Annotated in this window: 384 protein-coding genes, 8 tRNA genes, 1 pseudogene and 2 riboswitches (2 of these 395 running past the window's edge); of the genes and pseudogenes, 169 read left to right on the top strand and 224 right to left on the bottom strand. The window is 58.9% G+C overall.

Annotated elements, in window-relative coordinates; all coding sequences use genetic code 11:
* From pheT to ACKPCU_RS12995, 4 genes are all read left to right on the top strand, one after another.
* Window positions 1-709, top strand: the 3' portion of a protein-coding gene (gene pheT, locus ACKPCU_RS13010; protein ID WP_321347286.1) for a phenylalanine--tRNA ligase subunit beta. It extends 1,670 nt beyond the left edge of the window; the window shows 709 of its 2,379 coding nt (coding positions 1,671-2,379); its start codon lies beyond the left edge, outside the window; the stop codon is at window positions 707-709.
* A gap of 5 nt (window positions 710-714) precedes the next feature.
* On the top strand, window positions 715-1,017 hold the full coding sequence (gene ihfA / locus ACKPCU_RS13005; RefSeq protein WP_083727852.1) for an integration host factor subunit alpha: 303 nt from the start codon (window positions 715-717) through the stop codon (window positions 1,015-1,017).
* Complete coding sequence (locus ACKPCU_RS13000) at window positions 998-1,357, top strand: MerR family transcriptional regulator (RefSeq protein ID WP_083727851.1); 360 nt, start codon at window positions 998-1,000, stop codon at window positions 1,355-1,357. Before ihfA ends, ACKPCU_RS13000 begins: the two co-directional genes overlap by 20 nt.
* Window positions 1,358-1,432: 75 nt before the next feature.
* Window positions 1,433-1,509, top strand: a tRNA-Pro gene (locus ACKPCU_RS12995).
* A 155-nt stretch (window positions 1,510-1,664) separates the two neighbouring features.
* Here ACKPCU_RS12995 and ACKPCU_RS12990 read toward each other — a convergent pair.
* The 3 genes from ACKPCU_RS12990 to ACKPCU_RS12980 form a co-directional block, all read right to left on the bottom strand.
* Window positions 1,665-2,369: an SDR family NAD(P)-dependent oxidoreductase gene (locus ACKPCU_RS12990; RefSeq protein WP_321347276.1), complete on the bottom strand. Its 705-nt coding sequence runs from the start codon at window positions 2,367-2,369 to the stop codon at window positions 1,665-1,667.
* Window positions 2,366-2,890, bottom strand: a complete 525-nt coding sequence (locus tag ACKPCU_RS12985) for a DUF3833 domain-containing protein (protein WP_321347273.1) — start codon at window positions 2,888-2,890, stop codon at window positions 2,366-2,368. Before ACKPCU_RS12985 ends, ACKPCU_RS12990 begins: the two co-directional genes overlap by 4 nt.
* Window positions 2,891-3,086: 196 nt before the next feature.
* Entirely contained in the window at window positions 3,087-3,713 is a 627-nt protein-coding gene (locus ACKPCU_RS12980) for a hypothetical protein (protein WP_321347271.1), read from the bottom strand.
* A gap of 231 nt (window positions 3,714-3,944) precedes the next feature.
* On the opposite strand from ACKPCU_RS12980, the gene ACKPCU_RS12975 reads away from it, so the two are divergent.
* The 6 genes from ACKPCU_RS12975 (at window position 3,945) to ACKPCU_RS12950 (ending at window position 18,652) form a co-directional block, all read left to right on the top strand.
* The gene (locus ACKPCU_RS12975; RefSeq protein WP_321347270.1) at window positions 3,945-4,289 is read left to right on the top strand and encodes a YggL 50S ribosome-binding family protein; all 345 of its coding nucleotides are present in this window, start codon (window positions 3,945-3,947) and stop codon (window positions 4,287-4,289) included.
* A gap of 784 nt (window positions 4,290-5,073) precedes the next feature.
* Complete coding sequence (locus tag ACKPCU_RS12970; protein ID WP_211287219.1) at window positions 5,074-6,537, top strand: TolC family protein; 1,464 nt, start codon at window positions 5,074-5,076, stop codon at window positions 6,535-6,537.
* Window positions 6,537-7,274 carry an efflux RND transporter periplasmic adaptor subunit gene (locus ACKPCU_RS12965; RefSeq protein WP_321347265.1) on the top strand — a complete coding sequence of 246 codons (738 nt, stop codon included), beginning with the start codon at window positions 6,537-6,539 and terminating at the stop codon, window positions 7,272-7,274. The genes ACKPCU_RS12970 and ACKPCU_RS12965 overlap by 1 nt, the downstream gene beginning before the upstream one ends.
* A 51-nt stretch (window positions 7,275-7,325) precedes the next feature.
* Window positions 7,326-15,191, top strand: a complete 7,866-nt coding sequence (locus tag ACKPCU_RS12960) for a VCBS domain-containing protein (protein ID WP_321347263.1) — start codon at window positions 7,326-7,328, stop codon at window positions 15,189-15,191.
* A 9-nt stretch (window positions 15,192-15,200) separates the two neighbouring features.
* Entirely contained in the window at window positions 15,201-16,547 is a 1,347-nt protein-coding gene (locus ACKPCU_RS12955) for an efflux RND transporter periplasmic adaptor subunit (RefSeq protein WP_104738427.1), read from the top strand.
* Window positions 16,541-18,652, top strand: a complete 2,112-nt coding sequence (locus ACKPCU_RS12950) for an HlyD family efflux transporter periplasmic adaptor subunit (protein ID WP_321347260.1) — start codon at window positions 16,541-16,543, stop codon at window positions 18,650-18,652. Before ACKPCU_RS12955 ends, ACKPCU_RS12950 begins: the two co-directional genes overlap by 7 nt.
* Before the next feature lie 27 nt (window positions 18,653-18,679).
* Here the strand turns inward: ACKPCU_RS12950 and ACKPCU_RS12945 are convergent, their stop codons facing one another.
* From ACKPCU_RS12945 to ACKPCU_RS12925, 5 genes are all read right to left on the bottom strand, one after another.
* Window positions 18,680-19,423, bottom strand: coding sequence for a DNA-binding domain-containing protein (locus tag ACKPCU_RS12945; RefSeq protein WP_321347258.1), 744 nt, complete (start codon window positions 19,421-19,423; stop codon window positions 18,680-18,682).
* A complete protein-coding gene (bufB, locus tag ACKPCU_RS12940) occupies window positions 19,420-20,283 on the bottom strand; it encodes an MNIO family bufferin maturase (protein ID WP_321347256.1) in 864 nt (287 codons plus the stop codon). The genes ACKPCU_RS12945 and bufB overlap by 4 nt, the downstream gene beginning before the upstream one ends.
* Before the next feature lie 9 nt (window positions 20,284-20,292).
* A complete protein-coding gene (locus ACKPCU_RS12935) occupies window positions 20,293-20,580 on the bottom strand; it encodes a BufA1 family periplasmic bufferin-type metallophore (RefSeq protein ID WP_104738424.1) in 288 nt (95 codons plus the stop codon).
* A gap of 51 nt (window positions 20,581-20,631) precedes the next feature.
* Window positions 20,632-21,099, bottom strand: a complete 468-nt coding sequence (locus ACKPCU_RS12930) for a DoxX family protein (protein ID WP_321347254.1) — start codon at window positions 21,097-21,099, stop codon at window positions 20,632-20,634.
* A gap of 65 nt (window positions 21,100-21,164) precedes the next feature.
* A complete protein-coding gene (locus tag ACKPCU_RS12925; RefSeq protein ID WP_321347251.1) occupies window positions 21,165-21,665 on the bottom strand; it encodes a YHS domain-containing (seleno)protein in 501 nt (166 codons plus the stop codon).
* 173 nt (window positions 21,666-21,838) lie between these two features.
* Between ACKPCU_RS12925 and ACKPCU_RS12920 the strand changes: the two genes are divergently transcribed.
* From ACKPCU_RS12920 to ACKPCU_RS12905, 4 genes are all read left to right on the top strand, one after another.
* Entirely contained in the window at window positions 21,839-22,753 is a 915-nt protein-coding gene (locus tag ACKPCU_RS12920; protein ID WP_321347249.1) for a LysR family transcriptional regulator, read from the top strand.
* Window positions 22,753-23,658, top strand: a complete 906-nt coding sequence (locus tag ACKPCU_RS12915; protein WP_321347247.1) for a LysR family transcriptional regulator — start codon at window positions 22,753-22,755, stop codon at window positions 23,656-23,658. The genes ACKPCU_RS12920 and ACKPCU_RS12915 overlap by 1 nt, the downstream gene beginning before the upstream one ends.
* Before the next feature lie 136 nt (window positions 23,659-23,794).
* On the top strand, window positions 23,795-24,424 hold the full coding sequence (locus tag ACKPCU_RS12910) for a glutathione S-transferase family protein (protein ID WP_104738419.1): 630 nt from the start codon (window positions 23,795-23,797) through the stop codon (window positions 24,422-24,424).
* A gap of 32 nt (window positions 24,425-24,456) precedes the next feature.
* A complete protein-coding gene (locus ACKPCU_RS12905; protein WP_321347244.1) occupies window positions 24,457-25,398 on the top strand; it encodes a pyridoxamine 5'-phosphate oxidase family protein in 942 nt (313 codons plus the stop codon).
* A 5-nt stretch (window positions 25,399-25,403) separates the two neighbouring features.
* Here ACKPCU_RS12905 and ACKPCU_RS12900 read toward each other — a convergent pair whose 3' ends face one another.
* Both ACKPCU_RS12900 and ACKPCU_RS12895 read right to left on the bottom strand, forming a co-directional pair.
* Window positions 25,404-26,420 carry an AraC family transcriptional regulator gene (locus ACKPCU_RS12900; protein WP_321347242.1) on the bottom strand — a complete coding sequence of 339 codons (1,017 nt, stop codon included), beginning with the start codon at window positions 26,418-26,420 and terminating at the stop codon, window positions 25,404-25,406.
* Between the two features lie 122 nt (window positions 26,421-26,542).
* Window positions 26,543-27,580 carry an AraC family transcriptional regulator gene (locus tag ACKPCU_RS12895; RefSeq protein ID WP_321347241.1) on the bottom strand — a complete coding sequence of 346 codons (1,038 nt, stop codon included), beginning with the start codon at window positions 27,578-27,580 and terminating at the stop codon, window positions 26,543-26,545.
* 122 nt (window positions 27,581-27,702) lie between these two features.
* On the opposite strand from ACKPCU_RS12895, the gene ACKPCU_RS12890 reads away from it, so the two are divergent.
* Window positions 27,703-29,448, top strand: a complete 1,746-nt coding sequence (locus tag ACKPCU_RS12890; protein ID WP_321347239.1) for an N-acyl-D-amino-acid deacylase family protein — start codon at window positions 27,703-27,705, stop codon at window positions 29,446-29,448.
* A gap of 43 nt (window positions 29,449-29,491) precedes the next feature.
* Here the strand turns inward: ACKPCU_RS12890 and ACKPCU_RS12885 are convergent, their stop codons facing one another.
* The 4 genes from ACKPCU_RS12885 to ACKPCU_RS12870 all read right to left on the bottom strand — a co-directional run bounded on the left by ACKPCU_RS12885 (window position 29,492) and on the right by ACKPCU_RS12870 (window position 35,982).
* On the bottom strand, window positions 29,492-30,814 hold the full coding sequence (locus ACKPCU_RS12885) for an amidohydrolase (protein WP_321347236.1): 1,323 nt from the start codon (window positions 30,812-30,814) through the stop codon (window positions 29,492-29,494).
* On the bottom strand, window positions 30,750-31,826 hold the full coding sequence (locus ACKPCU_RS12880) for a helix-turn-helix transcriptional regulator (RefSeq protein WP_321347234.1): 1,077 nt from the start codon (window positions 31,824-31,826) through the stop codon (window positions 30,750-30,752). The genes ACKPCU_RS12885 and ACKPCU_RS12880 overlap by 65 nt, the downstream gene beginning before the upstream one ends.
* 205 nt (window positions 31,827-32,031) lie before the next feature.
* The gene (locus ACKPCU_RS12875) at window positions 32,032-34,464 is read right to left on the bottom strand and encodes an acetamidase/formamidase family protein (RefSeq protein ID WP_321347232.1); all 2,433 of its coding nucleotides are present in this window, start codon (window positions 34,462-34,464) and stop codon (window positions 32,032-32,034) included.
* 57 nt (window positions 34,465-34,521) lie between these two features.
* Window positions 34,522-35,982 carry an acetamidase/formamidase family protein gene (locus ACKPCU_RS12870; RefSeq protein WP_321347231.1) on the bottom strand — a complete coding sequence of 487 codons (1,461 nt, stop codon included), beginning with the start codon at window positions 35,980-35,982 and terminating at the stop codon, window positions 34,522-34,524.
* 206 nt (window positions 35,983-36,188) lie between these two features.
* On the opposite strand from ACKPCU_RS12870, the gene ACKPCU_RS12865 reads away from it, so the two are divergent.
* Both ACKPCU_RS12865 and ACKPCU_RS12860 read left to right on the top strand, forming a co-directional pair.
* Window positions 36,189-38,315 carry a TonB-dependent receptor family protein gene (locus ACKPCU_RS12865; protein ID WP_321347229.1) on the top strand — a complete coding sequence of 709 codons (2,127 nt, stop codon included), beginning with the start codon at window positions 36,189-36,191 and terminating at the stop codon, window positions 38,313-38,315.
* A 105-nt stretch (window positions 38,316-38,420) separates the two neighbouring features.
* Window positions 38,421-38,582, top strand: a complete 162-nt coding sequence (locus ACKPCU_RS12860; RefSeq protein ID WP_170063054.1) for a hypothetical protein — start codon at window positions 38,421-38,423, stop codon at window positions 38,580-38,582.
* Between the two features lie 21 nt (window positions 38,583-38,603).
* Here the strand turns inward: ACKPCU_RS12860 and ACKPCU_RS12855 are convergent, their stop codons facing one another.
* From ACKPCU_RS12855 to ACKPCU_RS12840, 4 genes are all read right to left on the bottom strand, one after another.
* Window positions 38,604-41,060 (bottom strand): EAL domain-containing protein, encoded by a 2,457-nt coding sequence (locus ACKPCU_RS12855; RefSeq protein ID WP_321347227.1) that lies wholly within the window; start codon window positions 41,058-41,060, stop codon window positions 38,604-38,606.
* A gap of 13 nt (window positions 41,061-41,073) precedes the next feature.
* A complete protein-coding gene (locus ACKPCU_RS12850; RefSeq protein ID WP_321347226.1) occupies window positions 41,074-41,505 on the bottom strand; it encodes a response regulator in 432 nt (143 codons plus the stop codon).
* A complete protein-coding gene (locus tag ACKPCU_RS12845; protein ID WP_321347224.1) occupies window positions 41,502-43,667 on the bottom strand; it encodes a sensor histidine kinase in 2,166 nt (721 codons plus the stop codon). The genes ACKPCU_RS12850 and ACKPCU_RS12845 overlap by 4 nt, the downstream gene beginning before the upstream one ends.
* A 79-nt stretch (window positions 43,668-43,746) precedes the next feature.
* Complete coding sequence (locus ACKPCU_RS12840) at window positions 43,747-44,721, bottom strand: hypothetical protein (protein WP_104738407.1); 975 nt, start codon at window positions 44,719-44,721, stop codon at window positions 43,747-43,749.
* A gap of 123 nt (window positions 44,722-44,844) precedes the next feature.
* On the opposite strand from ACKPCU_RS12840, the gene ACKPCU_RS12835 reads away from it, so the two are divergent.
* From ACKPCU_RS12835 to arfB, 3 genes are all read left to right on the top strand, one after another.
* Entirely contained in the window at window positions 44,845-45,879 is a 1,035-nt protein-coding gene (locus ACKPCU_RS12835; protein ID WP_170063052.1) for an Lnb N-terminal periplasmic domain-containing protein, read from the top strand.
* A 14-nt stretch (window positions 45,880-45,893) separates the two neighbouring features.
* Window positions 45,894-46,604, top strand: coding sequence for a type 1 glutamine amidotransferase (locus ACKPCU_RS12830; RefSeq protein ID WP_104738405.1), 711 nt, complete (start codon window positions 45,894-45,896; stop codon window positions 46,602-46,604).
* Window positions 46,605-46,702: 98 nt separating this feature from the next.
* Window positions 46,703-47,116, top strand: coding sequence for an alternative ribosome rescue aminoacyl-tRNA hydrolase ArfB (arfB, locus tag ACKPCU_RS12825; protein WP_104738434.1), 414 nt, complete (start codon window positions 46,703-46,705; stop codon window positions 47,114-47,116).
* 54 nt (window positions 47,117-47,170) lie between these two features.
* On the opposite strand, the gene ACKPCU_RS12820 is transcribed toward arfB, so the two are convergent.
* The 3 genes from ACKPCU_RS12820 to ACKPCU_RS12810 form a co-directional block, all read right to left on the bottom strand.
* Complete coding sequence (locus ACKPCU_RS12820; RefSeq protein ID WP_321347220.1) at window positions 47,171-48,916, bottom strand: alkaline phosphatase D family protein; 1,746 nt, start codon at window positions 48,914-48,916, stop codon at window positions 47,171-47,173.
* Window positions 48,917-48,989: 73 nt separating this feature from the next.
* Window positions 48,990-50,036: a DUF2817 domain-containing protein gene (locus tag ACKPCU_RS12815; protein WP_321347218.1), complete on the bottom strand. Its 1,047-nt coding sequence runs from the start codon at window positions 50,034-50,036 to the stop codon at window positions 48,990-48,992.
* A 314-nt stretch (window positions 50,037-50,350) separates the two neighbouring features.
* On the bottom strand, window positions 50,351-51,568 hold the full coding sequence (locus ACKPCU_RS12810; RefSeq protein ID WP_321347216.1) for a serine hydrolase domain-containing protein: 1,218 nt from the start codon (window positions 51,566-51,568) through the stop codon (window positions 50,351-50,353).
* Window positions 51,569-51,773: 205 nt separating this feature from the next.
* Between ACKPCU_RS12810 and ACKPCU_RS12805 the strand changes: the two genes are divergently transcribed.
* Entirely contained in the window at window positions 51,774-52,151 is a 378-nt protein-coding gene (locus ACKPCU_RS12805; protein ID WP_321347214.1) for a YkgJ family cysteine cluster protein, read from the top strand.
* 48 nt (window positions 52,152-52,199) lie between these two features.
* On the opposite strand, the gene ACKPCU_RS12800 is transcribed toward ACKPCU_RS12805, so the two are convergent.
* Both ACKPCU_RS12800 and ACKPCU_RS12795 read right to left on the bottom strand, forming a co-directional pair.
* A complete protein-coding gene (locus tag ACKPCU_RS12800) occupies window positions 52,200-53,168 on the bottom strand; it encodes an alpha-E domain-containing protein (protein WP_321347213.1) in 969 nt (322 codons plus the stop codon).
* Window positions 53,169-53,171: 3 nt separating this feature from the next.
* The gene (locus ACKPCU_RS12795; protein ID WP_321347212.1) at window positions 53,172-54,626 is read right to left on the bottom strand and encodes a circularly permuted type 2 ATP-grasp protein; all 1,455 of its coding nucleotides are present in this window, start codon (window positions 54,624-54,626) and stop codon (window positions 53,172-53,174) included.
* 209 nt (window positions 54,627-54,835) lie between these two features.
* On the opposite strand from ACKPCU_RS12795, the gene ACKPCU_RS12790 reads away from it, so the two are divergent.
* Genes ACKPCU_RS12790 through ACKPCU_RS12780 form a run of 3 tightly spaced genes read left to right on the top strand, consistent with a single transcriptional unit; the run spans window position 54,836 to window position 61,732 of the window.
* On the top strand, window positions 54,836-58,156 hold the full coding sequence (locus tag ACKPCU_RS12790) for a transglutaminase family protein (RefSeq protein ID WP_321347210.1): 3,321 nt from the start codon (window positions 54,836-54,838) through the stop codon (window positions 58,154-58,156).
* 54 nt (window positions 58,157-58,210) lie between these two features.
* On the top strand, window positions 58,211-60,799 hold the full coding sequence (locus tag ACKPCU_RS12785; protein WP_321347208.1) for a circularly permuted type 2 ATP-grasp protein: 2,589 nt from the start codon (window positions 58,211-58,213) through the stop codon (window positions 60,797-60,799).
* Between the two features lie 27 nt (window positions 60,800-60,826).
* Window positions 60,827-61,732, top strand: a complete 906-nt coding sequence (locus ACKPCU_RS12780) for a transglutaminase family protein (protein ID WP_321347206.1) — start codon at window positions 60,827-60,829, stop codon at window positions 61,730-61,732.
* 115 nt (window positions 61,733-61,847) lie between these two features.
* Here the strand turns inward: ACKPCU_RS12780 and ACKPCU_RS12775 are convergent, their stop codons facing one another.
* Window positions 61,848-63,512, bottom strand: a complete 1,665-nt coding sequence (locus ACKPCU_RS12775) for an electron transfer flavoprotein-ubiquinone oxidoreductase (protein WP_321347203.1) — start codon at window positions 63,510-63,512, stop codon at window positions 61,848-61,850.
* Between the two features lie 442 nt (window positions 63,513-63,954).
* On the opposite strand from ACKPCU_RS12775, the gene ACKPCU_RS12770 reads away from it, so the two are divergent.
* Window positions 63,955-64,704 carry an electron transfer flavoprotein subunit beta/FixA family protein gene (locus ACKPCU_RS12770; RefSeq protein WP_321347201.1) on the top strand — a complete coding sequence of 250 codons (750 nt, stop codon included), beginning with the start codon at window positions 63,955-63,957 and terminating at the stop codon, window positions 64,702-64,704.
* 2 nt (window positions 64,705-64,706) lie between these two features.
* Complete coding sequence (locus ACKPCU_RS12765) at window positions 64,707-65,651, top strand: electron transfer flavoprotein subunit alpha/FixB family protein (RefSeq protein WP_104738394.1); 945 nt, start codon at window positions 64,707-64,709, stop codon at window positions 65,649-65,651.
* Between the two features lie 206 nt (window positions 65,652-65,857).
* On the opposite strand, the gene ACKPCU_RS12760 is transcribed toward ACKPCU_RS12765, so the two are convergent.
* Window positions 65,858-66,583, bottom strand: a complete 726-nt coding sequence (locus ACKPCU_RS12760) for a UDP-2,3-diacylglucosamine diphosphatase (RefSeq protein WP_321347198.1) — start codon at window positions 66,581-66,583, stop codon at window positions 65,858-65,860.
* A 13-nt stretch (window positions 66,584-66,596) separates the two neighbouring features.
* The gene (locus tag ACKPCU_RS12755; RefSeq protein ID WP_321347196.1) at window positions 66,597-67,091 is read right to left on the bottom strand and encodes a peptidylprolyl isomerase; all 495 of its coding nucleotides are present in this window, start codon (window positions 67,089-67,091) and stop codon (window positions 66,597-66,599) included.
* A gap of 192 nt (window positions 67,092-67,283) precedes the next feature.
* Here ACKPCU_RS12755 and ACKPCU_RS12750 point away from each other — a divergent pair, with 192 nt between their 5' ends.
* Genes ACKPCU_RS12750 through ACKPCU_RS12740 form a run of 3 tightly spaced genes read left to right on the top strand, consistent with a single transcriptional unit; the run spans window position 67,284 to window position 71,121 of the window.
* A complete protein-coding gene (locus tag ACKPCU_RS12750; protein ID WP_321347194.1) occupies window positions 67,284-68,951 on the top strand; it encodes a glutamine--tRNA ligase/YqeY domain fusion protein in 1,668 nt (555 codons plus the stop codon).
* On the top strand, window positions 68,951-70,336 hold the full coding sequence (gene cysS, locus ACKPCU_RS12745) for a cysteine--tRNA ligase (protein ID WP_321347192.1): 1,386 nt from the start codon (window positions 68,951-68,953) through the stop codon (window positions 70,334-70,336). Before ACKPCU_RS12750 ends, cysS begins: the two co-directional genes overlap by 1 nt.
* A gap of 11 nt (window positions 70,337-70,347) precedes the next feature.
* The gene (locus ACKPCU_RS12740; RefSeq protein WP_104738433.1) at window positions 70,348-71,121 is read left to right on the top strand and encodes an SDR family NAD(P)-dependent oxidoreductase; all 774 of its coding nucleotides are present in this window, start codon (window positions 70,348-70,350) and stop codon (window positions 71,119-71,121) included.
* Window positions 71,122-71,160: 39 nt separating this feature from the next.
* Here the strand turns inward: ACKPCU_RS12740 and ACKPCU_RS12735 are convergent, their stop codons facing one another.
* A complete protein-coding gene (locus tag ACKPCU_RS12735) occupies window positions 71,161-72,573 on the bottom strand; it encodes an alanine/glycine:cation symporter family protein (protein WP_321347188.1) in 1,413 nt (470 codons plus the stop codon).
* Window positions 72,574-72,771: 198 nt separating this feature from the next.
* Between ACKPCU_RS12735 and ACKPCU_RS12730 the strand changes: the two genes are divergently transcribed.
* The 8 genes from ACKPCU_RS12730 to ACKPCU_RS12695 all read left to right on the top strand — a co-directional run bounded on the left by ACKPCU_RS12730 (window position 72,772) and on the right by ACKPCU_RS12695 (window position 81,756).
* On the top strand, window positions 72,772-73,614 hold the full coding sequence (locus ACKPCU_RS12730) for a metal-dependent hydrolase (RefSeq protein WP_321347186.1): 843 nt from the start codon (window positions 72,772-72,774) through the stop codon (window positions 73,612-73,614).
* Between the two features lie 73 nt (window positions 73,615-73,687).
* The gene (locus ACKPCU_RS12725) at window positions 73,688-74,812 is read left to right on the top strand and encodes an NAD(P) transhydrogenase subunit alpha (RefSeq protein WP_104738387.1); all 1,125 of its coding nucleotides are present in this window, start codon (window positions 73,688-73,690) and stop codon (window positions 74,810-74,812) included.
* A gap of 10 nt (window positions 74,813-74,822) precedes the next feature.
* Window positions 74,823-75,143, top strand: a complete 321-nt coding sequence (locus ACKPCU_RS12720; RefSeq protein ID WP_172409641.1) for an NAD(P) transhydrogenase subunit alpha part 2 — start codon at window positions 74,823-74,825, stop codon at window positions 75,141-75,143.
* Window positions 75,144-75,150: 7 nt separating this feature from the next.
* Entirely contained in the window at window positions 75,151-76,578 is a 1,428-nt protein-coding gene (locus tag ACKPCU_RS12715; protein WP_321347181.1) for an NAD(P)(+) transhydrogenase (Re/Si-specific) subunit beta, read from the top strand.
* A 481-nt stretch (window positions 76,579-77,059) separates the two neighbouring features.
* Window positions 77,060-77,839: a dienelactone hydrolase family protein gene (locus ACKPCU_RS12710; protein ID WP_321347179.1), complete on the top strand. Its 780-nt coding sequence runs from the start codon at window positions 77,060-77,062 to the stop codon at window positions 77,837-77,839.
* Window positions 77,840-78,022: 183 nt separating this feature from the next.
* On the top strand, window positions 78,023-79,372 hold the full coding sequence (locus ACKPCU_RS12705) for a hypothetical protein (RefSeq protein WP_104738384.1): 1,350 nt from the start codon (window positions 78,023-78,025) through the stop codon (window positions 79,370-79,372).
* A gap of 104 nt (window positions 79,373-79,476) precedes the next feature.
* The gene (locus ACKPCU_RS12700; protein WP_321347177.1) at window positions 79,477-81,273 is read left to right on the top strand and encodes an ABCB family ABC transporter ATP-binding protein/permease; all 1,797 of its coding nucleotides are present in this window, start codon (window positions 79,477-79,479) and stop codon (window positions 81,271-81,273) included.
* Between the two features lie 81 nt (window positions 81,274-81,354).
* On the top strand, window positions 81,355-81,756 hold the full coding sequence (locus ACKPCU_RS12695) for a nuclear transport factor 2 family protein (protein ID WP_321347175.1): 402 nt from the start codon (window positions 81,355-81,357) through the stop codon (window positions 81,754-81,756).
* A 3-nt stretch (window positions 81,757-81,759) separates the two neighbouring features.
* On the opposite strand, the gene cobA is transcribed toward ACKPCU_RS12695, so the two are convergent.
* From cobA to pyrC, 10 genes and pseudogenes are all read right to left on the bottom strand, one after another.
* Complete coding sequence (gene cobA / locus ACKPCU_RS12690; RefSeq protein WP_321347173.1) at window positions 81,760-82,518, bottom strand: uroporphyrinogen-III C-methyltransferase; 759 nt, start codon at window positions 82,516-82,518, stop codon at window positions 81,760-81,762.
* A gap of 14 nt (window positions 82,519-82,532) precedes the next feature.
* Complete coding sequence (locus ACKPCU_RS12685; RefSeq protein WP_321347172.1) at window positions 82,533-85,229, bottom strand: nitrate reductase; 2,697 nt, start codon at window positions 85,227-85,229, stop codon at window positions 82,533-82,535.
* Window positions 85,230-85,318: 89 nt separating this feature from the next.
* Window positions 85,319-86,518, bottom strand: a pseudogene (locus tag ACKPCU_RS12680) (NAD(P)/FAD-dependent oxidoreductase); the annotation flags it as partial.
* A gap of 368 nt (window positions 86,519-86,886) precedes the next feature.
* A complete protein-coding gene (locus ACKPCU_RS12675) occupies window positions 86,887-87,363 on the bottom strand; it encodes an SUKH-4 family immunity protein (RefSeq protein ID WP_321347171.1) in 477 nt (158 codons plus the stop codon).
* Between the two features lie 35 nt (window positions 87,364-87,398).
* Entirely contained in the window at window positions 87,399-88,610 is a 1,212-nt protein-coding gene (locus ACKPCU_RS12670) for a nitrate/nitrite transporter (RefSeq protein WP_321347169.1), read from the bottom strand.
* A gap of 188 nt (window positions 88,611-88,798) precedes the next feature.
* On the bottom strand, window positions 88,799-89,227 hold the full coding sequence (locus ACKPCU_RS12665; protein WP_321347167.1) for a universal stress protein: 429 nt from the start codon (window positions 89,225-89,227) through the stop codon (window positions 88,799-88,801).
* A gap of 10 nt (window positions 89,228-89,237) precedes the next feature.
* The gene (locus tag ACKPCU_RS12660; RefSeq protein WP_321347165.1) at window positions 89,238-91,820 is read right to left on the bottom strand and encodes a TRAP transporter permease; all 2,583 of its coding nucleotides are present in this window, start codon (window positions 91,818-91,820) and stop codon (window positions 89,238-89,240) included.
* 188 nt (window positions 91,821-92,008) lie between these two features.
* Window positions 92,009-92,980: a TAXI family TRAP transporter solute-binding subunit gene (locus ACKPCU_RS12655; protein ID WP_104738375.1), complete on the bottom strand. Its 972-nt coding sequence runs from the start codon at window positions 92,978-92,980 to the stop codon at window positions 92,009-92,011.
* Window positions 92,981-93,200: 220 nt separating this feature from the next.
* On the bottom strand, window positions 93,201-93,875 hold the full coding sequence (gene rnt / locus ACKPCU_RS12650) for a ribonuclease T (RefSeq protein ID WP_104738374.1): 675 nt from the start codon (window positions 93,873-93,875) through the stop codon (window positions 93,201-93,203).
* A gap of 33 nt (window positions 93,876-93,908) precedes the next feature.
* A complete protein-coding gene (gene pyrC, locus ACKPCU_RS12645) occupies window positions 93,909-94,943 on the bottom strand; it encodes a dihydroorotase (RefSeq protein WP_104738373.1) in 1,035 nt (344 codons plus the stop codon).
* A 250-nt stretch (window positions 94,944-95,193) separates the two neighbouring features.
* Here pyrC and ACKPCU_RS12640 point away from each other — a divergent pair, with 250 nt between their 5' ends.
* The 4 genes from ACKPCU_RS12640 (at window position 95,194) to ACKPCU_RS12625 (ending at window position 98,815) form a co-directional block, all read left to right on the top strand.
* Window positions 95,194-96,042, top strand: coding sequence for a flagellar protein MotY (locus ACKPCU_RS12640; protein ID WP_146040311.1), 849 nt, complete (start codon window positions 95,194-95,196; stop codon window positions 96,040-96,042).
* Between the two features lie 152 nt (window positions 96,043-96,194).
* A complete protein-coding gene (locus tag ACKPCU_RS12635; protein WP_321347159.1) occupies window positions 96,195-97,412 on the top strand; it encodes an argininosuccinate synthase in 1,218 nt (405 codons plus the stop codon).
* A gap of 127 nt (window positions 97,413-97,539) precedes the next feature.
* A complete protein-coding gene (gene gloA / locus ACKPCU_RS12630; RefSeq protein WP_104738370.1) occupies window positions 97,540-97,926 on the top strand; it encodes a lactoylglutathione lyase in 387 nt (128 codons plus the stop codon).
* A 37-nt stretch (window positions 97,927-97,963) separates the two neighbouring features.
* Window positions 97,964-98,815, top strand: coding sequence for a nitrate- and nitrite sensing domain-containing protein (locus tag ACKPCU_RS12625; protein ID WP_321347157.1), 852 nt, complete (start codon window positions 97,964-97,966; stop codon window positions 98,813-98,815).
* Here ACKPCU_RS12625 and ACKPCU_RS12620 read toward each other — a convergent pair.
* Window positions 98,802-100,130: a deoxyguanosinetriphosphate triphosphohydrolase gene (locus ACKPCU_RS12620; RefSeq protein WP_321347155.1), complete on the bottom strand. Its 1,329-nt coding sequence runs from the start codon at window positions 100,128-100,130 to the stop codon at window positions 98,802-98,804. The genes ACKPCU_RS12625 and ACKPCU_RS12620 overlap by 14 nt on opposite strands.
* Window positions 100,131-100,243: 113 nt before the next feature.
* Between ACKPCU_RS12620 and ACKPCU_RS12615 the strand changes: the two genes are divergently transcribed.
* Together ACKPCU_RS12615 and ACKPCU_RS12610 are read left to right on the top strand one after the other, a co-directional pair.
* Window positions 100,244-100,495 carry a glutaredoxin family protein gene (locus ACKPCU_RS12615; RefSeq protein WP_321347153.1) on the top strand — a complete coding sequence of 84 codons (252 nt, stop codon included), beginning with the start codon at window positions 100,244-100,246 and terminating at the stop codon, window positions 100,493-100,495.
* Window positions 100,496-100,498: 3 nt separating this feature from the next.
* On the top strand, window positions 100,499-100,951 hold the full coding sequence (locus ACKPCU_RS12610; protein WP_321347151.1) for a YcgN family cysteine cluster protein: 453 nt from the start codon (window positions 100,499-100,501) through the stop codon (window positions 100,949-100,951).
* Here ACKPCU_RS12610 and ACKPCU_RS12605 read toward each other — a convergent pair.
* From ACKPCU_RS12605 to metG, 12 genes are all read right to left on the bottom strand, one after another.
* Complete coding sequence (locus ACKPCU_RS12605) at window positions 100,948-101,691, bottom strand: MlaA family lipoprotein (protein WP_407651855.1); 744 nt, start codon at window positions 101,689-101,691, stop codon at window positions 100,948-100,950. The genes ACKPCU_RS12610 and ACKPCU_RS12605 overlap by 4 nt on opposite strands.
* Before the next feature lie 32 nt (window positions 101,692-101,723).
* Window positions 101,724-102,974, bottom strand: coding sequence for a serine/threonine protein kinase (locus ACKPCU_RS12600; protein WP_321347147.1), 1,251 nt, complete (start codon window positions 102,972-102,974; stop codon window positions 101,724-101,726).
* Window positions 102,975-103,110: 136 nt separating this feature from the next.
* The gene (locus ACKPCU_RS12595) at window positions 103,111-103,326 is read right to left on the bottom strand and encodes a DUF2061 domain-containing protein (RefSeq protein WP_104738364.1); all 216 of its coding nucleotides are present in this window, start codon (window positions 103,324-103,326) and stop codon (window positions 103,111-103,113) included.
* Between the two features lie 160 nt (window positions 103,327-103,486).
* The gene (locus ACKPCU_RS12590) at window positions 103,487-103,666 is read right to left on the bottom strand and encodes a PA3496 family putative envelope integrity protein (RefSeq protein ID WP_088274291.1); all 180 of its coding nucleotides are present in this window, start codon (window positions 103,664-103,666) and stop codon (window positions 103,487-103,489) included.
* A 144-nt stretch (window positions 103,667-103,810) separates the two neighbouring features.
* Complete coding sequence (nth, locus tag ACKPCU_RS12585) at window positions 103,811-104,446, bottom strand: endonuclease III (RefSeq protein WP_321347142.1); 636 nt, start codon at window positions 104,444-104,446, stop codon at window positions 103,811-103,813.
* A 17-nt stretch (window positions 104,447-104,463) separates the two neighbouring features.
* Complete coding sequence (locus ACKPCU_RS12580; RefSeq protein ID WP_104738362.1) at window positions 104,464-105,180, bottom strand: electron transport complex subunit E; 717 nt, start codon at window positions 105,178-105,180, stop codon at window positions 104,464-104,466.
* 3 nt (window positions 105,181-105,183) lie between these two features.
* Window positions 105,184-105,822, bottom strand: coding sequence for an electron transport complex subunit RsxG (gene rsxG, locus ACKPCU_RS12575; protein ID WP_321347138.1), 639 nt, complete (start codon window positions 105,820-105,822; stop codon window positions 105,184-105,186).
* Window positions 105,823-105,825: 3 nt separating this feature from the next.
* On the bottom strand, window positions 105,826-106,893 hold the full coding sequence (gene rsxD, locus ACKPCU_RS12570) for an electron transport complex subunit RsxD (RefSeq protein ID WP_321347136.1): 1,068 nt from the start codon (window positions 106,891-106,893) through the stop codon (window positions 105,826-105,828).
* Window positions 106,893-109,262, bottom strand: coding sequence for an electron transport complex subunit RsxC (rsxC, locus tag ACKPCU_RS12565; RefSeq protein WP_321347134.1), 2,370 nt, complete (start codon window positions 109,260-109,262; stop codon window positions 106,893-106,895). The genes rsxD and rsxC overlap by 1 nt, the downstream gene beginning before the upstream one ends.
* Entirely contained in the window at window positions 109,262-109,843 is a 582-nt protein-coding gene (gene rsxB, locus ACKPCU_RS12560; RefSeq protein ID WP_104738358.1) for an electron transport complex subunit RsxB, read from the bottom strand. Before rsxB ends, rsxC begins: the two co-directional genes overlap by 1 nt.
* Before the next feature lie 2 nt (window positions 109,844-109,845).
* Window positions 109,846-110,430, bottom strand: a complete 585-nt coding sequence (gene rsxA, locus ACKPCU_RS12555) for an electron transport complex subunit RsxA (RefSeq protein WP_092288309.1) — start codon at window positions 110,428-110,430, stop codon at window positions 109,846-109,848.
* A gap of 105 nt (window positions 110,431-110,535) precedes the next feature.
* A complete protein-coding gene (gene metG / locus ACKPCU_RS12550; RefSeq protein WP_407651760.1) occupies window positions 110,536-112,584 on the bottom strand; it encodes a methionine--tRNA ligase in 2,049 nt (682 codons plus the stop codon).
* 178 nt (window positions 112,585-112,762) lie between these two features.
* Here metG and ACKPCU_RS12545 point away from each other — a divergent pair, with 178 nt between their 5' ends.
* The 3 genes from ACKPCU_RS12545 (at window position 112,763) to ACKPCU_RS12535 (ending at window position 116,293) form a co-directional block, all read left to right on the top strand.
* Window positions 112,763-114,301 (top strand): MFS transporter, encoded by a 1,539-nt coding sequence (locus ACKPCU_RS12545; protein WP_321347131.1) that lies wholly within the window; start codon window positions 112,763-112,765, stop codon window positions 114,299-114,301.
* A gap of 204 nt (window positions 114,302-114,505) precedes the next feature.
* Window positions 114,506-115,024 (top strand): Hcp family type VI secretion system effector, encoded by a 519-nt coding sequence (locus tag ACKPCU_RS12540; RefSeq protein WP_104738356.1) that lies wholly within the window; start codon window positions 114,506-114,508, stop codon window positions 115,022-115,024.
* A 126-nt stretch (window positions 115,025-115,150) separates the two neighbouring features.
* The gene (locus ACKPCU_RS12535) at window positions 115,151-116,293 is read left to right on the top strand and encodes a glutathione S-transferase family protein (protein ID WP_321347128.1); all 1,143 of its coding nucleotides are present in this window, start codon (window positions 115,151-115,153) and stop codon (window positions 116,291-116,293) included.
* Here ACKPCU_RS12535 and ACKPCU_RS12530 read toward each other — a convergent pair.
* Window positions 116,287-117,081: a transporter substrate-binding domain-containing protein gene (locus ACKPCU_RS12530; protein ID WP_321347127.1), complete on the bottom strand. Its 795-nt coding sequence runs from the start codon at window positions 117,079-117,081 to the stop codon at window positions 116,287-116,289. The two genes, ACKPCU_RS12535 and ACKPCU_RS12530, sit on opposite strands and share 7 nt — an antisense overlap.
* Window positions 117,082-117,242: 161 nt before the next feature.
* On the bottom strand, window positions 117,243-117,860 hold the full coding sequence (locus tag ACKPCU_RS12525) for a phosphoribosyltransferase (RefSeq protein WP_321347125.1): 618 nt from the start codon (window positions 117,858-117,860) through the stop codon (window positions 117,243-117,245).
* Between the two features lie 62 nt (window positions 117,861-117,922).
* Here ACKPCU_RS12525 and ACKPCU_RS12520 point away from each other — a divergent pair, with 62 nt between their 5' ends.
* Window positions 117,923-118,492: a phosphoribosyltransferase gene (locus tag ACKPCU_RS12520; RefSeq protein WP_321347123.1), complete on the top strand. Its 570-nt coding sequence runs from the start codon at window positions 117,923-117,925 to the stop codon at window positions 118,490-118,492.
* Between the two features lie 254 nt (window positions 118,493-118,746).
* On the top strand, window positions 118,747-120,045 hold the full coding sequence (locus ACKPCU_RS12515) for a methyl-accepting chemotaxis protein (protein ID WP_321347122.1): 1,299 nt from the start codon (window positions 118,747-118,749) through the stop codon (window positions 120,043-120,045).
* A gap of 76 nt (window positions 120,046-120,121) precedes the next feature.
* Here ACKPCU_RS12515 and ACKPCU_RS12510 read toward each other — a convergent pair whose 3' ends face one another.
* From ACKPCU_RS12510 to ACKPCU_RS12450, 13 genes are all read right to left on the bottom strand, one after another.
* Complete coding sequence (locus ACKPCU_RS12510) at window positions 120,122-121,459, bottom strand: DUF1329 domain-containing protein (protein WP_321347120.1); 1,338 nt, start codon at window positions 121,457-121,459, stop codon at window positions 120,122-120,124.
* 353 nt (window positions 121,460-121,812) lie between these two features.
* Window positions 121,813-121,992 (bottom strand): hypothetical protein, encoded by a 180-nt coding sequence (locus ACKPCU_RS12505; RefSeq protein ID WP_321347118.1) that lies wholly within the window; start codon window positions 121,990-121,992, stop codon window positions 121,813-121,815.
* A 427-nt stretch (window positions 121,993-122,419) separates the two neighbouring features.
* Window positions 122,420-122,680, bottom strand: a complete 261-nt coding sequence (locus tag ACKPCU_RS12500; protein ID WP_321347116.1) for a YebG family protein — start codon at window positions 122,678-122,680, stop codon at window positions 122,420-122,422.
* Window positions 122,681-122,874: 194 nt separating this feature from the next.
* Window positions 122,875-123,291 (bottom strand): GFA family protein, encoded by a 417-nt coding sequence (locus tag ACKPCU_RS12495; RefSeq protein ID WP_321347115.1) that lies wholly within the window; start codon window positions 123,289-123,291, stop codon window positions 122,875-122,877.
* 75 nt (window positions 123,292-123,366) lie between these two features.
* A complete protein-coding gene (locus ACKPCU_RS12490; RefSeq protein WP_104738347.1) occupies window positions 123,367-123,675 on the bottom strand; it encodes a hypothetical protein in 309 nt (102 codons plus the stop codon).
* A 61-nt stretch (window positions 123,676-123,736) separates the two neighbouring features.
* Entirely contained in the window at window positions 123,737-124,087 is a 351-nt protein-coding gene (locus ACKPCU_RS12485; protein WP_104738346.1) for a DMT family protein, read from the bottom strand.
* A 100-nt stretch (window positions 124,088-124,187) separates the two neighbouring features.
* Window positions 124,188-124,865 (bottom strand): LysE family transporter, encoded by a 678-nt coding sequence (locus ACKPCU_RS12480; RefSeq protein ID WP_321347111.1) that lies wholly within the window; start codon window positions 124,863-124,865, stop codon window positions 124,188-124,190.
* A 105-nt stretch (window positions 124,866-124,970) separates the two neighbouring features.
* Complete coding sequence (locus tag ACKPCU_RS12475; protein ID WP_321347109.1) at window positions 124,971-125,495, bottom strand: hypothetical protein; 525 nt, start codon at window positions 125,493-125,495, stop codon at window positions 124,971-124,973.
* Between the two features lie 183 nt (window positions 125,496-125,678).
* On the bottom strand, window positions 125,679-126,464 hold the full coding sequence (gene panB / locus ACKPCU_RS12470; RefSeq protein ID WP_321347107.1) for a 3-methyl-2-oxobutanoate hydroxymethyltransferase: 786 nt from the start codon (window positions 126,462-126,464) through the stop codon (window positions 125,679-125,681).
* Window positions 126,465-126,705: 241 nt separating this feature from the next.
* Window positions 126,706-127,164, bottom strand: a complete 459-nt coding sequence (locus ACKPCU_RS12465) for a DUF2127 domain-containing protein (protein ID WP_321347104.1) — start codon at window positions 127,162-127,164, stop codon at window positions 126,706-126,708.
* 107 nt (window positions 127,165-127,271) lie between these two features.
* Window positions 127,272-128,609: a ferredoxin reductase family protein gene (locus ACKPCU_RS12460; RefSeq protein ID WP_321347103.1), complete on the bottom strand. Its 1,338-nt coding sequence runs from the start codon at window positions 128,607-128,609 to the stop codon at window positions 127,272-127,274.
* Window positions 128,610-128,929: 320 nt separating this feature from the next.
* Window positions 128,930-129,649 (bottom strand): DUF4336 domain-containing protein, encoded by a 720-nt coding sequence (locus tag ACKPCU_RS12455; RefSeq protein ID WP_321347102.1) that lies wholly within the window; start codon window positions 129,647-129,649, stop codon window positions 128,930-128,932.
* Window positions 129,646-130,227, bottom strand: a complete 582-nt coding sequence (locus tag ACKPCU_RS12450) for a DUF6151 family protein (protein WP_104738339.1) — start codon at window positions 130,225-130,227, stop codon at window positions 129,646-129,648. Before ACKPCU_RS12450 ends, ACKPCU_RS12455 begins: the two co-directional genes overlap by 4 nt.
* Before the next feature lie 389 nt (window positions 130,228-130,616).
* On the opposite strand from ACKPCU_RS12450, the gene ACKPCU_RS12445 reads away from it, so the two are divergent.
* Both ACKPCU_RS12445 and ACKPCU_RS12440 read left to right on the top strand, forming a co-directional pair.
* Complete coding sequence (locus ACKPCU_RS12445; protein WP_321347100.1) at window positions 130,617-132,866, top strand: ATPase, T2SS/T4P/T4SS family; 2,250 nt, start codon at window positions 130,617-130,619, stop codon at window positions 132,864-132,866.
* A gap of 11 nt (window positions 132,867-132,877) precedes the next feature.
* Window positions 132,878-133,966, top strand: a complete 1,089-nt coding sequence (locus ACKPCU_RS12440) for an ATP-binding protein (protein WP_104738338.1) — start codon at window positions 132,878-132,880, stop codon at window positions 133,964-133,966.
* Window positions 133,967-133,971: 5 nt separating this feature from the next.
* Here the strand turns inward: ACKPCU_RS12440 and ACKPCU_RS12435 are convergent, their stop codons facing one another.
* Together ACKPCU_RS12435 and rimO are read right to left on the bottom strand one after the other, a co-directional pair.
* Window positions 133,972-135,243 (bottom strand): APC family permease, encoded by a 1,272-nt coding sequence (locus ACKPCU_RS12435; RefSeq protein ID WP_321347097.1) that lies wholly within the window; start codon window positions 135,241-135,243, stop codon window positions 133,972-133,974.
* 84 nt (window positions 135,244-135,327) lie between these two features.
* Entirely contained in the window at window positions 135,328-136,659 is a 1,332-nt protein-coding gene (rimO, locus tag ACKPCU_RS12430) for a 30S ribosomal protein S12 methylthiotransferase RimO (RefSeq protein WP_104738336.1), read from the bottom strand.
* A gap of 196 nt (window positions 136,660-136,855) precedes the next feature.
* On the opposite strand from rimO, the gene ACKPCU_RS12425 reads away from it, so the two are divergent.
* The 3 genes from ACKPCU_RS12425 (at window position 136,856) to ACKPCU_RS12415 (ending at window position 140,866) form a co-directional block, all read left to right on the top strand.
* Entirely contained in the window at window positions 136,856-137,365 is a 510-nt protein-coding gene (locus ACKPCU_RS12425) for a sigma-70 family RNA polymerase sigma factor (RefSeq protein ID WP_321347093.1), read from the top strand.
* On the top strand, window positions 137,344-138,339 hold the full coding sequence (locus ACKPCU_RS12420; protein WP_321347091.1) for a FecR domain-containing protein: 996 nt from the start codon (window positions 137,344-137,346) through the stop codon (window positions 138,337-138,339). The genes ACKPCU_RS12425 and ACKPCU_RS12420 overlap by 22 nt, the downstream gene beginning before the upstream one ends.
* Window positions 138,340-138,427: 88 nt before the next feature.
* A complete protein-coding gene (locus tag ACKPCU_RS12415) occupies window positions 138,428-140,866 on the top strand; it encodes a TonB-dependent siderophore receptor (RefSeq protein WP_321347089.1) in 2,439 nt (812 codons plus the stop codon).
* Window positions 140,867-140,947: 81 nt separating this feature from the next.
* On the opposite strand, the gene ACKPCU_RS12410 is transcribed toward ACKPCU_RS12415, so the two are convergent.
* From ACKPCU_RS12410 to ACKPCU_RS12395, 4 genes are all read right to left on the bottom strand, one after another.
* On the bottom strand, window positions 140,948-141,166 hold the full coding sequence (locus ACKPCU_RS12410; protein WP_104738332.1) for a YgdI/YgdR family lipoprotein: 219 nt from the start codon (window positions 141,164-141,166) through the stop codon (window positions 140,948-140,950).
* 126 nt (window positions 141,167-141,292) lie between these two features.
* Entirely contained in the window at window positions 141,293-142,246 is a 954-nt protein-coding gene (locus ACKPCU_RS12405) for an alpha/beta fold hydrolase (protein ID WP_104738331.1), read from the bottom strand.
* A gap of 28 nt (window positions 142,247-142,274) precedes the next feature.
* The gene (locus ACKPCU_RS12400) at window positions 142,275-143,090 is read right to left on the bottom strand and encodes an SDR family NAD(P)-dependent oxidoreductase (RefSeq protein ID WP_104738330.1); all 816 of its coding nucleotides are present in this window, start codon (window positions 143,088-143,090) and stop codon (window positions 142,275-142,277) included.
* A gap of 17 nt (window positions 143,091-143,107) precedes the next feature.
* Window positions 143,108-144,580 (bottom strand): flavin-containing monooxygenase, encoded by a 1,473-nt coding sequence (locus ACKPCU_RS12395; protein ID WP_321347084.1) that lies wholly within the window; start codon window positions 144,578-144,580, stop codon window positions 143,108-143,110.
* Between the two features lie 83 nt (window positions 144,581-144,663).
* Between ACKPCU_RS12395 and ACKPCU_RS12390 the strand changes: the two genes are divergently transcribed.
* On the top strand, window positions 144,664-145,272 hold the full coding sequence (locus tag ACKPCU_RS12390; RefSeq protein ID WP_321347082.1) for a TetR/AcrR family transcriptional regulator: 609 nt from the start codon (window positions 144,664-144,666) through the stop codon (window positions 145,270-145,272).
* A gap of 69 nt (window positions 145,273-145,341) precedes the next feature.
* Here the strand turns inward: ACKPCU_RS12390 and acnB are convergent, their stop codons facing one another.
* On the bottom strand, window positions 145,342-147,936 hold the full coding sequence (gene acnB, locus ACKPCU_RS12385; RefSeq protein WP_321351832.1) for a bifunctional aconitate hydratase 2/2-methylisocitrate dehydratase: 2,595 nt from the start codon (window positions 147,934-147,936) through the stop codon (window positions 145,342-145,344).
* 363 nt (window positions 147,937-148,299) lie between these two features.
* Between acnB and ACKPCU_RS12380 the strand changes: the two genes are divergently transcribed.
* Window positions 148,300-148,752 carry a DUF1289 domain-containing protein gene (locus ACKPCU_RS12380; RefSeq protein WP_321347080.1) on the top strand — a complete coding sequence of 151 codons (453 nt, stop codon included), beginning with the start codon at window positions 148,300-148,302 and terminating at the stop codon, window positions 148,750-148,752.
* An 11-nt stretch (window positions 148,753-148,763) separates the two neighbouring features.
* On the opposite strand, the gene ACKPCU_RS12375 is transcribed toward ACKPCU_RS12380, so the two are convergent.
* Window positions 148,764-149,624, bottom strand: a complete 861-nt coding sequence (locus tag ACKPCU_RS12375; RefSeq protein ID WP_104738325.1) for a universal stress protein — start codon at window positions 149,622-149,624, stop codon at window positions 148,764-148,766.
* A gap of 160 nt (window positions 149,625-149,784) precedes the next feature.
* Here ACKPCU_RS12375 and ACKPCU_RS12370 point away from each other — a divergent pair, with 160 nt between their 5' ends.
* From ACKPCU_RS12370 to ACKPCU_RS12360, 3 genes are all read left to right on the top strand, one after another.
* Window positions 149,785-150,384 (top strand): MiaE family protein, encoded by a 600-nt coding sequence (locus ACKPCU_RS12370; RefSeq protein ID WP_321351830.1) that lies wholly within the window; start codon window positions 149,785-149,787, stop codon window positions 150,382-150,384.
* 69 nt (window positions 150,385-150,453) lie between these two features.
* On the top strand, window positions 150,454-151,317 hold the full coding sequence (locus ACKPCU_RS12365; protein ID WP_321347078.1) for a substrate-binding periplasmic protein: 864 nt from the start codon (window positions 150,454-150,456) through the stop codon (window positions 151,315-151,317).
* 137 nt (window positions 151,318-151,454) lie between these two features.
* A complete protein-coding gene (locus tag ACKPCU_RS12360; protein ID WP_321347076.1) occupies window positions 151,455-152,915 on the top strand; it encodes an aminotransferase-like domain-containing protein in 1,461 nt (486 codons plus the stop codon).
* A 73-nt stretch (window positions 152,916-152,988) separates the two neighbouring features.
* Here ACKPCU_RS12360 and ACKPCU_RS12355 read toward each other — a convergent pair whose 3' ends face one another.
* Window positions 152,989-153,936 carry a LysR family transcriptional regulator gene (locus ACKPCU_RS12355; protein WP_321347074.1) on the bottom strand — a complete coding sequence of 316 codons (948 nt, stop codon included), beginning with the start codon at window positions 153,934-153,936 and terminating at the stop codon, window positions 152,989-152,991.
* Window positions 153,937-154,105: 169 nt separating this feature from the next.
* On the opposite strand from ACKPCU_RS12355, the gene ACKPCU_RS12350 reads away from it, so the two are divergent.
* On the top strand, window positions 154,106-155,317 hold the full coding sequence (locus ACKPCU_RS12350) for an acyl-CoA dehydrogenase (protein ID WP_104738321.1): 1,212 nt from the start codon (window positions 154,106-154,108) through the stop codon (window positions 155,315-155,317).
* Between the two features lie 166 nt (window positions 155,318-155,483).
* Here ACKPCU_RS12350 and infA read toward each other — a convergent pair whose 3' ends face one another.
* The 3 genes from infA to aat form a co-directional block, all read right to left on the bottom strand.
* Window positions 155,484-155,702, bottom strand: a complete 219-nt coding sequence (gene infA / locus ACKPCU_RS12345) for a translation initiation factor IF-1 (RefSeq protein WP_080050557.1) — start codon at window positions 155,700-155,702, stop codon at window positions 155,484-155,486.
* A gap of 130 nt (window positions 155,703-155,832) precedes the next feature.
* Window positions 155,833-156,540 carry an arginyltransferase gene (locus ACKPCU_RS12340; RefSeq protein WP_104738320.1) on the bottom strand — a complete coding sequence of 236 codons (708 nt, stop codon included), beginning with the start codon at window positions 156,538-156,540 and terminating at the stop codon, window positions 155,833-155,835.
* A gap of 51 nt (window positions 156,541-156,591) precedes the next feature.
* On the bottom strand, window positions 156,592-157,284 hold the full coding sequence (aat, locus tag ACKPCU_RS12335; RefSeq protein WP_321347061.1) for a leucyl/phenylalanyl-tRNA--protein transferase: 693 nt from the start codon (window positions 157,282-157,284) through the stop codon (window positions 156,592-156,594).
* 204 nt (window positions 157,285-157,488) lie between these two features.
* Here aat and ACKPCU_RS12330 point away from each other — a divergent pair, with 204 nt between their 5' ends.
* From ACKPCU_RS12330 to ACKPCU_RS12300, 7 genes are all read left to right on the top strand, one after another.
* A complete protein-coding gene (locus tag ACKPCU_RS12330) occupies window positions 157,489-159,891 on the top strand; it encodes a DNA translocase FtsK (protein WP_321347060.1) in 2,403 nt (800 codons plus the stop codon).
* Between the two features lie 18 nt (window positions 159,892-159,909).
* Window positions 159,910-160,551 carry an outer membrane lipoprotein periplasmic chaperone LolA gene (lolA, locus tag ACKPCU_RS12325; protein WP_407651758.1) on the top strand — a complete coding sequence of 214 codons (642 nt, stop codon included), beginning with the start codon at window positions 159,910-159,912 and terminating at the stop codon, window positions 160,549-160,551.
* Window positions 160,552-160,600: 49 nt separating this feature from the next.
* Window positions 160,601-161,884 carry a replication-associated recombination protein A gene (locus ACKPCU_RS12320; protein WP_229744382.1) on the top strand — a complete coding sequence of 428 codons (1,284 nt, stop codon included), beginning with the start codon at window positions 160,601-160,603 and terminating at the stop codon, window positions 161,882-161,884.
* Window positions 161,877-162,248, top strand: coding sequence for a fluoride efflux transporter CrcB (crcB, locus tag ACKPCU_RS12315; RefSeq protein ID WP_104738315.1), 372 nt, complete (start codon window positions 161,877-161,879; stop codon window positions 162,246-162,248). The genes ACKPCU_RS12320 and crcB overlap by 8 nt, the downstream gene beginning before the upstream one ends.
* 36 nt (window positions 162,249-162,284) lie before the next feature.
* Complete coding sequence (gene serS / locus ACKPCU_RS12310) at window positions 162,285-163,568, top strand: serine--tRNA ligase (protein WP_321347057.1); 1,284 nt, start codon at window positions 162,285-162,287, stop codon at window positions 163,566-163,568.
* A gap of 80 nt (window positions 163,569-163,648) precedes the next feature.
* Window positions 163,649-165,076 carry a siroheme synthase CysG gene (cysG, locus tag ACKPCU_RS12305; RefSeq protein WP_321347055.1) on the top strand — a complete coding sequence of 476 codons (1,428 nt, stop codon included), beginning with the start codon at window positions 163,649-163,651 and terminating at the stop codon, window positions 165,074-165,076.
* 88 nt (window positions 165,077-165,164) lie between these two features.
* Entirely contained in the window at window positions 165,165-165,665 is a 501-nt protein-coding gene (locus tag ACKPCU_RS12300) for a thioesterase family protein (RefSeq protein WP_104738312.1), read from the top strand.
* A 14-nt stretch (window positions 165,666-165,679) separates the two neighbouring features.
* On the opposite strand, the gene ACKPCU_RS12295 is transcribed toward ACKPCU_RS12300, so the two are convergent.
* Entirely contained in the window at window positions 165,680-166,366 is a 687-nt protein-coding gene (locus ACKPCU_RS12295) for a VOC family protein (RefSeq protein WP_321347051.1), read from the bottom strand.
* 109 nt (window positions 166,367-166,475) lie between these two features.
* Entirely contained in the window at window positions 166,476-168,269 is a 1,794-nt protein-coding gene (locus ACKPCU_RS12290) for an arylsulfatase (RefSeq protein WP_321347049.1), read from the bottom strand.
* A 458-nt stretch (window positions 168,270-168,727) separates the two neighbouring features.
* Between ACKPCU_RS12290 and ACKPCU_RS12285 the strand changes: the two genes are divergently transcribed.
* From ACKPCU_RS12285 to ACKPCU_RS12240, 10 genes are all read left to right on the top strand, one after another.
* A complete protein-coding gene (locus ACKPCU_RS12285) occupies window positions 168,728-169,420 on the top strand; it encodes a type 1 glutamine amidotransferase (RefSeq protein ID WP_104738309.1) in 693 nt (230 codons plus the stop codon).
* Window positions 169,417-169,956, top strand: coding sequence for a lipocalin family protein (locus ACKPCU_RS12280; protein WP_321347046.1), 540 nt, complete (start codon window positions 169,417-169,419; stop codon window positions 169,954-169,956). The genes ACKPCU_RS12285 and ACKPCU_RS12280 overlap by 4 nt, the downstream gene beginning before the upstream one ends.
* Window positions 169,957-170,051: 95 nt before the next feature.
* Window positions 170,052-171,224, top strand: coding sequence for a GGDEF domain-containing protein (locus ACKPCU_RS12275; RefSeq protein ID WP_321347044.1), 1,173 nt, complete (start codon window positions 170,052-170,054; stop codon window positions 171,222-171,224).
* A 102-nt stretch (window positions 171,225-171,326) separates the two neighbouring features.
* Window positions 171,327-171,875 carry a hypothetical protein gene (locus tag ACKPCU_RS12270; protein WP_321347042.1) on the top strand — a complete coding sequence of 183 codons (549 nt, stop codon included), beginning with the start codon at window positions 171,327-171,329 and terminating at the stop codon, window positions 171,873-171,875.
* Window positions 171,875-172,180 carry a winged helix-turn-helix domain-containing protein gene (locus tag ACKPCU_RS12265; RefSeq protein ID WP_104738305.1) on the top strand — a complete coding sequence of 102 codons (306 nt, stop codon included), beginning with the start codon at window positions 171,875-171,877 and terminating at the stop codon, window positions 172,178-172,180. The genes ACKPCU_RS12270 and ACKPCU_RS12265 overlap by 1 nt, the downstream gene beginning before the upstream one ends.
* A gap of 51 nt (window positions 172,181-172,231) precedes the next feature.
* A complete protein-coding gene (locus ACKPCU_RS12260; protein WP_321347039.1) occupies window positions 172,232-173,143 on the top strand; it encodes a MotA/TolQ/ExbB proton channel family protein in 912 nt (303 codons plus the stop codon).
* Between the two features lies 1 nt (window position 173,144).
* The gene (gene exbD, locus ACKPCU_RS12255) at window positions 173,145-173,579 is read left to right on the top strand and encodes a TonB system transport protein ExbD (protein WP_104738303.1); all 435 of its coding nucleotides are present in this window, start codon (window positions 173,145-173,147) and stop codon (window positions 173,577-173,579) included.
* Between the two features lie 437 nt (window positions 173,580-174,016).
* Entirely contained in the window at window positions 174,017-174,295 is a 279-nt protein-coding gene (locus ACKPCU_RS12250) for a TonB family protein (protein ID WP_321347036.1), read from the top strand.
* A gap of 15 nt (window positions 174,296-174,310) precedes the next feature.
* Window positions 174,311-176,926 carry an ankyrin repeat domain-containing protein gene (locus ACKPCU_RS12245; RefSeq protein ID WP_321347034.1) on the top strand — a complete coding sequence of 872 codons (2,616 nt, stop codon included), beginning with the start codon at window positions 174,311-174,313 and terminating at the stop codon, window positions 176,924-176,926.
* Window positions 176,927-176,973: 47 nt separating this feature from the next.
* Window positions 176,974-178,500, top strand: coding sequence for a phospholipase D family protein (locus ACKPCU_RS12240; protein WP_321347032.1), 1,527 nt, complete (start codon window positions 176,974-176,976; stop codon window positions 178,498-178,500).
* Between the two features lie 7 nt (window positions 178,501-178,507).
* Here ACKPCU_RS12240 and ACKPCU_RS12235 read toward each other — a convergent pair whose 3' ends face one another.
* Entirely contained in the window at window positions 178,508-178,870 is a 363-nt protein-coding gene (locus ACKPCU_RS12235) for a DUF6746 family protein (RefSeq protein ID WP_104739594.1), read from the bottom strand.
* A gap of 93 nt (window positions 178,871-178,963) precedes the next feature.
* Window positions 178,964-180,406 carry a cardiolipin synthase gene (gene cls, locus ACKPCU_RS12230; RefSeq protein ID WP_321347028.1) on the bottom strand — a complete coding sequence of 481 codons (1,443 nt, stop codon included), beginning with the start codon at window positions 180,404-180,406 and terminating at the stop codon, window positions 178,964-178,966.
* A 96-nt stretch (window positions 180,407-180,502) separates the two neighbouring features.
* On the opposite strand from cls, the gene ACKPCU_RS12225 reads away from it, so the two are divergent.
* The gene (locus ACKPCU_RS12225; protein ID WP_321347026.1) at window positions 180,503-182,464 is read left to right on the top strand and encodes a CASTOR/POLLUX-related putative ion channel; all 1,962 of its coding nucleotides are present in this window, start codon (window positions 180,503-180,505) and stop codon (window positions 182,462-182,464) included.
* Here ACKPCU_RS12225 and ACKPCU_RS12220 read toward each other — a convergent pair.
* The 6 genes from ACKPCU_RS12220 to ACKPCU_RS12195 all read right to left on the bottom strand — a co-directional run bounded on the left by ACKPCU_RS12220 (window position 182,461) and on the right by ACKPCU_RS12195 (window position 187,289).
* Complete coding sequence (locus tag ACKPCU_RS12220; protein WP_229744375.1) at window positions 182,461-182,799, bottom strand: TusE/DsrC/DsvC family sulfur relay protein; 339 nt, start codon at window positions 182,797-182,799, stop codon at window positions 182,461-182,463. The two genes, ACKPCU_RS12225 and ACKPCU_RS12220, sit on opposite strands and share 4 nt — an antisense overlap.
* The gene (gene tusB, locus ACKPCU_RS12215; protein WP_104739597.1) at window positions 182,796-183,107 is read right to left on the bottom strand and encodes a sulfurtransferase complex subunit TusB; all 312 of its coding nucleotides are present in this window, start codon (window positions 183,105-183,107) and stop codon (window positions 182,796-182,798) included. Before tusB ends, ACKPCU_RS12220 begins: the two co-directional genes overlap by 4 nt.
* On the bottom strand, window positions 183,104-183,469 hold the full coding sequence (gene tusC / locus ACKPCU_RS12210; protein WP_321347024.1) for a sulfurtransferase complex subunit TusC: 366 nt from the start codon (window positions 183,467-183,469) through the stop codon (window positions 183,104-183,106). The genes tusB and tusC overlap by 4 nt, the downstream gene beginning before the upstream one ends.
* Window positions 183,459-183,848: a sulfurtransferase complex subunit TusD gene (gene tusD / locus ACKPCU_RS12205; protein ID WP_321347022.1), complete on the bottom strand. Its 390-nt coding sequence runs from the start codon at window positions 183,846-183,848 to the stop codon at window positions 183,459-183,461. The genes tusC and tusD overlap by 11 nt, the downstream gene beginning before the upstream one ends.
* 68 nt (window positions 183,849-183,916) lie before the next feature.
* Complete coding sequence (locus ACKPCU_RS12200; RefSeq protein ID WP_104739632.1) at window positions 183,917-184,582, bottom strand: Bax inhibitor-1/YccA family protein; 666 nt, start codon at window positions 184,580-184,582, stop codon at window positions 183,917-183,919.
* 136 nt (window positions 184,583-184,718) lie between these two features.
* Window positions 184,719-187,289 (bottom strand): hybrid sensor histidine kinase/response regulator, encoded by a 2,571-nt coding sequence (locus tag ACKPCU_RS12195; protein ID WP_321347020.1) that lies wholly within the window; start codon window positions 187,287-187,289, stop codon window positions 184,719-184,721.
* A 331-nt stretch (window positions 187,290-187,620) separates the two neighbouring features.
* Here ACKPCU_RS12195 and ACKPCU_RS12190 point away from each other — a divergent pair, with 331 nt between their 5' ends.
* Entirely contained in the window at window positions 187,621-189,543 is a 1,923-nt protein-coding gene (locus ACKPCU_RS12190) for a putative bifunctional diguanylate cyclase/phosphodiesterase (protein WP_321347018.1), read from the top strand.
* A 134-nt stretch (window positions 189,544-189,677) separates the two neighbouring features.
* Here ACKPCU_RS12190 and ACKPCU_RS12185 read toward each other — a convergent pair whose 3' ends face one another.
* Window positions 189,678-190,436, bottom strand: coding sequence for a hypothetical protein (locus ACKPCU_RS12185; protein WP_321347016.1), 759 nt, complete (start codon window positions 190,434-190,436; stop codon window positions 189,678-189,680).
* Window positions 190,437-190,589: 153 nt separating this feature from the next.
* Window positions 190,590-191,804 carry a zinc metallochaperone GTPase ZigA gene (zigA, locus tag ACKPCU_RS12180; protein WP_321347014.1) on the bottom strand — a complete coding sequence of 405 codons (1,215 nt, stop codon included), beginning with the start codon at window positions 191,802-191,804 and terminating at the stop codon, window positions 190,590-190,592.
* Between the two features lie 182 nt (window positions 191,805-191,986).
* Between zigA and ACKPCU_RS12175 the strand changes: the two genes are divergently transcribed.
* The gene (locus ACKPCU_RS12175; protein WP_321347012.1) at window positions 191,987-192,958 is read left to right on the top strand and encodes an alpha/beta fold hydrolase; all 972 of its coding nucleotides are present in this window, start codon (window positions 191,987-191,989) and stop codon (window positions 192,956-192,958) included.
* A gap of 42 nt (window positions 192,959-193,000) precedes the next feature.
* On the opposite strand, the gene cyoE is transcribed toward ACKPCU_RS12175, so the two are convergent.
* From cyoE to cyoA, 5 genes are read right to left on the bottom strand one after another with little or no spacing between them, the layout of a single operon-like run.
* The gene (gene cyoE / locus ACKPCU_RS12170) at window positions 193,001-193,891 is read right to left on the bottom strand and encodes a heme o synthase (RefSeq protein WP_321347010.1); all 891 of its coding nucleotides are present in this window, start codon (window positions 193,889-193,891) and stop codon (window positions 193,001-193,003) included.
* Window positions 193,888-194,229 (bottom strand): cytochrome o ubiquinol oxidase subunit IV, encoded by a 342-nt coding sequence (gene cyoD / locus ACKPCU_RS12165; RefSeq protein ID WP_373289805.1) that lies wholly within the window; start codon window positions 194,227-194,229, stop codon window positions 193,888-193,890. The genes cyoE and cyoD overlap by 4 nt, the downstream gene beginning before the upstream one ends.
* Complete coding sequence (locus ACKPCU_RS12160; RefSeq protein ID WP_321347007.1) at window positions 194,226-194,843, bottom strand: cytochrome o ubiquinol oxidase subunit III; 618 nt, start codon at window positions 194,841-194,843, stop codon at window positions 194,226-194,228. Before ACKPCU_RS12160 ends, cyoD begins: the two co-directional genes overlap by 4 nt.
* The gene (gene cyoB, locus ACKPCU_RS12155) at window positions 194,843-196,855 is read right to left on the bottom strand and encodes a cytochrome o ubiquinol oxidase subunit I (RefSeq protein WP_321347005.1); all 2,013 of its coding nucleotides are present in this window, start codon (window positions 196,853-196,855) and stop codon (window positions 194,843-194,845) included. Before cyoB ends, ACKPCU_RS12160 begins: the two co-directional genes overlap by 1 nt.
* Window positions 196,855-197,808: a ubiquinol oxidase subunit II gene (cyoA, locus tag ACKPCU_RS12150; RefSeq protein WP_321347003.1), complete on the bottom strand. Its 954-nt coding sequence runs from the start codon at window positions 197,806-197,808 to the stop codon at window positions 196,855-196,857. Before cyoA ends, cyoB begins: the two co-directional genes overlap by 1 nt.
* Window positions 197,809-198,546: 738 nt before the next feature.
* On the opposite strand from cyoA, the gene ACKPCU_RS12145 reads away from it, so the two are divergent.
* Entirely contained in the window at window positions 198,547-198,978 is a 432-nt protein-coding gene (locus ACKPCU_RS12145; protein ID WP_321347002.1) for a group II truncated hemoglobin, read from the top strand.
* Window positions 198,979-198,981: 3 nt separating this feature from the next.
* Here ACKPCU_RS12145 and ACKPCU_RS12140 read toward each other — a convergent pair whose 3' ends face one another.
* From ACKPCU_RS12140 to ACKPCU_RS12130, 3 genes are all read right to left on the bottom strand, one after another.
* Window positions 198,982-199,464, bottom strand: a complete 483-nt coding sequence (locus ACKPCU_RS12140) for a GNAT family N-acetyltransferase (RefSeq protein WP_321347001.1) — start codon at window positions 199,462-199,464, stop codon at window positions 198,982-198,984.
* On the bottom strand, window positions 199,461-201,671 hold the full coding sequence (locus ACKPCU_RS12135) for an ammonia-forming cytochrome c nitrite reductase subunit c552 (RefSeq protein ID WP_321347000.1): 2,211 nt from the start codon (window positions 201,669-201,671) through the stop codon (window positions 199,461-199,463). The genes ACKPCU_RS12140 and ACKPCU_RS12135 overlap by 4 nt, the downstream gene beginning before the upstream one ends.
* Before the next feature lie 197 nt (window positions 201,672-201,868).
* Window positions 201,869-202,804, bottom strand: coding sequence for a GGDEF domain-containing protein (locus ACKPCU_RS12130; protein WP_321346998.1), 936 nt, complete (start codon window positions 202,802-202,804; stop codon window positions 201,869-201,871).
* Window positions 202,805-203,000: 196 nt separating this feature from the next.
* Window positions 203,001-203,124, top strand: a riboswitch (TPP riboswitch).
* On the opposite strand from ACKPCU_RS12130, the gene ACKPCU_RS12125 reads away from it, so the two are divergent.
* The 3 genes from ACKPCU_RS12125 to ACKPCU_RS12115 all read left to right on the top strand — a co-directional run bounded on the left by ACKPCU_RS12125 (window position 203,114) and on the right by ACKPCU_RS12115 (window position 207,142).
* Window positions 203,114-204,496, top strand: a complete 1,383-nt coding sequence (locus ACKPCU_RS12125; RefSeq protein ID WP_321346996.1) for a sodium:solute symporter family transporter — start codon at window positions 203,114-203,116, stop codon at window positions 204,494-204,496. It overlaps the preceding riboswitch by 11 nt.
* A gap of 163 nt (window positions 204,497-204,659) precedes the next feature.
* Window positions 204,660-206,168 carry a flavin-containing monooxygenase gene (locus tag ACKPCU_RS12120; RefSeq protein WP_321346995.1) on the top strand — a complete coding sequence of 503 codons (1,509 nt, stop codon included), beginning with the start codon at window positions 204,660-204,662 and terminating at the stop codon, window positions 206,166-206,168.
* 17 nt (window positions 206,169-206,185) lie between these two features.
* The gene (locus ACKPCU_RS12115) at window positions 206,186-207,142 is read left to right on the top strand and encodes a 3-hydroxyacyl-CoA dehydrogenase (RefSeq protein WP_321346993.1); all 957 of its coding nucleotides are present in this window, start codon (window positions 206,186-206,188) and stop codon (window positions 207,140-207,142) included.
* Window positions 207,143-207,180: 38 nt separating this feature from the next.
* Here ACKPCU_RS12115 and ACKPCU_RS12110 read toward each other — a convergent pair whose 3' ends face one another.
* The gene (locus ACKPCU_RS12110) at window positions 207,181-208,401 is read right to left on the bottom strand and encodes an MFS transporter (protein WP_104739616.1); all 1,221 of its coding nucleotides are present in this window, start codon (window positions 208,399-208,401) and stop codon (window positions 207,181-207,183) included.
* Window positions 208,402-208,518: 117 nt separating this feature from the next.
* Window positions 208,519-208,926 (bottom strand): hypothetical protein, encoded by a 408-nt coding sequence (locus ACKPCU_RS12105; protein WP_321346990.1) that lies wholly within the window; start codon window positions 208,924-208,926, stop codon window positions 208,519-208,521.
* Window positions 208,927-209,103: 177 nt separating this feature from the next.
* Window positions 209,104-209,249, top strand: a riboswitch (FMN riboswitch).
* Between the two features lie 86 nt (window positions 209,250-209,335).
* Here ACKPCU_RS12105 and ACKPCU_RS12100 point away from each other — a divergent pair.
* Window positions 209,336-209,803 carry a 6,7-dimethyl-8-ribityllumazine synthase gene (locus ACKPCU_RS12100; protein WP_321346988.1) on the top strand — a complete coding sequence of 156 codons (468 nt, stop codon included), beginning with the start codon at window positions 209,336-209,338 and terminating at the stop codon, window positions 209,801-209,803.
* 26 nt (window positions 209,804-209,829) lie between these two features.
* Here the strand turns inward: ACKPCU_RS12100 and ACKPCU_RS12095 are convergent, their stop codons facing one another.
* A complete protein-coding gene (locus ACKPCU_RS12095; protein ID WP_104739619.1) occupies window positions 209,830-210,045 on the bottom strand; it encodes a dodecin in 216 nt (71 codons plus the stop codon).
* Window positions 210,046-210,208: 163 nt separating this feature from the next.
* On the opposite strand from ACKPCU_RS12095, the gene ACKPCU_RS12090 reads away from it, so the two are divergent.
* From ACKPCU_RS12090 to ACKPCU_RS12075, 4 genes are all read left to right on the top strand, one after another.
* The gene (locus tag ACKPCU_RS12090; RefSeq protein ID WP_321346985.1) at window positions 210,209-211,564 is read left to right on the top strand and encodes an imelysin family protein; all 1,356 of its coding nucleotides are present in this window, start codon (window positions 210,209-210,211) and stop codon (window positions 211,562-211,564) included.
* A gap of 96 nt (window positions 211,565-211,660) precedes the next feature.
* Window positions 211,661-213,076, top strand: a complete 1,416-nt coding sequence (locus tag ACKPCU_RS12085) for a di-heme oxidoreductase family protein (RefSeq protein ID WP_321346983.1) — start codon at window positions 211,661-211,663, stop codon at window positions 213,074-213,076.
* Window positions 213,077-213,085: 9 nt separating this feature from the next.
* On the top strand, window positions 213,086-214,123 hold the full coding sequence (locus ACKPCU_RS12080) for an imelysin family protein (RefSeq protein ID WP_321346982.1): 1,038 nt from the start codon (window positions 213,086-213,088) through the stop codon (window positions 214,121-214,123).
* 108 nt (window positions 214,124-214,231) lie between these two features.
* The gene (locus ACKPCU_RS12075) at window positions 214,232-215,251 is read left to right on the top strand and encodes a DUF1513 domain-containing protein (protein WP_321346981.1); all 1,020 of its coding nucleotides are present in this window, start codon (window positions 214,232-214,234) and stop codon (window positions 215,249-215,251) included.
* Window positions 215,252-215,273: 22 nt separating this feature from the next.
* Here the strand turns inward: ACKPCU_RS12075 and ACKPCU_RS12070 are convergent, their stop codons facing one another.
* Window positions 215,274-215,606 (bottom strand): PilZ domain-containing protein, encoded by a 333-nt coding sequence (locus ACKPCU_RS12070; protein WP_104739624.1) that lies wholly within the window; start codon window positions 215,604-215,606, stop codon window positions 215,274-215,276.
* Between the two features lie 230 nt (window positions 215,607-215,836).
* Here ACKPCU_RS12070 and ACKPCU_RS12065 point away from each other — a divergent pair, with 230 nt between their 5' ends.
* The gene (locus tag ACKPCU_RS12065; RefSeq protein WP_321351828.1) at window positions 215,837-216,322 is read left to right on the top strand and encodes a copper chaperone PCu(A)C; all 486 of its coding nucleotides are present in this window, start codon (window positions 215,837-215,839) and stop codon (window positions 216,320-216,322) included.
* Here ACKPCU_RS12065 and ACKPCU_RS12060 read toward each other — a convergent pair.
* The 3 genes from ACKPCU_RS12060 to ACKPCU_RS12050 all read right to left on the bottom strand — a co-directional run bounded on the left by ACKPCU_RS12060 (window position 216,316) and on the right by ACKPCU_RS12050 (window position 219,774).
* Window positions 216,316-216,948: a trimeric intracellular cation channel family protein gene (locus ACKPCU_RS12060; RefSeq protein ID WP_321346978.1), complete on the bottom strand. Its 633-nt coding sequence runs from the start codon at window positions 216,946-216,948 to the stop codon at window positions 216,316-216,318. The two genes, ACKPCU_RS12065 and ACKPCU_RS12060, sit on opposite strands and share 7 nt — an antisense overlap.
* A 28-nt stretch (window positions 216,949-216,976) precedes the next feature.
* Window positions 216,977-218,341, bottom strand: a complete 1,365-nt coding sequence (gene gorA / locus ACKPCU_RS12055) for a glutathione-disulfide reductase (protein WP_321346976.1) — start codon at window positions 218,339-218,341, stop codon at window positions 216,977-216,979.
* Window positions 218,342-218,403: 62 nt separating this feature from the next.
* Complete coding sequence (locus ACKPCU_RS12050) at window positions 218,404-219,774, bottom strand: UDP-glucose dehydrogenase family protein (RefSeq protein WP_321346974.1); 1,371 nt, start codon at window positions 219,772-219,774, stop codon at window positions 218,404-218,406.
* Between the two features lie 230 nt (window positions 219,775-220,004).
* Between ACKPCU_RS12050 and ACKPCU_RS12045 the strand changes: the two genes are divergently transcribed.
* Window positions 220,005-221,168 (top strand): sensor domain-containing diguanylate cyclase, encoded by a 1,164-nt coding sequence (locus tag ACKPCU_RS12045; protein ID WP_321346972.1) that lies wholly within the window; start codon window positions 220,005-220,007, stop codon window positions 221,166-221,168.
* On the opposite strand, the gene ACKPCU_RS12040 is transcribed toward ACKPCU_RS12045, so the two are convergent.
* The 7 genes from ACKPCU_RS12040 to gacA form a co-directional block, all read right to left on the bottom strand.
* On the bottom strand, window positions 221,165-221,338 hold the full coding sequence (locus tag ACKPCU_RS12040; RefSeq protein ID WP_170063107.1) for a hypothetical protein: 174 nt from the start codon (window positions 221,336-221,338) through the stop codon (window positions 221,165-221,167). The genes ACKPCU_RS12045 and ACKPCU_RS12040 overlap by 4 nt on opposite strands.
* Window positions 221,339-221,466: 128 nt before the next feature.
* A tRNA-Leu gene (locus ACKPCU_RS12035) sits at window positions 221,467-221,553 on the bottom strand.
* 11 nt (window positions 221,554-221,564) lie between these two features.
* Window positions 221,565-221,638, bottom strand: a tRNA-Cys gene (locus ACKPCU_RS12030).
* Between the two features lie 50 nt (window positions 221,639-221,688).
* Window positions 221,689-221,764: transfer RNA gene (locus ACKPCU_RS12025), tRNA-Gly, on the bottom strand.
* A gap of 193 nt (window positions 221,765-221,957) precedes the next feature.
* The gene (pgsA, locus tag ACKPCU_RS12020; protein WP_104739276.1) at window positions 221,958-222,527 is read right to left on the bottom strand and encodes a CDP-diacylglycerol--glycerol-3-phosphate 3-phosphatidyltransferase; all 570 of its coding nucleotides are present in this window, start codon (window positions 222,525-222,527) and stop codon (window positions 221,958-221,960) included.
* Window positions 222,528-222,557: 30 nt separating this feature from the next.
* A complete protein-coding gene (uvrC, locus tag ACKPCU_RS12015) occupies window positions 222,558-224,390 on the bottom strand; it encodes an excinuclease ABC subunit UvrC (RefSeq protein ID WP_321346969.1) in 1,833 nt (610 codons plus the stop codon).
* On the bottom strand, window positions 224,387-225,031 hold the full coding sequence (gene gacA, locus ACKPCU_RS12010; RefSeq protein ID WP_104739274.1) for a response regulator transcription factor GacA: 645 nt from the start codon (window positions 225,029-225,031) through the stop codon (window positions 224,387-224,389). Before gacA ends, uvrC begins: the two co-directional genes overlap by 4 nt.
* A gap of 299 nt (window positions 225,032-225,330) precedes the next feature.
* Here gacA and ACKPCU_RS12005 point away from each other — a divergent pair, with 299 nt between their 5' ends.
* The 3 genes from ACKPCU_RS12005 to ACKPCU_RS11995 all read left to right on the top strand — a co-directional run bounded on the left by ACKPCU_RS12005 (window position 225,331) and on the right by ACKPCU_RS11995 (window position 229,362).
* On the top strand, window positions 225,331-227,265 hold the full coding sequence (locus tag ACKPCU_RS12005) for a DUF294 nucleotidyltransferase-like domain-containing protein (protein ID WP_321346966.1): 1,935 nt from the start codon (window positions 225,331-225,333) through the stop codon (window positions 227,263-227,265).
* Window positions 227,262-227,972 (top strand): 3'-5' exonuclease, encoded by a 711-nt coding sequence (locus tag ACKPCU_RS12000; RefSeq protein ID WP_407651756.1) that lies wholly within the window; start codon window positions 227,262-227,264, stop codon window positions 227,970-227,972. The genes ACKPCU_RS12005 and ACKPCU_RS12000 overlap by 4 nt, the downstream gene beginning before the upstream one ends.
* A gap of 136 nt (window positions 227,973-228,108) precedes the next feature.
* The gene (locus ACKPCU_RS11995; RefSeq protein WP_321346964.1) at window positions 228,109-229,362 is read left to right on the top strand and encodes an OmpP1/FadL family transporter; all 1,254 of its coding nucleotides are present in this window, start codon (window positions 228,109-228,111) and stop codon (window positions 229,360-229,362) included.
* 60 nt (window positions 229,363-229,422) lie between these two features.
* Here the strand turns inward: ACKPCU_RS11995 and ACKPCU_RS11990 are convergent, their stop codons facing one another.
* Window positions 229,423-231,189 (bottom strand): sodium:solute symporter family protein, encoded by a 1,767-nt coding sequence (locus tag ACKPCU_RS11990; RefSeq protein ID WP_321346962.1) that lies wholly within the window; start codon window positions 231,187-231,189, stop codon window positions 229,423-229,425.
* 16 nt (window positions 231,190-231,205) lie between these two features.
* Window positions 231,206-231,472, bottom strand: coding sequence for a DUF4212 domain-containing protein (locus ACKPCU_RS11985; RefSeq protein WP_088274190.1), 267 nt, complete (start codon window positions 231,470-231,472; stop codon window positions 231,206-231,208).
* A gap of 293 nt (window positions 231,473-231,765) precedes the next feature.
* Here ACKPCU_RS11985 and ACKPCU_RS11980 point away from each other — a divergent pair, with 293 nt between their 5' ends.
* Entirely contained in the window at window positions 231,766-232,443 is a 678-nt protein-coding gene (locus ACKPCU_RS11980) for a DUF4197 domain-containing protein (RefSeq protein ID WP_321346957.1), read from the top strand.
* Between the two features lie 16 nt (window positions 232,444-232,459).
* Here the strand turns inward: ACKPCU_RS11980 and ACKPCU_RS11975 are convergent, their stop codons facing one another.
* The 9 genes from ACKPCU_RS11975 to ACKPCU_RS11935 all read right to left on the bottom strand — a co-directional run bounded on the left by ACKPCU_RS11975 (window position 232,460) and on the right by ACKPCU_RS11935 (window position 242,856).
* Window positions 232,460-233,515, bottom strand: a complete 1,056-nt coding sequence (locus ACKPCU_RS11975) for a protein-glutamate methylesterase/protein-glutamine glutaminase (protein ID WP_321346955.1) — start codon at window positions 233,513-233,515, stop codon at window positions 232,460-232,462.
* Between the two features lie 3 nt (window positions 233,516-233,518).
* Window positions 233,519-234,127, bottom strand: coding sequence for a chemoreceptor glutamine deamidase CheD (cheD, locus tag ACKPCU_RS11970; protein ID WP_321346952.1), 609 nt, complete (start codon window positions 234,125-234,127; stop codon window positions 233,519-233,521).
* A complete protein-coding gene (locus ACKPCU_RS11965; RefSeq protein WP_407651854.1) occupies window positions 234,127-234,972 on the bottom strand; it encodes a CheR family methyltransferase in 846 nt (281 codons plus the stop codon). The genes cheD and ACKPCU_RS11965 overlap by 1 nt, the downstream gene beginning before the upstream one ends.
* Before the next feature lie 14 nt (window positions 234,973-234,986).
* Window positions 234,987-237,284, bottom strand: coding sequence for a methyl-accepting chemotaxis protein (locus ACKPCU_RS11960; protein WP_321346950.1), 2,298 nt, complete (start codon window positions 237,282-237,284; stop codon window positions 234,987-234,989).
* An 83-nt stretch (window positions 237,285-237,367) separates the two neighbouring features.
* Window positions 237,368-237,880 (bottom strand): chemotaxis protein CheW, encoded by a 513-nt coding sequence (locus ACKPCU_RS11955; RefSeq protein WP_104739267.1) that lies wholly within the window; start codon window positions 237,878-237,880, stop codon window positions 237,368-237,370.
* On the bottom strand, window positions 237,877-239,679 hold the full coding sequence (locus ACKPCU_RS11950; protein ID WP_321346948.1) for a chemotaxis protein CheA: 1,803 nt from the start codon (window positions 239,677-239,679) through the stop codon (window positions 237,877-237,879). The genes ACKPCU_RS11955 and ACKPCU_RS11950 overlap by 4 nt, the downstream gene beginning before the upstream one ends.
* 25 nt (window positions 239,680-239,704) lie before the next feature.
* Entirely contained in the window at window positions 239,705-240,070 is a 366-nt protein-coding gene (locus tag ACKPCU_RS11945; RefSeq protein ID WP_104739265.1) for a response regulator, read from the bottom strand.
* A 45-nt stretch (window positions 240,071-240,115) separates the two neighbouring features.
* Entirely contained in the window at window positions 240,116-241,267 is a 1,152-nt protein-coding gene (locus ACKPCU_RS11940; protein WP_321346946.1) for a methyl-accepting chemotaxis protein, read from the bottom strand.
* Window positions 241,268-241,557: 290 nt separating this feature from the next.
* The gene (locus tag ACKPCU_RS11935) at window positions 241,558-242,856 is read right to left on the bottom strand and encodes a serine hydrolase domain-containing protein (protein ID WP_321346944.1); all 1,299 of its coding nucleotides are present in this window, start codon (window positions 242,854-242,856) and stop codon (window positions 241,558-241,560) included.
* Between the two features lie 187 nt (window positions 242,857-243,043).
* Here ACKPCU_RS11935 and ACKPCU_RS11930 point away from each other — a divergent pair, with 187 nt between their 5' ends.
* The 3 genes from ACKPCU_RS11930 to ACKPCU_RS11920 all read left to right on the top strand — a co-directional run bounded on the left by ACKPCU_RS11930 (window position 243,044) and on the right by ACKPCU_RS11920 (window position 248,413).
* Window positions 243,044-244,684: a VRR-NUC domain-containing protein gene (locus tag ACKPCU_RS11930; protein ID WP_321346942.1), complete on the top strand. Its 1,641-nt coding sequence runs from the start codon at window positions 243,044-243,046 to the stop codon at window positions 244,682-244,684.
* Entirely contained in the window at window positions 244,681-247,023 is a 2,343-nt protein-coding gene (locus ACKPCU_RS11925; protein ID WP_321346934.1) for an ATP-dependent DNA helicase, read from the top strand. The genes ACKPCU_RS11930 and ACKPCU_RS11925 overlap by 4 nt, the downstream gene beginning before the upstream one ends.
* 304 nt (window positions 247,024-247,327) lie before the next feature.
* Window positions 247,328-248,413 carry an AI-2E family transporter gene (locus tag ACKPCU_RS11920; protein ID WP_104739252.1) on the top strand — a complete coding sequence of 362 codons (1,086 nt, stop codon included), beginning with the start codon at window positions 247,328-247,330 and terminating at the stop codon, window positions 248,411-248,413.
* A 37-nt stretch (window positions 248,414-248,450) separates the two neighbouring features.
* On the opposite strand, the gene ACKPCU_RS11915 is transcribed toward ACKPCU_RS11920, so the two are convergent.
* Window positions 248,451-250,286, bottom strand: a complete 1,836-nt coding sequence (locus ACKPCU_RS11915; RefSeq protein ID WP_321346930.1) for a sensor domain-containing diguanylate cyclase — start codon at window positions 250,284-250,286, stop codon at window positions 248,451-248,453.
* A gap of 277 nt (window positions 250,287-250,563) precedes the next feature.
* Here ACKPCU_RS11915 and ACKPCU_RS11910 point away from each other — a divergent pair, with 277 nt between their 5' ends.
* Both ACKPCU_RS11910 and ACKPCU_RS11905 read left to right on the top strand, forming a co-directional pair.
* Window positions 250,564-253,158 carry a LuxR C-terminal-related transcriptional regulator gene (locus tag ACKPCU_RS11910; RefSeq protein ID WP_321346929.1) on the top strand — a complete coding sequence of 865 codons (2,595 nt, stop codon included), beginning with the start codon at window positions 250,564-250,566 and terminating at the stop codon, window positions 253,156-253,158.
* Window positions 253,159-253,274: 116 nt separating this feature from the next.
* Complete coding sequence (locus ACKPCU_RS11905; RefSeq protein WP_321346927.1) at window positions 253,275-255,077, top strand: acyl-CoA dehydrogenase; 1,803 nt, start codon at window positions 253,275-253,277, stop codon at window positions 255,075-255,077.
* A 130-nt stretch (window positions 255,078-255,207) separates the two neighbouring features.
* Here ACKPCU_RS11905 and fabF read toward each other — a convergent pair whose 3' ends face one another.
* Window positions 255,208-256,479, bottom strand: coding sequence for a beta-ketoacyl-ACP synthase II (gene fabF, locus ACKPCU_RS11900; protein ID WP_321346925.1), 1,272 nt, complete (start codon window positions 256,477-256,479; stop codon window positions 255,208-255,210).
* A gap of 109 nt (window positions 256,480-256,588) precedes the next feature.
* On the opposite strand from fabF, the gene ACKPCU_RS11895 reads away from it, so the two are divergent.
* Window positions 256,589-257,092 (top strand): winged helix-turn-helix transcriptional regulator, encoded by a 504-nt coding sequence (locus tag ACKPCU_RS11895; RefSeq protein WP_321346923.1) that lies wholly within the window; start codon window positions 256,589-256,591, stop codon window positions 257,090-257,092.
* Window position 257,093: 1 nt separating this feature from the next.
* Here the strand turns inward: ACKPCU_RS11895 and ACKPCU_RS11890 are convergent, their stop codons facing one another.
* The 3 genes from ACKPCU_RS11890 to ACKPCU_RS11880 form a co-directional block, all read right to left on the bottom strand.
* Complete coding sequence (locus tag ACKPCU_RS11890) at window positions 257,094-258,134, bottom strand: MBL fold metallo-hydrolase (RefSeq protein WP_321346921.1); 1,041 nt, start codon at window positions 258,132-258,134, stop codon at window positions 257,094-257,096.
* A 40-nt stretch (window positions 258,135-258,174) separates the two neighbouring features.
* On the bottom strand, window positions 258,175-259,041 hold the full coding sequence (locus ACKPCU_RS11885) for a phytanoyl-CoA dioxygenase family protein (RefSeq protein ID WP_321346919.1): 867 nt from the start codon (window positions 259,039-259,041) through the stop codon (window positions 258,175-258,177).
* Between the two features lie 196 nt (window positions 259,042-259,237).
* Window positions 259,238-260,119, bottom strand: a complete 882-nt coding sequence (locus ACKPCU_RS11880; RefSeq protein WP_321346917.1) for a LysR family transcriptional regulator — start codon at window positions 260,117-260,119, stop codon at window positions 259,238-259,240.
* 104 nt (window positions 260,120-260,223) lie between these two features.
* On the opposite strand from ACKPCU_RS11880, the gene ACKPCU_RS11875 reads away from it, so the two are divergent.
* A complete protein-coding gene (locus ACKPCU_RS11875) occupies window positions 260,224-261,123 on the top strand; it encodes a DMT family transporter (RefSeq protein WP_321346915.1) in 900 nt (299 codons plus the stop codon).
* A 120-nt stretch (window positions 261,124-261,243) separates the two neighbouring features.
* Here ACKPCU_RS11875 and ACKPCU_RS11870 read toward each other — a convergent pair whose 3' ends face one another.
* From ACKPCU_RS11870 to ACKPCU_RS11845, 6 genes are all read right to left on the bottom strand, one after another.
* Complete coding sequence (locus tag ACKPCU_RS11870) at window positions 261,244-262,386, bottom strand: MBL fold metallo-hydrolase (protein ID WP_321346913.1); 1,143 nt, start codon at window positions 262,384-262,386, stop codon at window positions 261,244-261,246.
* A 61-nt stretch (window positions 262,387-262,447) separates the two neighbouring features.
* On the bottom strand, window positions 262,448-263,698 hold the full coding sequence (locus ACKPCU_RS11865; RefSeq protein WP_321346911.1) for an ABC transporter substrate-binding protein: 1,251 nt from the start codon (window positions 263,696-263,698) through the stop codon (window positions 262,448-262,450).
* A 109-nt stretch (window positions 263,699-263,807) separates the two neighbouring features.
* Window positions 263,808-275,948 carry a VCBS domain-containing protein gene (locus ACKPCU_RS11860; RefSeq protein ID WP_321346910.1) on the bottom strand — a complete coding sequence of 4,047 codons (12,141 nt, stop codon included), beginning with the start codon at window positions 275,946-275,948 and terminating at the stop codon, window positions 263,808-263,810.
* 197 nt (window positions 275,949-276,145) lie between these two features.
* Window positions 276,146-277,600: an HlyD family type I secretion periplasmic adaptor subunit gene (locus ACKPCU_RS11855; RefSeq protein ID WP_321346908.1), complete on the bottom strand. Its 1,455-nt coding sequence runs from the start codon at window positions 277,598-277,600 to the stop codon at window positions 276,146-276,148.
* Entirely contained in the window at window positions 277,597-279,768 is a 2,172-nt protein-coding gene (locus ACKPCU_RS11850; RefSeq protein ID WP_321346906.1) for a type I secretion system permease/ATPase, read from the bottom strand. Before ACKPCU_RS11850 ends, ACKPCU_RS11855 begins: the two co-directional genes overlap by 4 nt.
* Before the next feature lie 9 nt (window positions 279,769-279,777).
* Window positions 279,778-281,595, bottom strand: coding sequence for a TolC family outer membrane protein (locus tag ACKPCU_RS11845; RefSeq protein ID WP_321346904.1), 1,818 nt, complete (start codon window positions 281,593-281,595; stop codon window positions 279,778-279,780).
* A 569-nt stretch (window positions 281,596-282,164) separates the two neighbouring features.
* Between ACKPCU_RS11845 and ACKPCU_RS11840 the strand changes: the two genes are divergently transcribed.
* Both ACKPCU_RS11840 and ACKPCU_RS11835 read left to right on the top strand, forming a co-directional pair.
* Complete coding sequence (locus tag ACKPCU_RS11840) at window positions 282,165-283,436, top strand: ABC transporter substrate-binding protein (RefSeq protein WP_321346902.1); 1,272 nt, start codon at window positions 282,165-282,167, stop codon at window positions 283,434-283,436.
* A complete protein-coding gene (locus ACKPCU_RS11835; RefSeq protein WP_321346900.1) occupies window positions 283,433-286,222 on the top strand; it encodes an ATP-binding protein in 2,790 nt (929 codons plus the stop codon). The genes ACKPCU_RS11840 and ACKPCU_RS11835 overlap by 4 nt, the downstream gene beginning before the upstream one ends.
* Before the next feature lie 15 nt (window positions 286,223-286,237).
* Here ACKPCU_RS11835 and ACKPCU_RS11830 read toward each other — a convergent pair whose 3' ends face one another.
* Entirely contained in the window at window positions 286,238-288,679 is a 2,442-nt protein-coding gene (locus ACKPCU_RS11830; protein ID WP_321346898.1) for a hybrid sensor histidine kinase/response regulator, read from the bottom strand.
* On the bottom strand, window positions 288,672-289,490 hold the full coding sequence (locus ACKPCU_RS11825) for a response regulator transcription factor (protein ID WP_321346896.1): 819 nt from the start codon (window positions 289,488-289,490) through the stop codon (window positions 288,672-288,674). The genes ACKPCU_RS11830 and ACKPCU_RS11825 overlap by 8 nt, the downstream gene beginning before the upstream one ends.
* A 170-nt stretch (window positions 289,491-289,660) precedes the next feature.
* On the opposite strand from ACKPCU_RS11825, the gene ACKPCU_RS11820 reads away from it, so the two are divergent.
* The gene (locus ACKPCU_RS11820; RefSeq protein ID WP_321346894.1) at window positions 289,661-290,563 is read left to right on the top strand and encodes a LysR substrate-binding domain-containing protein; all 903 of its coding nucleotides are present in this window, start codon (window positions 289,661-289,663) and stop codon (window positions 290,561-290,563) included.
* Here the strand turns inward: ACKPCU_RS11820 and ACKPCU_RS11815 are convergent.
* From ACKPCU_RS11815 to ACKPCU_RS11775, 9 genes are all read right to left on the bottom strand, one after another.
* Window positions 290,560-290,796: a hypothetical protein gene (locus ACKPCU_RS11815; protein ID WP_407651753.1), complete on the bottom strand. Its 237-nt coding sequence runs from the start codon at window positions 290,794-290,796 to the stop codon at window positions 290,560-290,562. The two genes, ACKPCU_RS11820 and ACKPCU_RS11815, sit on opposite strands and share 4 nt — an antisense overlap.
* Window positions 290,797-291,102: 306 nt before the next feature.
* The gene (gene bcsS, locus ACKPCU_RS11810; protein ID WP_321346892.1) at window positions 291,103-291,813 is read right to left on the bottom strand and encodes a cellulose biosynthesis protein BcsS; all 711 of its coding nucleotides are present in this window, start codon (window positions 291,811-291,813) and stop codon (window positions 291,103-291,105) included.
* A 34-nt stretch (window positions 291,814-291,847) separates the two neighbouring features.
* The gene (locus ACKPCU_RS11805; RefSeq protein ID WP_321346891.1) at window positions 291,848-294,148 is read right to left on the bottom strand and encodes a glycosyltransferase; all 2,301 of its coding nucleotides are present in this window, start codon (window positions 294,146-294,148) and stop codon (window positions 291,848-291,850) included.
* An 807-nt stretch (window positions 294,149-294,955) separates the two neighbouring features.
* Window positions 294,956-295,111, bottom strand: coding sequence for a transposase (locus tag ACKPCU_RS11800; protein ID WP_321346890.1), 156 nt, complete (start codon window positions 295,109-295,111; stop codon window positions 294,956-294,958).
* A gap of 168 nt (window positions 295,112-295,279) precedes the next feature.
* Entirely contained in the window at window positions 295,280-295,558 is a 279-nt protein-coding gene (locus ACKPCU_RS11795; RefSeq protein ID WP_321346889.1) for a hypothetical protein, read from the bottom strand.
* A 76-nt stretch (window positions 295,559-295,634) separates the two neighbouring features.
* A complete protein-coding gene (locus ACKPCU_RS11790) occupies window positions 295,635-296,090 on the bottom strand; it encodes a hypothetical protein (protein ID WP_321346887.1) in 456 nt (151 codons plus the stop codon).
* A 436-nt stretch (window positions 296,091-296,526) separates the two neighbouring features.
* Window positions 296,527-297,030, bottom strand: coding sequence for a hypothetical protein (locus ACKPCU_RS11785; protein ID WP_321346885.1), 504 nt, complete (start codon window positions 297,028-297,030; stop codon window positions 296,527-296,529).
* A 102-nt stretch (window positions 297,031-297,132) separates the two neighbouring features.
* Window positions 297,133-297,459, bottom strand: a complete 327-nt coding sequence (locus ACKPCU_RS11780) for a hypothetical protein (protein WP_321346884.1) — start codon at window positions 297,457-297,459, stop codon at window positions 297,133-297,135.
* Window positions 297,460-297,840: 381 nt separating this feature from the next.
* Complete coding sequence (locus ACKPCU_RS11775) at window positions 297,841-298,293, bottom strand: hypothetical protein (RefSeq protein ID WP_321346882.1); 453 nt, start codon at window positions 298,291-298,293, stop codon at window positions 297,841-297,843.
* A gap of 227 nt (window positions 298,294-298,520) precedes the next feature.
* Between ACKPCU_RS11775 and ACKPCU_RS11770 the strand changes: the two genes are divergently transcribed.
* Window positions 298,521-298,880 carry a tyrosine-type recombinase/integrase gene (locus ACKPCU_RS11770; protein ID WP_321346881.1) on the top strand — a complete coding sequence of 120 codons (360 nt, stop codon included), beginning with the start codon at window positions 298,521-298,523 and terminating at the stop codon, window positions 298,878-298,880.
* A 427-nt stretch (window positions 298,881-299,307) separates the two neighbouring features.
* On the opposite strand, the gene ACKPCU_RS11765 is transcribed toward ACKPCU_RS11770, so the two are convergent.
* From ACKPCU_RS11765 to ACKPCU_RS11750, 4 genes are all read right to left on the bottom strand, one after another.
* Window positions 299,308-299,397: transfer RNA gene (locus tag ACKPCU_RS11765), tRNA-Ser, on the bottom strand.
* Between the two features lie 86 nt (window positions 299,398-299,483).
* Complete coding sequence (gene tpx / locus ACKPCU_RS11760; RefSeq protein WP_104738555.1) at window positions 299,484-299,981, bottom strand: thiol peroxidase; 498 nt, start codon at window positions 299,979-299,981, stop codon at window positions 299,484-299,486.
* Between the two features lie 78 nt (window positions 299,982-300,059).
* Complete coding sequence (locus ACKPCU_RS11755) at window positions 300,060-303,758, bottom strand: translocation/assembly module TamB domain-containing protein (protein ID WP_321346880.1); 3,699 nt, start codon at window positions 303,756-303,758, stop codon at window positions 300,060-300,062.
* Window positions 303,755-305,461, bottom strand: coding sequence for an autotransporter assembly complex protein TamA (locus tag ACKPCU_RS11750; RefSeq protein WP_104738553.1), 1,707 nt, complete (start codon window positions 305,459-305,461; stop codon window positions 303,755-303,757). The genes ACKPCU_RS11755 and ACKPCU_RS11750 overlap by 4 nt, the downstream gene beginning before the upstream one ends.
* A gap of 148 nt (window positions 305,462-305,609) precedes the next feature.
* On the opposite strand from ACKPCU_RS11750, the gene xthA reads away from it, so the two are divergent.
* Complete coding sequence (xthA, locus tag ACKPCU_RS11745) at window positions 305,610-306,422, top strand: exodeoxyribonuclease III (RefSeq protein WP_321346877.1); 813 nt, start codon at window positions 305,610-305,612, stop codon at window positions 306,420-306,422.
* A 51-nt stretch (window positions 306,423-306,473) separates the two neighbouring features.
* Here xthA and clpA read toward each other — a convergent pair whose 3' ends face one another.
* Entirely contained in the window at window positions 306,474-308,741 is a 2,268-nt protein-coding gene (clpA, locus tag ACKPCU_RS11740; protein WP_104738551.1) for an ATP-dependent Clp protease ATP-binding subunit ClpA, read from the bottom strand.
* Window positions 308,742-308,774: 33 nt separating this feature from the next.
* Window positions 308,775-309,137, bottom strand: coding sequence for an ATP-dependent Clp protease adapter ClpS (gene clpS / locus ACKPCU_RS11735; protein WP_104738550.1), 363 nt, complete (start codon window positions 309,135-309,137; stop codon window positions 308,775-308,777).
* A gap of 218 nt (window positions 309,138-309,355) precedes the next feature.
* On the opposite strand from clpS, the gene cspD reads away from it, so the two are divergent.
* A complete protein-coding gene (gene cspD, locus ACKPCU_RS11730) occupies window positions 309,356-309,619 on the top strand; it encodes a cold shock domain-containing protein CspD (protein WP_104738549.1) in 264 nt (87 codons plus the stop codon).
* Between the two features lie 98 nt (window positions 309,620-309,717).
* On the opposite strand, the gene icd is transcribed toward cspD, so the two are convergent.
* On the bottom strand, window positions 309,718-310,974 hold the full coding sequence (gene icd / locus ACKPCU_RS11725; RefSeq protein ID WP_321346874.1) for an NADP-dependent isocitrate dehydrogenase: 1,257 nt from the start codon (window positions 310,972-310,974) through the stop codon (window positions 309,718-309,720).
* A gap of 342 nt (window positions 310,975-311,316) precedes the next feature.
* On the opposite strand from icd, the gene ACKPCU_RS11720 reads away from it, so the two are divergent.
* From ACKPCU_RS11720 to ACKPCU_RS11675, 10 genes are all read left to right on the top strand, one after another.
* The gene (locus tag ACKPCU_RS11720; protein ID WP_321346872.1) at window positions 311,317-311,751 is read left to right on the top strand and encodes an NUDIX hydrolase; all 435 of its coding nucleotides are present in this window, start codon (window positions 311,317-311,319) and stop codon (window positions 311,749-311,751) included.
* Window position 311,752: 1 nt separating this feature from the next.
* Complete coding sequence (mnmA, locus tag ACKPCU_RS11715) at window positions 311,753-312,877, top strand: tRNA 2-thiouridine(34) synthase MnmA (RefSeq protein WP_104738546.1); 1,125 nt, start codon at window positions 311,753-311,755, stop codon at window positions 312,875-312,877.
* Window positions 312,874-313,494 (top strand): high frequency lysogenization protein HflD, encoded by a 621-nt coding sequence (gene hflD, locus ACKPCU_RS11710; RefSeq protein ID WP_104738545.1) that lies wholly within the window; start codon window positions 312,874-312,876, stop codon window positions 313,492-313,494. Before mnmA ends, hflD begins: the two co-directional genes overlap by 4 nt.
* A 34-nt stretch (window positions 313,495-313,528) precedes the next feature.
* Window positions 313,529-314,377 carry a DMT family transporter gene (locus ACKPCU_RS11705; protein ID WP_321351827.1) on the top strand — a complete coding sequence of 283 codons (849 nt, stop codon included), beginning with the start codon at window positions 313,529-313,531 and terminating at the stop codon, window positions 314,375-314,377.
* A gap of 37 nt (window positions 314,378-314,414) precedes the next feature.
* Window positions 314,415-315,785, top strand: coding sequence for an adenylosuccinate lyase (gene purB / locus ACKPCU_RS11700; protein ID WP_321346867.1), 1,371 nt, complete (start codon window positions 314,415-314,417; stop codon window positions 315,783-315,785).
* A 79-nt stretch (window positions 315,786-315,864) separates the two neighbouring features.
* Entirely contained in the window at window positions 315,865-317,037 is a 1,173-nt protein-coding gene (locus tag ACKPCU_RS11695; protein ID WP_321346866.1) for a ribosomal protein uL16 3-hydroxylase, read from the top strand.
* Window positions 317,030-318,028: a GNAT family N-acetyltransferase gene (locus tag ACKPCU_RS11690; protein WP_321346864.1), complete on the top strand. Its 999-nt coding sequence runs from the start codon at window positions 317,030-317,032 to the stop codon at window positions 318,026-318,028. Before ACKPCU_RS11695 ends, ACKPCU_RS11690 begins: the two co-directional genes overlap by 8 nt.
* Window positions 318,025-318,846: a secretin N-terminal domain-containing protein gene (locus tag ACKPCU_RS11685; RefSeq protein ID WP_321346863.1), complete on the top strand. Its 822-nt coding sequence runs from the start codon at window positions 318,025-318,027 to the stop codon at window positions 318,844-318,846. Before ACKPCU_RS11690 ends, ACKPCU_RS11685 begins: the two co-directional genes overlap by 4 nt.
* Before the next feature lie 419 nt (window positions 318,847-319,265).
* Complete coding sequence (locus tag ACKPCU_RS11680; protein ID WP_321346862.1) at window positions 319,266-320,864, top strand: isocitrate lyase; 1,599 nt, start codon at window positions 319,266-319,268, stop codon at window positions 320,862-320,864.
* A gap of 152 nt (window positions 320,865-321,016) precedes the next feature.
* Window positions 321,017-321,478: an acyl-CoA thioesterase gene (locus ACKPCU_RS11675; RefSeq protein WP_321346859.1), complete on the top strand. Its 462-nt coding sequence runs from the start codon at window positions 321,017-321,019 to the stop codon at window positions 321,476-321,478.
* 60 nt (window positions 321,479-321,538) lie between these two features.
* Here the strand turns inward: ACKPCU_RS11675 and ACKPCU_RS11670 are convergent, their stop codons facing one another.
* The 6 genes from ACKPCU_RS11670 to ppsA all read right to left on the bottom strand — a co-directional run bounded on the left by ACKPCU_RS11670 (window position 321,539) and on the right by ppsA (window position 327,299).
* Complete coding sequence (locus ACKPCU_RS11670) at window positions 321,539-322,495, bottom strand: OmpA family protein (protein WP_104738538.1); 957 nt, start codon at window positions 322,493-322,495, stop codon at window positions 321,539-321,541.
* Between the two features lie 90 nt (window positions 322,496-322,585).
* Window positions 322,586-323,170 (bottom strand): RNA polymerase sigma factor SigX, encoded by a 585-nt coding sequence (sigX, locus tag ACKPCU_RS11665; RefSeq protein ID WP_321346857.1) that lies wholly within the window; start codon window positions 323,168-323,170, stop codon window positions 322,586-322,588.
* 35 nt (window positions 323,171-323,205) lie between these two features.
* Window positions 323,206-324,027, bottom strand: a complete 822-nt coding sequence (locus ACKPCU_RS11660; protein WP_321346854.1) for a mechanosensitive ion channel family protein — start codon at window positions 324,025-324,027, stop codon at window positions 323,206-323,208.
* Between the two features lie 16 nt (window positions 324,028-324,043).
* Window positions 324,044-324,298 carry a hypothetical protein gene (locus ACKPCU_RS11655; protein ID WP_321346853.1) on the bottom strand — a complete coding sequence of 85 codons (255 nt, stop codon included), beginning with the start codon at window positions 324,296-324,298 and terminating at the stop codon, window positions 324,044-324,046.
* A gap of 110 nt (window positions 324,299-324,408) precedes the next feature.
* Window positions 324,409-324,897 carry a ribonuclease E activity regulator RraA gene (rraA, locus tag ACKPCU_RS11650; RefSeq protein WP_321346852.1) on the bottom strand — a complete coding sequence of 163 codons (489 nt, stop codon included), beginning with the start codon at window positions 324,895-324,897 and terminating at the stop codon, window positions 324,409-324,411.
* A gap of 32 nt (window positions 324,898-324,929) precedes the next feature.
* The gene (ppsA, locus tag ACKPCU_RS11645; RefSeq protein WP_321346849.1) at window positions 324,930-327,299 is read right to left on the bottom strand and encodes a phosphoenolpyruvate synthase; all 2,370 of its coding nucleotides are present in this window, start codon (window positions 327,297-327,299) and stop codon (window positions 324,930-324,932) included.
* A gap of 157 nt (window positions 327,300-327,456) precedes the next feature.
* Between ppsA and ppsR the strand changes: the two genes are divergently transcribed.
* Together ppsR and ACKPCU_RS11635 are read left to right on the top strand one after the other, a co-directional pair.
* Window positions 327,457-328,275 (top strand): posphoenolpyruvate synthetase regulatory kinase/phosphorylase PpsR, encoded by an 819-nt coding sequence (gene ppsR / locus ACKPCU_RS11640; RefSeq protein WP_104738532.1) that lies wholly within the window; start codon window positions 327,457-327,459, stop codon window positions 328,273-328,275.
* A gap of 383 nt (window positions 328,276-328,658) precedes the next feature.
* Entirely contained in the window at window positions 328,659-328,820 is a 162-nt protein-coding gene (locus ACKPCU_RS11635) for a YqaE/Pmp3 family membrane protein (RefSeq protein ID WP_104738525.1), read from the top strand.
* A gap of 9 nt (window positions 328,821-328,829) precedes the next feature.
* On the opposite strand, the gene ACKPCU_RS11630 is transcribed toward ACKPCU_RS11635, so the two are convergent.
* Complete coding sequence (locus tag ACKPCU_RS11630; RefSeq protein WP_321346845.1) at window positions 328,830-329,987, bottom strand: ABC transporter substrate-binding protein; 1,158 nt, start codon at window positions 329,985-329,987, stop codon at window positions 328,830-328,832.
* Between the two features lie 166 nt (window positions 329,988-330,153).
* Here ACKPCU_RS11630 and ACKPCU_RS11625 point away from each other — a divergent pair, with 166 nt between their 5' ends.
* Window positions 330,154-330,573 (top strand): DUF411 domain-containing protein, encoded by a 420-nt coding sequence (locus ACKPCU_RS11625; protein ID WP_321346843.1) that lies wholly within the window; start codon window positions 330,154-330,156, stop codon window positions 330,571-330,573.
* A 3-nt stretch (window positions 330,574-330,576) separates the two neighbouring features.
* Here the strand turns inward: ACKPCU_RS11625 and ACKPCU_RS11620 are convergent, their stop codons facing one another.
* The 10 genes from ACKPCU_RS11620 to iscR all read right to left on the bottom strand — a co-directional run bounded on the left by ACKPCU_RS11620 (window position 330,577) and on the right by iscR (window position 338,904).
* The gene (locus ACKPCU_RS11620) at window positions 330,577-330,930 is read right to left on the bottom strand and encodes a YkvA family protein (protein ID WP_104738522.1); all 354 of its coding nucleotides are present in this window, start codon (window positions 330,928-330,930) and stop codon (window positions 330,577-330,579) included.
* Between the two features lie 72 nt (window positions 330,931-331,002).
* The gene (locus tag ACKPCU_RS11615) at window positions 331,003-332,007 is read right to left on the bottom strand and encodes a GGDEF domain-containing protein (RefSeq protein WP_321346840.1); all 1,005 of its coding nucleotides are present in this window, start codon (window positions 332,005-332,007) and stop codon (window positions 331,003-331,005) included.
* A gap of 129 nt (window positions 332,008-332,136) precedes the next feature.
* Window positions 332,137-332,553, bottom strand: coding sequence for a SufE family protein (locus ACKPCU_RS11610; RefSeq protein WP_104738520.1), 417 nt, complete (start codon window positions 332,551-332,553; stop codon window positions 332,137-332,139).
* A gap of 12 nt (window positions 332,554-332,565) precedes the next feature.
* Complete coding sequence (gene sufT, locus ACKPCU_RS11605; RefSeq protein WP_321346836.1) at window positions 332,566-333,099, bottom strand: putative Fe-S cluster assembly protein SufT; 534 nt, start codon at window positions 333,097-333,099, stop codon at window positions 332,566-332,568.
* A 61-nt stretch (window positions 333,100-333,160) separates the two neighbouring features.
* On the bottom strand, window positions 333,161-333,517 hold the full coding sequence (locus ACKPCU_RS11600; protein ID WP_104738519.1) for a HesB/IscA family protein: 357 nt from the start codon (window positions 333,515-333,517) through the stop codon (window positions 333,161-333,163).
* Window positions 333,518-333,529: 12 nt separating this feature from the next.
* Complete coding sequence (locus ACKPCU_RS11595; protein ID WP_321346834.1) at window positions 333,530-334,771, bottom strand: aminotransferase class V-fold PLP-dependent enzyme; 1,242 nt, start codon at window positions 334,769-334,771, stop codon at window positions 333,530-333,532.
* Window positions 334,764-336,071, bottom strand: coding sequence for a Fe-S cluster assembly protein SufD (gene sufD / locus ACKPCU_RS11590; protein WP_321346832.1), 1,308 nt, complete (start codon window positions 336,069-336,071; stop codon window positions 334,764-334,766). Before sufD ends, ACKPCU_RS11595 begins: the two co-directional genes overlap by 8 nt.
* Window positions 336,072-336,075: 4 nt before the next feature.
* Window positions 336,076-336,825 carry a Fe-S cluster assembly ATPase SufC gene (gene sufC, locus ACKPCU_RS11585; RefSeq protein WP_104738516.1) on the bottom strand — a complete coding sequence of 250 codons (750 nt, stop codon included), beginning with the start codon at window positions 336,823-336,825 and terminating at the stop codon, window positions 336,076-336,078.
* Between the two features lie 52 nt (window positions 336,826-336,877).
* Window positions 336,878-338,314: a Fe-S cluster assembly protein SufB gene (sufB, locus tag ACKPCU_RS11580; protein WP_104738515.1), complete on the bottom strand. Its 1,437-nt coding sequence runs from the start codon at window positions 338,312-338,314 to the stop codon at window positions 336,878-336,880.
* Between the two features lie 107 nt (window positions 338,315-338,421).
* The gene (iscR, locus tag ACKPCU_RS11575; RefSeq protein ID WP_104738514.1) at window positions 338,422-338,904 is read right to left on the bottom strand and encodes a Fe-S cluster assembly transcriptional regulator IscR; all 483 of its coding nucleotides are present in this window, start codon (window positions 338,902-338,904) and stop codon (window positions 338,422-338,424) included.
* 327 nt (window positions 338,905-339,231) lie between these two features.
* Between iscR and ACKPCU_RS11570 the strand changes: the two genes are divergently transcribed.
* Window positions 339,232-340,662 carry an aldehyde dehydrogenase family protein gene (locus tag ACKPCU_RS11570; RefSeq protein ID WP_104738513.1) on the top strand — a complete coding sequence of 477 codons (1,431 nt, stop codon included), beginning with the start codon at window positions 339,232-339,234 and terminating at the stop codon, window positions 340,660-340,662.
* A gap of 93 nt (window positions 340,663-340,755) precedes the next feature.
* On the opposite strand, the gene htpG is transcribed toward ACKPCU_RS11570, so the two are convergent.
* The 4 genes from htpG to ACKPCU_RS11550 form a co-directional block, all read right to left on the bottom strand.
* Window positions 340,756-342,660: a molecular chaperone HtpG gene (gene htpG, locus ACKPCU_RS11565; RefSeq protein WP_104738512.1), complete on the bottom strand. Its 1,905-nt coding sequence runs from the start codon at window positions 342,658-342,660 to the stop codon at window positions 340,756-340,758.
* Between the two features lie 114 nt (window positions 342,661-342,774).
* Window positions 342,775-343,740 carry a hypothetical protein gene (locus ACKPCU_RS11560; protein ID WP_321346826.1) on the bottom strand — a complete coding sequence of 322 codons (966 nt, stop codon included), beginning with the start codon at window positions 343,738-343,740 and terminating at the stop codon, window positions 342,775-342,777.
* Window positions 343,741-343,767: 27 nt separating this feature from the next.
* A complete protein-coding gene (locus ACKPCU_RS11555) occupies window positions 343,768-344,214 on the bottom strand; it encodes a PaaI family thioesterase (protein WP_321346824.1) in 447 nt (148 codons plus the stop codon).
* Window positions 344,211-344,678 carry a PaaI family thioesterase gene (locus ACKPCU_RS11550; RefSeq protein ID WP_321346822.1) on the bottom strand — a complete coding sequence of 156 codons (468 nt, stop codon included), beginning with the start codon at window positions 344,676-344,678 and terminating at the stop codon, window positions 344,211-344,213. Before ACKPCU_RS11550 ends, ACKPCU_RS11555 begins: the two co-directional genes overlap by 4 nt.
* 149 nt (window positions 344,679-344,827) lie before the next feature.
* Between ACKPCU_RS11550 and ACKPCU_RS11545 the strand changes: the two genes are divergently transcribed.
* A complete protein-coding gene (locus ACKPCU_RS11545) occupies window positions 344,828-345,019 on the top strand; it encodes a hypothetical protein (RefSeq protein ID WP_104738508.1) in 192 nt (63 codons plus the stop codon).
* Window positions 345,020-345,061: 42 nt separating this feature from the next.
* Entirely contained in the window at window positions 345,062-345,481 is a 420-nt protein-coding gene (locus ACKPCU_RS11540) for a hypothetical protein (RefSeq protein WP_321346819.1), read from the top strand.
* Window positions 345,482-345,532: 51 nt separating this feature from the next.
* Here the strand turns inward: ACKPCU_RS11540 and ACKPCU_RS11535 are convergent, their stop codons facing one another.
* The 13 genes from ACKPCU_RS11535 to sdhC all read right to left on the bottom strand — a co-directional run bounded on the left by ACKPCU_RS11535 (window position 345,533) and on the right by sdhC (window position 361,545).
* A complete protein-coding gene (locus ACKPCU_RS11535; RefSeq protein WP_321346817.1) occupies window positions 345,533-345,925 on the bottom strand; it encodes an MAPEG family protein in 393 nt (130 codons plus the stop codon).
* Window positions 345,922-346,668: a DUF599 domain-containing protein gene (locus tag ACKPCU_RS11530; RefSeq protein ID WP_104738505.1), complete on the bottom strand. Its 747-nt coding sequence runs from the start codon at window positions 346,666-346,668 to the stop codon at window positions 345,922-345,924. The genes ACKPCU_RS11535 and ACKPCU_RS11530 overlap by 4 nt, the downstream gene beginning before the upstream one ends.
* Window positions 346,669-346,728: 60 nt before the next feature.
* Window positions 346,729-348,039: a branched-chain amino acid transport system II carrier protein gene (brnQ, locus tag ACKPCU_RS11525; protein ID WP_321346815.1), complete on the bottom strand. Its 1,311-nt coding sequence runs from the start codon at window positions 348,037-348,039 to the stop codon at window positions 346,729-346,731.
* 74 nt (window positions 348,040-348,113) lie between these two features.
* Entirely contained in the window at window positions 348,114-349,919 is a 1,806-nt protein-coding gene (locus ACKPCU_RS11520) for a DUF4153 domain-containing protein (RefSeq protein ID WP_104738503.1), read from the bottom strand.
* Between the two features lie 115 nt (window positions 349,920-350,034).
* Window positions 350,035-350,916, bottom strand: coding sequence for a succinate--CoA ligase subunit alpha (sucD, locus tag ACKPCU_RS11515; protein ID WP_321346812.1), 882 nt, complete (start codon window positions 350,914-350,916; stop codon window positions 350,035-350,037).
* Entirely contained in the window at window positions 350,916-352,082 is a 1,167-nt protein-coding gene (gene sucC, locus ACKPCU_RS11510; protein WP_088274119.1) for an ADP-forming succinate--CoA ligase subunit beta, read from the bottom strand. Before sucC ends, sucD begins: the two co-directional genes overlap by 1 nt.
* Before the next feature lie 293 nt (window positions 352,083-352,375).
* Window positions 352,376-353,812, bottom strand: a complete 1,437-nt coding sequence (lpdA, locus tag ACKPCU_RS11505) for a dihydrolipoyl dehydrogenase (RefSeq protein WP_321346809.1) — start codon at window positions 353,810-353,812, stop codon at window positions 352,376-352,378.
* A gap of 91 nt (window positions 353,813-353,903) precedes the next feature.
* Complete coding sequence (gene odhB / locus ACKPCU_RS11500; RefSeq protein WP_104738500.1) at window positions 353,904-355,124, bottom strand: 2-oxoglutarate dehydrogenase complex dihydrolipoyllysine-residue succinyltransferase; 1,221 nt, start codon at window positions 355,122-355,124, stop codon at window positions 353,904-353,906.
* 36 nt (window positions 355,125-355,160) lie between these two features.
* Window positions 355,161-357,998, bottom strand: coding sequence for a 2-oxoglutarate dehydrogenase E1 component (locus ACKPCU_RS11495; protein WP_321346806.1), 2,838 nt, complete (start codon window positions 357,996-357,998; stop codon window positions 355,161-355,163).
* Between the two features lie 309 nt (window positions 357,999-358,307).
* Window positions 358,308-359,012 carry a succinate dehydrogenase iron-sulfur subunit gene (locus tag ACKPCU_RS11490; RefSeq protein WP_104738498.1) on the bottom strand — a complete coding sequence of 235 codons (705 nt, stop codon included), beginning with the start codon at window positions 359,010-359,012 and terminating at the stop codon, window positions 358,308-358,310.
* Between the two features lie 11 nt (window positions 359,013-359,023).
* On the bottom strand, window positions 359,024-360,796 hold the full coding sequence (gene sdhA, locus ACKPCU_RS11485; protein ID WP_104738497.1) for a succinate dehydrogenase flavoprotein subunit: 1,773 nt from the start codon (window positions 360,794-360,796) through the stop codon (window positions 359,024-359,026).
* Window positions 360,797-361,165 (bottom strand): succinate dehydrogenase, hydrophobic membrane anchor protein, encoded by a 369-nt coding sequence (sdhD, locus tag ACKPCU_RS11480; RefSeq protein WP_104738496.1) that lies wholly within the window; start codon window positions 361,163-361,165, stop codon window positions 360,797-360,799. It lies immediately after the preceding gene.
* Window positions 361,159-361,545: a succinate dehydrogenase, cytochrome b556 subunit gene (gene sdhC / locus ACKPCU_RS11475; RefSeq protein WP_188656531.1), complete on the bottom strand. Its 387-nt coding sequence runs from the start codon at window positions 361,543-361,545 to the stop codon at window positions 361,159-361,161. The genes sdhD and sdhC overlap by 7 nt, the downstream gene beginning before the upstream one ends.
* 341 nt (window positions 361,546-361,886) lie before the next feature.
* Between sdhC and gltA the strand changes: the two genes are divergently transcribed.
* The 3 genes from gltA to ACKPCU_RS11460 all read left to right on the top strand — a co-directional run bounded on the left by gltA (window position 361,887) and on the right by ACKPCU_RS11460 (window position 365,478).
* Complete coding sequence (gene gltA / locus ACKPCU_RS11470) at window positions 361,887-363,161, top strand: citrate synthase (RefSeq protein WP_104738494.1); 1,275 nt, start codon at window positions 361,887-361,889, stop codon at window positions 363,159-363,161.
* Window positions 363,162-363,574: 413 nt separating this feature from the next.
* A complete protein-coding gene (locus ACKPCU_RS11465; protein WP_321346800.1) occupies window positions 363,575-364,453 on the top strand; it encodes a LysR substrate-binding domain-containing protein in 879 nt (292 codons plus the stop codon).
* A 137-nt stretch (window positions 364,454-364,590) separates the two neighbouring features.
* Window positions 364,591-365,478 carry an EamA family transporter gene (locus tag ACKPCU_RS11460; protein WP_321346799.1) on the top strand — a complete coding sequence of 296 codons (888 nt, stop codon included), beginning with the start codon at window positions 364,591-364,593 and terminating at the stop codon, window positions 365,476-365,478.
* Here the strand turns inward: ACKPCU_RS11460 and ACKPCU_RS11455 are convergent.
* Both ACKPCU_RS11455 and ACKPCU_RS11450 read right to left on the bottom strand, forming a co-directional pair.
* Window positions 365,475-365,732: a YkgJ family cysteine cluster protein gene (locus ACKPCU_RS11455; protein WP_321346797.1), complete on the bottom strand. Its 258-nt coding sequence runs from the start codon at window positions 365,730-365,732 to the stop codon at window positions 365,475-365,477. The two genes, ACKPCU_RS11460 and ACKPCU_RS11455, sit on opposite strands and share 4 nt — an antisense overlap.
* Window positions 365,732-366,604 (bottom strand): NAD(P)-dependent oxidoreductase, encoded by an 873-nt coding sequence (locus ACKPCU_RS11450; RefSeq protein ID WP_321346796.1) that lies wholly within the window; start codon window positions 366,602-366,604, stop codon window positions 365,732-365,734. The genes ACKPCU_RS11455 and ACKPCU_RS11450 overlap by 1 nt, the downstream gene beginning before the upstream one ends.
* Window positions 366,605-366,731: 127 nt before the next feature.
* On the opposite strand from ACKPCU_RS11450, the gene ppnP reads away from it, so the two are divergent.
* A complete protein-coding gene (ppnP, locus tag ACKPCU_RS11445; protein ID WP_104738489.1) occupies window positions 366,732-367,013 on the top strand; it encodes a pyrimidine/purine nucleoside phosphorylase in 282 nt (93 codons plus the stop codon).
* Between the two features lie 31 nt (window positions 367,014-367,044).
* On the opposite strand, the gene ACKPCU_RS11440 is transcribed toward ppnP, so the two are convergent.
* Window positions 367,045-367,491 carry an acyl-CoA thioesterase gene (locus ACKPCU_RS11440; RefSeq protein WP_104738488.1) on the bottom strand — a complete coding sequence of 149 codons (447 nt, stop codon included), beginning with the start codon at window positions 367,489-367,491 and terminating at the stop codon, window positions 367,045-367,047.
* 136 nt (window positions 367,492-367,627) lie between these two features.
* Here ACKPCU_RS11440 and ACKPCU_RS11435 point away from each other — a divergent pair, with 136 nt between their 5' ends.
* Window positions 367,628-369,877, top strand: coding sequence for an Orn/Lys/Arg family decarboxylase (locus ACKPCU_RS11435; RefSeq protein ID WP_321346792.1), 2,250 nt, complete (start codon window positions 367,628-367,630; stop codon window positions 369,875-369,877).
* Between the two features lie 46 nt (window positions 369,878-369,923).
* Here ACKPCU_RS11435 and ACKPCU_RS11430 read toward each other — a convergent pair.
* The 5 genes from ACKPCU_RS11430 to ACKPCU_RS11410 form a co-directional block, all read right to left on the bottom strand.
* Window positions 369,924-369,999 (bottom strand) — tRNA-Ala (locus tag ACKPCU_RS11430).
* Between the two features lie 41 nt (window positions 370,000-370,040).
* A tRNA-Glu gene (locus ACKPCU_RS11425) sits at window positions 370,041-370,116 on the bottom strand.
* Window positions 370,117-370,195: 79 nt separating this feature from the next.
* Window positions 370,196-370,271, bottom strand: a tRNA-Ala gene (locus ACKPCU_RS11420).
* A gap of 175 nt (window positions 370,272-370,446) precedes the next feature.
* Window positions 370,447-371,922 (bottom strand): glutamate--tRNA ligase, encoded by a 1,476-nt coding sequence (gene gltX / locus ACKPCU_RS11415; protein ID WP_321346791.1) that lies wholly within the window; start codon window positions 371,920-371,922, stop codon window positions 370,447-370,449.
* 70 nt (window positions 371,923-371,992) lie between these two features.
* Window positions 371,993-372,895 carry a LysR family transcriptional regulator gene (locus ACKPCU_RS11410; RefSeq protein ID WP_104738485.1) on the bottom strand — a complete coding sequence of 301 codons (903 nt, stop codon included), beginning with the start codon at window positions 372,893-372,895 and terminating at the stop codon, window positions 371,993-371,995.
* Between the two features lie 102 nt (window positions 372,896-372,997).
* Here ACKPCU_RS11410 and ACKPCU_RS11405 point away from each other — a divergent pair, with 102 nt between their 5' ends.
* The 13 genes from ACKPCU_RS11405 (at window position 372,998) to ACKPCU_RS11345 (ending at window position 387,887) form a co-directional block, all read left to right on the top strand.
* On the top strand, window positions 372,998-374,029 hold the full coding sequence (locus tag ACKPCU_RS11405) for an HlyD family secretion protein (protein WP_104738484.1): 1,032 nt from the start codon (window positions 372,998-373,000) through the stop codon (window positions 374,027-374,029).
* The gene (locus tag ACKPCU_RS11400) at window positions 374,022-375,593 is read left to right on the top strand and encodes a DHA2 family efflux MFS transporter permease subunit (RefSeq protein WP_321346787.1); all 1,572 of its coding nucleotides are present in this window, start codon (window positions 374,022-374,024) and stop codon (window positions 375,591-375,593) included. Before ACKPCU_RS11405 ends, ACKPCU_RS11400 begins: the two co-directional genes overlap by 8 nt.
* A gap of 102 nt (window positions 375,594-375,695) precedes the next feature.
* A complete protein-coding gene (locus ACKPCU_RS11395) occupies window positions 375,696-376,979 on the top strand; it encodes an NAD(P)/FAD-dependent oxidoreductase (protein ID WP_104738483.1) in 1,284 nt (427 codons plus the stop codon).
* 166 nt (window positions 376,980-377,145) lie between these two features.
* Window positions 377,146-377,538 (top strand): PA2779 family protein, encoded by a 393-nt coding sequence (locus tag ACKPCU_RS11390; protein WP_104738561.1) that lies wholly within the window; start codon window positions 377,146-377,148, stop codon window positions 377,536-377,538.
* 4 nt (window positions 377,539-377,542) lie between these two features.
* Window positions 377,543-378,478 (top strand): PA2778 family cysteine peptidase, encoded by a 936-nt coding sequence (locus tag ACKPCU_RS11385; protein ID WP_321346783.1) that lies wholly within the window; start codon window positions 377,543-377,545, stop codon window positions 378,476-378,478.
* A gap of 504 nt (window positions 378,479-378,982) precedes the next feature.
* The gene (locus ACKPCU_RS11380) at window positions 378,983-379,138 is read left to right on the top strand and encodes a type VI secretion protein (RefSeq protein ID WP_104738481.1); all 156 of its coding nucleotides are present in this window, start codon (window positions 378,983-378,985) and stop codon (window positions 379,136-379,138) included.
* A complete protein-coding gene (locus ACKPCU_RS11375) occupies window positions 379,129-380,214 on the top strand; it encodes a type VI secretion system-associated FHA domain protein (protein WP_321346780.1) in 1,086 nt (361 codons plus the stop codon). Before ACKPCU_RS11380 ends, ACKPCU_RS11375 begins: the two co-directional genes overlap by 10 nt.
* Window positions 380,215-380,218: 4 nt before the next feature.
* On the top strand, window positions 380,219-380,695 hold the full coding sequence (gene tssJ, locus ACKPCU_RS11370) for a type VI secretion system lipoprotein TssJ (protein WP_321346778.1): 477 nt from the start codon (window positions 380,219-380,221) through the stop codon (window positions 380,693-380,695).
* Between the two features lies 1 nt (window position 380,696).
* Window positions 380,697-382,028, top strand: a complete 1,332-nt coding sequence (tssK, locus tag ACKPCU_RS11365) for a type VI secretion system baseplate subunit TssK (RefSeq protein WP_321346777.1) — start codon at window positions 380,697-380,699, stop codon at window positions 382,026-382,028.
* Between the two features lie 5 nt (window positions 382,029-382,033).
* A complete protein-coding gene (icmH, locus tag ACKPCU_RS11360; protein ID WP_321346775.1) occupies window positions 382,034-382,891 on the top strand; it encodes a type IVB secretion system protein IcmH/DotU in 858 nt (285 codons plus the stop codon).
* Window positions 382,888-386,211, top strand: a complete 3,324-nt coding sequence (gene tssM, locus ACKPCU_RS11355) for a type VI secretion system membrane subunit TssM (protein WP_321346773.1) — start codon at window positions 382,888-382,890, stop codon at window positions 386,209-386,211. The genes icmH and tssM overlap by 4 nt, the downstream gene beginning before the upstream one ends.
* The gene (locus ACKPCU_RS11350; RefSeq protein ID WP_321346771.1) at window positions 386,211-386,936 is read left to right on the top strand and encodes a PP2C family protein-serine/threonine phosphatase; all 726 of its coding nucleotides are present in this window, start codon (window positions 386,211-386,213) and stop codon (window positions 386,934-386,936) included. The genes tssM and ACKPCU_RS11350 overlap by 1 nt, the downstream gene beginning before the upstream one ends.
* Before the next feature lie 6 nt (window positions 386,937-386,942).
* Window positions 386,943-387,887 (top strand): serine/threonine-protein kinase, encoded by a 945-nt coding sequence (locus tag ACKPCU_RS11345; RefSeq protein ID WP_321346769.1) that lies wholly within the window; start codon window positions 386,943-386,945, stop codon window positions 387,885-387,887.
* Here the strand turns inward: ACKPCU_RS11345 and thrH are convergent.
* Window positions 387,879-388,496 (bottom strand): bifunctional phosphoserine phosphatase/homoserine phosphotransferase ThrH, encoded by a 618-nt coding sequence (gene thrH / locus ACKPCU_RS11340; RefSeq protein WP_104738474.1) that lies wholly within the window; start codon window positions 388,494-388,496, stop codon window positions 387,879-387,881. The genes ACKPCU_RS11345 and thrH overlap by 9 nt on opposite strands.
* A gap of 217 nt (window positions 388,497-388,713) precedes the next feature.
* Here thrH and ACKPCU_RS11335 point away from each other — a divergent pair, with 217 nt between their 5' ends.
* Window positions 388,714-389,439: a phosphoadenylyl-sulfate reductase gene (locus ACKPCU_RS11335; RefSeq protein ID WP_104738473.1), complete on the top strand. Its 726-nt coding sequence runs from the start codon at window positions 388,714-388,716 to the stop codon at window positions 389,437-389,439.
* A 56-nt stretch (window positions 389,440-389,495) separates the two neighbouring features.
* Here ACKPCU_RS11335 and cysB read toward each other — a convergent pair whose 3' ends face one another.
* From cysB to ACKPCU_RS11320, 3 genes are all read right to left on the bottom strand, one after another.
* Window positions 389,496-390,470, bottom strand: a complete 975-nt coding sequence (gene cysB, locus ACKPCU_RS11330) for an HTH-type transcriptional regulator CysB (protein ID WP_104738472.1) — start codon at window positions 390,468-390,470, stop codon at window positions 389,496-389,498.
* Window positions 390,471-390,636: 166 nt separating this feature from the next.
* Window positions 390,637-391,554, bottom strand: a complete 918-nt coding sequence (locus tag ACKPCU_RS11325; protein WP_321346764.1) for a 5'-nucleotidase — start codon at window positions 391,552-391,554, stop codon at window positions 390,637-390,639.
* A gap of 9 nt (window positions 391,555-391,563) precedes the next feature.
* Window positions 391,564-392,520: a putative 2-dehydropantoate 2-reductase gene (locus tag ACKPCU_RS11320; RefSeq protein WP_321346762.1), complete on the bottom strand. Its 957-nt coding sequence runs from the start codon at window positions 392,518-392,520 to the stop codon at window positions 391,564-391,566.
* A 248-nt stretch (window positions 392,521-392,768) separates the two neighbouring features.
* On the opposite strand from ACKPCU_RS11320, the gene ACKPCU_RS11315 reads away from it, so the two are divergent.
* Window positions 392,769-393,854, top strand: a complete 1,086-nt coding sequence (locus tag ACKPCU_RS11315; protein ID WP_321346760.1) for a 3-deoxy-7-phosphoheptulonate synthase — start codon at window positions 392,769-392,771, stop codon at window positions 393,852-393,854.
* A 63-nt stretch (window positions 393,855-393,917) separates the two neighbouring features.
* On the opposite strand, the gene ACKPCU_RS11310 is transcribed toward ACKPCU_RS11315, so the two are convergent.
* Window positions 393,918-394,193, bottom strand: a complete 276-nt coding sequence (locus ACKPCU_RS11310; RefSeq protein WP_104738468.1) for a GNAT family N-acetyltransferase — start codon at window positions 394,191-394,193, stop codon at window positions 393,918-393,920.
* Window positions 394,194-394,295: 102 nt separating this feature from the next.
* Window positions 394,296-395,690 carry a GntP family permease gene (locus ACKPCU_RS11305; RefSeq protein ID WP_104738467.1) on the bottom strand — a complete coding sequence of 465 codons (1,395 nt, stop codon included), beginning with the start codon at window positions 395,688-395,690 and terminating at the stop codon, window positions 394,296-394,298.
* Window positions 395,691-395,954: 264 nt separating this feature from the next.
* Here ACKPCU_RS11305 and ACKPCU_RS11300 point away from each other — a divergent pair, with 264 nt between their 5' ends.
* Window positions 395,955-396,209 (top strand): Lpp/OprI family alanine-zipper lipoprotein, encoded by a 255-nt coding sequence (locus ACKPCU_RS11300; RefSeq protein WP_104738466.1) that lies wholly within the window; start codon window positions 395,955-395,957, stop codon window positions 396,207-396,209.
* A 21-nt stretch (window positions 396,210-396,230) separates the two neighbouring features.
* Here ACKPCU_RS11300 and ACKPCU_RS11295 read toward each other — a convergent pair whose 3' ends face one another.
* The 3 genes from ACKPCU_RS11295 to ACKPCU_RS11285 are packed head-to-tail and all read right to left on the bottom strand — an operon-like array spanning window position 396,231 to window position 398,161.
* Window positions 396,231-397,172 carry a L,D-transpeptidase family protein gene (locus tag ACKPCU_RS11295; protein WP_321346754.1) on the bottom strand — a complete coding sequence of 314 codons (942 nt, stop codon included), beginning with the start codon at window positions 397,170-397,172 and terminating at the stop codon, window positions 396,231-396,233.
* Between the two features lie 15 nt (window positions 397,173-397,187).
* Window positions 397,188-397,508, bottom strand: a complete 321-nt coding sequence (locus ACKPCU_RS11290) for a hypothetical protein (protein WP_146040312.1) — start codon at window positions 397,506-397,508, stop codon at window positions 397,188-397,190.
* Window positions 397,509-397,522: 14 nt separating this feature from the next.
* Window positions 397,523-398,161, bottom strand: a complete 639-nt coding sequence (locus ACKPCU_RS11285) for an arylesterase (RefSeq protein ID WP_407651749.1) — start codon at window positions 398,159-398,161, stop codon at window positions 397,523-397,525.
* A 14-nt stretch (window positions 398,162-398,175) separates the two neighbouring features.
* Here ACKPCU_RS11285 and ACKPCU_RS11280 point away from each other — a divergent pair, with 14 nt between their 5' ends.
* The 12 genes from ACKPCU_RS11280 (at window position 398,176) to ACKPCU_RS11225 (ending at window position 414,416) form a co-directional block, all read left to right on the top strand.
* The gene (locus tag ACKPCU_RS11280) at window positions 398,176-398,856 is read left to right on the top strand and encodes an ABC transporter ATP-binding protein (RefSeq protein ID WP_104738463.1); all 681 of its coding nucleotides are present in this window, start codon (window positions 398,176-398,178) and stop codon (window positions 398,854-398,856) included.
* A complete protein-coding gene (locus tag ACKPCU_RS11275) occupies window positions 398,853-401,369 on the top strand; it encodes an ABC transporter permease (RefSeq protein WP_321346749.1) in 2,517 nt (838 codons plus the stop codon). The genes ACKPCU_RS11280 and ACKPCU_RS11275 overlap by 4 nt, the downstream gene beginning before the upstream one ends.
* A gap of 134 nt (window positions 401,370-401,503) precedes the next feature.
* On the top strand, window positions 401,504-403,093 hold the full coding sequence (locus ACKPCU_RS11270) for an AAA family ATPase (RefSeq protein ID WP_321346748.1): 1,590 nt from the start codon (window positions 401,504-401,506) through the stop codon (window positions 403,091-403,093).
* Window position 403,094: 1 nt separating this feature from the next.
* Window positions 403,095-404,027 (top strand): hypothetical protein, encoded by a 933-nt coding sequence (locus tag ACKPCU_RS11265; RefSeq protein ID WP_321346746.1) that lies wholly within the window; start codon window positions 403,095-403,097, stop codon window positions 404,025-404,027.
* The gene (locus ACKPCU_RS11260; protein WP_321346744.1) at window positions 404,024-405,796 is read left to right on the top strand and encodes a hypothetical protein; all 1,773 of its coding nucleotides are present in this window, start codon (window positions 404,024-404,026) and stop codon (window positions 405,794-405,796) included. The genes ACKPCU_RS11265 and ACKPCU_RS11260 overlap by 4 nt, the downstream gene beginning before the upstream one ends.
* Window positions 405,793-406,362: a hypothetical protein gene (locus ACKPCU_RS11255; RefSeq protein ID WP_321346743.1), complete on the top strand. Its 570-nt coding sequence runs from the start codon at window positions 405,793-405,795 to the stop codon at window positions 406,360-406,362. The genes ACKPCU_RS11260 and ACKPCU_RS11255 overlap by 4 nt, the downstream gene beginning before the upstream one ends.
* The gene (locus ACKPCU_RS11250; protein WP_321346741.1) at window positions 406,359-407,702 is read left to right on the top strand and encodes a phenylacetate--CoA ligase family protein; all 1,344 of its coding nucleotides are present in this window, start codon (window positions 406,359-406,361) and stop codon (window positions 407,700-407,702) included. Before ACKPCU_RS11255 ends, ACKPCU_RS11250 begins: the two co-directional genes overlap by 4 nt.
* Window positions 407,699-408,283 (top strand): nicotinamide riboside transporter PnuC, encoded by a 585-nt coding sequence (gene pnuC / locus ACKPCU_RS11245; RefSeq protein WP_321346738.1) that lies wholly within the window; start codon window positions 407,699-407,701, stop codon window positions 408,281-408,283. The genes ACKPCU_RS11250 and pnuC overlap by 4 nt, the downstream gene beginning before the upstream one ends.
* Window positions 408,256-409,323 (top strand): AAA family ATPase, encoded by a 1,068-nt coding sequence (locus ACKPCU_RS11240; RefSeq protein ID WP_321346736.1) that lies wholly within the window; start codon window positions 408,256-408,258, stop codon window positions 409,321-409,323. Before pnuC ends, ACKPCU_RS11240 begins: the two co-directional genes overlap by 28 nt.
* A 170-nt stretch (window positions 409,324-409,493) precedes the next feature.
* Complete coding sequence (locus tag ACKPCU_RS11235; protein ID WP_321346735.1) at window positions 409,494-410,567, top strand: HlyD family secretion protein; 1,074 nt, start codon at window positions 409,494-409,496, stop codon at window positions 410,565-410,567.
* Window positions 410,568-410,569: 2 nt separating this feature from the next.
* Entirely contained in the window at window positions 410,570-413,296 is a 2,727-nt protein-coding gene (rbbA, locus tag ACKPCU_RS11230) for a ribosome-associated ATPase/putative transporter RbbA (protein WP_321346732.1), read from the top strand.
* 4 nt (window positions 413,297-413,300) lie between these two features.
* Window positions 413,301-414,416, top strand: coding sequence for an ABC transporter permease (locus tag ACKPCU_RS11225; RefSeq protein ID WP_321351823.1), 1,116 nt, complete (start codon window positions 413,301-413,303; stop codon window positions 414,414-414,416).
* Between the two features lie 15 nt (window positions 414,417-414,431).
* Here ACKPCU_RS11225 and greB read toward each other — a convergent pair whose 3' ends face one another.
* The 3 genes from greB to ACKPCU_RS11210 form a co-directional block, all read right to left on the bottom strand.
* Window positions 414,432-414,908, bottom strand: coding sequence for a transcription elongation factor GreB (gene greB / locus ACKPCU_RS11220; protein ID WP_104738452.1), 477 nt, complete (start codon window positions 414,906-414,908; stop codon window positions 414,432-414,434).
* Window positions 414,909-415,001: 93 nt separating this feature from the next.
* A complete protein-coding gene (locus ACKPCU_RS11215; protein WP_321346730.1) occupies window positions 415,002-416,870 on the bottom strand; it encodes a cation:proton antiporter in 1,869 nt (622 codons plus the stop codon).
* 2 nt (window positions 416,871-416,872) lie between these two features.
* Window positions 416,873-417,838 (bottom strand): glutathione S-transferase family protein, encoded by a 966-nt coding sequence (locus ACKPCU_RS11210; RefSeq protein WP_321346728.1) that lies wholly within the window; start codon window positions 417,836-417,838, stop codon window positions 416,873-416,875.
* Window positions 417,839-417,981: 143 nt separating this feature from the next.
* Here ACKPCU_RS11210 and ACKPCU_RS11205 point away from each other — a divergent pair, with 143 nt between their 5' ends.
* The 4 genes from ACKPCU_RS11205 to dacB all read left to right on the top strand — a co-directional run bounded on the left by ACKPCU_RS11205 (window position 417,982) and on the right by dacB (window position 423,284).
* Window positions 417,982-419,685, top strand: coding sequence for a DEAD/DEAH box helicase (locus ACKPCU_RS11205; protein ID WP_104738450.1), 1,704 nt, complete (start codon window positions 417,982-417,984; stop codon window positions 419,683-419,685).
* A gap of 14 nt (window positions 419,686-419,699) precedes the next feature.
* A complete protein-coding gene (locus ACKPCU_RS11200; RefSeq protein WP_321346726.1) occupies window positions 419,700-420,500 on the top strand; it encodes a TatD family hydrolase in 801 nt (266 codons plus the stop codon).
* Window positions 420,501-420,547: 47 nt separating this feature from the next.
* Window positions 420,548-421,684: a PDC sensor domain-containing protein gene (locus ACKPCU_RS11195; protein WP_321346724.1), complete on the top strand. Its 1,137-nt coding sequence runs from the start codon at window positions 420,548-420,550 to the stop codon at window positions 421,682-421,684.
* Between the two features lie 121 nt (window positions 421,685-421,805).
* Complete coding sequence (gene dacB, locus ACKPCU_RS11190; protein ID WP_104738447.1) at window positions 421,806-423,284, top strand: D-alanyl-D-alanine carboxypeptidase/D-alanyl-D-alanine endopeptidase; 1,479 nt, start codon at window positions 421,806-421,808, stop codon at window positions 423,282-423,284.
* A gap of 13 nt (window positions 423,285-423,297) precedes the next feature.
* Here dacB and rlmKL read toward each other — a convergent pair whose 3' ends face one another.
* Window positions 423,298-425,472 (bottom strand): bifunctional 23S rRNA (guanine(2069)-N(7))-methyltransferase RlmK/23S rRNA (guanine(2445)-N(2))-methyltransferase RlmL, encoded by a 2,175-nt coding sequence (gene rlmKL / locus ACKPCU_RS11185; protein WP_321346723.1) that lies wholly within the window; start codon window positions 425,470-425,472, stop codon window positions 423,298-423,300.
* 262 nt (window positions 425,473-425,734) lie between these two features.
* On the opposite strand from rlmKL, the gene rmf reads away from it, so the two are divergent.
* Window positions 425,735-425,950, top strand: a complete 216-nt coding sequence (gene rmf, locus ACKPCU_RS11180; RefSeq protein ID WP_088274068.1) for a ribosome modulation factor — start codon at window positions 425,735-425,737, stop codon at window positions 425,948-425,950.
* 98 nt (window positions 425,951-426,048) lie between these two features.
* Here the strand turns inward: rmf and ACKPCU_RS11175 are convergent, their stop codons facing one another.
* The 3 genes from ACKPCU_RS11175 to ACKPCU_RS11165 are packed head-to-tail and all read right to left on the bottom strand — an operon-like array spanning window position 426,049 to window position 432,214.
* The gene (locus ACKPCU_RS11175; protein WP_104738445.1) at window positions 426,049-427,071 is read right to left on the bottom strand and encodes a quinone-dependent dihydroorotate dehydrogenase; all 1,023 of its coding nucleotides are present in this window, start codon (window positions 427,069-427,071) and stop codon (window positions 426,049-426,051) included.
* A 59-nt stretch (window positions 427,072-427,130) separates the two neighbouring features.
* A complete protein-coding gene (locus ACKPCU_RS11170; RefSeq protein ID WP_104738444.1) occupies window positions 427,131-427,355 on the bottom strand; it encodes a DUF2835 domain-containing protein in 225 nt (74 codons plus the stop codon).
* Entirely contained in the window at window positions 427,343-432,214 is a 4,872-nt protein-coding gene (locus tag ACKPCU_RS11165; protein WP_407651748.1) for an NAD-glutamate dehydrogenase, read from the bottom strand. Before ACKPCU_RS11165 ends, ACKPCU_RS11170 begins: the two co-directional genes overlap by 13 nt.
* A 173-nt stretch (window positions 432,215-432,387) precedes the next feature.
* Between ACKPCU_RS11165 and ACKPCU_RS11160 the strand changes: the two genes are divergently transcribed.
* Genes ACKPCU_RS11160 through ACKPCU_RS11135 form a run of 6 tightly spaced genes read left to right on the top strand, consistent with a single transcriptional unit; the run spans window position 432,388 to window position 439,197 of the window.
* The gene (locus ACKPCU_RS11160) at window positions 432,388-433,347 is read left to right on the top strand and encodes an AAA family ATPase (protein ID WP_104738442.1); all 960 of its coding nucleotides are present in this window, start codon (window positions 432,388-432,390) and stop codon (window positions 433,345-433,347) included.
* Window positions 433,348-433,350: 3 nt separating this feature from the next.
* Complete coding sequence (locus ACKPCU_RS11155; RefSeq protein WP_321346721.1) at window positions 433,351-434,301, top strand: DUF58 domain-containing protein; 951 nt, start codon at window positions 433,351-433,353, stop codon at window positions 434,299-434,301.
* Window positions 434,298-434,759, top strand: coding sequence for a DUF4381 family protein (locus ACKPCU_RS11150; RefSeq protein WP_321346720.1), 462 nt, complete (start codon window positions 434,298-434,300; stop codon window positions 434,757-434,759). The genes ACKPCU_RS11155 and ACKPCU_RS11150 overlap by 4 nt, the downstream gene beginning before the upstream one ends.
* Entirely contained in the window at window positions 434,752-435,750 is a 999-nt protein-coding gene (locus tag ACKPCU_RS11145) for a VWA domain-containing protein (protein ID WP_104738439.1), read from the top strand. Before ACKPCU_RS11150 ends, ACKPCU_RS11145 begins: the two co-directional genes overlap by 8 nt.
* On the top strand, window positions 435,740-437,536 hold the full coding sequence (locus ACKPCU_RS11140; protein WP_321346716.1) for a VWA domain-containing protein: 1,797 nt from the start codon (window positions 435,740-435,742) through the stop codon (window positions 437,534-437,536). The genes ACKPCU_RS11145 and ACKPCU_RS11140 overlap by 11 nt, the downstream gene beginning before the upstream one ends.
* Entirely contained in the window at window positions 437,536-439,197 is a 1,662-nt protein-coding gene (locus ACKPCU_RS11135) for a BatD family protein (protein ID WP_321346715.1), read from the top strand. Before ACKPCU_RS11140 ends, ACKPCU_RS11135 begins: the two co-directional genes overlap by 1 nt.
* 514 nt (window positions 439,198-439,711) lie before the next feature.
* On the opposite strand, the gene ACKPCU_RS11130 is transcribed toward ACKPCU_RS11135, so the two are convergent.
* The 10 genes from ACKPCU_RS11130 to ACKPCU_RS11085 all read right to left on the bottom strand — a co-directional run bounded on the left by ACKPCU_RS11130 (window position 439,712) and on the right by ACKPCU_RS11085 (window position 453,897).
* The gene (locus ACKPCU_RS11130; protein WP_321346713.1) at window positions 439,712-442,066 is read right to left on the bottom strand and encodes an efflux RND transporter permease subunit; all 2,355 of its coding nucleotides are present in this window, start codon (window positions 442,064-442,066) and stop codon (window positions 439,712-439,714) included.
* Window positions 442,067-442,090: 24 nt separating this feature from the next.
* Entirely contained in the window at window positions 442,091-443,224 is a 1,134-nt protein-coding gene (locus ACKPCU_RS11125) for a YCF48-related protein (protein WP_321346711.1), read from the bottom strand.
* A gap of 294 nt (window positions 443,225-443,518) precedes the next feature.
* Window positions 443,519-445,894 carry an efflux RND transporter permease subunit gene (locus tag ACKPCU_RS11120; RefSeq protein WP_321346709.1) on the bottom strand — a complete coding sequence of 792 codons (2,376 nt, stop codon included), beginning with the start codon at window positions 445,892-445,894 and terminating at the stop codon, window positions 443,519-443,521.
* A 27-nt stretch (window positions 445,895-445,921) separates the two neighbouring features.
* Window positions 445,922-447,001, bottom strand: a complete 1,080-nt coding sequence (locus ACKPCU_RS11115; protein WP_321346708.1) for a WD40/YVTN/BNR-like repeat-containing protein — start codon at window positions 446,999-447,001, stop codon at window positions 445,922-445,924.
* Between the two features lie 311 nt (window positions 447,002-447,312).
* Window positions 447,313-449,967 carry an aminopeptidase N gene (gene pepN / locus ACKPCU_RS11110; protein WP_321346706.1) on the bottom strand — a complete coding sequence of 885 codons (2,655 nt, stop codon included), beginning with the start codon at window positions 449,965-449,967 and terminating at the stop codon, window positions 447,313-447,315.
* 84 nt (window positions 449,968-450,051) lie between these two features.
* Window positions 450,052-450,858, bottom strand: a complete 807-nt coding sequence (locus tag ACKPCU_RS11105) for a DUF2797 domain-containing protein (RefSeq protein ID WP_104738714.1) — start codon at window positions 450,856-450,858, stop codon at window positions 450,052-450,054.
* Between the two features lie 32 nt (window positions 450,859-450,890).
* Window positions 450,891-451,157: a YeaC family protein gene (locus tag ACKPCU_RS11100; protein WP_104738691.1), complete on the bottom strand. Its 267-nt coding sequence runs from the start codon at window positions 451,155-451,157 to the stop codon at window positions 450,891-450,893.
* A gap of 43 nt (window positions 451,158-451,200) precedes the next feature.
* Window positions 451,201-452,037, bottom strand: coding sequence for a rhomboid family intramembrane serine protease (locus tag ACKPCU_RS11095; protein ID WP_321346703.1), 837 nt, complete (start codon window positions 452,035-452,037; stop codon window positions 451,201-451,203).
* Between the two features lie 8 nt (window positions 452,038-452,045).
* Window positions 452,046-453,005 (bottom strand): metallophosphoesterase, encoded by a 960-nt coding sequence (locus ACKPCU_RS11090; RefSeq protein WP_321346701.1) that lies wholly within the window; start codon window positions 453,003-453,005, stop codon window positions 452,046-452,048.
* Window positions 453,006-453,012: 7 nt separating this feature from the next.
* Window positions 453,013-453,897, bottom strand: a complete 885-nt coding sequence (locus ACKPCU_RS11085) for an NAD(+) kinase (RefSeq protein ID WP_088274050.1) — start codon at window positions 453,895-453,897, stop codon at window positions 453,013-453,015.
* Window positions 453,898-453,994: 97 nt separating this feature from the next.
* Between ACKPCU_RS11085 and ACKPCU_RS11080 the strand changes: the two genes are divergently transcribed.
* Window positions 453,995-454,900 (top strand): DUF1853 family protein, encoded by a 906-nt coding sequence (locus ACKPCU_RS11080; protein ID WP_321346694.1) that lies wholly within the window; start codon window positions 453,995-453,997, stop codon window positions 454,898-454,900.
* A 12-nt stretch (window positions 454,901-454,912) separates the two neighbouring features.
* On the opposite strand, the gene ACKPCU_RS11075 is transcribed toward ACKPCU_RS11080, so the two are convergent.
* Together ACKPCU_RS11075 and ACKPCU_RS11070 are read right to left on the bottom strand one after the other, a co-directional pair.
* Window positions 454,913-455,785 (bottom strand): hypothetical protein, encoded by an 873-nt coding sequence (locus tag ACKPCU_RS11075; protein ID WP_104738686.1) that lies wholly within the window; start codon window positions 455,783-455,785, stop codon window positions 454,913-454,915.
* A gap of 232 nt (window positions 455,786-456,017) precedes the next feature.
* A complete protein-coding gene (locus tag ACKPCU_RS11070; protein ID WP_321346692.1) occupies window positions 456,018-458,054 on the bottom strand; it encodes an NADPH-dependent 2,4-dienoyl-CoA reductase in 2,037 nt (678 codons plus the stop codon).
* 167 nt (window positions 458,055-458,221) lie between these two features.
* Here ACKPCU_RS11070 and ACKPCU_RS11065 point away from each other — a divergent pair, with 167 nt between their 5' ends.
* Complete coding sequence (locus tag ACKPCU_RS11065; RefSeq protein ID WP_321346691.1) at window positions 458,222-459,244, top strand: AraC family transcriptional regulator; 1,023 nt, start codon at window positions 458,222-458,224, stop codon at window positions 459,242-459,244.
* 242 nt (window positions 459,245-459,486) lie between these two features.
* Here the strand turns inward: ACKPCU_RS11065 and ACKPCU_RS11060 are convergent, their stop codons facing one another.
* The 3 genes in view from ACKPCU_RS11060 to cobT are tightly spaced (each overlapping or abutting the next) and all read right to left on the bottom strand, a layout consistent with a single transcriptional unit that may run on beyond the window.
* The gene (locus tag ACKPCU_RS11060; RefSeq protein WP_321346689.1) at window positions 459,487-460,221 is read right to left on the bottom strand and encodes an adenosylcobinamide-GDP ribazoletransferase; all 735 of its coding nucleotides are present in this window, start codon (window positions 460,219-460,221) and stop codon (window positions 459,487-459,489) included.
* The gene (locus tag ACKPCU_RS11055; RefSeq protein ID WP_321346687.1) at window positions 460,218-460,793 is read right to left on the bottom strand and encodes a histidine phosphatase family protein; all 576 of its coding nucleotides are present in this window, start codon (window positions 460,791-460,793) and stop codon (window positions 460,218-460,220) included. Before ACKPCU_RS11055 ends, ACKPCU_RS11060 begins: the two co-directional genes overlap by 4 nt.
* A protein-coding gene (gene cobT / locus ACKPCU_RS11050) for a nicotinate-nucleotide--dimethylbenzimidazole phosphoribosyltransferase (RefSeq protein WP_321346686.1) crosses the window boundary here: on the bottom strand, window positions 460,790-461,373 show its 3' portion. The gene runs 472 nt beyond the window's last position; only the last 584 of its 1,056 coding nucleotides appear in the window; the start codon falls outside the window, past its right edge; it ends in the stop codon at window positions 460,790-460,792. Before cobT ends, ACKPCU_RS11055 begins: the two co-directional genes overlap by 4 nt.

Raw genomic sequence — 461,373 nt, 5'->3', positions numbered from 1 at the left:
GTACAACCAGAACCGCCAGCAAGGCCGGGTGCGTCTGTTTGAGAGCGGCCAACGCTTCATTCCCTGCGCAGAGGGTCTGCGGCAGGAAGTCATGCTCTCTGGTATTGCCACCGGCGCCCGTCAGCCCGAGGGTTGGGCCAACGGTGCAGAGAAGATCGACTTCTTTGATATCAAGGCGGATGTCGAAGCCATCCTGGAGCAGAGTGCCGCGGGCGTCAGCTTCCGCTTCGCACCGGTAGAGCATCCGGCGCTGCATCCGGGGCAGTCAGCGTGCATTCTTAATGGCGATGAGCAGGTGGGTCTTGTCGGTGCGCTGCACCCGCAGCTGGCTGCTGATCTTGACCTTAACGGCCCGGTTTTTGTGTTCGAGTTGGCATTGGCAAAAATTTGCCAGGGCTTGCTGCCGCGCTTTGCGGAATTGTCCCGCTACCCTGAAGTCAGACGGGATATAGCGCTGGTGGTGGATCGTGATGTGCTGGCCGATGATTTGCTGAGCTGTATTCGTGCGGAAGCCGGAGCTCACCTCAAAAACCTCAGGTTGTTTGACGTGTATGAAGGCAAAGGTATTGATCCGCATAGAAAAAGCATGGCAATTGGCTTGACGTTGCAGGATTCGTCACGCACTCTTACTGATGACGAGGTGAATGCTGTCATGGACAGAGTGCTGCAGTCCTTGGAGCAAGGGTTCAACGCCACACTAAGGAAATAGGTCAAATGGGGGCTCTGACAAAAGCGGAAATGGCTGAGCGGCTGTACGAAGAGTTAGGGTTCAACAAGCGCGAAGCCAAAGAGTTGGTCGAGTTGTTTTTCGAAGAAATTCGTAATGCACTCGAGACCAATGAACAGGTGAAGCTGTCGGGATTCGGCAACTTCGATCTGCGCGATAAGCGTCAGCGCCCCGGCCGTAATCCCAAGACCGGCGAAGAGATTCCAATCACCGCCAGACGTGTGGTGACCTTTCGTCCAGGACAAAAACTGAAGGCACGAGTAGAAGCGTATGCTGGAACCCAGCCATAACGACGAGTTGCCGGCGATCCCCGGCAAGCGCTATTTCACCATCGGTGAAGTGAGCGAGTTGTGTGCAGTCAAGCCTCATGTTCTGCGTTATTGGGAGCAGGAGTTCCCCCAGCTGTCGCCAGTCAAGCGCCGGGGTAATCGGCGCTATTACCAGCGTCAGGATGTGTTGATGATCCGCCAGATCCGCGCGCTGTTGTACGACCAGGGTTTTACTATCGGTGGAGCGCGCCAGCGCCTGTCCGGTGAGGAAGCGCGTGAAGACCTTACGCAGTACAAGCAACTGATTCGTCAGACCATTGCTGAGCTGGAAGAAGTGCTTAACGTGCTTCGGGTTCGTTGATACAAAAAAAACTTTCTCATTTCAGATAGTTAATGTATTATGCGACCCGCTTCGGCAGACAAATCGAAGCATCGTCGGGGCGTAGCGCAGCCTGGTAGCGCACTTGCATGGGGTGCAAGGGGTCGAGTGTTCGAATCACTCCGTCCCGACCAAATCACTGAAAAAGGGACCAAGCCGTAAGGCTTGGTCCCTTTTTTCATTTCGCCTGTGCAAAGCTGGCCGTTGAGCATTTGGGGCGCGCTGCTCGGTATTGGTTTCTTCCTTGAGTTGCTTTTTGCTCAGTTTGCTCGGCTTGCGGCTTTTCCTATTACCATTCGATGCGTTTACCGTCGTAGGCGAAGAGTCCGCCGCTGTCATTGGGTGAGCTGTGATCAATAACGCTCAATAATTCGGCAGCGGCCTGTTTCGCTGGTCGGGCGGCTCTCGCTCCGCGGAACGGGTGCGACAGGTCTGACTGTACTGTGCCGGGGTGCAGGCTCAGCAGTCGTGCGTTGGGGTGTCGCCTGGCGTGCTCGATGGCTGCTGTCTTTATCAGCATGTTCAATGCAGCCTTGGATGCTCGATAGGCGTACCAGCCGCCGAGTCGATTGTCGCTAATGCTGCCGACCCGTGCGGACATCACTGCCATGGCGCCGTGAGTGTCAAGTAGTGGCAAGAATTCGCGCATCACGATGGCAGGGCCTAAGGCGTTGACTTGAAATACAGATTGCAAAGCGTCTGGGTTGATTGTCTTCAGGCTTTTCTCTGGTTCTACCCCTTCACGGTGCAGTAAGCCTGTGGCTAGCAGGATAAGCTGGTAGGGTGCGCTGCTGGAGAGGGATGCGGCGGCTGCGGAAATGCTGTCCGGCTCCTCAAGATCAAGGGGTATGGCGGTGCTGCGCCCCAGCTCGTTGATCAGGGCGCAGTTCGGGTCGCTGCGTAGATGCTGGCAGAATGCTTGGCCCAGAGCGCCGCTACTGCCGATTATCAGGGCGCGATAGTTGCGGCCTAGCGAGTGCATCCGGAGCGTCATGGCTGTCGCCGGAAGAACAGGGTGACCTGGCCGAGTTCGACGCCAAACTTGAGCATGCTGGAGCGGTTGATCAGCGTGTTTTCGTCCATCAAATACATCCAGTCGTCGAAGGTAACCAGATAGGTTTTTCCGTCGACCGGCAGGTTTAGTTCATAGCGCCAGCGAAGCGCATTGCCGACCAGCTCGCCGATGGCGTCCCCGACAACGTCGTCAGCGGTGCCGCGCCAGCGATTTTTCCCGTCGGGTCTTAGTGTCCAGATGCGCTGTTGGGTGCTTCCATCGCTGTAGACGAAGCGCTCGTCGAGGATCAAGCGGTTGCCTTCCTGGCGGCTGTTGATGTCAACGTGGAAGCGTTTGATTACCTTGCCTGAGCGATCCTGAAATATACCCCAGGCCTGTACGGGGCGACTGAAGAACTCCTTCAGGTCCAGCGCGGGTTGCTCTGCAGCGTATTCGTCAACCGCGACGCCACCGCAACTGGTCAAAAGGATGCAGCAGCAAAGCAGTATCAGGCGTCTCATGGTTTACCTCGCCGGGGTTGTACGGATTTGGGCCGACAGGCTGCGCCTGTTTAATTGATACTGGTCACGGCTTGTCGGGGGCTTTCTAAAATCCTATACAAAATATTAAGGTTGTACAGTATTTGTTCTATTGTTCGGTGACGCAATGTCCTTTGCGTATGCTTGTGTTCGATCTGCGCTCTTCGCTAATGAGTCGCTATCGTTGGTTCTTTATGCCTAGTAGCCAGCACCGTGTTGCTTGGTGCCTGATTCTGGTTGCCAGCCACACCCGTGCCTTATTCCAGGTGTGCGCCCAACGGCTGGACGTCTCCAGCTCGAAGTCCACTGCATTAAGCTGAGTTGGGCGTATCTGCAGCTTTGGTAGTGACAGGGCGTAGTCGCCACGATCGGTAATGACGCCTAACTGGTTGTCGCTGCGAAATAGCGTCGTTGCAGCATCGTGGTCCAGGTCGTGGTTGGAGGTCGAGAAGGTGCTGCCTGGGGCCAGGGTTGCGCTGTCCTGGCTAAAAACAGCCAGGGTTGAATGCATGTTTTTCCCTTCTGTCAGGTCGCCAGCGATGCTTCTCAGATAGTGCTTGCGCGGGCCCCAGATGTCGATGCGCAGGATGCTCAGCGGCTGGTCGCTGCGGTTTCTGATGCGGATAAATACGGTCCAGTCGCCGGGCAGCAGGGAAGGGTGAAAGTCGGCAGCGGTGAGCACGAAGGGTTTTTCCCTGCGATGCAGCAATCGAACCCAGGTGGCAAGCGCCGTGAGTAGTGCGAGGAGGGTGGCGATGGCTGCCAGGGTCGAGGCGTTTTCCCAGAGCCAATTCAATCCGTTCATTGCTTCTCCATGAGTGCGTCATACCTTGAGAGGGGATACTTGCCGATGTTGCGGGGTGTTGGCAAAGAGAGATTGTTGTTGAGTTTTCTGCTCCTTGGGTGGTCCCCGCCATGTGTGACGGGGAACTCGGGCTGCCGGGCGGCTACTGTCGGTCGGAATCCGTCACTGCTGACAGCGGTCGACCCTCGACCCTGCTACAATCCGCGCTGAAATTACCCAAGAGGAATATGTATGGCTACCAATCGTTCCCGCCGTCTGCGCAAAAAACTGTGCGTTGATGAGTTTCAGGAGCTGGGTTTTGAGCTGAATCTGGAGTTCAAGGGCGACCTGAGTGTCGAGGCGATTGATGCCTTCCTTGATCAGTTTCTCGATGAAGCTATGGATGCGAATAACCTCGACTATGTTGGTGGTGAAGGCTTCGGGCTGGTGTGCCTTGCTGAGCGTGGCTCGGTAACGGAAGAGCAGCGCCAGGCTGTCGAAGACTGGCTGAAGGCGCGCAGCGAGCTGGCAGTCGTTGAAGTGGGGCCACTAATCGACGCGTGGTATCCGGATAAGCCGATCAACGCGGCAGTTTGATCTCGAAAAGGCCATCCATATGATGGCCTTTTTTTTCGCAATTTTCCGGTGTCTGGTTTGCTTCGTTTTTGCTTTGGCGGTGCTCTGCTGGGCCTTACCTGGTCACTGGGGCATGGTGCTTTTTTAATTGCGAGTGCTTGTTTCTTTTGCTGTTTTTATTGTCTTCGGATTTATAACTTCGGTGATTTCTCTCTGCTGATCTTGGCCGAGCTTTTCTCTCTCCTCACCTAAGCCCTTCGCCGTATTTTAGTTATAACTCTAACTATTTTTTTGGCTGCACTTTTTTGGCGCAGAGCTGGCAGGTGTCGCTGTCTTGAGTTTGCTTTTTCAGGTCCAAATTTCGCTGTGCTTTTGGGGTGCCGGGAGGCATGCCTAATTTGAGTGTTCGCCTGGTAAGGCGTTGTCCGGAAATGAAAATGCAATGGTTTTGTGTTTACTGAAAAGTCCGTCGAAAGGCTCGTATGTTGGGGCGTACAGCTTGGGGTGTGGTGGTTTCTTGACGCTCAATATTTGGCGTATTGACTGAGGATGTGTCTGATTGAGGGGGGGTAAAAAATGATCTGGATCAATGTTTGGTTACTTATAGCGTTTGGTCTCTAGGGATATTGTTTTTTAAATTGAAAATTGATTAGTATGATGGCACGTCGCCATTGGATTGGTTTTATAACAAAGAGAAGAGTTCATGCTTAAGAAGTCCCTCCTTGCTATCTCGGTTGTTGCTATCGCAAGTGGTTGTTCGGTTACTCCTGAGGTCATCGCTCCGCAAAGCTTGGAAACAACAGCTATGTCGGATATCGCGCAGCTTTCTCAGGAGCAGTCGGTTGAGTCAGCGATTTCTCTGGATCAGGCTATCGCGCGCGCGGTTCTCAATAACCGCGACAAGAGATTGAAGTCGCTGGAGGCTGCTCTTTCTCAAGGTCAGATTGATCTTGCGCGGCACGAAATGCTGCCTGAGCTTACCGCTTCCGCCGGTTACTCCAAGCGTAGCGAATACGCCGCATCCGCCAGCGTCAACTTCACTGACGGTGAGCCCGATGCGCTGGGCCCGAACCCGGCTTACTCTGTTTCTCAGGGACGCGAGCGCGATACTCAGGACGTCGCTTTCTCCTGGAATATTCTCGACTTCGGCTTGTCTTACGTACGCGCTCAACAGCATGCTGACCGTTACCTGATTACCAAGGAGCGGGAGCGTAAAGTTGTTCACAACATCACTCAGGACGTACGCGCTGCCTACTGGCGCGCGGTGTCGGCAGAGCGCCTGCTAAGCAAGATCAATCCTCTGATCGAACAGGCCAGTGAAGCGCTTGCAAACTCTCGCCAGGTTGAAACCCAAGGCCTGCGCTCGCCGCTGGATGCGCTGTATTACCAGCGTGAACTGCTGGACATTCTCCGTGCCCTGCAAGCCCTGCGTCAGGACCTGATGGGTGCCAAAACCGAGTTGTCGGCCCTCATGGGTTTGAAGCCGGGTACTCAGTTCTCCCTGGTTGATGTGTCGAATCCGGCTTTTGTCGTTCCGGAATTAAGTGTGGGCCTGGCCGAGATGGAAGAACAGGCACTGCAACAACGTCCTGAATTGGTCGAGACTCACTACCAGAAGCGGATTTCTGCTGCAGAGACGAAGGCGGCAATGTTGAGCCTGCTGCCAGGCATTCAGTTGACTGCCGGTTCATACCAGGACAGCAACGAATACCTGCTGAACCAGGATTGGACCAGTGTTGGCGCGCAGGTCAGCTGGAACATGCTGGACGTGTTCAAGATCGGCGCCGAGCGTCGGCTGGCTGAGACCCGTGAAGCGCTGACCGAAGAACAGCGACTGGCGACGTCCATGGCCGTGCTGACCCAGGTGCACCTGTCGCGCATTCGCTACGAGCAGGCGCGTAAGAGCTTTGACCTTGCTACTCAGTACCTCGGCGTTGCCGAGCGTATCGGCGAGCAGACCCGCAATGCGGCCAAGCTCAAGCGCATGTCGCAGTTGGACCTGATTCGCGAGTCGCTCAATACCGTACTGGCAGAGCTGCGTCGTGATGTCGCTTATGCAGATCTGCAGAACAGCTACGGTCGCGTCTTTGTGACGATCGGCATGGATCTGCTGCCGCAGGACTATCAGAGCCTGAATGTTGAGGCGCTGGGGCAGGAAATTGGGCAGCGCTTTGATCAGTGGCAGCACGCGGCTCCCAGTCAGCAGTCAGCAGAGGTGGCTGCGCCTGTCGAGTCAAGCCCGGTCGTCGCCAGCGACAAGACCAGCTGATGCGTCAGCAACTCAATCTGGGGCTGTTTCTGGCCCTGCTGGCAAGCGCGGCTTCCGCACAGGCCGAATATCAGGCGCGAGCAGTGATCAAGTCACTGGATCGCGCCGTGCTTTCGGGTGAGCTGGCTGCGCGCGTCCAGCGCATTCCCTACCTCCCCGGCGATGCGTTTGAGAAGGGAGCAGCGTTGGTTGAACTAGACTGCGCCCTCTATGACGCTCAGGCCGAGAAGGTTGCTGCTGAAGTCAGGGCAGCGCGGATCAAGAGCGAGAACGCGCGTGAACTCGACGCCTTGAATTCGATCGGTGGGCTGGATGTCGCGCTGGCCCAATCCGAATATTCCCAAGCCTTGGCTGAGCTGAAAATTGCCCGCCTCAACACCGAGCGCTGCGTTATCAAAGCGCCCTGGCGCGGCCGGGTCGTCGGCCTGCGAGTCAATGCGCACGAGAATATTCGGCAGCAACAAGAGTTAATAGAGGTTGTGGGCGACCAGAACCTCGAGGCGGAAGTTGTTGTGCCTGCGGCCTGGCTCAGCTGGTTGGCTGTAGGTCAGCCTATCAGCTTGCAGGTAGACAATCTTCCCGAACCCGAATCTGCAGAGGTTCGGGCTATTATTCCCGCAATTGATGCTGTCAGTCAGACCGTCTTGCTGAGAGCAAAATTGCCAGAAAACACTCAACTGATACCGGGTATGAGCGCCACCGCTGTGTTTAGCGAACCTGCGCCTGCCGCTGAGTAATTCAGAACCTGAAACAGACCATCTGGCCGGTGCCCTAAAGGGATAGAGAATATGAAAAAACAGACCCCCGCCAACTCGATTCGTTTTCGCCGTAAGCCGCTGATTACTGCGCTGGAACCGCGTATTTTGCTTGATGGTGCTGCAGTGGCTACTGCTGCAGAAATGACCACGGACGTCGCTTTTCAGGATGCAGGAACCCACGCAGAGTCGGCTGACCAGAGCGTTCATTTTGCGGCACCCGCGCCGACCGGCAGTGAGCCGGGTAACCGTCGCGAAGTCGCCTTTGTTGATACCTCGGTAGACAACTACCAGGACCTGGTCGATGGACTGGGTGACGGCGTCGAAGTCATTCTGATCGATAGCGCCGAAAACGGTCTTGAGCAAATGGTTGCTGCACTGCAGGGCCAGACCGGTATTGATGCCATCCACCTCTTCTCACACGGTGATGTGGGGGAGGTGAAGCTCGGCACACTGACACTTAATGGCGAAAATCTGGAAGCCAACGCGCAGTTGCTCGCTGCGCTGGGTGAGACGCTGACGGAATCCGGCGACCTGATGCTCTACGGTTGCTATGTCGGGGCTGAAAGCGAGGGGCAGGGGTTCCTTGATGCGGTAGCGCAACTGACCAGCGCCGACGTAGCAGCCTCCGAAGACCTGACCGGTGCCCAGGCGCTCGGCGGGGACTGGGAGCTGGAGGTGACCAGTGGTTCGGTTGAGACGACTGCATTGGTTGCGGCTGGGTACGATGGCACGCTGGCTCCATTGGTAATCTCCAACCTTGATGACCTCGAGTACAGCGAAGGTGATGGGGCTGTGCTGATTGACGGTGATGTGACCATCGGTGGCGGCACTGATTATACCGGCGGTTATATCGACTTCGAAATTGGTGGTGCGACGTCCTCAGAGTCGCTAGGCTTCATCAGTGACAGCACACCCTCAACCGTGAACGGTGAAGTATCCATCGTTGGCACCACGGTCTACCGGGGTAACGGGTCTGTCGCGATCGTGATTGGTAGCGTTGACCCGATCAAAAACGGCGAAAATGGCCAGCCGCTGAGGATCAACTTCTCCAACGCGTTTGAAAACGGCGACTTCCAGGATGGCACCAACGGCTCGACGACTATTTCGGGCTGGACGTCCGTTATGCAACGTCTCCGGATGGGGGTTGACCAAATCGCTGGGCAACTTACGCCAGTTGACCCAACCTACCCGAGCTCTAACCTTACCGATGTCCGGGGCGATAACGGCGGTCAGCCGATCTACGATGACGTTACCGGTGGCAGTTTCACTCAAGGTGCCAAGCTGTCTAACTACGCGGGTAGCGATTCAAGTGATTTGGCGATTGAGCTAGATACCGGGGAAGATTCCATTAACGAAGGGTTTGGGGTGATTCGAGGCCCAGCCGTTTACAGCAATGGTGCAGTCGCGCTGCAAGCGGGTGATAAGGTCTCGTTCGACTGGAAAGCCCTTAGCGGCGGCGATGCCTATGATGCGTTTGGCTACATTATCGACGTTAATACCGGCGAAACCATAACTATCCTTGACAGTACTGGCACCTCCAGCAACCAGGAAACAAACTGGGCTACAGAGGAAGTTACCATCGCTGCCGGGCAGGAAGGGGTATACCGATTTGTCTTCGTAGCCGGATCCTATGACCTTACTGGTTATCGCCTGCTTGGCGGCAAACTGATGATCGACGACGTCAAGGTCACCCAAGCCAACCCGCCAGGCCCGGTTGGTGACTCTGTACTGACCTCGCTTGCCCAGCGTGTCACCTACGAAAATACCGCGGTCGACTATAACTCGCTGACCCGTACCGTTACCGTCTCGGTAATGGACAAAGCGGGCAACACTGGCTCTGATACCAGTCAGGTCAATATTGCTGAGCGCAACAACGCACCGTCGTTTAGCGGCAACGCCTCGCTTGGTGCGGTCAATGAGGACACCACTTCGCCTGCCGGCAGCACAGTGAGCAGCTTGTTTGGCTCCCTGTTCTCGGATGTGGATGCAAACTACGATCCCAAGGATTCACTCGGTGGCATCATCATCACGGGCGATGCCAGCGACTCCTCGCAGGGCGAGTGGCAGTATTCCACTGACGGCACCAACTGGCTTGCGGTTGGTACTGTGTCGGCCGATGCTGGTCTGCTGCTGTCTAGTACTGCCAGCTTGCGCTTTGTTCCCGCTGCAGATTTTAACGGTGCGCCCGGCAGCCTCAGTGTTCACGCGGTAGACAGCTCCGACTCCAGCATTACCTTTACCAGTGGTGCGACCCGACAAGCCTATGACACCACTGCAGTTGGTGGTACGGGCGGCACTACTGCCGTTTCGACCGCGGCAGTCAGCCTCGGCACCTCAATTACGCCTGTCAACGACATCCCGGTTCTTGATAACACGACAGGGACAGTAACTGGGGCAACAGAAGACACCGCAAAAACCATCACCCATGCGCAGTTGCAAGCGCTTGCTAACGCGTCGGACGTTGATGATGCGTCGGTCTCTTATCGGGTCGATTCGATTTTGAGCGGCACGCTGCGCAAGGACTCCGGTGGTGTACTTAGCGATGTTATCGCGGGTGTGACCGTAGTTGGGCCTGGCGAGAGCCTTGTTTGGCTGCCGGATAGCAACGCTAACGGGTTGCTTTCTGCCTTTACTGTTAAAGCCATAGACAGCCAAAACGCAGTATCGACGGCAAGCATGCAAGTTAGCGTGGATGTCGCGGCGGTAAACGATCCGGTAGCCATTACCGGTAAGTCCTCGGTCACGCTGAACGAAGATTCATCAATTCTGATCAACGGGTTCACGCTGACTGATATTGAGGGTGACAACGTTACCATTCGCATCAGCTCCAGCCACGGTAATCTAACGCTGGACAGTTCAGGTTCCGTCTCCGTTTCGCAGTCCGGTGGCCACACTCTGGAGTTCTCTGGTGCCATTGCTGATGTCCAGGCTGCTCTTAACTCGCTTCGTTACGCAGGCGATGCGAATTACTTCGGTAGTGACCAGCTGACTATCGAAGCCAGTGATGACAACGGCACTAACTGGCAGCCGTATCGTGTGGATGAGCAGGGCTTGTTCTACAACCCTGCGAATGGGCATTACTACGAGTACGTTAGTGCGCCCGGTATGACCTGGGCGGACGCTAAGGCCGCCGCAGAGAGCCGTGAGTTGTTTGGCTTGAAGGGTTACCTCGCGACCGTAACCTCCGCTGAGGAAAACGCATTTATCACCCCCAAACTGGGTGGCGATGGCTGGATGGGCGCCAGCGATGCTGCCGTTGAAGGCCAATGGCGCTGGGTAACTGGACCAGAGGCTGGCACCCTGTTCTGGTCCGGTACGGGCAGTGGCAGTTCGGTAGACGGTAACTACGAAAACTGGGGTGACGGTGAGCCAAACAATGCCGGCGAAGAAGACTATGCGCACTTCATCTCTAGCAATGGTAACTGGAACGATTATGCATTCGATAATGGTGCCATTCGCGGTTACATCGTCGAGTATGGTGGTGCCGGGTTTGGCACTTTGGAAGCGGCCACCCTCGATATCACCATCAACGGAGTAAACGACGCGCCGGTCGTCACTGGCGTCGATACCGATGGCGCTATCGATGGTGGCGGCCCGCTGACAGATACTGGCTCCATCACCTTTGCTGACGCAGACCCGTCTGATCGTCCGACGGCCACCGAGGCGACCAAGTCGGTTACCGCCAAGCGGGCTGATGGCACCACCAGTCTGCCGCTGACGGCCGAGCAGCAAGCGGCAATTGAGAATGCCTTCAGCATCAGCCCGGTAGCGGGTAATGATAATGACGGCACCATCGACTGGACCTACGACATCGATGCCAGCGACCTGGAGTTCCTGGCCGAAGGTGAAGTGGTCACGGCGGTCTTTACCATTACCGTAGATGACGGCCAGGGCGGCACAGCTACCCAGGACGTCACTGTGACCCTGACCGGCAGCAACGATGTGCCAGAGGTCAGCGCGGGTGATGTGACCGGTGAGATCACCGATGGCAGCAGCGACCTGACTGACAGCGGCTCGATCAGCTTTACCGATGTGGATCTGACCGACCGCCCAACGGCCACCGAGGCGACCAAGTCGGTTACCGCCAAGCGGGCTGATGGCACCACCAATCTGCCGCTGACAGCCGAGCAGCAGGCGGCAATTGAGAACGCCTTCAGCATCAGCCCGGTAGTGGGTAATGACAATGACGGCACCATCAACTGGACCTACGACATCGATGCCAGCGACCTGGAGTTCCTGGCTGAAAATGAAGTGGTCACGGCGGTGTTTACCATCACGGTCGATGACGGTAATGGCGGCACAGCTACCCAAGACGTCACTGTCACCCTGACTGGCAGCAACGATGTGCCGGAGATCAGCACGGGTGATGTGACCGGCGAGATCACCGATGGCAACAGCGACCTGACTGACAGCGGCTCGATCAGCTTTACCGATGTGGATCTGACCGACCGCCCAACGGCCACCGAGGCGACCAAGTCGGTTACCGCCAAGCGGGCTGATGGCACCACCAATCTGCCGCTGACAGCCGAGCAGCAGGCGGCAATTGAGAACGCCTTCAGCATTAGCCCGGTAGCGGGTAATGATAATGACGGCACCATCAACTGGACCTACGACATCGATGCCAGCGACCTGGAGTTCCTGGCTGAAAATGAAGTGGTCACGGCGGTCTTTACCATCACGGTCGATGACGGCAATGGCGGCACAGCTACCCAAGACGTGACTGTTACCCTGACCGGCAGCAACGATGTGCCGGAGATCAGCGCGGGTGATGTGACCGGCGAGATTACCGATGGCAACAGCGACCTGACTGACAGCGGCTCGATCAGCTTTACCGATGTGGACCTGACTGACCGCCCAACGGCGACCGAGGCGACCAAGTCGGTTACCGCCAAGCGGGCCGATGGCACCACCAATCTGCCGCTGACAGCCGAGCAGCAGGCGGCAATTGAGAACGCCTTCAGTATTAGCCCGGTAGTGGGCAATGATAATGACGGCACCATCAACTGGACCTACGACATCGATGCCAGCGACCTGGAGTTCCTGGCTGAAAATGAAGTGGTCACGGCGGTGTTTACCATCACGGTCGATGACGGCCAGGGCGGCACAGCTACCCAAGACGTCACTGTCACCCTGACCGGCAGCAACGATGTGCCGGAGATCAGCGCGGGTGATGTGACCGGCGAGATTACCGATGGCAACAGCGACCTGACTGACAGCGGCTCGATCAGCTTTACCGATGTGGACCTGACTGACCGCCCAACGGCGACCGAGGCGACCAAGTCGGTTACCGCCAAGCGGGCCGATGGCACCACCAATCTGCCGCTGACAGCCGAGCAGCAGGCGGCAATTGAGAACGCCTTCAGCATCAGCCCGGTAGTGGGTAATGACAATGACGGCACCATCAACTGGACCTACGACATCGATGCCAGCGACCTGGAGTTCCTGGCTGAAAATGAAGTGGTCACGGCGGTGTTTACCATCACGGTCGATGACGGCAATGGCGGCACAGCTACCCAGGACGTGACTGTTACCCTGACCGGCAGCAACGATGTGCCGGAGATCAGCGTGGGCGATGTAACCGGCGAGATCACTGACGGCACCGATCTGACTGACAATGGCTCGATCAGCTTTACCGATGTAGACCTGACCGACCGTCCGACGGCGACTGAGGCGACCAAGTCGGTTACCGCCAAGCGGGCCGATGGCACCACCGATCTGCCGCTGACGGCCGAGCAGCAGGCGGCGATTGAGAACGCCTTCAGCATCACCCCGGTAGTGGGTAATGACAATGACGGCACCATCAACTGGACCTACGACATCGATGCCAGCGATCTGGAGTTCCTGGCTGAAAATGAAGTGGTCACGGCGGTGTTTACCATCACCGTGGATGACGGCCAGGGCGGTACTGACACCCAGGACGTGACTGTTACCCTGACCGGCAGCAACGATGTGCCGGAGATCAGCGTGGGCGATGTAACAGGCGAGATCACCGACGGCACCGATCTGACTGACAATGGCTCGATCAGCTTTACCGATGTAGACCTGACCGACCGTCCGACGGCGACTGAGGCGACCAAGTCGGTTACCGCCAAGCGGGCCGATGGCACCACCGATCTGCCGCTGACGGCCGAGCAGCAGGCGGCAATTGAGAACGCCTTAAGCATCACCCCGGTAGTGGGTAATGACAATGACGGCACCATCAACTGGACCTACGATATTGATGCCAGCGATCTGGAGTTCCTGGCTGAAAATGAAGTGGTCACGGCGGTGTTTACCATCACCGTGGATGACGGCCAGGGCGGTACTGACACCCAGGACGTGACTGTTACCCTGACTGGTAGCAACGATGCGCCGGAAATCACTGTAGACGCACCGGCCGATTTCACCGAAGCCGCTGATGCCTCCGCGCAGGATCTGACCCAGAGCGGGCAGGTGCATTTCAGTGATGTCGACTTGACCGATACCATTGACATTTCCTTCTCATCAAATGGCGACATCAGCTGGACTCGCGGTGACAGCACTGTGGTTGGGCCGCTACCGGCAGGGCTTGCGGAAGCGCTGGTGGCTGCGTTCAATGCCAGCGGAACAGGTCTTGATAATGAAGGCCAGATTGCCTGGACCTTCGATGCTAGTGGTCTTGATCTGGACTTCCTTAACGCCGGTGACCAGATCAACTTCAGCTACACCGTGACGGTTGAAGACAGTGAGGGCGCTACTGATCAGGCTGTCGTGAGCTTCAAGGTGGTTGGTACCAACGATGCCCCTGAAGTAAGTGCACGTGAGCTGACTCGTGAGGAAATCACTGTTCAGCTGGGTGACCGCTATGCGCTGGAAGTGGACAGCCTGTTCGCGGACAAAGACTCGACGCTAAGCAGAGAGGATCTGGACTTCAGCATCAGCGGCCTGCCGCGCGGTCTGGTTTACAATCCGGAGACAGGTTCGATCTCAGGTTCGCCGCGTGAGCCTGGCGTGTTCGAGGTTCAGGTAACCGCAATCGATGCTGAGGGTGCCACTGTGACCCGGACCTTCGAATTGACGGTAACCGCCGTAGCAAACGAAGCGCCGGCTAACCCGGACCCGGGCGCCACCCCGCCGTCGGCTCCGCCTACCGATTCCGAGCCAGTTGAACTGCCGCAGTCAGGAATGCCTGACGGGCTGGTCAGCGAATCTGGTGACACGCGGGATCCGGCGGACTCCAGTGGCTTTATGCCGCCGTCCGGCCTTGGCTTCGAAAGTGGTGTTGAAGATGCCATGGGTGAGGGTGACGCGCCGACCGATGACCAGCAGGGTGCGGGCAACAGTGGTGATGGCCGAGCTGAGCAGGTCATTCTGTCCGAGCCCGGTGCCATTGTCGTGCAGGTCAAGAATACCGATGGGTCAACGACCGTTCGTGCCTCTGTAGATGTCAACGTCAATGAATCTGGGCAGGTGGAGTTCACGCAGGTTCAACAGGACGCATTCGATGTCGTCTCGCTGGTGGTAACCAGCATCCAGAGCGACTCCGAAGGGCAGGTGGTCATCGGGATTCAGGACACCAGCACCAGTGGCGGTTCTCAGCGTTACAGCGGATCGCTGTCCAGCGGCGAACAACTGCCTGGCTGGATTCAGCTGGATGCAACCAGCGGATCGGTGACTATCAGCAATCCTCCGGCTGGCCAGAAGGAGGTCAGTATTCGGGTTCAGGCCATCGGGTCCGATGGTCAGATTCGGGTGCTGGAGCTCAAGCTGGACCTGGAGGAACTGTTCAAGCGAGCTGCCACAACTGATGGCGAGGCCGTTGAGTCCAGCGAGAGCGACACTGCTGGCTTCATCCCGCTGAATGACCAACTGGCGGCTGAAGTGGCAATGCGTGATCAATACGGCAGTCGCCTCGTCACTATGCTACAGGCGGTTTAAGGTGGCTCAGTGAGCGACACTGTTGCAGCCCTGCTTGGGCTTGAACAACAACTGCGCAAGGCTTCAGACCTTGCGCAGTTGTCTTACACGCTGGTTAACCAGACGCACACATGTGTTCCCTATACCCAGGCGGTGCTGCTGGTAGGGGAACGCTTGCAGCGACCTCAGGTCGTTGCTGCCTCTGACCTGCCTACGGTCGATTACACCTCTCCCTACATTGCCTGGGTCGAACAACTGTCCAAGTTTTTCATTGGCCAGGGAAATGGGGAAAAGCAGGCGTTGTTGCGCCCCTCTGACCTTGATACCGAGTTGGCCAATGAGTGGCGTGAGCTTGAATTGCCTGATTTCGTATTTTGGCAACCATTGCGCGTTGAGGCACGTAATGGCGAGATAGCAGGGGTGCTGCTGCTGTTGCGTGACAAAGCCTGGAGTGAGGCTGAGCAGAGTGTGTTACAGCACCTGGCTGGCAGTGCTGGGCATGCCTTGTTTGCGCTGCGCCGAGGGTACCAGCTGACTCAGCTAAGGACGAGCCTGCAGAATCGCAAGGTCTGGCTGGTGGGCGCAGCGGTATTGTTTCTGGTGATGATGTTGCCGGTGCGTCTGAGTACTCTGGCTCCGGTTGAAGTGGTGCCACGGTCGCCGCACGTTGTAGCTGCGCCGCTGGAGGGGGTTGTCAGGCAGGTGGTTGTCAAACCCAACCAACAGGTGCAGCCGGGCGATCCGTTGGTCTTCCTTGAGGATACCGAGCTTGCCAGTAAAGAGGCGGTTGCAAGGCAAGCGCTCTCTGTGGCTGAGGCAGAGTTGCGAACGGTGCAGCAGGGTGGTTTTCTCGATCCTAACCAGAAAGCGAAGCTGGCCGAGCTGGAGGCCCAGGTTCGCTTGAAGCAGGCTGAATGGCAGTTCGCTAGGGATCAGCTGGAGCGCTCAAGTATCAAGGCAGATCAACCCGGTGTTGCGGTTCTCGACAACCCGGACGAGTGGAAGGGACGACCGGTTCGGGTTGGCGAACGCATCATGCAGGTAGCCGATCCCGCCAGGGTTGAATTCAAGGTCATGCTGCCGGTTAAGGACTCGATCTCCCTGATCCCGGGGGCTGAGGTGAAGGTCTTTCTGGACAATGATCCTCTGCACGCGTGGTCTGCTCACCTGAGTGAGTCCAGCTATGAACCTAAGACCACGCCGGACCAGCAACTGGCGTACCGTTTGATTGCCCAGCTGAGTGAGGCTGAGCAGGGCAATGAACCGCCTCGCATTGGTTTGCGCGGGACGGCCAAGGTGTACGGTGAAAAGGTAAGCGTGTTCTTTTATCTGTTCCGGCGTCCGATCACGTCGGTACGGCAGTGGCTGGGATGGTAGAACTGCGTCTACCGGCACTCAGGCAGGACCTGAAATTGTTGCCGGGTGGGCATGATGAGGATGGCGCGCCGCGTTATCTGCTGCACGATCGCGTGCGTAATCGCTATTTCACCCTGTCTGCGGACGCGCTGGGGTTGATTCGCCACTGGCAACCCGGTCGTACCCTTGATGACATGCAAACCCATTTGCAAGCTCAGGGGCTGGATCACGAGCCTGATGAGATTCGTGCTTTTATCGATTTTTTAATCGCCAATAATCTGGTGCTGGCTCGCAGTGAAGGGGCGTGCAACACCTTTACACAGCAGCGCGAGAACAGCCGGCTCAGTCTGTGGCAATGGCTGCTGCACAACTACCTGTTCATTCGCATCCCGCTGTTTCGCCCTGACGCCTGGTTGAATCGTATTGGGCCAAAGCTGTCCTGGCTTTTTACCCGCACGGCCCATCGGGTGGTTGTCATGCTGGGACTGATCGGCTGCCTGCTGGTGCTACGTCAATGGGACAGCTTCAGTGCCACCTTTATCTACTTTTTCAGTCTTGAAGGCTTCCTGCTTTATGGCTTGACGCTGGTCCTGGTAAAGAGTGCGCACGAGATGGGACACGCGCTGGTGTCGCAACGGCTTGGCTGCCGGGTGGCATCCATGGGCGTGGCGTTCCTGGTGATGTTTCCGGTGCTCTATACCGATACCACCGATGCGTGGAAGCTGCGCTCGCGGCGCGATCGCTTGCGGATTGTCACCGCCGGCATGAGAACAGAGATCTACCTTGCCTTGATTGCAACCTTTCTCTGGGGGCTGCTGCCTGACGGCTCACTGCGCAGTGCCGCGTTCTTTGTTGCGACTACAAGTTGGATCACATCGGTACTGGTCAACATCAGTCCATTCATGCGGTTTGATGGCTACTACGCGTTCTCTGACTTGATCGGGGTGGAGAATCTTCAGACCCGGGCGTTTGAGCTTGGCCGCTGGCGTCTGCGGCGTTGGCTCTGGGGCTTGGATGATCCTTTGCCGGAGCCCATGCCGAGAAGCCGCGCGCGGCTGCTGATCCTGTATGCCTGGGGCACCTGGCTGTATCGGTTTTTTCTGTTTCTAGGGATTGCTCTGTTGGTGTACCACTTTTTTTTCAAGGTACTGGGTATATTCCTTTTCATTGTCGAGGTGCTCTGGTTCATTCTCATGCCCATACTCAAGGAACTACGAATCTGGCGAGAGCGCCGGTCGGATTTTCACTGGACAGGCTGGCGCATTGCAGCATGGTCTTTACCTCTGCTGGGGCTGCTATGGCTGCTCCTGCCGTTGTCGGTAGACGTTCATGTCCCTGCAGTGCTGCGTGCTCAGCAGGTCCAGTCGTTGTTTGCAACGGAGCCTGCTCAGGTTACCGCTGTCGGAGTTGAATCAGGCGAGCATGTGACTGCAGGGCAGGTGCTGGTGCAGCTGGAGTCGCCTGGGTTGAGCAGGCAATTGAGTGAAACCCTGGAACAGCTGCAACTGGTTCAGCTGAAATTGTCCCGTCAACCGGTGTCCCGTGATGATCAGACGGCGCAGGCGATCAACCGGGAGCGCCTGCAGCAACTGAATGAACAGCTGGCCGGGCTTCGTCTGCGTGAGCAAAAGCTAACTATAACCGCGCCATTCAGTGGCTTCGTCGGGGCGATGGAAAGCTTGTCCGAGCATCAGTGGGTTGGTCGTGATGAACCAATTCTGACGCTGGTCAATAGTGAGCAGATGGTCGTCGAGGGGCTGGTAAACGAGCGCTATCTGACATCGGTTGAGGCTGGTCAGAGCGGCGTCTTTATTGCCGCTTCCGGTGAGGAGTCGGGGATTCCAGTCAGACTTGAGCAAATCGATATCAGTGCGGTACCCGCGCTGCCTTACGCTGAACTTGGCTCTGACGCGGGCGGGCCAATTGCGGTGCGCCGGCAAGACGACCTGCTTGTTCCGGAGGCTGCTCACTATCGTGTCGAGATGGCGCTGGCCGAACCCGCACCGACAGCGCTTCAGCTGAAAAGGGAAGTAGGTGTGGTGGTGGTTGAAGGCAAGCGCCGGAGTGCACTGCTACACCAGTTGCAGCGCCTGGCTGCCTTGTTTATTCGTGAGTCCGGGTTCTAACACCAGCAGGACTCAGGCAGGTGCGCATCAGCGGATACACAGACAACCCCGAGCAAGCAGCCCGCCCAGTTCCTGCATGACTGCAGCGTTATCATGTTGACTGGTGATCATCGCATCAGCCAGCGTGCAGCCGGTGCCGAAGCGGTTCAGAAGGTTGGCGCACAGTGCACTTACCGGTTCGGTGCGCAGTTCGAACTGCTGTCGCCATATCAGTACGGTTTCGGCCCGCCAGTTGTCCGCTGTCGGCATCGGTTGGTCTGTCATCTGGCTGTGCCATATCTGAAATACCGGGCTCTCGGCTGCTAGCAAGGTCACCGAGGGGTGCCAGACCAGGCATTGCTCCAGCTGGGCAGCAAGCGTGTCGTTGGTTTCGGCAAGCTGGACAGGGGCGCGGTTTGCCGCGTGGAACGCCCTTACCCGCGCTGCTTCGAGTTGGGCAACGTCACCCAGCCAGGGCATGTGTTGCAGCGCGGGGAACTGCAGCAGGTATTCGCCAAAACCCTCGCCATAGTGGTGCAGTGCCGGGTTGCTGGGTGGTCGGCTTGCGACAAACACGGCGGCGACGGCAGTAAAGTAGTCGCTCCCGAGCAGGCGTTCCAGTACCGGGTATATCTGTCTTAATGCAGCGGTCCGAGCGCTGCGCACGTTGTTGCGGTAGATCTCGAAGCGTTGTGCTGTTTCAGCGGCATCGCCGCTGAACAGGTCAGTGGGTATGGCGCTTTCCGGCGCTGTCAGCGCCCGGATAAAGCGTTGCTGGTGCAGTGTATTCATCCGTATGCACCCGCAGCAGGCGTTATTGCCTTGCGCTGGTGACGGCGTGCCCGTTCGACTTCTCGGGTGAGGGTTGTCCAGCTCGGTACATCAGTGTCCCACTCGATAATGGTAGGGCGCTGGCCTGCAATGCGCAGGAACTGTGCGTAGAGCGCCCAGGTCTGATCAGCGACGGCGCTGCCATGGTCATCAATCAGCAGAGAGCGGCCACTGGCGAGGGTATGCATGCTGTGCCCGGCAAGGTGGATTTCGCCCACCTCGTCCAGCGGTATCGCCTGCAGGTAGGCATCGACGTCGCCGCCATTGTTGTGGCAGCTCACTCTCAGGTTGTTCAGATCCAGCAGCAATCCGCACCCACTGCGTTGTACCAGCTCAGCGAGAAACTCGGCTTCGGGCATAGCACTGTGCGCGAACGTCAGATAGGTGGCCGGGTTCTCAATCAGAACGCGACGCCCCAGCGTGTCCTGCAGCTGGGCGACGTGATCTACCGTGCGGTCGAGCACCTCCGGGGTGTAGGCGATGGGCAGGAGGTCTGCAAGGAACTGCTCGCTGTCGCCAGCCCACGCGAGGTGCTCAGACACCAGTACGGGCGGGTGACGCTCACACAGGCGGCGCAGCTGAGCCAGGTGGGCGGCGTCAAGCGGGGCGGCTCCGCCCACTGACAAGCCGACGCCGTGGATGGACAACGGCAGCAGCGCATGCAGCCGCTCCAGCTGATGATGCAGGATTCCCCCGTCGCCGAAGTAGTTTTCCGCGTGGATTTCCAGCAGATCAATACGGCTGGTGTCGTTGATCAATTCCGCAAAGTGTTGCGGCTTGAATCCGACACCCGCACCGCGGGTCAGGGGGACGTGTTGCATGACCTCCTCCTATGGCCGCTTGACCGGGGTCAGCGAGCCCATACCATGCGGAGTTTCGATGCTGGTGCAGGTACCGGTTGGGACCAGCGTCCAGGCATCACCCTGGTAGTCAATTTTGGATGTTCCGGCGCAGGAAGTACCGGGGCCGGCGGCACAGTCATTCTGGCCTGCCAGGGAGATGCCGTAGCATTTTTCCTTGCCGGCATTGATACCGGCGGCACTGGCGTGCTGGCTGGCGGCAAGTACAGCGCCGAGCAGCGAAGCGGCAAGCGCGGTGTTGAAGTGTCGACGATCCATGATGAATGTCCTCTTTAAATGGATAGCGTGAGCTCGCGCATAGCCCGGCGCTTAACGCGCCGGTGTGCAGTGCAGGGCTCGTGGAGTGGATACCGGGTGTAGCCAGCGGCTAATCAGGTGATCAAGCGACAGGCGCCCACTGCCGTGCAACAGCAACAGCAACAGTGGGACCGCCCAGGTGCCATGGGTCGCCCAAGCTGATGGGTAAACCAGCAGCTGGATAACCAGGGTCATCACCAGCAATCCAAGGGCACCAAGCCGGGTTGTCAATCCCAACAGCAGCATCACCGGTAGCAGGTGTTCGCCGATCGTTGCCAACGCAGCGGCAATCACCGGATCAATCAGCGGCAGGCGATACTCTTCCTGAAACAGGTACAAGGCTGTGTCGTTGAGTTGCCAGCCATCGACCTTGGTGCGGCCTGACTGCCAGAACACAGCACCGGGGAAAATGCGTGCGACCAGCAGCAAGACGTCCTGCAATGGTGCTTGCAGGGACCGGGATGCAGTGGGGGAAAGCATGATAAATACCTCTCGATTGGGTAGTGCATGCGGCTACGTCAGCAGGGCCGGGCAGCCGCATCGGGTTACAGCGCGTTCGGCGCCAGGTCCTTGATCAGCGGCCAGTTGGCGTCAGCCTTGGCAATGTTGCCCGGCACGTCTTCGGCCCACTTCTTGAACACATCGGCGTTAACATTGAGGTACAGCTTGCCGTCGACAACCTTGTACTGGCTCGGATCTACATCCAGTTTCTTGCCCAGTGCGGCGCCCATCGCGCAGTAACCGCCGTATTGCGGAACGTAGGCGGTGGGGTTGGCCTGAAAAGTCTTCATGTTCTCGGCGTTGGCGAAGTAGTAGAGGGCGCCTTCGTGCTCAACCGCGAAGCGGCTGCTGCCCTCGGCCGGTTCGCCCTGGAAGTAGGAAACGGTGTCGTAACCCTTGAGAATGACGCGCTGCTCATCGACGTTGATCGCCGATGTAGAAGTTTCGTCATAGGCGTAGGTGCTGGTCGCGGTCAGCAGTGCAGCACCGCCAAAGCCCAGGGCAACGGCCAGCGAACTGGCGATAAATGCGTTCTTCAGTGTCATGGTGTAGCTCCTCGATTAATGCAAATTCAGTGGTGTGTTTTGTCGTGCTGTGCAGCGACGGTTTGAACTGTAAGTGCATTCAAAAAATCAAAGAACAGCCTTATTTTGAAAGTTACTATTGTTAAAAATGAAATAGTTGGTCTAGGCTGGCCGGTATCTAGTGGGAGCTGCAGATGGACAGATTCAAGGAAATGCAGATTTTTCAGGCAGTTGCGGAGGAGCAGAACTTTTCCTCTGCTGCGCGTCGGCTTGGCATGTCTGCGCCCAGCGTAACGCGTGCGGTCGCGGCGCTGGAGCAGCGTTTGGGCACTCTTCTGCTGGCTCGAACTACCCGCAGCGTCCATGTGACGGAGTCAGGCCAACGTTACGTTGAGGACTGTCGACGCATTTTGGCCGAGCTGGATGAGGCCGAGGAATCGGCTGGTGGCGTACATGCCCAGGCAAGAGGGTTGTTGACGGTGACAGCGCCGGTCTTGTTCGGTGAGCTATTTGTGACCCCGGTTATGGTGGACTATCTGGCAAATCACCCGGCGGTACAGATCAAGGCGCTACTGGTCGATCGGGTCGTCAATATGCTGGACGAGGGGATTGATGTTGCCGTTCGTATCGGTGATTTGCCCGATGGCAGCTTGCACAGTGTTCAGGTCGGCGAGGTGAGGCGGGTGGTGTGCGCGTCGCCCGGATACCTTGCCCGTCACGGTCGGCCAACCCACCCGCGTGATTTGGAGGCGGCGTCGGTGGTGATGTCCGCCAGCAGTACCTTGCTGACCGAGTGGCGCTTCGACGGTCCAGATGGCTGCATTCAGGTGGTACCGCAGCCACGTCTGGTGGTGACCGCCAACCAGGCTGCCATCAACGCTGCCCGGTTGGGGTGGGGCATCACCCGGGTACTTTCCTATCAGGTGGCGGAGCTGGTCAAGGCGAGGACCCTTGAGATTCTGCTGGATGATTACGAGTTGGCGCCGTTACCGATCTATGTTGTCCATCAGGGTGGCCGACGGATTCCGGCCAAGGTGCGTGAGTTTGTCGACTTTTGTGTAGAACAGCTTTCAACCAATGCTGCTCTGCAGGGCAAGGGGGCTCGCTGATGGATCGCTTTCAGGAAATGAGTGTATTTGAGGCCGTCGCGGATGAACTCAGCATGTCGGCTGCTGGACGCCGGCTGCACCTATCGGCGCCAACAGTCACGCGCGCCATCGATGCGCTGGAGAAACGGCTCGGCGTCGCGTTGCTGCGGCGCAGTACCCGCGGCGTCGAAGTGACGCCGGCTGGTGAGCGCTTTCTGGCCGATTGCCGGCGCATCCTTGCGGAGGTTGCCGATGCTGATCGGTCCGCCAGCGGTCTGCATACCTCTCCTCGTGGGCGGTTACAGGTATCCATGCCGCTGTTGTTTGGGCAATCACTGATGACGCCCATTCTGCTCGAATACCTGCAGGCCCACCCTCGGGTCGAAGTGTTTGGTGTCTATCAGGACCGGGTACCCAATCTGCATGAGGAGGGGATAGAGGTCGCGGTGCAGGTGGGGGCGCTGCCGGACTCTTCGCTGTTCGCCGCCAAGGTGGGTGACGTGCGACGTATTATCTGCGCCAGCCCGGACTATCTGAATCAGCATGGTACACCGAGCCACCCCGAACAGTTGGTCGACCATCAGATCGTGCACTCATCTGCCGATGCCCGCACGCCTGAGTGGCAGTTTGTGCAGCAGGGTGGTGTCAAGCGCTACCCCTTGCTACCGCGCTTGAGCTGCGCCACTAATCACGCAGCCATCGCTGCCGCCGAACGTGGTGCCGGGCTGGTGCGCTGTATGAGTTATCAGGTGCATGAGTCGCTGATGGCGGGTCGCCTGCAACCGGTATTGCAGCGTTTTGAGCTACCGGTTTTGCCTGTTCATGTGGTGTACCGCGAGGGACGGAGAGCGGCTGCTCGGGTGCGCAGTTTCGTCGATTTGGCGGTAGCGCGTCTGCGGGTTCATCCAGCGTTGAATAGCGATTAATTTCATTTTTCGCAATAAAGGATTGTGAACTTAGGTTATTCCGCACTTCTGTGTAAGCAAAGCAAGATAAGACTCCCGAGGGCGTGTGCACTGTCGTACATGCCCGTTTTGCCAATCGCAAGCAATGGAGTCTCCGATGTCACACCCTATCAAGTTCTACCGTTATCCGCTGTCCGGCCACGCGCACCGCGTCGAATTGATGCTGTCGCTGCTGAACGTCCCCCACGAAACGGTGTTTGTCGACCTGGCCACCGGCGCGCACAAACAGCCGGCGTTCCTGTCATTGAATGCGTTCGGCCAGGTGCCGGTCATCGAAGATCGCGGCATGGTGTTCAGCGACTCGAACGCCATTCTGGTCTACCTCGCCAGTCAGTACGACGAGGCTGCTCGTTGGCTACCCCGCGACCCGGCAGGTGCCGCCCGGGTGCAGCGCTGGTTGTCGGTTGCTGCTGGTGAGTTGGCTGCAGGACCGGCGCGGGCGCGGCTGATCACGCTGTTTGGTGCACCTTATGACGCCGAATCGACGATCGCAGCTGCGCACGACCTGTTCCGTCTGCTTGAGCGCACTCTGACCGCCAGCAGTTACCTCGCAGGCGAACAGGTGACCATCGCGGATATCGCGCTCTACAGCTACGTGGCGCACGCACCCGAAGGTAACGTGTCGCTGGCCAACTACCCGCGGGTACAAGCATGGTTGGCGCAGATTGAAGGCTTGCCCGGATTTGTCCCGATGGCCCGCTCGGCAGTAGGCCTGCAGAGTGCGTGAGGTGGTCAACGCAGGTTACAGAGGAGGTTGTCATGAGTAAGGCACAAGTCTGGCATTCGGGAGAGCGCGAATTGCAGCGTCGCCTGGGTGTTGCCGAGCGCATGGCCGAGATCGGACCGCGCGTGCTTAATCCGGTACTGCCGGAACAACATCGCGGGTTCTATCCACTGCTGCGCTTTGTTGTGGCGGGTGCGGTTTCACCGGATGGCAACCTTTGGGCTGGCCTGCTGGAGGGAGAACCAGGCTTTGCCTGGTCTCCCGACCCCACGTTGCTCCGGCTGAATACGGTAGTCAGTCGTGTGGATCCTTGCGCGGATGCCTTGCTGGCGACTGGCGCTATTGGTCTGCTCGGAATTGATTTGCAGACACGACGGCGCAACAGGTTGTCCGGCCAGATCAGCGAAGTCGACTCGAAGGGAATCAGCGTTCGGGTTGAGCAAGCGTTTGGCAATTGCCCGCAGTTCATTCAGCAAAGGCAGCTGGTGGCCGATGCGGAGGCGCCGGCGGCCGATTCCTGCGTGGTTAGCTCGAATCTGCTGACCCCTCGTATGCGGGAGCTGATTGCCGCTGCTGATACCTGCTTCGTCGCCAGTTGTCTGCCGCGAGAGGGGCTCAGCCCGGCGGTGGATGTCTCCCATCGAGGCGGCTGGCCCGGTTTTGTGAAGGTCTCTGAAAGCCGTTTGACCCTGCCCGAATTTGCTGGCAACCGCTTCTTCAACACCCTTGGTAATCTATTGATGAACCCGCGCGCGGGACTGCTGTTTGTCGATTTTGCCAGTGGTGATCTGCTTCAGTTGACCGGTCGGGTCGAGCTGGAGTGGGAAGCACCTGCTGCCAGTCGGTTTGAGGGGGTTGAGCATCTGTGGCATCTGGAGGTCGAGCAGGTTGTGTGGCGTCCGGGTGGTTCGCGGTTGCGCTGGCAGTTCGAAAGCTTCTCCCCCGCACTGCGGCGTACCGGCGTCTGGCCTGGCTGAGGTGGTCAGCAGGGGGCAACCGCGTCGACCTTGACGCGTTGTCTCCACTGCGCCGGCGACACACCCATACGCCGGCGAAAGGCGCGACTGAATGACGACAGGTCGCTATAGCCAAGCATGTCCGAGAGACTGGTGATGTCACAGCGCGAGGCCTGCAGATGCCAGCAGGCCAGATTGACTCTGACGTCCTGCAGCAGGTCTCGAAACACCAGGTGCTCCTGCTTTAGACGCCGCTGCAAGCTGCGCGGATGCAGGTTGAGGAGGGCGGCAATGCTGTTGACGCTGATCTCTTTCAGGCCGAGCAGTTCCGTGATCAGGTTGCGAATATTCAGTTCCAGATTTTCTTCCAGCTGGTCGCGAGCAGCCTGAATGTAGCCTGCGCGCTCAACTTTGTGCCCGTGTGCCAGCACGGGCAGTGGGCGTCGAAATACTGCAGCAGGGTAGCTCAGGCTGTCATGCTCCTGATCGAACCGTACCTCGCAACCAAAGTGCTGCTGATACAGCTTCATCGGCCCGACCTGACTGTGTGCAAAGGTCACGCGCAGTGGTCGCAGTTGTTCGCCACTCAAGAGGCAGGACATGCGGTGGAACCCGGCCAGGGCCATCTCGTGGTACTGCTGGGCCTGATGATCAGACTGACCCAGCTCAACACGCGCCACCTGAACCCGTCCGGCGAATTGATGCAACTGCCAATGCTCGGCGGAGCTGTGCAGACTCATGTAGCGCTGGGCAATGGCAAAGGCTTCACGCAAGGTTGCGGCGCAGCTCAGTACTTTGCCGAGCAAGCCAAGGTCTCCAACGCTTTGATGTTGCGCCAGGCGCATGCCCAGATCCGGCCGATTGAGTCGACTGGCTGCCAACGCCAGCATCTGGTGCAACTGGCCGATTTCAATCGGGTTATCGGCAACGCTGAGCTGGTCGGGGTCGACCCCAACCTCACGCAGAATGGGCTCGGCATGCTCACCGACCTCGGCGAAGAAGCCGTTGATACTCGCGCTGCGTACCACGTATCGAGCCGCCATCCGTCTTCCTTTGAACAGGCACTGGTAGTCTGTTCAGGCTATCGACTGGCAGCAGAATCTCAAGTTCGAATCGGCCAATAATATGATCAAAGTGGCCAATTTTGCGGGTAATCCCTGCGTGGCTATTTGTTTGTTGGCGATGGCTTGCCGTTGCTGTTTCTCGCCGCCTTGAAGCGCCGCCGCCACTGGGCTGGAGACACCCCCATACGCCGTTTGAATGCGCGACTGAAGGAGGAGAGGTCACTGTAACCGAGCATGTCAGAGAGCGTGGTAATGCCGCAGCGCGACGCTTGCAGGTGCCAGCAGGCCAACGTGATACGCACGTCCTGCACGAGATCACGAAATTCAAGCTGTTCTGCTTTCAGGCGCCGCTGCAGGTTGCGCGGGTGCAGTTCGAGCAGGGCGGCAACCTGATCGAGCGTAACCTCTCCGAGCCCGATCAGCTCGGTAATCAGGTTGCGCACCTGCAGTTCGAGGTTGTCTTCGAGTTGTTCGCTGGCGGAGCGCAGGTAGTCCTGTTCAGTGCCTCCCGGGTCTGTCACTTGCTGTGACACCGGTTGGCTGAACAGGGCTTCAGGGTAGACCAGGCTGTCGTGCTCCTGATCGAACCAAACATCGCAGCCGAAATGGCTGGTGTACTGCCTGAGCGGGCCGACCTGGCTATGAGCAAAGGTTACCCGCACCGGACGCTGCGGGCGACCGCTTATCAGTTGGGTGAGCCGGTGAAACACCGCGAGAGACATCTCGTGGTACTGCTGAGCCTGTGGGTTGGTCGTACCGTGTTCTGCGCGAATGATATGGACTTGGCCGGCGAAGGTTTGCAGCTGCCAGTGTTCTGCGTTGCTGTGCAGGCTCATGTAGCGCTGGGCGATACCAAACGCCTCCTGCATCGTCCGGGCGCTGGCCAGCACATTTCCCAGCAGGCCCAGCATGTCGAGCCCCTGATGGCGGGCCAGGCTGATCCCCAGATCGGGACGGGCCAGACGTACCGATGCCAGCGCGAGCAGGCGCTGCAGCTGGGTCACGTCAACCGGCAGATCGGCGGCATCGAGTTGCTGCGGCGTAATGCCAGCCTCCTGCAACAGTGCTTCTGCGGCACTGCGTGCCTCTGTCCGAAAGCCGCTGATGGCTGCGCTGCGCACGACATAGCGGAGTGTCATTGAGGAATCCTGCGCGAGGAGAATGGATACTGGAAAGCTAATCTCAGGTCGTAAAATGTCAAGTTTTGAGCTTGGCTGGTATTTAGTCTGGTGCCTCAATAAAAACAACAGAGGCTCCAGGCATGTTCGACGTGGTTATCAAAAACGGGCGCTTTTTCGACGGGACGGGTACGGCCTCACGCATTTGCAATCTGGGTATTCGCGACGGCGTGGTGGCTGAAATATCGGATCGCCCATTGCCTGAGTCAGGCGCGCGGGTGATCGATGCCAGCGCGTGCTGGGTTACTCCCGGCTTTGTCGACACGCACACCCACTATGACGCCGAGTTGATCATTGCACCGGCTTTGTCTGAGTCGGTTCGCCACGGCGTGACCACGGTACTGGTCGGCAGCTGTTCGCTGAGCATGGTGTGCTCTGAGGCTGAAGATGCTTCCGATATCTTTACCCGCGTTGAAACGGTGCCTCGCGAGAAGGTGTTGCCGATTCTGCAGCAGCACAAGACCTGGAGCCGCCCCTCCGAATGGGTTCGGTTTGTCGAGCAGCAACCACTTGGGCCCAATATCATCAGCTTCCTTGGTCACAGTGACCTGCGGGTTTCGGTGATGGGCCTGCATCGCTCGACTGACCGCGCCATTCGCCCGACCGAAGCGGAGCTGCAGCAGATGGAAGGGTTACTGGAAGAGGCGCTCGATGAAGGCTTCCTCGGGATGTCGAGCATGTGCCTGAAGTGGGACAAGATTGATGGTGACCGCGAGTGGTCAAAAAGCCTGCCAAGTACCTATGCCCGCTGGAGTGAGATGCGCCGCCTGAACCGGCAGCTGCGGCAGCGCGGTCGCGTGCACCAGGGGGCGCCGAACGCGGCCAATCCGCTACAGATTTTCCAGTATCTGGGGGAGGCGGTGGGGCTGTTGCGCAAGCCACTGAAAACCACCCTGATTTCGATGCTTGATCTCAAGGGCAACAAGACCGTCGCGCCAATGGCCAAGTTGGCCGCCCGAGTGACCAATATGCTGGGTGGCGACTTTCGTTGGCAGGTGTTGCCAACGCCATTCGCGATCTATGCCGATGGTATCGACCATGTGGTGTTTGAGGAGTTTGGCGCTGGCGAGATGGCGCGCAACCTGAAAACGGAAGTCGAGCAGAATGCGCTGTTTCAGGATGAGGCATACCGCCGCAAATTTCGCAGGTTCTATGCCGAGAAGTTCTCGCCTCGGGTCTGGCAACGTGATTTTGGCGACGCCATCATTCTCGAGTGCCCGGAGCAAGGTTACGTGGGCCGTGACTTTGCCGATATCGCGAACGAGAAGGGCGTGCACGTAGTCGACCTGTTCCTTGATCTGATGGTCGCATACGGCCGCAAATTGCGCTGGTTTACCGTGATCGGCAACCACCGCGTCGACAAACTGCGCAGCATGGTCAGCAATCCCGATACCCTGATCACCTTTTCGGACGCCGGTGCGCACATCCGCAATATGGCGTTCTACAACCTGCCGCTGCGCTTTCTGCAGCTGATCAAAGAGTCGATTGACCAAGGCGAGCCGGCCATGACCATGGAGCGTGCGGTGCACCGTCTGACGGGGGAGCAAGCCCGGTGGCTGGGCGTTGACGCCGGTACGCTGCGGGTGGGGGATCGTGCCGATGTGGTTGTCATCGATCCGGCAAAGCTCGATCAGCCGCTGGATGCCCAGTGTTGGGCTGAGATGGAAGGCTTCAACATGGAACGTATGGTCAACCGCAATCCCGGCATCGTTCCAACCGTATTGATTAACGGCAAGGTTGCCGTGGAAGAGGGGGAGCCGGTTGCGGCGCTGGGCAGGACGCAGGGTTATGGCAAATTCCTGCGCGCGGGTGAATGCAGCAATGGCTGATGCGCAGCCCGGCCCGGTTATGCCGGGGCCGGGCAGTCGCTGATCAATGATCAGGCCGGGTTTGCTGCAGGTAGTCGCTTGCCAGCATGCTCAGTGTTCGCACGCCGGTGACCAGCGCCGCATCGTCAACTATGAATCCGGGTGAATGGTTGGGCGCGGCCTTGCCCATCTGTGCCATGGGCGTGACGCCGAGGAAAACGAATAGACCGGGTGCTTCATTGGCGTAGAACGAGAAGTCTTCCGAGCCGGTGACCATGGGCGATACCACCACGCGGTCATTGGCCGCCCGGCGCAGGGTCGGCACCATGCGCTCGGTCAGTTCAGGGTTGTTGGTGGTGGTCAGATAGCTGTCGATGATCTTGACCTCGGCCTGTGCGCCGGCCGACTCTGCGATGCCCTTGGCGGTGCGTTCGATGCGCTCGTTCACCTGCTGTTGCACCTCATCACCGAAGGTGCGTACGGTGCCGGTCATGACCACTTCTTCCGGAATGATGTTGTGGCGGGTGCCACCATTGATGGTGCCGATGGTCACGACCGCCGGGGCGGGCATGATGTTGGTCTGGCGGCTAACGACGGTCTGCAGTCCGTTGATGATCTGCGCACTGGTGACAATAGGGTCAACGCCATCCCAGGGCTGCGCGCCATGGGTCTGCTTGCCATGAACACGAATGTGCAGATCACCGGAGCTGGCCATAACCGGGCCGCTGCGGTAGCCGATCAGGCCGGTTGGCATGGAGGCAGTCACATGGAGGCCGAATACCGCTGCAACCTCGGGGTTTTTCATCACCCCTGCCTCGACCATCTGACGGGCGCCGAAATGGCGTTCGCCGTCATACGCATAGTCGCTCGGGCCTTCCTCTGCCGGCTGGAAGATAAACTTCACGCTGCCGGGCAGATCCTCTTTGACGCCGGCCAGTACCTCGGCGGTTGCCATCAGGATAGCGACGTGGGCGTCATGACCACAGGCGTGCATGACTGGACGCTCTTCGCCGAGATACTGCTGGCGTACAGTGGAGGCGAATGGTAGCCCGGTTGCCTCCAGCACGGGTAAGGCATCCATGTCAGCACGCAGGGCCACTACCGGGCCCGGCTTGCCACCTTTGAGTAATCCAACAACGCCGGTGGTGCCTACTCCGGTCTGCACCTCCATGCCCAGCTGACGCAGATGTTCGGCGATCAGCGCAGCAGTGCGCTGCTCCTGGTTGCCCAGCTCCGGATGCTGGTGGATGTCATGACGCCAGGCGACCGCCTTTGGCTGGATGGCCTCGGCACTGCGTGCGAGGCGTTCATCAAGTGAGTCGTCAGCGGCGTTGGAGGCTAGGGCCAGTGGTAGCAGCAGGGTGGGAAGCAGGGCGTGACGGCGCATGGGGGTGTCCTTTTGTTTTGGTCGTTTTTGAGGTCAGGCGGGCTCGCAGACGGCTCGGTGAGCAGCCGAACCAGAAGCGAAACTGGCGATAGAACTGGCTGGTCTGGCGGTAGCCCAATAACAGTGCCAGGGTGTCGTCGGCATGATCGGAGCGCAGATACTCCAGGCAAAGCTGCTGGCGTACGTCGGCAAGGAGGTCGCTGAACGGCTGCTGTTCGGCGGTCAGCCGCCGCTGCAGGGTCCGCGGCGCGACTGCCAGCAGGCTGGCGCAGCGTGAAAGCCGCGTCTCGCCGCGTGGTAACAGGGCCGCGAGCAGTAACCGCACGGATTCGCTCCAGCAATGATGGACGCTGCTGCGAATCAACTGGCGCTCCCTGCGCGCCAGGCGGACGATGTTGGGCTTCCTGGTAGTTAGTGCGCGAGCGAGCTCCAGCGCCGGGAACCGGAGCTCCACTCGCCGCGTGCCGGGCAGCGCTACTACCGGTATTCGCAGCCAGCGCCGGCCCGCGTCCAGTGCATCGGCAGAAAGTCCGGCAATGCCTGCACTGGCCTGTTGCAGGCCAAGCCCCTGGCAGGTGCGCATTACCGCGTAAAGCGCAGCCAGCAATTGCTGCTCCGTAGCGTTGGCAGCAGGGTTTGGGGTGACCACGATGCTGGCCTGGGCTGCGTTTTGCTCAAGAATCAGGCTGGCCAGATCACTGTTCTGAGGAAAGTAGCGTTTACTCAGGTTGATCGCATCGCGCAGGGTTCGGGCGTTCCCCAGGTAGGTGGTCGCGAGAAATGCTTCGGTGTAGTCCAGATGGCTAAACGCGCGCACCAGCAGCCAGGATTCCTGCTGCTCCTCTGCCAGTTCAGTTACCAACTGACGGATGGCTGCCAGCGGTATCCGGCCGGCCTGCGAGGCAGCGTCCAGTTGATTGCGTAGCAGCGCGGCATCCAGCTCCTGGGCGGGCACGCAGGAACGCAGGCCTTTGATGACCTTTTCAAGGTGCTTTCTTGAAGCTGTTGGCACTGCTTGTAGCATGACTGAGGCAAAAACCAGAACGGCTTAGGAAGAGTAAGTGTCGCCAGCGCAGCCCGAGCCAACAAGTGCGGATTGCGCCATTCTATCAATGCTTGGCCCAGCTCATTGCTGGCGCCAAAGGCGAGGGGCTGTTTATCCGCCCGGCGATGCATGAGTCAACCATCACCGGGCACTCGATGCCCGGTGATGGCTTTTATCGTTCCGGGGCGTGGGAGCGCTGGTAGTCAGGAAAGACCGCCTTGCGAATAATGGCATGTACCCCGAGGTTGCCGTCCACCACCTGAGTGATACCAAAGTCCACCGCCACCGAGATTAGTGAAATGGCCTCGTCTTCCGTCAGTTGATGCTCGGTCATCAGGTAGTTGCGGGTCTTGCGGAAGGCGTCGCGCATGGCGGCCTCCAGCGACGAGCTTTTATACACCTGGGTCTGCGCGCTGGGGCCGAGTTCGGATTGGTAATCGGCAAAGCTCATGCCCTGCAGCACCCACTCGTCATCGGTTTCCAGAAACGGGTGGCTGAGGCTGCCGAGGAACTTGCCTGCCAAGTCGCGCTGTTTGTGCAGCACTAACTGAAAGACGCCGGTCAGTGAGCATTCGATGGCGGTGCCGCACAGCTCCGAGTCCCCTTGCGAGGCATGCGGGTCACCAACCGAGAACAGCGCGCCCGCCACCGAGACTGGCAGAAACAGGCGTGCACCTTTGCCTGCGCGCCAGTTGTCCATGTTGCCGCCAAAGTAGCTGGGCGGAATGGAGTCGACCATGCCGGATTCTCGTGGGGCGACCGCCATCACGCCAAAGTGCGGGCGCACCGGGATGCGGGCCTTTTCCAGTACCCCGAACTGCTTGTCGATGGTGTTGTGATCAACGGGTACGCCGGGGTAGTCGATGGTTGGGTGAACCACACCGAACGGGTCGGTCTGCGGCGTCCAGCGAAAGCTGTAGACCGCCTTGGCGTGGGGCGGCTGGGTGTGCTGGTGCACTTCATAGACGGTAACCACCTCGCGCTTGCGTGGTTCGGTCAGCAGGTCGTCATACTGAAATCCCCACCAGGCAGCGGCGTTGCTGCCGAAGTGGCGGCCTTCGTGGGCTGGATGGCAGCTCGGGCGCGGCAGGATATCGAGAATCCGCACTTCCAGTACATCGCCGGGTTCGGCGTCGTGAACGTAGACCGGGCCGGTGCAGATATGCACGCCAAAGCCCTCGCCGCAGCCGCGGCCGAAAATGCTGGCGTCGGCCGGGCCAGCGCCGCGGCGGTCGACGTTTTTCTTGTCGCGGGTCCAGTGAAAGACACTTTCAGCGCCGGGGTCGCCAGCGACCATCCGCTCGCAATCGTCGGTGGCGTGTTGTGACAGGGTTTCGATGGTAACGATGTCGCCGGAGCGCACGCTCAGTGCGGGTTTCAGGTCGCGGCTGAAATAGCCCCAATGTACCGTCTTGTCTGAAGCGGGCAGATAATACTGGCTGGTTCCGGCATGGCGGGTTTCGTCGGCCGGCAACGGGTGACGCTTGGGCGCAAGTCGCAATGACTGGGCGTAGCGTGCATGCTCGTCTAGCACGTCGAGAAATGAGCGGCGGTGTTTCTGCAGATCATCCTCGGCGGGTTGCTGCGCGGTGACCGACGAGCGCACGGCCGGGGCAGTCTGTGGTCGTCCACGCTGCAGCTGCGCCTGCAGGTCACTGGGCGGTGCGGCGCGGTAGGCTTTGGGTGACATGCCAACGTACTGGGAAAAGCTGCGGCTGAAATTGGCCGCGTCGTTGAAGCCCCAGCGAAAGCAGAGCTGCGCGATGCTGAACTGGGCCAGCGCCGGATTGGCGAGGTCCAGACAGCAGTGCTGGATGCGGCGGCCCTTGAGGTACTCACTGAAGGTCGTGCCGCTGTTCTTGAACAGCTTCTGCACGTAACGGGCGGACAGTCCTTCCTGCTCCGCGAGTTGTTCAATATTCAGCTCTGGGTCTTCCAGGCGAGCGTCGATGGTACGACAGACCCGACGCAGATGGGCGAGTTGCACGTCGGTGGTTTCGTCACTGCCGTTACCCTGCGGTTGCGACAGACTGGCTACCAGCAAGTCGCCGAGGGTGGCTTCCAGCGCCGGCAGCTCGGCGCCGTCGAGGTGCTGGAGTTGTTCGGCCAGCGATTCGAGCAGGCGCAGGCACACGGCACCCATGCCGCGGCTTGCGCTGATGCGGTTGTCGGCCAGTGCGCTGTTGCGCACCAGTCGCAGGAGAAAACTGGCGGACTCGAGTCGGACCAGCATGGCGCGAAAATCGGTCTGCAGCACCAGCTGCCAGTGTTGGCTCGGGTCCAGCAGGATAATGTCTCCCGGGGCCAGCGCGAGCGGATGATCGCTGGCCAACAGGTGTGCGCTGCCGCTCAGCAGGGCAACGACCAGCACGCTGTTGCGGCCGTGGCTGGCGGGCAGGGGGGTGAAGCTTTGTGGTGCAGCGTTCATGTGAACGAACACCGAATTGTGCGCCGTGGCGCATAGCGCAGCGTGATCACTGCTGTCGCGCCTGGCCGGAGCGGCGGACCTGCTGGCCAGCCCGATCTGGGTGAGAATGTCATTCCAGACGGGCTGGCGCAGTGCTTCAGGTACGTTGTTGGCGGAGAAACGTTTCAGCTCGGTCACGCGGGTGTCCGTCGCAGGTTGAGTGTCTTTCCACGGAGCAAGTCCTGTGCCATAGGTTCAGCTCCGACGAGCGGGGAACATCGACTTTTTCAGCACGGCGTGCACGCCCCAGTTACCGTCCACCACCTGGGTAATGCCGAAGTCGACCGCAACCGACATCAGTGAAATGGCTTCGTCCTCGCCCAGATTCTGGGTGGTCATCAGGAAGTGGCGCATCTTGTGGAAGGCATCGCGCATGGCCAGATCGACCGAGGACTTGCTGTAGATATCGTTCTGCGCGTTGGGACCCAGTTCGGCCAGGTAGTTGGCGTAGCTGAAGCCGTGCAGAACCCAGTCGTCCTGAGTTTCCAGCAGCGGATAGTTCAGTTCGGCCAGTGCGGTTCCGGGCAGGTCGGCCTTCTTATGCAGAATGAACTGGAAGGTGCCGGTCAGCGAACATTCGATGGCCGTGCCGCACATTTCCGAGTCGCCCTGCGAGGCGTGAGGGTCGCCGACCGAGAAGTTGGCACCTTCCACCGCCACTGGGAAGTAGATCTTCGCGCCCTTGCCGATGCGCCAGTTATCGATGTTGCCGCCGGTGTGATTCGGCGGGATCGAGCTGACCATGTCGACTTCGGCCGGTGCCACGCCGATGGTGCCGAAGTGCGGACGGATCGGAATACGGATGTCGCGCAGGATGTTTTCGTTGTGAGAAACGGTCGCGTGATTGACCGGAATGCCCGGGTAGTCGATGGTCGGATGCACCACGCCGAACGGGTCGGTCTGCGGCGTCCAGCGGAAGTTGTACACCGCCTGCGCCCAGTTGCGTTCACCGGTGGCATCGACTTCGTAGATGGTGACGACTTCGCGCTTCTTCGGCTCGCTGAGCAGATCGCCGTACTGGAAGCCCCAGTTGGCAGCAGCGTTACTACCGAAGGTTTTTCCCTTGAAATTAGGGTTGCCGCTGGGGCGTGGCACCACGTCAGCGATGCGCACCTCGAGAATATCACCGGGTTGCGCGCCCTTGATGCGCACCGGGCCGGTACAGATATGCACGCCCGCGCCGCCGCCGGCGCCTATCGGCGCGTCCATCGAACCTGCGCCACGGCGGTCGACGCCTTTGCGATTGCTATCCCAGAAGAACACCGCTTCGGCACCCGGATCGCCCTTGACCATGCGCTCGGCGTCGTCGTTAGCGTGGTGGGTAAGGGTTTCCATGGTGACGTAGTCACCGGATTCGATTTCCAGCACCGGCTTGGCGACTTTACTGAAGTAACCCCAGAGCACGGTGTCCGGGGTGGCTGGAATGTAATAGTGACGTGGGCCCGGTGCATCCGGGTCGCTGCCGGCGACGCCGCTTGCAGCATGTGCCATCGGCGTCATGCCAATGCCCACGGCGCCCAGCCCGATGGCTCCGCCGCCAACCAGCGTATTGCGCAGAAAGGAGCGGCGTGCGGTGTCGAACTCTTCCAGCACGTCCTTGCGGTTGTCTTCGGTGATGCCGTGGGTACAGCCCGGTGTGCAGATGTGATCGCTCATGTTGATTCCCCATGTCAGGTTTCGACCGCTCTGGCGTGCGGTTTGTATCCGGATTATGTGGCGACACGGAAAACCACTCTTGTCAGCAGGCGCACTAATCCTTGTCGAGCCGGCGGGGTGTGGGGGATTCGCCTTGGTTGTTCGCGCAGGGGAAACCAGTAAAATGCGCCGTTCGCATTTTTCCTGTCTGCTCCTGGAGTTGCTGCATGTCCAACCTGTTAACCCCGCCGGCGCGTCTGGCGCCGCTGTGTCTGGCCTGTCTGTTGGGTTCGCCCGCGTGTGCGTTGGCACAAGATGTTGCCGAACTGGACGCCGTTACGGTAACCGGTGAGAGCTTTGATGCGGTTGCCAGGGCGCGTGATGCTTTGAGCGAGGTGCCGGGCGGCACCAACGTGGTCGACATGCAGCAGGTCGAGCAGGGGCGGGTGGCCGGTGTGGCCGATGTGCTGGCCTATCAGCCGGGTGTGTACGCGCAGTCGCCGGGTAACGAGGGCGTGAAGATCAGCATCCGTGGTTCCGGCATCAACCGTGGGCCGGGTGCACATGCCTCCGGTAACCATATTCTGCTTGATGGCCTGCCGCTGACCGGCTCGGGCGGTACGCCCTATGAGCTGCTGGAGCCGTTGTGGCTCAATCGTGTTGAAGTGCTGCGCGGGGCTAACGGGTTTGACCGTGGCGCATTGGCACTGGGCGGCGCGGTGGATTACATCACCCGTAGTGGTTTCGACGCGCCGCGTCTGCAGCTGCGGCTGGAGGCGGGCAGTGATGGCTACCTCAAACGGCACCTTGCGTCCGGTCAGGTCATCGGTGAGCTGGATTATTACGTCGGTATCACCGACTTGCACTACGACGGTCAGCAGGATCACGCCGCCGGCAGTGGCAAGGGTGTGGTCGCCAATGTTGGTCTGCAACTGACACCGGATCTGGAGACCCGTTTCTACCTGCGTTACCGCGAGACTGAACACCAGACGCCGGGCCGCCTCACCCAGTCGCAGATTGACGACGACCCGACCCAGGCCAATGCAGGCAATATTGCTCGCGATGCCAAACGTGAGCAGCCGGGCAGCACCTGGCTGGCCAACAAGACCACGCTGCGCCTGGACGACGTCAGCACGCTGGAAATGGGGCTGGTCTATCACCATTACCCGATGGATCTGATGGAGAGCCCATATCGCATCCGGGTGGATTACAGCGATATCAGCGCCACGCTCAATTACAAGCGTGAGCACCAGCTTTTTGGCCTGAACGCCAATACGACTGTCGGCTGGCGCACCACCACCAATTTGCCGAGTAGCGATGCGAAGGAGACGGCCTATCAGCCGCTTAACGCCAATGGCACCGTCTACCCGGTCGGCACTTTGATGCGCGAGTACACGCACCAGGGCTCGGACAACGTACTGCACGTCAGCAATGAACTGGAGCTGGCTCCCAGGTTGTGGCTGACCAGCGGCCTGGCGCTGATCTACACCCAGCGTGAGGTCGAGGTCACCTGGCCCGACACCAATGAGAAACTCAACGAAGACACCTGGGACTACGCGCCGCGGCTGGGCCTGCGTTACCAGCTGGAGTCCGGCACCGAGGTGTATGGCAATCTGTCTCGTTCGGTTGAGCCGCCGCACCCGTGGTCGATGATTTGGGGGTCGCCGACGCGCTTCCCGGTCAGCAATCAGCCCTGGAGCAATCGCCAAAGCACTCCGGTCAGTCTGGATAACCAGACTGCAACGACCTTCGAACTGGGCGCGCGCGGGGACTCTGCGGTCGGTTTGTGGGATCTGGCCTGGTACTACTCGCGGGTCAATCACGAGCTGCTGACCATCGAGATTGAGCCGAATATCTTTGCCGAATCCAACGCCAGCGCCACCGTGCATCAAGGCATCGAAGCCGGGCTCACCAGTACCCTCTGGCAGGGGGAGGAATTGGGCACAGTGGCACTGCGTCAGGCCTATACCTTCAGTGATTTCCACTACCGTGACGACGACGCCTTCGGCAGCAATGCGTTGCCGGGGCTGCCGCGTCACTACTATCAGGGCGAGCTGCGCTATCAGCATCCGGTCGGCGTTTATGTAGGCCTGAATACCCAGTACGCATCCAAGGTGCCGGTGGATTACGCCAACTCCTGGAATGCCGACTCGTACACCACCTTTGGTGCGATTGTTGGTTATGACGCGCCTAAGCAGGATTGGCAGGCCTGGCTGGAGCTGCGCAACCTCACCGACGAGCACTACGCCGCAACCGTTACTCCCGGGTACAACGATAACGGCTCGGAAGCCGCGCGCTTGACGCCCGGTGAAGGTTTCGGGGTATACACGGGCTTGTCCTGGAGCTGGCTGTAAGACCAGGCGTAACCAGTTGACCGCTCATCCAATCGACTGGAACCTGAGGGTGGGTCTGCTTGACTGAATTAGTAGGTACATACTGATTCAGTCAGGAGGCACGCTATGTCATTTGATCAACAGCACCCGGGCGAAAACAACCTGCCGCATTCGCCGCTACCCGAGCTTGAGCCGCCCCACAGTCGGTGGGAGGGGCCGCTTGAAGGTGAAGAGCTTAACGAACTGGATGCGGGTGAGGTCTGCCGCAGGCTGCATGAGGACGATTGAGCACGAACTGCGAAATCGTAGTTAGACAGTCAGAGTGGCAGCTCCTGCGAGCGTGCTGAGTGGCACCGGTTTACTCAGGTAGTAGCCTTGCACCATGTCGCAGCCCAAAGCGCGCAGTGTTTCCAGCTGCGCGGCGGTTTCGACCCCCTCGGCCACGACCTGCAAATCAAGCTTGTGGGCCAGCAGGGTAATGGCTTCGACGATGGCAAGATCGTTGCCGTCGTCGGGCAGCCCCGACACGAAGGTGCGGTCCACCTTCAGTACGTGCAATGGCAGACGCTTCAGGTAGGCCAGTGAGCAGTAACCCGTGCCAAAGTCGTCAATCGCTACGGTAACGCCGAGTTCCCGCAGCGATTCCAGGGTCGCGCGCGACGATTCCAAGTCGCTTATTAGCATCTGTTCGGTGATTTCCAGCTCAAGTTGCTCTGCTGGCAGCCCGGTGTCGCGCAACACGCCTGCCACCTGCTCGGCAAGCCGCTGGGAGGAGAACTGGCGTGCCGACAAGTTGACCGCCACCCTTGGCGCATGACCGTGCTCTGCTGCGAGAATGCGCATGTCCTGGCAGGCCTGGCGCAGTACCCAGAGCCCAACGTCATCAATCAACCCGGTTTCTTCCAGCAGCGGGATAAAGTCGTTCGGTGCTACCAGGCCACGCTCGCTGTGGTTCCAGCGCAGCAACGCTTCAACGCCGCAGACTTTACCGCTGCGCAGGCTCGCCTGGGGCTGGTAGTGAAGGACGAACTCCTTGCGCTCCAATGCACGGTGCAGCTCGGACTCCAGCGCCAGTAGCCGATGCTGGCGCTCATTCATGGCCGGGGCATAGAAACGGAACGAGCGCCCACCGATGGCCTTGCTCTGGTACATGGCCGAGTCGGCGTTGCGCAGCAGGGTTTCGACGCTATCGCCATCATCCGGGTAAACGGCCACGCCGGCGCTGAAGCTGACAAAGATATCCTGGCCGGCGATGCGCACCGGCTGTTCGAAGGCGCGTTTGACCTTGTCGAGAATGCCCGGAATGGTGTCGGCATCTGTCAGGTCGCTGGCAACAATCACAAATTCGTCGCCACCGTAGCGGGCGAGAATATCGTTGGGTCGAATATGTCGACCGAGGCGCACGCTGATTTGCTGCAGCAATTGGTCACCGATACTGTGGCCCAGGCCGTCGTTGACGCGCTTGAAATTATCCATGTCGAGAAAGATGACCGCTGTCAGGTGTTTAAGCTGCCGCGCGCGGTTCATCTCGGTCTGCAATTGCTCGGCCAGTAATACCCGGTTGGCCAGTCCGGTCAGCAGGTCGTGGGTCGCCTGGTGCTGAAGTTGGGCCTCGAACTGCTTGCGTTCGCTGATGTTGCGGGCAATGGTTGAGTAATAGGCGATACGTCCGCTCTGATCGCGGTGCGCCATGACCACCTGGTGCAGATAAATATGCTGTCCTGAGGCATCCTCCAGCATCGACTCACGCTCCCAGACGCCGTGCTTTTCTGCCTGAGCAAGAGCCCCCTGAATCAATTGCTGGGCTGCGTTGAGGGCATTTTCCGCTCTTGCCTTTCCGGGCTCGTCGTCAGTCAGGTTGAGGGCGGTAGCGAGCAGGGTGTGGCCTGCCTTGTTAAGGTAGATTACCTTGCCTTTGGCGTCTGCAATGGCAACTACATCGGTGGTAGCTTCAAGAATCGCGTTCAACCGGGTACGGTCTTCGTCGGCCTGGACACGGTCGGTGATATCTCGGCCGGTGGATACAAAGTGGGTAATCTGACCATCCTGGTTGACCAGCGGGGTAATGACTTTTTCCTCGAAGAACGTCTCGCCGCTCTGCTTGCGATTGATCAGGGTGCCGCGATAGACCTGCTTGCTCAGCACGGTTTGCCAGAGTTCGGCGTAGGTGGATGGGTCCTGGTCCTGCGATTTGAGCAGGGCAGGGGTTTGCCCCTGGGTACTGGCTGGCCCATAGCCAGTTAGTTGCTCGAAGGCCGGGTTAACGTACTCAAACTCACCCTCGCGATTGGTGATGAAAATGCTGTCTGCGGCCTGCTCAACCGCCTGGGACAGCTTGCGCAGCACCTCCTGTGCCAGTCGATGCCGCTTCTGCAGCGCCTGATCGGCGATTGCCCGTTCAACGGCTGGCGTTAGCCGGGTGAGGTCATGCTTGACGATGAAGTCCTGTGCCCCGCCCTTGATTGCCGCCACGGCGGCCTTTTCGCCCAGCGTGCCGGAGACGAAGACAAAAGGAACATCCGGATCAAGCTCCCGGACGACGCGCAGCGCGCTCGCACCGTCAAATAGAGGCATGGTGTGGTCGGACAGCACCACATCCCAACCGCCGTCGGCTATGCGCTGGCGCAGATCCTTCTCCGTTTCCACGCGATCCCAGCTGATCTCACAACCCTGGGTTTCCAGGTGATTGACGATCAGCAGTGCGTCATCTTCGTTGTCCTCAAGCATGAGGACCTTCCAGCTGTTACCAGATGCGTCCCTGGCCATAATGGTGCTCCAGTCAGGTGTCGATCGCTGGTTGGTTCAAACCGAGCCAGTAGCGGCCCAGCTGTTGTGCGACCGTGACGAATTCATCAAAGTCTACCGGTTTGCGTATGTAGCTATTGGCGCCGGACTGGTATGCCTGCAAGCGGTCACTCTGTTCCAGAGATGAGGTCAATACAACCACGGGAACCAGTCGTGTGCTGTCGTTGGCGCGCAACTGGCGCAGAACTTCGAGTCCACTGAGTTTGGGCAAGTTAAGGTCGAGCAGTATCAGCGCCGGTATCTGTCGATGTTTGTTGTGTTGCTCTCCGTAAAGCTGCTGCAGTGCTTGTTCTCCGTCTTCAGCGATCATTACCGGGGTATTGATGCGGTTGCTCTTGAGTGCATGCAGCATCAGGGCGATGTCGTCAGGATTGTCTTCGACCAGCAGTATCGGGCTTTCCATCATTGCTCGCTCTCAAGAGGTTTGAACTGCAGGTAAAAGGTGGCCCCCTGTCCGACACTGGATTCAGCCCAGACACGGCCGCCCAGCTTATTCATTACGCGTGAGATCGATGCCAGGCCAATACCTGTGCCGGGAAAATCCCGTGCGCTGTGTAGTCGCTGAAAAGGAATGAACAGTTTGTCAGCATAGCTCATGTCAAAGCCGACTCCATTATCACGCACGAAGACGACGTCGCCGTCTTCACTCCCGACCCGCCCAACCTCAATCCGGGGATGTTCGGTGCTACCAGTGAACTTGAAAGCGTTCCCCAGCAGGTTCTCCATTGCAACGCCAAGGAGTGCGGGGTCTGCGAGCACTTTGATGCCGGGTTCGATGTGTACTTCAATCTCGCGCTCTGGTTGACTCTCACGGAGGCGCTCGATTGCGCCGGTCGCAACGCGGCTCAGGTTGACACTGGCCAGTTTGACGTCGGCTCGAGTCACACGGGCAAGCATGAGCAAATCGTCAATCAGCGTGCTCATGTTCTGAGCGGCCTTGCGGATCCGGCTGAAGTAATCGGCTTCCTGATCGTCGAGTTTGCCTTCGAGGCTGGTTTGCAAAATCTTGCTGAAACCGTCGATGGCCCGAAGTGGGGCTCTGAGGTCGTGGGAAACCGAATAGCTGAATGCTTCAAGCTCTCCATTGACTGCCTGCAGTTCCGTGTTTTGTCGGGCCAGTCCGTCGTTGAGTTGACGAATCTTGCGCTCGGTCGCACGGCGCTCGGTCGCGTCTCGAATGGCGCAGAAGACCAGCGGGCCGTTTGGGGTCTGGATCGGGCTCAGGCTGATCTCGACCGGTAGTCTACTGCCGTCCTTACGCTGGGCGCTGAGGCTTAGCCCCATGCCCATCGGTCGCGCTTTAGCGTCCTGCACATAGCCTTGACGGTGGTGGACGTGGCGGTCTGCTACTTCGGTTGGAATGAGTACCTCCACTTTCTGGCCGATCAACTCCTGCTGGCTGTAATCGAACATCACCATCGCCTGCTCGTTCATCAGCGTGATAGTGCCCTCGGTGTCGGTCATGAGGATGGCGTCCGGCGCCGCTTCGATCATTGCCCGGAACTTGGATTCGCTGCTGGCCAGGCTGGACTCGCTGGCGCGGCGCTGGGCAATGGAGCGGGCAAGCATGAGTGAAAGCAGGGCAAACAGCAGAATGACCAATCCCGCAGCCTGCCAGAGCGTTCGTCTGGCAGGCTGGTTGCTGCCATAGAGCTGGTCGTAGGTCAGCTGGGAGACCAGATACAGGCGCCCCAGTGATTGGCTGAGGGGAATGTCGTTGCGTGGATCGAAGTCGACGCTGGCGAACCGATAGACGGCATTGTTCGTTGTGGCGCTGCCGTCATTGTCTTCCCGAATCATCTGACTCCACAGCGATACGTGTTGCTGTGACAGATTGGCGTTGCTGCGCTCCGGTAGCATGAAGCCCCACGTTTGCTCAGGGCTATCGGCCTTAAGCCAGTAGCCATTGGCGTTGACCAGCCAGAGGGCGGCACCATTGGGTTTGTCCATTGCGGCAAGTGCATCGAGCAGATACTGACCCCGGTAGTTGATCACCAGCAGACCACGAGTTCGGCCGTCTGCGCCGGCAACCGGAGTCGCGACGCGGATGGTTGGTTGAAAAGGGCGCTCGATCTCTCCGTGTTCTACGTTCAGGTCGAATGGCGACAGATAGACGCTGCCGACGGGCTGTTGCAGCCCTAACTGAACATAGTAACGGTGGCTTTTGTCCTGCAGTTTTGCCGGCGGCAGTACCTGAGGTTGGCTGCCGACCAGCTCGACGCGAACCTGTTCGTAGCCGTGCTCATCGAGCAGGCGAATTTGATAGTACTGAGGATGGAAGCGCTGAAAAGCATCAAAAGTGGCTGCTGACTGCGCATCGGACTCAAGCAGAGCAAGCTGTCTGGCAAGGTAGAGAATATCAGCCTGGATGCTTTCCAGTCGGTCACTGAGCAGCATCCGGGCGGACATTACCTGCGCTTGCTGCTCTATCGCCGCGCTGTCTTGAAGGCTCTGCCGCTGGTTATAGAGCAGGCCAACCGTTACGACGACGGCCAGCAGTGTCAGCGGTAACCAGATGAGCAAGAAGTACCGCAGCGTGTCTCTACTCTGTGCCGAGCGGGTTTGCATTGTGTGATCATCCATGGTGCACGTGGGAACAGAGATCCTGACTTCTTGGCAGTATAGGCAATGCCCCTGATTGTGTTGCTCAATCTCGCGTCAGTTCGGCTCTGAATAACATTTCCAGCCGCAGGCTAAGGGCCCAGCGTGGCTTGAAGTCCGCCTCGCGTGGGAAATGCAGCTCGGGGACCAGGTCCCAAAACAGGTACTGGCGATGGATGTCGCGGCGATAGTTGGCCTGCAGGTAGTAGTCATTGACCCTGGGACTGGACGCGCTGCCGCCGACCATGACTGCGGCGTAGCGAATGGCACTTCGTTTGCCCAGTACCTTGTTGAGTTGCGCGCTCTGCGAAAATTCCAGCTTGTCGTAATCCTCCTGCCATTGCAGCTGGCTGACAAAACGCAGGTGGCGTGTACTGTCCAGTGGCCGACCGACGTCCCAACGGGAGCGCGCAGAATAACCGTCATGTTCGAACCAGGAGGCGCGGTTGTAGCTGGATAGTTGCCACGGACTGTCGCCCAGCTGCCAGAGCCGCTCGGCGCTGTAGCGCAGGTACGGATTGACCGGCCAGTGCAGTTTTACGCCGGCACCGAGCCGGGTCTGCCAGCCCTCGCGCTTGTCGCGGCTGCCGATTCGACTCAGCCCTGCCACTGTGCTACCCAGATCATTGGTGTCATTGCGCAGCCGTTCGGCACCTTGTTCTTCCAGGGTGCCACGGCTTTCTTCAGGGTCGCTCTCAATAATCAGCCGCAGACGTTCTTCAGTGGTGGGGACATCCAGTTTGAAGCGGATGCCCTGATCAATCTCCAGTCCATCGGACTCGCGCCAGTCAACATCGGTGCTCAGACGAAGGTAAGATTCATTATCGATGGTGTGGCTGTCGATGGTGCCGAAAAAGCCGTCGATATTGCGGGCGGTGTTGTCGACCCAACGGGTAACGCGGTCGTGAATAGGGGTAATAGTGTCGATGGCCCAGGGCGCCAGGTCGGAGTCGTCTGCTTCGTCTGCGCTGGTGGCGCTGGCAGTTAACAGCAACATCAATGCAAGGATACATCTGCTCATGCTGTTTTCTCCTTTCTCCATGGCTGAGTATAGCTATTGTGACGGATGGCAGCGATGCGCCAAGGGTGTAGACTGCGAGCCTGTAGGGCGCTGTATTCAACGGCGATCCGTTGGGGAGGCGTCATGCTGGAGACTGTGCAGGCTTTGATGGTAGTGCTGGTGTCGCTTTGGGCGATCCCGGCGCTGTGGTTCCATCGTCCGCGTCGTCTGTGGTTGCGTTATCTGCCGCTGAGTTGCTGGCTGCTGGTTATGACCGTGGTGCTTAGTCTGAACTCCCGTGGTGAGTCGCTCGATGCATTCCTGTGCTTCCTCGCCGCCTTTGGGCCTGTGCTGCTCTGGTGGCGTGGCGTCCTGCCTCGGGGCGACTGCGACTGGGCTGATGACATGGCCTACACCACCACGGGGACAGTGGACGGCGATACCCTGCGGCTGCAGCGGGTGCGCTGTTTTAACTGGCGTAGTGCCGAGGATTACGACATCCGCTGGCAGAGCCGCGAGTACGCGCTTTCGACGCTGCAATCGGTAGATATGCTGCTGTCGTTCTGGGGCCATCGCTCAATTGCCCATATGCTGGTTTCCTTCGGTTTTGCCGATGGTCGGTATTCGACCTGGTCGGTTGAGATTCGCCGCGCCCGTGGCGGAGACTATTCGGCGATTGCCGGGTTCTTCAAGCATTTCGAACTCAATATCGTGGCCAGTGAAGAACAGGACATCATCAAGGTGCGCACCAACTACCGGGATGAGGACATGTATCTTTATCGAACCCGATTGACGCCAGCCGCAGGCCGGGCGCTGCTGCTGGGCTACGTTGAGGTAGCCAACCGGCTGGCGGTGTCGCCGCGCTTCTATCACACGCTACACGCCAACTGTACCAACGTGGTGTTCCGTCTGATGCAGCGTATTCGGCCTGATTTGCGCTCGGATATTCGTTTGCTGCTCAGTGGCTACCTGGATGCCTATGTGTATCGCGAGGAGGGGCTGCAGCCGGGCTATTCGTTGGCGGAGCTTCGGCGCCGAGGCCGGATAACCGAGCGGGCGAGGGCAGTGGCGCCGGACGACGACTTTTCCGCCTGCATCCGCAAGGGGGTGCCGGGCTGTGAGGATGAACACCAGGCAGGACGCCAATATCAAGTTGCTGGCGTAACGGCGCCGTTTTGAGGAAAGGAACACGCATGAAAGTAGGTCTGTTGCAGTGTGATGACGTGAACGAGAGCCTGCTGCCCGCGCACGGTAACTATCCGGAGATGTTCGAACTGGCGTTGCGCAAGCGTCTGCCGCAGATGGACTACCGTATCTATCCTGCGCACAAGAGCGAGTTGCCCGGCGATCCTCATGAGTGCGATGTGTACCTGATTACCGGCAGTAAGCACGGTGTCTACGAGGAGCAGGAGTGGATCCGCGAGCTTGAGCGCTTCATTACTCAGCTGTGGGATCTGCGCAAGCCGCTGATTGGTGTTTGCTTTGGTCATCAGGTCATGGCGACAGCCATGGGCGGGCAGGTTGAAAAATCCGACCGTGGCTGGGGTGTAGGCGTGTCGTTCAACCAGATTCTTGAGCCCAAGCCTTGGATGCAGCCGGTTCAGGATAAGCTGGACCTGATTGTCAGTCATCAGGATCAAGTGGTCGAGCTGCCGCCGCAGGCGCAGGTAGTCGCCAGCAGCGATTTTTGCCCGAACTATCTGCTGCAGTACGGCAGCCACTTCCTCAGTGTGCAGGGGCACCCCGAGTTCGAGAAGGGCTACTCCGAAGCGCTGATGGATATGCGCAGCCTGACTATTCCTCCTGCCAGAGTGCGCGCTGGCAAAGTTTCATTGCATGCAGACCTCGACAGCGACTTGATGTTTGACTGGATTATCAACTTCCTGCGGCAAGCCCAGGGCTGATCCGGCTTTTGCCTGACGCGCGGCATCGGCGTATGCTGCGCGGGTTGACGTCTGCGCGGGAGCGCCGGCGTTTCAGCTTATACACCAACGGTGCCGCCATGATTTTTATCTCCAATCAGGTTCAGCTCGGCGACTGGGAAGTCGAAATGACGGCCGTGCGCGCGCAAGGCGCGGGTGGCCAGAACGTCAACAAGGTTTCCAGCGCGATCCACCTGCGCTTTGATATCAACACCTCCAGCCTGCCGCTGTTCTACAAGGAACGTCTGCTGGCGCTGCGCGATTCACGCATCACCAGTGATGGCGTGATTATCATCAAGGCGCAGCAGTTCCGTACCCAGGAAATGAACCGCGAGGATGCCATCAACCGGCTGCGTGAGATGATTCTGGCTGCGGGAGTGGTACAGAAGAAGCGCCGCCCGACCCGTCCGACCCGCAGTTCGCAGGTCAAACGGGTAGACGGTAAGGTCAAGCGGGGGCAGACCAAGCAACTGCGTGGCAAGGTCGATATCTAGGGCCGTTTGCCCGAGCAGCCGCAGCTCGGGCAAACGGTCAGGCTCGCACAGCCGCTAGCTGATGACCGGCACCAGCACCCTGTTGGCCGCGCCGGGCAGCGTACGCAGACTTTTGGCGCGCGTAGTATCCAGACTCCAGGTAGGTGCCTTGATGGTATCAACGAAGCGCCAGTCAGCAACCGCATCATTGGCGGTGAAGGTCACCATCAAATAGCCGCGCTGATTGGCATTCAGATAGTCCAGGCCGTCGACCAGCGTGATAATGGCCTGCTCGGCAGCTGGCACCTCGGCATCGCTCAGCCCCAGATACTCTTCCAGGCCCGGTGAGCTGACTGACGCGGTCGCAAATTCCACGCCGACCGCATCACCGCTGAGGGTGGCCAGGTTGTTAGCCCAGGCGTTGTGGGTGTCGCCAGCCAGTACAACCAGATTCTGATTCAGACCCCGAGCGGTGCCCAGCAGCACTTCGCGTTCGTAAGCGTAACCATCCCAGGCATCGAGGTTGTAGGGAATCACGGTTTCAATACGCGCGATTTCCGCTGCTGTCAGTGTCGGGTCGCCGCCTTGCTGGCGCAGTTTGATGGTGACCAGCTCGGTCAGCAGGGTAGTCAGATCACCTGAGCCGGGGTTCTGCAGTGCTGTCAGCATCTCCGCTGGCAGCAGCATACGGCCCATCAGGATCTGTTGGCCCAGCACTTGCCAAATGGCAGTCGAGGTCGCGAGCTGGGTCTGTAGCCAGTCCAGCTGCGTCTGGCCGAGCAGGGTGCGGTTGCTGTCGCTGACGTCGGCAGCAAAAGCCGTTGCGTCAAAGCCACCGGCGCCGATGTAGTTGGCATAGTCCAGTTGCTGGTCGCGGCCAATGATGCGGGTATCAAGCATATGTAGGCTGACCAGATCACCGAAGTCGAAGCGGCGATAGATGGTTTCTTCGTCGTCGGCCGAAGCAGGGCGCACTGGCATCCATTCAAAATAAGCCTGCAGCGCTGCCAGTTTGCGGGCGGTAAAGTCACCTTCGCCGTCGTTGTGGTTTTCTGCACCGTTACGCCAGGTATCGTTGGCAACCTCGTGGTCATCCCACACAGCGATAAAGGGCGCGGCTGCGTGCAGCGACTGCAGGTCGGTGTCGGTGCGATACAGCGCATAGCGGCGGCGGTAGTCGGTCAGCGAAAGAAGCTCGCCGGCATTGTTTTCGGGCAACAGGCGGCCAAGCGCTGCCGCGTCTTGGGTAGCGTATCCACCATTGCCGTATTCGTAGATGTAGTCACCCAGGTGAATGACCGCGTCGACATCCGCTTCCGCCGCAGCGGCTGCGTAGACGTGAAAGTAACCCGCCGGGTAGTTGGAACAGGACATCACCGCGAAGCGCACCTGATCGATGCTGCCTGCCGGCAGGGTTTTCATTCGGCCGACCGGTGAGATTACCTCTGCGGCCTTAAACCGGTAGTAGTAAGTGGTGCCGGGCAGCAGGTTCTGCGCATCGACCTTCAGGGTGTAATCACGTGCTGCGCCGGTGGTTGCTGTGCCGCTGTGAACCAGGTCGGTGAACGCCGCGTCGGTCGCTATTTCCCAGCCGACACTGATGTCGGCGCTGCGGCCATCGAGCGGAGTAACGCGGGTCCAGATGATGACGCGGTCAGCGAGCGGGTCACCGCTGGCCACGCCGTGGCTGAAGCTCAGCTCGCGCGCTGCGTCGTCCGACGAACTGCTGGAAAGACAGCCCTGTAGGCCGCTTGATACCACGATAGTGCCAACAGCAAGTGCTGAAACACGAAGAAAGTCACGCCGGTTGAATCCGCTCATTTCCTGCTCCTGATGATGTTTGGGCTGGGGCAGAAGGGTGGCAGCGTGGTGTGACAGACTGACGACGGGATGGTTAAGGCTTGTCGACAAACCACAGGTCGAACGCCTGCCGGGTAAGCAGGTCGCGGTTTTGTGGCGCGGGAATCCAGTTTTGCCAGCAGCGGGTGGCGTTGGTGAGAAACTCGAACAACGGCAGATGCTGGCGCAGCACTCGGCGCTTGCGATGGCTGATGACCGGGTTGAAATAGCCGAAGTAGTCGAACATCTGCCGGGGATTTTTGCGCACCCACAGCCAGGAGCCCATCTCCAGGGTAAATGGCAGGAACAGGTTGTTCGGCTGGTATTCCAACCCGTGATCGTAGAGGTAGTCCCAGAGATCACCGTGGGTGGTGTAGTTGATCGATTGCGGTTCGATGATGTACGGGTGGTGGTGCGGATAGGTCTGCTCAAACAGTTGCTTGAGGCGCAGCACCTCGGCGATATGCTCGATTGGCTTGTGACTGCGCGCGTAACTGCACCAGAGTCGATCGCGACGTCCGAATCCGCTGTGGCAATCAACGCTCATGGAGAAAGGCGCCGAGAGCAGACGTTGTTTCACCGTGCTGACAACCGCAGCCGCTTCCGCTTCCATGGGAGCGCCCAGCTTTCCCCGATACCACGGCAGACGGCGACTGATGCGATGCCCGCTTACCAGCCAGGGTACTGGCCCCATCGCATCGACCGGCGCGTTACGCATCAGGTCGACGCCATTGAGATTGCTGCGCCGGTGATGCCAGATCCCGCCGGGGTTGATCATCGGCATGAACAGCAGCCGCACGCGTTCCAGCTGCTCGCGCAGCTGATCGTCCCAGTCCAGCCGATTGACCAGACTGTGCAGCCAGGAGATGAGCACCTGTGTACCGATTCGCTCAACCCCGTGCACACCGCCAAAGAAGCCGATAACCGGCGCTTGCGGTGAGCGGCTACCGAGTTCAATCACCCGGATTGGAATATCCAGACCGTTGACAGGCACCTTGAGTGGGGTGGTAACACGAAGATGGCGCGCAGCCTGATGCAGCAAGGCTTCGAGCTGGGCGTGCTCGGGGAGATGACGTTGGATCAGGTGTTGCGCGTCGCTCATGATGCACTCGGGCGTGGGATAGCCCGATGGTGGCAGGGGAGTGTGACGATTGGGTGACGGATTGGTGTTCGTGTGAGGCGGGCGCGGCATGCCGCGCCCCTACGCAAACATATGCCGCAGCGCGGACCCGAAGGGCCGTGCGGCCGGGGTGCCATAGGGCGAGTCAGGGGAAATGGGCAGGTATTTCCCCTGACTCGCCGTAAAGGCGAAAAACGAATCACCTGCTGGCTTGGCAATCAGCCTTAACGACGAACTGCAGCGAGTTGAGACTATCCAGCGGCGTCAGTGCTATACGGTAAAGCAGCCTTCAAACCTCAATCCACCAACGCCCCATTCACAATCGCCCGCAACTCCTGCCGCACCGGATAACTCGACGACGGAATCAGCTGCGTCATAAACACCATCAACAGGTCCTCGACTGGATCAACGAAGAAGTTGGTGCTGGCCATGCCGCCCCAGCCGTATTCACCGACCGAGCCGTTTGTTTGCGATTTGGCGACGTCGATCTTGACCGAGAAGCCGAGGCCGAAGCCGCTGCCTTCGTAGGGGGTTTCACTGAAGGAACCGACGGATACACCGGGTAGGTCCTGGTTGCCGGGCAGGTGGTTCATGCGCATGAACTCAAGCGTCTTGCGGCCGATAATGCGGGCACCGTTCAGCTCACCTCCGTTGGCCAGTGCCTGGGCAAAGCGGTAGTAGTCGTCGATGGTCGAGACCAGGCCGCCGCCGCCGGAGAGAAAGCCGTGGGCTTTGGTGAAGCTGGAGTCCTGTGGGTCGTCCTGCAGGCTGAAGCTGCCGCCGGGCTGGAACTGATAGCAGGCAGCGAAGCGCGGGATGCGGTCGGCCGGGACGGTGAAGAAGGTGTCGGTCATCTCCAGCGGGTCGAAGATATGGCGCTTGAAGTAGTCGTCCAGGCTCATGCCAGACAATACTTGCACCAGATAACCGCAGACGTCTGTCGCCACCGAGTAATTCCACGCGGTGCCTGGTGAAAACTCCAGCGGCAGCCGTGACAGTTCGTCGATCAGGCGGTCGAGGGTCAGGCCGGGGCCGCCGTCGAGTTTTAGCGCACGGTAGGCGGCGTCGACGTTGGTACGATTCATGAAACCATAGGTCAGACCGGACTGGTGGGTCAGCAGGTCGCGGATGGTCATGGGGCGCTCGCAGGGCGTGGTCAGGATCTGCGGGTGGCTACCGGTTTTATAGACCCGCAGGTTACTCCAGCTGGGGATATATTTGGCTACCGGATCATCAAGCAGGAAGTGGCCTTGCTCGTACAGCTGCATCAGCGCTATTGAGGTAATCGGCTTGGTCATCGAGTAGATGCGGAACAGGGTGTCGCGCTCGACCGGCAGGCCGCGTTCGACATCTCGCAGGCCTTGCGCCTCGCAATAGACAACCTGGCCACGGCGCGCAACCAGAGTCAGAGCGCCCGGCAGCTTGCCCGCGTCGATGTAGGCCGATTGCAGGTGAGTGCCGATGCGCGAGAGTCGTTCCAGGTCGATACCGGCGATGCAGTTGCTGTTTGCCATGGAGTTATCCGTCTTGTTCGTGAACCGTCGATAGTAGCCTGTCCGGCGGCGATGCAGAAAGCGCTGTAGCGCCCAAATGGTCAGTTATCCAGCGTCGTGATGGTGGTTACAAAATAAAGTCAGGGCCACCGCTTCAGGCCTCTTGTGCGGCGACGCGGCGCGGAGTAAAAAACGCGCACCGGAGCAACATAAGGATTGCGATGAAATGAGCGAACATTCGCCCTGTCTGAACTGCGGTGCCTGTTGCGCCACATTCAGGGTGTCTTTTTACTGGGGAGAAACCGATAGTGCCCCAGGGGGTGACGTACCCACCCAGCTTACTGAACAGATAACACCGTACCGTGCCTGCATGCAGGGTACCAATCAGCCCCAGCCGCGTTGTGTGGGTCTGATGGGAACGGTCGGTGAGGGCGTTCGCTGCAGTATCTACGAGAAGCGCCCGAGTCCTTGCCGTGACTTCCCCTTTCACGGTGAAAACGGGCTGGACAGCCCGGACTGTCAGCGCGCCAGAGCCGCTCACGGCTTGCCCCCGCTACCGTCCAATCCGACCCGCCCGCGCCTGATCCCGATCGTGGCTGCTTGATTGAGGTGTCCCGCCGCCGAGCTACTGTTGCCTCGGCGGCGGGGGGCCTCAGCTCGCGCTCTGACTCTGGCTCTGATTGAGCTCCTGCTGGGCAAAGTAGGTCTGGCTGATTGCCGCGTGCAGTTCGTCAAAATCGATTTGTATTTCATCAACAAAGTCGTGCAACCGGTCCGGTTCGACCGCGAGCAGCGTGACGTCCGGCTTGCTCAGGTCCTGCCGGCAGGTTTCAACTTCTGTCAGAGCCAGTTCGTGGCGTGGAAGTGTCTGCAGCGCTTCGGCCAGTCGGTCCATGCAGCAGGCGACGCTGCGCGGGAACAACCTGTCCTGCAGCAGAAAGCTGAGCACGTCCGGTCCTCGGATACGCAGGCGCACATGCTGACGGTACATCTGATAGCCGGTCAGTGACTTGAGCACACTCATCCACTGCAGGGTCTCGAACGGCTTAAGGTCTTCGCCACTACGTGGCAGCAGGTTGGCTGAGCGTACGTCGATGATCCGGGTGGTCATGTCAGCCCGTTCCAGCTGGCGACCGAGCATCAGAAAGGAGCGGACCGGGGTAAAGCTCAGGGTGCCTTCTATCAGCCCGTTGACGGTCTGGCAGCTGCGGATCACCCGGCCCAGAAACGCATCTCGGCGACGCGGGGTGATACCCGAGCCAACCTGTTCCTTGACGCTCAGGTACAGCTGGTTGACCTCTTCCCAGATCTCCCGCGGGATGACATCGCGGGTGGTACGTAGGTTTTCCCGCGCGGCGGCCAGCGAGCTGAGGATCGAGCCGGGGTAGCGACGGTCACCACACATGAATGACAGCACGCTGGCTTCGTCACGGGTGGGGTAGAACTCGTCGAACAATTCATCATTGCCGGTGATGGCGATGATCTCGGCCCAGCCGAGCTTGGTCGCGCGCGGCAGGTCCAGCAACAGGTGGCTGTTCACGCTCAACAGGCGCGCGGTGTCTTCGGCGCGCTCCAGGTAGCGGGCCATCCAGTAAACGTTTTCGGCAACTCGTGAAAGCATTGGTCAGTTCCCCGCTAGGTCTACGATCCAGGTGTCCTTGCTGCCGCCGCCCTGCGAGGAGTTGACGACCAGCGATCCCTTGGTGAGCGCGACCCGGGTCAGGCCGCCGGTAGTAACCCAGGTCGATTCCCCGGACAGAATGAACGGTCGCAGGTCCACATGACGGGGCTCGACGTTGTTGCCGCACAGGGTCGGTGAAGTAGAGAGGCTGAGGGTTGGCTGAGCCATGTAATTGCGCGGGTTGGCCTTGATCAGCTCGGCAAAGGTCTCGCGCTCCTTCTTGCTGGCGTGCGGGCCAATCAGCATGCCATATCCGCCGGACTCGTTGGCGGGCTTGACCACCAGCTTGTCGAGGTTGTCTAGCACATACTTGCGGTCGTCCTCGAACATGCACAGGTAGCTCGGGACGTTCGGCAGCAGCGGCTGCTCGCCGAGGTAGTACTCGATGATCTTCGGGACGAAGGCGTAGATCACCTTGTCGTCCGCTACGCCAGCGCCCGGGGCATTGGCCAGCGCCACATTGCCCTTGCGCCAGGCGCGCATCAAGCCGTGTACGCCGAGCATGGAGTCAGGATTGAACACCTCCGGGTCGATGAACATGTCGTCGACCCGGCGATAGATCACGTCGACCCGCGCCAGCCCGTCGATACGGCGCATGTAGACGCAGTCGTCGTCGCCAACCACCAGATCCGTGCCCTCAACCAGCTGAACGCCCATCTGCTGGGCGAGGTAGGAGTGCTCGTAGTAGGCCGAGTTGTAGATGCCGGGGGTCAGGATGACGATGCAGGGATCGTCGCCGGGCCTGGGCGAGAGCGAGGCGAGCATGTCGTACAGCTGCGCGGTGTAGTCGTCGACCGGCTGAATCTGGCCGGCGGCGAACAGGTCCGGCATGACGCGCTTGGTGACGTTGCGGTTTTCCAGCATGTAGGAAACACCGGATGGAACCCGCAGGTTGTCTTCCAGCACGTAGAGGGTGCCGTCGTTGTCGCGCACCAGATCCGAGCCGCAGATATGTGCCCAGACGTTGTGTGGTGTGGAAATGCCGACGCACTGCGGACGGAAGTTGACCGACTGGGCCAGCACCTCGCGGGGCACGATGCCGTCCTTGACGATCTTCTGGTCGTGGTAAAGGTCGTCGATAAACATGTTGAGCGCCTGCACCCGCTGCTTGAGCCCGGCGTCGGTCTTCTGCCATTCGGTCAGAGGGATGATGCGCGGCACAATATCGAAGGGCCAGGCCCGGTCGATCATGTTGCCTTCGGTATAGACAGTAAAGGTAATGCCCATCAGCTGGATGGCGACTTCGGCCGCCGTCTTGTGCTCGCTCAACTCACGGGCGTCGAGGTTGGCAAGGTATTGACACAGTAGCTCCGCCTCCGGTCGCGGCTGGCCTGGTGCCTTGATCAGTTCATCGTAGAAGCCGTTGGATGTGTAATCGTCCCAGTTTACTTTGCTCATTCAGCTACTCTGTCCGCCAGGGGAAGGGATACTCTGCAACTTGCAATTGCCATACCAGATGCACCGGATCGGGGCATGAAGTAATAGGTGCTCTCGAACAATTGTCACTCAACCGTGTTAACTAAATTCGACGCCTTCCTATTGGCACAGGCATTGCTTCGTTGACCGGTTGGATGGATTGACCGCATACATTGATGGGATAACGGAACATGACTATTCGCGTTGCACTCCGGCATGAGACCCACTACGAGTTCGACAAGCCGATTTCGGTTGCGCCCCATCTGATACGGTTGCGTCCTGCACCGCACTGCCGCACGCCAGTCGATGCCTATAGCCTCAAGATTAGCGGAGGTGAGTACTTCATCAACTGGCAGCAGGATCCGTTCGGCAATCATGTGGCGCGATTGGTGTTTCCGGAGAAGATGACCAGCCTCGGTATTGAGGTTGAGTTGGTCGCGCCGATGACGGTGATCAACCCCTTCGATTTCTTTGTCGAGGAGTATGCCGAGCACTTTCCTTTCGCCTATAAAGATGCACTCAAAAAGGAACTCGCACCGTATCTGGAAACCGAAAAGCCGGGGCCCAAGCTGGCAAAATGGCTGGCGGCGGTTGAGCGGGAAGAGCGCTCAATCACCGACTTTCTGGTCAGCCTGAACCAGCGTCTGGCGGACGATATTCAGTACATGATCCGCATGGAACCCGGCGTGCAGAGCCCGGAGCAGACGCTTACGCTGGGTAGTGGCTCGTGCCGTGACTCGGCCTGGCTGCTGGTGCATATCTGCCGTCATCTGGGCCTAGCTGCGCGGTTTGTTTCAGGCTATCTGATTCAACTGACGGCCGACGTCAAGGCGCTGGACGGTCCGTCCGGTACCGAAACCGATTTTACCGATTTGCACGCCTGGACCGAGGTGTTTGTGCCGGGCGCGGGCTGGATCGGACTGGATCCAACCTCGGGGCTGCTGGCCGGAGAAGGGCACCTGCCGCTGGCTGCCACGGCAGAGCCGTCCAGTGCTGCGCCCATTACCGGTGCAACCGAACCGTGCGAGGTGACCTTTTCCTTTGATATGAGCGTCACCAGGGTGCACGAGGACCCGCGAGTAACCAAACCATACAGCGAAGACCAGTGGGCCGACATCCTCGCGCTGGGTGAACAGGTAGATGCGCAGTTGCAGGCGCTGGACGTGCGTTTGACCATGGGCGGCGAGCCAACCTTCGTCTCCATTGACGATATGGATGCACCAGAATGGACCATCGCTGCGCAAGGGCCAACCAAAAGAGGGCTTTCTGAGGCATTGCTGCGGCGCCTGCGCCCGCATTTTGCGCCTCATTCGCTGATTCACTATCAACAGGGCAAATGGTACCCGGGTGAGCCGCTGCCGCGTTGGGCGCTGGCGTGCTACTGGCGCCGCGACGGCAAGCCCATGTGGCAGGACGACCGTTGGCTGGCCGATATGGCTCGGGACTACGGCGTGGACGACGCGAAAGCGCACCAGTTCGCACAAGCACTGACACGACGCCTTGGGGTGTCGGCGAAGCATCTGATCCCCTGTTTTGAAGACGCCTATTACTATCTGTGGCTGGAGCGCACCCAGCCGATTGACGTCGACCTGCGTGGTGAAGACCTCAAGGATGACGACAATCGTCTGCGCCTGGCGCGGCTGCTGGAGCGCGGACTGGATGCGACAGTCGGCTACACGTTGCCGCTGACAGCTGCGGAGCAGGGCGGTTGGCTCAGTGGCAGCTGGCCGCTGCGTCGCGAGCAACTCTATCTGGTGCCGGGCGATTCACCCATGGGGCTGCGGTTGCCGTTGTCGGCGCTGCCGATCGCGCGTCGCGAGGAGGCTCAGCCGGCTTCGCTCTTCGAGGAGCAGGGCCCGCTGCCTGACTTGCACGGCGAGGTGGCCAGTCGCTACAGCGCGCTATACGCCAGCGAAGACGGCTCGCTTCACCATGTTGCTGCCGGTCAGGACTGGCAGGAGCAGCGGCCGGAGCTGATCGAAAGCGGTGTAGTCGGCACCGCGCTGTGTATCGAGCCGCGCGACGGCAAGCTGTTTATTTTTATGCCGCCATTGGCTCGGCTGGAGTCCTATCTGGAGCTGCTGGCTTGTATCGAACACACGGCAGCCGAGCTTAATCTGCCTGTTTGTATTGAGGGCTACGCGCCACCGTCGGACAACCGCATCGAGAAGTTCATGATTACGCCGGACCCGGGCGTGATTGAGGTGAACATCATGCCGGCGGCCAGTTGGCCGGAGCTGGTGCGTAACACCGAAATTCTCTACGAGGAGGCACGGCAGACGCGGCTGGGTACCGAGAAGTTCATGCTCGATGGTCGCCATACCGGCACCGGGGGCGGTAACCATGTCACCCTGGGCGGGCGAACGCCTGCCGAGTCACCTTTTCTGCGTCGTCCGGACCTGCTCGCCAGCATGCTGACCTTCTGGCAGCACCACCCGAGCCTGTCTTATCTGTTTTCCGGCATGTTCATCGGGCCGACCAGTCAGGCGCCACGGGTTGACGAGGCTAGGTATGAAGCGCTGTATGAGCTGGAGATTGCGCTGGCCCAGATGCCGTCGGGGGATGCACCTCAGCCCTGGCTGGTCGACCGGCTGGTGCGTAACCTTCTCACCGACATCACCGGCAATACCCATCGCGCCGAGTTCTGTGTCGACAAGCTGTATTCACCCGACAGTGCGACCGGCCGGCTTGGCCTGTTGGAACTGCGTGGATTTGAGATGCCGCCGCATGAGCGCATGAGCCTGATGCAGCAACTGTTGATTCGTGCGCTGGTCGCTCGCTTCTATGCCAAGCCTTACCGCCAACCGCTGGCGCGCTGGGGCACGGCGTTGCATGACAAATGGATGATGCCGCATTACCTGTGGCGTGATCTGTGCGACGTATTGCGCGACCTGCGTGCCCACGGGTTTGATTTCCGTGAAGAGTGGTTCGCGCCGTTTCTGGAGTTCCGCTTCCCGCATGCGGGTGAGGTCCAATACGAAGATACCCGCATCGAGCTGCGTCAGGCGATTGAGCCCTGGCACGTGCTGGGTGAAGAGGTTGCAGGGGGCGGGACGGCTCGCTATGTCGACTCATCCGTCGAGCGGCTGGAGGTCAAGGTGCATGACTTCAACCCTGCGCGTTACCAGTTGACCTGCAACGGTTTCAAAGTGCCGCTGCAGTCAACCGGTGTGCCGGGTGAACTGGTTGCGGCGGTGCGTTACCGTGCATGGCAGCCGCCGTCTGCACTGCATCCGATGATTACCGTCCAGGCACCGTTGGTATTTGATCTGGTCGACAACTGGAATGGTCGCTCGGTGGGTGGCTGCACCTATCACGTCGTGCACCCGGCCGGGCGCAACTTTGAGCACTTCCCCGTCAATGCCAATGAAGCAGAGGCCCGACGCATGGCGCGTTTCTGGGACTATGGGCATAGTCAGGGCAAGATTGGCGAAGTGCGGCAGGCGCCGGGGCAGGAGTATCCGCATACACTGGATTTGCGCCGCGCGGTTGTTGGCAGCTCTGGTTTATAATCTTCGGCCACCAGCTAACGCGGCTGCCTGCCAGCCTTAATCGGGAAACGCTCAATGCAACACCTTGCCAATCTGGATCCCGCAGTCAACGCCATTCTCGGCGATTATCCAGGGCACGACGGACATGACGAGCTGCTGGGCGACAACCAGCAGCCGCGCGCCCATTGGCAAGGCGTGCTGGATGATTTCGTCCAGCTTGGCCCGGATGTGCTGGCCGCGCGCTCGGAAGAAGCGCAGAACCTGTTGCATGAAAATGGCGTTACCTTCAATCCGTACGAAGACGATCCGGGACAGCTGCGCTCCTGGCAGCTCGACTGCGTGCCGTGGGTCATTCCGACCGAGGAGTGGGAGATGCTGGAAGCGGGACTGCGTCAGCGCAGTCGTCTGCTGGAGCATATTCTCGATGACCTCTACGGCGCGCGTCGCATCGTTAATGAAGGTCTGCTGCCGCCTGAGCTGATTTATACCCACCCCGGGTTTCTGTTCTCGGCGGCCGATGACCCACCGCAGGTTGAGCGCCCGCTGCTGATCTTCCACGGCACCGACATCATCCGGGACAGCAGTGGCGGCTGGCAGGTGTTGGCTGACTGGACCCAGTCGCCTGCTGGGGCCGGTTACGCGCTGGAAAACCGGATTACGCTTGCCCGTGCGCTGCCGAGCCTGTATCGCGATGCACCGATCAAGCGCCTGGCGGGTTTTCTGCAGGCTCAGCATCGCTGCCTATCCAGCCTGGCCAGCACCCAACGAGAACAAGCGAATATTGTATTGCTGTCGCCGGGGCCAGGCAGCCCGGGGTATTTCGAGCACGCCTGGCTGGCCAACTACATGAATTTCTCGCTGGTCGAAGGGGATGACCTAGTGGTCCGCGATGGCCAGGTTTCCATGCGCACGCTCGGTGGTTTGAAGCAGGTGGATGTCATTCTGCGGCAGATCAATGATCCCTGGTGTGACCCTCTGGAGTTGCGTCCTGACTCGTTGCTCGGGGTTCCCGGTCTGTTGCAGGCCGCGCGCTGCGGCAACGTGCATATTGCCAACGCGTTGGGTGCCGGTGTGCTGGAGCATCCTGGATTACTGGCCTTTCTGCCGAGTCTGTGCCGCGAGCTGCTGGGGGAAGAGTTGCTGCTGCCATGCCGGGAAACGCTCTGGTGCGGCGAACCTGCGGCGTTGGCGCAGGTGCGTGCCGAGCTGGATGGCTGGGTGCTGCGTGACATCAGCAAACCGGGACGGGTCTATCGTGCCGATCAGATGGGACTGGAAGCGCTGCGAGACCTGCGTGTCAGCATGGATCGTCAGCCGTATCTGTTCACCGCGCAGCGGCATCTCTCACCTGCGGTGGTGCCCGGTTTCAATCCGCAGAGCAAAACGTTTGAGCGTCAGAGCGCAACGCTGCGGTTCTTCAGTCTGGTCGAGCCGGATGATCTTACCAAGCCGGTCAATGAGCGTAATTATCGGGTAATGCCCGGTGGTCTGGCCTGGGTCGGCGAACCCGGCGCACCCCTGATGAAAAGTCGGCTGGTGAAGGATGTCTGGGTGACGGCGCCGGTACCACAACCGCACATCAGCCTGCTGCGTCAGGCGCTTGGTCCGATTGTCGTCACGCGCGACGGCAAGGACCTGCCGTGCCGCGTGGCGGAAAGCTTGTTCTGGATGGGGCGGTATGGTGAGCGTTTGGATACCCGCGGACGCTTGTTGCGCGAGGCGCTGGCGCGTCTGCTGCAGGATGACCGGCAGGAAACCGGTTCACAGTTGATGCCAGACCTACTGCGGGCGCTGGATGTCGCGTTGGAGCCGGACGCCTTTACTGAGGAGAATGTGCCGAACAATAGCCGATTCCCGCGCGAGTACATCGTGACCCGGGATCGTTTGCTGCAGTTGTTCTCCGACGACCTGCCCGAAGGCTTGCCGGTCATTTTTGGCAACTTCGTGCGTAACAGTCGAGCGGTTCGCGATCATCTGGGCGATGATACCTGGCGCGCGATCAACAGCTTGCGGCAGCACTTTAACAGCATGTCGCGCGCCCGTGGCGTGGTGGTAGGGCAGCGCCACCTCGAAGCCATGGTGCTCGATCTGGCGGCGTTTTTTGGTCTTTGCAACGAAACCATGCCGCATCACTACGGCTGGCGCTTCCTTGATATTGGCCGCTTCATCGAGCGTACGCTGGGCTCGCTGGAACTGCTGAAGCTCGCTCTGCTGGATGCTGATGAGCCTGGTATTCCGCTGTGGGAGGTGGTGCTGGCAACCACGGACAATCTAACGGTATATCGTCGCCGCTACCGCTCGCAGCTGCATCCGCTGGCGATTCTCGATCTGCTGCTGTTCGATGAGACCAACCCGCGTTCGGTGGGCTATATGCTCAAGCGCTTGGGGCGACAAATAGCCAAGCTGCCGTCACCGGGTAGCTCACCCTATCGCAATCTGGAGCAGCGGTTGATCATTCAGGCAACCAGCTGCCTGCATTTGGTCGACATTGAAACCCTGACTGATCTGGAAGGCTCGCCCGCTGCACGGGAGGCCTTGAGTAATCTGCTGGATCAACTGATCGAGCCGATGTCCGAGCTGTCCAACGCACTGTCGCATAGTCACTTCAGTCATGTTGAAGCTCCCCGCCAACTGGTCAGCATGCACTACACTGGCCAGCCCTGAATCGAGGTCTCTACATTGAGATACCTTTTGCGCCATACCACGCATTACCAGTACAGCGGCGCGGTGACCCTGAGTCACAACGAAGCGCGCATCCTGCCGCGGGTGTTGCCTTGGCAGGATTGCAGCAACACCCAGCTGGTAATCACCCCGATACCTGATCGCATGCGTGAGCGCACCGATTTTTTCGGTAACCGGGTGGTCTACTTTTCGATCGAGTCGCTGCACGAGAGTCTGGATGTCAGTGTTACCAGCGAGATCGTGACGCGTCCCCGCGCGAGCGCTGATATTTTCTCGAACATCAGCTGGGAACAGGCGGTCGACGAATTGCGCTATGACCCGCGCCAGACCAATCGCGATACGCTTGATGCGCGTTTGTATGCGCTCAGCTCGCCGTTTATTTTCCAGAGTCCGGGGTTGGCCGATTATGCGCGCGGCAGTTTTACGCCAGGGCGCAACCTGGTTGATGCAGTGCTGGATCTCAATCAGCGTATTTACTCCGAGTTTACCTATGATCCGGAGTTCACCACGCTAGCTACTCCGCTGCATGATGTGCTGGCTAGCAAACGCGGGGTTTGTCAGGACTTTGCGCATCTGGGGATCGGCTGCCTGCGTTCAATGGGGCTGTCTGCGAGGTATGTCAGCGGGTATATGGAGACACTGCCACCGCCGGGCCAGCAAAAGTTGCTGGGTGCCGATGCGACCCACGCCTGGCTCGCAGTATTTGTGCCCGGCTGGGGCTGGCTAGAGTTGGACCCTACCAATGGCTGTGTGCCGGATGAGCGCTACATTATTCTTGGCTGGGGCAGGGACTTCGCTGATGTGACGCCGCTCAAGGGCGTGATGACCGGTGGTGGAGACCACACGCTCAGTGTGGCAGTGGATGTGTTGCCGCAACAGGAAGGTACGCAGGGACAGGTGAGAGATCTGGTCTGACGCGCAACCATCGATTTTGATGTCTTGTCTGGCTCTGTCAGATAACAAAAAACCGGCCAACGGCCGGTTTTTTGTTGCTTGCGGCCTTGATGCTTGCCGCTGTAGCGCTTGCGCGTTACATGTTCGGGTAGTTCGGGCCACCCGTGCCTTCCGGCGCGATCCAGTTGATGTTTTGCGCTGGATCCTTGATGTCGCACGTCTTGCAGTGCACGCAGTTCTGCGCGTTGATCTGGAAGCGCTTGCTGCCGTCATCGTTGTTGACGACTTCGTAGACGCCAGCTGGGCAGTAACGCTGCGCGGGTTCGTCGTACAGGGGCAGGTTCTTCTCCAGCGGAATGCTCGGATCTTTCAGCGTCAGGTGGATCGGCTGATCTTCTTCATGGTTGGTGTTGGACATGAAGACCGAAGACAGCTTGTCGAAGCTCAATACGCCATCCGGCTTCGGATAGTCGATCTTGCTTGCTTCGGAGGCTTTCTTCAGGCAGGCATAATCCGGCTTGGTGTCGTGCAGGGTGACCGGAATTTTGCCACCGAACCAGTTCTGGTCGATGTAGTTGAACGCGCCACCGAACAGCGGGCCGAACTTGTGGATCGCCGGGCCGAAGTTACGGGCAGCGAACAGCTCTTCGTACAGCCAGCTGGACTTGAAGCTCTCAACGTAGTTGTTCAGCTCATCACCACCTTCGCGGCCAGCTTGCAGGGCCTCGACGATAGCGTCAGCGGCCAGCATGCCGGATTTCATGGCAGTGTGGCTGCCTTTGATCTTGGCAAAGTTCAGGGTGCCGAGATCACAACCGATCAGTGCGCCGCCCGGGAAGACCATCTTCGGCAGCGAGTTGATACCGCCCTTGCAGATGGCGCGTGCGCCGTAGGCAACGCGCTTGCCGCCTTCCAAATACTGTTTGATTACCGGGTGATGCTTGTAACGCTGGAACTCGTCGAACGGCGACAGGTGCGGATTCGAGTAGGACAGGTCGATGATCAGACCGACTACGACCTGGTTGTTCTCGATGTGGTACAGGAAGGAACCACCGGTGTTTTCGGTGCCGACGATGTCCAGTGGCCAACCAGCGGTGTGCACAACCAGACCTTGCTGGTGCTTGGCAGGATCAATGTCCCAGATTTCCTTGATGCCGATGCCGTAGTGCTGGGCATCTGCTTCAGAATCCAGGTTGAAACGCTTGATCAGCTGCTTGCCGATGTGGCCGCGGCAGCCTTCTGCGAACAGGGTGTATTTGGCACGCAGCTCCATACCTGGGGTGTAGAAACCCTCTTTCGGGTTGCCTTCACGGTCAACGCCTAGGTCGCCGGTCAGGATGCCGCGAACGACACCGTTCTCGTCGATCAGGGCTTCCTGGGCCGCAAAGCCCGGATATACCTCTACGCCCAGACCTTCGGCCTGTTCGGCCAGCCAGCGGCACAGGTTGCCGAGGGAGATGATGTAGTTGCCATGGTTGTGCATGGTCTTGGGGACGAGCATGTCAGGCAGCTTGGTTGCCTTCTCTTCGCTGGTAAGCATATAGATGTCATCGCGAACAACGGCGGTGTTCAGCGGGGCACCAAGCTCTTTCCAGTCAGGGAACAGCTCTTCCAGAGCACGTGGCTCGAATACGGCACCGGAGAGAATGTGAGCGCCGACTTCGGAGCCTTTCTCTACGACACAGACGCTGATGTCCTGACCGGTTTCAGCTGCCTGTTTCTTGATTCGACATGCAGCTGCCAGGCCAGAGGGGCCGGCACCTACGATGACAACGTCAAACTCCATGAATTCGCGTTCCACAATCTATCTCCTAACTCTAGGCCCGTCACATGTATCGATTCTTTGATGATCTTCCGTGATCCGAAGGAAGTGCTGATCAATTCCGCATGCCTCTGGCGTTCATGTATGCCTGGGAAGGCGTTTGGCGGTTAAACAGGACTGATGTTGAATCGTGCCTTTAACCTGAACGCGTGAGTGCCTGCAGAGGGCGTGTGGAATTGATCGGCGCTTCCTTAAGCCGCGCAGTATAACAGCCCGTTTTTTGTGCTCCAACGCAAAGATGGCGTTTTGGTCGTTTATTAGACCTTTCGTCGAATTGCTCCTATTGACCGCCTGTGCATGGAAAGTCATGATAGAGAGCTTTTGAACGGCGGGCTCTGTTTGGTCTGAACGTGAACGATCTTCATATTATAGTCACGATTATGGCCTGCCCAGTTTTGGCTACACATTGAATGAGGCAATCATGAAGGTACTTGTAGCGGTTAAGCGAGTCGTTGATTACAACGTCAAGGTTCGCGTCAAGGCGGACAACTCTGGTGTTGACCTGGCCAACGTCAAAATGTCGATGAACCCCTTCTGCGAAATCGCCGTGGAAGAAGCAGTACGTCTGAAAGAAAAAGGCGTTGCTACCGAGATCGTCGCTGTCACTGTCGGCCCAACCGCCGCCCAGGAACAACTGCGTACCGCCCTGGCACTGGGTGCTGACCGCGCTATTCTGGTCGAGTCCGCCGACGAGCTGAACTCGCTGGCCATCGCCAAGGCGCTGAAAGCCGTTGTCGATAAAGAGCAGCCGCAGCTGGTCATCCTCGGCAAGCAGGCCATCGACTCCGACAACAATCAGACTGGCCAGATGCTGGCTGCACTGTCTGGCTACGCTCAGGGCACTTTCGCCTCTGAAGTGGCTGTTGACGGCGACAGCGTCAAGGTCACCCGCGAAATCGACGGCGGTCTGCAGACCGTTGCGCTGAAGCTGCCGGCCATCGTTACCACTGACCTGCGTCTGAACGAGCCGCGCTACGCGTCGCTGCCGAACATCATGAAGGCCAAGAAGAAGCCGCTGGAAGTCGTCAAGCCGGAAGATCTGGGCGTGAGCACCGCATCGACCGTGACCACCCTGAAGGTTGAAGCCCCGGCTGCCCGCAGCGCTGGCATCAAGGTCAAGAGCGTTGACGAGCTGGTCGACAAACTGAAGAACGAAGCCAAGGTGATCTGAACATGAGCATTCTGGTTATTGCTGAACACAACAACGCCGAGCTGAACGCAGCTACCCTGAACACCGTTGCTGCCGCTCAGGCCATCGGTGGCGACATCGATGTTCTGGTTGCCGGCGCAGGCTGTGCTGCCGTTGCTGACGCTGCTGCCAAGGTCGCTGGCGTCAACAAGGTCCTGCTGGCTGACAACGCTGCCTACGCGAACCTGCTGCCGGAAAACGTTTCCCTGCTGATCGCTGAGCTGGCACAAGGGACCTCGCCGGCCACTTACAGCCACATTCTGGCTCCGGCCAGCACCAACGGTAAAAACTACCTGCCGCGTGTTGCTGCGCTGCTGGACGTTGATCAGATCTCCGAGATCATTGCCGTTGAGAGCGCTGACACCTTCAAGCGTCCGATCTACGCGGGTAACGCGATTGCCACCGTACAATCCAGCGCTGCGATCAAGGTCATCACCGTTCGTGCCACCGGTTTCGATGCGGTTGCAGCCGAAGGCGGCAGCGCTGCGGTTGAAGCGGTTGCTTCTGCCCACGACGCTGGTATCTCCAGCTTTGTCGGTGAAGAGCTGGCCAAGTCCGACCGTCCGGAGCTGGCAGGCGCCAAGATCGTCATTTCCGGTGGTCGCGGCATGCAGAACGGCGACAACTTCGAAATGCTGTACAAGGTTGCCGACAAGCTGGGCGCTGCTGTGGGTGCTTCGCGCGCCGCGGTTGATGCAGGCTTCGTACCGAACGACATGCAGGTTGGTCAGACCGGCAAGATCGTTGCACCGCAGCTGTACGTTGCGGTCGGTATCTCCGGCGCGATCCAGCACCTGGCTGGTATGAAAGACTCCAAGGTGATCGTTGCGATCAACAAGGACGAAGAAGCGCCGATCTTCCAGGTAGCCGATTACGGCCTGGTTGCCGACCTGTTCGAGGCGGTACCGGAGCTGGAAGGTAAGCTCTAAGCCGACGGCTTAGAGGCAGCGGCAAGCTTCAAGCCGCAAGAAAACCCCGGACTCGCGAGAGCCGGGGTTTTTTATTGTCTGCTCGTTGTGTGTGGGGCATTTTGGCGTAGGGGTACAGCATGCTGTGCCCGGCATGGCCCGAGGGGTATTTCGTGGGGGTATCTCGTTCCGTGCAATCTGGACCCCGGGCACGGCGTGCCGTGCCCCTACGACAGTGGAAACGACTCCAGTCGCTTACCGCTTTCGTCCACCTCAAGTGCCCAGCCGGCCTTGTCCCAGTCCCCGAGCACAATGCGCTGCGCGGGCTGGCCGTCGATCATCAGATCGTGGATTGCCGGGCGGTGGGTGTGGCCGTGGATTAGTGTGTGCACGCCTTTAGCACGCATTGTGTGGGCAACTGCACCGAGGTTGACGTCAGTGATCTCGGCGGACTTCATACGGGTTCGCGCCTGGCTTTCGTCGCGTAGCTTACGACCCAGCTTGTGGCGGGTGCTCTGCGGTAGATTTCTCAGTATGAAGCGACTGGCCGGGTTGCGCAGCCAGCGGCGCATGCGCATGTAACCCAGGTCGTCAGTGCACAGACTGTCGCCGTGCATCAGCAGCACACGTTCGCCATTCAGCTCAACAGTGGTGGGATCTCTGAGCAGGGTGCAGCGTGCCGCGCGGCAAAAACGGCGACCGAGCAGGAAGTCCCGGTTGCCGTGCATCAGGTATACCTTGGTGCCATGTTTGGTCAGGCGGGCGAGGGCGGCAGCGACCTCACGACCGAGTTCGTCGATGGTGTCGTCACCCAGCCAGACTTCGAAGAAGTCGCCCAGAATGTACAGTGCATCAAACTGCGGCGCGCGGGTTTCGAGCAGACGCAAAAACGCCCGGGTGATATCCGGGCGTTGCGCTTCCAGATGCAGATCCGAAATAAACAGATAACGCATCGGCGGCGTGATCTCAGTCGACCAGTTCAGCGCGCTCGATGATCACGTCCTCGGCCGGTACATCCTGATGACCGGCGCGGGAGGTGGTCCGCACGGCCTTGATCTTCTCGACCACGTCCATGCCATCGGTAACCTGACCGAATACCGCGTAACCCCAGCCGTGCATGGTGGGGGCGGAGAAATTCAGGAAATCGTTGTCGGCAACGTTGATGAAGAACTGCGCGCTGGCGGAGTGCGGGTCCGGCGTACGGGCCATGGCGACGGTGCCGACCTTGTTGGCGACGCCGTTGTCGGCTTCATTCTTGATCGGATCACGGGTGTCTTTTTGCTGCATGCCGGGCTCAAAACCGCCGCCCTGAATCATGAAGTTGCTGATCACGCGGTGGAAAATAGTGCCGTCGTAGTGGCCATCGCGAACATATTGCTTGAAGTTCTCGACAGTCACCGGCGCTTTGTCGGCAAACAGTTCCAGGGTGATAACGCCATAGTTGGTGTGCAGTTTGACCATCGGGTATTCCTCGGGCAGTCGAACAGGTTGGGTGTGATGCTGCCTGCATTGCTGCATTCAGGCACCTGCGAGTTTCGGGTATGATACGGGTTTTGGTCATGATGGCCTAGGGAAGCGCGACTATTGCGATAGTCCGGCTCCCGAGTAATCCCTGATGCCGAGCGCATCACCTGAGCGAGTTTTGCCGACCTTATGAACAAACCCGACGCCACGCCCCCAAGCCACTTTCTGCGCCAGATCGTCCAGGCTGATCTGGACAGCGGCAAGCACAGCAACATCGTTACCCGCTTTCCGCCGGAGCCGAACGGTTACCTGCACATCGGTCACGCCAAGTCGATCTGTCTCAACTTTGGTCTGGCCAGGGAATTTGGCGGCGTTTGCCACCTGCGCTTTGACGACACCAACCCGGCCAAGGAAGAGCAGGAATACATCGATGCGATCAAGACCGACGTTGAATGGCTTGGCTTTCAGTGGGGCGGCGGCGTGCGCTATGCCTCCGATTACTTCGATCAGCTTCACGCCTGGGCCATCGAACTGATCAAGGCTGGCAAGGCCTATGTCTGTGAGCTGACGCCCGAGCAGGCGCGTGAATACCGCGGTAATCTGACCGAGCCGGGCAAGAACAGCCCGTTCCGTGAGCGCAGCGTTGAAGAAAACCTGGATCAATTCCAGCGCATGACCGCCGGCGAGTTCGCTGACGGCGCCAAGGTACTGCGCGCCAAAATCGACATGGCCGCGCCGAACATGAACCTGCGCGATCCGATTCTGTATCGCATTCGCCACGCCCATCACCACCAGACCGGTGACAAGTGGTGTGTGTATCCAAGTTATGACTTTACCCATGGTCAGTCCGACGCCATCGAGGGCATTACCCACTCGATCTGCACCCTGGAGTTTGAAGATCACCGCCCGCTGTACGAGTGGTTTCTGGACAATCTGCCGGTGCCTGCACATCCGCGCCAGTACGAATTTGCTCGCCTGAACCTGAACTACACTGTCACCAGCAAGCGCAAACTCAAGCAACTGGTAGACGAGAAGCACGTGGATGGTTGGGACGACCCGCGTATGTCTACCCTGAGTGCCTTCCGTCGCCGCGGCTACACGCCGGCAGCCATTCGCGAGTTCTGCGAGCGCATTGGCGTGACCCGCTCTGACGGCGTGGTCGACATGGGCGTTCTCGAGTTCTGTATTCGTGACGACCTGGATGCCAACGCGCCGCGTGCCATGTGCGTGCTCAAGCCGCTGAAAGTGACCATCACCAACTACCCCGAAGGTCAGACCGAAGAGCTGCGTCTGCCGCGTCATCCCAAACAGGATATAGGCGAGCGCGTGCTGCCGTTCGAGCGCGAGATCTATATCGACCGTGAGGACTACATGGTCGATCCGCCCAAGGGCTACAAGCGTCTGGTGCCGGGTGGCGAAGTGCGTCTGCGTGGCAGCTACGTGATTCGCGCTGACGAAGCGGTAACAGATGCTGACGGGAACATCGTCGAGCTGCTGTGCAGCTACGATCCGGATACCCTCGGCAAGAACCCGGAAGGTCGCAAGGTCAAAGGCGTTATCCACTGGGTGCCTGCGAGCAGCAGCATTGAGTGCGAAGTGCGCTTGTATGATCGGCTGTTCAACGCGGCAAATCCGGACAAGGGCGAAGAGGGCACCACCTTCCTCGACAATATCAATCCGGATTCCCTGCAGGTCCTGACGGGCTGCCGTGCCGAGCCGTCGTTGGCTGACGCCACGCTGGACGACCGTTTCCAGTTCGAGCGTGAGGGCTACTTCTGCGTCGATTCACGTGATTCCAGACCCGATGCAATGGTCTTCAACCGCACCGTCACCCTGCGTGACTCCTGGGGGGGCTGATGGCGCTCGCACTCTACAACACCCTGACCAAGACCAAGGAGCCGTTCAAGCCGCTGGTCGACAATCAGGTGCGCATGTATGTCTGCGGTATGACCGTGTATGACTTCTGCCATATCGGTCACGCCCGTGTGATGGTGGCCTTTGACGTGGTCGCACGCTGGTTTCGCCACCGCGGCTATGACCTCACCTACGTGCGCAATATCACGGATATCGACGACAAGATCATCAAGCGCGCAAATGAAAACGGCGAGACCTTTCAGCAACTGACCGAGCGCATGATTGCGGCAATGCATGAAGACGAAGCCCGTCTGAACGTACTGCGCCCGGATCAGGAGCCGCGTGCCAGTCAGCACATCGACGGCATGTTCGCCATGATTCAGACGCTGATCGACAAGGGCTATGCCTACGCACCGGGTAACGGCGACGTTTATTACCGCGTCGGTAAGTTCGAAGGTTACGGCAAGCTGTCGCGCCGCAAGATCGAAGACCTGAAGATCGGCGCGCGCATCGAGGTAGACGAAGCCAAGCAGGACCCGCTCGACTTTGTTCTGTGGAAAGCCGCCAAGCCGGGTGAGCCGAGCTGGAGCTCGCCCTGGGGCGAAGGACGTCCGGGCTGGCACATCGAATGCTCGGTCATGTCGACCTGCTGCCTGGGCAACACCTTTGATATCCACGGCGGTGGCCCGGATCTGGTGTTCCCGCACCACGAGAACGAAATCGCCCAGAGCGAAGCGGCGACCGGCGAGCTGTACGCCGCCGCCTGGATGCACGCGGGCGCGGTGCGTGTCGACGGCGAGAAGATGTCCAAGAGTCTGGGCAACTTTTTCACCATTCGCGAGGTGCTGGAAAAGTATCATCCTGAAGTGGTTCGCTATCTGCTGGTCTCCAGCCACTACCGCAGCGCCATCAACTACTCCGAAGACAACCTCAAGGAAGCCAAGGGCGCACTGGAGCGGTTCTATAACGCACTCAAAGGCCTGCCCGACGCGGTGCCTGCCGGTGGTGACGCCTTCGCTGAGCGTTTTGCTGCGGCGATGGACGACGACTTCAATACCCCGGAAGCCTGCGCCGTACTGTTTGAAATGGTGCGTGAGGTCAACCGCCTGAAAGAATCTGATGCGGAAGCTGCGGCCGCCTTGGCTGCACATTTGCGTCAGTTGGCCGAAGTGCTGGGCGTGCTGCAGCTGGAGCCTGAAGCCTTCCTGCAGGCTGGCGCTGCCGGTAAGGTTGACGCCGCCGAGGTTGAAGCGCTGATTGCAGCGCGTCTGCAGGCCCGTGCCGACAAGAACTGGGGGGAGTCTGATCGTATCCGCGACCAGTTGACCGCCATGGGCGTCGTACTTGAAGACGGCAAGGGTGGTACCACTTGGCGGCTGGCTGAGTGATGCCGCATGACATGACGGATCTCCGGGGCCGCGTGGCCCTGGTCACCGGCGCCGGCAGTGCCGACGGTATCGGCTTCGCCATCGCAAGAATGTTTCATGCCGCAGGTGCAACGGTTGTATTGACCTCAACGACCAATCGCATTTTTCAGCGGCAGAACGAACTGGACCCGGATCGGTTGCGCAGCTTGGCGGTGGTGGCTGATCTGACCCACCCGGAGCAGGCCGCCGAGCTGGTCGATCAGGTTATCGAGCAATTCGGGCGGATCGATGTGCTGGTCAACAATGCCGGTATGTCCCAGTCGGGTATTGAAGCGCCGATTGGCGACCTGTTTCACCGTATGGCGTTTGAGCACTGGCAGCGCGAGATTGACCTCAACCTCAATACCTGTGTGCATGTCAGTCAGCCGGTGCTAACACACATGCTGGCTGCCGGTTTTGGTCGGGTGATCAATATTGCTTCGGTGACCGGTCCGCTGGTGACCTTCCCGGGCACGGCTGGGTACAGTGCTGCCAAATCAGCGATGGTCGGGCTGACCCGTTCCATCGCCCACGAAGTGGCTGGGCAGGGGATTACAGTCAATGCCATTGCACCCGGCTGGATTCACACCCCATCGAGTTTGCCTGCTGAACTCGAAGCAGGGCGGCATACGCCGATCGGACGGCCGGGACGGCCAGACGAGGTGGCGCGCGTGGCGCTGTTTCTGGCCAGCGAGGGTTGTAGCTACATGACTGGCCAGATGCTGGTAGTGGACGGCGGTAACTCGCTGCAGGAGATCAAGGGCTGACCTGACCCGGGGGGCATCCCGGGTCAGGTCAGTACGTCGTTACGACCAGATGTCCCGGTCAATCTTGTGTTCCAGTTCCGGATAATCTGTTGCCTTGAAGTGCGGCACTAGGCCTTCCTTGCGCTGGGCAAGGTAATCCTTGGTCAGCTTGGCGACGGTGCCGGACAGCAGCACGATACCAATCAGGTTGATGGTCGCCATCAGCCCCATTGAGGCATCGGCCGCATTGAAGACCGTGCCGACCGCCTGATAGGCACCCCAGACGACCATCGCCAATGCGGCGCAGCGTAGCGACAGCATACCCAGCTTGCCGCCGAGCCCCAGATAGACCATCGCGTTTTCCGCATACGAGTAGTTCGCGACGATAGAGGTGAAGGCGAAGAACAGGATCGCGAACGCGATGAAATAGCGACCGGCATCACCGATATGCGTTTCCAGCGCGAGCTGGGTCAGCTGGGTACCGGTCACGCCGTTGCCCGGTTCAAGTACACCTGAAAGCAGGATCATCACCGCCGTAGCGGTACAGATCACCAGTGTGTCGATAAATACCCCGGTGGCCTGCACAAAGCCCTGGGATGAGGGGTGGTGGGGCGTAGGTGTGGCCGTCGCTGCGACATTAGGCGCGGACCCCATCCCGGCTTCGTTGGAAAACAGGCCGCGCTTGATGCCATTGAGCATGGCGGCGGTTACCGAGCCAGCGACGCCGCCGGCCGCTTCTTCCAGACCAAAGGCGCTTTTGACGATGGTCGCCAGCACCCCCGGCACCTCGGAATAATTCATCGCCAGCACCACCAGTGCCATCAGTACGTAGGCCGCAGCCATAAAAGGAACAACAAACTCGGCAAAGCGAGCAATCGATCGCAAGCCACCGAAGATGACCAGCCCGGCGACTGCGGCAATGGCGACACCGACAACCAGTTTGTTGAACCCAAAGGCACCCTCCATAGCGTCGGCTATGGAGTTGGCCTGAACGGCGTTGAATACCAAACCAAATGAAATGATCAGGCAGATAGAAAAGATACTCCCCGCCCACGGCGCCTTTAGCCCCTTGGCCAGGTAAAAGGCCGGGCCACCTCGGTACTGGCCCTGGCCGTCTCGTACCTTGTAAAGCTGGGCTAACGTGCTCTCGGCATAGGCGGTTGCCATACCAACCAAAGCAACCATCCACATCCAGAAGATAGCGCCAGCTCCGCCCAGATACAGCGCGACGGCCACACCGGCGATGTTGCCGGTACCGACACGCGACGCAAGGCTGGTGCATAGTGCCTGAAAGGGCGAAATACCTGACTTGTCACTTTCCCGCGAGCCCAGCATCGAGCGAATCATTTCGCCAAAGTGCAGAAATTGCAGCGCGCCCAGGCGGATGGTAAAGAACACGCCCACAGCCAGCAGGCCGTAGATCAGGATGTATCCCCAGAAGACAGTATTTAGAGCGTCTATCACCGCGTTCATAGCGTTCCCCCATGGTTATTGGTATCGGCGTTGAAACAGATTGTTACGGGTAACTGTAGTGGCTCAGCCGCCTGTCGCCAGTCCTGGTCAGTTGAAAATATGCATTGTCAATTCGCCTGAATAGGTCGAAGATGCCTTAATCACATCAATGTCCACGCAAAACAGATAACAACAGCGCAGCGCATTAAGAGGTGAGTCATGACCGCAGCAACCCCAGACGACCTGGCTATCCATCCTCGTCGTATCGACTTCGAGTTGCCGAACCCGTTGCCAAAGCACTGGCACGGCGGTGACCCGTTCAAGAGCCATTTCTTCAATTCAATGTCGATCCTGTTTCCGGACGGTGAGCGCTTTTTCATCGATTCGGTACGTTACTTTCGTGATCGTGTCGAAGACCCGAGGCAGCGTGAGCTGATCAAGGGCTTCATCGGTCAGGAAGGGCATCACAGCCGCGAACACATCGAATACAACCGCCTGCTTGAAGAACAGGGTTATGACGTCAAGGCTCTAACGGAACCCGTTCGTCAACGTATTCGTTTTGCCAACAAACACTTCACGCCAGAGCGCCGTCTGGCAAATACCGTGGCAATGGAACATTTCACCGCCATCATGGCTGATGCGGTGTTGCGCGAAATGCGCTGGTTTGACGGGGCTATCGAACCCATGCGTCAGGTGTGGCGTTGGCACGCACTGGAGGAGACCGAACACAAGGCGGTCGCCTTTGATCTATACATGCAAGTGTGTGGAGACCGTGCGCAGCTACGCAGGGCAATGCGGCTATCGACCTTCTTCTTTCTGCGCGATGTTACCCGCGGAGTCTGGCACATGATGAAGCGTGACGGTCGGCTCAGTGATGTGGGCACCTGGTACCGAGGCATACGCTGGCTCTGGGGGCGGACCGGCTTCTTTTCGGGACTTTGGGGCGCCTATCGTGACTTTTATCGTGACGATTTTCATCCCTGGCAGCACGACAATCAAAGGCTGATGCAAGCGGTTCAGCAGGAGTTTGACTCGATCAATATGCTTGGAACAAAGTCCTGAATCGTCTCGGAAGTGATGCGCTTTCTGTTGCAAGTTGTTGTATCCTTCGCGCGTTCTGTTTCCAGGAGTGACCATGGCTATCAGTTTGTATGTTGCAAAAGAGACCCGGCGCCACGAAAAGCGTGTGGCGTTGGTTCCCGCAGTTGTTGCCAAGTTGCAGAAACTCGGCATCGAGCCCTGCGTTGAACCCGGAGCCGGTCTGGCGGCCCGAATTCCCGATAACGATTTCACTCAGGCGGGCGCTGCTGTCGCGCCGGCACCAGCCGAGACCCGGCTGTTCTTCCGAGTGCAGGCCCCGTCGTTGGAAGACATTCAGGAAATGCCGGAAGGCTCCATCCTGTGCTGCTTCATTTACGCCCAACGCGAGCCCGAAATCGTAAAAGCGCTGCGTGACAAACGTATCACCTGTTTTGCGATGGAGCTGATTCCCCGTATTACCCGGGCTCAGGCAATGGATGCGCTATCGTCTCAGGCCGCATTGGCTGGCTACTACGCGGCATTGATGGCGGGTACCCACCTGCATCGCATCCTGCCGATGATGACCACCGCTGTGGGTTCCCTGCGTCCGGCCAAGATTCTGGTCATGGGGGCCGGTGTTGCCGGTCTGCAGGCACTGGCGACTGCCAAGCGTCTTGGTGCAATGATCGAAGGCTACGACGTACGTCCTGAAGTACGCGAACAGGTGCAGTCGGTTGGCGGCAAGTTCGTCGATACCGGCGTATCGGCAGTAGGCGAGGGCGGTTATGCCCGCGAGCTGACTGCTGAAGAGCAGAAGCAGGTCAATGATGTGCTGACACGTCATGTGCAGCAAGCTGATGCCATCATCACCACGGCTTCTATCCCGGGCAAGCCGAGCCCCAAGATTCTGACCGAAGAGCAGATCATGGGCATGAAGAGCGGCTCGGTGATCATCGATCTGGCCGCAGAAGGTGGTGGCAACACGCCGCTGACCCAGCCCGGCGATACTGTTGAAGTCGGTCCGGCGACCATCGTTGCGCCGCTGAACATCGCCAGTCACCTGGCTGAGCACGCCTCCGAACTCTATTCCCGCAACCTGTTGGCTCTGGTTGGCCTGATGGTCAAGGAAGGCGAGCTGTCGCTGGATTGGGAAGATGAGGTGCTGGCTCGCTCGGTACTGACCCACGACGGTGAAATTCGCAATGAGGCAGCGCGCACCGCTGTCGAACAGCTGGCCTGAGGACGGTTTGATGGAAATGACAACTACCATTACAGGCTTTGTTGCCCTGTATATCTTTTTGCTGGCCGCATTTACCGGCTATGAAATCATCGGCCGCGTTCCGGCCATTCTGCACACCCCGCTGATGTCGGGCTCTAACTTCATTCACGGTATCGTGGTTGTTGGCGCGATGTGGGCGCTGCTGAATGCCGGTTCCACGCTGGAGCAGGTGATCGGTTTTGTTGGTGTTCTGCTGGGCGCGGGTAACGCTGCGGGTGGTTATGTAGTCACCGAGCGCATGCTTGAAATGTTCAAGCCGACCAACAAAGCATCCGGTGCGGACAAGGAGTAAGTAGACCATGTTCAGTTCTTTTTTGATTGACGCGGCCTACTTTGTCGCAGCATTTCTATTCCTTTATGGCCTCAAGCGCATGGCCAGCCCGGTTACCGCTCGGTCCGGTATTGTTGTTGCCGGTGGTGGTATGGTGCTGGCCGTTGCTGCCGCGTTTCTGTACGGCTTTGATGTCAGCGCACGCGCCGAACCGCACCTGACTACCAACCTGGTCCTGCTGGTTATCGCGTTGGCACTGGGTATTGGTTGGGCGTGGATCAGCGGCAAGCGCGTCGCCATGACCGACATGCCGCAGATGGTCGCGCTGTATAACGGCATGGGCGGTGGTGCTGCTGCTGCGATCGCCGCCACTGAGTTGCTGTCGGGCAATGCGCTGGCCCATGGTCCCGTGGTAACCATACTGGCGATTCTTGGCGGCCTGATCGGCGCGGTTGCGCTTTCTGGCTCGCTGATCGCATGGGCGAAGCTCGATGGCCGGATGAATAAGACCTGGCGTTTGTCCAAGCATCAATACGTCAACGCCTCACTGCTGGGTGCTGCGCTGTTCGTCGGTGCGGTGGTTACCGTGATGGCTATCGTCGGCGCAGAAGAGACTCCGGTTCTGCTGATTCTGGTGTTCTTTGCCGTTGCTCTGGCGTTGGGTGTACTCCTGACTACGCCAATCGGCGGTGCGGATATGCCGGTTGTGATCTCGCTGTACAACGCCTTCACCGGCCTGGCGGTTGCGTTCGAGGGTTTCGTGCTGCAGAACCCGGCGATGATCATCGCGGGTACCGTAGTCGGCTCTGCCGGTACGCTGTTGACGCTGATGATGGCCAAGGCGATGAACCGCCATGTCAGCAACATTATCTTCAGCGACTTCGGTGGTGAGGACGACGGCTCTGACGGCGAAATTCAGGGCACCATGAAGTCGTGTGATGCATCCGATGCGGCGATCTCGATGTTCTACGCCAACAAGGTTGTCATCGTTCCGGGCTATGGTCTGGCGGTCGCTCAGGCGCAGCACAAGCTGTACGAATTCGTCAAACTGCTGCAAAAGCAGGGTGTGGAAGTCAGCTTCGCGATTCACCCGGTTGCCGGTCGTATGCCGGGTCATATGAACGTGCTGTTGGCCGAGGCTGGCGTACCGTACGACATCATTTATGACCTGGAAGACATCAACGAAGAGTTTGCACAGGCCGATGTCGCCATCGTTCTGGGTGCCAACGACGTGGTCAACCCAGCAGCACGTACCCGCAAGTCCAGCCCGATCTACGGTATGCCGATCTTGAATGTCGATCAGGCGCGTCAGGCCTATGTGGTCAAGCGTGGTCAAGGCAAGGGCTACTCCGGTGTCGAGAACGAGCTGTTCTTCCTCGACAACACCTCGATGGTGTACGGCGATGCCCAGAAGGTCATGGTGCAGATGATCGAAGCGGTTAAATCGCTCGGTTAATCGGTCCCTCTGCGGCAAGCAAAGCCCCCTGTTCTCACGAACAGGGGGCTTTTTTTTGTATTTGTTCACGGACTGTAGGGGTGAACCGACAAGAAATGTTCCTAACGCGGTTTACCGAATGCTCCGGTGGTGGAGTGTGCACTCGGGGTTCGTCCCGTTTACGCGGGCGAGTAGCACAGGGTTGGCAGGAAAAAGGACGGCAGCCTGTTTGAGGCTCGAAGAGCCGAGTTCTGCCGGCCCCTGCCAAGTCGAGCAACACAGCGAACCCGAAGGGCCGCGTAGCCGGGTGCCCGGGGGGATCGCCAAGGGGGGCTGGGCAAGCAGCCCCCCCTTGGCTCGCCGTGAAGGCGAAATACTGACTCAGCAACTGCGCGTGCGTGCAACGGCAAACCGGGCCCAGATATTCGGCGAAGACCCTTTTTTGCGTCTGCGCGCGGAGTATGCTGATCTATCTTGTTATACCAATGTTCAGGAGGCAGGAATGAAACGAACGCTGACAACGCTGGTGTTGAGCGGTCTAGCCGGTATGGTGCAGGCGGATATGACGGTGCAGACAATGGCCTACGAAATCGACGGCCAGCCCTATGAAGGGCTGCTGGTGTTTGATGATGCCGTCACCACGCCCCGCCCTGGGGTTCTGATGGTGCCGAACTGGATGGGTGTGACCGACGCCGCCGCAGAGAAGGCCGCAGAAGTCGCCGGTTCCGACTATGTGGTTTTTGTTGCCGACATGTATGGTCGTGACATTCGGCCAGCCAATGCAGACGAGGCCGCCGCAGCGGCGACAACTGTGCGTAGCGATCGTCCGATGATGCGAGCGCGGGTTAATGCCGCACTGGATGTGTTGCGCGCGCAGCAGGGGGCAGTTCCGCTGGATGCGGATAATCTTGTGGCCATCGGCTTCTGTTTTGGCGGCGGAACGGTGCTCGAACTTGCACGCTCGGGTACGGATATTCGCGGTGTGGTGTCTTTCCACGGCAACCTGGATACGCCCGACCCGAACGATGCCAAGGCCATCCGCATGCCGGTTCTGGTGTTGCATGGCGCAGATGACCCGTTCGTGCCGGACGATCAGGTGGCAGATTTCACCGCAGAGATGCGTGCGGGCAATGTTGACTGGCAATTGATCAGCTACGGTGGAGCGGTGCATTCGTTTACCGACCCCTACGCGGCGATGCCGGGCAAGGCTGAGTACAACCCGGTGGTAGCCAAGCGTTCGTTCATGGCAATGCGTCAGTTCTTTACCGAGATCATGGATTGAGCGGTGGGCGCTCGCCAACGCCGCAATGAACGATCATCAAATAAGCAGCGGCACTTTCGCGTCATCGACAACAGTGATGGTGACTCCTTAGTCACCCCGCAGCCGCTCTGGCTGGCATAATGCAGACAGGTCACCCGTCGGGTGGGCGTAATAAAAAGAACAATCAACAATATGGAGATGGGTATGTCGCAACCTGAACAACCTGGTTGGCGCTGGGGGCCGTTTACCTTTCGCTTGCCGTTTTATCACTCCAAGCTGTGCTGGCCCGAGTTCTTTCAAGGTCTGCTGATTGCCGCTGCAACCGGCCTTTCACTGGTACCGCTGATGACCGGCTTCTTCGGTCTGAGCTTCGAAGAGGCCGTCGCTGTCTCCCTGATTCACTCGATTCTGATTACCTCGTCCATCATCGTCTTTGGCGAGCCCTATGCGCCGGGCTGGATTACACCGGCGTTGCCGCTGGTGCTGGCTTTTGTGCTCGGAGGCTACGAGACCCCGGATGAGCGCTTTCAGGCAATGACAGCGCTGTCTCTGGACTTTGCCCTATTGCTATTCCTGTTGGGGGTGACCGGTCTGGGCAAACGGTTCATGCTTTGGCTGCCAGACACACTGAAAGCCGGGATCATTCTTGGCGCTGCCATTGCCGCGCTCAAGCGCGTGCTGGTCGACGACGCAGACCGTTTCCTGCTACAGCAGCCAGTGGCAACGACCATCGCCTGCGCGGTCTGCCTGATCTTTGCCTTCAGCCTGCCGATGGCCAAGTTGAAAGAGAAATATCGCTTCTTCGCTCTGCTCGGCGCGCTGGGCCTGCTGCCAGGCTTTGTGCTGGCCGGCATCATCGGGCCGATGGTTGGCGAGGTGACCTACGATATTCAGTGGGGCATTCTGATTCCCCCGCTTGGCGACGCTTGGGCCAAGGTCTCGCCCTTTGCTATTGGCTGGCCGAGTATGGATATGTTCATTCAAGGCATGCCTTTGGCGCTTATCACTTACGTGATTCTGTTTGGTGACCTGGTTACCGGTAACGAAGTGATTCGTGAGGGGCTGCAAAGTCGTCAGGACGAACATATTGATATCAACCCCACGCGCTCACACATCTCGCTGGCGATTCGCAATGCGCTGATGGGCATCAGTGCGCCGTTTTTCCCAACCCAGGGCGCACTCTGGACGGGCGTGCACGTGATCATCATGCAGCGCTGGAAGCAGGGCAAGGAAGCGATGGACAGCCTGCACAGCGGCTTGGCCTCCTATTATCTAATGGGGCTGCCGATTCTGTTCTTCCTGTTGCCGTTGCTGACTGGCCTCAAGCCGCTGCTGGGGATCGCGCTGTCGTTGACCCTCGTGCTGACCGGCTTTGCCTGTGCCTATATCGCCATGGCTATTCCGAAGAACAACACGTCCCGCGGTGCAGTCGTGCTCATCGGTGCGGCGTTGGCCTTCTTCGAGCCGTGGATCGGTCTGCTGATCGGCATTGCAACCACGTTGCTGCTGGTCGGCTGGGATCGTAACCCGGACCCGATTCCACACGAGGACTGAGCGCAGCTCAGCTGCCGCACATGCGGTACACTTCGAGGGCCTGAACGCGGTTGCGTTCAGGCCCTTTGTGTTTTCAGCCATTCCTTTTTCTGCCGAGAGTTGCCGTGCGCCCACGCTCTGACAGCCAGTACGCCGGTGGTCCGGTCAACTGGCGTATCATTTTCGATCTGTTGCCGTATCTGCGTGAATACCGCGGACGAGTCGCACTGGCCATGCTCTGCATGCTGGTTGCCAAGCTGGCCGGCGTAGCGGTGCCCTGGTTGCTCAAGTTGATCGTCGATCACTTTGAAAGCGCCGCAGACGCGCTGGTGCTGGTGCCGGCGGCGTTATTGCTGTTCTACGGTGTGCTGCGCTTCTCCTCAGTTTTTTTCGGTGAACTGCGCGATGCGGTCTTTGCCCGGGTCGCCGAGCGGGCGATGCGGCGAATCTCGCTGCAGGTATTTGAGCACCTGCATCGGCTCGACCTTGGCTTTCATCTGTCGCGGCGCACCGGCGGTCTGGCTCGGGACATCGAACGTGGCACTTCCGGCATCAGTTTTTTGCTGCGTTTCATGGTGTTCAACATTCTGCCGACCCTGATCGAGATCGGGCTGATTAGCGTGATTTTGCTCGCCAACTTCAGTGCGGTTTACGCAGCGGCCGTGCTGGTCGCGGTGCTGCTGTACGGTAGTTTTTCCATCTGGTGTACGGAGTGGCGCAACCGCTTCGTGCGTGAAAGCAACCAGATGGATAATCGCTCCAACACCCGCGCCATCGATAGCCTGCTGAATTTCGAGACGGTCAAGTACTTCGGCAACGAGGCGTTTGAGGCCAGCGAGTACGACCGCAACCTGCAGGACTGGGAAGCGGCGCGGATGAAAAATCGGCTGTCGCTGGTGGCGCTCAACTCGGGGCAGGCGTTGATCATCGCCGGGGCCGTGACCCTGATGATGGTGCTGGCGGCGCGTGAGGTAAGTGCCGGCAGCATGACCGTCGGTGAGCTGGTGATGATCAACGCCTATATGATTCAGCTGTTTGTGCCACTCAACTTTCTTGGCTTCGTCTACCGCGAAATCCGCGAAGCGCTGACCAATATCGAGCGCCTGTTCAGTCTGCTACGCGCGCCGCTGAAAGTGGTTGATGCTGATAATGCCGAAACGCTGCAACTGCAGGGCGCGTCGGTCCGTTTTCACGACATACATTTTCGCTACGATCAGGGGCGAGAAGTGCTGCAGGGTATCAGCTTGGAGATTCCCGCTGGGCGGACCCTCGCGATTGTCGGCGCGAGCGGAGCGGGCAAATCAACGCTGGCGCGGCTGCTGTTCCGGTTCTACGACGTGGATAGCGGCAGCATCAGCATCGACGGCCAGGATATCCGCAGCGTCACCCAGGACAGTCTGCGTCGTGCCATTGGCGTGGTGCCGCAGGACACCGTGCTGTTCAACGCCAGCATTGGCTACAACGTCGCCTACGGTGCCCCTGGTGCGAGTGAAGAAGATATCTGGCGGGTACTGGAACTGGCGCAGCTGGATACTTTCGTCCGCAGCCTGCCGCAGAAACTGGATACCCCGGTTGGTGAGCGCGGCCTGAAGCTCTCCGGCGGCGAAAAACAGCGCATCGCTATCGCCCGTGTGTTGCTGAAGAACCCACCGATCCTCATTCTTGACGAGGCCACCGCATCGCTCGACACCCACGCCGAACGTCGCATCCTCGACGCCCTCAATCTGGTCGCCGAGCGCCGTACTACGCTCGCTATCGCCCACCGTCTCTCGACCATCATCCACGCCGACAACATTGCGGTGATCGATCAGTGCAAGGTGGTAGAGCAGGGCACGCATGCGCAGTTGCTGGCACAGCAGGGCGCTTATGCCCGATTGTGGGCAGATCAGCAGCGGGAGCGAATTGAGGCGACAGACGACTGATTCATCGGCTGAATCTCCCTTGCCGCCGCGCGCCAAACCGGCGAACAATGGGGTTTACGCGGATAACAACAAGGAGCAGCAATGAGCAGTGTAATCGAGCGGTGGCACAAGGTTGTCGAGGCGCAGGACCCGAGCGGGCTGGCGGATTTGCTGGCTGACGAGGTGGTGTTTCATTCGCCGGTGGTGCATACACCGCAGGTCGGTAAGCCAATCACTACGCTGTATCTCTCTGCCGCATTCAAGACGCTGAACGAGCCGGGGCACTTCAAGTATCTGCGTGAGCTGGTTGATGGCAACAACGCGGTGCTGGAGTTCCAGACCATCATCGACGGTATTACCGTCAACGGCATCGACATGATCCAGTGGAATGACGAAGGCAAAATCGTCGACTTCAAGGTCATGGTGCGTCCGCTCAAGGCGGTTAACGCGATTCATGCGGCCATGGGCCGCATGCTCGACGCGCTCAAGCCCGCCAAGGCCTGACGCTCACCCCGCGAGCTGGCTCGGCAGCTCCGCTGACCGGGCCAGCGCCGCGGCGTTTACTACCTCGCCAATCACCAGTACCGCCGGGCTTTTCAGCTTAAAGGCGGCGGCTGCGCTGCACAGGGCGTCGAGCCGGCAGGCCTGCTGACGCTGGTCGGGCGAGCTGGCGTTTTCGATCATGGCAACCGGCGTGCCCGGTGACATCCCTCCGCTCAACAGCCCCTGCTGAATCTGCTGTAAGCGGGCGACGCCCATATACACCACCAGCGTGGTGCCGCCCTGGGCCAGACCTTGCCAGTTCAATTCGCTGTCGTCCTGGGTATGGGCGGTGACCAGTGTTACGCCGCGGCTGACGCCGCGCAGGGTCAGCGGGATATCGCATTGGGTGGCACCGGCCAGCCCTGCGGTGATGCCGTTGACGATGCCTGCCTCAACACCGCGCTCGCGCAGCCAATGCGCTTCTTCTCCGGCACGTCCAAAGATGCACGGATCGCCGCCCTTGAGGCGCACCAGACGCTTGCCCTGACGGCCATAGCGCAGCATGAGACGGTTGATGAACTCCTGCGGGGTAGAGCGGCAGCCGCCGCGTTTGCCGACGCTGATGATCCGTGCCTGCGGGCAGTGCTGCAGAATCTCCGGGTTGACCAGATCGTCGACCATCACGACTTCCGCTTGCGCGAGCAGCCGTGCGGCTTTCAGGGTCAGCAGTTCCGGGTCGCCGGGACCTGCACCAACCAGCCAGACAGTAGGTTCGTTGTGCATGGGGTTCTCCTGTTTCAGGCCGGGATGGCCGCGTTGCTGATCATGCGTTTGATTTCCGGTACACAGGACCCGCACTGGGTGCCGCAACCGAATTCCTGTTTCAATTGATCCAGCTGCATACCGCGTTCGATGCTCGCGCAAATGCGGCTTTCGCTGACGTTCATGCAGTTGCAGACGGTTTTGTCTGGGCGGCCGACGTCGGCGCCGGGTGGTGCACTGACCGGGGCAAGGAACCAGCGGTGCAGGCTGGCGTCGGTATCGGCGCTTTGCCACAGGTTGCGCAGCCAGTCGCGGGCGAGGGTGTCACCGCTCAGGCGCAGGGCGGTAATGCGCCCCTCACTGAGTCGGATGCGCTTGGAGACGCCGCTGGCTGGGTCGTCGTAGCGCATGGTGCTGGCGTCATCCAGACCGCACAGGCTGTCGATCTCGGCCAGCAGTGCTGCGCTGGGTGCCGTGGCTGCGGCGGTGCGCATCACCAGCGCCGGGCGCTCGCGGCCGATCAGCCCCATACCGAGATAGTCGAAGCGTTCACCAAGTTGGCGCAGCGCGGAAAAGTGCTGCTGGACGTCTCCCTCAATCAGCAGAAATGACTCCCACGGCAGTTGTGCCGGGGTGACTTGTACGCTGCTCTGCTTCAGTTCGGGCTGCTTGGACAGTGGGTCGTAGCCGTTCTGGGTCAGAACGTTGCAGCCGAGACCTTTGAGAAAACGGTCGCCCCAATGCATGGGCAAAAACACCTGCCCCGGCCGCTGGGCAGGCTCAGCCAGTACTGGCAGGACCAGCTCGCCGCGGCGGCTGCTGACGCGGATCAGCTGACCGTCCTGCAGGTCACGGGCGGCGAGGTCATCCGGGTGCATCGCGAGCTGTGCCAACTCGACATGGCCGAACAGCTGCGCGGCGGTGCCGGTGCGGCTCATGCCGTGCCACTGGTCACGCAGGCGGCCGGTGTTGAGCAGCAGCGGGTAGTCGCTGTCAGTTGTTTCTTTCAACTCGGCAAGGTGTTCGGCAATGAACTGGGCGCGGCCATTGGCAGTGGCGAAGCGGCCGTCGGTGTAAAGGCGTTCGGTGCCCTGCTCGGTGGAGGCGTTAAAGGGCCATTGCTGGGGGCCGAGGCGGTCAATCAGGGCGTGACTCAAACCGCTGTAGTCCAGATCGCGGCCACGGGTCAGGCCCTTGTACTCATCGAACAGTTCGGCCGGGGAGTGAAAGGCAAACTGGCTGGGGCGGCCCGGCAGCAGCCGGCGTTCCAGGCGGCGGGCGAAGTCGCAGACGATGGACCAGTCAGCCCGCGCCTCGCCAGGCGCAGCGATGGCCGGGCGGACATGGCTGATGCGGCGTTCGGAGTTGGTGACCGTGCCTTCCTTCTCGCCCCAGCTGGCAGCAGGCAGCAGCAGGTCGGCGTAGCTGCAGGTTTCGGTCGTGGTGAAGGCTTCCTGCACGATGACAAAGGGGCAGGTGGCCAGCGCCTCGTGGATCAACTGCTGATTGGGCATGGATTGAGCCGGGTTGGTGCAGGCGATCCAGAGCGCCTTGATGCGCCCGGCGCGCACGGCTTCAAACAGATCTACCGCGCTCAGCCCCGGTTGCTCCGGCAGGTTGTCTACGCCCCAGTAGGTAGCGACCTCGCGCCGGTGTTCCGGGTTGGCAGCGTCGCGGTGCCCCGGCAGCAGGTTGGAGAGGCTGCCGGTTTCCCGTCCACCCATTGCGTTCGGCTGGCCAGTCAGCGAGAACGGGCCGCTGCCGACCTTGCCGATTTGACCGGTCGCCAGGTGCAGGTTGATCAGCGCGTTGTTCTTGGCGCTGCCGGCACTCGACTGGTTCAGGCCCATGCACCAGAGCGAGAGAAAGCTCTGCGTATCGCCGATCCAGCTGGCGGCCAGATGAAGATCCGCCTCGCTGATGCCGCACTCGGCCGCAACCAGTGCCGGGGTATAGCGCTCGACCAGGCTTTGCAGCGCTGCAAAGCCGTCGGTATGAGCGGCGATAAATGCATGGTCGATCTGCCGCTGCTCAATCAGCAGATGCAGCAGACCGTGGAACAGGGCAACGTCGGTGCCTGGGCGCAGCGCCAGGTGCAGATCGGCGATCTCGCAGGTGTCGGTGCGGCGCGGGTCGATGACGATAATACGCTTGTCTGGTTGCTCGGCCTTGGCGGCTTCCAGGCGGCGGAACAATACCGGGTGCGCCCAGGCCATATTGCTGCCGGCGATCATCAGGCACTGACTTTGCTCGACGTCGGTGTAAGAACAGGGTGGCGCGTCGGCGCCGAGGCTGCGTTTGTAGCCCACGACGGCGCTGGACATGCACAGTCGTGAGTTGCTGTCGATGTTGTTGGTGCCGATCAGGGTGCGGGCGAGCTTGTTGAAGCTGTAGTAATCCTCGGTCAGCAATTGGCCGGAGATGTAGAAGGCAACGCTGTCGGGGCCGTGTTCGGCGATGGTACGGGCAAACACCTCGGCGGCGTGGCTCAGAGCCCCGTCCCAGTCGACTCGGGCGCGCGCCAGCGATTTGCCGAGGCGCAGTTCCGGATACTGCGCGCGGGCCGCCAGATCACCGGTCAGGTGCAGGGTAGAGCCCTTGCTGCACAAGCGTCCGAGATTGGCCGGATGCGCGGGATCGCCGCTGACGTTATGGATCTTCTCACCGTCGTGATCGATCAACACACCGCAGCCGACGCCACAGTAACAACAGGTAGACGCAGTCTGTTTCATCGGGTCGCTCCTGCTGTGCGTGACAGCGGTGTGGCGTGGTCGTCGTTGGCGGCGTGCTGATGGTCTGGCTGCGTCTTACTGGCAAAAGCCTCACCGAACATCAGCAGGTGGCGGATAGTACGGATGTCGCGGCCTTCACGTACCAGCCCGAAGTACCAGGCGCTGTCGCTGGTGTCGCCATAGAAGCAGGCGCCGATCAGGCGGTTGTTACGAATAACCAGCTTGCGGTAGCTGCCGGCGACGGGGTTGCTCAGGCTGATGATCTCGCAGTGCGAGTCGCCCATGAAGTCGCCAGCGGAGAACAGGTCGATACCGGTGACTTTCAGCTTGGTTGAGGTTACCGAGCCGAGGTAGCGACCGAAGCCCAGCATCGCCAGGTGGTTTGCGCACACCTTGGCTTGTTCGTATAGCGGTGCGACCAGTCCGTAGGCAACGCCACGGTGACTGGCGCATTCGCCAATGGCATACACGCGCGGATCAAAGGTTTGCAGGGTGTCATCGACCAGAATACCGCGCTCGCAGGCCAGCCCGGCCTCTGCTGCCAGACTGATGTTTGGGCGGATGCCTGCGGCCATCACGACCAGTTCAGCCGGCACCTCGCGACCGTCCTCGCAGCGCACGGCGCGGACTCGACCGCTGTTGTCACCCAGTAGTTGGTCGGTATGCGCCTGCAGCTCGAACCGGATGCCGCGGGATTCAAGGGCCTGCTGCAGCAGGGCGCCGGCGGTGGCGTCGAGTTGTCGGTCCAGCAGCCACTTGCCAACGTGCAGCACGGTGACTTGCATCCCGCGCTGGGCGAGGCCGTTGGCGGCTTCAAGCCCGAGCAGGCCGCCACCGATGACCACGGCGTGGTGGCGGGTCTGAGCGGCATCCATCATAGCCTGGGTGTGGGCAATGTCGCGGTAGCCGATCACACCGTCCAGAGTGTTGCCGGGTACCGGGAGGATAAAGGGGCTGGAGCCGGTGGCCAGCAGCAGGCGGTCGTACTCGGCGCTGCTGCCATCGGCGGCGATGACGCGCCGTGCAGCGCGATCGATGCGCACTACCGGGTTGCCCAGATGCAGCGTGATCCCGTGACGGCGGTACCAGTCCAGATCGTTGAGCACGATGTCGTCAAAGTCCTGTTCGCCGGCCAGTACCGGTGACAGCATGATGCGGTTGTAGTTGGGGTGCGGTTCTGCGCCGAATACCGTGATGTCGTAGAGATCGGGTGCCAGCTTGAGCAGCTCTTCCAGCGTGCGGATGCCGGCCATGCCGTTGCCAATCAGTACCAGTTTCAGTTTGTGCATCACCCCTGCGCTCCGTGTTGCGCTGCAAAAACAAAAAAGGCGTCCCGACCGTTTGCACGGTGGGGACGCCTTTGTCCGATCCTGTTCTTGCAGGAGACAGGCTACCTGACGAGGTAGCCTGCTATGTAGTTACTCTCTGATATTCCCAAAGCAGATAGCGTGCCAAAGTATAATGTCTATATTTTTCATGGGGTTATGCTTTTAACTTGAACTGATTATCATGATTTGATGCACCGGCATGCGGCGTACTGCACCGCGACAGGGCGCATGTGATTCAGCGTTTGGTTAAGGGGCGGGGTTAAGCCCGTCCCAGTGAGCGGAGCGAACGGTTTGAACCAGTTGTTAGGCCGGTGCCACGATGACGACCTTTAATTGAGTTGTGACAGCTCGCAGCTCCATAGTGAGCCTTGCTTGAGCGCAGCCGGATCAATGCTTTGGACGGCAGCTTGGAATTTAGATGCCTTTTCTTCACCGAGGTAGGCGAGTAAGCACTCAGCTAACTGCTGAATGCTGGAGTTAACAAACTGTTGTGTAAAAAAATTATCTTCGTGATCAAGTAGCACAATGGTGCCAGAGTTATTTTCTAGACAAATAGGGTTGCCAGCGCCATCACTGCCTATGACAAGAAAGCGCTCCAAGCGCGCTCGGTCTTTATCAGTCCAATCACTGCGAGAGCCAAAGCACTCATATATAGGTTGCGGGCAAGCTGAGGCCGTGAAGCTCAAGCACGGAGCGGCTGACTCAGGAAGAGACCATGTCCCAAACGCTACCATCTCGGATGCTATGGCTTCAAAGCCGAGAGCTCTTTCTTTCTGAGCCCACCGACTGGCAAATGAATCTGCCATTTTTACTCCTAAGGCCTAACAGGCGTTTCAGGGAATCAGATTCGGGCGGCACTGTTGGCAGGTGCGCCCCAGGTGGTACGCCAGCGACGCTTTACGATCAACAGTCCTGCCAAGGCAAGCAAAGCAAGGAGCGCGAATAGCCACAGTCCGAACTGGTAATCGCCGGTATGCTGCTTGATAGCGCCAAGACCAGCGGCAAGGATAAAACCACCCACTCCTCCAGCCATACCGATCAGTCCGGTCATTACACCTATTTCGGCGAAGAAGCGCTGCGGAACCAGCTGAAATACCGCGCCGTTCCCGGTACCCAGGCCAAGCATGGCAATCACAAACAACACCAGTGCTACCAGGGAACTCGACAGGTTGAAACCGACAACGGCGATGCACGCCGACGCAATCGCATAGATGATCAGCAGCGAGCGGATTCCACCGATATGATCAGCCAGCGCACCGCCGAGCGGACGCATCAGGCTGCCGGCCGTGACGCAGGCAGCGGTATAGTAGCCTGCGGTGACTGGGTTGAGGTCGTATTGATCGCTGAAATAGCCAGGCAGGGCGCTGGCCAGACCGATAAAGCCGCCGAAGGTAATGCTGTAGAAAAACATGAACCACCAGCTGTCTACGTCCTGCAGGGCTCGCGCGTAATCGCTGAGCGCCTTGGGTGTCGGGCGACTGGGAGCATTACGTGCTAGCAGCACAAACAAAAGCAGGGTGATGGTAAGCGGAATGAGGGCTAGCCCGAAGACGTTTTGCCAGCCGAACAGGTAGGCTAGTCCGGGCGCAAACAGAGCTGCCAGCACAGTACCGGAATTACCAGCGCCAGCGATGCCCATGGCCTTGCCCTGATGTTCTGGTGGATACCACTGTGACGCCAGCGGCAGAGCGACCGCAAACGAGGCGCCGGCAAAGCCGAGGCCCAGCCCGAGCAGCAACGTGTGCTGGTAGCTGCTTACGCCGAGTAGCCACGCGAGCAGCAGCGAACTAATGACAATTATCTGTCCAATGATGCCCGCGGTTTTGGGCGATAGCCGATCCGCCAGAAACCCCAGCAGCAAGCGAAGCAGCGCACCCGCCAGAATCGGAGTGGCAACCATGATGCCCCGTTGTTGCGCGCTGAGCTGCAAATCGGTGGCAATTTGCACTGCCAGAGGGCCGAGCAGATACCAGACCATGAAGCTGAGATCGAAGTAAAGAAAGGCGGAAAACAGCGTGGGTGTGTGGCCAGCTTTCCAGAAACTGGTGTTCATTCAGTCTTCCTTTAGGCGCTATCAGACTCAGGTTGCAACAAATTTGGTTAGTTGGGCGCATAAAAAAACGTCGCCCCGTACGCGAAAGTGATTCGGCTTGGGAGCGACGCCTTTGTCGGATAACGCCATCCCTTTCAACTGCTAACGGGAAGGCAGGCAGAATACATGCCAGCGGCCGGGGGCAATGCTCAGCGAATGATCATTACCGACCGCTTGGATTGCTGAACAACGCGCAAAGCGTTGGTGCCCAGTAGGTAGTCTTCCAGTCGCTTGCGTTTGTGCGAAGCCATGACAATCAGATCGACATCGAGCTTGCGTGCGACCCGCAGGATTGCTTCATAGGCTTTGCCGTCGGCGACGATCCGTTGCACCTTGACGCCCTTGGGGACGTGCTCGGCGACGAAGGATTTCAAACCATCACTGATGGTTTTCTTGGCCTGATCGGCGTACTCCCGGGGGAAGAAACCGCCCACCAGTGGCATCCCGAAGTCGGGTACCACGGTAACGATATGTAGCGACGCCTGATAGGTCTGACACAGGTTCAGCGCGGTGGGCAGTGCCTTGTCCCAGGATTGCTTGTGGTTCAGGTCAACAGGCAACAGAATCTTGTTGTACATGGTCACTCCCTTATGCGCTTGCGGCGGCAGGACGCCGACGCCATTGCAGGCCCATTACCAGCAAAAATACCCCTATTGCCGGAATCCACATCCACTCCTTGGCCCAGCGATCAACCGGGGCAAGAATTTCGACAATTTCCTGGTCAAACTCGAAGCCGAGTTCTGCAGCAGGACTGCCATAGGTCACCATGTCAACCAGGGTGCGATCACCGTCCTGCATCAGCATCAGGCCAAGCTTGTCGAGCCGCTCAGCGCCGTCAGCCCCTTCAGGTACCGGAACGAGGACGAAGAAGGTGCGCGGCTGACCGATGTCGTCTTGGCCTGAGACCTGAATGCGCAGGTTGCTGCCCTTGTCCAGGCGCTCGAGGGATTGCTCCAGCTGGGCTGGCGGAATGGAGCGATAAGGATCGTGCACCATGTCCATCCAGAAGCCAGGGCGGAACAGGGTAAAGGCAACGAGCAGCAGCAACAGGCTTTCGTACCAGCGGCTTTTTACCAACAGCCAGCCTTGGGTGGCTGCGGCGAAAATAAGCATCGCGACGGTTGCAACGCAGAAGATGATGATCCCATGCAGCCAGTCCACGTCGATCAGCAGTAGGTCGGTGTTGAAGATGAACAGAAAAGGTAGCGCCGCCGTGCGCAGGCTGTAATAGAACGCCTGAAACCCGGTTCGAATGGGATCTCCCCCCGACACTGCGGCAGCGGCAAAGGAAGCAAGGCCGACGGGTGGGGTAACGTCAGCCATAATGCCGAAGTAGAACACGAACAGGTGCACGGCGATCAGCGGGACCAGCAGTCCACTTTCCTGGCCCAGCGTAACGATAACCGGCGCCAGCAGGGCGGAAACGACGATGTAGTTGGCGGTGGTTGGCAGCCCCATGCCAAGAATCAGGCTGAGTACTGCGGTCAGCAGCAACATCAGCATCAAGTTGCCCATCGACAGAATTTCGACCAGATCTGCCAGTACCAGCCCAACCCCGGTCTGGGAGACTGCACCGACGATAATGCCAGCGGTTGCCGTGGCAATGCCGATTCCGATCATATTGCGGGCACCGGCTACCAGGCCCTGCCAGAGCTCATCGAACCCCTGACGCACCGCACTGCCGGTATTGCCTTCGCCACGGAATGCTGCCATCAGGGGGCGCTGGGTGAGCATGATGACAATCATTAATATGGTCGCCCAGAAGGCAGACAGCCCTGGCGAAAGATGCTCAACCATGAGACACCAGATCAGCACGATCACCGGGAGGATGAAATGCAGCCCGGACATGACGGTGGGACGGGTCTGCGGCAGGTGAACGACCGGGGAGTTGGGGTCATCCAGCTCCAGCTCGGGATAGCGCGAGCCGATCTTCAGTAGCCCGACGTATACAACGGCCAGCGCGCCGGCGATCACCCAGCTGGCGGCGTCTCCTAATGCTGGCTTGAGCCAGCCAAGGCCGTAATAGACCGCGAACGAGAGGGCCATCAAGAGCAGAAGGCCGGTAAGGAAGCCGATGATCTTGCGCAGTAGCGGACGTGGCGGGTTGCTGCTCTGCAGGCCCTGCATGCCAGCCTTGACCGCTTCGAGGTGCACGATGTAGATCAGCGCGATATAGGAAATCAGCGCCGGCAAAAAGGCGTGTTTGATCACCTCGACATAGGAAATACCGACATACTCGACCATCAGGAACGCCGCGGCACCCATGACCGGTGGCATGATCTGGCCGTTGACCGAGGAGGCCACTTCGACGGCGCCGGCCTTTTCGGCAGAGAAGCCCACACGTTTCATCATCGGAATGGTAAACGTGCCGGTAGTGACGGTGTTGGCAATCGACGACCCGGAGATCAGGCCGGTCATGCCGGAAGCGACGACAGCCGCTTTTGCCGGGCCGCCGCGGTAATGACCCAGCAGGGAGAACGCAACCTTGATGAAATAGTTGCCGGCTCCGGCCTTATCCAGTAGCGAACCGAATAGAACGAATAGAAAGACGAAACTGGTGGAAACGCCAAGGGCAATGCCAAATACACCCTGAGCGGTAAGCCACTGATGGTTGGTCAGTGCTTCCAGACTGACCCCGCGGTGGGCAAGGATGCCCGGCATATAGGGACCGGCTACCGAGTAGATGATAAAGACCAGCGCGACGATCATCAGCGGTGGACCGAGCGCCCGGCGGGTGGCTTCCAAAAGCAGAACCAGACCGGTCACCGCGACTATCACGTCCTGGGTTGTCGGTCTGCCGGGCCGTTCTGCCAGCTCGGCGTAAAAAAGAAAAAGATACGCGGCACAAAAGGCGGCAATCAGCGCCAGAATCCAGTCGACGACCGGGATGTATTCTCGGGGGGAGCGTTTGAACGCGGGATATGCCATGAAGCCGAGAAACACGGCAAAGGCCAAATGAATGGAGCGCGCCTCGGTACTGTTGAAAACCCCAAAGCCGACCAGAAAGGGCAGTGGCGAGGCAATCCAAAGCTGAAACAGCGACCAGATGGCGGCAATACTCATCAGCAGATTTCGGGCCGCACCAGTGGGTTTTCGGGCACCGGTGTCACTGGTTGCTACCAGATCCTCAAGTTCGCTGTTGAGTTCGTTGGCGTCGCTTGGTTGGCTCATGGCTGCGCGCTGCTCCTTTGCGTTTTGATTGTGTTGTGGCAAGCATGTTGCCTGCGCGGCGTGTCTGTGGGCGCCGCGATAAGCACGAGGTCTTGTGGACGCTCGTCCAAGGCTGCCGAAATGGCGGCAGCAAAGTAATCGAGTTGTTGAAAGCAAACGGGCCACCCCTGAGGGTGGCCCGTTTCGCGTTACATCCAGCCGCGTTCTTTGTAGTAGCGGATTGCGCCTTCATGCAGCGGAGCAGAGAGGCCGTCCTTGATCATCTCTTCTTCCTTGAGGGTCGCAAACGCGGGGTGCAGGCGCTTGAACCGGTCGAAGTTCTCGAATACCGCTTTGACTGTCTGATAGACGGTTTCGGCGTCAGTGGCGGTCGAAGCCACTAGGGTGGCACGCACCCCGAAGGTTTCGGTGTCCGCATCATTGCCACGGTACAGACCGCCGGGAATGATCGCCTTGGCGTAGTAAGGACGTTCGCTGATCAGCTGATCAATTTCGGGACCGGACACGGAAACCAGATTGGCATCAACAGTGGTGGTTGCTTCCTGGATCGAGCCATTCGGGTGGCCAACGACGTAGACCATTGCATCGATGTTGTTGTCGCCCAGGGCCGCGGCCTGTTCTGCTGCATCCAGCGCGGAGGCCAGCGCGAAGTCATCCACCGTCCAGCCCAGAGCTTCCATCACCACGTCCATGGTGTCACGCTGACCGGAACCCGGGTTGCCGATATTGACGCGCTTGCCCTTGAGGTCCTTGACGCCCGCAATGTTGGCATCGTTGCGGGCAACGATGGTCAGTGGCTCGCCGTGCAGGGCGAACAGCGCACGCATGTCGGTGAAAGCGCCGTCGGCCTCGAAGCTCTGGATGCCTTCATAGGCCTTGTATTGGATGTCTGACTGCACCACGCCCATGTTCATCTCACCGCCGCGAATGGCGTTGACGTTGGCGACCGAGCCGCCGCTGGACGGGGCGTTGCAGCGAATGCCATGTTCGGCAGAATTGCGATTGAGCAGGCGGCAAACTGACTGGCCTACCACGTAGTAGACGCCTGTCTGGCCACCGGTACCGATGGTGACAAAGGTCTCTGCGACAGCGGGCGTGGCGCTGAGTGAGGCATACCCAATAGTGGCCGAAAACAGCAGGGCAAGGGATTTGCGCATCATGTGAAATAGCTCCTTTTTCTGATTGTCAGTGGCTGCTGCCATCGTACAGCTAGCCAGTGTGGGAGGCCCGATCCCGCTTCAGGGCCGAACACGTTTACCTTTTGCAGTGTAGTGGATGAATTGAGTTTCATCAGGACGATAACCGCAGTGTCGCGGTCGGGCAAGTCTGCAACAGAAGCAACAACCCGGCCATTGGGCCGGGTTGTTAGGTGGGAAGGAGTTACTCGACGGGAGGCCAGCCGCCCATCTCTCGCCAGCGATTGACGATGGTACAGAACAGGTCTGCGGTCTTTTCGGTGTCGTAGCGTGCTGAATGGGCCTCGCGGCCGTCAAAGTCGATACCGGCAGCGCTGCAGGCCTTTGCCAGCACTGTTTGACCGTAGGCCAGCCCGCCCAGGGTGGCAGTATCAAAACAGGAAAACGGATGAAACGGGTTACGCTTGATCTGGGTACGCTCAACTGCTGCGTTGAGAAAGCCGAGGTCGAAGAACGCGTTGTGCCCGACCAGCACGGCCCGTTTGCAGCCAGCTGATTTCACAGCCTTGCGGATCTGCTTGAAGATCTCGGTCAGCGCATGTTCTTCAGTGACAGCCTGGCGCAGCGGGTGATCGAGCTTGATGCCGGTGAACTCCAGCGCAGCTTGCTCAATGTTGGCACCCTCAAAGGGTTCAATTCGGAAGAAACTGGTGTGATCCGGGTAAACCAGACCGTCTTCATCCATATTGATGGTCGTCGCCGCTATTTCCAGCAGCGCATCGGTGGCGGCGTTGAAACCACCGGTTTCAACGTCAATGACCACCGGTAGAAAGCCGCGAAAGCGGTAGGCCAGCGGTGACTTGGTCTTGCCGCTGGGCGTGGCGTCCTGTTCTTCGCCATCAAAGTCAAACTCGCTCACGAAATATCCCTTGCTGTCGATGGGTAGATAGGATCAGACCAGGCGCCAGCGAATCTGTTCGCCGGCACGCAGTGGAACGATGCATTGATCGCCGAAGGGCAGTTGCTCGGGGACGGTCCAGCTGTCTCGCTCAAGTGTGATGCGATCAGTGTTGCGTGGCAAACCGTAGAAGTCCGGGCCGTGGAGGCTGGCAAAACCTTCCAGCTTGTCCAGTGCGCCAAGTTCATCGAAGGTTTCGGCGTACAACTCAATCGCGGCGTGGGCGGTATAGCAGCCGGCGCAGCCGCAGGCGGCTTCCTTCGCGTGGCGGGCGTGCGGCGCCGAGTCGGTGCCAAGGAAGAACTTGCTGGAGCCTGAAACTACGGCATCACGCAGGGCTTGCTGGTGAGTCTGACGCTTGAGTACCGGCAGACAGAACAGGTGCGGGCGAATGCCGCCAACCAACATGTGATTGCGGTTGAACATCAGGTGATGAGCGGTGATCGTAGCGCCCACGTTGTCGGAGGCGTCCTGCACGAAGGCAACGGCATCTCCGGTGGTAATGTGCTCGAACACGACCTTGAGGGCGGGGAAACGCTCTACTACCTTGACCAGTTGCTGATCAATAAATGCCTTTTCACGGTCGAAGATGTCGACTTCGGCGTGGGTCACCTCACCGTGTACCAGCAGCAGCATGCCAACGTCAGCCATTGCCTCCAGCGCAGGGTAGATGTTCTCGAGTGCAGTAACGCCAGACTGGGAGTTGGTGGTCGCACCAGCCGGATACAGCTTGGCGGCGACAACCTGACCACTGGCGTGCGCCTGACGGACAATCTCGGGAGAGGTGTGATCGGTCAGATACAGCACCATCAGCGGCTCGAAGTGTGACCCGGCAGGGCGTGCGGCAAGGATACGCTCACGGTAACCGGCGGCCTCGGCGGCATCACGAACCGGTGGCACCAGGTTGGGCATGATGATGGCGCGACCAAAGGAGCGCGCTGCATCTGGCACGGTGTGCTGCAATACGGCACCGTCGCGCAGGTGAATGTGCCAGTCGTCCGGGCGGATGAGCGTCAGGCGGTCGGTCATGCGGGGGATTCCAGTCCAGATTTGATGCCGCAATGCTACCCCAATCGCCCCAGCTTTGACACTCCGCAGGTGCTGCCGACTATTCGTGGCGGGTGGACGTCTATCGCCGCCAGCAGGTCGCAGTGCTGCGGATCGCCATCAGATGCATCTTTTTTCTGTCAGGGAATAAAGTTTTCCGATTGGCCGCCGATGAAGCAGGCAAGAGAAGTCAGCGTTCGCCCACCTGGTGGCGGCACATCTGGAGAGACGAGTGACACGAGCCCCTCTGGTCATGTTTGTCGGACTGTCAATGTCCGCTCAGGCAATGACCTTTCAGACCCGCATGGAAGACGTGCAGTGGCAGGTTGAAGGGGATCAGTTTGCCTGCCGTTTGAGTCAGTCCGTGGCGGGCTACGGGGAGGCGAGCTTCGTGCGTCGGGCGGGCGAACACCCCGAATTCGAACTCAAGGCTTGGGACAGTCCGATGCGTCCCGGTGCGGCACAGGTCTTTAACGATCCGCCGCCGTGGCGTCCCGGTACAGCCGCCCAACCGATTGGGCAGATTCAGGTCGGCGCCGGGACCTACACGATGATGGCTCCTTACGAACAGGCCGGCCGCATGCTGGCAGGGCTGGCTTCTGGTTTGCAGCCGACCATCATGCGCAGCAGCCAGGTAGGGGGCGATCAGGTTCGGGTGGTGGTTTCCAGTGTCGGATATCAGCAGGCAAGACGGGACTTTCAGTCCTGCATAAGCAAGTTGCTGCCAATCAGCGCGGCGCAGGCGGCGCAAAGTATCATCAGCTTTGGCTCGGGCGGGAGTAACCTGAGTGCCGACGCTAAAGCCAGACTCGATGCCATCCTGCAGTATATTAAGGCCGATGAGAGCCTCAGCGGCATCATCCTAGATGGGCACTCAGACAATCAGGGCAACCGCCTGGACAATCGCGAGCTATCTCGTCAGCGGGCGCTTGCCGTGCGTGACTATCTGACGGCCCAGGGGGTCGATGAAAACCTGTTCAGCATGCGTTTTCATGGCGACAGCTATCCGTTGGCGAGCAACCGCACTGAGGAAGGGCGCGCGACTAATCGCCGGGTCATGTTGCGGCTGCAGCACAACTGACGCACAGCCTACCATTCAACCGTATCGAAACCGCATCAGACCCTAAAGTTGCGGGTCTCTCCCCTGTGAATCCTGCCACTCTGGCGCTAGAATAGCGGCTTTCGCCGATTCCCCACGGGGTGGCGTTTTAGTCTTGCTTAAGGGAGCACGTAATGGCAGAAGTCAACAAAGTCGTCCTGGCCTATTCCGGCGGTCTGGATACCTCGGTCATTCTCAAGTGGCTGCAGGAAACCTACAACTGCGAAGTGGTCACCTTCACTGCCGACCTAGGTCAGGGTGAGGAAGTAGAACCTGCACGCGCCAAGGCTCAGGCCATGGGCGTCAAGGAAATCTACATCGACGACCTGCGCGAAGAGTTTGTTCGTGACTTCGTGTTCCCGATGTTCCGCGCCAACACCGTTTACGAAGGTGAGTACCTGCTGGGTACCTCCATCGCTCGCCCGCTGATTGCCAAGCGCCTGATTGAGATCGCCAACGAAACCGGCGGTGATGCCATTTCCCACGGCGCGACTGGCAAGGGTAATGACCAGGTGCGTTTCGAACTGGGTGCTTACGCGCTCAAACCGGGTGTGAAGGTGATTGCTCCCTGGCGCGAGTGGGATCTGCTGTCGCGCGAGAAACTGATGGATTACGCCGAGAAGCACGGCATTCCGATTGAGCGTCACGGCAAGAAGAAGTCTCCCTACTCGATGGATGCCAACCTGCTGCACATCTCCTATGAAGGTGGCGTGCTGGAAGACACCTGGACCGAGCACGAAGAAGACATGTGGCGCTGGACCGTCTCTCCGGAGAACGCACCTGACCAAGCCACGTATATTGAGCTGAGCTACCGCAACGGCGACATCGTCGCCATCGATGGCAAGGATATGACCCCGGCTGAAGTCCTGACCTACCTGAACAAGGTTGGCGGCGCCAATGGTATTGGTCGTCTGGATATCGTCGAAAACCGCTTCGTCGGCATGAAGTCCCGTGGCTGCTACGAAACCCCCGGCGGCACCATCATGCTGAAAGGTCACCGCGCCATCGAGTCCATCACCCTGGACCGTGAAGTTGCCCACCTGAAAGACAGCCTGATGCCGAAGTACGCTGAGCTGATCTACAACGGTTTCTGGTGGAGCCCGGAGCGCATCATGCTGCAACAGATGATTGATGCGTCCCAGCTGAACGTGAACGGCGTAGTTCGCCTCAAGCTGTACAAGGGCAACGTCATCGTGGTCGGTCGCAAGTCTGACGACTCGCTGTTTGACGCCAATATCGCCACCTTTGAAGACGATGCCGGTGCCTACGACCAGGCCGATGCGGCAGGCTTTATCAAGCTGAACGCACTGCGCATGCGCATTGCTGCTGGCAAGGGCCGCAAGCTGCTCTGATCGGCGCGACAAGGTGCCTGAATGACGCCCGGCGAAAGCGATTTCGCCGGGCGTTTTCGTTTATCTATTGCTAGCGGTAGTGCTTAACCGGTAGCTTTGACTGCATCGACACGCAAGGGTAGCGATCATGCGAATTCTGCACACCATGCTCCGGGTCGGAGATCTCGAAAAGTCCATCGCCTTTTACACCGAGGTGCTTGGCATGACCCTGCTGCGCCGCAAGGACTACCCTGAGGGGCGCTTCACCAACGTATTCGTCGGGTACGGCAATGAGGCCGAGCATACGGCGCTTGAGCTGACCTGGAACTGGGACACCGCCGCCTACGACCTGGGCACCGGTTACGGGCATATTGCGATCGAAGTACATGACGTCTACCTTGCTTGTGAACAGATCAAACAGGCAGGCGGGAAGGTAGTGCGCGAGGCCGGGCCAATGAAACACGGAACCCGGGTACTGGCGTTTGTTGAAGATCCCGACGGATATCGAATCGAACTATTGTCTGCGGGGGCATGATTTAGCGCAGTTGCTATGCCGTCATGGAGGGCAGGGGATGGCAGCGGTATTTGGAGCAATCGTTGTGCTGGTGCTCGCCGTCTGGTTCGCTATGCGACGGCTGCAGCAACGCAGGAGGTGTGCGGCACTGCATCTTGCTGTCTCACAGATACGTCTGTTGCGCCAGTTGATCGAGCAGGTTCAGCGTCACCGAGGGCTCCTGTATGGCGTATTGTCTGGCGAAGGCAGTCTGGAGGCACGTCGTTGGTCGGTAAATCAGCAAGTGAACCAGCTGCTGGAGACCTGTCGCTTGCACCAGCCAACGCTGCATTGGTACGGCACCTGGCATGCGGTACTGGCGTGCTGGGCCCAGCTGGAGGAGGGTGACGACCAGGCCGACCCCGAGCAGATGCTGCTCGCGCATAACGAAATGATTCGCAACCTGTTGGCGACCGTGGCGGCGCTCGCTGACCGCTACGATCTGGTTTGCCTTGGCCGGCTCGCGCCGCAGTCGGAAGGGTTGTGGCTGGAGCTGTTGCGCAACACCGAGCTGGTCGGGCAGTCCCGGGCTATTGGTACCGGCATAGTCGCCAATCGACAAAATCTGCAGGTATGGCGAGCACAGCTTGCAGCTTTGAGCTCGCAAATCCGTGAGATGTGTTACGCGGCGCTGGCGCGTCTGGCGTCTGATCCAGAATTGCGGGGGCTGGTCAGTCAGCCAGTGCGAGCCGCGGAGGATTCGCTCGACGTCCTGCTGGAGCGAATCCGTGAGCTACTGGAACAGCAGCCTGATCCGGGCTTCAGTTCCATCGACTACTTCCAAACGGCCACCCAGGCCTTGAGCGCCCAGCTGCTGCTGGTAGACATTCTGCTAGCGCGGCTGGAGACGCGCGCACTCAGTTGCGACTGATACCTCGAATTTGCGCCGCCATTTCGGCTGCGTAGAGGTCGGTCATACCGGCAATAAAGTCCAGTACGCGCAGATAGCTGCGGTAGGGAGGCCAGTCCGCTTGCGGGATGGTATGGCCCAACAGGTCCAGGATGCGCTGGTGTTTGAAGCTCAGATTCTGACCGGCGTGCAGCTCGTTGACCGCACCACAGAATGCATCGAGCAAGGTTTCCAGTGTGCTGTAGGCGCCGATTTCGTGCAGCGTCTTGCGCTTGTCCTGAAAAATCCGCTTGCGGGCCATTTGCTTGGCATCAAGCACGCAGCGTCGGGCGGCGCCATGCATGTGCTCGACCAGGTCTCCTTCAAGTTCACCGGCGAGCAGGGCAGGCTGTTGATCAATGAAGGCCTGGGCTGCGGCATTGACCAGATGCTCGATGGCTTTGCCGCGCAGAATCGCCAGGCGACGGCGCTGAGAGTCCTGTGGCCCCAGCTGTCGATAGGTTTCAGGCAGATCGTCGCCCACCAGGTCAAGTAGCACGCGCTCAACTTCAGCGTAGGCGAGCAGGTCCATTTCCAGCCCGTCTTCCAGGTCGATCAGCCCGTAACAGATATCGTCCGCCGCCTCGACCAGATAGACCAGTGGGTGGCGACTAAAGCGCTGGTCATCCTGGGTGGGCAGCCCCAGCTTCTCGGCTATCTGCTTCAGCAGGGGATATTCGGCCTGGTAGCAACCAAACTTGTTCTTCTTATAACCCAGTGTGTCGGCATGCCGAGCCGTCCAGGGATATTTGAGATAGGCCCCGAGGGTCGCGTAGGTCAGGCGCATTCCCCCTTCAGCCTGGTGGTACTCAATCTGGGTAAGGACCCGAAAGCCCTGCGCATTGCCTTCGAAGTGGAGAAAATCGTTGCGTTCGGCGTCGCTTAGCGGGTCAAGCAGGCCACGCCCGGCTGCCTGTCTGAACCAGTGGCGAATGGCGTCTTCACCGGAGTGCCCGTACGGTGGATTGCCTATATCGTGGGCGAGGCACGCGGCCTGAACAATGACACCCAGATCGGCTGGCTGGCACCATTCTGGCAACTGCCCGCGCAGCATTTCGCCGACTCGCATGCCCAGCGATCGGCCAACGCAGCCAACCTCCAGGCTATGGGTCAGACGGGTGTGGATGTGGTCGTTACTGGATACCGGATGGACCTGGGTTTTCTTACCCAGCCGGCGGAAGGCGCCGGAAAAGATGACGCGGTCATGATCCTTGTGAAAGGGCGTGCGGCCCAGTTCCTCATCGCTGGTAAAGGTCTTACCCAGCCGCTCGCGGCACAACAGTGTTTCCCAATCCATAGAGCTCTCCCGGGACGATGTAGTGAGTATGTTGGATGCGCAGGAGGCTGCCAAGTCGGCAGACCGGGGCAAACAAGGTAGAATGCGCGTTTTCCCAGTCTTGATGCGTACCTATGATCCAGCTCAGTCTTTATGGCACCCTCGGATGCCACCTCTGTGATGCAGCCCTTGCCGAGCTGGCGCCGTTGGCCTCCAGCGTGCAGGTCAGCCAGGTTGATATTGCGGACAGCGATGAGCTCATGGCGCGCTACCAACTGCGCATACCCGTGCTGCAACGCGCTGATACCGGCGCCGAACTGGATTGGCCGTTTGATCTGGCGACTCTGATGGACTGGCTGGCTGACTGTTTACGAGAGGAGGCCTGAGTCATGGCGATGCGAGTTGAACCCTTCTGGAAACGCAAGACGCTGGATGAGCTGGATCAGGACGAGTGGGAGTCGCTGTGTGACGGCTGTGGTCTGTGTTGTTTGCAGAAACTGGAAGATGAAGACGAGCCCCAGGCGATTTACTACACCCGCATTGCCTGCAAGCTTCTGGATCTGAAGACCTGTCGCTGCAGTGATTATCCCAATCGCCGGCAGTTTGTGCCTGACTGCATTCAGCTGACCCCAGGCAAGGCACAGGATTTCGCCTGGTTGCCACCCAGCTGTGGTTATCGCCTGGTCGCCGAGAGGGAGGATTTGCCACCGTGGCACCATCTGGTGTGCGGTGATCGTAACGCTGTTCACGCCGCCGGCATCTCCCAGTCGGGTCAGATGCTGGCCGAAGGCAGCGTGCCTGACGAAGACTGGGAAGATCACATTATCTTTCGCGTTGGCTAGTTATCGATCTCGAATTCCCGCAGTTTGGTATACAGATAGCGCACTTGGTCATACTCGAACGGGCTGTCCAGTGCGCCGTAGCGGAAGGGTGTCTGGTAGCGCAGATCGATTGCCCACACCCCCCAGGTGGCCTGGTAGTTATTCATCAGGTCCCGGTTGTGCATGTAGTTAACGTAGTCGTCTAAGACCCAGTCAACCGCGCGGCCAGTCCCGTCGCGCAGGCTGGACGGGCCAAGGAACGGGATAACCAGGTACGGTCCGGGCGGCACCCCCCACACCCCGAGTGTTTGCCCGAAATCCTCATCCTGCTGCGGCAAGCCCATTTTCTGCGCTACATCAAAGATGCCAGCCAGACCGAAAATGCTGTTGAACAGCAGCCGAGCTGTCGTTTGTCCGCTACGCTTGAACTTGCCCTGCAGCAAGCTGTTTCCAAGATTAGGTATGTCCTGCAGGTTATTGAAAACGTTAGATACGCCTGTCCGCACAGGGGAGGGCGTGGCCCACACATAGGTGCGCACTACCGGCAGATATACATACTGATCGAACTGGGCGTTGAAGCGATAGATGCGACGGTTCAGACCCTCAATCGGATCCTGTACGTTAAGGGCGCGCAGGCTGGAACGTTCAAACTGATAACGGTTCTCGCGCGCGTCGATATCCAGCTCCAGCAGTGGGTCCTTATACGCTGGCACGCCCAGCTCAAATTCCTGCGCGAAGGTCTCACCCGCCAGCAGGGTCATGCTCAGCGCTGCGGTACTGATAAGCTGTCTGATCACTGGTTATCCCCCGCCAGAAATTGCAGATAACGCTCGGCAACCGGCTCATAGTCCAGATTGCCGCCGTGCCCTCCAGTGGGGTACAGATAGGCACGATCGCCGAAGGTGTCAGCGAGAAAGTAGTAGTCGTCACGGGTCAGAATCAGTTCGCTTGCGTTGCTTACCGCAGCGATGTTGGGGTTGTCCGTGAGAAAGCTCTGGATATGGTGGAGACTGGTTTGTTCCGCCATTTGCTCAAGCGTGCCGCCGGCGTTGCGGCGCTGCCAACTGGGCAACAACTCGGTGTCAACGTAGCAGCTGAAGTCACAGAACAGGGCGCGTCGCAGGTAAGGCGTCAGCGAGGTGCTTACCTTGAGGTCTTCGTCAGCTGGCGCGTAACGCCCGCCGCCATTGATCAGGTCACTCATGAAGTTCATGTCAGCAGCAGAGAAGCGAAACACCGCACCGATCAGCATTGCCAGCTCGGCGTCGTTCAGCACCTCTGGCGAGTTCTGGATTTCTTCGAACAAGCTGGTCTGAATATCGGCGTTGCCACGATTGGCAAAGTGGCGAGACAGTTTCTGGAAGATGTGCTCGTAGAAACTGTCGTTATCGCTCACCCCGGCTACGCGGGTGTAGGACAATTCATCCATCCGTCTGACCGAGGCATAGAGGTCAACGGGCGGGTTCAGCAGCAGGACCCGTTCAAAGTGGAATTGCCCCAGATGGCTATCGAGCTCAGCGACGAAGGCCGCATGCAATGCCCCCAGACTGAATCCGGCCAGGCGATAGCCGGTGACCTTGAAACCCAATTCAGACTGCGCCTTTTGCAACGCCATGCTCATTGCCGTATGCAGGTCTCGTGCATCGTCTTCTGCGATGCCGGGCCGGCCGCTGCGCGAGGCAGCCGCAATAAAGTCGTGGTTGGACGGGGAGGAAAGCACGATGACATGCATGCCTGCCTGCCAGAACAGACGCTTCAGATAGTCCATACGGGTGCTGTCGTAGCCTGACCCGGTTCCGGCGATAAGGAAAATCAGTGGTGCTGGACCATCGTGCCAGGCAACCCGGTAATGGAGGTCACGGTACTGAGACAGGGCAGGCGGCAGGTGCCGCTCAGGGAGCACTCGCACCTGCAGGTCGGTTTGTTGTACGTCAACTTCATCGGGTACCGGTGCGCGTAATCGCTCGGGAGTGCCGGTAACCGTTGCCATGAACGGGTTGGCAACCGGATAGTCGTAAGGCGCGGCATGCGCGGAAAGGGTCATGCATGTGAGCAGACCGGAGAGCAGTGATAGCGTTCTGGTAAACCGGCGCAAGCTGATTCTCTTCCTGAGGGACACTGGAAATTTAACCTCAATTTGTCTGCAAAGTTCCTTTTATTTATCGGCTGGTGTGCCCGAATCAAGCAGAAAAAGGAGACAGCATAGGGTTCTGGTCGGCGTGTCGGCGGCGCTCCAGCCGGTTCCAGAGTTTCTCATGGAAATAGAATGCCACGGTATTGATGGCCGGCTCGATCAGCGCGACTGCGCCACCAACCATGACGCTGCCGGTCAGCAGGTACACCACGCCGAAGGCGATGGAAAAGTGCATGCAAGCGAAGGTGATGGTCTTGGTCATGGCAGTACCCCGAAACACACGTCATGAAAGTCATTAGTCAGTGTGGTCAGGATAGTCAGACCTGATCAATTAATAAATCGAATTTGTTTAATTGCGCTGATAGAAAAGGATGATTTTGGCGGAGAAAAAGCGCAGGACGGCGCCTGCGCCTCCATGGACGTCAGTCGAAATCAAAGTCGCTGAGTTCCCGTTGCAGACGGCGCTCTTCCAGATAGTTGTCGATCAAGCGACGCTTGGTCAGGCTACTTTTGGAAATGGGCGCACTGTCGGTATCGGGGGTGTCATCGTCTTCGATGAATTCGTCGTCGTCCAGTTCGATATCTGATTTGGCTTGGCTCATGACTCAACTCCACGCTGAACATGTCATTTGCGCACCTTATAAACGCAGATACGGATTTGCGGAAATAGATTTTTTCAATTGAATTTGACGAAAAAACGCAGTGTGTTTTCACTGCGTTAGCGGAGGCCGGATCGCGCGCCGCGTTCAGTCAGATGTCTTGTGCTTGTAGTCGCACAGATCTTCGATTCGACAGCTGCCGCATTGTGGCGTTCTGGCCTTGCAGACGTAGCGTCCGTGCAGGATCAGCCAGTGATGGGCATCGACCAGAAACTCCTTGGGGACGTGCTTGAGCAGCTTCTTCTCGACCTCAAGGACGTTTTTGCCGGGCGCAATGCCGGTGCGGTTGCTGACCCGGAAAATATGCGTGTCCACCGCCATGGTTGGTTGGCCAAAGGCTGTGTTGAGAACCACGTTGGCGGTCTTGCGGCCGACACCGGGCAGGGCTTCGAGTGCCTCGCGGGTTTCCGGCACCTGGCTGTTGTGTTCTTCGATCAGAATCTTGCAGGCGGCAATGACGTTGCGAGCCTTGCTGTTGAACAGGCCGATGGTCTTGATGTACTCGCTGAGGCCTTCTACGCCAAGGGCGTAAATGGCTTCGGGCGTATTGGCAACCGGGAACAGCTTTGCGGTGGCCTTGTTGACGCCGACATCAGTCGCCTGGGCAGACAGGGTTACCGCGACCAGCAACTCGAACGGCGAAGTGAAGTTCAGCTCGGTGGTAGGGTGCGGATTGTCTTCGCGCAGGCGGCGAAAGATTTCGTAGCGTTTTTCCTTGTTCATCGTTGCCTTGGCTGACCTTAGCTGATGGTGCCGGTAACACGGACCCGCTTGCTGCCAGCGGCTGCCGGTTTGACTTCGCGTGCTGCCGCGCGTTCCTTGATCTTGGCGTCGATCAGGTTCTTCAGGGCGATCAGCAGCCCCATGAACAGGAAGGCGCCCGGCGGAAGAATGACGAACAGCACGTCCTTGTAGTTGGGGAATACAACCAGCTTCCAGTCTGCGGCAATTGGGCCGAGCAGCAGGTCCATGCCGGCAAACAGCGTGCCGTGGCCGATCAGTTCGCGCAGGCCACCTAGCACGATCAGCACCAAGGTAAAGCCCAAGCCCATCATGAAACCGTCGACCGCCGACGGCAGTAGCGGGTTCTTCGACGCAAAAGCATCGGCCCGACCGAGAATCACACAGTTGGTGACGATCAGCGGAATAAAAATGCCCAGGATCTGGTACAGCTCATAGGTGAAGGCCTGCATCAGCAGTTCGATACAGGTGGTGAGCGCGGCGATAATCATGACGAAGGCGGGCAGGCGCACGGCGTCGGTCACTGCGCTGCGAATCAGCGATACCGCAAGGTTCGAACCGGTCAACACCAGTATGGTGGCGAGACCGAGGCCAAGTGCGTTGACCACGGAGCTACTGACACCCAGCAACGGGCAAAGCCCGAGCAGTTGAACCAGGCCTGGGTTATTGTGCCAGAGGCCGTCAGCGGTGATCTCGGAGAGCGTCTTGGTCGCCATGGATTACTCCTCGCCGAGCTGCAGCAAGCTGGCTCGATGTTCGTCGAAATAGTTAAGTGCCTGATAGACCGCCTTGACCACCGCGCGTGGGGTAATAGTCGCGCCGGCGAACTGATCAAACTGCCCGCCGTCCTTTTTTACCGCCCATTGCTCAGGCACCGGCATGCTTAGACTCTTGCCGTTGAAGTCCAAAACCCACTGGCTCTTAGTGGTGTCGATGCGGTCGCCCAGGCCCGGCGTTTCCCGGTGGTTGACGCTGCGCACGCCAGCGATGCTGCCATCCGCGTTGATGCCCACCAGTAGTTCGATGCGGCCACTGTAGCCGTCAGGCGCGACCACCGGCAGGATCACGGCGCTGACAGCACCGTCATTGCGTGCTCGGTAGGCGTCTTGCGCACTAGTCAGGCTCAGATACTGGCGGTCGTCGATGGTAAAGCTGTCGGCCAGCAGATCGTTGTCGTGCTGATCGTGGGGAATGATCTCGTTCAGTGCACTGAGTTGAACCCGGCGCTGGGCTTCACTGATACGCTCTGCGGTGCCTTGCTGGGTGATGGCGATCATACCCACGGTAGCCATGGCGAAAAGACCGAGAATCAGGCTGTTACGCAGTATCGAGCTGCGGGTGGTAGTCGGGTTTTCCATGGCTCAGTCCACCTTGCCCATGCCGCGTTTGGCCTTGCGGTGACCATAGGTGCGCGGCGTGCTGTAGTAGTCGATGGTCGGTGCCGCCAGATTCATCAGCAGCACAGCGAAGGCCACGGCGTCGGGGTAGCCACCCCAGGCGCGGATTACATAGACCATGATCCCTACGCCAGCACCGAAGATCAGCCGACCTTGTTTGCTGGTGGCACCAGACACGGGGTCGGTAATGATGAAGAAGGCACCGAGCATGGTCGCGCCGCTGAACAGGTGGAACAGCGGCGAGCCGTTGGAATCTGAACCGCTGCCATTCCAGAACAGCAGGCTCATTACTACCAGCGCTGCCAGCATGCCAACTGGGGCATGCCAGCTGTAAATGCGCTTGTACAGCAGTACCAGCCCACCGAGCAGGTAGGCGACGTTGACCCATTCCCAGCCGTAACCGGCAAATTGGCCAAAGGCTGGGTTGGCTGCCTGCAACTCGGTCATGGTCAAACTGTTGTTGGTCTTGACCGCATCGAGTGCGGTGGCCAGCGTCCAGCCGTCGATCTCACTGCTGACCGGCAGGAAAATACGGCTCAGGCCGTCGAGCAAGCCCAGGGTGGCATGCACGTCAGGCATCACCGCTTCAATGCCACGCCAGGCTGGCCAGCTAGTCATCTCCACCGGAAAGGAGATCAGCACCACCACGTAGCCCAGCATCGCCGGATTGAACGGGTTCTGCCCGAGGCCGCCATACAGCTGCTTGCCAAATACGATGGCAAAGCTGACCGCAATCAGCGTCAGCCACCAGGGGGCGTAGGGCGGCAACGCCAAAGCCAGCAGCCAGGCGGTGACAAGGGCGCTGCCGTCACGCAGGTAGAAGCCGATAGGGCGCTTGCGGATAGCCAGAATGAGTGATTCGACCAGCAGGGCGACCACGCTGGCGTAGACGATGTTGATCAGTGTGCCGAAACCGTAGAACCAGGTCAGCACCGCGATGCCGGGCAGCGTCGCACCGAGTACCCAGAGCATGATGGTCTGGGTATGGTTGTTACCCTTGGCGTGCGGTGAAGTCATGCGTACCAGCGCCATCAGTTGGTCTCCTTGCTGGCCATGTAGTCGGCGAACGCCTTGGCGGCGACATCCAGCGCGGCGCGGCGAGTAGCCAACGCCTGTTCGGCGGCTGCGGTGTCGGTACCCGCTTCGGTAGCTTCTTTGAGCTCACGCTCGGCGCGTTTGAAGTCTGCCTTGGTGGTAGCCAGGTTGGTTTTCAGCTCGCGCAACTGCTCGTCAATCGGCTTTTTGTCGACCCGTTGGCGGTCCGGCGGTGGAATCGGGCTGTTGTTTTCTGCGTCGTGCAAAGCTTTTTCTGCTGCGCTGAGCGCCTGTTGCTGAGTTGCCAACTGAGCCTGCAGAGCGGAATCCTCCGGGTTCTCGGCCAGGGCGCGTTCGGCTTTCCTGGCAGCTGCGCGGGCCATCGCCAGATCCAGCTTGGCCTGTTTCAGCTTTTCATCGACCGGTTTTTTTTCGGTTGCAGCTGCCGGAACGCGCGCCTCTGCGGCTTCCGCCTGCTCACGCAGCTTGGCAATTTCGGCTTGTTGCTCGTCACTGGGGCTGTCACCGGCAGCGCGTTCGGCCTTTTTGAGCGCGGCGCGCAGCATGGCGGCTTCAATCTTAAGTTTCTTGGCGTCGTCTTCACCGGCTGCCTGTGGCGCGGCAGCGGCCGGTTGGCTGCTGACGTCACCCTGGGCCTTATCGAAGGCCTCCTGCGCGTCACGTGCGGCCTGTTCCAGTTGCGGAATCTGCGCCTGCAGGTCTGCGTTATCCGGGTTGGCGGTGAGCTGCTTCTGAGCTTTTTTCAGCGCCATCTGCGCGGTGGCTGCTGCGATCTTCAGCTGCTTCTGCTCCGGTGTCAGACCACCTGCCTTTGGCACAGGCGCGTCTGGGGAGGGTGACGCAGCGCCGCCTTCTGCCTGCTTGGCAGCCTCTGCTTCCTTCGCCGCTTTCAGGCGCGCGGCTTTTTCGGCGCGGGCTATACGGTCGCGTTCCTTCTGCTCGGCTTCGCGCTGCAGACGTTCCTGGCGGTGCTCGAAACGTTGACGGGAATGGTCTGCCTTGTGCTGCTGGAGGTCGAGTGCGCGAATCTCTGACTTGGCCGCGCGGTAGTATTGCACCAGAGGAATGCTGCTTGGGCAGACGTAGGAGCACGCGCCGCACTCGATGCAGTCAAACAGGTGCTGGCGTTTGAGTTGATCGTAGTCCTTGCCCAGGGCAAAGAAGTGCAGCTGCTGCGGCAGCAGGCTGGCTGGGCAGGCCTCGGCGCATAGACCACAACGGATGCACGGTTGGGCGGGTGGCGGTGGCGGCAGTTCTGCCTTGCTACCGGCCAGCAGGCAGTTGGTGGTCTTGACGATGGGGGCGTCCAAGCTTTGCAGGGTAAACCCCATCATCGGCCCGCCCATGACCAGTCGATAGAGCTTTTCGGGCTGCAAGCCGGCAAAGGTCAGAAGGTCCCGTATCGGCGTGCCGATCAGCGCTTCGACGTTGGTTGGATGACTAAGCGCCTCGCCGGTCACAGTGGTGATGCGCTTGATCAAGGGCTGCCCCAGCAGCACGGCGTCGTGGATCGCCAGCAGGGTGCCGACGTTCTGACAAACCATGCCAAGATCGGCTGGCAGACCGCCACTGGGTACTTCCTTGCCGGTCAGAATCTGAATCAGCTGTTTCTCACCACCGGACGGGTACTTGGTCGGAAACACCACGACCTGCATGGCCCGCGCGCCAACGGCGGCACGCATGGCCTCGATCGCTTCGGGCTTGTTGTCCTCAATGCCGATCAGCACCTGCTCCGGCCGCAGGATGTGCATCAGCACCTCGATGCCAATGACAATCTGTTCTGCGTGGTAGCGCATGGCGCTGTCGTCAGCGGTAATGTACGGCTCGCACTCGGTCCCGTTGATGATCAGCGTGTGGATCTTCTGCTCGGGGCGTGCAGTGAGCTTGACGGCGGTGGGAAAACCGGCGCCGCCAAGGCCGCTGATACCGGCGGCGCGAATGATGTCGAGTAGAGCAGCCGGCTCCAGTGCACTGAAGTCACTGATCGGGTCAAGTTCGCACCAGCGGTCCTCACCGTCTGCCTCAATACGGATGGCCCATTCTTCCAGGCCGGAGGCGTGCGGGTAAGGCGCAGGCCCAATGGCGGTAACCGTACCCGACGTTGGCGCATGCAGCGGACAGCTGACGAACCCGCTGGCCTCGGCAATCAACTGCCCCTTGAGCACCTTATCGCCGACGGCGACGCACGGCTCGGCGCGGGCGCCGAGGTGCTGCTGCAATGGCACGATCAGCTGTTTTGGCAGCGGCAGGGTTTCGATGCCGTGGCTGAGTGACTGGAGCTTGTTCTCTTCCGGATGGATGCCGCCGGGGATGTCCCAGATACGGATAGGGCTGGCTGCGGTCATCAGGCGGCCCCTCGGCTGGCGTCGGTGGCAATCAGGGCTGAGCTGGGTAGCGGAAAATCCCACTTCCAGTTCTGCGGTGTGGTCGGCAGGGGCAGCATGTCGATACAGTCAACCGGGCAGGGTTCTACACAAAGGTCGCAGCCGGTGCACTCATCAACAATGACGGTGTGCATCTGTTTGGCAGCGCCAAGAATGGCATCGACCGGGCAAGCCTGGATGCACTTGGTGCAGCCGATGCATTCGGCTTCGCGGATATAGGCAACCATGCGCGGTTTTTCTTCGCCGTGCTCGGAGTCCAGCGGCAGCGCCTCGACATCCAGCAGGTCGGCCAGCGCCTGAATGGTGGATTCGCCACCGGGCGGGCACTTGTTGATCGGTTCACCGTTGGCGATGCCTTCGGCGTAGGGGCGGCAACCCGGATGGCCGCATTGGCCGCACTGGGTTTGCGGCAGCAGGTTGTTGATCTGATCAACGATGGGGTCGCCGTCGACCTTGAAGCGGACGGCGGCAAAGCCGAGCACCGCACCGAAAATCAGCGCCAGCCCCAGCAGGACGACAATGGCAGTAATGATCATCGACATGCTTACAACCTTATCAAGCCGGTGAAGCCCATGAACGCCAGTGACATCAGACCCGCCGTGATCATGCCGATGGCGGCGCCGCGGAACGGCGTAGGTACGTCGGCAATGGCGATGCGTTCACGCAGACCGGCGAACAGGATCAGAATCAGCGAGAAACCGATAGCCGCGCCGAGGCCATAGGTGGCAGATTTCATGAAGGTCTGTTCGGCGCGATTGGTGTTCAGCAGGGCGACGCCCAGTACCGCGCAGTTGGTGGTGATCAGCGGCAGGAAGATACCCAGCACCCGGTACAGTAGCGGGCTGGTCTTGTGGACGACCATTTCCGTGAACTGCACCACGACCGCGATGACCAGGATGAAGGAAATGGTGCGCAGAAACTCCAGGTCCAGCGGCACCAGAATGTACTGGAAGGTCAGATAGCTGAGGATGGAAGCCAACGTCAGCACGAAGGTAGTCGCGGCGGACATGCCGATCGCGGTTTCCAGCTTGCCGGAAACACCCATGAACGGACACAGTCCGAGGAACTGCACCAGGACGAAGTTGTTGACCAGTATGGTACTGACCAAAATGAGGGCAAATTCAGCCATGTAACCCAACCCCATGTACGGACCGGTCGCGCGCAGCTCTGCAGGCTGCTTCGTCGGTCCAGGCTAATCGGGCGGCAGGCCGCCCGCTGATTGCTCCGCTTTTGCTTACTTGACCCGCTGGCCCGGCTTGGCGCCTTGATCCGGGCTGAGCAGGAAAATCTCTTCACCGCCCGGTCCTGCCGCCAGCACCATGCCCTCGGAAACACCGAACTTCATCTTGCGCGGTGCCAGGTTGGCAACGTAGAGGGTCAGGCGGCCTTCGAGCTTGCTCGGGTCCGGGTAGGCGCTCTTGATGCCGGAGAACACATTGCGCTTGGCATCACCGATATCGAGGCTCAGACGAAGCAGTTTGTCGGCACCTTCAACGAACTCGCACTTCTCGATCAACGCCACGCGCAGGTCAACGGCGACAAAGGCGTCGAAGTTGATTTCCTCGGCCAGCGGTTCCTTGACCAGCTCACCGTTACCCGCCGGGGCGGTGCTCTCGGCTGCGGCCAGATCTTCCTTGGACGCATCGATCATGGCGTCGATTTTCGCCGGTTCAATACGGGCCAGCAGCGGCTTGAACGCATTGAGTTGGTGATTGGTCAGCAGCGTCTGGTGATCGTCCCAGCGCAGCGGTGCAACGTTCAGGAAGGCCTCTGCGTCGGCCGCCAGATTTGGCAGTACCGGCTTGAGGAAAACCACCAGCTGGCGGAACAGGTTGATACCCAGTGCACAGATGGCCTGGACTTCATCCTGCTTGCCTTCCTGCTTGTTCAATGCCCATGGTGCCTTGTCAGCAATCCAGGCGTTAGCCTTGTCGGCCAGCGCCATGATTTCGCGCATGGCGCGGGAGAAATCACGCTTCTCGTACGCGTCAGCGATGCTTGGTGCTGCGTCGATAAAGGCGCTGCTCAGTTCCGGAGCCGGGTTGCCCTCGATCATCACGCCGCCGTTGCCCTTGTGGATGAAGCCGGCGCAGCGGCTGGCGATGTTGACTACCTTGCCGACCAGATCAGAGTTGACCTTCTGTACAAAGTCTTCCAGGTTCAGGTCCAGGTCTTCCACGCCACGGCCGAGCTTGGCGGCGTAGTAGTAGCGCAGGTATTCGGGGTTCAGGTGATCCAAATAGGTGCGCGCCTTGATAAAGGTGCCGCGCGACTTGGACATTTTCTGACCGTTGACAGTCAGGTAGCCGTGTACGTTGACCGCAGTCGGCTTGCGGAAGCCTGCGCCTTCCAGCATCGCCGGCCAGAACAGCGTGTGGAAGTTGACGATGTCTTTGCCGATAAAGTGGTATAGCTCGGCGTTGGAGTCTGCATTCCAGAAAGCGTCAAAACTCAGCTCGGGACGACGGCTGCAGAGGTTCTTGAAACTGGCCATGTAACCGATTGGTGCATCCAGCCAGACGTAGAAGTACTTGCCGGGCTCGCCTGGAATCTCGAAGCCAAAGTAGGGCGCGTCACGGCTGATGTCCCATTCCTGCAGGCCGCTATCCAGCCATTCGGCAATCTTGTTCGCGACGGCGTCCTGCAGGGCACCGCTGCGGGTCCACTGTTTGAGCATGTCGGCGAAATCTTGCAGGCGGAAGAAGAAGTGCTTGGAGTCTTTCAGGACCGGGGTTGCGCCGGAGATCGCCGAGCGTGGGTCTTTCAGTTCGGTTGGCTCGTAGGTTGCGCCGCACTTCTCGCAGTTGTCACCGTACTGGTCCTCTGCCGCGCACTTGGGGCAGGTGCCCTTGATGAAGCGGTCGGCCAGGAACATGCCCTTTTCCGGATCGTAGTACTGGGTCACCGAGCGGGTGCTGATGTGGCCAGCCGCGTTCAGACGGCTATAGATCAGCTCTGCCAGCTCGCGGTTTTCCTCCGAATGGGTGGAGTAAAAATTGTCAAAGTTGACCAGAAAGTCCGCGAAGTCTGCTGAATGCTCGGCATGTACGTTGGCGATCAACTGCTCGGAAGTGATGCCTTCCTTCTCGGCGCGCAGCATGATGGCAGAGCCGTGGGCGTCGTCCGCGCAGACGTAGACGGCCTGATGGCCACGCAGCTTCTGGAAACGAACCCAGATGTCGGTCTGAATGTACTCCAGCATGTGCCCAAGGTGGATGGAACCGTTGGCATAGGGCAGGGCGCTGGTAACGAGGATCTGACGAGTCGCGGCGATATCGGACATGGGCGTTTGGGATACTTTGCGGTTGAACGTGAAAGGGCTGGGATGATAGCAGAAGGGGCGCTGCGAAGGGAGTCTTGGCAGCGCCTGCGAGAAGGGCTGTATTGTAATTTGCAGTTGCAACTGTACCTTGCTGAGACGATTGGCGCCGGCGTATAAGGTCCTGTTGCAAGGAGGCTCCATGCCATTCACCCCCGCTTCAACTTCCCCTGTCCATCCGCGTGCTGGCCGTCGCGAATGGTTGGGCCTCGCCGTGCTGGTGTTGCCCACCCTGTTACTAGCCCTGGACATGACGGTATTACACCTTGCTGCGCCGCACCTGAGCGCTGATCTTGAGCCTTCAAGTGCCGAGCTGCTGTGGATTCTGGATATCTACGGTTTTATGGTGGCGGGGTTTCTGATCACCATGGGCACCCTAGGTGACCGGATCGGCCGGCGTCGCTTGCTGCTGATTGGCGCAACTGCGTTCGGACTAGCGTCCCTTGCCGCGGCCTTTGCCCATAGCTCGGTGATGCTGATCGCCACTCGGGCGTTGCTCGGCATCGCGGGTGCAACCTTGATGCCGTCGACCTTGGCGCTGATCCGCAATATGTTCCACCTCGAACATGAGCGCACCTTGGCAATTACCATCTGGATGACTGGCTTCATTGTTGGTAGCGCTATTGGTCCACTGGTCGGCGGCATCATGCTCGCGTTCTTCTGGTGGGGCTCGGTGTTTCTGTTGGCAGTACCGGTGATGGTCTTGCTTCTGCTGGTAGGTCCCTGGCTGTTGCCCGAGTTTCGTGACGAGCAGGCCGGCCGCCTGGATCTTGCCAGCGCGCTGCTGTGCATCAGTGCCGTGTTGTTATTGATCTTTGGCATCAAAGACAGCGCGCGCGACGGGGTCAACCTATTGGCCAGCGGTTCCCTGCTGGCCGGTTTGCTGGTTGGCACCCTGTTTGTTCGCCGTCAGCGCCGACTGGTTGAGCCGATGTTTGACCTTGCGCTGTTTCGCCAGCCTGCGTTCAGCGTGTCGGTCAGCGCTATGATGCTTTGTATTCTGGCGCTGTCGGGCGCCTGGTTGTTGATCTTCCAGTACCTGCAGGGAGCGCTTGGTATGACGCCACTCCAGGCAGGGCTGGTCATGCTGCCGTCGGCGCTGTTGCAGACGGCGGCCTCGCTTTTGGTGCCGCGCATGGCGCGCTGGCTAGCGCCGCGCGTGCTGATCAGCGGAGGGCTGCTGATTGCCGTAATGGGTTTCCTGGTGCTGTTGGTGATCGGGCAGTTCCCGGGGCCATGGCTGATGGTGCTGGCCACCGTGCTGCTGGGCGTCGGTATCATGCCGATGATGATTCTGGGCACTGATCTGGTGATCGGGTCGGCGCCGCCAGAGAAAACCGGCGCTGCGGCTGCAACGTCCGAAACCGCAACCGAGATGGGGATGGCACTGGGCATAGCGGTGATCGGCAGCGTGGGCGCCGCCGTTTACCGAGAGCATATGATGGAGCAATTGCCTGCCGGGTTGAGTGCACATCAGATCGAAGTTGCCAGCGATACGGTTGGAGGTGCGCTTGGCCTGGCCGCACACTTGCCAGAGGTGATGGCGACTCAGGTGCTGTCGGCGCTGCAACTGAGTTTTACCCTGGCGCTGCAGACCAATGCCTTGATTGGCGCAATCATCATGGGCGGCGCAGCCTGGCTGACGGGGCGCTATCTGGCCGGCGCCAAACCGCATCGATGATCAAACGGCTGCGCAGAGACCTGCGCAGTCGGTCGGAAGAAGTTGCCCAACCAGACTCTTGATATCTCGGAATAATGTCATGTTCTGAGTGAGGACGTGTTGCTAACCTACTGAGATTTAAACCTTATTTTTACTTGGCTTGGCTCTTGTAAGAAGAGTTTTCCCGGGATTTTCCGGAGCAACTGACTGACGCAAGGAGCACACATGCCAACACCTGCCTATCTCACTATCGAAGGCACCAAACAGGGGCTGATTACCGCCGGTACTTTTACCGAGGACTCGGTCGGCAATATCTTTCAGGAAGGTCACGAAGACCAGGTACTGGTGCAGGGCTTCAATCACCAGGTCATCATTCCGCGTGATCCCCAGTCGGGTCAGCCGACAGGTCAGCGGGTACACAAGCCGCTGATGATCACCAAGGTGTTCGACAAGTCCTCGCCACTTATCTTCAACGCGCTGACCTCCGGCGAGCGGCTGTCACGCTGCCGACTGGAGTGGTATCGCACATCCGCAACCGGCACGCAGGAACATTACTTCACCATCGAACTGCAGGACGCCATCATCGTCGACGTCCAGTCACAGATGCCCAACTGCCAGGACCCGGCCAAAGCGCATTTTACGCATCTGGAAGACGTGTATTTCACCTACCGTAAGATCATCTGGACACATGAAGTGTCCGGCACCTCCGGCTCTGACGACTGGCGCAGCCCGATCGCAGCCTGATCACGGTTACCACCTCTACTCACACGGGGGAGGTGGTATTCACGAGACATTCCCTCGGGTTGTCTACTTTCTGCGTCGCTGGCAGTATTTGTGCGGGGAAAACAGACAACAACCAAGGGAGCCCTGATGAAATCTACCTCAGCCTATCGCCTGTATGGCGCGTCGCATTCGCTGTATACCGGTAAGGCACGTTGCTATCTACGCAATCAGGGGCTGCCCTACGTTGAACTATCGACCTGGCATCCAGATTTTGCCGAGCGCATTCTTCCGCAAATCGGGCGAGGCATCATCCCGGTGCTGGAAACGCCAGACGGTCAGGTAATCCAGGATACCGTCGACATCATCGATCACCTGGAGGCGCAGGGCGTCCCTTGGCCAGCCTACCCACAGACTCCGTTACAGCGCGTTGTTGCCGTTATTATTGAGTATTACGGTGGGCAGGCCATGTTGAAACACGCCATGCACTACCGCTGGTCATACCGGGCGGAGCAGGAAGCGTTCCTGCGTTGCGCCTTTACTCTCGGCTCGGGGGCTCAGCTGGCCGAGCAGATCATGGGCCGGATGAACTCCTATTTACCGCGTCTGGGAGTCAACGCAGACAGTATTCCGCAGATCGAGTCGTCCTTCCTGCAGTTGCTCGACCGCCTGGAGCAACACTTTGCAGAATGGCCATATTTGCTCGGCACTCAGCCTTCGATTGCCGACTATGGCCTGATCGGCCCGATGTTTGCCCACTTGGGCCGCGACCCGGTACCGCTGGCCATCATGCAGCGCCGGGCACCACGTGTTCACCGCTGGGTCGAGCGGATGACAGCGCCAGGACTCGATGTGGTCGAGTACCCCGAGTCGGAGCCAGCGTTCGTCGCCAATGATGACTTACCTTCAACGCTGATCCCGGTGTTGCAGCATATCGCCGAGGAAATCTTTCCGGAGTTGACGGATAAGCTGGCGTTTCTTGATGCCTGGGTTGCCGAGTTGCAGCCCGCCGACGGTACCCCGGTCACAGAAAAGCCGCAGGTGCGCCAAGTGGGGATGATTCAAACCCGGTTTCGTGGTGCCACCATTGAGGTCGGGGTCGAGCCTTACCTGCTTTACATTCTGCAGCGTGCAACCGATACCCTGCTGGGGCTGCAAGAGCCGGAGCGTGCGAGGGTTCAGGGTCGCCTAGCTGAACTCGGACTAGCCGATGCCGTCCGGCTCGGGCGTCAATGGAGAGTAGGGCGCAGGCACAACATCGAAGTCTGGGAGGGTGTGGCGCCCACTCAATGAGTTGTCGCTAGGCGACGCCGGACTCCACGCAACATCGGCGGCTGGGGATTGGCTTCACGCCACTGAAGAAAAGCCGAGTCGAGTGTTTCCGCAAGTTGTAGGGCGTCCGGGTTACGCCGTGAAATGACATAGACCAGTGGCCATTCGTCCAGTTGGTCGCAGCGAGTGCCTTGCAGCGGGTAATGGCGCATTGCGCGCTGCATTGGGTGGCCGTAACTGATCAGATATTGCGCCCGCCCGCGCAGCAGCAATTCCATCGCAGCGATGTGGTCCGGCGCCACAATCGGATGGGAGTGGTTCTCGGCAATAACCCGGTTGAGTTGCTCTCGATAGGTGTACCCCCGGATAAGCACCAAGTCGTGCCTGGAGAGGTCTTGGAGGCTGCTGACTTTCGGAGTGCCTTCAAGGGCAAAGGCGCACAGCTTGACGTTGATGTCGAGGGCACTGGATTCCACGGTAAACCTGCTCAAGGCCGGCACCCCTGGTGAGCCGGGCCACAGGTCTATATCGCCGGTCTCAAGGTAATGATAGATGCGGTTGATCGGGTAACGCTTCCACTCAACCCGGAATCCGCTGGCTGCCGCCAGTTCGTTGGTCAGCTCGATGATGCGTCCCTGAGCTTGGCCTTGCTCGTCGGTATAGGCCAGCGGGGGGAACTGAATGTAGCCAGCCGTCAGCACGGGCAGATCGGACTGGTTGGCGAGGCTAGCGACAGGCGTACCGAGAGCCAGCACCAGGCCGACAAGTGCACGAATAACCCTTTGGCCAAGGGCAACAGGCGTTTTCATTGTTGTTGTCATTGTGGTGTAACAAACGCATGGGTGTGTACCGAAGATAGCGAGCGGGAGTCAGGGCGTCCAGCGAATCACCTGAATGGGGTAGGGGGGGATGGCCGCGCCAGAGACGCGGCGGTTAGTCTTGCGGCACTACCGTGAGGTCGCAGGAGAACTTAGTCCAGTGCCTTGACGGAATCGAGGATCGGGCTCAGATAGGGCTTGTGCTGATCTATCTCCGAGCGAGTCAAACCGTTCATTTCGTAAGGAAACACCAGCCAGTCTTCGGTTGAGTACAGGCAAAAGTCAGGCTGCAGGCTGGTCTTCGCCGCGCCGGTACGCTTATAGAGCGTTGCGATGCGGGTATCGGTCGGCATGTTGCGTTTGAGCTGCCCATTCAGCTTGTCGATAACCGCCTGCACGCTGTGCCCGGTGCCGAATGCGTCGTCGACGATCAACAGCCGGTCACTTTGGTTCAGGTTGTCCAGCAGGTAGTGGGTGCCGTGCACGCGAATCTCGGCTTCAGGTGCTGCGACCATGGCTTCGTAATGCTCCATGCCGCGATAGGAGGTGCGCAACGCAATATGGTCGGTTTTGACACCCAGGGTCTGCAGGCACTCCTGCACGTAGATACCTACAGTGCTGCCGCCACGCCACAGCCCAACGATGAAATTGGGACGGAAACCGCTCTCGAAAATCTGTACGCCAAGACGAAACGCATCTTCGATGAGCTGGTTTTCATCGAGGAAACGGCGATTGCGAGTGCTTTGCTGCGGGGAATTGGATTGGTTCATAGCTTGCCAGGCGGCTCCCTCTGGTGTGATCATGGCGCGATTCTGGAGAAGCTTACGGTCTTATGGCTGAGAAACAATACCTTAGTGCACAAAGTCTGCTCGAAGACGCTTTCAGTCTGGCCGCGCAGGTGCTCAATTCGGGCTTTCGCCCGACGTTCATGATTGCGGTCTGGCGCGGTGGCGTGCCGATGGGTATCGCGGTTCAGGAGTTTCTGGACTACCACGGGGTACACACCGACAACATTGCGATTCGTACGTCCTCGTATCACGGCATTGACCAGCAGAGTAAGGAAGTGCGTGTGCACGGCCTGAACTATCTGGTCAAGCATGTGACCCACGAGGATTCGTTGTTGATCGTTGACGACGTTTTTGACACCGGCCGCTCGCTGGAGGCCATCATCAACGAGCTGCGGCAGAAAGCGCGCCTGAATACACCCCACGATATCCGTGTCGCCGTGCCGTACTACAAGCCAAGCCGCAACGAGCTGGACTGGGAGCCGCAGTACTATCTGCACAGCACCGACGCCTGGCTGAAGTATCCGCATTCGCTTGAGGGCTTGAGTGCGGAAGAGATCAAGGCGAACCGTCCGGCGCTGTATGAGATTCTGCAGGCGCATTTGCAGCCCGTCTGACGCTGAACCTGCTATCGTCTTAGTTAGCCTGTTGTCGCGCAGTAATGCGTCGTCGTCGATTTGGTTGCCGCAGAAAAAGCGGCTGTAATACCCAAGTATAGTTATTGCAGCGTTTACTGATCGCAGTTGGAAATAAAGCGGCTTCTGCCACACATATTTGGAAACACATAGGTCTTTAGTCGTGTATTCGGCAAGATGCCGCCTCGGTATGATGATGGCGTTGTGCCTTCATTAAATTTCGCGAGCGCGCTTATATGTTCAATAATAAATTGAAAGACATGTATAAGTCGCAAGGACGTGACCTGGAAGAGCAGAAAGCTCAAATCACCGCATTGAAGACCCACATGGCTTGCCTCGAGTGTTCGCCAGATGGCCGGATAATTAATGCGAATGATCCTATGCTCATGTTGCTAGGTTATTCACGCGAACGACTTGTTGGTCAACCGCATAGCCAACTGTGCTCACCGAAAGATACAGCCGGGCAACGTCAGTTCTGGGAGAAGCTGGCCCAGGGGCAAGCCTGCGCCGGCACGTATCGTTGTCTGGACGCTAATGGCCGAACTCTGTGGCTGGAAGCAACATATGTACCGGTGCCGGATGCCAGCGGCCGGATCTGCAAAGTGGTCATGCTGGCCAGCGACGTCTCTTCCGAGCGCCGTGCTGGGCTCGATCAACAGGCACTGATGGCCGCGTTAAACAAGTCTCTTGCCGTCATCGAATTCACTCCGGATGGTCAGATCATTACTGCCAACAGTAACTTTCTGGCTGCGGTTGGTTATTCGTTGCAGCAGATCAAGGGCAAGCACCACCGTATTTTTTGCTCCGATGCCTTCTACCAACAGCACCCCAATTTTTGGTTAGAGTTGGCACGTGGTCAGTTCATGTCAGGGCAATTTGACCGGCTTGATAGCCAGGGTCGAACTGTTTGGCTGGAAGCTACCTATAACCCGATTTTTGATGAGCAAGGCAATGTCACCAAAGTAGTTAAATTTGCCAGTGATATCACCGAGCGAATTGAGCAGGGTCAAGCTGTTCGGCAAGCCGCCGAGGTTGCCAGTAGCACGTCCGAGGAGACCGCCGCCATCGCCGAGCAAGGAATGGCATCGTTGCAAGCAGCAGTAGATACATCTGTACAGATTGCGGCTCAAGTGGCTGACGCGATAGCGTTAATTGCCCAGCTCAACGCCCAGTCCAAGAACATTGAGGAAATTGTTGCAACCATTTCTGCGATTGCCGATCAGACCAACTTGTTGGCACTGAACGCCGCCATTGAGGCCGCACGCGCCGGCGATCAGGGGCGGGGCTTTGCGGTTGTAGCTGATGAAGTGCGCCAGTTGGCGGCTCGCACCAGCAAGTCGACGTCACAGATTGCCGAAGTAGTGCAGCGCAATCGTGAGTTAACCCGCAGGGTGACCGACACCATCGACTCGGTCAGCGTTACTGCCGAGGAGGGCAGCGAGCGAACTCGTCAGGTCAGCTCAATCATGCAGGAAATCCATCAGGGCGCAGAGAATGTCTGCCGCACTACGTCCGGGTTGCTGGACGCAGGCTAGTAAGCATGCCAGCGGCTAGGTGCTAGCCGCCAGCTTTCAGGGGGGCGCAGTGAAACGTTTCGCCGCGCCCGCCGGCTCAGTTACCTGCGCGACGAAGCGCTTGCGGCGAGAAGTCTCGAGGCGTCAGCGGTGCATTGAAGTCGTACATCGGCTCGTTGTTATCCAGGCCGTCGACGAAATAGTTGCCGTCCTGCAGGTGGTATAAGGTCTCCAGAGTACTACTGAACATCGGAACGTCGTAGTAGTTGATTGGGTGGCTTTCCTGCAGACCAATCAATTCACCCGCACTGTTGCGCAGATCGACAGCCAGGATCTGCCAACTGTCTTCGTCGATGTAAAAGCGCCGCGCCGCGTATGGGTGGTGATAGCCGGTACGCAGGGTGGCGTCGAGTACCCACACACGGTGCAGCTCGTAACGCAGCAGCGCCGGATTAAGGGTGTTCGGTAGCACAATCTGATCGTAGGGAATGCCCTGCTGATGCACCGCATAGCTGTTGTAGGGCACCAGCAATTGCTGCTTGCCTACCAGGTTCCACTCGTAGCGGTCCGGCGCACCATTGAACGAATCCACCACGTCTGCGGTGGCCAGATCGCTGGTGTCAGGTTGAATTGAGTCATAGGCGAGCACGGGCAGGCGACGGACTCGGCGGCTATCCGGGCTGTAGCGCCAGGCGCGGCGAGTGGTCAACACCTGATCCAGCGGATCCTGTACGACCAGCGCCGTACCCGCGAGCTTGGCAGGCGCGGTGACTACATACTTGTAATACAGCAGCGTGTTGTCCAATTGCTCGGTGGTCATGCCATCACGGTTGTAAACGTAATAGATCGACCGGTCACGCGTGATCAGGTTGGCCTTGCCATTAATTACGACGGCCTGACTGTTAATGAAGCGGTTCTGCTCGCCTTTGTAGTGAAGGATGTGGTTCCAGATAACCTCCATGCCTTCCTGCGGGATCGGGAACGGAATGCCCGTCGCTGCTCCGCGTATGCCGTTGCCGTTGGCGATCAGTTCGGCGCGCGTGGCGTTGGCTCGGGTTGCGCGATAGATACGCTCAGGCGCTGAAGCACTGCGGCGACTGGGAAAGACGCGCAGATAGTATTCAGGCTGACGCTTGAGCAACTCGACGAGGCCTGCAGGCAACTGATCCTGATACTGGCTGAGGTTGGTGATATCCACGCGGAACAGTTCGGCGTCGGCAGCGAACGGGTCAAGGTGGTGCATGCCGGGATGATAGCCCGCCGGAGCGCTGGTGCCACCGGTCCAGGCTGGAATCGTGCCTTCAGCGTTGCCGGCTTGCTCGGCACCGAGAGGGGTAAGGTCGCGGCCCAGTCGGAGGGCTTCGTCGGGCTCCACCTTGGCGTATGCCGCGCTGGCGAAGGCCATTACGGCAATAAATGCAATCATCCTGCGCATGGTTTAACTCCTTGTAACGCTGGCCGGAACACAGATGCTGGCCGTGGTTTCGGCTATTCAGTAAGGGAGGAGGGTTGGCCGCATGGCCAAATTTCGCGCGAATTGTAGCGTTAAATGTCCGGCGTCATGGTGTTGACTACAAATTGCTACAAGACCGTTCTGCAAGCTGTGAGCTGGTTCTCTTTTGCTGCCGTTAGGTCAGCTGGTGAAACCCTTACTAAGAGCAGCCCATTGCCAGCGGGCGACCAGGCTAGGTCGCCTCTGCGGGTATGCTGGCTCAGGGGCTGGGCAATCCGATCAGGCTGGCGGCGAGTCCGCGCCCCGACAACAAGCAGGATGCCAACTGACGACCGTCAGAAGCGCAACTGAACGCCGGCAACGGCAGAGCCGTAGCTGTCAGCAGAGTCGATGCTGGTACTGTAGTTAGCGTATGCCGTCAGTTCTTCACTGAACGCCGCTTCAATGCCGATGCTTGCAGTGAAGTAATCACGATCAGGGTTGCTCGTCTGCAGGCGATTATTGGCAACATACAATCGACGATAATGTACTGGGTCCCGGCTGTCAGGTTGATGTTATCGATATCGGACGTGGTTACGCCGCCGTTACCGTCATCGTCCCCGGCGACAAAGTTGGCCACCTGATCGGCAGGGTCAAAGCTGCCCTGATAAACAAACAGGTAACCATCGTAGGTTTGGCTGGATTCAAGCGAATAACTTTCCCTCGAATGCCTTCTTTAGTGGCGGTAATGTGTTGCTGCGTTAAGGGCGGTTCAATTAACGCCATTAAGTTAATTGATTTCACCGAAAAACTGCGCTGCAGCACTATCTCCCTGTGACCAACATTACCACCGGGAGATTCACCATGAAGATGATCAAACGTATTGTCCGCCTGCGCCAACCTGTGACTAGCGAGCAGCCTGCAGAGGCCCATCCGAACTTCTGGATGTACCTGTAACCTGATTCAAGCCGCCCCGGAACTATCCAGTTCGGTCAGGACCTCGGGGTTGTTTTTGAAGGCTTTGGCGAAGATGTCGCGGTTACGGGCCATGTAGATGCTGACCTCTTCGGCAAGCTGTTCGCCCAGTTGTGGTACCGCTTTCTGCAACACCTCACTCAGTGTTTCAGCCAGTTCCAGCATCTTGTCATGACGGTCTGCTTGGGCTTTATCCATGAACAGTTGCTCCGGGTCTCTGCTACTGCGGTAAACAATTTCAACGGCCATGCGCACCTCTGGCTTGTTGGCAAAGAAGGGTGAGCGCACGCTGCGCCCAGACGCCACTATCATACTGTATGAAAATACAGTGTAAAGCGCGAATTACATCGGTCAGAGAGTGCGTGCCTACGCGCGGTAGGCTCACCGAGAAGGAGGTGCAGGTTTCTGAGCGTAGGTATCGTGGTTGATCGATCAGCCCGTTTTCAGGGTTGGTAATCGAATACCTCGACGCCCGGAGGAATCTGGTACCAGTCCTGCTTCTCGCTAACCCATACGTGACGGGTAGGTTTGATAACGCGTGTATCGTCGAGATTCGACGGCTTCAGCTTGATGATGCCAGGCTGCGCCGGGCTGTAGTGGTAGATGCGATTGCCACAGGTCGGGCAAAAGGCGGCGCCATTGATGTTGCCGCTGTCGGCCACGCGGCTCCAGTGCGACAGCGGCCCGCTGAAGCGAATGTCCTGCTCGTGAACGATCGCGGTGATGCTGAAGGCGCTGGTGGAGAGCTTCTGACACTCACGGCAGTGACACGCCATGACTGCTTGCGGTGGTGCCAGCAACTGGTAGCTGACGCTGCCGCATTGGCAGGAGCCAGAGATAGGGTACTGAATTGCGTTCATAGCGGGGCTCACATGGCAAGGACAGCGTATTGTGCCAGTTGAGGCTGAGCGCTGTCTTGTCGCCGTGCGACAGATTCAGTCGGCGCGGAGATACCGATTCTTGCGGGCGTTGATCATCATCAGGGTGATCCAGTAGGCAATGCTGACGACAGCGGGAAGGTACAACCAGCGCGGGTTCTGGATCTGCAGCAATGACAGCGCCTCCAGCCCAATCACGAGCAGCGTAACCAGATGCAGCGGCCCCGGCACAAACAGACTGCTGTCGAGTATTTTGTTTTCTAGAGGGCTCAGGTTGTCGCAATTGTTGGCGATGCCGCAGGCGGCAAAGAACAGCACCAGAGCGCCGAACAGCATGACCAGATTAACCAGAAGGGGGATCAGCACGCGCGTTCCTTACAGGCTGAGTGACGAGATATGTGCACCTTAGATCAGATCATTGCCGAGGTTAAGCCAGCTTGTCTCGAAACATGAAGTAGACCGCAGCGAGCAGGCAGAGTCCGGCCCACAGGTAGTCCAGTTTTAGTGGCTCCTTGAGATACATCACCGAAAAGGGAACAAATACCGACAAAGTAATGACCTCCTGAATAATCTTCAGTTGGCCAACTGACAACACACTGAAACCAATCCGATTGGCGGGCACCTGTAGCAGGTATTCAAAAAGGGCAATCCCCCAGCTGATTAAGGCTGCAATGATCCAGGGTTTGTTGTTCAGCTCCTTGAGGTGGGCGTACCAGGCGAAGGTCATGAAGATGTTGCTGCAGACCAGCAACGAAATGGAGATAAGCACTGGGTGCATGGCAGCTACTCGAGAGGCAGTACACAAGACTGGTGGAAAGTAGGGCTCGCCTCGGGCATGGGCCGATATACGCGCCTGACGATGCGCTTTGGCAAGGAAGTCAGGCCCGTGGGTGCGTATCCGTCATGATGACGGTTGTACCGGTGGTCTCTGAACCGGGTTGCAGCAGGTTCTTGATCGATGCCAGCGCCAGGGCAAGAAAGGCGATGGCACATATCCGATAGGTCAGCCGCGCCCAGCGGCGGCCGGCGTTACGGAATACCCGATCAACGATGGCGGCGCAGACGAACGCCCAGGCGACCGATGCAGTCATGAAACCCGCGAAGAACATGCCATAGTCCGATAGCGTCGGGTTGTTAACGCCCACCGCCCCCATGGCGCTACCCAATGCTACCCAGTAGGCAATGTTCTGCGGGTTGGTCAGAGACAGCACGGCGCCGGCGCGCAGCGCACGCTTACGGCAGGGAGCGCCGGTCTGAGTGTCCACTGCAAACTCCTGATCGGCACTTGACCAGGATTCCCAGGATAGCCATAGCAGATAGGCTGCCCCTGCTATTGCAACCGGTATCTGCAAGACCTCCATCTGCAACAGCAAACCGACTCCACCGAGCCCGAGAATGGCCCAGGTCGCGTCGCCGACCAGTGAACCAATCTGCACCGCAAACGCGGAGCGAAAACCGCCCCGAATGCCTTCACGCACGGTTTCAGCGAAGACTGCGCAAGGGGCGGCGTTAAAGATTAGGCCAAGGGCAGCAGCAGCGAAAAACAGAGTCAGCATGGCGATATCCGGAAAAATTGAGCCCCGCATAATGGCATTGGCTTGTGCCGTATCCAAGCGGGATATTGCAAGCGTGTGTAAAGCGTGGAGACGTCGTTGCTGTTATTAGATACCGGTCTCTTCATCTGGCGCGGGAATGCGAAATCCCTCTGGTACTCGGCGTGCTTCGTAGCGCGTTTTCGTCTTCAGGCTTTCGTAAATGACCAGGTCAGATTGCAGCTTGAGCATGCGATAGGCGTCGTAGTTGAACGCATCGCTCGGATCGGACGGTTCGAACTCGTCGCCGTATAGCCAGCCGCGAAAAATGGTGAAATAGATGCCTCCAGCCGCGCCCCATTGACCCGTTTCGCGGGAGAAACTGACCCTCCCGTTGGTGCTGACGGTCTGAAAATCGACTTCGTAGGTTCCGTCAGCATAATGTCGATTGAGCCATTGGTGGCGAGAACCATCCTCGCGTACCAGTGAGCCATACCAGTTGCCGACTAGCCCGTCCCATATCACCTGTTCATCGCTGCGCTGGTCCTGCGTCCAGTCCTGAATAAACTCCGGCAGCGAGATGGATTCGACGTCTTGCTTGCACCCACCCAGTAGCAGGAAAGCGGACAGCAGTAGGATTGCTCGAGTGGTCATGCGCGCCTCCTGCGCAGCGGGGTAAGGCGTCAGTCAAGCATAGTTGGCCGATGACGGGAAGTGACACGTATACGCGTTTGCAGCTCAAGAATGCGGCTTCTGCGTTCGCTCTTTTCTCTGGGTAGCTGCAAGAAACACGATAACGGTTTCCTGCGGCGCGCAGGCGCGCCGCAGGAACATACCTCAGCGTCGACCGGTGCCGGTCAGTTGAATGATGTTGTTGGGAAACTCAAGCGATTCCACCTCGGCGGTGAAATCCCGAGCAACCTTGAGGATGGTGTCGCTGACGTGCGCGTACTGCTTGGAGAAGGGCGGCCAGTAGTCGCCCAAGCCGAGCGCGTCGTTGATGACCAGTACCTGACCGTCGCAGTCGGGGCCCGCACCGATACCGATAGTCGGGATACGCAGCGTGCGGGTAATAACGCCTGCAAGGCTGTAAGGGATATGTTCCAGAACAACCATGAACGCGCCTGCGTCTTCGATCAGCTTGGCTTCCTCGAGAATACGCCGGGCGTCAGCATCATCGGTCCCGACCCGTTTAAAGGATGTAGCGGTCTGCGGTGTCAGCCCAGTATGGCCAACCACAGCAATGCCGTTGTCGACCAGGTGCCGAATCACTTCCTCCTTTGGGCCCTCAAGCTTGATGCTGCTAGCGCCGGCGGCAATCAGCCGTTGGGCGCTCGCCAGGGCCGTCTGCGGATCGGTATCGGTCAAGTAGGGCAGGTCGCCGATGATATGGGTGTTGGGCGCGCCGCGCCGTACCGCTCCAATGTGATACTCCATATGCTCCAGGGTCACATCACGGGTACTTTCAAACCCCATTTCGACCATACCCACGGTATCGCCGACCAGAATCACCGGTACGCCAGCTGCTTCAATGCCACGGGCAACCGGGCAGGTATAGGCGGTCAACATGGTGATTGGTTTTTTGCCCTTGCGGGCAAGAAAATCAGCTTCGTGCAGAGTCATGGTGATGTCTCCCAGTTCGGTGGTATCCGGCTCAGGCTCACAACGCTGCAGCTTTCGCAGGTAGTCGCAAGCCAGTGCCGAGTGCTGGGATACCAGTAAAGCGAAAGACGCTCAAGCACTATTGGCGATGGTTATTTTGTTTGGCCGGTACCATCGGCGCAGCCAAGCCTGCTCGCTGACATGCCTTGTGGCGCCGCTTACCAATGGTGTGGGCATAGCGCCCGAAAGCGGGTCTATGGAATCACTGCTGGTGGGTTTTACGCTGGACCCGCAGCGTCAGATACAGATAAAGCACGATAGCCAGATTGAGTACGAGCAGCCCGGCACTGAGCAGGTTCGGGCTCGTAGCGAGCTCATAGAGCTCGGCAGGCAGGTATATGGCACCGCTGACCAGAGCAAACCACTCGGTCCAGCGAACCTGATGCCATAAGCCCCAGGACTCGATGAACCGCACCAGTGAGTAGACCATGGCGCCGGTGGCAATCAACCCAAGCCGCGCGTCACTTAGGCTGCGGCTGGCGTCAATAATGATGCTAGGCAAGTGACTTGCGGGGTTCAGGTGCAGGTGAGCGACTAGTGATTCGGCGACGCTTTGCAGGTTATCGCCAGCGAGTTCGTGAATGCCGAGCGCGACGAGCAGTGCCAGCAGTCCCTTGCTGGCCTCGAACAGCGCAATAGGTTTCAAACCAGACAGTTTCATGCCGATACCTTGCCTTCTATCTATTCCGGCCGTTGTCGTTGGCGTTGATCGTACATTCATTCGGCCTGGCCGACATGCTTTGTGTTGCGGAGCAGGAGGGTGAAAAGCTAACGCATTTCGAACAGCTCCTGGTGTATCCGTTTACCGGACAACCCCAGGCTGATGAAGTCGCGCCGCAGGGCCTGCCCAAACGCGGTCGGGCCGCAAAACCACACGCTGGCCTGCTGCCAATGCGGAGCCAGAATTCTTATCTGCTCGGCTGTCAGGCGACCGTCGCGCGGCGAGACGCGCAAGTGCAGACGTATGCCGGCAGCGGCCGCATCGGCAGACAGCTTATCGATGGCTGCCTGGTCGACATCGCTGGTGACGTGGAAAAAATCAATATCGTGCTCGCCGCCTTGCTGCGCCAGATATTTCATCCGCGCGATGAAAGGCGTAACCCCAATGCCTGCGCCTACCCATATTTGCCGGGGAGCCGGGTCAGAGAAGTCGAAGCAGCCGTATGGACCTTCAACGGTGACCTGCATGCCGACCCGCAGCCAGTGCTTGAGCTGTCGGGTCCAGTCACCCAACGCCTTGACCACGAAGGTGACCTTTGGCATGGCCGGGTCCCACGCTGAGGCTATGGTGTAGGGGTGAGCGCCTTCATCAGCCTTGGATGTCACGAACGCAAACTGACCCGGGCTATGGCCGGGCCAGTAATCAGTCAGCGCTATTCGCGCTTCAATTACGTCAACACCGGGGTAATGGGTTATTTCTTCAATCTGCCCTTGAGCTCTGCGACTGCGGCCAACCCGTCCGGTCAATACCAACACTGCCGAGACACACCCGGCGATCAGCAGCAGTAGAGTCAGCCAGCCAACAGGCTGACTCCAGTAGCTGAACTTGATCAACACCAGACTGTGCCACGCGAGGACCAGATAGGTGATTGCGAGCCAGTTATGCGTCTTCTTGAACCAGCGGTAAGGGACCGCTTTGAGCAGCGCAAGAATAATCAGCGCAGCAGCACCATAGAAGGCCCATTCTCCCAACGATTCGGCCAGCCCACGCTGGCTCCGCAGCCATTGTTCTGCTGCCGAGATATCTAGCCCGGCGCCCCCCTCGCGGCGGGCGGGACGGCTGAGCCATCCCCACCCCACCATCCACTTGGTGCCTTTGGCAAACCACCAGTGTGCCGTGCAGACAAATAACGCACCGATCCCAAGCCATTTGTGCAGGCGGTACATCTTGTCGAGGCCGCCCAGGTGCCGTTCAAGCCAGCAAGGACGGCTGGCCAGAATCATCGCGACACTCATCATCGCCATGGCAAGGACACCGGAGTACTGCACAAATACCCCGCGAAATGCGAAGTACGTAAAGGGGGTAGGCAGTAGGGTATCGGCCGCCAGCCAGGCAGCGGAGGTGGCTAGCAACAGCAGGCAAAGCGCCAGCTTGATTCGGCTCATGGTTAGCACTCGTGTTAAGTCGAATGACTTTGCGACCGACTAAATGCCCGGAACAGAGCGGTCGCTTGACGACTTATGGTACTGCAACACAGGGGCATCGGGAGGGAAAAGAACGGATTATTGTGGCTCGAATTCCTGGCTATCCGCCCGAACCTGGTTACCTAGTGACCCGCTTTCACGCTCTCCAACGCTGCCAATTGCACAGCCGGCCAGCAGCCCGGTAACCGATATCTGTAAATACCGGCCTGTCAGCCGTGAATGAACTTCCGGGGCGACGAAGAGCGGCGGGGAAGACCCCACCGCTGGCATACTACCGCCGCTCAGCTCTTCTCCTGCGCGGATTTACTGGCCGGTCCGGGGCGCAACCAGCGAAAGGACCGGCGCAAAAACGCGTCAGCGTTGCTTTCGATCAGGACCCCGTGAGCCATGACAATGCGCTCTGGCTGCCACGCCAGTATATGCTCAATATGGGCTCTGGCCTGGTCATGGTGGCCGCGAAAGCTGAAGCGCCAGTCAATTGGCATGCCGCCATTGGGTGAAACGACTCCGGCGGCTTTGGCCAGTGGTCGTTGCAGCCAGCCCAACTGGTCAGGGTGAAAGTTCTCAATCAGGTCTGCAACGATCAAGGTGCGCGAGGCCTTGTGCAGGAAAACGCACTCGGTCATGGCGGGTGACCCGGTGAACAGCAGTTGGTCTATTTCTGCCAGCCAAGGCGGCGCACCTTCACCGAGTGTGCCGTCAAATCGCAAGTCGGGCCGTTTCTCCTGGACCTCACGGGTCCCCCACAATGCAGCGTTTGGCCAGGCCTGCTGCCAATCTGCAACAAACAGGTGGTGCAAATGGTTGGGGGCGATTAGCCAGCGTACGGGCCCGAGTGCGTCAATCGCATCCCGCAGTGGATCAGTTAGGCGCACCGGGCTGTGCACCCACAGGTCGCCGTTGGCCAGACGAATTACCGTCATTCGAGTGCTGAAGGGCAGGGTGAAGAAGCGAACGGATTCGCCGTCAACCAGCCAAACAGAAGAACAGAGTTGATTCATACCGTGCTACCAGGCGAGACAATTTGTGGTTCGGTAATCGGTTTTTTGCCGGCAAAAAACGGGTTGGGGTGAGTTTTCCCTCCCAGCTTCCAGAGCGCAATCTTGAACAGGATCTTGCGCATGTAGCCCTTGGCCGGCGCTGCCCGCACCTTTTCTCTTGGAACAGTGCCCGTGGCGCTGCTCAGGTTGACCAGTGCGCGGACGGGCCCGGTCTTGAACTCGGCATCCGGGTCACTGATGAAGGCGTGGATGAGCCCCACCAATGGCATGCCGGGGCCAAGGGTGTTGCCAATCGGGGTATTGCAGCAGCCAGCGTACCAGCGGTACAGACCTTTTTCGCTCAGGCGCAGACAGCGAATCTGGTCATGGCCATGGTGTATCTGCAGTCTGGCTGGCGGGAGCTGGTAGATATCGGTCCCCCCTTCGGCATCGAGTATCCGATCCGCCGCGTTCAAGGCGTGAGCAAACGCCTGGCAGTCGCGGCAGTAGCAAACGACACGCGTGCCGTCGACAGGATAGACCTTGATTGCTCGGCCCCTGACGGTGCCGCATTGGCACTGCAGTGCGAGGTTGTCCATATGCACATCTCCTTATCGGGTAGGCTTTGCTCATTAAAGACCAGAACCGACGTATTGTAGCGCGGTCATCGCGACTGTTCGTGACAGGTCAGGCTTGCCGTGATCCGGTAGTGTCTGATTTTTGCGCCGCTGTCGCCAGTACCGGGGACAGTCAACAACAAGTGTCCCTGTGCGTCTGACATTGGCAAAACCCCGGGGTTACGGTGATGACCACTATTGCCCCCCAAAGCTAAGAGTGGCTGGCCTAATTGCAGGAATGCTGGCATAAAGGCGTTGAAGCTGGCCGGTGGTGCTGGCTGAAGTGAGGCGCCTGCTGCTATGGCACCGACACGTCTGCTTCAGCCCCCACCTTGAACCAAGCCCGTATGCAGTCGTGACAGGGGACGGATTTGCAAAGCAACGATCGGATTGAGCGATACGCGCATGCCATAGCGAGCGTTGACCGCAAGGCATTTATTCTCAGCGATGGCCAGCGCAGGGTTGCTGGTCGCGGTATTCCTCCACAAAAGGCAGTCGAGCAGATACTCGATATTTGCCGCATCGACCGACAGTCTCGGGTACTGCACCTGGGCTCGGGATCAGGCTACCTGACCGCCATATTGGCGATGTTGGCGAAGGAAGTAGTGGCTGTAGAGCGACTGCAGCCACTTGCTGACCTGTCACGTGAACGCTTGGCAGCCCAGGGGTTGCAGAACGTCACAGTGCGCTGCGGCGATGCCAACCTGGGAGCGCCTGATCTGGCGCCCTTTGATCTGATCCTGGTCTCCACACCCAAGATTGCGACCAGAGAACCGCTGTGGGACCAGTTGGCGTTGCGTGGTGAGTTTGTCTGTATCGAGATTGGCGACGCCTCTCGTCAGCTACTGGTGAAATACATCAACCGCGGCAACAAGCGCATTGCCCGCAGTGAGCATGGTTTTATCGAGTTCGTCACCAGTGGCGACGACATCTACGTCGAGCTGGGTTTCGTCTCGCCAGATGTGCTGCGCGAGGCGCGTGCGAAGGCTGCCCGCAACCGGACCCTGGTCGTCGACGAAATCAGCCGCCTGCAGAATCTTGACGCGCAGAAGCTGTATCGCGCGTTATCGGACCAGTACGGACTGCCGCTGCTCAGTGCCAACGAGGTGATGGCACGGATTGACCCGCAGCTGCACGCTAACCTGTCGCGTGCCTACCTCAGCCACGAACACATCATTCCGATTCGCTCTGATGGCAAAACGGTTGTTGTTGCCTGTCGCGATCCGAACGCACCGATGGATGAGGTGCAGCAGCTGTTTCCCGGTCTGAAGATTGACCGGGTATTGGTAACCCCAGTCGATTATCGCCGCATCTGGGGTGCGCTTGAGCGCGGTGGGCAGACCCTTGATCGGATCGATCCAACCGCGACTAGTGACGCCGACAGCGACCTGCTGGCGGCGCAGAGTGAAAACAGCGAGGCCAAGCTGGTCAACCTCTACGAGGCCTTGCTGCTGGATGCTGTGGCTGATCGTGCCAGTGATATTCACCTTGAGCGCTATGGTGCAGATATTCGCGTGCGGCTGCGGGTGGATGGCGAACTGCGCGACCTTAACCACTACTACATCACGCCTGCCGAGTATGCTGGCCTGATCAACGTGATCAAGCTGCGCTCTGAACTCAACATCGCTGAGCGCCGGCTCCCCCAGGGCGGCCGCTCGCAGGCGCGGGTGGGCGACTCACGATTTGATCTGCGTGTGCAAGTGCAGCCGTCGCTACATGGCGAGCATGTTGTCATTCGTTTGCTGCCGCAAAACTCGTCACTGATCAGCATCGAAAAGCTGGGTATGCAGGAGCATATTGCCAACGCCTACCGGCGGTTGCTGCGCAACCCGGCCGGACTGGTGCTGGTAGTTGGCCCGACCGGGTCGGGCAAGACCACCACGCTTAATGCTGGTCTGCAGCTATTGGCGGAAGACACCACCCGCAAGGTCATCACCATCGAAGACCCGATTGAATACTCTATCGACAATATCCAGCAGACCCGGGTGCGCCCGGATATCGGCTTCAACTTTGCCGATGCCATGCGTTCGTTTGTACGCCAGGACCCGGATGTGATTCTGATCGGCGAAATTCGTGATCATGAGACCGCTCTGGAGGCCATCCGCGCCTCGCAGACCGGTCACGTTGTACTGTCAACCCTTCACTGTAACGATGCGGTAGACGCCGTGCAGCGCCTGTTCGACCTGAATGTTCACCCGAACTCGCTGGCCAGCGAGCTGCTGGCGGTCATTGCTCAGCGTCTGGCCAAGCGTGTGTGTGTGCACTGCAAGGTTGAGGACGAACCCGACCCGGAAATTCTCAAGGAAGTATTCCCCAAGGCGATTCCCAAGGGGTTCCGTTGCTTCCGTGGCAAGGGGTGCGCGCAGTGCAACGGCACTGGCACCAAAGGGCGTGTGGGCGTTATTGAGTATCTGCAGTTCAATGGCGAGCTGCGTAATGCGGTATCACGGCATACGCCGGTTGGCGAGTTGCGAGCCCTGGCACTGGATTCCGGGCTGTACACTATGCGTGACAGCGCTTTGGATCACGTCATTCAGGGCAACATTCCGCTTAGCGAGCTACCGCGGATTCTGCCGCAGGAGCGCATGGCGCCGGAAAAACGCGGTCAATGGAAGGCCTGAGGAGATAGGACATGAAAGACAAGGCCATCCAGCGGCCCGCCGCAGAAGATCGTTTCCATGATCAACTGGTCAAGTTGCAGCAATGGGACCAGGGGCCAGTGCCGCCGGGCTGGTTGCTGTCGCCAACCGCAATTGAGCACTTTGTGCTGGGTAATGACGCGTTGGGGATTGAGCGCAAGTTCGTTGCGCCGCGAGAAATGGTCAGCCGGGTAATCGTATCGCTGGCAACCAACCGTGGGGCAATGCTGATCGGGGAACCGGGGACGGCCAAATCATGGCTGTCCGAATTGATTGCCTGCGGTGTCTCGGGGCAATCGCGTCTGACCATTCAGGGCGGCACCATTTCGCATTACCGGCAATTGATCTACGACTGGAACACCAGTTTGCTGGATAAGCTCGGACCCTGTCGTGAAGCATTGATCCCGGGGGCTTTGTTCCTCGGTATGGAGCAGGGCAAGCTGGTGCGCTTTGAAGAGCTGGCCCGCTGTCCGCAGCTGGTGCAGGATGCCTTGCTGTCGATTCTGTCGGAGCGGCAGTTGCAGATACCGGAGTTGCAGGGAGAAGACGGCGTGCTCTACGCCCGTGAGGGGTTCAACGTCATTGCCACCTCCAACTCGCTCGACCGTGGCCTGTTCGATATGAGCGCAGCGCTGAAGCGACGTCTTAACTTCGAAACCATTGAGCCTATCGACGACCTGGATGCCGAACTGGATATCGTCCAGCGCGAAGCCGGTCTGCTGGCGCGTCAGTCAGGGGTAGAGATGACCGCAGATCCAGCCATACTGGAGATGCTGGTGACGGTGTTTCATGAACTACGCAACGGTCAGACGCTGAGTGGCCGAAGTACCGACCGCCTGGCCGCAGCGGTCATGTCTACCGCTGAAGCGGTAGCCGTCGCTCACGCACTGATGGTGTACGCCTGGTACTACCGCGATGGCAAGATGGCACCCGAGGATCTGCTGCACTTCATCATTGGCGCCGCGTTGAAGGATAACCCGCAGGACCGCCGCCGCGTGCGTCACTACTTTGATACCGAAGTCAGCAGCAAGCCGGGCGAGCACTGGCAGCAGCTGTATGAACAGCGCCAACTGCTAGATTGAAACGGCTACGGCTGACGGGTGCCCAGCTTGCGCAGCAGCAGCGGGCGCCCGAACAGCGCGATGACCACCAGCACGCCGAGAAAGACCAGAGCCAGCGGGTCGCTTTGCAGCAGTTGAACCACCAGCGCGATACAGGCTAGTGCGCCGGCCAGGGCGCCAAAGCCGGTGATCAGGCGGTGGCCCGCGCCGAGGCGAAAGGCCAGTGTACAGACCACGGCAAAGGTAAACAGGAAGGTCAGGCTGGCCGCTTCGACCAGCGCGATCAGCGATCCTGTAGCGACCAGTACCGCGGCAATGATGCCCAGGCCGACGACGGCTCGGTCCGGCACGCCTAAGCGGTTGTGGTGGTCTACTGCGGCAGGCAACTCACCATCGGTCGCTACCCGGTGGGCGAGCCGCGCTGTTGCAAACAGCGTGGCATTGATGGCCGAGCCGGTCGAGAATGCCGCTGCGATGGTAACCAGTACCAGCCCAACCGTACCAAAAGCCTTTTCTCCAGCGATGGCCAGTGCAACCTCTTTATGCGCAATCACCTGATCGGCACCGATCAACATGGTGGTGCCAAGGGCCACTGTCACATAGATCAATATGACGACGACAATAGCCGACAACACCGCTAGCGGCAGTGTGCGCTTGGGGTTATCGATGTCCTCGTAATCGTACGTGAGTAGCTGAAAGCCCTCGTATGCCATGAACACCGAGGCTGCACCGAACAGCGCAGCAAGCAGGTTTGCCTCCGGTACGCCGCGCGATAACGCCGGCGGGTCCCAGTGAATCAGGCCCCAACTGGCAAGGCCGAGCAGGGCGATGACCTTGAACCAGACCAGCAGTATTTCCACGCCGCCAGCAACCCCAACGCCACGCAGGTTCAGCAAAATGAACAGGGCAATGATGGCGATGCCGGTAACCCTCGGCACCCAAGGCCCAAGTCCGATCACATGGCCGAGATACTCACCGAAGGTAACAGCGTACACCGCGTTGGTCAGTACGTAGCCGACGATCAGAACCCATGCCAGGGTACCGGCAAAGTTGCGCTGGTTGATCGCGAGCAGGAAGGTAAAGGCGCCTCCACCACGGTTGTAATGCGCCGCCAACTTGACGTAGCTGTAACCGGCTGCAAGAGCGATCACTCCCGCAGCCACGAAGCTAAGCCAGGCGAGCGCGCCGGCGATGCCGACTACAACGCCCAGTGTGGAGAAGATACCGCCGCCGATCATGCCGCCAACGGCCATTGCCCAGGTCGCGTTAAAACCTAGCTTGCTGGGTGTCGCGCTCATGACGGGCTCCGTGTCGGTATCGCAAGGGAAAGCAGGGGGGGGAAGCGGTCACCGGCTGAGGCGCGATGACCGTTTAGCGTGGGTTCAGGCCAGCTGCGCCCAGAGGTCGTACTCGTCGGCGTCGGTGACAACAACGGTGACGATGTCTCCCGGCTTCAGATCTTCGTCGGTATCGAGATAGACGTTGCCGTCGATTTCCGGCGCGTCCGCCATCGAGCGACCAATCGGGCCTTCGTCGTCTACTTCGTCGATGATCACCTGAATGGTCTTGCCAATCTTTTGCTGCAAGCGCGCAGTGGAGATCGCTTGCTGGTGCGCCATGAAGCGCTCCCAACGATCCTGCTGCACGTCTTCCGGTACGGGCTCCAGGCCCAGGTCGTTGGCGGGTGCACCGTCGACGGGCGAGTACTTGAAGCAGCCAACGCGGTCGAGCTGGGCTTCGGTCAGCCAATCGAGCAGGTACTGGAAATCCTCTTCGGTTTCGCCCGGGAAACCGACAATAAAGGTCGAGCGGATGGTCAGCTCGGGGCAAATTTCGCGCCACTGCTTGATGCGCGCAAGGGTCTTGTCTTCAAATGCAGGGCGCTTCATCGCTTTGAGCACTTTGGGACTGGCGTGCTGGAAGGGGATATCCAGATACGGCAGGATCTTGCCCTCGGCCATTAGCGGGATCAGCTCATCCACATGCGGATACGGGTAGACGTAGTGCAGGCGTACCCATACGCCCAGTTCACTGAGCGCTTCGCACATCTCGGTCATGCGTGATTTAACCGGGCGGCCGTTCCAGAAGCCGGTGCGGTACTTGATGTCGACGCCGTAGGCGCTGGTGTCCTGGGAGATAACCAGCACTTCCTTAACACCGGCCTTGGCCAGACGCTCGGCTTCGCTGAGTACTTCACCAACCGGACGGCTGACCAGTTTGCCGCGCATCGACGGGATGATGCAGAAGCTGCAGCTGTGATTGCAGCCTTCGGAAATTTTCAGGTAAGCGTAGTGGCGGGGCGTCAGCTTGACGCCTTGCGGCGGTACCAGGTCGATCAGCGGGTTGTGATCCTGTTTCGGAGGAACCACCTCATGCACCGCGCTGACTACCTGTTCATACTGTTGCGGACCTGTTACGGCAAGCACGCTTGGGTGTACGTCGCGGATTGCGGTTTCTTCAACGCCCATGCAACCGGTGACGATCACCCGGCCGTTCTCGGCGATGGCCTCGCCAATAGCGTCCAGCGACTCGGCTTTGGCGGTATCGATAAAACCACAGGTATTAACGACCACCACGTCGGCATCTTCGTAGGTGGGAACCACCTGATAACCTTCGGTGCGCAGCTGGGTCAGAATGCGTTCGGAGTCAACCAGTGCCTTGGGACAGCCGAGGGAGACGAAGCCAACTTTGGGCGCGTTGGACGGGGTGGACATCAGGGACCTCACGGAGCGGTGGCATGGACTGCCATTCGTTGGAAACCGCGCATTTTATCCCCGCCTCAGCTGCACTGCCAGCATTGCGAAGCGACGAGTTGCACTGCGCCGACGGACTGCATGGAAGGCGTTGCATCTAGCGACTCGCCACTCTACAATGAGAATTATTCTCATTAATGCCGTCGGGAGCGTTATTGTGGCAGGAGAGCAGGCAAGGAGCGAGTGCGGAGCACTTTACGCAGAGCACAATCGCTGGCTGGTGGGTTGGCTGCGTCAGCGTATTGGCTGTTTGCACGATGCGTCCGACCTCGCTCAGGACACCTTCCTGAGAGTGTTGACGGCACGGGAGCGTGCGCCCCGGGATTCAATACAGGAACCACGGGCGTTTTTGCGCACAGTCGCCGGGCGTCTGCTGTCCAATCATCTACGTCGTCGCGCTCTTGAGCAAGCCTGGTTGCAGACGCTTGCAAGCCTGCCGGAGCCGCAGGTTCCGTCACCGGAAGTTCAGGCGGTGATGCTGCAGACACTGCACGAAATTGACGCCTTGCTGGACGGCCTGCCTGCACGGGCGCGCCGAGTATTTCTATTGGCCCAGCTGGAAGGGCTGACTTACGCTCAGATCGCCACAAAGCTCGGCGTGAGCGTGCGTACCATCAAACGTGACATGGCGGAGGCCTACGAGCAATGCATACTGCTGACCCCCTGATTTCTGGCCAACCACGCGAATCGCAAGACCGTGCCGTAATCCGTGAAGCGGCGCAATGGCTTGTTCGCTGGCACGACACGCCGCATGACCAGCAACTGGTTGCCGAGCTCGCGCAATGGCGCGCCCGCAGCGAGCAGCACGAGCAGGCCTGGCGTCGTGCGCAGCAGGTTAACGACAAGTTTGGCTTGCTACCGCCGCAGTTGGGGATGGCCGTGCTGGGAGAGCGCACTGAGTTGTCGCGTCGCCGCGCTATCAAGTCGCTGGTGCTGCTGATGACTGTCTTGCCGGCAGGCGTGGCAGGCTATCAGGCTCTGCCGTGGCGTGAATGGCGGGCAGATTACAGCACGCGCACTGGTGAGCAGCGCTTGATCACGCTCAACGATGGTAGTGAACTGACGCTGAACACCGATACCGCGCTGGATGTTCGCTTTAACCGGCTGCAGCGCCTTATTCGCCTGCACCGTGGTGAAGTGCTGGTCGACAGTGGTGCGGATCCGCTGCAGGCGGCTGGCCAGTCGCGTCCGCTGCGGGTCACAACACGTCATGGCAGTGTCCGCGCGCTGGGTACGCGCTTCGTTGTGCGGCAGCAGCGCGAAAGCACGCTGGTTCAGGTATTTGACGGCGCGGTCGAAATTGAGCCGCGCGGCAGCGAGCGCCGCGCGCTGATCCAGGCTGGTCAGCAATTGCGCTTCAACAGCGTGGATGCTGCCATGCCTCAACCCGTCGATCCGCATGGTGCTGACTGGTCAGAAGGGCTGCTGATTGCCGATAGCCTGCCGCTTGGGCACTTCATCGCTGAGTTGGGGCGATACCGTCCAGGGCTTCTGCGCTGCGAGGAAAGCATCGCCGGCTTGCCGGTCAGCGGGGCATTTCAGTTGGACGCCACCGATCAGGTATTGGCCAGCTTGCCGCATAGCCTTCCGGTCAGAGTAATTTACCGTACCCGTTACTGGGTATCGGTAGCCTCTGCCTAGGCTGTCTCATCCGCGAGTTGTCCCCTTTTTTTAACTCGCGTGTCTTTAACAGGGACTACAGCACAGATCGCTTTCAAGGAGTCCCTGAATGAATACACGCTTTAACGCCAGCGCAGTAGTAGCGGCACCCGTGCGCATCGCGCCGCTGGCACTGGCCATCACCCTCGGTGCGTTGGTTCCGGGAACGGCACTGGCCGATCCATCGGTCGCACCGACCCGGCACTATGAGCTTGTTGCTGGCAGTCTCAGCGCAGCGCTGACTGACTTCGCCAGGCAGGCAGGCGTAAGCGTTCAGTTTAGCGCCACACAGATTGGCGCATTGCGCGCTCCAGCGCTGGTTGGTGACTTCAGCGTCGGTGCCGGATTTGCTCGGTTGCTGGAAGGTAGCGGACTTTACGCAAAGGATCTGGGTGGTGGTGTGTACCTGATCCAGCCCGTCAGCGCTGACAGCACAATGCTGAGGGTACTGGAGGTGACCGCCGAGCGCTCGGGGCAGAACCCGCTGTTGCCCGCCGCTAGCATTGTGGCCGAAAACAGCGCTACGGCCTCGAAGACAGGCACAAGCATTCTGCAGAATGCCCAGGCCGTGAACGTCGTTACTCGAGAGGAAATCGAGGCACGCGGGGCAGGGGATGTCACCCAGGCTTTGCAATACACTCCGGGGGTCGTCAGCCAGTACGGTAATACCGATATGCGCCACGACTGGCTGTCGGTCCGTGGTTTCAATCCGGGCCGGTTCATGGACGGACTGCGCCTGCCCTACGGCGTGCTGGGCTATGCGCAGCCGCGTATTGATCCTTACCTGCTGGAACGCGTTGAAGTGCTGAAAGGGCCGGCTTCGGTGCTGTACGGCCAAAGCCTGCCGGGCGGCCTGCTCAATATGATCAGCAAGCGTCCAGGAACCGGAGCCGACAACGAACTGCGGCTGCAGTATGGTAGCCATAATCATCGCGAGCTGGCGTTTGACCTGGGGGGTGACGTGAACGAGCAGGGCTCTGTTGCCTATCGCGTTGTTGGCCTCGGCCGGGAAGCGGATTCCCAAGTGGACCATGTCGGTGAGAAGCGGACGTTGCTCGCTCCGTCGCTCATGTGGCAGGTCAGCGACAGTACGCGCCTGACGCTGCTTGCACATTATCAAAAGATTGATGCTGACGGTGGTGGCGCGCCACCGGCGCTGCCTGCTCTGGGTACGCTGTATGGCGGCGCCGGCTGGGGCAAGCTTGGGCCGGATACCTTTATCGGCGAGCCCGGCTATGATCACTTCGTGAACGAACAGTTCTTGCTCGGTTATGAGTTGGAGCATCAGCTCAACGACACCTGGACCCTGCGCCAGAATCTGCGACTGAGCGATGTGGATACCGACACCCGACGCGTTCAGGGCTACATGCTGTCAGGCAACAGTCTGGTTCGTTACGCCTGGGCGTTTCCGGAGCAGAGCCGCGCTCTGACGATTGACAACCAGGCAATGGCGGCGGTGCAGCTCGGCGACGTTGAACACCGCCTGCTGCTCGGTCTCGACTACCAGCGTGAGGAGGGCCGCTATGATGAACATTTCAGCGGTCTGAGCGTCAGCCCTATCGACCTGACGACACTGCAATATACAGGGGACGCGATAGAACCACCCTTGACCACCAGGCGGGACCAGGACCGTTATCAGGTTGGGCTCTATCTGCAGGACGAAATCCAATGGCACGCCTGGAGCGTTCAGCTCGCCGGACGATACGATGTCGCCAAGGCTGATAACGACGTGACTGACTACCTGGGTGGAACCCGAACCAGCGTCAAGCAGGATGATGAAGCGTTCAGTGGTCGAGCCGGACTGGTTTACAGCTTTGATAATGGCCTGGCACCTTACGTTGGCTACACCCGGTCATTCGCTCCGACAGCCGGTACCGGCGACGACGGAGAGGCGCTAAAGCCGACTGAGGGCGAGCAATATGAGCTGGGCCTGCGCTACCAGCCCGTCGGTAGCCGGAGTCTGTTTACCCTGTCTGCCTATCGTTTGACGCAACAGGATGTGCTTACCCGTGACCTGGTGACCAACCAGCGCTCACAAACAGGAGAGGTGGAGATCCAGGGCATCGAGCTGGAAGGCAAGATGGAAGTCACCCAAGGGATGCAGGCAATCGCTTCCTGGGCCTGGACAGACAGCGAGATCACCCGCGACGGGAACGCAGCCATCGAGGGCAATCAGCAGCCGTTCGTGCCGAAACGGCAGGGCAGTCTGTGGCTGGATTACCGCCTGCAGGACGGGCTGTTTAGAGGATTGGGCATGGGGGCGGGGGCGCGCTACCTAGGGGCCTCCTACGGCGAGACTGCAAACAACTACAAAAGTGATGCGGTGACCCTGTTCGATGCGGCCGTCAGCTATGATTTGCGCGCGCTGACAGGTGAGCCGGGGGTATCGTTGCAGCTCAGCGCCAACAACCTGACCGACCGGGAGTACATATCGACCTGTATCTCAGCGATGAGCTGCTATTGGGGCGAAGGGCGTAACGTAACCGCATCGCTCAGCTATCGGTGGTAATGCAAGCCGCGGTCAATTGCCTGCTGTGCAGGCACAAAAAAGGGCTGCCATGCAGCCCTTTTTGCTGGCCGAAGTATGTACTCAGCGCTCGATGATCTCTTCGACGTCTTCCTGCTTCATCTGCCGGTCACGATCGGTCGCGTCCTCAAACTCGATCATGCCGGTTTCTTCGTCAATCTGGGGTTTGTCTTCCGCTTCCATAACCTGGCCATCGCTGGTGCGTACCAGGTAGTCATTGCCACAGCCGGCAAGAATGAACAGGCCGAGAATACCTAGCGTGGCGACTTTCCAGTGTTTCATTGGGGCTTTCCTCCTTCAGTAAACACAGTAGATGTGACTGGGGAGGGCGGGAGGGGTTCAGACTGACCCGGGAACCTGTGACTTGGGTCACGGCACGAGAAGGGGCGCCTGAACGCCCCTTTTTGATCAGGCCGCCTGTTGACGCTGAAGTTGGCGCAAGATGAAGTCGATCGTGATTTCCGGTTGGGTAACCGGCAGCATGTGACCACCGTCGACAAGTTCCAACTCAACAACCGACAAACGATCAGCCAGTGCCTGGCCCTGCTCGGCCGGGTCGAGAATACGATCCTGACGCCCATACAGCACGCCAATCGGCAGTTGTAGATCGTCATAGCGCAGCTGCATCAACGGCAACACAGCCTCCAATGCGTTCATGTCTGTCGAGGCTGCGATAAAGTGGCTTGGACGCAGGCCCAGGAAGCCGCCGCCGCGCATCGGGAAGTCCGCCGGCACCGTTTCCGGCCCAAACACGATATCCATGATCTGCTCGCGCTTACGAATCGACATGGGAACGGCGAGCGTCCAGCCGACCAGTGTGCGCAACCACGGTTGGCGAATGGCAAAGCCGTTGAAGGCGTCGGAAATCTTGCTCGGCATGTGGGTTAACGGCGCGACCAGCGCCAGTCCGCGGACCTTGTCTGGATGACGCAGTGCGGTAGCCAGAGAGACTGCACCTCCCAGCGAGTGGCCAACCAGCAGCGGCTTGCCGAGTTGCAGCGCATCAATGACACCTGCAACCACATCCGCCTGCACTGCAAGAGAGGCAGAGGAGCGGGCAGGGCGCTCTGAATAGCCGCTGCCAGGGCGATCAATGGCGACCACTCGATGCGTTTTAGCCAGCGCATCAATCACACCATAACCGAAGTTCTGGGCGACCCCGCTCAGGCCGTGAATCAGCAGAATGGTATCCGGCCCACTGCCCTGCTCGATATAGTGAATACGATTACCCATCACGGTAACGAAGCTGCCTTCAGGCGGCAGGCCCAACTCGACCCGCTTGGCGATGAACAGGGTATACAGGTACAGCCCGGCAATACCCAGCAGCAGTGCAATCAGCAGAAAACTGAACAGATAGTTCACGTTGAGATCCTTTGCGTCAGGTGAGTGCTTATGCGTCTTTGGTGGCCAGCCCCGCCAGCAAACGCCAGTAGTTGACGGGCATCAGCCGTTCCAGCCAGGACAGGATACGGGCGTCGTTGCCGACCAGCACACGTGCCTTGTCACGCTCAATACCCTTGAGGATGATCTGGGCAGCCTTGGGCGGCGGCATGCGCAGAAGGCGGTTGGCTCTGTCCAGCTTCTGCTGCTTTTCGGCCTCGCTGACAGTTTCGGGTGAACGTGCGCTGGTGGCAATGGAGGTCGCAACGCCGCCAGGGTGAACCACGGTCACGCCTACGTTGCTGTCGAGCAGTTCAAGGCGCAGCGCGTTGGAGAAACCACGGACCGCAAACTTGCTCGCGCAGTAAGCGGTCTGGCCCGCTGGGGTGATCAGCCCAAACAGGCTCGAAACATTGACGATACGGGCCTCTGGTCGCTGTTTCAGTAGCGGCAGGAATGCCCGGCACATGGTGACAACCGCGTCGAAGTTGATTGACATCAGCCAGTCGAAGTTCTCGACGCTGACCTGGTCGAAGTTGCCCCCCAGAGCAACCCCCGCGTTGTTGATCAGCAGGTCCACACTGCCGTGCTCGGCAATGACTGCGGCTGGCAAGGCCGCAACAGCTGCACGGTCCGAGACGTCGAGCGGATGCTCGCTTACGCGAACGCCCATCGCCCGCGCTTGCGTTGCCGTTTCGGCCAATGAGTCCTGATTAAGGTCCGCCAGCGCCAGGTTACAACCACTGCGTGCCAGAGCATTGGCCAGCGCACGGCCGATGCCGCTGCCGGCTCCGGTGAGCACCGCTACACGATCTTTGGTCTGCATTTCGTTCGTTTTCCTTATTATTGAAACTGCATTACGCCGTCATCGATACGGCCGTACTGGATGGTGAACTTGTCCTTCAGGTAGTTCTGGTGCAGTTGCCACGGCGCACGATCTCCCTGTTTCGGCAGCACGTTGGCAGCGCGCTGAACATAGCCGGAGGTGAAGTCAAGGAACGGCTGCTCCTGCACCGACGCATCGCGGCGTACCACGGCCTCGCGGTAGTTATGCTTGTCCATGTAGCGCAGCAGACGGCAAGCATAGTTGGCCGTCAATTCGGCTTTCAGGGTCCAGGACGCATTGGTATAGCCGAAGGTGACGATCATATTCGGCACATCACTGAGCATCATGCCCTTATAGGACATGCGCTCGTTGAACAGCATGGGAGCGCCATCAACCGAGACGGTCACATCACCCAGTGCATTCACCTTGAGACCGGTTGCCGTCACGACGATGTCGGCCTCAAGCTCCTCGCCGGAGCTCAGACGAATGCCGGTTTCGGTAAAGCTATCGATGGTATCGGTCACGACACTGGCACGGCCGGCCCGCACATCGCGGAACAGGTCGCCATCCGGCACCGCGCAGACGCGCTGATCCCATGGCTTGTAGTCAGGGGTGAAGTGCTTCATATCGACATCGCCAATCTGGGTCTTGACCATGTGTAGCACGCGTTCTTTGAACTGCTCGGGACGGTTGCGGGCGACGCGATAAAAGAATTGGGTCAAAAACACGTTCTTCCAGCGGGTCAGCGAGTGAGCAGCCTGTAATGGCATCCATTTTTGCAACGTCTGGGCGATACCGTCGCGCTGCGGGCGCGTTACCACATAACTGGGGGTGCGCTGGAGCATGGTGACGTGAGCGGCCGTTTTGGCCATTGCCGGAACCAGCGTAACCGCTGTCGCGCCGCTACCAATAACGATCACCCGCTTACCGCTGTAGTCGAGGTTTTCCGGCCAGAACTGCGGGTGAATAATCTGCCCCTTGAATGCATTTTCGTTGGGGAATTGCGGCCGGTAACCTTCGTCGTAGCTGTAGTAGCCCGAACAGGAGAACAGGAAGCGGGCCTGGTAATGTTCTTCCTGCTCCTGACCGGACGCGTCGGTAGTAACGGCGACAACCTCCCACCGTGCTCGCTCGCTGGACCAGTTTGCAGAGACCACGCGGCGCTGGAATCGTATGTTGTGAATTGCACCTGAGTCTTCGGCGATCTCTTCGATGTAGCGCTTGATGTCAGGTCCGTCAGCGATAGACTTGCGGTTGGTCCAGGGCTTGTAGCTGTAGCTTAGGGTGTACATGTCCGAATCGGAGCGGATGCCAGGATAGCGAAACAGGTCCCAAGTTCCCCCGATGGCCTGGCGGCGCTCAAGAATCAGATAACGCTTGTCTGGGCACTGAGCGCTGAGCGCATGGGCCGCGCCTATGCCGGATAGCCCCGCGCCGATGATCAGTACATCCAGTGGTACAGGTTCAAATGCTTGTTGTTCTTGTGTCATTGTGGTGTCCCGTCACGTGGGTAGTGGTGACAATCTAGATTGTCATATATGCTTTGGCAATCCCTATTGTCAGAATTCACTGCATGAATACAGCTACTACCGTCAAACGTCGTTATCGTGGTTCCTCTACCGAGGAGCGCAGGGCGTTGCGACGTCAGCAACTTATCGACGCTGCGACCCAGGTCTATGGTGAGTTTGGGTACCGTCACTCCGGCGTCAAGCAGGTATGCGATGCTGCGGGCCTGACCCAGCGTTACTTCTACGAATCATTCGGGCACAGTGATGAGTTGCTGATTGCCTGTTACGAGCAGGCAGCTCGTCAGGTACGAGAGTTCAATATGGCCGCAGCGCAGGCAGCCGGTGAAGATCGAATGGCCCGAAGCCGGGCGATGCTGCACGCCTATTTCAGCTTTCTGCGTGACAACCCCAAGCTCGCGCGTCTGTTGTTCATTGATATTCGCGGCATCAGCCCGGCGGTAGACGAGGCGATCGATCAGGCGCTGAAAGCCAGCAGTGAAGACATGACTCGGGCACTGGCACATCCTGGTGAGCATTTTGACGAAATGCTGCAGGCTGGAATCCTGGGTGGGGTAATTCACATTGCGCTGTACTGGATGGCCTCCGGGTATGCCCAACCGGTTGAGGCAGTGACCGAAACAGCGCTGAAATTGGGACTGTCGTTGCTTGCCTAGGCCCGGCGCTGACAGGGATTTCAAGCAAAAAAAAGCCCCGCTAATGCGGGGCTTTTTTCGGGTCAGCTATCAGACCTGTGCGACCGGGATGGACGCAGCGGCTTTCTGGTAGGACTCAATTTCGTTGAAGTTCATGTAGCGATAGACATCGGCTGCCATGCTGTTCAGATCAGCAGCGTAGCCCATGTACTCTTCAACAGTCGGCAGGCGGCCCAGGATGGACGCAACCGATGCCAGCTCGGCAGAGGCAAGGTACACGTCAGCGCCATCACCCAAACGGTTCGGGAAGTTCCGTGTGGAGGTGGAGACAACGGTGGACTTCGCCGCAACGCGTGCCTGGTTACCCATGCACAGCGAGCAACCCGGCATTTCCATACGCGCGCCCGCTTTACCGTAGATGCCGTAGTAGCCTTCTTCGGTCAGCTGGTACTGATCCATCTTGGTCGGCGGAGCCAGCCACAGACGAGTCGGCAGAGCGCCCTTATTCTTCTCGAGCAGCTTGCCCGCAGCGCGGAAGTGACCGATGTTGGTCATGCACGAGCCGATGAAGACTTCGTCGATCTTCTCGCCCTGTACGGAGGACAGCAGGCGGGCATCGTCCGGGTCGTTCGGCGCACAGAGTACCGGCTCCTTGACGTCAGCCAGATCGATTTCGATCACGGCAGCGTACTCGGCGTCAGCATCGGCAGCCATCAGGTTCGGATTGGCCAGCCATTCTTCCATCGCCTGAGCACGACGCTCCAGCGTACGCGGATCCTGGTAGCCGTTGGCGATCATCCAGCGCAGCAGGACGATGTTGGACTTCAGGTACTCGGCAACCGACTCTTCGCTCAGCTTGATGGTACAGCCGGCAGCGGAACGCTCGGCGGACGCATCGGACAGCTCGAATGCCTGTTCGGCAGTCAGGTGATCCAGGCCTTCGATCTCGAGAATGCGGCCGGAGAAGATGTTCTTCTTGCCTTTCTTCTCGACGGTCAGCAGACCTTGCTGAATAGCGTAGTAGGGGATGGCATGAACCAGGTCACGCAGGGTGATGCCAGGTTGCATCTCGCCCTTGAAGCGAACCAGAACGGATTCCGGCATGTCCAGCGGCATGACGCCGGTGGCGGCTGCGAAGGCGACCAGGCCGGAACCGGCCGGGAAGGAGATGCCCATCGGGAAGCGGGTGTGCGAGTCACCACCGGTACCAACGGTATCGGGCAGCAGCATGCGGTTCAGCCAGCTGTGGATGATGCCGTCACCCGGACGCAGCGCAACACCACCACGGTTGTGGATGAAGTCGGGCAGGGTGTGGTGAGTGGTCACGTCGATCGGTTTCGGATACGCCGCAGTGTGGCAGAAAGACTGCATGACCAGATCAGCCGAGAAGCCCAGGCACGCCAGGTCTTTCAGCTCGTCACGGGTCATCGGGCCGGTGGTGTCCTGAGAACCAACGGTAGTCATTTTCGGTTCGCAATAGGTACCGGGGCGAATACCCTCCACGCCGCAGGCCTTGCCCACCATTTTCTGAGCCAGGGTGTAACCCTTGCCAGTGTCTGCCGGTTGTTCCGGTTTGCGGAACAGGTCGGAAGTACCCAGACCCAGCTCAGTGCGGGCCTTCTCGGTCAGACCGCGACCGATGATCAGCGGGATACGGCCGCCAGCGCGTACTTCGTCCAGCAGCACCTGAGTCTTCAGCTCAAAGGTGGTGATGACGTCGTCAGTGCCGTGCTTGCAGACCTTGCCTTCGTAGGGGTAAACGTCGATAACGTCGCCCATGTTCAGGTCGGTGCAATCAAATTCGATCGGCAGGGCGCCAGCGTCTTCCATGGTGTTGTAGAAGATCGGGGCAATCTTGGAGCCGAAGCAGAAACCGCCTGCACGCTTGTTCGGAACGTTCGGGATGTCATCGCCGAAGAACCACAGAACGGAGTTGGTGGCGGACTTGCGGGAAGAACCGGTACCCACCACATCGCCAACGTAGGCGACCGGGAAGCCCTTGGCTTTAACTTCTTCGATCTGCTTGAGCGGGCCAACAGCACCTGGCTCGACCGGCTCGATGCCGTCACGTGCCATTTTCAGCATTGCCAGAGCGTGCAGCGGGATATCCGGGCGGGACCAAGCGTCAGGTGCCGGAGACAGGTCGTCGGTGTTGGTTTCGCCAGGAACCTTGAAAACGGTCAGAGAAATCTTCTCAGCAACAGCTGGCTTGTTGACGAACCATTCGCCGTCAGCCCAGGACTGCAGGACTGCCTTAGCGTAGGCGTTGCCGGCCTTGGCCTTCTCGGCAACATCGTGGAATGCGTCAAACATCAGTAGGGTGTGCTTGAGTTGTTCCGCGGCAGTAGCGGCCAGTGCGGCGTCATCCAGCAGCTCAACCAGAGTGGCGATGTTGTAGCCGCCCTGCATGGTGCCCAGCAGCTCAACAGCGCGCTCTTTAGTCAGCAGCGGAGATGTGGCTTCGCCCTTGGCGATAGCGGAGAGGAAACCGGCCTTGACGTAGGCGGCTTCGTCAACGCCCGGCGGGACGCGGTTGGTCAGCAGGTCAAGCAGAAACGCTTCTTCACCAGCCGGCGGGTTTTTCAGCAGGTCTACCAGACCAGCAGTTTGTTCGGCGTTTAGCGGCTGGGGCACGATGCCCTGAGCGGCGCGCTCTTCAACGTGTTTGCGATAGGCTTCAAGCACAGTTATTACCCTCATCAGTCTGTTCCACCGAAGTGGAACGGTCATCCTCTCGGACCCCGGGAAGCACTGAATAAGCATCTTGGCCAAGGGAGTTATTCAGTGCTTCCCTAAAGTGTGCCGACAAATAAGACTGTTACAAACGTCTGCCCGTATTGGTGGGGGGCAACCTGGGTAACTGGTGGCAGATACGTAACGGGTTGCGGGCGAACGCCTGAAACACAGCCCTAACGGCGGGCTGATTCTACAGGATGCAACGCACAAAGTTAAGTTGCCACGCAGTTGTATCCCGGTTGAGTCACATGGCTGTGCCTGTCACGGCGTGTCGTTTATCATGCGCGTTTCATGCGCAGGCGGGTTGTTAGTATGGTGGATCGTCCAACCTATTCCAGTAAAACGCCCTGTGTGGGCTTGTGCTCCACGGTTTACGGGGATCAGGTCTGTCGTGGCTGCAAGCGTTTCAGTCACGAGATTGTTGACTGGAACCGCTACGATACCCATGCCCGGGCGGCCGTCTGGCAGCGACTGGAGCAATTGATTGAGCAGGTGATTATGGCTCGGGTGGAACTGGTTTCAGCGGTGGAGCTGAACCGGGCGCTTGAGCATTACAAGGTAGCTGTCGATGCCGCTATGCCGCTGGGCATGAAGGTGTTGCGGCTGCTTGCCCGACTTGGCGACGAACCGTTGGGTGCTGCGGGTATCAGGCTGAGAGGGGAGTGGGTTGGCATGCCAACCCGTCAGTTGCGGGATGACGTGGATCAAGCCTTCTTTGCGCTTTCCCAAGCCTATTACGACCGGCGAATGCCGCCGGTCGCGTAGACAGACTCTACTTACTTCTCCAGCAGTGCCTCAAGGTGAGCCAGCGTGTCCTCCGGCTTGAGTACCAGAATGTCACTGTTGAGCTGATCCAGCACAACCTCAGCAGTGTTGCCGATCAGAGCGCCAGCGATGCCCTTGCGAGCGATGGTGCCGATGACGGTGACACTGGCACCTAGCTGGCCAGCAACCTGCGGAATCAGGAAGTCAGCCGGGCCTTCAGCGATATGCAGGTGCGCCGAATCGATGCCGTACTGCGCAGTGTACTGTCCGGCCTTTTCCAGGTAGTCAGCGGCGATGCGTTCTTTCAACTGGTAATCGGGATCAGCGGACGAGAGCATGGGCGCCGGGTGCGCACTGACCAGATGCAGCTGACCACCAACCATTTCGGCGATGTCTGCAGCATGACTGACAATGGTGTCGTGCAGTACGTGGTGCTGATCGTCGTGATTGCCCACGTCAACGGCCGCCAGTATGTTGCCTTTCATCCAACTGTCGCCATTCTTAACCATCAGCACTGGAGCTGGGCAGTAACGCAGCAGCTTCCAGTCATCGGGGGTAAGCAACGCCTTGCGCAACGGGTTGTCCGGACGATGCTGCTTGACTACCAGATCGCAGCCCTCACGGGTAACCGCTCGGCAGATGGTGTCAGTGAGGTTGTTGTGCCAGTCCTGAGTGACACTGCAGCGAACGCCCTTGGCATCCTGCTCCACCCGCAGGCGCGCCAGCAGATCGCTGTAATCCTGGCGGTCCTCACACACCAGAAGGTGCAGTTCGCATTCAATAAAGCCCGCAATAAGGCTGGCACGGGTCAGTGCAACCTGTTCCTGTTGGGTTGGGTCGATAACTACTAGAATGCGCTTGACGGCTTGCATGCGGTTCTCCCTGTCTTGATTTTTTTAACGTATGTGACCGTTATACTAAATGTAGCTGTTTTTTGCCCGGCTTGTGTTGATCCAGGTCTATTCGGGCTGCTGATGGCGACCCAGAGCGGGTATACTGCGTCGCGTTAAGAGTCGACCTGTGACGGACCCCATGCTGCCCGATGAACTACTTGCATTTCTGCCCTGCCGAACGCCTGATGCCTGGATTGAGCAGGCGCTGGCTCACCCGGACATACTGCTGATAGATCACGCCAATTGCGAGAAAAAGGCCGCATCTACCGCCTTGATGCTGATGTTCCGCTATGTCGACAAGCCCGATCTGCTGCAGAAGATGTCGCGCCTGGCCCGCGAGGAGCTGCGCCACTTCGAACAGGTTACAGCGATCATGGCCAAGCGGGGAATTAGCTATCGTGGCCTGTCGGCCAGTCACTACGCCCAGCGGCTGCGCCAGCACGTCCGTACCACCGAGCCTGGTCGCCTGATCGACACCCTGATTGTCGGGGCGTTCATCGAAGCGCGCTCATGCGAGCGTTTTGCTAAGCTCGCTCCGCACCTGGATGAAGAGCTGGGTGACTTCTATCGTTCGCTGCTCAAGTCAGAAGCGCGCCACTATCAGGACTATCTGCGGCTGGCCAAGAGCTACGCAGATGGTCCCATTGATGAGCATGTCGCACGCTTTGCCGACGTTGAGCGCGAGGCTATTCTGGCGGATGATGCTGACTTCCGATTCCACAGCGGGGTTGCAGCCTGAGGACTGAACTCTGGCGCTCCAAGGCGAGTCTCCAGTCAGGTCTTTCTGGTTTCACAGCAAGGGATTGATATGTTCAAGTCAGCGGCACCTCGCATTACCTGCCTTTCCTCAGTGATACACGCTTGCGGTCTGGCCGCCTTGCTGGCAAGCGGGCTTGCCCAGGCAGCGGTAGAAAACAGTTGCGAACGCATCGTGGTCACCGGTAACCCGGACTACCCACCCCTGATCTGGGCTCCAGAAGGGGATGAAAAGCTGACGGGCGTGGCTGTCGAGATGTTGCAGTTGGCGCTGAAGGACTCCGGTATCGCAGTCGAACTGCTCGGCCTTGGCTCCCGTGAAAAGGCACTTGAGGCAGTAGAGGCGGGTCAGGTCGACGTAATGGCCGGCGTTTTTCTGTCGCGGGAGCGGTTGCGCTCACTCGATTTCGTGTACCCGCCAATCATGGATGTGCCGAGCGTGTTCTTTGTCCGACGCGGGGCAGCTTTTCCCTACAGCGGTTGGCAGGACTTGCAGGGCAAACGCGGCGCAGCGCAGCAGGGCAGTCGGTTCGGGTTGTCATTTGACACCTACGCCGCTGATCACCTGCAACTGCAGCGACTGAGCAGCGGCGAGTCCGCACTGCGCAAGCTACTCAAAGGCCAACTGGACTATGTCGTGCTCGAGCGCTACCAGGGGCTGGCTCTGGCGCAGCAACTGGGCGTTGATGCGCAACTGGATACGTTGGAAGGCTCGTTCATCAATGCGCCGCTGTACCTGGCAATTTCCCATAACTCCGTCTGCAATTCGCCGGCACTGCGTTCCGCACTGGCGCTGGGTATGCAGGAGCTGGCACAGCGGAATCAGGCCAGTCGTCTGCTCGATAAGTATCGCCAGCTCTGGGCCGCACCGTTCCAGCCGACAGTCGAGGCTGCGGAGATCCCGGTCACCGAGTAGCGAACACGCTGCATGGGTCTAACAGATCCCTGGCGGCGAATCTGTACCGGTCAACTGTGCTATATCTGTAGCTGTTACGGATTTAGTCACACAGGTTACTCTTAGGCTCCCGTTAAAGCCCGCCGGAGGACGCCAGCATGACCAGTCTGCTCTATCAGAAAATTGCACGACAGCTGGCGGAAGACATACAGAAAGGGGTCTATCGCCCCGGCGAGCGCGTTCCCTCTGTTCGCAAACTGAGCACTCAGAAAGGCGTCAGCCACGCCACGGTGCTACAAGCCTATGCGACCCTGGAGGATCAGGGCCTGATCCACGCGCGTCCGCAATCCGGCTATTACGTCCACCAAACGCCGGCACTGACTGCGCCAACCCCGCAGATAGCCAAAGTTGAGGCGCCGTACGCGGTTACCCGCAGCAGCATCATTACCGAGATCCTTTCACAGGCCCGGCGCGAAGGCGTAATACCGCTAGGCGCGGCGGTGCCCTCCAGCGATTACCTACCGTTGCGTGCTCTGCATCAGCAGATGAGCAAGGTCACTCGCTTTCATAGCCAGCAGGCTTTCAGCTACACCTTCAGCCCCGGCTACGAGCCACTCAGGCGGCAGGTTGCGATACGTATGCGTGATGCCGGAGCGATGGTCGATCCGGCCAACGTAGTGATCACCAACGGCTGCGTTGAAGCACTGCAGCTGTCGTTACGCGCAGTGACCCGGCCTGGTGATCTGATTGCGACCGAGTCCCCTAGCTATTACGGGCTGGTGCAGCTTTGCCAACTGCTGGACCTGAAAGTGGTCGAGATTCCGACTGACCCTGACAGCGGTCTCAGTCTGGAAGCCTTGCAACGTGCACTGAATAAATGGCCGATCAAGGCGCTGGTGCTGACGGCGCGCGCCGGTAATCCGATGGGAGCCACGATGCCCGAAGCGCGCCAACGCAAGCTGGTGGCGATGATGGCCCAGCGTCAGTTGACGATCATTGAAGACGATATCTACGGCGAGCTGATGTTCGATGACGGCCAGTCCAAGGCGCTTAAGGCGTTCGACTGCTCGGATACCGTGATCTATTGCTCCAGCTTTTCCAAGACCATTTCACCCGGCGTGCGCACCGGGTGGCTGGTTACGCGCCGCTATCAGCAAGCGATAGAGCAGTTGCAGACCTTTACCACGCTGTCTGCCTGCAGTGTTAGTCAGATGGCTGTTGCCGCCTATCTGGAAAACGGTGGTTACGACCGGCATCTGCGGCATATTCGCCAGGAATACTGCACCAATCTAAGTCAGTTCCAACTGGCGATTCAGCAGTATTTTCCCGAAGGAACCCAGATCACGCGCCCTAAAGGGGGCTTTATTCTCTGGCTGAGCTTACCGGGTGGGGTAGATACGCTGACGCTGTTCAACCGGGCGATGGAGCACGACATCAGTATTGCACCGGGTGTGGTGTTCAGTAACTCGGACCAGTTCAATCACTGCTTGCGTTTGAACTGCGGTATTCCCTGGAACAGGGCAACTGAACAGGCAGTGATGACCTTAGGGGTTCTGGCTAGGCAACTGATAATGGAGACCGCGCGCGACGCGGTCGTGGCAGAGGAAATATCTATTTGATTTATAGTGTTACGAGCGTTTTCTAATGTAAAAAGGCCTGCATAAGCAGGCCTTTTTACTGCCTGTCAGACCGTTACTGCGCAGCAGCCTTGGCGCTTTCACGCAGCTTCTGGTGTTCGCGCGTCAGCTTCTGCGACAGCTCAATGATCTGCTCGCGCATCCAGCGGTTCGCCGGGTCTTGGTCGGTGCTCTCGTGCCAAAACAGGTGAGTCTCGATGGCCGGTACGTCGTCGATCGGCAGTGTCGTCCAGTGTAGATTATGACGTTGCGCGAAACGCTCATGTACCGTCATGATCAGGTCGGTCGACTCCAGTACCAGCGGTGCCATCTGGTAATGCTGCGAACGCATGACCACACGGCGCTGAATGCCCATTTTGCCTAGCGCCAGATCCACATGCCCCAGGCCGTTGCGGCGGCTGGAAATATGAATGTGTGACTGTGCAAGGTAGTCGTCCAGGGTGATCTTGTCTTTCTTGGCCAGAGGATGACCCTTACGCATGACGCAAACGTGGCGATCCTCGAACAGCTTGACGTGGCGGACCTGAGTGTCTGTGTTCAGCGGCGCGTCGATCGCGAAGTCAAGACGGCCGGCTGCGAGTTCCTTGGTGGTTTCACGGCGCTTGATCAGGAAGCTGTCGATATTGATGTTCGGCGCCGAGCGCCGAATACGCGAAGCAAGGTGCGGCAGGATGACCGCCTCGGTCAGGTCGGTCATGCTGATGCGATACGTCTTGGTAGCCTGTTCAGGCACGAAACTGCGACTTTCCTGCACTGAAACACGCAGCAGCTGCAGTGCGTTACGAACAGGGGTGATGATGTTCTGTGCCATTGGTGTCGGCACCATGCCCTGGGCAGTACGCACAAACAGCGGGTCATTGAAGGTTTCGCGCAGGCGCGCCAAAGCGTTACTGACCGCAGGTTGAGTGATGCCGACGATCTGGCCAGCCCTTGTCAGATTGGCTTCTGTATAGATCGCGTCAAAGACAATGAACAGATTCAGGTCGACCTTACTGAGGTTCATCGCAACTTCCTTTAGTTAATTGACTCACGTCGAGACAAGGCAGTTCAGCAGAAGGGTCAAGTATATATCGCTTATGAATGTTAATACACGGCAAAAATAGGTTAGATAAATCCATTTGCCTCATCTAGCATTTTCTTTGTCGATACCCAACCAAATGAAGGCAATCACTATGGATTTCGGATACTCCCCCAAGGTCAAGGAACTGCGCGAGCGCGTGGACAGCTTCATGCAGGAGCATGTGTTCCCGGCCGAGCATATCTTTAACCAGCAGGTAGCAGAAGGCGACCGCTGGCAGCCGACCGCCATTGTCGAAGAGCTGAAGGTAAAAGCACGCGCTGCCGGTCTGTGGAACCTGTTCCTGCCTGAGTCCGAGCTGGGTGCTGGCCTGACCAACCTGGAATACGCGCCGCTGGCTGAGCTGATGGGCCGCTCCGGCCTGGCTTCCGAAGCCTTTAACTGCAGTGCGCCGGACACCGGCAACATGGAAACCATCGTTCGCTACGGCTCCGAAGAGCACAAGGAAAAGTGGCTCAAACCGCTGCTGGCAGGCGAAATCCGTTCCTGCTTCGGCATGACCGAGCCGGGTGTTGCTTCCTCTGATGCCACTAACATGGAGGCCAACGCGCACCGCGAAGGTGACGAGTGGGTCATCAACGGTCGCAAGTGGTGGACTTCCGGTGCTTGTGATCCGCGCTGCAAAGTCATGATCTTCATGGGCCTGACCAACCCGGATGCACCTCGCCACCAGCAGCACTCCATGATTCTGGTGCCGATGGACGCTCCCGGCCTGAAGGTTATCCGCCCGCTGCCGGTATTCGGCTATGACGACGCACCGCACGGCCACGCTGAGGTCGTACTGGAAAACGTCCGCGTACCTTACTCCAACGTTCTGCTGGGTGAGGGCCGCGGCTTCGAAATCGCTCAAGGTCGCCTTGGCCCGGGTCGTATCCACCACTGCATGCGCTCCATCGGTGCTGCCGAGCGCGCTCTGGATCTGATGTGCAAGCGCTCGGTCGAGCGTGAAGCCTTCGGCAAGCGCCTGGCTCAACTGGGTGGCAACATCGATCTGATCGCTCAGTCGCGCATTGAGATCAACCAGGCTCGCCTGCTGACTCTGAACGCTGCCTATATGATGGACACCGTGGGCAACAAGGTCGCCAAGAGCGAAATCGCGCAGATCAAGGTCGTCGCGCCCAACGTTGCGCTGAACGTCATTGACCGCGCTATTCAGATGCACGGTGGTGCCGGTGTGTCCGAGGACTTCCCGCTGGCTAACATGTACGCAATGCAGCGCACACTGCGCCTGGCCGATGGTCCGGATGAAGTACACCGCGCAGCGATCGGCAAGCTGGAGCTCGGCAAGTACATGCCGCGCAAGTAAAGCCGCGTAACAGAAAAGACCCGCTCTCATGAGCGGGTTTTTTTATGCCCGGCAGGGTGCAAATGTCGGGCGCAACAACGCCCACCCGAGTTCTCGGGTGAGATGTAATCTGGGTGGCGTTGTGATCAGCCGGGCGAGGAGGGATGCCCGGCGGGGGGCGGCGGTATCAGCGGGCGCGGTAGGTGATACGACCTTTGGTCAGGTCATACGGTGTCAGCTCAACACGTACCTTGTCACCAGTCAGGATGCGGATGTAGTTTTTACGCATCTTGCCTGAAATGTGGGCAGTCACGACATGGCCATTTTCCAGTTCAACGCGGAACATGGTGTTCGGCAGTGTGTCGATGATAGTGCCTTCCATTTCAATGCTGTCTTCTTTTGCCATTAAGCAACGACCTCTCGGGGTGGATTCTGGGTGGGCGATTGGATGATTACCCACAAAAAAGGTGGCCAATTGTGCCTGAAAACAGCACTTGAGCCAAGTTTACGCTGGAATTTTTACTGTTTATGTATGCTCAGGTCAGGCGAATCCAGCGCTGATTGACCAGCATCTCCAGTGGACGGTACTCCGTCTTGTAGCTCATCTTCCGGCAATTTTTGATCCAGTAGCCGAGATAGACCGCTTCTAACCCCTGTCTACGGGTCTCCTCAATTTGCCAAAGGATGGCGTAGCGGCCGAGGCTACGTCGCGTCTCGTCAGGGTCAAAAAAGGTATAAACCGCAGACAAGCCATTGCTCAATTGATCGGTGACCGCGACTGCCAGCAGCCGTGACTGGTCCCGAAAGGCGTAGAATCGGCAGAAGTTCCAGTCCTTGGCGAGAAACGAAGCAAACTGCTCCTTGCTTGGCGGAAACATGTCGCCGTCGGCATGGCGAGCCCGAATGTAACGCTCGTAAAGCGCGTAGATCTCGTCGGTCAGCTCGGGCATCAGTTGTTCTATCTGCAGGTCCCGGTTGCGCTTGAGAATGCGCTTCTGCGCGCTGCTTGGGGTAAACGCCTCAACCGGAATGCGCGCGGGGATACAAGCACTGCACTGCTTGCAGTGCGGGCGATACAGGTGGTCGCCGCTACGTCGAAAACCAAGCTCCGAGAGCTGGCTATAGGTTTCGATATCGATAGGCTGCTGTGGGTCGAGAAATAGCGTCGTCGCCCGTTCTTCCGGCAGATAACTGCAGGCGTGCGGGTGAGTGGCATAAAATTTGAGTTGCGACAGGTCAGTCATGGCGTCTTCCCGGGCAGCAATTGCCCGAGTATACGGCGGCTGGTTGGCGGTTCAAAGTGCTGCCGGCCAAGCATTCGCGGCGCCCTGAGGACAGAGTTGCGTCAGCGCCTGCAAGAAGGCGTCGCGAGGCATACTCTGAGCGCCAAGACTGAACAGGTGGTCTGTCGGCATCTGGCAATCAATCAGCTCGACGCCCCAGTGCTGCAATTGCTCGACCAGAGTGATAAAACCGAGTTTCGATGCGTTGCTGGCTTTGCTGAACATCGACTCACCAAAGAACACCTTGCCCAGCGCAACGCCGTACAGCCCGCCGACCAGCTGCTCTTGCTCCCAGACTTCGACCGAGTGAGCGATGCCGGCCTGATGCAGCGCGATGTAGGCATCCTGCATTTCGGTCGTTATCCAGGTCCCATCCGCGTCACGCCTGGGTGCGGCGCAGGCCTTAATCACCGCAGGAAAATCCTGGTCGAATGTGACGGTTGTTCGCCCCTGCCTGATCAGCTTGCGCATGCTGCGCGAGATGTGCAGGTTTTCCGGGTAAACCACGGTGCGCGGGGCCGGGCACCACCAGAGAATCGGCTGTCCAGGGGCGTACCAGGGAAATATGCCGTGACGGTAAGCGTTGACCAGTCGCTCGACGGAGAGGTCGCCACCCGCTGCGAGCAAGCCGTTGGGCTCGTTCATCGCCAGCTCCACCGGCGGAAATGCCGTGTCGCCTGCCGTTAGCCATGTCAGTTGCGCCATACGTGCTCCGAGTCCGCTTCAGTAATTCAAATGGTTTATCAGGAACGGGTTATAAGCTATTGTCCCCAATGAATAAAGCGGGACAATTGGGTGGAACATCCGGAACTTGGGATGGTCTGCTGTCCGACAATTGTGCTCCGCGGTTGTAAAAACGGTCGACTCAGGCCGTACAATAACCGCCTGACTCCAGATGGAAGCGTCGTTTTGAAGGATACTGCAGCCCAGAAAATCTCCCTGCCCTGGCGTGAGCAGCTGTCTTTGCGCCTGCGCGAAGGCGCTCTGCTGGCAATGATCGCACTGTGCCTTTACCTGTGCATGGCATTGTTCACGTTTGATCCGAGTGACCCGGGCTGGACTCGCAGCGGCGGCAGCTCACTCGTGCAGAATGCCGGCGGTGCGATGGGGGCCTGGATTGCCGACGTATTGTTGCTCTCACTGGGTTACCTGGCATTTCTGTTCCCGCTTATTGTCGCCGTCAAGGTCTACCAGATGTTTCGCCGCCGACACGAGCCACTGATCTGGAACGGCTGGCTGTTTTCCTGGCGGTTGATCGGCTTCGTCCTCACCCTGCTGGCGGGCACCGCGCTGGCGGCCTTGCATGGCACTGCCGGTGCTCATTTCCCGGAAGGCGCCGGTGCCGGCGGGGTGCTGGGCCAGCTACTACGTGATCTGACGTATCCTGCACTGAATATGCAGGGCAGCACGCTGTTGTACCTGACCCTGTTCCTGTTCGGCTTGACGGTGTTTACCAATCTGTCGTGGTTGAAGGTGATGGACATCACCGGGCGCCTGACCCTGGACCTGCTCGATCTGCTCAAGCGTGGCTGGGCGAGCTGGCGTGCCCGGCGTGCGAGTGCACCGGTTGCTGTTGCTCCGGCGCGTGACCCACGTCCAGCCGCCGCACCACGCAAAGAACCATCGTTCAGTGCGGAAGAGCAGAAGCGGGCCGACGCCTCACGCGCTCAGCGACAGGAAGCGCTGGCCAAGCACGTGGCGTCTCGGGAGAACCGCACACCGCCCGAAATCGTTCCGCTGGACACCAAGCCGGTCGAGTCCAGCGTGCGCACGCAGAAAGAGAAGCAGACGCGACTGTTCACCGATACTGCGGACCCGGATTCGCTGCCACCCATCTCGCTATTGGACCCAGCCAGCAAGAAAACCAAAGGGTTTTCTGCCGAGTCGCTGGAGGGTATGTCGCGACTGCTGGAGATCAAGCTGAAGGACTTTGGCGTCGAAGCGCAGGTTGAAAAGGTTCAGCCCGGCCCGGTTATTACCCGATTCGAGATCCAGCCGGCACCCGGCGTCAAGGTCAGCAAGATTTCCAACCTGGCAAAAGACCTGGCGCGCTCGCTCGCGGTCATCAGTGTGCGTGTGGTTGAGGTCATCCCGGGCAAGACCACTGTCGGTATCGAAATCCCCAACGAAGATCGTGAAATAGTCCGCCTCTCTGAAGTGCTGGAAACCCGCGAGTTCGACGAAGCCCAGTCCCCGGTCACGCTGGCCCTGGGGCACGATATCGGTGGCCATCCGGTCATGGCTGACCTGGCCAAGATGCCGCACCTGCTGGTAGCAGGCACCACCGGCTCCGGTAAATCCGTGGGTGTGAACGCGATGCTGTTGAGCATCCTGTTCAAGGCAACGCCGTCGGAAGTACGCCTGATCATGGTTGACCCGAAGATGCTGGAGCTCTCTATCTACGAGGGCATACCCCACCTGCTGGCTCCGGTCGTAACGGACATGAAGGAGGCCTCCAACGCGCTGCGCTGGTGTGTCGCTGAAATGGAACGGCGCTACAAGCTGATGGCCGCAATGGGGGTACGTAACCTCGCGGGCTTCAACCGCAAGGTAAAAGATGCAGCCAAGGCCGGCACACCGCTGAGCGACCCACTGTATCGCCGTGAAAGCATGGATGACCTGGCCCCGGAACTTGAGGCATTGCCGGTGATCGTAGTGGTAATCGACGAGTTCGCCGACATGATGATGATTGTCGGCAAGAAGGTCGAGGAACTGATTGCGCGTATCGCCCAGAAGGCACGTGCCGCCGGCATTCACCTGATTCTGGCGACACAGCGCCCCTCGGTCGACGTCATCACCGGTCTGATCAAGGCAAACATCCCGACCCGCATGGCTTTCCAGGTATCCAGCAAGATCGATTCACGCACCATCCTTGATCAGGGTGGGGCAGAACAATTGCTTGGCCACGGTGACATGTTGTACATGCCGCCGGGCACCAGCTTGCCGGTCCGGGTGCACGGCGCCTTTGTTTCGGACGATGAGGTCCATCGCCTGGTCGATGCCTGGAAACAGCGCGGCGAGCCCGACTACATTCAGGATATTCTGGATGGCGCCGACGATTCGGCTGCCGGTGGCAGCTATGAAGGCGGCAGTGGCGGTGAAGACAGCGAGGAGGATGCGCTTTATGACGAAGCGGTTCGCTTCGTGACCGAAAGCCGCAGAGCGTCCATCTCGGCAGTACAGCGCAAACTCAAGATTGGCTATAACCGCGCCGCACGTATGATTGAAGCCATGGAAATGGCCGGCGTGGTTACCTCAATGAATACCAATGGCTCGCGTGAGGTAATCGCACCTCCGCCGGTCCGCGATTAAGTGGAGACATTCCCCATCATGTTAAAAATCTTGTCTGGCTGGCGTTGGCTGGGCCTGTGCGCCGCACTGGTCAGTATGTCAGCAGTGGCACAGGACGACGCCGATGCGGCTGCTGAGCGCCTGAATCAGCTGTTGTCGGCGGCTGACACGCTGACTGCCAATTTTTCGCAGATGACCCTCAGCTCTAATGGCTCGAACCTACAGGAGACTACCGGGCAAGTGGCACTGCAGCGACCGGGCAAGTTTCGTTGGCACACAGACCCACCATTGGAACAGTTGCTGATTTCGGATGGCCAAAAGGTCTGGCTGTATGACCCGGACCTGATGCAGGTTACCATCCAGAAGCTGGATCAGCGTCTGACCCATACTCCGGCCTTGTTGCTGTCCGGCGATGTCAGCACGCTCACGGACAACTTCAGCATTAGCTGGACCCAGGGCGGCAGCGTGGACGACTTCGTACTGACGCCCAAGGCTAACGACACCATGTTCGAGACCCTGCGGCTGTCATTCCGGGACGGGCTGATCAACGACATGCAGCTGAATGACCCTATCGGGCAACGCACCAACATCCTGTTCCAGAACGTCGTTCTCAATGAGCCGGTTGCTGCTTCGCAGTTCGGCTTTGATGTGCCTGACGGAGTCGACGTCATCAGTGAATAACGGCGGACTGTTCGCAGCGCCGGCACCTCGCGAGCCGCTGGCCGCGCGCATGCGGCCACGCAATCTCGATGAATACGCCGGGCAGGATCATCTGCTGGGCGCAGGACGGCCGCTGCGAACGGCGCTAGAGCAGGGTGCGCTCCACTCGATGATTTTCTGGGGGCCCCCCGGTGTCGGGAAAACCACTCTGGCGCGACTGATCGCTACGGTCAGCGATGCCCACTTTGAAACGCTGTCAGCGGTACTTGCCGGGGTAAAGGACATTCGCCAAGCGGTCGAGCTTGCCCGGCAGAACTACGCTGCCAATGGCCGCCGTACCATCCTGTTTGTCGATGAGGTGCATCGCTTCAACAAGGCCCAGCAGGACGCCTTTCTTCCCTACGTGGAAGATGGCACCTTGCTGTTCATTGGCGCGACCACCGAGAACCCGTCGTTTGAGCTGAACAACGCATTGCTTTCACGCGCACGCGTCTATGTGTTGAAAGGGCTGGACGAGGAAGCGCTGAGCGGCCTGCTGGATCGCGCACTTGCCGATACGGAGCGGGGGCTGGGGCAACTGCAGTTGCAACTTGCACCCCAAGCCCGTCAGTTACTGCTTGATGCATCCGACGGTGATGCCCGCCGCCTGCTGAATCTGCTGGAGATTGCCGCAGACCTGGTAGAGCAGGGCGGTGTGATCGAATCGGACCTGCTGGGTGAGCTGCTGAGTGATTCGCGGCGCCGCTTCGACAAGGGCGGTGAAGCCTTTTATGATCAGATTTCTGCGTTGCACAAATCGGTTCGCGGTTCCAACCCGGATGCTGCCCTGTACTGGTTTGCACGTATGCTCGATGGCGGCTGTGATCCGCTGTATATCGCGCGTCGCGTTGTCCGTATGGCCAGTGAGGACATCGGCAACGCAGACCCGCGTGCACTGACCCTGTGCCTTAACGCCTGGGATGTGCAGGAACGCCTCGGCAGTCCCGAAGGCGAGCTGGCGGTGGCTCAGGCGATTACCTATCTGGCCTGCGCCCCGAAAAGTAATGCGGTGTACAAGGCATTCAATACCGCCATGCGTGATGTCGCCGAACAGGGATCGCTCGAGGTCCCGCTGCACCTGCGCAATGCGCCAACCAAGCTGATGAAGGAACTGGGTTACAGCGACGGCTATCGCTATGCCCATGATGAGCCGGAGGCCTACGCCGCAGGTGAGGATTACTTCCCCGACGCCATAGAACCCCGTCAATACTATCAGCCGGTTCCGCGCGGGCTTGAATTGAAAATTGCGCAAAAGCTGCAGCACCTGCGCGCACTGGATGCCACGAGCAGCAGGCAACGGAGGAAGGATGATTAAGCTGTATCTGGCCGTTATGCTGGGCGGCTCACTCGGTGCAGTCGCGCGCTACGCCGTAGCACAGTGGTCGGTCGCCCACTGGCCCAAGCTGTTTCCACTACCGACCTTGATCGTCAATCTGCTCGGATGCCTGCTTATCGGTGTACTATACGGCCTTTGGCTGGAGCGCCCGGAATTCTCCCCCTTGCTGCGGCAAACGCTTGTGGTGGGATTCCTTGGTGCCTTTACCACGTTTTCGACCTTCTCGCTGGATACCTTGCGGCTCCTGGAGAACGGCGAAGGTCTGCTGGCTCTGGCTTACATTCTGCTCAGCGTGTGCGTTGGACTGCTCGCCACCTGGGCCGGCCTGTCGCTCGCGCGCTGATCGGCCGCCACCTGAAACTGTTGAAGATGATGACCCATGCTTGACGCAAAACTCGTTCGTACCCAACCGCAACTACTCGCCGAGCGCCTTGCCGCCCGTGGTTTTGAGCTGGATCTCGCACAGCTCGAAGCACTGGAATCACGACGCAAGGACGTTCAGACCCGCACCGAGAATCTGCAGGCGGAACGTAACAGTCGCTCCAAGTCGATCGGGCAGGCCAAAGCGCGCGGCGAAGACATTCAACCGCTGCTGGCCGACGTTGACCGTATGGGCAACGAGCTGGCAGAAGCCAAGCAGCAGTTGGAGGCAATTCAGCTCGAACTGGATGCCATGTTGCTGAGCATGCCAAACCTGCCCGCAGAGGGTGTGCCGGTTGGCAAGGATGAGGACGAAAACGTCGAGGTCCGCCGCTGGGGGAGACCGCGTGAATTTGATTTCGAGGTAAAGGACCACGTCGCACTGGGTGAGCAACACGGTTATCTGGACTTTGAAACCGCCGCCAAGCTTTCTGGTGCGCGCTTTGCCCTGATGCGCGGGCCGATTGCACGGCTGCATCGTGCTCTGGCCCAGTTCATGCTGGACCTGCACGTGAATGAGCACGGTTATGAAGAGGCATACACGCCTTATCTGGTTCAGGCCGAAGCCCTGCAGGGTACCGGTCAGCTACCGAAATTCGAAGAAGATCTGTTCAAGATCAAGCGTGGCGAAGACCAGCGCGATCTCTACCTGATCCCGACTGCCGAAGTATCGCTGACCAACATCGTCAGCCAGAGCATCGTCGCCGCTGAGGAATTGCCGATCAAACTGACCGCCCACACCCCCTGTTTCCGCAGTGAGGCGGGTTCCGCCGGTCGCGATACTCGCGGCATGATTCGGCAGCATCAGTTCGACAAGGTCGAGATGGTCCAGATTGTCCGTCCGCAGGACTCCGCCGAGGCACTCGAAGAGCTGACAGGTCACGCCGAGGACGTACTCAAGCGTCTGGAGCTGCCGTACCGCACGATGGCCCTGTGCACCGGTGACATGGGCTTCAGTGCCCAGCAGACCTACGACCTGGAAGTCTGGGTGCCGAGCCAGGGCAAGTACCGGGAGATTTCCTCCTGCTCCAACTGCGGCGACTTCCAGGCTCGTCGGATGCAGGCGCGCTGGCGCAACCCGGAAACCGGCAAGCCGGAGCTGGTACATACCCTCAACGGCTCCGGGCTGGCGGTGGGTCGTACCTTGGTGGCCGTACTTGAAAACTACCAGCAGGCCGATGGCAGCATCGAAGTGCCGCAGGCCCTGCGCAGCTATATGGGTGGCGTTGAACGCATCGGCTGAGCCGAGTTCGATAGCCCACCTAAAGCGGGAGCCAATGGCTCCCGCTTTGCCTTTTGATGATGTATGCCGAGGAACCAAGCATGGAATTCCTGCCCCTGTTTCATAATCTGACCGGCCGTCGTGTGCTGGTTGTCGGCGGTGGCGAAATTGCCCTGCGCAAAGCCCGCTTGCTTGGCGAGGCCGGCGCCCAGCTGTATGTAGTGGCACCCGAAATTGAGCCGGCGCTACGCGAACTGGTTGCCGCTAGCAATGGCGCGGTCCGCGAAGGGGGGTATCAGCCGTCGGATCTGGACGACGCCGTGCTTGCGATTGCCGCGACGGATGACGAAACACTCAACGCCCGGGTGTCGGTTGATGCCCAAGCGCTGCGGATTCCGGTCAACGCAGTGGACGCGCCGCACCTGTGTACGGTCATCTTCCCAGCAATCGTCGATCGTTCGCCGCTGCTGATCGCCATTTCCAGCGGCAGCCATGCGCCGGTTCTGGCGCGGCTGTCTCGGGCGCGGATTGAAACCCTGTTTCCGGCGGCGTATGGACGTCTGGCCCAGTTGGCCAAGCGCTTCCGGCAGCAGGTCAAGCAGGCATTGCCAACCATCAATCAGCGCCGGGCATTTTGGGAGAACATCTTCCAGGGTGAGGTTGCCGAGCACGTGTTTGCTGGACGTGACGCTGAAGCGGCACAACTGCTTGAAGCTGAGCTTGCCAGTCAGCACGAGCAAGTTTATCGCGGCGAGGTCTATCTGGTTGGCGCAGGTCCAGGCGACCCGGACCTGCTGACTTTTCGCGCCCTGCGTTTGATGCAACAGGCTGATGTGGTGCTGCATGACCGTCTGGTTGCGCCCGCCATCATCGATCTATGCCGCCGCGATGCCGACCGCATCTACGTCGGCAAGGCACGCAGCGATCATGCCGTGCCGCAGGAAGAGATCAACCAGTTACTCGTGCGGCTGGCGAAAGAGGGCAAGCGGGTACTGCGGCTAAAGGGCGGTGACCCGTTCATATTTGGCCGTGGTGGCGAGGAAATCGAACAGCTGGCAGCGCACGGTATACCTTTTCAGGTGGTACCGGGCATCACGGCTGCTAATGGCTGCTCGGCCTATGCCGGCATTCCGCTGACCCATCGTGATCACGCGCAGTCGGTACGCTTTGTCACCGGGCACCTGAAGGATGGCACCACCAACTTGCCCTGGAGCGACCTGGTGGCGCCAGGGCAGACGCTGGTGTTTTACATGGGACTGGTTGGGCTGCCGGAGATCTGCAGTCAGTTGATTGCCCACGGTCGCAGTGGCGATACACCGATCGCGCTGGTTCAGCAGGGCACGACCAGCAACCAGAAGGTGTTGATCGGCACTCTGGCGGACATGCCTGAGCGGGTCAGTGGTGAACAGATCAAACCGCCGACGCTGCTGATTGTAGGCGAAGTGGTTTCACTGCATGACAAACTCAAATGGTTCAACGCCGAAGCCTTGCCGACAGTGCAAGGTGTGCTTGGAACAGAACAGGGCTAAACCGCCAAATGCCGGACGTCAATAGCGCCGGCTCTGGCGTGGTTCAGGTAAATCAGGCAGGGTTTAGCTTCTGTTTCAGGAGTAAGTCATGACTGGATCTGCCATTGTCACCCCATCTGATGAGATTGAAAGCGATCTGCTGCCAGAGGAGCTGTCACAGGCCGTTTACGGCTTTTTCAATCGCATTCCGTTCAACCGCCTGCTCGGTATCGAGATCGATGAGCTGCGTCGCGACTGCGTCGCCATGAGTCTGGCAATGCGGCCTGATCTGATTGGTAATTTCACCCAGGGTATTCTGCACGGCGGCGCGATTTCGTCATTGATCGACGTATGCGGTGGCGCAATGGCGTTGATCGGCGCGTTTGATCGCCACGCCCACCTTACCGTGCAGGAACGGATGGTGCGCCTGTCCAAACTCGGCACCATTGACCTGCGAGTTGATTATCTGCGCCCCGGTCGGGGCGATCAGTTTGTCTGCACGTCTGTTCCGCTGCGCTCGGGCAACAAGGTCGGCGTGGTGCGCTCCGAGCTGCATTCCAATGACGGCACCCTGATCGCTGTCGGGACCGGAACCTACCTCTGCGGATAGGCCGGACGAGCGAATCAGGCGACGGGTTTGCCGGTCACCGATGCGCGCTCCGACAATTCGATCCAGACACCGTCCGGGTCGCGGATGAAGGCGATACGGGCAGTTGTACCCAACGTTACCGGTTCACGCTCACCTTTGGCGCCGTTGCCCAGCGCCTCCGCATAAGCGGCATCACAGTCAAACACCTGCAGCGTCAGGTAACGCAAGCCGGTTGCTGCCAGCCCCTGCTGATCGTCCTGCGGTGGCGTGTCACCTTGCTCCAGCAATAGCTGAGCCTTTCCGCAACGCAGTGCGCCTGGGGCGATAAGCTCGCAACCCAGTACTTGAGTGTAAAACTGCTGACTGGCGTCGAGATCGGCGACCTGTAGACGCACTGCAAGCCCTTCGACTCCGTCAGTACCGATTGGCAGCAGCGTGATCCGATTACCGTCAGGATCCTGCAGCGTGCTCCGCTCGTTCACCCCGTTAAGGGCAACCAGCAGTTCCTTGATCGGAGCCTGGACAGGCGAGGGTAACGGATCACGGGCGTCGTTCAGCTTGAGCACAGCCTCGCCGGCGTTGTAGCGATGTTGCAGGACGCCGCCGCCAAGCTTCAGGGTGTGATCAAACGACAGGCCAACCAGCTCGCGCCAGAACCGCTGTTGGGCATCGTGTTGATTGGTAAACAGGCCAACATCAAAAAAGGCTTTGGCAAGACTCACAGGGCGTTCCTCAGCGGGCTAGAGGCGTCAACCCTAGCCCGCGCAGACGCCGCTAGCGAGATTGAATCATGCAGGGAATCTGCTGCTATCTCTGCACGTGATGGCGGTATTACCGCTGACGGCGCTTGAGCAGCCAGCGCCCACCCAGGGCTACCAGCAACAGTATTACCAGGCCTGCAATCGCAAGGCTCAGGCGGTTTTTGGCAATGAACTGCTCACGCCCGTTTTTCCTGACCTGCTCCCAGGCACGATAGTCGCTGGGCACTTCGATCACATGGTAGCGCTCCACATAGTCACGATAAGCCTGATAAAGCTCGTTCACGAGTTCCGGATGCTGTTTAGCCAGGTTGTGACGCTCCAGCGGATCGGTTGAGGTGTTGAACAGCTGCGGACCAAGGCGGGCGGGAATTGCGTTGGTGCTGGACGCGACTAGTTTATAATCACCGCGCCAGACGGCAATGCCACCAGCCAGTTCATATACGGTCGTGCGTTCGGCATCATGTACCCGGTCAGAGCGGCCTTCAAGCAACCCGCGCATGCTTTCCCCCATGATCGGGTTAATCTGGCGCCCGCGGTACTCCGAACCGGGCTGCGCGACGCCTGCCACATCAAGCAATGTAGGTGTAATGTCGGTGACGTAGCCGAAGCTGTTGGTGCGCGTACCCGCAGCAACACGTCCTGGCTGACTGACGATCAAAGGGACGCGCATGCCGCCACTGAAAGGCGAGCCCTTGTAGGAGTAGAAGGGCGTGTTGGACGCGTAGGCCCAACCAGGGCCATATTCGCTATAGCTGCCGGGAGCCCCGAGCGCGTCATAGTCGGTGTTGTAGCGCAGCCGGTAGAACAGCGGCGCGACTTCGCGCAATACCGTTGATTCACCGCCGTTATCGCTCATGAACAGGATCAGGGTATTGTCATACTGCCCGGTCTCTTTGAGGTAACGGATGACCTTGCCCACGCTCTGGTCCATTGCCTCGGCCATGCCGGCGAACACCGCCATCTGTCTCGCGCGATACGCCTTTTCCTCATCGCTCAGACTATTCCAGTCAATGTGGCGACGGGCATAAAAGGTACCCCAGTCATCAGTAACCGCATTTTCGCCAGTGTCCGGCAACAGGCCGCTGGCCAATTGACGCTGGTAGCGGGCCTCGCGAATGGCATCCCAGCCATCGTCATACATTTTCGCGTAGCGGTCGATGTACTCCTCCGGTACCTGATGCGGTGCGTGTACAGCCTGGAAGGCAAGATAGCCAAAGAACGGCTTGCCTTCGCTGCGTCCGCCGTCGATATAGCTGATCAGCTTGTCGGCATAGGTAAAGGAGGAATAAAAGTTGGCCGGCAATTCGACCGGCTTTCCATCCTCGATCCAGGTCGCGCTGCCGCCCGGCAGGTAGTGCTTGGCCTCCCAATTGTCCGCACCGCTTTCCATCAGGGCGAAGGAGTGCTTGAAGCCGCGCGCAACAGGCTGACTTTGGGGGCGATCACCCAGATGCCATTTGCCGGCCATGTAAGTGTTGTAACCGGCATCCTGCAGCAGAGTCGGCAACGTGACGACACTGTCATTCAACCAGGTTTCGTAGCCAGGTTGCCCCTTTTGGTTGTCAGCCATGATCTCCTTCATGTTGCCCATACCGACCAGGTGGTTGGTCACGCCGCTCATCAGCATCGAGCGCGTTGGCGAGCAGGTCGCAGCAACATGAAAGTTGGTGAACTGCAGGCCGCTCTCGGCAAGCTGATCGATGTTGGGCGTGTGAATTTCACCACCGTAGGCACCAAGATCACTGAAGCCGAGGTCGTCAGCCACGATCAGTAGAATGTTCGGTCGAGGGGCCGCTGCAGCGGCTGACAGTGGCAAGGCGCAACTCAGGCCCAGTAGCAGCAAGTTGCGAGTGAGACGTTGCATTGTATTGTCCTTGTTATAGCGATGGGCTGTATCAGGTCAAGTATAGGGAGTGATATTTCTGGCGCTGCGACCGAGCGTAGCCACTCGACTGTCTCTGCTAGCCATAAACACACGACGTTTCAGTGATACGGCTGGGCTGGACGCTATTGAAGGCTGCTTGGGTGCTTTACGGGAGTTCGCCCCGGTAACCGAAGAGCAGACAATGCGATCAGAGGTGAGGGCGGGTAAGCCGTCATCGGCGGTTGGGTTTACGTAGCCTCGCCACTGTCTTGGAGCTGGCTGCAGCCGAAGTCAGATCTGGCAACGTAGGCTATTGTTGTATCCGGGTAACGCGACCGACTAACGTCAAAAAGTCCGCGATCGAGTATTCGGTTTCAACCCGGCGTGATGGAACCACGGCGTGGTGCTGACGCTCAGAAGGTGCACCAACCCGCGAATTAATGACAGGAGCAGGGGGCATGCGCGCGCATTATCTACAACACGCCGAGTTTGAAGGGCTCGGCATGATTGAGCATTGGCTACACTCAAAAGGCTACGAGATCAGCTGCAGTCGAATGTACGCTGGCGATCCTCTACCGGCGCTCGACGAGTTCGACGTGCTAATTATCATGGGCGGCCCAATGAGCGCTAACGACGAAGCGCAATTGCCATGGCTGCATAGTGAGAAGGCCTTTATTCGCGCGGCGCTGACAGCGGACAAAGTCATTTTAGGCATCTGCCTTGGCGCCCAGTTGATTGCGGCCAGCCTGGGGCAGGCGGTATATCCCAACCGCGAACGAGAGATCGGCTGGTTCCCGGTTCGCGGCAGCACCCATCAGAACGGCGCAGCATTTCACTTTCCGCCCCGGCTGCCGGTGCTGCATTGGCACGGAGAGACCTTCGATCTTCCGCACGGTGCCGTACTATTGGCCTCCAGTGAGGTCTGCCGAAATCAGGCCTTTCAGCTTGGCCGTTCGGTTATTGGCCTGCAGTTTCACCTGGAGGCTAACCGCCAGTTGCTAGATCAATTTGTTACCGCCGAAGCGGCTTCACTCGTGCCGTCCGAGTGGGTGCAGAGCGCCGAGCACATTCTGCAGGTTGATGATTCAACTCTGGCGTCTACCACCGACTTGCTTGATCGCCTGCTCCACTATCTGACGGAGGGTAAATGAAACGTGTATTTGCAGTTCTGGGCTTTTGTGCCGCCGCAAGCGTGCTGAGCGGTTGTGTTCGTTTGCCCGCCGGAGTCGAACCGGTAAGCCCTTTCACGGCCGACCGCTACCTCGGTCAATGGTACGAAATAGCCCGCCTAGACCACCGGTTCGAGCGCGGCCTGACTCAGGTCAGCGCGAACTACAGCTATGGTGACGATGGTGAGATTCGAGTAATCAACCGCGGCTGCGACGGGCGCAGCGGCGAGTGGCAACAGGCAGAGGGGCGGGCGAAGTTCGTCGACAGCGATGACAAGGGCTTTCTCAAGGTTTCGTTCTTCGGTCCGTTTTATGGCAGCTATGCCATTTTCGAGCTGGACCCGGAATACCGGTATGCCTTTGTATCCGGTCCGAACCATGACTACCTGTGGTTACTGGCCCGGGAGCCAGAGCCAGACGCCTCGCTGCGTCATCAATTCGTCGAGCAGGCAGGTGAGTTGGGGTTCCCGGTTGATCATCTGATTTGGGTAAAACACGGTGACAGCCGCTGCGACTGACACTGTTTGAAAAAATGCACAGGGTCGTAGCCATCCACCACCGCAACAAGCTACTCTCTCGCTCTAACAAACAATAATAAAGCTGGAGTCGTTGCTTGCTTGATTTGACTACGCTGATGCTGGTTTTGGCACTGACAACTGCAACGGCGGTGATTTGTCTGCTGGTGGCAGCTGCGCTGAACCCTCGCGTTCCCGCCATTCGCTTTTGGGCAATCGGCCTAACCGTTGTTGTTCTGGGTGCCTTGCTGCAATCCGCCCGTGCGGTTATACCACTCTGGATCAGTGCAGCGGTCATCACCCAGGGCTATTTCCTGCTCTGGTGGGGCGCACGCTGCCATCGCCTGGGCCATGGTGCAGGCGGATTCTGGCAGGTCACCGGTGCTCTATTGGTGTGCCAGAGCACCGTATTCTACTTTCTGCAGGATTCGCTCCGGTTCAGCATCATCACCCATAGTGCCATCGTCATAACCGTTGCTGCACTTATGATCGGCGAAGTCGTGCGCGTCCGACGCAGTCAGCGGACCCTTACCTACGCCTGGTGCGGCATCTGGTTGATGCACGGAGCGCTCTATTTCCGCCGTCTGTTGCTGTACAGCTTTGACCCGCTCTATGCCAGCGTCACCACCTTCGAACAAGGGGAGGCGGTGGAAGCGCTCAACTATCTTGAAGGCATCGTCTTCATCTATGCCTTTACCATGATCTGCATAATGTTCCTGCTACGCAGCCTGCAGGATGAGCTCAAAACGCAGGCCATGCACGATCCGCTGACGTTGCTGTACAACCGCCGCGCCTTTGAGCAGGCCGCACGGCAGCGGCTGGAAGACAACCGGCACTCAGGCGAGCATGGGGTTCTGCTCCTGCTTGACCTGGATGAGTTCAAAGCGGTGAACGACAACCATGGGCACGCTGCGGGCGATGCTGTGCTGGCTCGATTTGCCGAAGTGCTGCGTAACGCAGCGCGAGAGCAAGACCTCACGTGCCGTTTTGGCGGCGAAGAATTTCTCCTGATGCTTTCCAACTGCGACATGGCCCAGGCTAGGCAACTGGCCGAACGTATTCGCGAGGTATGGGAGCAACAGACCATTCAGGCGGGAGAACCCGTCATAACCAGCACTGTATCCATCGGTTTTGCGCCGGTTCCGGCAGATACAATGCTATCGCTGCACGAACTGGTCGAACGGGCAGATCAGGCGCTTTACCAAGCCAAACAGCAAGGACGAAATCGCTGCTGCAGCTGGCCGCTCCTGGTAGCCGACATGCAACACTGAGCGACACCATCGGCAAGCGATTATTTCACGCAGACATCTTGCCTTTATCTACTCTGTTCAATAGAGTGCTTTGCACAAGAACAAACGAGCTGGATACCAGTCATGCCGCCTTCAAGAGAGGAAGCGGCGCAGGCGCTGCGCGAAATCAGTAACGTGCAGGCGCGTGTCGCCGGATTTCAGGATTATCGATTCGAAGCAAGCCAACTGATTGTCTGGGGGTTGCTGAACATCATTGGTTGTATCGGCAGCGCGCTGTTTGCTGATCACCTCCTATTGATCTGGTTAGCTGTCGTGGTTGTTGGCCTGGTGCTGGGTGTTGCCATGGCTATCCGCGGTGCCCCGACCGTGCCCGGCGTTGTCTGGCGTTACCTGCTGGTTATCCTGTCTATTTTGCTGTTCGATATTCTGCTGCACTGCATTTTCTGGCCACTGTCGCCACGCCAGGGCAGCATGATTGTGCCGCTGTTCGTGGCCACCATCTACATCGTTCGCGGTGCCCAATCCCGTCCCCGATATATCGCCATCGGTGCCATCCTTGCGCTGCTCTGTACCCTGAGCTTCCTGTTTGCCGGTGACGGCTACTGGTATTGGCTGGCAGTCGCCTGGGGCGGCACCTTTGTGATTTCAGGCCTCTGGCTGCGGAGGTGCTGATGCAGTCACCAAACGACCTCATCCATCAGCCAGTGCGCCTCAAGATCATGGCCGCGCTGAATACGCTGTCGTCGGATCAATGGCTGGAATTTGTCTCGCTCAGATCGATTGTTGACACCACTGACGGTAACCTTGGCGCGCACCTCAATACGCTCGAGGCCGCTGAGTACGTTCGAATCAAAAAGGACTTCGCAGGAAAGAAGCCGCGTACGCGGGTCTGCCTCAGCACCAAGGGACGTGCCGCGTTCGGCCAGTACGTTGCCGAATTGCACGCCATTCTGGCGCCTCAGAACCTGGATACCTGATACGGCATCGCACCAGACTCACCTTACAACATCAAAAAAACTGGAGTTGGTATGGATATTCGTTCGTTCTCTCACACCACAGGGCGCTGGCAACAACGTCTGCGCACCCTGTCCTTGCTGGTCCTGCTGATCGCTGGCGGCGGAGCCACCAGTTTCGTTCTTGCGCAGGCAGAAGACCAGTCAGCGAGTGCCCAGCCATCAGCCGATGTTGCGACGGCAAGTGCCCCAGCGGCGCCTGCTACGCAGGAGGTAACGCAGGCATCGGGTGCAGAGACTCCGGCACAGCCGACTGCTTCGTTTGGTGTGCGCGAAATGTACGAACAGGCCGACCCTCTGGTGAAGTCGGTGATGTTGCTGCTGGTTCTGTGCTCGGTACTCACCTGGGGCGTCCTGTTCGAAAAGATATTTGTGTTCGGCTCCGCCCGACGTCGCAACAAGCGCTTCCTGGCGGCTTACCGTGCCGGGCAGGTTGAGCAGCTTGGCGAGCAACTTGAGTACAGCGCGATGGGGCGCATGTGGAAAGCCGCCCAGGCGGAGCTGAGTCACTATCGTAAGCTGCAGGGGGACGGTGCTGACGCCGACCGGGTCAACCGGTTGCTGCAACGCCTCGCTCTGACCGCAGGTATCGTCCAGGAGCGCGACCTGGCCCGCATGGGGACGATGATGGGGGTACTTGCGACTATCGGCGCCACCGCACCCTTCATCGGCCTGTTCGGCACCGTCTGGGGAATCCTCAACAGTTTTGCCAGTATCGCGACCCTAAAGTCTGCGAGCCTGGCGGTTGTCGCGCCTGGTATTGCCGAGGCGCTTCTGGCCACTGCGCTGGGGCTGTTTGCCGCGATTCCAGCGGTGATGATCTTCAACAAGTTCGCACGTGACATCAACGGCTTCGTTGGCGCGCTGGACAACTTCTCCGCCGAGATGATTGCCGGCGTGTCGCGTCAACTGGACGAAGGACGCTGATATGGGCATTCAGCTAAATTCCGGGCCGCTGGTAAAGCGGCACAACTACCAGGAAAACGCCGAAATGAACATTACGCCCTTCGTGGACGTAATGCTGGTGCTGCTGATCATCTTTATGGTTGCCGCACCGCTGGCGACCGTGGACGTGCCGGTTGACCTGCCAAGCAACGCTGCTGCGCCAAACCCGCCGCCGGAGGAGCCAGTGTACGTCAGCGTGCAGGCTGATGGCCGGCTGTATGTGCAGGAACAGTCGGTTGCGCTCGGTGAGCTAGCTGCGGGTGTCAACCTGGTCACCAACGGGGATGTGCGTACCCGATTATTTCTGCGCGGCGACAAGTCGGTTGAGTACGGCACCCTGATGCAGGTCATGAATACCTTGCAAAAAGCCGGATACGGGCAAATCAGCCTGGTCGCTTCGGAAGAACTGGAGCCCTGATGAGCGCCTATCGAGAACGCAGTAGCTGGCCGTTCAGGCTGCTCGTGGTCCTGATTGCCATCGGTTTGCATATTGGACTGCTGGCATGGCTGCAAGGCGCGCAGTTTCGTCATCAGGCCCCTCCAACTGCGCCGGAGACGATCGCTGTGGATCTGTATGTCCCGCCACCGCCCCCTCCGGAACCCGAGCCCGAGCCCGAACCGGAGCCCGAACCGGAGCCTGAGCCTGAGCCTGAGCCAGTAGCGGAGCCGCCGCCTAAGCCGGTGGTTCAGAGGCCCACACCACCGCCCGCCGCGCCACCCAAACCTCGAGGGCCACCGGTACACAGTTTTGGAGCCAACCAGCAGTGGGCGGCTCCACCCAGTCCGCCGCCAACCGCCGCCAGTACGCGAGGGCGAATGGCTCCCTCTGGCTACGCGGATACGGTAAAGGGCAGGGTGATCGCGAACCTACAGCGACCAGAGGGCGCGGTCTACAAGCCGCCGCCAGGCTACAACGGCGATCCGAATGACTTCAAGCGCCACTGTTACATCCCCTACGAAATTACGGTGGATGGCCGTGGGCAAATGGTTGGCTTTGAGATCGACCCTTGTGGCGACGAGGTGCTCGATCAGGCAGCCCGCCAGGCGATTCGGCGAGCAGGCCCGTTTCCGCCGCCTCCAGGTGGCGGGGAAGGGCGTTACACCATTTACGGAACAGCTATTTTTCTGGACTGATTACGGAGTATTGGCATGTTGAACCCATCGCGTATCGCCCTGGCAGTGAGTGTGATTCTTCTATCCGCCTGCGCCAGTGCACCGGTTCCGCCCAAACCCAAGCCAGACCTGACGCCCCGTCTCTCTGCGCTGCCAGCACCGGGACGTGCCAGCTTTGATTGCAGTGGGGCGCTGCCGGAAGTGCATCGGCAGATTTGTGCCAACGATGCGTTGGCGGCGCAGGATCGTGCCTTGGCGTCGCTGTTGCACAAACGGATCGACAATCTGGACCTGCCAGGTGCACTGGTTCTTGAGGCCAATCAACGCCAGTGGCTTCTCGCACGCGCTGGCGCATGTGGCTTGGGTACCGAGATAGGTACCGCCATGCCATCGAACCCGGATGCACAAGCGTGCCTGGCCAGCCTCTATCGGCAACGTATCGCCGAGCTGCGCAGTTGGCCTGAGCCAGAGGCCGGTGCCAGCTCACAGCGCCATGCCTGGGCAAGCTATGCGGAGTTCCGGTTGGCCGAGGATCTGCGCCCCGGATTTTGCAGCGCGGTCGGTTCGGCACTGAATCGCGCGCTGGCGACCGACGGGCAGGCAAACATTGAGGCACTAACCGGCGCAACCCTACTGGCAGGTAGCCACGCCGACAAGACCGAGACCAGCGCCGACGGACATCGCTACCGCGTAGAGCTATATAACGCCGGCCTGTATGCTGGGTACCAGCAGCGGGCTCGGGGCTTGCTGGTGGATGACCGGGTTGTAATGGACCATCGCACCATGCCGGCCTGGATCGCGAAGCAGCCCGGTTACGGTGGCCGAGCCAATGCCTCCTCGTCACAGACCAGCGACTACGGCAGCATTGATCTGTTCAGCTATCAAGGCGAGACGCTGGCACTGGTGAATGAAACATGGGGGTTCTATTCGCCTGCCGCCCGCGGCGAGTCTGCCTATGCCGGAGTCTATGCGCTAGGTAATGAGCTCAAGCCTCTATGCCTGTTCCAGAGTTATCTCACCCCGCCGCGCACTGATAATCTCCGTGGTCTGCCAACCTACGCCCAATTGAACAGCGAACTCGAACAGCTTGCCGGTGATCCGTTGCCGGGCTACGCGCAAAGTGATCGCAGGGACCTGTTCCAGCGTTGGAAGGAGCGCCAGTGGACGCTGCTGAACCTACCCCTGTTGGGCGTGGACGAATACCGACGCAGCGGACGCGAGGCCGCCATTGCCGTGCGCAACGACGCCGCAATGGAGCAATTTTTCCTCTGGTCGGAACGCAACCTGGGCAACAAGCAGCGCTATCGGCAGCTAATGCCTCTGCTGGCACCAGCGCATCAGGAGCTGCAAAGCATGTTTGCCGCTCAGGGGCTAACCGCCGATGAAGCCACACTTGCGGCCGCTCTGCTGTTCCATGAAACCTTCGCACGAACCATGGAAAACCTGCAGGTGCCCGATCAGTTGCCAGCGATGCCGCCGGCGCCATTTGCCCGCTATCAAGCGCGCTACGCCATTGCACCTCAGCCCGGTGCTCTGGAGCAGGGACGGCAGTTTGCCACGCTGCACAGCGTTGTCCTCAACGGTGCACCACTCAACGTAGTAGCCGACTTCATTGACTACGAAACCGACGTATTGGGCAGCAATCGCGGCATCGGGCCGGACGGGGATACCGCGTTGATGGCAGCGGTAGCGAGCCCGGAAACGCTCTCGCTATTGCTGCGCCGCGGCTTTGATGTCAATGCGCGCAACCAGTGGGGGCGCACCGCATTGATGACAGCCGCACAGAATGGCGAAAGCGAGTCAGTTCGGCTGCTGCTTGCTGCCGGTGCCCAACTGCATGCCGAAACCCGCGCGACCGCCAATGCAGGAGTCGGTGGCCCTGATCGCAGGGAAGCTGCCAGCGGTCGACAAACAGCCCTGCTGCTGGCTGCTAATAGCGGTGATGAGGCGACCATACGGGCGTTAATGGACGCCGGCGCCATGCGTCAGGCTTGGCGTGGCTACGATGAGCAAATCTGCCGGGCTGTTGCGGTAAACAGTAACCTGAGCGAAAGTCAGCGCTCCGCCTTCAAGAACTCCGAGCTGTGTGCGTCCACCTATGCACCATTACCGGTGAGCGCCCAGAGTACGGTTGATATTCGCGCAGGTGATGAACTGATCATCAGAGAGGACGGTCAGAACTATCCGATCCAACTGATTCGGCGTCCAGAAATGACGCTGTTTGGCAGGCCGACTGAAATTGCGCCCCAAAACCTGACGTCTGATGTCGGCCCGCTGGCAATCAACGTTGCAACTACCGCGACCCGTCGAGCCAAGGTTCGCGTCGCAGGGCCGTTGAATTTGGTGTTCGACGACCTGAGCACTAACACGCCTGATATGCTGCGTTTTCTAGTCAGCTTCCCGGTCACCGGCTCGCCGGTGACTCAGCCCGGCTATCGGGTGGTACAAGCACCGGAGCAACAGGTACTGAGTCTGGAGTTTGACCCGCAGCAGCATCAGGTCGAGGCGGCATGGCGTGCGTTGTACAGCGCTGCCTATACTCAAGGCCTGAAACCCGGGAAAACGGGGTATGTCGTGATCGACAACCGCGGTAGCCGTCGCGTCAGCTACCACCTACGGGTTACCGATCAGTACGAGGAACAAGATAACTAGCCGCCGGTCTGGCCGGGCAGGGCGGCGACACGGACCAGGATGTATCCATGTTGCGACAGCTCTTGCTGGTCGCCGCAGCCTGTCTCATGACGGGCTGCGCGACCGCTGGTATGACCCACGACGAATTGCCAACGTACTACTTGCCAGCAGATCCTGCGAGCAAACTGAGCCGCTATCTGGACAGCCAGAGGCCTGAAGACCCGGATAAGTCGGGCTTCATTCTGCTGCACAACGGTTCAGACGCACTAGCCGCGCGTATCCGCCTGATCGACATGGCCGAGCGCAGCCTCGACATCCAGTACTACATCTATAACACCGACACCACTGGTGGCCTGCTCACCGAGCATCTGCTCAAGGCTGCAGATCGTGGTGTTCGCGTGCGGCTGCTGATCGACGACGTTGGCGCCAGCCTGGAAGACGTCAAAGTCGCCACTGTGGACCTGCATCCCAATATCGATGTCCGCCTGTATAACCCGCTGAGCCTGCGCAGCGAATGGGCAAAGATATTCAGCAAATTAGGTGAGTTCGGGCGGATCAATTACCGGATGCACAACAAGGTCATCGTTGCCGACAACACCGCGCTGATCACTGGCGGCCGCAACATCGGCGATGAGTATTTCGCGTTGACGGATATCGACTTCCAGGATGTCGATGTTATCGGCATAGGGCCGATCGCCGCCCAGGCGTCCGACAGTTTCGACAACTTCTGGAATAGCGGAATTGCCATTCCGATCAATGCCATGGCCGAGGACCGGAACGCGGATGACCTGGCTCGAATGCGCGCCAACCTGGGCTCTATAAGCCGTCAAGCTGCGCGCAACCCGTATCTGAGAGCGGTAGGCCGCTCCCGGTTCCTGACCGGTCTGGATGGCAGTGCTCTGGACTGGCATTGGGGCAATGCCAAGTGGTTTTACGATGACCCGTCGAAGTCGGATCCTCACAGTGACGGTAACAAGGTCGCGTTTCTGGGCCGCAGCCTGATCGAGCCGATTAGTCAGACCGAAGAGGAGCTACTGCTTACATCTGCCTACTTCGTGCCACGTCAGGGCGGCGAAAAAATGCTGTTGAGTCTGATCGAGCGTGGCGTGGATGTCTCCCTGCTAACCAATTCGCTGGCTACCACGGACGTGCTGGCGGTACATAGCGGCTACGCCAAGTCGCGTGAACCGCTGCTTGAGGGCGGCATGAAGCTCTGGGAACTGAGGCCGATTGCCGGACAGCAGGAACGCGCGAGTCCGTTCCTCGGTGAGTCTCTTGCCAGCCTTCACGCCAAAACCTTTGTTTTTGACCGCCAGGCGGTATTTGTCGGATCGGTCAACCTGGACGCACGCTCAATCCTGCTCAATACCGAAGCCGGTGTATTCATCGAAAACCCGGAGCTGGCGCAGGAAATGGTTGAGCTGTTCCAGCGTTGGACTTCAGAAGACTACGCCTTCAGAGTGGATCTTGATGATCGCGGCGATCTGCGCTGGCGCGCAGAAGGCCAAACCTGGGATACCGAGCCGGACGCAGGGCTATTCCGCCGTTTCATGAGCTGGACCCTCGGCTGGTTGCCCCTGTCGGGTCAGCTCTGAAGCCGCTTCAGGCCCGTCCAGCCAGCCAGCTACGAACAGCGGCCAGGTAAGCACTGCCACAGCGTGCCACCTCGCTGGAGTCGCAGCTTTCAACCGCCTGATGCAATGACTCCAACGGTTCGGCCACTGTCGTAGCGGGTGTACCCAGCTGCAGCAAGTCGCTCTCCAACTGATAGCTCAGTTCATCGAGCTGGCTCAGCGCGTGTTGATCCAGCGGCTGCCCGAGAATCTGTTGCAGTGACTGGCTGTGTACGCTCAGCTGCATCACTGCCGCCTGCACGGGGGAGAGTAACGCCGGAGCCGTATTTCCCAGGGCGGCCGGCGCCATCATGCTGACGGTAAGGCTGACGGGTATCAGATACACTTTCATTGATGCTCTCTCGCTAATGACAATCAATCTCATTTGCGAGTTTAGCCATTCGCACATCGAATGCAATAGCGTTGAACGGACTTTTTGTCGCAGTCAGAGCAGTGGGCTAAGGAAGAACATCATCCGTTCAACCACCCGTGCAGCGCGCGAGCGAGTCTGCCACTGCTCCAGCTCCAGAGACTGACTATCCGCAAGGTAGCCCTCCAGCAAGCGCTTGATGGCGGCGCAGCCCTCTGGCGAAAACAGCGTGACCGTCAGCTCGAAATTGAGCTGCAAACTGCGAATATCCAGATTTACGCTGCCGACCAGCGCCAGTTGGTCATCCATGAGCATCGCTTTGGTATGTAGCAAACCACCACGAAACAGATAGATCTCGCCGCCGGCCTGAAGAAAGCGCTCGTAGTAGGCTCGGCTTGCCCAGCCGACAAGGTGCGAGTCGTTTCGCTCAGGCACCAGCACCTTGACTCTGACCCCACGCCGCGCTGCCTGGCACAGTGCGTCGAAAATTGCTTCCGATGGCACAAAGTAGGGCGTACTGATGACGATGGAATCATTGGCCCGGTAGATGCTGGACAGCACCGCCTGGCTGATCAGATCTTCCCCCATACCGGGGCCCGACGGCAGTATCGACAGCCATTTGTAGCAGTTGGGCGGGCTCGGCAAAGCAGGAGTGAGGCGGCGTACACCGGTTTCCACTTCCCAATCCCAGGCAAAGACCTTGTCTAGCCCACGAGCAGCCGGCCCGTCCAGCCGTAGCATGATGTCGACCCACTCTCCGACCTTGGCTTCGCGCTTGAAATAACTGGGGTCCGCCATATTCATCGACCCGGTGTACGCCAGATGTCCGTCGATGACAATCAGCTTGCGATGCAACCGCAGGTCTATACGCTGTGCCAGAGCACGCCAGGGTCGCACTGGCAATGCCGGTACAACTTCTATTCCTGCGTCGATAAAACGCTTGCGCCAACTGGAACGGAAAAAGGGCCGGCTGCCGGCGTGGTCTATCAGCAACGACACCTTGACGCCACGCGTGCTGGCTAAGATCAGCGCTTCGCCGAGTTCATCCACGCGTCCCCCGGGGTACCAGATGTAGGTTTCCAGGTGAATGCTCTGCTCAGCGTTGGCGACGTCCTTGCACAAGCGGCTGAAGATAGTCTGCGGCGTGTCGAGCAGCTCCATCTGCTGATAACCCAGCGCGCCGATGCCCAACCGGGTCTCGATCAGTTGACGAATACCCTGTACCAATGAACCACCGGGCAAGGGCGCGTTCACGGTTCGGAAATCTTCAGCGATACTCTGAAGAAACGGCTCAACCATGGCTTCGGCCCGCCGGGCGCGCTGACGGCCCAGATTCAACTCGCCGAGCATCAGATAGAGGATGGCGCCGACCAGCGGCAGGATATAGATGACCAGCAGCCAGGAAAGGGTAACGCTGACCGGGTTACGACGACCGATGACCCGAAAGGTGACCACGGCAGTAAAAAGCCAGTAGAGTACCGCTAGGGCAATGCCGATGATGTGTTCGATGTAGCTCATGCGGATTGAACAGAGTGCTGTCCAGATGGCCAAACCCGAAATCTAGCAGCAATTGTACTCCTCGTTAAGAACAACCAGTCTTGAGATTCTCACCGCATGTTGCCATTTTCCTTTATTGACCGTTTGCGTTATTTGGTCGAGCGCCAGTTTGTAAAGGGCGCGCACTACCAATTGCTGGTAGTCGCCGCGTTCATCGCGTTGATTTCCCTGCTCGGCGGCTGGCTGGCGTGGCCTACCGGCGGTGATGACAGCTTTGCGGATTCGGTTTGGTGGGCGTTTCTGCGTCTGACCGATCCAGGCTACCTTGGCGATGATCAGGGTACCTGGCGGCGTATTGTGTCCACCGTGCTAACCCTGAGTGGCTATGTGGTGTTTCTCGGCGCCCTGGTCGCGATCATGACGCGCTGGTTGATCGCCATGATGGTCAAGCTTGAACAGGGGCTGACCCCGGTGACCGTCAGCGGACACATCGTCATTCTTGGCTGGACCAACCGGACAATTCCGCTTGTGCAGGAAATTCTTGATGTTAATGGCGGCATCCAGCGCCTGCTCAAGGCGCGCCTGACCAAGCGTCTGCGACTGGTTATTCTGGCCGAAGAGGTCACCGCAGAACATATGCACGAACTCCGCGCAGTGCCGTTGATTCGCAGGCACATGAGCAACATCATTTTGCGTTCGGGCACCGCCCTGCAACCTGAAGATCTGGACCGGGCGGCCTGCCTGCAAGCGGCGGTGGTATTGATTCCCGGACGCACCCAGAGTGCCGGCTCGCTGGTCAGCAGCGATGTCGAGGCGATCAAGGCTTTGCTCACACTGCAGGCGCAGGCCCATCGTCACGGAATCACACCGCCCTATGTGGTCGCTGAAGTGGACGACAGTCGCAAGCTGGCTGTTATGCAGCGTGCTTACTCTGGCCCGCTGGAGGTGCTCGCCAGTGATGCCCTGGTCAGCCGGTTATTCGCCCAGTCGATTGTCCATCCCGGGCTGCCGGAGCTGTTTGGCGAGGTCATGACCGTCCACGAAGGCAATGAGTTCTACATTCGCTCGACCGATAACTGCATAGGACAAACCCTTGCCGATATCGGTAGCCGAACCCCGCAGGCGATTGTCTGCGGTCTGATGCGGCCGACCGGGGGAGGTTGGAGGACCTGGCTGAACGCGCCTAGCGATGAAGTCATCCGGAACGGTGACAAGCTGGTCATGCTGGCACGCGCCTACGAACATGCAGAGCCCCCTAAGCAGCAGAGCGAGGTTCTGGCTCGGGCACTTCAACGCCCCTCCGGAGCGCTGCGGCACCGCAACGCTGCCGGCGGATTGCGTCGGCTACTGGTGCTGGGCTGGAATCGACGCGTTCCCGCATTACTGAACGAGCTGGCCAGCTATACCGATTATCGGTTTGAAGTGCACAACGTAGCGGTTGTGAAGGCTGCGGACCGGCAAGCAATGGTCGCCAGCTACAGCGCCGCCGCCTCAGGTATCGAGTGCCATTACACCGACGCTGACTATATGGTTGAAGGTGCGCTTGGCGATCTGACGGAGGAACGTTTCGACAGCATTATTCTGGTTTCGTCTGATCGTCTGGATAGCGGCGAAGAAGCTGACGCTCGCGCTATGGTCGGCTATCTAATCGTCGATGAGCTCCTGCGCGAGCGCGCCTCTCGGCCGCAGATTCTGCTCGAGCTGAGTGATCCTGCGAACGAGAGCCTGGTGGTGCGTAAGCGCGGCGAGACCATTGTCAGTCCGATGATTCTCAGTCATTTAATGGCGCAGATTGCGCAGCGGCGCGAGCTGGGGCTGATGTTCGAGGAACTGCTGACTGCCGGCGGACCGGAGCTAGTGGTCCATGATCAGCAGCGCTATCCAATGCAGAGCGTAACCACCTTCGCCGATCTTGAAGCCGTGGTCGCATTGCAGGGAGATACCGCATTGGGCGTGTATCGTGTTCGTGCTGACGAGGAGGGGAAACGCCTGCAGCTGAATCCCCAGCGGGACAAACCGTTGCGGCTCTCCGAGGGAGACCAGTTGGTCGTGCTGACAACCCTGCCAGAGATCGCCTAAAGGCAATTCTCCGGCTTGGGTAGCCCTGCGATCTTGCTACCCAGTTTTGCCGGGCTGCCAGGAAACAGACTCAGCAGATACATGCTGTTGCCCTTGTCCTTGCCCAGCTCTTGGCCGACAAACTTGACCAGCGGCCGCATGGCAGGCGACAACTGGAAGGTCTGATAGAAACGCCTCAGCAGTAGAACCACCTCCATGTGCGCGTCGGTCAGTTCGATGCCCTCGCGCTTGGCGAGGGCATGGGCCACAGCTTCAGACCAGTCATCCAGCGCCACCAGGAAGCCCTCCTTATCCAGCGGGACCACACGCCCGTCAGCATTGATGAAGTCGTTCACCAGCTCAGTACCTTGTCGTAGAGCGTGCAAATCTCAACCATCCCCGGATAGTCAATCAGCTTGACCCGTGCCGGCAGATCATCAATCGCCAGCCCGCGTGCCAGTACGTCGGATTCCAGTGCAAACAACTTGATACTCGCTGGCAGCAACTGCATGGCGTTTACCGCGCTTGTGCGCGGCAGCAACGCGTAGACCGCGTCCTCGATCAGCAAAAGACCTTGCTCTGGGCCGATTACTCGCAGACTGCTGGCAAAATGGGTGTCGTCCTGCGGCGCATGCCGCAGCAGATGTAACAGGGTAGACCTCATAGGGTAACCACCTGATCGTGATGCTCCAGCAAGGTTGCAATCTCCGAGCTATCCACTGCTTTGCAGTTGAGTACAAAGCGACCAGGCTGTAGCCCACGTTCGGCTAGAGAGTGGTGGCAGACAAACAGGTCTTCAACACCGAACATTGGCAGGGCTTGCAGGTTGGATGCGACGGGCTTCTGCTCGATCAGCGTCGATTCCTGGCCGGGCAGTAGCTGCAGCACACCGGCGTCCATAAACAGCATACTGACCGGAACGCCAAATGCAGCAGCTGCCAACGCCAGATCCAGCGCTTCGCGTGCGGCAATCGAGGTCGGCGGCTGGCGGCTGATCACCAGCAGGCTTCTCAGTTCAGGTTCCAAAAGTCACCGCCCGGTCCGCAGTCTGCAGAGCATCAACCCATTGCCCAAGTCCGGACAGCGCCCAGGGCGAGCCGGTATTCGCCGCCGGTCGCTCCCAGCGATCGGCTTCTGCCTCGTTCAGAACGCCTCGACGCAACGCCGCAGCGATGCAAACTACTGCATCAAGGTCATGTTCCGAGATAAAGGCGCTCCAACTGCGGGCGAGGTCGCACTCGTCCTGCGGCTGCACGCCCAAAGTGGATGCGAGATGAACGGCATCACGATAAAAAAACAAGCGGCTGATCTGGTGACCGCTGGCAAGCACCGCCTCGGCAAATTTCAAGGCGCTGCGAGCGGCAGGGTCTTGGGGGCCAGCCAACAGGGCAATAGCAAACTTCATAGTCTCTGGCTCGTAAACAAAATGGCCCGCCAAAAGGCGGGCCATTGAGTATAACGCAGCGTCTGGGTTCAGTCGTCGCTGAAGATGCCCAGCAGCTGGAGCAGGCTGAGGAACAGGTTATAAATCGATACAAACAGGGTGATGGTTGCCATGATGTAGTTGTCTTCACCACCGTGGATGATTGCACTGGTCTGATACAGAATCACCGCCGAGGAGAACAGCACAAAGCCGGCGGAAATAGCCAGTTGCAGGCCGCTGATCTGGATAAACAAACTGGCAACTACTGCGCACATCAGAACGATACAGCCTGCCAGGATGAAGCCCGACAGGAAGCTGAAATCCTTGCGACTAAGAATCGCATAGGCCGACAGACCAAAAAATACGACTGCCGTCATACCCAGTGCCATCGACACCAGTTGCCCGCCATTGGGCAGCGACAGGTAGGCGTTCAGGATCGGCCCAAGGGTATAGCCGAGGAAGCCTGTGAAGGCGAAGGTGCTGACCAGTCCCCAGGCTGAGTTACGCAGTTTTGTGGTCAGAAACAGCAAACCGTAGAAGCCAACCAGTGTCACGATGATGCCTGGGTAGGGCAGATTCAGGCTCATGGACACGAAGGCAACCACGGCGCTGAAAGCCAACGTCATGGCCAGCAGCGTGTAGGTATTCCGGAACAGCTTGCTGACTTCTGCTTCGCTGACGCCAGCGTGTTGAAGGGTAGTGTTGTGTTCCTGCATGTTCATGTACAGCTCCTGTATCGGAAAGCAAAAATCCGTTGGTAGGCCTCGATCATACGGCTTGATCACAGCAAATCAAGCAGCGCAGCGCATCGAACTATTTCTATTCATGTTGACGAACTCACAGCGTTACAGTTCACACCGATAGTGCGCGCTGAATCACGTCATCCAGCATGTTGAGCAACTTCTTCTCCTCAACCGGCTTATCGAGCCAGGCAAGGCACGGATCGTTATCACCGTGGAGCAGGCGCTGACCTTCATCGCAGTAGGCTGACACCACCAGGATGGGCATTCGCCCGGTTAGCGGCTCGGCACGCAATTCACGAATAAGATTAAGGCCGTGACCGTCCTGCAGGCGCAAATCGGTTACCAGCGCGTCAAACCGTTCCTGCTGAAGCAACAGCTGGGCACCATGCAGCGATATGCTGGTGGTCGGGATGTAGCCAGCTCGACGCAAAACCAGCGCAATGAAATCCGCAATCATCGGGTCGTCATCCACCACCAGCACCTTTCGCTTGGTGTTATTCGGCGTGCTTTCCGGGAGCTCTTCAGTGGCACGCTCGGCTGGCAGACTCAGCCAAAAGCAAGCACCGTTTGGAGGCTCCGAAAAAAAGCCGACATCACCGTCCATCTGCTCCATCAGTTCTCGGGATATGGCAAGCCCGAGGCCGGTACCAGGCTGCTTGCGCTTGTCCGAGCCGTCGGCCTGAGCAAACTTGCCAAACACCTGATCCTGAAACTCGAATGGAATGCCTTCACCTTCGTCAGTGACGCTGACGCGAACCCGCTCGCCATCATGCAACACCTCAATCACCACCTGCGAACCCTCGGGCGAGAACTTGATAGCATTTGACAGGTAATTATTGAGCACTTGGTGCAGACGCATGCTGTCTACCCGCACCCAGACATCAGCAAAATCACGGCAGACAAGATCAATATTGCGGATGTCCGCGAATGCCCGGTTGGCAGACAACGCTTCCTCAACCAGTTCTCTGAGTGCGTAGGTGCGTATTTCAAACTTCATTTTGCCTGCCGCAAGCTTTTCCATATCCAGCAGGTCGTTGATCAGATGATTGAGACGCTGACTGTTGCTCTCGGCGATTTCCAACATTTTGCTCATCGCAGCGGGCACATCTCCCAGAGAGCCACTGTTGATGATAGCCAGCGCGCCGGAAATGGAGGTGAGGGGAGTGCGCAACTCATGGCTGACCGTGGAGACAAACTGGCTCTTCATCTGCTCGATCCGCTTCTGTTCGGTCAGATCAAGCATGGTACCGCTGGCCCTTAGAGCGACGCCCTCGTGGTCCCTTTGGATGGCCCCGCGCAACAAAACAGGCACCAGGTGTCCGGCCTTGTGACTTAACCGCACCTCAGCAGAAAACGCCATCTGATCAGAATAGATAGCATCGCGCAGCAGTTGCGTCAGGGCATGACGGTCATCCGGAGCCAGCAAGGACTGCCAGCGGTGCAGTGACTGTTCATCGCTGAGAGCCGGGTAACCAAGCATTTCCCAGGCACGCTCGGATGCGACAAAGCGCATTTCGGCAATATGGATATCCCACCAGCCGTCATTGCTGCCTTTCAGCACCAGGCGCTGCCGCTCCTCTGCCTGACGCAGGGCAGTGTTGCTGGCGCGTAGCTGTTTCGTCATGCGCCCGGCAAGCAATTCGGCTTGCTGCTTGCGCAGGGCGAGGAGGCTGGCCATGACAAACAGCAGCGAGCTGATACAGAAGCCGACGATGAACACCCAGAGACTGTTGTTGTAACGCTGGTCAAACGTCGGCGTACTGTTGAATTCAAGCTGCCAGTCACGCCCGTACAGACTCAGCTCAACGGTGCGTTGCAGACTCGCCACGTCGTCACCATTGGCGAGATCGGAAAACAGGACGGGGTTGTCCAGCCCGGCAGCAGTGTCGATTAGCCGATAACCGATACCGGGGGTGAGTGACCCGAGGATGCCGGACAACAGGTCGCCCATACGATAGGGGCTGTAGACAAAGCCCCGCAGCGCCGCCATGCGTTCATCCGGCGTATCGAGCAGCATTCCCTGCCGATAGACCGGCACGTACATAAGGATACCCGCCTGAACCAGACCGTGGGTTTCCTGCAAAAGCTTGACCGGCCCCGTTATTCGGGTGGTCGCCGTCTCAGCCGCGGCGCGCATTGCAGCGTGCCGGGTTGGTTCCGAGTACATGTCAAAGCCAAAGGCGGCGAGGTTTCTGCCTTCAAACGGCTCAAGGTAGACAATTGACGTGTATAGCAGGCGGTCGCCCTGAGGGTGGACCCGGAAGTCGGGAAAGCCTTCGCTGCGCACTTCCTGCTCAAAGCGCGCCAGCTCCTGTTCACGCAGGACTTTTGCGTAACCGACGCCGAGGATCCCGGGAAAGTTTTCAGCAAGACGCAGACGCTCTACCAGAATGCGCCACTCCTGACGCTGCACACTTGCGCTGGCATCCAATACGCCCGCGCCGCCAAGCAAAATCTGTTCGTGGTCGATCATGCGCTTGCGAATCGCGTCGGTAATATCGTCCGTCAACAGGACAAACTCGCGATTGGCGGCATCCGCTTCTCGGTCGATCAGATACACCCCGGCAAAAACGGTGCTCAGCAAGCCGATGAACAACACGAACCAGGAGATGCCATTCTGGTGACTGAAAACGGCTCTGGGGAACAGGCTGTTAGCCGAAGTTTGCTTGTTTTCTGTCATCCAAATGTCCGAGATGGGCGCAGCGCCAGCCCGAAGGCGAGCATTACCCGAATAATAATTGCTTGGGTGGTGCTACGCATAGGCCTGAACGGAATGACTTTTTAGCTAGGCGCGTTGGCGGCGCCCGTTGAGGCACTGCTGGCAGCCTTGCAAAGAATGATATAATTTTTGACGCTTGAATAATGACATAAAGCCCATGCTAGACAGCTTCGGCTTAATTAGCGCTGAAACGCCCATAACAGAAGGCTTGTGCGCATTATTGAGAACGGGTAGCGTTCCTTTTTTTTTACGACTGACTGGTCAAGCGCCGCATTATCAGGAAGCAGAATGCATGGAAATGGCAGAGATCAAGGGTGGGCTGGACAAGGACTTTTTCACGCGGATGCAAGATCGTCAAAATCGACGCCTGCGCCTGATCGGCAATCTGGTCATTCTGGTCCTGTTGACTATCGAGTTACGCACGCTGCTGATCGGCGCCTGGAACGACTCCATTCTGGTAGCAGCGGCATTGGCTACCGTGCTGGTGGCGCGCAAACTTACTGCGCGTGGCAAACCGGAATATGCGGTCTCTGTTGCTCTCATGACCCTCACTTTGCTGGTCAGCTGCTCAATGTGGCTGGAGCAGGGGCTCTACAGCGGTGCCTTGATAGCTTTCCCGACGGTATTGGTGGTGGCAGGCGTCATCGCGTCAGAGCGCTTGTTCTGGGCGTTACTGACGATCATGCTAGCGACAGTCGCCTTGATCAGTTTTTCCGCCTATTTCGGCTACCGGGCTTTTCAACCGTTGCCCATTGGAGTAGGGCGATGGGCTGTCGTTAGCAGCATACTGATGGTATCGGCGGGTACCATAGTCTGGATGATGCGAGAAATGCGCAACATGCAGAGTTCGCTGGAGCGAGAAGGCAAGCGACTCCGTTGCTCCCAAGCAAAAATAACCCATTTGGTAGGCCATGACGCACTGACGGGGCTAGCCAATCGAACCGCCTTCAGCAGCCATGTAACACAAATGATCGAAGCTGCTCGTACGCAACAGCGACCGCTGGCGTTGCTGTACATGGATGTAGACAACTTCAAAACAATCAACGACTCGCTTGGCCACACGGCCGGGGATGAGTTAATTCGCTCGGTCGCTGGCCGCCTTAAACAGGTGGTCCGTGATGCCGACACGCTCTGTCGGCACGGCGGCGATGAATTTGTAATGGCACTGGCCAACTTTGTAATGGCACTGGCCAACATTGATGATGTGCATACCGCCGTTGCAGTTGCGCAACGCATGCAGGAAGTGGTTTCACAACCTTTCGAACTCAGCTCCAAACAGTTGCTGACCTCCCTGTCAGTCGGTATTTCCTTGTTCCCGAACGACGGTCATGACGCCGACACCCTGGTGCAGAAATCAGAACTGGCGATGCTGCAGGCCAAGAAAGCAGGGCGCAACACCCATTTCGTCCACCAAGAGGACTTGAGCGCAGACAGCCACCAGCGCCTGGATATAGAGCAAGCCCTGCGCCAGGCGATTTCACGAGACGAACTGCGCCTCTATTACCAGCCAATCATTGCCCTGAAGGGCGAAAGGCTGGTCGGCGCAGAAGCATTGCTACGTTGGCAGCATCCTGAGCAAGGACTGCTTTCGCCAGACCGATTCATGGATGTTGCGGAACAGTCAGGGTTGATCGCAGAAATTGGCGAGTGGGTGATCCGGCGCGCCTGCGAGGACGCTATGCGCTGGCAGCAGCACGGACTAAGGCTGGGGGTTTCGGTCAATTTGTCGGCAATCCAGATACGGCGCAATAATCTGCAGAGCGTGATTGTTGACGTACTGAACGAAAGCGGCCTGGAACCCGAGCTGCTCGAACTGGAGCTCACCGAATCGATGTTGCTGGAGAAATCAGATGCTTTTCTGCAGTTGCTGAAAAACCTGAAGAAGCTTGGCGTCTCCCTGGCAATCGATGATTTCGGTACCGGCTACTCGAATCTGTCATACCTGCAGCGATTTAACGTGGATCGCCTGAAAGTCGACAAATCGTTCGTACTCGACTTGAGTAGCAACGAGCAGAATCGCGCCATCGTTACAGCGGTCATCCAAATGGCACACAGCCTGAAGCTGCAGGTAACCGCCGAAGGAATTGAGCATCAACTGGTGCAACGCATCCTGACGTCACTTGGTTGCGATCATGCGCAGGGGTATCTGTTTTCCCGGCCGCTGGAGCCAGACGCGTTCCTGGGATATGCGCGCTCGTACAGCGAACGCGCGTAAGGCGATGGGCACCCGGCGTGTTGAGATTGTTTCACTCTCTGGTCGCACCCAGCACTTCGCATAATATATATTATGTTAAATATAATATTGCGGAGATAACGTTTGTGCACTTTGTTCGTTACAGTGCTCTCTCGTCAACGTGCAATCGTGCACAGCTCACCCTGCAATGGTGTCCCCGCCTGAGCGCTTAGCAGACGCTTGATCAGCGCTATGTTGTCCTGATTATCTAGTCCATCGCGCATGGCAATCACCAGCGGCACCTCCAACAGCATCTTGGCTACGCGCACCTCTCCAATGCCATGGCGTTCAGCGAGGTACTCCATCACCGTTGGATCGGTAGCCGCAAGCTGGAACCGGCCCAGGCTGAGCATCTTCAGCAACGACAGCTCACCGCTTGCACCGTTGTCGATACTCTGTGGGAATCGCTCTATCAGCGCCTGGAACTGTCTGGGGTAGACATAGCTTTTGACAACCCCTATCCGATGCTCGGAGAAAGCCTGGTCAATGTCATCAACGCTGACGTCACTATCCTCCATTGCCATTAGCGCAAGGTGAGATGATGTAACCTCACCTGAGGACACGAAGCCATCATGCACCTCTGTCGGCCACGCTGGAAAGTAGCCAAGATATCCAGGCTGGCGGGCAATCTGCTGGGCTCGGCGCCAAGGATAGAACTCGACCTGCAACTCAATAGCGCACTGCCCCAGAAGGTTTCGCAGATGCTGAATGGCATTACCACCGGTCGCCATCGAGGATGCGCTGTAGGGCTCCCAGTCGAGTGCCGTAATTTTCAAGATACGAGCGGCATGCTCATCGCGACCGAAATCAGCAGCAGTGACAGAGGCGCTGACCGCAAAAACCAAAGGAATAAATAGCCAAGTACGCAAGTTCAAACGCGGACTCCGTCGTCAACCAGCTGTTCAGGATTGAGCATAGCAGCAATATACCCTGCCGCTGGTTGTTGAACAGTATCCGCGCGGTCACTGACCGGCCGGAGCTACCCTGGCAGATTCAAGCCGACAGCATGTGTGCTGGCAGCCGCTCCCTCAGGCCGGCTCCTCCACATTACTTACCCATGAACCGAACGGGTCGCCCAAAGCGGCCCATTGCGCGGGCTCCAACTGCATTTCAGCATCGGACAACAGGCAACTATCCAGATCCTGCTGCAACTGCCCAGCGTCCAGGCCTTGACCAATGAACACCAGCTCCTGCCGGCAGTCGCCACTTTCTGGCCGCCATTGCTGCATGATCTCTTTGAGCATGTCTGGATCGGTCGGCCAGTGTTCGCGATCAACAAAACGCCACCAGCGCCCCGCCAGCCCATGCCGCATCAGGCTGCCCGCCTGGGACCAGCTGCCCGCCAGCGTCCACTTGCTGGCCAGCCAGAACAGCCCTTTGGAGCGAAGCAGCCTGCCGTTGCGCCACGGGCTGCTGATGAAACTGTAGAAACGTTGCGGATGAAACGGGCGGTTCGCTCGGTACACGGTAGAGCCAATACCGTATTCCTCCGTTTCCGGAATGTGCTCGCCGCGCAGTTCCTGCAGCCAACCCGGCGCTTCGGCAGCCCGCTCGAAATTGAACAGGCCGGTATTGAGTACCTCGCGCAGCGGGACGTTACCCATCACCATTGGCAGGATGTTCGCGTGTCGGTTGAGGTTACGCAGGATGGACGTCAGCTCCGCGAGCGCGTCCCGACTGATCAGATCACTCTTGCTGATCAGGATGACATCGGCGAACTCGACCTGCTCGACCAGCAGGTCGGTAATCGAACGCTCGTCGTCCTCACCCAGGGTTTCGCCGCGGCTGGCGAGACTGGCGGACTGTTCGTAGTCGTTCAGGAAGTTGACCCCATCGACGACCGTAACCATCGTATCGAGTCGGGCCATATCAGCTAGTGCAGCGCCCTCCCCATCCCTGAAGGTAAAGGTCTCTGCGACCGGTAGCGGTTCGGATATGCCGGTGGACTCAATCAGCAGGTAGTCATATCGCCCCTCTTTCGCCAGCCGGCCGACCTCCTCCAGCAGGTCCTCACGCAGGGTGCAGCAGATGCAGCCGTTGCTCATCTCAACCAGCCGCTCTTCTGCCCGGTTCAGGGTGACATCCCGCTGGACCTCGCTGGCGTCGATATTGATTTCACTCATGTCGTTGACGATAACGGCAACGCGCAGTCCGTCACGGTTTTTAAGAATGGCGTTAAGCAACGTGCTTTTTCCAGCGCCCAGGAAGCCGGACAGGACAGTGACAGGTAGTTTTTCAGGCATGACGTTAATCTCGGACTCAATAATGGTTATAACATAACATTTAATCCAAAAAAGTCACGCACCAGTCAGCCTGGACATCAAAGCTTTGAATACGTCGGTATGTAACATGGCGGTCTTGCTTGATTGTCTGGCAGGTTAGGAGGTATTCAAACTGCATGCCCTACCCTATATAAGGAAGAACAATGTACTGCCTGGACGATATCCGCTTCGAACAACAACAGATAAGCGGACTGAGCACCCGCATAGCACGGGTGGGAACCGGCCCGGTTGCACTGTTTATTCACGGCTGGCCTGAGTGCTGGTACTCCTGGCGACAGCAGATGGTGGCGCTAGCCAATGCGGGCTATACGGCGGTCGCCCCTGACATGCCCGGCTTCGGCGAAACCGAGGCGCTAGCGCAAATTGATGATTACAACGTCACCCGCATTGCCGGCTTTATGCAGGGGCTGGTCGCGCACTACAGCCCGGACGCGCCGCTATTGTTGATCGGCCACGACTGGGGTGCGATCAACAGCTGGCAGTTTGTGCAGTTGCATCCGGAATGCGTCGAAAGGCTGATCATCATGAGCGTCCCGCTGCGCCCGGTTGCTGATGTACCGCCAATCGAGTTTTTGCGCAGCTATTTCAAAGATCAGTTCTTTTATCAGATCTACTTTCAGGAACCGGGCGTTGCCGAAACCGAGTTCGACGCTGACCCGGAAGGCATCTTGCGCGCGCTCTACTGCTCCCCGGATACGCCGCGCCACCCTCCTCTGCTGGGCAAGTCGCTTTCCGAAGGCGGCGGCTGGATTGGCCGCCTGGGTGTACCGAAGGAGCAACCTGCCTGGCTCTCCGACGAGATGCTCGCTTATTATCTGAATGCCTATCGGCATAGCGGATTTGCCGGCGGTATCAACTACTACCGCAATCTGGGCGAGAACTGGCGCCGCCTGCTGCCACTGCGCGAGAGTAAAATCACCTGCCCGGTGCTGTTTATTGCCGGTACTGCAGATATGGTGATTCAAGGCATGGGCGCAGATGCACTGCGTGAAATGATGGCACCACGCGTTCCGCACCTCGACATCGTCATGCTGCCGAAGATTGGCCACTGGCTTCAGAACGAGGCGCCCGAGGCTGTGAATGAGGCGATGCTGCGCTTTCTCCAGCTGCCTTAAGGTGGGGAAATGCGCCTGAGCCTGCAGCCCGGGCGCATTCAATCAAAGACCGGCAAACAACGTTGGCGATGGCAAGACCCGAAAGTCGATCGACATCATCAGACTCAGCGCGGTGATGGCGATGATCGAGAAACCGAACAGCTTGCGTGCCCACAAGCGGTCATCCACCTCTTCGCGGTAACCAGACAGCGCAATCACCAGCCACCAGATGCTGACCAGCAGCGCGATGACCAGATAACCGTAACCGGCAAAACCGGACAGCGTCAGCATCAGTGCTGCCGCCGCAAAGGCGAGGATGTACCAGACGATGTGCTGTTTGGTGACCCGAATGCCCTCTTTGACCGGTAGTACCGGAATGCCGGCTGCGCTGTAATCATCGAAGCGGAAGATCGCAATCGCGTACGAATGCGGCATCTGCCACAGACAAAAGATCAACAGCAACAGCGCGGCACCGGTGTCGAACTGACCGGTCACGGCGCAGTAGCCCACCACCGGCGGCATGGCACCCGACAGGCTGCCGACCAGCGTGCCGTAGACCGAACGGCGCTTCATCCAGAGGCTGTACACGCCCACATAGATAAAGAAGCCGAACGCCGCCAGCGCGGTGGCGACCGGCGTGGTGTACCACCAAAGCATACCGAAACCGGCCAGCCCCAGCACCACACCATGGGCCAGTGCCGCCAGCAGCGAAATCTGCCCGGTGACCAGCACCCTGCTCCGCGTCCGCTGCATATGCCGATCAATGTCGCGGTCGATGCAGTTGTTCATTACGCAGCCACTGGCAACCACCAGCGACAGCCCGATCACGGTAGCCAGCAGCAGACCGAGATCGATCTGCCCCTGAGCGGCGAGGAAGTATCCCCCCGCCACCGCAATCAGGTTGCCAAATATGATGCCGGGCTTGGTGACCAGCAGATAGCGTTTCAGTTTCACTGGAACATCCAGGGCATCATCAGCATGTCGGCGTTGACCATGATCCAGATGGCCAGCCCCACCAGCATGACGATGATCAGCACGGTGAACAGGAAGGCCACCAAGTTCCAGCGGCCCTCGGACGAGGTGTTCATGTGCAGGAAGCACACCAGATGCACTACGATCTGCACAACGCCCATGACGACCATGCTGATCAGATTGACGCTCTGGCTGAACTGCCCACTCATCACCATCCCGAACGGGATGGCGGTGAGGATGACCGAGAGAATAAAGCCGATGGCGTAGGAGCCGTAGCTGCCGTGACCGGCACCGGCATCGGAATGCGCATGACTCATCAGACAACCCCCATCAGATAGACAATGGTGAACACGCAGATCCAGACGATATCCAGGAAGTGCCAGAACAGGCTCAGGCACATCAGGCGTGTGTTGTTACGGTCGGTCAGACCGCGCCGGCTGACCTGCAGCATCATGACGATCATCCACACCAGACCGGCGGTCACGTGCAGACCGTGCATGCCGACCAGGGTGAAGAAGGACGACAGGAACGCGCTCTTGTCTGGGCCAAAGCCTTCGGCAATCAGGTGGTGGAATTCGTTGATTTCCATCCCGATAAAACCCGCGCCCAGCACAAAGGTCGCCGCCAGCCAGGCTAGTGTCTGACCTTTGAAGCCACGGTGCGCCGCGATCATGGCAAAGCCGTAGGTGCAGCTGCTGACCAGCAGCAGCGCGGTTTCACCCAGCACATAGGGCAGCTCGAAGATGTCCTTGCCGCTGGGGCCGCCGGCCGTGTGGTTGACCAGCACGGCGTAGGTGGCGAACACGCAGGCAAACAGAATGCAGTCGGTCATCAGGTACAGCCAGAAGCCGAATACGGTGTTGCCGCCGGTGTCGTGGTGCGCATGGTCGTCATGCGCCACGGCGTGATTGGAGTGCATTACAGTGCTCGACATCAGATCTGCTCCGCAACGGGTTGAGTGTTCAGCACCGAACGCGGCGCTGCAAAGTTGGCGTGGTGCAGGTTCTCGATGCGCTCGATTTCGTCGGGCTGCACGTAGTAGTCGACGTCCTCGTTGTAGCTGCGTGCGATAAAGGTCGCGATCATGCCGATGAAGCTAACCGCGCCCAGCCACCAGATGTGCCAGACCAGGGCAAAGCCGAATACCGCGCCCACCAGACCAATAATCACGCCAGCTGAAGTGTTCTTCGGCATGTGAATCGGCGCGTAGTGATCGGGGCGAAGATAGGCCTCGCCACGCTCTTTCATATCCTGGAAGGCATCCAGCACACGCACGGTCGGGGTAACCGCGAAGTTGTAGAACGGCGGCGGCGAACTGGTGGACCACTCCAGGGTGCGACCACCCCACGGGTCACCAGTCACGTCACGCAGCGATTCACGGTTGCGCAGGCTGACCACCAGCTGTGCCAGCTGGAACAGAATGCCGCACAGAATCAGGCCTGCACCGAAGAAGGCAACGATCAGGTACGGCTGCCACATCGGGTTGTCGTAATGGTTCAGGCGACGGGTCATGCCCATGAAGCCGAGGATATACAGCGGCATGAAGGCCACGAAGAATCCGGTAATCCAGCACCAGAAGGCCCCCTTGCCCAGACGCTCATCCAGCTTGAAGCCGAAGGCCTTCGGGAACCAGAAGGTAAAGCCGGCAAGATAACCGAATACCGCACCACCGATGATGGTGTTGTGGAAGTGAGCGATCAAAAACAGGCTGTTGTGCAGCACGAAGTCCGCACCTGGCACGGCCAGCAAAACGCCGGTCATACCGCCTACCGTGAAGGTCACCATAAAGCCCAGGGTCCACAGCACCGGGGTGGTGAACTGCACGCGACCGCGGAACATGGTGAACAGCCAGTTGAACAGCTTCACCCCCGTTGGCACCGAAATGATCATGGTAGCCACGCCGAAGAACGCGTTGACGTTGGCACCCGAGCCCATGGTGAAGAAGTGATGCAGCCAGACCACGAAGCCCAGTACGGTGATCGCCGCGCTGGCCCAGATCATCGAGGTATAGCCGAACAGCTTCTTGCCCGAAAAGGTCGAAATCACTTCAGAGAAGATACCGAACGCCGGCAGAATCAGGATGTACACTTCGGGATGACCCCAGGCCCAGAACAGGTTGATGTACATCATGGCGTTGCCGCCAAGCTCGTTGGTGAAGAAGTGCATGCCCAGATAACGGTCCAGACTCAGCAGCCCCAGAGTGGCGGTCAGAATCGGGAAGGATGCGATGATCAGGATGTTGGTGAAGGTGCAGGTCCAGGTGAAGACCGGCATTTTCATCAGCGTCATGCCCGGAGCACGCATCTTGAATACGGTGACCAGGAAGTTGACACCGGTCAGCAGCGTCCCCAGCCCCGATAACTGCAGCGCCCAGATGTAATAGTCGACCCCCACGCCCGGGCTGTAGCCCAGTTCGGCCAGCGGTGGGTAGGCAACCCAACCAGTGCGAGCGAACTCCCCTACCCCCAGCGACACGTTGACCAGAATCGCGCCGGCCACGAACAGCCAGAAGCTCAGCGAGTTAAGGAACGGGAAGGCAACGTCACGGGCGCCAATCTGCAGCGGTACCGCGATGTTCATCAGACCGACCATGAACGGCATGGCCATGAAGATAATCATGATGACGCCATGGGCGGTAAAGATCTGGTCGTAGTGCTCCGGCGGCAGATAGCCCTGTGATGCCCCTTCGGCCACCGCGAGCTGGCCGCGCATCATGATCGCGTCGGCAAAACCGCGCAGCAGCATGATCAGGGCAACCAGGATGTACATCACACCGATTTTCTTGTGGTCGACCGAGGTCAGCCACTCGGTCCACAGGTAGCCCCACTTGCGGTAGTAGGTGATGGTGCCAAAGATCCCCAGACCGGCAATCGCAACGATCGCCAGGGTGACCATGATAATGGGCTCGTGAAACGGCACGGCCTCGAGTGTCAGCTTGCCAAACATCAGTGGGTCTCCTCGGCAGCGTTCATGGGCATGCCCGCCATTTCGGCGCCCGCATGTGCCTCATGGCCGGCGTGACCCGCGTGGTCTTCGTGGCCGGCCGCGTGCTTACCGCCGTTGTGGTATTGCATGAGGATGGTGTCGTACAGGATCGGGCTAACGCTGCCGTAGTAGCGGACCGGATCGGCCTTGCTCGGCGCTGCCAGCGCCGGATAGCTGTCCAGATCCAGCGTCTCGCTGTTGGCCTTGACCTGGCTAACCCAGTCGTTAAAGCCCTGCTCATCGGTGGCGATGGCCTGGAACTTCATGTCGGAGAAGCCTTCGCCACTGAGGTTGGCGGAGAACCCGTCATAGCTGCCCTGATGATTGGCGATCAGGTGCAGCTTGGTCTGCATGCCGGCCATCGAGTAGATCTGGCTGCCCAGCGCCGGAATGAAGAACGAGTTCATCGCCGACTGGGAGGTGATCTTGAAGTTGACGGGCGTGTCGACCGGGAAGGCCAGTTCGTTGACGGTGGCAATGCCCTGCTCCGGATAGATGAACAGCCACTTCCAGTCCAGCGATACCACCTGCACTTCAATCGGCTTTACGTCCGAGTCCAGCGGGCGATAGGGGTCCAACTCGTGGGTGGTCTTCCAGGTGATGGTGCCGAGAATGGCAACGATCACGCAGGGGATCAGCCATACCACCAGCTCAATAGCGGTGGAGTGGGACCAGTTGGGTCGATAGGTCGCCTTGGTGTTGCTTGCACGGTACTTCCAGGCAAACACCAGGGTCATCACGATGACCGGAATGACCACGATTAGCATCAGCAGCGTGGCGGTGATGATCAGCGACTTTTCGTCGACGCCGACCTGCCCTTTCGGGTCCAGCAACACCATCTTGCAGCCACTAAGCATCAGCAGCGGCAGCCAGGCGAGCCGTTTCAGGAGTGAAGTTATCTGCTTCGGGTTCATGTTGCAGCCTTAGTCGTTGAACAGGCCCTCGCGCCCGACAGGGAACGAGGTGCAACACGTTCGCAGCATGAAGTGTTCGCCATGACAGGCCGGCAAACATCACGCCAGACAGGTGCGACAGGTCATTGGCCGGATAGCGGACTTATACCCATAAACCGAGCTATCCAGCCGACCTCAACCTCACCAATCCAGGCCTGATGTTCACCCACACTGTCGCCGGGCCCATTACGTACGCAGCAGTACCCGAGCGTCTCCCGCATGAGCGCGCGTCGAGTGCTGCCTGGTGTCGTTATGGGTCAGCGGTTATGTCTTGTGCAGACTGGGGCGGCGTACATCTTCAATCGCCTGAGTGGCCGCGGGAGCGGCACCTTCCGTGGAGAGCCAGATCGGACGTCTGGAACGTGTTACGAGAAGTATTACAAAGTATTTCATGATGGCGCGCAATTGTAACAACTAGTGACACAGGTCAATACATTGTTCCAAATCTGCTATTGCCATAGCGCGCGTAGCTGAATGCGAACGGGTCGCAAGTCACGTGTGGCGCGGCTTGCAGCGGGAGACTCCTGCTCTGCGGCAGGCGCCTCAATGGGTGCGGCAATCTGCCGCGGGTGAGCAACGCGCGCCAACGCAGAGCTAACGTGAGACAGGCACGGGCGGTGCGGCGACAGGCCGCAGAGAGGTCGCTGGTTTAAATATGCCGAATGCGTACCATCAAGGTATTACCATGAGGTGCAGAACATGACCCAATCCCTACCCCCTTACGGCACCGCCGACGCGTCCTACCAGGCTGCTGGCGGCATTGATGGCATTCGCCTGCTGGTCGACGATTTTTATCAAGAGATGGACAGCTGGGAAGGCGCACAGGAACTGCGGGCCCTGCACGCGCCGGATTTGGCGTCGGCGCGAGCTAAGCTGACCGCATTTCTGTCAGGCTGGCTGGGAGGGCCGAGACTGTTTCAGCAGCAGTATGGCGGCATCAGTATTCCCGCCTTTCATGCCAAATGGGATGTAGGCCCGGAGCTGCGGGACCAGTGGCTTGAATGCATGGCACGGGCGATAGCAAAACAGCCGTACCACCCGACCTTTGCCAGCTATCTGCTGGAGCAACTGCGAGTGCCCGCCAACCGGGTAGTGCAAGCCAGTCAGGCGATACGTCAGGCTCAGCAGTAGCCGCTACAGCGGTTTTTCCCAGAACAGTGCCCGGCCCATTTCCGGCAGCAGTTGGTAACCCTGAAAGCCAAAACCAAGGTAGCTACGCTGAGCAGCCTGGTTACCTTCCAACACTTCCAGGGTGAGCTTGCAGCAACCTCGCTGCCGGGCAATGTCCTCGACCTGATTCAGCATCTGCCGAGCAATGCCCTGCCCTCGCCAACGGCGTGAAACGATCACGTCGTGAATATTGATTAGCGGCTTGCCCTTGAACGTGGAAAACGCCTCGAAGCAGTTGACCAGGCCAACATACTGGCCGTCGGCAACCGCGAGCACAAACAGGTAATCCGTCCGTGAGGACAGCTTTTCCGGTAGCGATTCGAGCAACTCCGGAGCAAGCGCCGCAGCGCCACCCATAGGGTCAAGCGCATATTCAGCGAGCAACGACTTCAACGCCGCAGCATGAATTTCGTTGCCAAGATCGCCGACGATCACTTCCAAAGTCATTGCGTTGCATCCTTGTTCTGAAGCTGTTGTTGCAGTGTCAACAGGGTTTGGTTGGCAGGGGTCAAATCAAGCCCTTCGGCAATTAGCGCCAGGGCAGCGGCGCGCTGATCGGCACTGTTGAGCGCGACGGCGAGTACGTATCGATAGTGGGTGTTCTGCGGGTCGAGCACAACTGCGCGGCGCAGCTCGATCAGAGCGGTGGTCATATCCTTGCTGCGTACCTTGAGCAGCCCCAGGCTGAAGTGCAACGGGGCAGCCTGCGGCAACGCCTCCAACCCTTTGTTAAGCAGTGTTTCGGCCATAGGATCGCGCATCGACGCGCGATACAGATCGGCCAGATTGATGTAGGCACCGATGAAATAGGGATCAAGCTTCAAGGCCTGTGCGTAGGCATCTTCCGCCAGTGCAAGCTGATTACGCGCCTGATAGTACAGGCCAATGTTTAACTGCGCCGAAGGATCATCGGCGTTGGCCTGTTGCGCTTTGAGGTATTGCTGCTGCGCCTGGCGCAACTTTTCAATGTCATCACCTTGCATCTGCTCTGGCGGAATATCCAGCAACTGCGCGGCCGCCTGCAGCCTGACCACGCGTTCAGGCGCATCCAGCAGCGGGCTGGCAAGCTGCCAACGGGTGACCGGCGGGTAACTGCCAATCGCCTCCAGCGCGCCCAGGCGAATCACCGGGTCCTTCGCACGCAGGGCAACGAACAGCGACTGGGCTACCTCCGGCCCAGGCCAGGCCTGCAGCAGGCTGGCGGCAGTGGCACGGGCGATCGCTGGCTGGCCTTCGTCGGCCAACAGCGTCAACAGATCCTTCTGGGCGCCAACAGATCCCGCTCGGCCGGCTGCCAGAGTGTGCGCATACTGCTGCAAGCCCTGCGGTACGTGCCCGTACCATTGTTCGACGTGCTCTGCCGCCCATTCGGGTGTTTCGTCGCTGTGACACTGATTGCAGGCGTTGGGCACACCGAGGCTGACGCTCAGATCAGGACGCGGAATACGCAAGCTGTGATCGCGCCGAGGATCCACTTCCATGTACGTTGTGGTCGGCATATGGCAATCCACGCAGGCGCTGCCCTGCACGCTGCTGTGAAAGTGGTGCTTCGGCGTCTGGTACTGGTCGGCCTGGTGACACTGCAGGCAGACACCATCGCCGGGGACCTTGAGTTCCAGCGAGTGCGGGTTGTGGCAGTCACTGCAGGTCACGCCGGCCTGATACATTTTGCTCTGCAGGAACGAGCCATGCACAAACACCTCATCCTGAATCTGACCGTCGGGGTAATACAGGCCCTGATCAAGGGTAGCGAGCAGATAATTTTCCACCAGCAAACCGGCATCCTGCGGGTCATCAAACAATTGCGCACGGCGGGAGTGGCAGGCAGCACAGGCTTGAATTTCCTTCTCGCTGTCGCGCGGTTTGCTGCGACTGGGCGTGCCGTTCTCGTCATGCTGCCAGGTGACACCCTCACGCTCATCAAAGCGCACCGCAAGACCTAGGGTATTCGCCATGTCTGGGTGCGCATCAGGCGTCTCGGCCCATTCCAGATGGTCCGACGCCGGGCCGTGGCAGGACTCGCAGGACACGTCGATCTCGGCCCAGCGGGTGTCATAACGGTCGGTCGCGGCGTTGAAATTGCGTTCCAGATTGGTTGAATGGCATTCAGCGCACATCAGGTTCCAGTTGAACTGACGGCCACTCCAGTGCAGCGCCTTGACCGGGTCGTCGCCATTGACATCAGGGTTGAGCTGGAACCAGCGCTGGCCGCCCTCCCCAGCTGGCCGCGCATCCCAGGCAACACTGAACGCCTGATAACGGCCGCCGGGCATCGCCAGCAGATACTGCTGCAGCGGATAGACCCCAAAGGTGTACTCGGCAACATAGTCATGCTGGCGGCCATCCGGACCCAGGGTATTGACCAGGAACTGGCCGTCACGCTGGAAGAAGGTGCTGGTCACCCCGCCAAAACGGAAGGTGGCATTATTGAAGTCCCCCAGGACAGTTACCGCACTGGCTTCTTGCATCGCCTGATCATGGTGCGAGCCGTCGAAATCGCGAGTCTGCTGCTCATGGCAACCAGCACATACCTCACGACCAACGTAGTGCCGATCCTGGAGAACGACTGAATCCCGAGCTAGCGCAGGCGGCGTCACAGCGGCCGGTTGCACCGCTGGCGCGACAGGCGGCAAAACCGGCTCACTGGTGCGCATACTGAACCACCAGACGACGACTGCGCCAGCGACTAGAACAAGCGGCAAAAGCAATCGCCACAGCGACGGAACGGGGGCGGCCTCTCTGGATTTCTTATTATTGGCCATTGGCTGGCAACTTCCTTTTCACGGTTGTGCAGGCATGCTAGCGAACCTTGCGGCAATTAGGCCAGCGGCAGCTTGGACTTGGTGCCGCATCAGCGGCAGACTTCGTCCTCAACCCGGTTACGGCCACCGGCTTTTGCCCGATAGGTGACCAGGTCTGCCGCATTGAGCAACTGATCAAGAGTCGCGCTGCCACCATCCGAAGCGGTTACACCAAAACTGCAGGTCATCTGGATGCGCTGGCCACGGTAGTCGATATCCAGCGCCTCGATGGAAGCCCGCAACCGCTCGGCCAGATCGCGGGCAGCCTTCAGCCCGGTTGCCGGTAGCAAAACAGCAAACTCCTCGCCGCCCAGCCTGGCTGCGATATCCGCCGCACGGGTATGACTTCTGAGCACCTCTGCCAGCGCCTTTAACACGACATCACCGGCTGCATGCCCATAACAATCGTTGATGCGCTTGAAACGGTCGGCATCCAGCGCAATCAGTGCTACCGGGTGGCCTTGGCGCCGAGCCTGCTCAATGGCCGACCGGCCGAGGGCAAACAACGCGCGGCGGTTGGCCAGCCCGGTGAGCGCATCTTCGTTGGCCAGTTGCTCGGCCTGCAGGCGCGCAGCGGTGAGTTGCGTCTGCAGATCCTTGAGATCGGTAATGTCGGTAGCGATTTCTATGCGTACCAGCCGGCCGTCGGGCCAGCGAATGGCCTGGTCGCGGCACTGATACCAGCGGTTATTCCGGGTATTGCGAAACTCCCAGACCTGTACCCCAGTCGCCGCGCCCTCGGCGTCCACCAACATTGCGTTGTTGCAGAATGTGCACGGACCTTTCTGCCCTTTTTGCAACACCTGCCAACATTTTCGGTTATCGATTTCGCCCCATTCGGCACGTCCATAAGCGTTGAGGAACAACAGCTCATGGGTCTGCATGTCGGCGACATAAACCAGCGCATCCAGGCTGTCCAGCACGGTTTCAATGGCCGTTTGCCCCGCGTCAGGGCTATCGGTCTTCACATCAGAATCGTCGCTCATGATGGCACCCGCAATGACTGCGCGCTTAGGCGCAGCCGGTCAAAGAACGAGCGCTCCGAAGCTACTCCATGCGGTGGGCATACTCGATTGTTTTAGTTAACAAGTCCAACAGCAAACCCCTAACGATACCGCCATCTGGCTAACGATGGGTGATAGATATGTGACATCATGTACCGGATTACCTGTATACCATTCCACCTGTCGCCAGGGGTGTCCGAAGTCATGCGCTTCGGGCTGAGAACAGGCCACGCCTTGGCTGGCCCAAACCCTGGAACCTGATCCGGCTCATACCGGCGGAGGAAGCGCGACATGCTGTACCTGTCCATTGCAGCCCTGGCTGCCGTGTTGTTGCTGTTTGTCTGGATCGGCCTGCGCTCACGCGGCCAGGAAGCTCTTGACGACTTTGTTACCGCTCGCAATTCGCAGAGCAGCTGGGCTATCGGCCTCTCCTTCCTGGCATCAGGCATGGGTGGCTGGATTCTGTTTGCTCCGCCGGAAGTCGGCGTGCTGGTCGGGCCGCTGGGCTTGGCTGGCTATGCAGTCGGGGCGGCCCTGCCCTTTCTGGTCTTCGCCCTTTGCGGCCCGGCGATTCGTTGCCGTCTGCCGGAAGGCCGCAGCATCGGTGAATTCGCCCAGCACTGCTATGGTCTTGGTGTCCGCCGCTGGGTCGGGCTCATCTCGCTGCTATATATGGCGTGTTTTCTGATCGCGGAGCTGACAGCAATTGGGGCGATTACCTCCATGCTGTCTGATATCAATGGCAACCTAGTGGTGGTGGGTGTGGCACTGACCACGCTGATATACACGGCATGGGGTGGGCTGCGCGCCAGCATGACAACCGACCGCTGGCAAGGCTGGTTGCTGATTGCGCTGTTGCTGCTGGTTGGCGGTGTTGCCATGACCCGACTGCCGAGCATCAAAGCAGACGCAGTACTACCGAGTATTCCAGCGTCTGCCGCGTTCGGCGTTGCGCTGACTCTGATCATCGCGGTGACGGCAGCCAACCTGTTCCACCAAGGCTACTGGCAGCGACTCTGGGCAGCACGCGATGAGTCTGCGCTGGGACGTGGCGCTGTCATCGGTGGTGTTGCCACCGTATTGGTTGTTGCTGCCGTTGGCGGCCTGGGCATTCTGACCCTGATGAGTGGCGCCGATGTCGGCTCCCCACCCATTCCCTTCTTCGCCATGCTGCATGATGCGCCTGGCTGGCTTTCCCTGCCCGCGCTGCTGCTGGCGATTACCCTGGTTGCCTCGTCGGTCGACACCCTACAGAACGCCATTGTTTCACTTGCGGTGACTGAAAAGCAGGGGCTAAGCCTGTCCGCCGCGCGCTGGTTTACATTGCTACTGATGATCCCCGTGGTCATCCTTGCTCTTCAAGGTAACTCCGTTCTGCGGCTATTCCTGATCGCGGACCTGCTCTGCGCAACCGCAGTCGTTCCGGTGTTGCTCGGTCTCTGGTCGCGCATGACGCCGGCGGCAGCGATCCTCGGCGGGCTGGCTGGCCTGGTCGGCGCCCTGCTACCGGGATGGATAACTACCGGCAGCCTCTATCAGGGCCTGCTGATCGCCAGTTTCCCTAATGCTATTCCAACGTTGGGCCCCTTTATTGGAGCATTACTGACATCAACGCTGGTCAGCATTATTTGTGCCCTACTGTTGCCGGCACGACGCCCGCAAACTGCTCACTGACCTTCTCTACTCAGCCGCAATGCGCGGCTGAGCCTCCCCCATTTATCCCCTATCGTTGGCAATAAATGTCGACTTGTTTTCCGGATTCGACCAGCTCGATCCCGGCACTGGCGTGCAATCTTATAGTTCTCGCAAGCAACACATAATAAAAAGAGAAACCACTATGACCAACGAGCACGTCGACGTGCTGATCATCGGCGCCGGTTTGTCCGGCATCGGGACAGCGGTGCACCTCTCGCAAGAGTGCCCGGGCAAACGCATCGCCATTCTTGAGCGCCGGGAGCGCGTCGGTGGCACCTGGGACCTGTTCAACTACCCCGGCATCCGCTCTGATTCGGACATGTTCAGCTTCGGCTACGACTTTCGTCCCTGGAATGCGCTCAACACCCTGGCCGACGGCGAATCCATCCGCAACTACATTGGCGATACTGCGCGTGAATATGGCGTGGACAAGCTGATTCGCTTTGGTATCGAGACCGAGCAGGCCCAATGGTGCAGTGAACAGCAACAGTGGATCATCAGTGCGCGCGACCTGAGCAACGGGGAGCCACGCCACTACAGCTGCGACTTCCTAATCAGCTGCACGGGGTACTACGACCACAAGAACGGCTACCTTCCCGATTTCCCGGGCGTTGAGCGCTTTCAGGGTCGGTGCATCCACCCCCAGCACTGGCCAGCAGACCTGGACTACAAGGGCAAAAAGGTCGTTGTTATCGGCAGTGGCGCCACGGCGGTTACAGTGGTGCCGGCGATGGCCGACCAGGCGGCACACGTCACCATGCTGCAGCGCTCACCCTCATATGTGATGACGGTGCCGGCGCATGACAAGATCACAGAAATACTACGCAGGGTGATGCCCGAAAGCTGGGCCAATGGCATGGCCCGGAAGCGCAACATTCTGATTCAGCGCTGGCTGTTCAAGGCCGCACGCCGCTGGCCTGAGCGAATGCGTAAACACCTGCTCAACCAGGTCGCCAAACAGCTGGACGATCCGGCACAGATGAAACACTTCACCCCCAGCTACATGCCATGGGACCAGCGCCTCTGCGCCGTGCCCGATGGCGATCTGTTCAAGGCGATCAACAGCGGCAAAGCATCCGTGGTCACTGATCAGATCGACACCTTTACCGAACGCGGCATCAAGCTAGCATCAGGGCATGAATTGGATGCCGACATCATCATCACCGCGACCGGACTCAAAGTGCAGCTGCTCGGCGGCACCCAACTGCTGATTGACGGCAAGCCCTTCGACCTGCAGCAGCAGATGACCTACAAAGGGGTGCTGCTGCAGAACGTACCGAATATGGCCTGGATCTTTGGCTATACCAACGCCCCCTGGACCCTGAAGTCGGATATCGCGGCACGTTATGTCTGCCGGCTGATCAACCACCTTCGCGCAATCGGCATGCAGGTAGTTACCCCACGCGATTACCAGGGTTGCACCGAACAAAATGCATCGGTACTGGGAGCGCTTGAGTCCGGTTATGTGCAGCGTGCAGATACGGTGCTGCCCCGCCAGGGACAAGTCGCGCCGTGGCGCCTGCTCAACTCGTACGAAGACGACCGTCAAATGCTGCTGAATGAATCGCTTGAGGACGACATCCTCGAGTTTCTACCTCGCAATGCACAGTCAGACAACAGCAACGCTCGCCCTGGAACCCGGGCGGCATGATTAGTGGAGACTCCCGCTTGAACACATCCGTTAACCACCTCACCGTACTGGGTGCCGGCGTTCTGGGCGCCCAGATTGCATGGCACAGCGCGTTTAAAGGAAAGCAGGTTGTGGTCTATGATCTGTTTTCCGAAGCACTGGCGCGCTGTCAAATTGCTCACCACCAGTATGCGGATATTTATCGCAAGGACCTCGGCGCAAGCCCGGAGCAAATCGAACAGACGTTTGCTCGCCTGCGCTACAGCAGCGACCTGGCGGACGCCGTCGCTGACGCCGAGCTGGTTATTGAAGCGGTCCCAGAAATCCCCGAGATCAAATCACAGGTATACCGCGACATGGCGCCGTTGCTACCTGCGAACTGTCTGGTGGCAACCAATTCCTCCACCTTGTTGCCAAGCCAGTTCGCTGAGGACACCGGACGGCCCGACAAGTACTGCGCGCTGCATTTCGCCAATCTGATCTGGTCCATGAACCTGGCCGAAATTATGGCCCACGCAAGCACAGCCGAGCAGACGCTGCGCAGCATTACCCGGTTCGCCATCGAGATTGGCATGATCCCGGTACCGGTGCGAAAGCCGCAGAATGGCTACGTTATCAACTCCCTGCTGGTGCCATTGTTGACCGCTGCACAAACCCTCGTCACCAACGGCATTACGACGCCGGAGACCGTCGACAGAACCTACATGGTGATGAATCGCGGAGTGAGCATGGGACCGTTTGGCGTGATCGACGTCGTCGGAATGAAAACCTACTACGACGTCACTCAGTATTGGGGCAACCTCAATCAGGACGAGCAAGCACTCAAGAACGCAGACTACATCAAGCACAACTTTCTTGATCAGGGCAAGCTGGGGCTGCAGACCGGCAGCGGCTTCTACAACTACCCGAACCCAGCCTACGCCGATCCGGATTTCCTCGCCGAGCCCGGCATGGAGATTGTTGACGAGGTCGTCAGGCTGACGCTGCCCCACTAAGGCCTAAGGCGGTGCAGCTTCACTGCCCCGCCATGCCATTACTGGGCTTCAACCTCGCGCTCGTGATACCCGCCCGGCTCACCCACCAGCAATACCAACAGCGCCAGCAGTGGCATCGAGCCGCCGAGCAGGGACGCGGCCAGCCAGCCACCGCTGACATACGCCCAGGCGCCCAGCGCTGAGCCAATCGCCCCGCCAACAAAGAAGGTCGCCATGTAGAGGGCGTTTAAACGACTGCGCTCTGCCTCGCCCAGGGAGTAGATCGCACGCTGCCCCAGTACGACATTGCCAGATACGCCCAGATCAAGCAGCACCGCGGCCACCACAAGTAACAGCAGCGATAGCGCAGATCCGGGCGCGACAATATGCGTCATCGCAAACGCCACCATCACCGACACCATTGCGCTGATGGTGGCGACACGGGTAAGGCCGCGGTCAGCCAAGCGGCCAGCAACCGGGGCAGATACCACACCCGCCACACCGGCCAGCGCAAACAGTGCAATGCCGGACTGGGATAACCCGAAGTCCGGACCAGCCAGCAACAGCGGAGTCGTCGTCCAGAACAAGCTGAATGCCCCGAACATCATTGCCTGATAGAAGGCTCGGCGCTGCAGAATAGGTGTGTGCCGCGCCAGCGCTGCCATCGACCGCAGCAGCGCCAGGTAGCCCATGCTTGCAGTAGGAACCCGGCGCGGAATGACCCGGCGCATGACCAGCACCAATGCAACCATTAATCCGGCCGAAATGAAGAACATGGCGCGCCAGGAGACCAGATCCGCAACAAAGCTGGATACCGGCCGAGCCAGCATAATGCCGAACATCAGGCCACCCATCACATTGCCGACCACCTGCCCCCGCCGCGCAGGTGCAGCCAGGTGTGCTGCGAGGGGGACGATAATCTGCACCGCCACCGCACCGATGCCAATGACCAGCGAGCAGGCCAGAAAGGTGAGCGGAGAATCAGACAGCGCAGTGCCAAGCGACGCCAGCGCCAACAACAGCACCATCGCGCTGATCAGCGACCTGTTCTCGAGCCTGTCTGCCAATGGCACAACCAGCAGCAGGCCAATCACGTAGCCGATCTGGGTCAATGTCACGATGAGGCCGCTGGCCTCCGGCGTCATGCCGAGCGATAGGCTGATCGGACCGACCAGTGGCTGCGCATAGTAAATATTGGCCACAATCAGGCCACAGCACGCGGCAAGAAAGCACATCAGCCCGTTGGCAATGCCCCTGCTGTTCTCTGGCACGTTTGACATTGGCGCTCCATTACAAGCCGAAAAAGGAAGGCGGCCATGCTACGCCTATTTATTCGTATTTTGTCGAACTATATGTCTGACCGAACTGAAAAGACTGTTGCATAAATAGAACGGAGTTTAGCTGTTGAGCAGCTTCAGCATGCTGGAACGCTGCTCATCATTCAGCGCCTGTTGCTTGGTTGCCTTGGTGAGGCTCGCGTAGGCTGTGCTGAGCGCGCTGGATAAGCTGGCAAGTTGGCTACGCAGGCCATCCATCAACAGGCTGCGCTCTTCATCAGATAGATCCTGTTGGCGAGCCAGCTCACTTATCTGCTGCTGAACCTCGGCAATCTGCTGTTTCAGGTCACGGATATGCTTGAGCAACCGTTTGATGACCTCCGGTAAATCGCTGTCATCAATATCTTGATTGCGGTTGCTCTGTTCAGCCTTTTCTGCCCGCTCCGACAGCGATACCTTAACGCTGTCAGCGATATCGCGATTACTGCCGAGTGTCGGCGTGGCGGGCTCCGCTGCAGCTGAAGACACCCCACCCTGGCGCCTGCCAACGTCAGTCCAGTTCAACTCGCCAATGCGCATAGCCGGCACCCCACGTAGCGATAGATACCTGCCTATATCGGTCGCTTATCGACGAACTTTAGCTCCAATCCGTTTTGACCGGAGGGACGACCTTACTTATATTGTCCGCCGCCGCTACCCTTGCGGCATCGTTCTCGGGGCGGGGTGAAACTCCCCACCGGCGGTGATGGAGCCCGACTCCCAAGCCCGCGAGCGCTCTGCAGGTGCAGAGGTCAGCAGATCTGGTGAGACTCCAGAGCCGACGGTTACAGTCCGGATAGGAGAGAACGCGACAGCCACCATGCCGATGCATGTCGACGTGGCGCTGCCCGTTCGCCCTGATTCAAACCGACATTGAGACATGAATCAGAGCCAGACGATGAATAACTTTCAACCTTCGCAACAACGCATTGCCTTCATTCACGCCTCTTGGCACGCCGACATCGTGCTGCGCTGCCTGGATGGCTTTCGTGAAGAAATTGCCACCCGCGGTTATAACCCAGACCTGATCGATGTGATCGCAGTCCCCGGGGCCTATGAAATTCCGCTGCAGGCCAAGCTGCTGGCCAAGACTGGTCGCTACACATCCATCGCCTGTTCCGGACTGGTCGTTGACGGCGGCATATATCGCCATGACTTCGTAGCCAACGCGGTCATCAGCGGCATGATGCAGGTGCAGCTGGAGACCGAGGTGCCGGTATTAACTGCCGTGCTGACCCCGCATCACTTTCACGAGCATAGCGAGCACCAGAACTATTACCGCACGCACTTTGTCACCAAAGGGCGAGAACTGGCGGCCGCAGCAGACTCCGCAATGTCGCTGCGTTGGCAGGTACTCAACAGCTGATCCTACCCTCCTCATCGCCGGCCGCGTCAGCTGCCGGCGATCCTGAAACCGATCTGCAGCACGACCTGAAAGTGTGCGACCTGATCGTCCGCGATGTGCCCACGGGTTTCCTTTACCTCAAACCACTCCATATAGCGGATAGTCTTCGCACACTCCGCGATCGCCGCTCTGATGGCGTCATCAATGCTGTTGGGTGACGAGCCAACAACTTCCACCTTCTTGTAGACATGATGGTTGGACATGGTCCACCTCCACTTTTGCCATGAATGTGCACTCAGTATGGCAAAGCCCCGTGCGCCTCGCCTGCAGCACCAGCGCGCATTGCAATATGCTGTCATCGGCATATAATCCATAATGCAAATCACTATCATTAATTGATTGAGCACAATCAACAGGGAGCTATACATGGCCGTGCGTTTTCCCTTGCAGGCGCTTGCGCTAGCAATTTCCACCTCTTTCCTTCTGACCGCATGCAACGACAACGAGCAAGCCACGGCGCCGGAAGCTGCCGCGCCCGCTGCCCCCGTTGCAGAAACAGCACCTGCCAGTGCGCCAGAAACAACGGGCGTTGCCCCCGCTGCGATCGTCAATCACTACGCCGATTTGGCACTGGCAACCTATGAGGACGCGCTGGCTACCGCCAAAACCCTGGACGCCGCTACTGACGCGCTGATTGCCAATCCCACTGAAGAAACCCTTGCCGCCGCCCGCACCGCCTGGCTGCAATCACGTGTTCCGTACCAGCAATCTGAGGTTTTCCGTTTCAGTAACTCGGTGGTTGATGACTGGGAAGGTCAGCTCAACGCCTGGCCACTGGACGAGGGGCTGATCGACTACGTCAATGCCGAGGATTACCAGCACGCATTGGGTAATGAAGGTGCCAATGCCAATATCATCGCCAGCAAAGAGCTGAACGTCGGTGGCGAAACACTGGACCTGACCAACATCACGCCCGAGCTGCTGGCCAGCCTGAACGAGGTAGGTGGTTCTGAAGCCAACGTAGCTACCGGCTATCACGCAATCGAGTTTCTGCTCTGGGGTCAGGACCTGAACGGCTTTGAGGCTGGCGCCGGTAACCGCAAGGCAACTGACTATGCTGTCGGCGACGCCTGCACCAACGGCAACTGTGACCGCCGCGCGGCTTACCTAGATGCGGTTACCGACCTGCTGGTCTCCGACCTGAACTGGATGGTTGGCCAATGGACAGCAGGCATTGATGGTAACTACCGTGCCGAACTGACCGCGCTCGAGCCGACCGCCGTGTACCAGAAGATGCTGTTCGGCATGGGCTCGCTGTCACTGGGCGAGCTCGCCGGTGAGCGCATGAAGGTCGCACTGGAAGCCAACTCCTATGAAGACGAACACGACTGCTTCAGCGACAACACCCACAACTCCCACTACTACAACGCACTCGGTATCCAGAACGTCTATACCGGCAACTACAAGCGTGTTGACGGTACCGAGCTGAGCGGCGCTTCGCTGGCTGACCTGGTTGGTCAGATCGACCCCGAACTGAACCAGAAACTGATCGGCCAGCTGGACGCCAGTGTTGCGGCACTTGGTCACATGAAGTCCACCGCTGAAGCGTCAGAAAACCCGGTTACCTTTGATATGATGATCGCGCCCGAAAACACTCAAGGTGCAGAAATCATCAACAACGCCATTGCCACGCTGGTTGAGCAGACTGGCTCGATTGAGCAGGTCGCAGCGGTTGTCGGCGTCGAGTCCCTCGAGCCCGACGATGCTGGTCATCAGTTCTGATCTGGCGTAGTTCCTGTGCCCGGCGGCAACCCCGCCGGGCAATCTGACAGATACGCTCCTTGCTGATACTCACCCAGGCAAAGTGAAACGACATCCATGCTTCATCCTCTCCTCCGCGCTAGCGCGCTGCTGGTCCCTGTGTTGCTGATCTCGAATTTGACCCAGGCCACTGAAACCACCTACCCGATTCAAGACACACCGCTCACCGGTGGTGACGGCAGCGTCAAGCAACATGACCAAAACGCCTACTCGCTACCCTTGGCAAACATGTCGATGACCAAGCGCCTTGATTTCAGCGTAGGCAACAGTTTTTTTCGCAACCCCTGGGTGGTTGCTCCGGCCAGCACGGACGCCCGTGACGGACTTGGCCCGCTGTTCAACACCAACTCCTGCCAGGGCTGTCACCTGAAAGACGGACGTGGTCACGCACCAGCATCCATCGACACACTCTCAGTCTCGCTGTTCCTGCGCCTTTCTGTCCCTGCGGACCCGGAACAGGATGCCGACCTGCTACGTGAACACGGCCTCAAGCCGGCTCCCATCTATGGCGGCCAGCTGCAGACCTCAGCAATTCCCGGCATGAAGCCGGAAGCCGACATGATCGTCGAGTGGCAATCGGTTACCCAGACATTGGGTGACGGCACCAAGGTCGTCATGCGCAAGCCCGTCTATCACATTGAAAACCCTAACTACGGTCCGCTGCCGAACGATCTACTGACCTCCCCGCGCGTCGCACCGCAGATGATCGGTCTGGGCTTGGTTGAGGCAATTCCGGAAGCGGCGCTGCTGGCCAACGAAGACCCGGACGACGCTAATGGTGATGGCATATCCGGCCGCGCCAATCGCGTTTGGGACCGCGTTGCCAAGCAAACCGTTGTCGGGCGCTTTGGCTGGAAGGCCGGACAACCCAGCATCATGCAGCAGAGCATGGATGCCTTCGCTGGCGACATGGGGTTAACGTCGACCGTTACACCAGCGACGGACTGCACACCGCAGCAACAGTGTGATCGCTTCCCGAACGGCGGTGACATCGAGGTAACCGACAACGTTGCCAACTTTATCAACTTTTACGCTACCAGCCTGGCCGTACCGACCCGTCGTGAACAGGACAACCCGCAGGTCCAGCGCGGCGCCAGCGTTTTCAACGATATAGGTTGCGCCGCCTGCCACACGCCACGTTACACCACCGGCCAGGTTGAACGTCCTGAGCTGAGCGGTCAGGTCATCTGGCCCTATTCCGACTTCCTGCTGCACGACATGGGCCCCGGCCTGGCGGACGGCCGGCCGGAATTCCTGGCGGACGGCAACGAATGGCGTACCCCTCCGCTGTGGGGCCTAGGGCTGACCAAGGTAGTGAACCCGCAAGCCGGTTTTTTACATGACGGTCGTGCAGAGACCGTGGAACATGCCATCCTCTGGCACGACGGTGAAGCGCGTCCAGCAGCGGACCAGTATCGTATGTTGCCGCAAGCAGAACGCGACGCCCTGCTTCGCTTCCTCAACTCTCTCTGAGGCCTGAACATGAGACTGACTGCTCCCCTGTTTATCCTGACAACCGCCAGCGTGCTTGGCATCAGCCTGAGCGTGCAGGCACAAGACACATCGCCGCGCGCTGCCTGGCACACCCAGATCGGGCATGGTTATCAGCAACTGGCGGACCAGACTGAACAACTGGCCAGCCAGGCCGATGCATATTGCGCCAGCCCCAGCGACAGCGGTCTGACTGAGGTGAAAACGCTCTGGACCAACGCTTTTGCTGCCTGGCAAGCGGTTCGTTTTGTCGATTTTGGGCCAATTGAGCAGAACACTCGCGCCTGGAAGTTCCAGTTCTGGCCCGATCCCAAGAACCTCACTGCCAGCAAGGCCAGTTACTGGCTAAAGCCCGAGCGTGAGAGCGTTACGGCGGCCGATCTGGCGCGCGACAGCGTCGCCATTCAGGGGTTTCCGGCAGCCGAGTACCTACTGTTTGATCCCAAGGTTAGCGATGGTGAGAATGCCTTGCCCAGCGCCCCATCCTGCCGGCTGCTAACGGCTATCGCGCACAATCTTGAGAACAACGCAGCCGAGCTGAGCAATGACTGGGGCCAGCTTCAGGCGCGATACCTGCAAACCGCCGACTACAACAACGGCACACTCATTTCGGCCATGCATGCGCTTGAGATCATGGCTGACTGGCGTATTGCCGCACCGCTGGGTGTGCGTGGTAACGGTAGGCCCAACCCTTACCTGGCTGACGCCTGGCGTTCCGGAGAGTCACTGAACATGATCAGGGCCTCCCTGCAGGGCATGGCCGATTACTTTGTGCCGGGGCTCAACGCACTGATGGCCGAGAACGATGCACTACCTCTGGCCGAAGAGTTCAGCGCTCAGTTGAACAAGACGCTGGGGCACTTTACTGGATTGCCATCCGATATCACCCCTTTGCTGCAGACCGAAGAAGGCGTCGCCAGCCTCAATGCGCTACTGGCAGATGTTCGCGCAACGGGGCAAATCCTGACCGGACCGATCGCAGCCAAACTCAGTGTTGTCCGCGGCTTCAACTCCAGCGACGGAGACTGATTGGTGCTTGATCGGCGCAGGTTCCTGAAGGCCTCAGTCGCCATCACCTCGGCGGGCGCGCTGGCTGCATGCAGCGGCCGCCTGCCATTTGCAGAGCGAAAGCCGGCCATGGAACTCATCAGTGCCGTCGACGACGATGCAGGACAGCATTACATCACGGGCGTTGATCGCACTGGCAAGACGCGCTTTCAGATTCCGGTTGCTGAGCGCTGCCACGGTGGCTGCGCTCAGCCGCACGGTGATCATGTAGTGATATTTGCGCGCCGCCCCGGCCGTCTCATGCACGTGCTCAATACCCGCACAGGACAACGTGAGCACAGCATTCATGCAGGTGATGGATTTCATTACTACGGACACGGCGTCTACAGCCCGGACGCGCGCTACCTGTACGTAACCATGAACAACTACGTCACCTCCGCCGGCCTGGTACGGGTCTATGATGCGCACGATGGCTATAGTGTCGTGACCGACTACGACCTCGCCGGCATCGGCCCCCACGAACTGCGCCTGCACCCGGATGGCAACACGCTGATCGTTGCACTTGGCGGGATAGAAACCCATCCGGACTATGATCGAATCAAGCTGAACCTGGATCGCATGGAGCCGGCGCTGATTCTGATGGACCGCCACAGCGGCGAGATTATTGCCCGCCACGTACCATCCCACCACCAGCTCAGCTGTCGTCATCTGGACGTTAGCCCTGAGGGCATCGTGATTGCCGGGTATCAGTATGAAGGCCCCGAATGGGAGTCGCCGCCGTTGATTGCACGGCTGGACACCCGCACCGGGGCGTTCACCGAGCTGGATTGGCCAGTAGAAGAGTTACTGCCGCTAAAAAATTATACGGCCAGCATTGCGATCAGCCACCACACACCCTATGCGGTTGTTACTGCGCCGCTGGGCGGTCTGGCTCTGATCATCAACTATCAGACTGGGGAGGTGGTACAGCGCGTGATGGTGAAGGATGTCGCCGGTGCGCTGCCGTACGGTGAGCAGGACTTTATCGTGTCGTCTGGGCTGGGCGGCGTTTTCGTACTATCCCCTGATCGGAATCAGGCCATGGCGCACGGCAAATACCCCGTACGTTGGGACAACCACCTGACTCCAGGACGCTATTTGAGCGCCTGACGTGCGTGTGGCCAGTCGCTGCTCAGCGGCTGGCCACCATCTTGGCAATGCATTGCCTGGACTCTTCCGGCAACGCGGTAAAATGCATACCGGTCCAAAACTGTTCTCCGTTGATACTGACCCGATTCCACAAGCTCTCGGCATCCAGCAAAAACTCCTTCACGCCGTTTAACGTCATCGGCAAATTGATCTGCAACGCAAAGGCCCTATTCAGGTCTACCGGGCGGCTGCTGAGCAGCATCAAGCCCTCCTCATGCAAGTCAACCACGCGCCCCAGATGATCCCCGGTCTCCAGATCAAACACTTCCAGACTGCTACTCACCAAATGCCGTTCCAACCGTCTGCGCTCCGTCATTTCGTGCTCGAATTCCTGTTGGGTCCGATGATGACACCATTACATCACCTGCCTCAGTGTGCTGGAAAAACATAGTGGCGAAAAGCTACATATGCACCTACTTTTACCAACCACGACACATTTCCACCATCGTTGCTTGCAATTGGTGCAGCGGCGCTATGTCACTTCTTCTAACGCCCCTTTTCGGGGTATGGTTCACTCACTATCCCGTTTCCTTCAAGGACTTCCATATGCGTTTCAATCGATTTTCACTGCTGCTGATTGGTTGCGCTCTTGCCCAGCTGGTAGACGCTCATGAGTTTGAAGCCGGCGAGTTACATATTGCCCATCCTTGGTCACGTGCCATGCCTCCAGCGGTGCCAACGGGTGCAGCCTATCTAGAGATCAGCAACCATGGCGCCGAAAATGACACCTTGTTGGGAGCCGACAGCCCAGCAGCGGACAAGGTTGAGATTCACGAGCACGTTCATGCCGACGGTTTGATGAAGATGCAGCAGGTGGATAGCCTGGTCATCGCCCCCGGAGAAACAGTCACCTTTCAGCCCGGCGCTTACCACTTGATGCTTTTCAACCTCAAGCAGCCGCTGAGCGCTGGCGAGCATTTCCCGCTGACGCTGCATTTCGCCGTGGCAGGTGATGTAGACGTAGTGGTAAATGTGCAGGCGGCAGACGAGCCGGCAACGCATGATGCTGGCTCAGGTCACGCACATCACTGATCTGAGCGGTTGCGATCCAGCAGGTGGAAGCGCGGCAGCGCCAGATGCCAGCGGATCGCAGCCAGTCGGATAGCCAGGACCAGTGCGATGCAAATGGCGGTAATTACGTCCTCGTGCAACGGCAGCGCCTGCAGCCCAATGTACGTGAAGGAGCCGATAATGCAGGCCGTTGCGTAAATTTCCTTGTGAAAGATCAGCGGAATTTCATTGCAGATGATATCCCGCATGACGCCACCTGCGACCCCAGTCATAACCCCCATGATGACCGCAGCGCTCACCGGGACACCGTAATTCAGCGCCACCTGGGTGCCGATCACGGTAAATACTGCCAACCCGAAGGCATCTGCCACCAACAGCCCGGTTTCATTGATCGGGCGCGTCAGCCGGACCCACAGCACGGTGCCGACAGCCGCCAGGCTAGCGACCAAAATGTACACATCGTTGCGAATCCAGCTGACCGGATGGTTACCCAGTATGGCGTCGCGAAGCGTGCCACCACCCAGAGCGGTGATGATGGCGATCACCAGCACTCCGAACAGATCCATGGATTTGCGCCCCGCCATCAGCGCACCGGTAATGGCAAACACCGCCACACCAAACAAATCGAAGGCGTAAAACCAGCTCATGTATGCAGCACTCCACAAGGAGCCGCGATCAGTCCTCGCGGCTAGGCGTGCGCATGGTAACAAACTCCTCGGCTGCGGTGGGGTGAATACCCAGCGTCGCGTCGAACACGGCTTTGGTCGCCCCTGCCTTCACTGCGACGGCCAGACCCTGAACGATTTCGCCCGCTTCCGGCCCAACCATATGAATGCCTAGAACCCGGTCCGTCTCCTTATCTACCAGCAGCTTCATAAGGCTCTGCTCGCTGCGTCCGGCCAAGGTATTGCGCATCGCTCGGAAGCGGCTCTCGTAGACTTTCAGCTTGTGCCCCTTGGCCCGCGCATCGTCCTCGGTCAAGCCGAGGGTGGCAATATTGGGGATACAGAATACGGCCGTCGGGATATCGTTGTAGTCGACCGGCAGATACTCTTCAGGGCGATACAGTCGACGCGCCAAAGCCATCCCTTCGGCCAGTGCCACTGGCGTCAATTGCACGGTGCCGGTGACGTCCCCAATCGCCAGCACCGCCGGATCAGAGGTCTGGTAGTGTTCGTCAACGCGGATGTTGCCCTTGTCGTCGAGCGTCACACTGGTGTTTTCCAGCCCCAGATCGTCGGTGTGTGCCCGACGCCCCGTGGCATAAAGCACCAGATCGGTTTCGATCTGGTCACCATTGGTGAGGGTCACGCTCAGCGACTGATCAGCATTGCGCTCAATGCGGGCGACGTCGCTGTTGAAGCGCAGCCGCACCCCTTTCTCGGCCAGCACAGAAGCCATGTGCTCTCGCACGCTACGATCGAAGCCACGAAGGAACAGATCCCCTCGATACAGCTGGGTAGTTTCGCAACCAAGCCCATGGAAAATACCGGCAAACTCGATGGCAATATAGCCGCCACCAACGACCAGTGCCCGCTTTGGCAGGCTATCGAGAAAGAAGACCTCGTTGGAACTGATTACATGCTCGTTGCCCGGGAAGTCCGGAACGTGGGGCCAGCCCCCTGTCGCAACCAAAATACGCTCGGCACTGTAGCGACGACCGTCGACTTCTACGTGATGCGAGTCGATGAATCGTGCCCGCCCTTCAATCAATTGCACACCCGCGGATATCAACAGGTTGCGGTAGATGCCATTCAGCCGACTGATCTCGGCATTCTTGTTGGCGACCAGCCGCGGCCACTCGAAACCGGGGGCAGCAATATCCCAGCCATACCCTGCGGCGTCGGCAATATCCTCGGCAAAATGCGCAGCGTAGGAAAACAGCTTCTTCGGCACACAGCCTACGTTGACGCAGGTGCCCCCCAGATAGCGATCTTCAGCCACTGCCACCCGGGCACCGAAGCCAGCGGCCATGCGACTGGCGCGTACGCCGCCGGAACCGGCACCGATAACAAAAAGATCAAAGTCATACTGGGACATGGGCTACCTTCCTGCCTGCGCTGAATAATGAAGTGCCCCAGCATACCGCAAAGTCGGGCTAATCAGACCACCTTGCGCAGTAGCGGCGCCGGGCTGTCCATGGGCACTCGGCCGACGCCCACATGCCGAAAGCCGAAGGTACCCAATACAGCGGGATCATACTGATTGCGCCCGTCGACGATGACAGGCTCGCGCATCAGGCGCGCCATCAGTGCGAAGTCCGGTTGCCGGAACTGTTTCCACTCGGTGATCAACGCCAGCGCATCGGCATCGTTCAGGACCGCATACGGGTCGCTGAATAACCGCAGCTGCCCGCGCGCGACAGCCTCCGGGTAGGCCTTGGCGATGTTCTCGCTGGCAATAGGGTCGAAAGCCTGCACACGAGCACCTAGATCCAGCAGCCCCTCAATCAACACCCGGCTTGGCGCATCGCGAATGTCGTCGGTACCCGGCTTGAAGGCCAGGCCCCAGATGGCAACGGTTTTGCCGGCCACCCCTTCGCTGTAAAGCTTGCGCAGCATACGCATCGGCCAGGTTTTCTGCGCCTGGTTACGCGCTTCGACTGCCTGCAGGATTGGCAGCTGCATCTCACGCTCCTGCGCCATATGCAGCATCGCGCGAATATCCTTCGGAAAACAGGAGCCACCATAACCGCAGCCGGCGTAAATGAAGTGGTGGCCGATACGCGGGTCCGCACCAATACCCTTGCGCACTTCCTCAACATCCACTCCCAGGCTTTCACACAGATTGGCGACTTCGTTGATAAATGAAATCTTGGTGGCAAGGAACGTGTTGGCCGCGTACTTGGTCATTTCTGCAGCGCGACGTGGCATGCACAAAATGCGATCGTGGTTGCGCACGAACGGCTCGTAAAGGCGGCGCATGGTGCGCTCCGCACTGACATCTTCCGCTCCCAGGATAATTCGGTCCGGGCGCATAAAGTCATCAATAGCCGCGCCCTCTTTGAGGAACTCGGGATTGCTGACAACGCTATGCCGCCAGTTCATACCGCGACGCTGGCAGTGCTGATCCAGAATAGATTGAACACGGCAGGCGGTGCCCACCGGCGCAGTCGACTTGCAAACGACAATGGTCGGCGACTCAAGTGAACACCCCAGCTGAGCTGCAACCTCAAGAATCTGCGAGATATCCGCACTGCCGTCAGCGGCTGAGGGAGTGCCCACAGCGATGAAAACTACCTCGCTATTGCGCAGCACCGGGTTCAGCTGGCTGCTGAAGGTCAACCGTCCAGCCGCGTGGTTGGTCTGCAGCAGCGCTTCGATACCCGGTTCAAAGATCGGAGATATGCCGCGGTGCAGCGCCTCGACACGCTCAGCACTGGTGTCGACACAGGCCACTCTATTGCCCATCTCGGCAAAGCAAGCCGCTGTTACCAGGCCGACATAGCCGCAACCAATCACCGTAATCTGCATGGTCAATTTCCTCACTGGCGTTGAGAAGAATTGCGCCATGCGGCTGTGACACTCAGGTTACCTGGCGGTTAATACTTGATGACCCGCGCAGACGCTGACACGAATCAGGCCCCGCACGCGGTAATCCCGCATAATCGCGGAAATGGGCGCAGAGTGAGCGCCATAGTTTCCCTATCTGATTAACAGGCAAGGGGATACAATCAAGCCGCGACCCATTTCCCGGCTAGGTCATGATGACGGGCTCTACACAGGAAAATTCGCACTGGATAGTGCGATTAAATTATCGGAATCGCACCGCTTCATTTGCCCTGCTGTTTGCGGCAATCGGTGTCTACTTCTATGGCGTTGCCCATAGCGGATTTGCGTGGGCGATGCTCGTCCTGCAGTTTCTGATTTACCCTCACCTGATGTATTTGCGTGCCAGACACTCGCGCTCGCCGCTGGCAGCCGAGCTGAACAACCTGCTGTGCGATTCGTTGCTGTTTGGCATATGGATCGGTTGGCTGGGGTTTCCGCTCTGGATCAGCTACACAATGGTCATTGGCGTGACCATCAATCTGATGGTGTTCAGAGGGCCGAAAGGCTTTCTGCAAGCCGCAGCAGCGCTGGCAGCAGGTGTGCTGCTGTCGCTCGCCATCCAGTCGCCCCAACTTGCGCATTACAGCTACTGGCCGTCGGACCTGCTCTGCATTGCCGGACTGACGCTATACCTGATGATGGTAGGCAATGTCGCTTTCACGCGAAATGACCGGATACGCGAAACACGGGACCAACTGCACAAAAGCCAAAAGGCGCTGCAGCAGGCAAACCAGGCTCTGCAAAGGCAACTGGAAGAAAACACGTTGCTGCAACAGCAACTGCGTGAGCAGGCTGACCGGGATCCGCTGACCGGCGCCTATAATCGTCGATACTTCGATGTCAGCATCAACAGGGAGCTGAGCTTCTGCCAACGGCATGAACAACCACTGTCGCTGGTGCTGCTCGATATCGATCACTTCAAGTCCGTCAACGATGACCATGGTCACCAGGCCGGCGACCTGCTGCTGGTGGCCCTCGCAAACCTGCTGCACCAGCACTCAAGGGCAAGTGACATTGTCTGCCGCTTTGGCGGAGAAGAGTTTCTGATCGTATTACCGAATACCGACTGCACAACGGCGAAAGAGCGCGCCGAACAGTACCGCGTGGCGTTCGCTGCAGCCGGGGTTACCTGGCTTGATCAACCTGTCAGCAGAACGCTTTCGGCCGGAGTTGCCTGTTTTCCAGCACAAGCCAATGATGCGGCAGGTCTTATTCACTGTGCAGACGTCGCGCTCTATGAGGCAAAGAAGTCAGGACGCAACCGCGTGGTGCCCTTCAGCGAAGAGACACGCGAGGCGACTCATCCGTCTTCCTAGAGCGCCAAGTTTTGTGGGATATAGTAGAAAACCAGCGCAATCATACACAGCGCCCCACCCCACATCAGCGCCACCCCCGATCGCGTTTCTGATCTGGAGTAACCACCACCAATCAGCATGACGCCCAGCGTAAAGATGGCTACCGTAACCCAGAACTGTTCGCCGCTCATGAACACCCTCCCGTATTGATTGCTGAGAGTATAAGCGATAATTGGCATGACCAAGCTGACGCAGGTCATGCAGAAACAGCTCTGCGGGGGGCTTCAGAAGGGATGCTGATTCGCGCTTGGCGAGATATTGGTGCCCGGAGCCGGGGTCGAACCGGCACGACCTAAAGGTCGAGGGATTTTAAGTCCCTTGCGTCTACCAATTTCGCCATCCGGGCGAAGAAAAGATTGGAGGCCGAGGTCGGAATCGAACCGGCGTACACGGATTTGCAATCCGCTGCATGACCACTCTGCCACCCGGCCTCAAAAGGGAAGCTATTGTGCTGTGGATGACGTCAGCACAATATACAAACTGGAGCGGGAAACGAGACTCGAACTCGCGACCCCGACCTTGGCAAGGTCGTGCTCTACCAACTGAGCTATTCCCGCTTAAAAAGCGTTACTGCTTGACCGTGTGGAGGTGATACCCCGTAAGGGCGTGCTCTACCAATCGATCAGTTCTCGCTAATCGCCTCTGCAGTACCACGCTGGGTGGTCTGAACTTGCTGAGCAGTTCACTGCATCGGACGGCGCTCATTCTATCCATCTGCGCCGGCCTGTCAAGTTGTTGATTCAAAAAAAGTTATTTGGGGGAATTTTGATCACTATCGGGGCGCAGGTGCGGCCAGGCAGCCAGCAGATAGACCACCATCGACCACAGGGTCAGTACGGCAGACATTGCCAGCAGAATGTACCCGACTATTACCCATAGCGTGAGCTGCGGCGGGTTGGCCAACAACACGACCAGGGCCACCATCTGCAGCGCCGTCTTGTATTTACCCAGTTGGGAGACTGCGACTTGTGCTCTGGCTCCCATCTCCGCCATCCACTCACGTAACGCAGAAATAACCAGCTCACGGCCGATGATAATTGCCGCTGGCGCAGTCACCCAGAAGTTGGCGTGGTGCTGAACCAGCAGCACCAGCGCAATCACGACCATCAGCTTGTCCGCGACCGGATCGAGGAACGCTCCAAAGGGAGTGCTTTGCTCCAGTTTGCGCGCCAGATAGCCGTCCAGCCAGTCGGTTACACTCGCCAGCGTAAACACCAGCGCCGCCGCAATGTAGCTCCAGTGGAACGGCATGTAGAACAGCAGGATAAAAATGGGGATCAGCGCAACCCGGATGAGGGTCAGAATATTTGGAATGTTCATGGTTTCCGCGGCCTTGTACGAGCAACCATTCTAATCGCTATGCAGGACCGCATAAATCTGTTCCGCGAGTTTTTTACTGATGCCAGGCGCCTTTGCTATTTCCACCGCACTGGCCCGCTTCAACTCCTGCAAGCCGCCAAAATGTTTCAGTAGTTCGCGCCGACGTTTTGGCCCCACTCCCGGGATACCCTCAAGGCTTGAGCTGGTTCGCGCCTTGCCTCTGCGCTGGCGGTGACCAGTGATGGCAAAACGGTGCGCCTCGTCCCGAATATGCTGAATAAGGTGCAACGCTGGCGAGTGGCCTGGTAGCACCAGCTCGTTATCGGGGGTATTGAGAAAGAGAGTCTCCATGCCTGCCTTGCGGGTAACACCCTTGGCAACGCCCAGCAGTGTCAGATCGTGAATAGCGAGTTCCTGCAACACATCACGCGCCATGTTCATCTGCCCTTTGCCGCCATCAACCAGCAGGATATCGGGCATCTTGCCCTCACCTTCCTTGATCCGCGAGAAACGGCGCATCAACGCCTGGTGCATTGCGGCATAGTCGTCTCCTGCGGTAACGCCCTCGATATTGAACCGGCGATAGTCGCTCTTGAGTGGCCCTTCCGGGCCAAACACCACACAAGAAGCCACGGTAGCCTCACCGCTTGAGTGACTGATGTCGTAGCACTCAAGGCGAGTCGGCAGTTCATCCAGTTGCAGCGCCTGCTGCAGGGCTTCAAATCGTTGCTGGACATGCTGACGGTTGCTCAGCAGGCTGGCCAGCGACTGCTCGGCATTACTGCTTGCCAACTCCTGCCAACGTCGCCGCGTACCGCGTACCCGTGGACTGATGCTGACGCTAAAGCCACGCGCCTCACTCAATGCGCTGGTGATGACCGCAAAGTCATCGTGCTCGGCGTTGACGATGATTTCCGCCGGCACCTCGCGCTCGGCCGTCCCCAGATAATATTGAGGCAGGAATGCAGCAAGCACTTCGCCCGGCTGCTGCTCGATCGGCACCCGTGGAAAGTGATTTTTGCTGCCCAGGACCCGGCCATGGCGCACCATGATGACGTGAACGCAGGCCCCTCCAGGCGCAACGGCGGCTGCGACAATATCAGCGCTACCCTGCTCGGTATCAATATTCTGCTGATCCTGCACCCGGCGCAGCAGGGCGATCTGATCACGCAACTCGGCAGCACGCTCAAAATCAAGCGCCATGGACGCCTGCTCCATTGCTGCTGTGAGTTCGTCATTCAGCGCATTGCTCCGCCCTTCCAGAAACATCACCGAGTGACGAACATCCTCCGCATACTCCGCCGCATCAACCAGCCCCACACACGGGGCCTTACAGCGCTTGATCTGATACTGCAGGCACGGACGGGTACGGTTGCGGTAATAGCTATCCTCACACTGGCGAACAAAAAAGGCCTTCTGCAACAGGTTAAGGCTCTCGCGAATCGCACCCGCGCTCGGGTAAGGCCCGAAGTACCGCCCTTTGGCACGCTTGGTTCCCCGATGCAGCCCTAGCCTTGGAAAGTCGTCATTGCTGGAAAGGAACACATAGGGGTAGGACTTATCGTCCCGCAACAGGATGTTGTACGGCGGGCGATTAGCCTTGATCAGGCTCTGCTCCAGCAGCAGCGCTTCGGTCTCGTTGGCAGTGATCGTCGTGTCGATCTGCTGGATGCGAGCAACCAGCGCTTCAGTCTTTGGGCTGAGGCCGGTCTTGCGAAAATAGCTGGAAAGGCGTTTTTTCAGGTTGCCGGCCTTGCCGACATACAGCAGCTCACCCTCAGCATCGAACATCCGATACACGCCGGGCTTGCTACTGGCCGAGGCCAGAAAGGCCTTGGCATCGAATTCGGGAAGCGTAGTCACTGCCGGCTTGCGTCTACCATGCCGTGGCGAACAGCTAGGAGGGTCAGCTCCACGTCGCTGGTGACACCCAGTTTCTCGAAGATCCGATAACGGTAGGTATTGACGGTCTTCGGACTCAGGCAGAGCTTGTCGGAAATGCTCTGAACCTTTTCGCAGCTGACGATCATCAGGGCGATCTGGATTTCACGTTCGGACAGGCAGTCGAACGGTGAGTCGCCGCCGGGATTAAACTGCTTGAGTGCGAGCTGCTGGGCAACATTGGGGCTGATATAGCGTTGACCAGAGTGCACCTGACGTATCGCCGAGACCATTTCATCGAGGGCTGCGCCCTTGGTTACGTAACCGGCTGCACCCGCCTGCATCAGGCGTGTCGGAAAGGGTTCTTCATCACAGACCGTGACGGCGATCACCTTGACGTGCTTGTCGTACTGCACCAGCTTGCGAGTGGCCTCAAGCCCACCGATACCAGGCATGCGCACATCCATCAGGATGACGTCCGGTTTGAGTTCGCGAGCGCGGGTGACGGCAGTTTCACCGCTGTCAGCTTCACCGATGACGGAGAGTCCCGGGACGTCACTCAGCATACGACTGATGCCCATGCGTACCAAATCATGGTCATCAACCACCAGTACCTTGATCAAGCCCTACCCCTTGAACAAACCGAACCGTGTTACCCCGCCAACGGCGGAGGCGGCATCCCAGCACGCTGCCTTACTATACTGAGCGAACGCGACGCACATCGATTACCGGCTACTGTCATCGGCAACTGATGATCGGCGTCTTTTAGGCGCCACAATAACAAAATGACCGGTCAGATGAAATCACTTGTCCACGGACTTGCGAGCGGTGCCCAAACTCTGCAGAGGATCAACAACCAAGGTCGGATGGCAGTCACCGTCGACTCACGCAATACTGGCTGTAAACACGAGGCGAAGCGCCAATGAGCAAAGATGACAAGTTCACCCAGGCTGGCAAAACCGCAGTGATGCAGAACATCCAGGGCATCATCGGCTTTCTGCTCGGCTACCCGCCATTCAACCTGATGGAACAGGGGCATCTGGCCTGGCTTGTTGAACACGCACAACTGCGCTTCTTTGCTGCTGGCGACCCCATTATTCAACCGCAGGACGGTCCGGTTCAGCACTTCTTCATCGTCAAACAGGGGCTTATACGCGGCGAACGGGTCGTGCCTGGCAGCGACGACCCAGACACCACTTTTGAGATCGGCACTGGAGAGTGTTTCCCCCTCGCGGCACTGCTGGGCGAACGAGCTACCCGGACACTTCACCGCGCAGCGGAAGACAGCTTCTGCCTGACAGTCAAGCGGGACGACTTCGTTACCCTGTTCAGTCAGTCAATGCCGTTTAGAGACTTTGCCCTGCGCGGAGTCAGTAGCCTGCTGGAGCAAGTCAATCAACAGGCGCAGAAGCAGGCGAGCGAAACCCTTGGATCACACTACTCGCTAGATACCCGCCTGGACGGCCTGATTGCCCGCGAGCCCATTCACTGCTACCCCACAACCTGCATTCGTGATGCCGTCAAACAAATGCATGAGGCCGGTGTAGGTAGCATCGTCATCACTGACCAGCAACAGGCCCCCACGGGCATCTTCACGCTGCGCGACCTGCGTGCCCTCATTGCCAACGATGCCGCGGACCTGAATAGCCCCATCAGCGACGTAATGACACCGCAACCGGCGGCACTACCCTCCTCTGCCAGCGCCTTCGACGCGGCTATCGCCATGACCAGGCGGCACATTGCACACATCTGCCTAGTAGACGACGGCAAGCTCACGGGTGTTGTTTCCGAGCGCGACCTGTTCTCGCTGCAGCGGGTAAACCTCGTGCACCTGGCACGCATGCTACGGCAGGCGGAAAGCGTAGAACGTCTGTGTGAGCTGCGCGGCGACATTCACAAGCTGGTCGACAGCATGCTCGCGCACGGCGCGTCCTCAGGTCAGATAACCCGCATCATCACGCTATTCAACGATCACACGGTATGTCGTGTGATCGAGCTCAGTGTCGAGGCACACGGTGATCCCGGCATTCCATTCAGCTGGCTGTGCTTCGGAAGCGAAGGACGGCAGGAGCAGACACTGCATACCGATCAGGACAACGGCATTTTGTTTACCGCCGTTTCCGCTCAAGAAACAGAAGAACGCCGTGCGCGCCTGCTGCCATTAGCAGCGCACATCAACAACGCACTCGCCGAATGCGGTTTCAGTCTGTGCAAAGGCAACATCATGGCCAGCAATCCCGAACTGTGCCTATCAGCCCACGAATGGCGAGAAAGGTTCTCACGGATGGTGCGCAGCACCACACCAGCAAACCTTCTCAGCTCATCAATCTACTTCGACTTTCGCGTGGTCTGGGGTGACAAACGCGCACCGGAACAGCTGTTTGCGGACGTGCTACGTCAGATCGGCGGCAATACCCTGTTCCAGCAACAGATGGCACAGAATGCGCTGCTCAACCGTCCGCCAATCGGGCGCCTGCGCGACTTTGTGGTAGCGCGTAGCGGTGCAGAAAAGGACACCCTCGACACCAAGGTGCAGGGGCTCAGCCCATTCGTAGACGGCGCGCGGCTGCTGGCGCTGGCCAACGGGATCAGCGTCGCCAATACCCTGGAGCGGTTACAGCAACTGCGCGAGCGTCGAGTGCTCGACCCACAAGACGCTGACGCCTATATCGAAGGCTATCAGTTCATTCAATTGGTGCGCATGCAGCAACATCAGCAGCAGGAGCGCGACGGCCGACCGTTCAGCAACCGGCTCGACCCGGAAAATCTCAACCAGCTGGACCGGCGCATTCTGCGCGAGTCGTTCCGGCAGGCAAAACGGCTGCAGGCCAGCCTTGCGCTGAGATACAACCTGTGAATCCCCTTGGTTGGCTGACTTCACGCAGGCGCGGGCTGACGGCTGAGCAACAACAGCGCAAAACGGCCCTGCCAGCCCACCAGCCGTTTGACAGTACGCTGCTATCCGATTGCCGTTTCGTCGTTATGGACTTGGAAACAAGCGGCCTTAACGTCAACCGGGACCGGATTTTGTCGGTCGGCGCAGTGGTCATTGAAGGCGGCCTGATCGATCTGGGCACTCAATACGAATGCACGCTGTATCAGGAGAATCACCGGGTAACGGAGTCGGTGCTCATTCACGGCATTGCGCCCAGCGCAGTTGCCGAAGGCGTCGCGCCGGCAGACGCACTGCTGGATTTTATGGACTTTGCTGGCCAATGCGTGTTTGTCGCCTTTCACGCCGCATTCGACCACCGCATGCTGCAACGGGGCTTGCGGGACGAGCTGGGCCAGCGTTTGCGCCATCGTTTTCTGGATGTCGCAGAACTCGCGCCCATGCTCTGTCCTGGTGCCAGCAGCCGACAAAGCCTCGATGAGTGGCAAAGTCACTTTAAGGTAGTCAACCAGCAGCGTCATCACGCGGCGGCTGACGCACTGGCAACGGCCGAGCTGATGCTCATTCTGCTCTCACTGGCTCATCGCGAAAATCTCACGACGCTAGCCGACCTGGAATCAAGACTGCGTCACTGGCGGCGACTGAGGCAAGCCAGAATTGGCACCATGTAGCGACATAAACGGGCATTTTGTCGTCATTTAGCGCCACCAAAACCGCTTTTACCGACAGACAGCTCTGGTATATGACTCTGATTCTTGATAGCGTGCGCGCCCTCACCGAATCACCAATCAATATCCGGAGCATTCCATGAACAGACACGCCTGGCTGAAGTCCTCTGCTGCCCTGGCCGTCACCCTCGCCGCCACCGGCGTCAGCGCCAATGGTCTGAGCATCAACGAACAAAGCGCCAGCGGGATGGGAACTGGGTTTGCAGGACGCTCATCCGCCGCCGAAGACGCCAGCACCTTGTTTGGCAATCCGGCCGGCATGTCCAGGCTTGACAGAACCGAGGTCAGTGGTGGCTTTGCTACCATCTTCGCCTCAACCGACATCAGTGATGCCCGGGGCGCCCTGCCCGGCAGCAACAAAGGCGATATGGTGCCTAATGCTGTTGTGCCCTTTGGTTATCTGGTGACGCCGCTCAATGAACGCTGGCACGCTGGCCTCGGTATCTACGCACCTTTCGGCGTCATCAGCGACTACGAGAAAGGATTTCAGGGTCGCTACCATGGCCTGCACAGCAATGTTCAGGTGGTTACCCTGCAGCCCACCCTGAGCTATCAGGTCAGCGATCGCGTATCCGTTGGCTTTGGCCCGACCATCAACCAGATCAAGGGCAAGCTGACACGCAACTCACCACACGCTGTAGCGCCCGGTGTCGGCCCGGACACTCATGTCAGCGTCAAGGGTGACGATATTGGCTACGGCTTTAACGCCGGTGTGCTGGTCGCGCTGACCGAGCAACTGAGCTGGGGGCTGACCTATCACTCCAAGGTCGATTACACCCTGGAGGGTCGCACCCGCGTCAAAGGCTCCGTGGCTCCTGGTCTGAACGGCACCTACGACGCCAGCCTCGACTTCACTACGCCAGAGTCGATTGATACCTCGATCAGCTGGCACCTGGACCCGCGCTGGACCCTGTACGCTGGGACGACCTGGACGCGCTGGAGCCGTCTGGACAAGATTGTGATCGAGAACGATGGTGTTGCAGCCGCTTATCAGGGCCGCATTGGCGTCATCCAGGAAGACATGCAGTGGGATGACATCTGGTCATGGGCGGTTGGCGCCTCCTATCAGCTGAACCCGCAATGGGTGCTACGTGCCGGCTTTACCGTTGATCCGTCGCCCACCAATGACACCCATCGGACCGTGCGCGTGCCGGTATCTGACCGCAAGGTATTCTCCCTCGGCGCCGGCTGGGATGTGACTCCGGATCTGACGCTGGACGTTGCTTACTCCTACCTGCGCGAAGCCAAAGGCGAGATCAACACCGCAGACTACACTGCCGAGTTCCGCAACGATGCACACGGCCTGGCCACTCAGGTTAGCTGGCGCTTCTGACCGGTCTCCCATAAAAAACGCCCCGCATCATGCGGGGCGTTTTTGTTTCAGAGCTGCTGATCAGTGATCAACTGCAGCCCCTGCACCACGCGGGATACGGATATCCTCGATCAGATGCTGGATCTTCTCCGGCGGCGCCTTGGTAACCGAGGCAACCAGTACTGCCGCGATGAAGTTGAAGATCATACCCAGGGTACCGATACCTTCCGGAGAGATACCGAACCACCAGTCGTCTGCGGTCGCAGTTGGGTTGATGAACTTGAAGTAGACGATATAACCGAAGGTGAAGGTCAGACCGACAATCATCCCGGCGATAGCCCCTTCTTTGTTCATCTTCTTCGAGAAAATACCCATGACGATGACCGGGAAGAACGAGGCCGCCGCCAGACCGAACGCGAAGGCGACCACCTGCGCCACGAAGGCCGGTGGGTAGATCCCGAAAAGACCGGCGATGGCGATGGCGACACCCGCCGCAACCCGCGCAGCCAGCAACTCCTGTTTCTCGGTAATATTCGGCGCCATGTTGCTCTTGAGCAAGTCATGGGAGACCGAGGTCGAGATCACCAGCAACAGACCCGCAGCAGTAGACAGCGCCGCAGCCAAGCCACCCGCCGCAATCAGGGCAACGACCCAGCCCGGCAGAGAGGCGATTTCCGGGTTAGCCAGAACCATGATGTCGCGGTCCACATACAGTTCGGTTGTAGCAGCAGTTGGCTCGTTGCTGATCAGACGCTCACCGTTGGTGCCGCGCTCGTCAGTAAACTTCGGAGCGCCAACGAACGGCGCACCCGGGCCGTACTGAATCACGCCGTCGTTGTTCTTGTCCTGCCAGGCAATCAGACCCGCATTTTCCCAGGTCTTGAGCCAGGTCGGCACCTGCTCGTAAGCGACGTTCGGCACCGAGGTCAGCAGATTGGTGCGGGCAAACGCAGCAACCGCCGGCGCAGTAGTGTAGAGAATCGCGATGAACAACAGAGCGTAACCAGCTGATTTACGGGCATCACGCACGGTCGGAGTGGTGAAAAAACGAACGATAACGTGGGGCAGACCCGCAGTACCGACCATCAGCGCCATGGTGATGAAGAACACATCGATGGTCGACTTGGACCCGTCTGTGTAGGCACCAAAGCCCAGTTCAGCGCCCAGCCCGTTCAGCCGCTCCAGTACCGATTGCCCGGTACCGGTTACCTCACTACCAAAGCCCAGTTGCGGGATTGGGTTGCCGGTAATCAGCATGGAGATGTAAATGGCCGGAACCATATAGGCAAACATCATCACGCAGTACTGGGCTACTTGAGTGTAGGTGATGCCCTTCATACCGCCGAGTACGGCGTAGAAGAACACGATGGCCATACCGATGACGACGCCAGTGTTGATATCCACTTCCAGGTAACGGGAGAACACGATGCCAACACCGCGCATTTGGCCAGCCACGTAGGTAAAGGAAATGAAGATCACACAGATCACCGCCACTACCCGGGCTGTCTGTGAGTAGTAGCGCTCGCCGACAAACTCCGGCACAGTGAACTTGCCGAATTTGCGCAGGTACGGCGCCAGACACATTGCCAGCAGCACATAACCACCGGTCCAGCCCATCAGGTACACCGAGCCGTCATAACCGGTGAAGGAGATGATACCGGCCATGGAGATGAAGGATGCGGCAGACATCCAGTCAGCCCCGGTAGCCATACCGTTGGCAATCGGGTGTACGCCCTTGCTGGCAACGTAGTACTCGCTGGTGCTACCCGCACGAGACCAGATGGCAATGGCGATATACAGCGCGAAGGTCGCGCCGACGAACAGATAAATCAGAGTTTGGGTATCCATCGCTGGGATCCTGTTCTTATTCTTCGTGGAAGTCGTACTTGCGATCGAGCTGATTCATCTTCCAGACGTACACGAAGATGAGCACCACGAAGGCGTAGATGGAACCCTGCTGGGCAAACCAGAACCCCAGCGGGAAGCCGAAGAACTGGATGGCGTTGAGCTGGTCTACGAACAGCACGCCGGCACCGAAGGAAACCACAAACCAGACGACCAGCAGGGTCAGCATGAGTTTGAGGTTTTCACGCCAGTAACCGCGCGCTGCCTCTTCTTTTGACATGGACATTAGCGTCTCCATTGTTGTTGTTATTACGTCAGTAACGGTAGCACCGGGATACGCAGGTGAAGAGTAAGACTTTGGTAGAACGGACGTTAAGCACCACGACCTAGTAGTAAAAATCACATTAGAAATAAATCATAACCATTTGATTTAAATGAAAACAAAATAGACGGTAGATCACATTAACAACCCTATTAGACTAAAGACGCCCCCGCCCCGTACCCCTTGAATACACCCCACACTCCCCCTGCGACAGACATCGTCTAAAGTGAAAGAACCGCCCTTAGCTGGAGATGGACATGAAACGTTTTGCGTTATTGATAACCAGCCTGCTGCTGTCAACACAGGCACTGGCGTTGTCCCTGTCGGAGCTGACCCAGCAGGACACCGCAACAGCCATGAAGGACGCCCTGACTCAAGGCGCGCAGCTGGCCGTCAGTGAACTCGGCAAGCCCGGCGGGTTCAGCAATAACCCGGATGTGCGCATTGAACTGCCAGGCAAGCTGGGTAGCGCTGCACGCACGCTGAAAATGATGGGAATGGGGAGCCAGATCACCGCGTTGGAAAACAGCATGAATCAGGCTGCGGAGGCTGCGGTGCCCCAGGCGCAATCCATTCTGGTCAACGCCATCAGCAGGATGAGCCTGACAGACGCCAAGGGTGTCCTCACCGGCGGTAACGACTCCGCAACACAGTATCTCGAACGCAGCAGCCGAGAAGAGATTCGCGCGCTCTTTCTTCCGGTGGTCAAGCAAGCCACTGATCAGATTGGGGTAGCCCAGCAATACAACACATTTGCCTCCCAGGCAGCGGGGTTTGGCGTTGTCGACGCCAACGCGACCAGCGTCGAGAGCTACGTTACCGAAAAGGCGCTGGATAGCCTGTTCGAGATGATCGCCCAACAGGAAGCAACGATTCGCAGCGACCCAACAGCGGCTGCCAGCAACCTTGCACGCAAGGTCTTCGGCGCTCTGTAACGCGCGCAACCGGGCGTCATACCCGGTTGCCTCTTCCTACTTGTTTGACGTGAGCAACCAGGCGTTCGGCGATATCATTCAACGGCAGTACCTCGGCGGCCCCCCCTAGCCGAATCGCTTCCTTCGGCATCCCAAACACCACACAGCTGGCCTCATCCTGAGCGATGGTCAGCGCGCCACGCTGCTGCATGGTGAACATCCCCTGCCCTCCATCCTTGCCCATTCCAGTCAACAACACGCCGGTAGCGCTGGCACCGCAGGTCTGCGCCACCGAATCGAACATCACATCAACCGATGGCTTGTGCCGGTTCACCGGCTCGGCGTCAGAGAGCTTGCACACCAAATCCGCCCCGTAACGCTCGACCAGCAGGTGCTTGTCACCGGGCGCAAGATACGCATGCCCGGGCAAGATCCGTTCGCCACCCTTTACCTCCTGGACCCGCAGGCGAGAAAGCCGGTCAAGGCGGGCCGCGTAGGAGGTGGTAAAACCAGGCGGCATGTGCTGGGTCATGACGATACCCGGCATACCCACTGGCAACCGTTCGAGGACCGCACGAATAGCTTCGGTACCGCCAGTGGATGCGCCAATGGCGATGACATGCTCGGTGCCCTGATAGTTAATCTGTTCGGATAAGGCTGCCTTGCCGCTGGAGGTCGGGCCAGCCCGCTTCACGCGAGCCTGCGCAGCGCCCCGGAGTTTGTCCAGCAAGGTGTCGCGGTACTCTTCCAACCCCTTGCGGATATCCAGCTTGGGTTTGGCAATAAAATCCACCGCCCCCAGCTCAAGTGCCCGCAGCGTCGCGTCAGCCCCATCCTCGGTAAGCGTAGACACCATCACCACCGGCGTCGGCCTGGCTTTCATCAGCTTGGACAGGAAGGTCAGACCATCCATCCGCGGCATCTCGATATCGAGGGTGATCACATCAGGCGCGAACTGGTTGACCAGATCACGCGCAGCGTAAGCATCATTCGCGGTCCCGACCAGCCTGAAGCCTGGTGCAGTGCGAATCAGCTCACCGAGGACCTGGCGTATCAGCGCTGAATCATCGACCACAAGAACCGATATCGTCATCGCTTACTCCTCGAACAGATCCACACTGCCTGACGCGACTTCGTATTTGACCCGCGTACGGTACTCACGCTCACGCTCAAAAATAGTGTCGTTCTTGATGGTTACGATCCGCTTCACCCAGACCTGGCCTGTCTCGGGGAAAAAATACACCTTGCGCGGAAAATCCTGCAGCAGATCGGCAGCGGCAACAGGAATCTGCTCATTGGCCAAATAGCGGGTGACAAAGTCAGCGTTGCGCTTGCCCACATCGTTCAGCAACATCCCCCGCAACACGGCAGCCCCGCCAAATACCTTGGCCTCAAGACGCTCACGCCGGCCACCCAGCTTGATGATCTGGTTGATCAGCAACTCCATCGCATAGGAACCATATCGAGCCGACTGGGTGGGTTTACCCGGTTCAGCCGAGCCATCCAGAGGCAACAGGAAGTGATTCATCCCACCAATACCGTTGACCCGGTCTCTGATGCACGCGGCCACACAGGAGCCCAACACGGTGACAATCACTTCAGGCTGGCTGGTAGCGTAGTATTCGCCCGGCAGAATTTTCGTTGCCTGCCGGTCAAAATAGCGATCGTAATACTGGTTCATCGCCAACTCCGCCGCCGCGCTCATCAGCCTCTCCCAACCGCGGCATACACGGTTCTATCCACCAGCCTCACAAGTCTGGTGGCGTTAGTGAAACTTTCCGAGTGGCCGGCTATGTACAGTCCGTCATCGGTGAGCATGGGAATCATCCGCTCCAGCAGCTTGAGCTGCGTGGGTTTATCGAAATAGATCATCACATTACGGCAGAAAATAACGTCGAATGGACCCTCAACAGGCCATTGGCTCGACAGCAGGTTGAGCGTTCTGAATTCAATCAGCCGTTGCAGCTCTCTGCGCATTTTGACCATCCCTGCCTGAGCTGACCCTGGCCGTCCCCGCAAGCAAAACTGCTTTAGCCTCGCCGCTGATAAACCAGCGCAGCGCTCCTGGGTGTAGATGCCATTCTGTGCGTGCTGCAACACCTGGCTGTCGATATCGGTGGCGATAATGGATACCGGCGGATTGCTACCCAGCGCTTCCAGCGCCACCATGGCCATCGAGTAGGGCTCTTCACCCGTACTGGCTGCAGCACACCACAGTCTGAAGCGGCGTCCCCGCCCTGAGTTCTCCCGCAAAAAGCGCCCCAGGACATCGAAGTGGTGCGATTCGCGAAAGAACGACGTCAGGTTAGTGGTCAGCGCATTAACGAAATGCTCTTTTTCCTCTCTATACGCTTCCAGGTAGCGCAGATAGTCACTCAGCGATCGCAGCTTCAGCGCCCGCAGACGCCGAGCCAAGCGGCTGTAGACCAGTTGAAATTTGCTGTCGGCCATGCTGATGCCAGTGCTGGCATACAGTAGTTTGCGCACAGCCTCGAAGTCGTCCCAGCCATATTCGAACTCGCGCTCTGGTTGATCCGTCCTTGTTATCACTCTGCGCCATCCCGTCAGAAGGATTCCCAATCACTGTCATCATCGTGGTCTGGTGCGTCCAGCGTTCTGCCGGATTTGGGCTTTCCACCCCTTATTTCCGTTCGCGGCTTAGCGGGTGCGACCTGCTTGCTGGCAACTACGCCCGTGCGCGGCGGCGCCAGCAATGCCGCAGACATGGGGCCATCGTCGCTCTGATCCAGTTTGAAAGCACTGACCTGACGCTGGAGCCCTTCGGTCTGCGAGCGCAGGCTTTCAGCCGCCGCTGCCGCCTGCTCAACCAACGCGGCGTTCTGCTGGGTCATCTCGTCCATCTGGCCCACGGCGGTGTTGACCTCTTCTATCCCGCTGGCCTGCTCGACCGATGCAGCAGCGATTTCCGCCATTATGTCGTTCACCCGCTTGATCGCAGTCACGATCTCGGTCATGGTTTCGCCCGACTTGTTAACCAGGGTATTGCCACCTTCGATCTTGGACACGGAGTCGGAAATCAGCTGTTTGATGTCCTTGGCCGCCTCGGCCGAGCGCTGCGCCAGGGTCCGCACTTCAGTGGCTACCACCGCAAACCCACGGCCCTGCTCACCAGCCCTTGCCGCCTCAACAGCGGCGTTGAGTGCGAGAATGTTGGTCTGGAAAGCGATGCCGTCAATCACACCAATGATGTCGCTAATCTTGCGCGCCGACTCATTGATTGATTCCATGGTGATCACAACCTGACGAATCAGATCACCGCCTTCGGTTGCGATATCCGTCGCCTGCTCGGCCAGCACGTTGGCCTGCTTGGCGTTGTCAGTGTTGGTTCTCACGGTTGACGTCAGTTGTTCAATGCTGGACGCGGTTTCTTCCAGGCTGGAGGCCTGCTGCTCGGTTCGGCTCGACAGATCGGCGTTACCTTGGGCGATCTCGCTCGACGCCGTCATAATGGTGCCCGATGCTCCACGAATTTCACCAATCATGGCGGACAGGCTTTCCGTGGTGCGGTTGCAGAAGTTCTTCAACTCAAGGAAAGTGCCTTCGTATTCCGCACTGACTTTCTCGGTCAGGTTGCCGTCGGAAATGGCACCCAATACGCGGGCAATATCCTTGAGCCCCTTGTCCGAGGTTTCCATCAACTGGTTAAGCCCGGTTGCCAGCTCGAGGAAGAAGCCCTGTTTGCCCTCACTCGCGATCCGCTGAGTGAAATCACCGGCCCCTGCAGCCGCCACCAGACTGGTCACTGCATCGGAGGCTTTCAGCTCCTCCGTCCGGTCAAGCCACTCGACTACGGTACCCAGACGGCTGCCATCCGGCGCGAATACGGGATTGGCGATCAGGCCGAAGGTGCTGTCGCCCAACACGATTTGCGCCCGATGGGTCCCCTGCAGACTGCTCAGCATATTCATCTGGTGAGCCGGATTCTTGTGGAAGCGGTCGATGCTGCCGCCAAGTACCTTGTCGACCGAGAAAGCCGGCAGATCGCGTTTGATTTGCGCTTCCGAGTGCCGCAGCATGCTTTCCACCGCCTTGTTCATGTAGACGATGTCGCGGTGCTCGTCGGCAATCATGATGTTGTTGCTGGAATTATCGACCGCCTGGCGGATGCGGGTGTTGAAGATGGCCAGATTCTCGGCCTCCAGCTCCCGGGTGCGATCCTTCCACTCAACCACCGTCCCCAGGCGCTCACCCGATTCACTGAAAATCGGATTGGCGATAAGGCCAAACGTGTTTCGCCCGAGCGTAATCTGCGCACGATGCGTGTCTTGCAAGCGACCGAGCATGCCCATCTGATGTGCCGGATCCTTGTGAAAGCGGTCGATGCTGCCACCCAGCACCGTTTCGGCAGAAAACCCGGGCAGGTCCTTGCGGATCTCGTCTTCGGCATCGCGCAGCATCTGCAGCACCGCATCGTTCATGTACACCACATTGCGCTCGCCATCGGCAATCATGATGTTGGTGTTGGCATTATCAACCGCCTGACGAATACGCGTGTTGAACAAGTCCCGATCAACCCGCGCATTAGCGTTTTCCTGTAAACGCTCAAGCAAGGTCATGACGCTGTCCGACGCCTCTGCCTTGGCCTGAAACCGTTGCAGGATCTGACAGATCAGACTGCGCAGCTCGCGCGGCTCAGCACCCAGCTTCATACGAATGCTGTTTAGTCCGCCCAGCCCAACGACGATACCAGCCAACCCACCAACCAATGCGATCACCAACCAGACGGTCAGCGCAGGTGGCCCACCGACGCCTGCCAGCGCCAGCAATGCGGCAACCGCTGTCACCGCACTCGGCAGTACTGCTGACAGCATGACAACGCGAAACGAAGGTAACTGTTGCATGTAACTCTCCTCCAGGTGCCAGGCTTGCCGGGGAAATGCCTCGGACGTCCTGTTCCTTGGTTGTGGCAGACGCAATCGTTGTTTCAGGATTCCATTTTCTTCAGCGCAGCATCGACCAGTCCCAGCTCGCTGCTAGTGACCAGCGCTTCGATGTTGACGAGAATGACCATGCGACCGCTTACCTTTGCCAGCCCCATCAGAAAGCGGCTGTCAAAGGCAACACCAAACTCGGGTGGCGGCCGCCGTTGAGATGCGGTCAGCGCAATGACGTCCGATACGCTGTCGACGACAATGCCAACCATTCGCTCATTGATCTGCAGAACAATGACGATTGTGAACTCGTTGTACGTCGCCTCGCCGACATCAAATTTGATGCGCAGGTCGACGATGGGCACGATATCCCCGCGCAGGTTGATGACGCCCTTGATATAGGCCGGGGCCTTGGCAATCTTGGTCACGGACTCATAGCCGCGTATTTCCTTCACTGCCATGATGTCGATGGCGTAATGCTCGTCACCCAGCACGAAGGTTAGAAACTCGCTGGCAGGACCGTCGTTGTCCGCCTTGCCAGCAGCCTGATCTTTCTGCCCGCTCATGCGATCTCCTCGTCCAGTGTCGGTACGACATCGGCCAGCGACTCGACGTCGAGAATCAGCGCGACGCTGCCGTCGCCCATGATCGTGGCTCCGGCCGCGCCAGGAACCCGCTTGTAGTGTTGCTCAAGACTCTTGATCACAACCTGTTGCTGGCCAACCAGCTCATCAACCAGCAAGCCATAGCGCCGCTTGCTGGTTTCGATCAGTACCACGATGCCGTCTGCCGGTGAGGTGTGCTGCGGCACGGCGTCCATAACCTGATACAGCGGCAGCACCGGCCAAAACTGATCACGCACATGGAGTAGCGCGCTACCGGCCAGCTGTTCGATGTTTTCAGGATAGGGACGCATGGACTCGATGATGCTGACCAGAGGAATGATGAAGGTCTGGTCACCAACCATGACGCCCATGCCGTCGACAATTGCCAGCGTCAGCGGCAAAGTGATGGTGATGGTGGAACCTTGCAGGGCGCGGCTGGCGATGTTGACCCGTCCACCCAGTTGCTGAATATTGCGTCGAACCACGTCCATACCGACGCCACGACCGGATACATCGGTAACGACTTCGGCGGTCGAAAAACCGGGCTGGAATATCAGATCCCAGACATCGGCGTCGTTCATGTCATCATTGACGCTGAGACCGTTTTCGCGAGCCTTGCCCAGAATGCGTTCGCGATTCAGCCCGGCACCGTCGTCGTCAATGCAAATTTGAATCGTGCCGCCACGCTGGGCTGCGCTGATGGTGATGGTGCCGGTTTCCGGCTTACCACGATCTCGACGCACATCCGGTCGTTCAATGCCATGGTCGATACTATTGCGCACCAGATGGGTAAGCGGATCTACCAGCTTTTCAATCAGCCCCTTATCCAGTTCCGTGTGCTCGCCTTCCAGTACCAGTTCAACCTGTTTTTCCAGCTTTCGGGCAAGGTCACGTACTACCCGCGGAAACCGGTTAAAAACGAAGGAAACCGGCATCATCCGAATGGACATGACCGACTCCTGTATCTCCCGGGTATGGCGTTCCAACTCCGCCAGCGCTGAGCCGAGGCGCGAATTGCTGCCACCCAGATCGTCGCCGAGTACCTTGAGCATCGATTGGGTAATGACCAGCTCGCCGACCAGGTTGATCAGTGAATCAACCTTCTCCACATCGACGCGAATGGTGGACGACTCGCCTGCAGCAGCCTTTTTGACCGGGTTGCCATCCCTGCCGGGCGCGCCTGCAACCTGCGCCGCAGTCGGAGTGGCCGTGTCGGTATCGGCTGCCTCGAACAGGCCCCAGCCGGCCTCGTCCGACGCTTGAGCAACGGCTGGTGGGTCAAAGAAGCCGAAGTCATCATCTGCCTCTGCGTCGGTGGTGGCCGGCTGATCAAAAAAACCGAAGCCGTCATCTGGCGGCTCGTCAGCTACTGCCGCCCCCAATATCGATTCGAGAAGACTGGTAGTGCGCTCGACTTCGGGCCAGTCGATGTCCTGCTGGTTGCGATAGCTGTCTAGCACCTGCCGCAGGCAGTCAATCACGCCGAGAAACTGATCTACCAGATCGTTACTGAGCGGACGCTGCCCTTTGCGCACCTGATCCAGCAGGTTCTCCATGATATGGGTAATCTGACCGAGGGCATCAAACCCGAAGATGCCGCTGGCGCCCTTGATGGAATGCGCCGCACGGAATATGCAATTCAGGTCTTCCGGTTCCGGGTTATCGACCGACATCGACATGAGCAGGCGCTCCATCGTGTCGATGTGCTCCTGACTCTCTTCGAAAAACACTGAGTGAAACTGATTCAGTTCGACACTCATGATGGTCTCCGCAGGCGGCTCAGGTTCAGGGCAGAACCTTGGACGCGACCGCCAGCAGCTTGGCTGGGTCGAACGGCTTCACCATCCAGCCGGTGGCTCCGGCTGCCTTGCCCTGGCTCTTCATGTCATCACTGGCTTCGGTGGTCAGCACCAGGATTGGGGTTCGACTGTAGGCTCCCATTGAACGCAGCTTCTTAATGAGTGTAAGGCCGTCCATACGCGGCATATTTTGATCGGTCAGGACACAATCAAATCGGCTACGCTCGCACAGCTCTAGTGCAGCCTGACCATCGTTTGCAGCAGTTACTTCATAACCTGCAGTTTTGAGCGTGTGCTCGACCATCTGCCGAATCGATGCTGAATCGTCCACCACCAGAATGTGCTTACCCATGCCGCTTGATCTCCCAACGTCGATAGTCGTGAGGCTTTCAGCCCTCTAAAATAGCTCTACCTCTCCACTGGCCATTGAGTTCTGACTGACCGGGCTGGCACGAAATGCAGTTAATTGCGCACCGACTCGTTCCAGTTCGGCGATCAGCTCTTCGCCCTCCAGACGCGTCAACGCTGAGGTGATCTGTTGCATCAGCTCCATACGACTGATTACGTATCCGGCCGTCTGTGTGGTGATGTCTTCAAACTGCAGACCGCGGGTGGCGCGCTCAGACGCATCGATCAACTGCAGTGCCAGGCTGTCGATCTCTTCGGTCAGCGCACGATCACGCTCAGCCATCTGCTGGAGGGCAACAATCGACTGCTCCGCCTGCCGCCGGGAATGAGTCAGCCAATCCATGTCCTGACTTGCGATATCGCCCATGTGCTTGCTGAGATGCACCACTGCACTCTCGATGCCGTTCAGCTTGGTCTTGATCTCGTCACTGAACAGCGTAGAACGGCGCGACAGGTTCCTCACCTCATCCGCTACAACGGCAAACCCGCGGCCGTGCTCGCCAGCGCGTGCCGCTTCAATGGCGGCGTTGAGCGCCAGCAGGTTGGTCTGGCCAGCGATCTGGTCAATCTCGTGCACCGCCTTCATCAGCTCGGGCATCTGGTCAGCGATTTCAGTAACTTTGCTGACCAGTTCGGATAGATCCTCAGCGACGCCCGCAGCATTACGAATGACCGTATCCAGTGTTTCAGTAGTGTGCTCAGCAAAGCTGTCGAGGCTGGAATGGGTATTGTCGCCATTGCCGCGCGGCAACATCTTGCGTACAGCCCCCTGTTGACTAGCGAGCAACTCGTGAATGTCGGTAAAGGCCTGCCTGATCAGACCAACACCATCGGTGATCAAAGCGGACATGTCCTGCAGCTGTTGGCGATACAGCGCCAGCTCGGGTTGCTGCAAACGACCCAGTTCATTCAACGCACGCTGATCAGGCTGAGTAGCCGAGGCTGTTGCTCCATCCGGCGTTTCAATACCCGATCCAGAACGGCCGATCAGGAACAGGAAAAGTCCGGCAGACACACCAACGGCAACAACGACCGCCACCCACGCCGGCCAGATCAGAGCGACAAGCCCGCCCATGACCAAGGCAGCAAAACTGGACATCAGCACGGGTAGGTGAACAGCAGTTTGTGGTCTCATACTCATGAAGCCTTCCTGTTCCAACATCTGCACTGGGCCATCACAATCGCGTCCTGTCTGGTCGATTTTTATGGGTCGACGCTTAACAGGATTCCGTCGCTACGGAGAGGAACGGTTTGCTGAAAGCCACCATGCATCCCTTAAAGTCCAAGCCTAGCCGAGATGTGGCAGATGGCTAGTTAGTGCAACGCAGCCATTGGTTGCAAAGCAGCATGTCATTGATATACATGGAAATTCTGATGATATGGCCATCAGGAACAGGTAACCGGGCAGCAGAATCTGCCCGGTCGAGGGGATCAGGTGCGAAGGTGTGCGGCCAGCGCTGACAGCGCAGCACTGGTCATCTCGTAAGTGAATTCATTGCTGGCAACCGGGTGAGAGGCGGTACGTACCACGGTCAGTTCCGCCGCCGGATTGATGTGTATCAGTTGCCCATGCACCCCCATGGCTTCATACACGCCATCGGCGTTGTGACTGATCCACCACTGGTTGTGATAGGAGTAGCCGTCCATGCCACGCCGGCCGAAATCGGCAAAGGCTTCGCGATCGGCGCCGCGCTGCAGGTCCTCAATGATCGCGGCCGGGATGACCTGCTGACCATTCCAGCGTCCACCGCCGCGCATCATCTCGGCAAACCGGGCCAAATCGCGCAAAGTCGCATTCAGCCCCGCACCAGCCCATTCGGTACCCGTCGGGTCCAGCAGCAACAGCGCGTCCTCCTCTGCCCCCAGTTTGCTCCAGATGCGCTCACCAATATGGGTCGCCACATCCTTGCCGCTGGCGCGGCGAATCAGCCAGCCCAGCACCTCGGTGTGTACCGTGCGATACGCAAAATAGCGACCGTGCTCGCGAGCGGCACCGATGGTGGGTAGGTAATCGTAGAGACGGGTCGGGCCGGCCCACTGCGGCGAATGGGTAATGCCGGCAGCGAGACCGTAGTACTTCACGTCCGACGTACCGTCAGCGTAGACCTCCGAGTACTTGATGTCCGCTGTCATATCCAGCACCTGCTGCACACTGGCACCACGCCAGCCTGATACAGCCAATTCGGGAATCAGGTCAGTCACCTGGGCGTTCGGATCAATAACGTCCTCGGCGATCAGCATCGCTGCCACCAGACCGGTAAACGACTTGGTCACCGACCAGAGCATATGCGGGCTGAGCGGGTCGGGTTGATTGGGGTACTGCTCATAGATCACCTTGCCGCGGTGCAGAATGACGCAGGCATCGGCGTAACTCCGGGACAGAAATTCAGCAAAATCGATCTCGCTGCCGTCATTCAGGGGAATGCGCAGCGCATTGATCTCGTCGCCAAGGTTCGCTCCACGCGGCAACTCACTGGCAGCGCCACTACCACGCCTGATCTGGCGTGACGGCACAAGCTCGCGCATATGCTGGAACGCCCAGCGCAGCTTCGGGTACTCGACCAGGTAGTTTTCGCGGGTAACCAGCTTCTCGGGGGCCGGCGGAAAGCCCTCCATGAAACCCAGCAGCTCATAGCGCACGGTATCCGGCGCGGGAAGATCGGGTGCCGCATCGGCGGCGGCATACAGGCGGCGGCCCATACCCGGTTGAAAGCCATGAAAGTGTGTCATAGGGCTGTCCTGTTTTTGTTGTTGTGCAGCCCCTCACGTTAGGAGGTCGGTGTCAGTGCAGCAAGCATCCCCTGCTGAACGCTATGTTCCATCATTCAGACACTGAACACCGGCGGCCACTATGGCTTGAATTCACCCGAGCAGATGCGCACAATGCTGGACATTCAACCAGTATCCAATTCAAGCCATGCCCGCTCTGCTCGCGACCGACTTCTACTACCTGCGCAACTTCGAATTTGTTCTGGAGTGGGTTGGTGCGCGCTATGACGATCTGTTGGGTGAGCAGGAACGCCGGTTTGTTCAGCATTTTCCGACTCTGCCCGAGCGCTCACGGGCGCTGCTGGTGCGCTTGATCATGCGCAAGGGCGATCATTTCCGCGTCAGCCGGCTGCGCTATGAGGAGATCGGCGATATTGAGTCCGCGGCGCAGCCTCTGCTGGACCTGAACTGGTTGTCCGTTGAAGAACCCATGGATGTATCCAGCCTCGCCAGGCTGCTGCTCAAGACGGAATTGGCGTCACTGGATCTGGGCGTTGAGCAGGCCGGCAAGCTGGGCAAGCAGGCGCTGATCGATACATTGTTGGCCGGTAATCACGCACCAAGGCCCTGGCACGCTTGGCCAGGCATCCCGACAGACAATGTCTTGAGCCTGCAGATCAGCGATCTGTGCGCCCGTTTCAGGTTGCTGTTTTTCGGCAATCTGTCGCAGGACTGGAGCGAGTTCGTGCTGACCGAGCTCGGCCTCCAGCAGTACGAGTCGGTGCCGTTTCCGGCCCATTCGCGCAATTTCCATCATCCCTGCGATGTTGACCAATACATTTTTCTCAGGCGTTGTCGGGACGAGCTTGAGGCTGGCGACGACGCCATGAGGATTGTCGCTCAACTTGCGCCTTTTGCCACCGACAACCCCTGGATCGAACGTCGGCATCAGCGTTTGCGCTTTCAGCTTGGCCAGCAGTTGGAACGCGAGCAGCAACTGGAGCAGGCACTGGCACTCTACCTGCAGTGCAGCCACAGCGAGGCACGCCAGCGGGCAATCAGGCTGCATGAACGGCTGGAGCAATACGAACAGGCCTACACGCTGGCAACCACGGCTCATGCGGCGCCTCACACTGCGAGCGAGCAGCAGTTGGTAGAGCGGGCCCTGAAGCGGCTTGGCCGCAAACTCCAGCAGCCGGTGCCCAGCCCCGTGCCGGAACCCGAAACGAAAACCACGCAACTGATACTGCCGGGGCCGGACCCGCAGGGTGTTGAGCTGGCTGTTGCCGCCCATCTGGCTGCGCCGGATGCACCGGTGTTCTACGTCGAGAATGCGTTAATCGGCAGCCTGTTTGGCCTGCTCTGCTGGGAGGCGATTTTTGCTCCCCTGCCCGGCGCCTTCTTCCACCCGTTCCAGAGCGGGCCAGCCGACCTGTACGACGCCGACTTTGCCGACCGTCGCGCCGCGCTGTTCGATGCCGCGCTGGCCCGGCTGGACGATGGCAGTTACCGCGAGCATATCCGCAGCATATGGCAGCAGAAACAGGGGCTGCAGTCACCCTTTGTGTTCTGGGGGCTGCTCGATGAGCCACTGCTGGAACTGGCTTTGCACTGCATCCCTGCCCGCCACCTGCGACTCTGGTGTGAACGCATGCTCAAAGACATCCGCGCCAACCGCGCCGGCATGCCCGACCTGATCCAGTTCTGGCCCGCCGAGCAGCGCTATTGCATGGTCGAGGTCAAGGGCCCCGGCGATCGCCTGCAAGACAACCAGCGCCGCTGGCTGGCGTTCTGTGCCGAGCACGCGATGCCGGTTGAGGTAGTGCATGTGCAGTGGGAAGCGCCATGAGCTATCAAGTTGCCGTGCGCGCGCTGTGCGAGTTCACCGCCAAACAAGGCGACCTGGACCTGCGCTTTACCCCGGCGCCCACCGCGCAGGAAGGTATCGCCGGGCACCAGACCGTGGTCTCACGCCGCGGCGCGGGCTACCTCAGCGAGCTGACGCTGGCAGGCAGTTATCCCGGTTTGCTGGTAGTCGGACGGGCCGACGGCTACGACCCCGAGCAAAACCTGCTGGAAGAGATTAAAACCCACCGCGGCGACATCAGCCGCATCCCGGACAACCATCGGGTGCTGCACTGGGCGCAGGCCAAGGTCTACGGCTGGCTACTGTGTGCCGAGCTGCAACTCGAAGAGATCGATCTGGCGGTGGTGTACTTCAACGTGGTCACCCAAAAGGAAACCGTCTTTCGTGAGACGTTTTCCGCCGACGCGCTACGCCAGTTCTTCGCCCAGCAGTGCGACCGCTTTATCGCCTGGGCCCGGCAGGAAACCCACCACCGGGGTGTACGTGACCAGCAGTTACAGCAGCTGACCTTCCCCTACTCCAGTTTCCGTGCCGGCCAGCGCCAACTGGCCAAGGCGGTTTACCGCGCGGCGCGTGACGGCAAGACGCTGATGACCCAGGCCACCACCGGCATCGGCAAGACGCTCGGCACCCTGTTCCCGCAGCTCAAGGCGATGCCGGAACAGCAAGTAGATCGGCTTTTCTTTCTCACTGCCAAGACACCCGGTCGTCAGCTCGCGCTGGACGCACTGCAAAGCCTGCGTGCGCACAGCGAGACACCACTGAACCTGCGCATTCTGGAGCACATCGCCCGCGACAAGGCCTGCGAACACCCGGACAAGGCCTGCCACGGCGAATCCTGCCCGCTCGCCGAAGGCTTCTACGACCGCTTGCCAGCAGCGCGCGCCGAGGCCGTTGCCGAGCACTGGCTCGACCAGGCCGCCGTGCGCCGCATCGCCCTGAAACACAACATCTGCCCCTACTACCTCAGCCAGGAGTTGTGCCGATGGAGCGATCTGGTGGTAGGCGACTACAACTACTACTTCGATATGACCGCCCTGCTCTACGGGCTGACGGTCCTCAATGACTGGCGCGTCACCGTACTGGTCGACGAAGCCCACAATCTGATTGATCGCGCCCGCGGCATGTATACCGCTGAGCTGGACCAGGGCGTATTCAATACCCTACGCAAACAGGCCCCGGCGGCCCTGAAAGCACCGCTGGACCGGGTTGCCCGGCACTGGAATGCGCTGCACCGAGACCAGACCGAGGACTATCAGATCTACCCGGCGATTGCCGACCTGTTCATCCTCAGCCTGCAAAAAGCCGTCAGCGCCATTACCGAACATCTGACAGACCAGCCCGATGGCAACGCCAACGCGCTGATTCTGTTCTACTTCGACGCCATGCTGTTCTGTCGCCTGGCCGAAGCCTACGGTCCTCACTCGCTGTTCGACATTACCCGCCACGCTGGTGCCAGTGGCCGCCGCACCCTGTCGACTCTGTGCCTGCGCAACATGGTGCCGGCCCCGTTCCTGCAGCAGCGCTTCACCACCGCCCATAGCACCACGCTGTTTTCTGCGACCCTGAGCCCCGCCCATTACTACCGTGACCTGCTCGGGCTACCCGAGGACAGCCAATGGCTGGAAGTCGAGTCGCCGTTCCATGCAGGTCAGCTCAGCGTCTCGGTCATCCGCAACCTGTCTACCCGCTACCAGCACCGCACTGCCAGCCTGCAGCCGATCAGCGAACTGATGGCCCAACAATTTGCCCGCCAGCCCGGCAACTATCTGGCCTTCTTCAGCAGCTACGCCTACCTCGAACAGGTCGTAGAGAAGTTCCAGCGCCTGTACCCGGATATCCCGGTCTGGACTCAGTCCCGCAGCATGAACGAAGGAGAACGCAGCGCCTTTCTGGCCCGCTTTCACGAACAGGGGCGAGGCATCGGTTTCGCCGTGCTCGGTGGTGCTTTTGGCGAAGGCATCGACCTGCCAGGGCGTCGACTGATCGGCGCCTTTATCGCGACCCTCGGGCTACCGCAGATCAACCCGGTCAACGAAGAAATGCGCGAACGGCTGGAAGTCATGTTCAACGGCAGCGCTGGCAGCGGCTACGAATACGCCTACCTGTACCCCGGGTTGCAAAAGGTAGTGCAGGCAGCCGGACGGGTAATTCGTACAACGGAGGATCAGGGCGTGGTCTATTTGCTGGACGACCGCTTCGGCCAGCGTACCGTGCGCGAGCTGCTGCCGCGGTGGTGGGAAATTGGTAGTCAGGTGCTTCCGCCACCCCATAAAAATCCCAGACTCAATCTGGAAAACCAAAGCAACCTTTTGATTTAACTTGAAATACAAGACATACCAATCAGGCTCTCTATTTAGCTAACCGTGCATCGTCACCAGCATTTCCCCCGCCGAAGTCTTGCCGTTAGCACCCGGCAATGCCCAGCGCTCCGAACGCCCAGCGCCAAGCTCGACCACGGCCAATGTTGGATTTCAATCAGGGGTCTGATGAGCGCAGCAGTTGGCAGATCCGTTAACAATGCTGCTAGCACGGGCAGTTTGAGCATCATTTGGATTATCAGGAGGGTGTAAACGTCCGGTTTTTCTGCTCAAATCGGGTTTTCCATGGCAGGAGCCCGAGCCAATGCAGGCAAAACTTGAGCAGCGTTCATTTCTATTGTTGCTGATCGTTGTAACCCTTCTCTTTCTCTATCTACTCAAACCCTTTTTCGGCGCAGTGTTCTGGGCATGTGTGATTGCCCTGCTGTTCCACCCCCTGCATATACGCCTGAGCAAACGCTGGGGCGGCCACGAAAACATGGCCGCACTGGCCACACTGACTGTCTGCATGGCGCTGTGTATTCTGCCGGCGGTGTTTGTCATCACCTCGTTTGTGCAGGAAGGCCACGCGCTGTACGAGCGGGTGCAAAGCGGCAAGTTGGACCCGGCCGCGATCATGGACAAACTGCGTACCAGCTTCCCGATGGTTGAGAGCCTGTTTGGACGCTTGAATATCGACCTCGACCGCATCAAGTCGCTTGCCACTGATGCAGCGGTTACTTCCAGTCGTTTCCTGGCACAGAATGCCGTTCAGCTAGGCCAAGGAACATTGAGCTTTTTCGCCAGCCTGGCGCTGATGATTTACCTGGCATTCTTCCTGCTGCGCGATGGTCCCGAGCTGGTAAATCTGCTGGTACGTGCCTTGCCACTGGGCGATGAGCGCGAATATCAGTTGTTCGGCAAGTTCGCCGAGGTGACCCGCGCCACCGTCAAAGGCAATCTGGTGGTCGCCGCAGTCCAGGGCGCTCTTGGCGGACTGATCTTCTGGGCACTGGATATCCCCGGTCCACTGCTGTGGGGTGTGGTGATGACAATGCTGTCGCTGATCCCGGTAGTCGGTGCCAGCCTGATCTGGGGCCCCGTCGCGATCTATCTGTTGGCGATTGGGCACTGGACCCAAGGCATCATCCTGATCGCCTTCGGCGCGCTCGTCATCGGCCTGGTCGATAACCTGCTGCGCCCGCTGTTGGTGGGGCGCGACACCAAGCTGCCGGACTATCTGGTCCTGCTGTCAACGCTCGGCGGCTTTGCCCTGTTCGGCATAAACGGTTTTGTTATTGGACCGCTGATTGCGGCGCTGTTTATTGCCTTCTGGCAGATATTTGTCGAAGAGTTTAATCCGACCGCCGACGCGCAGGCAGTGGAGCAGCAGGCCGAGGAACTGGAATAGCAGCGCCGCTGCGGGCTATTCGCCGCTCAGGCGGGCATTACCTGCCCGTCTGGTCCGGCGTCCACCGCACCACACGATTACGCCCCTGCGCCTTGGCAAGGTAGAGTACACGATCCGCAAGGTTGAACCAGTGATCAACATCGTGCAGGCCATCAAAAAAGTCGCAGTAGCCGATGCTGACGGTAATGCCGATTTCGATGTCGTCGTCGAGCTGGATGCAGGACGCCTGCAGCGACAGCCGAAATCGCTCCAGCACATCGAGGGCATTTGTTTCTGACGTCTGGGTCAGCAACACCGCAAACTCCTCCCCGCCTACCCGTGCATGCACATCCGAGCGCCGCACGGCATCGGATAGCGTCTGTGCAAACAACTGCAGAACCTTATCTCCCGCCTGATGGCCGTATTTGTCGTTTACCGACTTGAAAAAGTCGATATCCATGACCGCCAGCGAGACCCGCTGACCATAGCGCAGCGCCTGCTCGAACAGGCTGTCGGCCATGCTGAAAAACAACTTGCGATTGGCCAGTCCAGTGAGGGCATCATGCGTCGCCTCGCGCAGCAGCGCCGCCTCAGCCTGCGCGCGCTGCTCTTCCAGCTGGCGGGCGCGGATCATGGTGCCCAACACAGTCGCAAACGGCGCCAGCAACTCGATTTGCTCCTTGCTGTATCCACCATCACGGTTGCCAACCGCGATCATCCCGACAGCCTCGCCATTGAAACGCAGCGGAATGCCCAGAAAGTTATTGATCGCCGGATGTCCATGCGGCTGGCCCCGGCTGGCTGGATGCCGACTGACCGTGTCGGTGCAGACCACCGTGTTGTGAGTGACGACATGGCCAAACAGGTTGTTGAGCGAGTGAAAGCGCAGGGACTGCCCCTCGTCCCGGTGGGAGGCATACCAGGCGCGACTGGCGTCATCCCAGCTGATATTGGAGATGCTGGGCACCTCCAGATACTGCGAACCGTCTTCGGTGTTACGCAGAATGCCAATAAAGCCCAGCCAGCTGTCAGTGATCGCCAGCAGCGGCTCGAACAGGCGGTCACACGCGGCGACCAGGCTTTGATCGACCAGAAAGGCCTGCTGCACCTCCGCAACCAGCGACATCAACTCCTGCTGGCGCACGTCCAACTGTTCCAGTTGCCGATGGAGGGTGACATCTCGAATGCAGCCGCAGACCCGCGCATACTCACCCTTCTCCATCGCCGGCAAGGTGGCCGCCGCAACAATGATCCAGCGATAGTGACCATCAGCCGCACGTACACGCAGCTCAACTTCCTCCACGTCAAAACTCGCGCGCGGAGTCAGGCCTGCCTTGACCGCTTGTTCGAGCGTCTGGCGGTCATCGGGATGGATCCGTTCCAGACAGGCTTCAAGCGACAGGTCCGCAGCATGCGGCCCCAGTCCGAGCCAGTCAGCGGCACGTTCGCACAGGGTGACAAAGTGATCATCCGGGCACCACTCCCAGACGCCAGAACAGGCTGTCTGGAGCGCGGCCAGCAGCCGATGGGAAGCCTGCTCTTCGGCACGCTCATCCAACTTGAGGGGGGTCACATCCTGCAGGAAGACCTGCACCAGATCCGGCGTCGGACGCGCCCCGTCAAACGACAGCATCACCCAACGGTCACCGATCAGAAAGGTCAGCTGACGACGCCTGTCCTGCCCTTTCGCCAACTGGATAAACAGCTCGTCAAGCCGCCGCGCAGAAAGCGGTGAAACCAGCAAACCTAGCCCAGCGCCCTGCTTGATCCGCGCCACGGTATCTCGCCCAACGACCGCATCCAACGCGGCATCCCACTCAGCGAGCAAATAAGGTCGCGTCAGCTGAATGAGCACCTCGGCGTCGTGGCGCGCGTCTTTCAGATTGCTGCTCACGTGCTTTCCCATTGCACATCGTCCTCATTGCCCAAGACTCGAAGACGAGCCTGCGCCCACCCTTGCATCCGCGCCTGCACTGTTAACGGAGGTCAGAACCAATACCTGCTTCCTTTCTTTTTAGAGCATAGTGTTGATCAGTAATGGCGCAAGGCCGCCCTGGCCAAAGCCGACGCAAGCCCTATGCGCAACGCCCTGCAGCCGTATAATGGCCGCTTTGCAAAAGGTGATGGGCAGGTCGATGACAGAGCTGCAGCAAGCAGGCAAAGTGGGAACAGTGTCAGCGGTCACACTCAACCGTGCACGCCTGCGCCCGCCGCCGTTACCCGCAGCCATGCTTGAACGCGATGCACTGATCCGGTGCCTGAGCGCATCAGGCAGCCGTCTAACCCTGCTGACCAGCCCCCTCGGTTACGGCAAGACGACACTGATGGCAGCCTGCGCCGTCAACATGGACGGCGACTGGGGCTGGCTGCGATGCTGCAGCGCAGACAACCAGCCAGCGGTGTTTCTGCAGCATCTCGCTGCCCTGTTCGGCCTGCTACCGTCGTCCCCTGAACAGGAGCAGACACTCGGCACCGCGTTGTTCAATGCACTCGAAGCCCGTTCCCGGCCTTTCACCCTGTTTCTCGATGACCTGCATCTGCTGCGTTCGCCCAGCACCCGACGGCTGCTGAATGAACTGATTGGCTTCGCCGCGCCCCAACTAAGAATCGTCGCGGCAAGCGAAGGGCTACCCGAACTGAAAATCGCGCACCTGCGCAGGGACCAGCAATTACAGCTGATCGGTACCAGTGAGCTGTCGCTCGACAACACCCAGATCGCACAACTGGCCAGTAAACGCGGCGCCATACTGGATAACGACAGCATCTACCAGCTGCGCACCAGCAGCGAAGGTTGGATCAGCGGCGTGCTGCTTGCGCTGGCAGCACGCGCTGACAACGCAGACGCCAGCGAATATATCGCTGACTACCTCAGCCAATCGCTGCTGCAAGGTCTGCCGCCCAAAATGCAGTACTTTCTTCAGCAGACTGCGGTGGTCAGTGCGTTCAACCCGGAGCTGGCCGCGCAGCTGAGCGGGGACGAGCAGGCCGGACGCATCCTTCGCTGGCTAGCTCGCCACGATCTGTTCATCCAGCCCAACCCCGATGACCTGCTGACCCACCGCTACCACCCCGCCCTGCGCAGCGCCTGCCTTCGTCGCCTGCAACGCCGCGACTCAGCGTCACTGCGCGCCCTGCATCTGCAGGCCGCCGACTGGCTGCTGCAGCATCGCTGCTATGGCGAGGCGGTCTACCAGTTGGGGCGCGGCGGCGATTACAACCGCTTGCTGGCTGAGGTCGAACAGCACAGTTTTGACCTGCTGCGCGAGGGCAAGGTCGACTCCATCGTCGACTTTCTGATGGACTTGCCCGACCGTGACACCGATCACCTGACACTGGCGATCACTGAAGCGAGTACCGTGATCGCCACCAATGATATCGAGCGTGCGCGCCACTGCCTGCTGCTCCTGCAACGCCTGGTGCGTGAGGCGCAGGTGCCCGCCGACCGCCCCGAGCGGCTGTTCCAGACCATCGCCTTTTTGCGCAGCAGACTCGCCGTACTGGGCGGCAACTACCGGCATGGTCTGCGGTTGACTGACAGCAGCATGCGTCACTGGCCCCAACGTACCGCCGCCAGCGCTGTGCTGCTCTACAACCGCGCCAGCTGCCTGCTGGCACTCGGCGACCTGGATTGCGCCGAGCAGGCGGCCCATGAAGCACTGGAACAACTGACCCAGTTCGCCTTCCGCGGCTACACCCACAACCTGCACCTGCTACTGACCCAGATCGACCTTGCTCGCGGCGATACCCTGCAGGCTGACCAGCGCCTGGTGAGTATGCTGCAGCACGACCCGGCAGCCACCTCCAACACCTTCTACGACCTGTTCCTCAACATTGGCCAGGCGCTGGTCCAGATGCAGCAAGGCAAATTTGAGGCAGCGCGCCAGCAGCTGGCCCAGGCCGAGGCAGCCGCGCTGGAGGTGGTGCACAGCGCAGCCCTGCCCTGGGTATTGCACCATCAGGCCTGTCTGTACGACGCCTGGGGGCAGCCCGAGCAGGCAATCAAGCTCTGGGATGAGTCGCGCAGGCTGGCATGGCAATACCGCTTGTACGGTATCTATCGCATCGCCGGCGCCTGGCGGGTACGGCTGGCGGTGCGTCAGCAGGACGAGCCCATCATTGCCCAGTGGCTGGCTGAATGGGTCTGGTGTGAAGAGCACTACGGCGAGGCACTGCACTACGAAGAACGCCTGGCCCGCGGCTGGGTGCTCTGCCATCAGGGGGAGACTCGAGCGGCGCAGGCGCTGGCCCACCAGCTACAGGAGCAGGCAAGTGCACAGGGCAACCGACTGCTCGCGTTGCAGGTGCATCTGCTCAACGCTCGAGTCGCCCGAAACGGGCATCAGCAGGCCGAACTGTACTCAGCGCTGGAGCAGGCTTTGCAGCTGAGCCTTGGCCACCGCCTGGGCCAATTGCTCCAGCACGAAGGCACGGAACTGCGCAACGAGCTGCGTCAGTTGCTGTCACCCGCCTTCCGGCGCCAGCAAGGCTTGCCTGACCTACCGACCAGCAAGCAACTGCTCCATCCACTGCAGGCCCTGCTTGCTGACGCAGATCCGCAGCAGACCCTGATCGATCCCTTGACCCGACGTGAGCAGGACGTGCTGCAGCGGATCGCCCGCGGCCAGGGTAATCAGCAGATTGCCAACGGTCTCAACGTCAGCCTCAGCACGGTCAAGACCCACATCAACAACCTGTTCCGCAAACTCGGCGCCGCCGAGCGGCAGCAGGCCATTCAGATTGCCCGCACACTGAATTTGCTGAACTAAATCTCCACCCGTCTCCACCCAAAATTCAACCTGCAAATCCACCCGTGGTTTGACGCAAAACCGCGTCCGGCTTGTTACAACGTCTGCCTGTGATCCACCCTGCCGACGAGGCCATCATGTCCGACAAGCTGCTGAACGAACGCGAGCTGAACTTCCAGCTCTACGAAATGCTCGACACCGAGGCGCTGCTGCAACGTCCGCGCTACGCCGAGCACGACCGCGCCGTCTTCGACGCCACGCTGGAAACCGCCCGCGGCATCGCTGCCGAATTTCTTGCCCCGCACAACCAGAAAGGCGACGCCAACGAGCCGACCTTCGACGGTGAAAAGGTCACCCTGATTCCGGAAACCAAAGCCGCCTGGAACGCCCTGGCCGAAGCCGGCTTCCACGCCGCGCACCACGATGCAGAAGACGGCGGCCTGCAGCTGCCGGAAGTCATCCTGCGCAGCTGCGTTGCATATTTCAGCGCCGCCAACATTTCCACTTCCGGCTACTCCTTCCTGACCATCGGCTCCGCCAACCTGGTCAAGAGCTTCGCCAGCGACGCACTGCGCGAGCGTTTCCTGCCGCCGATGCTGGACGGCCGCTACAGCGGCACCATGGCCCTGACCGAGCCGGGCCAAGGCTCTGCCCTCGGCGACATCCGCACCACCGCGCGCCCGGCAGCAGACGGCAGCTACCGCGTATTCGGCCAGAAGATGTTCATCTCCGGCGGCGACCACGAGCTGACCGACAACATCGTGCACATGGTGCTGGCTCGTATCGAAGGCGCACCGGCTGGCGTCAAGGGCATCTCCCTGTTCCTGGTACCCAAGGTGCTGGTCAACGAGGATGGCAGTCTGGGCGCGCGCAACGACGTCGCACTGGCCGGTCTGCTGCACAAGATGGGTTACCGCAACACCACCTCCACCGTACTGAGCTTCGGTGAGAACGACGGTGCGGTCGGCTATCTGGTCGGCGAGGCCAACAAGGGCCTGTCGTATATGTTCCAGATGATGAACGAAGCCCGTATCGGCGTTGCCCTCGGCGCCTCCGTGCTGGCCTATCAGAGCTACATTCACGCGCTCGACTACGCCCGCGAACGCCCGCAGGGCCGTCTGCCGGGCAGCAAGGATCCGTTGTCTACCCAAGTGCGCATCGTCCAGCACGCTGACGTGCGCCGTATGTTGCTCCAGCAGAAGGTCTACGCCGAAGGCAGTCTGAGCCTGTGCCTGTATGCCAGCAGCCTGTTCGAGGACTCGCACACCGCGCCCACCGAAGCCGAGCGTGAAGACGCCAACGAGCTGCTCGATCTGCTGATCCCGATGGTCAAGTCCTACCCATCCAAGTACGGCGTGATCGCCTCCGATCTGGGCATCCAGATCCTTGGTGGCTCCGGTTACATCCGCGAATATCCGCTGGAACAGTACTACCGCGACAACCGTCTGAACCCGATCCACGAAGGCACCGAAGGCATCCACGGGCTCGACCTGCTGGGCCGCAAGCTGAGCCAACGCGGCGGCAAGGGCTACCGCCTGTTCCTCGACGCAGCGCGCGCCAGCATTGCCGAAGCCGGCACCAGCAAACAATGCGCTGGCATGGCCGCGGCGCTGAACGACGCGGTTGGCATTCTGGATCAGGTGAGCAGCGATCTGCTGCAACAGGTCGCTGCTGACGTCGATCTGGGTCTGGCCAATGCCACCGCCTACCTCGACCTGTTTGGTCGCGTGGTTGTCGGCTGGATCTGGCTGCGTCAGGCACTGGTGGCCGAACGCGCGCTGGAGGCTGGCGCAGAAGGCAGCGAGGCTGACTTCTACCAGGGCAAGCTGCACGCCGCGCGCTACTTCATGGACTGGGAACTGGCCAGCCTCGCCAGCCAGGCCCGCCTGCTGAGCGCCGGCAACCGCCTGACCTACGACATGCAAGACGCCTGGTTCTGAGTTTGGGCCTCAGGGCCTGAAATCGGAAAGGTTGCGGGCGGCTCCACGCCGCCGCCCGCGCCATCTGCTTTTCCCTTCTGCACTCCCTCCCCTGTACCTAATCAAGCACAGAGTCCCCCCAAGACGGTATCTACGACGCCCAGCGTTTGAACAACACACTGGCGTTGACTCCGCCAAAGCCAAAGCCATTCGACAGCGCGTATTCGATCGGCATCGGCCGTGCACCGCCGCGTACCAGGTCGAGCCCGGCCGTCGCCTCATCGGGGTTATCGAGATTGAGCGTGGCTGGCGCCAACTGGTCGCGCAGCGACAGCACGGTAAACACCGCTTCGATGCCGCCAGCCGCGCCCAGCAAGTGGCCGGTGGCCGACTTGGTCGAGCTGATGGCCGGGCCATCACTGTTACCGAACAACGCTTTGAGTGCCGCCAGTTCCCCCAGATCACCGACTGGAGTGGAGGTGGCGTGGGCATTGAGGTATTGCACCTGCTCCGGGGCAACGCCCGCCTGCTTGAGCGCTTGCTCCATTGCACGCCGCGCGCCGCTGCCGTCTTCCGGGCCGGCGGTCATGTGGTAGGCGTCGGCGCTGGTGCCGTAACCCACCAATTCGGCCAGCGGCGTCGCGCCGCGGGCCAAGGCGTGCTCCAGTGACTCGATCACCAAAAGTCCTGCGCCCTCGCCCATGACAAAACCGTCCCGCGCCTGATCGAACGGCCGCGAGGCCTTTTCCGGCGCATCGCTGTGGCTGCCAGACAACGCACGCGCTGCTGCAAAGCCACCGAGGCTGACGCGGTGAATGCAGGCCTCGGCGCCGCCGGCGATGGCAATGTCGGCTTCGCCTGCGCGAATCATCCGCGCCGCATCACCAATCGCCTGCACGCCCGCTGCACAGGCGGTAACCGGTGCACCAAGCGGCCCCTTGAAGCCGTGCAGAATGGAAATGTGGCCGGCAGCCATGTTGCAGAGAAAGGCCGGGATGGTGAACGGCGACAGCCGGCGCGGACCTTTGCTGTCGGTAGTGCGCACCGCTTCGACCATGGCCGGGAAGCCGCCAGTGCCCGAGGCAATGATGGTGGCGGTACGCTCCTGCCCCTCGCTGTCCTGCGGAGCCCAACCCGCCTGGGTCAGTGCCTCCTGCGCAGCGGCGATGGCAAACAGGATAAAGCGGTCCATCTTGCGCTGCTCTTTCGCCGGCAGGTAGCAGTCCGGGTCGAACCCGGCTTGCGGGTCCTGCTCGACGCTCGGTACCTGGCCGCCAATGCGAACCGCCAGGTCACCGATCAGCTCTTCGGGCAACGTGCGGATGCCGGACTGACCAGCCGTCAGCCGTTGCCAGACCGCTTCCACCCCTGTTCCCAGCGGCGATACTGCGCCCATGCCGGTGACCACAATGCGCTTGTTCATCAGAGTCCTGCTCCTTCGTTTCGGGAAAGTCCAATAGCAGATGGACGTTACTATCATAATGAAAGTAACATTCTGAACCAGACTTGTATGCAACCGGACGATCAGATTTATGCAGCGAAAGAAGCTCACCCACGCCGAATGCCCCATTGCCCGCAGCCTGGATCAGGTCGGCGAGTGGTGGAGTATTTTGTTAATGCGTGATGCCCTGCATGGATTACGTCGGTTCGATGCGTTTTCACAGAGTTTAGGCATTGCGCCAAACATGCTGACCCGACGCCTCAACGCACTGGTCGAGGCCGGAATGCTAGAACGGGTGCCTTACAGCCAGCGGCCGCTGCGCTACGAATACGTGCCGACGGCAAAGGGTGAGGATTTTGCGTCGGTGCTGATGGCCTTCGTTGACTGGGGCAATCGCCACTATGCCGCTGAGGGCGAAAGCGTGCAGGTGGTGGATCGTGACACCGGCAAGCGCCTGCAGTTGGCCTTCACCGACCCGGAGGATGGCCGTGTGCTAGCGCCGGAACAGTGCACAGTGCAGCCGGGGCCGGCCGCCAGCGACGCGATGCGCGAGCGGCTTGGCCGCAAGCACGCTCGCCCAGCGTTGACCACCTGATTTAGTGCCCGCAGGCCCGATACCACTCCACGCCATGGGCATCGCGCTGCATTTCGACCTGGCCCTGCGCAATCAGACAGTTGAGGTTGGCGCGGCTTTCACCGGTCGCCAACGCCAGCACGATGCCGTCATCCATGCCAATCGGCCGACCAAACAAACACTCGAAAATATCGACACTGCGGCGCGCTTCGCGCAGCTCGTCGCGCAGCTGGTGCAGCAGCGCCTGCTGACTGTCGACCAAATCATTGATCCGTGCGTGCAAACCCTGGAAGCAGGCGTTGTGGGACGGCAGCACCAGCACGCGATCGCTGACAACATCACGAATCCGGCGCATCGAGGTCAGCCACTCACCCAACGGGTTGCCATCCGGGTCGCGGGCCTGTACCGATACGTTGGATGAAATCAGCGGCAATACCTGATCGCCGGAGATGAATAACTCAAGTTCCGCGCAGTACAGGCAGGCATGCTCGGCGGTATGGCCCTGGCCGACGATCACCTGCCAGTCGTGCTCGCCAATGCTGAGTACGTCGCCGTCACCGATACGGCGGAAGCGCTCGGGAAACGGGTGCACCATGCTGGAGATACCACCGTAGTTGTCGCGCCAGTAAGCAAGCGCGCTGTCATTCCAGCCGGCACGACGGTAGAACGCCAGCTCCACCTCGGGGGCTTCCCGGCCCTGCAGCCGCGCCGCGTTGCAGGCGTGATATTCGATATGAGGCATCCACAGCTCGCAGCCAAAACGCTCGACCAGCCAGCCGGCCAGACCGGCATGATCGGCATGACGGTGAGTACAGATGACCCGCGTTACCGGCAGCCCCCCAAGTACCTCATCAAACAGCTGCTCCCAGACGGCCATCGCCTGTTTGGTCCAGACGCCGGTATCGACCAGCGTCCAGCCGTCGCGATCACGCAACGCCCAAAGGTTCACGTGATCCAGCCTGAACGGCAGCGGCATGCGAATCCACAGCACGCCCGGCTGCACCTCCAGCGTCGCGCCCAGTGCGGGTGTAGTAAGCGGGTAAATCAGACCTTCTGTTGCCATAGCGTTACTGCTTCTTGATCAGGAGTGAGTGAGGAGTGGGTCAGCTGGGCTTGTCTTCCAGCAGCCGCCTAGGATGCATGCCGTTGACCATGCCCATGAACGGCGGGTGGATCGAATATCCCAGCATGCGCTGGATATGCGGACTGCATTCGCGGGCGCGCGGTAGCGGGACGGACAGGCTGAAGTTCTCCTGCTGACGTACCCAGGGCTCGCAGTACTGCGCCGTCACGGCAAGACGCGGCGCGGCGCTCTGGTTGGCACCACCGCCATGCCAAAGGGTGCCGAGAAACAGCACCATCGAACCCTTGGGCATGATCACCGGGATCGACCTGGCGCAGTCGTCGGGCGTTGGCGCATGGCCGTCCCAGGTATGACTGGCGGGAATAACCACGGTTGCGCCGTTGTCAGCGGTAAAGTCGTCCATCGCGATAATGGTCGCCGCGCCGAAATGCGGACGTGGACGCGGCACCGGGTAGAAGGCATCGTCGTGGTGCAGCGGTTGCGCCTGCTCGCCGGGCAGAATGTTGATTACCTGCAGCTGCGACAGCAGATAGTTCGGTGCCAGCACCCGATCCAGCAACCCCAGCACCAGCGGATGTTCCACCAGCGGGTTGCAGGCCAGGGTCTTGGTAACCACCGCGTAGAGCCGCTGGGTCAGCGTGCCCTCGAAATCGTTGCGGCCGCAGTGCGCGGGCAGCAGGCTGCGCAACTCGGCGCTGATCTGCTCGACCTGCACCTCGGGGACAATCCGCTCCAGAATCACATAGCCGTCGCGCAGTAGTGCTGCATGCAGCCGCTCAAGCTCGGCGGCATCGACCGCCTCCTGACTGCCCGCCGTTGACTTGTAGGCCTTGGCGTAGCCGCTTTTAAGGTACTCACTATCACCGGATAACACACGCTGACTCATGCTCGCCCCCTGTTGTCGTTGTTGGCCGACGCGCAGGTGCGAGGCACCTGTCGGCATCGGTGGACGTGAACGATGCGATGACCGCGCCAAGCGCAGCGCGGCGATACCCCATTGTAGAGAGGCTGGCTCCGCTGATAAGGGGCACAAGGCGGACGATCCTGCCAATTACCGGACTGGTCAGTCTGCTGTTGAGGGGCTATTCAGCGAGCAAATGATCGATCAGGGCGCGGGCGAACGATGAAACCGGTGCCTTGCTGCTGGTGCAGATTTTCAGGTCACGCTGGGCCCAGCCGTCTTCCACTTCGATGATCGATACCGGCTGGCGGCCCGACAGCTTGACTGCTTCACGCGGCACCAGACCAACCCCAACCCCAGCGGCAACCATTCGGCATACCGCCTCGAAGCTGTTGACCTGCACGCGCACGTTCAAATGAGAGCCCATGTTGGAAGCGGTATTCATGGTGAAGGTATGGATCGCCGAGCCCGCATGCAGCATGACAAAGGGCTCACCAATCACCTGGGCGAACGCCAATGAACCGGCTGTCGCCAGACGATGCCCTGGATCGGTGATCAAGACCAGCCGATCCGCCCGATATGGCACCAGATCAACTTCCTGATAGTCGTCGTAGCCGGCAACGATGCCGATTTCTGCGTCACCGCGAGCAACACCGGCGAGGATGTCGGCGCTGGTGTGCTCCTCCAGATTCACACTGACCTGCGGATGCTCAGCCAGAAACGCCGCCAGATCATTCGGCAGGTAGCTGTGAATCGCGTGCGTGTTGGCCCACAGCCGCACATGCCCCTGCACCCCTTCGGCAAAGGGAGCGAGATCCGAATGCATCTGCTCCAGTCGGGCAAACACCTGACGGGCATGACGCAGAAATATCTCGCCGGCGCGTGTCAGCTCCACCCCGCGCGAGCGACGGTGCAACAACACCGTACCAAGCGACGCCTCCAGCATCTTGATTCGGTGGCTGGCGGAAGATGGCGCAAGGAATGCCCGTTCGGCCCCATGTGTGAGGCTCTGGCACTCGGCTATGGCGATGAACAATCGCAGGTCGGTCAGGTTGTATTTCATGTGAATTCGAAAAATACGAACGCTTCAGTGGGGAAAACGCAATTCTATAGGCAGCGAAAGCACAATAGCATCCAACAAGTTGAACAAACTCAGCAGAGTGCTCCATGACCCGCACCGCCCTTACCCCACGACAAACCGGTATGCTGCTCGCCGTCCTCGCCGCCTTCGGCTTCTCGTTCAAGGCGATTTTCGTCAAGCTCGCCTATCTCGTCGGCCCCGTCGACGCGATTACCCTGCTCTCGCTGCGCATGCTGTTTTCGCTGCCGATGTTCCTGCTCAGCGGTTACGCCTATCTGCGCACTGGCCCCCGCCTCAACCACAAGGATTGGGCGCTGCTGATCTTTCTCGGTCTGACCGGTTACTACGGCGCGTCGATTCTGGACTTTGCCGGGTTGCAGTACATCTCTGCCGGGCTGGAGCGGGTAATCCTGTTCACCTACCCGACCATCACCATCCTGATCGGCCTGCTGTTTCTTGGTAAAACCGCCAGCCCGCGTCTGATCGGCGCCCTGGTGCTCTGCTACGCGGGTGTGAGTCTGGTGTTTCTCAGCGACCACCAGTTCGCTGAAGACAGCATTGCGCCCTGGATCGGCGCTGCTCTGGTGTTCGCCTCGGCCGTGTCATACGCCTGCTATACCGCCTTTGCCGAAGTGTCGATCGCCAAGCTCGGGGCTGCGCGGTTCTCCATTCTGGCGTTGATCGTGTCGATCCTCGCCGCGCAGCTGCACTTTGTGGTGACCAACCCGATCAGCGACCTGATCCAGCCTTTACCGATCTACGCCTATTGCGCTGCCATGGCGCTGTTCTCGACCGTGCTGCCGATCTTCTTTCAGTCCGGCGCGATTCAGCGTATTGGTGCAGGGCCAACGGTTCTGGTGGGGATGCTTGGTCCGGTCATGACCATTTTCTTCAGTTGGCTGCTGCTGGCCGAACCGCTGACCTGGGTGCAGCTCGGTGGCACGGCACTGGTGATCGCCGGCATTTACCTGATCCGTAAAAGCTGAGGCGCGGCGCCCCTGCTCAGGTCGCCGCGCACAGCCCGGAAAAAGTCTTCGATGAAATACCTTGTTGTCCTGACCTTGTCTGCCCTGTTCATGACGACATTGAGCGCCCACGCCCGGCCGTCACTCTGTTAACAGTCGCCACCACTGGCTGCCGCCATGCGGCGCAGACATATCAAGATGTTCCCCCATCTGCGGCGTGGTCAGCGTCACACCGTGCTGCTCGGCCAGTCTGGTTATCTGTTCAAACGGGTCGTCCCAGGTGTGCATCGACAGATCAAAGGTGCCGTTGTGAATCGGATACAGCCAACGCGCCTTGAGATCGAGGAAGGCCTGCAGGGTCTGCTCAGGCAGCATGTGCACATACTCCCAACGCGGGTTGTAGGCCCCGGTCTCCATAAAAGCGATATCAAACGGGCCCAGGCGCTCACCTATCTCGCGAAATCCGTCGAAATACCCGGTGTCACCGCTGAAAAACAGCTTGCTGTCCGGGCGTTGCAGCACCCATGAGCACCAGAGCGTACGGTTGCCGTCCGAGAAGCCGCGACCGGAAAAGTGCTGCGCCGGTGTCGCCGTCGCACGCACACCATCGATTTCGACGTCGTCCCACCAGTCCAGCTCCCGCACCTTGCCAGGCGGCACGCCCCACCGGATCAGCGTCGCGCCGACACCCAGCGGTGTAATGAACTGCTCGACCTTGTGTTGCAGCTGCCGAATTGCAGCGTGATCCAGATGGTCGTAATGATTGTGCGACAGCACCACCACCTTGATCGGTGGCAACTCGGCAATCGAGATAGGCGGCGCATGAAAGCGTTTTGGCCCAAACCACTGCACTGGCGAAGCGCGCTTGCTGAACACCGGATCGGTTAGCCAGAAGGCATCATTGAGTTTGAACACCAGGCTGGAATGGCCGAGCCGCCAGACGCTGTTGTCAGGCGCCGCCAGCAGATCAGCCTGAGCCAACGGCTGCACTGATATAGCCCGACCCGGTACCGTTCCTGACGGTTTGTTGAAGAGGAAGTCACGCCAGACCGCCAGACCCTGCCGAAACGTCATTGGCTCACGCGACACCTTGTTGCGAAAGCGCTCATGGCGAAACTGTGCCGACTCGGGATAGATCGGTAACGATGGCCTGAGTGATCCGGTTACCGCTGCGCGGGCAGCCGCCAGCAAAGACACCAGCACCGCCGACAGGCGCGTCGGACGCCAATCGGTGAACCTGCGCGGGCAGCGTTTTCCAAGCCCCTTGCCGTCATCCTTACTCATCACTTAGATACCTCCAGGCCCCTGGTCCGGCCGCCGGCCGTATTTTGCGGGTCGCGGCATATCACGGGCTTGTCCAAATAGCCTGCAATCTGCTCAGCGCCTCCTGATCTGAGATTTCTCCCCGGAAGTGACCGCTGACCACGGGATAAAATGCATGGGACACTGACATGGGGCTGGCACCGCTCATGGCAATGGACTCCAGCAGCGTACCCCGCATGTTGCCCATACGCACATCATGAATTGCCTTGCGCCCACAACCTGAGAAGCCGTCTGCTACGGCATCGACCCTGGCCGGTGCGGCCCCTTTGGTGATGTTGAGTTCACGTTGTACTTCCGGACTCATTAGCGCAGTCGCGAATGCTGCGCGAACGGAATCCGATGTCCTCTGGTTACGGAACACAACTATCTGGTCGCTGTTGAAAAGCACCATGCCCTGAGTGTCTGGAAAACGCTGGCAAAGGTAGTCCTGCCCTTCCACCAGTCCAAAATGATTGAACTCGGCAATAGCCCAGCTGCCTTGCAACTGAACCAGAGCCTGCCCGGTACGCACCATTGCGGTTGCCTCGTTCCAACGTAAACCGAGGCCTGGGGTTTGAGCGTAATCGCGTAGTTCACGCATCCGCGCAAATACGACTTTCAGCAGCTCCAGGTCAGGCTCGGTCGGCTTCAATTGGAGAAAGACCCGCCGATAGAACTCGGCACCGCCCACCCCAGCGCTGACGGCCTCAAACAGCAACATGTGCTGCCCCGCCTCATCACCTATAGCCAATGGCACAAGACCCGCTTGCCGCGCCTTCTCCAACGCAACAATAAAATCATCCCAGGTATCCAGCACCGGTAGATCCAACTGGTGTGCTAGCGCCGCGTTTAGCCAGATCCAGTTGGTTGAATGGATGTTGATGGGAATGCTGACCCAATGCCCTTCTACGCGAGAAAGCCTCTGCACCGCCGTGGGGACAACCTCGTCCCAGTCATTGGCCGCAGCGACATCGTCCAGCAACAGCAAAGCGTTGGAGTTCATCAACTGCCGAACATCGGTACTGAGAACAACCGCGGCGTCAGGCCCGTCGCCCTGCTCTATTCGCTGCGCCAATGTCTGGCGGTAGCCAATCAGGTTGCCCTGCTGAACACGACCACTTTCCGCCCAGCGCACACCTAGCTGCTCGACGTACCGCCGCAGAGTGGTCACCGCATCCCGCTCTCCGGCGGAGCCCCACCAGTGATACAGCTCAAATGGTGCAGGTTCGGCATCCTGGGCAGCAGCCAAGGGCGATACCAGCGACAGCAATGCAGGCAGCACGAGTTTCAACATTCCGTTGTCTCTGAGTCAAAAGACGCTGCATTCTGCCTGCCCGAAGGTCGGTACTACAAGCTGCGCCATCCCAATGAACCTGGGGTGGCGCAGCCTGCCATCAAGTGGATTACTCCACCAGCACGCCCTGCGCCACCTCCAGCACAACCGTTTGAGAAGAGACTGTTGCCGTGTAGACATCGTAACCAGCCACGCTGGCCCCGGCATCCAGAGTCCAGCCGCTGGAGGCATTGAGTTCAACGCTGTCCACGCCGGCACCATCACCATCAATACGCAGCGTATTGCGGGCATCAGTCATATCAAACACGTCTTCCGCACTCAGGCTGGCAATGCTGTTTTCGCCGTTGCCTGTCAGATCAATGGCTTCGATATTCCGCGCCGAACCACTCAGCTCACTGCCGGTGACCGACTCATCAAAGCGTAGCTGAATGGTGTCGTCTTCCCCTCTGCCATTAATCAGCGATCCAGTCCACAGCAGCTGGTCGTCACCGGCCGTACCGTATTGCGGCGTAATGTTGGTAGTGATTTCAGCCCAGGCAGCAGACTCCTCGTGGGTCCATGCCGAGGTATCACCATTCTCACTCTCGACCGTCTGGGCTCGCACCTGAACCTCACCCAGAGCATCGACACTCTGCACGAAGCCCAACCGACTTACCTCGTCCTGGGTCAGTCCTTCCAGAGTGTAAACGCCGTCGGCGTAGCTGACGTTCTCTGTACCACTAATCAGCACACCATCCAGATAGAACGCCGCATGCTCTCCCATGCCCTTGAATTGCAGATTGATGGTTTCTATCGACGCGTCAGTGGCATCAACCTGCTCGATGTCTCTCATCTCGGCGTTCAGGTTCAGCTGGATAATCTCACCCTCGTTGCCGAAACTAGGCGTAGGTGTGAGTACCAGCCCCTCGGCCACAGCCTCAACGGTAAGAGAGAACCCCTGCTCGGTTGCAGTAATCTCGCTTAGGCTGCTTTCCTGACTATTTACGATCAGGCGCAGTTGCTCCAGCGTACCACTCCAGTGGGCTGGCGGCAGGATCCCGATAAATGCGGGAAGTTCTCCGTCGCCCAACAACCAGGTATTGGTGCCATCACCAGCGCTGCCAGCGTTGCTGCCAAGGCTGGCCAAGGTGGCATCGGCGGCGCTGTCACCCACATACACCAGGAAGCCGTTGGGCAGACCGCTCAACAGAATTGTCCCGACCGCCTCCGAACCGTCTGCATCTACCAGACCGCCATCGGTTACGTTCAGTTGAATAACATTTGACTTGTTTGCGGTGACCTGCCCAAACGTATTCTCGGCGCCAGTGGTGTCAGCAACGGAAAAGTCGTAGCCGCTGTTGACCGGTTCAACCGTTGCCGTCGCCGTTGTGGTTGTGGTCTTGACCACACTGGAGTCCAGCTCCTGACCCCGGGAGATGACAGAGAGGTTGATCGAACCACTGACATGCTGGTCCACCGGGGTGTAGCGCAAGTCGACGCTATTTCCGCCGGCAGCGACATCGATCACGTAGTAGCTGCCGTCCGGTACACCGCTCACGCCGCTCACACTGGTCAGCGTCAGCGGATTGCCAGACGAATCCTGCAGCACACCGCCCTGCATCGCCGTCGGCTCGTCCAGCGTTAGATAAATATTGCCATCGATCAGCGTCCAGTTCGGATCATCTGCCGGGTTGGACAGGTCGATACTGATCTCAACATCATTACCCTCGGCGACAGCCGGCGCGCTGATCAACACGTCTGCGTCATCAGTGACAGGAATCACCGACTGCTGCATCGTAATCGCGGCTTCGGCGCGCCCGCCGGATGGGACGTAGGTGGTCAATTTGGCGTCGTAGACAAAATCGCCGTCATGCTTGTTCCAGTCAGCCGGAGGCGTCACCACAATATTGTCGAGCAGCGTCTGCAGCTCAGCGTCCCCGCCGACTCCCGATGCAGTCCAGACCTCCTGCCCGTCGATGACGGTCAAGCGCATGCCGGACACGGTTGTGCCCGCTGGCAAGTCGGTCAGGGTGACAGTGAAGCCGTTGTCGGTTACGCCGTCCTCAATGCTCGCATTGATACCCTCACCCAGCGAAAACGCGGTGTCCTCAGTCGGCTCGAAAGCACTTTGCTCCCATTGCTGAATCTCTGCGGGCTGCGCTGGCTCGCCTTCAGCGAACGTCGTACTCAGGCTGACGCTGGTGCTGTCACTCAGCTGCTGGCCGTTGTTGGCGTCTTCGGTGATCACGGTAACGGTTATCTGGTGATCATCCAGGCCGCCGGCGCGGGCCTGCACCCTCAAGGTGACAGACGGGGTAAGCTGGCCGTTAAACGCCGTTTCCGGCACCAGCATCCACTGACCGTTCCCCAGATACTCGCCATTCTCTACGATCACACCGTCCGGCACATTGTCGAGAAGAATGCGATTAAGTTGTTCGCTGCCATCATAGTCGCCGCCCTGGTTAGCAATGTTCAGCTCAACAACGACGTTTGCCGGCGCCGCCAGACTGGAATCAGCACCAGAGGTCACCGTCAGCACCGGCTGGTCGGTAATCGGGTTGACCGTGATGCTGTAGGAATCGTCGGTAGAACTCTGAACATCGCTCACTGTGCCATCTGCCGCCGGATCGGTAATCAGATAATGGACATCGATTTCAGCAGAGCCGCTCCAGTTCTCGCGCCCCTGGGCGTGGATACTGTTGAGCGCCTCGCCAGACAGTTTGTACCAACCGTCTTCCAGCGTGATTCCCGGTAAACCGTCCGACACAGCCTGTGCCAGGGAAACACCACCAGAGCCGTAGGTCAGCGTAAAGTCAGTGGCACCATCTACATCCAATGCGCTCAACCACACCGCATCCAGCTGCTCATCGGTATCGCCGTTCTGATGTTGAATACCGAATGACAGTGCCGTACTGACATCTTCATCAATGGAGGCGGTCAGGTTAATACTCGCTTCCGGTGACGGTTCTACCCTCACGCTGACAACATGCGGATCAGTCAACGAGTCGCCGTCGTTCTCCGTCGTCACTGCATACAGATCAAACGACGCAGTACCGTTGAAGTTCGGCGGAGTGACCAGCACCGCGGTCTGCAGCTGCGCCTCCGTCAGTGACCAGACTCCGTCGCCTATCAGCGTCCCGCCGATCAGAGTGAAGCCAGCGGGCAGGTTGCTGACTTTGAAACTCAGGACTTCTGAACCATCGCTGTCGGTCAACGAAGCGCCGGTAACCAGTTGATTGAGCGGCACCCCTCCATTTGCGTCGACATCCGCTTCTTGAAAGCTCTGGTCCGCCGGATCGACGATAGTCAGTTCCGCTGAGTCTGCCACGCCTTTTGGTGAAACCAGAATATCCAGTTGATAGGCAGAAGACTCGCTGACATAGGGCGAGTTTAGGTCGCCCGGGATAGTCAGGGTATCAACCGAAACCGTATCAACCGTCAGGGTAAAGGGCTCATTACTGTTCGGTGGCGCGGTAATAGTCATGGCCCCGCCCTTGGCCGGGTCAAAGTCGTCGATGGCAACAGACCAGGAACCGTCTCCCGTCGATACGATGCTGAAACCGGCCGGCAGACCGGTCGCATCCTGAGTCAGCGTAATACCGTCGTAGACCAGCGTGGTTCCGTCCGGAATTGCCGAAATGGTGACATTGAATGTTTCTGACGGGTCAGAGCTGCTAGGCCGAATCGACAGCGGCATCGCCTCATCTTCCAGCCCCCTGACATGCGCAGTTACTGTGGTTGTCGCAGTATCGGCAACCGGTGCAATAAAGACGTTGGTCAACACTGCGTTACCGCTGACAGCCTCGTTATAGCTCAGCGCGGCCAGCTCGGCAGGTGACAACTCATCAACGTTGCGGCCTGCCAGATCATCCTCATCGTAGTCTCGCGTAACGGCTTGAACATCAATCGAGAAGGACCCGGAGAAGTCCGGTGCGGCCTTGAATTGGAGGGTATTCAGGTACTCGACAGGCACTTCGATCGGGTCGCCGCCGTAAACCTGTGTTACCCAGGTTGTACCGCCATCAGTTGAATAACGGAAACTGGAACCGATAGCGTCGGTATTTGAGCCGTCACCAACAACCAGCTCAGGCGTCAGCAGCGCGAACACCTTTTCACTGGCGCTGTCTTCATTGCTCCAGTTGTCAGCCAGGTTAAATCCTGACTCCTGCCCCAGGGAGAACCAGGCGTCTTCAGCGCCAGGCGTTAGATAGTCGTGACCAGGCGTCAAAGTGACATCGTTGCCACCTGCATCGTTGGAGTCGGTGTCGACAGTCTCGGCAACCGGAGTAACCTGAACCTCAAGTTGAATGTCAGTGAAGGTCTGGTTAGCCGGGCCGACCGCGCCGTCGTTGCTGTTGTCGCGAACCGAAATATCCAGCGTCAGAGTAGTGTCCAGGCTACTGTGGTCCGGTGCTTTGATGGTGTAGGACTTGTAATCACCTGAAAGCACATCTGCCGGGTCAATCACCAATTGGCCGCCTGACGGCGTCAGCGGATTGCCTTCGTGATCTTCGATGACCCAACCGGCCGGGATATCCTTGATGGTAATGCCGGTAAGTTCTTCAGAACCATCGGTATCGCCCGGCGAAACATTGGCCAGGAAATTGACCGCCGTGTCTTCAGGGGTCGTTACCCCTTCCACATCCGGCGCATCGGCCACCGGGTCAACCTGCAGGTTCAGGGTGACCGAATCCTGCTCCACCACCGGTGCAACACCAGCGCTGTCATCGTCCCGGTCTTGCGACTTGAGGGTGACGGTGACCGCTACCGCAGCGCCACTGTAGTCCGCTGGCGGCGTGATATCCATCTGCGGCAGCCCGGTAGCGCTGGTGGAAAGCCCGCCCGCTGGCACAGTGACCACCGGATTGGCAGCAGTCACCACAATCACGCCGTCGGCAGTGGTTACGGTAGAGCCTTCCGGCAAACCGGCGATCTCAAACCAGCGCTCCTCGCTGCCATCAACATCAGGCAGGCTATTCCCATCATTGTCGGGATATTCAACTTTCAGCGCCGCCGCAAGATCATAGGTGCTGTCTTCATTAATCGACAGCGAGCGGGTATCGGTATCGTCAGCAAAACTGAGCGACACAGGGTCGGTTACAGCTGCAACATCGACGACAACGCTGGTCGACGATTCGGCACCAGCAACACCTGGTATCGGCGTTCCCGTGTTGTCTACCTCATAGCTGGTAACGCGCATCTCAACCGTGAAATTCTCATGCGCGTCCTCGGGGGGCAGTACTTTCAGTGCCTCGAACTGCTGCTGCGTCAGGGTGAGGGTGTTGCCCGTTATGCCGCTAATGTGTGTGCCATCACTGATCACAATCGTAATCGCATCACCGGTCGACTCGTATAGCAGTGCGTCACTGTTGCTGGCATCCAGCAATACAGCACCTGCCGGGATACCCGAGAGCGTTATCACTCCCAGCAGCTCCGGGTTGTCGCCGGCAACTCCCGCACCGTTCTGGTCACCACTGTCGACAACCGCCGGCGCGTTCAGGCCAAGCGCAACCGCGACGTCCTCGCTCGTGGTAACGGTAGCCGCATCGGTACTTAACTGAGGCGCATCGGCAACCGGTGTGACGTTTACAGTAACCGTTACCGAGGCGATATCAGAACCGTTAACCGTCTCATAGCGGAAGCTGTCCGCCCCATCGTGGTTGCTGTAATTTGGCTCCGGCACGAAGGTGATACTGCCATTGGAGTTAACCGTGACCGTGCCGAAAAAATGCTTGTCCGCGACGTCTGTACCGGCTGGATAACTGTAGCTGACGCTGCCGTCACCGTTGGTAGTTGCCGTCAACGGGACGCCATTGACGTCATAAACCGTTGTATTTTCAGGGTTGGCATCAGCGCTGGTGTTAAAGGTATTGGCTGCGTTGCCGGCTAAGCTGTCTTCGTCAACGGTAATGCTCTTGCTTGTGACCGGAGCATCGTCTTCGACGGCAATCACAAAATCACCGCTGTCGTTGTCACCGTCGCCATCCACCACGTCATAGGCAAATGGCAGATTCAGTGACGTCGCGCCGCCATGGTTCAACGGGCGATTTAGCGTAAAGGTGTAGGAAGCATCGCTGCTGCTGGAATCGTTGATAGACACAACAAAAACCTGATCGCCAGCGCTACGGCCGTCCCCGCTGAACGCCGTGAGGGTGTGACCATCAGCGCTAATGACGTACTGCAGCATGACTGGATCACCAGAGCCGTCATAGCCGGCACTCAGCCCCAGTGCCTCAAGGGTGGACTGATTGGCGGCGAAGGTGACATCAGCGACACCGCTGCCGGCCGTGTTGTCTGCCCCGACCCGCACATCCAGATCACCGGAAACGCTGGTCGGTGCTCCCCCTTCGCCTTCCCGGCTACCGCCGGCCAAACCCGCCTCAGTGACCGAGGCGTTCTCAGCGGTGCCAACAGAAGGGGCGTCATCGACGATGTTGATCTGCAACTGGTCTGTATGGCTCGCCCCGCCCGCATCCGTTACAACCGCAGTAATAGCATCAATGGCGTTATCATCTTCGCCAGCCTGCTCATTGTCATAGGGACGGTCCAAGGTGTAGCTGTACTGCAGCTCCGCTACGGTGGGGACGCCACCAACGGAATCGGTAGCAGACAGCCCAGTCAGGGTTAACGTCCCGTACGGCGTGGTGATCTGCTGTGGTGTCGTACCGAGGCTTTGCAGTTGCGCAAGCGTCAACGTAACCGCGTTTGCGCCGTCACCAAGAGTCACACTGGCGAGACCATCAGCCGTGTTCAGCTGGATCGAACCGGCAACCGCAGCCGACTGCATGCCGGGACCGTCGGTGGTCAGGCCTGATTCGTATACCGTCGCATCACCAGCGGCCTCGATACCCGTGCCACTGCCGTTATCATCGTTAGGGGTAAGCAGCGGCGCACCGTCGGTGTTGCCATTAATGGTGATGGTCAGGGTGGTAGTGCTCCAGTCACCATCGGCATCCTTGATGGTGTAGCTGAAGGTGTCGGTCAGGCTGTCGCCGTCTTTCAGCGCATTAACATCGGCATTGCTGTCGTCCAGCACATAGCTGTACTCACCGTCGCTGCCCAGCACCAGGGTGCCGTAGCTGCCAGTAACACTGCTACCGACCGAGCCGCTCAGCTCAGTGGTCACGGTGCCGGTGGATACACCGGTGACCGTGGTGGCATCGGCACCCAGGTCATCCTCACCACTGCCAGTGTTGCTGATAACGTTGCCCGTCGCGGGCGTGCCCGAGTCTTCGTCAACGCTGTTGGTATCCGCGTTGGCCTCGGGCGCGGTGTCGGTAACCAGGATCACCAGATCACTCGGCGCGGTGCTCTCGTCAGCATTGTCGGTGACGATGATCGGGAAGCTGTCGGTGACGCTGTCGTCGCCCGCGCTGTGATCCTTCGACGTGCCGCTCTGCTGGTAGCGGTAGGTCACCTCACCGGTGGTTTCATTAAAACCGGTCAGGGTCAGTTGCCCTTCGCTGCCGGTGATATTGACCGGCGTGGTGCCCAGATTGTCCAGCTGCTCAGCCGTGACGGTGATACCACCCACGCTGATCTGCTTCAGGCCATCCGGGGCAGTCACGGTAAAGGTGCCGGTGACCGGTGTCGTCGCATCCTCGGCGATGCTGTTGTCACCCACCTCGGCGCCATTCAGGTCACTCACGCTCACGCCCGGTGCACCATCGGTGTTGCCGTTGATGGTGATGGTCAGGGTGGTAGTGCTCCAGTCGCCATCGGCATCCTTGATGGTGTAGCTGAAGGTGTCGGTCAGGCTGTCGCCGTCCTTCAGCGCATTGACGTCGGCATTACTGTCGTCCAGCACATAGCTGTACTCACCGTCACTGCCCAGCACCAGGGTGCCGTAGCTGCCCACTACATTGCCGCCAACGGCGCCGGTCAGTTCGCCGCTGGCAGTACCGGTAGTGACGCCGGTTACCGTAGTGGTGTCCGCGCCAACATCATCTTCACCACTGCCGCTGTCGCTGATGACGTTGCCCGTTGCGGGCGTGCCCGAGTCTTCGTCAACGCTGTTGGTATCCGCGTTGGCCTCAGGCGCGGTATCGGTAATCAGGATCACCAGATCACTCGGCGCGGTGCTCTCGTCAGCATTGTCGGTGACGATGATCGGGAAACTGTCGGTGACGCTGTCGTCGCCCGCGCTGTGATCCTTCGACGTGCCGCTCTGCTGGTAGCGGTAGGTCACCTCACCGGTGGTTTCATTAAAACCGGTTAGAGTCAGTTGCCCTTCGCTGCCATTGATCACCACTGGGGTCGTGCTCAGGTCAGCCAGTTGCTCGGCGCTGACGGTCTCGCCGCCTACACTGATCTGCTTCAGACCATCCGGCGCGGTCACCGTAAAGGTGCCGGTGACCGGTGTCGTCGCATCCTCGGCGATGCTGTTGTCACCCACCTCGGCGCCGTTCAGGTCATTCACACTCACGCCCGGCGCACCGTCGGTGTTGCCATTGATGGTGATGGTCAGGGTGGTGGTGCTCCAGTCACCATCGGCATCCTTGATGGTGTAGCTGAAGGTGTCAGTCAGGCTGTCGCCGTCCTTCAACGCATTGACGTCGGCATTGCTGTCGTCCAGCACATAGCTGTATTCGCCGTCGCTGCCCAGCACCAGAGTGCCGTAGCTGCCAGTAACACTGCTGCCAACCGAGCCAGTCAGCTCAGTGGTCACCGTACCGGTGGATACACCAGTGACCGTGGTGGCATCGGCACCCAGGTCATCCTCACCACTGCCAGTGTCGCTGATGACGTTGCCCGTTGCGGGCGTGCCCGAGTCTTCGTCAACGCTGTTGGTATCCACGTTGGCCTCAGGCGCGGTATCGGTAATCAGGATCACCAGATCACTCGGCGCGGTGCTCTCGTCAGCATTGTCGGTGACGATGATCGGGAAACTGTCGGTGACGCTGTCGTCGCCCGCACTGTGATCCTTCGCCGTACCAGTTTGCTGGTAGCGGTAGGTCACCTCACCGGTGGTTTCATTAAAACCGGTCAGGGTCAGTTGCCCTTCGCTGCCATTGATCAGCACTGGGGTCGTGCTCAGGTCAGCCAGTTGCTCGGCGCTGACGGTCTCGCCGCCCACGCTGATCTGCTTCAGGCCATCCGGGGCAGTCACGGTAAAGGTGCCGGTGACCGGTGTCGTCGCATCCTCGGCGATGCTGTTGTCACCCACCTCGGCGCCATTCAGGTCACTCACGCTCACGCCCGGTGCACCATCGGTGTTGCCGTTGATGGTGATGGTCAGGGTGGTAGTGCTCCAGTCGCCATCGGCATCCTTGATGGTGTAGCTGAAGGTGTCGGTCAGGCTGTCGCCGTCCTTCAGCGCATTGACGTCGGCATTACTGTCGTCCAGCACATAGCTGTACTCACCGTCACTGCCCAGCACCAGGGTGCCGTAGCTGCCCACTACATTGCCGCCAACGGCGCCGGTCAGTTCGCCGCTGGCAGTACCGGTAGTGACGCCGGTTACCGTAGTGGTGTCCGCGCCAACATCATCTTCACCGCTGCCGCTGTCGCTGATGATGTTGCCCGTTGCGGGCGTGCCCGAGTCTTCGTCAACGCTGTTGGTATCCGCGTTGGCCTCAGGCGCGGTATCGGTAATCAGGATCACCAGATCACTCGGCGCGGTGCTCTCGTCAGCATTGTCGGTGACGATGATCGGGAAACTGTCGGTGACGCTGTTGTCGCCCGCGCTGTGATCCTTCGCCGTACCGGTTTGCTGGTAGCGGTAGGTCACCTCACCGGTGGCTTCGTCAAAACCAGTCAGGGTCAATTGCCCTTCGCTGCCGGTGATATTGACCGGCGTGGTGCCCAGGTTGTCCAGTTGCTCGGCGCTGACAGTCTCGCCACCCACACTGATCTGCTTCAGGCCATCCGGGGCAGTCACGGTAAAGGTGCCGGTGACCGGTGTCGTCGCATCCTCGGCGATGCTGTTGTCACCCACCTCGGCGCCATTCAGGTCACTCACGCTCACGCCCGGTGCACCATCGGTGTTGCCGTTGATGGTGATGGTCAGGGTGGTAGTGCTCCAGTCGCCATCGGCATCCTTGATGGTGTAGCTGAAGGTGTCGGTCAGGCTGTCGCCGTCCTTCAGCGCATTGACGTCGGCATTACTGTCGTCCAGCACATAGCTGTACTCACCGTCACTGCCCAGCACCAGGGTGCCGTAGCTGCCCACTACGTTGCCGCCAACGGCGCCGGTCAGTTCGCCGCTGGCAGTACCGGTAGTGACGCCGGTGACTGTGGTGGTGTCCGCGCCAACATCATCTTCACCGCTGCCGGTGTCGCTGATAACGTTGCCCGTCGCGGGCGTGCCCGAGTCTTCGTCAACGCTGTTGGTATCCGCGTTGGCCTCGGGCGCGGTGTCGGTAACCAGGATCACCAGATCACTCGGCGCGGTGCTCTCGTCAGCATTGTCGGTGACGATGATCGGGAAGCTGTCGGTGACGCTGTCGTCGCCCGCGCTGTGATCCTTCGACGTGCCGCTCTGCTGGTAGCGGTAGGTCACCTCACCGGTGGCTTCATCAAAACCGGTCAGGGTCAGTTGCCCTTCGCTGCCGGTGATATTGACCGGCGTGGTGCCCAGATTGTCCAACTGCTCAGCCGTGACGGTGACGCCGCCCACACTGATCTGCTTCAGGCCATCCGGGGCAGTCACGGTAAAGGTGCCGGTGACCGGTGTCGTCGCATCCTCGGCGATGCTGTTGTCACCCACCTCGGCGCCGTTCAGGTCATCCACACTCACGCCCGGGGCACCGTCGGTGTTGCCGTTGATGGTGATGGTCAGGGTCGCGGTATCTTCCCCCCCTTCTCCGTCCGAGATTCGATAGGTAAACACCTCGGTCAGGGTATCGCCATCCTTCAGCGCATTGACCAACGGATTGTCGTTGTCGAGCACGTAGGAATAGGAACCATCGGCGCTAAGAACCAGCTCGCCATACTGCCCTGTTACCGTAGCGCCGACATTGCCGACCGGGTCGCTACCACTTGCGCCGGCCTCGACGCCGACTACCAGCAGATCATCCCCGTCAGGGTCAGAATCCGCTGCGGCCGATCCGTTGTCGGCACCTTCGCCAGTGATCACATTGCCAGCCGTTGCCGGGCCATCTTCAGCGATGCTGTTGGTGTCGTCTGCGGCAGTGGGCGCCGGGTTGGTCACCGTCCAGGCCAGCTCATGAGTCGTGGCGTTTCCAGCAGAATCCGTGGCAACAATGGTCACCGTATAGCGACCATCAGAACCGTCACCGCCCTGGCTGGCAGAGTTATCCAGCGAGCCGGTAATACGTCCACTTTGCGGGTCAAAGCTCAAGCCGGGTGGCAACCCTTGCACCTCGTAGGAGATCGGCGAACTGTCACTGAAATAGCTGTCAAGCTCCAGATCAATAACGTCGGTATCTGCGTCCTCTCGCTCAGAAACCAGCGGCTCCGGCGCGATGTTGTCGACGGGTTTGTTGTCGTCACTGGAAGCACTATTGCCGTTGTCGACCGACACAGTGGCCTTTACCACCACATCGGTTTGACCAACCGCTACCGGCACTTCAACTACGACGCCATCAAGCAGATCCTGCTCGGTAACCATGCGCTCGAGCAGCACGTTGTCGTCACCGTCGGTCACCACCAGCTTGTCACCTGCACGCACCTGGTCATCCAGCGTCACCAGTGCCGAGACGGTGCCATCGCTGCCGATCTCAGCTGCATTGTAGATACCGTCTTCCCCGGCCCCCTGCAGCTCCACATCAACTCCGGGGCGACGCGCGGGCAGCCCCTCACCATGTTCGTCCCCACCTCGATGCTCACGCCAGTCATCGATATCACGAGGATACGCCGGATAGCCCATATCCAGCGGACGCAGAGTCTCCTCAATACGTGCTACGGCGAGCGGCGAAAGCCCATCTGACTCAATGATCTCGGCAATCCGAACCAATTGAATGAACTTGCTGCCCTGCAGCGTCACTGGGACATCGGCGGTCGGTTCACTGCGGGCCGCGGTACCCGTCTCGGCAGTCAGGGACTCTATCGGCTGCAGCGATTGGGGAGATTGCGGCACGGACACCTGTGCAACCAGCTCGGAAAAGTCTTCCACCGGCATGCTTTGCTCGCCGACGAAGCTGATCACCTGGTTGTCGCCAAAGTCGACATCGACCTGCGCGCCGGGTTCGACAATCAGCGTTTCGCTGGCAAGTAGACGATCTCCCGCTTGCAATTCCCTGCGCGCGCCGCCAGAGGCCAGAGCCCAAGCTTCACCAACAAGAGTGACGACAGTAATCAGCGTGTTCATAGTGACCTCATTTTCATGTCCCTGGCCGCCCAACCCTCGGGCGCGCACTTGATTGCATTCCATCCGGACGCAAAGCGCCGGTTAAAAACGATGCGGCGTTCGGCTGTTTTCCAACCGATAGCAAACGGCTTTGCGGTCAGCGCGGCACTGCAGTCCAGCCCGCACCATCCCGAATCACGGCACCGCCGAGTGAAGCCTCAGCGTTCACTCAGCGCATTCCCTTTTGCCCGCAAAATGGGTTTAAGCAGATAGTCGAGTACCGTTCGCTTGCCGGTCATGATGTCCAGCTGGACAGTCATTCCTGGTATCACGGCAAAGCGTTGGGCAAATTCGTTGTCTGTGGTCACCGCGCGCACCAGGTAATAGGTGTTGTCGCGATCATCGGTAATGCTGTCGGCGCTGATGTGCTGCAGTGAGGCAGACATGCCGCCGTATATTGAAAAGTCATAGGCATGCAGCTTGATCGTGGCAGGCAACCCCGGACGCAGAAAGGCAATGTCCTTGGGCGCGATATTCGCTTCCACCACCAGCCGATCGTCACTCGGGACGATCTCAAGCACAGCATGCCCCTGCTGCACTACCCCGCCGATGGTGTTGTACAGAATCCGCTGCACTGTGCCGTTGACCGGCGAGCGAATCTCCGAGAACTTCACTCTATCCGCCAGACCATCCACGTTCTTGCTCAGGCTGCTGCGGGTACTGGTTGCCTCGCTGAGCTCCGAGCGCCACTGATTGCGCATTCCCAACTCGACCTCGGAAATTCGCGCGGCGGCCTCCTGAATGCTGGCCTCGATCTGACGCAGCTTTGCTTCGGCCTGTCGACGCTCGCCATTTGCCGATGCTTCGTCGCGCTCCAACCGCAGGATATCCATCTCGGACACCGCACCTGTCTTCAACAGTGGCCGGGTTACGCGCAGTTCGCGAGCAGACATCTCCTGCGCCTGACGCGCAGCGTGCAGGCGAGCGGCAACTTCATCGCGCTCGCGCAAACGCTGGCTGCGCTGCTCCTCGGCGATCTGCAAGCGCTTTTGCAGCTCATCCAGGCTGGACTGGTAGTAATCCAGCTCCTGATCCGCCACCAACTGCTCGGCCGGCGTCAGTGGCGCGTCGTAGCGCGGTGCATACTCAGTCCCATCGACCAGCGCCTGAAGGCGTTCGATCTTGGCACTGAGGGCGAACATCTTCACCGCACCTTCCTGAAAGCTCGCCACAAAGCGCGTCGGGTCGATTCGCACCAGCAAATCGCCTTTACTGACCTGATCACCTTCGCTAACCAAAACTTCCTCAACGACCCCGCCGTCGACAGCCTGGATAACCTGCAATTGCTGCGAAGGAATAATCTTGCCTTCGCCTCGGGTGACTTCATCAACACTGGCGAGTGACGCCCAGACCAGCAACCCGATCAACGCCAGAACAACCGTGTACAAAAGGCCACGGGCGCGCAGCTCTCGCTGGTCTGCAATGCTCTGGTCGGCAGCAATACGCCAGTCGGCAGAAAAGCTGGAAAACCCGGCGAACAGCGGACGAAACAGCCGGTCAACCCAGCCACTGCCCGCCGCAGCGACGACCGACAGGCGACCAAGCCCGTCGAAAGCCTGCTGCTCAACGGAGCCCTCTACCGACTTGGAGGTATCTACGTCGCGCGCGCTCATCGTGCTTTCCTCTGAATGGCACCGCGATTAAGCTCTTCAAGGACCGCCTGCTTTGGACCGTCCGCCACGACGCCGCCCCCATCCATGACAATCAGCCGATCAACCATGTGCAGCAGGCTGGTGCGGTGGGTAATCAGCAGCAACGATTTGCCACGCGACAGTTGGCCCAGCGCACTGCTGACGTGATTTTCCATCACGCTGTCCATCGCGCTGGTAGGCTCATCGAGCAACAGAATGGCGCTGTCTGGCATCAGCGCACGCGCCAGCGCAACACCTTGCCGCTGGCCACCAGACAATCGGCGTCCGCCTTCACCAACAGGCATGGCCAAACCATCCGCGTGATTGCCGACCAACCCCTTGAGACCCGCGCGCTCTATTGCCTCCAGCAGGCGGGCGCGGTCCGGAGAGTCGATGCCGAGCGTGACGTTGTCGTACACGCTGCCGCTGATCAACTGGATATCCTGCGGCAGATAGCCAATCGCACTGCGCAACTCGGCGATATCAAGCTGCTCGATGTGAACGCCGTCGATAAAAATGCTGCCGGAACTCGGCCGATACAGCCCGAGCACCAACTTCTCCAGCGTGCTTTTGCCCGACCCGGCACGCCCGAGCACGGCCACCCGCTCACCAGCACGAAGATGAAATGACACATCAGACAGCGCCGGCCGGTCTTCTCCTGGGTAGGTAAAGCTGACGTTGCGAAATTCGATTTCGCCTCTCAACCTGGGCCGGCTCAGCACCTGCCGCGACGGATCTCGCTCCTGCTCGCTGACCATGATTCCCTCTAGCGATTGCAGAGCTGTAGCCGCCTGATGGTATTGAGTCAGCAGTGATGCCGCTTGCGATACCGGCGCCAGTGCACGCGAGGACAACATATAGGCGGCAATCAGCGCGCCCTGGCTCATCTCTCCATCAATGACCAGGTACACGCCCACCAGAATCATCACCACCGACACCGACTGCTGTATCCATGCAGCGCCGGTACCGACCGAGCTTCCCAGTAACCGTTGCTTGCCGGAGCAGGCCGAGAGAAAGATTGTGGCCTGCTCCCACATCGCCTGCATGCGCCCAGTGGCATTAAAGCTCTTCAGTATCTGGGCGGAGCCCAGCGCTTCGATCAATCCGGCATTGCGCTGGGCGCTGGCCTGGCTGGAGCTTTCTGCCAGCTTGTGCATCCGCCCCTGCACCGCCAGCGCATAGAGCAGTACCAGCAGAGCCCCGACCAACACAGGCACCGCCATATACACGGAAATCAATCCAATAATGAGGATGAACAGCAGGAAGAACGGCAGATCAATCAGCGCCACCACCACCATGGAGCCGGTGAACGAGCGCACAGACTCAAACGCCTGCACGTTGGCAGCAAAGGAGCCAATGGAAGCGGGCTGCTTCTCCATGCGCATTCCGAGAATGCGTTGCATGATTCTCGACGACAGCACCATATCGGCTCGTTGCGCCGCCCGTTCGACAAACCAGCTGCGAAGCATGCGCAAGGTCAGGTCCGCGCAGATGATCAGAAACGCCCCCGCCGCCAGCACCCAGAGAGTATCGGTCGCGTGATTTGGCACGACCCGGTCGTACACGTTCATCACGAACAGCGGTAGCGTCAACGCCAGCAGGTTGACGAAGAACGCCGCAACCAGCACATCGCGATACACCCGCCGGTTAGCCTTGATCGCACTCCAGAACCAATGCTCATCGGCACTTGGCTGCGCTGCGCGGGCAGGGTCTGGCGCCGGTCGAAAGGCCTTTCGGCAGTATATGACCACCCCGGTGAATATGGGCGCCAACTCATCAAGCGCCAGCTCCTGGCGCTGCATGCCCAGTTCCGGCTGCCGCACCTGGGCGGTCCTGCTGTCACGGTCAATCTGATCGAGCAGGCAGGCGCGATTGCCCTCCAGCAACAGCACACAAGGCAGTAGCTGGGTGTTAATTCGCCCCAGCGGCTGGCGTATCAGGTTGACTGAAAAGTCGAGCCGGTCAGCAGCGCGCTCAAACAGCGAAGGTGACAATCTGCCGCCTTGCAGCGGCAAACCGTCTACCAGTGCACCACGAGTGGTAGCAATGCCCTGATCCGTCGCCAGCGCCAGCAGGCAGGCACTCAGCGGATCATCTACCTGAGGATCAGGCGCATCATGCGCAATCTGAGCGCCGCTTGGGGTCTGCACGATAACGACCTACTGAGTCCGCTCGATCAGCAGTTCGACACGGCGATTTTGCGCACGCCCCTCGGCAGTCGCGTTGCTCGCGACGGGCTGGTCAGCCGCCACACCCGTCGCGGTAATCACGCTGGCCTGCACGCCAGCACTGATCAGAAAGTCGCGAACAGCGACCGCCCGTGCCTGTGACAAGGAGCGATTGAGTGCGTCGCTGCCAGTGCTGTCGGTATGCCCAACGACCCGAACGGATTTTACCCGTCCGCCGCCCAGCGCCGCCTGCTCAACGATGTCCTTAATCCGGGTCAGCGCGCTTGCCTTGAGTTCAGCGCTGCCGCTGTCGAATAACGCGTCGCCGGACAGACCTACTGTTTCGGCCAACGGCATGGCACGGTCATATTGGCTAATGTTCAACTGAGCATCGCTATAGGCTGAGCAGTAACGGCTCTCAGCCGGAGCAGCCTCACCGGACAGGGCATCCTCCAGCGTGGGAACCTGCTCGCCCGTCACCGACAGCGTAGACAGCAGCGTCCCCATGCTCTGAAGCGTCCGCAGTTCTGCCAGTTGTTGATCGTACTTGCCAGCGACATAAGCACGCTCGGCCTGATAGGCCTCGTTTTCAGAGTCAAGAACATCCAGCAGGGTGCGGCGACCAATATCAAATTGCTGACGATAGGCCTCAATCACACTGCCGGAGGCGTCACGGTGCGCTGCCAACGACTGCTTGCGGACTTCGATGTTGAGAATGTCGGTGTAGGCGATAGTCGCAGTCTGACGAAGATCGACACAGGCCTTGTCACGCAGGCTCTGGGCCTGATTGATTCGACTGTGAGCTGCGCGCTCGGCCGCCCGATCACTGCCGCCGTTGAACAGGTTATAGCGCATTCTCAACTCAACGATGTTCTCGCTACCATAGGAGTCTGGATCGGTGCGGTTATCGAAGCTGTTGTTGTTTTTGTAAATACCCTGACGCAAACCCAGCTCGAGTGTGGGGTAACGATTGGCCTTGGCAGCGCCCAGATCTGCCTCCGCGCTGCGGATATTCTCAAAAGCGGCATACAGAGCAGGGTTGTTCGCAAAACTGGTATTGAGCACCTGCTCAAGGCTATCCGGTACACGCCCTTGCGGAATGCTGACCGGGTCCATGTCATCGCTGGGTGCACGACCGACCAGACGCTGGAAGCGGGCTGTGACACTTTGCAGGTTGGCAACTTCGGTCATCAGGTTGGAGCGTGCCAGCGACACCCTGCCTTCGATCTGCTTGAGATCAGCGTGATTGCCCACCCCGCTCTCTGCGCGTTCTTCCACATGCTGCTGCACACGCAGGTGATGACTCAGGTTCTCCTGAGCGAGACCGACCAGGTCACGATAGCGAAGCACATCAAGATAGGCCTCTGCCGCTTCCAGCGCCTTGGCCTCGGCTTCGCTCAGCGCCTCATAGTAGAGCGCGCGGCTGCTGTACTCTGCATGGGCCAGGTTATTGCGAACGCGGAAGCCGTCAAACAGCATTTGGGTAAGTGAAATTTCCGCGTAGTTTCGAGAATAGTCACTGCGGTTATCAAACTGACGATTGCCCTGCCCCAGCGAGGCATCAACATCAATGGAGGGCAAATAACCGCCGGCAGCAACGCGAGCATCATGCTGAGAAGCGTAGTAAGCCTGCAGACTGGAGCTGATCTCAGGGTTGCTATCAAGCGTCTCGGCCACCACGGCGCGCAAAGAGTCGGTTTCGGCCTGGGCACTCATGGAGCAAATCGCCAAGCCAATCGCCAGCGCCAGAGACCGGCGCCCACGCGCCAGGGAAGACTGTTTCATCAAGGTAGAACGGTGGGTACGCATAGCTTACTCCGAGCGGTTCATCAGCAAGATCCGAACGACACCAATGCCATTGATCACCTTGACGGAAGCTGCGTTAACACCACCAAGCGGCTCAGACGTAACCCAATGTAAGGTCAGATCGAAACGCCACAGCGGAGGGAGTCGCGTCCAGGCGAGACATGATGAACATTCCCGATCATTCAGTTGTTCGTCAGGGGTGGGCCCGTTGGAGCCGGTCAGACTCAAGTGCTGTAGAAAAAACCGCGACTGAACTCCGGTCGCCACCCCGCGAGGGGAATTCTATTGAAGGGGGGCAACCCGCAAACAGGCCACAATCCGGAAAGCTGGAACGTCAGAAAACGAACCATAATCCGCCGATTCAAAGCCCTACCGCCGACAGCAACCGCAAGCAGCCTGTTATTGCGCCAGACAGGCCCCTGCTCTCAGAGGTATATGAGCCGGGCACGCACCTTTGAATGCGCGGACAGGCAACGCCTGATCAGGCACCTAAGATGTGGCGCAAGTACAATTGTGGAACGCCATCTGTTGGCTCATGATTGCCAGCGCCTGAAGAAAAACGAGCAGTCACCATGTCGTCACTCCGGATATTTTCCCTATCTATCGCGCTGCCGCTGAGTGCCATTGCACCGCTGGCCGCTGCTGCGGTTAATGTCATGCACTGGTGGGTGTCGCCGGGTGAGCAAGCGAGTATTCAGGTCATTCAGCAATATCAGGCTGAGCGTGGCATCGAGTGGATCACCACGGCGCGCAAAGGCAGCGGCACATCGAGCTATATGGATGCCGTCCGACAACGAGTGGCCTCCGGTGCACCACCGATGGCCTCCCAGGCAATTGGCTACGACATCCAGGATTGGGCCATGCAAGGCAAACTGGCCAATCTCGACGCCATCGCAGCAGACCAGGAATGGGAAGAAGTAATCCCCGCAGAGATTCAGGCGCTGTCGCGCTATCAGGGCCATTGGGTCGCCGTCCCCATCAATGCGCACGCAACCAACCGGTTGTGGCTCAACCAGAAACTGCTGTCGCAACTGGAACTTTCGGCCCCCGATACCTGGCCAGAGCTGCTGCAGATGCTCGATAAGGCACGTGCTGCAGGCGCTACTCCGCTTGCAATCGGCAATGAGCCGTGGGAACACACATTACTGTTTGAGAACGTTGCCGCGGGCACCGGCGGTGCCGATTTCTATCGACGGGTATTCCTCGATCTCACCCCCACGGCAGCAGACGACCTACTGTTACTGCAGAGCTTTGAGAGAATGCGCCAGCTACGGAGCTATATGGACGCCGGCAGGCACAATCGCAGCTGGGATGAGGCTACCGACCTGGTGCGCAACGGCCAAGCGTTAATGCAGGCTCAGGGCACCTGGGTCAATGGCGAGTTCCGCGCGCACGGTCTGATTCCAGAGCAGGACTACGCCTGTTTTCGCTTTCCTGATACCCAGGGCCTGTTTCTGTTCAACAGCGACCAGTACTTGCTCTTCAAGGATTATCCCGCCACACCCGAGATACGCGAGGCGTTTGCCAGCTCGCTGATGGACATCGAGCTACAGCGACGAGTCAACATTGCCACGGGCGCGGCACCGGCCAGAGTTGATGTGCCAAGTGCCACATTTGACCTGTGCGGCCAGCAGGCAATCAACGATCTGCGCGCTTCAAACATGCGGCGCACCGTTATGGGTTCCGTCGCCATGGGCAACGCCAACCCGGGCCAAGTGAAAGAGGCGATATACACCATCGTCAGCAGTCACCTTAATGACCAGTTGAGTGATGCCGAGGCGGTTGCTCAATTGAAGGCTGCCATTACCAGCTTCTCGCCGTCATTCCCCGGTACCAGCAGATGAACATTCTCAGCAAATTCAACCTCACCAGCAGGATCGTCTTTTTAGTGTCCCTGCTGGGCGCGCTTGCCGTCATTATCACGGTGTATTCACTGGCCAGCCTGCGGGCGGTAGACCGTGACTATCGTGCCCTGCTCAATCAGGACGCCAGAGCATCACTGCTGATCAGCGCGGCCATGCTCGATCTGAGCGACGCCAGCCATCTGGTCCTGTCTGTGCTGACAGAACAGGAAGTCGCCGACATGCGCCAGACGCAACAGCAACTGGCCGTCGTCATGGAAGACTTTGACGATAAGCTGGCAACGATCGCACCGCTGGTGAGCAACGCCAGCCACCAGTTGAGCCTGATCCGCCAGCAGGAACGGGCTCTATTTGAGCAGGCCAACGCCGTCATCGACTCCGCTGCCCGCTGGCGAGGCGATCGAGCCCTGACAATCATTCACCAGGAGTTCGACCCAACCCTCCAGTCAATACGCCAGAATATGGATGTATTGCGAAGCCGCACTGTTAACAATTTCAACTCCACCTCAGAGGCACTCAGTGCAACTACTCGCGCAACAATGGTGAACACCGCCGCCGCATTCACCCTTGCCCTGATCCTTGTCATTGGCCTGTCGGCCTACATTTCATTGACGCAAATATCGCGGCCAATCAAGCAATTGACCAGAACCATGAACAGGCTCAGCCTGCGCGACTATGCCTGCCCTATTGATCACACCGAACGACAGGACGAAGTGGGCAGCATGGCAAAGGCGCTTGAGGTATTCCGAGACAACATGCAACGTGCCGATCGGCTAGAGCGCGAAGCGCTGATCGATGCTGAGAACAGGCGGATATCCCAGCAGTTGATCGACCTCACCGAGGCAATGCCCGGAGCCGTGTTCCAACTCCGCGTCAATCCGGATGGAGAACAGCGGTTTCAGTTCCTTAGCGGCAAGGCAAGCCGCTACATCGGAGATGCGGCATTCGATGCCAGCCACTCAGGATTGCGCCTGGACCGAATTCGCGTTGATAAAAGCCCTGAACATACCCGAGCGATGGAACGCCTCATAAGCCAAAGCCTGAACCAGTTGTGCCCGCTGGATATGGAAATGGAAGTTGAGACGGAAACGCAGCGCTTCTGGCTGAAAACCCTCGCCAGTGCGCGGAAGACCAGCGACGGCGCAATACTGCTAAACGGCATCTGGCTTGATACCAGTGAAGCTAAAGCCCAAGCTCAGGCGCTGGAAACCGCAAAGGAGCAGGCTGAGCAAGCTGCCAAGGCCAAATCAGACTTTCTGGCCACCATGAGTCATGAAATACGAACCCCGATGAACGCCATCCTGGGGTTCGCCGAGCTGGTTCTTAAACACCCGCTAGAACAGCGCCAGCGCGAACACATGGAAAAGCTCGTGCGCTCAGGCCAACACCTGCTCGGCATCATCAACGACATTCTTGATTTTTCCAAAATCGACGGCAAGCATCTGACCGTCGAACGCATTCCATTCTCGCCCCAGCAACTGCTTGATGACACTAGGGAGATGCTTGGAGACAAAGCCCGGGACAAGGGCTTGCAGCTTGAGTTTGAACCGGCGTCTGCGTTGCCGAATCTGATCGGCGATCCCCTGAGGATCTATCAGATCCTGCTCAACTACACCAACAATGCCATCAAGTTCAGTGAGCACGGCATCATTACCCTTCGCCTTGAACTGCAGCAAGTCGCTGGCGAAGGAACGTGCCTGTATGGCGAGGTTGAGGATCAGGGCATCGGCTTGAGCAAGCAGGAACAGGCAAAGCTCTTTGCGCCCTTCCAGCAGGCAGATACTTCTATCACGCGTCGCTATGGTGGAACCGGGCTTGGCCTGGCAATTTCTCGCAGTCTGAGCGAGCTGATGGACGGCGACGTCGGCGTTCGCAGCACCCCAGGCAAAGGTAGTTGCTTCTGGTTCCGGGTGCAGGTCGGCATCGCAGCGCCCGACACCCCACTCACCATCAGCTCACCAACACCGCCACAGGCTGACCCGGGTTTGAACGGGTTACGTGTTCTACTAGTGGACGATAATCAGGTGAACCGTCTGGTTGCGAAGGAGTTCCTGCACGAAGCGGGGATATTGGTAGACGAAGTCGAGGATGGCTACGACGCAGTGCAACAGCTAACCCAAAATAGCCAACGCAAGTACGACGCGGTGCTGATGGACGTCATGATGCCCGGACTCGATGGCCTCAGCGCGACCCGCATCCTGCGCCAGAATACCCGGCTCTACAAACTGCCAATCATCGCCATGAGCGCCAACGCTAGTCAGGAGGATGAAAAAAAATCGCTGCAGGCAGGCATGAATGTCCACCTCGCCAAACCCATCGATCAGCATTTACTCTGGAGAACCCTGAGCCGTCTGTGCCTGGGTAACGTGGCCGACATACCGTCGCGCCGCCCCCCCGCGCCGGAAGCCGAGGACAGCGCATCGGTACTGGACCCTCTTCCGCTGGAGACTCTGAAGCAACTGGTGAGTACCGAGCGATTTATATCCATGCTCGCGATGCTGAGCGCCGACTGCATAAAGCGCGGTGAACGTTTCCGGGTTCTCGGCGACGCCGCCGACCCACAGACGTTGTCACGCGAAGCGCATGATCTGATCAGTACGGCGGGACACTCTGGACTGAGAAAGCTAGAGCAAAGCGCACGGACGCTGAAGAGCGAACTCGAAAACGCGCCTGACGAGACGGTACTGAAAAAACTGTGCATGACCATCTACCAGAATGCTATGACCTCGGTAGCCACATTGGAAACCTACTTCGGCGTGCGCAGCTGACGTCCGTCGACCGTGCTAATCCGCCTGCCGCCTGCGCTCGCACAGCGACTGGACCTGCTCCAGCAGCGCCTCGGTACTGGACGGTTTCAGCAGCGAAGCATCAAATGCTAGGTCTGAGTATGCAGCCTTAGGCCTCGGCGGCAGCGACGAATAGAGCAACACCGGCAATGCCCCATAGCGCGAACGAATAATCTGCAGTAGCTCCCAGCCGTCAATCCCCGGCATCAACTGATCGGTCACCAGCAGATCAAAAGGCGAGCGTTCAAGCTCTTCCAGAGCTTCTTCTGCAGTTGCTACGGTCACAACATCAAAGCCGTAACCCAGCAACAGATCGCCAAGAAACTCGCGGGTCAGCTCAACATCATCTACCAACAGGATGCTGAAGCCGTCGCCGTCCACACCGGAGGCGTAGTCCTCGTGAAATACCGAGTCGACCTCTTCCTCCGAGCCGACTTCCAGTTGCAGAGCAAAGCTGAAGGCGCTCCCGCCGCCTGGAACGCTGTTCACCTGAAGCGCCGCGTCCATTTGTTTCAGCAACTCGACAACGATCGACAGGCCGAGCCCGAATCCATCCACCCCCGACGCATTATCCCCTCGCCGAAACGCTTCCAGCATCCGATAGCTGTTCTCGGCAGGAAACCCGACACCGGTGTCACGAACGGTGAAGCGCAGCCTTACGCTGGCCTCCTCACGGACAGCACTGACCTGTAATACGATCAGCCCGTCGCGGGTAAACTTGGCCGCGTTGCTCAGCAGATTCATCAAAACCCGGCGCAACTGCTGGAAATCCGCATTCACGATGGCCGGCAGGTCCTCGGCGAAGTCGCAGCGCAACACGTTATTGCCTCGCTGAGCGAGAAAGCTGCCCTCTTCCTCTATCTCACGCAAAAAACCGAACAAGTATCCGGGCGCCAGACTCAGTTCGATGTGCTGCAACTCTACCCGGGACAGGGCAACAAGATCATCAAGTAGACTCAGTTGCTGCCCGGCCAGTCGCTCGATTCGCCGTAAATACCCGACAGAAGAGCTGACCCGCGCTTCACGAGCGTAGTTGATGATGCTCCCCAACGGTGACCGCAGGTCATGGCTAATACGCCCGAGCAGAGAGCTGCGAGCCTCAAGCGACTCCCGAAGCTGGGTAGTACGTTGCTCAACCTGGCTTTCCAGTCGCTCGTGCTTGGCACGTTGCAGGTGGGTAACTTCTTCATTGGCCTCACGTTCGCGCTTACGCAGCTGCCGAACCTCCGATATCAAGGTACAAACCAACACCAGCGCGAGGAAAAACGAGGTCTGCAGCGAAAAGCCGTCCAGTACCTCAAATTCATAATCGAGGACAACGTTACGGTAAAGCCAATAAATCCCCTGAAACGAAAGCTGCAAGCAGAGTAGCCAAGCAAGCCAGCTGACTGGAACCCGGCGAATAACCGACAGCAGCAACGAAACAGGCAGCAGGATGTAGATACCAAAAAGCAGGATGTAAAAGCGCTCCCGAGACATGAAGAAATCGCCAAAAGCACCCTGAAGCAACACAAACACCGTCACGCACACCAAGCCCAGCGTAATGGCATTGAACCAGCGCCCAAGAAAGCGCATGCGAAACAATTCGAAGATGAAAAAGTAGCCAAATGCGTAGGTGATTGCAGACAGAATGGCGACTGCCGCTCTCGACCAGGGCAACAACGTCGGCCAATAAAACAAGTAACCATCCACTGCCAGCACAAACGCACAATAGAACAGCAGCGCCAGACCGTTGAGAACCAGTACCTTCGAGCGAATGACGACACCCACGACCAACCCGACCAGAACGATCAGCAGCACTGCGCCGACGGTAAAACCATCCAGCAAGTGCTCGGCAGACATCGACTCAATCAATGTCTGCTGATCCCATAATGTCGGCGCGAGCCACATCGAGCTGCGACTGACTATTCGAACCAGCACCTGGCGTTGTTCACCGGGCTGCAGCTGAAGTTCAAATCGTGGTTGCCGTGCAAGGAAGTCCCATTGCTCAAGCGGGACCAGACTGCCAGCCTGCTCCAGGCTCCACCCTCCTGCCCCCTTGCTATATACCTTCAGCTCCTCAAGCCGTGGCTCGCCTATGGTCAGCCAACTGCTACAAGGGCCTGATCGCTCGTTCTGCAAAGTGAACCTGAGCCAGATAGCCGACCGGGTGAAGTTCCAGTTGGGAGGGCCAAGTCGATAAGGCACAAAGGCGCTAAGGGGTAAAGCCAGCACCTCCGCAGGCTCAAGCGCATGGCTCGGGTCCTCAAGCAGGAATGCCTGACCATACAGCGGCACCTGCCCCTCAAGGCAGGCATCGACTGCCGCCGCCGCCGACAGAGGCCACGCCAGCAACAACAGCAGCGCCGAGAACAACCCGCCACCGGCCTTGAGCGCCATACGGATCAGTCCGCGCCGAAGGTTAGCAACACCGGCATCCCGAACAAGAAGGCTATTCAACGGTCACATCTTTGGCCTGTTGCCTGAACTCGGTTGGCGTCACGCCGATCTTGTGGCGAAATGCGGTGGTGAAATTACAGGCGCTGCCATATCCGACCCAGTCAGCGATATCCTGCACACTCATCTCGCTTTCGGCGAGCAGCTGCTGACTCTTGCGCAATCGTAACTCACGTACATAAGCAAACACTGTCGTGCCCATGTGCTCACGAAATAGCCGGGACAAACGCTTGTCATAGGTGCCCACTCGCTGGGCAATTTCAGCGAGGGACGGCAGCTCTCCGAGGTTATCGTTGATCAGGCGCATGGCTGCCCGCAGCAACAGTTGATCTTCGGAGTTGCTGTTACGCGTAATGCCCGCCCCTTCAGCCAGGGCAGCAGCCTCCGTGCTTGGGGACGAGTTCAGATGGAGGTGGACACGAATGCGTGCAATGACCTCCTTGGGGTCGCACGGCTTGAGCACATAATCCCCACCGCCAACCTGAAATCCCTTGAGGCGATTGTCCAGCGAGCCTGCGGAGCTGAGGAAGATAACCGGGATAGGATGCAGTCCATCTGCTTCTCTCAGCAGGCGGCAAAAGGTGAAACCATCCATATGTGGCATCTGCAAATCTAATAGAACAAGGTCTGGACGCAGCACCAGAGCACGCTGCAACCCTTGCCGGGCATCATTTGCCGCCGAAACCTTCCACCCCGCCCGGCGCATCGCCTGAATAATCGTGCGGACATCATCGGGATTATCGTCGACAACCAGGATGTGCGGGATTTCTATGTCCGCGGTACGACCCGCCTCCCCTTCTATACCTCTAAGCATTTCAAGCACTCCCAAGCAGGTACTTGCCTGCTCTTCCCCTCGCTCAAAGCCAGCGGCCGAGCAATCAAAGGCACGCCCTGTGCGCTGCGAGTTAACCTACCACCCATTCCAAGAATCATGGAGTTTTCTGCGGAAACATCCATGCAACTTAACGTTGCGCGAGACAGCCCATGCGAGACCCCCAACTACTAATAGAGCTTTACTGGTACATATATGTGGTAGAACTGGGTAGTTTCTCCGCCGTGGCGCAGCAAACCGGTATCGCAAAATCAAGCCTGAGCCGCAGAATCAAGAACCTGGAAACCAGGCTCGGCGTACAATTGCTCAGTCGCGGCCCACGCAAATTCCTGATGACCACCGTCGGCGAAGAGGTGTACAGCAACGCACTGGAAATGATCGCAGCGGCCCACGCAGCAAAAACGTCTGCAGAAGAGGCCAGAGAAGAGCCCGGCGGACTCATCAAAATCACCGTACCGGCCGTGCTGTCAGGTTATCTGATCAGCCAGCTGAAGCACTTCAAAAACCGCTATCCAGGCGTGCGCTTTGAGCTTTATTACGAGCACGAGATCACAAGCAAATCGAATATTCACTTTGATCTGAGTTTCACCCTTGAAGCCGCACCCACCAACAGCTCAGAAATAGTGGTTCGCCCAATTGCGAACCTATGCCAGGCATTCTTCGCCAGCCCGGAAGTAGCCGCACAACTGACGGAGAAAACGACCATTGCCGAGGTTGAAGACACTCAGTTGCTGGTACTTGGCCAAGGCTCGACCCCTGCGCCACTTTACCTGCAAAGCGGTGTCAGGCAGGTAAACAAGCCCTCCCTGGTGTCCAGCAACCTGCAAACGCTCAAGGACGCTGCCAAGGCGGGGTTGGGTATTGCATGCCTGCCAATAGTGGGTTGCGAAGCAGAGCTCGCCTCTAATCAGTTGCAAACCGTGTGCGTTCAAGACCGGCCAATGCCTATGCTACTGACCAGCCAGACGCCGCCGTTCAAAGGCATAACACCGACGACTCGGCAACTCATCAAAACCATAGCTGCCGGACTGGAAGGATACGCTGAGCCTAATTAGCTGCACAGCAGAGACCAACGGAACCGACCCACCTGCCCGCCAATGCTACTGCTCCAAGAGCTGCGCCAGCTCCTGAGAGCTACGGTGCTCGGACTGGGCGAGGCTTCCACCAGCAGCGCATCGTCCTGAATCTGCGGGATATGACGATTGACGTCTTCTGTGACCTGGCGCTGCTGCTCCGCCGCTACGATCTGCGAGTTCTGGTCACGGATATTGTCTACCGCACCACGCATCTGCTCAAACTCTATCAGGAGCAGGCTGATGTCACTGCCAGCTCGGCATGCTTGCGCAAACGGTGGCGGAGCTTTGAATTTGGATAGTGCCTAAGAGCCGGGACTATTCGGCGCCAAACGGGAGTTTTTATGTACTGATGATCAAGGGGGCAACCAATTTGATAATTAAACACCAATCAAGCTGGCTACCCCCTCCATGAGTCAGAAACATATAATTCAGCCCCAATTGCCATTCAGATGAAGCGATTTATCTGCTTGCCGATATTAATCGGCAAGCAGTTTGCAATCATCTGAAAGCGACGCCAATTACCACATAGTATGCATTACCAAATTCGCGTAGCCACTATCATCGCTAGAACGACTTGAATCAGCATAGCCAAGAGACAAATCAATGCCCGTGCTATCAGTCACTTTAATACCTGTAAAGCCAAGGCCATACCGTTGCTCATCAAAACTTTCGTTTCCTAGACCCACAATTTCCGGCCCGACAGTGACGGGACCAAATTCATAACCAACGTGAGCGCGAGACCAATAGGTATCATAGGCTGTTGAGTAATCACCCAAAATACCAAACGATACTTTATCAGTAACTTTTGTTAGAAAATCGAGCCCGATTTTAGCACCAACCTCTGAACCATCAACGTCACTGCTAGGATCATTCGGGCTCAAATCATAATCCTGGTAAGACACACCAAGATACCCAGTTAATCGCGTATCCGCACTGAAAAAGTGTTGATAGCCAACAGACAGATCGGCGTTATAATTATCACCGTCTATTCCTCTAACACCATTATTGTATTCATAGGTACCCCCCCCCAAGCTTCCGCGCAACAGATAGCCTGTCGCACTCAGGTCATTGTTGAGGGCTTTAACTCCGCCAAGGTAAGCGTAATTAGCGTCGTCAGTGAAATCCCCACCAAGCCAGGTTACCAGGCCATCGGCGTGGGATGATTGAGCTACAATGAGCAGTGTCATCGAGCTTGAGAGTAACAATGTCTTTCTTATATTTTTCAGCATTTGCGGCTTCTCCGATTTCAAATGGTATTTTAAGCTAGACCAAGGTTTCAGTGCGCATCGACTCAAGTGTGACTTCTTGTATCTTTTGCACGGCTTTGGCTTTACTCTCCTGCGTACTCACCTCATATAAAAAGAAAGTCTGATTATTCAGCCCTTTCAAGGAGGCATTAGGTGACGTTAGTGTCTCGCTCACCATAAGCTCAAGCACACTAACATCCTGTTTTTCTATTTTCATGATACTCAGTTTCTGCCCTGGGCTGAGTGTCTTGTATGTCACCAGCTTTTGACCATTTACAACAACACCGTGTTCTTGGCCATCAAACAGCACTGAATAATGGAAAGGCTTAGCTTGCTTTTCTTTGCTAAAAAGCCCCAACAGCTTATCTGAGGCCATTGCAAAATAAGCATTGCGTTGAATGATTTCACGATGCCAATCAACCGAATAGATATCTTGCGCCAGGAGATCTACCTGCTGTTGACTTTCGAATAATAACGCCCCGGAAACCAGGTATTGCTGGTGCTGAATTTTACAGCAACGTGCAACTTCAAACTTCAGCGAAATAACACCAGAAGAGCCATATAAATTGACCGCCTTAACAGAGCCTGGCTCTATTGTCTGACTGCTATATACACTCATCCAATTTTCGGAAATTTGTTCCACTTCAGAAAATATGTGACTCTCCAGAAACTGGCAAATCATTGGAATTTTAAACCGATAAAAGCTATGGGTCTGCTTCGCATCTTTATAGGCTTTTCTGATAAAAACCAGCGCTCGAGCGATATTGTAGAGAGCCCAGAAACCGGCAATCAACACTAGGTCAGCAGTATAGCCCTGCCCCATGGGTTGGAAGATGTCTATTGCTATATGGTCGCTAAATGACAGTGTAGCTATTGCCACGAGCAAGGTGAAAAGCGGGCCAGTCTGAAAATCCTGTGACAGCCGATAAAAGGCAATGATGAGTGCGATTGCACTGAGACATATCACTACAATCTGAGGCGTCATCAAGCGCCAATTCAACTGGCCCTTGATGTTTTTACTTGAAGATATCCATCGTGTACGCCAACCTAACAGGCCGATCGAAGCCATAATGTGGATTGGCCAGCGGGCCATTGAAAAAATCTCGTTTGTCCAGAAACGAGTATAGCCACAACCAATCTCTTGTAATAAAAGGTAGCTTATCCAGGGGAACAATAATACAACGCCAATATTGAATATAGAGATTTCAAACGGAGGCATCCCAAAAACAAGGGAAATCAAGGGAATAGCAAACAACAACAGTTGCTGCCAACCTTCTAGATAAATCAACCCCAAAGACAGATAAGAAATACGTTGTTTGAATGTGAGCCCTTTACAAAAAAGGATATTCTCGTGCCGCAAACAATGTAGATTTCCTATTGCCCACCTGAAACGTGTCTTATGGTATTCATCCAAATCAGCCGCTGCGATGCCATAGGCAACTGACTCATTTAAATAGACCGTCTCGTACCCCGCTTTATGTAATTTGAGCGAGGTATGGATATCTTCTGTCACGGTAGTCGTGGGAATGCCACCAACCTTATCAATGGCATCGCGGCGATAAACAACGCCTGTGCCAACACAGGATGCGCCATTTGCCGAGTCACGACAAGACTGTGCAATATTGTAGAAAAAAGATTGATCATGCCATAAAGCACGTCCATCTTGTGCATTCATGTATTGAAAAGCATCAACATTGTAATAATCCTGTGGCGTCTGAACCAAAGCCACATTAGGCTCAGCAAAGAAGCCCAGCATCTTGTCCAGCGCGTTCGGCATGGCAATATGATCTGCATCCAAGACCATAAAAAATTCGGCCTCACTGTGCTCAAGACCGAAGTTCAAATTACCCGCTTTCGCAGAATGATTGGCAGGCCGACTCAAGTAGTGAATGCCTAGCTCGTCGGCTAAGCGTTTCACTTCCGGGCTCTTTCCGTCGTCCAAAACAAAGGTATTGTGGGGATACTGTATTGCTTTTGCAGCCAGCAGCGTTCTTCTGATCACCTGTATCGGCTCTTGATAGACAGGGACCAGAACATCGACACTCAGGCCTTCTGGGGCAGGTAAGGACTTGCGATGCCGATATCGCCATGAGGTCAAAATCGTTGTCAGGCCTAATATAAAACCAATCACTTCCGCAATGTAATAAGCATAAGAGATGATGAGCGAATCATCATCAATAATCGTATAACGCCAAGACAAATAAGCAATTAAACTGACCACATAAAAACAGGCAACCGTGCGCCGCCATATTTTTCGCCGCTCAAACCTGTTATGCATTTGTTCTGAGACTGAACGATATGCTGAATCATTGTGCATTAAGGATTATCCATTTTAGACCTGTTGATCCCTCACTCGTCACACCGTCTCAAGCAAATAAACTGAGATAAAAAAACAGCCACTAAATTGAGCACCGTCAATTGGGGAATAATCATAAGCTGGTGCGGTTAGAACCTTCAAAAATCAGAAAGAAGAACCTGCAGCCATTTATTCAAGCCTGCTCCACCTTACTGGCCCCCATATTTGCCGTACTGGTTGCCGTTCACCTCGTACTGCTCGACCCGCCCCGGAGCCTTGAGCGTCTATTATGCCTATCTCCGCCTCCTGACTCTGCCCCAGATCTTGATTATGGCACGAATTGTCATAAACAAGCCCAGATCAAACTCAGGACGCAAGGCATGCATCATTTGGGCTAGCTATAACGTGTTGATCTACCCAGCTACTCAATCATGCGTTCACATTAAACAGAGCGGCGGCACTGTGCTCAATCGCAAGAGTTATGCGGCAAAACCAGTCGACGGCCTCCAGTGAAGAAACGTCACAAATAATTATTTGTTCTGATGGAAGTGATTAAGCTATAGCGTGCTGATACAGGTATTCACCTGACTGTTGACCGCTGTCAGGGATGGCGGCCATACCGCCTCGAACCGGGTTATGAAACGGGCCCCTACCTGTCCGTAACCTAGAGAAGCACGCATGACCACAGAGGGGAAATAGCACGACGTAATCTCAGTCTACTGGACCTGGCTCGAGAGTTGCGCAACTTCAGAAAGGCCCGCCAGGTGAATGCTTGATCTGCACATTTTTAGGATGTCATTCTCCTCCGGAGCTCTGAGAGCTGGCGCTTCAAGCATTTAATCTCTCCTGCTCCAGGATCTTCTGCTTGGCCTTTGATGACGCCTTCTTGACCCGCCTCATGGTAAATATTCCCTCGCGGAATTCTTTGCGCCAGCGTGACAGCATGAAGGGATGAATATCCAGCTCTTCTGCAACGCCTTTCACGCTGCGATAGGCCTAGACTCCATTCGGCAGCATTAACCTTGAACTCAACGCTGCACTGCTGAGTTTCCTTTCCCATATGCACTGTCAGCATCGTATCTACCCTCAGAGGGAGTTATCGATGCGTTTCCATTGAAGTGGAGAAAATCCAAGAGCGATTCAAACCATTTGCTAGGTATTTACCTCATCTCTTCTACCGGCTGCAAGCCAATGCATAAGTAGAAAGGCCTGAGCTGCCACTGCAATGAAAGCTCCTGGTAAATATGCAGATTCGCAACCAAAAACTTGGACGAAGGCCATGCCAGTTATCCAACCAATAGGTAGGAAAGGAATGGATAAAATTATGCCGAGCATCATGATGCCACCACCTAATAGATTAGTGATGGGAAATATAGATGCATAAGCCAGTGCAATGGCTAGCTGTATGGTGAGAGGACGCCACGTTTCCATGTAATACCTAACGCTTGGCTAAGGGGGTGGGCTTCAGTCCGCCCCAGTGAGCGAAGCGAACAAATTGCTAGAGATATTACCTCTTATTGATTTCATTAATTATTTCTGTATTGGTAAGGTGGTTTACTAAGGGAGGTCGATTGCCTCTAAACCGAGGCCAGCCAATGCGTTTTAGCTCAGTCCAGTTTATTGCGCATGAAGATGGTGAGATATCATCATTCCAGAAAATTACGTAATCCCTACCGAGCGTTATAGTTGGCCCGCAGCTTGAAAGAGGCGAAGCGCTTTTGAACGACATCACTGACTCCGCGCTGCCTTTGTAAATTTCTAGAACTTTAACCATGCCTTCAACAGCCATATCCTCTTCAGTGTTCTCTATAAAATTTATGACTTTTAACTCAAAAGGCACCACTCTGGCTATATTTTGATATTGGCTTACATTTTCTTCTGTTGGCTGTGGTGCCCAGCACCTACATGCTTCGGCAATATTTGCAAAAAACATTGACGCCAGAATGGCTATGAATAACTTCACGCGAGCCCTCTAACGCGCAAGCTCACGCGCGGCTGCGGAGGCGTGGACGTTGCGAGGACCGCCTTGTTGGGCCACTGCATAGCTATGCGTCGTGCCCGATGGATGTTTTACGCATTAAATACCGCCGAAATAGAAACGCGATGCCTGCGATGAAGAAAGCTCCAGCACAAAGGAGACCACAAGCAACTGGGGCCGACTCATGTGTAACCACGACACCATCAAAGTACCTGCCTTCACTGTTGTAACATAGCCGCGCCAAGCGAAAGGTGGCAACACCAAGCAAAACGCCAACAGCAGCCGCTAGCAAGATGACGCCATTTAGCACCGTCCCGATCAGCTTCATGCTTCTGAGGCCCAACGCACCCAGCAGGCGCAGGTTTGCAGTGGAGCCGCAGGCGGAACGGAAAACCCGTCGCTCTGCCTAGGCTTGTTAGGCTTACCATCCAGAGTAGCGCACATAGCCGGCATCCAATTCAAAGACATAGTCCCTTCCTCTAGACCCATTGATAGATGCACTAAAACTCATCGATATACGGCCTTCTTCGATTTGTGACCAGCCATAGCTGCTCTTGCAAATTACCCTGAAGTTCAGCAAACCCTCTGGATGGCTCGTATGCAACGCGTCATTCCGATCGACCTGCACTCCATTAAAGGCAATTCCATTTGCATTAGTCATAACCAGATTACTAATTTCGATGACTGGATCTTGCCCACTAAAGTAAGCCCGCACACATGCAGTGGCTGTTTTCGCTCTATGGCTCTGCACGATAATCTGAGGGTACAAAGAAACACCAAAAATGCTATTTTGTGCAATTTTCTCTAAGTTTCTCTCCGGAAAAACTAACTCACCATAGTGCTCGGGACTGTACACCCGTAGAGTTGGGGGCCCATAGGCACAGCCCCCGATCAACATAAGAATATATATCAGCACTACGCGCATCTATTTGCCTAACGCCGCCAACACAGGCAGCCGAAGCGCAGCGTAGGCTGTCCAGTGCAATGCGTTTTTTTCATTGCACGATTGTGCTTGGCCTTGTTAGTACTATTTGTAGTGGTACCACCAATTACCATTATTTTCTCTATCTACTGTTTCTTGCGACTCAATATCAAACACCACCTCAGGACTTGCTTGTATTGGCCAGTTAAAAGTATCAAGCAACCCTTTCATTGATGCAATAAAAGAGCTATTAGACTTTAATGCTTCTTTGGCCTTATCGGTTGGCACTCCTACAACAAAAATCAGGTGCTTTGGATTAATGTAATACGCTCCAAAAGGCCAAATCATTGGCTTGAACCCCTCAGCTCTCACGAGATTCTTAAGAGCAGATTCAATTCTCCAAATTTTCCACTTCAGTAGCAGCAGGTTCATATTGAGTACTAACGCTCTAATAAACGGCAGCTGAAGCGCAGCGTAGGCTGTCCGGTGCGCGCCCTTTGCGCGCGAAATTCATTAGTTTGTTATGTATTTTGGCATTAGCCTGCTTTGTAGGCAACAAGCTTGGCTTCCTCGTCCGAGAAAGTCTGATGCTGACATGTGACTCTTTGCCCTGGAGCATACTCCCAGACTTCTTCCTCTGGCACCTCTTCAGAATCAGCGATTGTGTATGTCCCATCATAATTTTTCGAAGCACTTACTGGTCGCCACACAAGTGTTCCTTCATCCAGTAGCTTTACGTAGATCGTATCCATACTCACTTACAACACATAACGCCGCGAACTGCGGCGCGCAGCGTCCGACAGCCTTGCCTTGTTATGACTGTTTAACTTCTGAATATTCAGCAAAAAACTTATCCTCTGGACACGGAATCTCGCTTAACTGGAACCAAGATACCATATTAGCCAGCAGAGGAATTATTGCCGCACCGGCCACCGCTGGATTAATATTGCTTTTAAGACATATCTTTGCATTAGGAACAAGAGTCACTTTATAACTAAATGCGGGACTACCATTTGCCTTGACCTGAAAATTATATGTACCAGAATCCATTTTGACCTTCATAAATTGGTTATTTCCAATTGACCCAAAATACTGGTCATTAAATCCAATGAGCATACCACTCGCAGCAGCAGGAAATGCCGCTGGTCGAATAAAGATGACTTCCGTCTGATCGTTACCATCAGTTGCAATCCGCATATTTGGAGAGATGGAAGAACAAGCAGACACTAGCAACACCAATACCGGTAGTAAAATTATATTTTTCATACTTGCAACTCATCTCCATTTAGGTCATAACAATTAAATGGACTGAAGGCTTTATGATTGCATATTAATGACATCTTCATAACAACACCTCGCCCGGTCGACTCGATATATAAATTACCACTAAAAACAATCAGTTATCTTCCTACCGCCACATACGACCTGTATTAGCTTGACTTTCTCTTTTTGTGCAACTAATAACGCTGTATAAAAAACTGCATGGGTGCGATATGGATATCACACCAGCCAAGCCACAGCTGCGAGAGCAGCTTCGCAACGCCATAAGGGTGAATCACTACAGCATTCGTACCAAGAAGACCAGCCGGGGCCAGATACGCTATTTCCTGCGCTACCACCAAATGCGCCCCCCCTCTGGAGTAGCAGCGAGATGGGTTGTGCGAACGGCGACGATTGACAAGCCAGCGGGCTGCCACACCTTCAGGCAAGCTTTTGCCGCGGAACTGATGTACTGCGGCAGTGACGTTCGCACGGCACAACCCTTGTTTGGGCATGCCAATGTGCGTGCTACGCAGATTTATACCCATTTCCTTGGTAATACCTTTGCCGGGGTGCAAAGTCCGCTCAGCTGATGAGCTATCCATTTTCAGCTTCAAGACTATTCCAGGGCGCAAATCGCTGTCCATACCCCAAAGACCACGGCTGCAGTAAAGATGACGAGTGTTCAAGCAGGGTCCTGGACAGTTGGACAACTTCAGCAGGTGCCTTGCGCCCACAGATCAGAGCATTCGCGCAAACGCTAACCGAATCAAAAGTATGGGCCAGAGTATGGGCCAGCCCCCCCCCAGAAACAAAAAAGCCCCAAGATACGGGGCTTTGAGGTCGGATAGTGGCGGACGTACAGTATTATCTGGCGCCCGACGCCTCACCACTACGCGGCCGCCGTCGCCAAGCGACAACGTTCCTCGCCTGCTGCACAGGCTCGGTCGAACGAGGACTCTCTCCGAGCCCCTACTGAAAAACAAAAAACCCGGCGCAAGGCCGGGTTTTTTGTGTGTATGGCGGAGGGACAGGGATTCGAACCCTGGGAAGGCTTTCACCTTCGCCGGTTTTCAAGACCGGTGCATTCAACCGCTCTGCCATCCCTCCACGGCGGGCAATGTTACTGGAAATCCCTGCAGAGTCAATGGGGTAGACGCACAGAGTTCAGATAATTCTACTGCCCGCCTCATCCGTTACAGTGCTGCCAGTGCTGCTTCGTAGTTCGGCTCCTGGCCAATTTCACTGACCAGTTCGCTGTAAAGCACGTTGTCGTCTTCATCCAGCACCACGACTGCACGGGCGGTCAGGCCGGCCAGGGGGCCGTTTTCGATGTCGACACCGTAGTCGCGAATGAACTCACGACCACGCAGGGTGGACAGGTTGATGACGTTATCCAGGCCTTCCGCGCCGCAGAAACGTGCCTGGGCAAACGGCAGGTCGGCCGAAATGCACAGCACGACGGTATTCTCCAGGCTGCTAGCCTTGGCGTTGAAGGTGCGAATGGAAGTGGCGCAAACCGGAGTATCGACGCTCGGGAAGATGTTGAGGATTTTGCGCTTGCCGGTCAGACTGGCGAGGCTGACGTCGGACAGGTCCTTGGCAACCAGGGTAAAGCCCGGAGCTTTGTCGCCCTTGACCGGGAAGGTGCCGCCGATAGAAATGGGATTACCGCGCAGAGTGACGCTAGACATGATGACTCCTTCAATGTGCTAAAGCACAGTATGGTTGTACGTCAAAAACGGGACGCAAAGGCGCGCCCCGTCGAAAAATCAGAAGTCGATACGATAGAAGAAATCCAGGGAGCTGGCAAAACCGCTGACAGCTTCCAGATACAAACGCCGTGACAGCTCGTAACGCAACGCCAGCTGGTTGGATGGCTCAAATACGCCAACACCGTAGCGCACACTGAGCTTGTCGGTAATGCTGCCGCTGGCGACAACCTGCGTGTCCACCCCCTGCCCTTCGGCCTCTACCGCGAAGTCCTCCAGACCGAGTACGTCGCCAATATGGCGGGTAATCGGCGCAGCACCTGCGAGGCCAAGCCCCAGCGCGGCCTTCGCCAGCATGTTGTTGTCGCCCTCCTGGCCAAGCGGCCGGCCCAGCACCAGGTAGGACATCGCTTCCTGCTGCGACATGCCCGGCTCCGAGAAGACGACGGTTGTTGGCCTGCTGGCGTTGCCGGTCACCCGTAGCCCGGCGACAACATCGTCGACCTTGCGAATGGCCTCGATGTTCAAATAGGGCTCGCTGATCGGGCCAGAAAACAGCAGCAGCGCCCGCCGCAGTTGCAGATCCTGGCCCAGGCGTCGGAACTCGCCGTCGAGAATCTGCAGGTCACCATTGGCGTTGAGGTTCTCCTGTACTTCCAGCTGCCCTTTCAGGCGTCCCTTGAGGCCGAAAGCATTGAGTCGAAGCTCATCTCCGATATTGAGTTTGACGCGGGCAGTGATGCCAAGCGGGCTGTCCCGCTGTGCTGTCTCGCGGCCCACAATGACGGTATCTGGCGACACGCGCACTGCTTCTGCCGGTAGCTCTCGCACCACGATATCGCCAGCCGGCACTGACAGCTCTCCTCCCACATGCAGGTTGCCGCTGCGCAGACTGATTTCCAAGTTAGGCGCGACAAACAGTCTGGCGTAAGGCTCAACGCTAACAGGCAGATCATGGCCCTGTAGCGTCAGGGCAACATCAAGCGGTGCCCAACCAACACGCCCCTGCAAGCTGGCCTCGCCCTTGTCGCCGCTACGCCACTGGGCATCAACATCAGCGGCCTGGCCATCAATCCGGATGTCAGCCTGCAGGCTCTCGAGGCTGACAGGCAGATTGGGGCCCGACACCAGACCATCGCGCAGCGTCAACAGGCCAGTCACCAGAGGGTCAGACAGTGTGCCGCCCAGCTCGCCGCTGCCATTGAGCGTAGCACGCAGCTCTTCCACATCCGGCAAGAACGGGCGGAGAAAGTCGAGTTGCAGCTTCTCCAGCTGATAGCGGCCCGACAGCCGTTGTGCGCCAGCCGGGTCACGCACATCAGCGTCGACCTGCAGGCGCCCGATCACGTCGCTGCGCAACTCGAATAGCGCCTTTGCATTCCGTGCCTGGAGGTCAGTCGACAGCTCAATTTGCTGGTACGGAAATGCCAGCGTCTGGTCGCGATCGCTCACGGTAATCACGCCATCAGCGGAGCTGATATTCACGTTGGCGACCGGCGCCTGACCTGCCTTCTGCTGCAATTCAAACCGGCCCTGCAATAAGCCGTGCCAGTCGAAATCAGGCGGAAACCACGGCGCAAGATCAACAATATCAAGGTTGCTCATGCTCACATTCAGGCGACGGTCAGGCATGAGTGTTTGCTGGTCATTAAAACAGAGACTGGCGTCAGCCTGACGCCAGCAATGCGCCCCCAACTGCAGCCGGCCGCTGGCGACCTGATAATTAAGTGCGGCCGAACTTTCCTGTCGCAGCTCAAGATGCTTGTGGCGCAGCACGCCCTGGCTCAACTGGCCGTGCCATGCGCTATCGGACAGCTGCCCGTCGAGATTCAGCTCCGCTTCGGCAATCCCATCCAGCAGCGTGACCCTGGCCCGATGATTGGCGCGATTGCCCGCTACCGACAGCTGTAAGTTGCCCAACTGTGTGTCTGCGCTGCGTATTCCATCTGCAGAAAGCTGTGCCGATACCGGCAACACGTCACTCAATGTTGAATCGGCTTGCAGCGCTAGATTCGCTATGCGCAGATCCTGGTAACCAAGGCGCGAGCCTGTCGCCGTCAGCACAATGCGCGGCGCATCAGCGCTCCCAGCCAGCCGGGCGTCGCCGGTTAGAACACCACGCAGGCCGGGCCAGAGCGTCTTCATCTCCTTGAGCTGTATATTCAGTTGGGCAGCAACCTCAGGTCCCCAGTGGCCTTCACCGCTGACACGGTTATTGCCCTGCGCCAGCTCAAGGCTGGAAACAGCCCAGGTTTCATCCGACTTGCTCAACGCCCCGGAAAATTTTAACGGCTGTGCCCGCAGCACCCCAGCCAGATCCCAGTTGGCATCCAGACGCAGTTGTTCGCCCTGCAGTTGACCGTTGCTGGTCAGCTTGCCGCTGAGGCTGCCGGGCAAGGCTGCGACGAATACGCTCGGGTCTACACCGTCCAGCTGAAATTGCCCTTGCCACTGAACATCGGGTGCCAGCCCCAGCTGGAGCGTGCCCGTTGCCCTGCCCGCCTGCGTGGTAACAGTCAGCGGAGTGACATCCAGCGCTTGCTGATCCCCCTGAACGTGCGCGCTAACAGCAACTTCCTGCGCGGCAACGCCCGTCAACCGCCCATCAAATTGAGCTTCAACCTTGCCTCGGCTCAGGCTGGCGGTCGCGGTCAGCTGCTGCAGTGCTACTTCGCCGGTATCCAATGGATACAGTGACTGCCAGGGGAATTGATCCATTGCCAGCTGGAGTTCCGCAGCGAGTTCGCCTCGCCAGTCAGCGCTGCCGCTGGCAACCAGTTGCTGTTCTGGCTGATCGACCACCTGGAGGGTAATCGAGGCTTGGTCTACCCCAGTCAATCCTGCCTTAGCGTGCAATGCCAGCGACACCGCGCCAGTTGCTCCCGGCAGCCGGGCATCAGCCTGCAGCGCGTAGCCCGACTCAAGATCTCCTGCCAACTCCAAGCCAAGGTCTTGCAGCGTCAGCGTCTGCGGCAAGCTTTGCAGCAGCAGAAAGTCCTGTCCTTGCCACTGCAGCTGCACAGGGTAACCAGCTGCGAACAGATCGGCAGACGCGTCCAGGTGACCGGTCAGATAGCCCCGGCTATCGGCCTTGAGTTCAAGCTGGCGCAGATCACCACTGACATGCAGGCGAAGACGCCAGTCGCGTTCATCCACTGGCGGCAATATCAGGTCGGCGGTCACCTCCAGCGGCCAGTCGTCTTGCATCTGCAGCGTACCATCCAGGCGCCAGTGCAGGTCTGGACCACTGCCACTGAAGCTCTGGATCACCAGTTGATTGCCACGGCCAAACGCGATCAACTCAAGCTCTTTCAGCAGCGCGGTTTCACCATCCAGCGAAAGTTCGCCCAAATGCAGTTGACCAATTTCCAGCGCCAGCGGCAACTGCACTGTCGGCAAATTCAGCTCTGACGGATTTTCTTGCGCTTCGGTTGGTTGCGTCAGCACGACGACCCGTTGAGCTGACAATGTATCCAGGCATAAGGTGCCGCCAAACAGGCAAGACGGACTCCACTCCAGGGCAAGCTCTTCGACACGCACATCGAGCGCCTCATCCTGCCAGCGCAACTGCGAGAAAGACCAGCCCCGCCACAGGTTGCCCTGCTCAAACTCAAGCGTTAACTGCGGCAACATTGAGTCGACCTGATTGAACAGCCATCGATTGACCGACTCGCTCCCCATCAGTAAGCCGAGCAACAGCGGCAGCGCCAGGATAAATATCAGTCCACGCAGCAGTGCCTTGGCGAGAAAACGGATCACAATTCCGGCCCCATCGAGAAATGAATCTTGAAGCCGACATCAGGATCAGACAGCGAGCGGGCCAGATCAAAGCGAATCGGGCCAATAGGCGACACCCAGCGCAGCCCAATACCAACGCTGGTTTTCAGTGGGTCCATCAACGAATCAACCGCGTTACCGTAATCAACAAATGTCGCGGCGCGCCAGCTTTTGATGAATTCGTACTGATACTCGGCGCTACTCGCAATCAGATAGCGCGCCCCGATGGTTTCGCCGGTGCTGTCGACCGGCGACAGGCTTTGATAGTCATAGCCGCGAATACTCTGGTCCCCGCCGGCGAAAAATCGCAGCGATGGCGGGATACTGGAAAAGTCATTGGTGGCAACGGCTCCCAGCGCAACACGGCCAAGAAAGCGGTGGTTGTCAAACAGGGTGTAGAGCCCTTTTACCTGCCCCATGACCCGGGCGAAATCCACCGATGACAGCACCCCTTCCTTGGCTCCCTGCACATCGAGCAGCAGACTATAGCCGCGCCGCGGGTCAATGCCGCCGGAGCTCTGCGCACGCTGCATTACCAGGCTGGGAATCAGCATCGTAGCCGTACCACTATCATCACCTAGCGAGAACACTTCCTGCTGCAATCGCAGGCCGACACTGCGTTGCCAACCGCTTTCAAGCCGTTTGTTCACTTCCGCGCCAACCGCGAGACTGTGAGTCTGTACGTCGTCGATGTCTTCTTTCTGCCAACCCACGAAGTAACGCAGGTTGTGGGTAATCGGGTTGTCCAGTGGCACTTGGTAGAACGCGCTGATTTGCTGCCGCGGTAACGACAGCTCCATGCTAGCGCCGCGGCTGTGACCCTGCGGATTGATCCAGTGCTGATCCCACGTCATCTTGCCGCGTGCGCCCACGTCAGTGGAGTAGCCGCCACCAAAGCCGAGCGAATGCGGGTCGCGCTCGGTAATCTCAACCTCCACCGGCACCTGCTCGCCCGCCGCCCTGTCCAGCGGAGCGGTAACCAGCACACCATTGAAGTAGCCGCTTGAAAGCAGATCCTGATTCAACTTGCCGACCAGATCGGCATCGTATGGAGTACCAGCCTCAAAGGGCACCATGCGTGCAAGCAGGTCGTCACTGAACTGGGTTTCGGAAAAATGCACTGCGCCGAGTGAGTAACGTGGCCCGGTACTGTACTGGATGTCGACATCAGCCTTACCTTGCTCGACATCCACACGCAGTTGGCGTTTGAAATACTGACCTTCGAAGTAGCCGTAGCGCAGCGCCCGGTTATTGATGCGCGATTTCAATGTTTCATAACGACCGTGGTTGAGCACTTGCCCCGAGGCCAGCAACTCCTCCACACCAAGCTGAAAAGACTCGGTACCGGCACCCGGCCCGAGCACTTCAACCGCCACCTTGTCCAGCCGCACCGGGTCACCAAGCTCGACCTTCAGCTCCACCAGTGGTGCGTCTTCCGGGCCGGTGACCTTGAGGTCGTTGCGACTCTGGTAATAGCCCAGTGCCTGTGCGGCCAGGGTCGCCTGCTCATCAATGTGCCTCAGCTGACGCTCCATGTCGGCCCGGCTGCCGGCCTCTACCGGGCCAATATAGGCCTCGATATTTTCGCGTACAGACCTTTTCGCTGGCTCGACTGTGACCTTGACCCCGGCCTGAGCAACAGACACGGCAGAGACAAGAAACAACAGTGGAAAAGCGCGACGCATGAGCTCCATCCTGGCAGGTATTCGCAGCGCGAATGCTAACACACGCCAGGGTGGCCGGCGTGTCCCAAATCAGACGCATTTAGGCTACCCTAGTCAGCCTCTTCAGCGTCGCGCTGTGCGACCGAACCTCGTACCACAGGACACACCCATGAAGATCGTCTCGTTCAACATCAACGGCCTGCGGGCTCGTCCGCACCAGCTGCAGGAGCTGGTTACGCGTCACAACCCGGACGTCATTGGCCTGCAGGAAACCAAGGTTGACGATCCGCAGTTCCCGCTGGCCGATGTTGAGGCACTGGGATACCACGTTGCCTTCCACGGCCAGAAAGGTCATTACGGCGTAGCCCTATTGACCCGCCAGCAGCCGCTCTGGGTGCGCAAGGGCTTTCCGACCGACGACGATGATGCCCAGCGCCGGATGATCAGCGCAGCCATCCCGTGTGCAGACGGCGAGCCACTGATCGTGTTCAACGGCTACTTCCCGCAGGGCGAAAGCCGCGACCATCCAACCAAGTTTCCGGCCAAGGAAAAGTTCTACCAGGACCTGCAAGCGCACCTGGAAAGCGAGTTCACACCGGATCAACGCATCGCCATCATCGGCGACATGAACATTTCCGACACAGACGCCGACATCGGCATTGGCCCGGACAACGCCAAGCGCTGGCTGCGCACCGGCAAGTGCAGTTTCCTGCCGGAAGAACGTGGCTGGATGCAGCGTCTGAAGGGCTGGGGACTGGTCGATACCTTCCGCCACCTGAACCCCGACTCCGACCGCTTCAGCTGGTTCGACTACCGCAGCCGCGGTTTTGAAGACACCCCCAAGCGCGGACTGCGCATCGATATGGTGCTGGCCAGCCGGGCACTGGCCGAGCACTGTGTAGAAAGCGACATCGACTACGACATTCGCGGGATGGAGAAACCCTCCGACCACGCGCCGATCTGGTCGCGCTTCGACGTCTAAGCCAGACAAAAAAAGACCGGCATTCGCCGGTCTTTTTCGTTACGGAAAGCCTCAGGCGACCTCCGCCTCCGGCACCTCAATTTCCAACTCGCCATCACGCAGCGTGACGTGCACTGTACCGCCCTGCTCGGCCAGCTCGCCAAACAGGATCTGCTCGGCCAGCGGACGCTTGATCTTGTCCTGAATCAAGCGGGCCATCGGGCGAGCGCCCATCATCGGATCGTAGCCGTGCTCGGCCAGCCAGTTGCGGGCATCTTCGTCCACATCCAGCAGTACGTGCTTGTCTTCCAGCTGGGCCTGCAGTTCGGTGAGGAACTTGTCGACCACGAACTTGATGCTTTCGTGAGTCAGGCGGCCAAACTGGATAATTGCATCCAGACGGTTGCGGAACTCCGGCGTGAAGGCTTTCTTGATGATCTCCATACCGTCGGTACTGTGATCCTGCTTGGTGAAACCGATCGACGCGCGCGACATGGTTTCGGCACCAGCGTTGGTGGTCATCACCAGGATAACGTTGCGGAAATCAGCCTTACGACCATTGTTATCGGTCAGCGTACCGTGGTCCATCACCTGCAGCAGCAGGTTGAAGACTTCGGGATGCGCCTTCTCGATTTCGTCGAGCAGCAATACGCAATGCGGACTCTTGGTGACAGCTTCGGTCAACAGGCCGCCCTGGTCGAAACCGACGTAGCCCGGAGGCGCACCAATCAAACGGGAGACGGTGTGCCGCTCCATGTACTCGGACATGTCGAAGCGCAGCAGCTCAACGCCAAGGCTCTTGGCCAGCTGACGAGTCACTTCTGTCTTGCCGACACCAGTCGGACCGGCGAACAGGAAAGAGCCGACCGGCTTGTCTGCCGACTTCAAGCCGGCACGCGACAGCTTGATCGCGGTAGACAGTGCGTCGATCGCGCTGTCCTGACCAAACACCACCAGTTTCAGGTCGCGTTCCAGGTTCTTCAGCAGCTCCTTGTCGCTTGAGGAAACATGCTTCGGTGGAATCCGCGCGATCTTGGCGACAATCGCCTCGACCTCGGGCACGTCGATGAATTCCGGACGATTTTCTGGCAATTGCAGGCGCTGATAGGCGCCTGCCTCGTCGATCACGTCAATCGCCTTGTCGGGCATGTGACGGTCATTGATATAGCGGCTGGCCAATTCAGCCGCCGCTTTCAGCGCCTCATCGGTATAGCGAATACCGTGGTGCTCCTCGAAGCGGCTCTTGAGCCCCTTGAGAATCTGAATGGTGTCGGTAACCGACGGCTCGACCACATCGACCTTCTGGAAGCGACGCGCCAACGCGCGATCTTTCTCGAAAATACCGCGAAACTCCTGAAAGGTAGTGGAACCAATGCAACGAATTTCACCGGACGACAGCAGCGGCTTAAGCAGATTCGAGGCGTCCATAACACCGCCCGAGGCCGCGCCAGCACCAATGATGGTGTGGATTTCGTCGATGAACAGAATCGCGTGCGGGCGCTTCTTCAGCGCTTTGAGCAACGCCTTGAAGCGTTTCTCAAAGTCACCGCGGTACTTGGTGCCCGCCAGCAGCGCGCCCAAGTCCAACGAGTAGACCACGGCTTCAGACAGGGTATCCGGCACCTCGCCATCAACGATGCGCTTGGCGAGCCCCTCGGCAATGGCCGTCTTGCCGACGCCAGCCTCGCCGACCAGCAGCGGATTATTCTTGCGGCGGCGCATGAGAATCTGCGCAACGCGCTCTACCTCAGATGCACGCCCTACGAGGGGATCGATCCGCCCCTTGCGCGCCATCTCGTTCAGATTGCTGGCATAGGCCTCCAGCGGGTTGCTGGCGGTCGCCCCTTCTGCCGCCTCTTCATCCATGGACTCCTGCTCATCGCCAAGCTGCTCGGCATCGCTCTGAACCTTGGAGATCCCGTGGGAGATGAAGTTGACGATGTCGATACGCGCAATCTGCTGCTGCTTGAGGAAAAAGACAGCCTGACTTTCCTGCTCGCTGAAAATCGCAACCAGCACGTTCGCGCCACTGACCTCGCCCTTGCCGGAGCTCTGGACATGGAATACCGCGCGCTGCAGTACGCGCTGAAAACCCAGCGTCGGCTGGGTCTCACGCTCCTGATCCTGCTTCGGAATCAGCGGCGTGGTGGAGTCGATAAATTCAGTGAGTTCGCTCCGCAGGCGCTCCATATCTGCGCCACAGGCATTGAGGACTTCGATCGCGGCCTGATTGTCCAGCAGCGCCAGCAGCAGGTGTTCAACGGTCATGAACTCATGCCGCTTGTTGCGTGCATCCTTGAACGCCAGATTCAGGGTGATTTCGAGATCTCTATTGAGCATGTTGCCACCTCATATGCGATGCAAATCGCCTTGTTACGCTTCCCGTTCAATCTGACACATCAACGGGTGCTGGCATTCCCTCGCGTAGTCGTTGACTTCCGCGGCCTTGGTTTCGGCTATGTCCCGGGTATAAATGCCACAGACCGCTCTACCTTCAGTATGCACCTTGAGCATGATCTGAGTAGCACTTTCCCGGTTGTGGGCAAAAAAACGCTCCAGAACCTCCACGACAAAATCCATCGGCGTGTAGTCATCGTTAAGCATGATGACCTTGTAACGAGACGGTGGCTTGAGCTGAGGCTTGCTGGTCTCGACCGCCAGGCCGTGATCATCCTCGTGCTCGGGTTCCCCCGCCCCCTGATTTAAGGTTAGTTGAAAATCTGTCATTGAAAACATCTGCCATTTCACCGCTGGAAGCCAGAAAAGATGCCGCTCATCGCAAAACTGCGTACTGGTACACAGGTTGCTTTGGGGCCAACTTGACTTGCCCCGATTCGATGTTAAAAGTGTAATAGTGCCTGACTGACCGGTCACCATTTATATCCGGAACAGACCGCTGGTCAGCAAGGGCCACACCAATCACATGACGTGACAAGCTACCAGAGGGACGCAGTATGGAGAACGGTAAGGTCAAATGGTTCAATAATGCCAAGGGCTACGGGTTTATCGTAGCGAACGGGCGGGACGAGGACCTCTTTGCGCACTATTCAGCTATCCACATGGATGGCTATAAAACGCTCAAGGCCGGCCAGCCGGTTCAGTTTGACATCATCCAGGGCCCCAAGGGCTTGCACGCCATCAACATCCAATCCACTGTTGAGCACGCTAGCAAGAAACAGGTGGAAAATGAAGGCGCAGCGAGCCTCATGCATGACTGATCGCTGATTTCGATCGCGCAAACAACAAAGCCGGCTTTCGCCGGCTTTGTTGTTCTTGCCCGGAAACGAGCCGCCCTGGGCGGCTCGCACCGCAGTACTTACATCGAGCCGATAACGTCGTCACCAAACTCGGAGCACTTACGCAGCTTGGCACCATCCATCAGGCGCTCAAAGTCATAAGTGACGGTCTTGTTGGCGATCGCACCGTTAACACCCTTGATGATCAGATCAGCCGCTTCAACCCAGCCCATGTGGCGGAGCATCATTTCAGCAGACAGGATCACCGAACCCGGGTTGACCTTGTCCTGACCAGCGTACTTCGGAGCAGTACCGTGGGTCGCTTCGAACATGGCAACGGAGTCAGACAGGTTGGCGCCCGGAGCGATACCGATACCACCCACTTCAGCGGCCAGCGCGTCGGACAGGTAGTCACCGTTCAGGTTCAGGGTAGCGATCACGTCGTATTCGGCCGGACGCAGCAGGATTTGCTGCAGCATGGCGTCAGCGATGACATCCTTGACTACGATAGTCTTGCCGGTGTTCGGGTTCTTGAACTGCATCCACGGGCCGCCGTCCAGCAGCTCAGCACCGAATTCGTCACGGGCAATCTCGTAACCCCAATCCTTGAAGGCACCTTCGGTGAACTTCATGATGTTGCCCTTGTGAACCAGGGTCAGGGAGTCACGGTCGTTGTCGACGGTGTATTGCAGAGCCTGGCGAACCAGACGCTTGGTGCCTGCTTCGGAAACTGGCTTGATACCGATACCGCACATGTCGGTGAAGCGGATCTTCTTGACGCCCATTTCTTCGGTCAGGAACTTGATGATCTTTTCAGCTTCCGGGCTACCGGCTTTCCACTCGACACCCGCGTAGATGTCTTCGGAGTTCTCGCGGAAGATGACCATGTCAACATCACCCGGCTTCTTGACCGGGCTCGGCACGCCTTCAAACCAGCGAACCGGACGCTGACAGACGTACAGGTCAAGTTCCTGACGCAGGGCAACGTTGAGGGAGCGGATACCACCACCTACCGGAGTAGTCAGCGGGCCCTTGATGGAAACAACGTACTCTTTAATGGCGTCCAGCGTCTCAGCCGGCAGCCAGGTGTCTTGATCGTAGACTTGAGTGGCTTTCTCGCCCGCATAAACTTCCATCCAGGAAATCTTGCGCTTGCCGGAGTACGCTTTTTCAACAGCAGCGTCGACGACCTTGATCATGACAGGGGAAATATCGAAACCGATGCCGTCACCCTCGATGAAGGGGATGATCGGATTGTCGGGTACGTTCAGGGAAAGGTCGGCGTTAACGGTAATTTTGTCGCCGCTGGCCGGCACCTGGATCTTTTGGTATCCCATCTTTGACTCCGTTTATGTTGTCGTTGCCACAGGCGATGCCGGCAGGTGGGTAACCCCCGACATCCCATGAATACGGATTTTCAGCCGCGCTATTGTTGTAGTTTTCCTACAGAATGTCACGCACTTTTGTCTTCAATCTCGCCACCAACCCCTCTCCTTCGCTATTTAAGCAATCTATGAGAGTCGATCAATCAAGAATATGTAGTAACACTACAACCACACTACAAAACGCAGCCAATCAGAATCCTAGCTGTTTTCCGCCGCTTTACCAAAGCCGGCGGCGGAGGTTGTTCACCGCAACAGCGGTTTGCGCTACCCTATCGCACCTGCCGAGGAGCCGCGATGCGATTTTTACCCCACGTTACTGTCGCCACCATCGTCGAGCATCAGTCACGCTATCTGATGGTTGAGGAGGAGCGTGATGGGCGCATTGTCCTGAATCAACCTGCGGGCCACCTGGAAGCCGACGAAACCCTGCTCCAGGCCGCCTTGCGAGAAACCCTGGAAGAAACCGGCTGGCACGTCGAACTCACTGCTGTAGTTGGCCTATATCTTTTTCAGGCAGCCAACGGCGAAACCTACCAGCGCGTTTGTTTCAGTGCCAAGCCTATCAGTCATGAGCCAGAACGCACGCTGGACGAAGGTATTATTCGCGCCCGCTGGATGTCGCTGGACGAACTTGTCGACAATACTGAAATGCTGCGCAGCCATCTGGTTCTAGGTTGCGTGCAGGACTACCTGAATAAACCGCACTACTCACTGGATCTGATTCGCTGATATGTCTACCCAGCCCAATACGCCCAATTCTGAAATTCGCGTCATCGTCGGCATGTCCGGCGGTGTCGACTCGTCCGTTTCTGCAGCGCTGCTGCTGGAACAGGGCTATCAGGTAGAAGGTCTGTTCATGAAGAACTGGGACGAAGACGACGGCACTGAGTACTGCACTGCCAAGGAAGACCTCGCTGACGCGCAGGCTGTCAGTGACCGCTTGGGGATCAAGCTGCACACCGCGAACTTTGCTGCCGAGTACTGGGACAATGTGTTCGAGCATTTCCTCGAAGAGTACAAAGCCGGCCGCACACCCAATCCGGACATCCTCTGCAACCGCGAAATCAAGTTCAAGGCGTTTCTGGACTACGCCCTGTCGTTGGGCGCCGACCTGATCGCTACGGGTCATTACGTCCGCCGCGCTGAACGCGACGGTCAGACCGTGCTGCTGCGCGGGATCGACAACAACAAGGACCAGAGCTACTTCCTGCATGCCGTCGGTGCCGAGCAGATCGCGCGCACCCTGTTCCCCGTTGGCGAACTGGAGAAGCCCGAAGTGCGTCGCATCGCCGAGCGCTACGAGCTGGCGACCGCCCGCAAGAAGGACTCGACTGGCATCTGCTTTATCGGCGAGCGTCGTTTCAGCGACTTTCTCAAACAGTACCTGCCCGCCCAGCCCGGCGACATTGAGACCACGGACGGCACCGTGATCGGCCGTCACCACGGCTTGATGTACCACACTATCGGTCAGCGTCAGGGGCTGGGCATCGGCGGCCTACAAGGCGCCAGCGACGAGCCCTGGTACGTACTGCGCAAGGATCTGACCAATAACGTACTGGTCGTCGGCCAGGGCAATAACCATCCATGGCTGTTTTCCGACGCCCTTACCTGCTCATCGATCTACTGGGTCAATCCGATCGACACCAGCGAACCGCTGCGCCTGACTGCCAAGGTCCGCTACCGTCAGGCTGACCAGGCCTGCACGCTGGAGCAGACTGCTGACGGCTACCTCGTACGCTTTGACGAGCCGCAACGCGCTGTGACGCCCGGCCAGTCGCTGGTCTTGTACAGCGGCGACATCTGCCTGGGTGGCGGCGTGATCGAGACCGCCATTGCCAGCGGAGACGCGCCGTGAGCCGTATCACTGACCAAATCATCGCACTGGGGGCCACATTCGAAGCCGGCATTCAGGTTGATCGCCTGGCACGCAGCGGCAAGGTGTCCGAAGGCCCTGTAGCCTGCCTGGTTGCCAGCATCCTCAACCGCTCACCCGACAACGTGATCGACGTTTATGGTGGCAGCCCGCACCAGATTCGCAACGGCCTGCAAGCACTGGAAGCTATGCTGGAGCGCGATACCGGTGCGCTCCAGCGAGACGCTCTGCGCTATGTAATGAACCTGCTCTCCCTTGAGCGTCAGCTGGCCAAGCGCGAGGACATGCTGCAGGTGCTCGGCCAACGCATCGCCCAGGCCGAACACCAGGTCGAGCACTTTGGCCTGCTGCACGATAACGTCATGGCCTCACTGGGTAGCACCTATCAGGACACTATCAGCACCTTGCGCCTGCGCATTCAGGTGCACGGTGACATGCGCTTTTTGCAGCAGCCGGAGGTCGCCAACCGGGTGCGCACGCTGCTGCTGGCCGGTATTCGCTCTGCCACACTCTGGCGCCAGGTTGGCGGCCATCGCTGGCAGTTGCTATTTCAACGCAAGAAGCTGCTGGACGCCACCCGCGCGGTGCTGCGTGGTTGAACTGGTCCGCCAGGACCAGCCGCGCGCTGGCGCCATGCTGCTGGCGCTGTCCGCCCTGCTGTTCGCCTGCATGGGCGTGCTGATCCGCGAGGTATCCGAAGGCGTCAATAACGAAACCGTCGTCTTCGCACGCAACCTGATCGGCGTGCTGTTTTTCCTGCCGATCATTCTGGTTCGCGGCTTCGGGCCTTTCCGCACCAATCGCCTTGGCAATCACTTCCTGCGTACCTTCTATGGCCTTGGCGCCATGTACTGCTTCTTCTACGCCATCGCTCACCTACCGCTGGCAGACGCCATGGTGTTCACCTACGCAGCCCCCGTCTTCACGCCGGTTCTGGCCTGGTGGTGGCTGAAGGAAAGCCTGACCGGGCGCATGCTGCTGGCGGTATCCATCGGCTTCGTTGGCGTTGTCCTGGTCGCCAAACCAAGCGGTGCGCTGTTTGACCCCAAAGCCCTCGCCGGCGTAGCCGCCAGCCTGCTCGCGGCCTGCGCCTTCGTCTCCATCAGAGCCATGAGCAACAGCGAGCCAGCAACCCGCATCGTCTTCTATTTTTCGACCTTTTCAGCCCTGCTGTCGGCCATTCCGATGACTTGGGCCTGGCAACCCCTGACACTGAAACAAGTCGGCCTACTGATTGCGGTAGGCCTGGTAGCGACCGTCAGCCAACTGGTGATGTCCAAGGCCTACGCCCTCGCCCCACCCGGCAAGATCGGGCCATTGAGCTACCTGGCTATCGTGTTTTCCGGGCTGTTTGCCTGGGCGCTGTGGGGCGAGGTACCGGGCTGGTCATCCTGGGCCGGTGCCGGCCTGATCTTCGCTGCCAGCCTGATCAGCGTGTATCTGCCCTCCAAGTCGGACAAAAGCCGCACGGCTGGTGTATGATTTGGCCCTTTTCCGCCAGCTGCTCGACGAGAGAACTATGCAACTTTCTTCCCTGACCGCCGTATCCCCGGTTGATGGCCGCTATGGCAGCAAGACCGCCAGCCTGCGTTCTATTTTCAGCGAATATGGCCTGATTCGCTTCCGTGTACAGGTCGAAGTGCGCTGGCTGCAGTGCCTCGCCGCTCATCCGGGCATCAGCGAAGTCGCGCCCTTCTCCGCCGAAGCCAATGCGATCCTGAATCGCCTGGCTGAAGACTTCGACATGGCCCACGCCGAGCGCGTCAAAGAGTTCGAGCGCACCACCAACCACGACGTGAAAGCCGTCGAGTATCTACTCAAGGAACAGGCCAAGCAGCTTCCGGAGCTGGAAAAAGTCAGCGAATTCATTCACTTCGCCTGCACTTCTGAGGACATTAATAACCTGTCCCACGCGCTGATGCTGCGCGCCGGCCGCGATGAAGTGCTACTGCCGCTGATGCGCCAAATTGCGTCCGCCATTCGCACCCTGGCCGTTGAGCATGCCGCCGTTCCGATGTTGTCACGTACCCACGGCCAGCCCGCCTCCCCGACCACACTGGGCAAGGAACTGGCCAACGTGGTTTACCGCCTGGAACGCCAGATCGCTCAGATTGAGAGCATCCCGCTGCTGGGCAAGATCAATGGCGCCGTCGGCAACTACAACGCCCACCTGTCTGCCTACCCCGAACTGGACTGGGAGGCCAACGCCAAGCAGTTCATCGAGCAGACGCTGGGCCTGCAGTTCAACCCCTATACCACCCAGATTGAGCCGCACGACTACATTGCCGAGCTGTTCGACGCCGTCGCCCGTTTCAACACCATCCTGATCGACTTCGACCGCGATATTTGGGGCTACATCTCGCTGGGCTACTTCAAACAGAAGACTGTCGCCGGCGAAATCGGCTCCTCGACCATGCCGCACAAGGTCAACCCGATCGACTTCGAAAACTCCGAAGGTAACCTGGGCATCGCCAACGCCATCATGCAGCACTTGGCCAGCAAACTGCCGATCTCCCGCTGGCAGCGCGACCTGACCGACTCGACCGTACTGCGTAACCTGGGCGTCGGCTTTGCCCACAGCGTCATTGCCTATGAATCGTCACTCAAGGGCATCGGCAAGCTGGAGCTGAACGAAGCCCGCCTGGCTGAGGATCTGAACAACTGCTGGGAAGTCCTGGCCGAGCCGATTCAGACCGTCATGCGCCGTTTCGGCGTTGAAAACGCCTATGAAAAGCTCAAGGACCTGACCCGCGGCAAAGGCATCACCCCAGATGCCCTGCTAGCCTTCGTCGATGGCCTGGATATTCCGGAGCAAGCCAAGGCCGAGCTCAAGGCGATGACCCCGGCCAGCTACATCGGCAATGCCGTGGCGCAAGCCAAACGTATCTGACCCGGCCGGTCCTAACGGACCCGCCACCCTTTACCAACGCCCGGATTGACCGGGCGTTGTCTATTCTGGAGCCAGAATGATGACCAATAAATTTGACTCGCTGTTCGGTGATATCGGGGTAGAACGCTTCCTCGCCGAGTATTGGCAACGTAAACCACTGCTGATCCGCCAGGCCTTCCCCAACTTTGAAAGTCCCATTGAGCCGAATGAACTGGCAGGCTTGTCGCTAGAGGAAGAAGTCGAGTCCAGGCTGATCCTCAAAGACGGCGCTCACCCGTGGGAACTGCAGCGCGGCCCCTTCCCTGACGACACCTATTCCAAGCTGCCGGAACACGACTGGACTCTGCTGGTGCAGGCCGTGGATCAGTTCATCCCGGAGGTCGCCGACCTGCTCGAACAGTTCCGCTTCCTGCCAACCTGGCGCATTGACGACATCATGATCAGCTATGCAGCACCTGGCGGTGGCGTGGGCCCGCACTATGATAACTACGATGTCTTCCTGCTGCAGGGACACGGCAAGCGTCGCTGGCGCGTCGGCCAGCATTGTACCGTCGACAGCCCGCTGCTCGACCACCCCGATCTGCGCATCCTTGCCGACTTCGACTGCCAGGATGAGTGGGTACTGGAGCCGGGCGACATGCTCTATATCCCGCCGGGCATTGCCCATGACGGCATCGCTGAGACCGACTGCATGACCATTTCGGTCGGCTTTCGCGCACCGAGCCATCAGGAGGTACTGGTGCATTTCACTGACTACCTCGCCCACCACCTCAGTGACGATGAGCGTTACACCGACGCCGGTGCCAGCCTGCCTCAGGACCCGGCTGCCATCGATCAGGCAGCGATCGAGCGTTTGCAACAAAGCGTACTGGAACTGGTCTCAGATAAAGAAGCACTGGCAACCTGGTTCGGCCGCCATATGACCGAAGCCAAATACCCGGAGTTGGCTCAGGTCTACGCGGGCGAGCCAGAGCCACTGATGGAAGCGCTGCATGAAGGCATCGGACTATGCACCAACCCGGCAGTCCGCCTGGCCTACTGGCAGGCCAGTGACGGTAGCCTGCGACTGTTCGCCAACGGCGAACACTGTGTGGTCGGCAGTTCGCTGCTGCCGCTGGTTCAGCTAATCTGTAATCAGCGCTCACTGCCAGCCGAAGTACTACTTGGCTGGGCCGCAGAAGACGACGCGCAGGAGCTGCTTGAACAGTTGGTGGAGAAAGGCTTTTTGCTGATGGAGAGGCAGGATGAGTGATATCGTCGTGACAACCGTTGACTGGCACACAGGCAAGGCCCTGCGTGACATTCGTCAAAAGGTATTCATCGATGAACAACAGGTGCCGGAAGACCTGGAGTGGGACGCGCAGGATGAAGAGGCAACGCACTTTCTGCTGCTGCGCGCCGGCCACCCGGTCGGCACCGGCAGGCTGCTAAAAGACGGCCATATCGGCCGCATAGCCATTTTGCCGCAACACCGGGGCCTTGGCCTTGGCGAGCGCCTGATGCGGGCCATCATGGCGCACGCCATCGACAACAGCATGCACACACTACTCCTGTCCGCGCAAACCCACGCAGTTCCCTTTTATCAGCGCCTGGGCTTTGAGGTCTGCTCGGACATCTATCTCGATGCCGGCATCGAACATCAGGACATGCGCTGGAGCGATGACACGCAGGAATCCGATCATCTGCCCCACATCGAGTTTGTCTCGCCCGGACGCTTCACCATCCACAACCCGGATGAAGCACTGGCACCTCCAACTGAGTACAACCAGCCAGGCATGACCGCCATCGATGAGCACAACGCCCAGCAGCAACTCATACAACTGATCGATGACTGCCGCCAGACACTGCTCATTTACTCGCCTGAGCAGGCGCAATGGCTGTTCAATCGCCAGGCCACCATCCAGGCATGCGAGCGACTCATTGCACGTAACCCCAAGGCACGCATTCAAACACTGCTGCAGGACGTCAGCAACGAGTTCCTCAGCGGCCACACACTGCTGAGCGTCATGCGCCGTTTCCCCAGTCTCTGCCAGATCCGCAAGCAGCACCCGGACCTGCCAAGGCAGTCTTACTGCCAGGCCATGACTGATCAACAGGGCTTTCTGATGTTGCCAATCGCCCGCACACGTGAGGGCTTTGTTCGGGTAGAAAGCCGAGATCAAGTGAAACGCTGGAGCGATAGCTTCAACGATCTCTGGGGCACTAGCCAGACCGACTCGGCCATTAGGAGCTTCCTGCTATGAAAGATCGCGCATTCGCAGCCCTGCTCGCCAGCATGCTGTGGCTGGTAACGATAACCAGCCAGGCGGCACCAACCACGGAAATCGTGCCACTAGGCTACAACATGGCCGAAAACCTGATTCCCGCGCTGCAGCCGATGCTGCAATCCAATGAACGAGTATCGGCGTACGGCAACCAACTACTGATCCGCGCAGAACCGCATCGACTCAGCGAAATCAAACAGCTGATCGCCCAATTGGACAAGCAGCCTTCGCGCCTTTTGATCAGTGTCGCCAATACGGGAAGCAGCAGCGGCATCGAGCAGGGTTACCGCGTTGATGGCCGGGTTGATACCGGGCCGGTCGACATCATTGTTGGCCAGCCTCGCCACGACGGCAACACTGCACGCATCATCAACCGCCGCACCACTGGTGCCAACGACGGCGTGCGCCAGATAACCGCCAACGAGGGCTATCCGGTGCTGATACAAGGCGGCCAGAGCGTCCCGATAACAACAACCACAACCAACATCTACGGACAGGTGGTCCAGCAAACCCAGTACCAGGACGTAACCGAGGGTTTTTACGCCACCGTGCGCCTCAACGGCGACCTCGCCACCATCACCATCAGCGCCAACAACAACCGTCTGAACAGCGAACACCGCAATGTCATTGACGTTCAGCAGGCCGATACCGTCGTCACCGCAAGACTCGGTGAATGGGTCTCCATTGGCGGAATCAACAACACGTCGCGCGACAACAGCGGCGACGTTGGCCGCAGCATCAGCACGCAACGCAATGACACCACCAGCTTGCGGCTCAAGGTTGATCGACTTGACTGATGCGTCACAGCCCGAACTTTGTAGTGCCGCTAAAAAAATCACTACAAACGGCATTGACTTATCAGGGCCGAAGTCCCATCATTGCCCTCGCTCCCGCTAGCCAGAGACCTTAAGGTCTCCGCTTCGCACCCATACCAACGGTTCGATGCGTGTCTTTACAGCCCACAAGGCAGAATGACGAGGTGGCGACTGGAACCAAGTTGTCCTGAGGGACGGGGAAGCAATTTAAGCTGCACAGTTAACGCCGGCAGGCAAACGCCATTATCGATGGCTTAGCGCTCGCACAACTGTCACCTCCTCTCCTCTCGGCATCTAGCCAGTCTCTTCCTTTTCATATTGTCCTTTGAGCGTAACCGCAGCAGCGGAGCATTGGGTCGACAAATCGTGCAGAACCTAACGCAAACTTTGAAGGATTGACCATGTCAGCTTATCAAAACGACATCAAAGCAGCTGCCGAGCTGAAAGAACAAGCAGGTAGTGGCTGGAGCGCTATCAACCCTGAGTCCGTCGCTCGCATGCGCGCACAGAACCGCTTCAAAACCGGTCTGGACGTTGCCAAGTACACCGCGGCCATCATGCGCAAAGACATGGCTGACTACGACGCCGACTCTTCCGTATACACCCAGTCCCTGGGTTGCTGGCACGGCTTCATCGGTCAGCAAAAGCTGATCTCCATCAAGAAGCACCTGAAGACCACCAACAAGCGTTACCTGTACCTGTCCGGCTGGATGGTTGCTGCTCTGCGTTCCGAGTTCGGTCCGCTGCCTGACCAATCCATGCACGAGAAGACTTCCGTTGCCGCTCTGATCGAAGAGCTGTACACCTTCCTGCGTCAAGCTGACGCCCGCGAACTCGACCTGCTGTTCACCGCTCTGGACGACGCTCGCGAAGCTGGCGACCAAGCCAAAGCGGCTGAAATCCAGTCCCAGATCGACAACTTCGAAACTCACGTTGTGCCGATCATCGCCGACATCGACGCTGGTTTCGGTAACGCTGAAGCGACCTACCTGCTGGCCAAGAAGATGATCGAAGCTGGTGCTTGCTGCATCCAGATCGAAAACCAGGTTTCCGACGAGAAGCAGTGCGGTCACCAGGATGGCAAGGTAACCGTTCCGCACTCCGACTTCCTCGCCAAGATCAACGCTGTTCGTTACGCGTTCCTCGAGTTGGGTGTTGACGACGGCGTGATCGTTGCCCGTACCGATTCCCTGGGTGCTGGCCTGACCAAGCAGATCGCTGTCACCAACGAGCCGGGCGACCTGGGCGACAAGTACAACAGCTTCCTGGACGGCGACTACATCTCCAGCGCCGACGACATCCAGAACGGCGACGTTGTAATCAAGTCCAACGGTAAACTGCTGAAGCCCAAGCGTCTGGCTTCCGGTCTGTTCCAGTTCCGCAAGGACACCGGTGTTGACCGCGTTGTTCTGGACTGCATCACCAGCCTGCAACACGGTGCCGACCTGCTGTGGATCGAAACCGAGAAGCCGCACGTTGGTCAGATCGCTGAGATGGTTAACCGCATCCGCGAAGTCGTCCCGAACGCCAAGCTGGTTTACAACAACAGCCCGTCCTTCAACTGGACTCTGAACTTCCGTCAGCAGGTATTCGATGCCATGGCTGCAGAAGGCAAGGACGTTTCCGCTTACGATCGCGCCAAGCTGATGAGCGTTGAGTACGATGAAACCGAGCTGGCTCAACTGGCTGACGAGAAGATCCGTACCTTCCAGGCTGACGCCTCTCGCGAAGCGGGTATCTTCCACCACCTGATCACCCTGCCGACGTACCACACTGCCGCACTGTCTACCGACAATCTGGCAAAAGGCTACTTCGACAAGGAAGGCATGCTGGCATACGTCAAAGGTGTTCAACGTCAGGAAATCCGTCAGGGTATCGCCTGCGTCAAGCACCAGAACATGGCTGGCTCCGACATCGGTGACAACCATAAAGAGTACTTCGCTGGCGAAGCAGCTCTGAAAGCTGGCGGTAAAGACAACACCATGAACCAGTTCGGCTGATAAGCCACTGGTTCAGAGCCTTCGGGCTCAGGTGTGAAAAAGGGGCTGCCTATGGCAGCCCCTTTTTTCTATCAAGCATCACGCTGCTCAGGTAAAATGCGCAGCTCTTCTGCCCCACCACCACGCTTCACGCAACAAGGCATTAATCAGTTATGGCACGCCTGCAACTTGAGTTCCCAGAGAACCAGTTTTACTTCACCACGCAGCTCACGGTGCGTATCACCGACATCAACGGTGCCAACCATCTGGCCAATGATTCGATGATCTCGATGATCTCCGAGGCGCGAGCGCGCTTTCTGTATCAGTTCGGTATCGAAGAGGTGAGCGAGAAAGGCGTAGGCATCATCGTTACCGACCTGGCAACCACCTACCTTCGCGAGGCTTTCGCCCGTGACGCACTGATTTTTGAAGTCGGCCTGATGGACCTGAACAAATACGGGGGCGACATCATTTTCCGTATCAGCAAGGCCAGCAATGGCGAACTGGTTGCCTTGGCCAAATCCGGCTTTGTCTTTTTCCACTTTGCCACCGGCAAGGTACGTCCGATGCCGGAAGACTTCCGCCTGCGCTTTCCCGGCGTCAACTCAATCGAGCAAGAAAGCACAGACGGCTGACAATTCAGACAATAAAAAACCCGGCCACTGGCCGGGTTTTTTTGTGCTCTGGTTAGTGAATTACTTCACTTCAACCTGAGCCTCAACTTCAGCTTCAACGCGACGGTTCATGGAACGGCCTTCGTCAGTGCTGTTGTCAGCGATCGGACGCGCTTCACCGTAACCAACCGAGCTAACGCGAGAACCGTCAACACCTTCGCTGATCAGCGCTTCGCGAACTGCGTTGGCACGACGCTCAGACAGGTTCTGGTTGTAGGCATCGCTACCGACGGAGTCAGTATGACCTTCAACGGTAGTGGTTACCGACGGGTAGGTCTTCATGAACTCAGCCAGGCTCTGGATGTCCTGACGGTATTCCGGACGAATAGTGTCCTTGTCGAAATCGAACAGCACGTCCAGCTCAACACGGACCGACTGCATTTCAGGTGCGGGGGTCGGCTCCGGCATCGGTGCAGGCGCAGGCGCTGGCTCAGCGACCGGCTCAGACTTGCCACCGAAGTTGATACCCAGACCTACACCGGCTTGCCATTCGGTATTGCCGTGATCGAAACCATACAGTGCATCAACACCTGCCTTCACGAAGAAGTTCTCGTTCAGGTAGTTCTTGATACCAACACCAGCCATGGCCATGGTGGTGCGGTCATCGGTGTTATCGCTATCAGCCTTCAGCTCTTGATGAGCCAGACCGGCAGAGATGTAGGGGAGAACATTGCCGGTACCGAAATGATAAACCGCTTCGACCTGAGCCAGCTTGCCGTCAACATCTTCGTTGGTGCCATCGACTTCCAGGTTCTTGTACTTACCAAGGCCCATGTTCAGCAGCACGTTTTCGCTGACGAAGTAACCGATGTTGCCACCCACCAGGGTGCCATCATTCAGGCCGTACATGCTGTCAGTGAAGTAACGGTCAGCAAAGGCTTCAACCTCAACCGAACCGGCCTTTCCAGCCATCGCAGACATGCTGGATGCGGCAATAGCAGCACCAACAACGAGACCCACAGTGTTTTTCAATTTCATCTTTGAATCCCCATCAAATCCATTAAGACGTTAAGCTTGTGCAAAACTCCGCAACAGTATAACTGAATCCTGCTAATAACTATACAAGTCTTATATAAAAGGACTGTCAATCTGATTACGCAGTTTCTCCAATGCTCGCTTATAGCGCATTTTGGTCGCACTCAACCCCATATGCATGATGTCTGCAATCTCCTGAAATTCGAGCTCCGCTACAAAGCGTAGCACCAAAATCTCACGATCAATCGGATTTACGTGCACCAGCAAGCTATTCAGGCCTTTTGAGGCCTCTGGCTGCAGCTCCTGCTCGTCGGCCTCCTCCTGCGGATCAAGGCTGAGCGCGTCGAGCAGACGGCGTTTGCGCTTCTCTTTGCGGTACTGAGTTATACATTCGTTATAAGTAATACTATATAGCCACGTTTTAAACTTGGCCTTGCCTTCAAACTGTTTCAGCCCATGCAAGACTTTCAGCATTACTTCCTGACAAACGTCATCAGCATCCCGCTCGTTACCTAAATAACGAACACAAACATTGAACAAAGTTCGCTGATACCGCCGCATCAACTCCTCATAGGCAGTCGTAGTGTGAATAAGCTCACTCTTTGCCCTGAGCACCAGCTCCTCGTCATCGAGGTCTGCCGGATTGTAATGGCGGCGTGGACGGTTGAGACTGACCAAGGTAGTAACGTCTTCCGTGTGGCTATCAGCGGCGCTCAGCGCCGCACCTGCTCGTCAATCAACAAGCGATTGGCCAGCGACACCAGCTCACCATCATCATTGAGGATCTGCGTCTTGACGGTGCCAATCTCCTCAACGACCCCTTCAACTCCCGCCACCTTGATGCGATCGCCGGGCTGATAGAGTTCGCGGACGTAAACGCCGGCAATGATCTGGGAAACCACCTGGCGACTGCCAAGACCTAGTGCCAGTGCGGCTGCACCACCAAAACACACCAGCACAATCGCAATGACCAGATTGAGCAGCGCCGTTTCGATCTGCAACTGACCGATCGCCAGCGAGACAGTAATAATGACCAGCAGTCCCTGTACGAACCGCCCCAGACCGCTCGCATACTCCATCCCCATGCTTTCTGCCGTGCCGCGCACAACACCGTTAACCAGGTGCGACAGCAGCAGACCACCAAGCAGGATCAAAGCCGCACCGACGACCTTTGGCAGGTACAGCGTGATAGCGTCCAGCGTAGACGATACCCGCGCCAACCCCAGAGACTCGGACGCCGATACAACGAAGGTCAGCAGGATAAACCAGTAGGCAACCTTACCCGTCAGATCAGATACTGAACTGTTGATACCGACGCGGGCCAGCATCTTATTGACGCCCGTACCGCCCATCAGACGATCCAAGCCAACCTTTGCCAGTCCTTTGCTTAGCACCGCATCAACCACCTTGGCCACAATCAAGCCAAGCAGCACGATGAACAGCGCAGCAATCAGGTCGGGAATAAATGAGGCCACCTTGCTCCACAGAGTGGTCATGGCCGCTACGAAGCTTTGACTCCAGACATCGAATTCCATGGCTGAGCTCTCTTGACTACCGATCAGTAGGGTTGGAAGTGTTGTTTGAACGACGACTGGGCTTGAGGTTCCGCATACCACGGGAACCACCTTCGGTCAGCACCCAGCCCCAGCGAGTCACCAGCCCCAGCAGATCGAACACCGCGCCGTGAATGTGCGCTCGATGCAAAACCCGATCCAGTCGCTGACCGTCCGTGCGCTTGGCATCGGTTCCGTTATCATCGCGCAGCATTGCACGTAGCTGACTCTCAAGCGAATCGTCGTCTGACATGACTCTAGTCTCCTGCAATGGATGAAGCCGCTGCTGAAATACGGCATCCAGATGCAACAAGGGGGAGGTGTTACCACCCTCCCCCTTGCTTGGTGCCACCGGGGCTGCCGTTACTCGGGCATGCTCAACGCCACAGGCGAGACGATAATGCCGTTGTTATCGGCGTAGACGAACTCACCCGGACGGAAGGTCACACCAGCGAAGGTAACCACGACGTTGAGATCGCCAATACCACGCTTGTCGGTTTTCATCGGATGACTGGCCAGCGCCTGGATTCCAAGCGGTGTTTGCGCCAACACGTCGACATCACGAACACAGCCATAAACGATGATACCTTCCCAGCCGTTCTTGGCCGCCTTCTCCGCGAGCATGTCACCCAACAGAGCGCGGCGCATGGAACCGCCACCATCAACCACCATCACCTTGCCGGTGCCGTCCTGATCGACCTGCTCCTTGACGATCGAGTTGTCCTCGTGACATTTCACGGTGACAATCTGGCCGCCGAAAGAGTCGTGGCCGCCGAAGTTACTGAACATCGGCTCGACCACGGCAACCTCGGGATAGGCATCACACAGATCCGGCGTTACATAGTGCTGCATGGCATTCTCCTTGAACTTGAAGGTACTGGTGCTTACTTGTCATTCTCTGCAAGGAAGAACCAGGTGTCCATCACCGAGTCAGGGTTCAGCGACACGCTCTCGATACCCTGCTCCATCAGCCAGCGAGCCAGATCCGGGTGATCCGACGGCCCCTGACCGCAGATACCGATGTACTTGTTCGCAGCACGGCAGGCGGAAATGGCGTTACTCAGCAACTTCTTGACCGCAGCGTTACGCTCATCGAACAGGTGAGCAATGATGCCGGAGTCACGATCCAGCCCCAGGGTCAGCTGAGTCAGGTCGTTAGAACCGATAGAGAAACCATCGAAGTGCTCCAGGAACTCTTCGGCCAGCAGCGCGTTGGCCGGCAGCTCACACATCATAATCAGACGCAGACCATTCTCGCCCCGCTTCAGCCCGTTCTCACCCAGCAGCTCGACAACCTGCTTGGCTTCGCCAACGGTGCGCACAAACGGAATCATGATCTCGACGTTGGTCAAACCCATTTCGTCGCGCACGCGCTTCATCGCACGGCATTCCAGCTCGAAGCAGTCGCGGAAGGAGTCGCTGATGTAACGCGAAGCACCGCGGAAGCCCAGCATCGGGTTTTCTTCTTCCGGCTCGTACAGTTTGCCGCCAATCAGGTTGGCGTATTCGTTGGACTTGAAGTCCGACATGCGGACGATGACCTTTTTCGGCCAGAACGCAGCGGCCAGGGTGCTAATGCCTTCAACCAGCTTGTCAACGTAGAAGTCGACCGGCGAGCCGTAACCGGCAACGCGTTTTTGCACGCTGTCCTTAACATCAGCCGGCAGACTGTCGAAGTTCAGCAGTGCTTTCGGGTGAACGCCGATCATGCGGTTGATGATGAATTCCAGACGCGCCAGCCCCACACCCTCGTTGGGCAGGTTGGCGAAGTCGAATGCGCGGTCCGGGTTGCCGACGTTCATCATGATTTTGAACGGCAGCGGCGGCATGGCGTCGACGCTGTTGGTCTTGATATCGAAGGACAGCTGACCGGAGTAGATCAGACCGGTATCACCCTCGGCGCAGGACACGGTGACTTCCTGACCGTCTTTCAGTTCGGTGGTGGCATTACCGCAGCCAACGACAGCAGGAATACCCAACTCGCGAGCAATGATTGCCGCGTGGCAGGTGCGGCCGCCACGGTTGGTGACGATCGCGCTAGCACGCTTCATGACCGGCTCCCAATCCGGGTCGGTCATATCGGAAACCAACACGTCGCCCGGCTGAACCTTGCCCATCTCGGCGACGTCATTGACGATGCGCACGCGACCGGCGCCGATGCGCTGACCGATGGCGCGCCCTTCAACCAGTACAGTGCCCTTTTCTTTCAGCAGGTAACGTTCCATGACGTTGGCGCTGCTGCGGCTCTTCACGGTTTCCGGGCGAGCCTGAACGATGTACAGCTTGCCGTCGTCGCCGTCTTTGGCCCATTCGATATCCATCGGGCGGCCATAGTGCTGCTCGATGATGACGGCCTGCTTGGCCAGATTCACCACTTCTTCCTCAGACAGACAGAAGCGGCTGCGCTCGGCCAGATCGACATCGACGGTCTTCACTGAACGACCCGCCTTGGCTTCGTCGCCATAGACCATCTTGATCGCCTTACTGCCCAGATTGCGACGCAGGACCGACGGACGACCAGCAGCCAGCGTCGGCTTGTGGACGTAGAACTCGTCCGGGTTGACCGCACCCTGCACAACGGTTTCGCCCAGGCCATAAGCACCAGTAATGAAGACGGCATCGCGGAAGCCGGACTCGGTGTCCAGAGTAAACATGACGCCAGCGGTGCCGGTTTCAGAGCGAACCATTCGCTGCACGCCAGCTGACAAAGCAACCAACTTGTGGTCAAAACCCTGGTGTACGCGGTAGGCAATGGCGCGATCATTGAACAGCGATGCGAACACTTCCTTGGCAGCGTGAATGACGTTGTCAACGCCACGAATGTTCAGGAAGGTTTCCTGCTGACCGGCGAAGGAAGCATCTGGCAAATCTTCTGCGGTAGCAGAGGAACGAACGGCAACGGCCAGATTGGGGTTGCCGTCGGAGAGTTTGGCGAACTCATCGCGGATCGCCTTATCCAGCGCCGCCGGGAACTCAGCGTCCATGACCCACTGACGGATCTGGGCACCGGTTTCGGCCAGCGCATTGACGTCGTCGACGTCGAGCTTGTCCAGGGCGGCGTGAATGCGGTCATTCAGACCACTCTGCTCGAGAAATTCCCGATAGGCGTCTGCAGTGGTTGCAAAGCCACCGGGAACCGTTACGCCGGCGTTGGCCAGATTGCTGATCATTTCGCCGAGGGAGGCGTTCTTGCCGCCTACGCGCTCGACGTCATCGACACCCAGCTGCTCGAAGGACACTACGTACTCTAACAAGGTGATCTCTCCGTCAATCTATTTAATAAGTCTGTGCGGCGGCGGGAGCATACTGGCCTGCCCGCCACAAATGCGCCACAATGCCGATCTTTGAAGGCCGCACCAGCAATTTTGCGGGCAGCCCTTAACCGAGACACGACATCTTAAGGCTTCGTGAATGAAACGCACCGCTTTTTTCATTTCTGATGGTACCGGCATCACCGCCGAGACGCTTGGTCAAAGCCTGCTGGCGCAGTTCGAGAACATCCAGTTCTCCAAGCTGCTGCGCCCTTACGTCGATACCGTGGAAAAAGCGCGTGACATGGTACAACAAATCAATGCCGCTGCCGAGCAAGATGCGGCCCGGCCGATCATTTTTGATACCGTGGTCAATAGCGAGATTCGTCAAGAGCTGGCTAAATCCAACGGCTACATGATCGATATTTTCTCGACCTTTCTTGCCCCACTTGAGCAAGAGCTGGGCGACGGCTCGTCCTATTCGGTCGGCAAGACTCACTCAATTCAGCATAACAGCCACTACAAAGACCGCATTGATGCGGTGCATTACGCCATGGACAACGACGATGGCGCCCGCACCCACCACTACGCGCAAGCCGATATCATCCTGGTTGGCGTGTCGCGCTGCGGCAAGACACCAAGCTGCCTGTACATGGCACTGCAGTACGGTATCCGCGCCGCCAACTATCCGTTGACCGAAGATGATATGGAAAGCCTGCAGCTGCCCAAAGCGCTCAAGCAGAACAAGAGCAAGCTGTTCGGCCTGACCATCGACCCGGACCGACTGGCCAGCATCCGCAATGAACGCCGCCCGAACAGTCGGTATTCCAGCTACCCGCAGTGCGAGTTTGAAGTGCGCGAGGTGGAAAATCTGTTCCGCAAGGAAAACATCCCCTACCTCAACTCGACGCACTACTCGGTGGAAGAGATTTCAGCGAAAATCCTGATGCAGATGGGCATTGAGCGCCGACTTAAATAACGCGCCCAACCCGTTGAATTTACGCTATTTAACGGATCAACTTGAGATCGTCTCGAGTACACCACTGCAACGATCAGGGAAGCAGTCAACCACACCCACGGGTATTGACCGCCTCCCTGCACCCGGGTGGCAAGCAGCGCATGACACCTGCCATGCCTGAATAGCAGTGCAAACCTTCCCGACCTCCAGCCTCGCCTGATACAGCACCCCGCACCAGCAACCCGAGAATAGTCCACTGCACACCTGCGCAACCGAACAGCCGCCGCCCCCGCTCCACCACAGCGATGATCAGGCGGGAAGACGGCGGCGTCATCGGAGGCTGAACGATCAGGCAGCTAGCGAGTCAGAATTCATGAAACGTCTGGACAAAAGGAAACCAAAGCATGGATCTGATTCGCGTACTGATCGCCATTTTGCTGCCACCGCTGGGTGTCTTCTTGCAAGTCGGTTTTGGCGGCGCCTTCTGGCTGAACATCCTGCTGACACTGCTCGGCTATATTCCCGGCATCGTGCATGCGGTGTGGATCATCGCCAAACGCGACTAACCCACAGCATCATGGACTGGCGGCCGCTTCTGCGGCCTGCAGCCAGCCACGAATGGAGAAGTCATACTCTTTACGCGCAGGATTGCAGACCTTACTGAAACGGCAGTAGTTGACCTGTGGCCGCCCAGCGGCAAGATAGTTCAGGTATACCTCGGCCATCTGCGGGTCAAAGAGCGCAAACATACTGCGCTCCATCTCAAGCCCTTCTGATTCAGCAAAATCAACCCCATGGTCATAGTCGTACAAGACCACCAGCGCCCAGGCTGCGGCCAGGTGGTGCCCTCCAGCCATAGACTGCAACTCACCGTCGAGCAACGATCTGGTGGCGCGCTCGGTCATGTTGACGGTTGATACCAGAAGGTCACGGGCGGGCCTGAGCCCCGCACCACGAATGGCCTCCAGCGCGCCGAAGGCCATCAGGTCGCTACCCGTCCAGAGCAGCCGGGTACGAGGGTAGCGTTTGAGTAGAATCGGCGTCTGATAGCGAGCGATATCTCGCTGCCAGTCAGCATAGACCGTCTGACGCAGTGCCACCTGCGGATACTCGGCAACCGCCAGCTCCATGCCGTAGGTACGTCGCCGGGAGCTGTCGGTTGCACGATCACCGGATATAGCCAGCATTTCCAGCATCACTTCGTCTGGCGACTGAAATTGGGCTAGCCCCTGCCTGATCAGAGCCTGTGCAGTCAGATACCCCGCCTCTTGTGCGTTTGGCACCAGACTTCCCAACCAGTAGTGCAAGTGCTCTCGCGGATAACCAAGCATGCCTCGCTCAGCGTCCTGCACCCCGTTGTAGGCAGAAAAAACACGAACACCAGCGCGCTCGGCAATCTCAAGCTGGCCCGGTAATGTCTGCTTGTCTGCAGCAACCAACAGATAATCCGGCCGCCGCTCCGCCGGCCGCCCGACCACTTCACGGGCGAGACTGAGCTGGGCCAAGTGATTGCGCTCGGCATAGAGGATTTCAAGTTCAATGCCGAGACTGCCTGCCGCGTGCTGCAACCCTTCCGCAGCATCGACCCAGAAGGGTTCGTTGGACTTGCCCGGGCTGATGAAGACGACCTGCATCGCCACCGCCGGCTGTGCTAGCAGCAGACACAGCAACGCCAGCGAGCCGCAACGGCGGTAATAGCGGTGGTAATACAGGTAATTGAACAGACTGGACACGCCAGGAAACATGGTGCAACGACCGCATGCAGGTTTGAACAGAACCTCAGGGTGACACCCAAGCGCCAAACGGATAGTCTCGAGCCTCCCCTTCAAGCGCCGCAATGGTACCAGAGCAGCTAGCCTGGCGCAGCGTCGCAAGTCAGAACGAGCAGGAGAACCTGAAATGAAAAAACTGTTTGCTGGCGGTCTGATGCTGCTTTCCAGCGTCGCCCAGGCGGCCGAAATAGAGGTGTACCGTGACCCATCATGCGGCTGCTGCCATGCCTGGATTGAGCACCTGGAAGAAAACGGCTTCGAAGTCACCGACCACGTAACTTCGCAGGTAGTCGCACTCAAGCAGGAACTGGGCGTTTCACCAGCCCTGCGCTCCTGCCATACCGCCGTTTACAAAGGGATTTTTATCGAGGGCCACGTGCCAGCCAGCGACATTCTGGCCCTGGACGACACCAGCGACCTGCGTGGACTTGCAGTGCCGGGCATGCCTGTCGGCTCACCAGGAATGGAGATGGGAGACCGACACGACGCCTACCACGTCATCGCGGTTGGCGCTGATGGCAGCCAGCGCGTTTACAGCGAGCATTGACGCTCAACGCGCCTCATCAACCTCTTCGATGAACGGGCCGAACCAGCTGTCTGCACGGCGTCGGGCATCGGCCTGCACATCGCTGTCGATGTACATCGCAACCATCGCCAGCGCACTGGCAAACACGCCCAGATCATCGGTGAAACCGAGCAGCGGCGTGAAGTCCGGGATCGCATCCAACGGAGCAATGAAGTACGCCAGGACACTGACGATGACCGCTTTAGCCCACGCAGGTGTCTCCGGGCGACGCGCAGCATAATAGAGGCACAGCGCCTTCTCGACGACTTCACGTCCTGCCAGCCGCGCATGAGAACTCAGCTTTCTCCAGAACTCGCGATCAGTAAAGGTTGCTTTCATGGGGTTACCCTCCATACCACGTATATCAGCCGATAGTAGAGAGGCTGCCGATCAGCTGCAAGCTGATGAACATCAGCGACCAGCAATAGCCACGCAGTCACGGCCGGCATCCTTTGCCGCATAGAGACATTCATCCGCCTCCTTTAGCCAGTGCTCGCGCTCCGCGTGGGCACCCAGCAAACAACCACCGATAGACACCGTGACAGGCTTACCATCGGGGCGTTTCAATCCTTCACGCACGCACTGCTGGATCTTCTTCGCGACCCCGGATAGCCCCTCATCATCAACCTTCGGAACCAGCAGGACGAACTCTTCACCCCCGAGACGAAACAAGCGGTCTGAGGCCCTACAGGCATCGCTGACCAGGCGCACAAAGCGAACCAGCACATCGTCCCCGGCCGCATGGCCAAACTGGTCGTTGATCTGCTTGAAGTGGTCCAGATCCATCACCAGTAAGCCAAAACTCAGGTCATAGCGCTTGCTGTCGGCCAGTGCAATATCCAGCTCGCGATCCATGGTCCGGCGGTTCCCTATGCCGGTAAGCGGATCTTCCGTCGCCAACTGGGAAAGCTGTTTGCGCTGCGCCCTGCCACGAAAGGCGAACACAAAGGCAAACAAGCTGGCCAGCTCATAAGTCACGATAAACGAGCCCATCTGATAGCCGCTCGCAAACACCTGCCCCGGATGCAGCCAGCCAAACAGGCACACCGCTGCCAACGTTACCTGAGTAACGATGACGCTCTGCAGCGGCGGAACCACGAAGAAGTTGAACAGAATCAGGACGTACATCCAGAACACGCCGTTGGTACCCAGCTTGATGCTGACCAGAAATGCGCCCAGTGAGTAAATGGCAGCAAGAAATTGTCCGGGCCGAATGGTATCGCCGGTACGCCAGGCGTAGACCACCGCCATCAGCGTGCTGCTGACGAGAAAGGTATCGGTAAGCCCCACCAGCCAATTGCGTTCACCCAACCGGTAGACGGCATAGGGAGTCACGCCCAGAACGGCGAGGACACCGACCAGGGTAATGATGGACAACTGAAAGTCATCCCTCAGTCTGGACCAGAAGGTGCGCATTCAGAAAACTCTTATGTTGTTATTTTTATAGTCTGCCGCACGACATCAAGCCTGCGGGACAGGTCGCGACGCGACCATAGCTGTTGTCTCAGTCAAGCACAACCGTCACGTAAGCGACAGGCATAACGCTCAGGCTGCAGCTGCAGCCTGGATACGCTGAACCATCGCCCGCAGGCCATTGCCACGGGTCACGCTGAGGTGCTTGAGCAGGTTCAGTTGAGTGAAGTAGGCTTCAACGTCGAAGGCACGAATCTCCTCGACACGCTTACCGTTGTACGCTGCAAGGACAACGGCAAGCAGCCCCTTGACGATAAAGGCATCACTGTCAGCGTCAAAATACAGCCTGTCACCGTCGCGGCGACTGACCAGCCAGACCTGGCTTTGGCATCCACGCACCAGGTTTTCTTCAGTACGCTGGCTCGGATCCAGCTCGGGTAATTCCCTGCCCAGATCAATGATGTACTTGTAGCGGTCTTCCCAGCTGTCGAAAAACGACAGGGTATCAACGATATCCTCACTGGTGATTTCCGTACCAAATCGACTCATGTGCTGCCGTCCTCAGAAAAACATGCCGGTTTCGAGCTGCGCTTCTTCGCTCATCATATGCCGCTGCCAGGGTGGATCGAACACAAGGTCAACCTTGACCTCGTTGACGTTAGGCACCAGCTTGACGCGATACTCGACGTCGCCAACCAGTACCGGTCCCATCCCGCAGCCGGGCGCGGTAAGCGTCATCTGGATGGTCACCTTGTGGGCAGACTGGTCGACGGCGACATCATAAATCAGCCCCAGATTGACCAGGTCGACCGGAATTTCCGGATCGTAGACAGTCTTGAGGGCGTCCCAGACCTGCTCCTCCCGAATCTGTTCATCGACTGGCTCCGGGAAGGACAGCAGCTCGGGCTCCAGCCCAAGCGCCTCGGCATCGGTGCCATCAACACGCACCATCTGACCGTTGTAGGTCACAGTGTAGTTGCCGCCAAGCGCCTGGGTGATAGTCACGAAGGTATCTTTGGGGATGGTCAGGGGTGTTCCATCGGGAACTCGGCGTGCCGGACAATCGGCCCGGGCTACCACCATGCGACGTTCCATCGGGTTTCCTCGAAAAGATAACGGCCCGCCCCCGCAGGCGAGCCGTGAACAGGACAGATGATCAGTTGACGCTGAAGCTCTCGCCGCAGCCGCATTCGTCCTTGACGTTAGGATTGATGAACTTGATCTGCTGGTTGATGCCCTCGCGGACCAGGTCAATCTCGGTACCGGAGAGTACCTGCAGGCTGTTGCCGTCCACCAGCAACTCGACCTGATCGTCAAGCTGGTAGTGCAGGTCGCTATCGCTCGCCTGCTCCACCAGATCAATGGCGTACATGAAGCCGGTACAACCGCTCTTTTTCACGCTAAGACGGACAGCCTTGCCCTGCTGACCACTCAGCTGACGACGGAAATGTGCCAATGCAGCCGGAGTAACCGTAACCGCCTGCTGTTTGGGATCAAAGGATTCAACGCTCATCTGCAGTACTCCTTAAATCAGAAACTGCCGTACTTTTTCCAGCGCTTCAAACAGCCTGTCAATATCTGCACGGGTGTTATAGAAAGCCAAACTGGCCCGCACCGTGCCCGGAATACCAAGCTGCTCCATGATTGGCTGCGCGCAATGGCTACCGGTGCGAACCGCCACGCCCTGCTGATCCAGCAGCATACCGACATCATTAGGGTGCGCGCCTTCCAGCAGGAAGCTCATCACGCTGGTCTTGTGTGCAGACGTGCCAACCAGGCGAACACCGGGGGTTGCCCGTGCGCGCTCTTCGGCATAGTCCAGCAGAGCCTGTTCATGGGCTGCAGCCCCGGCGCGATCCAGCTGGTTCAGGTAGTCGATGGCGGCACCAAAGGCGATCACCCCGGCAATATCCGGAGTACCCGCCTCAAACTTGTAGGGCAGCTGGTTGAAGGATGTGCCGGCGAAACTCACGGTCTCGATCATCTCGCCACCACCCTGATAGGGCGGCATGGCCTCCAGTAGATCACGCTTGCCATACAGCACGCCGAGGCCGGTCGGACCAAACAGCTTATGTGCAGAGAAAGCGTAGAAGTCACAATCCAGCGCCTGAACATCCACTGGCCAGTGACTGACGGCCTGCGCACCATCAATCAAAACCAGCGCGCCCACCGCGTGGGCCAGACGCACCACATCGGTAACCGGATTGACGGTGCCCAAGGCATTGGAAACGTGGCCACAGGCAACCATCTTGACACGCTCATCGAGCATTGTTTCCAGCGCCGCCAGGTCCAACGTGCCGTTGGCGTCCACTGGAATAGGTTCAACGCTGGCCCCCTTCTCCGCCGCCACCAGTTGCCACGGTACGATGTTGGAATGGTGTTCCATTGCCGAGACCAGCACCCGATCTCCCGCCTGGAGGTTGGCTCGCCCCCAACTGGCGGCCACGAGATTGATACTCTCGGTGGTGCCGCGAGTCCAGATCACCTGGCGCGCTTCAGGCGCGTTGATAAACTCGGCGACCTTGACTCGCGCAGCCTCAAACTTCTGCGTCGCCCGGTCCGCTAGCGCATGCGCACCACGGTGGACGTTGCTGTTGTCCTGCTCGTAATAGTCAACCAGCGCCTGAATGACCGCGCGCGGTTTCTGGGTGGTCGCGGCGTTATCGAGATACACCAGCGGGTGGCCGTTGACCTCCTGATTCAGAATCGGGAAATCGGCACGCACACGCTCGGCGTCAAACGGCAGCCGCTTCGTGAGATCATTCATAGCCAAGCTGCCCTACCATCTCGCTGGGTTGACCGAACAGCGAGACCAGGCGAGGACGCAGGTAATCCTGCACAGCCTGTTCCGGTACCTGACTCAGCAGTTCGTTGATAAAGCCAAAGCTCAGCATAGTGATCGCATCGGCCTTGGATACACCGCGACTCTGCAGGTAATACAGCGACGTCTCATCCAGCTGGCTGATGGTTGCACCGTGGGCACAGCGCACGTCGTCTGCGTAGATTTCCAATTCGGGCTTGGTATTGATCTCGGCGGAGCGCGAAGTCAGCAAGTTTTTGTTGCTGAGTTCAGCGAGCGTCTTCTGCGCCTGCGGATGAATGTGAATGCGGCCATTGAATACGGCCTTCGCCGAGTCACCGATGATGCCGCGAAACACCTCGTTGCTGGTGCAATGTGGCACGCAATGCTCAACATTGGTGTGATAGTCGATGACTTGGCGGTTACGCGGCAGGTAGATGCCGTTCAGATCCAGGTGCGCACCTTCGCCCAGCATGTTGACCTGATAGTCGATGCGCTTTAGGCGACTGCCCTGAGCCAGCGTAAAGCCGTGGAAACGGGCATCACGCTGCAGGTTCACATGCACACCACCAACATGCAGCAGGTCTTCCTGCTCCAGATTGATACGATAGTGCTGAACTTGCGCATTGTTGCCCACAACCACTTCAGTCAGGCTGTTTACAAAGCCGTTTTGCGCATGCACATCTGATGCGTAATGCTCGATCAGTTCAGCCTCGGCGTTGTCTTCCAGCACCAGCAGCAGGCGCTGACTGGCAGCGACCGGGGTACGCTGTGGCGTACTGATATTGACAACGTAGAGCGGTTTTTCCAGGCGCTGATTACGCCCGACATGCACCAGCACACCGTCAGCAGCCCAGGCATTGCTGAGCGCTGCGAACAGGTGCCGATCACTGTCGACTACCTGCCCCAAGTGCTGCCGAATCAACACCTGCTGGGCGCTGTCAGCCTCACCAAAACGGACAATCCCCGTCGGCAAGCTGCTTGAATGCTCGGCACTGAATCGGCCGTTGATAAACACCAGACGGGTCGCGTCCAGCTCAAGCTGTTCGACATCAGCCAGCGCCTGCGCGTCCGAGGCAGAACCCCAATCGAGCTGCGAGTATTGCTGCAGCGGAGCCAGCGACAGGTACTTCCAGTTTTCGGTCTTGCGGCCCGGCCAGCTGGCCTCGGCCCAGGTGCTGGCGCCCTGCTTGCGCAGGTCAGCCAACCACTCGGGAGACTGTTGCTGTGCAGCGAGCTGCAAGGCCGTCTGTTGAAAATCACTCATCGGATCAGACCACCTCGCTTTCAAGCCAGCCGTAACCCTTGGCTTCCAGCTCCAGAGCCAGACTCTTGTCGCCGGATTTGACGATGCGGCCACCAGCCAGGACGTGCACGTAATCCGGCACGATGTAGTCCAGCAGACGCTGATAGTGGGTTACCACTAGGAAGCTGCGCTTGCCGTCACGCATCGCGTTAACGCCGTCGGCAACCACTTGCAGGGCATCGATATCCAAACCGGAGTCAGTCTCGTCGAGAATGCACAGATCCGGTTCCAGCAGCATCATCTGCATGATCTCATTGCGCTTCTTCTCGCCGCCGGAGAACCCTTCGTTGACGCCGCGCTTCAGGAAGCTGGCGTCCAGGTTGACGCGCTTGCAGGTCTCGCGTGCCAGCTTGAGAAAGTCGACCGAGGAAATCTCATCCAGCCCCCGGTGCTTGCGCTTGGCATCAACCGCCGCCTTGAGGAATTCCATGTTGCTGACGCCGGGAATCTCAACCGGGTACTGAAACGCCAGGAACAAACCTTCACGTGCACGCTCCTCGGTTTCCATCTCCAGCAGGTCGTGCCCCTTGAAGGTGACGCTGCCGGCAGTGGCTTCGTAACCGGGCCGACCAGAAAGCACGTTACCCATGGTGCTTTTGCCTGAGCCATTGGGGCCCATGATGGCGTGAACTTCGCCTGGCTTGACCTCGATGGACAGGCCTTTGAGGATATCTTTCTCTTCAACTTTCGCGTACAAGTCTTTGATATTTAGCATCATTTATGCCTGATAAATTACTTTAACCGTTTTGAGCTGCACCAACAGGCAATCAGCCCACAGAACCTTCGAGACTGACCTCAAGCAGCTTGCCGGCTTCCACCGCAAACTCCATTGGCAACTCTTTGAACACCTCGCGGCAGAAGCCGTTGACGATCATCGAGACCGCCTTCTCAGCGTCAAGGCCACGCTGCTGGCACAGGAACAACTGGTCATCACTGACCTTGGAGGTTGTTGCCTCGTGCTCCACGACGGCGCTCGGGTTCTTGCTTTCGATGTACGGGAAGGTGTGCGCACCGCAGCGATCGCCGATCAACAGCGAGTCACACTGGGTGTAGTTACGCGCCCCTTCGGCACCTGGGTTGATACGCACCAGGCCACGATAGGCGCTATCACTGCGCCCGGCAGAAATGCCTTTGGCGACGATGGTCGAACGGGTGTTCTTGCCAAGGTGAATCATCTTGGTCCCGGTATCGGCCTGCTGGAAATTATTGGTCAGCGCAACCGAGTAGAACTCGCCTACGCTGTTGTCGCCCTTGAGGATGCAGCTCGGATACTTCCAGGTGACGGCAGAACCGGTTTCGACCTGGGTCCAGGAGATCTTCGCGTTGGTGTGGGCAATGCCACGCTTGGTCACGAAGTTGTAGATACCGCCCTTACCCTCCGCGTTGCCCGGATACCAGTTCTGCACGGTAGAGTACTTGATCTGCGCGTTATCCAGCGCGACCAGCTCAACAACCGCGGCGTGCAGCTGGTTCTCGTCACGCATCGGCGCAGTACAGCCTTCCAGGTAGCTTACATAGGAGCCTTCGTCAGCGACGATCAAGGTGCGCTCGAACTGCCCGGTGTTCATCTCGTTGATGCGGAAGTAGGTCGACAGCTCCATCGGACAGCGAACACCCTTGGGGATGTAGACGAAGGAGCCATCGGAGAACACTGCGGAGTTCAGTGCTGCATAGAAGTTGTCTTTCTGCGGTACAACGCTGCCAAGGTACTGTTTGATCAAGTCTGGGTACTTGTGCACGGCCTCACTGATCGGGCAGAAAATGACGCCTGCCTCGTAAAGCTTCTCGCGGAAAGTGGTAACCACGGAGACCGAGTCAAAGACTGCATCAACGGCAACACCCGCAAGCATTTCCTGCTCATGCAGCGGAATGCCCAGCTTTTCATAGGTCGCCAGCAGCTCAGGATCAACCTCGTCGAGGCTCTTGGGCTTGCTGTCCATGCTTTTCGGGGCCGAATAATAGGACACCGCCTGGAAGTCGATCTCCGGGTAATGCACGTGAGCCCAGGTCGGCTCATCCATTTCCAGCCAGGACTGGAATGCCTTGAGTCGCCACTCGAGCAACCATTCAGGCTCGCCCTTCTTGGCCGAAATGAAACGGATCACGTCTTCATTGAGCCCCGGAGGCAGGGTTTCAGACTCGATGGCCGAGTGGAACCCCGCCGCGTAGTCCTTCCTGATCAGGCTTTCGACTTCTTCAGTCACGGTATCACCTCAATATTACAGCCGACGCTGATAGCGCGACTGCCACTTCTTGATTCAGGCACGCGTCCACCCGGTGGCGCTGCATGCGTGGAGAGTTCTACGACTCTTTAAATAATTCGCTCGAGCGCGCTGATGCTGCTACGCACGTTGGTAGCGCAATGATCCTGCCGCGAGCTGACGCGCTGAATATCTTCGCGCGAAACCAGATCGGCCAGACTGATCTCATCGAGAAACTGGCGCAGCCTGGCGCTCAGGTCAGACCAAAGATGGTGGGTCAGGCAGACAGCGCCGTCCTGGCAGTCGCCCTTACCCAAACAGCGCGTCGCATCCATCGAGTCGTTCACTGCCTCGACGATCTGCGCAACACTGATTGCCGCCGCCCCGCCTGCCAGCTTGTAGCCGCCGCCGGGGCCGCGAACACTCTCGACCAGCTTGCCGCGACGCAGCTTGGCAAACAGCTGTTCAAGATAGGAAATGGATACGCCCTGACGCATGGAAATGTCAGCCAGCGTGATGGGGCCCTGGTCCTCGTGCAACGCCAGATCCAGCATAGCTGTAACGGCGTAACGACCCTTGGTGGTCAATCGCATAGACGCTCTCGAGCGGATAAATTCACCGCTGCACTATGCAATATCCAAGCATTTCAGTCAAGTATTACCCCTTGCCGGCCGCCGTATTATAGAGCGATGCGCACGGTATCGAAAGGCGACACCAGAACGTCAATTACACTGCTTCACAAGAAATCAGCTGAAGCGCCACCAGCGACAATGCTATCGTTGATCGCCTCAGGGAGGCTCGACCCAGTTCTGCGCGCTGCGAACAGCGCTCAGCCGGCGTCACAGCTTCGGCACACTGCCGGAGAAACGCTGGGCTCGATCAGCCTCCCTCGACACACCTATAACAAGGAGCCATGCAGAATGAGCCATCACCAGCAGTTCTACATCAACGGTCAATGGGTATCGCCCAAGGGCACCCAAACCCTGGATGTCATCAACCCGGCCACCGAAGAAGCCGTTGCCACCATCGCGCTTGGCAACAAGGAAGACGTTGATCTCGCGGTAGCCGCCGCCAAAGCCGCCTTCGACAGCTACTCCAACACGACCCGCGAAGAACGCATTGCTCTGCTGGAGCGCATCATCGAGGTGTTCAAAAAGCGCATGGGCGACGTTGCCGTTGCCATCTCCCAGGAAATGGGTGCTCCGGCAAAACTGGCGAAAGCTGCCCAGGCGCCGTCCGGACTGGGACACTTCGTTACCGCTCTTGGCGCACTGAAGGAGTTCGAGTTTGAAGAAACCATCGGTACCACTCTGGTAACCAAGGAGCCGATTGGCGTATGCGGCCTGATCACCCCGTGGAACTGGCCCATGAACCAGCTCACGTGCAAGATCGCACCGGCGCTGGCAACTGGCTGCACCATGGTGCTCAAACCCTCTGAAGTCGCACCGCTGTCGGCACTGATTCTCGCCGAGATTCTGGAAGAAGCAGGCGTACCAGCCGGCGTGTTCAACCTGGTCAATGGCGATGGCCCGACTGTGGGTGCTGCCATGTCCGGTCACCCGGACATCGATATGATGTCGTTCACCGGCTCTACCGCTGCTGGTCGTCAGGTGATGACCAACGGCGCGCAAACCATCAAACGTGTTGCACTGGAACTGGGCGGCAAGTCAGCCAACATCCTGCTCGACGACGTCAACTTCGAGAAGATGGTTGCCCACGGCGTCATGTCCTGCATGAACAACAGTGGCCAGTCCTGCAACGCACCGACCCGCATGCTGGTTCCCAACAGCCGTATGGACGAAGTCGCGGCGATTGCCCAGGCCGCTGTTGCCAAAGTCAAGGCAGGCGATCCAAATGCAGCCGACACCGTTATCGGCCCGGTCGTCTCCAAGGCCCAATGGACCAAGATTCAGGACCTGATCACCGCTGGTATCGAAGAAGGTGCCAAGGTAGTCGCAGGTGGTCCTGGCCGCCCGGAAGGTCTGGACAAAGGCTACTACGTCAAGCCGACTATCTTCAGTCACGTCACCAACGAGATGACCATCGCCCGCGAGGAAATCTTCGGCCCGGTGCTGTCGATCATTGGTTATGAAGACGAGGACGACGCGGTACGCATCGCCAACGACACCCGTTACGGCCTGTCCGGCTATGTTTCCTCTAGTGATCTCGACCGTGCTCGCAAGGTTGCCCGCCGTATTCGCACGGGCATGGTGCACCTGAACGGCGCTCAACTGGATCCGCGTGCGCCCTTTGGCGGTTACAAGGAATCCGGTGTCGGCCGCGAATGGGGTCACTACGGCTTCGAAGACTTCCTCGAGGTCAAGTCGATCTTCGGTTACAACCAGGCCTGATCCTGCGGTACCGATAGCAAAAAGCCTCTGCCCTTACGGGTAGAGGCTTTTTTATTGCCACTGCGTGGGCGCCGCAGCACCCACGCCTTCTGATTACCGACTGAGTTCAACCAACAACGCGTTGAGACGTCGCACGTAAGCCGCCGGGTCATTCAGCGACTCACCTGCCGCCAGCGCCGCCTGATCAAACAGGATACGACTCAGGTCACCAAAACGTTCCTCATCCTGCTCTCCGTCCAAACGATCGAGCAGCGGATGCGCTGGATTGATCTCCAGGATCGGCTTGCTTTCTGGCGCCTTCTGCCCGGTAGCCTCCAGGATGCGGCGCATTTGCAGCCCCATATCATCCTCGTTGATTACCAGTACCGCCGGCGAGTCGGTCAGACGATGGGAGACTCGCACCTCCTGCAGGTCGTCCTTCAACACCTCCTGGATGCGCTTGACCAGATCGGCCTTCTCTTGAGCGGCCTTTTCCTGCTCCTGCTTGTCCTCTTCACCCTCCAGCTTGCCGAGGTCGAGGTCACCGCGAGCCACATCGACAAACTGCTTACCCTTGTACTCGCTCAGGTGGCTCATCAGCCACTCGTCAATACGATCCGTCAGCAGCAGTACTTCGATACCCTTCTTGCGGAAGATCTCCAGGTGCGGGCTGTTCTTAACCTGCGCGTAACGCTCGCCAGTCAGGTAGTAAATCTTGTCCTGCCCCTCAACCATTCGCTCGAGGTAGGCGTCCAGACTGACCACTTCACTGTCGTCAGTCTGCGCGGTTGATGCAAAACGCAGCAGGCCAGCAATTTTCTCACGGTTGCCAAAGTCCTCTGCCGGACCCTCTTTCATCACGCTGCCAAAGGCTTTCCAGAAGGTGGCGTACTGCTCCGGTTCCTTCTTGGCCATCTTCTCCAGCATGTCGAGCACCCGCTTGGTCAGCGCCGACTTCATGCTATCGATGGCCGGATCTTTCTGCAGAATCTCACGCGATACGTTCAGCGACAGGTCGTTGGAGTCGACCACACCCTTGATGAATCGCAGGTACAGCGGCAGAAACTGTTCGGCGTCATCCATAATGAACACCCGCTGCACATACAGCTTCAGGCCACGCGGCGCCTCGCGCTGATACAGGTCAAACGGTGCGCGGCCCGGCACATACAGCAGACTGGTGTATTCAAGCTTGCCTTCAACCTTGTTGTGACTCCAACTCAGCGGGTCCTCAAAGTCGTGGGCTACGTGCTTGTAGAACTCCTTGTACTCGTCATCCGAGACCTCGGTACGGCCGCGAGTCCAGAGCGCGCTGGCGCGATTGACACTCTCCCATTCCGGCTCAGTCGGTGCATCCTTCTCCTCACCGTGGTGCTGCTTGGGCAATTCAATCGGCAGGGAGATATGGTCCGAGTATTTGGTTACGACATTGCGCAGACGGAAGCCATCAGCAAACTCACTCTCAGCGGCTTTCAGGTGCAGCACAATGCGGGTTCCGCGCTCGGGCTTCTCAATTGTGGCGATACTGAACTCGCCCTCACCGGCTGACTCCCAGTGCACCCCCTCTTCCGCCGGCAGACCCGCGCGACGGGTAAAGACTTCTACCTTGTCGGCAACAATGAATGCGCTGTAAAAACCGACCCCAAACTGACCAATCAGCTGGGAGTCTTTTTTCTGATCACCAGTCAACTGCTGCATGAATGCGGCGGTGCCGGATTTGGCAATGGTGCCCAGATGGTCAATGACTTCCTGACGGGACATGCCAATGCCGTTGTCTTCAATTGTCAGGGTGTTGGCTGCCGGATCCGCGCTGATACGAATACGCAAATCAGGCTGATTCTCCAGCAGCGCCGGAGTGGCTATCGCTTCGAAGCGCAGCTTGTCAGACGCGTCCGATGCGTTGGAAATCAGCTCACGCAGGAAGATTTCCTTGTTCGAGTACATCGAATGAATCATGAGGTGAAGCAGTTGCTTGACCTCAGTCTGAAATCCGAGTGTTTCCTTATGAGCGTCCACGGTCATAACGAAGTGTCTCCATTGATGCAGTTCAGGGCGAGCCGGTCAGGCCGGCGATGCATCTAGAGATGGGGACAATTTGAGTACTTTCAAGGCCCTGCAAAAAAAGGGCAGTACACATCAGCGACGTGCGCGAGTCTCGATCAGGACAACATCTTCAGGATGAAACTGGAAGTCCACCTGATTGGCACCCTGTGGCAGCGACAAAACGATACGTCGATCACCGGTGACCTCCTTCAACACACCTTCGTAGCTGCGCCCCGTGACAGTGAGCACCCGGGCGGACCGGCCAATGAAGCGTGCCGGGCTATCCAGCAGCGTTTGCAGGTTCAGTTCCCGCCATCCGGCAGGTTCAACCACGACCGGAGGTGGTTCGACAGGCGCTGGCGCAGGCGCACTGAGTGACTTGCCCAGCCAGTCAGGCTGACCATCCAGTAGAACCCGCCCACCAAGGCGCGTTGCATGGTCTGCGGGCAAGTGCAGATGAACGGTCATCTCGGTTTTGCTAGCGCCTACCGGAGCCAGAGCAATACTCAGGCTGTAAGCGGATGGGATACGGCGCAGACCGGGGGCTGTCAGGGCACCGGTGTACCATTGAATAACCAACTCGGGCCAGGGACCATCGTCACCGGGCAACAGGTCAATCGCCGTGCCGTGCAACAGCGCAGGTGCCTTGTCAAAACGGACCACCAGCGAACGCAGAGTCCGGTTAGCCGCGGTCTCGGCGAAAATCAGTTGATCACCACGCCAGTAGACGTTGTCAGGCACAAAGGGTTGGCCCATGAGCGTCCCGCTAAGCGCCGCCGACGCCGGGGTTTCCGCCCAGTTACCACTCAACAGGCGGTCAAAGCGTTCGGGTTGATCACGATACAGCAAGCCCACCCCGGCCACGACCGAGACCAATGCGATAACCAGCAACACCCGCGGCAACACGGGATAACCGCGACCACGCAGCAGCGGTGTAATCACTGGCAGCAAGGTTGCGACCATCAAAGGCCCCGGGCCCAGACTCAGGCTGGCAAATACCAACCACGCCCAGGATACGGCTAGCGCAACCATTCCCCCCAGAATCAACAAGGCTTCCATGTCGCCTGATCTTCTCCGATTAGCGATCTAGTCCAGTTTGAAGTGCGCACGCGCCGTCGCGATCGGTTCGCTGGAGTGCGTTTGCCAAGCAGTGATAGCGACGTTACCTACCCGCCGACCCTGACGCCAAACCTGGCAGGTAGCGTAGGTATCACGGTACAGCCCAGCGCGCAGGTAATCCACCGAGAAGTCGATGATTTTGGGAAACACCTCACTGTTCATGAACATCATCAGGTGAAGCATCGCTGACTGCTCCATGAATCCGGCGATTACGCCACCGTGCAGTGCAGGCAATACCGGGTTGCCAATGTTGAGCTCCTGACGCGGCAGCGTAAAAAAAGCCTCGCTGCCCAGCCGCGTCACTTGCATGCCAATCATCCGGGCATAGGGAATCAGCTCAACCAGCGCGCTGTAGTTGCCCGTCTCGTGGGACCGGGTAATAAGCTCCTGAACCTGCGGCTCACTCAGACTCATGCTTCCCCCTGATCAATCTGTTTGCCCAGGTCCGCCTGATGAACGGCCTTGCCCATGCGCATGAAGGTGCCGACCACATGGGCAATCGGCTGCTCGCGATCATCCTGGTAGGCCACGCCACGGGTAAAGATGACCGTCGGCGTTACCCGATAACATTCAGCGAAACCGAAGATCGGTTTACCCGGCTCGGCCGGGTGCATGTAGTCGATGCGCAGGTCCAGCGTCGGGCAGATTTCGAACTCCGGCAGGTAGCAGACGGTCGAGATACCGCAGCAGGTGTCCATCAGCGTGGTAATGGCCCCGCCGTGGATGACGCCGGTAACCGGATTTCCAACGATCTGTTCGCTGTAGGGAAGGCGCAGAACAAGCCCGCTCTGGTCGGCGCTCTCCACCGTTATCTGCAAATGCTGACAGTGACGCAACACGGATAGAAAATTGCGCGCGCGCAGTTCAATTTCGCTCATGAACGCTGTGACCTTGGCGTAGCTAGTCAATAAGGCTGAGCATAGTACCCAGAACCTGAACTAGACTCCATAAGTTGGCCTCAGATTGAACTTTGCCGCCGGCGGTGAGCACTAACTCCTTGAATCCACTGATCTGCAGGAGTATTCAGATGAATCGTAAAGGATATGTTGCCGCAGCACTGGCATTAACTGCGAGTCTTTGGCTAACCGGGTGTCAGCAAGAGCCCGAAGACAAGATGGAAGACGCCAAGCAGGAAATGTCGGATGCCGTAAACAGCATGGGTGACGCTGTCGAAAGCACTGGCGAGGCCATCGAACAGAAAGCCCAAGAAGCACAATAAGAAGGGGCAAAGGTATCGCCCTGACTATCAAGGAGAGAGCAAATGAAGAAAGTAGCTGCCACAATGGTACTGATGGCGGGCGTAGGTCTTATGGCCGGCTGCCAGGAAAGTGCAGAAGACAAGATGGACGACGCCCGCGAGTCAATGTCGGAAGCAGTGGAGAGCATGAACGATGCCGCTCATGACGTCGCCGACGCGACCGAGCAAAAGGCACGTGAGATGACCGGCAACGAGCAGACTGCTGGTGAAGTAGTGCAGGAGAAGGTCGAAGCGGCTGGCGAGCAGGTTGAGGAAGCCTACGATGCGACCAAGGAAAACGTAGAGCAGGCGTACGACGCCACCAAGGAAAATGTCGAGCAGGCGTACGAAACATCCTCCGACTATGTAGAGGAGAAGGCAGACGCTGTGCAGGAAGCGGCTACCGAATCCAAAAACGAGATGGAGAAAGCCGTAGAGGAATAAACTCTATGGAGCAGGCATGCCGCCCGGCATGCCTGCCTTCACTCCCTCTCTTCACCCCAGCGCGGGGATCAGCAGCAATCCCAGGCAGCAGACAAAACCAACAATCCACGCCAGACTGCGCAGCGTTGCCAGATTCATCAAATACAGCACGCTATAAGCTATCCGGCAGGCAATAAACAGCAGGCACAGCACGTTGGCCAGGCTGCCGCCAGTGCCTGTTACCAGAACCACTAGCACCCCTGCTGCGAACAACGGAAACCCCTCGATCATATTCTGATGAGATGCCAAAGCCCGTGCGCCCCACCCGGTCAGTGCCGCCTGTTGCGCCCGCGGGTGGGCGTTGTCATATCCCTTGCCTGAGCGGCCCTGGGCGATGGCGACAGGAACCTTGGTAAACACCAGCAGCAACGCTGCAATAAACAAACACCAAAGAGGCACACTCATTCCGTTTTCTCCATTTGTGCAGACGGGGGTATCGGCGCCGGGCTGAACATCATGATGTGCAGCACATCCGAATGAAACTCACGGCGATACAGTACCACCACCACACCGGCGACGGTCAGAATGAACAACAGCGGATTGATGAACCAAGTGAGCGTACCCAAAGCAAAATAGTATGAGCGAAGGCCCAGGTTGAACTCATTGCCGGCCATGGACAACACCCGAGCCATACGCTCGGCATAAGCGTTGCGCTCTGTCTCGGTCACATTCTTCTCACCTAGCAGCGGCGCAGATCCCAGCAGTACCGAGGCAAAATTGTACTGGCGCATGCCCCAGGAGAAGGTGAAAAACGCATAGACAAAGATCGCGGTCAGCACCAGTAACTTGAGCTCGAATATCTCGCGCCCCACTTGGGCAACAAAGGGCAGTTCGTGCAGCAGCACAACTGCCTTGTCTGATGCCCCGATAACGGTGATCAGGCCGGCAAGAATCAGCAGCGTACTGGATGCGAAAAACGACGTGTTGCGCTCCAAATTGCCGATAACGCTGGCATCGGCCATACGCTGCTCGCGCATCAGCAAACGGTTCATCCAGTCTCGACGATACAGATGCAAAACACTGGCAAGGCAAGCAGTATCTCTGCCCTTGCGCAATGCATATAAGGTGTAGCCCACCCAGCAAAGCAAAAACCAGCTGACCGCCAGCAGGTTGATCCAAACACTTCCCGCATCCGGAATCGACAGCATTACCTCTCCTCAGATACCACCAGTACATCTGTAGCCGGGCACCCCATGGCGCCTGGCCCGTTACCGTCGCAGACTACCGTGACGCAGATACTCGACGAGTATAGCTGCCAGCAGGGTCACAGCGACCGGCAGCAGCCATCCAAGACTTTTATCTGACAACGGTAATGCGTCAATCCATGCCCCGGCACTGCTGATCAGTCCCGCGGCCTTCAAACCATCAATCACACCAAACACCAAGGTAACCAGCATCGCCGGGCGCATCAGATTCTGCGGGCGAGCCATGGAGGCACACAACAGGCTCATGCTTACCAGCACGATCGCCAGCGGGTAAAGACCGACCAGCACCGGGATTGAAAAGCTGATCAAACTATCCAGCCCCTGGTTAGCCACGGCCATGCTGAACAAGCCAAACACCCACACTATCAACTGGTAGCTGACCGGCAGCAGGCGGCTGAAGTACTCACCACAGGCAGTTAGCAAGCCGACCGCTGTGGTCATGCACGCCAGGATAATCACCAGAGCTAGCAGCGCGCTGCCAGCAGTACCAAATCGGTGCTGCACGTAAGAGGCCAGAATCTGCCCGCCATTTACCCCCGACTCGACCAGCGCACCGCTGGTGGCGCCAAGGTAGAACAGTGCCAGATACACCGTCGACAGGCCCGCAGCAGCGATCACTGCGGCCAACACGGTGTAACGAGTAATCAGACGATTCTCGCTTACCTGACGGTCACGAATAGCGGTAGTAATAACGATGCCGTACACCAGCGCGCCGAGTGTATCCATGGTCAAGTAGCCCTGCAGAAACCCCTGAATCAGGGGCGCAGAACGGTACTGCTCGGTCGGCGCGTGCATCTCGCCCGCAGGGAACAACAACGCCGCGATGCCAAGCAGGAACAGTCCCGACAGCAGTATGGGGGTAATGTATTTACCGACTCGGTCGACCAGCTGCCCCGGCTTCAGGGCGAGAAAGATAACCACTGAAAAATAGACAACCGAATAACCCAGCAAAGCTAGCCAGCTATCCTGAACAAAGGGCACCACACCAATCTGATAGGAGACCACCGCCGTGCGCGGCGTGGCAAACAGCGGCCCGATAGCGAGGTACACCAGAACGCTGAGCAGCACACCGGCAACCCGTCCAAGCGGCCCCGTCAGCGGTACAAGACCACCGCCGACGCGCGCAAGCGCAATCAGGGTCAGCAGCGGCAAACCGACGGCCGTAATCAGAAAGCCAAAAGCCGTCGGCCAGATATTCTCACCGGCAGCCAGGCCTGCACTCGGTGGAAAAATCACGTTGCCTGCACCAAGAAACAGGGCAAACGTCATAAAGCCGAGAGCCAGTACATCAATGGGAGTAAGTTGTTTGGTCATAGAATCTTGTTTGGGTGTTCGCTGTACGAGTGACTGCTCCCTGCACCCTCGAACATGGATAAAGGCAAAGGACGCTACCGGCAACCGCCGGCAGACCAGATAGTCGTGGGAATCCGGAACTGATCAAAAATCACGTCCCGTAGTTTTTTGGCGGCAAATTCTACCTTGTTCTGTACAACCGCATCGAACAAAGCCGCCGGGCGGTAGTCCGCTGAACTGCATCCATCGAGCGATTGGGCTGCTCCGAGGCGGCCTCGCATCTGCCACTCGCCCTGCTCGTTAGTCAGCCAGATTCTTCCGAATGGCGGCACATCCTGCACGTCACGGCTGAGCACAACGAACCCCTGCTCACCCTCTTCCTGCAACCTCACCGCCCATATCAGGCAACCGTTACCATCGGCCACCTGAGCGCGACAGCCAGCCATAGCAGGTTGCTCCAACAACTTGTCGAGCAGCGATTGTGGCACTACCTCGCCCCGGGGAAAAACCGGCAAGGACGCCAGCTTCTCTTCCAGATGGGTGCGAGTGTCACGCGTTCGGCCCAACGCCTGCAGCGCCATCGCTGCAAGCCTGGCAGAGGATCCACCACCATCAACCGGCTCTCTGGCCAGCTCCATCAGAGCAGCAACGCCGTACCCTGCCCCCTGCCTGGTGAGAAAGTTGATCAACGCCTGATCATCAACCTGCCCACGGTGCATGCGCTCCATCTGGCTATCAACACTCAGGCGCCGTGGATCAAGCGGCCCACCCAACAGCAGAACCACCGCGAGCACCGTTGCTGCCGATGCCAGCACGTTGGTCGCCGGCATAAGCCTGCCAGGCAAACGGCCAAGCAACGTCGCCAGGGCGTCCAATGCATATCCGCCGACCAGCAGACCGATAATAAGCACCACCAGCACGGCCCAGATACGCTCCGGCGTCAGACCATACTGGTCGATACGCAGGCTTAGAGAGTAGCCCGCAACGATCACCATCGGGAGCAAGGCCAGCTTGCCAACCGCGGTGAGAAGGCGCATTGCCCGATGCCGTGAGGTCATTTGCGCGCCCCCACGGGAGGCAAGGTTGAGGAGCAACAAACTTAGCGCCGCAAACCACAGCAACAGCGTTGCCGCTCGCCCCGTCGACAGCAGGCGATCAATGCCCTGCACACCCCAGCTCGCAACAAAGCAAATCCCCAGCAACGCGGCCAAGGGATACAACCAGCCACATAGCTGCTGCGAACGCTGATATACAAAGTCAGTCACCCGGTGCGTGCGCACAACAACCGACACGGCGTGGGAAAACACCAGGGTACTCAAAGGAATGGAGAACCAGGCCTGTTCTATCAGGTCAGACAGAAAGCGCAGCTCAATCAATTTGAACAGCCCGGCCGCCGAGGCCAGAACGCCCCAGAACAAAGCCAGCACCAGCGCGGATTGGGCCAGCAACAGCGCGTTGCGCAGCAACGCATCTACCCAGCGCGCATAATCAATACGCCACCTGCCCCGCTGCAAAAGGGCCAGCGCAGGCACCAGCAGAAAGGCAACGATCCCCAGAATCAGAGCTGGCGCGAGATAATCACCCACCTGCGCCGGCGTCCAGCCCGCGGCATCACTTCGTCTCCCCAGGCTGCTGGCTGTCAGCCCTTGATGCAGGCCAATCAGCGCTGTTACCAGCGCAACGCCAATACTCAGCAACCAACGCCGCACCGCCGTTGCCTCGCTGGCGCAGTAGAAACTCAGCGGCAGAAAGATCATGACCATGAACAGCGGAATATAGGCCGCAGCATGGGTGGCAGGCCAGACGTGCAACTCTGCCGACTGATACAAACCATAGGCCAACATGGCCTGCAAGCCGCCCACCATCAGATGCAACACACTGATCCGGTCAAAAGCTTTCATGTGAACTCTTCCTGCGCGCAACGCGTCCGTTCCTGCAAACGTGCATAAAAAGCATGGCAGATAAAACAAAACCCCGCCGAAGCGGGGTCTTGTCACTACCTGTGACCAATGACGCTTACTTCATGGTCCAGCCAGTCAGTTCTGCCAGCGCAGCGCCGATTTCGGCCAGCGAGCGAACAGTTTTAACGCCTGCGTCTTCCAGAGCAGCAAACTTCTCGTCTGCAGTGCCCTTACCACCGGAGATGATCGCACCAGCGTGACCCATACGCTTGCCTGCCGGAGCAGTAACACCAGCGATGTAGGAAACAACCGGCTTGGTGACGTTGGCCTTGATGAACGCAGCTGCTTCTTCTTCAGCGCTACCGCCGATCTCACCGATCATGACGATCGCTTCGGTCTTCGGATCGTCCTGGAACATCTTCAGGATGTCGATGAAGTTGGAACCCGGGATCGGGTCACCACCGATACCAACGCAAGTGGACTGACCGAAGCCGGCGTCAGTGGTCTGCTTGACCGCTTCATAGGTCAGGGTACCGGAGCGAGATACGATACCGACCTTGCCCGGCAGGTGGATGTGGCCCGGCATGATACCGATCTTGCACTCACCGGGGGTGATAACACCCGGGCAGTTCGGGCCGATCAGACGTACGCCCAGCTCGTCACACTTGACCTTGGCGTCCAGCATGTCCAGCGTCGGGATGCCTTCGGTGATGCAGACAATCAGCTTTATGCCGCTGTTGGCCGCTTCAAGGATGGAGTCCTTGCAGAACGGAGCCGGAACGTAGATCACGCTGGCTTCGGCGCCAGTTACTTCAACTGCTTCAGCAACGGTGTTAAACACCGGCAGACCCAGGTGAGTGGTACCGCCCTTGCCCGGTGTTACGCCACCAACCATCTTGGTGCCGTAGGCAATCGCCTGCTCGGAGTGGAAAGTGCCCTGCGAGCCGGTGAAGCCCTGGCAGATGACCTTGGTGTCTTTGTTGATCAGGATGCTCATTATTTACCCTCCGCGGCCTTGACGACTTGCTGGGCAGCGTCGGTCAGACTGGTTGCAGCGATGATGTTCAGGCCACTCTCGGCCAGTACCTTGGCGCCGAGATCGGCGTTGTTGCCTTCCAGACGAACAACAACCGGTACCTTAACGCCTACTTCTTTAACGGCGCCGATGATGCCTTCAGCAATCATGTCGCAGCGTACGATACCGCCGAAGATGTTAACCAGAACGGCCTGTACGTTGGAGTCGGACAGAATGATCTTGAACGCTTCGGTAACGCGCTCTTTGGTCGCGCCGCCGCCTACGTCCAGGAAGTTGGCCGGCTTGCCGCCGTGCAGGTTAACGATGTCCATAGTGCCCATGGCCAGACCGGCACCGTTGACCATGCAGCCGATATTGCCTTCCAGAGCAACGTAGTTCAGTTCGAACTTGGCAGCGTGGGCTTCACGCGGATCGTCCTGAGACGGATCGTGCATGGCCCGCAGCTTGGGCTGACGGTACATGGCGTTGCCATCGATGTTGATCTTGGCGTCCAGGCAATGCAGGTTGCCGTCTTCCTTGATCACCAGCGGGTTGATTTCCAGCAGAGCCAGGTCGTAGTCGGCAAACAGCTTGCCCAGGCCTACGAAAATGTTGGTGAACTGCTTGATCTGGTCGCCTTCGAGGCCCAGCTTGAATGCCAGCTCACGGCCCTGATAGGGCTGCGGGCCAACCAGCGGGTCGATGGTTGCCTTGAGGATCTTCTCGGGGGTTTCTTCCGCAACCTTCTCGATCTCGACACCACCTTCGGTGGAGGCCATGAAGACGATACGGCGAGTGGAACGATCAACTACCGCGCCCAGGTAAAGTTCCTTGGCGATGTCGGTGCAGGACTCAACCAGAATCTTGCTGACCGGCTGACCATTGGCATCTGTCTGATAAGTAACCAGACGCTGACCCAGCCACTTCTCGGCGAAGGCTTTTGCATCTTCCTTGCTCTTGACCAGCTTTACACCGCCGGCTTTACCGCGGCCACCAGCGTGAACCTGAGCCTTGACGACCCACATGTCGCCGCCAATCTTGTCACAGGCTTCAGCCGCTTCTTCCGGAGTGTCGACAGCAAAACCCTTGGATACTGGAAGGCCGTATTCAGCGAACAGCTGCTTCCCCTGATATTCGTGAAGATTCATGCTTTTCTACCGTTTTGATCGTGTAGGAATTACGTTTTATAGCCACTGTCCTAGGGGACCGTAACCACCAATGCCGTTCTGCCGGAGACCTGCTGACCCGCACATGTCTCATCCTTTACATGCCCTGCTGCCTGCACTCGCCCTTTTCGACGGGCTCGTGACGGGCAAACCGGCATCCGGCAACACGGCTGACCACCCTATCGTGGCCTGGCCGATTGCTCGGCCAAAGTTGTCCTTTAAGCTGCGCCGTTGACCCGACTGTCGCACTGCGACCGCCGGGTCAGCGCGCTATATTAACGCTTCTTGCGGTTGGCGACATGAATTGCGTGGCCATTTACCGCCAGTGCCGCTTCATGCAGGGCCTCGGACAGCGTCGGGTGCGAGAAGACCATCATGCCCAGATCTTCAGCGCTGGTACCGAATTCCATCGCAATGGCGCCCTGCTGAACCAGTTCGGCAGCGCTTGGGCCAATAACGTGAACGCCCAGCACGCGGTCGGTCTTGGCATCGGCGATCATCTTGACGAAGCCACCGGTGTCGTTGGCAGCAACCGCGCGACCGCTGGCAGCAAACGGGAAGACACCAACGTTGAACTCGACGCCTTCGGCCTTGAGCTGCTTCTCGTTCTTGCCGACCCACGCGATTTCCGGGTGGGTGTAAATAACAGACGGGATCAGGTCGTAGTTCATCGCCGCCTTGTGGCCGGCAATGCGCTCGGCAACCATTACGCCCTCTTCCGACGACTTGTGGGCCAGCATTGGGCCGCGAACCATGTCGCCGACGGCGTAAACGCCCGGCACGCTGGTTGCGCAGTAGTCGTCGACGTAGACCATGCCGCGCTCGTCCAGATCGACACCACAATCAGAGGCCAGCAGGTTTTCGGTGTACGGACGGCGGCCAACGGCCACGATCAGCTTGTCAAAGGTCAGTTGCTGCTCGCCTTCGCTGTCGGTAAACGACACGGTGACCTGCTTGCGCTTGATCTCGGTACCGGTAACCCGAGCACCCAGGCGAACCTGCAGACCCTGTTTGGTAAAGGTCTTCAGCGCTTCCTTGGCAACCTGTTCATCAGCCAGGCTGAGGAACGAATCCAGCGCCTCGAACACAACTACTTCAGCGCCCAGGCGGCGCCATACCGAACCCAGCTCCAGACCGATCACACCAGCACCGATAACGCCCAGTTTCTTCGGTACAGAGGTGAAGTCCAGAGCACCAGTGGAATCAACGACAATATCGTCGGTCAGCGGTGCCGGCGGAATATTGATCGGCACAGAGCCGGAGGCCAGAATCACGTTTTCAGCGTCCAGCACAGTGACAGTGCCGTCCGGCGCGGTCACTTCAACTTTCTTGCCTGCCAGCAGCTTGCCGTGACCTTCGATGCTGGTCACGCCGTTGGCCTTGAACAGGGTGGCAACGCCGCCGCTGAACTGCTTGACGATCTTGTCCTTGCGCTCGACCATCGCCGGGACATCCATGCTGATGCCCTTGACGTCGATACCATGGACCTTGTAACCCTCTTTGGCCTCATGGTACTTCCAAGTGCTGTCCAGCAGCGCCTTGGACGGAATGCAGCCAACATTCAGGCAGGTACCACCAAGGGCGTTCTTGCCGTCCTTGCCGACGTATTTTTCGATACAGGCGGTCTTCAGACCCAGCTGCGCCGCGCGGATGGCAGCGACATAACCGCCGGGGCCCGCGCCAATGACTACCACATCGTATTTCTGACTCATGAGCAAATCCTCTGTTGGCAGCAGAACTCAAAGCGGAGCCCGGCACTAGGTGCCGGGCGAGTAATCTACTGCGGAAAACCCGTGTTACCGATCAAACGTCCAGCAGCAGACGAGCCGGGTCTTCCAGCAGGTCCTTGATGGCAACCAGGAAGCTCACTGCTTCCTTGCCGTCGATCAGGCGGTGGTCGTAGGACAGCGCCAGATACATCATCGGCAGAATGACGACCTGACCGTTAACCGCCATCGGACGGTCCTGGATCTTGTGCATGCCCAGAATGGCAGCCTGCGGGGGGTTGACGATCGGGGTGGAAACCAGCGAGCCAAACACGCCACCATTGGAGATGGTGAACGTACCGCCAGTCATCTCTTCCATGGTCAGCTTGCCATCACGTGCCTTGCGGCCGTAATCAGCGATGGTGCCTTCGATGTCCGCCAGGCCCATGCTCTCGGTGTTACGCAGAATCGGCACAACCAGACCGCGGTCGCTGGATACGGCTACGCCGATATCCTGATAACCGTGGTAGACAACATCGTTGCCGTCGATCGAGGCGTTGACCGCCGGATAGCGCTTGAGCGCTTCGGTAGCTGCCTTGACGAAGAAGGACATGAAGCCCAGACGTACGCCATTGTGCTTCTTCTCGAACAGATCCTTGTACTTGCTGCGCAGATCCATGATCGGCTTCATGTTGACCTCGTTAAAGGTGGTCAACATGGCCATGCTGGACTGGGCGTCAACCAGACGCTCAGCGATCCGGGCGCGCAGGCGAGTCATCGGTACGCGCTTCTCGACGCGATCACCTTCAGCTACGGCAACAGCCGCAGCCGGTGCAGCCGGTGCCGCAGCAGGCTTGGCAGCCGGCGCGTTCTTCTTGGCTTCGATGGCGTTCAGCACGTCTTCCTTGGTGACGCGCCCCCCCTTGCCGGAGCCGGTGATGTCGGCAGCGGCAAGGCCGTTCTCTTCGGCCAGTTTGCGTGCAGCCGGCGACAGCAGCGGTTCTTCACCGCCCGCCTCGGCTTCGGGGGCTGCCTCAGCCTTGCTTTCGGCAGGTTTGGCGGCCGGTGCAGCCGCTTTTTCGCCAGCTTTCAGGGTGCCCAGCACTTCGCCGCTGAGCACGGTATCCCCTTCAGCCTTGGCGATGTCACCCATTACGCCATCAGCTTCTGCCAGTACTTCCATTACAACCTTGTCGGTCTCGATATCAACCAGCAGTTCGTCGCGCTTTACCGCATCGCCAGGCTGTTTGTGCCAAGTGGCAACCGTGCCGTCAGCAACTGATTCCGGAAAAGTAGGGGCTTTGATTTCAATAGCCATTGTCGATCCTTATTAATCTCTGTTGTCTGGCGTAGCTCAGACGGTAAAGGCGTCTTGCAGGAGTTTTTCCTGCTGTTCGGCGTGCATGGAAGGATGGCCGCAGGCAGGCGCGGCAGAAGCCTCACGTCCAGCGTAGTCCAGATACAGATTCTTGGTCTTGTGCTGAGCAACGACCCGACGCATGTGATGCTGGCTGCAGTACCAGGCACCCTGGTTCATTGGCTCTTCCTGACACCAGACAACCTTCTTCAGGTTCTTGTACGGTGCTAGCGCTTCAGCGAGGTCATCTTCAGGGAACGGATACAGCTGCTCGATACGAATCACAACGGCGTTATCCAGCTCTTCGTTGCGACGCTTCTCCAGCAGGTCGTAGTACACCTTGCCGCTACACATGATCACGCGATCCACCTTCTTCGGATCGATTGCATCGATCTCGGGGATCACAGTCTGGAAGGAGCCTTCGGCCAGCTCTTCCAGCGTCGAGGTAGCGAGCTTGTGGCGCAGCAATGATTTCGGTGTCAGGGCGATCAGCGGCTTGCGCAGCGGACGAATGACCTGACGGCGCAGCATGTGATAAACCTGAGCAGGCGTTGAGGGTACGCACACCTGAATGTTGTGCTCGGCGCTCAATTGCAGGAAGCGCTCAAGACGTGCAGACGAGTGCTCCGGGCCCTGCCCTTCGTACCCGTGTGGCAGCAGCATGGTCAGACCACACAGACGCCCCCATTTGTGCTCACCACTGGTAATGAACTGATCAACCACCACCTGAGCACCGTTGAAGAAGTCACCAAACTGGGCTTCCCAGATAACCAGTGCGTTCGGCGTGGTCGTCGCGTAGCCGTATTCGAACGCCAGCACGGCTTCTTCGGAGAGCAGCGAGTCGTAAATATCGAAACGCGGCTGGTTGTCGCTCAGCTTGCGCAGCGGCACATAGGCGCGGCCATCGTTCTGGCTGTGCAGCACAGCATGACGGTGCGAGAAAGTACCACGACCGACGTCCTGACCAGTGATGCGCACCGGGTGACCTTCATGCAGCAGAGTGGCGTACGCCATGGTCTCAGCGAAACCCCAGTTCAGAGCGAGCGCACCGGCAGCCATCTTGCGTCGGTCTTCAACAATTTTGCCAACCTGACGCTGCAATACCAGACCATCCGGCAGATCAGTCAGGCGATTAGCCAGTTCCTGCAGGGTTTTCAGGTCAAAGCTGGTGTCGTGACGCGCAGTCCACTTGTGGTTCAGATAAGGCGCCCAGTCAACAAACGAACTACTGTCCGGCTCCTTGACCAAGCTCTTGACCACGTGGTCACCGTTATCCAGCGCGTTGCGATATTCCTCGAAGTAATCCTGAACGTCTTCCTTGCTCAGCACACCCTCGGCGACCAGACGCTCGGCGTACAGCTCACGGGTAGTCGCGTGCTTGGTGATCACTTCGTACATCAGCGGCTGGGTACCGGACGGCTCGTCGGCCTCGTTGTGGCCGCGACGACGGTAGCAGACCATATCGATGACGACATCACGCTTGAACTGCATGCGGTAATCAACGGCCAGTTGAGTGACGAACAGAACCGCTTCCGGGTCGTCGCCATTGACGTGGAAAATCGGCGCCTGAATCATCTTGGCGACATCGGTACAGTACTCGGTGGAGCGCGCATCGTCCTGACGGCTGGTGGTAAAACCAACCTGGTTGTTAATGACGATGTGGATTGTGCCGCCGGTCTTGTAGGCACGGGTCTGGGACATCTGGAATGTCTCCATGACCACACCCTGCCCCGCAAACGCCGCGTCACCATGGATGCTGATCGGCAGTACCTTGTCACCGGTGACATCCAGGCGACGGTCCTGACGTGCACGCACGGAACCTTCCACCACCGGAGAGACAATCTCCAGGTGAGACGGGTTGAACGCCAGCGCAAGATGAACTTCGCCACCGGAGGTCATGACGTTAGAGGAGAAGCCCTGGTGATACTTCACGTCACCAGACCCCATATCGACCTTCTTCTTGCCTTCGAACTCGTCGAACAGGTCGCGGGGGTTCTTGCCGAGGGTATTGACCAGGACGTTCAGGCGACCACGGTGGGCCATGCCAAGCACAACTTCCTGAGTACCATAGGAGCCGGACCGCTGAATGATTTCGTCCAGCATCGGAATCAGGCTCTCGCCACCTTCCACACCAAAGCGTTTGGTGCCGGGGTACTTGGTGCCCAGATACTTTTCCAGACCTTCAGCAGCAGTCAGGCGCTCCAGCAAATGACGCTTGGTATCTGCGCCGAGCTGCGGCTTGCCACGTACACTCTCCATGCGCTGCTGGAACCAGCGACGCTGGGTTGAGTCGACGATGTGCATGTACTCGGCCCCGAAGGTCGAGCAGTACGTGGACTTCAGCGCATCCAGAATGTCGCGCAGCGTAGCCTCGTCCTTACCGATATGCATCTCGCCGGTACGGAACACGGTGTCCAGGTCGGCTTCAGTCAGGCCGTAGTCGGCCAGTGTCAGATCGACGATTTCTTCGCGTTTCCAGAGTCCCAGCGGATCCAGATTCGAGGCCTGATGGCCACGCATCCGGAAAGCCTGAATCAGGCGTAGGACATCAATCTGCTTCTTTTCGTGTTCGCTGCTGACGGCGCCGCCGCTGACAGCCTGCGGACGACGATTGCTCTTGGCGAGAAGGAGAAATTGGTCGCGAATCGCGGAGTGAGGAACGTCCGAACCGGCGTGACCGTTTACCTGGGGCAGCTTTTGGAAATAGCTACGCCACTCTTCGGAAACACTGTTCGGATCTTGCAGATAGAGCTCATAAAGCTCTTCAACATAGGACGCATTCCCACCGTCAAGGTGAGAGGTGCTCCACAGCTGCTGCATTACGCTGTCTGGCATGCTTGGTCACCCTCTATAAGGGGACACCACCTGGCGCAAAGACCATTAATTGGCGAGTAAAAACTCAGCCATCCGCGCGAAACTGCTGGCGTTGATTTGGGGGCAGTGTCGCTGCCTCAAATCCTGCCGCCACCTATTCCGTCAAACGGAAAATTGCCGGCCCCGACAGATAGTTCGGGTGTTACCCGAGTGCCCCTGCTGGTTTAGGTACATACAAATCGCTGCTTTTTGGGCTGCGATTCGTTAAAAAACTGTCCGGCTCCCTATGGCAGGAGCCGGCACAGGCCAACTTAATGCAATTTCAGCCGATCAGGTACCACTTTGCAGCAGCATGTTGCGGATGTGTCCAATAGCGCGGGTCGGATTCAGACCCTTCGGGCACACATTCACGCAGTTCATGATGCCGCGGCAGCGAAATACGCTGAACGGATCATCCAGGGACGCCAGACGCTCGTCGGTCTTTTCGTCACGGCTGTCCGCCAGGAAGCGGTAAGCCTGCAGCAGACCAGCCGGGCCGATGAACTTGTCCGGGTTCCACCAGAAAGAAGGACAGGCAGTAGAGCAGCATGCACAGAGAATACACTCGTACAGGCCGTCCAGCTTTTCCCGCTCTTCGGGTGACTGCAGACGCTCGATAGCAGGCGCCGGCGTGTCGTTTTGCAGATACGGCTGAATTTTTTCGTACTGCTTGTAGAAGATGCTCATATCTACAACCAAGTCACGAATTACCGGCAAACCAGGCAGCGGACGCAGAACAAGCTTGTTGTTCTTGACCACAGCGGACAGCGGCGTGATGCACGCCAGGCCGTTCTTGCCGTTGATATTCATACCATCAGAGCCACAAACACCCTCGCGGCAGGAACGACGGTAGGAGAAACCACCGTCCTGTTCCTTGATCAGGGCCAGCACGTCAAGAACCATGATGTCCTTGCCGTCGGTATCAACCTGAAAGTCCTGCATGTACGGGGCGTTGTCGCTCTCCGGGTTGTAACGATAAACACTCACTTGCAACATATCGGTCACCCTTAGTAAGTACGTACTTTAGGTTGGAACGCCGGAACAGTCTTGGGCGCGAAGTTAACTGCGCGCTTGTTGAGCTGCTTGGTTTCGGGCATGTACAGGCTGTGGCACAGCCAGTTTTCGTCATCGCGATCTTCGAAATCTTCACGAGCGTGGGCACCGCGGCTTTCCTTGCGGGCTTCAGCTGCAATCGCGGTGGCTTCAGCCACTTCCAGCAGGTTCTGCAGTTCCAATGCTTCGATACGAGCGGTGTTGAATGCCTGACTCTTGTCGTCGATCTTGACGTTGGCGATACGCTCACGCAAATCAGCTAGCTGGGCAATACCCTTCTGCATGTATTCACCAGTACGGAATACACCGAAATAGTTTTGCATGCAGTTCTGCAGTTCTTTACGCAGCGGAGCAACGTCTTCGCCAGTGGTACGCTCATTCAGACCGGACAGACGCGCCAGGGAGGCGTCGATATCGGACTCGGACGCACCGCGGTACTCGATACCATCCTTCAGAGCAGACTCCAGGTGCAGACCGGCAGCGCGACCGAAGACAACCAGGTCGAGCAGCGAGTTACCGCCCAGACGGTTCGCACCGTGCACGGATACGCAAGCGACCTCACCAACAGCGAACAGACCTTCGACGATCTTGTCGTTGCCGTTAGCGTCCTGAGTGATTGCCTGACCGTGGATGTTGGTAGCAACACCACCCATCATGTAGTGGCAGGTCGGTACAACCGGAACCGGAGCAGTAACCGGATCAACGTGCGCGAAGGTCTTGGACAGTTCACAGATACCCGGCAGACGGCTGTGCAGCACTTCTTCGCCCAGGTGATCCAGCTTCAGCAGTACGTGATCCTTGTTCGGACCAACGCCGTTGCCGGCCAGAATCTCTTTGACCATGGAGCGCGCGACAACGTCGCGACCAGCCAGGTCTTTCGCGTTCGGAGCATAACGTTCCATGAAACGCTCGCCGTGCGCGTTGATCAGGTAACCACCTTCACCACGGCAACCCTCGGTGACCAGTACACCAGCGCCGGCGATACCGGTCGGGTGGAACTGCCACATTTCGATGTCCTGCACCGGCACGCCAGCACGCAGGGCCATACCGACACCGTCACCAGTGTTGATCAGGGCATTGGTAGTAGAGGCATAGATACGACCAGCGCCACCGGTAGCCAGCACAGTTGCCTTGGCACGGATGTATACGGTCTCGCCGGTTTCGATGCAGATCGCAATAACGCCAACGACAGCGCCGTCCTGGTTCTTGACCAGATCAACGGCATACCACTCGTTCAGGAACGAGGTGTTGTGCTTGACGTTGTTCTGATAAAGGGTGTGCAGCAGAGCGTGACCAGTACGGTCAGCGGCAGCACAGGTACGGGCAGCCTGAGTTGGGTTATCCGGACCTTTGGACTGACCGCCGAACGGACGCTGGTAGATACGACCGGTTTCAGTACGGGAGAACGGCAGCCCCATGTGCTCAAGCTCGAAGACTGCTTCCGGGCCGACAGAACACATGTACTCGATAGCGTCCTGGTCACCGATATAGTCGGAGCCCTTGACGGTGTCGTACATGTGCCAGCGCCAATCGTCATTCGGATCAGCCGAGGCGATGGCGCAGGTGATACCACCTTGAGCCGAAACGGTGTGCGAGCGAGTCGGGAATACCTTGGTTACCACAGCAGTCTTGTGACCACCTTGAGCCAGCTGCAGCGCAGCGCGCATGCCAGCACCACCACCACCTACGATGATGGCATCAAAAGTCAGTGTGCGAATAGTAGACATTTAGTTACCCCAGAGAATCTGCACGCCCCAGACGAAAAGTACAAACATGACCAGACCGCAGACCGCCTGGAACAGGAAGCGGACAACAGTGGCAGACTTGCCGAGGGCCATGGGAGTCAGGTAATCGGTAGAGATGGTCCACATCCCTACCCAGGCATGCACACTTAGCGCGACCAGGGTCAGCAGGCTGAAGATGCGCATCCAGCTCTGGGCAAACAGACCTTGCCAATCGGCAAAGGTCAGCCCGGGATTGCAAATCAGATAGCCAAGCAGAAACAACACATAAGCAGCGAGAACTACAGCGGAGACGCGTTGCGCCATCCAGTCATACAGACCGCTGCGAGACAGGTTGGTGACATTCGTTACCATATCCAAACCCCCAGAAGAACAATCACGATGGCAGAAACTACGATCACTATCTGTGAACCAAGCTTGCCGCTTTCCAGCCCTTCACCAATACCAGCATCCATGACCAGGTGACGCACACCGGCAATGAGGTGGTACAGAAGCGCAGACAGAATGCCCCAAATGACCAGCTTGGCCAGCGGGTTCGCCAGACAGCTCTTGACCTGCTCAAAGCCGCTCTCGGAACTGAGAGAGGTGTCGAGCATCCAGAGCAGTGCTGCGATTGCGACAAACAGAATGACGCCAGAAATGCGATGCAAAATTGACGTATAGGCGGTTACAGGAAGCTTGATTGTCCTGAGGTCGAGGTTGACGGGTCGTTTGCTATTCACGGCTATATTCACACTCAGGGCCCTGTGGACAGGGCTGGATTATAGGAAGGCGTACTCTGACGCCTTTAATGACCCGCCCCAGCAGCTTCTGGCGAAGCCCTGCGGGTCACTTTGCCGGTCAAGGAGTATAGTGACTTAGGCCATTGATTACAACGGAACAGCCTGCGGGAAACGCTCTGTTTCCGCGCTGTAAAGTCTAGCCCCTCAACACAAAACGCTTGCAATTAAAGCTTTTAATTGCCCTCATTTCCTTTCACTATCCGCACAATTGACAAACCGATTTATCACCTTATAGTGATGCGGGCCCTGCGTGGGGGGTCACCTTTTCGATACAGCAAAACAGGAGGCCATCAATGGCTGACAAAAAGGCGCAGTTGATCATCGAGGGCGCGGCCCCCATCGAGCTGCCAGTCTATTCCGGGACCATGGGCCCCGATGTTGTGGACGTACGCGGCTTGACCGCCCAAGGCGTATTCACCTTCGATCCTGGCTTTATGGCCACTTCGTCCTGTGAATCCAAGATTACCTATATTGATGGTGAGAAAGGCGTACTCCTGCACCGCGGCTACCCAATCGACCAACTGGCAGAGAAGTCCGACTTCCTGGAAACCTGCTTCCTGCTGCTCAAAGGCGAGCTACCCAACGCAGAAGAAAAAACCAAGTTCGACAACACCATCAAGAACCACACCATGGTTCACGAGCAACTGAAGAACTTCTTCAACGGCTTCCGCCGCGATGCTCACCCGATGGCCATTATGTGTGGCGTCGTCGGCGCCCTCTCCGCCTTCTACCACGACTCTCTGGACATCAACGATCCGCACCATCGCGAAATTTCCGCAATTCGCCTGATCGCCAAGATGCCGACTCTGGCCGCCATGGTCTACAAGTACTCCATGGGCCAGCCCATGATGTACCCGCGCAACGACCTGAGCTACTCCGAAAACTTCCTGCACATGATGTTCAACACACCCTGTGAAGAGAAGAAGATCAGCCCGGTACTGGCCAAGGCCATGGATCGCATCTTTGTCCTGCATGCCGATCACGAACAGAACGCCTCCACCTCCACTGTCCGCCTGGCCGGCTCTTCCGGTGCCAACCCGTTCGCCTGTATCGCAGCCGGCATCGCCGCCCTGTGGGGACCGGCACACGGCGGTGCGAACGAAGCCGTACTGCGTATGCTGGACGAGATTGGCGACGTGTCAAACATCGAGAAGTTTGTTGCCAAAGCCAAAGACAAGGACGACCCGTTCAAGCTGATGGGCTTTGGTCACCGCGTTTACAAGAACTTCGACCCACGCGCCAAGGTCATGAAAGAGACCTGCGACGAAGTGCTGGCTGAGCTGGGCATCAACGATCCGCAGCTGGAACTGGCCATGAAGCTGGAAGAGATCGCACGCAACGACCCCTACTTCAAAGAGCGCAACCTGTACCCCAACGTCGACTTCTACTCCGGCATCATCCTGAAGGCGATCGGCATTCCGACCGAAATGTTCACCGTTATCTTTGCTACCGGCCGTACTCCAGGCTGGATTGCGCACTGGAACGAGATGATCAGCGGTCCGTACAAGATTGGCCGTCCGCGCCAGCTGTACACCGGCTCCACCCAGCGCGACTACCCCAGCAAGTAAGTCGCCTGCAGCCAATAAAAAACCCGCCTCGGCGGGTTTTTTATTGGCTCTGTCTTATCCCTCATCATTCAGCGTCGACGCGTACCCCACCCCGGCCTAGCTCAATCCGCACCCCATCCTAAAACCCGAAAACGACCAGCCGCCCCCAATTCTGGCGATCACCTGAGGCAACGCCAGAGCTTGCGCACTCCGCGCCGTATCGCTCGGAACAACCAGAAAGGCGGCATCGCCGGCATATAGAAATCATGCTGAGATGGTGATGTCGGAATCTGTCTTTTGCGCGATTCGTGCTTCTCGTTGCAACTCATGGCTCAGCCTCCTGCGAAAGTGAAGCACTACCTTCTCGCGCCATCATTGTTCAATCCAGCGAATTTAAATAACATGCAAATTCAATTTAATTGAACGAGGGTTTCATGACTGCCACCCCAAAAAGCGCAGCCTTACCGCTACTGGAACTGGATGTATTGCGTAGCTTCATTGCCATTGCCGAGACCGGCAGCTTCTCTACCGCTGCAGCGCAGGTACACCGCACCCCGTCCGCCATCAGCATGCAGATCAAGCGCCTGGAAGAATTGCTTGGCTACCGACTACTAAAGCGCGAGCCACGTCGCGCCAGCGTCACGGTCGAGGGCGAGGCGTTGCTCGGCTTTGCCCGACGCATGCTCAACCTCAACGAGCAGGCCCTGAGCCGGTTTTACCACCCAGAGCTCAATGGCAGCGTGAGCCTCGGCACCTCCGATGACGTAGGCACACGCATCCTGCCCACCGTGCTGAGCAGCTTTGCGCGCAACTACCCTGGCGTGCAGGTTGATGTAGTGATGGCGCGCAGCAAGGACATGAGCGAACAAATACGCCAAGGCGAACTGGATCTGGCATTGGTTACCTCTGGCAGCCATGCCCCCAGTGGCGAGGTAGTCCACACCGAGCAACTGGTCTGGGCAGAATGCGCAGGCGGACAAGCAGCAACGCAGCGCCCCTTGCCGCTCTCGCTTGCCGGCCCCGGCTGCGTATGGCGAGAAGCCGCTCTGGCCGCACTCGATCGCGCCGGCATGGCGTATCGGATTGCCTATGTAAGTGAGCACTGCGCGGGCCAGCAGGCGGCCATGGAAGCGGATTTGGCGGTAGCCCCTTTCCCGCGCAGCCTGGTGAGAAAACCCCTCAAAATCGTCGACAACGCCGCCGGTCTACCGCCAATGGGCAGTTACCAGATCGTACTTGAGCGCGGCAGTAAGGGCAGCCCGCTGGTCGACGCACTGCAGAGCTTTGTCATCCAGAGCTTTGCAAACCTATGACAGTTACCAACTGAACTGGCCCGGAAACCGGGGAGCACTGTACAGGTCATTGCGAATGCCACTGTACCGCAGCAAAAGTCGCCGATCATGATTGTATAGGCAGCTCCACCCCACATCCCGACGGAGCCCGCCACATCATGTCCGCAAGAGACCTTGGATTCGCCTTGCTGGTCATCCTGATCTGGGGGCTCAATTTTGTCGTAATCAAGCTGGGACTTGATGAACTCCCACCCATGCTGCTCGGCGCCATGCGCTTCGCGCTGGCGGCCATTCCGGCCGTATTTTTCGTTCGCCGCCCCCAAATCCCGCTGCGCTGGCTGGTCGCCTACGGAATGACGATCTCCTTTGGCCAGTTCGCCTTTTTGTTCAGCGCGATGGCTAACGGCATGCCCGCAGGGCTGGCTTCTCTAGTGCTGCAGTCGCAGGCGTTTTTCACCTTGCTGCTGGCGGCCCGGCTACTGAGCGAAAAAGTCAGAGCCCATAATCTGGCGGGGCTGTTGACTGCCGCAGCCGGACTACTCCTGATCGGCTTGCGAAGCGGTTCAAGCATGACCGCGATCGGCCTCGTACTGACGCTGTGCGCCGCACTGATGTGGGCCTGCGGCAACATCATCACCAAACGGGTCGGGCAGATTGATCTGACCAGTCTGGTCGTATGGGGCAGCCTGATCCCGCCACTGCCATTTCTGGCGATGTCACTCTGGCTGGAAGGGCCGCAGCAGATCGGTCAAGCCCTGTCACAGATCAGCTCGACCGCCATTTTCGCCCTGTTCTACCTGGCGTTTGGTGCGACGCTGATCGGCTATGGCCTATGGAGCCGCTTGCTGTCTCGCTATCCTGCGGGCCAGATCGCTCCATTCTCGATGCTGGTTCCGGTGATCGGCCTCAGTTCGGCCAACATATTGCTGGGTGAAACACTGGACGAGATGCAACTGCTAGGCGCGCTTCTCATCCTGCTTGGACTAACCATCAACGTTTTCGGCGGCACCTTGCGTCGGCGCAGAAGCCAATTGCGTGAAAGCTAGGACGCGCCAGTTTCAGACTCCAGCCAGCCAATAATCCGCAGGGCATCGGCCCGCGTGTTGCCGCACACGCTTTCTTCCGGTAAAAAGCCGGCACAGACCGCCGGACGGTCGGGAGAACCGAAGATCGCGCAGCGCATGTCCGGCAACAGCTGAATGCAGGGCATACCAGCAGGTTTACCGCCCGGCATGCCCGGAATTGGCGATGTGATCGACGGCGCAGTGCAGCACGCACCGCAGGCTGCACGACACTCCATCAGTCGCCTTTCTGTAGGCGGGCAATCAGGCTTGACGTATCCCAGCGCCCGCCGCCCATTGCCTGAACATCAGCATAGAACTGATCAACCAGAGCAGTGACAGGCAACTGCGCGCCGTTGCGTCGGGCCTCTTCCAGCACGATGGCAAAATCCTTGCGCATCCAGTCGACAGCAAACCCGAAATCAAACTCGCCATCGAGCATGGTCCGGTAACGGTTTTCCATCTGCCAGGACTGGGCAGCCCCTTTGCTGATCACAGAAACGACCGCATCGCCATCCAGGCCTGCGCGCTGAGCAAAATGCATCGCCTCCGACAGCCCCTGCAATAGCCCACCAATACAAATTTGATTGACCATTTTGGTCAATTGGCCGCTACCAGACTCACCCATACGGCGCAGCATTTTGGAATAGCAATTCAGAACCGGTCTCGCGAGGTCGAATACGGACTCATCACCGCCAACCATGATGGTCAACTGACCTTTCTCGGCACCGGCCTGACCACCGGAAACCGGCGCATCCAAGAAGCCCACGCCGTAGTTGGCAGCAGCCGCAAAAAGCTCGCGCGCAACGCCCGCCGACGCCGTGGTGTGATCAACCACCACCTGCCCCTGGTGTGAGCCGGCGAAGACGCCCTGCTGACCACAGACCACGTCGCGCAAGTCATCATCATTGCCTACACACATGAGCACAAAGTCCTGGCCTCGCGCAGCGGCGGCCGGTGTTTCGGCTGACTTGCCACCGTACTCCTGCACCCAGCGTGCCGCTTTTTCGGCGGTCCGGTTGTAGACCGTGACCTGATGCCCTGCCCGCTGCAGATGCCCCGCCATGGGATAACCCATAACACCTAGACCGATAAACGCAACGTTTGCCATAACTCACCCCATTGTTGTCGGATGCCGACTTCAAGCCGTCCGAAGATTCAAACCCACAGCGACGCAATTGCCCGAAAGATCGGCCCTCGGCATAATGAGCGCCCTTTCATCTGCAGGAGTATTGCGCGTGTTTCAGGTAAATCAGTATTTCGATGGTCAGGTTGCCTCAATTGCCTTCAAACAACCCGAAGGCGCAGCCACCGTCGGCGTGATGGCTCCCGGCGAATATGAGTTCGGTACCAGCCAACTGGAAATCATGCACGTTATCAACGGCGCCCTGACCGTCAAGCTGCCAGGCAGCGATGAGTGGAACACCTACAATACCGGTGACCAGTTCACCGTGCCGGCCAACAGCCGCTTTAACCTGAAAGTCGAGCGCGATACCGCCTACCTGTGCGAGTACCGCTGAACATCACCCCGGCGCCCGGCGCCGGGGTCTCTCAAAACCCTTCAGGGGTTTCAGTCATTCCCTTGCGATACCCCTCAATGAACGCCTCAGGCATGCGCTTTGGCCGCCCTGTCGACAGTTCGATGCAGACAAACGTGGTTCGCGCCCGCAGCAGTGTCAGTCCGTCACGCTTGCGGCACAACTGAAAGTGCCGCGTCATGCGCAGCTTGCCATCCCAGCTGATGATCCAGGTTGCCATCTCCAGCTCGTCACCCTCGTAAGCCGACGCCAGATAATCGATCTCGTGGCGCACGACCGCCATGGCCCGATCCAGCTCCCGATACTCCTCCAGACCCAGGCCAAGCGCGTTTGAATGCCGCCAGGCACAACGCTCAAGCCAGCGGACATAAACAGCATTATTGGCGTGCCCCAACTCGTCGATATCGTCAGACATCACCGTAATCGGCTGGGTAAAGGGGGTTGGCAGATCCCAGTTCACAGGCTTGCATCTCCTTGGCAGCGGACGTAAATCAGTTTGATGGGAGATGGTACTACAAAGACACACTGCAACCCGCAATGCAAAGCCCACAAACCCGCATTAGGCTGAGAGCAGCCACCAGCAACAGGGACGCGTCATGTTCAAACAACTGAATTTCCCGATCTTGATCATTCATCCAGCCATCGGTCAGAGCAATGTTGCAGGACGTCAACTCGCCGCATTGATTGATGCCATTTCCAGCGAAGGGTTCCAGGTACTGGGCGCAGAGCAACTGGAGGAAGGCAAGCTAATCGCCGAAGCGCATCGGGGTCTGTCATGCATTCTGTTTACACCGGAAGCCCAGAGCGACCTGTCCCAGGTCGAAACCCTGTTCAATGCCGCTCACAGCCGCTCCCCGGAATTGCCGATCATGGCACTTAGCACCCGCCAGACCATTGATCCAGAGCTGCTGTCAGCGCTGCGCGAACTGCATCAGATTCGCGGCATAATCTACCTGTTCGAAGACACTCTCCCCTTCATTGCAGGGCAAATCGCCCGCACCGCTCGCAGCTATTTGGGACAGCTGTTGCCACCGTTTTTCAAGGCACTGCTGGAATACAGCAGTCGTGCCAGTTACTCATGGCACTCACCCGGACACGGGGGCGGCGTCGCTTTTCGAAAAAGCCCGGTTGGGCGCGCCTTCCACGATTTCTTCGGCGAAAACACCCTGCGCTCGGACCTTTCTGTATCAGTGCCAGGGCTTGGCTCACTACTGGACCACACCGGCCCCGTCGCCGAAGCAGAGACCAATACGGCCCGCGTCTTTGGTGCAGATCACGCCTTCTATGTGGTCAATGGCACCTCAACCTCAAACAAGATCATCTGGCACGCCTACGTTACTCGGGACGATGTCGTACTGGTCGACCGCAACTGCCACAAGTCGATCCTGCACGCGATCATCATGACCGGCGCCATCCCAATCTATCTGACCGGCTCACGCAACGATTACGGCATTATCGGCCCGATCACACACGACAGCTTCAGCATGGAAAGACTGAACCAGAAGCTCGCCGAACACCCCTTGCTGCAAGATCGAACAGAGCCCCCACGCATTCGCCTTGCGGTGCTAACAAACTCAACCTACGACGGCCTCTGCTACAACACCCACATGATTGCCGAACAACTGCGCGACCGGGTTGATGTCCTGCACTTCGACGAGGCCTGGTACGGCTATGCCGCCTTCCATCCCTTCTACCAGGGGCGCCACGGCATGAGCAGCAGTAGCCCAAGACGCAGCGGCCACCCTCTGGTATTCGCCACCCAGTCACCTCACAAGGTGCTGGCAGCACTCTCCCAGGCATCCATCATCCTTGCCCGTGACAGCGCAGACCAGCAACTCGATAGCGAGCGCTTTAACGAGGCGTACATGATGCACACCTCCACCTCGCCACATTACGGCATGATTGCGTCGATTGATGTTGCTACCGGCATGATGGCCGGCCCTGCCGGCGAATCACTGGTCCAGGAAACACTCGACGAGGCCCTTTCCTTCCGCCGCGCGATGCAGCAGACCGCAGACCAGATGGATGAAGATGAATGGTGGTTCGATGTCTGGGAGCCCGAGCATGCATTGACCTCCGACGCCCTGACCGCGCAACACTGGACGCTCGCCAATAACGCACAGTGGCATGGGTTTGGCGCAATGGCAGACGACTATGCGCTGCTCGACCCGATCAAGGTCAGCCTGCTGACTCCCGGCGTAGAGGACAAAGGGCGACTAGCGAAAAGCGGCATCCCGGCGGCAGTGGTAACACGCTTTCTCGCCTCACGCGGCCTGGTTGTTGAGAAAACCGGGCTCTACTCCTTTCTGATTCTGTTTTCGCTGGGTATCACCAAGGGCAAGTGGAGCACGCTACTGTCGGAACTCCGCGAGTTCAAACGCCTATATGATCGCAATGCACCGCTCGACACCACGCTACCCGAGATAGCCCAGCGCCCCGAGTACGCGAACCTCGGGCTACGCGATCTATGCCAGCAATTGCACCAATGCTACAAGCAGCACGCCCTGGTACACCTGCAGCGCGCCATGTATACAGACCTCCCAAGCATGAGCCTGCGCCCGGCTGACGCCTATCAGCAAATGGTTCGCGGCAGGGTGCAAGCTACGCCCATCGATGAACTCAATGGCCGCCTCGCTGCAGTCATGCTCGTGCCGTATCCGCCGGGCATCCCCGTCATCATGCCTGGTGAACGCTTCCCGGAGGACAATAGCATTGCCGCCTATCTGGCAGCAGCAATCGACCTGGAAACCCGTTTCCCCGGCTTCGGTAATGACATACACGGATTGCGCCACGACAACGTCGACGGCGAGCCGCGCTGGCAGGTGGACTGTTTGATAGAAGGTTGAGCGCAGAAAACAAAAAAGGCCGGCGAATTCGCCGGCCTTTTTGAATTGGTGGAGCTAAGCGGGATCGAACCGCTGACCTCCTGCATGCCATGCAGGCGCTCTCCCAGCTGAGCTATAGCCCCAGGTCTTGCGACCCTGATACGCTTTCACGCATCGGTAAAAATGGCGTCCCCTAGGGGACTCGAACCCCTGTTACCGCCGTGAAAGGGCGGTGTCCTAGGCCACTAGACGAAGGGGACGCAATCCCTTCTCTGAACAGTCTGGAATCTGTTCAGCAGTGTAGAAAACAGGTCGACGCGAACGTCGACCAAAAAAACTTGGTGGAGCTAAGCGGGATCGAACCGCTGACCTCCTGCATGCCATGCAGGCGCTCTCCCAGCTGAGCTATAGCCCCGTCTCAATGACGGTGCGCATATTAAGATTGACGCCTTCGGGTGTCAACAGAAATTTACGCAAAACAGCAACTTATCTTGAAACCAGCCGCAAGCTGCAAGCCATAAGCCGCAAGCTGATTGGTGGGGCGGCGAACCGCGGCGCTAGGATCCCTCCGCGCCGCTTTCAGCTGGAGGCTAGATCGCCGCCAGCTCCTTCTGCCAGGCCTTGTTCTCTTTCTTCGAGGTGCCACCCAGCAGCTCGACGGTCTGACGCAGGCGATAGCGGGTCAGGTCCGGGCCAAGGTGCGCCATGGCATCCAGCACTGATACCGAGCTGGCTTGGCCGGTAATCGCCGGGAACAGCAGCGGCATCAGATCGCGCAGTTTCAGCTCCATGTAGGCTGCGACAGCCTGAATGACACCGGTAATGTTGTCCTTGTCCCAGTCGCGCAGCGCTTCAAGCTTCCACAGCAACAACTGCAGCGCCTTGCGCACGCCGTCGGCGTCCAGTTTTTTGTGCACAAACAACTCAGGTGCAGGATCAACCTTGCCGGCCATAAAGAAGCTCAGCAGGTTCGGCAGATCGCTGAAGGTTTCCACACGGGTCTGCGCCAGCGAGATCATCGGCTTGAGGTACGCCGGATTCAACGCCCACTGCTGCACTGCTGCGGCAAACTGATCCTCGGACAGCTCACGAATCCACTGTCCGTTCAGCCACGACAGCTTGTCGATGTCAAAAATCGGCCCACCCAGCGAGACACGCTGAATGTCGAAGTGCTCAACCATTTCAGCGAGGGTGAACTTTTCGCGTTCGTCAGGCATCGACCAGCCCATCCGGCCGAGGTAGTTCAGCAGCGCTTCCGGCAGGTAGCCCATGCGCTCGTAAAAGGTAATGCTGGTCGGATTCTTGCGCTTGGACAGCTTGCTCTTGTCCGGGTTGCGCAACAGTGGCATGTGGCACAGCTGCGGCATGTCCCAACCGAAATACTGGTACAGCAGGATGTGCTTGGGCGCGGAGTTGATCCACTCCTCACCACGCAGGACGTGGGTAATGCCCATCAGGTGATCGTCCACCACGTTGGCCAGGTGATAGGTCGGCAGACCATCGGCCTTCATCAGCACCTGCATGTCGACCTGCTCCCACGGGATGTCGATCTCGCCACGCAGCATGTCCTGCACCTTACAGATACCTTCGTTCGGCACCTTCATGCGCACAACGTGCGCTTCGCCTGCAGCTACGCGGGCGTTCACTTCATCCTCAGTCAGGTTCAGGCAGTGGCCGTCATAGCCGGGCGTCTGCTTGTTCGCCATTTGCTCGGCCCGCAGCGCATCAAGCCGATCACTGGAGCAGAAGCAGCGGAAGGCATGGCCCTTCTCGATCAACGCTTCGCTGTGCTCGTGATAAATGGCGCTGCGTTCACTCTGACGATAGGGGCCATGCGGGCCACCCACATCCGGACCTTCGTCCCATTCAAGACCCAGCCAGCGCAGGGAGTCGAGAATCTGCTTTTCAGAGGCAGCGCTGGAACGCACCTGGTCAGTATCTTCAATACGCAGGATGAACTGTCCGCCGTGCTGGCGGGCAAAACACTGGTTGAACAGCGCAATGTAGGCGGTGCCGACGTGCGGGTCACCGGTTGGGGAAGGCGCAATGCGGGTACGAACAGTCATGAATTCTCTCGATCTGGCGACCCGGCAAACCCGGGTCGGACTACAGGATAACGGCCGATTTTATCAGGGCTTAGCCCTCAACCTCTATATGGCTCGACGAGCGTAATCGCAGCCGGTCGACGACAAAATCAAGAAACGCCTTGACCTTCATCGCTTGGAAGCGGCGCGACGGGTACAGCGCATACAACTCACTCGACGGCAGCTCGGTTTGCTCCAGCACTCGGACCAAAGTGCCCGACTCGACACAAGGTTCGGCGATGAACGCAGGAACATTGATGATGCCGACACCCGCCAGTGCGGCTTCCCGGGCGAAGGTGATGTTATTGACCAGCAGCACCGGGTTGATCGGAACGCTGACGGCGGGTTGATCAAAACGCCACTTGCGTGACCCGTCTACCAGCGCGTGGATGCAGCGGTGATTGGTCAGCTCCTCAGGCGCTTGCGGCATGCCATAACGTTTAATGTAATCCGGGCTGGCATACAGCTGCCGGGGGCTTGTCATCAAGCGGCGGGCGACCAGGCTGGAGTCCTGCGGGCGGCCAAGGTAAATGACCACATCCACGCCCTCCTCGACCGGATCCACTGCACGAGTCGTCAGCTCGACCTCCACCTGAATCGCCGGATAGCTGCGCATGAATTCCCCAACTACTCCGCCGAGAAACAGCTGACCGAATTCGATCGGCGAACTGACCCGCAGCAACCCGGTTGGCTCGCGCTGCAGCTGCATGATCGCCTGCTCAGCCTCAGAGAACTCCTGCATGATCTGGCGGCAACGCTCGTAGTAAGCTTGCCCCACCTCAGTCAGGCGCAGCTTGCGTGTCGTGCGATTGAGTAGCCGCACGCCCAAACGGTCCTCCAGCTGGGCGATGCGCCGACTGACCGTTGACTTCTGCATCCCCAACGTCGCCGCCGCACTGGTAAAACTGTGACACTCAACGACTCGAGTGAAGACCAACGCATCATCCAGACCCATGCCTACTGTTCCCCTGCTGCAACAAAGTTTCCAGATTCTAGCGCCTCCGGCTGTCCGGGGAACAGTGTTAGAGTGCAGGCAGAAAAATAATTGAGAAATGGTATGTCCGCCCGAGTTAGAGCACGTCTGTTCGTATTTCTCCTCATCTGCGCCGTGGCAGGCGTGGCTGCCTTTGCCCAGTGGTGGTTCGTTGGCCGCTTCTACGAAGAAACCGACAACGCCTACGTTCAGGGTGACATTACCCCGGTGTCCAGTCGGCTGTCCGCACAGGTCATCGAAGTGCTGGTCGACGATAATCAGGCGGTTGTACCCGGCGATTTACTCGTGCGACTGGACGCCCGCGATTTCGAAATTGCCCTCGCCGAAGCCAATGCCAACCTTGCGACCAGGCGAGCCGAACAGCAGCAGGCACAGTCACGGCTGATCCAGCAGGACAGTCTGATCGCGGCCGCCTCAGCCAACGTCGACGCCAGCCAGGCAGAGCAGCGCCGGGTCGAACTCGACATCAAACGCATTACCCCGCTGCGCCAGTCCGGTTACGCCTCGGAAGAGCAGTTGAGCAACTACCGTGCTCAACTTGAAGTAACCCGAGCGCAGGTCAGCAAGGCGCAGGCAGATCTGCAGACCCAGCGACTGGCCAAAGACACGCTGGCCGCAGACATTGCCCGACTGGGCGCCCAGATTCAGGCCGCAGAAGCGGCGGTCAGGCAGGCCCAGCTTGATCTTGAACGCACCGAAATACGCGCCCCGATTGCCGGACGCGTTGGCCAGCGCAATGTCCGGATCGGCCAGAACGTGTCTCCCGGCAGCAACCTGCTTGCGGTCGTGCCCGATGCCGAGCTGTGGATCAAGGCCAACTTCAAGGAAACCCAGATCAGCCGCATGCACGAAGGGCTCAAGGCCGAACTGGTATTCGATACCTTCCCTGATCAACCCGTAAGCGGGACACTGCAGAGCCTGTTTCCAGCATCCGGTGCCCAGTTCAGCTTGCTGCCGCCGGACAACGCCACCGGCAACTTCACCAAGGTGGTTCAGCGGATTCCAGTGAAATTGGTAGTTGATGAGAACAGCCCGCTGGCAGGGCTGATCCGGCCAGGCATGTCGGTACACGTCAAGGTCGACCTGCGTGACTGAAGCCGGCTCTGCCCACGATATACCGCCGCCTGGCAGGCGCGACTGGATCGCGCTGCTCAGCGCTATTCTGGGCGCCTTCATGGCGATCCTCGATATCCAGATCATCAATTCGTCGCTGAAGGATATTCAGGGTGCGCTGTCGGCCACCATTGAGGAAGGCTCCTGGATTTCAACCTCATATCTGGTTGCCGAAATCATCATCATTCCGCTTGCAGCCTGGTTGACGACTATCTTTTCGCCACGTCGATTCGCGGTAGCGATCTCCGCGATGTTCGTGATCGCGTCACTGTTGTGCTCGATGGCCTGGAATCTCGAAAGCATGATCGTATTCCGCGCCCTGCAAGGCCTCGCCGGCGGCGCGCTGATTCCGTTTGCCTTTACCCTGATCCTGATCAAGCTGCCGCCAGCATCCCGCCCCAAGGGCATGGCGATGTTCGCAATTACCGCGACCTTCGCCCCCTCCATCGGCCCAACCATTGGCGGCTGGCTGACCGAGCATTTCGGTTGGGAGTACATCTTCTACATCAATATCGTACCGGGCATTCTGATGGCGACAGGCCTGATGTACGGTCTGGACAAATCGCAGCCGCGCTGGGAACTGCTGCGTCAGGGCGACTATATCGGCATCATCACCATGGCGGTCGGGCTTGGTTGCCTGCAGGTTTTTCTGGAAGAAGGTCACCGCAAGGATTGGCTAGAGTCGAATCTCATGGTCGCGCTGGCAGTCATCAGCTTTATCAGCCTGGTTAGCTTCGTCATCATCCAGCTTACCCGGGACAATCCGTTGGTAAACCTGCGCCTGCTGAAGGATCGCAACTTCCTGCTCGGCAGCCTGGCCAACATCGGCCTGGGGGTCGGTCTCTATGGCACCGTGTTCGTGCTGCCTGTTTACCTTGCCCAGATTCAACAGTACAACGCCCTGCAAATTGGTCAGGTCATCATGTGGATGGGGATCCCCCAGCTGCTGATTATTCCGCTGGTACCTGTTCTCATGCGCTTTGTAGATGCACGCCTGATCTGCGCTGCCGGCTTCTTTCTGTTTGCCTTTGCCAGTTTCTACAGCGGCAGTCTGAATCTGGACTTTGCTGGCGATCAGTTTATCGCCATCCAGATTTTCCGCGCATTCGGGCAACCCATGGTCCTGGTCCCCATGTCGATCATCGCCACCGCCATGATCGCGCCGTCGCAAGCCGGTTCCGCGTCGAGTCTGTACAACATCCTGCGCAACCTCGGGGGTGCCATCGGCATTGCGGCACTGGCCACCATTCTCGATAGCCGAGCCAAGTACTACTTCGACTTTCTCCGCGAATACGTTACCCCGGGCAACCCGGCGTTCGAGGAGCGCATGCGCCTTTTAACCCATCAGCTCGGCAACGAGCAAAGCGCCCTGCAGCTGCTCAGCAATCAGGTTCATCAGCAGGCAGCCATCCTCGCCTACAACGATGCCTTTCACCTGATCGCATTCATGCTGGGCTGCTCCATGGTCTTTGTACTCCTGTGCAAACCGCTGCCCAAAGCCCCGCCCCACGGCGCGCCCGCCGAGGCAGAACCAGCCCACCCTTAGCTGTAGTTTTTTTTGATCACCCTATGGCAATAGAGCACTCCAAAGGGTAGCATCGGCCAATATTGTCAAATATTTTAAACAAACATTTGCACAGGTGCCCTCATGGCCGAGACCCAACACACAACCTCCTACTACGCAGCCTCAGCCAACCCCGCTCCCGAACGCCCGCCCCTGCAGGGCAGTCATGAGACCGATGTCTGCATCATCGGTGCAGGATTTACCGGCATCTCTGCCGCTCTGCATCTCGCGGAGCAAGGCTTCAAGGTAACCGTCCTTGAAGCGGTCAAGGTTGGCTTTGGCGCTTCTGGCCGCAATGGCGGCCAAATCGTCAACAGCTACAGCCGCGACATTGACGTGATCGAGCGGACGCTAGGCGCCCAGCAGGCGCGACTGCTGGGGGACATGGCTTTTGAAGGAGGCCGTATCATTCGTGAGCGCGTAGCCAAGTACGACATCCAGTGTGACCTGAAAGACGGCGGTGTCTTTGCGGCATTCAACAGCAAGCACATGCAGCACCTTGAAGCTCAAAAGAAACTCTGGGAGCGCTATGGCAATACCCAGCTTGAGATGCTCGACAGCAAACGCATTCGCGAAGTGGTCAACACCGATATCTACGTCGGCGGCATGCTCGACATGAGCGGCGGCCACATCCACCCCTTGAATCTGGTGCTTGGCGAAGCTGCCGCATTCGAATCACTGGGCGGAGTAATCCATGAACTGTCGCCAGTCACCCGCGTCGAGCAGGGTGAGAACCCGGTTGTGCATACCGCCCAAGGTCAGGTCAAGGCGCGCTTCGTGATCGTGGCCGGCAATGCCTACCTCGGTGACCTGCTGCCACAATTGGCAGCCAAATCCATGCCCTGCGGCACCCAGGTGGTTACCACCGAGCCGCTTTCGGACGAGCTGGCTGCATCGCTGCTGCCGCAGGACTATTGCGTGGAAGACTGCGCCTACCTGCTCGATTACTACCGTCTATCTGGCGACAAGCGCCTGATCTTTGGTGGCGGTGTCGTTTACGGTGCCCGCGACCCGAGCAACATTGAAGCGCTGATTCGCCCCAACCTGATCAAGACCTTCCCACAGCTCAAGGATGTGAAGATCGATTACGCCTGGACAGGTAACTTCCTGCTGACCCTGTCACGCCTCCCGCAGATGGGGCGGATCGGCAACAATATTTATTACTCGCAAGGTTGCAGTGGCCACGGGGTTACCTTTACTCACGTCGCTGGCCGGGTGCTGGCGGAGGCGCTTCGCGGCCAGGCTGAACGTTTCGACGCCTTCGCTGCGCTGCCACATTACCCCTTTCCAGGCGGGCGACTGTTCCGAATCCCGTTCACCGCGATTGGCGCCTGGTATTACCAGATGCGTGACAAACTCGGGATCTAACAGGCCGTGAACCAGATCACAGCGGCAGTGGCATTGTGGAACCTGTACAGGTTGTATGAGTCGGTTATAGGGAGCGCTTCTTGCGCAACGACGAAAGCCACCTATCGTGGTTAACAGCTTCCAAGCAGGGAAGCCACAACAAACCGAGGTATGCCCGATGACTTTCATGCGAACAACAAAGCGTTATCTGTCCATCATGCTCACCGCCCTGTTCCTGCTGACTTCCATGGCCAGCATCCAGGCTCAGGCCGCCATGATCGGCACCGGAGAAGCCGTAGCCCAACAGCAGCTCAGCGTCGACCGCGCCGAACTCAAAAGCATGCTCGATGACAAGGCGGTGCAGGACAAACTGGCAAGCATGGGTGTAACCCAGGATCAGGTTGAGAAGCGTATCGACAGCCTGACCGCTGACGAACTGGCGCAATTCAACAGTCAACTCGATCAGGCTCCGGCGGGCGCCGGCGTGGTGGGTATCATCGTGCTGTTCCTGGTCATCTTCATCATCACCGACATGCTTTGCGCAACCAACGTCTACAGCTTCGTCAACTGCGTAAACTGACACCATGTACAAGGCCATTCGCCTGGCCTTGGCACTTGGGCTGACAGCACTGCTGTCAGCCTGTGCCGGGCTTGCCCCCATCCAACAGCAAAGCATTCCGGACGATCTGCCACCCAACCGGCTGCTAACCAACCTTCCGTTTCATGCCCAGGACGAGTATCAATGCGGCCCTGCGGCTCTTTCGATGCTGCTCGGACAGCGCAACATCAACATTTCCCCGGAGCAACTGAAAGACCGCGTCTACCTACCGGAACGCAAGGGTAGCCTGCAGGTTGAAATGGTCGCCGCCGCCCGGCAACAAGGCCTGCTGGTCTACCCCCTGGCGCCGGAGCTGAAAGCTATCTTGCGCGAAATCGATGCCGGCAATGCCGTGCTAGTCATGCAGAACCTCGCCTTTAACTGGTATCCACAGTGGCACTACGCAGTGGTGGTTGGGTATGACCTCAATACCCGGGAGCTGATCCTGCATTCCGGACTGAACGCACGCCAACGCGAACCCTTTGGCCTGTTCCTGCGCACCTGGCAACGAGCAGACAATTGGGCGGTCGTCGCCATGCCAGCCGGCAAGCTGCCGGCAACCGCCGAACCACTTCCCTACCTGAAAGCAGCAGCTGATCTCGAACAGGTCGGGCAGACAGCCAGCGCAGAGGCCGCCTACCAGGCAGCAAGCGAACACTGGACCGACCAGCCCGCCGCTCTACTTGGTCAAGGCAATATCGCCTGGAACAGTGGCCGCCAGAGCGAGGCCGTCGACCATTTCAGTGAACTGGTACGGCGCTTCCCCGACTACCCGGCCGGCTGGAACAACCTGGCCACCGCCATGGAAGAAATGGGCTGTCGGGAAGCGGCAGAGCAAGTCCGTAGCTGCGCCACTGAACAGCAAGTAAACCACAGCAAGGTCAGTACCGAGGCTGATTGCCTGATCCCCGTCTGCCGCTGAGCCGCGGGCTTGCCTGACGGCGAGCCCACTCCGGCGACAAGCATCCCGCAGAGACGCTGACAGCGTGACAACCGACGATGACATCAAGCAATGGTGACAGCGGGCAGGTCGCACCTATCAGAGACGCTCGATCATCAAGCGGACCAGCCCAGTCATCCGTGCGCTGATTTTTGCCATCCTGCATCCTCCGAAAACACCGCTCGCTCTTCATGAGTCGCCCCTCGCCATAGACACACCCCGGTAAACCGCTGAGCCTGAGTAACCTTGATGAAGCGAGGCGCATATCAGTCGATATCAACACACAGGGTTGCGCCATTTGCTCTCAGCGCTGCGCAATCTCTTGCGCACAGCGCCGAGACATCAGTCACAAGAGCCCACAACAGAAACCTGAAAAAACACATAACCAATTGATTTAACAGGCATATATAAATAAGGAACGAAGTTTGCCATAACAACTGAAACGCGAGTCAGGACGACTCGCGCCGGACCTGCAATGGATTGGCTATGCCGCACACACCACCTTTGTATCGAGCGTTGCTGCTCTCGCTGCTCTGCCTGCTTGCCGGGTGCAGTGGCAATATGCGTTTTGACGATGACCAGTATCGCCCGCTCAATAAGCAGATGCCGCAACCGCTCCCGGAGCGTCGCGCATGGAACTGACGCTGGAAGTCATCCACCCTCCCCGTCACAACGGCGAGCCGCCTCTGAGCCACACCTTCAGAGCTGCAGGCGGCATCATCGGCCGCGCCAGCCAGTGTGACTGGATACTGGAAGATCCATCCCGGGTTCTTTCCGGCCAGCACGCCGAAGTACATTTTGACCAGCAACGCTATCAACTGATCGACCTGAGCAGCAACGGGGTTACCCGTAAACACGATAGTCTGCGCCTGCCCAAGGGAACGCCGGTACCCATTGAGCATGGCGAGGTCTACCGGATGGGCGAATTCGAGATCCGCGCAAGACTGCATGCGGCTTCAGCGTTGCCGCCCCACGCGCTCATTCCCGACGACGCATTCCTTGAACTTGATAGTGACAGCGCGGCTACCAGTAGCGGTGATCTGCTTGACCTGCTGTCGCCCGGCAGCGGGCACCCCACCCCGTCGACCGTCAACGCCGCCGTCACGACTGAAGGTGAGCACCACCGGATCGAGTCGGAGCACATCCGCCTGCCACGTGAAGCTGTTCCCCCTCAGTGCCCGCAGCCGGCGTCTGACGATCTTGCCCAGCAGGTCTGCCAACGGCTTGGACTGGAAGGCCACCATGAATTTGCCCGACATTACGCCCTCCAAGCAGCAACCCTGCTAAGAGTCTTGATCGGCGAGATTCGGCAGAGCCTGCACACTCAGCAGCAGTTGGATAGCCAGCTTGACTGCAGCACCGAGCCACACCCATGGTCGCGCAGCGAGTCACCTGAGGCCTGTCTGGCGCAATTGCTACAGCGTAGCGATGATGCCGCCAGCCTATTGCGCAGCGCCTGCAATCGTTTGCGCGCACAAACACTGGCACTGCACCAGGCCAGCCAGCACAGCGCTGAACGCCTTCCCCTGCTACTGGCTCCCCATCAGCTAACCACAGCTCTGGGCGCACTGCGCACCGACGGGGCGCGCTGGCGCGCACTTTGCCAACTCTACGCCCAGCAACCGGAGCAGGTGCAACAGCGCTATCACAACGCCTTCAACGCAGCCTACCGCGAGCAATCCCGGATTTTGAGCTCACTACACCAGCACTTCGGATAACCGCATGCCCTGTTTTCGCTACCTACTGCTGATAATCGCCTGCAGCGTGCTCAACGCTTGCAGCGTGCTATCCCCCTACTCCGACCTGACCAAGCTGGAGCTGCATATCAACGCCTCCGAACAACTAAACCCGGATTTGCATGGCCGGCCGTCGCCCCTTGTGCTCCAACTGGTTGAACTCAGTCACCCGACGGCGTTTGAGCAAGCCGACTACTTCGCCCTGCAGCACCGTGCCCCCCAGTTGCTAGCAGCCGACCTGCTGGCGATGGAGGAGCTGGAGCTGCGTCCAGGCGAACAGCGAATGCTGAAACTCGCACTGCAACCGCAAACACGCTATCTCGGCCTGGTAGCAAGTTACCGTGACCTGAACAGCAGTCGCTGGCGTATTACTCTCGATGTGCAACAGCGTGAACGCAACGCAGCGCAAATACAGCTCAACGCCTACGGCTTCGGTCAGGCAAACAGCGATGGGGCGCCATAGCATGCAGGCGCAGAAGATGGTCTGGCACGAGGGCATGCTGCTGCGCCCCCAGCACTTTCAGCAGCAGGACCGATACCATGAGCAGCAGCTCGCGCTCCGGGTACAGGGGCTGTACGCCGACGCCTGGGGCTTCCACACACTGGAGCTTGATGAGCAGTTTTTACCGCTCGGCAAGCTGGTCGTCAGCAGAGCCCACGGTCTACTGCCTGACGGCACCCTGTTTCAACTGAACGCCGAGCTGGCGCCGCTGGCACTGGATATACCCGCCAACCTGAGCGACGCCGACGTTTACCTCACTCTGCCCCTGCAGGCAGGCGAACACATCGAAGTTGGCAGCGCAAAACGCGACAGTTCACTCGCCCGTTTCACCGCAATCGAGCAAGAGCTTAGTGACAACGCGGGTAATCCAGAACTGGGTAGTTCTCTGCTCTTTGCACAACCCAACTTCAGGTTGCAGCTAGACGCCGATGAGCAGTCAGCCGGTTTGGTTCGTCTGCGGGTCTGCACGATTCGCGAGAGCAACGGCGATGGCGCCATCAGCCTTGATGAGCGCTTCCCGCCAACATTTATCCACTGTCAGAGCAGCCCATACCTGAAACGTTGCCTGCAGGAGGTACTCAGTCTGCTGCAACAACGCGCTGACACCCTTGCCGAGCGCTTACGCGCCCGTGGCAAAGCTGCCGGTGCTGAACTGGGAGACCTGTTGACCCTTCAACTAATCAATCGCTACGAGACTGTACTGCGGCATCATTTGCACGGTAGCCATACGCCAGCCAACCAGCTATTTGCCCTGCTGCTAGCGCTGCAGGGCGAGCTGGCAACATTTTGCGCTGACAGCAGACGGCCGCTGACCGGCCTGCAATACCAGCATTCGTCTCAGAGCCAAAGCTTCAGCGCACTGATGCAGGCCTTGCGGCAGGCGTTGTCCAGCGTTCTTGAACAGCATGCAGTAGAGCTGCCGCTGCAGCAGCGCCAGTACGGCGTGCAGGTTGCGCCCATTAACGATCCGGCGCTCATCGAAGGAGCGCGTTTTGTACTCGCCGCCAAGGCCAGCTGCAGTGGTGAAGAGCTGCGCAACCGGCTGCCTAATCATCTCAAAATTGGGGCCGTCGAGCATATCCGTCAGTTGGTGAACCTTCACCTGCCGGGTATCCGGATCCAGCCCTTGCCGGTTGCCCCCAGGCAATTGCCTTACCATCGAGACCACTGCTATTTCGCCCTTGAACCAAGCAGTGACGAGCGCGCACACCTTACCAGTTCAGGCGGCATTGCCTTCCATGCCGCTGGCGACCTGCCTGATCTGCACCTGGCATTCTGGGCCATCAGAGACTGACCTTCATGTATACCACCAACCACTACCCCAGCGACGATCGCACCGTCGTCCTTTCGGCTGACCATGCCTGGAATACCCGGCTGCCATTGACCGATCCCATGGAGCGACAGCCACTGCCCGCAAGCAGCACTGCCGACAGCAGCTGGTTGCCCGGCGCGCCACAGCCAAATGTACTGCTTACAGCCGCAGCCCCACTGTTGTCCGAACTGGTACGGATAAGAAACAGCAATACCGAGCCCGAACCCACCGATATTCTTCGCGTCACGCTTGAAGCAGGTGTCCAGCAGTTCGATCAGCAGTGCCGTGCGCTAGCCCTCACCCCAGCGAACCGACAGGTCGCCCGCTACCTGCTCTGCACCGCGCTGGATGAGGCAATTCTCACCACGCGCTGGGGTACTGACAGCGACTGGTCCAACCGCAGCCTGCTAAGCGCCTTTCATCAGGAGACCTTTGGTGGTGAAAAGTTTTTCCTGCTACTTACCCGCCTATCACAGGACACCGCCCGGCATATCGATATCCTTGAGCTGATGCTGGTTTGCCTCTCCCTCGGTTTCGAAGGTCGCTACCGTCTACAGATGCGCGGTCACATTGAGCTCGAACGCATTCGCACTCGCCTGCATTCTGAACTGCAACGCTACCGGGCAACGCCGGACATGGAGTTTGCTCAAAACTGTTGCCAGCCGGAACGCAACGATGTCAAGCGTCCGCCACCACGCTGGCTGATAGCAGCCGCCACCGCCGGCTGCGTAGCTTCATTATTCCTGGCGTTCAATTATCACCTAGAACAACGTCGGGACATTGCATTGCAACCCTACCTCAGCAGCAGCGGTATACAGGTGGCCACACCCGGAGCAGTACAATGAAACCGGTTCTAATCCGCCTGCTGACACTGCTGCGAAAACCGGCCTGCTGGTCAATCCTGTTGCTGCTGCTCCTGGCTGTTACGGTCTGGTTTACTGGTCCCAGTATTGCAGTGAATGGCACGGCGATCTGGGCGCCCCCCTACAGCCGGTTGATCACCATCGCAGCACTGCTTCTGCCCTGGCTGGGCTGGCAAGCTATCCGCTACTACCAGCAACGGCCTGACAGGCGCAGCGCCCGGACAGCCGATACCGATGCGATCCATACGCGCATTGCCCTTGAACAACGCCACCAGTTGAATCAACAACTGCTGGCTGACCGCGGTATCAGTCGCCGCCAGCAAAAGCGCTGGCCCTGGCTTGTGCTGCTGGGTCCTGCCGCTGCCGGTAAAAGCAGCCTGTTCAATGACACCCGACTGGCAGCCAGCCGCAGCACTGCAGCATCGCCAACGTCTGGCTACGGACACAGTCCTGTCGAGTGGCATAACCTGGACCACTGCAGTTGGCTGGAAACCACCGCCGCCTGCCTGCCGGACGCCGAACAAGGGCCTCCCTCAGCGGCCTGGCAGGCCCTGCTCGGCCTCCTTCGTCAGCGCGCCGAACCCGCCATCAGCGGCGTCGCACTAATACTTCCGGTAGACCTGCTACTCGACCACAACCCGCTGGAGCTGGACCTTCTAGCGCGCCGCTACCGGCGTGCCCTGAGCGAACTTCGCCACGCGCTTGGACTGGACCTGCCGGTATTCCTGCTGCTGAGCAAGGCTGACCTGCTGCCCGGGATTACCGAACTGTCTCAGCAATTACCCGCGGCCCAGCGCGAGCAGCCGTTCGGCGTCACGCTGCCTGCAGCTTCAGAGCCAAATTCGACGCTTTCCAATACGCTAGCCCCCCTGTTGAGCCAATTGAACCGTCAGGTGCTGTATCGCATTCAGCAGGAGCCTGACAGTACTCGCCGCGGGCGTATCTATGACCTCCCATACCAATTGGCCAAACTGGAGGGGCCGCTACGGAGCTTTCTCAGCCAGGCCGTTGACAGCAACAGCTACCAGCAAGGCAGTCGGCTGCATGGGGTGTACCTCACCGTTGCCGGTAACCAGCACCAGATCGCACACCCCGGAGATCCGAGCGAGCCCGTGGTGCAACCCGCCTTCGTCAAGCAACTGGTGGAAAATACACTGCTCGCACGGTCGGGCGGCGTCACCATCACCACAGAGCACCAGCGCCGGCAACGTGCCAGGCACCGGCTGGTGACGGGGATCGCCGCCGCTTGCATCACAGTCTGCACTGCCATATGGGCACTGCAGTACGACCGGGAAGCGGAACAACTGCAGCAACTCGCTCAGCTGGGACAGCACTTCACAACCAGTCCTGTCCGCGTCCAGGCTCATACCCGGATTGAACCACTCCTCCAGCAACTCGATACGCGCTACGCTGCAACCCTGATTCCGCAGCCATCCCATACCCCTTCGAGCCTGCATCAGCTCAGCCTGCAACAATCAGCCGTGACGCTTCCAGTGGTCAGGAAGGCCTATGCCGAGAGTCTTCAGGTGTTCCTTGTGCCGCTGATACTTCGGCAGCTCGAACACCGGCTGCAAACCGATCTAAACGATCGTCAGAAGCTGATTGGCCACCTGCGAGCCTATCTGATGCTGTCCTTGCCCGATCGACGAGACAGCAGCTACTTGCAGAACTGGATGCGCTCGGAATGGTTGCGTCGCTACCCGGCTCAGCCAGAAGTCAGACAGAGCCTGGATGCCCACCTAACCCGGCTGCTTGCGGCGCCACTACAGGCGCAGACAGTCGATGATGCGCTGATAGCCGATACCCGTGCACTACTGCTGCAGGAGCCGCTGGCGCAGCTCTGTTATCGATTGCTGCTGGAGCAATCCAGATCGCTACCCAGTTATCGACTCGATACCCGACTTGGCCGTCACCACCAATTGCTCGCACCAAGACCCGTCGAGATCCCAGGGTTCTACGTGAAAGCCGGATACGAAAGCCTGCTGCGGGCAAAGGGGCCAGCCCTGATCAACGACCTGCTGGCAGATGACTGGGTTCTGGGCAGTGGCACACATGTGCGTGACAAGATCGGCGAGCAACTGCTTGCGGAGCTGGAAGCCATGTACTTTCAGGACTACACCGAGCACTGGATCCGCGCCCTTGCCAGCCTGCAGTTAAAGCGCCTGGCAAGATACGACGCACCTGACGATCTGGCTGCGCTATCATCCGCCGACTCGCCATTACTGGCACTGTTGCAACAGATCAGGCTGCACACTGGCCTGATCAGTAATAGTGAAACCAACCCAAGCCGCGGCAAGCAAGCCCTGCAACAGCACTTCAGCCAACTGCACCAACTGCTTGACGAGACAGCCACGCCCCAAGCGGAGTTGGCTCAGGTACTGCAGAACCTGGGCGCATTGCAGCTCCAGCTCGCCCAGTTGGAAGACGCCAGTACCCGCGGACTGCTCGCCTTCAAAATGGCCAGCGCCCGAATGCAACGCCGGAACGATGCCATCAGTGCAACCCGCAACAGCGCTGCGCAACTACCTGCACCGCTGCAAGGCTGGATCCGACAACTGGCAGATCAGAGCTGGCAGAGCGTGCTCGCCAGCTCTGCCGACTACCTAAATAGTCGATACCGCAACGATGTTTACGCCCCCTACAAGGAAGCTCTGGCCGATCATTATCCCTTCTCGCCGAGTAGTCAGAAGGACGTCGAGCTTGGCGATTTCAAGCGTTTCTTCCAGCGAGAGGGCACCATACAACGCTTCACCAGTCAGTATCTTGAGCCGTTTTTGATCAGCACTGGCGGAGGTTACCGCCTGCGCCTGGTTGATGGCAGAGCACTGCCCTTGTCAGCCCAACTGCTCGCCCAGCTGAACCAGGCCAACGCCATTCACAACAGCTTCTTTGCCGCTGATCCATTTGAACCGTCAGTCGGGTTTCGCCTGGAGCCCTACTCGCTTGATGCAAGCCTGGGGCGTGCCAGTTTTGATTATGGCAACCAGCAACTGGAATACCGCCACGGCCCAATCGTCCCTATGGCATTTAGCTGGCCTGCGCCATTGGATGACAGCCGGGTAACCCTGACGCTTGAAGACCTCGGCGGTCGGCGAATGAGCCTGCAGCAGCATCAAGGCATTTGGTCACTGTTCCGCCTGCTCGATCAAATGACCCTTGAGCGCCAGGAGCAACGTGACGCGCTGCAATTAAGAGCCAGTATCGGTGGCATGCGCGCCCATTATCTGCTGCACAGTCAGCGCTCGCCCAACCCGTTCGCACCGGGCCTGCTGGCGGGTTTCAACCTGCCTGCGCGCTTGTGATGATCTGGTCTTGCAGCCATCATACCGACTCGGGCAAGCAGCGCTGGCACAACGAAGATGCCGTGCTGGCTCGCCCGGATGCGGGGCTTTGGGCTGTCGCAGACGGAATGGGCGGCCACCGCAATGGTGGGCTGGCCAGCCGACTGATTGTCGACACCCTTGGCGCAATGACACTGGGCAGCAACCTTGATCAAAACCAGCGACGTGTGCGTCAGCTACTGCAACAGATCAACCGCCGCCTGAGCCAAGATATGACCCGACTGGCAGGCAAGCCGTCAGGCCCGGTTGGCAGCACCGTCGTCACCTTGCTTCTAAGTGCCGATCGGGCGATCTGCCTGTGGGCCGGCGACAGCCGCTGCTACCTCTGGCGACACAAGCAGCTTCACCTGTTGACCCGTGATCACTCACTGCTACAACAGTTGATTGATCGCGGCTGTGTAGATGCCCGTCACGCTGCCGCTCACCCCTGCGCGCATGTACTCACCCGGGCAGTGGGTGCTCATGAAAACCTGCAACTGGACAGCACTGCATTCTCAGTTCAGCCCGGGGACGCACTGCTGCTGTGCAGCGATGGCCTGTACCGCGAACTGTCGGAGGCGCAACTGGCTTCGGTACTGGAGCTGCGCACCACAGGTAATCCCGCCGCACAGCTGATCCAGCTGGCGATGCAAGGGCCGGCACGGGACAACCTAAGCGCGGTAGTCATCACGACTGCCAGGGGATGACACAAAATGCCGCACACTACGACCACCGATGCCATTCCTCCCTTGCCTGAACTGTTGAGCAACCGCTATCGGGTTGAGCGACTGCTCGGGGTCGGAGGCATGGGCGCGGTGTATCAGGTTCGCGACCTGCTTCGAGACCAGTTTCATGATCCACAGCCCCGAATCGCGCTGAAAGCGCTGAACGACAACTTCGCAGCCCACCCGGACGCCAACGCCCTGCTCTACAGCGAGTACGCCTTGACCTGTCGTCTCAATCACCCTCACATCATCCGGCCATACAGCTATCATATCGACCCGGTCAGCCGGCGCGCCTTTCTTACTCTTGAGTTGCTGGACGGTCCAACCCTCGACCAGGTCATTGTCGACCGAGCCGATGGCATGCTCTGGCCCGAGCTGCAACAGATCGCAATAGCGCTGCTGTCTGCCCTGGCTCACGCACATGCCGCAGGAGTGCTGCACGGCGATCTCAAACCGGGCAACGTCATGCTGACGACGGCTGGCTTACGCCTGTTTGACTTTGGCTTGGGACAGGCCTGCGCAGGCAACTTGCAACGCCTGCCGCGCCTGAGCCGACGTCTGGCAGCCTGGACTCCACGCTACGCCGCACTGGAATTGCTCGACGGCGGTGAACTGACGCAGGCCAGTGACGTATATGCCATTGCCTGCGTGCTTTACGAGCTCGCCAGCGGGCACCATCCATTCAGTCGGCTGACAGCGCGCCAGGCGCTGCGCATGCAACAGGACAAAAGCTTGCAGAAACCGGGAAATATGCCATCCAGCGTATGGCGAGAACTGCGGGCGGCGCTGGCATTTGAGCCGACGCAGCGCAATTCCAGTGCCGCGGCGTTACTGCAAGCGTTTACAGAGGGAAAGCAGAGCTGGTGGTCACCGGCGAGGCGGTGGAGATTGCGACCGACGGGAACACCGTCGGTCGCAGAAGCATCAGAGTGACAGGTCGCGATTGGACGCCGCAATGAAGGCCTTCTTCAGGTCCTCGTAGGTATGCACGGCCGGGAACTGCGGAAACTCGCGTATAACGTTGTCCGGCGCGTGGAACAGGATACCGGCATGGGCTTCGGACAACATGGTGGTGTCGTTGTAGGAATCACCAGCGGCAATAATACGATAGTAAATACTCTTCAGTGCGATGACCGATTGACGCTTCGGGTCTTTCTGACGCAGTTGGTAGTCGACAACACGATCAGTCTCGTCGGTGATCAGGCGGTGACACAGCAGCGTCGGGAAACCCAGCTGGCGCATCAACGGCTGCGAGAACTCGTAAAAGGTGTCAGAGAGAATGACCACCTGGAAACGCTCGCGAAGCCAGTCAACAAACTCGACGGCGCCGTCCAGCGGCTTCAACGTCGCGATCACTTCCTGGATATCCGACAGTTTAAGGCCATGCTTGTCCAGAATGGACAGGCGCTGCTTCATCAGCACATCGTAATCCGGGATGTCGCGGGTGGTTGCCTTGAGTTCCTCGATGCCGGTCTTCTCGGCAAAGGCAATCCAGATTTCGGGGACCAGCACCCCTTCCAGGTCAAGGCAAGCGATTTCCACACGACACTCCTGATATTCAAGGTTGAGACTGGCGCACAATCTACCGGCAAGCGGGTCGCCGCGCAATCACAAGGGCGGAGCAAGACCCTCCGCATAAGTCGAAAAACGCATAAAAATATAACTAAATAAAAGAGGATGGACTAAAGCGCCCTTTGCTAGACTGCCCGCACAGAACGGTGGCACATCGATCCACCGCCGGATAGAGAGCCTGATATCCATGAGCAACTTTGACATCGACCAGCTGGCCACTAACTACGCCGGCAAATCCCCACAGCAGATTCTGGAGCTGGCATTCGCCAACTTCGACAATCTTTGGCTGTCCTTCAGCGGCGCCGACGATATCGTCGTCCTGGACATGGCCTGGAAGATCAACCCGAACATCAAGGTCTTCACCCTCGACACCGGCCGTCTGCATGCAGAGACCTACCGTTTCCTCGATCAGGTGCGCAAACACTATGGCATTCAGCTCGAGGTGTTGTCGCCTGACCATCAGCAGCTTGAAGCGTATGTCCGCGAGAAGGGGTTGTTTGACTTCTACGAAAGCGGCCATGGCGAATGCTGCGGTGTGCGCAAGATCGCCCCGCTGCGCCGCAAACTGTCTACCGTAGATGCCTGGATTACCGGTCAGCGCAAGGACCAGAGCCCGACCCGTGTCGATGTGCCGGTAGTCCAGCTGGACAGCGGCTTTTCTACCCCCGAACATCAACTGGTCAAGTTCAACCCGCTGGCCAATTACACCAGCGAAGACGTATGGAACTACATTCGGATGCTGGAAATACCCTACAACCCGCTGCATGAACGTGGCTTCATCAGCATCGGCTGCGAGCCCTGCACCCGGCCGGTATTGCCCAACCAGCACGAACGTGAAGGGCGTTGGTGGTGGGAAGAAGCGACCAAAAAGGAATGCGGCCTGCACGGCAGCAATCTGATCGCCAAATCATAAAAAAAACCGGCGCAGATACGTCTGCGCCGGCTTACTTGTACCGGACCTTACCCTGATCAGAGTACCGGAAGCTCCACCCCCTCGAACAACGCCTCCAATTCTAGCTTGCTGCTGCACTGCAGCGCCCGATCAATCATGTCCCGGGTCAGGTGTGGCGCAAACGCCTCGATAAATTCGTACATGTATCCACGCAAAAACGTGCCTCGGCGAAAGCCAATCTTGGTGATACTCGACTCAAACAGCTGACTGGCGTCGATGACCTCCAGGTCCGGATCCATCTCAGGGTCGATTGCCATGTGAGCGACAATACCGACGCCAAGCCCCAGACGTACATAGGTTTTGATCACGTCCGCGTCGGCCGCAGTAAACACGACTTTCGGTGACAATCCCCGATTGTTGAAGGCGTCATCCAACTTGGAACGACCGGTGAAACCGAACACATAGGTGACCAGCGGCCATTCGGCCAGCGCCTCCAGGGTGAGCTCTCCCCCGCTGGCAAGCGGATGCCCCTTGGGTACGATGACACAACGGTTCCAGCGATAGCACGGCATCATGACCAGATCGGCAAACAACTCCAACGCCTCGGTGGCAATGGCAAAATCGGCCGTGCCGTCAACGGTCATTTCGCAGATCTGCATCGGCGTGCCTTGATGCATGTGCAGTGACACGTCAGGGTAATTCTTGATGAACTTCTGGATGATCGGCGGCAACGCATAGCGCGCCTGGGTATGGGTCGTTGCCAGCGTCAGCGTGCCTTTGCGTTCATTGCTGAATTCCTGAGCAATCTGCTTGATGCTGTCGACCTTGCGCAGGATCTCACCAGCAGTCGCGATGATCTGCTCACCTGCAGGCGTAATGCGCGTCAGATGCTTACCGCTGCGCGAAAATACTTCAACACCCAGCTCGTCCTCGAGCAGCCTGATTTGCTTGCTGATCCCCGGCTGCGAGGTGTACAGACTCTGAGCCGTTGCCGACACGTTCAGGTCGTGGTGTGCTACTTCCCAGATGTAGCGCAGTTGCTGCAGTTTCATGGATATTTTCCCCTTACGCCCCTGAACACCACAGGCTGTGACGCCTGTGGTTAACGTCATGCTTATAACCAGATAGGCTCTTATGACAGTAAGGTTAGTCCATAAATTCCTGCACGCATACGAATTACCACCGGACAAACCGACCGGTGGCAAAAACAATGCCGACTCAAACGGAGCCAGATGCCTTCAAGTTACTGATTCCGTGCGGCACGTGCCCCGTCGGAACCACATCGACGGCACGCCGGCAGTGTCCTTCCTGATCATCGAAAAACAGGTCAGCACCAAAGGCCTGAAGAAACTGGGACTTGTCCAGGCCGCCAAGAAACAGCGACTCATCCAGCCGGATATCCCATTCGCGCAGGGTCCGAATCACCCGCTCATGCGCCGGGGCGCTGCGGGCAGTGAACAGCGCAGTGCGGATTGGGCACTGCGCGCCGGCAAACTCGGTCTGAATACGGTTCAGGGCGGCGAGAAACGCCTTAAAAGGCCCACCACCGAGCGGCTCGCGCGCCGCGGCCTGCTCGCTGGCCTGAAAGGCGGCCAAACCTTCGCGCTGAAAAACCTGCTCAGATTCATCGGAGAACAACACCGCGTCCCCGTCGAAGGCAATGCGTAACTCATCACGCTGTTCTCGGGCACGCTTGGCCGGGAAGATAGTGGCGGCAGCGAAGCCGGCCTCCAGTGTCGCCCGAACATCTTCGGCATGGGTCGACAGGAACAGCTGACAGCCAAACGCCGGGATGTAGGTAAACGGACTACGGCCGCCGGCGAAGGCCGCACGGGTAATACCCAGACCGTAATGCTGAATGGAGTTGAATACCCGCAAGCCGGTATCCGCACTGTTGCGTGAAATGAGGACAACCTCGACCCGGCTGTCCCCTTCAAGCAGGTTGTTGATTCGAAGTAGTTTCTGAACCAGCGGAAAGGCCTCCCCCTGCTCCAGCGGGATGTCTTCCCGGGCAATCTGATATTGTCGATAGGCTTCCAACCCCTCCTGCTCGAAAACCTGGTGGCTTTCGTCCAGATCAAACAGTGCTCTGGACGAGATGGCGATTACCAGTTTGTCTCCGAGCAGGCTGGGCATGAATATTCCCTATTCGTTGGTCAGATAGCGGGCTTGAATGAACTTCAGCTGATCCAACATTGCCTCGATTTTCGGCAGGCTGCAACCGACCTCTGCAGCCAAACGGAGCAGTTCACCATAAAGCGCATCCAATTCCATCGGGCGCTTGTGCAGCCAATCGTGATACATGCTCGGATGGTAGTCAGGCATGGCCTCGGTACCCTTGAACATGAACTCGATGGCACCGTCTTCCACGGCCACACCACGCGCCCGTGCGGTTGCCACGACTTCCTGCATCATTTCAGTAATGAGCTTGCGGCTGGCCGGGTTGCCAACCAGCTCACGGGTACCGGCATTCAAGACAACCGAAATCCCGTTGAATGGCGCATTCCAAATGAGTTTTTTCCAGCGTGCTTCATCAACGCCGGGCAGCAGACGTGTTGGGATATTGCCGGAATTGAGCAACTCTGCACCTTCCTGCAGCAACGCCTGTTGCTCCTCTGCCGAGGCAGCGGGACCGGAATGGTAGCCCAAATCGATCATGCCGCTGGCCTGATGCTTGACTACGCCTGGCCCCTCGCGGAACAGACATACGTAGCACAGGCCACCGATCAGGTGCATGCTGTCAGGCAGGAAAGGACGCAGGTGATCCTCGTTGTTCAGTCCGTTCTGCAGCAGCACGACCTTGGCATCCGGCTTGCCCGCCTTAGCAATGATCTCGCCAAGGTTATCGGCAGTGGATTTTGCGCCAACAAAGATCCAGTCGCACTTGGGCATGTCTGCCGCATCCTTGTAGGCCTGTACCGGATGCAGGTGGAGAGTTGGGTTGACCAGACTGTCGATGGTGATGCCCTTTTCCTTTACCGCGTCAAACTCACTGCGCAGCAGGAAGTGCACGTCATTACCGCCGTTGGCCAGCATCGCGCCATAAAACCCGCCAATGGCGCCGGTGCCAATGATCCCTACCTTCAGATTACTCTGACTCATACAACCCTCATTTGGATGATGTGTTATTGGTATATCGCCATGGTAATCGCCTCATCTGTCAGGAGACAGTCAACAACACGACAAACCTGCGACCGAATGACTCATCATTCAGCGGAGCGCCAATTTATTTTGTTTTTCAGGGCAATAGCCTGCTGGCGGGGTAGCCTAAGGCGGCAAGCTTGATTAAGCTGTGTGGCACTCAAAATGCGCCGCAACGCCGTGGCAAGCAATACTTTCCGGGATGACTGATGGCTGATTTACCTATTGATGACTTGAACGTAACCTCCAACGAGATTCTGATCACGCCCGAGCAACTGAAGGCGAAGATTCCCCTCAGCGAGGCTGCCCAGGCAACCGTGGTGGAAAGCCGCCAGGTTATTCGCGACATTCTCGACGGCAAGGATCATCGCCTGTTCATTGTCATCGGTCCGTGCTCCATCCACGACGTAGAAGCCGCCAAGGACTATGCCGCCCGCCTGAAAGAGCTGGCCGCAGAAGTCAGTGACACCCTTTATCTGGTCATGCGGGTGTATTTCGAGAAGCCGCGCACCACCGTTGGCTGGAAGGGCCTGATCAATGATCCCTACCTGGATGATTCGTTCAAGATTCAGGACGGCCTGAAAATTGGTCGCGAGCTGCTGCGAGACCTGACCGAGATGGGGCTGCCGACGGCCACCGAGGCGCTCGACCCGATCTCTCCGCAATACTTGCAGGACCTGATTTCCTGGTCGGCCATCGGTGCACGCACCACCGAATCGCAAACCCACCGCGAAATGTCCTCCGGCCTGTCGTCAGCCGTTGGCTTCAAGAACGGCACTGACGGCGGGCTGGCAGTGGCGATCAACGCGCTGCAATCGGTATCCAGCCCGCACCGTTTCCTCGGCATCAATCAGCAGGGTCAGGTCTCGATCGTGACTACCAAGGGCAACCCTTATGGTCACGTCGTCTTGCGTGGCGGTAATGGCAAGCCGAACTACGACTCGGTCAGCGTAGCGCTGTGCGAGAAGGATCTGGAGAAGGCCGGTATCAGCAAGAACATCATGGTCGACTGCAGCCACGCCAACTCCAACAAGGATCCGGGCTTGCAGCCGCTGGTGATGGATAACGTCGCCAACCAGATTCTGGAAGGCAATGACTCCATCATCGGTTTGATGGTTGAAAGCAATATTGGCTGGGGCAACCAATCGATTCCGAAGGACCTGTCCCAACTGCAGTACGGCATCTCCGTTACCGACGCCTGCATCGACTGGGCTACCACCGTACAGAGCGTTCGCTCCATGCGCGACAAGCTCAAGGATGTTTTGCCCCGCCGGGCCCGCCTGCAACAGGACTGAGCCTCTCGGCCATAAAAAAACCGCCCAATGGGCGGTTTTTTTATGGCGATATGTACTGAATAACTAACTGACTGCAACGGCATTACGTTCCATGTAGCGTTCAACGTACGAGCAGGACGGAATGACCGTGTACCCGTGTTCCTGCGCAAAAGCCAGTGCGTGAGCGGTTAGCCGAGCGGCCAATCCCTTGCCACGCAGGCTGTCTGGAACGAAGGTCCGATAGATATCCAAAGTCTTCTTGCCCAAATCCATATAAGCCAGATATGCCCGCATACCGCCCAATGTAATATAGAACTGCTTGCCTTCCCTATCGTGCTGGATGGTCGCATTCATATTCATTGTCTGTCTCCCAGGCAGAAAGCGTCGAGCGAAGAGTTATCCACTATAGACCGAGATCGGGCGGAATGTTTCCCCGCCCGTCTCAAAAAAAGTGAATTACGCTCAGGACACCATGCCCATGCCCAGCGACATCAGCAGGGCAATGGAGGCCAGGCAGGCAATGACCGGGACAGCGACGGTTACCACGAAGATATCCCGGTAAGCTTCCTTGTGGGTAATACCCATGATCATGAATGTCGCAATTACCGCGCCGCAGTGCGGCAGCGAGTCCAGACCGCCAGCGGCAATCGCAGCGATACGGTGGAGAATCTCGGGATCAACACCCATCTCGATATAATGCGGCCCCAGCGACTGCATAAAGATCTGCAAGCCACCGGAAGACGAGCCGACAATCGCCGAGACCACGCTGACCGAAGCAAATACCGACAGCAACGGCGGCAGATCGACATTGAGAATCCAGTTGGCAAACTGGGCAAACCCGGCGGTCTGGGTCACTACCCCACCAAAGCCAATCACAGCTGCGGTATTGAGCAAAGGCATGATGGAGTCATCGGCGCCCTGGCCAAATGCCTGCGCAGCCTTGCGACGCAACGCCGGAAACAGCAGCACGCAGGTAAGCGAACCGAGAATGAGCGAGATACTCGGCCAGATGATCGGCTGAGCCGCGCTGAACATCAGCACCCGAGCCACAATGCCGTCACTTTCGGACCAGTCAGCCAATCCCAAAACCGCACGGGGCAGCATGATCGAGCCCAGCACGACTACCATCGGGATCAACGCCATCCACCACACCGGTGCATCATTCGGATCACCGATAAGCTGCTCCATGCGGCGGTCCTGGGCATTCTCGACAAACCCCTCGCCACGCGCCTGAGCACGCTTCCACTGGCTTTCCACATACCACATGCCAAGGCCAGCCATGAGCAGCGCGGCAAAGATCCCGATCCAGCCACCGGCAAACAGATCGGTGCCCAACGCACTGGCCGAAATTACGTTGTGAATCGACGGTGTTCCCGGTAGCGCGGTCATGGTGAAGGTGCCGGCACCCACCGAGGTCGCCGCAGCCCAAAGCCGCTTGGGCAGATTGGCCTCACGCATCAGGGTGATACCCAGCGGATACATGGTGAACACCACGACGAACACCACCACGCCGCCGTAGGTCAGCAAGGCGCAGACGATCATGCCAACCAGCAGCGTATGACGGACACCCAGCGCGCGGGTGATCGATAACGCGATACTCTTGGCAGCCTGGCTGGTCGCCATCACCTTGCCGAAAATGGCACCACAGAGAAACAACAAAAAGAACTTGCCAGCGAAGGTGAACGCACCCAGCGGGCCAAACGGGAAGAACTCGAGGAAGGTTTGCGAGATCAACATGCCGTTGGTTAGAGCCACCACCAACGCACAAACCAGCGACGCGATGAAGATGTTGATCCCCCGCAGCGCCAGATAGATCAGTAGAGTTACTCCGGCGAGAAGGCCGATATTTCCGAGCATTGTTTTTATCCTTGTAGTGAACTGCGTGGCTACATTACCCCACACCAGATACACCACAAAGCCTTCGGCACCCGAATCAGAGCTCTTTATTGTTGTTCATTGGTAACAGAATTATTGCTCCCCCACTTCCAACCGGTGATGCAACTGCTACTATTAACGGCGCTATCAGGAACGCACAGCAGAGGGCCGACGGAACTTTGCCGCCATAATCCGGTCTTCCGCTGTGCGTTCTTGAAGCAGGACTTTTTACACAAGGGGAAAGTTATGAAAACTGCACTGAAAGTATCTGCCGTAGCTCTGGCCGCACTGGTTGCAGCTGGCTGCAGCAACAGCATGGAAAAGGAACTGAGCGCTCGCGTTGCCGCTAACGAAAACGCTACTGCCAGTGCCCAGGCCCGTGCTGACGAAGCATATCGCAAGGCTAACGAAGCTCTGGCTGCCGCTCAACGCGCCCAGCAGACTGCTGACGAAGCCAACGAGCGCGCTCTGCGTATGCTTGAGAAAGCCAGCCAGAAATAAGGCCAGCTTTGCCGATCCGGATCACATGGTCCGGATCGGTTGCCCAATGACTCCCGGAATACCACTCTCGGCGTAGACCAGATCACGGATCGCCGTCCAGTCCAGTCTGAATCCCTGCACCTTTTCGTGCTCATCCGCAAACAGTTTCTGAATCGCAGCCTGCTTGTCGAGGGTTGACGGCATGCCGTGCTCATCCAGCGCCGTATGCACCTCCAGGTAGAGCAATCCGTCCTTGATACCCAGCTTGTATGGCTGATTGACGATGGTTACCGGCGTACCAACGGGCACCTGCGGAAACAGCTCGGTGATGTCTTCGTTGCGCATGCGGAAACAGCCATGACTGACCCGCGTGCCGATACCAAATTTCTTATTGGTTCCGTGGATCACGTAACCGCTGAGCGCCAGATTCATCTTGAACGGCCCCATCGGGTTGTCCGGCCCTGGCGGTACAACCGACGGCAACGGATCACCGTTGGCGGCGTGTTCCTCAAGAATCGATTTGGGCGGATACCAAGACGGCCTCTCTTCCTTGCGCAGAATGCGTGTCTCGCCGATGGGCGACGACCAACCTTCACGACCGATACCAACCGGATAACTGGATACCAGCTCGCCTCCCTTGTGGAAGTAGTACATGCGAAACTCGGGCAGATTGATCACCACCCCTTCACGCGTACCGGCAGGCAGCACATGCTCGCCCGGCAGCACAATCTCAACGCCCTCTCCCGGCAACCAGGGATCAATTCCGGGATTGGCTGCCGTCATCTCCAGATAACCGAACCCCCGAGCACTGCCGAGATCCGCAAAGGTATCCTCGTAGCGTGCCTGATAGCGCGATACTTCGCCGATCAGATCCTGATCAGGTGACAGCAGCGGGTAATCATTGGCCTGCACCGAACCAACTGCCCATGCGGCAAATACCAACCCGCCGCCAATCTTGCCCAGTCGAGAACGCCCACTCAACATCAATTCAGCTCCCACTCAGCTCATGATCAAATCAAACTGCTGCATCGCAGTCTGACCACTGGCGCTGCGTGCAGTGGCTGGCCTCCGGCCGGCGCTCCTGGCCTGCTCTGCGAGATCCATGCAAGCCGGGCAGAGCGAGCGCAGGTCCTTGCGCGTCAGCTCTCGATATATCGGCGACGACGGCAGCAAATCTCCACACAGCGTGCGCTCTCTCGGTACGTCGAGGCGCAGATTTATATCAACCAGGTGAACATGCCAGGGATCTTCAACAAACAGATCCCGCTGCTCATCCTGTTCCACCAGACACCAGCGTCTGGCCATCCAGGACACACTCAATTCAGGGCTCCACCTTAATCATTTGTCGCAGCCTGTGGCTGCGCCAGAACCCATTCACGTATTACCGGCCAGACATTCTCGAGAATACCTGGCTGTCCTTGCGCGTTCGGATGAATGCCATCGGCCTGCATCAATTCACTGCGCCCAGCCACCCCTTCCAGCACAAATGGCACTAATGCCACGCCCTGCTGCTCGGCGACCGTTCGAAAGACCTGTTCAAAGGCTCGGGTATAACGAACACCGTAATTCGGTGGAATACGCATACCCAGCAGTATGACGTCAGCCCCAGCCGCACGCGAGCGTTCGACCATGGCAGTAAGATTCTGTTGCATATTATCTGGTGGCAGGCCGCGTAGGCCATCATTGCCACCCAACTCGATCACCACCAGCTCGGGAGAATACTGCGCTAGCAGCGATGGCAGACGGGCCAGACCACCTGCAGTCGTGTCCCCGCTCACCGATGCGTTCCGCACCTCCAGCGGGCGATTCTCGGCCTCAAGCCGCTGCTCCAGCAGTGCAGCCCAGCCATCGCTGATTTCCAGACCGAAAGCGGCGCTGATACTATCACCCACGATCAGGATCCCCTGTGCTGCCGCGGGAACAGAGAGCGAACACAGCAGCATCGCTCCCAGCCAGTTTCTCAAGACATTCATCAGGCCCGTATACCATGTCAGACACCGTTGTAATCGCCCGCCACCTTAGCAAAGTCGTGACCAGCTCGGAAGCGCCGCTACAGATACTGGACGACGTTTCCATCGCCATCGAACGGGGCAGCAGTCTGGCCATTGTCGGTGCCTCCGGCTCAGGCAAGTCAACCTTACTCAGCCTGCTGGCCGGCCTGGACCTGCCGAGCAGCGGCGACGTTATCCTCGCCGGTGAGAACCTAAGCGCCCTGAACGAAGACCAGCGTGCCAGCCTGCGCGGCCGTGAGGTTGGATTCGTCTTCCAGTCCTTTCAGTTGCTGGACAGCCTGACCGCACTTGAGAATGTCATGCTCCCGCTGGAACTGCATGGCCGGGCAGATGCTCGCGAGCGAGCTGGCGAGCTGTTACAACGGGTAGGGCTGGAAGCCAGACGCCAGCATTACCCGCAACAGCTATCAGGTGGCGAGCAGCAACGCGTCGCCATCGCGCGCGCCTTCGCCAGTGAACCCAGCATCCTGTTCGCCGACGAACCCACCGGTAACCTCGACGCCGCAACGGGCGAACGGATCAGCGACCTGCTGTTTACCCTCAACCGTGAACGCGGCACCACTCTGGTGCTGGTAACCCACGATGCTCGTCTGGCTGCCCGCTGTCAGCGCGCGGTGCAGATGCAAGCGGGCCGCCTGCAGGATGAAAACGCGTGAGCCGCGCCAACCTGCCGTTGCTCGCCTGGCGGCTGCTCCGTCGCGAATGGCGTGCCGGAGAGCTTGGTGTATTGCTCAGCGCCCTGCTGATCGCCGTGACCATCAGCACCGCCATCAGCCTGTTCACCCAGCGACTCGAGCACAGCATGACGGACCGCGCGGCTGAGTTTCTCGGTGCAGATCTGGTGGTGTCATCACGCAGCCCCCTGCCTGCCAGCTATGAGGAGCAGGCTAAGGCGCTAGGCCTGCAGTTGAGCAGGCAAGTCGAGTTTTCCAGCGTCATGGCCAGCGACACTCAGATGCTGCTGTCCAGCGTGAAGGCGGTCGACAGCGCCTACCCGCTGCGTGGAGAGCTGCGCATCAGCGCTGCCGCCTTTGCCGAGGAACGCCGTACCAGCGAAATTCCGCCACAAGGCGAAATCTGGATTGAGCCGCGCCTGCTGAACCAGTTGGATATCCAGATCAGTGACACCCTTGAGGTCGGCTACGCCAATCTGCGGGTCAGCGCGCTGCTAACCCACGAGCCCGACCGCGCCAGCGACTTCTACAGCCTGACACCGCGGGTATTGATGAACCTTGAGGATCTCGACGCCACGGGCATCGTGCAACCCGGAAGCCGAGTGAGCTATCGCCTGCTGCTCAGCGGCGAGCGAGCCGCATTGAAAACCTACCGCGAGTGGATCGAACCGATTCTGGAGGTCAACCAGCGCCTGACCGGCGTCGACGACGGTAACCGGCAGGTCGGCAATGCACTATCGCGGGCCAATCAGTTTCTCGGCCTGGCCAGCATCGCCGCGATCATTCTCGCCGGCGTCGCAGTTGCGCTGTCATCCGGTCGGTTTGCCGTACGCCATTTTGATACCAGCGCGCTACTGCGCTGCATGGGGCTGCAGCGCCGGCAGGTACTGATGCTATTTACTCTGCAGCTGCTTTACATCGGAGCGCTGGCAACGGTCGCCGGCATCGCCCTTGGCCTGCTGGTGCAATGGGGGCTGTTGCTCCTGCTCAGCGACCTGCTGCCGCCAACGCTGCCCGACGCAGGGCTGCTGCCGCTGGCAGTCGGTGCCGCAACCGGTTTCAGCGCGCTGCTCGGCTTTGCCCTGCCACCCTTGCTGCGGCTCGGGCGCGTAGCCCCGCTGCGAGTACTGCGCCGTGACCTTGAGCCGATGCCGGGCAGCAGCTGGCTTATCTACGGGCTAGCGCTGGGCGTACTCAGCCTGCTGATGTGGCAGTTTACCGGCGACTTGCGTATCACCCTGGCGATGCTGTTTGGTGGCGCAGTGGCCGCATTGCTGCTTGGCTGTCTGGCTTGGCTGCTATTGCGGGCCGTGGCCGGGCGCCTGCGCGACGCGGGGCTTGCATGGCGGCTCGGCAGCGGCGAGCTGCTCAAGCGCCCCGCTGCTGCCGCGACCCAGATCCTGTCGTTCGGACTGATCTTCATGTGCATGCTGGTAGTGCTGATTCTACGTACCGAGCTGCTCAGTTCCTGGCAAAGCCAGCTGCCGGAGGACGCCCCCAATCACTTTGTCCTGAACATCCTGCCGTCCGAACAGGACACTTTCACGGAAGCACTAGCACAGATCGGTGCGCGCAGCGCACCGCTGTATCCGGTGACCCCGGGCCGGCTCGTCAGCATCAACAACGAGCCAGTGCGCACCGACGTCAGCAAGGAGAACCGTAACCGGGATCGAGGCACCCGAGCCGTCAACCGCGACCTCAGTCTGACCTGGTCTGCCCACTTACCGGCAGATAACGCGCTGCGTGAAGGCCGCTGGTGGAGCGCCACAGAGCAATCCGGCAGTGCTCGGGTTTCGATAGAGGCAGAGCTTGCCGACAGTCTTGGCGTAAAGCTCGGCGACACGCTGGGTTTTGTGATCGAGGGCCGTGAGCTGTCAGCCCAGGTCAGCAGTATCCGCACCGTGGAGTGGGACAACTTTACGCCCAACTTCTACATGATTTTCGCGCCCGGCGATCTGGCTGGGCTGCCCGCCACGCTGCTGACCAGTTTTTACCTGCCCGCAGCACAGCGCGACCAGCTGCGTCAGCTGAACCGACAGTTCCCGGCCATGACCCTGCTTGAAGTCGAGCCGCTGCTGGAGCAAATCCGCGGCATACTCAAACAGGTTACCCTTGCTGTCGAGTATGTGCTGCTGTTTGTCTTGCTGGCTGGCCTGACGGTGCTGTTCGCTGCACTGCAGGCCACACTGGATGAGCGCCTGCACCAGGGCGCGCTGCTGCGGACACTCGGCGCCGGGCGCTCCCTGCTGCGCCGTGCCAGTTGGATGGAGTTTCTACTCCTGGGCCTACTCGCCGGCCTGCTTGCGGTCATTGCCGCCGAACTGGCGACCTGGGCGCTGTATCGCTTTGCGCTGAATCTGGATTGGGCTCCGCACCTGCTGTTCTGGTTGGCAACCCCGGCCAGCGCAGCCGTGCTGATCGGCTGCGCCGGCGTATGGGGCACCCGCGCGGTGCTGCAACAGAGTCCAATGCGCCTGATTAACCGCAGTAGTTAGCGGAAGCCGGACCTAGCAACGGAGCCGATCAACCGCAGCGCGGCTCGGTTGCCAAAACCCGCATTAGATCAACCCCGGCAGCGGCCATCTCTGGCATACTGCCGCTCTGTTTCGCAGTCAGAACCGGCTCCCCCATGAAAGGATTCAATCCGTTTTCGCGTATCTCGGCGTCCCCTACCCGCCCTGTCAGTCAGGCGTCGTCCAGCGCCAGCTTCGATGTAGCTGCGCTGGTCAACGGACCATTCGGTGACCCCGAGCAGTCAGGTACTGTACCCGCGCTCGAGTTGGCCGAAAAGCTGCGCCAGGCCTACTTCTGGATCGTCAACCACGCAGTGATCAGCCCGCACTACGACGTTGAGTACAACCTCTCGCCGCCGCAGCCCATCCACTTCGGTGACAGCCAAACACCACTTTATCTGCCGACCGACCAGAGCTACTCCAGCTTTATCCTGCTGCCGATTCTGACCTTTGCCGCCCGTCGCAAGTGCCTGTTCATCGGCGGCCCCGGTCGCGGCAAGACCGCCTCCGCACTCCTCATGGGTCTGCTCGCGGGGTACAGCCCCAAGCAGGTACGCCGCGCGATGCAGCACGGCCATCCACAGATGACAGTTGCCGACCTGCTCGGCAACCCGATGCCGATGGACATCATGAAAGCGGATCAGCAGTCGGACATTCGCATCAGTTGGCGCAGCTGGCTGGACATGCGTGTAAAGATCGTTGACGAGTACAACCGCATCCCGACGCGCACCCAAAGCGCGCTGCTTACGGTAATGGGCGACAACTACGCCGAGATGTTCAACCAGATTCACGAGTGCCCGCCGGCGGCCTGGTACCTGACCGCCAACGATGACCAGGGCGGCGGTACCTACCCGGTTATCGAAGCCTTGAAAGACCGGGTCGACGTGGTGGTGCAAGCGCTGCCGTTCAACCCACGTTTTCTGGATGAACTGCTGATACGTATCGAGGAAGGGGTCGACCCGGCGGACTGTTTGCCAGAGGTGCTGCAGTTCAGCGAGGCCGAGATGGCGCAAATGGAGACAGACATCCGCGCGGTCACCCTGCCGGCGGACCTGCGCCAGCGGCTGGAGTTTTTCGCCAGCCAGTTTGAGTTCAGCGAGTATTCCGGGCAACAGTTCGAATACAAGAGCAAGGACACCTCGCGCCTGGCTGGCGTTGCCCGTCACCAGTTGGCCATGCTCGAGAACGGTCGCGATCGGCTTGCCGATCTGGGCTGCCAGACCCGCAACGGCCTTTCGGTTCGCAGCCTGATGTCATTGATCGTCTTCGCCAAGGCGATGGCGTATTTTCGCGGCAACCGCGAGGTCGAGTTGAACGACCTGACTCAAATGCTGCCTTTCGTGCTGCACTCGCACCTGTTTGCCGACGAAGATGCGCCGTTCTTTCAACAGCCGGAGAATGCCGCTTTCCTCAGCGACAAGATCGGCTGGCTGCGTCATTTGTTCCAGCTCAGCTGTCGTGAGTTCGAACGCCAGGGTCGCCACCGGAGCGACGATGTCGCCGCGCTCAAGGCTGAGCTGGATGAAGGGTTGGAGGGGCTTTCGCTCAAGGACTGTCGCAAGCGCCTGCAACGCATCGAGCGCACGCTGCAACAACTGGCCAGCGGCAACAAGTTGTCCGGCGCAGTACACGACGACGCCATGACGCTGAAATACCTGCACCAGCGCTACAGCAACTACCTGCGCTGGCTGACGACTCAGGGCTGACATGCGCTCCGAATGGCTCGCACAGTATCTGTTAAAGCAGGCTGACACGCTCAACCAGAGCTATCGCCTGGCTCGTCAGGGCGACCAGGCCGAGTTCGCCCGCTGCTTCAGCGGCTTTCTGCTCGACGCGCTCGACCCACTGATGGCAGCGTTGGACCATTGGCCCTCGGCGAACAAGGCAGGGCTCACAGAAGTAACCTACCAGGCAGGGCTGACGCTGGTGCAACGGGGTTGGCTGGCAGCACAGCAGCGCGACCTGACCCTTGCCCTGTTTACCCGCGTGCTGCCGCAGTGGCTAGCGCCCTACCCGGCGGATGCGCCGCGGCTGCTGGTGCAACTGCTCAATACGTTGTCGCATCTGCCGACAGCAGCGCAGCGCAGTAACCTGCTGAGCCAATGGCAATGCTGCCGCCCTACCCCGGCCGCCGCCCCAGATTATCTGCTGATACTCGGCTGGATGGCCGGACTGCCCGAGTTTCGCACGGCAGCGGTCGCCGCCCTCAGCCGTCAACCTGCGCTGGTGGCGCAATTGCAACTGGGCGCGCCGGAGCACTTTGCCCATCCCTGGTGGCGAGGCCCAGAACGTGGCTGGCAAACCGAACCGGTTGTCTTAGGCGCGGCAACCTGGCTGGGCGGCGAATTCAGTGAGTTACCGGTGTTGCTGATGGCCGCCGGGCACCCCCTGATCCAGGCAGGCGACGACTGCTGGCAACTGCACGTCGATACCTGGGGGCATAAATTGCTGCCGCACTCGCCGGAGCAAGCAACGCCAGTGCCAACGCAGGACCTGCTGCAGCTCCCGGCCGCACTGGGCACCCCCTGGCGCAGCTACGATCAGGTACGACAGTGTCTGGAGCGCCGCCACGAGTGGGTCGTCAGCTTTCACAACAGCTATCGCCTTATGATCATCCCGAAAACCGGGGACCACTCATGAGCGCCGATCCGCAACTGGCCCATTGGCAGGCACAATGGCAACAAGCTCTGCTGCTCTGGAGCGACCATCTGCAGCTGCAAGAGCCCCTGTGGCTGTTCGATGTCGAAGCGGCCGAAGCCGCGGGGCTGACCGAGAGCTTTGCCGCCATTCGCCTCACCTCACAGCGGGTGATGGTTAACCTGCAGGAGATCACCGAGCGCGGGCTGGACGACTACGCACTGGAAGTACTGGCGCATGAGATCGGCCACCACGTTTATGCCCCTGCCAACATGACGCAACACCTGCAACTATTGGCCGTCATCCGCCAGTCACTGCCCGGCAGCGAGCAACTCGCCCCCCTGGTCGCCAACCTGTATACCGATCTGCTGATCAATCACCACCTGCAGCGGCACACGCCGTGTCAGATGGAGGCCATCTACCTGCACCTCAAACCGGCCAGCGCCACACCGCTATGGCAGCTGTATATGCGCATTTACGAACGCCTGTGGCAGTTGCCACCAGAAACCCTGGCTTCTGCCCCACTCGGCAACTCAGAGGAAGGCGACGCCTGGCTGGGTAGCCGCATTATCAAGGTCTACGGCAAGGACTGGCTGACCGGCGCCAGCCGTTTCGCTACCCTGTTGTTGCGCTACCTGCAGGATGACGAACAAGCGGCAAACGACGCCTTCGGCGTGCTGGCCGACACCGCTGACGCCGGCAACGGTCACACCGGCACCGGTGTGCCATCGCTACCGGCCATCGACGTGCTGCATCCTAGCCAAGACCCAGAGTTGAGCGAGCAGACGCTGGGCGCCCCCGCAACCGACAGCCCTTGCGATGCGGTCGCAGCCAAGCGCTCCCCCGGGCAGTCGCTGGAGCCACAGGAATACTATGAAGTGCTGCGCGCCGCCGGCGTCGATATCTCCCGGCACGATGCCACGGTCAACTATTACCGCGACGCCGTACGCCCCTACCTGCTGCCGTTTCCTGCAAAATCAACACCTGCCCCCAGCGAACCCGAGCGTGAAGGCACGACGCTCTGGGAACCGGGTGACGACCCCGGCGAACTCGACTGGTTTGCAACCCTGCTGGCCGGCGCGGATCCCATCCCCGGCGTCACCACCCACAAGGCGGTGTACAGCGTCGACACTAGCGAACAGCCACGACAGCAGGTCTGCGATCTGGACCTGTACGTGGACAGCTCCGGTTCCATGCCCAATCCGCAGTATCAACTGTCCTATCCGGCACTGGCCGGTGTATTGCTCTGCATATCAGCACTGCGCGCCGGCGCCCAGGTGCAGGTCACGCTGTGGAGCGGGCCGCGCCAGTGTCTGAGCACCGATGGTTTCATTCGCGATGAGGCCGGCGCGTTGCGCGTTCTGACCGGATTCTTTGGAGGCTCGACCAGCTTCCCGCTGAAGCTGCTGCGCGAAACCTACGATCAGCCACGCCAAACGCCGACACAGGTTGTGGTGCTGTCAGACGATGGCGTCAGTTCCATGTTCTCCGACGATGAGCGCGGCACCGCGGGTGCCGAGATCAGTGCACGTACGCTGCGCCACTGCGGCGGTGCGGGTCACTGGGTGCTCGACCTGCCGATGGAGCTAGACAGCCAGACCGGGCACGCCTGGCTGCAGGATGCCTATGAGAAGATGCGACTGGGCAGGGATCAAGGCTGGCAGGTTCATCGCGTCAACGGGCTTGAGCCCATGCTCAGCTTCGCCCGGCACTTTGCCCGACAATACTATCAGGCCAGTGCATCCACCTCGCAGCGAGCGGCCCGCCCATGAGCAACCTGCAGTCCGGCCCGTCCATGCACTACCTGCACCAGCGCTTGCTGGCCTACCCCGCTGGCCAGGCACCCGCCGGACAGAGCCTCATCGCCCTACTGAACGATCTGCTCGTACGACTGGAACCCGCAGTCACAACGGCAACACTGCTGCCGATTTACTCACTGCCCTTGTGGGACGAGCACGAAGGTCACGACCGAGCGGACACGCTGTTGCTGATGGTCTGGTTGCTGGCAGATGATGCCTTTTGCGAGCTGACGCTGTACGCCGATGAAATCATCAGCCTGCTGGCCTCAAGCAACCAACTGATGGATACCACGCACCCCAACCTGGATGACGAAGACCAGCGTGAAGAACTTATCCGCCTGACCCTCAACGGCCTGCGCCTGAAACCACAGAATGAAACCAACCAGCAGGCGCAGGATCGCTTGCTGATGGTCAGCTCCAGCGAACGGGCACGGGTCGTGGCAGCCTCCAGAGCCGCCGAAGAGCGCGCCGAAGCCATTCGCAAGGCACTGGCAGAAAAGCGCGCGCGCGAAGCGGCAGACAAGTACACCCGCGAATGACCAGTCAGACTACAGACCTCGCCCCCTGGCTCGATACCCGGCGACTGCCAAACTTGAGCGTGCGCGCCGCAGAACGGCTGCAGCGCTGCTTGCAACACCCTGCTGCGCCGTCTTTGAGCGGTCGCAGCGGACACCATCTGGACGCCGTTGCGCTGTCACAGCTGGCCGCCGACAAGCAAGCACTGCAGCATCCGGAAACAAACTGGCTGGCCGCCTTTCTTGATCACTGTCGCCGTCAGGTACCGCGCTATCGCGACTATCCGTGGCACCAACCGCTCGAAGCGCTACCCTGCACATCCCGCCAGGATCTGAGCTGCGAGATCGCGACGTTTGTACCAGACGACATCGACCCGCGACAGCTGATCGTGTTTGAAACCAGCGGCACCACCGGGCACCCGCTGCGCGTGCCTTCCCTACCGCTGGTAGCGGCGCGTTACCACTGCTTTCACGAACGGATTGTCGGCTGGCACGGGATCGACCTGCAGAGCTTGCCCGGCGACACCGGCGTGATGCTGGTCGGCGATCAGCAGCGTTGCTTCACCTACGCATCGGTCTTGCCCTATTGGGACGACAAGGTGCTGCTGAAGCTGAACATGAACCCTGCCGACTGGCCGAGCGCTGAGGCCCGCGGGCGCTATCTGGATCAGGTCAAACCGCTGCTGATGACCGGGGACCCGCGCAGCCTGAGCACTCTGCTGAACATCGAGTTCACCCACCGCCCCGCAGCCATCCTGTCAACCTCCATGACATTGCTGCAGGGCCTGAAGGACCGGCTGGCCAGTCGCTTTGAGTGCCCGGTCATCAATCTGTATTCGATGAACGAGGCCGGACCGATAGCCGCCGATGACGGCAGCGGCCACGGTCTGCGGCTGATCCAAAACACACTCAAGGTCGAGCTGCTCAACCGCCAAGGGCGTCCCGTCGCCGCCGGCGAGCGCGGCGAAATCACCCTGACCGGCGGCTTCAACCCGTGCCTGCCGCTGCTGCGCTATCGCACCGGCGATTACGCCTGCCTGTATGAAAGCGCTGAGGGCCACCGCTACCTGCAACAGCTAGATGGCCGCCCGCCAGTGCGCTTCCATGCCGCCGGCCGTTGGCTCAACAACGTCGACATTACGCACCTGATGCAGCCGTTCGAGCTGGCCCAGTATCAACTGCATCAACAGGCCGACGGCTCGCTGATAGTGCGCCTGCGCGGTCACACCGACGAGCCGGCCCTGCGCCAGGCTCTGCTCGACACCTTTGGTATCGACTGCGACATTCGCTTCGCCCCCTTTCCACTCGATGCCGACAAACTCATTCAATACACCAGCGATTACCCCGGAGCCCACGACGGATGAGCAGCCTTACTCTGCTGGAATACAGCGCGAATGCCTTCTTTCTGATCAGCGTATTCCTCGCTGCTCGCAACCAGCGACACACCTGGACGCTGGGTATCGTCGGCTGCGTGCTGTTTGCCATCCTGTTCTTTCAGGTCCAGTTGTATGCGGACGCGACTTTGATGCTCTTTTACATCTGCACCAGCATAATCGGCTGGCGGCAGTGGCAGCGCGGCGCCAGCGCCGAAGCCATCAGCAGAAGCTCCTGGCCGCAATTGGCCCTGTACCTGCTGGCGGCCGTCGCGACCCTGCTGGCCTATGGCGCGCTGCTGCACCTGCATACCGATGCCTACGCCCCCTTCGTCGACTCTGCCGTATTGACCTTCAGCGTGACCGCGCAGTTATTGCTGATGAAGCGTCGAGTGGAAACCTGGTGGTTCTGGCTGATCGTCAACACCATTGCCGTGCCGCTGTACGCTTCCCGTGAGCTGATGCTGACCTCGCTGGTTTACGTCGGTTTCTGGATCAATGCCTGTTACGGGCTCTGGCGCTGGCACCGAGAACTGAGCAAAGCATGTCAAAGCCCTACCGAACCGGCCTAGTCGTCGGCAAGTTTTCGCCACTGCACAGCGGTCATCGATACCTGATCGACACCGCAACAGCGGCTTGCGAGCAGGTACTGCTCCTGAGTTACTCGCGTCCGGAATTTGCTGGCTGCACCAGCGCCCTGCGCCAACAATGGCTCAATGACGGCTGGCCGCAGCATCAGTGCGTGGTGCTCGATGCCGCGCAGGCCTGCCGGCTCGGGCTGGCAATGCCCGACAATGACGCCAGTGACCTGCCGCAGCGCCAATTCTGCGCCGAGCTGATCGACCGCACCCTCGGCGAACCGGTCAACGCGGTGTTCAGCAGCGAAGACTATGGGCAAGGGTTCGCCGACTACCTCGCCGCGCATTGGCAACGACCGGTTGATTCGGTGCTGGTGGATCGCGAACGCCAGCGCTACCCGATCAGTGGCTCAACCCTGCGCGCCGCACCCGACGCCAACTGGCAGACACCAAACGTACTGGCAGCCCAGCGCTGTCAACGGATCGCCCTGATTGGCGCCGAGTCGACCGGCAAGACCAGCCTCGGGCAGTGGCTGGCGCAGCACAGAGGCTGGCGCTGGGTCGCTGAATTTGGCCGCCAGCACTGGCAAGACTGCGACGGCGTACTGACATCGGATGATCTGCTGCACATCGCCCGCACCCAGGTCGAACTTGAAGATCAGGCCGTTGCCCTCGCGCTAAACGACGGCCAACCTGCAGTCGTCTGCGATACCACGCCGTTGACCACGCTGATCTATCACCGGTTGCTATTCCCCGAGCCGCCCCCGGATGAGCTGATCGCCCTCGCCGAGCGCCCCTATCACCAACTCTGGCTATGTTCGGCCGATTTTCCGATGGTGCAGGACGGCACCCGCAGCCCGGAGACATTTCGCCAACAACAGCAAGCGCTGTACGCGTCAGAACTGGCCAGCAGGCAACTCAGGCCGATGAGGCTGCAGGGCTCCATAAAGCAACGACGGGCGCGGCTCGCAGCTATGACGCCATCGGACTCACCAAGGGAAAACAACAAAACAGGCCGAAAAACGCCGTCCTAGAGAGATCGAAGACTTGAACACCGGCAGCCGATCGCGCTAGTTTGACCCGAACTGAGGGCCGCGCCGGAGCGTATTGACCGGTATCAACACCCTATGTCCGGTATCATATAGAATGGACCTCGTAGCAGCGATCATCCGCGATCTGCCTGCATACAGGATAAGGAATCGTCGTGCAGAAACCTCCCCGCAACCTCGTCCGTGGCCTACTGGCCGTAGCCGCCCTTGCCGCCATTGCTGTCATTGCCTGGCTGGAACTCAAACCTTCCGGGTACGGTGATGGCTTTGCCAGCGGAAACGGCCGCATCGAAGCGACCGAAATCAACGTTGCAACCAAGCTTGGTGGGCGCGTCGCCCGGATTCTGGTAGATGAAGGCGACTTTGTTAACGCCGGTGAATTGCTGGCAGAGATGGACACCAGCACCCTGCAGGCTCAACTGCAGCAGGCGCAGGCCCAGTCGCGCCAAGCCGAAAACGCCATCCAGACTGCTCAGGCTCTGGTCAGCCAGCGTGAAAGCGAGCGCGCCACGGCAGAGGCACTGCTGTCGCAACGCCAGGCGGAATTGAATGCCGCGCAAAAACGCCATGACCGGATCAAGGTACTGGTTCAGCGCAATGCCATGTCACGCCAGCAACTCGACGACGCGCTCGCCGCGCTCGAGAGCACTCAGGCAGCAGTGGCGTCGGCCCGTGCCCAGATTCAGTCTGCCGAGGCCGGCATTGCTGCCGCACGCTCGCAGGTCATTGGCGCCGAGTCCGCGCTAGATGCCGCCCGCGCAGCGGTAGACCGTATTGCCGCCGACATCAAAGACAGCAGCCTGACCGCAGACCGTCACGCGCGGGTCCAATTCCGTACGGTTGAGCCGGGTGAGGTGCTGGGCGCCGGCGGCCGGGTGCTAAACCTGGTTGACCTTACTGATGTCTACATGACCTTCTTCCTGCCGGAGCGACTGGCTGGACGTGTGGCCATGGGCTCCGACGCCCACATCATCATCGACGCCGCACCGCAATACGTCATTCCCGCTACTGTCAGCTATGTCGCCAGCGTTGCGCAGTTCACACCCAAGTCGGTAGAAACCGAGCGGGAACGGGAAAAGATGATGTTCCGTATCCGTGCCCGTATTGATCCCAAGCTGCTTGAGCAGCACATAGAGCAGGTCAAGACCGGGCTGCCCGGCGTAGCCTGGCTGAAGCTAGACGCAGACGCCGACTGGCCGGCGGACCTTGAAGTCAACGTCGGAAACTGAGCATGGACACGCGCGCCCCAGTCGCTCGACTGGAAGGCATCAACCTGAGGTACGGCACGGTAGCCGCACTGGATTCGCTCACCCTCGATTTGCCCGCCGGCTGCATGGTCGGCCTGATCGGCCCCGACGGTGTCGGCAAGTCCAGTCTGCTGTCACTGGTTGCAGGCGCTCGCCGCCTGCAACAAGGGCAGTTGCAGGTGCTGGACGGAGACATGCGCAGCGCAGGGCATAGGCGGCGAGTATGTCCGCGCATCGCCTTCATGCCACAAGGGCTTGGCAAGAACCTCTACCCGACCCTCAGCGTATCGGAGAACCTCGAGTTCTTTGGCCGCCTGTTCAACCAGGATAGGCAGGAGCGCAAGGCCCGGATCAGCGGGCTGCTCGCCAGCACCGGCATGAGTCGCTTTATTGACCGCCCGGCCGGCAAGCTATCTGGAGGTATGAAGCAGAAGCTCGGACTGTGCTGTGCGCTGATTCACGACCCTGATCTGTTGATCCTCGACGAACCGACTACGGGCGTCGACCCGCTGTCTCGCAGCCAGTTCTGGGACCTTATTCGCCGAATCCGTGCTGCGCGGCCGCAGATGAGCGTGCTGATCGCCAGCGCCTACATGGACGAAGCGCAAAACTTCGACTGGTTGGTAGCCATGGACGCCGGCAAAGTACTTGCGACCGGCACACCGCAGGAGATCCTGAAACAGACCGGGTCCAGCAGCCTGGAGCAGGCTTTCGTCGCCCTGCTTCCGGAGGAAAAGCGCCGCCAGCACCAGCAACTGATCATCCCGCCGCGGACCCAGCAGACCGGCATCGCCATCGAGGCCCACAACCTGACCCGCCGCTTTGGCGATTTCGTAGCGGTCGACAAGGTCAACTTCCGTATCGAACGGGGCGAAATATTTGGCTTTCTCGGCTCCAACGGGTGCGGCAAGTCGACGACGATGAAAATGCTCACCGGCCTGCTACCGTTCAGTGAAGGTGAGGCGTCAGTACTCGGCAAACCGGTCGACCCCAATGACATCTCGGTGCGCATGCGCGTTGGCTACATGTCGCAGGCATTCTCGCTGTACAGTGAGTTGACCGTACGTCAAAACCTCGTGCTGCACGCCAAGCTGTATCACCTCTCAGCGGAACAAGGGCCGCTGCGTGTGCATGAGCTACTGGATCAGTTCAATCTGCACGACGTCGCCGACAGCTTGCCAATGGACCTCCCGCTTGGAGTCCGCCAACGCCTGTCACTGGCGGTCGCAGTCATCCACAAACCAGAGATTCTGATCCTCGACGAACCGACCTCCGGTGTCGATCCGGTTGCCCGCGACATGTTCTGGGCGCTGCTGGCCAAGCTGTCGCGCGAAGATGGTGTGACCATTTTCATATCCACCCACTTCATGAACGAAGCTGAACGTTGCGATCGCATGTCGCTGATGCACGCGGGGAAGGTACTGGTCAGCGGCGCGCCCGAGGAGCTGCGCAAGCAGCGCGGCAAGGACTCACTGGAAGAAGCCTTCATCGACTGGCTGCGCGAGGCCAGCGGGCCGGACGAGAGCGCACCTGCGGCCGTCAGACTGACACCACCGGGCGCAAGCGAAGAGCCTGCAAAAGGGCCTCGCTTCAGCCTTCGCCGGCTGCTCAGTTACACCCGACGCGAAACCATGGAACTGCGCCGTGACCCGGTACGGGGCATGCTGGCGCTGGCAGGCAGCGTGTTTCTGATGATCATCATGGGTTACGGCATCAACATGGACGTGGAGAACCTGACCTTTGCCGTGCTGGATCGAGACCAGACGACCTACAGCCAGAACTATGCGCTGGAGCTATCCGGCTCACGTTACTTTATCGAAAAACCGCCGCTGCACAGCCATGCCGAGCTGGATGAGCGCATGCGCGCGGGCGACATTAGCCTGGCATTGGAGATCCCGCCGGGCTTTGGTCGTGATCTGCTGCGCGGCGACAACCCTCAGGTTGCCTACTGGATTGATGGCGCCATGCCGATGCGCGCAGATACCCTGCGCGGTTACGCCCAGGGCATTCATCTGAACTACCTGCTGACGCTCGCAGCCCATCAGCCCACCACCTACAGGACCAGCCTGGTCAACGTCGAAACGCGCTACCGCTACAACCCCGATGTGGAAAGTTTGCCGGCCATGGTTCCTGCGGTCATTCCAATTCTGTTGATGATGATCCCGGCGATGTTGACGGCTCTGGCGGTAGTTCGCGAGAAGGAGCTTGGCTCAATCACCAACTTCTACGTCACACCGGTGAGCAAGCTCGAGTTCCTGCTCGGCAAGCAATTGCCCTACGTTGCACTGGGCTTCGTCAACTTCATCGCCCTGCTGCTGCTAGCCGTATTTGCCTTTGACGTTCCTATCAAGGGCAGCCTGGCCACCCTGCTGCTCGGCGGACTGCTCTATCTCATCTGCGCAACCGGTCTCGGCCTGCTGGTATCGTCACTGCTGAAGAGCCAGATTGCGGCCATTTTCGGCACGGCGATCGCAACCCTGATTCCAGCCATCCAGTTTTCCGGGATGCTGCACCCAGTATCAGCCATGGAGGGGGCCGGTGCATTGATCGGCCAGCTCTACCCGACGACGCACTTTCTGATCATCACCCGCGGCGTCTTTTCAAAGGCGCTGGGGTTTGCGGATCTGCACAGTTATTTCATCCCGCTGCTGGTGTCCATCCCGGTACTGACGCTTGCCAGTATCGCGGGCCTGAGAAAGCAGGAGAAATGACATGATGCGATCTCTCGGCAACATTCTTCAGCTCGGCATCAAGGAGCTGCGCAGCCTGGCACGCGACCCTGCGCTGGTGCTGCTGATCATCTATGCCTTCAGTCTGAGCATCTACTCCTCTGCCACCGCCATGCCGGAAACCCCGAATCGGGCGACCATTGCGGTCGTCGATGAAGACCGCTCACAGGTTTCTGCCCGGCTGATTGACGCGTTCCAGCTGCCCTACTTTCTGCCCCCGACGCTGATCGACCACCGTCAGATGGATCAGGGCATGGACGGTGGCCTGTACACCTTTACGCTGAACATTCCACCCGACTTCCAGCGCGACCTGCTCGCAGGCGAGCAACCATCCATCCAGCTGAATGTGGATGCGACTCAGGTAAGTCAGGCGTTCAGCGGTGCCGGTCATATTCAGCAGATCATCCAGCGGGAAGCAGCCGCCTTCGCACAGCGCTATCAGGGCACCGCCAGCCAGCCGGTCGAAGCGGTGGTGCGTGTAGCCTACAACCCCAATCTTGATGCCAGCTGGTTCGGTGCCATCACCGAGGTCATCAACCAGATCACCATGCTGTCGATCATCCTGACCGGCGCGGCGCTGATACGCGAACGCGAGCACGGCACCATCGAGCACTTGCTGGTGATGCCGGTTACGCCATTGGAGATCATGCTGGCCAAAGTGTGGGCAATGGGCCTGGTGGTGCTGACAGCATCGGCACTTGCGTTGCAATTCATCGTCGAAGGCTGGCTACAGGTGCCCATTCAAGGCGCGATGGCCCTGTTTCTGGCTGGCACAGCACTGCACCTGTTTGCCACCACCTCGATGGGAATTTTCCTCGGCACGGTTGCCCGCTCGATGCCACAGCTCGGGCTGCTGATCATGCTGGTTCTGATCCCGCTGGAAATTCTGTCCGGGGCTGTAACGCCACGCGAAAGCATGCCGGTGCCGGTACAACTGATCATGTCGCTGGCACCGACCACACACTTCGTCGAACTGGCCCAGAGTGTCCTGCTGCGCGGCGCGGGCCTCGAAATCGTTTGGCCTAAGCTACTGGCATTGACGGCCATTGGTGGGGTGTTCTTTTGCGCTGCCCTGCGACGCCTGCGCAGCACCCTGCAGTAGTAACCAAACAGCGCATCAGTCGATGTGGTAACGAATGGATTCGATGTCCCAGCTTTTCACCGACTCGGGTGTGCGCACGATAACTTCGTCGCCCACCGCCTTGCCCAGACAGGCTCGAACAATAGGCGCATTGACCGAAACGTAGTCCTTGCGACCGTATATTTCGTCAGGGCCGACAATACGAAACAGCAGCTCCCGGCCGTCTTCATCGACCAGCGCCACCCAGGCGCCAAAGAATGCCCGACCTTCCTGAACCGGGCTGTACTCGACGACGCGGAGCTTATCAAGGCGGTTGCGAAGGAAGCGTACCCGCCGATCAATTTCTCGCAGGCGCTTCTTGTTGTACTGGTAATCGGCGTTCTCCGAGCGGTCACCAAGACTGGCCGCCCATTGAACCAGTCTGGTGACCTCTGGGCGCTCCTGCCGCCAGAGCTGATCCAGCTCCTGCTTGAGCGCAGCGTGCCCTTCCGGGGTGATGACGTTGGTATCCATAGCGCTATCCGAAAAGTACCGAAGCCACCGGACCTGATGGTCCGGCGGTGCAAAGACGGCATTGTCGACTTAACGCCCTGACGCTGTCGACATTCACTGCGCCGTCTGTGGGCTGTTTTCAGCGCTCTCGGACTCACGGCTTGCCTTGCCGTTTTCCGTGGCGGTCTCCAGGTAGATCAGCGTCCAGTCGGCCTCCGGCTCAATCGTCTGCTCCGGCGAGAAGACCCGCAACCGACGCTCAGGCGTCAGGGCCAGCAATGGCGTACGCCCCTTGCCCGCTTCTTCCCGCCATTGGGCGTAACTGAAGCCCTCGGTCAGCGTCGTGGCCTTGAAGCGCGCCCCTTGACTGATCAAGCTCGACAGCTTGCTGAACGTCATGCCATCCGGGCCAAGCGGTGCGCCCTCGTGCTTGGCTGATATCTGCAAACGCTCGTTGGCACCGCTACGTTCGTTGCGTACGGTGAAAATGCGGTGTGCGGCAAAGTCACGCTGAAAATGCTGGTTGAGCAATGCATTGCGCTCGCGCTCCGGCGTGATCGTAAGCAAGGAGCCCAACCCGGTCAGATCAAGGCTGCTGTCCACCTGGGCCGACAACGGGTTGCCGCGCACAGTGCGCAAGCCTTTCATCCGGGCCTGACTGATTGACTCCCAATGGGTATCAACCATCAGCAGCGGGACATCCAGCTTCTGCAAAACTTCCCCAAGTGCACGGGCAACCGCGTTGGCCCCAATAATCAGAACACCACGGCGCTCGGGCTCGGTTACTCGCAACAATCGGGCAACGGTTCGCGCCGTCGCACTCTGAAAGACAACAGTACCAATGATGACGGCAAAGGTCAGCGCACTTACCAGCGCGGCATTTTCATAACCGGCCTGCTCCAGACGCAGCGCAAACAGTGCCGATACCGCCGCGGCGACGATACCCCGTGGCCCGATCCAGGCAATCAGTGCCCGCTCACGCCAGTTCAGCTCGCTACCCAGGCTGCTGATCCAGACTGCCAGCGGTCTGGCGACAAACTGGATCACCAGCAGCAACGCCAGCGCTGGCCAGCCAAGCGCCAACAGCGCGCCCAGATCCAGTCGCGCCGCCAGCAGGATGAACAGGCCAGAGATGAGCAGCACCGACAGGTGTTCCTTGAACACCAGAATCTCTTCAATATCGACACCACGGGCATTCGCCAGCCAGATTCCCATGACCGTCACCGCCAGCAGGCCGGACTCATGCGCCAGTTCGTTGGCCAGCGTAAAGGTCACCAACACCACGGTCAGCGAGGCCAGGACTTCGAGGTATTCAGGAATCCAGTGTCGCCGCATGGCGGTTGCCATCAATGCTCCACCGGCAACACCAGCGATGGTGCCGTAGCAGACCACCTTGGCAAATATCAGCAAGCCGGCGATAAAGCCGCTGTCACCGGCGCTCTGCGCCGCAATCCACTCGTAAACCAGCACCGCCAGCAAGGCGCCGATCGGGTCGATCAAAATACCCTCCCAGCGCAACACCCGTGAAATGCGCTGGGTCGCACGCAGCGTCCGCAGCATCGGAACAATGACTGTAGGCCCGGTTACCACAACCAATGCGCCGAACAACGCCGACAGGCCGGGCTCTAGGCCGATCAGCCAGTAACAGGCAACACTGATCACCCCCCAGGTAACCAGCGCACCGACTGTCACCAGCCGCCTTACCACACTACCGGTTTCCTTCAACTGGTCGAACTTGAGCGTCAGGCTGCCTTCGAACAGGATCAGCGCGACACAGAGCGATACCAGCGGAAACAGCAGGTCACCAAGAAACTCATCGGGCGACAGCACACCGACGACCGGTCCCAGCAGAATACCGGCAAGCAGCAGAAACAAAATCGCAGGCAGGCGCAAACGCCAGGCACTGAGCTGGCAGACAAGGCTAACCAGGGCAACCCCCGAAAACGTCAGTGCCGGGGTAATCAGATGTTGAATGTCTGTCACGTTTAGCTTTCCTGCTGCTCTGTTGCGTACACCTTGCGGTCACGTTGATGCGGTACATGCAGGTCTGGCCCCATGCCCAGCGCAACGATCCGATTCGGATTGATGCTGGAGTGACTGTAATAGTAATGCTGCTTGATGTGCTCGAAGTCGACGGTGTCGGCAATACCCGGCCACTGGTAAAGCTCGCGCAGGTAACCGAGCAGATTCGGATAATCTTCGATACGCTGCAGGTTGCACTTGAAGTGCCCGTGGTAGACCGGATCAAAGCGCACCAGCGTGGTGAACAGACGCCAATCAGCCAAGGTCAGCTCGCTACCAGCCAGATAGCGGCGCTCACCGAGCAACGCCTCCACCCAGTCCAGAGCGGCAAAGAGTTCGCGACAGGCCTGCTCGTAGACATCCTGCTCGGTAGCAAACCCGGTCTTGTAAACCCCGTTATTAATATCACTGTAGACGCGCTCGTTGATCCGCTCGATTTCGTTCTGCAACGCGCTCGGATAATAGTCATCACGATTGCCAGTCACGTCATCAAACGCGCTGTTGAAAATGCGGATGATCTCGGCCGACTCGTTGTTGACGATCGTCTCTTCCTGTCGATCCCATAGCACCGGCACGGTGACTCTGCCGGTGTAGTCCGGGCGGGTATGGGTATACAGCTGGTGCATGCAACGATAACCGTACAGCGGCTCGGGCTCGGCAAACTGCCAGCCCTGATCAAGCATGTGCGGGTGCACGACCGTGACGCCAATATGCGACTCCAGTCCCTTGAGGTGACGCATGATCAGCGTGCGATGAGCCCAGGGACAGGCCAGCGAGACATACAGATGGTAACGCCCGGACGCTGGCGCAAAGCGCGCACCTGGCTCAATCCAATCACGAAACCCGGCATCCTCACGCTTGAAGGCGCCACCCGTACTGCTGGTGTCATACCACTGATCGACCCATTGGCCGTCAATCAGACGTCCCATGCCCTGCTCCTTGATCCTGTCACTTGGCCTCTAAGCCTGACACTTTGTGCTACCGCTGAACAGGTCAGACAAAAGGCAGAGGTATTTTGCCCATAAAACACGTATAATACGCGGCTATCTCTTCCCTAAGGTTCACTTCCCGTATGTCCGATACCGCTCCGGCCCGGCAATTTGCCGATCTCGGCCTGCCTGCTCATCTCCTCGAGGCCCTCAACAGCCTCGGCTACGAAACCCCCTCCCCAATCCAGGCGGAAGCTATCCCCACGCTTCTGGCTGGCAAAGACCTGCTCGGTCTGGCGCAGACCGGCACTGGCAAGACCGCAGCCTTCGCGCTGCCTGTACTGGCTGGCATTGACGTCAGCCTCCGCGCAACTCAGGCACTGATCCTGACCCCGACCCGCGAGCTTGCGCTCCAGGTTGCCGAAGCATTCCAGCGCTACGCCCAGAACATGCGCGGCTTTACCGTTCTTGCCCTCTATGGCGGTTCGGCGTTTGCCCCCCAGTTCAAGGCGCTTGAGCGCGGCGCTCACGTCGTCGTGGCGACGCCAGGCCGTCTCACCGACCACCTGCGCCGTGGCAGCCTCAAGCTGCAAGACCTGCGTTATCTGGCGCTCGATGAAGCTGACGAGATGCTCAAGATGGGCTTCGCCGACGACCTTGAAGCCGTCTTTGAAGAAGTGCCGGATACCACCCAGAAGGCGTTGTTCTCCGCGACCATGCCGCCGGGCGTGCGCAACGTAGCGCGCAATCATATGAAAGAGCCTGCTGAGATCCGCCTGCACAGCGGCGCGAGCAGCAGTCTCGAGACCATCACCCAGAAAGTCTGGGAAGTCTCCAACCACCACAAGCTGGACGCCATGACCCGCCTGCTCGAAGTCGAGCCAGTCGAAGCCATGATCGTCTTCGTACGCACCAAGACTGCCAGCCTCGAACTGGCGGAACGTCTTGAAGCCCGCGGCTTTGCTGCCGCCGCGCTGAATGGTGACCTGACCCAGCAACTGCGCGAGCAGGTCGTTGACCGCCTCAAGCGTGGCTTGCTGGACATCGTGGTTGCGACCGACGTTGCCGCCCGTGGCCTGGACGTTGAGCGAATTACTCACGTACTGAACTACGACCTGCCGCACGACAGCGAAAGCTACGTACACCGCATCGGTCGTACCGGCCGCGCCGGTCGCCAGGGTACTGCGATCCTGTTCGCTACCCCGCGCGAGCGTCGTCTGCTGCACGTACTGGAGCGCGCTACCGGCCAGAAGATCGAGCCGCAGGCCCTGCCGACCGCCGACGCCGTGCGCAGCGGCCGTCTGAACAAGCTGGCATCGCGCCTGAACGACGCCCGTGAACAGGCCACTTCGCTGCACCAGCAACTGGTCAGCGACCTGCAGGAACTCACCAGCCTGGACGCAACCGAACTGGCTGCCGCCCTGCTGACCTTGCTGCCGAGCGCCAAGACCTTGCTGGAACCGGTGGCGGACCTGCCCAGCGCACCGCCGCGCCGTGAGCGCGAGTTCGATCGCGACAGCGGCCTGACCCGTTACAAGGTGCAAGGTGGTCGCAAGACCGGCCTGATGCCCAAGCCGCTGGTCGACGTGCTGGTCAAGGTTGGTGGCCTGCAACGCCAACAGATTGGTCACATCAAACTGTTCAACGAACACACTGGTGTCTTCCTGCCGACGCTGGATCAGGCGGTAATCAACCGTCTGGCTGGCGCCGAAATCAACGGCGTAACCTTGCAGATCAAGGCCTGGCCGCTGCCGGAAGGCGAGCTGCCGCCACGTGACCGCGCGCCCCGTGGCAAACCGCCGCGCCGCGAATACGCAGGCAAGCCGAAGGGCCCGCGCAAGGCCTGAGGAACGCACTGCAGATGGAATGGGTCGACATCGGCGTCAATCTGACGGACAAAGCCTTCAATAGTGACCGCGACGCGGTACTGGAGCGGGCCCGTCAGGCCGGTGTCAGCCAGCAGTTGCTGACCATGACCTCGCTGGAGCAGGCAGAACAGTTGCTTGCTCTATGCGCGGACCACCCCGAACACCTCTTTACCACTGCTGGCGTGCACCCGCACGAGGCCCGTCACTGGACCGCCGACAGCAGCCGCCAGCTACGTGAGCTAAGCAGCCAACCCGCCGTTCGTGCCATTGGCGAATGCGGCCTGGACTACAACCGCGATTTCTCCCCCCGCGCCGCTCAACTGAGCGCACTCGAAGAGCAACTTGCAGCAGCCGCCGACTCCGGTCTGCCGGTATTTCTCCATGAGCGCGACGCAAGCGATACCCTGATCGCTGTCCTGCGTGACTTCCGCGACCGTCTTAGCGGTGCCGTGGTGCACTGTTTTACCGCAGACAGGAAAGCCCTCTATGCCTATCTGGATATGGACCTCTACGTTGGCATTACCGGCTGGATCTGTGACGAACGCCGGGGCACTGACCTCCAAGGCCTGGTGAAGGACATTCCTGACAATCGCCTGTTACTGGAAACGGATGCACCCTGGCTATTGCCGCGTACGCTGTCACCCAAGCCGAAAAATCGCCGCAACGAGCCGGCCTTCCTGCCGGAAGTCGCACGCATGGTGGCTGACTGTCGCCAGCAATCGATTTCCCACCTGAGCCAACATACCTGCGATAACGCTCGCCGCCTGTTTCAGCTTCCAATACCGAACCGATAGTCTATATTTGCTGCACCATAGCAACGGAAATGCAGCCAGGGACTAGCATGCCTGAAACGAAACGGACGGCCACCGGGCGATTCCTTCTCGCACCCTTGCTGGGCATGCTGCCGCTGCTGCTGCTCGGTATCACGCTCAGTCTGTTTCACTACCAGCAACTCAATCGTCTGATGCACGCCGATGGCAACGCCATCTTCCAGCGCATCGTGCAGCAGGTCACCCGAGAACTGGAGAATGTCTACCATCCGCCGATGCAGGCGCTGAACCTGCTCGCGCTCAGTAAACTGGTCAATACCGACAGTCTCTCCCAGCGCATGGACTACCTGCCCATGCTCGCCCAGGTTCTGACCGACAACCCACAACTCAACTCTGTCTATGCGGGCTGGCACGACGGTGATTACCTTATGCTGCGGCCACTGGGTAGCCGCATCAACCAACAGCGTTTCAGTGCGCCACAGCGGGCACGCTGGATGGCCTGGCACATCGATATCGACGAAGAGGAAAGCCGGCACAACAGCTATCTGTTTTTGGATGAGAACCTAAAAATCGTCGAGGCTCGCCTGGCAGCTGACGAAGGCTACGATCCGCGCCAACGCCCCTGGTATGCTGCAGCCAGCAAGGCTGATCAGCGCATGATTACCACCCCCTATCTGTTTTTCTCCACCCGAGAATTTGGCACTACCCTTGCCCGGGCCAGCGGGAGCATCGCCGTGTTCGGCGCTGACCTCACCCTTGACCGCCTCTCGGAAACCCTTCGCCAACAGCGAATGACTCCCTCTTCAGAGCTGGTTCTCTACACCTCGGACGGCGTCGTGGTGGCCTATCAGGATCCCCATCGTCTGCAGCACACCACCCAGGGCAGTAGCTACCTGGAGCCAAGACACTTCAACGAACTCGGCAGTACCTTGCTGGCAACCCTCGCTCTTGACGGTTACACCAGGGAACGCCAGACGATCAAGACACTGGAGGGGCAGCGCTGGGTCATTCAGCAGCAGCGCATCGACATCATGGGCACACCCGACGTCTACCTGGCGGTGCTGGTGCCGGAAACAGAGTTACTGTCGGAGGCCTATCGGTTACGCACACTCGGATTCTGGCTCTCGCTGGGCATCAGCGCGTTGCTGTTGCCATTAAGCTGGGTGCTGTGGCGGGTACTGCTGGATCCACGCAATCGTGACCGTTGATCTAACAAATTACTTTAACCCCTTGGCGCAAATCGTTATTTAAGTGATGATGCAAGAATACGGGGACTGACGAACACGCGGTTCTGCTGTCAGCAATCCAAAGGCTACGGAGCTGGATACCATGTCCAATCTTTTCGCACGCACCCTGCTCTGTCTGGTCCCGACGATCAGCCTGCTGGCCAGCCTGCCGCTGCAGGCAGCAGACAGCGGCACCCTACCAGGCCGCGTCAACAGCGCCCTGCAAGCTGCCAAGATTCCCGCCGACGCACTGTCTCTGGCTGTTATCCCGCTGGAAAACCAGGGCATGGCCCAGTTCGTCAACGCCGATCAGCCAGTCAACCCCGCTTCCACTATGAAGCTGGTGACAACCTACGCTGCGCTGGAAATCCTTGGTCCGACCTATCACTGGAATACCGATCTATTCGCTGACGGTGACGTTGTTGACGGCACTCTGCAAGGTGACCTGATCTTCCGCAGCGGCGGCGACCCCAAGCTGACACTCGAGCGCATGTGGCTGATGCTGCGCGACCTGAAGGCCGCCGGCATTCGCCATATCAATGGCAACCTGGTGCTGCAGCCGGCCGACATGCGTTTCCCCGCTGACATTCCGCCGTTCATTGATGACAGCGGCAACCAGAACCGTCCGTTTCTGGTTGAACCAGATCCGCTGTTGACCAACCTCAAGGTGTTCGTACTGAGCAGCTTTGCTGAAGAAGGTGGCGTGCGTATCAATCTCGAGCCGGCGCTGCCTGAAGTCAAGGTAGTCAACCAGATCGCCCTGCTGCCCGCCCCCACTCGCAGTTGCCCGGCGCCGGACGTTGAGTACAACATTCAGGACAGCGGCCACGAAGCTGTTGTTACCCTCACAGGTAACCTGCATGAGGGCTGCATGGCGCAGCGTTACCTGACCGCGCTGACCGCGACCACTTACACCGCCAGCACCCTGCGCACGCTGTGGGCGGAAATGGGCGGCACTATTCGCGGCGACAATCAGATTGGCCGGGCTCCGCGCAGTGCCCGCCTGGTCTCACGCAGCACCTCTCCGGACCTGGTTGAAGTAGTGCGGGATATCAACAAGTGGAGCAACAACACCATGGCCCGGCAGTTGTTCCTCACTATCGGCCGGGAAAACCGTATTGCCACAGATCGTGACGATCACAAAGCTGCCGTCCGCGTCATCGACGAGTGGCTCAACAATAAGGGTATTCGCGCCAATACGCTGGTGCTGGAAAATGGATCGGGGCTATCCCGTATGGAACGCCTGACCGCACGCGACATGGCACAACTGCTGGCTCAGGCCTGGCAAAGCCCGTACAGCGCCGAGTTTATCGCCTCCATGCCGCTGGCGGCCATGGACGGAACCATGCGTCGTCGCCTGCGCAATACGCCAGTTGCCGGCCAGGCTCACATCAAGACGGGCTCACTGCGCAACGTCAAGGCGATTGCCGGGATCACCCGAGACGCCAACGGCCAAAGCTGGGCCGTCGCCGCCATCGTCAACCATGCCGCTGCCGGCGGTAGCGGACAGGCGCTTGATCTGGTGCTGCAAGACGTCTATCGCCGCGCACCGACAGACATCGCCAGCGCCAGCGGTCATTGATGAGTCACCGCCCTCAGGGGCGGTGACTCAGCTTCCAAGTCCGGTGAATACGCGCATTGCGCTGAAAATCACGATCCAGCGTCTGGGCTGAAATATCCTCCACCAGATACCGCGCCTCCACCGACTCATCCATGCGGAAACGACGGAAGTTGTTGGAAAAATACAGCACTCCGCCCGGCGCCAACCGTTTCATCGCCAACTCGAGCAGTCGCGGGTGGTCGCGCTGTACATCGAACACCCCTTCCAGCTTCTTCGAGTTCGAGAAGGTTGGCGGATCAATGAAAATCAGATCGAACTGCTGATCCCCGGCCTGCTCCAGCCATGCCATCACATCGGAACGCACCAGCTTGTGCAGGTCAGACAGACCGTTAAGCGACAGGTTGCGCCGCGCCCAGTCCAGGTAGGTATTGGATAGGTCCACGCTGGTGGTTGAACGCGCGCCTGCGGCCGCTGCATGCACGGTCGCCGTCGCGGTGTAGCAGAACAGATTAAGGAAACGCTTGCCCTTGGCCTCGCCAGCGATGCGCAAACGCATCGGCCGGTGATCGAGGAACAGCCCGGTATCAAGATAGTCGGTCAGGTTGACTAGCAAACGTACCTGACCTTCGTGCACCTCGAAAAACTCGCCCTGTTGGGCCATTCGCTGATACTGCTGTTTGCCGGACTGACGCTGACGCTGCTTCAGGGCAATATGCTCCGGCGGGACACCCAGCACCTGCGGCAGCGCCGCCATGACATCCTGCAGGCGCGCCTCCGCCTTGTCTTCATCAATCGACTGCGGCGGCGCATACTCCTGCACATGCACCCGGTCACCATACAGATCAACCGCGACGGCAAACTCTGGCATGTCGGCATCGTAAACGCGATAACACTCAATGCCCTGCTGGCGTGCCCATTTACCCAGATTCTTCAGGTTCTTTTTCAACCGATTGGCAAACATCTGCGCCGACTCGCTGAGTCGGGCCGCCTCAACCGCTGCAGCCTCGCCCGCTGGCGCATCAGCCGCCTTGGTGACAAAGCGTTCCGACTGCAGATCCATCAACAGCAGCTTGCACGGCAGCGCGCCGTTAAACAGATTGTATTGCTTGTGACTGCGAATCCCCATGCGTTTGCCCAGGTCCACATTGCCGGTGAAGATCGCGGCCTGCCAGCCCTGACACTGCTGGCGCAGCACTTCGCCCAGCTTCTGATAGAGATACACCAGACTCGCGGTCGTGCCCAGGCGCTCACCGTAGGGCGGGTTACAGACCACAAGACCTTTCTGCCCACGATCCGGGTTGGGAGCAAAGGTCGCCAGCTCACCCTGGAACACCTTGACCCACTCCCCCACACCGGCACGCTGAATGTTGTTACGGACCGGCTGCAATAGACGGGGATCAGCCTCATAGCCACGGATCCACAATGGCGGACGCGCCAATCCACGCTCGGCGCGCTCGCGGGCGTCGGTCAGCACCTTTTGCCAGAGCACAGGTACGTGCTGCTGCCAGCGGCTGAAGCCCCAGTGCTCACGCTGCAGGTTGGGAGCCACATCGGCAGCCATGAGCGCCGCCTCGACCAGGAAGGTACCCGACCCGCACATCGGATCGGTCAGCGCACCGCCGGCTTCGGCCAGTGCCGGCCAGCCGGAACGGATCAGAATGGCCGCTGCGAGGTTTTCCTTGAGCGGAGCAGCCCCCTGCTGCAGGCGATAGCCGCGCTGATGCAGGCTGGCGCCGGACAGATCCAGCGCCAGCTGCACCTCACCGCGGTGGCAGTGCACATTGATGCGCAGGTCAGGCCGCACCTTGTCCACGCCCGGACGGGTACCATCAGGGCGACGCAGTTGGTCAACAATCGCGTCCTTGACCTTCAGCGCGCCAAAGTGAGTGTTGTCCACGCCCGCCAGCGAGCCGGTGAAATCAATCGCCAGGGTGCCATCCGGCGCCAGATGGTCACGCCAATCGATCAGCTGCACGCCGGCATACAAATCTTCGGCCGTCCCGGCCAAAAAACGCTTAAGAACCAGCAGTACCCGGTTACCGAGACGCGACCACAGACACAGACGATATCCGAGTTCGATATCGCCCTGCGCCGACACGCCGGCAACGGTTTCTTTGGCCGACTCCGCGCCCAAGGCAAGCACTTCATCTCGCAGCAGACCCTCCACTCCCTTCGGGCAGGTAACAAAAAATTCAAGGATCTCGCGCATGTCGTTGATTTCCGGAATACGATGACGTTTATATTTCAGTGACAGCTAACCAGCTGCCTCAGGTATGCTAAATCGGTCTTTGTAGCGGTGACGGCCGATAGGGTACAACAGGGTATGACTTGAGCGGTGACAGTATTCGAAGCCGGGCCAATACACCCTATCCGACCGGCTTCCTTGCAGCGTAGTCAACAACCGATTACGCGCTACTTTGGAACGACTCGGATCGTTCAGAAAATGTCATACCACACGAGGACGCTACCCTATGAGAAGACTCAAGCGTGATCCGATGGAACGAGCATTTCAACGCGGTTACCAGCACGGAGTGAGTGGCAAATCCCAGGACACCTGCCCTTTTAACAACCCCTCTACCAGACAGAATTGGATCAATGGTTGGCGCGAAGGCCGCGCGGACCGTTGGGATGGCTTCACCGGCATCTCCGGCGTGCACCGACTCAATGAGATGCACGCGGTAGGCTAAACTCTCAAGCCGTTCTTCATTTTCCCCAAAGGCGCTCGCCCACAGCGCCGGGCCTCATGAAGGCCCACCTAGCCCCCGCTCTGCGGGGGCTTCCATTTTCAGCGCGGCATCACTGCAATCGCGTCAGCGCATTCACGGATCAGTTCTGGCCCGCGATAGATGAAGCCGCTGTAAAGCTGCACCAGGCTCGCGCCAGCGGCGATCTTGTCGGCCGCATCGGCACCACTGAAGATCCCGCCCACCCCAATGATCGGTATCTGCCCCTTCAATTCTGCGGCCAGCAGACGAATCACTTCAGTCGACATGTCGGTCAGCGGCGCACCAGACAGGCCTCCAGCCTCGCTGGCATAGGGCGAATCGGCGACGGCGGTGCGATCAAGCGTTGTATTGGTCGCGATGACCGCATCCATACCCGCTTCCAACAGCGTCGCGCCGACCAGCGCGACTTCTTCTTCATTCATGTCCGGCGCAATCTTGATAGCAATCGGCACGTACCGTCCACGTTCCTCGGCCAGCGCCGTCTGGCACTGCTTGATCTGGCCAAGCAGCACCTTGAGCGTTTCACCGTATTGCAGGGTACGCAGACCTGGGGTATTCGGTGACGACAGGTTGACGGTGACATAGCTGGCCCGGTCATAGACCTTACGCAGACAGTAGAGATAATCGTCCACCGCATTCTCGACCGGAGTGACCGCGTTCTTGCCGATATTGATGCCCAACACGCCGCTGTAGCGCACGCCCGACAGCCGCTCAAGCATGGCATCAACACCCTCGTTGTTAAAACCGAAGCGGTTGATGATTGCCAACTGCTCAGGCAGACGGAACAGGCGCGGCTTGGGGTTACCCGGTTGTGGCCGCGGCGTGACGGTGCCGACTTCCAGAAAACCGAAGCCCATCGCTGCCATCCCGTCGACAGCAACCGCGTTCTTGTCCAGTCCGGCAGCCAGCCCAACCGGGTTGTCAAAGGTCAGCCCCATCACCTCAACCGGCTGAGTCGGCACCGGGCGCACCAGCTTGTCGGCCAGCCGCAACCGCCCGGCAGCGCCGATCATGTCCAGTGCAAGGTCGTGGGAAGTTTCCGCGGGCAGGCGGAACATCAGCGAGCGAAGCAGTTCGTACATGGCGGGTATCCGGGGCAGAAAATCAGGCTGCAGAGTATACCTGAATCGAGCGCCTGCGCTCAGCCCGCCAGCCGCTCCAGCTTAAGCAGTTGGCCGTCATCGGTGAATTGCATGAGAAAGCTGCCGTACACACCCTGATGGGTTAAAAAAGGCCGCAAATGATGGGCCGGCAAACTGACACGCCGGCCATCACGGCTGTACATCATGACCCGCTCGGCGCGCCCCTGATACCAGGCAAGGTAGCGCTCGGCGGGTAACGCCAGATCTATGATCAACTGCTGCATGCATCGTCCTGAACAACCAGACGGGCGTGCTGAGCCAAATCCAGCAGCTCACGCATCGCTACCGCCACCATGGGGTAATCACCGGCGCCAGCACTCTTCAGCTCACCCAGCATGGTCTGCCAGCGCAACACCATCGCCTGATTGCGCTGCACCCAGTCAGCAACCAATTCATCGACCGGCGTTGCCTCATCACCGCCCTGCAGCGCCGCAACAGTGATGCTGCGTGCCTGCCAGTCAAGATCATCGCGGTAACTTTCCCGTGCCAATGCCTGCCAATGGTTGTCGACCTGCAGCCCGGTCACCTGCTGACCGAACCAGGGCAGCTGCAGATGACTGCCGAGTGCGAAGAACACTTGCGCCACGCGCTCGGCATTCTGCCCGGTTGCATCGGCCGCTTCAACGATCCCCAGCAGCGTGTAGGCATGTCCAGTCCCGGCCACCACCCGCGCAATGGCCTCCGGCACACCTTCGTCAACGTAATGCTGATAGCGCTCGTCCCACAGGTGCCGCACATCCCCTTCCAGCAACTGGTCAAAGCGCTCGGCCAGCGTCCGCACGCACGGCGCGAAGTGGGCGACCTCGCGCTCCGGCAGCAGCTCGCTGCGACGGTTGCGAATGAACCACCGGCTGGCGCGGCGGCCAAGCCGCATGAGTTCTTCCATCAACTCCAGCTGGACCTCGGCCGAGACCTGATGATCGAGTGCCTCTATGCCGGCGAAGTGCTCCTGCAGGTGGAAAACATCCCGTGCGACAACCCAGGCCCGTGCGACATCACTGACCGCAGCGCCGGTGGACTGTTCCAGTCGTCGCAGGAAGGTAATGCCCATGTGGTTGACCAGATTGTTCGCCAGTTGAGTCGCGACAATTTCGCGCCGCAGCCGGTGGCGACCCAGTGCATCACTCCAGGATTTGAGCAGTACCGCCGGGAAAGCGGTCTCCAGCTCCCGAGCCAGGTAAGGGTCTTCCGGCACATCAGAGGCTACCAGCGCCTCTTTGAGATCAGCCTTCGAGTAAGAGATCAGCACCGACAGCTCGGCCCGGGTCAACCCCTTGCCGGTCGCCTTGCGCTCGGCAAGCTGGTCGTCCTCGGGCAAAAACTCCAGCGCCCGGTTGAGCTTGCCGCTGCTCTCCATTGAGTTGATGAAGCGCTGGTACTCGCCCATGGTCTGGGCGGCCTGGCGCTGGGCCAGACTGATGGCCTGGGTCTGCTTGTAGTTGTTGCCGAGCACCAGCTCGGCTACCGCGTCGGTCATGCTGGCCAGCAGCTTATTGCGCTGCTTGGCCGTCATGTCCTGGGCGGCGACCACTTCGTTGAGCAGAATCTTGATATTGACCTCGTGGTCGGAGCAGTCGACGCCACCGGCATTGTCAATAAAGTCTGTGTTGAGCGCACCGCCGTTGAGGCAGTACTCGATACGCCCGAGCTGGGTCAGCCCAAGGTTGCCGCCCTCGCCTACGACCCGGCAGCGCAGGTCGCGACCGTTGACCCTCAGCGCGTCGTTGGCTTTATCACCCACATCGGCATGGGTTTCGCTGCTGCCTTTGACGTAGGTGCCGATCCCGCCATTCCAGATCAGGTCCACCGGTGCTTTCAACAGTTGATGGATCAGCTCGGTCGGCGTCAAGCGCTCGGCGCTGATATCGAAGCGCGCGCGCATCTGCGGAGTCAGGGTGATCTGCTTGAGGCTGCGCGAAAAGACGCCGCCCCCCTCGGATATCAGGCTGGCGTCATAATCGGCCCAACTCGAGCGCGGCAGGGCAAACAGGCGCTCGCGCTCCGCGTAGCTGCGCTCGGGGTCAGGGTCGGGATCGATAAAGATATGCTGGTGGTTGAACGCAGCCACCAGTTTGAGCATGCGCGACTGCAACAGACCATTGCCGAAGACATCGCCGGCCATGTCGCCAATGCCGATCACGCTGACCGGATCAGTCTGCACGTTGATACCCAGCTCACGGAAATGCCGCTGTACCGACACCCAGGCGCCGCGTGCGGTGATGCCCATCTTCTTGTGGTCATAGCCTGCCGAGCCGCCGGACGCGAAGGCGTCACCCAGCCAGAAGCCGTAGCCCGCAGCAATTTCGTTGGCGATATCCGAGAAGGTTGCCGTGCCCTTATCGGCGGCCACCACCAGATAGGGATCATCGGCGTCGTGCCGTACCACGTTGGCCGGCGGCACAACGCTTCCATCGGCCAGGTTGTCGGTAATATCCAGCAGGCCTTGAATAAACAAGCGATAGCAGGCAATGGCTTCTTGCTGCACTTCATCGCGGCTTCCCCCCAGGGGCAGCCGGCGCGGAACGAATCCCCCCTTGGCGCCGACCGGCACGATCACCGCATTCTTCACCTGCTGCGCCTTGACCAGACCAAGCACTTCGGTACGGTAGTCCTCTTCGCGATCGGACCAGCGTAATCCACCGCGGGCAACTTTGCCGCCACGCAGGTGGACACCCTCGACCCGCGGCGAATAGACAAATATCTCGAACATCGGCCGCGGCAACGGCAACTCGGGAATTGCCGACGGGTCGAACTTCAGGCTCACATAGTCCTTGCTCTGACCCGCTGCGTCAGGCTGGAAGAAGTTGGTGCGTAGCGTTGCCTTGATCAGATCAAGATAGCGCCGCAGGATACGGTCTTCATTGAGCACCGCCACCTCATCCAGCGCGCCAAGAATCGCCTTTTCCAGCTTCTGCTGCATATCGCCCAGATCCTCGGCACTGAGCTTGCGCGCCAGATAAAAACGGGTACGGAACAGACGTACCAACTCGCGCGCGATATCGGCGTGGGCAACCAGGGTGCTGGCGATGTAAGGCAGCTCAAAGCCCAGTCGAATCTGCTTGAGATAGCGGGCATAGGCGCGCAGCAGCGCCACATCACGCCAGGGCAAACCGGACAGCAGTACCAGGCGGTTGAACCCGTCATTCTCCGCCTGCCCGGACCAGACTGCCTTGAAGGCGTCACGGAACAGCTCGTTGGCTTCCTGGATATCCAGCGTGGCGCCACCAACAAAGGTAAATTCGAAATCATGGATCCAGAACGTCGTTCCATCGGCCTGGGCAATGCGGAAGGGAAACTCGCCCAATACCCGCAGCCCCAGGTTCTCAAGAACCGGGATCACATCCGATAACGGCAGCGACTCGTTCAGGTGGTACAGTTTGCAGTGCAGCACGCCCTGGGTCTGTGCCAGCGGCTGATAAAAACTCATCGCCAGCGGCGCCTCAGGCGTCAACCCCAGCAGCGTCTGCAGGTCAACTACCCCGGTGGCAGCAGTAAAACGATCGCTATACCCCGCTGGAAAGCCATCCCCCAGGTGGGCTAGCACATCGGTAGCTCGCGCCTCGCCCAGACTCTCCAGCAACCGATCACGAAACTCGTCCTGCCAGTTACGGCAGGCGCGCACCACTTCCTGTTCTATTTTCACGGGGTCAATGTCCGGGGTCTTGGTCGGGTCAACACGCAGGATGAACTGAGTGCGCGCCAGAATGGATTCGGAGAAGTAAGTCCAGAACTCGCTTTCCGTTGCCTGCAACCGCTCCAGCAGGACTGCCTGGATCTTCAGCCTGATGTCGGTCGAGTACACATCCCGTGGGACGAATGCCAGCGCGTAGTAGAAGCGACCGTAATTACCACGACGCAGAAACAGCCGAATTTGGTTGCGCTCCTGCATCTGCACGATGTTAAGCGCGGTTTCGGCCAGCTCGTCGACCGACATCTGGAACAGGTCGTCGCGCGGCAGCACCTGCAGCACCTGCTCCAGTTCCTTGGCCAGATGGCTGCTCGGCAGAAATCCGGAGACCGAACGCACATGTGCCACCTTGCGCCGAACGTGGGGAATGTTATCGACCAGCGCCGAATAGACGCGCGAGGTATAGAGCCCCATGAAGCGATGTTCCTGCACCACGTTGCCGTCCAGATCGACTTCCCGCACCGAGACATAATCTGGATAGGCCGGACGATGTACACGGCTCAGCTGCGAAGCCTTGGCAAACGAAAGCAACAGCGGCGCCTGCAGATAGCCGATCACCTGCTCCGGCAAGCCGTCGACGCTCTCATCACGCGGGTTCAGAGCCAGCGCGCCGAGACTCGCGCCGGGGCGCAGGCCAAGGCGTTGCTCCGGCAAGCCTTCGTTGATGGAAAAACACTCATAACCAAGAAAGGTAAAATGGTCATCCAGCAACCACTCCAGAAAGGCAACGGCTTCAGTCCGCTCCTCCCGAGCGAAGTAGTGTTTGCGTCGACTGCCCAGCATGGCGATCAGCTCAACCACCCGCGCGCGCATGGCGGGAAAATCGTGAACCGTCGCCCGGACGTTGCTCAGCGCTTCGAGCAGGCTATCCTGCAAGGCACGCAAATCCGCACTGGTTGTCGCGCGGTCTATCTCGATATACATCACCGACTCGGCCCGCGCTTCCTTTTTGCCTGCGCCGTTGGCCAGCAACTGCACAAGCTTGCCATCTTCCCTGCGCTCAACCGTCATGATGCTGTTGTAGAGATTGTGGATAGCGTAGCCGCGACGGCCAAGCTCCATGCGTACTGAGTCGACCAGAAACGGCAAATCACGGTGCACCACCTCAACCACCGTGTGCGTGCTCTGCCAGCCGTGCTGCTGGGTATCCGGGTTGAACACCCGTAACTTGACCTCACCGCCAGGTAGCGTTTGCAGGAAGCGCCACGCCGAAAGAGTGCAACCGAGCAGGTCGTTATCCTGCCGAGACGCCAGCTCCGCATGTGAGGCAATACCAAAGAAGTTACTGCAAAACAGGCCGATCGCATCACGGTCAGCCTTGGTAACCAGCGCCTGCAGGCGCTCGGTCAGTGATTCAATAAACGCCTGTTTGGAACTGGCCATGATCAACGCCATCTTGCCGACCTCCAGAATCGCGGGTGTATCGGCAGCACCGCTCTGAACGCACGCTGACGCTTTATTTCAGCGGTGCCGCATTAATTGTGATGTGAGGATAGTCTAGACCAAAGGGATTTCGTTAAAGTGACGTACACTGACGCCAGCCAGCGAACCAGAACAACGGAAAACACATGACCCATCGGGAATCCCTGCTGCAGTTGAAGGCCTTTATGGGCCAGCACATTTTCGGCCAGGAGCATTTGATTGATCGCATGCTGATCAGCCTGCTCGCTGGCGGTCACGTGCTGGTCGAGGGCGCCCCGGGCCTGGCCAAAACCAAGGCGATCAAGGCGCTGTCCGAAGGCATCGAAGCGGACTTTCACCGGATTCAGTTCACCCCTGACCTGCTGCCGGCCGACATTACCGGTACCGAGGTCTACCACCCGGAAACAACGACCTTCAGCTTCCAGCAGGGACCGATCTTCCACCATCTGGTGTTGGCCGACGAGATCAACCGCGCGCCGGCCAAGGTGCAGTCGGCACTGCTTGAGGCAATGGCCGAGCGCCAGGTCAGTATCGGCCGCCAGACCTACGCCCTACCCGAGCTGTTCATGGTCATGGCGACCCAGAACCCGATTGAGCAGGAAGGTACCTATCCACTGCCCGAAGCACAGCTCGACCGTTTTCTGATGCATGTACGCATCGGCTTCCCGGACGCGGCACTGGAGCGTCAGATCCTGCAACTGGCCCGAGGTGAAGCGCGCGGCGACGAACCAAAGATGGCCGAGCGCATTACCCAGCAGAGCATTCTGGCTGCCCGCCAGGAGGTGCTCGACCTGTTCATGGCTGACGCCGTGGAGGAATATCTGATCCAGCTGGTGATGGCAACCCGCCGGCCGGACCAGTACAACCCGCAGCTGGCCGAATGGCTGGAAATGGGTGCCAGCCCGCGCGGCACCATCGCGCTGGATCGCTGTGCCCGTGCTCACGCCTGGCTGGCCGGGCGCGACTTCGTCAGCCCGGAAGACGTGCAAGCCATCGCCCACGACGTGCTGCGTCACCGGGTTCTGCTCAGCTTTGAAGCGGAAGCGGCCGGCATCGACAGTGACCAGGCGATCAACCTGCTGATCGACTCGGTCCCCGTTGTCTGAACCATGACGGTCAGCCTTGATCCGACCCTGCACACCAGTCTGGAGGCGCTGCTCGCAACTCGCAGGCATTGTCACGAACTGCCCCTGTTCAGCCGACCGGTGCGCAACGGACGACAGACCGGCCAGCAGAACTCGCGCCTGCGCGGCCGCGGCGTCGACTTCGATCAGGTGCGTGCCTACCTGCCGGGTGACGACATTCGCAACATCGACTGGCGCGTCACCGCACGCAGTCAGAAGGTACACACCAAGGTATTCAATGAGGAACGGGAACGTCCGGTCTTTTTGATTGGTGAGCAGAGTCCCCGACTGTTCTTCGGCAGCCAGCGCTACCTCAAGTCAGTACTGGCTGCGGAGACCTGCGCATTGATTGCCTGGACGGCTTTGGCCCACCATGACCGGGTAGGTGGCATGGTATTCGGATCAGGGCAATGCCATGAAGTGCGCCCGCGCCGGGATCGCAAGGCCCTGCTGCAGCTACTACAGCTTTTGGTGCAAGCCAATCACGCCCTGGCACCGGAACACGCAGACCCCGCCGACCCGGTCAGCGAGGCGCTCAACATGGCGCTGCGTCACAGTCGCGAGATCATCCGCCCCGGCAGTATTCTGTATATCGTCTGCGACCACGCGGCAATCGACAGCCTGAACCAGAGCTTGCTGATTCCACTGGCCGGCCATAATGACCTGATCCTGCTACCGGTGTTCGACCCGCTCGACAGTGAGCTGCCCGCCAACGGCGCACTCGATTTTGTGCAAGGCAAGCAACGGTTAACCCTGAACAGCAGCGACGATGCTACCCGCGCGGCATACGCTGCCCAGTTTCAGGCCCAGCGCCAGGCCTGGATGCGCCTGGCACGCCGACTACGCTGCAGCCTGCTGCCACTCGATACCCGCGCACCGGCCCACGAGCAACTGCGCGACAATCTCGGCGGCCACCCGAAGGCGGCGCAGACATGAGCAGTCCACTGGAAGGCAGCCTGCTGCTGCCCACCCTGCCGCCACCGATCAGTTGGTGGCCTCCTGCCCCGGGCTGGCTCGCTCTCGCTGCGTTGCTGGTAGTGCTGCTGATCCTCGCTCCACTGGTGATACTGCTGAACCGTCGGCGTCAACGGCGCCGACTGAAGGCTCAGCGCATTCTCTGGGAAATACCCGATGGCCTGTCCGATCACGACTGGCTCGCCGCGCTCAATACCCAGATCAAACGGCATCTGAAAAGCCGTGGAGAGATCTCCGCCACCCGACTGTACGGTGCCAGCTGGGTTGAATATTTATGTCAACACTACCCACGGCCACGCGCGGACTTGCTGGCACCGCTGGGCGGCAGCCTGTATCAGGCTGACGTGCAGCTGAGCAGCGCAGATCGCCGTATATTGCAGCGCGAGCTGCTGCGCTGGATAAGGCACAACCATGTTTGAACTGGCCTGGCCCGCGAGCATTCTGCTGCTGCCATTGCCCTGGTTGCTGCGCTGGCTGCTGCCGCCTGCGAAGCGGCCAGAGGCGGCCTTGCAGATTGGCTTCATGGCACGCCTGCAACGGCTCGACGCCAGTCAGCCCAGCCGCCCTCACCCGGCAAGGCGAACCGCGCCGCTGATCCTGATGTGGCTGCTGCTGGTTTTTGCCAGCGCACGGCCGCAGTTGCTCGGCGCGCCGCTGCCACCGCCCAGCAGCGGTCGGGACATGATGCTGGCGGTCGACCTATCGGCAAGCATGGATACCCGCGATCTGACACTCGACGATAAACCGGCAAATCGTCTCAGTGTCGTCCAGCACTGGCTGGACAGCTTGATCGAGCAACGCAGCGGTGACCGTATCGGGCTGATCCTGTTTGGCACCCGTGCCTATGTGCAGTCGCCCCTGACCTACGATCTCGACAGCGTCCGGCAGTGGCTGGATGAAGCCTTTATCGGTCTGGCTGGCCGCGACACGGCGATCGGCGATGCTATCGGCCTGGCGATCAAGCGGCTGATGGCACAACCGGCCAACAGCCGAGTGCTGCTGCTAGTGACCGACGGAGCCAACACCACGGGAGGGATATCGCCGGTCCAGGCCGCACGGCTGGCAGCCGATGAGCATATTCGTATTTTCACCATTGGCGTGGGAGCTGAGAGCAAGGGCAACAACGATCTGATGAGCCTGCTTGAAGGTAACGCGGATCCGGCCAGTGACCTTGACGAGGCAACCCTGCAGGAAATCGCCAACGTCACCGATGGCGCCTATTTTCGGGTCCGCGACAGCGCCTCACTGGCCGCCGCCGTGCAACGTATCGAACAGCTCGAGCCCAGCCTGCGTAGCGGCCCGGCCAGCCGCAAAGCGTTGCCGTTGTACCACTGGCCGCTGGCTGCCGCCTTGCTGATCAGCCTGCTCTGGAGCAGCCCAATGCTGCGCAGGAGGTTGAATGCTGGCTGATCATGCCCTGCCCCTCACCTTTCTGCGCCCGCTTTGGCTACTCGGTGTTTTGCCCGCCCTCGCCCTGTGCGGGTATCTGTATCGGCATCGACGCCAGCGCTCCGGCTGGGACGGCCTGTTGCCCTCAACGCTGCGCAAGGCGCTTGTCGAGGGCCAGCCTGGGCGGCTATACGCCGGCCGCTATATGCTGCTCGCCGCAATCTGGACACTTAGCCTGATTACCCTCGCCGGCCCGGCCTGGGAATCGACCGATACCGTGCAACGGGAAGACAGCGCCAGCCTGATTCTGGTCCTGCAGGTGTCGCGCAGCATGCTGTCCAATGATCTGCAGCCCACCCGGCTGGAGCGTGCCAAGCGCAAGATTCGCGACATCCTGCAACGCTATCCGGACCGCCGCGTCGCGCTCATTGCCTATGCTGGCAGCGCTCATCTGGTCGCCCCGCTGACTCGGGACCATACAACGCTGATCAATCTGCTTGACGCCCTGCACCCGGACATCATGCCGGCACGCGGTCAACAGGCCGATCAGGCGCTGCTGCTTGCTGCCAACCTGCGCGCCGAACATGGCGACAGCGCCACCCAGGTGTTACTGCTGAGCAGCGGTATCGACGACATTGATCCCGAACGCCTAGAACTGGCGGCTGACCGGCTGGGCCAGAGCCTGCAGGTCATTGGAATCGGTACCGCCGACGGAGCCCCCGTCCCGCTGGCCGAGGGCGGCTTCATGCGCGACGACCAGGGCCGCATCCTGCTGCCGCGCCTGAACGAACCCGAGCTGATCGAATTTGCCCGTTCAGAGGGCGGGAGCTACGCTCGCATGAGCCTCGATGACAGCGATATAGGGCAGTTGCTGGAATCCGATTTCGCGGCCCAGCAAGCCAACGCCGAGCAGCGTCAGCGCAGCGACCAGGGCCACTGGCTGTTGCTGGTGCTATTACCCCTGGTTGCACTCGGCGCACGGCGCGGCTGGCTGCTGGTTGCGGTTTGCGCACTCTGGTTACCGCAACCCGCCTCAGCCATGAGCTGGTCTGACCTCTGGCAACGGCCAGACCAGCAAGCTGCCGCCCTGCTGGCCAACGGCAAACCGGCAGCAGCAGCCGCGCTGTTCGACGACCCGCAATGGCGCGCACAAGCGCTGCTGGACAGTGGCGACTACGCAGCGGCAGCAGCCGTCTGGGGCGCACTGGCCGAGCAACAGCCGGACAACGCCGAGCTGCACTTCAATCACGGCACAGCGCTTGCTCTGGCTGGCGACTACCAGCAAGCACTCGCAGCTTTCGAGCAGACACTCACCCGCGCCCCGGATCACACCGCCGCCCGTCACAACCGCCAACAAGTAGAAGCCTATCTGGCCGAGCAGCAGGCACAGCAGAACGAAGCCGAAGACCAAGCCAGCGAGCCGCAACCGCAGTCCGGGGACACCAGCGGCGGCACGGGAAGCGAAACCGAAGACAATGCCGGCGCAGTTGCCGACACCACCACCGAAACCAACCAGGGCAGCGACAGCAGCAGCTCCGCCAGCGCGACCGGTAACCGCACCGACGGTGATGAAATCGGCACTGAAACCCGCAATGACGGCACAGCAGGCGGCGAGCTGACCGACAGCCCCGAGCTGGAGGGCAGCAGCTCTGCCGCTGTCGGTGGTGGAGCCGGCAGTCGCCGGCAGATCGAACAACGCCAGGCTGTGCAACAATGGCTGCGGGATATTCCCGACAATCCGGCGGAACTGCTGCGTCGCAAGTTCCTCTATCAGCACCTGCAACAAAACGACGGACGCCCCCGATAATGCGCAAGTTGCTTTTCACCCTGCTCCTGCTGACCACCAGCCTGCCCGGCTTTGCCGCGCTGCAGGCCAGCGTCGATCGCACTCAGCTGGTTGAACAGCAGCCGCTGGAGCTGACGCTGGAAAGCACCCTGGCCAAGCGGACCGACCAACCGGACCTGAGCCCGCTTGAAACCCATTTCCAAATTGAATCCAGCCGCAAGCTCAATCTGGTCAGCACCATCAACGGCCGCAGTCTGCCCGTCACGCGTTGGGTTATACGCCTGCTGCCGCTGCGCACCGGCTATGTCGTCATCCCGCCGCTGGAACTTGCCGGCGAGCGCAGCGAGCCGGTCACCCTGCATGTCCTGACCCAGGCCCAGGCCAGCGACATCAGCCCGACGGATATCGCACCGATCTTTATCGACAGCGAACTCGACACACACACACCCTATGTACAGGCTCAGGTGCTGCTGACGCTGCGCATTTACCACTCGGTGTCACTGTATGACGACTCTACCCTCAGCGGGCTGGAAATTCCCGACGCCCGGGTCGAAGCGCTTGGTGCGCCGAAAACCTACGAACGGGACATCAACGGCGTCGTCCACGGCGTGATCGAGGTCCGCTACGCCATCTATCCGCAACACAGTGGTGTGCTCGACATACCATCCCAACTGTTCAGCGCTACCGCAGTTCAGGCACGCAGCACCGCCAGCCAGTCCGGCAGTCACAACGCGCGGTTCATCCAGCTGCGCTCACCCAGTCAACAGCTGCAGGTCAAACCCATACCTGAAAGCTATCCGGCGGGTGTGCCGTGGTTGCCCGCCCGGCAGGTGAGACTGAGCCAAAACTGGCAACCCGACCCATCAGGCGAGCTGACTCGCGGCGAACCGTTGACCCGCACGCTGTCCATTCAGGCGGATGGGCTGACTGCGATGCAGCTGCCAGAGCTGAATACCCTCGCCGACGATCAGGACGAGCTGCGTCAGTACAGTGATCAGCCGCAACTGGAAAACCAGCTGTCCAGCACCGGCGTACTCGGCCTGCGTCAGGAAAGCTCGGCGGTCGTCGCACGCCACGCCGGACGTCACATCGTGCCCGCCATTCGTGTGTCATGGTGGAATACGACAACCGACCAGTTGGAAACATCCGAGCTCGACGCCGTCACCCTGAATATCCGCGGCAACAACAGCTTCAATGACACCAGCAACACCTACACGGGTCCGCCACCGGCAGAACTGCCAGTACTCTGGCCCTGGCAACTCGCCACCGTCCTGTTGCTCGCCGCACTGACTTGGGCGCTAGTCAAGTTGCATGGCGCACGCCGCGCGCTCACCGCCCTTGATGAGCTGGGTGAGGATACCGTCAGCCTCGACACCGATGAGCCCGGCAACCCGCTGGCCGACCTGCAAACCGCCTGCCGCCACAACCAGCCTGCAGAAGCACGCAAGGCACTGGAGCACTGGGCCAAGCAGCAGGAAAGCGACCTCATTGCCCTCAGCCACGCTCATCCCATCCTCGCCGATGCGCTGGATGATCTGAACGGCTGCCTGTTTGGCCAGACCGAACATGCTTGGCGCGGCAAACCGCTCTGGCGCGCCGTGCGCAAGGTGACCCAGGCCCGCCAGCGCGAGACCGAAGCGCTGGGTGAGAATGCGATTGAGCCGCTATATCCGGATGTGTGAGTAACGTTCGGTTCGAGGCCAATTAACAGCATCGCCGCGTGCTGCGCCCACCACATCGACATCATCTCAACCGGGCAAATTGAGCTACCGCACTGGCAATACCCACGCGCACATCACAAGCCAGCCACATAAGTACGCACACTTTCGCTGTTGTCGAGCCCTCTTTTCGCCTTCACGGCGAGCCAAGGGGGGCAGCTTGCCCAGCCCCCCTTGGCGATCCCCCTGGGCACCCGACTACGCGGCCCTTCGGGTTCGCTGCGTTGCTCGGTTTGGCAGGGGCCGGCAGAACTCGGCTCTTCGAGCCTCAAACAGGCTGCCGTCCTTTTTCCTGCCAACCCTGCGCTACTCGCCCGCGTAAACGGGACGAACCTCACGTGCACACTCCGCCATACATTGAAGCGTCAGGCATCGCCGGCACAATGCCTGACGTGCGCGCTGACATTCCGTACAGAACTCAAAATGTCCCCCACAAAAAAACCGCCCGAAGGCGGTTTTTTTGTGCAGCTCAACCCACTCAGCTACGCAGCTTGTCCGGACGGATCAAGAAGCGGGCCAGCGCCGGCAACAGCCAGAGTGCGCCAAACATGTTCCACAGGAACATGAAGGTCAACAGGATACCCATGTCGGCCTGGAACTTGATCGCGGAGAAGATCCAGGTGGCGACACCGATAGCCAAGGTGAAGCCGGTGAAGGTCACGGCCTTACCCGTGGTCTTCAGGGTTTCATAGTAGGCTTCCTGCAGCGGCAGGCCCTGACGCAGGTAGGTTTCCAGGCGACTGTAGATATAAATGCCGTAGTCGACACCAATACCCACACCCAGCGCAATTACCGGCAGCGTTGCCACCTTCACACCAATGCCGAGGAAGGCCATCAGCGCGTTGGCCAGAACCGAGGTCAGGGCCAGCGGGATGATGATGCAGAGCACGGCGCGGATCGAGCGGAAGGTGATCAGACACATCAGGATGACCACCGCGTACACAGTGAGCAGCATCTTGGTCTGGGACGCCTCGATCACCACGTTGGTGGCTGCTTCAATACCAGCATTACCGGCCGCCAGCAGGAACTGCAGGTTGTCGGTGTTGTGCTCGGCGGCAAATTCCTCAACCGCAGCAGTAGCGCGCTTGAGGGTCTCCGCCTTGTGATCATCAAGGAAGATCATCACCGGTGCCAGCGAACAGGACGAGTTGAACATACCAGACGGCGCACGGCTGATGGCGTTGTTCAGGTTGTCCTGGTTGCGCGACAGCGTCTGCCACTTCAGGTTGCCTTCGTTGTTGCCCATGATGACCTGCTTGGCAACAGTCACCAGCGATACCGCCGACTGCACGCCCTCCAGGTTGTTCATGCGCCATTCCAGCTGATCAATGGCTTCCATGGTCTCGTAGGCCGAGCACATCTCATCCGGCGTCTTGACCATGACTACCAGAATGTCGGAACTGGTTGAGTAGTTCTCGATGATGAACTGGTTGTCCAGGTTGTACCGCGAATCCGCACGCAACTCCGGCGCACCCGGATCAAGGTCACCGATGGCAACATCCCTGCCGTGGTAAATACCGAAGGCAAAGGCAACGATTGCGAGCAGGATCGAGATTGGCGCTACCGCCGGATGGGCAAACTTGGCCACGCTCAGCCACAATTTCTGCGGACGGTTGGCGAGGTTACGATTGCGCTCAACGGCCTTGCGGCTGATACCGATATAGGACATCAGGATCGGCAGCAGCATCAGGTTGGTCAGGATGATGACACCCACGCCAACCGAGGCGGCGATACCCAGCTCACGGATAACTTCGATCTCGATCAGCAGCAGCGTCACGAAGCCAACCGCGTCAGAGATCAGCGCCACGATGCCCGGAATGTACAGCGCGCGGAACGCGCGACGGGCTGCGGTGCGACTGTCATCGGCATTGGTGTATTCGATCGCCATGCCGTTGATGATCTGCACACCGTGGGAAATACCGATGGCGAAGACCAGGAACGGGACCAGAATCGAGTACGGATCCAGGCCAAAGCCGAGCGTGCGCAACAAGCCTAGCTGCCAGACCACCGCGATGACCGAGCACACCAGCGTGGTGATGGAGCTCTTGAAGCAACGCGTGAACATCATCAGCAGAACGAAGGTAATGACCAGCGCAGCACCAAAGAACATCACGACCTTGATGATGCCGTCGATCAGGTCACCAACCTTTTTGGCAAAGCCGACGATATGGATCTGGATGTTCGGGTTCTCACCCTGGAACTCGCTGCGAATTTTCTCTTCCAGCTGACGGGAGAAATCGCCGTAGTCGAGCTGGATCAGCTCACCCTGGTTTTCCGGGTTCGGGTAGGCTTCCTGCAACGGCACGTCAATGATGGTTGACTTGAAGTTGTTCGCTACCAGACGACCGATTTCGCCAGACTTGAGCACGTTTTCACGCAGCTCTTCCAGGTCGGCCTCGGTCAGATAGGCCGGACGATTGGCCACCGGGCCACCGTCAAAACCGTACTCGGTTACCTCGGTCCAGCGGACATTCGGCGTCCACAGCGAACGCAGATTCGAGCGATCAACACCGGGCAGGAAGAACACCTCGTCGTTGATACGCTTGAGGCTCTCCATGTACTCGGTACTGAAGATATCACCATCTTTGATCTCGACAGCGATCCGAATCGAGTTGCCGAGATTTGGCAGATCGTTCTCGTGCGCGATCATGTTGGCGATGTAGGGGTGCTTGAGAGGAATCATCTTCTCGAAGCTGGTATCGGGCTTGACCTGCGCAGCCTGATAACCGAAGAACACGGTCAGCAGCGCGAACAGCAGAAGAACAACAATCCGATTGTTGAAGATCAAGCGTTCCACAAAGGGAGCGCTCGTTTCCTGATGATGCTTGGACATCCAGACTCTCCTGGCAGCTGATTATTATTGGTTGTTGGGCAGGCCGCTGGCCGCCGCCTTGACTACACCGTGCTGACCGACCAGTACCAGTTCGCCGTCAGGCAGACGCTTGGCCGTTGCCAGGGCAACACGGTCAGGACGTACGGCCACACTGAAACTCTCGCCATGGTCCGTGCTGGTCACTACGACGCCACCAGCGCCCACGACAGCCAGCGAACCGTCAGCGGACAGATTGCCACCAAGCAGGGTTGCCTCCAGCGGGCCGTTATTGGGGGTATGCAGCTCAACCTGCTCCCAGCTGTCGCCAAAGTCAGTGGAACGGTACATGTTCCCGCGCAGGCCCCACGCCAGGACCTGGCCCACAATGCCCGTACCGGCGGTACCGAACCAGGTACCGTCATAAGGAGAGGTCTGCAGGGTTTCCCAGGTTTCGCCAAAGTCGGGCGAACGGTACATGGTGCCCATCTCGCCCACCAGGAACAGACCGGTATCTGCAACAGCGGTCACGGCGTTGTAGTGGAAGCCATCCGGGTTGTCGATATCGAAGGACAGGTCTTCCCAGGTCTTGCCGCCATCATCGGTGCGCAGATAGGTACCGTAAGCACCAAAGGCAAAACCGGTATTGGCATCACGGAACCACAGATCCATAAGGGGGCGCTCGAGCAGACCGGGGCCATCCGGATCGACCGCTTCATCCAGAGCCGGGTCGCGGTACTGCAGCTCCCAGTTCACACCGGCATCACTGGAATGCAGGATCACGCCATCATGACCAACAGCCCAGCCGTTGTTGGCGTCGACAAAGTACACTGCAGTCAGCAACTGACGTACCGGAGACTGAGCCTGAGTCCAGCTGGCTCCCTGGTCATCCGAGTAGACGATATGACCACGGCTCCCCACCGCAACCAAACGATCGCCGGCAGACGCGACGTCCAGCAGCAAAGTGTGGCTCGCCAACTCGGACATGATTGCCGGCTTAGGCGCCTCGGCGACGGTCTCGGCAGCCAGAGCGGGTGTGATTGATGCGGTCATCAGTGCCGCACCAAGGCCGGCAGCCTTGAAGATACGAGCAGCAAAGGATTGCTTGCGGAACTGCGCCCGCTGGCCGATGGCACAGGCCAGTTGAGTCGTTTGAGTGCGCCAACGAGTGGGCTCACGCATACACCATTCCCCCTTATTGTTATCCATCTTTCCGTTTTAAAACGGGACTGCCCATGGTAACGAGCGCAACATGGGCGCGCCAACGGCTCACGGTTATCTTTTGTTAATCACGTTATCTATGCAGAACCCGGCATTTTCGCAGCAATATTTCGACACACACTAATCAGGCACAGCGAATGCAGTAGAACGAAACCGGAAACAGTCGATCACTGCCGCACGACCTGCCACCTCAGCAGGGTGACAACAGGCACAAAAAAACCCGCCGATTGGCGGGTTTTTTGTACTACAGCGCTATCAGTGCGACAGCTTGCTACCGCGAGAGTTACGTACTTTCTCCGGATTGATCAGGAAGCGAGCCAGTGCCGGCAGCAGCAGCATCGCACCGATCATGTTGACCAGGAACATGAAGGTCAGCATCAGACCCATGTCGGCCTGGAACTTGATCGCAGAGAAGATCCAGGTAGCCACACCGATTGCCAGACACAAACCAGTGAACAGTACCGCCTTACCAGTGGAGCGCAGCGTTTCGTAGTACGCCTCCTGCAGCGGCATGCCCTGACGCAGGAAACTCTCCAGCCGGCTGTAGATATAGATACCGTAGTCAACACCGATACCCACACCCAGCGCGATCACCGGCAGGGTCGCGACCTTCATACCAATGCCCAGGAAAGCCATCAGAGCGTTACCCAAGACCGAAGTCAGAATCAGCGGCAGGACGATGCAGATAGTCGCCGGCAGCGAGCGGAAGGTAATCATGCACATCACCGCCACCCAGATATACACCAGCACCAGAATCAGCAGCTCGGAGCTGGAGATGATCTCGTTGGTAGCCGCCTCAATACCGGCGTTACCGGCCGCCAGCTTGAACACCATGTCGTCGGTGTTGTTTTCAGCAGCAAACTCTTCGACCGCAGCGGTGGCACGCTTGAGCGTGTCGGCCTTGTGGTCATCCAGGAACACCATGACCGGTGCCAGCGAGCAGGCCGAGTTGAACATGCCGGACGGCGCACGACTGATGGCGTTGTTCAGGACATCCTGGTTGCGCGACAGGCCCTGCCACTTCAGGTTGCCTTCGTTGGAACCCATGATCACCTGTTTGGCAACCGTCACCAGAGAGACAGCCGACTGTACACCTTCCAGATTCTGCATTTTCCACTGCAGCTGATCGATCGCCTCCATGGTTTCGTACGCAGAGCACTTCTCCGGCGGAGTAGCGACCATGACGACCAGGATGTCGGAGCTGGTGGTGTAGTTCTGAATGATGAAATCGTTGTCCTTGTTGTAGCGCGAGTCAGGACGCAGCTCAGGCGCACCAGCATCCAGGTCACCGACCTTGATGTTGTTCTTCTGGTACACAAAGCAGCTGGCACCAGCCACCAGGGCGACGATGACCATCCACGGCGCCACATTCGGGTGAGCGACGTTGGACAGGAAGCGCCAGAATGGATGCTCGCGCACCGCGTCACGCTTGGAGCGTTCAACCGCTTTCTTGCTGATACCCAGGTAAGAAATGGTGACCGGCAGCATGATCAGGTTGGTAAAGACGATAACCGCCACACCGATCGAGGCACCGATTGCCAGCTCGTGGATCACATCAATCTTGATGACCAACAGGGTAATGAAACCGACCGCATCAGCCAGAATCGCGATCATGCCCGGCAGGAACAGCTGGCGGAAGGTCAAACGGGCTGCGATCAGCGCGTTATCTGCCCCACCCGACTGCAGCGCAATACCGTTGATCTTCTGTACGCCGTGGGAAATACCGATGGCGAAGATCAGGAACGGTACCAGCATCGAATACGGGTCCAGACCGAAGCCAACCAGATTGATCAGACCCAGCTGCCAGATCACTGCGATCACGGTGGTCACCAGCACCGATACGGTACTGCGGATACACCAGGTGAACATGTACAGCAGGACAAAGGTAATGACGAACGCGATGGCAAAGAAACCGACAACACCGATCAAGCCATCGATCAGGTCACCGACCTTCTTGGCAAAGCCGACGATGTGGATCTTGATGTTCGGGTTTTCGGACTGGAAGCGGTCACGAATCTTCTCTTCCAGCAGGTGCGAGAACTGCTTGTAGTCCAGGCGCAACAGCTCGCTCTGGTTATCCGGGTTCGGATAGAACTCCTGCAACGGCACCTCGATGATGCTCGACTTGAAGTTGTTGGCAACCAGACGACCGATTTCACCAGACTTCAGGACGTTGGCCCGCAGCTCTTCCAGGTCTGCCTGACTGGTATAGGACGGGTGGTTGGTTACCGGACCACCGTCAAAACCGTACTCGGTTACTTCGGTCCAGCGCACGTTTGGCGTCCACAGCGAGCGCAGATTAGAGCGGTCTACACCCGGCAGAAAGAACACCTCGTCGTTGATCTGCTTGAGCGTCTCCATGTACTCGGTGCTGAAAATATCACCGTCTTCAATGGCGACCGCAATGCGGATCGAGTTGCCGAGGTTGGCCAGATCATTCTGGTGCTCGAGCATGTTGACGATATAGGGATGTTCCAGCGGTATCATCTTGGCAAAGCTGGTGTCGGGTCGCACCTGCAGCGCCTGGTACCCCAGAAACAGGGTAACGAGCGAGAAAATAATCACCACAGCGAGGCGGTTATTGAATACCAACCGCTCCATGAATGGTGCGTTACTCTGGTCAAAAGACATCCAGATTCTCCTGGCTTGTAATTATTATCAGTGAGCTTTCAAGGCACTTGCCGGCATGGTGGCAACACCATGCTGACCGACCAGTAGCAGTTCACCGTCGCCCAACGCCTTGGCCGAGGCCAGTGCGATACGGTCAGGACGGGTCATGACGTCAAAGCTGTTGCCGCCGTCATCGCTGGTCAGTACAACACCGCCAGCGCCGACGACAACCAGCTTGCCGTCGGCGGACAGGCCGCCGCCCAGCAGGGTCGCTTCCAGTGGGCCGTTGTTCGGAGTCAGCAGCTCGACCTGTTCCCAGGTGTCGCCAAAGTCGGCAGAGCGGAACATGTTGCCGCGCAGGCCCCAAACCAGCACAACGTTGTCGCGGTTGGTGCCTGACGCCCCAAACCAGGAACCGTCATAAGGCAGATCGGTCAGGGTCTCCCAGGTATCACCGTAATCAGCCGAGCGATACAGGGTGCCCATTTCGCCAGCCAGCATCAGGCCTGCTCCCTTCACGACGGTGATCGCGTTGTAGTGGAAGCCATCGGGGTTATCGATGTCGTAGGAACGGTCTTCCCAGGTTTTGCCACCGTCATCGGTACGCAGGAAGGTGCCATAGGCGCCAACTGCAAAGCCGGTGTTGGCATTCTTGAACCAGACGTCCATCAGCGGACGCTCCAGCAGACTCGGACCATCCGGATCGACCGGCTGGTCCAGCTCGGGATCGCGGTACTGCATCTCCCAATTGGCACCGGCATCGCTGGTGTGCAGGATCAGCGAGTCATGACCGACAGCCCAGCCGTTCTTGTCGTCAGCAAAGTAGACGGCAGTCAGCAGCTGGCGAACCGGTACATTCGCCTGAGTCCAGGATTTCCCCTGATCATCGGAATAAACGATGTGGCCACGGCTGCCAACGGCAACCAGACGATCGCCGGCAACAGCTGCATCGACCAGTAAGGTGTGTGACGCCAGCTCGGACTTGATAGCAGGCTGCACGCTTTCCGCTAAGCCATCAGCGGCCTGCGCAGATGCGGCACCCAGTGCCACCATGCCGGACAGCATCACGGCTTGCGCAACAGCACTGACGGAAAAGGTTTTCTTAAGATGTTTGCCCGACGCTTGCATATCTGTCCGGGCCACGAATGGAGCGCGCCAAATGGACGGCTTACGCATACACCACCCCTCTTTGTTTTTATAGGTGCTTCTGCTCCGCTACGGGAACACGTTGTAATTTAACCCGGCGCGCACCCCACACAGGCACAAACACCGAATAAGTTATCCCTCCAGCGGACAAGGCATATTAGAGGCCCGCAAGGCGCTACACAAATACCTCTCGGTAATTTTTTATTAAAATTTCGCCCTTGCGTGTGCTGAGTAACTCATTTATCGCCCTTGACTTCAAGACCCGCGTCCCAGACAGACGCGGGTCTTCTCCCTCAGGCAAGCGACTTGCTGACTACCTCGTAAACATCAGGCGAGAGCGGGTTCTCTCCCAGGATTCGCGCCAGCTGGGCCTTCATCAGTTCCTGCCGACCCGGCTCGAGTTTGCGCCAGCGGCTCAGCGGCGTCACCAGACGCGAGGCAATCTGCGGGTTGCTGCGGTCCAGCTCAATGATCCGGTCGGCCAGAAACGCATAGCCACTGCCATCCAGCGCATGGAAGTTAACCAGGTTCTGGTTGGCGAACGCGCCGATCAGCGAGCGCACCTTGTTCGGATTACGCATGGTGAACAAAGGATGCTCCATCAGCTTGCGCACCCGATCCAGCGCACCGGGCTGGCTGGCGGCGGCCTGAATGCTGAACCACTGATCCATAACCAGCGGATACTCGGCCCAGCGCTCGGCAAACTCTGCCAACGCCGCTTCACGCTGCTGCTCGAACGGGGAATTGACCAAAGCCACCAGCGCGGCCTGACGATCGGTCATGTTGGTTGATTCGACAAACTGGCGCACGCACCACCCCACCACTTGCTGCTCACCGGTCAGCATCAGGTAGGCCAGCAGGCTGTTTTTCAGGCTGCGCGCGGCCATGGCATCGGCCTTGGCGCTAAACGCCCCCGCCCCGGCGGCAGACAGAAGCTGATAACGCGCTGACATCTCGTCACGCAGTGCTTCAGCCAGCGCTCGACGCAGCCACTCACGGGCGTAATGAATCGCGTCAACATACGCCACCTCTGCCAGCTCAATCAGATAGGCCTCGGACGGCAGACGAATGATTTCAGCCACCATGGCGGCATCCAGGTCGGCATCAGTGATCACGCTGCGCATAACCTCAACCAGGCGCTGATCCAGGTTGAGCGGCCGACCGGCACGGTGAATTTCGACCAGTCCCTGCAACACGTCAACCGCCAGTCCCTGCGCCGCTTCCCAGCGGTTGAAGCCGTCCGGGTCGTGCTTGGCAAGGAACACCCGATCATCGCGACTGTAAGGATAGCTGAGCTTGACCGGCGCGGAGAAGCCGCGCAGCAGCGACGGTAGCGGGCAATTCGGTACATTCTCGAACACCAGCGTTTGCTCGGCCTCGGTAATGGATACCACCGCCTCGTTGCCAAGGGCCTTGCCCTCCAGCTGCAACGGAATTTCGTTGCCGTCACGATCCAGCAGCGCCATGCGCACCGGGATTACCTGGGGCTGCTTCTCGGGCTGACCCGGCGTTGGTGGGCAGATCTGGCTGAAGTGCAAGCGATACTCGCGGCTGGCCGCGTCGTATTCGCTGCGCACGTTCAGGCGCGGCGTGCCGGCCTGGCTGTACCAACGTTTGAACTGGGTAAAGTCGGCACCGTTGGCGTCTTCCAGCGCCTTGATGAAGTCATCACAGGTGACCGCCTGACCATCGTGGCGCTCGAAATACAGGTCGGTGCCCTTGCGGAAGCCCTCTTCACCCAACAGGGTATGCAGCATGCGCACGACTTCGGCGCCCTTCTCGTAGACGGTCAGGGTGTAGAAGTTGGATATCTCGATAAAGGAGTCCGGACGCACCGGATGCGCCATCGGGCCGGCGTCTTCGGCGAACTGGTTCGCGCGCAGGAAAGTGACATCCTCGATACGCTTGACCGTGCGCGAGTTCATGTCGGCAGAAAATTCCGAGTCGCGGAAGACAGTAAAGCCTTCCTTCAGCGATAGCTGAAACCAGTCGCGGCAGGTCACCCGGTTGCCGGACCAGTTGTGGAAATACTCGTGCGCTACCACGGCTTCGACCCGCTGGAAGGCCATATCGGTGGCGGTGTCCTGGTGGGCCAGCACGCAACTGGAGTTGAAGATATTGAGGCCCTTGTTCTCCATCGCGCCCATGTTGAAGTCGTTAACCGCAACGATCATAAAGATATCCAGATCGTACTCGCGGCCATAGACCTCCTCGTCCCAGCGCATCGAGCGCTTGAGGCTGTCCATGGCGTGGTCGCACTGGGTGCGGTTTTCCGGCTCGACGTAGATGCGCAGATCGATGGTGCGCCCGCTCATGGTGGTGAAGCTGTCCTGCAACAGGCACAGATCTCCGGCGACCAGGGCAAACAGATAGGCCGGCTTGGGGAACGGGTCTTCCCAACTGACCCAGTGGCGACCGCCTTCGTGCTCACCCGAGGCAATCGGGTTGCCGTTGGACAGCAGCACCGGATAGCGCTCACGCTCAGCGATCACCGTGGTGGTGAAGCGGCTCATCACATCCGGGCGGTCGAGATAATAGGTAATCTTGCGGAAACCCTCGGCCTCGCACTGGGTGCAGAACATGCTGCCAGACTTGTACAGCCCTTCGAGCGCGGTATTGTTCTGCGGCTCAATACGGGTAGTCAGGGCCAGTTCGAATTGCGCGCTGGTCGGCTGCAGCGTCAGGCTGTCACTGTCGACCTGGTAGGCGTCGGCCGTCAGCTCCTGCTCATCCAGCACCACCTTCTGTAACTCCAGCTGCTGGCCATCCAGAACCAGCGGCGGCAGCGCGTTTTCACTGTGGCGGTCAGCGTTTAGGCGCAAGGCCAAACGACTGTGTACCAGCGCGTGGTCTTCAAACAGCTCAAAGGTCAGTTGGGTCTCGTCGATCCAGTAATCCGGGGCTTGGTAGTCCTTGAGGTAAATCGTCTTCGGTTGTTCGGTACGCATGTCTGAGCTCCGCTGCAGCCGGGGCGAGCCGGCCGATGAATCATGTTCGGCCGCCCCGCTGCAGAGCGGCCCTGCCGAAATGGCTCAACTGGCGCTGAATGCCAGTTGATAGGCTGTGTACTTGCGAATATTGATGACCGCAGTGTCGAGCAGCAGATACTGCCCCTTGATGCCGAGCAGGGTGCCTTCCAGCACCGGCTCCTTGTCGAGATTGGCCGATTGCGGCTTGGCGACGTACTGCTCGACCGGGTAACGAATCTCCAGCGCCTCGGCCTGCGGCAGCAACTGCACCGCCTGCAGCCCGAACCGCGCCTGCAGCTCGGCTATGCCGGCCTCGGCATTGTCGAGCAATCGATCACGTTCGGCGTATAGATCCAGAGGGGCTGGATTGCCTTTGAGCAATGCACGCCAGTTGGTCTTGTCTGCCACCTGCTGGCGCAGCAGGTCTTCAACCAGTCCAGACTGTTGGCGAGTCGCTACGCGCAAGATAGGCAGCGCCTGACTGGCGCCCTGATCAACCCAGCGCGTCGGCACCTGCGTGGCGCGGGTAATACCCACCTTGAGGCCCGAGGAGTTGGCTAGGTAGACAATGTGATCGGTCATGCAGAACTGCTCACCCCAGGCCGGCTCACGACAAGTGCCCTGGTCGTAATGGCACTTTTCCGGGCTCATGATGCAGCTGTCGCACTGCGCCAGCTTGGTGAAACAGGGGTAGCAATAGCCCTGACTAAAACTCTTCTTGGTCTTGCGCCCACAGTGCACACAATGGATTGGCCCCATGGCCTCCAGCCGAATGGTCTTGCCCAGCAAGCCGTTCAGCGGCACCCGTTCCTCACCGATGGGCAGACTGTAGTCAACCGGAGCGTCGGCCGCATCGAGCCGACCGATCATCTTTCTGACGTTGCCTTCGAACTGCAGGAGACTCAATGCAGCGTCTCCGAACCCGTTGAAAACAGGATATTCGGCACGTCCTTTTGCTGCGACTTGCAGGCCTGCGGCCCCATGTAACCGGTGCGCTCCTCTTCCGGCAGGTTGTCCTGTTCCCAGGCGATCATCGCCTGCAGGCACAGCTCCTTCTGCTCGCGCGTCAGCTTGCGGCCATCAGGCCACTTGCCAATCTCCACAGCCAGCTTGAGGCTTTGGTAGATATCAGGGGTGATGTTGCGCAGCATATCGATGAAAGTGGTCATCGCGCCTCCCGCTGGAATATTGAAAAGCCGATATTGTACTCGCTCACCGCAGCCGCTGCAGTGTTCCGGCGACCGCGCCGATGGCGCACCCAGCAACAAAACCGCTGACATGCGCCGCGTTGGCAATGGCACCAAAGCCCAGCAGAGTGATCAGTCCGGTCATGCAAAGCACCAGCCACGCCAGCATCATGATGATCACGCCACGTGGCAAATCAAAGAACACGTTGGGTGCGAGTTTCTGGTAAACCCAGCAATAACCCAACAAGCCATAGAGCACGCCGGATAGCCCGCCAAACAGACTGCTTCCGCTCCACAACCACTGTGCCGTGTTCGATACCACACCAATCAGCAGGGTCAGCCCCAGCAGCCAGAGCCCACCGGAGCGCATCTCGATGCGCCGCCCCAATTCCCAGTACCAGAGTGCATTAAACGCCAGATGCATGATGCCAAAGTGCAGGAAGATCGGCGTAATCAACCGCCACCACTGGGTCATGTCAGGCTGAGCCGCTAGATGCCCAGACGCCTCCAACGGCGTAAAGGTAAACATGACGATGCCCCCGGCATCGCTGCCCAGCCCGGTCAGCAGCGCCACGACCGCGGTAATCGCCAGTACCGCGAGAGTCACCGGGATCAACCGGTGCGCCTGCCGCCAGAACTGCGCAGCCTCGCTCGGTGGGCGCCGCGGTGCCGGACTATCCGCCAGCGCCTGTGGCCCTTGTGCGTAGGCGTCGCGAACGATCTGCGCGGCGGCTTCATCAACCACCCAGACCACCTGCATGCCGCCCTCTTCCACCACCCGATGCACCACGCCACGACCGCGCAGAAAGCGCACCAGCGGTGACAAATCTTCATCGAGCTGACAGTTCAACGCCTTGAGCATGTGATTCCTCAATCCAGTTTGGGTACATCGACCCAGACAAAATGGTCGCGATCCAGATGACGCTCGCCGCTCCAGCGGTAGGCTACCAACTTGCCGTACTTGACCGCGCTGTAATCCAGGCAGGCCAGATTGGGGCGAATTGGATGCGGTCGCCCCTGTTGCCAGTAATGACCTACAAACAGCATCGGCTGTTCCGGTCCATAGATCAGCAGCTCGGCGCGCTGATCATCGCTGAGCGGCCTGGCCGCGATCTCGGTTGGCAGCGCATCGGGCTGAAACACCACATCGCCATAGGTCAGTGGCGCCTCTTCCCAAAACTTGGTGCGGAAAAAAGCGCGGGTAAACCCGTCCTTGCCGGTCATCGTCATGCCGTGCGGCAGGCGCATGTCAGTGCCACGCAGCAGTCGGTCAAAGGTCTGAGCGGCAAAGCTGCCCCGCTCCACCGAGGCCTCAATGAACTCACGATCGATACGGCCGTCGGGATATTGCTCGCGCAACGGCTGAATCAGTCGCGCATCCCAGCAGGCGTGAACCATGCGGAACAGGCCGAAATCGAGAAACAGTGGCAACTGAGCGAACCACTCGACGAACTCACACCACTCCTGTGGCCACGGGGCAAACTGTTCGAGGGTATCGCCAATCAGGCGCAAATGGCGCTCATTGTGGTCACGCAGGTACTCGCGGCCACTGCCCGCCGGCGCACGGGTTTCCCAGCACAGGGCGTTGAATTCATGGTTACCCATGATGCACTGCGCCTCGCCCGCTTCGACCATACCATGCACAATGTGCAGCGCCTCGCGAATACGTGGGCCGCGGTCAATGATGTCGCCAAGAAACAGTGCCTTGCGTTGCGGGTGGCGCCATACCCCCGCCTGAACGCGATACCCTATCAACTCGAGCAAGCGCTCCAGCGTGTGCGCACATCCGTGCACGTCTCCGATGATGTCGTAACCCTGATGCTCTTCCATCCGTTACCTACTGATCCGTCAGCCGGCTGGACCAGCCGAGCTTGCTGCGACAGATCGCGTAGAAATTGTGATCCAGCGGATGCAGCAGGCGCAGCTTCTGCGGCTTCTTGCGGATGGTAATGCTGTCGCCGGGCGCGCAGGAGATGTGCACCTGGCCGTCACAGCTGACCTGCGGATAGATACCGCTTTGCTTGGAGATAATGATCTTCAGCTCGCTGTTGCCATCGACCACGATCGGTCGGCTCGACAGGGTATGCGGGAACATCGGCACCAGCACCACGGCATCCAGTTTCGGATGCATGATCGGGCCACCGGCCGACAACGCGTAGGCGGTCGATCCGGTGGGGGTGGCGACAATCAGGCCATCGGATTTCTGGCTGTAGACAAACTGGCCGTCAACGTAGAGTTCGAATTCGATCATCCGCGCCGACTTGCCCGGATGCAGCAGCACATCATTCAGTGCCTCACTGGTACCCAGCTGCTCCTCGCCGCGGCGCACGAAGGCGTCAAGCAGAAAGCGGGTTTCGACCATGTACTGACCGGCCAGCACATCGCCAACCTTCTGTTCCAGTTCATCCGGCGGAATATCGGTCAAAAAACCGAGGCCGCCACGGTTAACTCCCAGCACCGGAATGTTGTAGCGACATAGCGCACGGGCCGCGCCGAGCAGGCTGCCGTCGCCGCCCACCACGATGACCAGGTCGCAGATCTCACCCATCATCTTGCGCGAGCAAACCTGCTGCTGATGGCCGGGAAGCAGATCCGCCACCGCATCCTCAAGGATCACCGTATGCCCGGTATCGAGCAGAAAGCGCTTGAGGCGTTTGAGGGTATCGACCACCCGCCCGCTGCCAAGGCGTCCGATGAGACCGATATTGCGGAACTGATCCATACCACCTCTTTGCGTTCGTGTCAGAGATGCCCGAGACTGGGCGGACGAGCGCCGATTATTCCGCAGCCAGCCTGGGCTGGCAAATACGAGAGGTTTCATGCTGCCCGTCTTTGCACACGCCAGCGTCCGTGATATGGCCTGGATTGCCTTCAGCCCGGCCCTGCTCGACGACCAACTGCTCCCCATGCGCGACCCGCTGAGAGGCAGCGTATGGAGGGACGATCCCGAGCAACTACTGCACGCCTTGGCGCTGCTGGACGAAGACCCTGCGACGCTCGAGGCGCTGCTCGGTGACTCCCCGGACCGCCGCCTGGGCAACTATTATGAGCGTCTCTGGCATGCCCTGCTCACCCTTGCCCCCGACACCCGCATCCTCGCCCACAATCTGGCCCTGCGCGACGGTGCCCACACCTACGGTGAATTGGATCTGATCATCCAGGCCGCAGACAGCGCAATCGTCCACCTGGAGCTGGCAATCAAGTTCTATCTGGCCCGACCGGAGCTGCCGCTCGCCAGCGGCCAGACCAGCGATCCGGCCAGTTGGTGGGGAGTGGACCCACGAGACAACCTGGCCAACAAGCTCAGGCGCCTGCGTGAGCATCAGTTGCCTTTGGGCGGACGACTGACCGAGCTGGCGACTACACACCGGGCGCTGCCGCTGCCCGACTGTTCTGCCGCCTGGCTGCAAGGCGGCCTGTTTCAGCCACTGCACGACCCGGTACCCCCAGTGCTCGGCCAGATAATCACGGCAGCACCTTATCACTGGTGCCACCGGCACGAACTCGCGTCGCTGGATGCTGAAGAGCGCTGGTTGCCAATGGCGCACAAGGCCTGGCTGATGCCACCTGCCGCGTCGGAAGCGCCCGTACTTGGACCGAGCGAAATGCGGGCACGAAGTGATCGGAGCGGGAACAAGCGAGCGGTGATGTTCTGCCGAGCAGGACAGGCGCTACTGGAAAGTGAACGGCTGCTGTGTGTGGATGATGTCTGGCCGCATGACTAGACCGAAACCACGCTATTCAAAGTCACTGGCGGTACGATTCTGAAATTTGCTCAGCTCACGCTTGAGCGCGGCGTTGATCCGCTGCTGCTCAGCCAGCTCCTGCTTGATATCAAGCAGCTCGCCCTGAACGATCTCCAGATGGTCAGCATGAATCCCCTTGAGTTCGACCAGCGCCTGTTCCTTCTCTAGCGCCATCGCCTTGATCCGGGTACCCAGTGCCTCAACCTGCTTGCGCAATTCGCGCACCTCCTGCGCATGCTGTTCGCGCAAGCGTTGCAGCTCACCACTAGCCGCTGCCGTAGCGGACGCTGCGGCAGGCGGCGTACTGGTCAGCGGAATGAGGTCGTCAACGTCGTTGACCTGCCCGCCACCGTACCAGGTGTCCTCGGCAGCCATATGCAAACGTTCGGGAGCGATGTAGCGAATGGCCTCTTCGTCTTCGCCAAGAATACCCAGCGCGTTGTGGGCTACGGCTTCCTTGACCAGCGCCAGATCGTTGCTGTTGCCGCGGGCACCCGGCTTCCACAACATCGGCCGGTACTGCGGCTGCTTGTTGAACCCCAGACAAACCAGCCGGATCGGGCCACCGCCCATGTCAGGACCACGGTCACCACGTTCGGCAATCTGCCGCAAAGGCAGGTTCCACAGTCGGTTGACGTAGCCATCAAGGTCAAAATCAAGATTGAAGAATACGGCAGAACGCACCTGCAGCCGGGTGTTGATCTGCAGAAAGACGGCCTCCACAGTTTCGTCGGCGTATTCGGGAGCCGCGACCATGCCGTCCAACAGGGCCTCAAATTCGGGAAACAGCATCTCCTTCGAGATACCTCGCTCCGAAAAGAACATGACCGCCTCGGTCAGCAGCGGCTTTGTTGGCGTATTCATGACCCTTTCTCCTTGCCCCGAGCAACACTGTGCGCCAATTCTCGGGCAATTGCACCCCGCGCCTCTATCAGGCAGTGAGTGTAGGCAAAAGGTTCATTTTGGTGTGTGACCGATTTGGCACGCGGTTCGCCGGACCGAAAGAATAGTTGGGAAAAGCGGGAATCTGTCGCAGATTTTCGGTAAACGGCGACGCCCGAAAAACGGGCGCCGCCTGTAGGTTACTAGCGCCGAATCAAATCTCTGCAGCCAGGCGCGAACCCTGATCAATTGCCCGTTTGGCGTCCAGCTCGGCAGCGACGTCAGCACCACCGATCAGATGTACGCTCTTGCCAGCAGCAACCAAGCCATCCTGCAGTTCGCGCAGCGGCTCCTGACCGGCGCAGAGAATGATGGTGTCGACCGGCAGCACCTTGGGTTCACCGTTCTCGCCAATGCTGATATGCAGGCCCTGGTCATCCACTTTGAGGTAATTGACCGAATTGAGCATCTGCACCTGCTTGCTCTTCAGGCCCGCGCGATGAATCCAGCCAGTGGTCTTGCCCAGACCGTTACCTACCTTGCTGGTCTTGCGCTGCAGCAGGTAGACCTCACGGGCCGGCGGGTGCGGCTGCGGTTTGATACCGGCAATACCGCCACGCGCTTCCAGCTGCGGGTCGATCCCCCACTCCTTCCAGAACAAGTCGATATCCTGGCTCGGGCTGGTGCCCTGGTGGGTGATCATCTCGGAGACGTCAAAGCCGATACCGCCGGCGCCGATCACGGCGACCTTCTGCCCGACCGGCTTGCGCTGCAAAATGGCATCCAGATAGCTGATGACCTTCGGGTGCTCGATACCTGGAATAGCCGGTGTGCGCGGCACAATGCCGGTCGCCAGAATCACCTCGTCGAACTCGGTCAGATCGCTCGCATCAACACGGCGATTGAGTTCCAGCTTGACGCCAGTCTTCTCGATCCGCTTAGCGAAGTAGCGCAGCGTCTCATAGAACTCTTCCTTGCCCGGCACCAGTTTGGCGATGTTGAACTGGCCACCGATCTGCTCGGCCGCATCAAACAGGGTGACCTGATGACCGCGCTCGGCGGCAACCGTAGCAGCTGCCAGACCGGCCGGACCGGCACCGACCACAGCGATGTTCTTCACCTGGGTGGTCGGAATGAAGTTCAGCTCGGTTTCGTGACAGGCACGCGGGTTGACCAGACAGCTGGTCAGCTTGCCGCCAAAGGTGTGATCCAGGCAGGCCTGGTTACAGCCGATGCAGGTGTTGATCTCATCGGCACGACCGGCGGCCGCCTTGTTGACGAAATCCGGATCAGCGAGGAACGGACGCGCCATGGAAATCATGTCCGCCGCGCCGTCGGCCAGCAGTTGGTCGGCCAGTTCCGGGGTATTGATGCGGTTGGTGGTCACCAGCGGGATCGACACCTCGCCCTTGAGCTTGGCGGTCACCTTGGCGAAAGCGCCACGCGGCACTTTGGTGGCGATGGTCGGAATCCGCGCTTCGTGCCAGCCGATACCGGTATTGATGATGGTCGCACCAGCCTGCTCGATGGCCTTGGCCAGCATGACCACTTCATCCCAGGTGCTGCCACCTTCGACCAGGTCGAGCATCGACAGCCGATAGATGATGATGAACTCAGGGCCGACCGCTTCACGGACCCGGCGGACAATCTCAACCGGCAGGCGCATGCGATTCTCGTAGCTACCGCCCCAGCGGTCAGTCCGCTTGTTGACGTGGGCAACCAGAAACTGATTGATGAAGTACCCTTCCGAGCCCATGACTTCAACACCGTCGTAACCCGCCTCCTTGGCCAAGGTGGCGCAACGGGCAAAGTCAGAGATCTGCTTTTCTATCCCTTCCTCGTCCAGTTCCTTGGGGGTGAACGGGTTGATCGGCGCCTGAACCGCACTGGCGGAAACCTGTTTGGGGCTGTAGGCGTAACGGCCCGCGTGCAGGATTTGCATGCAGATTTTGCCGCCCTCGGCATGCACCGCGTCGGTGATCACCTTGTGCTGGGCAGCCTCTTCAGGCGTGGTCATCTTGGCCGCGCCCTGGGCAACACAGCCTTCCTCGTTCGGTCCGATACCACCGGTGACAATCAGCCCCGCACCACCGCGGGCGCGCTCAGCAAAGTAGGCCGCCTGACGATTGAAACCGTTCGGGCGTTCTTCCAGACCGGTATGCATTGAGCCCATCAGGGTACGGTTGCGTAGCTTGGTAAAGCCCAGGTCCAGCGGGGCCAGCAGGTGCGGATACAAAGATTGTTCGCTCATCGGATACTCCAGCATCATCAGGATGGCGCAGCGGATACCTGTCCGGCGCCTCGTTATGGCCCCAACAATAGGCCCGGTAACCGGCTTACTCAATAACCTTAAATGACACTTTAATAACCTTGAATTACACTCCTTAGGTACCTACCCGCCCCGGAGCAACGTCCACAATGAAACTCGGTGACCTGTCCGTCGGCTACCTGCTCAGCCTGCGCGAAGCCATCCTGCGCATGGGGCTGGACCCGGCGCCGCTATTTGGCCGGTTTCGTATCACCGACGCCCTGTTGGCGCAGCCCCACGCCCGTATCAGCATTCCGCGATTCATGCGTCTGGGTAACGCGGCGATTCGCTACACTCGCGAGCCCGCCATCGGCCTGCTGATGGGTCAGTGCAGTCGCATCAGCCATCTTGGCCTGAGTGGCATGGCGGCGCAGTGCGCGCCGAACCTCGGCGCAGCGTTCAGCACCATGATCGAGTTCGAGCTGCTCGGCAGCCAGAACTATCGCGGTCACTCAAGCTTTGAGCCACCCGCCCTGCGCTTCTATTCGATCAGCCCATACAACATGTTCAACCTGTTTGTGGTCGATTCCGCATTGGCTGCACGTGCCCAGGTAGGCCGGGACCTGACCGGCGGCAAGGCCCAACTGCGTGAAGTACACATCGAATTTCCGGCACCGCCCTATGCAGCGCGCTACGAACCGTTCTTCGGCTGCCCGGTGCATTTCGAGCAGCCACACAACCAGCTGGTCTGGGAGCCGCGCAGCCTTGACCTGCCGCTGGCGCAAAGCGCCGCGCCGACCCACGCACACCTGCGCGAGCTGTGTGCACAGCGGTTGAACGAGCTGACTCGTCACCGGGGCCTGCGTGAGCGGGTGGAAACGCTGATTGCTCCGCAACTGGACAGTCAGCCGCCGTCTCTGGCGCAGGCGGCTTATGAACTGGGGTTACCTGCCTGGACCTTGCGTCGCCGCTTGCACCAGGAGGCGGGTACGAGCTATCAGCAGATCATTGACGAGATGCGGAGAAACCTCGCGATCACCTATATCCGCGACACAGAAATGGCGTTGGGGGAGATTGCGTTCCTGCTCGGCTTCTCGGCACCTGAGGCATTTCAGCGCGCATTCAAACGCTGGACCGGCACAGCCCCCGGTAGCTACAGAAAGACAGTTATTGCGGAGGGAATAAAAGAATAGTATTTAAAAACAGGCAGTTAAAAATAAAAGAAAGAAATTGCGCGAAGAGCATCATAACTCTTCGGCATCTTCCACGTCGTCATCCCACTGTTGGGATTGCAGTTCGATCAATTCTTCAATGTAGTCACTCATGTGAGGTTCCTTCTTCGTTTCAATGTTCTGGTCTCGACCTGACCTTAGTCACATCAGATGACACTGAGATGAAAATAACCCACATAGGTTCCGCCCGGGTTTGATCCAGATCAGACCAGCTGCACGGCAACCACTGCCAGCACCGCCGCCTCGATCACTTCAACCAGGGCCCCGGCGGTGTCACCCGTTGTACCGCCCAGCCGAGCGAGCAGCGAACGTCGCCACAACGCCAGCAGGCTGATGGTCACGACCAGCGCCAACAGGCCAACCCAGCCGAGGCACAAGGTCAGGCCGGTGTGCAGTAGCAGCGTTAGCTTCAGACGCTCACGGGGCATCTGCGCCACCAGCAGCGAGCCCATCCCCTGAGGCCGTACATAGGGCGTACTCAGCAGCAGCCCGGCCAGCGCGCCGCGCGCCAGCCAGGGCGCCAGCAGCAATGCCGGCCAAGCCGCAGTTTCAAGCAGGCTGACCAGTGCCGCCCACTTCACCAGCAGCAGCAAGACCAGCACGGTCACCCCGACCGGTCCGCAGGCCGGATCCTTCATGATCTTCAAAGTCCGTTCGGCACTCCCCATGCCGCCGACCCAGGCATCCGCCGTATCGGCCAGCCCGTCAAGGTGCAGACCGCCGCTAAACCAGACCCAGAAAACCAGCAACAGCGCGGCAGCCAGCGGCGTAGCAACACCGCCAAGCAGCCAGCTCAGAAGCAGCAGCGCAAAGCCGAGCAACAGCCCAACAGCCGGATACCACAACAGTGAGCGGCCGAGCTCCTGACCGGTCGGCTCACGCCACAGTCGCACAGGTATGCGGCTCAGCAGTTGCAGGGCGAGGCCAAAGGGAATCATGCCGGGAGCTCCTCAACGCGACCGTTCCGGTAGGTCAGGCGATACAGCGCGCCGTGGGCCACCTCAACCTGCAGTAACTGCGCGGCGGGCAAACCCCGTGCTGCGGCAAGCAACAAGCGCATCACGCCGCCGTGAGTGACCAGCAGCAACGTCTGGTCAGGGTACTCGCGCTCCAGCTGCGCCAGCGCCGCCCAGACCCGCTCGGCAAACCGGGCCACAGGCTCACCATCCGGCGGCGTGAAACCATAAGGGTCAGACCAGAAGGCGCCCAGCGCGTCAGCCTGGTCCAGCATCAGATCGCTGGGGTGACGGCCTTCCCATTGGCCGAAGTGCAGTTCGCGCAGGCCGTCGGCATAACTCAAAGGGAGCCCGTCGCGCAGGCTCAGCTGCAGCGCAAACAGGCCGCACCTGCGTAGCGGGGAACTGACAATACGCTGCCAGTCAGGTAATGCCGGCAGTGCCCCCCACATCTGCTGCCATCCCAGGTCGGTGAGATCGTCATCGATACTGCCACGCAGACCACCGCCTTGCTGTGTCTCGCCATGGCGCAGCAGCAGCAACCGCAGACTCATACCAGGCTCCCCGAGACTGCCGCCTCTGCGAAGGTCGCCATTTCATTGTGTAGCCTGCAGGCGGCCTGCAGCAGCGGTACCGCCAGGGCCGCGCCGCTCGCCTCCCCCAGGCGCAGATCCAGAGACAGCAAAGGTTCAGCATCCAGCTCCTGTAGCAGAAAACGATGCCCCGGCTCAGCGCCACGGTGGCTGTAGAGCAACCAGCGACGAACGTCTGTGTTCATGCGTACGGCGCATAACGCGGCGGCCGTACTGATGTAACCGTCCACCAGCACCGGCAGGCCGTTCTGCGCAGCTGCGACATAGGCCCCGGCAAGCGCCGCCACCTCCAGCCCACCAACCCGACGCAGCGTCTCAAACGCGTCATTGGCATGCGGGCGATGATGGGCCACAGCCCGCTCGATGATCCTGCTCTTGTGCCGTAATCCAAGCGCCGTGAGTCCGGTGCCAAGGCCCACCAGCTCGCTCACCGGCTGGTCCAGCAGCAAGGCCGACAGCGCACAGGCGCTGCTGGTATTGCCTATCCCCATCTCACCACCGATAAATAGCTCGGCACCATCCTCGACAGCCCGCTGAACAG

Source organism: Halopseudomonas oceani (genome assembly GCF_963677335.1).
Taxonomy (GTDB): Bacteria; Pseudomonadota; Gammaproteobacteria; order Pseudomonadales; family Pseudomonadaceae; genus Halopseudomonas; species Halopseudomonas oceani.
The sequence above is the reverse complement of the archived record's forward strand: the minus strand, read 5'-3'. Positions and strand labels throughout refer to the sequence as shown.

Excerpts from the sequence above, each read along its gene's own strand:
- ihfA (WP_083727852.1), top strand. The coding sequence starts at position 715 with ATGGGGGCTCTGACAAAAGCGGAAATGGCTGAGCGGCTGTACGAAGAG.
- ACKPCU_RS13000 (WP_083727851.1), top strand. The coding sequence starts at position 998 with ATGCTGGAACCCAGCCATAACGACGAGTTGCCGGCGATCCCCGGCAAG.
- ACKPCU_RS12990 (WP_321347276.1), bottom strand. The coding sequence starts at position 2,369 with ATGACGCTCCGGATGCACTCGCTAGGCCGCAACTATCGCGCCCTGATA.
- ACKPCU_RS12985 (WP_321347273.1), bottom strand. The coding sequence starts at position 2,890 with ATGAGACGCCTGATACTGCTTTGCTGCTGCATCCTTTTGACCAGTTGC.
- ACKPCU_RS12980 (WP_321347271.1), bottom strand. The coding sequence starts at position 3,713 with ATGAACGGATTGAATTGGCTCTGGGAAAACGCCTCGACCCTGGCAGCC.
- ACKPCU_RS12975 (WP_321347270.1), top strand. The coding sequence starts at position 3,945 with ATGGCTACCAATCGTTCCCGCCGTCTGCGCAAAAAACTGTGCGTTGAT.
- ACKPCU_RS12970 (WP_211287219.1), top strand. The coding sequence starts at position 5,074 with ATGTCGGATATCGCGCAGCTTTCTCAGGAGCAGTCGGTTGAGTCAGCG.
- ACKPCU_RS12965 (WP_321347265.1), top strand. The coding sequence starts at position 6,537 with ATGCGTCAGCAACTCAATCTGGGGCTGTTTCTGGCCCTGCTGGCAAGC.
- ACKPCU_RS12960 (WP_321347263.1), top strand. The coding sequence starts at position 7,326 with ATGAAAAAACAGACCCCCGCCAACTCGATTCGTTTTCGCCGTAAGCCG.
- ACKPCU_RS12950 (WP_321347260.1), top strand. The coding sequence starts at position 16,541 with ATGGTAGAACTGCGTCTACCGGCACTCAGGCAGGACCTGAAATTGTTG.
- ACKPCU_RS12945 (WP_321347258.1), bottom strand. The coding sequence starts at position 19,423 with ATGAATACACTGCACCAGCAACGCTTTATCCGGGCGCTGACAGCGCCG.
- bufB (WP_321347256.1), bottom strand. The coding sequence starts at position 20,283 with ATGCAACACGTCCCCCTGACCCGCGGTGCGGGTGTCGGATTCAAGCCG.
- ACKPCU_RS12935 (WP_104738424.1), bottom strand. The coding sequence starts at position 20,580 with ATGGATCGTCGACACTTCAACACCGCGCTTGCCGCTTCGCTGCTCGGC.
- ACKPCU_RS12930 (WP_321347254.1), bottom strand. The coding sequence starts at position 21,099 with ATGCTTTCCCCCACTGCATCCCGGTCCCTGCAAGCACCATTGCAGGAC.
- ACKPCU_RS12925 (WP_321347251.1), bottom strand. The coding sequence starts at position 21,665 with ATGACACTGAAGAACGCATTTATCGCCAGTTCGCTGGCCGTTGCCCTG.
- ACKPCU_RS12920 (WP_321347249.1), top strand. The coding sequence starts at position 21,839 with ATGGACAGATTCAAGGAAATGCAGATTTTTCAGGCAGTTGCGGAGGAG.
- ACKPCU_RS12915 (WP_321347247.1), top strand. The coding sequence starts at position 22,753 with ATGGATCGCTTTCAGGAAATGAGTGTATTTGAGGCCGTCGCGGATGAA.
- ACKPCU_RS12910 (WP_104738419.1), top strand. The coding sequence starts at position 23,795 with ATGTCACACCCTATCAAGTTCTACCGTTATCCGCTGTCCGGCCACGCG.
- ACKPCU_RS12905 (WP_321347244.1), top strand. The coding sequence starts at position 24,457 with ATGAGTAAGGCACAAGTCTGGCATTCGGGAGAGCGCGAATTGCAGCGT.
- ACKPCU_RS12900 (WP_321347242.1), bottom strand. The coding sequence starts at position 26,420 with ATGGCGGCTCGATACGTGGTACGCAGCGCGAGTATCAACGGCTTCTTC.
- ACKPCU_RS12895 (WP_321347241.1), bottom strand. The coding sequence starts at position 27,580 with ATGACACTCCGCTATGTCGTGCGCAGCGCAGCCATCAGCGGCTTTCGG.
- ACKPCU_RS12890 (WP_321347239.1), top strand. The coding sequence starts at position 27,703 with ATGTTCGACGTGGTTATCAAAAACGGGCGCTTTTTCGACGGGACGGGT.
- ACKPCU_RS12885 (WP_321347236.1), bottom strand. The coding sequence starts at position 30,814 with ATGCGCCGTCACGCCCTGCTTCCCACCCTGCTGCTACCACTGGCCCTA.
- ACKPCU_RS12870 (WP_321347231.1), bottom strand. The coding sequence starts at position 35,982 with ATGAGCGATCACATCTGCACACCGGGCTGTACCCACGGCATCACCGAA.
- ACKPCU_RS12865 (WP_321347229.1), top strand. The coding sequence starts at position 36,189 with ATGTCCAACCTGTTAACCCCGCCGGCGCGTCTGGCGCCGCTGTGTCTG.
- ACKPCU_RS12860 (WP_170063054.1), top strand. The coding sequence starts at position 38,421 with ATGTCATTTGATCAACAGCACCCGGGCGAAAACAACCTGCCGCATTCG.
- ACKPCU_RS12855 (WP_321347227.1), bottom strand. The coding sequence starts at position 41,060 with ATGGCCAGGGACGCATCTGGTAACAGCTGGAAGGTCCTCATGCTTGAG.
- ACKPCU_RS12850 (WP_321347226.1), bottom strand. The coding sequence starts at position 41,505 with ATGATGGAAAGCCCGATACTGCTGGTCGAAGACAATCCTGACGACATC.
- ACKPCU_RS12845 (WP_321347224.1), bottom strand. The coding sequence starts at position 43,667 with ATGCAAACCCGCTCGGCACAGAGTAGAGACACGCTGCGGTACTTCTTG.
- ACKPCU_RS12840 (WP_104738407.1), bottom strand. The coding sequence starts at position 44,721 with ATGAGCAGATGTATCCTTGCATTGATGTTGCTGTTAACTGCCAGCGCC.
- ACKPCU_RS12835 (WP_170063052.1), top strand. The coding sequence starts at position 44,845 with ATGCTGGAGACTGTGCAGGCTTTGATGGTAGTGCTGGTGTCGCTTTGG.
- ACKPCU_RS12830 (WP_104738405.1), top strand. The coding sequence starts at position 45,894 with ATGAAAGTAGGTCTGTTGCAGTGTGATGACGTGAACGAGAGCCTGCTG.
- arfB (WP_104738434.1), top strand. The coding sequence starts at position 46,703 with ATGATTTTTATCTCCAATCAGGTTCAGCTCGGCGACTGGGAAGTCGAA.
- ACKPCU_RS12820 (WP_321347220.1), bottom strand. The coding sequence starts at position 48,916 with ATGAGCGGATTCAACCGGCGTGACTTTCTTCGTGTTTCAGCACTTGCT.
- ACKPCU_RS12815 (WP_321347218.1), bottom strand. The coding sequence starts at position 50,036 with ATGAGCGACGCGCAACACCTGATCCAACGTCATCTCCCCGAGCACGCC.
- ACKPCU_RS12810 (WP_321347216.1), bottom strand. The coding sequence starts at position 51,568 with ATGGCAAACAGCAACTGCATCGCCGGTATCGACCTGGAACGACTCTCG.
- ACKPCU_RS12805 (WP_321347214.1), top strand. The coding sequence starts at position 51,774 with ATGAGCGAACATTCGCCCTGTCTGAACTGCGGTGCCTGTTGCGCCACA.
- ACKPCU_RS12800 (WP_321347213.1), bottom strand. The coding sequence starts at position 53,168 with ATGCTTTCACGAGTTGCCGAAAACGTTTACTGGATGGCCCGCTACCTG.
- ACKPCU_RS12795 (WP_321347212.1), bottom strand. The coding sequence starts at position 54,626 with ATGAGCAAAGTAAACTGGGACGATTACACATCCAACGGCTTCTACGAT.
- ACKPCU_RS12790 (WP_321347210.1), top strand. The coding sequence starts at position 54,836 with ATGACTATTCGCGTTGCACTCCGGCATGAGACCCACTACGAGTTCGAC.
- ACKPCU_RS12785 (WP_321347208.1), top strand. The coding sequence starts at position 58,211 with ATGCAACACCTTGCCAATCTGGATCCCGCAGTCAACGCCATTCTCGGC.
- ACKPCU_RS12770 (WP_321347201.1), top strand. The coding sequence starts at position 63,955 with ATGAAGGTACTTGTAGCGGTTAAGCGAGTCGTTGATTACAACGTCAAG.
- ACKPCU_RS12765 (WP_104738394.1), top strand. The coding sequence starts at position 64,707 with ATGAGCATTCTGGTTATTGCTGAACACAACAACGCCGAGCTGAACGCA.
- ACKPCU_RS12760 (WP_321347198.1), bottom strand. The coding sequence starts at position 66,583 with ATGCGTTATCTGTTTATTTCGGATCTGCATCTGGAAGCGCAACGCCCG.
- ACKPCU_RS12755 (WP_321347196.1), bottom strand. The coding sequence starts at position 67,091 with ATGGTCAAACTGCACACCAACTATGGCGTTATCACCCTGGAACTGTTT.
- ACKPCU_RS12750 (WP_321347194.1), top strand. The coding sequence starts at position 67,284 with ATGAACAAACCCGACGCCACGCCCCCAAGCCACTTTCTGCGCCAGATC.
- cysS (WP_321347192.1), top strand. The coding sequence starts at position 68,951 with ATGGCGCTCGCACTCTACAACACCCTGACCAAGACCAAGGAGCCGTTC.
- ACKPCU_RS12740 (WP_104738433.1), top strand. The coding sequence starts at position 70,348 with ATGACGGATCTCCGGGGCCGCGTGGCCCTGGTCACCGGCGCCGGCAGT.
- ACKPCU_RS12735 (WP_321347188.1), bottom strand. The coding sequence starts at position 72,573 with ATGAACGCGGTGATAGACGCTCTAAATACTGTCTTCTGGGGATACATC.
- ACKPCU_RS12730 (WP_321347186.1), top strand. The coding sequence starts at position 72,772 with ATGACCGCAGCAACCCCAGACGACCTGGCTATCCATCCTCGTCGTATC.
- ACKPCU_RS12725 (WP_104738387.1), top strand. The coding sequence starts at position 73,688 with ATGGCTATCAGTTTGTATGTTGCAAAAGAGACCCGGCGCCACGAAAAG.
- ACKPCU_RS12720 (WP_172409641.1), top strand. The coding sequence starts at position 74,823 with ATGGAAATGACAACTACCATTACAGGCTTTGTTGCCCTGTATATCTTT.
- ACKPCU_RS12715 (WP_321347181.1), top strand. The coding sequence starts at position 75,151 with ATGTTCAGTTCTTTTTTGATTGACGCGGCCTACTTTGTCGCAGCATTT.
- ACKPCU_RS12710 (WP_321347179.1), top strand. The coding sequence starts at position 77,060 with ATGAAACGAACGCTGACAACGCTGGTGTTGAGCGGTCTAGCCGGTATG.
- ACKPCU_RS12705 (WP_104738384.1), top strand. The coding sequence starts at position 78,023 with ATGTCGCAACCTGAACAACCTGGTTGGCGCTGGGGGCCGTTTACCTTT.
- ACKPCU_RS12695 (WP_321347175.1), top strand. The coding sequence starts at position 81,355 with ATGAGCAGTGTAATCGAGCGGTGGCACAAGGTTGTCGAGGCGCAGGAC.
- cobA (WP_321347173.1), bottom strand. The coding sequence starts at position 82,518 with ATGCACAACGAACCTACTGTCTGGCTGGTTGGTGCAGGTCCCGGCGAC.
- ACKPCU_RS12685 (WP_321347172.1), bottom strand. The coding sequence starts at position 85,229 with ATGAAACAGACTGCGTCTACCTGTTGTTACTGTGGCGTCGGCTGCGGT.
- ACKPCU_RS12675 (WP_321347171.1), bottom strand. The coding sequence starts at position 87,363 with ATGGCAGATTCATTTGCCAGTCGGTGGGCTCAGAAAGAAAGAGCTCTC.
- ACKPCU_RS12670 (WP_321347169.1), bottom strand. The coding sequence starts at position 88,610 with ATGAACACCAGTTTCTGGAAAGCTGGCCACACACCCACGCTGTTTTCC.
- ACKPCU_RS12665 (WP_321347167.1), bottom strand. The coding sequence starts at position 89,227 with ATGTACAACAAGATTCTGTTGCCTGTTGACCTGAACCACAAGCAATCC.
- ACKPCU_RS12660 (WP_321347165.1), bottom strand. The coding sequence starts at position 91,820 with ATGAGCCAACCAAGCGACGCCAACGAACTCAACAGCGAACTTGAGGAT.
- ACKPCU_RS12655 (WP_104738375.1), bottom strand. The coding sequence starts at position 92,980 with ATGATGCGCAAATCCCTTGCCCTGCTGTTTTCGGCCACTATTGGGTAT.
- pyrC (WP_104738373.1), bottom strand. The coding sequence starts at position 94,943 with ATGACCGACCGCCTGACGCTCATCCGCCCGGACGACTGGCACATTCAC.
- ACKPCU_RS12635 (WP_321347159.1), top strand. The coding sequence starts at position 96,195 with ATGGCAGAAGTCAACAAAGTCGTCCTGGCCTATTCCGGCGGTCTGGAT.
- gloA (WP_104738370.1), top strand. The coding sequence starts at position 97,540 with ATGCGAATTCTGCACACCATGCTCCGGGTCGGAGATCTCGAAAAGTCC.
- ACKPCU_RS12625 (WP_321347157.1), top strand. The coding sequence starts at position 97,964 with ATGGCAGCGGTATTTGGAGCAATCGTTGTGCTGGTGCTCGCCGTCTGG.
- ACKPCU_RS12620 (WP_321347155.1), bottom strand. The coding sequence starts at position 100,130 with ATGGATTGGGAAACACTGTTGTGCCGCGAGCGGCTGGGTAAGACCTTT.
- ACKPCU_RS12615 (WP_321347153.1), top strand. The coding sequence starts at position 100,244 with ATGATCCAGCTCAGTCTTTATGGCACCCTCGGATGCCACCTCTGTGAT.
- ACKPCU_RS12610 (WP_321347151.1), top strand. The coding sequence starts at position 100,499 with ATGGCGATGCGAGTTGAACCCTTCTGGAAACGCAAGACGCTGGATGAG.
- ACKPCU_RS12605 (WP_407651855.1), bottom strand. The coding sequence starts at position 101,691 with ATGACCCTGCTGGCGGGTGAGACCTTCGCGCAGGAATTTGAGCTGGGC.
- ACKPCU_RS12600 (WP_321347147.1), bottom strand. The coding sequence starts at position 102,974 with ATGACCCTTTCCGCGCATGCCGCGCCTTACGACTATCCGGTTGCCAAC.
- ACKPCU_RS12595 (WP_104738364.1), bottom strand. The coding sequence starts at position 103,326 with ATGACCAAGACCATCACCTTCGCTTGCATGCACTTTTCCATCGCCTTC.
- ACKPCU_RS12590 (WP_088274291.1), bottom strand. The coding sequence starts at position 103,666 with ATGAGCCAAGCCAAATCAGATATCGAACTGGACGACGACGAATTCATC.
- nth (WP_321347142.1), bottom strand. The coding sequence starts at position 104,446 with ATGAACAAGGAAAAACGCTACGAAATCTTTCGCCGCCTGCGCGAAGAC.
- ACKPCU_RS12580 (WP_104738362.1), bottom strand. The coding sequence starts at position 105,180 with ATGGCGACCAAGACGCTCTCCGAGATCACCGCTGACGGCCTCTGGCAC.
- rsxG (WP_321347138.1), bottom strand. The coding sequence starts at position 105,822 with ATGGAAAACCCGACTACCACCCGCAGCTCGATACTGCGTAACAGCCTG.
- rsxD (WP_321347136.1), bottom strand. The coding sequence starts at position 106,893 with ATGGCGCTGGTACGCATGACTTCACCGCACGCCAAGGGTAACAACCAT.
- rsxC (WP_321347134.1), bottom strand. The coding sequence starts at position 109,262 with ATGACCGCAGCCAGCCCTATCCGTATCTGGGACATCCCCGGCGGCATC.
- rsxB (WP_104738358.1), bottom strand. The coding sequence starts at position 109,843 with ATGTCGATGATCATTACTGCCATTGTCGTCCTGCTGGGGCTGGCGCTG.
- rsxA (WP_092288309.1), bottom strand. The coding sequence starts at position 110,430 with ATGGCTGAATTTGCCCTCATTTTGGTCAGTACCATACTGGTCAACAAC.
- metG (WP_407651760.1), bottom strand. The coding sequence starts at position 112,584 with ATGTCCGATATCGCCGCGACTCGTCAGATCCTCGTTACCAGCGCCCTG.
- ACKPCU_RS12545 (WP_321347131.1), top strand. The coding sequence starts at position 112,763 with ATGCCATTCACCCCCGCTTCAACTTCCCCTGTCCATCCGCGTGCTGGC.
- ACKPCU_RS12540 (WP_104738356.1), top strand. The coding sequence starts at position 114,506 with ATGCCAACACCTGCCTATCTCACTATCGAAGGCACCAAACAGGGGCTG.
- ACKPCU_RS12535 (WP_321347128.1), top strand. The coding sequence starts at position 115,151 with ATGAAATCTACCTCAGCCTATCGCCTGTATGGCGCGTCGCATTCGCTG.
- ACKPCU_RS12530 (WP_321347127.1), bottom strand. The coding sequence starts at position 117,081 with ATGAAAACGCCTGTTGCCCTTGGCCAAAGGGTTATTCGTGCACTTGTC.
- ACKPCU_RS12525 (WP_321347125.1), bottom strand. The coding sequence starts at position 117,860 with ATGAACCAATCCAATTCCCCGCAGCAAAGCACTCGCAATCGCCGTTTC.
- ACKPCU_RS12520 (WP_321347123.1), top strand. The coding sequence starts at position 117,923 with ATGGCTGAGAAACAATACCTTAGTGCACAAAGTCTGCTCGAAGACGCT.
- ACKPCU_RS12515 (WP_321347122.1), top strand. The coding sequence starts at position 118,747 with ATGTTCAATAATAAATTGAAAGACATGTATAAGTCGCAAGGACGTGAC.
- ACKPCU_RS12510 (WP_321347120.1), bottom strand. The coding sequence starts at position 121,459 with ATGCGCAGGATGATTGCATTTATTGCCGTAATGGCCTTCGCCAGCGCG.
- ACKPCU_RS12500 (WP_321347116.1), bottom strand. The coding sequence starts at position 122,680 with ATGGCCGTTGAAATTGTTTACCGCAGTAGCAGAGACCCGGAGCAACTG.
- ACKPCU_RS12495 (WP_321347115.1), bottom strand. The coding sequence starts at position 123,291 with ATGAACGCAATTCAGTACCCTATCTCTGGCTCCTGCCAATGCGGCAGC.
- ACKPCU_RS12485 (WP_104738346.1), bottom strand. The coding sequence starts at position 124,087 with ATGCACCCAGTGCTTATCTCCATTTCGTTGCTGGTCTGCAGCAACATC.
- ACKPCU_RS12480 (WP_321347111.1), bottom strand. The coding sequence starts at position 124,865 with ATGCTGACTCTGTTTTTCGCTGCTGCTGCCCTTGGCCTAATCTTTAAC.
- ACKPCU_RS12475 (WP_321347109.1), bottom strand. The coding sequence starts at position 125,495 with ATGACCACTCGAGCAATCCTACTGCTGTCCGCTTTCCTGCTACTGGGT.
- panB (WP_321347107.1), bottom strand. The coding sequence starts at position 126,464 with ATGACTCTGCACGAAGCTGATTTTCTTGCCCGCAAGGGCAAAAAACCA.
- ACKPCU_RS12465 (WP_321347104.1), bottom strand. The coding sequence starts at position 127,164 with ATGAAACTGTCTGGTTTGAAACCTATTGCGCTGTTCGAGGCCAGCAAG.
- ACKPCU_RS12460 (WP_321347103.1), bottom strand. The coding sequence starts at position 128,609 with ATGAGCCGAATCAAGCTGGCGCTTTGCCTGCTGTTGCTAGCCACCTCC.
- ACKPCU_RS12455 (WP_321347102.1), bottom strand. The coding sequence starts at position 129,649 with ATGAATCAACTCTGTTCTTCTGTTTGGCTGGTTGACGGCGAATCCGTT.
- ACKPCU_RS12450 (WP_104738339.1), bottom strand. The coding sequence starts at position 130,227 with ATGGACAACCTCGCACTGCAGTGCCAATGCGGCACCGTCAGGGGCCGA.
- ACKPCU_RS12440 (WP_104738338.1), top strand. The coding sequence starts at position 132,878 with ATGAAAGACAAGGCCATCCAGCGGCCCGCCGCAGAAGATCGTTTCCAT.
- ACKPCU_RS12435 (WP_321347097.1), bottom strand. The coding sequence starts at position 135,243 with ATGAGCGCGACACCCAGCAAGCTAGGTTTTAACGCGACCTGGGCAATG.
- rimO (WP_104738336.1), bottom strand. The coding sequence starts at position 136,659 with ATGTCCACCCCGTCCAACGCGCCCAAAGTTGGCTTCGTCTCCCTCGGC.
- ACKPCU_RS12420 (WP_321347091.1), top strand. The coding sequence starts at position 137,344 with ATGCATACTGCTGACCCCCTGATTTCTGGCCAACCACGCGAATCGCAA.
- ACKPCU_RS12415 (WP_321347089.1), top strand. The coding sequence starts at position 138,428 with ATGAATACACGCTTTAACGCCAGCGCAGTAGTAGCGGCACCCGTGCGC.
- ACKPCU_RS12410 (WP_104738332.1), bottom strand. The coding sequence starts at position 141,166 with ATGAAACACTGGAAAGTCGCCACGCTAGGTATTCTCGGCCTGTTCATT.
- ACKPCU_RS12400 (WP_104738330.1), bottom strand. The coding sequence starts at position 143,090 with ATGCAGACCAAAGATCGTGTAGCGGTGCTCACCGGAGCCGGCAGCGGC.
- ACKPCU_RS12395 (WP_321347084.1), bottom strand. The coding sequence starts at position 144,580 with ATGACACAAGAACAACAAGCATTTGAACCTGTACCACTGGATGTACTG.
- ACKPCU_RS12390 (WP_321347082.1), top strand. The coding sequence starts at position 144,664 with ATGAATACAGCTACTACCGTCAAACGTCGTTATCGTGGTTCCTCTACC.
- ACKPCU_RS12380 (WP_321347080.1), top strand. The coding sequence starts at position 148,300 with ATGGTGGATCGTCCAACCTATTCCAGTAAAACGCCCTGTGTGGGCTTG.
- ACKPCU_RS12375 (WP_104738325.1), bottom strand. The coding sequence starts at position 149,624 with ATGCAAGCCGTCAAGCGCATTCTAGTAGTTATCGACCCAACCCAACAG.
- ACKPCU_RS12370 (WP_321351830.1), top strand. The coding sequence starts at position 149,785 with ATGCTGCCCGATGAACTACTTGCATTTCTGCCCTGCCGAACGCCTGAT.
- ACKPCU_RS12365 (WP_321347078.1), top strand. The coding sequence starts at position 150,454 with ATGTTCAAGTCAGCGGCACCTCGCATTACCTGCCTTTCCTCAGTGATA.
- ACKPCU_RS12360 (WP_321347076.1), top strand. The coding sequence starts at position 151,455 with ATGACCAGTCTGCTCTATCAGAAAATTGCACGACAGCTGGCGGAAGAC.
- ACKPCU_RS12355 (WP_321347074.1), bottom strand. The coding sequence starts at position 153,936 with ATGAACCTCAGTAAGGTCGACCTGAATCTGTTCATTGTCTTTGACGCG.
- ACKPCU_RS12350 (WP_104738321.1), top strand. The coding sequence starts at position 154,106 with ATGGATTTCGGATACTCCCCCAAGGTCAAGGAACTGCGCGAGCGCGTG.
- infA (WP_080050557.1), bottom strand. The coding sequence starts at position 155,702 with ATGGCAAAAGAAGACAGCATTGAAATGGAAGGCACTATCATCGACACA.
- ACKPCU_RS12340 (WP_104738320.1), bottom strand. The coding sequence starts at position 156,540 with ATGACTGACCTGTCGCAACTCAAATTTTATGCCACTCACCCGCACGCC.
- aat (WP_321347061.1), bottom strand. The coding sequence starts at position 157,284 with ATGGCGCAACTGACATGGCTAACGGCAGGCGACACGGCATTTCCGCCG.
- lolA (WP_407651758.1), top strand. The coding sequence starts at position 159,910 with ATGTTAAAAATCTTGTCTGGCTGGCGTTGGCTGGGCCTGTGCGCCGCA.
- ACKPCU_RS12320 (WP_229744382.1), top strand. The coding sequence starts at position 160,601 with ATGCGGCCACGCAATCTCGATGAATACGCCGGGCAGGATCATCTGCTG.
- crcB (WP_104738315.1), top strand. The coding sequence starts at position 161,877 with ATGATTAAGCTGTATCTGGCCGTTATGCTGGGCGGCTCACTCGGTGCA.
- serS (WP_321347057.1), top strand. The coding sequence starts at position 162,285 with ATGCTTGACGCAAAACTCGTTCGTACCCAACCGCAACTACTCGCCGAG.
- cysG (WP_321347055.1), top strand. The coding sequence starts at position 163,649 with ATGGAATTCCTGCCCCTGTTTCATAATCTGACCGGCCGTCGTGTGCTG.
- ACKPCU_RS12300 (WP_104738312.1), top strand. The coding sequence starts at position 165,165 with ATGACTGGATCTGCCATTGTCACCCCATCTGATGAGATTGAAAGCGAT.
- ACKPCU_RS12290 (WP_321347049.1), bottom strand. The coding sequence starts at position 168,269 with ATGCAACGTCTCACTCGCAACTTGCTGCTACTGGGCCTGAGTTGCGCC.
- ACKPCU_RS12285 (WP_104738309.1), top strand. The coding sequence starts at position 168,728 with ATGCGCGCGCATTATCTACAACACGCCGAGTTTGAAGGGCTCGGCATG.
- ACKPCU_RS12280 (WP_321347046.1), top strand. The coding sequence starts at position 169,417 with ATGAAACGTGTATTTGCAGTTCTGGGCTTTTGTGCCGCCGCAAGCGTG.
- ACKPCU_RS12270 (WP_321347042.1), top strand. The coding sequence starts at position 171,327 with ATGCCGCCTTCAAGAGAGGAAGCGGCGCAGGCGCTGCGCGAAATCAGT.
- ACKPCU_RS12265 (WP_104738305.1), top strand. The coding sequence starts at position 171,875 with ATGCAGTCACCAAACGACCTCATCCATCAGCCAGTGCGCCTCAAGATC.
- ACKPCU_RS12260 (WP_321347039.1), top strand. The coding sequence starts at position 172,232 with ATGGATATTCGTTCGTTCTCTCACACCACAGGGCGCTGGCAACAACGT.
- exbD (WP_104738303.1), top strand. The coding sequence starts at position 173,145 with ATGGGCATTCAGCTAAATTCCGGGCCGCTGGTAAAGCGGCACAACTAC.
- ACKPCU_RS12245 (WP_321347034.1), top strand. The coding sequence starts at position 174,311 with ATGTTGAACCCATCGCGTATCGCCCTGGCAGTGAGTGTGATTCTTCTA.
- ACKPCU_RS12240 (WP_321347032.1), top strand. The coding sequence starts at position 176,974 with ATGTTGCGACAGCTCTTGCTGGTCGCCGCAGCCTGTCTCATGACGGGC.
- ACKPCU_RS12235 (WP_104739594.1), bottom strand. The coding sequence starts at position 178,870 with ATGAAAGTGTATCTGATACCCGTCAGCCTTACCGTCAGCATGATGGCG.
- cls (WP_321347028.1), bottom strand. The coding sequence starts at position 180,406 with ATGAGCTACATCGAACACATCATCGGCATTGCCCTAGCGGTACTCTAC.
- ACKPCU_RS12225 (WP_321347026.1), top strand. The coding sequence starts at position 180,503 with ATGTTGCCATTTTCCTTTATTGACCGTTTGCGTTATTTGGTCGAGCGC.
- tusB (WP_104739597.1), bottom strand. The coding sequence starts at position 183,107 with ATGAGGTCTACCCTGTTACATCTGCTGCGGCATGCGCCGCAGGACGAC.
- tusD (WP_321347022.1), bottom strand. The coding sequence starts at position 183,848 with ATGAAGTTTGCTATTGCCCTGTTGGCTGGCCCCCAAGACCCTGCCGCT.
- ACKPCU_RS12200 (WP_104739632.1), bottom strand. The coding sequence starts at position 184,582 with ATGCAGGAACACAACACTACCCTTCAACACGCTGGCGTCAGCGAAGCA.
- ACKPCU_RS12195 (WP_321347020.1), bottom strand. The coding sequence starts at position 187,289 with ATGACAGAAAACAAGCAAACTTCGGCTAACAGCCTGTTCCCCAGAGCC.
- ACKPCU_RS12190 (WP_321347018.1), top strand. The coding sequence starts at position 187,621 with ATGGAAATGGCAGAGATCAAGGGTGGGCTGGACAAGGACTTTTTCACG.
- zigA (WP_321347014.1), bottom strand. The coding sequence starts at position 191,804 with ATGCCTGAAAAACTACCTGTCACTGTCCTGTCCGGCTTCCTGGGCGCT.
- ACKPCU_RS12175 (WP_321347012.1), top strand. The coding sequence starts at position 191,987 with ATGTACTGCCTGGACGATATCCGCTTCGAACAACAACAGATAAGCGGA.
- ACKPCU_RS12160 (WP_321347007.1), bottom strand. The coding sequence starts at position 194,843 with ATGTCGAGCACTGTAATGCACTCCAATCACGCCGTGGCGCATGACGAC.
- cyoB (WP_321347005.1), bottom strand. The coding sequence starts at position 196,855 with ATGTTTGGCAAGCTGACACTCGAGGCCGTGCCGTTTCACGAGCCCATT.
- cyoA (WP_321347003.1), bottom strand. The coding sequence starts at position 197,808 with ATGAACCCGAAGCAGATAACTTCACTCCTGAAACGGCTCGCCTGGCTG.
- ACKPCU_RS12145 (WP_321347002.1), top strand. The coding sequence starts at position 198,547 with ATGACCCAATCCCTACCCCCTTACGGCACCGCCGACGCGTCCTACCAG.
- ACKPCU_RS12140 (WP_321347001.1), bottom strand. The coding sequence starts at position 199,464 with ATGACTTTGGAAGTGATCGTCGGCGATCTTGGCAACGAAATTCATGCT.
- ACKPCU_RS12135 (WP_321347000.1), bottom strand. The coding sequence starts at position 201,671 with ATGCGCACCAGTGAGCCGGTTTTGCCGCCTGTCGCGCCAGCGGTGCAA.
- ACKPCU_RS12130 (WP_321346998.1), bottom strand. The coding sequence starts at position 202,804 with ATGAGCGACGATTCTGATGTGAAGACCGATAGCCCTGACGCGGGGCAA.
- ACKPCU_RS12125 (WP_321346996.1), top strand. The coding sequence starts at position 203,114 with ATGCTGTACCTGTCCATTGCAGCCCTGGCTGCCGTGTTGTTGCTGTTT.
- ACKPCU_RS12120 (WP_321346995.1), top strand. The coding sequence starts at position 204,660 with ATGACCAACGAGCACGTCGACGTGCTGATCATCGGCGCCGGTTTGTCC.
- ACKPCU_RS12110 (WP_104739616.1), bottom strand. The coding sequence starts at position 208,401 with ATGTCAAACGTGCCAGAGAACAGCAGGGGCATTGCCAACGGGCTGATG.
- ACKPCU_RS12100 (WP_321346988.1), top strand. The coding sequence starts at position 209,336 with ATGAATAACTTTCAACCTTCGCAACAACGCATTGCCTTCATTCACGCC.
- ACKPCU_RS12095 (WP_104739619.1), bottom strand. The coding sequence starts at position 210,045 with ATGTCCAACCATCATGTCTACAAGAAGGTGGAAGTTGTTGGCTCGTCA.
- ACKPCU_RS12090 (WP_321346985.1), top strand. The coding sequence starts at position 210,209 with ATGGCCGTGCGTTTTCCCTTGCAGGCGCTTGCGCTAGCAATTTCCACC.
- ACKPCU_RS12085 (WP_321346983.1), top strand. The coding sequence starts at position 211,661 with ATGCTTCATCCTCTCCTCCGCGCTAGCGCGCTGCTGGTCCCTGTGTTG.
- ACKPCU_RS12080 (WP_321346982.1), top strand. The coding sequence starts at position 213,086 with ATGAGACTGACTGCTCCCCTGTTTATCCTGACAACCGCCAGCGTGCTT.
- ACKPCU_RS12075 (WP_321346981.1), top strand. The coding sequence starts at position 214,232 with ATGGAACTCATCAGTGCCGTCGACGACGATGCAGGACAGCATTACATC.
- ACKPCU_RS12070 (WP_104739624.1), bottom strand. The coding sequence starts at position 215,606 with ATGACGGAGCGCAGACGGTTGGAACGGCATTTGGTGAGTAGCAGTCTG.
- ACKPCU_RS12065 (WP_321351828.1), top strand. The coding sequence starts at position 215,837 with ATGCGTTTCAATCGATTTTCACTGCTGCTGATTGGTTGCGCTCTTGCC.
- ACKPCU_RS12060 (WP_321346978.1), bottom strand. The coding sequence starts at position 216,948 with ATGAGCTGGTTTTACGCCTTCGATTTGTTTGGTGTGGCGGTGTTTGCC.
- gorA (WP_321346976.1), bottom strand. The coding sequence starts at position 218,341 with ATGTCCCAGTATGACTTTGATCTTTTTGTTATCGGTGCCGGTTCCGGC.
- ACKPCU_RS12050 (WP_321346974.1), bottom strand. The coding sequence starts at position 219,774 with ATGCAGATTACGGTGATTGGTTGCGGCTATGTCGGCCTGGTAACAGCG.
- ACKPCU_RS12045 (WP_321346972.1), top strand. The coding sequence starts at position 220,005 with ATGATGACGGGCTCTACACAGGAAAATTCGCACTGGATAGTGCGATTA.
- ACKPCU_RS12040 (WP_170063107.1), bottom strand. The coding sequence starts at position 221,338 with ATGAGCGGCGAACAGTTCTGGGTTACGGTAGCCATCTTTACGCTGGGC.
- pgsA (WP_104739276.1), bottom strand. The coding sequence starts at position 222,527 with ATGAACATTCCAAATATTCTGACCCTCATCCGGGTTGCGCTGATCCCC.
- ACKPCU_RS12005 (WP_321346966.1), top strand. The coding sequence starts at position 225,331 with ATGAGCAAAGATGACAAGTTCACCCAGGCTGGCAAAACCGCAGTGATG.
- ACKPCU_RS11995 (WP_321346964.1), top strand. The coding sequence starts at position 228,109 with ATGAACAGACACGCCTGGCTGAAGTCCTCTGCTGCCCTGGCCGTCACC.
- ACKPCU_RS11990 (WP_321346962.1), bottom strand. The coding sequence starts at position 231,189 with ATGGATACCCAAACTCTGATTTATCTGTTCGTCGGCGCGACCTTCGCG.
- ACKPCU_RS11985 (WP_088274190.1), bottom strand. The coding sequence starts at position 231,472 with ATGTCCATGTCAAAAGAAGAGGCAGCGCGCGGTTACTGGCGTGAAAAC.
- ACKPCU_RS11980 (WP_321346957.1), top strand. The coding sequence starts at position 231,766 with ATGAAACGTTTTGCGTTATTGATAACCAGCCTGCTGCTGTCAACACAG.
- ACKPCU_RS11975 (WP_321346955.1), bottom strand. The coding sequence starts at position 233,515 with ATGACGATATCGGTTCTTGTGGTCGATGATTCAGCGCTGATACGCCAG.
- cheD (WP_321346952.1), bottom strand. The coding sequence starts at position 234,127 with ATGAGCGCGGCGGCGGAGTTGGCGATGAACCAGTATTACGATCGCTAT.
- ACKPCU_RS11960 (WP_321346950.1), bottom strand. The coding sequence starts at position 237,284 with ATGCAACAGTTACCTTCGTTTCGCGTTGTCATGCTGTCAGCAGTACTG.
- ACKPCU_RS11955 (WP_104739267.1), bottom strand. The coding sequence starts at position 237,880 with ATGAGCGGGCAGAAAGATCAGGCTGCTGGCAAGGCGGACAACGACGGT.
- ACKPCU_RS11950 (WP_321346948.1), bottom strand. The coding sequence starts at position 239,679 with ATGAGTGTCGAACTGAATCAGTTTCACTCAGTGTTTTTCGAAGAGAGT.
- ACKPCU_RS11945 (WP_104739265.1), bottom strand. The coding sequence starts at position 240,070 with ATGGGTAAGCACATTCTGGTGGTGGACGATTCAGCATCGATTCGGCAG.
- ACKPCU_RS11940 (WP_321346946.1), bottom strand. The coding sequence starts at position 241,267 with ATGAGTATGAGACCACAAACTGCTGTTCACCTACCCGTGCTGATGTCC.
- ACKPCU_RS11935 (WP_321346944.1), bottom strand. The coding sequence starts at position 242,856 with ATGACACACTTTCATGGCTTTCAACCGGGTATGGGCCGCCGCCTGTAT.
- ACKPCU_RS11930 (WP_321346942.1), top strand. The coding sequence starts at position 243,044 with ATGCCCGCTCTGCTCGCGACCGACTTCTACTACCTGCGCAACTTCGAA.
- ACKPCU_RS11925 (WP_321346934.1), top strand. The coding sequence starts at position 244,681 with ATGAGCTATCAAGTTGCCGTGCGCGCGCTGTGCGAGTTCACCGCCAAA.
- ACKPCU_RS11920 (WP_104739252.1), top strand. The coding sequence starts at position 247,328 with ATGCAGGCAAAACTTGAGCAGCGTTCATTTCTATTGTTGCTGATCGTT.
- ACKPCU_RS11905 (WP_321346927.1), top strand. The coding sequence starts at position 253,275 with ATGTCCGACAAGCTGCTGAACGAACGCGAGCTGAACTTCCAGCTCTAC.
- fabF (WP_321346925.1), bottom strand. The coding sequence starts at position 256,479 with ATGAACAAGCGCATTGTGGTCACCGGCATGGGCGCAGTATCGCCGCTG.
- ACKPCU_RS11895 (WP_321346923.1), top strand. The coding sequence starts at position 256,589 with ATGCAGCGAAAGAAGCTCACCCACGCCGAATGCCCCATTGCCCGCAGC.
- ACKPCU_RS11890 (WP_321346921.1), bottom strand. The coding sequence starts at position 258,134 with ATGGCAACAGAAGGTCTGATTTACCCGCTTACTACACCCGCACTGGGC.
- ACKPCU_RS11885 (WP_321346919.1), bottom strand. The coding sequence starts at position 259,041 with ATGAGTCAGCGTGTGTTATCCGGTGATAGTGAGTACCTTAAAAGCGGC.
- ACKPCU_RS11880 (WP_321346917.1), bottom strand. The coding sequence starts at position 260,119 with ATGAAATACAACCTGACCGACCTGCGATTGTTCATCGCCATAGCCGAG.
- ACKPCU_RS11875 (WP_321346915.1), top strand. The coding sequence starts at position 260,224 with ATGACCCGCACCGCCCTTACCCCACGACAAACCGGTATGCTGCTCGCC.
- ACKPCU_RS11870 (WP_321346913.1), bottom strand. The coding sequence starts at position 262,386 with ATGAGTAAGGATGACGGCAAGGGGCTTGGAAAACGCTGCCCGCGCAGG.
- ACKPCU_RS11865 (WP_321346911.1), bottom strand. The coding sequence starts at position 263,698 with ATGTTGAAACTCGTGCTGCCTGCATTGCTGTCGCTGGTATCGCCCTTG.
- ACKPCU_RS11860 (WP_321346910.1), bottom strand. The coding sequence starts at position 275,948 with ATGAACACGCTGATTACTGTCGTCACTCTTGTTGGTGAAGCTTGGGCT.
- ACKPCU_RS11855 (WP_321346908.1), bottom strand. The coding sequence starts at position 277,600 with ATGAGCGCGCGCGACGTAGATACCTCCAAGTCGGTAGAGGGCTCCGTT.
- ACKPCU_RS11845 (WP_321346904.1), bottom strand. The coding sequence starts at position 281,595 with ATGCGTACCCACCGTTCTACCTTGATGAAACAGTCTTCCCTGGCGCGT.
- ACKPCU_RS11840 (WP_321346902.1), top strand. The coding sequence starts at position 282,165 with ATGTCGTCACTCCGGATATTTTCCCTATCTATCGCGCTGCCGCTGAGT.
- ACKPCU_RS11835 (WP_321346900.1), top strand. The coding sequence starts at position 283,433 with ATGAACATTCTCAGCAAATTCAACCTCACCAGCAGGATCGTCTTTTTA.
- ACKPCU_RS11825 (WP_321346896.1), bottom strand. The coding sequence starts at position 289,490 with ATGCTTAGAGGTATAGAAGGGGAGGCGGGTCGTACCGCGGACATAGAA.
- ACKPCU_RS11820 (WP_321346894.1), top strand. The coding sequence starts at position 289,661 with ATGCGAGACCCCCAACTACTAATAGAGCTTTACTGGTACATATATGTG.
- ACKPCU_RS11815 (WP_407651753.1), bottom strand. The coding sequence starts at position 290,796 with ATGCGTGGTGCGGTAGACAATATCCGTGACCAGAACTCGCAGATCGTA.
- bcsS (WP_321346892.1), bottom strand. The coding sequence starts at position 291,813 with ATGCTGAAAAATATAAGAAAGACATTGTTACTCTCAAGCTCGATGACA.
- ACKPCU_RS11805 (WP_321346891.1), bottom strand. The coding sequence starts at position 294,148 with ATGCACAATGATTCAGCATATCGTTCAGTCTCAGAACAAATGCATAAC.
- ACKPCU_RS11795 (WP_321346889.1), bottom strand. The coding sequence starts at position 295,558 with ATGGAAACGTGGCGTCCTCTCACCATACAGCTAGCCATTGCACTGGCT.
- ACKPCU_RS11785 (WP_321346885.1), bottom strand. The coding sequence starts at position 297,030 with ATGCGCGTAGTGCTGATATATATTCTTATGTTGATCGGGGGCTGTGCC.
- ACKPCU_RS11780 (WP_321346884.1), bottom strand. The coding sequence starts at position 297,459 with ATGAACCTGCTGCTACTGAAGTGGAAAATTTGGAGAATTGAATCTGCT.
- ACKPCU_RS11775 (WP_321346882.1), bottom strand. The coding sequence starts at position 298,293 with ATGAAAAATATAATTTTACTACCGGTATTGGTGTTGCTAGTGTCTGCT.
- ACKPCU_RS11770 (WP_321346881.1), top strand. The coding sequence starts at position 298,521 with ATGGATATCACACCAGCCAAGCCACAGCTGCGAGAGCAGCTTCGCAAC.
- tpx (WP_104738555.1), bottom strand. The coding sequence starts at position 299,981 with ATGTCTAGCGTCACTCTGCGCGGTAATCCCATTTCTATCGGCGGCACC.
- ACKPCU_RS11750 (WP_104738553.1), bottom strand. The coding sequence starts at position 305,461 with ATGCGTCGCGCTTTTCCACTGTTGTTTCTTGTCTCTGCCGTGTCTGTT.
- xthA (WP_321346877.1), top strand. The coding sequence starts at position 305,610 with ATGAAGATCGTCTCGTTCAACATCAACGGCCTGCGGGCTCGTCCGCAC.
- clpA (WP_104738551.1), bottom strand. The coding sequence starts at position 308,741 with ATGCTCAATAGAGATCTCGAAATCACCCTGAATCTGGCGTTCAAGGAT.
- clpS (WP_104738550.1), bottom strand. The coding sequence starts at position 309,137 with ATGTTTTCAATGACAGATTTTCAACTAACCTTAAATCAGGGGGCGGGG.
- cspD (WP_104738549.1), top strand. The coding sequence starts at position 309,356 with ATGGAGAACGGTAAGGTCAAATGGTTCAATAATGCCAAGGGCTACGGG.
- icd (WP_321346874.1), bottom strand. The coding sequence starts at position 310,974 with ATGGGATACCAAAAGATCCAGGTGCCGGCCAGCGGCGACAAAATTACC.
- ACKPCU_RS11720 (WP_321346872.1), top strand. The coding sequence starts at position 311,317 with ATGCGATTTTTACCCCACGTTACTGTCGCCACCATCGTCGAGCATCAG.
- mnmA (WP_104738546.1), top strand. The coding sequence starts at position 311,753 with ATGTCTACCCAGCCCAATACGCCCAATTCTGAAATTCGCGTCATCGTC.
- ACKPCU_RS11705 (WP_321351827.1), top strand. The coding sequence starts at position 313,529 with ATGCTGCTGGCGCTGTCCGCCCTGCTGTTCGCCTGCATGGGCGTGCTG.
- purB (WP_321346867.1), top strand. The coding sequence starts at position 314,415 with ATGCAACTTTCTTCCCTGACCGCCGTATCCCCGGTTGATGGCCGCTAT.
- ACKPCU_RS11695 (WP_321346866.1), top strand. The coding sequence starts at position 315,865 with ATGACCAATAAATTTGACTCGCTGTTCGGTGATATCGGGGTAGAACGC.
- ACKPCU_RS11690 (WP_321346864.1), top strand. The coding sequence starts at position 317,030 with ATGAGTGATATCGTCGTGACAACCGTTGACTGGCACACAGGCAAGGCC.
- ACKPCU_RS11685 (WP_321346863.1), top strand. The coding sequence starts at position 318,025 with ATGAAAGATCGCGCATTCGCAGCCCTGCTCGCCAGCATGCTGTGGCTG.
- ACKPCU_RS11680 (WP_321346862.1), top strand. The coding sequence starts at position 319,266 with ATGTCAGCTTATCAAAACGACATCAAAGCAGCTGCCGAGCTGAAAGAA.
- ACKPCU_RS11675 (WP_321346859.1), top strand. The coding sequence starts at position 321,017 with ATGGCACGCCTGCAACTTGAGTTCCCAGAGAACCAGTTTTACTTCACC.
- ACKPCU_RS11670 (WP_104738538.1), bottom strand. The coding sequence starts at position 322,495 with ATGAAATTGAAAAACACTGTGGGTCTCGTTGTTGGTGCTGCTATTGCC.
- ACKPCU_RS11660 (WP_321346854.1), bottom strand. The coding sequence starts at position 324,027 with ATGGAATTCGATGTCTGGAGTCAAAGCTTCGTAGCGGCCATGACCACT.
- ACKPCU_RS11655 (WP_321346853.1), bottom strand. The coding sequence starts at position 324,298 with ATGTCAGACGACGATTCGCTTGAGAGTCAGCTACGTGCAATGCTGCGC.
- rraA (WP_321346852.1), bottom strand. The coding sequence starts at position 324,897 with ATGCAGCACTATGTAACGCCGGATCTGTGTGATGCCTATCCCGAGGTT.
- ppsR (WP_104738532.1), top strand. The coding sequence starts at position 327,457 with ATGAAACGCACCGCTTTTTTCATTTCTGATGGTACCGGCATCACCGCC.
- ACKPCU_RS11635 (WP_104738525.1), top strand. The coding sequence starts at position 328,659 with ATGGATCTGATTCGCGTACTGATCGCCATTTTGCTGCCACCGCTGGGT.
- ACKPCU_RS11625 (WP_321346843.1), top strand. The coding sequence starts at position 330,154 with ATGAAAAAACTGTTTGCTGGCGGTCTGATGCTGCTTTCCAGCGTCGCC.
- ACKPCU_RS11620 (WP_104738522.1), bottom strand. The coding sequence starts at position 330,930 with ATGAAAGCAACCTTTACTGATCGCGAGTTCTGGAGAAAGCTGAGTTCT.
- ACKPCU_RS11615 (WP_321346840.1), bottom strand. The coding sequence starts at position 332,007 with ATGCGCACCTTCTGGTCCAGACTGAGGGATGACTTTCAGTTGTCCATC.
- ACKPCU_RS11610 (WP_104738520.1), bottom strand. The coding sequence starts at position 332,553 with ATGAGTCGATTTGGTACGGAAATCACCAGTGAGGATATCGTTGATACC.
- sufT (WP_321346836.1), bottom strand. The coding sequence starts at position 333,099 with ATGGAACGTCGCATGGTGGTAGCCCGGGCCGATTGTCCGGCACGCCGA.
- ACKPCU_RS11600 (WP_104738519.1), bottom strand. The coding sequence starts at position 333,517 with ATGAGCGTTGAATCCTTTGATCCCAAACAGCAGGCGGTTACGGTTACT.
- ACKPCU_RS11595 (WP_321346834.1), bottom strand. The coding sequence starts at position 334,771 with ATGAATGATCTCACGAAGCGGCTGCCGTTTGACGCCGAGCGTGTGCGT.
- sufD (WP_321346832.1), bottom strand. The coding sequence starts at position 336,071 with ATGAGTGATTTTCAACAGACGGCCTTGCAGCTCGCTGCACAGCAACAG.
- sufC (WP_104738516.1), bottom strand. The coding sequence starts at position 336,825 with ATGCTAAATATCAAAGACTTGTACGCGAAAGTTGAAGAGAAAGATATC.
- iscR (WP_104738514.1), bottom strand. The coding sequence starts at position 338,904 with ATGCGATTGACCACCAAGGGTCGTTACGCCGTTACAGCTATGCTGGAT.
- ACKPCU_RS11570 (WP_104738513.1), top strand. The coding sequence starts at position 339,232 with ATGAGCCATCACCAGCAGTTCTACATCAACGGTCAATGGGTATCGCCC.
- htpG (WP_104738512.1), bottom strand. The coding sequence starts at position 342,660 with ATGACCGTGGACGCTCATAAGGAAACACTCGGATTTCAGACTGAGGTC.
- ACKPCU_RS11560 (WP_321346826.1), bottom strand. The coding sequence starts at position 343,740 with ATGGAAGCCTTGTTGATTCTGGGGGGAATGGTTGCGCTAGCCGTATCC.
- ACKPCU_RS11555 (WP_321346824.1), bottom strand. The coding sequence starts at position 344,214 with ATGAGTCTGAGTGAGCCGCAGGTTCAGGAGCTTATTACCCGGTCCCAC.
- ACKPCU_RS11550 (WP_321346822.1), bottom strand. The coding sequence starts at position 344,678 with ATGAGCGAAATTGAACTGCGCGCGCGCAATTTTCTATCCGTGTTGCGT.
- ACKPCU_RS11545 (WP_104738508.1), top strand. The coding sequence starts at position 344,828 with ATGAATCGTAAAGGATATGTTGCCGCAGCACTGGCATTAACTGCGAGT.
- ACKPCU_RS11540 (WP_321346819.1), top strand. The coding sequence starts at position 345,062 with ATGAAGAAAGTAGCTGCCACAATGGTACTGATGGCGGGCGTAGGTCTT.
- ACKPCU_RS11535 (WP_321346817.1), bottom strand. The coding sequence starts at position 345,925 with ATGAGTGTGCCTCTTTGGTGTTTGTTTATTGCAGCGTTGCTGCTGGTG.
- ACKPCU_RS11530 (WP_104738505.1), bottom strand. The coding sequence starts at position 346,668 with ATGCTGTCGATTCCGGATGCGGGAAGTGTTTGGATCAACCTGCTGGCG.
- brnQ (WP_321346815.1), bottom strand. The coding sequence starts at position 348,039 with ATGACCAAACAACTTACTCCCATTGATGTACTGGCTCTCGGCTTTATG.
- ACKPCU_RS11520 (WP_104738503.1), bottom strand. The coding sequence starts at position 349,919 with ATGAAAGCTTTTGACCGGATCAGTGTGTTGCATCTGATGGTGGGCGGC.
- sucD (WP_321346812.1), bottom strand. The coding sequence starts at position 350,916 with ATGAGCATCCTGATCAACAAAGACACCAAGGTCATCTGCCAGGGCTTC.
- sucC (WP_088274119.1), bottom strand. The coding sequence starts at position 352,082 with ATGAATCTTCACGAATATCAGGGGAAGCAGCTGTTCGCTGAATACGGC.
- lpdA (WP_321346809.1), bottom strand. The coding sequence starts at position 353,812 with ATGAGTCAGAAATACGATGTGGTAGTCATTGGCGCGGGCCCCGGCGGT.
- odhB (WP_104738500.1), bottom strand. The coding sequence starts at position 355,124 with ATGGCTATTGAAATCAAAGCCCCTACTTTTCCGGAATCAGTTGCTGAC.
- ACKPCU_RS11495 (WP_321346806.1), bottom strand. The coding sequence starts at position 357,998 with ATGCCAGACAGCGTAATGCAGCAGCTGTGGAGCACCTCTCACCTTGAC.
- ACKPCU_RS11490 (WP_104738498.1), bottom strand. The coding sequence starts at position 359,012 with ATGTTGCAAGTGAGTGTTTATCGTTACAACCCGGAGAGCGACAACGCC.
- sdhA (WP_104738497.1), bottom strand. The coding sequence starts at position 360,796 with ATGTCTACTATTCGCACACTGACTTTTGATGCCATCATCGTAGGTGGT.
- sdhD (WP_104738496.1), bottom strand. The coding sequence starts at position 361,165 with ATGGTAACGAATGTCACCAACCTGTCTCGCAGCGGTCTGTATGACTGG.
- gltA (WP_104738494.1), top strand. The coding sequence starts at position 361,887 with ATGGCTGACAAAAAGGCGCAGTTGATCATCGAGGGCGCGGCCCCCATC.
- ACKPCU_RS11465 (WP_321346800.1), top strand. The coding sequence starts at position 363,575 with ATGACTGCCACCCCAAAAAGCGCAGCCTTACCGCTACTGGAACTGGAT.
- ACKPCU_RS11460 (WP_321346799.1), top strand. The coding sequence starts at position 364,591 with ATGTCCGCAAGAGACCTTGGATTCGCCTTGCTGGTCATCCTGATCTGG.
- ACKPCU_RS11455 (WP_321346797.1), bottom strand. The coding sequence starts at position 365,732 with ATGGAGTGTCGTGCAGCCTGCGGTGCGTGCTGCACTGCGCCGTCGATC.
- ACKPCU_RS11450 (WP_321346796.1), bottom strand. The coding sequence starts at position 366,604 with ATGGCAAACGTTGCGTTTATCGGTCTAGGTGTTATGGGTTATCCCATG.
- ACKPCU_RS11435 (WP_321346792.1), top strand. The coding sequence starts at position 367,628 with ATGTTCAAACAACTGAATTTCCCGATCTTGATCATTCATCCAGCCATC.
- gltX (WP_321346791.1), bottom strand. The coding sequence starts at position 371,922 with ATGACTGTTCGTACCCGCATTGCGCCTTCCCCAACCGGTGACCCGCAC.
- ACKPCU_RS11410 (WP_104738485.1), bottom strand. The coding sequence starts at position 372,895 with ATGGGTCTGGATGATGCGTTGGTCTTCACTCGAGTCGTTGAGTGTCAC.
- ACKPCU_RS11405 (WP_104738484.1), top strand. The coding sequence starts at position 372,998 with ATGTCCGCCCGAGTTAGAGCACGTCTGTTCGTATTTCTCCTCATCTGC.
- ACKPCU_RS11395 (WP_104738483.1), top strand. The coding sequence starts at position 375,696 with ATGGCCGAGACCCAACACACAACCTCCTACTACGCAGCCTCAGCCAAC.
- ACKPCU_RS11390 (WP_104738561.1), top strand. The coding sequence starts at position 377,146 with ATGCGAACAACAAAGCGTTATCTGTCCATCATGCTCACCGCCCTGTTC.
- ACKPCU_RS11385 (WP_321346783.1), top strand. The coding sequence starts at position 377,543 with ATGTACAAGGCCATTCGCCTGGCCTTGGCACTTGGGCTGACAGCACTG.
- ACKPCU_RS11380 (WP_104738481.1), top strand. The coding sequence starts at position 378,983 with ATGCCGCACACACCACCTTTGTATCGAGCGTTGCTGCTCTCGCTGCTC.
- ACKPCU_RS11375 (WP_321346780.1), top strand. The coding sequence starts at position 379,129 with ATGGAACTGACGCTGGAAGTCATCCACCCTCCCCGTCACAACGGCGAG.
- tssJ (WP_321346778.1), top strand. The coding sequence starts at position 380,219 with ATGCCCTGTTTTCGCTACCTACTGCTGATAATCGCCTGCAGCGTGCTC.
- tssK (WP_321346777.1), top strand. The coding sequence starts at position 380,697 with ATGCAGGCGCAGAAGATGGTCTGGCACGAGGGCATGCTGCTGCGCCCC.
- icmH (WP_321346775.1), top strand. The coding sequence starts at position 382,034 with ATGTATACCACCAACCACTACCCCAGCGACGATCGCACCGTCGTCCTT.
- tssM (WP_321346773.1), top strand. The coding sequence starts at position 382,888 with ATGAAACCGGTTCTAATCCGCCTGCTGACACTGCTGCGAAAACCGGCC.
- ACKPCU_RS11350 (WP_321346771.1), top strand. The coding sequence starts at position 386,211 with ATGATCTGGTCTTGCAGCCATCATACCGACTCGGGCAAGCAGCGCTGG.
- ACKPCU_RS11345 (WP_321346769.1), top strand. The coding sequence starts at position 386,943 with ATGCCGCACACTACGACCACCGATGCCATTCCTCCCTTGCCTGAACTG.
- ACKPCU_RS11335 (WP_104738473.1), top strand. The coding sequence starts at position 388,714 with ATGAGCAACTTTGACATCGACCAGCTGGCCACTAACTACGCCGGCAAA.
- cysB (WP_104738472.1), bottom strand. The coding sequence starts at position 390,470 with ATGAAACTGCAGCAACTGCGCTACATCTGGGAAGTAGCACACCACGAC.
- ACKPCU_RS11325 (WP_321346764.1), bottom strand. The coding sequence starts at position 391,554 with ATGCCCAGCCTGCTCGGAGACAAACTGGTAATCGCCATCTCGTCCAGA.
- ACKPCU_RS11320 (WP_321346762.1), bottom strand. The coding sequence starts at position 392,520 with ATGAGTCAGAGTAATCTGAAGGTAGGGATCATTGGCACCGGCGCCATT.
- ACKPCU_RS11315 (WP_321346760.1), top strand. The coding sequence starts at position 392,769 with ATGGCTGATTTACCTATTGATGACTTGAACGTAACCTCCAACGAGATT.
- ACKPCU_RS11310 (WP_104738468.1), bottom strand. The coding sequence starts at position 394,193 with ATGAATATGAATGCGACCATCCAGCACGATAGGGAAGGCAAGCAGTTC.
- ACKPCU_RS11305 (WP_104738467.1), bottom strand. The coding sequence starts at position 395,690 with ATGCTCGGAAATATCGGCCTTCTCGCCGGAGTAACTCTACTGATCTAT.
- ACKPCU_RS11300 (WP_104738466.1), top strand. The coding sequence starts at position 395,955 with ATGAAAACTGCACTGAAAGTATCTGCCGTAGCTCTGGCCGCACTGGTT.
- ACKPCU_RS11295 (WP_321346754.1), bottom strand. The coding sequence starts at position 397,172 with ATGTTGAGTGGGCGTTCTCGACTGGGCAAGATTGGCGGCGGGTTGGTA.
- ACKPCU_RS11285 (WP_407651749.1), bottom strand. The coding sequence starts at position 398,161 with ATGAATGTCTTGAGAAACTGGCTGGGAGCGATGCTGCTGTGTTCGCTC.
- ACKPCU_RS11280 (WP_104738463.1), top strand. The coding sequence starts at position 398,176 with ATGTCAGACACCGTTGTAATCGCCCGCCACCTTAGCAAAGTCGTGACC.
- ACKPCU_RS11270 (WP_321346748.1), top strand. The coding sequence starts at position 401,504 with ATGAAAGGATTCAATCCGTTTTCGCGTATCTCGGCGTCCCCTACCCGC.
- ACKPCU_RS11265 (WP_321346746.1), top strand. The coding sequence starts at position 403,095 with ATGCGCTCCGAATGGCTCGCACAGTATCTGTTAAAGCAGGCTGACACG.
- ACKPCU_RS11260 (WP_321346744.1), top strand. The coding sequence starts at position 404,024 with ATGAGCGCCGATCCGCAACTGGCCCATTGGCAGGCACAATGGCAACAA.
- ACKPCU_RS11255 (WP_321346743.1), top strand. The coding sequence starts at position 405,793 with ATGAGCAACCTGCAGTCCGGCCCGTCCATGCACTACCTGCACCAGCGC.
- ACKPCU_RS11250 (WP_321346741.1), top strand. The coding sequence starts at position 406,359 with ATGACCAGTCAGACTACAGACCTCGCCCCCTGGCTCGATACCCGGCGA.
- pnuC (WP_321346738.1), top strand. The coding sequence starts at position 407,699 with ATGAGCAGCCTTACTCTGCTGGAATACAGCGCGAATGCCTTCTTTCTG.
- ACKPCU_RS11240 (WP_321346736.1), top strand. The coding sequence starts at position 408,256 with ATGTCAAAGCCCTACCGAACCGGCCTAGTCGTCGGCAAGTTTTCGCCA.
- rbbA (WP_321346732.1), top strand. The coding sequence starts at position 410,570 with ATGGACACGCGCGCCCCAGTCGCTCGACTGGAAGGCATCAACCTGAGG.
- ACKPCU_RS11225 (WP_321351823.1), top strand. The coding sequence starts at position 413,301 with ATGCGATCTCTCGGCAACATTCTTCAGCTCGGCATCAAGGAGCTGCGC.
- greB (WP_104738452.1), bottom strand. The coding sequence starts at position 414,908 with ATGGATACCAACGTCATCACCCCGGAAGGGCACGCTGCGCTCAAGCAG.
- ACKPCU_RS11210 (WP_321346728.1), bottom strand. The coding sequence starts at position 417,838 with ATGGGACGTCTGATTGACGGCCAATGGGTCGATCAGTGGTATGACACC.
- ACKPCU_RS11205 (WP_104738450.1), top strand. The coding sequence starts at position 417,982 with ATGTCCGATACCGCTCCGGCCCGGCAATTTGCCGATCTCGGCCTGCCT.
- ACKPCU_RS11200 (WP_321346726.1), top strand. The coding sequence starts at position 419,700 with ATGGAATGGGTCGACATCGGCGTCAATCTGACGGACAAAGCCTTCAAT.
- ACKPCU_RS11195 (WP_321346724.1), top strand. The coding sequence starts at position 420,548 with ATGCCTGAAACGAAACGGACGGCCACCGGGCGATTCCTTCTCGCACCC.
- dacB (WP_104738447.1), top strand. The coding sequence starts at position 421,806 with ATGTCCAATCTTTTCGCACGCACCCTGCTCTGTCTGGTCCCGACGATC.
- rlmKL (WP_321346723.1), bottom strand. The coding sequence starts at position 425,472 with ATGCGCGAGATCCTTGAATTTTTTGTTACCTGCCCGAAGGGAGTGGAG.
- rmf (WP_088274068.1), top strand. The coding sequence starts at position 425,735 with ATGAGAAGACTCAAGCGTGATCCGATGGAACGAGCATTTCAACGCGGT.
- ACKPCU_RS11175 (WP_104738445.1), bottom strand. The coding sequence starts at position 427,071 with ATGTACGAACTGCTTCGCTCGCTGATGTTCCGCCTGCCCGCGGAAACT.
- ACKPCU_RS11170 (WP_104738444.1), bottom strand. The coding sequence starts at position 427,355 with ATGCAGCAGTTGATCATAGATCTGGCGTTACCCGCCGAGCGCTACCTT.
- ACKPCU_RS11165 (WP_407651748.1), bottom strand. The coding sequence starts at position 432,214 with ATGGCGTTGATCATGGCCAGTTCCAAACAGGCGTTTATTGAATCACTG.
- ACKPCU_RS11160 (WP_104738442.1), top strand. The coding sequence starts at position 432,388 with ATGACCCATCGGGAATCCCTGCTGCAGTTGAAGGCCTTTATGGGCCAG.
- ACKPCU_RS11155 (WP_321346721.1), top strand. The coding sequence starts at position 433,351 with ATGACGGTCAGCCTTGATCCGACCCTGCACACCAGTCTGGAGGCGCTG.
- ACKPCU_RS11150 (WP_321346720.1), top strand. The coding sequence starts at position 434,298 with ATGAGCAGTCCACTGGAAGGCAGCCTGCTGCTGCCCACCCTGCCGCCA.
- ACKPCU_RS11145 (WP_104738439.1), top strand. The coding sequence starts at position 434,752 with ATGTTTGAACTGGCCTGGCCCGCGAGCATTCTGCTGCTGCCATTGCCC.
- ACKPCU_RS11140 (WP_321346716.1), top strand. The coding sequence starts at position 435,740 with ATGCTGGCTGATCATGCCCTGCCCCTCACCTTTCTGCGCCCGCTTTGG.
- ACKPCU_RS11135 (WP_321346715.1), top strand. The coding sequence starts at position 437,536 with ATGCGCAAGTTGCTTTTCACCCTGCTCCTGCTGACCACCAGCCTGCCC.
- ACKPCU_RS11130 (WP_321346713.1), bottom strand. The coding sequence starts at position 442,066 with ATGTCCAAGCATCATCAGGAAACGAGCGCTCCCTTTGTGGAACGCTTG.
- ACKPCU_RS11125 (WP_321346711.1), bottom strand. The coding sequence starts at position 443,224 with ATGCGTGAGCCCACTCGTTGGCGCACTCAAACGACTCAACTGGCCTGT.
- ACKPCU_RS11120 (WP_321346709.1), bottom strand. The coding sequence starts at position 445,894 with ATGTCTTTTGACCAGAGTAACGCACCATTCATGGAGCGGTTGGTATTC.
- ACKPCU_RS11115 (WP_321346708.1), bottom strand. The coding sequence starts at position 447,001 with ATGCAAGCGTCGGGCAAACATCTTAAGAAAACCTTTTCCGTCAGTGCT.
- pepN (WP_321346706.1), bottom strand. The coding sequence starts at position 449,967 with ATGCGTACCGAACAACCGAAGACGATTTACCTCAAGGACTACCAAGCC.
- ACKPCU_RS11105 (WP_104738714.1), bottom strand. The coding sequence starts at position 450,858 with ATGATCGGTCGGCTCGATGCGGCCGACGCTCCGGTTGACTACAGTCTG.
- ACKPCU_RS11100 (WP_104738691.1), bottom strand. The coding sequence starts at position 451,157 with ATGACCACTTTCATCGATATGCTGCGCAACATCACCCCTGATATCTAC.
- ACKPCU_RS11095 (WP_321346703.1), bottom strand. The coding sequence starts at position 452,037 with ATGCTCAAGGCGTTGAACTGTCAGCTCGATGAAGATTTGTCACCGCTG.
- ACKPCU_RS11090 (WP_321346701.1), bottom strand. The coding sequence starts at position 453,005 with ATGGAAGAGCATCAGGGTTACGACATCATCGGAGACGTGCACGGATGT.
- ACKPCU_RS11085 (WP_088274050.1), bottom strand. The coding sequence starts at position 453,897 with ATGGATCAGTTCCGCAATATCGGTCTCATCGGACGCCTTGGCAGCGGG.
- ACKPCU_RS11080 (WP_321346694.1), top strand. The coding sequence starts at position 453,995 with ATGCTGCCCGTCTTTGCACACGCCAGCGTCCGTGATATGGCCTGGATT.
- ACKPCU_RS11075 (WP_104738686.1), bottom strand. The coding sequence starts at position 455,785 with ATGAATACGCCAACAAAGCCGCTGCTGACCGAGGCGGTCATGTTCTTT.
- ACKPCU_RS11070 (WP_321346692.1), bottom strand. The coding sequence starts at position 458,054 with ATGAGCGAACAATCTTTGTATCCGCACCTGCTGGCCCCGCTGGACCTG.
- ACKPCU_RS11065 (WP_321346691.1), top strand. The coding sequence starts at position 458,222 with ATGAAACTCGGTGACCTGTCCGTCGGCTACCTGCTCAGCCTGCGCGAA.
- ACKPCU_RS11060 (WP_321346689.1), bottom strand. The coding sequence starts at position 460,221 with ATGATTCCCTTTGGCCTCGCCCTGCAACTGCTGAGCCGCATACCTGTG.
- ACKPCU_RS11055 (WP_321346687.1), bottom strand. The coding sequence starts at position 460,793 with ATGAGTCTGCGGTTGCTGCTGCTGCGCCATGGCGAGACACAGCAAGGC.